Origin of the sequence: Rhodococcus sp. OK519 (assembly GCF_003051005.1) — a bacterium.
GTDB lineage: Bacteria > Actinomycetota > Actinomycetes > Mycobacteriales > Mycobacteriaceae > Prescottella.
Window position 1 is genome coordinate 907102 of sequence record NZ_QAOW01000001.1, and the last position, 461373, is coordinate 1368474.

Annotated in this window: 411 protein-coding genes, 10 tRNA genes, 1 other RNA gene, 2 pseudogenes and 1 riboswitch (2 of these 425 cut by a window edge); of the genes and pseudogenes, 255 read left to right on the forward strand and 169 right to left on the reverse strand. The window is 68.2% G+C overall.

Annotated elements, in window-relative coordinates:
* On the reverse strand, window positions 1-286 hold the 5' portion of the coding sequence (locus C8K36_RS04320) for an IclR family transcriptional regulator (RefSeq protein ID WP_107983145.1). 416 nt of this gene lie to the left of the window's left edge; 286 of the gene's 702 nt are visible here — the first part of the coding sequence; it begins with the start codon at window positions 284-286; its stop codon lies off the left edge, out of view.
* Between the two features lie 118 nt (window positions 287-404).
* On the opposite strand from C8K36_RS04320, the gene leuC reads away from it, so the two are divergent.
* From leuC to C8K36_RS04335, 3 genes are all read left to right on the forward strand, one after another.
* On the forward strand, window positions 405-1838 hold the full coding sequence (gene leuC, locus C8K36_RS04325) for a 3-isopropylmalate dehydratase large subunit (RefSeq protein ID WP_107983146.1): 1434 nt from the start codon (window positions 405-407) through the stop codon (window positions 1836-1838).
* 26 nt (window positions 1839-1864) lie between these two features.
* Entirely contained in the window at window positions 1865-2476 is a 612-nt protein-coding gene (leuD, locus tag C8K36_RS04330) for a 3-isopropylmalate dehydratase small subunit (RefSeq protein ID WP_107983147.1), read from the forward strand.
* Between the two features lie 156 nt (window positions 2477-2632).
* Entirely contained in the window at window positions 2633-3382 is a 750-nt protein-coding gene (locus tag C8K36_RS04335) for an HU family DNA-binding protein (RefSeq protein WP_107983148.1), read from the forward strand.
* Between the two features lie 92 nt (window positions 3383-3474).
* On the opposite strand, the gene C8K36_RS04340 is transcribed toward C8K36_RS04335, so the two are convergent.
* The 3 genes from C8K36_RS04340 to cofC form a co-directional block, all read right to left on the reverse strand.
* A complete protein-coding gene (locus C8K36_RS04340) occupies window positions 3475-4407 on the reverse strand; it encodes an NUDIX hydrolase (RefSeq protein WP_107983149.1) in 933 nt (310 codons plus the stop codon).
* Window positions 4408-4469: 62 nt separating this feature from the next.
* Window positions 4470-6626 carry an RNA degradosome polyphosphate kinase gene (locus C8K36_RS04345; protein WP_420910854.1) on the reverse strand — a complete coding sequence of 719 codons (2157 nt, stop codon included), beginning with the start codon at window positions 6624-6626 and terminating at the stop codon, window positions 4470-4472.
* A 123-nt stretch (window positions 6627-6749) separates the two neighbouring features.
* Window positions 6750-7475, reverse strand: coding sequence for a 2-phospho-L-lactate guanylyltransferase (cofC, locus tag C8K36_RS04350; protein ID WP_107983151.1), 726 nt, complete (start codon window positions 7473-7475; stop codon window positions 6750-6752).
* A gap of 154 nt (window positions 7476-7629) precedes the next feature.
* On the opposite strand from cofC, the gene C8K36_RS04355 reads away from it, so the two are divergent.
* Entirely contained in the window at window positions 7630-8628 is a 999-nt protein-coding gene (locus C8K36_RS04355) for an NAD(P)H-dependent glycerol-3-phosphate dehydrogenase (protein WP_107983152.1), read from the forward strand.
* Between the two features lie 71 nt (window positions 8629-8699).
* Window positions 8700-9806 carry a D-alanine--D-alanine ligase family protein gene (locus C8K36_RS04360; RefSeq protein ID WP_107983153.1) on the forward strand — a complete coding sequence of 369 codons (1107 nt, stop codon included), beginning with the start codon at window positions 8700-8702 and terminating at the stop codon, window positions 9804-9806.
* A 43-nt stretch (window positions 9807-9849) separates the two neighbouring features.
* On the opposite strand, the gene C8K36_RS04365 is transcribed toward C8K36_RS04360, so the two are convergent.
* Window positions 9850-10437: a DUF3515 domain-containing protein gene (locus C8K36_RS04365; protein WP_107983154.1), complete on the reverse strand. Its 588-nt coding sequence runs from the start codon at window positions 10435-10437 to the stop codon at window positions 9850-9852.
* A 1-nt stretch (window position 10438) separates the two neighbouring features.
* Complete coding sequence (locus tag C8K36_RS04370) at window positions 10439-10687, reverse strand: Lrp/AsnC ligand binding domain-containing protein (RefSeq protein ID WP_107983155.1); 249 nt, start codon at window positions 10685-10687, stop codon at window positions 10439-10441.
* 233 nt (window positions 10688-10920) lie between these two features.
* On the opposite strand from C8K36_RS04370, the gene C8K36_RS04375 reads away from it, so the two are divergent.
* Genes C8K36_RS04375 through C8K36_RS04385 form a run of 3 tightly spaced genes read left to right on the forward strand, consistent with a single transcriptional unit; the run spans window position 10921 to window position 13085 of the window.
* Window positions 10921-11877, forward strand: a complete 957-nt coding sequence (locus tag C8K36_RS04375) for a thiamine-phosphate kinase (protein ID WP_420910839.1) — start codon at window positions 10921-10923, stop codon at window positions 11875-11877.
* A 9-nt stretch (window positions 11878-11886) separates the two neighbouring features.
* On the forward strand, window positions 11887-12408 hold the full coding sequence (locus C8K36_RS04380; RefSeq protein WP_107983157.1) for a gamma carbonic anhydrase family protein: 522 nt from the start codon (window positions 11887-11889) through the stop codon (window positions 12406-12408).
* The gene (locus C8K36_RS04385; RefSeq protein ID WP_107983158.1) at window positions 12408-13085 is read left to right on the forward strand and encodes a uracil-DNA glycosylase; all 678 of its coding nucleotides are present in this window, start codon (window positions 12408-12410) and stop codon (window positions 13083-13085) included. Before C8K36_RS04380 ends, C8K36_RS04385 begins: the two co-directional genes overlap by 1 nt.
* Window positions 13086-13145: 60 nt before the next feature.
* Here the strand turns inward: C8K36_RS04385 and C8K36_RS04390 are convergent, their stop codons facing one another.
* Both C8K36_RS04390 and rpmB read right to left on the reverse strand, forming a co-directional pair.
* A complete protein-coding gene (locus C8K36_RS04390; RefSeq protein ID WP_107983765.1) occupies window positions 13146-13940 on the reverse strand; it encodes an enoyl-CoA hydratase-related protein in 795 nt (264 codons plus the stop codon).
* Window positions 13941-14097: 157 nt separating this feature from the next.
* Window positions 14098-14289, reverse strand: a complete 192-nt coding sequence (gene rpmB, locus C8K36_RS04395; protein WP_005519049.1) for a 50S ribosomal protein L28 — start codon at window positions 14287-14289, stop codon at window positions 14098-14100.
* A gap of 316 nt (window positions 14290-14605) precedes the next feature.
* On the opposite strand from rpmB, the gene C8K36_RS04400 reads away from it, so the two are divergent.
* The 10 genes from C8K36_RS04400 to mutM all read left to right on the forward strand — a co-directional run bounded on the left by C8K36_RS04400 (window position 14606) and on the right by mutM (window position 26734).
* Window positions 14606-16261 (forward strand): DAK2 domain-containing protein, encoded by a 1656-nt coding sequence (locus tag C8K36_RS04400; protein WP_107983159.1) that lies wholly within the window; start codon window positions 14606-14608, stop codon window positions 16259-16261.
* A gap of 40 nt (window positions 16262-16301) precedes the next feature.
* On the forward strand, window positions 16302-18557 hold the full coding sequence (recG, locus tag C8K36_RS04405; RefSeq protein ID WP_107983160.1) for an ATP-dependent DNA helicase RecG: 2256 nt from the start codon (window positions 16302-16304) through the stop codon (window positions 18555-18557).
* A 196-nt stretch (window positions 18558-18753) separates the two neighbouring features.
* Window positions 18754-22161: a pyruvate carboxylase gene (locus C8K36_RS04410; protein ID WP_107983161.1), complete on the forward strand. Its 3408-nt coding sequence runs from the start codon at window positions 18754-18756 to the stop codon at window positions 22159-22161.
* Between the two features lie 27 nt (window positions 22162-22188).
* On the forward strand, window positions 22189-22755 hold the full coding sequence (rsmD, locus tag C8K36_RS04415; RefSeq protein WP_107983162.1) for a 16S rRNA (guanine(966)-N(2))-methyltransferase RsmD: 567 nt from the start codon (window positions 22189-22191) through the stop codon (window positions 22753-22755).
* Window positions 22752-23246, forward strand: coding sequence for a pantetheine-phosphate adenylyltransferase (gene coaD, locus C8K36_RS04420; RefSeq protein WP_107983163.1), 495 nt, complete (start codon window positions 22752-22754; stop codon window positions 23244-23246). The genes rsmD and coaD overlap by 4 nt, the downstream gene beginning before the upstream one ends.
* A gap of 126 nt (window positions 23247-23372) precedes the next feature.
* Entirely contained in the window at window positions 23373-24128 is a 756-nt protein-coding gene (locus tag C8K36_RS04425; RefSeq protein ID WP_107983164.1) for a DivIVA domain-containing protein, read from the forward strand.
* Between the two features lie 179 nt (window positions 24129-24307).
* Window positions 24308-24874, forward strand: a complete 567-nt coding sequence (locus C8K36_RS04430) for a YceD family protein (protein WP_107983165.1) — start codon at window positions 24308-24310, stop codon at window positions 24872-24874.
* Window positions 24875-24876: 2 nt separating this feature from the next.
* Entirely contained in the window at window positions 24877-25059 is a 183-nt protein-coding gene (gene rpmF / locus C8K36_RS04435) for a 50S ribosomal protein L32 (protein ID WP_005512081.1), read from the forward strand.
* A gap of 16 nt (window positions 25060-25075) precedes the next feature.
* Complete coding sequence (gene rnc, locus C8K36_RS04440; protein WP_107983166.1) at window positions 25076-25843, forward strand: ribonuclease III; 768 nt, start codon at window positions 25076-25078, stop codon at window positions 25841-25843.
* Window positions 25844-25867: 24 nt separating this feature from the next.
* Window positions 25868-26734, forward strand: coding sequence for a bifunctional DNA-formamidopyrimidine glycosylase/DNA-(apurinic or apyrimidinic site) lyase (gene mutM / locus C8K36_RS04445; protein ID WP_107983167.1), 867 nt, complete (start codon window positions 25868-25870; stop codon window positions 26732-26734).
* On the opposite strand, the gene C8K36_RS04450 is transcribed toward mutM, so the two are convergent.
* Window positions 26670-28142 (reverse strand): PLP-dependent aminotransferase family protein, encoded by a 1473-nt coding sequence (locus C8K36_RS04450; protein ID WP_107983168.1) that lies wholly within the window; start codon window positions 28140-28142, stop codon window positions 26670-26672. The two genes, mutM and C8K36_RS04450, sit on opposite strands and share 65 nt — an antisense overlap.
* Before the next feature lie 78 nt (window positions 28143-28220).
* Here C8K36_RS04450 and C8K36_RS04455 point away from each other — a divergent pair, with 78 nt between their 5' ends.
* The 9 genes from C8K36_RS04455 to C8K36_RS04495 all read left to right on the forward strand — a co-directional run bounded on the left by C8K36_RS04455 (window position 28221) and on the right by C8K36_RS04495 (window position 38987).
* A complete protein-coding gene (locus C8K36_RS04455; protein WP_107983169.1) occupies window positions 28221-28874 on the forward strand; it encodes a pyridoxamine 5'-phosphate oxidase family protein in 654 nt (217 codons plus the stop codon).
* Window positions 28875-29216: 342 nt separating this feature from the next.
* Complete coding sequence (gene kdpF / locus C8K36_RS04460) at window positions 29217-29315, forward strand: K(+)-transporting ATPase subunit F (protein ID WP_107983170.1); 99 nt, start codon at window positions 29217-29219, stop codon at window positions 29313-29315.
* 34 nt (window positions 29316-29349) lie between these two features.
* Complete coding sequence (kdpA, locus tag C8K36_RS04465; RefSeq protein ID WP_107983171.1) at window positions 29350-31050, forward strand: potassium-transporting ATPase subunit KdpA; 1701 nt, start codon at window positions 29350-29352, stop codon at window positions 31048-31050.
* Window positions 31047-33173 (forward strand): potassium-transporting ATPase subunit KdpB, encoded by a 2127-nt coding sequence (gene kdpB, locus C8K36_RS04470; RefSeq protein WP_107983172.1) that lies wholly within the window; start codon window positions 31047-31049, stop codon window positions 33171-33173. The genes kdpA and kdpB overlap by 4 nt, the downstream gene beginning before the upstream one ends.
* 7 nt (window positions 33174-33180) lie before the next feature.
* Entirely contained in the window at window positions 33181-33831 is a 651-nt protein-coding gene (locus tag C8K36_RS04475; protein ID WP_107983766.1) for a potassium-transporting ATPase subunit C, read from the forward strand.
* Window positions 33809-36382 carry a sensor histidine kinase gene (locus C8K36_RS04480; RefSeq protein WP_107983173.1) on the forward strand — a complete coding sequence of 858 codons (2574 nt, stop codon included), beginning with the start codon at window positions 33809-33811 and terminating at the stop codon, window positions 36380-36382. The genes C8K36_RS04475 and C8K36_RS04480 overlap by 23 nt, the downstream gene beginning before the upstream one ends.
* Window positions 36379-37059 (forward strand): response regulator, encoded by a 681-nt coding sequence (locus tag C8K36_RS04485; RefSeq protein ID WP_107983174.1) that lies wholly within the window; start codon window positions 36379-36381, stop codon window positions 37057-37059. The genes C8K36_RS04480 and C8K36_RS04485 overlap by 4 nt, the downstream gene beginning before the upstream one ends.
* A gap of 58 nt (window positions 37060-37117) precedes the next feature.
* Window positions 37118-38560 (forward strand): alanine/glycine:cation symporter family protein, encoded by a 1443-nt coding sequence (locus tag C8K36_RS04490; RefSeq protein ID WP_107983175.1) that lies wholly within the window; start codon window positions 37118-37120, stop codon window positions 38558-38560.
* Window positions 38553-38987 (forward strand): OsmC family protein, encoded by a 435-nt coding sequence (locus tag C8K36_RS04495; RefSeq protein WP_107983176.1) that lies wholly within the window; start codon window positions 38553-38555, stop codon window positions 38985-38987. Before C8K36_RS04490 ends, C8K36_RS04495 begins: the two co-directional genes overlap by 8 nt.
* A 17-nt stretch (window positions 38988-39004) precedes the next feature.
* Here C8K36_RS04495 and C8K36_RS25375 read toward each other — a convergent pair.
* Window positions 39005-39768 (reverse strand): annotated as a pseudogene (locus C8K36_RS25375) (HNH endonuclease).
* A 33-nt stretch (window positions 39769-39801) separates the two neighbouring features.
* Complete coding sequence (gene thrS, locus C8K36_RS04505; RefSeq protein WP_258195026.1) at window positions 39802-41118, reverse strand: threonine--tRNA ligase; 1317 nt, start codon at window positions 41116-41118, stop codon at window positions 39802-39804.
* A gap of 356 nt (window positions 41119-41474) precedes the next feature.
* On the opposite strand from thrS, the gene C8K36_RS04510 reads away from it, so the two are divergent.
* The 11 genes from C8K36_RS04510 to C8K36_RS04560 all read left to right on the forward strand — a co-directional run bounded on the left by C8K36_RS04510 (window position 41475) and on the right by C8K36_RS04560 (window position 56968).
* Window positions 41475-42257: a hypothetical protein gene (locus C8K36_RS04510; protein ID WP_420910840.1), complete on the forward strand. Its 783-nt coding sequence runs from the start codon at window positions 41475-41477 to the stop codon at window positions 42255-42257.
* Between the two features lie 8 nt (window positions 42258-42265).
* Window positions 42266-42547, forward strand: coding sequence for an acylphosphatase (locus C8K36_RS04515; protein ID WP_107983768.1), 282 nt, complete (start codon window positions 42266-42268; stop codon window positions 42545-42547).
* 22 nt (window positions 42548-42569) lie between these two features.
* Entirely contained in the window at window positions 42570-46178 is a 3609-nt protein-coding gene (gene smc / locus C8K36_RS04520; protein WP_107983769.1) for a chromosome segregation protein SMC, read from the forward strand.
* A 74-nt stretch (window positions 46179-46252) separates the two neighbouring features.
* On the forward strand, window positions 46253-46786 hold the full coding sequence (locus C8K36_RS04525; protein WP_107983178.1) for a glutathione peroxidase: 534 nt from the start codon (window positions 46253-46255) through the stop codon (window positions 46784-46786).
* A gap of 69 nt (window positions 46787-46855) precedes the next feature.
* The gene (gene ftsY / locus C8K36_RS04530; protein WP_107983179.1) at window positions 46856-48271 is read left to right on the forward strand and encodes a signal recognition particle-docking protein FtsY; all 1416 of its coding nucleotides are present in this window, start codon (window positions 46856-46858) and stop codon (window positions 48269-48271) included.
* A 314-nt stretch (window positions 48272-48585) separates the two neighbouring features.
* Window positions 48586-49845, forward strand: coding sequence for an ammonium transporter (locus tag C8K36_RS04535; protein WP_107983770.1), 1260 nt, complete (start codon window positions 48586-48588; stop codon window positions 49843-49845).
* A gap of 57 nt (window positions 49846-49902) precedes the next feature.
* Complete coding sequence (locus C8K36_RS04540; RefSeq protein WP_107983180.1) at window positions 49903-50241, forward strand: P-II family nitrogen regulator; 339 nt, start codon at window positions 49903-49905, stop codon at window positions 50239-50241.
* Window positions 50231-52768, forward strand: coding sequence for a [protein-PII] uridylyltransferase (locus C8K36_RS04545; protein ID WP_107983181.1), 2538 nt, complete (start codon window positions 50231-50233; stop codon window positions 52766-52768). Before C8K36_RS04540 ends, C8K36_RS04545 begins: the two co-directional genes overlap by 11 nt.
* A 158-nt stretch (window positions 52769-52926) precedes the next feature.
* Window positions 52927-54501, forward strand: coding sequence for a signal recognition particle protein (ffh, locus tag C8K36_RS04550; RefSeq protein WP_107983182.1), 1575 nt, complete (start codon window positions 52927-52929; stop codon window positions 54499-54501).
* Between the two features lie 6 nt (window positions 54502-54507).
* On the forward strand, window positions 54508-55617 hold the full coding sequence (locus C8K36_RS04555; protein ID WP_107983183.1) for a metal-dependent hydrolase family protein: 1110 nt from the start codon (window positions 54508-54510) through the stop codon (window positions 55615-55617).
* A 124-nt stretch (window positions 55618-55741) separates the two neighbouring features.
* Window positions 55742-56968 carry a winged helix DNA-binding domain-containing protein gene (locus C8K36_RS04560; protein ID WP_107983184.1) on the forward strand — a complete coding sequence of 409 codons (1227 nt, stop codon included), beginning with the start codon at window positions 55742-55744 and terminating at the stop codon, window positions 56966-56968.
* On the opposite strand, the gene C8K36_RS04565 is transcribed toward C8K36_RS04560, so the two are convergent.
* Entirely contained in the window at window positions 56965-57948 is a 984-nt protein-coding gene (locus tag C8K36_RS04565; RefSeq protein WP_107983185.1) for an ester cyclase, read from the reverse strand. The two genes, C8K36_RS04560 and C8K36_RS04565, sit on opposite strands and share 4 nt — an antisense overlap.
* Before the next feature lie 193 nt (window positions 57949-58141).
* On the opposite strand from C8K36_RS04565, the gene C8K36_RS04570 reads away from it, so the two are divergent.
* Window positions 58142-58462 carry a DUF6412 domain-containing protein gene (locus C8K36_RS04570; RefSeq protein WP_107983186.1) on the forward strand — a complete coding sequence of 107 codons (321 nt, stop codon included), beginning with the start codon at window positions 58142-58144 and terminating at the stop codon, window positions 58460-58462.
* Window positions 58463-58589: 127 nt separating this feature from the next.
* On the forward strand, window positions 58590-59549 hold the full coding sequence (gene yidC, locus C8K36_RS04575; RefSeq protein ID WP_107983187.1) for a membrane protein insertase YidC: 960 nt from the start codon (window positions 58590-58592) through the stop codon (window positions 59547-59549).
* A gap of 172 nt (window positions 59550-59721) precedes the next feature.
* Here the strand turns inward: yidC and C8K36_RS04580 are convergent, their stop codons facing one another.
* Window positions 59722-60309, reverse strand: coding sequence for a TetR/AcrR family transcriptional regulator (locus C8K36_RS04580; RefSeq protein ID WP_107983188.1), 588 nt, complete (start codon window positions 60307-60309; stop codon window positions 59722-59724).
* Window positions 60310-60428: 119 nt separating this feature from the next.
* On the opposite strand from C8K36_RS04580, the gene C8K36_RS04585 reads away from it, so the two are divergent.
* Window positions 60429-61388, forward strand: coding sequence for an alpha/beta hydrolase family protein (locus C8K36_RS04585; RefSeq protein ID WP_107983189.1), 960 nt, complete (start codon window positions 60429-60431; stop codon window positions 61386-61388).
* Between the two features lie 222 nt (window positions 61389-61610).
* Here the strand turns inward: C8K36_RS04585 and C8K36_RS04590 are convergent.
* Both C8K36_RS04590 and C8K36_RS04595 read right to left on the reverse strand, forming a co-directional pair.
* A tRNA-Leu gene (locus C8K36_RS04590) sits at window positions 61611-61695 on the reverse strand.
* Between the two features lie 77 nt (window positions 61696-61772).
* Entirely contained in the window at window positions 61773-62441 is a 669-nt protein-coding gene (locus tag C8K36_RS04595; protein WP_107983190.1) for a hypothetical protein, read from the reverse strand.
* 432 nt (window positions 62442-62873) lie between these two features.
* Here C8K36_RS04595 and C8K36_RS04600 point away from each other — a divergent pair, with 432 nt between their 5' ends.
* Complete coding sequence (locus tag C8K36_RS04600) at window positions 62874-72179, forward strand: type I polyketide synthase (protein WP_107983191.1); 9306 nt, start codon at window positions 62874-62876, stop codon at window positions 72177-72179.
* The gene (locus tag C8K36_RS04605) at window positions 72179-72589 is read left to right on the forward strand and encodes a holo-ACP synthase (protein WP_107983771.1); all 411 of its coding nucleotides are present in this window, start codon (window positions 72179-72181) and stop codon (window positions 72587-72589) included. Before C8K36_RS04600 ends, C8K36_RS04605 begins: the two co-directional genes overlap by 1 nt.
* A gap of 105 nt (window positions 72590-72694) precedes the next feature.
* On the opposite strand, the gene C8K36_RS04610 is transcribed toward C8K36_RS04605, so the two are convergent.
* The 3 genes from C8K36_RS04610 to C8K36_RS04620 all read right to left on the reverse strand — a co-directional run bounded on the left by C8K36_RS04610 (window position 72695) and on the right by C8K36_RS04620 (window position 75193).
* Complete coding sequence (locus tag C8K36_RS04610) at window positions 72695-73351, reverse strand: TetR/AcrR family transcriptional regulator (RefSeq protein ID WP_420910855.1); 657 nt, start codon at window positions 73349-73351, stop codon at window positions 72695-72697.
* A 106-nt stretch (window positions 73352-73457) separates the two neighbouring features.
* A complete protein-coding gene (locus C8K36_RS04615; protein ID WP_107983192.1) occupies window positions 73458-74243 on the reverse strand; it encodes an ABC transporter permease in 786 nt (261 codons plus the stop codon).
* Entirely contained in the window at window positions 74240-75193 is a 954-nt protein-coding gene (locus tag C8K36_RS04620) for an ATP-binding cassette domain-containing protein (RefSeq protein ID WP_107983193.1), read from the reverse strand. The genes C8K36_RS04615 and C8K36_RS04620 overlap by 4 nt, the downstream gene beginning before the upstream one ends.
* 110 nt (window positions 75194-75303) lie before the next feature.
* Here C8K36_RS04620 and C8K36_RS04625 point away from each other — a divergent pair, with 110 nt between their 5' ends.
* From C8K36_RS04625 to C8K36_RS04635, 3 genes are all read left to right on the forward strand, one after another.
* Window positions 75304-76065 carry a TetR/AcrR family transcriptional regulator gene (locus tag C8K36_RS04625; protein ID WP_107983194.1) on the forward strand — a complete coding sequence of 254 codons (762 nt, stop codon included), beginning with the start codon at window positions 75304-75306 and terminating at the stop codon, window positions 76063-76065.
* A 1-nt stretch (window position 76066) separates the two neighbouring features.
* On the forward strand, window positions 76067-77773 hold the full coding sequence (locus tag C8K36_RS04630; protein ID WP_107983195.1) for a DEAD/DEAH box helicase family protein: 1707 nt from the start codon (window positions 76067-76069) through the stop codon (window positions 77771-77773).
* Window positions 77774-77856: 83 nt separating this feature from the next.
* Window positions 77857-79224, forward strand: a complete 1368-nt coding sequence (locus C8K36_RS04635) for a dipeptidase (protein ID WP_258195029.1) — start codon at window positions 77857-77859, stop codon at window positions 79222-79224.
* A 12-nt stretch (window positions 79225-79236) separates the two neighbouring features.
* Here the strand turns inward: C8K36_RS04635 and bcp are convergent, their stop codons facing one another.
* Window positions 79237-79707: a thioredoxin-dependent thiol peroxidase gene (gene bcp, locus C8K36_RS04640; protein ID WP_107983196.1), complete on the reverse strand. Its 471-nt coding sequence runs from the start codon at window positions 79705-79707 to the stop codon at window positions 79237-79239.
* A gap of 144 nt (window positions 79708-79851) precedes the next feature.
* Between bcp and C8K36_RS04645 the strand changes: the two genes are divergently transcribed.
* Complete coding sequence (locus tag C8K36_RS04645; protein ID WP_107983197.1) at window positions 79852-80073, forward strand: DUF3618 domain-containing protein; 222 nt, start codon at window positions 79852-79854, stop codon at window positions 80071-80073.
* 144 nt (window positions 80074-80217) lie between these two features.
* Here C8K36_RS04645 and C8K36_RS04650 read toward each other — a convergent pair.
* A tRNA-Lys gene (locus C8K36_RS04650) sits at window positions 80218-80290 on the reverse strand.
* A gap of 40 nt (window positions 80291-80330) precedes the next feature.
* Window positions 80331-80403, reverse strand: a tRNA-Lys gene (locus C8K36_RS04655).
* A 376-nt stretch (window positions 80404-80779) separates the two neighbouring features.
* On the opposite strand from C8K36_RS04655, the gene C8K36_RS04660 reads away from it, so the two are divergent.
* Window positions 80780-81922, forward strand: coding sequence for a L,D-transpeptidase (locus C8K36_RS04660; RefSeq protein WP_420910856.1), 1143 nt, complete (start codon window positions 80780-80782; stop codon window positions 81920-81922).
* Between the two features lie 52 nt (window positions 81923-81974).
* Window positions 81975-82205, forward strand: coding sequence for a hypothetical protein (locus C8K36_RS04665; RefSeq protein ID WP_107983775.1), 231 nt, complete (start codon window positions 81975-81977; stop codon window positions 82203-82205).
* A 646-nt stretch (window positions 82206-82851) separates the two neighbouring features.
* Here C8K36_RS04665 and C8K36_RS04670 read toward each other — a convergent pair.
* Window positions 82852-82924: transfer RNA gene (locus tag C8K36_RS04670), tRNA-His, on the reverse strand.
* A gap of 83 nt (window positions 82925-83007) precedes the next feature.
* Window positions 83008-83607 carry an oligoribonuclease gene (gene orn, locus C8K36_RS04675; RefSeq protein ID WP_107983776.1) on the reverse strand — a complete coding sequence of 200 codons (600 nt, stop codon included), beginning with the start codon at window positions 83605-83607 and terminating at the stop codon, window positions 83008-83010.
* Between the two features lie 83 nt (window positions 83608-83690).
* Here orn and C8K36_RS04680 point away from each other — a divergent pair, with 83 nt between their 5' ends.
* Entirely contained in the window at window positions 83691-85310 is a 1620-nt protein-coding gene (locus tag C8K36_RS04680) for a helicase HerA-like domain-containing protein (protein ID WP_107983198.1), read from the forward strand.
* A 32-nt stretch (window positions 85311-85342) separates the two neighbouring features.
* Here C8K36_RS04680 and C8K36_RS04685 read toward each other — a convergent pair whose 3' ends face one another.
* The 7 genes from C8K36_RS04685 to C8K36_RS04710 all read right to left on the reverse strand — a co-directional run bounded on the left by C8K36_RS04685 (window position 85343) and on the right by C8K36_RS04710 (window position 93406).
* Window positions 85343-86461: an NDMA-dependent alcohol dehydrogenase gene (locus C8K36_RS04685; RefSeq protein ID WP_107983199.1), complete on the reverse strand. Its 1119-nt coding sequence runs from the start codon at window positions 86459-86461 to the stop codon at window positions 85343-85345.
* 97 nt (window positions 86462-86558) lie between these two features.
* Complete coding sequence (gene lysA / locus C8K36_RS04690; protein ID WP_107983777.1) at window positions 86559-87902, reverse strand: diaminopimelate decarboxylase; 1344 nt, start codon at window positions 87900-87902, stop codon at window positions 86559-86561.
* A 139-nt stretch (window positions 87903-88041) separates the two neighbouring features.
* Window positions 88042-88845, reverse strand: a complete 804-nt coding sequence (gene cmrA / locus C8K36_RS04695) for a mycolate reductase (protein WP_107983200.1) — start codon at window positions 88843-88845, stop codon at window positions 88042-88044.
* 45 nt (window positions 88846-88890) lie between these two features.
* Window positions 88891-90921: an NADPH-dependent 2,4-dienoyl-CoA reductase gene (locus C8K36_RS04700; RefSeq protein WP_107983201.1), complete on the reverse strand. Its 2031-nt coding sequence runs from the start codon at window positions 90919-90921 to the stop codon at window positions 88891-88893.
* A gap of 19 nt (window positions 90922-90940) precedes the next feature.
* Window positions 90941-91495, reverse strand: a complete 555-nt coding sequence (locus tag C8K36_RS04705; protein WP_107983202.1) for a PadR family transcriptional regulator — start codon at window positions 91493-91495, stop codon at window positions 90941-90943.
* A 97-nt stretch (window positions 91496-91592) separates the two neighbouring features.
* Window positions 91593-91724, reverse strand: a complete 132-nt coding sequence (locus C8K36_RS24975; protein WP_219909986.1) for a putative transporter small subunit — start codon at window positions 91722-91724, stop codon at window positions 91593-91595.
* A complete protein-coding gene (locus C8K36_RS04710) occupies window positions 91721-93406 on the reverse strand; it encodes a sodium:solute symporter family protein (protein ID WP_107983203.1) in 1686 nt (561 codons plus the stop codon). The genes C8K36_RS24975 and C8K36_RS04710 overlap by 4 nt, the downstream gene beginning before the upstream one ends.
* A 541-nt stretch (window positions 93407-93947) precedes the next feature.
* Between C8K36_RS04710 and C8K36_RS04715 the strand changes: the two genes are divergently transcribed.
* Window positions 93948-95294: an MFS transporter gene (locus C8K36_RS04715; protein WP_107983204.1), complete on the forward strand. Its 1347-nt coding sequence runs from the start codon at window positions 93948-93950 to the stop codon at window positions 95292-95294.
* Between the two features lie 15 nt (window positions 95295-95309).
* On the opposite strand, the gene C8K36_RS04720 is transcribed toward C8K36_RS04715, so the two are convergent.
* Window positions 95310-96137, reverse strand: a complete 828-nt coding sequence (locus C8K36_RS04720) for an acyl-CoA thioesterase (RefSeq protein ID WP_107983205.1) — start codon at window positions 96135-96137, stop codon at window positions 95310-95312.
* A gap of 89 nt (window positions 96138-96226) precedes the next feature.
* Here C8K36_RS04720 and C8K36_RS04725 point away from each other — a divergent pair, with 89 nt between their 5' ends.
* Window positions 96227-96796, forward strand: a complete 570-nt coding sequence (locus C8K36_RS04725) for a TetR/AcrR family transcriptional regulator (RefSeq protein WP_107983206.1) — start codon at window positions 96227-96229, stop codon at window positions 96794-96796.
* Between the two features lie 7 nt (window positions 96797-96803).
* On the opposite strand, the gene C8K36_RS04730 is transcribed toward C8K36_RS04725, so the two are convergent.
* The gene (locus C8K36_RS04730; protein WP_107983207.1) at window positions 96804-97649 is read right to left on the reverse strand and encodes an alpha/beta fold hydrolase; all 846 of its coding nucleotides are present in this window, start codon (window positions 97647-97649) and stop codon (window positions 96804-96806) included.
* A 21-nt stretch (window positions 97650-97670) separates the two neighbouring features.
* The gene (locus tag C8K36_RS04735) at window positions 97671-98300 is read right to left on the reverse strand and encodes a TetR family transcriptional regulator (protein WP_107983208.1); all 630 of its coding nucleotides are present in this window, start codon (window positions 98298-98300) and stop codon (window positions 97671-97673) included.
* Window positions 98301-98451: 151 nt separating this feature from the next.
* Here C8K36_RS04735 and C8K36_RS04740 point away from each other — a divergent pair, with 151 nt between their 5' ends.
* From C8K36_RS04740 to C8K36_RS04750, 3 genes are read left to right on the forward strand one after another with little or no spacing between them, the layout of a single operon-like run.
* Window positions 98452-99531: a ferredoxin reductase gene (locus C8K36_RS04740; protein WP_258195042.1), complete on the forward strand. Its 1080-nt coding sequence runs from the start codon at window positions 98452-98454 to the stop codon at window positions 99529-99531.
* A gap of 33 nt (window positions 99532-99564) precedes the next feature.
* Window positions 99565-100758, forward strand: coding sequence for a fatty acid desaturase family protein (locus C8K36_RS04745; protein WP_107983210.1), 1194 nt, complete (start codon window positions 99565-99567; stop codon window positions 100756-100758).
* A 14-nt stretch (window positions 100759-100772) separates the two neighbouring features.
* Window positions 100773-100985 (forward strand): hypothetical protein, encoded by a 213-nt coding sequence (locus C8K36_RS04750; protein ID WP_107983211.1) that lies wholly within the window; start codon window positions 100773-100775, stop codon window positions 100983-100985.
* Between the two features lie 66 nt (window positions 100986-101051).
* On the opposite strand, the gene gdhA is transcribed toward C8K36_RS04750, so the two are convergent.
* The gene (gdhA, locus tag C8K36_RS04755) at window positions 101052-102395 is read right to left on the reverse strand and encodes an NADP-specific glutamate dehydrogenase (RefSeq protein ID WP_181319448.1); all 1344 of its coding nucleotides are present in this window, start codon (window positions 102393-102395) and stop codon (window positions 101052-101054) included.
* 342 nt (window positions 102396-102737) lie between these two features.
* On the opposite strand from gdhA, the gene C8K36_RS04760 reads away from it, so the two are divergent.
* Window positions 102738-104117, forward strand: coding sequence for a DUF4185 domain-containing protein (locus C8K36_RS04760; RefSeq protein ID WP_181319360.1), 1380 nt, complete (start codon window positions 102738-102740; stop codon window positions 104115-104117).
* 571 nt (window positions 104118-104688) lie between these two features.
* Here C8K36_RS04760 and C8K36_RS04765 read toward each other — a convergent pair.
* Window positions 104689-104762: transfer RNA gene (locus tag C8K36_RS04765), tRNA-Arg, on the reverse strand.
* A 48-nt stretch (window positions 104763-104810) separates the two neighbouring features.
* Entirely contained in the window at window positions 104811-105767 is a 957-nt protein-coding gene (locus C8K36_RS04770) for a LysR family transcriptional regulator (protein ID WP_107983214.1), read from the reverse strand.
* Between the two features lie 88 nt (window positions 105768-105855).
* Between C8K36_RS04770 and C8K36_RS04775 the strand changes: the two genes are divergently transcribed.
* From C8K36_RS04775 to ssb, 11 genes are all read left to right on the forward strand, one after another.
* On the forward strand, window positions 105856-106983 hold the full coding sequence (locus tag C8K36_RS04775; protein WP_107983778.1) for an XdhC family protein: 1128 nt from the start codon (window positions 105856-105858) through the stop codon (window positions 106981-106983).
* Between the two features lie 109 nt (window positions 106984-107092).
* Window positions 107093-107977 (forward strand): FAD binding domain-containing protein, encoded by an 885-nt coding sequence (locus C8K36_RS04780; protein ID WP_107983215.1) that lies wholly within the window; start codon window positions 107093-107095, stop codon window positions 107975-107977.
* Window position 107978: 1 nt separating this feature from the next.
* Window positions 107979-108476: a (2Fe-2S)-binding protein gene (locus C8K36_RS04785; protein ID WP_107983216.1), complete on the forward strand. Its 498-nt coding sequence runs from the start codon at window positions 107979-107981 to the stop codon at window positions 108474-108476.
* Window positions 108473-110890 carry an aerobic carbon-monoxide dehydrogenase large subunit gene (locus C8K36_RS04790; protein ID WP_107983217.1) on the forward strand — a complete coding sequence of 806 codons (2418 nt, stop codon included), beginning with the start codon at window positions 108473-108475 and terminating at the stop codon, window positions 110888-110890. The genes C8K36_RS04785 and C8K36_RS04790 overlap by 4 nt, the downstream gene beginning before the upstream one ends.
* Window positions 110891-110903: 13 nt before the next feature.
* On the forward strand, window positions 110904-111794 hold the full coding sequence (locus tag C8K36_RS04795) for an XdhC family protein (RefSeq protein ID WP_107983218.1): 891 nt from the start codon (window positions 110904-110906) through the stop codon (window positions 111792-111794).
* Window positions 111785-112375, forward strand: coding sequence for a nucleotidyltransferase family protein (locus C8K36_RS04800; RefSeq protein WP_107983219.1), 591 nt, complete (start codon window positions 111785-111787; stop codon window positions 112373-112375). The genes C8K36_RS04795 and C8K36_RS04800 overlap by 10 nt, the downstream gene beginning before the upstream one ends.
* Window positions 112372-113259: an AAA family ATPase gene (locus C8K36_RS04805; protein ID WP_107983220.1), complete on the forward strand. Its 888-nt coding sequence runs from the start codon at window positions 112372-112374 to the stop codon at window positions 113257-113259. Before C8K36_RS04800 ends, C8K36_RS04805 begins: the two co-directional genes overlap by 4 nt.
* Window positions 113260-113279: 20 nt before the next feature.
* Entirely contained in the window at window positions 113280-113921 is a 642-nt protein-coding gene (locus tag C8K36_RS04810; protein ID WP_107983221.1) for an SRPBCC family protein, read from the forward strand.
* Window positions 113918-115189 carry a vWA domain-containing protein gene (locus C8K36_RS04815; protein WP_107983222.1) on the forward strand — a complete coding sequence of 424 codons (1272 nt, stop codon included), beginning with the start codon at window positions 113918-113920 and terminating at the stop codon, window positions 115187-115189. The genes C8K36_RS04810 and C8K36_RS04815 overlap by 4 nt, the downstream gene beginning before the upstream one ends.
* 17 nt (window positions 115190-115206) lie before the next feature.
* Entirely contained in the window at window positions 115207-117237 is a 2031-nt protein-coding gene (locus C8K36_RS04820; protein WP_107983223.1) for a cytochrome c oxidase assembly protein, read from the forward strand.
* 192 nt (window positions 117238-117429) lie between these two features.
* Window positions 117430-117912: a single-stranded DNA-binding protein gene (ssb, locus tag C8K36_RS04825; RefSeq protein WP_107983779.1), complete on the forward strand. Its 483-nt coding sequence runs from the start codon at window positions 117430-117432 to the stop codon at window positions 117910-117912.
* Between the two features lie 102 nt (window positions 117913-118014).
* On the opposite strand, the gene C8K36_RS04830 is transcribed toward ssb, so the two are convergent.
* Window positions 118015-119517 (reverse strand): MFS transporter, encoded by a 1503-nt coding sequence (locus tag C8K36_RS04830; RefSeq protein WP_258195045.1) that lies wholly within the window; start codon window positions 119515-119517, stop codon window positions 118015-118017.
* 86 nt (window positions 119518-119603) lie between these two features.
* Window positions 119604-120320, reverse strand: a complete 717-nt coding sequence (locus tag C8K36_RS25065) for a TetR/AcrR family transcriptional regulator (RefSeq protein ID WP_258195046.1) — start codon at window positions 120318-120320, stop codon at window positions 119604-119606.
* A gap of 237 nt (window positions 120321-120557) precedes the next feature.
* On the opposite strand from C8K36_RS25065, the gene C8K36_RS04840 reads away from it, so the two are divergent.
* On the forward strand, window positions 120558-121700 hold the full coding sequence (locus C8K36_RS04840; RefSeq protein ID WP_107983780.1) for an alpha/beta hydrolase family protein: 1143 nt from the start codon (window positions 120558-120560) through the stop codon (window positions 121698-121700).
* A gap of 10 nt (window positions 121701-121710) precedes the next feature.
* On the opposite strand, the gene C8K36_RS04845 is transcribed toward C8K36_RS04840, so the two are convergent.
* The 3 genes from C8K36_RS04845 to C8K36_RS04855 all read right to left on the reverse strand — a co-directional run bounded on the left by C8K36_RS04845 (window position 121711) and on the right by C8K36_RS04855 (window position 125323).
* Window positions 121711-123012, reverse strand: a complete 1302-nt coding sequence (locus tag C8K36_RS04845; RefSeq protein WP_107983226.1) for an alpha/beta fold hydrolase — start codon at window positions 123010-123012, stop codon at window positions 121711-121713.
* A 45-nt stretch (window positions 123013-123057) separates the two neighbouring features.
* A complete protein-coding gene (locus C8K36_RS04850) occupies window positions 123058-124572 on the reverse strand; it encodes a GMC oxidoreductase (RefSeq protein WP_107983781.1) in 1515 nt (504 codons plus the stop codon).
* Window positions 124573-124744: 172 nt separating this feature from the next.
* Complete coding sequence (locus tag C8K36_RS04855; protein ID WP_107983227.1) at window positions 124745-125323, reverse strand: TetR/AcrR family transcriptional regulator; 579 nt, start codon at window positions 125321-125323, stop codon at window positions 124745-124747.
* Window positions 125324-125451: 128 nt separating this feature from the next.
* Here C8K36_RS04855 and ettA point away from each other — a divergent pair, with 128 nt between their 5' ends.
* The 5 genes from ettA (at window position 125452) to C8K36_RS04880 (ending at window position 133676) form a co-directional block, all read left to right on the forward strand.
* Complete coding sequence (gene ettA, locus C8K36_RS04860) at window positions 125452-127131, forward strand: energy-dependent translational throttle protein EttA (protein WP_107983228.1); 1680 nt, start codon at window positions 125452-125454, stop codon at window positions 127129-127131.
* Window positions 127132-127135: 4 nt separating this feature from the next.
* Complete coding sequence (locus C8K36_RS04865; RefSeq protein ID WP_107983229.1) at window positions 127136-127564, forward strand: acyl-CoA thioesterase; 429 nt, start codon at window positions 127136-127138, stop codon at window positions 127562-127564.
* A 109-nt stretch (window positions 127565-127673) separates the two neighbouring features.
* Window positions 127674-132539, forward strand: a complete 4866-nt coding sequence (locus C8K36_RS04870; protein WP_107983230.1) for an NAD-glutamate dehydrogenase — start codon at window positions 127674-127676, stop codon at window positions 132537-132539.
* On the forward strand, window positions 132536-133003 hold the full coding sequence (locus C8K36_RS04875) for an acyl-CoA thioesterase (protein ID WP_107983231.1): 468 nt from the start codon (window positions 132536-132538) through the stop codon (window positions 133001-133003). Before C8K36_RS04870 ends, C8K36_RS04875 begins: the two co-directional genes overlap by 4 nt.
* Window positions 132996-133676: a hypothetical protein gene (locus C8K36_RS04880; RefSeq protein ID WP_107983232.1), complete on the forward strand. Its 681-nt coding sequence runs from the start codon at window positions 132996-132998 to the stop codon at window positions 133674-133676. Before C8K36_RS04875 ends, C8K36_RS04880 begins: the two co-directional genes overlap by 8 nt.
* A 6-nt stretch (window positions 133677-133682) precedes the next feature.
* Here C8K36_RS04880 and C8K36_RS04885 read toward each other — a convergent pair whose 3' ends face one another.
* The 10 genes from C8K36_RS04885 to C8K36_RS04930 all read right to left on the reverse strand — a co-directional run bounded on the left by C8K36_RS04885 (window position 133683) and on the right by C8K36_RS04930 (window position 143783).
* Entirely contained in the window at window positions 133683-134204 is a 522-nt protein-coding gene (locus C8K36_RS04885; protein WP_258195047.1) for an FAS1-like dehydratase domain-containing protein, read from the reverse strand.
* A gap of 82 nt (window positions 134205-134286) precedes the next feature.
* On the reverse strand, window positions 134287-134865 hold the full coding sequence (locus C8K36_RS04890) for a TetR/AcrR family transcriptional regulator (RefSeq protein WP_107983234.1): 579 nt from the start codon (window positions 134863-134865) through the stop codon (window positions 134287-134289).
* 2 nt (window positions 134866-134867) lie between these two features.
* Complete coding sequence (locus tag C8K36_RS04895) at window positions 134868-136100, reverse strand: cytochrome P450 (RefSeq protein WP_107983235.1); 1233 nt, start codon at window positions 136098-136100, stop codon at window positions 134868-134870.
* Window positions 136101-136171: 71 nt separating this feature from the next.
* Window positions 136172-137113 (reverse strand): 3-carboxyethylcatechol 2,3-dioxygenase, encoded by a 942-nt coding sequence (locus tag C8K36_RS04900; protein ID WP_107983236.1) that lies wholly within the window; start codon window positions 137111-137113, stop codon window positions 136172-136174.
* A gap of 16 nt (window positions 137114-137129) precedes the next feature.
* Window positions 137130-137987: an alpha/beta fold hydrolase gene (locus C8K36_RS04905; RefSeq protein WP_107983237.1), complete on the reverse strand. Its 858-nt coding sequence runs from the start codon at window positions 137985-137987 to the stop codon at window positions 137130-137132.
* An 11-nt stretch (window positions 137988-137998) separates the two neighbouring features.
* Complete coding sequence (locus tag C8K36_RS04910; RefSeq protein WP_107983238.1) at window positions 137999-139720, reverse strand: bifunctional 3-(3-hydroxy-phenyl)propionate/3-hydroxycinnamic acid hydroxylase; 1722 nt, start codon at window positions 139718-139720, stop codon at window positions 137999-138001.
* A 236-nt stretch (window positions 139721-139956) separates the two neighbouring features.
* Window positions 139957-140670: an IclR family transcriptional regulator gene (locus tag C8K36_RS04915; protein WP_107983239.1), complete on the reverse strand. Its 714-nt coding sequence runs from the start codon at window positions 140668-140670 to the stop codon at window positions 139957-139959.
* A gap of 132 nt (window positions 140671-140802) precedes the next feature.
* Window positions 140803-141576: an SDR family oxidoreductase gene (locus C8K36_RS04920; RefSeq protein ID WP_107983782.1), complete on the reverse strand. Its 774-nt coding sequence runs from the start codon at window positions 141574-141576 to the stop codon at window positions 140803-140805.
* Window positions 141577-141708: 132 nt separating this feature from the next.
* On the reverse strand, window positions 141709-143313 hold the full coding sequence (locus C8K36_RS04925; RefSeq protein ID WP_258195048.1) for a glycoside hydrolase family 13 protein: 1605 nt from the start codon (window positions 143311-143313) through the stop codon (window positions 141709-141711).
* Window positions 143314-143375: 62 nt separating this feature from the next.
* Entirely contained in the window at window positions 143376-143783 is a 408-nt protein-coding gene (locus tag C8K36_RS04930; RefSeq protein WP_181319361.1) for a globin, read from the reverse strand.
* A gap of 188 nt (window positions 143784-143971) precedes the next feature.
* Here C8K36_RS04930 and C8K36_RS04935 point away from each other — a divergent pair, with 188 nt between their 5' ends.
* From C8K36_RS04935 to C8K36_RS04945, 3 genes are all read left to right on the forward strand, one after another.
* Window positions 143972-144637, forward strand: coding sequence for an HNH endonuclease (locus tag C8K36_RS04935; RefSeq protein ID WP_107983241.1), 666 nt, complete (start codon window positions 143972-143974; stop codon window positions 144635-144637).
* A 61-nt stretch (window positions 144638-144698) separates the two neighbouring features.
* On the forward strand, window positions 144699-144947 hold the full coding sequence (locus C8K36_RS04940; RefSeq protein WP_107983242.1) for a hypothetical protein: 249 nt from the start codon (window positions 144699-144701) through the stop codon (window positions 144945-144947).
* Window positions 144934-145410 carry a DUF5130 domain-containing protein gene (locus tag C8K36_RS04945; RefSeq protein WP_107983243.1) on the forward strand — a complete coding sequence of 159 codons (477 nt, stop codon included), beginning with the start codon at window positions 144934-144936 and terminating at the stop codon, window positions 145408-145410. Before C8K36_RS04940 ends, C8K36_RS04945 begins: the two co-directional genes overlap by 14 nt.
* A 68-nt stretch (window positions 145411-145478) precedes the next feature.
* Here C8K36_RS04945 and pepN read toward each other — a convergent pair whose 3' ends face one another.
* Both pepN and C8K36_RS04955 read right to left on the reverse strand, forming a co-directional pair.
* Window positions 145479-148064, reverse strand: a complete 2586-nt coding sequence (pepN, locus tag C8K36_RS04950) for an aminopeptidase N (protein ID WP_107983244.1) — start codon at window positions 148062-148064, stop codon at window positions 145479-145481.
* A 130-nt stretch (window positions 148065-148194) separates the two neighbouring features.
* Window positions 148195-149475 (reverse strand): FAD-dependent oxidoreductase, encoded by a 1281-nt coding sequence (locus tag C8K36_RS04955; RefSeq protein WP_258195049.1) that lies wholly within the window; start codon window positions 149473-149475, stop codon window positions 148195-148197.
* 122 nt (window positions 149476-149597) lie between these two features.
* Between C8K36_RS04955 and C8K36_RS04960 the strand changes: the two genes are divergently transcribed.
* The 3 genes from C8K36_RS04960 (at window position 149598) to C8K36_RS04970 (ending at window position 151624) form a co-directional block, all read left to right on the forward strand.
* Window positions 149598-150245 (forward strand): DsbA family protein, encoded by a 648-nt coding sequence (locus C8K36_RS04960; protein ID WP_107983246.1) that lies wholly within the window; start codon window positions 149598-149600, stop codon window positions 150243-150245.
* Between the two features lie 78 nt (window positions 150246-150323).
* Window positions 150324-150806 carry a ribose-5-phosphate isomerase gene (locus tag C8K36_RS04965; RefSeq protein ID WP_107983247.1) on the forward strand — a complete coding sequence of 161 codons (483 nt, stop codon included), beginning with the start codon at window positions 150324-150326 and terminating at the stop codon, window positions 150804-150806.
* Window positions 150807-150826: 20 nt separating this feature from the next.
* A complete protein-coding gene (locus C8K36_RS04970) occupies window positions 150827-151624 on the forward strand; it encodes an Fpg/Nei family DNA glycosylase (protein ID WP_107983248.1) in 798 nt (265 codons plus the stop codon).
* Here the strand turns inward: C8K36_RS04970 and C8K36_RS04975 are convergent.
* The gene (locus tag C8K36_RS04975; protein ID WP_107983249.1) at window positions 151621-152475 is read right to left on the reverse strand and encodes a GA module-containing protein; all 855 of its coding nucleotides are present in this window, start codon (window positions 152473-152475) and stop codon (window positions 151621-151623) included. The two genes, C8K36_RS04970 and C8K36_RS04975, sit on opposite strands and share 4 nt — an antisense overlap.
* A 101-nt stretch (window positions 152476-152576) precedes the next feature.
* Between C8K36_RS04975 and dinB the strand changes: the two genes are divergently transcribed.
* Window positions 152577-153839, forward strand: a complete 1263-nt coding sequence (dinB, locus tag C8K36_RS04980; RefSeq protein WP_107983250.1) for a DNA polymerase IV — start codon at window positions 152577-152579, stop codon at window positions 153837-153839.
* An 18-nt stretch (window positions 153840-153857) separates the two neighbouring features.
* On the opposite strand, the gene C8K36_RS04985 is transcribed toward dinB, so the two are convergent.
* Both C8K36_RS04985 and C8K36_RS04990 read right to left on the reverse strand, forming a co-directional pair.
* A complete protein-coding gene (locus tag C8K36_RS04985; RefSeq protein WP_107983251.1) occupies window positions 153858-154991 on the reverse strand; it encodes a nitronate monooxygenase in 1134 nt (377 codons plus the stop codon).
* Between the two features lie 193 nt (window positions 154992-155184).
* Window positions 155185-155255 (reverse strand) — tRNA-Gly (locus C8K36_RS04990).
* Window positions 155256-155395: 140 nt separating this feature from the next.
* Here C8K36_RS04990 and C8K36_RS04995 point away from each other — a divergent pair.
* The 5 genes from C8K36_RS04995 (at window position 155396) to clpX (ending at window position 159946) form a co-directional block, all read left to right on the forward strand.
* A tRNA-Pro gene (locus C8K36_RS04995) sits at window positions 155396-155472 on the forward strand.
* Between the two features lie 83 nt (window positions 155473-155555).
* Complete coding sequence (gene tig / locus C8K36_RS05000; protein WP_107983252.1) at window positions 155556-156923, forward strand: trigger factor; 1368 nt, start codon at window positions 155556-155558, stop codon at window positions 156921-156923.
* A gap of 130 nt (window positions 156924-157053) precedes the next feature.
* The gene (locus C8K36_RS05005; protein ID WP_107983253.1) at window positions 157054-157662 is read left to right on the forward strand and encodes an ATP-dependent Clp protease proteolytic subunit; all 609 of its coding nucleotides are present in this window, start codon (window positions 157054-157056) and stop codon (window positions 157660-157662) included.
* A gap of 57 nt (window positions 157663-157719) precedes the next feature.
* Window positions 157720-158382 (forward strand): ATP-dependent Clp protease proteolytic subunit, encoded by a 663-nt coding sequence (locus C8K36_RS05010; protein ID WP_181319450.1) that lies wholly within the window; start codon window positions 157720-157722, stop codon window positions 158380-158382.
* Between the two features lie 286 nt (window positions 158383-158668).
* Entirely contained in the window at window positions 158669-159946 is a 1278-nt protein-coding gene (gene clpX / locus C8K36_RS05015) for an ATP-dependent Clp protease ATP-binding subunit ClpX (protein ID WP_107983255.1), read from the forward strand.
* A gap of 60 nt (window positions 159947-160006) precedes the next feature.
* On the opposite strand, the gene C8K36_RS05020 is transcribed toward clpX, so the two are convergent.
* Window positions 160007-160666 (reverse strand): TetR/AcrR family transcriptional regulator, encoded by a 660-nt coding sequence (locus C8K36_RS05020; protein ID WP_107983256.1) that lies wholly within the window; start codon window positions 160664-160666, stop codon window positions 160007-160009.
* Window positions 160667-160761: 95 nt separating this feature from the next.
* On the opposite strand from C8K36_RS05020, the gene C8K36_RS05025 reads away from it, so the two are divergent.
* A complete protein-coding gene (locus tag C8K36_RS05025; RefSeq protein ID WP_258195053.1) occupies window positions 160762-161937 on the forward strand; it encodes a lipase family protein in 1176 nt (391 codons plus the stop codon).
* Here C8K36_RS05025 and C8K36_RS05030 read toward each other — a convergent pair.
* The 3 genes from C8K36_RS05030 to C8K36_RS05040 form a co-directional block, all read right to left on the reverse strand.
* The gene (locus tag C8K36_RS05030; protein WP_107983258.1) at window positions 161934-162389 is read right to left on the reverse strand and encodes a 3-oxoacyl-ACP synthase; all 456 of its coding nucleotides are present in this window, start codon (window positions 162387-162389) and stop codon (window positions 161934-161936) included. The two genes, C8K36_RS05025 and C8K36_RS05030, sit on opposite strands and share 4 nt — an antisense overlap.
* 78 nt (window positions 162390-162467) lie before the next feature.
* Window positions 162468-163292, reverse strand: coding sequence for a formate dehydrogenase accessory sulfurtransferase FdhD (fdhD, locus tag C8K36_RS05035; protein WP_107983259.1), 825 nt, complete (start codon window positions 163290-163292; stop codon window positions 162468-162470).
* Complete coding sequence (locus tag C8K36_RS05040) at window positions 163293-165605, reverse strand: FdhF/YdeP family oxidoreductase (RefSeq protein ID WP_107983260.1); 2313 nt, start codon at window positions 165603-165605, stop codon at window positions 163293-163295. It lies immediately after the preceding gene.
* Between the two features lie 118 nt (window positions 165606-165723).
* Between C8K36_RS05040 and C8K36_RS05045 the strand changes: the two genes are divergently transcribed.
* From C8K36_RS05045 to proB, 12 genes are all read left to right on the forward strand, one after another.
* Window positions 165724-166737: an iron-siderophore ABC transporter substrate-binding protein gene (locus C8K36_RS05045; RefSeq protein WP_107983261.1), complete on the forward strand. Its 1014-nt coding sequence runs from the start codon at window positions 165724-165726 to the stop codon at window positions 166735-166737.
* Between the two features lie 22 nt (window positions 166738-166759).
* Window positions 166760-167368: a GNAT family N-acetyltransferase gene (locus tag C8K36_RS05050; RefSeq protein ID WP_107983262.1), complete on the forward strand. Its 609-nt coding sequence runs from the start codon at window positions 166760-166762 to the stop codon at window positions 167366-167368.
* Window positions 167369-167404: 36 nt separating this feature from the next.
* Window positions 167405-169441: an alpha/beta fold hydrolase gene (locus C8K36_RS05055; RefSeq protein WP_107983263.1), complete on the forward strand. Its 2037-nt coding sequence runs from the start codon at window positions 167405-167407 to the stop codon at window positions 169439-169441.
* A gap of 422 nt (window positions 169442-169863) precedes the next feature.
* Window positions 169864-172554, forward strand: coding sequence for a valine--tRNA ligase (locus tag C8K36_RS05060; RefSeq protein WP_107983264.1), 2691 nt, complete (start codon window positions 169864-169866; stop codon window positions 172552-172554).
* Window positions 172551-173981: a bifunctional tetrahydrofolate synthase/dihydrofolate synthase gene (gene folC, locus C8K36_RS05065; RefSeq protein WP_107983265.1), complete on the forward strand. Its 1431-nt coding sequence runs from the start codon at window positions 172551-172553 to the stop codon at window positions 173979-173981. The genes C8K36_RS05060 and folC overlap by 4 nt, the downstream gene beginning before the upstream one ends.
* Window positions 173982-174058: 77 nt before the next feature.
* Window positions 174059-174391: a DUF4233 domain-containing protein gene (locus C8K36_RS05070; protein ID WP_258195269.1), complete on the forward strand. Its 333-nt coding sequence runs from the start codon at window positions 174059-174061 to the stop codon at window positions 174389-174391.
* A gap of 18 nt (window positions 174392-174409) precedes the next feature.
* The gene (gene ndk, locus C8K36_RS05075) at window positions 174410-174829 is read left to right on the forward strand and encodes a nucleoside-diphosphate kinase (protein WP_107983267.1); all 420 of its coding nucleotides are present in this window, start codon (window positions 174410-174412) and stop codon (window positions 174827-174829) included.
* A 456-nt stretch (window positions 174830-175285) separates the two neighbouring features.
* Window positions 175286-178444, forward strand: a complete 3159-nt coding sequence (locus C8K36_RS05080) for an Rne/Rng family ribonuclease (protein WP_107983268.1) — start codon at window positions 175286-175288, stop codon at window positions 178442-178444.
* A gap of 260 nt (window positions 178445-178704) precedes the next feature.
* A complete protein-coding gene (gene rplU / locus C8K36_RS05085) occupies window positions 178705-179016 on the forward strand; it encodes a 50S ribosomal protein L21 (RefSeq protein ID WP_005512259.1) in 312 nt (103 codons plus the stop codon).
* A gap of 50 nt (window positions 179017-179066) precedes the next feature.
* On the forward strand, window positions 179067-179330 hold the full coding sequence (gene rpmA / locus C8K36_RS05090; protein ID WP_107983269.1) for a 50S ribosomal protein L27: 264 nt from the start codon (window positions 179067-179069) through the stop codon (window positions 179328-179330).
* A gap of 216 nt (window positions 179331-179546) precedes the next feature.
* On the forward strand, window positions 179547-181007 hold the full coding sequence (gene obgE / locus C8K36_RS05095) for a GTPase ObgE (RefSeq protein ID WP_107983270.1): 1461 nt from the start codon (window positions 179547-179549) through the stop codon (window positions 181005-181007).
* Entirely contained in the window at window positions 181004-182104 is a 1101-nt protein-coding gene (gene proB / locus C8K36_RS05100; RefSeq protein ID WP_107983271.1) for a glutamate 5-kinase, read from the forward strand. The genes obgE and proB overlap by 4 nt, the downstream gene beginning before the upstream one ends.
* A gap of 9 nt (window positions 182105-182113) precedes the next feature.
* On the opposite strand, the gene C8K36_RS05105 is transcribed toward proB, so the two are convergent.
* Window positions 182114-182920, reverse strand: a complete 807-nt coding sequence (locus tag C8K36_RS05105; RefSeq protein WP_420910857.1) for an NAD-dependent protein deacetylase — start codon at window positions 182918-182920, stop codon at window positions 182114-182116.
* Between the two features lie 249 nt (window positions 182921-183169).
* Here C8K36_RS05105 and C8K36_RS05110 point away from each other — a divergent pair, with 249 nt between their 5' ends.
* Complete coding sequence (locus C8K36_RS05110; protein ID WP_107983273.1) at window positions 183170-185077, forward strand: YhgE/Pip domain-containing protein; 1908 nt, start codon at window positions 183170-183172, stop codon at window positions 185075-185077.
* A 61-nt stretch (window positions 185078-185138) separates the two neighbouring features.
* On the opposite strand, the gene C8K36_RS05115 is transcribed toward C8K36_RS05110, so the two are convergent.
* The 7 genes from C8K36_RS05115 to C8K36_RS05145 all read right to left on the reverse strand — a co-directional run bounded on the left by C8K36_RS05115 (window position 185139) and on the right by C8K36_RS05145 (window position 192526).
* Complete coding sequence (locus C8K36_RS05115) at window positions 185139-185555, reverse strand: ectoine synthase (RefSeq protein WP_107983274.1); 417 nt, start codon at window positions 185553-185555, stop codon at window positions 185139-185141.
* Window positions 185556-185598: 43 nt separating this feature from the next.
* On the reverse strand, window positions 185599-186858 hold the full coding sequence (gene ectB, locus C8K36_RS05120; protein WP_107983275.1) for a diaminobutyrate--2-oxoglutarate transaminase: 1260 nt from the start codon (window positions 186856-186858) through the stop codon (window positions 185599-185601).
* Window positions 186859-186871: 13 nt separating this feature from the next.
* The gene (gene ectA, locus C8K36_RS05125; RefSeq protein ID WP_107983276.1) at window positions 186872-187399 is read right to left on the reverse strand and encodes a diaminobutyrate acetyltransferase; all 528 of its coding nucleotides are present in this window, start codon (window positions 187397-187399) and stop codon (window positions 186872-186874) included.
* A 132-nt stretch (window positions 187400-187531) separates the two neighbouring features.
* Window positions 187532-189640, reverse strand: a complete 2109-nt coding sequence (locus tag C8K36_RS05130; protein WP_107983277.1) for a RecQ family ATP-dependent DNA helicase — start codon at window positions 189638-189640, stop codon at window positions 187532-187534.
* A 52-nt stretch (window positions 189641-189692) separates the two neighbouring features.
* Complete coding sequence (locus C8K36_RS05135) at window positions 189693-190154, reverse strand: GNAT family N-acetyltransferase (RefSeq protein ID WP_107983278.1); 462 nt, start codon at window positions 190152-190154, stop codon at window positions 189693-189695.
* Between the two features lie 48 nt (window positions 190155-190202).
* Entirely contained in the window at window positions 190203-191075 is an 873-nt protein-coding gene (locus C8K36_RS05140) for a ribokinase (RefSeq protein WP_107983279.1), read from the reverse strand.
* Between the two features lie 38 nt (window positions 191076-191113).
* Complete coding sequence (locus C8K36_RS05145) at window positions 191114-192526, reverse strand: amino acid permease (protein ID WP_107983280.1); 1413 nt, start codon at window positions 192524-192526, stop codon at window positions 191114-191116.
* A gap of 44 nt (window positions 192527-192570) precedes the next feature.
* On the opposite strand from C8K36_RS05145, the gene C8K36_RS05150 reads away from it, so the two are divergent.
* The 11 genes from C8K36_RS05150 to holA all read left to right on the forward strand — a co-directional run bounded on the left by C8K36_RS05150 (window position 192571) and on the right by holA (window position 204096).
* Window positions 192571-193854 (forward strand): glutamate-5-semialdehyde dehydrogenase, encoded by a 1284-nt coding sequence (locus C8K36_RS05150; protein ID WP_107983281.1) that lies wholly within the window; start codon window positions 192571-192573, stop codon window positions 193852-193854.
* 19 nt (window positions 193855-193873) lie between these two features.
* Entirely contained in the window at window positions 193874-194755 is an 882-nt protein-coding gene (locus C8K36_RS05155; protein WP_107983282.1) for an AAA family ATPase, read from the forward strand.
* 13 nt (window positions 194756-194768) lie between these two features.
* On the forward strand, window positions 194769-196223 hold the full coding sequence (locus C8K36_RS05160) for a vWA domain-containing protein (RefSeq protein ID WP_107983283.1): 1455 nt from the start codon (window positions 194769-194771) through the stop codon (window positions 196221-196223).
* Window positions 196224-196997: a nicotinate-nucleotide adenylyltransferase gene (nadD, locus tag C8K36_RS05165; protein WP_420910841.1), complete on the forward strand. Its 774-nt coding sequence runs from the start codon at window positions 196224-196226 to the stop codon at window positions 196995-196997.
* Window positions 196998-197417 (forward strand): ribosome silencing factor, encoded by a 420-nt coding sequence (gene rsfS / locus C8K36_RS05170; RefSeq protein ID WP_107983285.1) that lies wholly within the window; start codon window positions 196998-197000, stop codon window positions 197415-197417.
* 80 nt (window positions 197418-197497) lie between these two features.
* On the forward strand, window positions 197498-198079 hold the full coding sequence (locus tag C8K36_RS05175) for a histidine phosphatase family protein (protein ID WP_420910858.1): 582 nt from the start codon (window positions 197498-197500) through the stop codon (window positions 198077-198079).
* 40 nt (window positions 198080-198119) lie between these two features.
* The gene (gene octT / locus C8K36_RS05180) at window positions 198120-198884 is read left to right on the forward strand and encodes a diglucosylglycerate octanoyltransferase (protein ID WP_107983287.1); all 765 of its coding nucleotides are present in this window, start codon (window positions 198120-198122) and stop codon (window positions 198882-198884) included.
* A 4-nt stretch (window positions 198885-198888) separates the two neighbouring features.
* Window positions 198889-199767, forward strand: coding sequence for a DegV family protein (locus C8K36_RS05185; RefSeq protein ID WP_107983288.1), 879 nt, complete (start codon window positions 198889-198891; stop codon window positions 199765-199767).
* A 69-nt stretch (window positions 199768-199836) separates the two neighbouring features.
* Entirely contained in the window at window positions 199837-200718 is an 882-nt protein-coding gene (locus C8K36_RS05190; RefSeq protein ID WP_107983289.1) for a ComEA family DNA-binding protein, read from the forward strand.
* Between the two features lie 16 nt (window positions 200719-200734).
* The gene (locus C8K36_RS05195) at window positions 200735-203122 is read left to right on the forward strand and encodes a DNA internalization-related competence protein ComEC/Rec2 (protein ID WP_107983290.1); all 2388 of its coding nucleotides are present in this window, start codon (window positions 200735-200737) and stop codon (window positions 203120-203122) included.
* Window positions 203119-204096, forward strand: a complete 978-nt coding sequence (gene holA / locus C8K36_RS05200; RefSeq protein ID WP_107983291.1) for a DNA polymerase III subunit delta — start codon at window positions 203119-203121, stop codon at window positions 204094-204096. The genes C8K36_RS05195 and holA overlap by 4 nt, the downstream gene beginning before the upstream one ends.
* 122 nt (window positions 204097-204218) lie before the next feature.
* On the opposite strand, the gene rpsT is transcribed toward holA, so the two are convergent.
* Window positions 204219-204479: a 30S ribosomal protein S20 gene (gene rpsT, locus C8K36_RS05205; protein ID WP_107983292.1), complete on the reverse strand. Its 261-nt coding sequence runs from the start codon at window positions 204477-204479 to the stop codon at window positions 204219-204221.
* A gap of 332 nt (window positions 204480-204811) precedes the next feature.
* Between rpsT and C8K36_RS05210 the strand changes: the two genes are divergently transcribed.
* Window positions 204812-205582, forward strand: a complete 771-nt coding sequence (locus C8K36_RS05210) for an aquaporin (protein WP_107983293.1) — start codon at window positions 204812-204814, stop codon at window positions 205580-205582.
* Window positions 205583-205654: 72 nt separating this feature from the next.
* Here C8K36_RS05210 and C8K36_RS05215 read toward each other — a convergent pair whose 3' ends face one another.
* Entirely contained in the window at window positions 205655-206209 is a 555-nt protein-coding gene (locus C8K36_RS05215; RefSeq protein WP_107983294.1) for a type II toxin-antitoxin system PemK/MazF family toxin, read from the reverse strand.
* Between the two features lie 146 nt (window positions 206210-206355).
* Here C8K36_RS05215 and C8K36_RS05220 point away from each other — a divergent pair, with 146 nt between their 5' ends.
* From C8K36_RS05220 to C8K36_RS05235, 3 genes are all read left to right on the forward strand, one after another.
* Window positions 206356-206673, forward strand: a complete 318-nt coding sequence (locus C8K36_RS05220) for a hypothetical protein (RefSeq protein WP_107983295.1) — start codon at window positions 206356-206358, stop codon at window positions 206671-206673.
* Between the two features lie 379 nt (window positions 206674-207052).
* Window positions 207053-208999 carry a translation elongation factor 4 gene (gene lepA, locus C8K36_RS05230; protein ID WP_420910842.1) on the forward strand — a complete coding sequence of 649 codons (1947 nt, stop codon included), beginning with the start codon at window positions 207053-207055 and terminating at the stop codon, window positions 208997-208999.
* 11 nt (window positions 209000-209010) lie between these two features.
* On the forward strand, window positions 209011-209943 hold the full coding sequence (locus C8K36_RS05235; protein WP_107983298.1) for an NAD(P)H-dependent flavin oxidoreductase: 933 nt from the start codon (window positions 209011-209013) through the stop codon (window positions 209941-209943).
* A 10-nt stretch (window positions 209944-209953) separates the two neighbouring features.
* Here the strand turns inward: C8K36_RS05235 and C8K36_RS05240 are convergent, their stop codons facing one another.
* Both C8K36_RS05240 and C8K36_RS05245 read right to left on the reverse strand, forming a co-directional pair.
* Window positions 209954-210331, reverse strand: a complete 378-nt coding sequence (locus tag C8K36_RS05240) for a VOC family protein (protein ID WP_107983299.1) — start codon at window positions 210329-210331, stop codon at window positions 209954-209956.
* A gap of 49 nt (window positions 210332-210380) precedes the next feature.
* Window positions 210381-212351, reverse strand: a complete 1971-nt coding sequence (locus tag C8K36_RS05245) for a glycoside hydrolase family 15 protein (protein WP_107983300.1) — start codon at window positions 212349-212351, stop codon at window positions 210381-210383.
* 106 nt (window positions 212352-212457) lie between these two features.
* On the opposite strand from C8K36_RS05245, the gene C8K36_RS25380 reads away from it, so the two are divergent.
* The 8 genes from C8K36_RS25380 (at window position 212458) to C8K36_RS05275 (ending at window position 218220) form a co-directional block, all read left to right on the forward strand.
* Window positions 212458-212547, forward strand: a complete 90-nt coding sequence (locus tag C8K36_RS25380; protein ID WP_420910843.1) for an Ms4533A family Cys-rich leader peptide — start codon at window positions 212458-212460, stop codon at window positions 212545-212547.
* A gap of 224 nt (window positions 212548-212771) precedes the next feature.
* Entirely contained in the window at window positions 212772-213800 is a 1029-nt protein-coding gene (locus tag C8K36_RS05250; RefSeq protein WP_107983784.1) for a sulfate ABC transporter substrate-binding protein, read from the forward strand.
* Between the two features lie 85 nt (window positions 213801-213885).
* Window positions 213886-214110, forward strand: a complete 225-nt coding sequence (locus C8K36_RS05255) for a hypothetical protein (protein WP_107983301.1) — start codon at window positions 213886-213888, stop codon at window positions 214108-214110.
* Between the two features lie 131 nt (window positions 214111-214241).
* Window positions 214242-214364, forward strand: a complete 123-nt coding sequence (locus tag C8K36_RS25385; RefSeq protein WP_420910844.1) for an Ms4533A family Cys-rich leader peptide — start codon at window positions 214242-214244, stop codon at window positions 214362-214364.
* A 196-nt stretch (window positions 214365-214560) separates the two neighbouring features.
* Window positions 214561-215592, forward strand: coding sequence for an extracellular solute-binding protein (locus C8K36_RS05260; RefSeq protein WP_107983302.1), 1032 nt, complete (start codon window positions 214561-214563; stop codon window positions 215590-215592).
* The gene (gene cysT, locus C8K36_RS05265) at window positions 215592-216473 is read left to right on the forward strand and encodes a sulfate ABC transporter permease subunit CysT (protein ID WP_107983303.1); all 882 of its coding nucleotides are present in this window, start codon (window positions 215592-215594) and stop codon (window positions 216471-216473) included. Before C8K36_RS05260 ends, cysT begins: the two co-directional genes overlap by 1 nt.
* Window positions 216470-217276, forward strand: a complete 807-nt coding sequence (gene cysW / locus C8K36_RS05270) for a sulfate ABC transporter permease subunit CysW (protein WP_107983304.1) — start codon at window positions 216470-216472, stop codon at window positions 217274-217276. The genes cysT and cysW overlap by 4 nt, the downstream gene beginning before the upstream one ends.
* The gene (locus tag C8K36_RS05275) at window positions 217273-218220 is read left to right on the forward strand and encodes a sulfate/molybdate ABC transporter ATP-binding protein (RefSeq protein ID WP_107983305.1); all 948 of its coding nucleotides are present in this window, start codon (window positions 217273-217275) and stop codon (window positions 218218-218220) included. Before cysW ends, C8K36_RS05275 begins: the two co-directional genes overlap by 4 nt.
* A gap of 67 nt (window positions 218221-218287) precedes the next feature.
* Here C8K36_RS05275 and C8K36_RS05280 read toward each other — a convergent pair whose 3' ends face one another.
* Complete coding sequence (locus tag C8K36_RS05280; protein ID WP_107983306.1) at window positions 218288-218803, reverse strand: flavin reductase family protein; 516 nt, start codon at window positions 218801-218803, stop codon at window positions 218288-218290.
* 114 nt (window positions 218804-218917) lie between these two features.
* Here C8K36_RS05280 and C8K36_RS05285 point away from each other — a divergent pair, with 114 nt between their 5' ends.
* Both C8K36_RS05285 and C8K36_RS05290 read left to right on the forward strand, forming a co-directional pair.
* Window positions 218918-219148: a hypothetical protein gene (locus tag C8K36_RS05285; protein ID WP_301331703.1), complete on the forward strand. Its 231-nt coding sequence runs from the start codon at window positions 218918-218920 to the stop codon at window positions 219146-219148.
* Window positions 219149-219152: 4 nt separating this feature from the next.
* Window positions 219153-219494, forward strand: coding sequence for a YciI family protein (locus tag C8K36_RS05290; RefSeq protein WP_107983308.1), 342 nt, complete (start codon window positions 219153-219155; stop codon window positions 219492-219494).
* Window positions 219495-219538: 44 nt separating this feature from the next.
* Here the strand turns inward: C8K36_RS05290 and C8K36_RS05295 are convergent, their stop codons facing one another.
* From C8K36_RS05295 to C8K36_RS05315, 5 genes are read right to left on the reverse strand one after another with little or no spacing between them, the layout of a single operon-like run.
* Window positions 219539-220291: a sirohydrochlorin chelatase gene (locus C8K36_RS05295; protein WP_107983309.1), complete on the reverse strand. Its 753-nt coding sequence runs from the start codon at window positions 220289-220291 to the stop codon at window positions 219539-219541.
* Between the two features lie 4 nt (window positions 220292-220295).
* Window positions 220296-221600: a sulfate adenylyltransferase subunit 1 gene (locus tag C8K36_RS05300; RefSeq protein ID WP_107983310.1), complete on the reverse strand. Its 1305-nt coding sequence runs from the start codon at window positions 221598-221600 to the stop codon at window positions 220296-220298.
* A gap of 2 nt (window positions 221601-221602) precedes the next feature.
* The gene (gene cysD, locus C8K36_RS05305) at window positions 221603-222544 is read right to left on the reverse strand and encodes a sulfate adenylyltransferase subunit CysD (RefSeq protein WP_107983785.1); all 942 of its coding nucleotides are present in this window, start codon (window positions 222542-222544) and stop codon (window positions 221603-221605) included.
* On the reverse strand, window positions 222541-223284 hold the full coding sequence (locus tag C8K36_RS05310) for a phosphoadenylyl-sulfate reductase (RefSeq protein ID WP_107983311.1): 744 nt from the start codon (window positions 223282-223284) through the stop codon (window positions 222541-222543). Before C8K36_RS05310 ends, cysD begins: the two co-directional genes overlap by 4 nt.
* A complete protein-coding gene (locus C8K36_RS05315) occupies window positions 223281-224996 on the reverse strand; it encodes a nitrite/sulfite reductase (RefSeq protein ID WP_107983312.1) in 1716 nt (571 codons plus the stop codon). The genes C8K36_RS05310 and C8K36_RS05315 overlap by 4 nt, the downstream gene beginning before the upstream one ends.
* Before the next feature lie 338 nt (window positions 224997-225334).
* Here C8K36_RS05315 and hemW point away from each other — a divergent pair, with 338 nt between their 5' ends.
* A complete protein-coding gene (gene hemW / locus C8K36_RS05320) occupies window positions 225335-226588 on the forward strand; it encodes a radical SAM family heme chaperone HemW (protein WP_107983313.1) in 1254 nt (417 codons plus the stop codon).
* A gap of 8 nt (window positions 226589-226596) precedes the next feature.
* Here the strand turns inward: hemW and C8K36_RS05325 are convergent, their stop codons facing one another.
* Window positions 226597-226899 carry a type II toxin-antitoxin system VapB family antitoxin gene (locus C8K36_RS05325; RefSeq protein ID WP_107983314.1) on the reverse strand — a complete coding sequence of 101 codons (303 nt, stop codon included), beginning with the start codon at window positions 226897-226899 and terminating at the stop codon, window positions 226597-226599.
* Window positions 226900-227098: 199 nt separating this feature from the next.
* Between C8K36_RS05325 and hrcA the strand changes: the two genes are divergently transcribed.
* The 4 genes from hrcA to C8K36_RS05345 all read left to right on the forward strand — a co-directional run bounded on the left by hrcA (window position 227099) and on the right by C8K36_RS05345 (window position 230933).
* Complete coding sequence (gene hrcA / locus C8K36_RS05330) at window positions 227099-228142, forward strand: heat-inducible transcriptional repressor HrcA (protein WP_107983786.1); 1044 nt, start codon at window positions 227099-227101, stop codon at window positions 228140-228142.
* A gap of 96 nt (window positions 228143-228238) precedes the next feature.
* Window positions 228239-229390 (forward strand): molecular chaperone DnaJ, encoded by a 1152-nt coding sequence (gene dnaJ, locus C8K36_RS05335; RefSeq protein ID WP_107983315.1) that lies wholly within the window; start codon window positions 228239-228241, stop codon window positions 229388-229390.
* Window positions 229391-229408: 18 nt separating this feature from the next.
* The gene (locus C8K36_RS05340; RefSeq protein ID WP_107983316.1) at window positions 229409-230170 is read left to right on the forward strand and encodes a 16S rRNA (uracil(1498)-N(3))-methyltransferase; all 762 of its coding nucleotides are present in this window, start codon (window positions 229409-229411) and stop codon (window positions 230168-230170) included.
* 16 nt (window positions 230171-230186) lie between these two features.
* Window positions 230187-230933, forward strand: coding sequence for an alpha/beta hydrolase family protein (locus tag C8K36_RS05345; protein WP_107983317.1), 747 nt, complete (start codon window positions 230187-230189; stop codon window positions 230931-230933).
* Window positions 230934-230936: 3 nt separating this feature from the next.
* Here C8K36_RS05345 and C8K36_RS05350 read toward each other — a convergent pair whose 3' ends face one another.
* Together C8K36_RS05350 and C8K36_RS05355 are read right to left on the reverse strand one after the other, a co-directional pair.
* On the reverse strand, window positions 230937-232217 hold the full coding sequence (locus tag C8K36_RS05350; protein WP_107983318.1) for a putative Ig domain-containing protein: 1281 nt from the start codon (window positions 232215-232217) through the stop codon (window positions 230937-230939).
* 342 nt (window positions 232218-232559) lie between these two features.
* Entirely contained in the window at window positions 232560-234161 is a 1602-nt protein-coding gene (locus C8K36_RS05355; protein ID WP_107983319.1) for an MFS transporter, read from the reverse strand.
* Between the two features lie 187 nt (window positions 234162-234348).
* Here C8K36_RS05355 and C8K36_RS05360 point away from each other — a divergent pair, with 187 nt between their 5' ends.
* From C8K36_RS05360 to era, 5 genes are all read left to right on the forward strand, one after another.
* Entirely contained in the window at window positions 234349-235035 is a 687-nt protein-coding gene (locus tag C8K36_RS05360) for a TetR/AcrR family transcriptional regulator (protein ID WP_258195083.1), read from the forward strand.
* Between the two features lie 108 nt (window positions 235036-235143).
* Window positions 235144-236235, forward strand: a complete 1092-nt coding sequence (locus tag C8K36_RS05365) for a PhoH family protein (protein ID WP_107983321.1) — start codon at window positions 235144-235146, stop codon at window positions 236233-236235.
* A gap of 58 nt (window positions 236236-236293) precedes the next feature.
* On the forward strand, window positions 236294-236836 hold the full coding sequence (gene ybeY, locus C8K36_RS05370; protein WP_107983322.1) for an rRNA maturation RNase YbeY: 543 nt from the start codon (window positions 236294-236296) through the stop codon (window positions 236834-236836).
* A gap of 24 nt (window positions 236837-236860) precedes the next feature.
* Complete coding sequence (locus C8K36_RS05375; protein ID WP_107983323.1) at window positions 236861-238183, forward strand: hemolysin family protein; 1323 nt, start codon at window positions 236861-236863, stop codon at window positions 238181-238183.
* Between the two features lies 1 nt (window position 238184).
* A complete protein-coding gene (gene era / locus C8K36_RS05380) occupies window positions 238185-239102 on the forward strand; it encodes a GTPase Era (RefSeq protein WP_107983324.1) in 918 nt (305 codons plus the stop codon).
* An 83-nt stretch (window positions 239103-239185) separates the two neighbouring features.
* Here era and C8K36_RS05385 read toward each other — a convergent pair whose 3' ends face one another.
* Both C8K36_RS05385 and C8K36_RS05390 read right to left on the reverse strand, forming a co-directional pair.
* Window positions 239186-239755, reverse strand: coding sequence for a TetR/AcrR family transcriptional regulator (locus C8K36_RS05385; protein ID WP_107983787.1), 570 nt, complete (start codon window positions 239753-239755; stop codon window positions 239186-239188).
* Between the two features lie 2 nt (window positions 239756-239757).
* Window positions 239758-241188: an amidase gene (locus C8K36_RS05390; RefSeq protein ID WP_107983325.1), complete on the reverse strand. Its 1431-nt coding sequence runs from the start codon at window positions 241186-241188 to the stop codon at window positions 239758-239760.
* Between the two features lie 121 nt (window positions 241189-241309).
* Between C8K36_RS05390 and recO the strand changes: the two genes are divergently transcribed.
* Genes recO through C8K36_RS05405 form a run of 3 tightly spaced genes read left to right on the forward strand, consistent with a single transcriptional unit; the run spans window position 241310 to window position 243298 of the window.
* Window positions 241310-242125 carry a DNA repair protein RecO gene (gene recO, locus C8K36_RS05395; RefSeq protein ID WP_107983788.1) on the forward strand — a complete coding sequence of 272 codons (816 nt, stop codon included), beginning with the start codon at window positions 241310-241312 and terminating at the stop codon, window positions 242123-242125.
* Window positions 242082-242894 (forward strand): isoprenyl transferase, encoded by an 813-nt coding sequence (locus C8K36_RS05400; RefSeq protein WP_107983326.1) that lies wholly within the window; start codon window positions 242082-242084, stop codon window positions 242892-242894. The genes recO and C8K36_RS05400 overlap by 44 nt, the downstream gene beginning before the upstream one ends.
* Window positions 242891-243298, forward strand: coding sequence for a hypothetical protein (locus C8K36_RS05405; protein ID WP_107983327.1), 408 nt, complete (start codon window positions 242891-242893; stop codon window positions 243296-243298). Before C8K36_RS05400 ends, C8K36_RS05405 begins: the two co-directional genes overlap by 4 nt.
* 31 nt (window positions 243299-243329) lie before the next feature.
* Here C8K36_RS05405 and C8K36_RS05410 read toward each other — a convergent pair whose 3' ends face one another.
* Both C8K36_RS05410 and C8K36_RS05415 read right to left on the reverse strand, forming a co-directional pair.
* Window positions 243330-243764, reverse strand: coding sequence for a Fur family transcriptional regulator (locus C8K36_RS05410; protein WP_107983328.1), 435 nt, complete (start codon window positions 243762-243764; stop codon window positions 243330-243332).
* Window positions 243761-244126 carry an ArsR/SmtB family transcription factor gene (locus C8K36_RS05415; RefSeq protein WP_420910845.1) on the reverse strand — a complete coding sequence of 122 codons (366 nt, stop codon included), beginning with the start codon at window positions 244124-244126 and terminating at the stop codon, window positions 243761-243763. Before C8K36_RS05415 ends, C8K36_RS05410 begins: the two co-directional genes overlap by 4 nt.
* Window positions 244127-244315: 189 nt before the next feature.
* On the opposite strand from C8K36_RS05415, the gene C8K36_RS05420 reads away from it, so the two are divergent.
* Complete coding sequence (locus C8K36_RS05420; RefSeq protein ID WP_107983790.1) at window positions 244316-245707, forward strand: glycine--tRNA ligase; 1392 nt, start codon at window positions 244316-244318, stop codon at window positions 245705-245707.
* Window positions 245708-245774: 67 nt separating this feature from the next.
* On the opposite strand, the gene C8K36_RS05425 is transcribed toward C8K36_RS05420, so the two are convergent.
* On the reverse strand, window positions 245775-247829 hold the full coding sequence (locus C8K36_RS05425; RefSeq protein WP_107983329.1) for a TPM domain-containing protein: 2055 nt from the start codon (window positions 247827-247829) through the stop codon (window positions 245775-245777).
* Window positions 247830-247897: 68 nt separating this feature from the next.
* Here C8K36_RS05425 and C8K36_RS05430 point away from each other — a divergent pair, with 68 nt between their 5' ends.
* The 3 genes from C8K36_RS05430 to dnaG are packed head-to-tail and all read left to right on the forward strand — an operon-like array spanning window position 247898 to window position 251824.
* A complete protein-coding gene (locus C8K36_RS05430; RefSeq protein WP_107983330.1) occupies window positions 247898-248593 on the forward strand; it encodes a YdcF family protein in 696 nt (231 codons plus the stop codon).
* Window positions 248590-249879, forward strand: a complete 1290-nt coding sequence (locus tag C8K36_RS05435) for a deoxyguanosinetriphosphate triphosphohydrolase (protein WP_107983331.1) — start codon at window positions 248590-248592, stop codon at window positions 249877-249879. Before C8K36_RS05430 ends, C8K36_RS05435 begins: the two co-directional genes overlap by 4 nt.
* 16 nt (window positions 249880-249895) lie before the next feature.
* On the forward strand, window positions 249896-251824 hold the full coding sequence (dnaG, locus tag C8K36_RS05440; RefSeq protein WP_107983332.1) for a DNA primase: 1929 nt from the start codon (window positions 249896-249898) through the stop codon (window positions 251822-251824).
* 19 nt (window positions 251825-251843) lie between these two features.
* On the opposite strand, the gene C8K36_RS05445 is transcribed toward dnaG, so the two are convergent.
* Window positions 251844-252092 carry a hypothetical protein gene (locus C8K36_RS05445; protein ID WP_107983333.1) on the reverse strand — a complete coding sequence of 83 codons (249 nt, stop codon included), beginning with the start codon at window positions 252090-252092 and terminating at the stop codon, window positions 251844-251846.
* A gap of 136 nt (window positions 252093-252228) precedes the next feature.
* Between C8K36_RS05445 and C8K36_RS05450 the strand changes: the two genes are divergently transcribed.
* Window positions 252229-252301 (forward strand) — tRNA-Asn (locus C8K36_RS05450).
* Window positions 252302-252368: 67 nt separating this feature from the next.
* Here the strand turns inward: C8K36_RS05450 and C8K36_RS05455 are convergent.
* Complete coding sequence (locus tag C8K36_RS05455) at window positions 252369-253055, reverse strand: 3'-5' exonuclease (protein ID WP_107983334.1); 687 nt, start codon at window positions 253053-253055, stop codon at window positions 252369-252371.
* Between the two features lie 167 nt (window positions 253056-253222).
* Between C8K36_RS05455 and C8K36_RS05460 the strand changes: the two genes are divergently transcribed.
* Window positions 253223-253296 (forward strand) — tRNA-Ile (locus C8K36_RS05460).
* Between the two features lie 570 nt (window positions 253297-253866).
* Here the strand turns inward: C8K36_RS05460 and C8K36_RS05465 are convergent.
* Together C8K36_RS05465 and C8K36_RS05470 are read right to left on the reverse strand one after the other, a co-directional pair.
* On the reverse strand, window positions 253867-254250 hold the full coding sequence (locus C8K36_RS05465) for a hypothetical protein (protein ID WP_107983335.1): 384 nt from the start codon (window positions 254248-254250) through the stop codon (window positions 253867-253869).
* Window positions 254251-254278: 28 nt separating this feature from the next.
* Window positions 254279-254461 (reverse strand): enoyl-CoA hydratase, encoded by a 183-nt coding sequence (locus C8K36_RS05470; RefSeq protein ID WP_107983336.1) that lies wholly within the window; start codon window positions 254459-254461, stop codon window positions 254279-254281.
* A gap of 238 nt (window positions 254462-254699) precedes the next feature.
* Here C8K36_RS05470 and C8K36_RS05475 point away from each other — a divergent pair, with 238 nt between their 5' ends.
* Both C8K36_RS05475 and C8K36_RS05480 read left to right on the forward strand, forming a co-directional pair.
* Window positions 254700-255431 (forward strand): MBL fold metallo-hydrolase, encoded by a 732-nt coding sequence (locus C8K36_RS05475; protein ID WP_107983337.1) that lies wholly within the window; start codon window positions 254700-254702, stop codon window positions 255429-255431.
* A gap of 5 nt (window positions 255432-255436) precedes the next feature.
* Window positions 255437-255730 carry a hypothetical protein gene (locus C8K36_RS05480; RefSeq protein WP_146176458.1) on the forward strand — a complete coding sequence of 98 codons (294 nt, stop codon included), beginning with the start codon at window positions 255437-255439 and terminating at the stop codon, window positions 255728-255730.
* A gap of 180 nt (window positions 255731-255910) precedes the next feature.
* On the opposite strand, the gene C8K36_RS05485 is transcribed toward C8K36_RS05480, so the two are convergent.
* The 4 genes from C8K36_RS05485 to C8K36_RS25075 all read right to left on the reverse strand — a co-directional run bounded on the left by C8K36_RS05485 (window position 255911) and on the right by C8K36_RS25075 (window position 257675).
* Window positions 255911-256153: a hypothetical protein gene (locus C8K36_RS05485; RefSeq protein ID WP_146176459.1), complete on the reverse strand. Its 243-nt coding sequence runs from the start codon at window positions 256151-256153 to the stop codon at window positions 255911-255913.
* Window positions 256154-256312: 159 nt separating this feature from the next.
* Window positions 256313-256510 carry a hypothetical protein gene (locus C8K36_RS24515; RefSeq protein WP_146176460.1) on the reverse strand — a complete coding sequence of 66 codons (198 nt, stop codon included), beginning with the start codon at window positions 256508-256510 and terminating at the stop codon, window positions 256313-256315.
* A 55-nt stretch (window positions 256511-256565) separates the two neighbouring features.
* Window positions 256566-257333: a ParB/Srx family N-terminal domain-containing protein gene (locus C8K36_RS25070; RefSeq protein WP_258195278.1), complete on the reverse strand. Its 768-nt coding sequence runs from the start codon at window positions 257331-257333 to the stop codon at window positions 256566-256568.
* Window positions 257334-257369: 36 nt separating this feature from the next.
* Complete coding sequence (locus tag C8K36_RS25075; protein ID WP_258195085.1) at window positions 257370-257675, reverse strand: hypothetical protein; 306 nt, start codon at window positions 257673-257675, stop codon at window positions 257370-257372.
* A 269-nt stretch (window positions 257676-257944) separates the two neighbouring features.
* On the opposite strand from C8K36_RS25075, the gene C8K36_RS05495 reads away from it, so the two are divergent.
* The 3 genes from C8K36_RS05495 to C8K36_RS05505 all read left to right on the forward strand — a co-directional run bounded on the left by C8K36_RS05495 (window position 257945) and on the right by C8K36_RS05505 (window position 260583).
* Entirely contained in the window at window positions 257945-259072 is a 1128-nt protein-coding gene (locus tag C8K36_RS05495; protein ID WP_107983340.1) for an NDMA-dependent alcohol dehydrogenase, read from the forward strand.
* 34 nt (window positions 259073-259106) lie between these two features.
* Window positions 259107-259925, forward strand: a complete 819-nt coding sequence (locus tag C8K36_RS05500; protein WP_107983341.1) for a serine hydrolase domain-containing protein — start codon at window positions 259107-259109, stop codon at window positions 259923-259925.
* Between the two features lie 145 nt (window positions 259926-260070).
* Window positions 260071-260583, forward strand: a complete 513-nt coding sequence (locus C8K36_RS05505) for a DUF3145 domain-containing protein (protein ID WP_107983342.1) — start codon at window positions 260071-260073, stop codon at window positions 260581-260583.
* A 203-nt stretch (window positions 260584-260786) separates the two neighbouring features.
* On the opposite strand, the gene C8K36_RS05510 is transcribed toward C8K36_RS05505, so the two are convergent.
* From C8K36_RS05510 to aceE, 8 genes are all read right to left on the reverse strand, one after another.
* Window positions 260787-261932: an RNA polymerase sigma factor gene (locus C8K36_RS05510; RefSeq protein ID WP_107983791.1), complete on the reverse strand. Its 1146-nt coding sequence runs from the start codon at window positions 261930-261932 to the stop codon at window positions 260787-260789.
* An 8-nt stretch (window positions 261933-261940) separates the two neighbouring features.
* Window positions 261941-262348 carry a YciI family protein gene (locus tag C8K36_RS05515; RefSeq protein WP_107983343.1) on the reverse strand — a complete coding sequence of 136 codons (408 nt, stop codon included), beginning with the start codon at window positions 262346-262348 and terminating at the stop codon, window positions 261941-261943.
* 166 nt (window positions 262349-262514) lie between these two features.
* Complete coding sequence (locus tag C8K36_RS05520; protein ID WP_107983344.1) at window positions 262515-263948, reverse strand: acyl-CoA carboxylase subunit beta; 1434 nt, start codon at window positions 263946-263948, stop codon at window positions 262515-262517.
* A 94-nt stretch (window positions 263949-264042) separates the two neighbouring features.
* Window positions 264043-265290, reverse strand: coding sequence for a KasA/KasB family beta-ketoacyl-ACP synthase (locus C8K36_RS05525; RefSeq protein WP_107983345.1), 1248 nt, complete (start codon window positions 265288-265290; stop codon window positions 264043-264045).
* Window positions 265291-265297: 7 nt separating this feature from the next.
* Entirely contained in the window at window positions 265298-265609 is a 312-nt protein-coding gene (gene acpM / locus C8K36_RS05530) for a meromycolate extension acyl carrier protein AcpM (protein WP_107983346.1), read from the reverse strand.
* Window positions 265610-265700: 91 nt separating this feature from the next.
* A complete protein-coding gene (locus C8K36_RS05535; protein ID WP_107983347.1) occupies window positions 265701-266618 on the reverse strand; it encodes an ACP S-malonyltransferase in 918 nt (305 codons plus the stop codon).
* A gap of 128 nt (window positions 266619-266746) precedes the next feature.
* On the reverse strand, window positions 266747-268108 hold the full coding sequence (locus C8K36_RS05540) for a PucR family transcriptional regulator (RefSeq protein ID WP_107983348.1): 1362 nt from the start codon (window positions 268106-268108) through the stop codon (window positions 266747-266749).
* 98 nt (window positions 268109-268206) lie between these two features.
* Complete coding sequence (aceE, locus tag C8K36_RS05545) at window positions 268207-271086, reverse strand: pyruvate dehydrogenase (acetyl-transferring), homodimeric type (protein ID WP_107983349.1); 2880 nt, start codon at window positions 271084-271086, stop codon at window positions 268207-268209.
* A gap of 389 nt (window positions 271087-271475) precedes the next feature.
* Here aceE and C8K36_RS05550 point away from each other — a divergent pair, with 389 nt between their 5' ends.
* The 4 genes from C8K36_RS05550 to C8K36_RS05565 all read left to right on the forward strand — a co-directional run bounded on the left by C8K36_RS05550 (window position 271476) and on the right by C8K36_RS05565 (window position 273202).
* A complete protein-coding gene (locus C8K36_RS05550; RefSeq protein WP_107983792.1) occupies window positions 271476-271898 on the forward strand; it encodes a DUF3052 domain-containing protein in 423 nt (140 codons plus the stop codon).
* A gap of 85 nt (window positions 271899-271983) precedes the next feature.
* Window positions 271984-272448, forward strand: coding sequence for a peroxiredoxin (locus tag C8K36_RS05555; protein ID WP_107983350.1), 465 nt, complete (start codon window positions 271984-271986; stop codon window positions 272446-272448).
* A 34-nt stretch (window positions 272449-272482) separates the two neighbouring features.
* Window positions 272483-272554 (forward strand) — tRNA-Val (locus C8K36_RS05560).
* A gap of 111 nt (window positions 272555-272665) precedes the next feature.
* On the forward strand, window positions 272666-273202 hold the full coding sequence (locus tag C8K36_RS05565; RefSeq protein ID WP_107983351.1) for a protein-tyrosine phosphatase family protein: 537 nt from the start codon (window positions 272666-272668) through the stop codon (window positions 273200-273202).
* On the opposite strand, the gene C8K36_RS05570 is transcribed toward C8K36_RS05565, so the two are convergent.
* Window positions 273179-273925, reverse strand: coding sequence for a VIT1/CCC1 transporter family protein (locus C8K36_RS05570; RefSeq protein WP_107983352.1), 747 nt, complete (start codon window positions 273923-273925; stop codon window positions 273179-273181). The genes C8K36_RS05565 and C8K36_RS05570 overlap by 24 nt on opposite strands.
* A 131-nt stretch (window positions 273926-274056) precedes the next feature.
* Between C8K36_RS05570 and C8K36_RS05575 the strand changes: the two genes are divergently transcribed.
* The 7 genes from C8K36_RS05575 to C8K36_RS05605 all read left to right on the forward strand — a co-directional run bounded on the left by C8K36_RS05575 (window position 274057) and on the right by C8K36_RS05605 (window position 279035).
* Window positions 274057-274653, forward strand: coding sequence for a DUF4178 domain-containing protein (locus tag C8K36_RS05575; RefSeq protein ID WP_107983353.1), 597 nt, complete (start codon window positions 274057-274059; stop codon window positions 274651-274653).
* A complete protein-coding gene (locus C8K36_RS05580) occupies window positions 274650-275153 on the forward strand; it encodes a DUF2617 family protein (RefSeq protein ID WP_107983354.1) in 504 nt (167 codons plus the stop codon). Before C8K36_RS05575 ends, C8K36_RS05580 begins: the two co-directional genes overlap by 4 nt.
* On the forward strand, window positions 275141-275557 hold the full coding sequence (locus tag C8K36_RS05585; protein WP_107983355.1) for a DUF4247 domain-containing protein: 417 nt from the start codon (window positions 275141-275143) through the stop codon (window positions 275555-275557). Before C8K36_RS05580 ends, C8K36_RS05585 begins: the two co-directional genes overlap by 13 nt.
* 32 nt (window positions 275558-275589) lie before the next feature.
* Window positions 275590-276060, forward strand: a complete 471-nt coding sequence (locus C8K36_RS05590; RefSeq protein WP_181319452.1) for a DUF350 domain-containing protein — start codon at window positions 275590-275592, stop codon at window positions 276058-276060.
* The gene (locus tag C8K36_RS05595; RefSeq protein WP_420910846.1) at window positions 276000-277622 is read left to right on the forward strand and encodes a polyamine aminopropyltransferase; all 1623 of its coding nucleotides are present in this window, start codon (window positions 276000-276002) and stop codon (window positions 277620-277622) included. Before C8K36_RS05590 ends, C8K36_RS05595 begins: the two co-directional genes overlap by 61 nt.
* 77 nt (window positions 277623-277699) lie before the next feature.
* The gene (locus C8K36_RS05600; RefSeq protein WP_107983358.1) at window positions 277700-278680 is read left to right on the forward strand and encodes a cobalamin biosynthesis protein; all 981 of its coding nucleotides are present in this window, start codon (window positions 277700-277702) and stop codon (window positions 278678-278680) included.
* Window positions 278681-278753: 73 nt separating this feature from the next.
* Window positions 278754-279035 carry a putative quinol monooxygenase gene (locus C8K36_RS05605; protein WP_107983793.1) on the forward strand — a complete coding sequence of 94 codons (282 nt, stop codon included), beginning with the start codon at window positions 278754-278756 and terminating at the stop codon, window positions 279033-279035.
* Here the strand turns inward: C8K36_RS05605 and C8K36_RS05610 are convergent.
* The 3 genes from C8K36_RS05610 to C8K36_RS05620 are packed head-to-tail and all read right to left on the reverse strand — an operon-like array spanning window position 279017 to window position 281197.
* Window positions 279017-280027: an SURF1 family protein gene (locus C8K36_RS05610; RefSeq protein WP_107983359.1), complete on the reverse strand. Its 1011-nt coding sequence runs from the start codon at window positions 280025-280027 to the stop codon at window positions 279017-279019. The two genes, C8K36_RS05605 and C8K36_RS05610, sit on opposite strands and share 19 nt — an antisense overlap.
* 29 nt (window positions 280028-280056) lie before the next feature.
* On the reverse strand, window positions 280057-280512 hold the full coding sequence (locus tag C8K36_RS05615) for a low molecular weight protein-tyrosine-phosphatase (protein WP_107983794.1): 456 nt from the start codon (window positions 280510-280512) through the stop codon (window positions 280057-280059).
* 7 nt (window positions 280513-280519) lie between these two features.
* Window positions 280520-281197 (reverse strand): HAD hydrolase-like protein, encoded by a 678-nt coding sequence (locus C8K36_RS05620; protein WP_107983360.1) that lies wholly within the window; start codon window positions 281195-281197, stop codon window positions 280520-280522.
* Between the two features lie 63 nt (window positions 281198-281260).
* Here C8K36_RS05620 and cobC point away from each other — a divergent pair, with 63 nt between their 5' ends.
* The 4 genes from cobC (at window position 281261) to C8K36_RS05640 (ending at window position 285424) form a co-directional block, all read left to right on the forward strand.
* Complete coding sequence (cobC, locus tag C8K36_RS05625) at window positions 281261-282304, forward strand: Rv2231c family pyridoxal phosphate-dependent protein CobC (protein ID WP_107983361.1); 1044 nt, start codon at window positions 281261-281263, stop codon at window positions 282302-282304.
* Window positions 282301-283446 carry a Nif3-like dinuclear metal center hexameric protein gene (locus C8K36_RS05630; protein WP_107983362.1) on the forward strand — a complete coding sequence of 382 codons (1146 nt, stop codon included), beginning with the start codon at window positions 282301-282303 and terminating at the stop codon, window positions 283444-283446. Before cobC ends, C8K36_RS05630 begins: the two co-directional genes overlap by 4 nt.
* A 122-nt stretch (window positions 283447-283568) precedes the next feature.
* Complete coding sequence (locus tag C8K36_RS05635) at window positions 283569-284306, forward strand: zinc ribbon domain-containing protein (RefSeq protein WP_107983363.1); 738 nt, start codon at window positions 283569-283571, stop codon at window positions 284304-284306.
* On the forward strand, window positions 284303-285424 hold the full coding sequence (locus C8K36_RS05640; RefSeq protein WP_107983364.1) for a bifunctional RNase H/acid phosphatase: 1122 nt from the start codon (window positions 284303-284305) through the stop codon (window positions 285422-285424). Before C8K36_RS05635 ends, C8K36_RS05640 begins: the two co-directional genes overlap by 4 nt.
* On the opposite strand, the gene C8K36_RS05645 is transcribed toward C8K36_RS05640, so the two are convergent.
* The gene (locus tag C8K36_RS05645; RefSeq protein WP_258195107.1) at window positions 285402-285857 is read right to left on the reverse strand and encodes a DUF4383 domain-containing protein; all 456 of its coding nucleotides are present in this window, start codon (window positions 285855-285857) and stop codon (window positions 285402-285404) included. The two genes, C8K36_RS05640 and C8K36_RS05645, sit on opposite strands and share 23 nt — an antisense overlap.
* A gap of 309 nt (window positions 285858-286166) precedes the next feature.
* Here C8K36_RS05645 and C8K36_RS05650 point away from each other — a divergent pair, with 309 nt between their 5' ends.
* Window positions 286167-287549, forward strand: a complete 1383-nt coding sequence (locus tag C8K36_RS05650) for a dicarboxylate/amino acid:cation symporter (protein WP_107983366.1) — start codon at window positions 286167-286169, stop codon at window positions 287547-287549.
* A gap of 6 nt (window positions 287550-287555) precedes the next feature.
* Here C8K36_RS05650 and C8K36_RS05655 read toward each other — a convergent pair whose 3' ends face one another.
* Entirely contained in the window at window positions 287556-288806 is a 1251-nt protein-coding gene (locus C8K36_RS05655) for an SLC13 family permease (RefSeq protein WP_107983367.1), read from the reverse strand.
* A complete protein-coding gene (locus tag C8K36_RS05660; protein WP_107983368.1) occupies window positions 288803-289330 on the reverse strand; it encodes a DUF1697 domain-containing protein in 528 nt (175 codons plus the stop codon). Before C8K36_RS05660 ends, C8K36_RS05655 begins: the two co-directional genes overlap by 4 nt.
* Window positions 289331-289406: 76 nt before the next feature.
* Between C8K36_RS05660 and rnpB the strand changes: the two genes are divergently transcribed.
* The 3 genes from rnpB (at window position 289407) to C8K36_RS05675 (ending at window position 291828) form a co-directional block, all read left to right on the forward strand.
* An RNA gene (gene rnpB, locus C8K36_RS05665) (RNase P RNA component class A) lies at window positions 289407-289834 on the forward strand.
* Window positions 289835-290200: 366 nt separating this feature from the next.
* Window positions 290201-290386 (forward strand): hypothetical protein, encoded by a 186-nt coding sequence (locus C8K36_RS05670; RefSeq protein ID WP_107983795.1) that lies wholly within the window; start codon window positions 290201-290203, stop codon window positions 290384-290386.
* A 41-nt stretch (window positions 290387-290427) separates the two neighbouring features.
* Entirely contained in the window at window positions 290428-291828 is a 1401-nt protein-coding gene (locus C8K36_RS05675; RefSeq protein ID WP_107983796.1) for an RNB domain-containing ribonuclease, read from the forward strand.
* A gap of 2 nt (window positions 291829-291830) precedes the next feature.
* Here the strand turns inward: C8K36_RS05675 and C8K36_RS05680 are convergent, their stop codons facing one another.
* The 4 genes from C8K36_RS05680 to panB form a co-directional block, all read right to left on the reverse strand.
* Window positions 291831-292730, reverse strand: a complete 900-nt coding sequence (locus C8K36_RS05680) for a CHAD domain-containing protein (protein WP_107983369.1) — start codon at window positions 292728-292730, stop codon at window positions 291831-291833.
* 44 nt (window positions 292731-292774) lie between these two features.
* Window positions 292775-293731 (reverse strand): prolyl aminopeptidase, encoded by a 957-nt coding sequence (pip, locus tag C8K36_RS05685; protein WP_107983370.1) that lies wholly within the window; start codon window positions 293729-293731, stop codon window positions 292775-292777.
* Between the two features lie 3 nt (window positions 293732-293734).
* Window positions 293735-294184 carry a hypothetical protein gene (locus C8K36_RS05690; RefSeq protein WP_107983371.1) on the reverse strand — a complete coding sequence of 150 codons (450 nt, stop codon included), beginning with the start codon at window positions 294182-294184 and terminating at the stop codon, window positions 293735-293737.
* Window positions 294185-294309: 125 nt separating this feature from the next.
* Window positions 294310-295149, reverse strand: a complete 840-nt coding sequence (gene panB, locus C8K36_RS05695; RefSeq protein ID WP_107983372.1) for a 3-methyl-2-oxobutanoate hydroxymethyltransferase — start codon at window positions 295147-295149, stop codon at window positions 294310-294312.
* A 230-nt stretch (window positions 295150-295379) separates the two neighbouring features.
* On the opposite strand from panB, the gene C8K36_RS05700 reads away from it, so the two are divergent.
* From C8K36_RS05700 to C8K36_RS05715, 4 genes are all read left to right on the forward strand, one after another.
* Window positions 295380-296954 (forward strand): alpha/beta hydrolase, encoded by a 1575-nt coding sequence (locus C8K36_RS05700; protein ID WP_107983373.1) that lies wholly within the window; start codon window positions 295380-295382, stop codon window positions 296952-296954.
* A 67-nt stretch (window positions 296955-297021) separates the two neighbouring features.
* Window positions 297022-298362, forward strand: a complete 1341-nt coding sequence (glnA, locus tag C8K36_RS05705) for a type I glutamate--ammonia ligase (RefSeq protein ID WP_107983374.1) — start codon at window positions 297022-297024, stop codon at window positions 298360-298362.
* A gap of 98 nt (window positions 298363-298460) precedes the next feature.
* Window positions 298461-301475: a bifunctional [glutamine synthetase] adenylyltransferase/[glutamine synthetase]-adenylyl-L-tyrosine phosphorylase gene (locus tag C8K36_RS05710; RefSeq protein ID WP_107983375.1), complete on the forward strand. Its 3015-nt coding sequence runs from the start codon at window positions 298461-298463 to the stop codon at window positions 301473-301475.
* Window positions 301476-301477: 2 nt separating this feature from the next.
* Window positions 301478-301981 (forward strand): hypothetical protein, encoded by a 504-nt coding sequence (locus C8K36_RS05715; protein ID WP_107983797.1) that lies wholly within the window; start codon window positions 301478-301480, stop codon window positions 301979-301981.
* An 84-nt stretch (window positions 301982-302065) separates the two neighbouring features.
* On the opposite strand, the gene C8K36_RS05720 is transcribed toward C8K36_RS05715, so the two are convergent.
* Window positions 302066-303106 carry an RCC1 domain-containing protein gene (locus C8K36_RS05720; protein WP_107983376.1) on the reverse strand — a complete coding sequence of 347 codons (1041 nt, stop codon included), beginning with the start codon at window positions 303104-303106 and terminating at the stop codon, window positions 302066-302068.
* A 129-nt stretch (window positions 303107-303235) separates the two neighbouring features.
* Here C8K36_RS05720 and C8K36_RS05725 point away from each other — a divergent pair, with 129 nt between their 5' ends.
* Together C8K36_RS05725 and C8K36_RS05730 are read left to right on the forward strand one after the other, a co-directional pair.
* Entirely contained in the window at window positions 303236-306172 is a 2937-nt protein-coding gene (locus C8K36_RS05725; protein WP_107983377.1) for an AAA family ATPase, read from the forward strand.
* Window positions 306173-306452: 280 nt separating this feature from the next.
* Window positions 306453-307478 carry a hypothetical protein gene (locus C8K36_RS05730; RefSeq protein WP_181319369.1) on the forward strand — a complete coding sequence of 342 codons (1026 nt, stop codon included), beginning with the start codon at window positions 306453-306455 and terminating at the stop codon, window positions 307476-307478.
* Window positions 307479-307559: 81 nt separating this feature from the next.
* On the opposite strand, the gene C8K36_RS05735 is transcribed toward C8K36_RS05730, so the two are convergent.
* From C8K36_RS05735 to C8K36_RS05760, 6 genes are all read right to left on the reverse strand, one after another.
* Complete coding sequence (locus C8K36_RS05735) at window positions 307560-308240, reverse strand: hypothetical protein (protein ID WP_107983379.1); 681 nt, start codon at window positions 308238-308240, stop codon at window positions 307560-307562.
* Window positions 308237-308881 carry a hypothetical protein gene (locus tag C8K36_RS05740; protein WP_107983380.1) on the reverse strand — a complete coding sequence of 215 codons (645 nt, stop codon included), beginning with the start codon at window positions 308879-308881 and terminating at the stop codon, window positions 308237-308239. Before C8K36_RS05740 ends, C8K36_RS05735 begins: the two co-directional genes overlap by 4 nt.
* Window positions 308878-309681: an ABC transporter ATP-binding protein gene (locus C8K36_RS05745; RefSeq protein ID WP_107983381.1), complete on the reverse strand. Its 804-nt coding sequence runs from the start codon at window positions 309679-309681 to the stop codon at window positions 308878-308880. The genes C8K36_RS05740 and C8K36_RS05745 overlap by 4 nt, the downstream gene beginning before the upstream one ends.
* Entirely contained in the window at window positions 309674-310732 is a 1059-nt protein-coding gene (locus tag C8K36_RS05750; RefSeq protein WP_107983382.1) for a FecCD family ABC transporter permease, read from the reverse strand. Before C8K36_RS05750 ends, C8K36_RS05745 begins: the two co-directional genes overlap by 8 nt.
* Window positions 310716-311873 (reverse strand): ABC transporter substrate-binding protein, encoded by a 1158-nt coding sequence (locus C8K36_RS05755; RefSeq protein WP_107983383.1) that lies wholly within the window; start codon window positions 311871-311873, stop codon window positions 310716-310718. Before C8K36_RS05755 ends, C8K36_RS05750 begins: the two co-directional genes overlap by 17 nt.
* 191 nt (window positions 311874-312064) lie before the next feature.
* Window positions 312065-312751 carry a GntR family transcriptional regulator gene (locus C8K36_RS05760; protein WP_107983384.1) on the reverse strand — a complete coding sequence of 229 codons (687 nt, stop codon included), beginning with the start codon at window positions 312749-312751 and terminating at the stop codon, window positions 312065-312067.
* A gap of 119 nt (window positions 312752-312870) precedes the next feature.
* Between C8K36_RS05760 and C8K36_RS05765 the strand changes: the two genes are divergently transcribed.
* The 5 genes from C8K36_RS05765 to C8K36_RS05785 all read left to right on the forward strand — a co-directional run bounded on the left by C8K36_RS05765 (window position 312871) and on the right by C8K36_RS05785 (window position 317082).
* Window positions 312871-313773 carry a sulfurtransferase gene (locus tag C8K36_RS05765; protein WP_107983385.1) on the forward strand — a complete coding sequence of 301 codons (903 nt, stop codon included), beginning with the start codon at window positions 312871-312873 and terminating at the stop codon, window positions 313771-313773.
* A 59-nt stretch (window positions 313774-313832) separates the two neighbouring features.
* Entirely contained in the window at window positions 313833-314681 is an 849-nt protein-coding gene (thiM, locus tag C8K36_RS05770) for a hydroxyethylthiazole kinase (protein ID WP_107983386.1), read from the forward strand.
* Complete coding sequence (locus tag C8K36_RS05775; RefSeq protein ID WP_107983387.1) at window positions 314678-315787, forward strand: LLM class flavin-dependent oxidoreductase; 1110 nt, start codon at window positions 314678-314680, stop codon at window positions 315785-315787. Before thiM ends, C8K36_RS05775 begins: the two co-directional genes overlap by 4 nt.
* A gap of 110 nt (window positions 315788-315897) precedes the next feature.
* Entirely contained in the window at window positions 315898-316200 is a 303-nt protein-coding gene (locus tag C8K36_RS05780) for a putative quinol monooxygenase (protein WP_107983388.1), read from the forward strand.
* A 378-nt stretch (window positions 316201-316578) separates the two neighbouring features.
* Window positions 316579-317082 (forward strand): C40 family peptidase, encoded by a 504-nt coding sequence (locus C8K36_RS05785; protein ID WP_107983389.1) that lies wholly within the window; start codon window positions 316579-316581, stop codon window positions 317080-317082.
* Window positions 317083-317189: 107 nt separating this feature from the next.
* Here the strand turns inward: C8K36_RS05785 and glnA (C8K36_RS05790) are convergent, their stop codons facing one another.
* Complete coding sequence (gene glnA / locus C8K36_RS05790; protein WP_107983390.1) at window positions 317190-318626, reverse strand: type I glutamate--ammonia ligase; 1437 nt, start codon at window positions 318624-318626, stop codon at window positions 317190-317192.
* Window positions 318627-318877: 251 nt separating this feature from the next.
* Here glnA (C8K36_RS05790) and C8K36_RS05795 point away from each other — a divergent pair, with 251 nt between their 5' ends.
* The gene (locus tag C8K36_RS05795) at window positions 318878-319351 is read left to right on the forward strand and encodes an RDD family protein (RefSeq protein ID WP_107983391.1); all 474 of its coding nucleotides are present in this window, start codon (window positions 318878-318880) and stop codon (window positions 319349-319351) included.
* 101 nt (window positions 319352-319452) lie between these two features.
* Here C8K36_RS05795 and C8K36_RS05800 read toward each other — a convergent pair whose 3' ends face one another.
* From C8K36_RS05800 to sucB, 5 genes are all read right to left on the reverse strand, one after another.
* Complete coding sequence (locus tag C8K36_RS05800; protein ID WP_107983392.1) at window positions 319453-320208, reverse strand: DUF4191 domain-containing protein; 756 nt, start codon at window positions 320206-320208, stop codon at window positions 319453-319455.
* 61 nt (window positions 320209-320269) lie between these two features.
* Complete coding sequence (gene lipA, locus C8K36_RS05805; RefSeq protein WP_107983393.1) at window positions 320270-321286, reverse strand: lipoyl synthase; 1017 nt, start codon at window positions 321284-321286, stop codon at window positions 320270-320272.
* 49 nt (window positions 321287-321335) lie between these two features.
* Window positions 321336-322109, reverse strand: a complete 774-nt coding sequence (gene lipB / locus C8K36_RS05810) for a lipoyl(octanoyl) transferase LipB (RefSeq protein WP_107983394.1) — start codon at window positions 322107-322109, stop codon at window positions 321336-321338.
* Between the two features lie 59 nt (window positions 322110-322168).
* Window positions 322169-323059 (reverse strand): TIGR01777 family oxidoreductase, encoded by an 891-nt coding sequence (locus C8K36_RS05815; RefSeq protein WP_107983395.1) that lies wholly within the window; start codon window positions 323057-323059, stop codon window positions 322169-322171.
* Window positions 323060-323168: 109 nt separating this feature from the next.
* Complete coding sequence (gene sucB / locus C8K36_RS05820; RefSeq protein ID WP_107983798.1) at window positions 323169-324905, reverse strand: 2-oxoglutarate dehydrogenase, E2 component, dihydrolipoamide succinyltransferase; 1737 nt, start codon at window positions 324903-324905, stop codon at window positions 323169-323171.
* 305 nt (window positions 324906-325210) lie between these two features.
* Here sucB and C8K36_RS05825 point away from each other — a divergent pair, with 305 nt between their 5' ends.
* Window positions 325211-325570, forward strand: a complete 360-nt coding sequence (locus C8K36_RS05825; RefSeq protein WP_107983396.1) for an oxidoreductase — start codon at window positions 325211-325213, stop codon at window positions 325568-325570.
* Between the two features lie 56 nt (window positions 325571-325626).
* Here C8K36_RS05825 and C8K36_RS05830 read toward each other — a convergent pair whose 3' ends face one another.
* Entirely contained in the window at window positions 325627-327153 is a 1527-nt protein-coding gene (locus C8K36_RS05830; protein WP_107983397.1) for a leucyl aminopeptidase, read from the reverse strand.
* Between the two features lie 101 nt (window positions 327154-327254).
* Here C8K36_RS05830 and gcvT point away from each other — a divergent pair, with 101 nt between their 5' ends.
* Window positions 327255-328370, forward strand: coding sequence for a glycine cleavage system aminomethyltransferase GcvT (gcvT, locus tag C8K36_RS05835; RefSeq protein ID WP_107983398.1), 1116 nt, complete (start codon window positions 327255-327257; stop codon window positions 328368-328370).
* A 53-nt stretch (window positions 328371-328423) separates the two neighbouring features.
* Window positions 328424-329527, forward strand: coding sequence for a branched-chain amino acid aminotransferase (locus C8K36_RS05840; RefSeq protein WP_107983399.1), 1104 nt, complete (start codon window positions 328424-328426; stop codon window positions 329525-329527).
* A 62-nt stretch (window positions 329528-329589) separates the two neighbouring features.
* Here C8K36_RS05840 and C8K36_RS05845 read toward each other — a convergent pair whose 3' ends face one another.
* The 4 genes from C8K36_RS05845 to C8K36_RS05860 form a co-directional block, all read right to left on the reverse strand.
* Window positions 329590-330351, reverse strand: a complete 762-nt coding sequence (locus C8K36_RS05845) for an adenosylcobinamide-GDP ribazoletransferase (RefSeq protein WP_107983400.1) — start codon at window positions 330349-330351, stop codon at window positions 329590-329592.
* Window positions 330352-330353: 2 nt separating this feature from the next.
* Window positions 330354-331460, reverse strand: a complete 1107-nt coding sequence (gene cobT, locus C8K36_RS05850) for a nicotinate-nucleotide--dimethylbenzimidazole phosphoribosyltransferase (RefSeq protein WP_107983401.1) — start codon at window positions 331458-331460, stop codon at window positions 330354-330356.
* A 25-nt stretch (window positions 331461-331485) separates the two neighbouring features.
* Window positions 331486-332052 carry a bifunctional adenosylcobinamide kinase/adenosylcobinamide-phosphate guanylyltransferase gene (locus tag C8K36_RS05855; RefSeq protein WP_107983402.1) on the reverse strand — a complete coding sequence of 189 codons (567 nt, stop codon included), beginning with the start codon at window positions 332050-332052 and terminating at the stop codon, window positions 331486-331488.
* A gap of 70 nt (window positions 332053-332122) precedes the next feature.
* Complete coding sequence (locus C8K36_RS05860) at window positions 332123-332794, reverse strand: DUF3043 domain-containing protein (RefSeq protein WP_107983403.1); 672 nt, start codon at window positions 332792-332794, stop codon at window positions 332123-332125.
* A gap of 108 nt (window positions 332795-332902) precedes the next feature.
* Here C8K36_RS05860 and C8K36_RS05865 point away from each other — a divergent pair, with 108 nt between their 5' ends.
* The 3 genes from C8K36_RS05865 to C8K36_RS05875 all read left to right on the forward strand — a co-directional run bounded on the left by C8K36_RS05865 (window position 332903) and on the right by C8K36_RS05875 (window position 335516).
* The gene (locus tag C8K36_RS05865) at window positions 332903-333994 is read left to right on the forward strand and encodes a glycerate kinase (RefSeq protein ID WP_107983404.1); all 1092 of its coding nucleotides are present in this window, start codon (window positions 332903-332905) and stop codon (window positions 333992-333994) included.
* 66 nt (window positions 333995-334060) lie between these two features.
* Window positions 334061-334411, forward strand: coding sequence for a HesB/IscA family protein (locus C8K36_RS05870; protein ID WP_107983405.1), 351 nt, complete (start codon window positions 334061-334063; stop codon window positions 334409-334411).
* Window positions 334412-334541: 130 nt separating this feature from the next.
* On the forward strand, window positions 334542-335516 hold the full coding sequence (locus C8K36_RS05875) for a carbohydrate kinase family protein (RefSeq protein WP_107983406.1): 975 nt from the start codon (window positions 334542-334544) through the stop codon (window positions 335514-335516).
* 69 nt (window positions 335517-335585) lie between these two features.
* On the opposite strand, the gene asnB is transcribed toward C8K36_RS05875, so the two are convergent.
* Window positions 335586-337511 (reverse strand): asparagine synthase (glutamine-hydrolyzing), encoded by a 1926-nt coding sequence (gene asnB, locus C8K36_RS05880; protein ID WP_107983407.1) that lies wholly within the window; start codon window positions 337509-337511, stop codon window positions 335586-335588.
* A 302-nt stretch (window positions 337512-337813) separates the two neighbouring features.
* Here asnB and C8K36_RS05885 point away from each other — a divergent pair, with 302 nt between their 5' ends.
* Entirely contained in the window at window positions 337814-338878 is a 1065-nt protein-coding gene (locus tag C8K36_RS05885) for a cytochrome c oxidase subunit II (RefSeq protein ID WP_107983799.1), read from the forward strand.
* A gap of 35 nt (window positions 338879-338913) precedes the next feature.
* Window positions 338914-339330, forward strand: a complete 417-nt coding sequence (locus C8K36_RS05890; protein ID WP_107983408.1) for a cytochrome c oxidase subunit 4 — start codon at window positions 338914-338916, stop codon at window positions 339328-339330.
* A 193-nt stretch (window positions 339331-339523) separates the two neighbouring features.
* Here the strand turns inward: C8K36_RS05890 and C8K36_RS05895 are convergent, their stop codons facing one another.
* The 5 genes from C8K36_RS05895 to C8K36_RS05915 form a co-directional block, all read right to left on the reverse strand.
* A complete protein-coding gene (locus C8K36_RS05895; protein ID WP_107983409.1) occupies window positions 339524-340975 on the reverse strand; it encodes a carotenoid oxygenase family protein in 1452 nt (483 codons plus the stop codon).
* Between the two features lie 181 nt (window positions 340976-341156).
* Entirely contained in the window at window positions 341157-342803 is a 1647-nt protein-coding gene (locus tag C8K36_RS05900) for a cytochrome b (protein WP_107983410.1), read from the reverse strand.
* Complete coding sequence (locus C8K36_RS05905; RefSeq protein WP_107983800.1) at window positions 342800-343936, reverse strand: ubiquinol-cytochrome c reductase iron-sulfur subunit; 1137 nt, start codon at window positions 343934-343936, stop codon at window positions 342800-342802. The genes C8K36_RS05900 and C8K36_RS05905 overlap by 4 nt, the downstream gene beginning before the upstream one ends.
* Complete coding sequence (locus C8K36_RS05910) at window positions 343933-344805, reverse strand: cytochrome c (RefSeq protein WP_181319375.1); 873 nt, start codon at window positions 344803-344805, stop codon at window positions 343933-343935. Before C8K36_RS05910 ends, C8K36_RS05905 begins: the two co-directional genes overlap by 4 nt.
* Before the next feature lie 62 nt (window positions 344806-344867).
* Entirely contained in the window at window positions 344868-345479 is a 612-nt protein-coding gene (locus C8K36_RS05915) for a cytochrome c oxidase subunit 3 (RefSeq protein ID WP_107983412.1), read from the reverse strand.
* A 126-nt stretch (window positions 345480-345605) separates the two neighbouring features.
* On the opposite strand from C8K36_RS05915, the gene C8K36_RS05920 reads away from it, so the two are divergent.
* Window positions 345606-346049, forward strand: coding sequence for a hypothetical protein (locus C8K36_RS05920; protein WP_107983413.1), 444 nt, complete (start codon window positions 345606-345608; stop codon window positions 346047-346049).
* A gap of 78 nt (window positions 346050-346127) precedes the next feature.
* Window positions 346128-347222: an anthranilate phosphoribosyltransferase gene (gene trpD / locus C8K36_RS05925; protein WP_107983414.1), complete on the forward strand. Its 1095-nt coding sequence runs from the start codon at window positions 346128-346130 to the stop codon at window positions 347220-347222.
* A gap of 13 nt (window positions 347223-347235) precedes the next feature.
* Here the strand turns inward: trpD and C8K36_RS05930 are convergent, their stop codons facing one another.
* Both C8K36_RS05930 and C8K36_RS05935 read right to left on the reverse strand, forming a co-directional pair.
* On the reverse strand, window positions 347236-347511 hold the full coding sequence (locus tag C8K36_RS05930; RefSeq protein WP_107983415.1) for an Lrp/AsnC family transcriptional regulator: 276 nt from the start codon (window positions 347509-347511) through the stop codon (window positions 347236-347238).
* An 8-nt stretch (window positions 347512-347519) separates the two neighbouring features.
* Window positions 347520-349253 carry a DEDD exonuclease domain-containing protein gene (locus tag C8K36_RS05935; RefSeq protein ID WP_107983416.1) on the reverse strand — a complete coding sequence of 578 codons (1734 nt, stop codon included), beginning with the start codon at window positions 349251-349253 and terminating at the stop codon, window positions 347520-347522.
* 492 nt (window positions 349254-349745) lie between these two features.
* A riboswitch (cyclic di-AMP (ydaO/yuaA leader) is annotated at window positions 349746-349911 on the forward strand.
* 15 nt (window positions 349912-349926) lie between these two features.
* On the opposite strand from C8K36_RS05935, the gene C8K36_RS05940 reads away from it, so the two are divergent.
* The 4 genes from C8K36_RS05940 (at window position 349927) to C8K36_RS05955 (ending at window position 354471) form a co-directional block, all read left to right on the forward strand.
* Entirely contained in the window at window positions 349927-350535 is a 609-nt protein-coding gene (locus C8K36_RS05940) for a C40 family peptidase (RefSeq protein ID WP_107983417.1), read from the forward strand.
* A 272-nt stretch (window positions 350536-350807) separates the two neighbouring features.
* Window positions 350808-351833: an NlpC/P60 family protein gene (locus tag C8K36_RS05945; RefSeq protein ID WP_258195112.1), complete on the forward strand. Its 1026-nt coding sequence runs from the start codon at window positions 350808-350810 to the stop codon at window positions 351831-351833.
* Window positions 351834-352013: 180 nt separating this feature from the next.
* Window positions 352014-353300: a hypothetical protein gene (locus C8K36_RS05950; protein WP_107983419.1), complete on the forward strand. Its 1287-nt coding sequence runs from the start codon at window positions 352014-352016 to the stop codon at window positions 353298-353300.
* Window positions 353301-353343: 43 nt separating this feature from the next.
* The gene (locus C8K36_RS05955; RefSeq protein ID WP_107983420.1) at window positions 353344-354471 is read left to right on the forward strand and encodes a glycosyltransferase family 4 protein; all 1128 of its coding nucleotides are present in this window, start codon (window positions 353344-353346) and stop codon (window positions 354469-354471) included.
* 67 nt (window positions 354472-354538) lie between these two features.
* On the opposite strand, the gene C8K36_RS05960 is transcribed toward C8K36_RS05955, so the two are convergent.
* The gene (locus C8K36_RS05960) at window positions 354539-356350 is read right to left on the reverse strand and encodes an AMP-dependent synthetase/ligase (RefSeq protein ID WP_107983801.1); all 1812 of its coding nucleotides are present in this window, start codon (window positions 356348-356350) and stop codon (window positions 354539-354541) included.
* Between the two features lie 169 nt (window positions 356351-356519).
* Between C8K36_RS05960 and C8K36_RS05965 the strand changes: the two genes are divergently transcribed.
* From C8K36_RS05965 to C8K36_RS06000, 8 genes and pseudogenes are all read left to right on the forward strand, one after another.
* Window positions 356520-356906: a polyketide cyclase / dehydrase and lipid transport gene (locus tag C8K36_RS05965; protein WP_107983421.1), complete on the forward strand. Its 387-nt coding sequence runs from the start codon at window positions 356520-356522 to the stop codon at window positions 356904-356906.
* An 85-nt stretch (window positions 356907-356991) separates the two neighbouring features.
* On the forward strand, window positions 356992-357429 hold the full coding sequence (locus tag C8K36_RS05970) for an SRPBCC family protein (protein ID WP_107983422.1): 438 nt from the start codon (window positions 356992-356994) through the stop codon (window positions 357427-357429).
* 38 nt (window positions 357430-357467) lie between these two features.
* Window positions 357468-358655, forward strand: a complete 1188-nt coding sequence (locus C8K36_RS05975; RefSeq protein ID WP_107983423.1) for an ArsA family ATPase — start codon at window positions 357468-357470, stop codon at window positions 358653-358655.
* Window positions 358652-359038 carry a hypothetical protein gene (locus C8K36_RS05980; RefSeq protein ID WP_107983424.1) on the forward strand — a complete coding sequence of 129 codons (387 nt, stop codon included), beginning with the start codon at window positions 358652-358654 and terminating at the stop codon, window positions 359036-359038. Before C8K36_RS05975 ends, C8K36_RS05980 begins: the two co-directional genes overlap by 4 nt.
* A 34-nt stretch (window positions 359039-359072) precedes the next feature.
* The gene (locus C8K36_RS05985; RefSeq protein ID WP_107983425.1) at window positions 359073-360068 is read left to right on the forward strand and encodes an ROK family protein; all 996 of its coding nucleotides are present in this window, start codon (window positions 359073-359075) and stop codon (window positions 360066-360068) included.
* 116 nt (window positions 360069-360184) lie between these two features.
* Window positions 360185-360922 (forward strand): lysophospholipid acyltransferase family protein, encoded by a 738-nt coding sequence (locus tag C8K36_RS05990; RefSeq protein ID WP_107983426.1) that lies wholly within the window; start codon window positions 360185-360187, stop codon window positions 360920-360922.
* Between the two features lie 54 nt (window positions 360923-360976).
* Complete coding sequence (locus tag C8K36_RS05995) at window positions 360977-361597, forward strand: ElyC/SanA/YdcF family protein (protein ID WP_107983427.1); 621 nt, start codon at window positions 360977-360979, stop codon at window positions 361595-361597.
* Window positions 361560-362450: pseudogene (locus C8K36_RS06000) on the forward strand (DUF4436 family protein); the annotation flags it as partial. The gene C8K36_RS05995 and the pseudogene C8K36_RS06000, both read left to right, overlap by 38 nt.
* 33 nt (window positions 362451-362483) lie before the next feature.
* Here C8K36_RS06000 and C8K36_RS06005 read toward each other — a convergent pair.
* Entirely contained in the window at window positions 362484-363794 is a 1311-nt protein-coding gene (locus C8K36_RS06005; protein ID WP_107983428.1) for a glycosyltransferase 87 family protein, read from the reverse strand.
* A 113-nt stretch (window positions 363795-363907) separates the two neighbouring features.
* Here C8K36_RS06005 and C8K36_RS06010 point away from each other — a divergent pair, with 113 nt between their 5' ends.
* On the forward strand, window positions 363908-364399 hold the full coding sequence (locus C8K36_RS06010; RefSeq protein WP_107983429.1) for a polyadenylate-specific 3'-exoribonuclease AS: 492 nt from the start codon (window positions 363908-363910) through the stop codon (window positions 364397-364399).
* A gap of 90 nt (window positions 364400-364489) precedes the next feature.
* Window positions 364490-365875: a class II 3-deoxy-7-phosphoheptulonate synthase gene (locus C8K36_RS06015; RefSeq protein WP_107983802.1), complete on the forward strand. Its 1386-nt coding sequence runs from the start codon at window positions 364490-364492 to the stop codon at window positions 365873-365875.
* A 113-nt stretch (window positions 365876-365988) separates the two neighbouring features.
* On the opposite strand, the gene pknB is transcribed toward C8K36_RS06015, so the two are convergent.
* Window positions 365989-368007, reverse strand: a complete 2019-nt coding sequence (gene pknB / locus C8K36_RS06020; RefSeq protein ID WP_107983430.1) for a Stk1 family PASTA domain-containing Ser/Thr kinase — start codon at window positions 368005-368007, stop codon at window positions 365989-365991.
* Window positions 368008-368130: 123 nt separating this feature from the next.
* Here pknB and C8K36_RS06025 point away from each other — a divergent pair, with 123 nt between their 5' ends.
* Window positions 368131-368499 (forward strand): Rv2175c family DNA-binding protein, encoded by a 369-nt coding sequence (locus tag C8K36_RS06025; protein ID WP_107983431.1) that lies wholly within the window; start codon window positions 368131-368133, stop codon window positions 368497-368499.
* Between the two features lie 80 nt (window positions 368500-368579).
* On the opposite strand, the gene C8K36_RS06030 is transcribed toward C8K36_RS06025, so the two are convergent.
* The 4 genes from C8K36_RS06030 to C8K36_RS06045 form a co-directional block, all read right to left on the reverse strand.
* Window positions 368580-369533: a phytoene/squalene synthase family protein gene (locus tag C8K36_RS06030; protein WP_107983432.1), complete on the reverse strand. Its 954-nt coding sequence runs from the start codon at window positions 369531-369533 to the stop codon at window positions 368580-368582.
* Window positions 369530-371161 (reverse strand): alpha-(1->6)-mannopyranosyltransferase A, encoded by a 1632-nt coding sequence (locus C8K36_RS06035; RefSeq protein WP_107983433.1) that lies wholly within the window; start codon window positions 371159-371161, stop codon window positions 369530-369532. The genes C8K36_RS06030 and C8K36_RS06035 overlap by 4 nt, the downstream gene beginning before the upstream one ends.
* Window positions 371162-371247: 86 nt before the next feature.
* Complete coding sequence (gene crtI, locus C8K36_RS06040) at window positions 371248-372825, reverse strand: phytoene desaturase family protein (protein ID WP_420910847.1); 1578 nt, start codon at window positions 372823-372825, stop codon at window positions 371248-371250.
* An 11-nt stretch (window positions 372826-372836) separates the two neighbouring features.
* The gene (locus tag C8K36_RS06045) at window positions 372837-373958 is read right to left on the reverse strand and encodes a polyprenyl synthetase family protein (RefSeq protein WP_181319378.1); all 1122 of its coding nucleotides are present in this window, start codon (window positions 373956-373958) and stop codon (window positions 372837-372839) included.
* A 138-nt stretch (window positions 373959-374096) separates the two neighbouring features.
* Here C8K36_RS06045 and C8K36_RS06050 point away from each other — a divergent pair, with 138 nt between their 5' ends.
* Complete coding sequence (locus tag C8K36_RS06050) at window positions 374097-375077, forward strand: methylenetetrahydrofolate reductase (protein ID WP_107983435.1); 981 nt, start codon at window positions 374097-374099, stop codon at window positions 375075-375077.
* Between the two features lie 3 nt (window positions 375078-375080).
* Here C8K36_RS06050 and C8K36_RS06055 read toward each other — a convergent pair whose 3' ends face one another.
* The 5 genes from C8K36_RS06055 to C8K36_RS06075 all read right to left on the reverse strand — a co-directional run bounded on the left by C8K36_RS06055 (window position 375081) and on the right by C8K36_RS06075 (window position 380076).
* A complete protein-coding gene (locus tag C8K36_RS06055) occupies window positions 375081-376244 on the reverse strand; it encodes a glycosyltransferase family 2 protein (protein ID WP_107983436.1) in 1164 nt (387 codons plus the stop codon).
* A 10-nt stretch (window positions 376245-376254) separates the two neighbouring features.
* A complete protein-coding gene (locus C8K36_RS06060) occupies window positions 376255-376932 on the reverse strand; it encodes an LppM family (lipo)protein (protein ID WP_107983437.1) in 678 nt (225 codons plus the stop codon).
* 92 nt (window positions 376933-377024) lie between these two features.
* A complete protein-coding gene (locus C8K36_RS06065; RefSeq protein WP_107983438.1) occupies window positions 377025-377834 on the reverse strand; it encodes a carotenoid biosynthesis protein in 810 nt (269 codons plus the stop codon).
* Window positions 377831-379459, reverse strand: coding sequence for a phytoene desaturase family protein (locus C8K36_RS06070; RefSeq protein WP_107983439.1), 1629 nt, complete (start codon window positions 379457-379459; stop codon window positions 377831-377833). The genes C8K36_RS06065 and C8K36_RS06070 overlap by 4 nt, the downstream gene beginning before the upstream one ends.
* Complete coding sequence (locus C8K36_RS06075) at window positions 379456-380076, reverse strand: GNAT family N-acetyltransferase (RefSeq protein ID WP_107983440.1); 621 nt, start codon at window positions 380074-380076, stop codon at window positions 379456-379458. The genes C8K36_RS06070 and C8K36_RS06075 overlap by 4 nt, the downstream gene beginning before the upstream one ends.
* 182 nt (window positions 380077-380258) lie before the next feature.
* On the opposite strand from C8K36_RS06075, the gene C8K36_RS06080 reads away from it, so the two are divergent.
* The 24 genes from C8K36_RS06080 (at window position 380259) to C8K36_RS06195 (ending at window position 407837) form a co-directional block, all read left to right on the forward strand.
* Entirely contained in the window at window positions 380259-380729 is a 471-nt protein-coding gene (locus C8K36_RS06080) for an SAV_6107 family HEPN domain-containing protein (RefSeq protein WP_181319453.1), read from the forward strand.
* A gap of 238 nt (window positions 380730-380967) precedes the next feature.
* Complete coding sequence (locus tag C8K36_RS06085) at window positions 380968-381405, forward strand: DUF3040 domain-containing protein (RefSeq protein WP_107983441.1); 438 nt, start codon at window positions 380968-380970, stop codon at window positions 381403-381405.
* A 524-nt stretch (window positions 381406-381929) separates the two neighbouring features.
* Window positions 381930-382361, forward strand: a complete 432-nt coding sequence (gene mraZ, locus C8K36_RS06090; RefSeq protein WP_107983442.1) for a division/cell wall cluster transcriptional repressor MraZ — start codon at window positions 381930-381932, stop codon at window positions 382359-382361.
* A 206-nt stretch (window positions 382362-382567) separates the two neighbouring features.
* A complete protein-coding gene (gene rsmH, locus C8K36_RS06095; RefSeq protein WP_107983443.1) occupies window positions 382568-383578 on the forward strand; it encodes a 16S rRNA (cytosine(1402)-N(4))-methyltransferase RsmH in 1011 nt (336 codons plus the stop codon).
* Between the two features lie 3 nt (window positions 383579-383581).
* On the forward strand, window positions 383582-384265 hold the full coding sequence (locus C8K36_RS06100) for a hypothetical protein (RefSeq protein WP_107983444.1): 684 nt from the start codon (window positions 383582-383584) through the stop codon (window positions 384263-384265).
* Window positions 384262-386154, forward strand: a complete 1893-nt coding sequence (locus C8K36_RS06105; protein ID WP_258195131.1) for a peptidoglycan D,D-transpeptidase FtsI family protein — start codon at window positions 384262-384264, stop codon at window positions 386152-386154. Before C8K36_RS06100 ends, C8K36_RS06105 begins: the two co-directional genes overlap by 4 nt.
* Before the next feature lie 179 nt (window positions 386155-386333).
* Complete coding sequence (locus C8K36_RS06110) at window positions 386334-387980, forward strand: UDP-N-acetylmuramoyl-L-alanyl-D-glutamate--2,6-diaminopimelate ligase (protein WP_107983805.1); 1647 nt, start codon at window positions 386334-386336, stop codon at window positions 387978-387980.
* Window positions 387977-389512, forward strand: coding sequence for a UDP-N-acetylmuramoyl-tripeptide--D-alanyl-D-alanine ligase (locus tag C8K36_RS06115; RefSeq protein WP_107983446.1), 1536 nt, complete (start codon window positions 387977-387979; stop codon window positions 389510-389512). Before C8K36_RS06110 ends, C8K36_RS06115 begins: the two co-directional genes overlap by 4 nt.
* Window positions 389509-390603, forward strand: coding sequence for a phospho-N-acetylmuramoyl-pentapeptide-transferase (gene mraY / locus C8K36_RS06120; protein WP_107983447.1), 1095 nt, complete (start codon window positions 389509-389511; stop codon window positions 390601-390603). The genes C8K36_RS06115 and mraY overlap by 4 nt, the downstream gene beginning before the upstream one ends.
* Window positions 390604-390606: 3 nt before the next feature.
* On the forward strand, window positions 390607-392103 hold the full coding sequence (gene murD, locus C8K36_RS06125; protein ID WP_107983448.1) for a UDP-N-acetylmuramoyl-L-alanine--D-glutamate ligase: 1497 nt from the start codon (window positions 390607-390609) through the stop codon (window positions 392101-392103).
* On the forward strand, window positions 392100-393596 hold the full coding sequence (ftsW, locus tag C8K36_RS06130; RefSeq protein WP_107983449.1) for a putative lipid II flippase FtsW: 1497 nt from the start codon (window positions 392100-392102) through the stop codon (window positions 393594-393596). The genes murD and ftsW overlap by 4 nt, the downstream gene beginning before the upstream one ends.
* Window positions 393593-394738: an undecaprenyldiphospho-muramoylpentapeptide beta-N-acetylglucosaminyltransferase gene (murG, locus tag C8K36_RS06135; protein WP_107983450.1), complete on the forward strand. Its 1146-nt coding sequence runs from the start codon at window positions 393593-393595 to the stop codon at window positions 394736-394738. Before ftsW ends, murG begins: the two co-directional genes overlap by 4 nt.
* Window positions 394735-396231, forward strand: coding sequence for a UDP-N-acetylmuramate--L-alanine ligase (murC, locus tag C8K36_RS06140; RefSeq protein WP_107983451.1), 1497 nt, complete (start codon window positions 394735-394737; stop codon window positions 396229-396231). Before murG ends, murC begins: the two co-directional genes overlap by 4 nt.
* Window positions 396232-396332: 101 nt before the next feature.
* Window positions 396333-397064, forward strand: coding sequence for a cell division protein FtsQ/DivIB (locus C8K36_RS06145; RefSeq protein WP_420910859.1), 732 nt, complete (start codon window positions 396333-396335; stop codon window positions 397062-397064).
* 225 nt (window positions 397065-397289) lie between these two features.
* Window positions 397290-398513 (forward strand): cell division protein FtsZ, encoded by a 1224-nt coding sequence (gene ftsZ / locus C8K36_RS06150; protein ID WP_107983453.1) that lies wholly within the window; start codon window positions 397290-397292, stop codon window positions 398511-398513.
* An 11-nt stretch (window positions 398514-398524) separates the two neighbouring features.
* The gene (gene pgeF, locus C8K36_RS06155; protein WP_107983454.1) at window positions 398525-399250 is read left to right on the forward strand and encodes a peptidoglycan editing factor PgeF; all 726 of its coding nucleotides are present in this window, start codon (window positions 398525-398527) and stop codon (window positions 399248-399250) included.
* Between the two features lie 22 nt (window positions 399251-399272).
* Window positions 399273-400001 (forward strand): YggS family pyridoxal phosphate-dependent enzyme, encoded by a 729-nt coding sequence (locus C8K36_RS06160; protein ID WP_107983455.1) that lies wholly within the window; start codon window positions 399273-399275, stop codon window positions 399999-400001.
* Between the two features lie 97 nt (window positions 400002-400098).
* Window positions 400099-400686, forward strand: coding sequence for a cell division protein SepF (locus tag C8K36_RS06165; protein WP_107983456.1), 588 nt, complete (start codon window positions 400099-400101; stop codon window positions 400684-400686).
* Window positions 400687-400805: 119 nt separating this feature from the next.
* A complete protein-coding gene (locus C8K36_RS06170) occupies window positions 400806-401108 on the forward strand; it encodes a YggT family protein (protein ID WP_005512551.1) in 303 nt (100 codons plus the stop codon).
* A 111-nt stretch (window positions 401109-401219) separates the two neighbouring features.
* Window positions 401220-402080 carry a DivIVA domain-containing protein gene (locus tag C8K36_RS06175; RefSeq protein ID WP_107983457.1) on the forward strand — a complete coding sequence of 287 codons (861 nt, stop codon included), beginning with the start codon at window positions 401220-401222 and terminating at the stop codon, window positions 402078-402080.
* A 41-nt stretch (window positions 402081-402121) separates the two neighbouring features.
* Window positions 402122-402409, forward strand: a complete 288-nt coding sequence (locus C8K36_RS06180; protein ID WP_107983458.1) for a hypothetical protein — start codon at window positions 402122-402124, stop codon at window positions 402407-402409.
* 258 nt (window positions 402410-402667) lie between these two features.
* Window positions 402668-405823, forward strand: a complete 3156-nt coding sequence (gene ileS / locus C8K36_RS06185) for an isoleucine--tRNA ligase (protein ID WP_107983806.1) — start codon at window positions 402668-402670, stop codon at window positions 405821-405823.
* 67 nt (window positions 405824-405890) lie between these two features.
* The gene (locus C8K36_RS06190; RefSeq protein ID WP_107983459.1) at window positions 405891-407237 is read left to right on the forward strand and encodes a DNA polymerase IV; all 1347 of its coding nucleotides are present in this window, start codon (window positions 405891-405893) and stop codon (window positions 407235-407237) included.
* 129 nt (window positions 407238-407366) lie between these two features.
* A complete protein-coding gene (locus C8K36_RS06195; RefSeq protein WP_258195283.1) occupies window positions 407367-407837 on the forward strand; it encodes a YceI family protein in 471 nt (156 codons plus the stop codon).
* 64 nt (window positions 407838-407901) lie between these two features.
* Here the strand turns inward: C8K36_RS06195 and C8K36_RS06200 are convergent, their stop codons facing one another.
* Both C8K36_RS06200 and C8K36_RS06205 read right to left on the reverse strand, forming a co-directional pair.
* A complete protein-coding gene (locus C8K36_RS06200; RefSeq protein WP_107983461.1) occupies window positions 407902-408654 on the reverse strand; it encodes a hypothetical protein in 753 nt (250 codons plus the stop codon).
* Window positions 408642-409595, reverse strand: a complete 954-nt coding sequence (locus C8K36_RS06205) for a hypothetical protein (RefSeq protein WP_107983462.1) — start codon at window positions 409593-409595, stop codon at window positions 408642-408644. The genes C8K36_RS06200 and C8K36_RS06205 overlap by 13 nt, the downstream gene beginning before the upstream one ends.
* Before the next feature lie 65 nt (window positions 409596-409660).
* On the opposite strand from C8K36_RS06205, the gene lspA reads away from it, so the two are divergent.
* The 5 genes from lspA (at window position 409661) to C8K36_RS25390 (ending at window position 414224) form a co-directional block, all read left to right on the forward strand.
* Complete coding sequence (lspA, locus tag C8K36_RS06210; RefSeq protein WP_107983463.1) at window positions 409661-410290, forward strand: signal peptidase II; 630 nt, start codon at window positions 409661-409663, stop codon at window positions 410288-410290.
* A complete protein-coding gene (locus C8K36_RS06215) occupies window positions 410287-411213 on the forward strand; it encodes an RluA family pseudouridine synthase (RefSeq protein ID WP_107983464.1) in 927 nt (308 codons plus the stop codon). Before lspA ends, C8K36_RS06215 begins: the two co-directional genes overlap by 4 nt.
* A 1-nt stretch (window position 411214) precedes the next feature.
* Window positions 411215-411889 (forward strand): hypothetical protein, encoded by a 675-nt coding sequence (locus tag C8K36_RS06220; protein WP_107983465.1) that lies wholly within the window; start codon window positions 411215-411217, stop codon window positions 411887-411889.
* A 13-nt stretch (window positions 411890-411902) separates the two neighbouring features.
* On the forward strand, window positions 411903-412487 hold the full coding sequence (locus C8K36_RS06225; RefSeq protein WP_181319380.1) for a chorismate mutase: 585 nt from the start codon (window positions 411903-411905) through the stop codon (window positions 412485-412487).
* A gap of 597 nt (window positions 412488-413084) precedes the next feature.
* A complete protein-coding gene (locus C8K36_RS25390; RefSeq protein ID WP_420910848.1) occupies window positions 413085-414224 on the forward strand; it encodes a putative Ig domain-containing protein in 1140 nt (379 codons plus the stop codon).
* A 115-nt stretch (window positions 414225-414339) separates the two neighbouring features.
* On the opposite strand, the gene C8K36_RS06230 is transcribed toward C8K36_RS25390, so the two are convergent.
* Window positions 414340-415410, reverse strand: a complete 1071-nt coding sequence (locus C8K36_RS06230) for an alpha/beta hydrolase (protein ID WP_258195142.1) — start codon at window positions 415408-415410, stop codon at window positions 414340-414342.
* 88 nt (window positions 415411-415498) lie between these two features.
* Here C8K36_RS06230 and rarD point away from each other — a divergent pair, with 88 nt between their 5' ends.
* Window positions 415499-416431 carry an EamA family transporter RarD gene (gene rarD, locus C8K36_RS06235; RefSeq protein ID WP_107983467.1) on the forward strand — a complete coding sequence of 311 codons (933 nt, stop codon included), beginning with the start codon at window positions 415499-415501 and terminating at the stop codon, window positions 416429-416431.
* A 73-nt stretch (window positions 416432-416504) separates the two neighbouring features.
* Entirely contained in the window at window positions 416505-420041 is a 3537-nt protein-coding gene (gene dnaE, locus C8K36_RS06240) for a DNA polymerase III subunit alpha (RefSeq protein WP_107983468.1), read from the forward strand.
* Between the two features lie 54 nt (window positions 420042-420095).
* Here dnaE and C8K36_RS06245 read toward each other — a convergent pair whose 3' ends face one another.
* The 3 genes from C8K36_RS06245 to C8K36_RS06255 are packed head-to-tail and all read right to left on the reverse strand — an operon-like array spanning window position 420096 to window position 422019.
* Window positions 420096-420986 carry a DUF5995 family protein gene (locus tag C8K36_RS06245; RefSeq protein ID WP_107983469.1) on the reverse strand — a complete coding sequence of 297 codons (891 nt, stop codon included), beginning with the start codon at window positions 420984-420986 and terminating at the stop codon, window positions 420096-420098.
* Window positions 420987-421038: 52 nt separating this feature from the next.
* Window positions 421039-421743 carry a hypothetical protein gene (locus C8K36_RS06250; RefSeq protein ID WP_107983470.1) on the reverse strand — a complete coding sequence of 235 codons (705 nt, stop codon included), beginning with the start codon at window positions 421741-421743 and terminating at the stop codon, window positions 421039-421041.
* 30 nt (window positions 421744-421773) lie between these two features.
* Window positions 421774-422019: a hypothetical protein gene (locus C8K36_RS06255; protein ID WP_107983471.1), complete on the reverse strand. Its 246-nt coding sequence runs from the start codon at window positions 422017-422019 to the stop codon at window positions 421774-421776.
* A gap of 166 nt (window positions 422020-422185) precedes the next feature.
* On the opposite strand from C8K36_RS06255, the gene C8K36_RS06260 reads away from it, so the two are divergent.
* From C8K36_RS06260 to ilvA, 3 genes are all read left to right on the forward strand, one after another.
* The gene (locus tag C8K36_RS06260; protein WP_107983472.1) at window positions 422186-422623 is read left to right on the forward strand and encodes a nitroreductase family deazaflavin-dependent oxidoreductase; all 438 of its coding nucleotides are present in this window, start codon (window positions 422186-422188) and stop codon (window positions 422621-422623) included.
* 111 nt (window positions 422624-422734) lie between these two features.
* Window positions 422735-424510, forward strand: coding sequence for a pyruvate dehydrogenase (locus tag C8K36_RS06265; protein ID WP_107983473.1), 1776 nt, complete (start codon window positions 422735-422737; stop codon window positions 424508-424510).
* A 62-nt stretch (window positions 424511-424572) separates the two neighbouring features.
* Window positions 424573-425925, forward strand: a complete 1353-nt coding sequence (gene ilvA / locus C8K36_RS06270) for a threonine ammonia-lyase IlvA (protein WP_107983474.1) — start codon at window positions 424573-424575, stop codon at window positions 425923-425925.
* Here ilvA and C8K36_RS06275 read toward each other — a convergent pair.
* Window positions 425918-426472: a TetR/AcrR family transcriptional regulator gene (locus C8K36_RS06275; protein ID WP_107983475.1), complete on the reverse strand. Its 555-nt coding sequence runs from the start codon at window positions 426470-426472 to the stop codon at window positions 425918-425920. The genes ilvA and C8K36_RS06275 overlap by 8 nt on opposite strands.
* Before the next feature lie 113 nt (window positions 426473-426585).
* On the opposite strand from C8K36_RS06275, the gene C8K36_RS06280 reads away from it, so the two are divergent.
* Window positions 426586-428100: an MFS transporter gene (locus tag C8K36_RS06280; protein ID WP_107983476.1), complete on the forward strand. Its 1515-nt coding sequence runs from the start codon at window positions 426586-426588 to the stop codon at window positions 428098-428100.
* A gap of 457 nt (window positions 428101-428557) precedes the next feature.
* Entirely contained in the window at window positions 428558-433315 is a 4758-nt protein-coding gene (locus C8K36_RS06285) for a DUF7507 domain-containing protein (protein ID WP_107983477.1), read from the forward strand.
* A gap of 438 nt (window positions 433316-433753) precedes the next feature.
* Here C8K36_RS06285 and C8K36_RS25080 read toward each other — a convergent pair whose 3' ends face one another.
* Window positions 433754-434176: a hypothetical protein gene (locus C8K36_RS25080; RefSeq protein ID WP_258195149.1), complete on the reverse strand. Its 423-nt coding sequence runs from the start codon at window positions 434174-434176 to the stop codon at window positions 433754-433756.
* On the opposite strand from C8K36_RS25080, the gene C8K36_RS06290 reads away from it, so the two are divergent.
* The 13 genes from C8K36_RS06290 (at window position 434139) to C8K36_RS06340 (ending at window position 451191) form a co-directional block, all read left to right on the forward strand.
* Window positions 434139-438554: a DUF5979 domain-containing protein gene (locus C8K36_RS06290; RefSeq protein ID WP_258195151.1), complete on the forward strand. Its 4416-nt coding sequence runs from the start codon at window positions 434139-434141 to the stop codon at window positions 438552-438554. The two genes, C8K36_RS25080 and C8K36_RS06290, sit on opposite strands and share 38 nt — an antisense overlap.
* 149 nt (window positions 438555-438703) lie before the next feature.
* A complete protein-coding gene (locus tag C8K36_RS24670) occupies window positions 438704-438844 on the forward strand; it encodes a hypothetical protein (protein WP_181319382.1) in 141 nt (46 codons plus the stop codon).
* A 35-nt stretch (window positions 438845-438879) separates the two neighbouring features.
* On the forward strand, window positions 438880-439683 hold the full coding sequence (locus tag C8K36_RS06295) for a class E sortase (RefSeq protein ID WP_107983479.1): 804 nt from the start codon (window positions 438880-438882) through the stop codon (window positions 439681-439683).
* Window positions 439684-439687: 4 nt separating this feature from the next.
* Window positions 439688-439840: a hypothetical protein gene (locus C8K36_RS24675; protein WP_181319383.1), complete on the forward strand. Its 153-nt coding sequence runs from the start codon at window positions 439688-439690 to the stop codon at window positions 439838-439840.
* A gap of 352 nt (window positions 439841-440192) precedes the next feature.
* A complete protein-coding gene (locus tag C8K36_RS06300; RefSeq protein WP_146176463.1) occupies window positions 440193-442739 on the forward strand; it encodes a hypothetical protein in 2547 nt (848 codons plus the stop codon).
* A 388-nt stretch (window positions 442740-443127) separates the two neighbouring features.
* Window positions 443128-443958, forward strand: a complete 831-nt coding sequence (locus tag C8K36_RS06305; protein WP_107983481.1) for a TrmH family RNA methyltransferase — start codon at window positions 443128-443130, stop codon at window positions 443956-443958.
* A gap of 179 nt (window positions 443959-444137) precedes the next feature.
* Window positions 444138-445322 carry a sensor histidine kinase gene (locus C8K36_RS06310; protein ID WP_107983482.1) on the forward strand — a complete coding sequence of 395 codons (1185 nt, stop codon included), beginning with the start codon at window positions 444138-444140 and terminating at the stop codon, window positions 445320-445322.
* Entirely contained in the window at window positions 445319-445999 is a 681-nt protein-coding gene (locus C8K36_RS06315) for a response regulator transcription factor (protein WP_107983483.1), read from the forward strand. Before C8K36_RS06310 ends, C8K36_RS06315 begins: the two co-directional genes overlap by 4 nt.
* 490 nt (window positions 446000-446489) lie before the next feature.
* Entirely contained in the window at window positions 446490-448028 is a 1539-nt protein-coding gene (locus tag C8K36_RS06320; protein WP_181319385.1) for a putative Ig domain-containing protein, read from the forward strand.
* A 626-nt stretch (window positions 448029-448654) separates the two neighbouring features.
* Window positions 448655-448993 carry an ArsR/SmtB family transcription factor gene (locus tag C8K36_RS06325; RefSeq protein WP_107983485.1) on the forward strand — a complete coding sequence of 113 codons (339 nt, stop codon included), beginning with the start codon at window positions 448655-448657 and terminating at the stop codon, window positions 448991-448993.
* A 1-nt stretch (window position 448994) separates the two neighbouring features.
* Window positions 448995-449639 carry a dihydrofolate reductase family protein gene (locus tag C8K36_RS06330; RefSeq protein WP_107983486.1) on the forward strand — a complete coding sequence of 215 codons (645 nt, stop codon included), beginning with the start codon at window positions 448995-448997 and terminating at the stop codon, window positions 449637-449639.
* A gap of 9 nt (window positions 449640-449648) precedes the next feature.
* Entirely contained in the window at window positions 449649-450110 is a 462-nt protein-coding gene (locus tag C8K36_RS06335; protein ID WP_107983487.1) for an SRPBCC domain-containing protein, read from the forward strand.
* Between the two features lie 403 nt (window positions 450111-450513).
* Window positions 450514-451191: a nucleotidyltransferase domain-containing protein gene (locus C8K36_RS06340; RefSeq protein ID WP_258195158.1), complete on the forward strand. Its 678-nt coding sequence runs from the start codon at window positions 450514-450516 to the stop codon at window positions 451189-451191.
* Window positions 451192-451608: 417 nt separating this feature from the next.
* Here C8K36_RS06340 and C8K36_RS24680 read toward each other — a convergent pair whose 3' ends face one another.
* From C8K36_RS24680 to C8K36_RS24685, 6 genes are all read right to left on the reverse strand, one after another.
* On the reverse strand, window positions 451609-451827 hold the full coding sequence (locus tag C8K36_RS24680; RefSeq protein ID WP_181319387.1) for a hypothetical protein: 219 nt from the start codon (window positions 451825-451827) through the stop codon (window positions 451609-451611).
* Window positions 451803-452012, reverse strand: coding sequence for a hypothetical protein (locus C8K36_RS06345; RefSeq protein ID WP_107983488.1), 210 nt, complete (start codon window positions 452010-452012; stop codon window positions 451803-451805). The genes C8K36_RS24680 and C8K36_RS06345 overlap by 25 nt, the downstream gene beginning before the upstream one ends.
* Window positions 452013-452016: 4 nt before the next feature.
* Window positions 452017-452478 carry a helix-turn-helix domain-containing protein gene (locus C8K36_RS06350; protein ID WP_107983489.1) on the reverse strand — a complete coding sequence of 154 codons (462 nt, stop codon included), beginning with the start codon at window positions 452476-452478 and terminating at the stop codon, window positions 452017-452019.
* Between the two features lie 186 nt (window positions 452479-452664).
* On the reverse strand, window positions 452665-453381 hold the full coding sequence (locus C8K36_RS06355) for an SOS response-associated peptidase (RefSeq protein ID WP_107983490.1): 717 nt from the start codon (window positions 453379-453381) through the stop codon (window positions 452665-452667).
* Window positions 453382-453671: 290 nt separating this feature from the next.
* Window positions 453672-454163: a hypothetical protein gene (locus C8K36_RS06360; protein WP_107983491.1), complete on the reverse strand. Its 492-nt coding sequence runs from the start codon at window positions 454161-454163 to the stop codon at window positions 453672-453674.
* A 1121-nt stretch (window positions 454164-455284) separates the two neighbouring features.
* Window positions 455285-455422, reverse strand: coding sequence for a hypothetical protein (locus tag C8K36_RS24685; RefSeq protein WP_181319389.1), 138 nt, complete (start codon window positions 455420-455422; stop codon window positions 455285-455287).
* Between the two features lie 162 nt (window positions 455423-455584).
* On the opposite strand from C8K36_RS24685, the gene C8K36_RS06370 reads away from it, so the two are divergent.
* Window positions 455585-457708 carry an FAD-dependent oxidoreductase gene (locus tag C8K36_RS06370; protein ID WP_107983493.1) on the forward strand — a complete coding sequence of 708 codons (2124 nt, stop codon included), beginning with the start codon at window positions 455585-455587 and terminating at the stop codon, window positions 457706-457708.
* Between the two features lie 740 nt (window positions 457709-458448).
* Here C8K36_RS06370 and C8K36_RS06375 read toward each other — a convergent pair.
* The 4 genes in view from C8K36_RS06375 to C8K36_RS06390 are tightly spaced (each overlapping or abutting the next) and all read right to left on the reverse strand, a layout consistent with a single transcriptional unit that may run on beyond the window.
* Window positions 458449-458955, reverse strand: coding sequence for a hydrogenase maturation protease (locus C8K36_RS06375; RefSeq protein ID WP_107983494.1), 507 nt, complete (start codon window positions 458953-458955; stop codon window positions 458449-458451).
* On the reverse strand, window positions 458952-460253 hold the full coding sequence (locus tag C8K36_RS06380) for a Ni/Fe hydrogenase subunit alpha (RefSeq protein ID WP_107983495.1): 1302 nt from the start codon (window positions 460251-460253) through the stop codon (window positions 458952-458954). The genes C8K36_RS06375 and C8K36_RS06380 overlap by 4 nt, the downstream gene beginning before the upstream one ends.
* Window positions 460240-461013 carry an oxidoreductase gene (locus C8K36_RS06385; protein ID WP_107983496.1) on the reverse strand — a complete coding sequence of 258 codons (774 nt, stop codon included), beginning with the start codon at window positions 461011-461013 and terminating at the stop codon, window positions 460240-460242. Before C8K36_RS06385 ends, C8K36_RS06380 begins: the two co-directional genes overlap by 14 nt.
* On the reverse strand, window positions 461013-461373 hold the 3' end of the coding sequence (locus C8K36_RS06390) for an FAD/NAD(P)-binding protein (RefSeq protein WP_107983497.1). 473 nt of this gene lie beyond the right edge of the window; only the last 361 of its 834 coding nucleotides appear in the window; the start codon falls outside the window, past its right edge; its stop codon occupies window positions 461013-461015. Before C8K36_RS06390 ends, C8K36_RS06385 begins: the two co-directional genes overlap by 1 nt.

The following is a 461373-nucleotide window of genomic DNA, read 5'->3' on the forward strand; positions in this document are numbered from 1 at the left end:
CGCCGGTGATCTCGCGCAGTCGCGGAAGGACCAGCGCTGCGGCGTCGACGAGGGTGTCGCTCGCGCTCGCGGCCAGCTCGCCGAGCCCGGGCCCGGTGCACCACAGGCCATCGGCGTCGCGGGTGAGGAGTCGGTGCACCTCGAGTCCCACGGCGAGGCGATGTGCGGTGGCGCGGGGGAGTCCGGTCCGGTTGCAGAGTTCGGTGAGGCTGCAGGGCTGTTCGGCGACCGCATGGAGGACGCCCATTGCTTTGTCGAGTACCCCGATGCCGCTATGCTGTCTCATAGATCGAAACTCCCTTCTCGCATATTGGGATCATAGCCGATTGCGTGACTGGTGGTTCGACACGGCACGCGACACGGGGCAGCCCAGGAACCCGTTGGCGCGACATTCCGATACAGAGGTGGAGAAGATGGCTGACAGAGGACGCACTCTGGCCGAGAAGGTGTGGGACGACCACGTTGTCGTGCGCGGTGAAGGAGAGGGATCGGCGCGCCAGCCGGATCTCATCTACATCGACCTGCACCTCGTTCACGAGGTCACCAGCCCGCAGGCCTTCGACGGTCTTCGGCTCGCCGGTCGCAAACTGCGTCGCCCGGACCTGACGATCGCGACCGAGGACCACAACGTCCCCACGGTCGACATCGACAAGCCGATCGCAGACCCGGTCTCGCGCACCCAGGTCGATACCTTGCGGAAGAACTGCGAGGAATTCGGAGTTCGCCTGCATCCCATGGGTGATCTCGATCAGGGCATCGTGCACGTCGTCGGCCCACAACTGGGACTGACCCAGCCGGGCACGACCGTCGTGTGTGGTGACAGCCACACGTCGACGCACGGCGCGTTCGGTGCTCTTGCAATGGGAATCGGCACCAGCGAGGTCGAGCACGTGATGGCGACGCAGACGCTGTCGTTGCGCCCGTTCAAGACCATGGCGATCACCGTCGACGGTGAACTGCCGCCGAGCGTCACGAGCAAGGACCTGATCCTCGCCGTCATTGCGAAGATCGGTACCGGTGGGGGACAGGGTTACGTCCTCGAGTACCGCGGCGAGGCGATCCGCAAACTCTCGATGGACGCCCGGATGACGATCTGCAACATGTCGATCGAGGCGGGTGCTCGCGCCGGCATGATCGCGCCGGACGAGATCACCTACGAGTTCATCAAGGGTCGCCCGCACGCTCCGCAGGGAGCCGATTGGGATGCAGCCGTTGCCGCCTGGGAACAGCTGAAGACCGATGACGACGCGGTTTTCGATGCCGAGGTGCACATCGACGCCGCGTCGTTGACGCCTTTCGTCACCTGGGGCACGAATCCCGGACAGGGTGCCCCGCTCGGTGATTCGGTTCCGAATCCTTCCGATATCGCCGACGAGAGCGAACGGTTCGCAGCGGAGAAGGCGCTGGCCTACATGGGATTGGAAGCCGGCACCCCGCTGCGCGACGTGTCGGTCGACACAGTCTTCGTCGGTTCGTGCACCAACGGCCGCATCGAGGATCTCCGTGCCGTCGCCGAGGTTCTGAAGGGGCGCAAGGTCGCGGAGGGCGTTCGGATGCTGGTCGTTCCGGGCTCGATGCGAGTGCGCGCGCAGGCGGAGGAGGAAGGTCTCGGTGAGATCTTCACCACCGCAGGCGCGGAATGGCGTCAGGCCGGATGCTCGATGTGCCTGGGCATGAACCCGGACCAGTTGGCGCCCGGTGAGCGTTCGGCATCGACCTCGAACCGCAATTTCGAAGGCCGCCAAGGCAAGGGTGGGCGTACGCACCTCGTTTCCCCGGCCGTCGCGGCCGCGACGGCGGTGCGGGGCACGCTCTCGGCACCGGCAGATCTGGCATAGGGCGCAAGGGAACTAGGAGAAAAACGATGGAAGCCTTTACCACTCATAAGGGAATCGGTGTCCCGCTGCGCCGGTCCAACGTCGACACCGATCAGATCATCCCCGCGGTGTACCTGAAGCGGGTGACCCGCAGCGGTTTCGAGGACGGTCTGTTCGCCGCGTGGCGGACTGATCCGGAGTTCATCCTCAACGTCGCACCGTACGACAAGGGCAGCGTCCTGGTGGCAGGTCCTGACTTCGGTACGGGGTCGTCTCGTGAACACGCGGTGTGGGCGTTGTCCGACTTCGGTTTCCGTGTCGTCATTGCGTCACGTTTTGCCGATATCTTCCGCGGCAACTCGGGCAAGGCCGGTCTGCTCGCCGCTCAGGTCGAGCAGAGCGACGTCGAGATGCTGTGGAAGCTGCTCGAGGAGCAGCCCGGTCTGGAACTTGTGGTCGATCTCGAAACCAAGACCGTGACCGCTGGAACGACGGTGGTGCCGTTCGAGATTGACGACTACACCCGCTGGCGACTGCTCGAGGGTCTCGACGACATCGGACTCACGTTGCGCCAGGTAGAGGCGATTTCCGAGTTCGAAAAGTCAAGGCCGTCATGGAAACCTGAGACCCTTCCCGCTCGGGTCGCGAACGACAATTGATGCAATCGGATAGCTGGTTCGGCCCCTCGATCTACCACAGATCGGGGGGCCGCGCTTGATGAGAATTGGCGTGGCACATAGACTCTTGCCGATTTCGGGTTTACCGTAGTTCATAGTCGGTCCGACGGTGGACCATTAGCTTGCGGAGGAATTTCCATGAACAAGGCAGAGCTGATCGATGTTCTGACCGAGAAGCTGGGCACGGACAGGCGCACCGCCAGCGAGGCCGTCGAGCACGTGGTCGACACGATCGTGCGTGCCGTCCACTCCGGCGAGAGCGTCACCATCACCGGCTTCGGTGTCTTCGAGCAGCGTCGTCGCGCAGCGCGCGTCGCACGCAACCCGCGTACCGGTGAGACCGTCAAGGTCAAGCCGACGTCGGTTCCGGCATTCCGTCCGGGCGCTCAGTTCAAGGCGCTCATCGCCGGTGGCCAGAAGCTTCCCAGCGCGGGTCCGGCCGTCAAGCGCGGCGCGGCAGAGCCCGTGAAGAAGGCGGCCAAGAAGACGGCGGCGAAGAAGACCGCCGCCAAGAAGACCGTGGCGAAGAAGACCGCGGCCAAGGCTCCGGCCAAGACCGTGGCCAAGAAGACCGCGGCGAAGGCTCCGGCCAAGACCGTGGCCAAGAAGACCGCGGCGAAGGCTCCGGCCAAGACCGTGGCCAAGAAGACCGCGGCCAAGGCTCCGGCCAAGACCGCAGCCAAGACTGTCGCCAAGAAGACCGCGGCGAAGGCTCCGGCCAAGACCGTGGCCAAGAAGACCGCGGCCAAGGCTCCCGCCAAGACCGCAGCCAAGACTGTCGCGAAGAAGACTGCGGCCAAGGCTCCGGCCAAGACCGCAGCCAAGAAGACCGTCGCGAAGAAGACTGCAGCAAAGAAGACTCCGGCCAAGCGCACCGCGCGCAAGTAAGTCGCCAGTAGGCGGCTTCGCCGGAATACTCCGTAACTGACAAGGCGGCCACGGGATTCAATCCCGTGGCCGCCTTGTCGTGTACCCGAGGTTCAGGCTTCGTTGCGGATGGTCGGCAACGGGCTGTCGATGTGGTCAGCCGCCACCAGTCGCCCACCCGACAGCGAGAGCGCCCATATGCTGGCCTTGCGGTTTCGAGCAGCGGGCAGAGCGATGCCGTCCCGTTCGGCCCACCAGTCCAGGAGATCGGGTATTACGCCGCCCTGGCTGCAGATGACTTGCACGCCACCCCTCGCGGCGATCTTCCGCGCGCGTGCCCGAGCGCCCGCGGGGTCGGCCGCGTACCCCTCCTCGGAGAGCAGCGATTCGATGCCGATCGGTACGCCCAGCGACTCTGCGAGCGGTTCCACGGTCTGCACGCACCGGGTTCGGTCGGCTGACGAGACCTCCGACGCTCCGAAGGCTCGGAGTTGGGCGACAAGGGCTTCGGCTTGAGCGCGGCCCTTCTCGTCGAGGGGCCTCAGGTCGTCGTCTCCCACGTACTTCTTGCGGCTCCCGGCCTTCGCGTGGCGGACCAGCAGGACTGTCGTGGTGTCGGGCGGCAGCTGTACGAACCGGCGCAAGATGGTTCGATCCATGGGATACGACAGCTGATCGGGTACTTCGTCCGGAGGCAGCCAGCGCAACTCGTCCACCTCGTCGTTCGGTGTGAATTGGCCCGATACCGCCTCAGCGGCCCAGTATTCGACGCGTTTGAGTTTGCGATGCCCCGGTATCGGATATGTCACACGTGAGAGGTGTCGCCCTAATTGCGCCGTAATTCCGGTCTCTTCGTGGATCTCACGGACGGCGGCTGAAATCGCGGTTTCCCCGGGGTCGAGTTTCCCCTTGGGAAATGACCAGTCGTCGTACTTGGGCCGGTGAATGAGTGCGATTTCGATCTCGTACGGATTCGTCGGTGACTTGCGCCACAAAACTGCGCCGGCCGCGAAGATGTTTGCTTTGACCGGTTTATCGGGACTCAAGGCTGTGGTTCCTTCCCTCGACCGGGATCGCGATCGAATGGCGGACTGGAGCGGATTCCGCGTCAGGAGCTGGTGGATCTGCGCCGGCGCATCATTTCTTCCTGGTGCTCGCGCACCTTCTCGCCGCGGGCGGGCGCGGCCTGCCAGCTGCCGTCGGACTGGAGGACCCAGCATCGGGTCGTGGGATCCAGTGCGGACTCGAAGATCTCGTCGAGTTGGCGGGTGAGCCGCGGATCCTTGACCTGCGCCATCACCTCGACACGGCGATCGAGGTTGCGGTGCATCATGTCGGCGCTGCCGATCCAGAACTCGTTGGAACCTTGGAAGTGCATGATCCGGGAGTGTTCGAGGAACCGGCCGAGGATCGAGCGCACCTCGATGTGCTCGCTCAGGCCGGGAACCCCGGGCTTGAGTGCACAGATGCCGCGCACCACGATTCGGACCGGCACGCCGGCCTGCGAGGCCCGATACAGCGCATCGATCACCTGCTCGTCGACGAGGGCGTTGGCCTTGAGCCGGATTCCCGACTCTCGGCCCGCCTTCCGGTGCTCGATCTCGGTTTCGATGCGCTCGACGATTCCGGCGCGAACGCCGTACGGGGCCACGAGAAGGTTGCGATACTGGGACTTTCGCGAATACCCGGTGAGCGAGTTGAAGAGATCCGTCAGGTCGGCGCCGATCTCCGGTGCGGCGGTGAGCAGGCCGACATCCTCGTACAGGCGCGCCGTCTTGGGGTTGTAGTTGCCGGTTCCGATGTGGCAGTAGCGGCGGATGGTCGAACCCTCACGACGGACCACCAGGCATGTCTTGCAATGTGTTTTGAGACCGACGAGTCCGTATACGACGTGGACTCCGGCCTGTTCGAGTTTGCGCGCCCACTTGATGTTCGCCTGCTCGTCGAAGCGTGCCTTGATCTCGACGAGTGCCACGACCTGCTTGCCGGCCTCGGCCGCGTCGACGAGTGCGTTGACGATCGGGGAGTCGCCGGACGTGCGGTACAGCGTCTGCTTGATGGCCAGCACTTGTGGGTCGGCGGCGGCCTGTTCGATGAACCGTTGCACGCTCGTGGAGAACGAATCGTACGGGTGCTGAACGAGAACGTCGCCGTCACGCAGGGTCGCGAAGACACTCTTGGGTGTCTCTCGCTCACCGAACGCGGGGTGCGTGGCCGGAACGAACGGGGCGTCCTTCAGGTTGGGGCGATCGACGCCGTAGACCTGCCATAGCGACGAAAGATCAAGAAGCCCAGGAACTTGGATCACATCGCCGGGGTCGACGTCGAGTTCGCGGAGCAGCAGTTCGAGCATGTGGTCCGTCATGTCGTCCGCCACCTCGAGGCGAACCGGGGAACCGAACCGACGGCGCGCCAGCTCACGTTCGAGCGCCTGGAGCAGATCCTCGTCGCGATCCTCCTCGACCTCGAAATCCGCGTTGCGCGTTATACGGAACGCGTGGTGCTCCACCACTTCCATGCCAGGGAACAGCACGTCGAGGTGGGCGGCGATGAGGTCCTCGGTCGGCAGGAACGCCGCGATCGCGCTCGGGTTGTCGGTGCGCGTCACCCGCACGAACCGGTCGACGTTGTCCGGCACCTTGACGCGCGCGAAGTGCTCGCCGCCGGTCGCCCTGTCCTTCACTGTGACCGCGAGGTTGAGACTGAGACCGCTGATGTAGGGGAACGGATGCGCCGGATCGACGGCCAGGGGCGTCAGGACCGGGAAGACCTGCTCGTGGAAGTGAGCAGACAGCCGGCGCCGTTCCTCGGCATCGAGATCTGCCCAGCCGATGATCGAGATGCCCTCCTCGGCAAGGGCGGGGCGAACGGAGTCGAGGAACACCCGCGCGTGCTTGTAGGAGATCTCCTGCGTGCGGGATCCGATCAACGCCAACTGCTCACGGGGCGAGAGGCCGTCCGCCGAACGCACCGAAAGGCCGGTTTCGTCCCGCCTCTTCAGTCCGGCGACTCGCACCATGTAGAACTCGTCGAGGTTGGACGCGAAGATCGCGAGGAACTTGGCGCGTTCGAGCAGGGGCAGCGAGGTGTCCTCGGCGAGGGCGAGGACACGAGAGTTGAAGTCGAGCCAGCTCAGTTCGCGGTTGAGGTAGCGCGCCGCGGGGAGTCCGCCGTCGGGAGCCCCGGTGGGCGTGGCCGCCGGGGGCGCGGTGGGGATGATGGCCGAGCGGCCGCTTCCGATGTCCGGTCGCGTCCGGTCGGGGATGGAGCCGTCCTCCGCGGTGCGGTCGGAGTCGGTGCTTCGCTCGAGTGCTCTCCCGTTGCTCACTCCACGATCATCCCTCGAGTTTCACAGGCAGGACAATCGATCACGCGTAGTTCACATGCATCAGGCCTGCCGGACACCCGGCGTGCATCCGAGGCGATCGAAAACGACCTGTGTCGCCGGCCCGAGGCCCAGTCGCGCCGCCGCCACCAGATCGTCGAGGGTGTCGACGTCCTGGCGCAGACCCGGCCACGGGCCGTCGAGGACGTGGGCGCCGGACGCGATGTGGGCTCGGGCGGAGCCGGTTCCGAATCTCGGGTCGAGTCGGGCGCCGGGGCCGCATGCGAAGAGGGCCGAGGTGCCGGTGCCGGTGTGGTCCACGACGATCGCGCGCCCGGCTGCGCGGGACTGGGCGAGCGCGTCGAGCAGTTCGCCGGTCCGGAGCGCAGGGAGGTCCGCCTGGAGGGCCACGACGTCGGTGAGGTCGGGGGCTGTTTCGAGCGTCCGTTCCGTGGCTGCGAGGGCCGCGTTGAGGCCGGATTCGCCGCCGGTGCGGCGGACCGGGTCCGGTCGATGATGAACCCCGCACTCAGCGGCGATCGCCGCGACGATCGGGTCGGGCGTGACGACGGTGATGTCGGTGATCGGAGCGGTCTCGATCGTGTCACGCGCCCCCACGAGGACCGACAGCGTGTCGCGCAGCATCGCCACCACGAGGTCGGTCCGGTCGGCGGCCGACAACGCTTCGGCGAGGCGGGTCTTCGCTCGACTCAGGTCCTTGACGGCAACGATGACATGGGTGTGGACATGGGTATGTGCCGCACGTTCCTGTCGGTTCACACCCCTCATGCGGCCAATCTTGCCAGCCGCGCCGACGGTGCAGCGCGACCGGCGACCGGTTGGTGTGGGGGATATCGTGTTCGCAGGTAGTGAGCGGGCAGGTCGGCAGCGGAACGGTGTGGGCAGTGAACAACTCGGGTGAGCGCGGAGTGGAGGGGGCGGCGTGAGCAAGGCGGCGGTTCTGGGGGCGGGATCGTGGGGGACGGCGTTCGCGAAAGTGCTTGCCGACGCGGGAACCGACGTGACGTTGTGGGCTCGGCGGACCGAGATCGCCGACGCCGTCGTCTCCCGGCACGAGAACCCGGACTACCTGCCCGGGATTGCGCTACCGCCGACGCTGTCGGCGACCGCCGATCATGAGGAGGCTCTCGCCGGGGCGGACATCGTCGTCCTCGCCGTGCCGTCCCAGTCGCTGCGCGGCAATCTCCAGCAGTGGACGGGGGCGATCGGTCCGGACGCGACACTGCTCAGTCTTGCGAAGGGCATCGAGTCCGTGACCCTGCTCCGGATGAGTGAGGTGATCTCGCAGGTGGCGGCGGTGGACCTCTCGCGTGTCGCGGTCCTGTCCGGGCCCAACCTCGCGCGCGAGATCGCACTCGGTCAGCCGGCTGCGACGGTCGTCGCATGCACCGACGAGGCTCGCGCCCTCGCTGTTCAGAAGGCTTGTGCAACAAGTTATTTCCGCCCGTACACCAATACGGATGTGATCGGCTGCGAGGTCGGCGGCGCCTGCAAGAACGTGATTGCGCTGGCGTGCGGAATGGCGTCCGGGATCGGCCTGGGGGAGAACACGATCGCGAGCCTGATCACGCGGGGCCTCGCGGAGATCATCAGACTCGGCGTCGCTCTGGGCGCCAATGCTGCGACACTCGCCGGGCTGGCCGGCGTCGGCGACCTGGTGGCGACCTGCACCTCGCCGCTCTCGCGGAACCGTTCGTTCGGTGAGCGACTCGGCCTCGGTGGTTCGCTCGAGAGCGCGCAGGCTGCGACCAACGGCCAGATCGCGGAGGGGGTCAAGTCCTGCACGTCGGTGAGGGCGCTTGCCGCTGCGAACGGTGTCGAGGTGCCGCTCGCTGACGCCGTGCACCGGGTGTGTCACGAGGGCATGTCCGTTCACGATGCGGTCGGCATGTTGCTGGGTCGTCGCATCAAGCCGGAGTAGTCGCAGGCCGATCGAATCGAGCTGTTCGGTCGGTTCGTAGGAAGGGTGCGCGCAACGGTACGGTTTGGGGCGTGAACAATCCGCGTACCAGGGTCGCCGTCGTCTTCGGTGGCCGCAGTAACGAACATTCGGTGTCCTGTGTCTCCGCCGGCAGCGTCCTGAGGAACCTCGACCCGGATCGCTACGAGGTGGTACCGATCGGCATCACGACCGATGGTGCGTGGGTGCTCGGTTCGACCGATCCCGCCGATCTCGCGATCCGCGACCGGTCCATGCCGACCGTCGACGCGAACGGCAAGGCGCTCGCCCTGACCGCCGATCCCACACGCGCGGGTGCTCTCGTGTCCCTCGACGACACGCAGGCCGGTCAGGTGCTCGCGTCGGTCGACGTCGTCTTCCCGGTCTTGCACGGCGCGTACGGCGAGGACGGAACCGTCCAGGGTCTGCTCGAGCTCGCGGGGATTCCGTACGTCGGTCCCGGTGTGCTCGCCAGCGCTGCCGGCATGGACAAGGAGTTCACCAAGAAGCTTCTCGCGGCCGAGGGTCTGCCCGTCGGCTTCCAGGTGGTGCTGCGCCCCGGGACGTCCACCGTCACCGAGGAGCAGAAGAAGCAGCTCGGGCTCCCGGTGTTCGTGAAGCCGGCCCGCGGAGGCTCGTCCATCGGGATCACTCGTGTCGCGGACTGGTCGCAGTTCGACTCAGCGGTCGCCGAGGCGCGCAGGCACGACCCCAAGGTCATCGTCGAGTCCGGCATCGTCGGGCGCGAGGTGGAGTGCGGTGTCCTCGAGTTCCCCGACGGCGACGTGCGCGCCAGTGTCGTCGCCGAGATCCGCATGCCCGACACCGGCGGTGACGAGTCCGCGTTCTACGACTTCGACACCAAGTACCTCGACGACATCTGCGAATTCGACGTCCCGGCCAAGCTCGACGACGACGTCAGTGAGCAGATCCGCGCACTCGCGGTGAAGGCCTTCCGTGCGCTCGACTGCCAGGGCCTGGCCCGGGTCGACTTCTTCGTCACCGAGGACGGCCCGGTGATCAACGAGATCAACACGATGCCCGGCTTCACGTCGATCTCGATGTACCCGCGCATGTGGCAGGCGGCCGGCGTCGAGTACGCCACGCTGGTGTCGACTCTCGTCGACACCGCAGTCGCGCGCGGGACGGGGCTGCGCTGAGCTGAGCTGATCCCAGCGTCCGGCACCCGGCCCGCGCGGCGCGCTACGGGTTGGGTACCGGCGCGGGGTCGAGCGGCTTCTGCGGCAGCGACTGCGCGACTGCGGCCGAGCCGTCCTGCAGCGGGGTCGGGCCCGACCCGTTGGGCACGGTCAGCGCGACGTATACCCCGCGGTCGACCGCGTACCACGTACTGGCCTCGATACCCTGCGGGGCGCCCGAGATTTCGAACCATTGGACGCCGTCGACCACGCTGAGCGGCGATGCCTGGTTGAACTCGGGGGGACGAGGCAGGCCGCACCGCATCACGACGGGCTCGCCCTCGGTGGGCTGCCACGCGGCGGTGGCCTCAGGCGCCGGGTCGCGCAGTTCGGCTCGCGTGTAGTCGCCGAGGTCTTCGGGCAGGTTGTCCATCAGCGTGGTGCATTCCGCGGACTGGGCTGCCGGCGCCTCGACGGGGCCGAGCCCGACATCTTCCTTCACGGGGGAACGCCCGGCGATCGCAGCGGCGACGATGACACCGATGACGAGCGCGACGGGAAGTGCGACGGCAGTCGCGATGAGCGCGGGGCTGCGCTTCTCCGCCGGATGCGTTTCGGTCTGCTCTGGTGTGGGGTTTTCGGGTTCGGACATCTCAGTTCTCGGTCGGTGCGGCGGGCGCCGCGATCTGGCAGGTCAGGATGCGGGTGATTCCTCGGACCTTCTTCAGGTCGTCGACGACGTCGGTCAGTCCCGACTCTGCGGGTGCCCCGACGCGGGCAATGACGTCGTACGGTCCGACCACGTCCTCGGCCGAGTCGACGCCGGCGATGCGCGAGAGCGTCGCCGCGATCGCCGCGGCCTTGCCGACCTCGGTCTGGATCAGTACGTAAGCCTGCACCACGGGTCCGTCCTTCCCGTCGTCGTACGCCGTCGCCTCGGTAGAGTCGCGGGGATCCGCGGGACGCCGGTTCCGGCGCCTCGCACCGGGATGCCCGGCCGCACACTAAAAGGTACCGCAGTCGCGGGAGTCGAATCCTCGGACCGGACGACACCGTCGGCGCACACGAGACTGGGAGGCCCACCATCGAAACCTCGCGACCACAGCACGACGACGCCGATCGCACCGTCGCCGGGATGGGCGAGTTCGCGGTGATCGGGCGGGCAGTCGAGGGCCGCACACAGCCGCCGACCACGCTGCTCGGACCGGGCGACGACGCCGCCGTCGTGCGGATGCCCGACGGCCGGGCGGCGGTGTCGGCGGACATGCTCGTCGAGCACCGGCACTTCCGCCTGGACTGGTCGACGCCCGAGGAAGTGGGCCGAAAGGCGGTGGCTCAGAACGGTGCGGACATCGCCGCGATGGGCGGGCGGCCGACGGCGTTCCTGGTCTCCCTCGGCTGCCCGCCCGACACCCCGGCGTCGGTGGCGTCGGGGATCTCGGACGGCCTGGGCAGAGCGGCGGAGGCGCTCGGGGCGGGGGTGGTCGGCGGCGATCTGGTCCAGGCCGACGAGATCGTCGTGTCGGTCACGGTCCTCGGCGACCTGGAGGGCCGGAGTCCGGTGCTGCGCTCGGGTGCGCGCGAGGGCGACGTCGTTGCCGTCGCGGGAACACTCGGACGGTCGGCGGCGGGGCTCGCGCTACTGCTCGCGGGCGGCGATCGGTCGGCGGCGGGGGTGTCCGAGCTGATCGACGCACACCGTGTCCCCACGCCTCCGTACGAGCAGGGTGTCGCGGCGGCGATCGCCGGGGCGAGTGCCATGACCGACATCTCCGACGGCCTCGTGGCCGACCTCGGGCACATCGCGGAGGCGTCGAACGTCCGGATCAGGATCGATCGGAGCCGGATCCTTCAGGATCCCGTCCTGCTCGACGCGGCCCGGTCTCTGGCACGGGATCCGTGGGAGTGGGTCCTGGCAGGCGGCGAGGACCACGCGCTCGCGGCGACGTTCCCGAAGGGGACGGATCTTCCCGAAGGCTGGTCGGTGATCGGAGACGTTGTTTCCGGCGCGGACGGTGGCGGTGGCGGGGTTCTCGTCGACGGCCGGCCGTGGGCGACGTCCGGTGGCTGGCAGAGCTTCGACGCGGGATAGGTTGCACGCATGGCTATCTACGCACTCGGTGAGCGCGAACCCGACATCGCACCGGACGCCTACGTCCACCCGGATGCCGTCGTGATCGGTGCCGTCACCCTCGGTCCGGGCGCCTCGATCTGGCCGCAGGCAGTCCTGCGCGGCGACTACGGCACCATCAGCGTCGGTGCGGGCACCAACATCCAGGACGGCACGGTGATTCACTGCACCTCGATCGATGCCACCGTCATCGGTGCGGGTTGCGTCGTGGGGCACAACGCCCACATCGAAGGCGCGCAGATAGGCGACAACTGCCTCATCGCCTCCGGTTCGATCGTGCTGAACGGCTCGGTCGTCGGAGCCGGGTCGGTGGTCGGCGCCGGCGCGGTGGTGCCCTTCAAGTTCGTGGTGCCGCCCCGCAGCATGGCGCTGGGCGTTCCGGCCAAGGTACGGGAGGGCTACGAGGTTCCCGAGGGCCACCTCGACCTCAACGTGAAGTTGTACGCCGCGAACGCCGCGTTCTACCGCGACGCGCTGCGCAGGCTCGACTGATGGCGTCCCAGGCATTGACCGACCTGATCGATCCGGGCTGGGCGAAGGCTCTCGCGCCGGTCGAGGGCCGGATTGCCGAGATGGGTGATTTCCTGCGCGCCGAGACCGCGGCTGGACGGCAGTACCTTCCGAGTGGCGAGAACGTGCTGCGCGCGTTCACGCATCCGTTCGAGGACGTGCGCGTATTGATCGTCGGGCAGGATCCTTATCCGACGCCGGGACATGCTGTGGGCCTGAGCTTTTCGGTGGCCCCCGATGTCCGTCCCGTGCCGCGGAGCCTGAAGAACATCTTCGCCGAGTACAGCACTGACCTCGAGTATCCAACGCCGTCGAACGGCGATCTGACGCCGTGGACCGAAAACGGTGTGCTGCTGCTCAACAGGGTCCTGACGGTGGCACCCGGCGACGCCGGATCACACCGGCGCAAGGGCTGGGAAGCCGTCACCGAACAGGCGATCCGCGCACTCGTGGAACGGCAGACGCCGATGGTCGCCATCTTGTGGGGCCGCGACGCGGCGACCCTGAAACCGATGCTCGGCGACATTCCGACGGTCGAGTCCGCGCACCCGTCTCCGCTGTCGGCGTCGCGTGGATTCTTCGGGTCGCGGCCGTTCAGTCGCGCCAATGCCCTGCTCGCGGAACTCGGTGCGGACCAGGTGGATTGGCGCCTGCCCTGACGCCGAACCTGCCCTGAAGGCGGGTGTCCCGTACCGCCGTCGGCGGTACGGGACATCGGCTCAGGAGTTGCGGACGGACGAGAAGTCGGGACGGCGCTTCTCGACGAAGGCGTCGACGCCCTCGCGCCCGGTGGCCCCGTCGGCCGCCGCGGAGATCGACGCGGTCTCGGCGTCCAGCTGCTCGGACAGCGTGTTGGTTCGGCTGCTCGTGAAGAGGTTCTTGATGCCGGCGTAGGACGCGCTCGGCCCGGCCGCGAGTGTCCGTGCCACCCGCAGAGCCTCGTCCTGTACCTGGTCGTCCTCCACGATTCGGCTGAGCAGGCCGAGTCGGACCGACTCCTCGCCGTTCAGGACGGCGTCGGTGAGGAGGATCTCGCGCGCTCGGGATGCGCCGACGATACGCGGAAGCGTCCAGGACATGCCGCCGTCCGGAGTGAATCCGATGGACGGGTAGGCGGGGCGCAGCTTGGTCGAGGTGCCGCCGATCGCGATGTCGGCGAGGCACACGATGCTCATGCCGGCACCCGCGGCCCAGCCGTGGACGGCCGCGACGACGGGGACGCTCGTCTCGTCCAGCGCGCGAACGAACTCGTGGAACGCGGTTGCGATCTCGCCGACGAACTCGCCGCGGTTCTCGGCCGAGGCGAAGGCCCGGACGTTGCCGCCGGCGCAGAAGTTCGCGCCGTCACCGACGAGTAGCACCGCGCCCACGTCGTTGCCGACCGCGCGGAGCGCCGCCGTCGCCGCGGTGATTCCGTCGATATCGAGAGAGGTTCCGTTGGCGGAGGTAGCCACGGCCACGCGGAGCACGCCGTCCTCGATCCGGACATTGCTGGGTGTGTCGGTTGCAGTCACGTGGAGCACAGTAGCCGCTGGACCTGTGCCGTCCGGTAGTCCGTCCCATCCACCGCGATGGTCAGGGGGAATCGTGGGCGCGCCGTGAAAACGACTGAACCCCCGACACCGGAGGGTATCGGGGGTTCAGTCGAAGACTTGTACTCTGAGGCTGAAATCAGCCGCGCACGACCTTGCCGGCCTTGAGGCAAGAGGTGCAGACGTTCAGCTTCTTGGTGTTGCCGGGGGCAACCTGAGCACGAACGGGCTGGATGTTCGGGTTCCAGCGACGGTTGGTACGCCGGTGCGAGTGCGAGACCGACTTACCGAAGCCGGGCCCCTTGGCGCATACGTCGCAGACGGCAGCCATAGTCGCGAACTCCTTGTGATAGTCAAACATTGTCTTGTTGCTGGCCTTCGAACATGCGAAGTGGAACTCCCCATGCGAGGCAACCCTGTAAGGGTAACCGCATCCGCATGGATTGGCCAAATCACCGGGACCGAGACGAATGAAGAGCGGATCGGGCCGTGTCGAAGACTGGAATGACGGTACAGGTAGTGCCCGGGCCGTGTGCGGGGGGTCCGTCGTACGGCCCCGCTAGGCTGGCTGCCTGGGACGAATCGGGACTCTCGAGAGCCGCGTCCCGCTGGTGGCGTGTTACCGACGTAGGGAGAGGACGACGCGGGTGCTCGAGGTCCTGGAGGCGGTCGACGGCTCCGCGCTGTACCGATGGGCCCGCACCTGCGTGACCGGCATCGAGAAGCGGTGCGACGAGATCAACAACCTCAACGTCTTCCCCGTCCCGGATGCGGACACCGGGACCAATCTTCTCGCGACGATGCGCGCAGCGGTCCGGGTGGCCGACCCGCTGACGATCGACGAACGAGGCTCCGACGCGTCCGCGGTCGCCAGGGCGCTCGCGCGCGGCGCGGTCACGGGTGCGCGGGGCAATTCGGGGGCGATCCTGTCCCAGGTGCTGCGGGGAATCGCCGAGACGACCCTGTCTCACAGCCTCGATGCCGACACACTGAGGTCGTCGCTGCGGCACGCCTCCGCGCTCGCACTCGAGGCGGTGAGCGTCCCGATGGAAGGGACGATCGTGACCGTGCTCGCGGCTGCCGCCGACGCGGTGGCCGCCGAGGATGTGGACGCTCCGCTGTCCCGTCTCGCGAAGTCGGCGGCGGATGCGGCGGCCGAGGCCCTGCTCCGCACACCGTCCCAGCTGGCCGTTCTCGGGGCGGCCGGTGTGGTGGATGCGGGCGGACGTGGGCTGGTCGTGATCCTCGATGCACTGGTCGAGGTCGTCTGTGGCGCAGCGCCCGAACGAGAGGCGTTCCGCACCCCGGCTGTCGAAGGGCCGGCGACGGACGCGGACCACAGGTGCGGTCCCGCTCATCTCGCGCACGAGGCCGCCGGTCAGGACTACGAGGTGATGTATCTCGTCGCGGAGTCGGACGCGGCGCGCATCGGGGACCTGCGCGGCCGACTGTGCGCGTTGGGCGACTCGGTCGTCATCGTCGGCGACGGCGAGGAAGAAGCACCCACCTGGTCGGTGCACGTGCACTGCACCGACGCCGGCGCCGCGGTGGAAGCGGGGCTGGGGGCCGGGCGCCTGCACGACGTGCGGATCACGTGCTTCGTATTGGACGCCGCGCGCACCGAAGTCCCCGGCACGTCCGAGGTGAGCCCACGAGCCGTTCTGTCGGTGGTCGAGGGGCAGGGCGCCGCGGATCTGTTCGCGCGGGAGGGTGCGCACGTCCTGCGATCCGACGGCGCCGTCACCCCCGGGCAGTTGCTCGAAGCCATTCGCGGCACCGGTCGTCGAGAGGTCGTGGTGCTGCCCAACGGGGCGCTGCCGGCGCAGGATCTGATCGCTGTCGGTGCGCGGGCCCGCGCCGACGCCCGCGACGTCGTCTTCCTTCCCAGTTCGTCGACGGTGCAGGCGCTTGCCGCAATCGCGGTGCACGACGCAGAACGGCTCGCCGTGGACGACGCGTTCGCGATGTCGGAGGCCGCCGCCGCGACCCGGTGGGGTTCGCTGCGGATCGCGGACGAGCGGGCTCTCACCTATGTGGGGACGTGCGAGCCGGGAGACGGGCTCGGGCTCGTCGGTCACGAGGTGGTCGTGATCGAGAAGGATGTCGTCGCCGCCGGATGTCGGCTCGTGGATCTGGTACTCGGTGCCGGCGGTGAGCTCGTGACCGTTCTCCTGGGTGCGCGGGCTGCCGACGGGCTGGGGGAGCGAGTGGCCGCATACATCACCTCACGCCATCCCGGCGTCGAGGTGATGGTCTACCAGGGCGGTCAGGGGCGCGATGTGTTGCAGTTCGGGGTCGAGTAGAAGGCGATGCGATGGTGAGTACGGCGACGGGAAACTCGACATGGCGACGCTGAGCGACCGGCTCGACCACCTCCTGGGTGCGAAGACCGCCGACGCTCTCGTCGACGCGTTCGACATCCGGACCGTGGAGGATCTGCTGCGGCACTACCCGCAGCGGTACGCGGCGCAGGGCCGAGAGTTGACGGAGAAGGAGCCGGAAGAGGGCTCGCACGTCACGATCATCGCGCGGGTCGTCAAGGCCGAGGTGGTGAACATGAAGAGCCGGCGCGGACAGATGCTCAAGGTGGTGCTCGCCGCCGAGTCCCAGAGCGTCGACGTCACGTTCTTCAACCCGCACAAGGTCAAGCACGCCGTGCGCGCGGGTGTCCGGGCCATGTTCTCGGGCACCGTGAAGTACTTCCGCGGCAAGTGGAGCCTGACACATCCGAGCTACCTGATCCTCCCCGAGCCCGCCGAGTCGGAGGATCCGGTCGTCTCGATGGCGCACGTCCAGGGCGCGGGCGCGCTTGCCGGCATGGCGCGAGCCACGCAGGATTCCGAGTCCGGCGTGGACATGTCGATCTTCGACCGCGAATTGATCCCGTTGTATCCGGCGACGCGGGAGGTGGAGAGCTGGACGATTCTCCGTTGTGTGCGCCAGGTTCTCGATCAACTCGACGTCGTCGAGGATCCGCTCCCGGGTGAGGTCCGCGACGAGCACGGCCTGATCGGACTCGACGAGGCACTGCGCACGGTGCATCTGCCCGACACCCGCGACGACATCGGCCGCGCCCAGGAGCGCCTCCGATTCGACGAGGCTACGGCGCTGCAACTGGTGCTCGCGCAGCGCCGGCGAGACGTCGCGGTGCGCGTCGCCCCGCAGTGCCCGCCGGCGCCGGACGGGATGGCCGCCGAGTTCGACGGGATGTTGCCGTTCGAACTCACGGACGGACAGAAGGAGGTGGCCGAGGAGATTTCCCACGATCTCTCCCGGCCCCATCCGATGAACCGTCTGCTTCAGGGCGAGGTGGGTTCGGGCAAGACGATCGTGGCGTTGCGGGCGATGCTCCAGGCCGTCGACGCCGGGTATCAGTGTGCCCTTCTCGCGCCCACCGAAGTGCTTGCGTCGCAGCATGCCCGGTCACTGCGGGAGATGCTGGGACCACTCGGGGCGGCGGGAGAGCTGGGTGCCGCCGACGTGGCGACCAAGGTGACGTTGTTGACGGGTTCGATGTCGACAGCTGCCCGGCGGACGGCGCTGCTCGACATCGTGACCGGAGACTCCGGCATCGTCATCGGCACCCACGCGCTCATCCAGGATCGGGTCGAGTTCTTCAACCTCGGATTCGTTGTGGTCGACGAGCAGCATCGGTTCGGCGTCGAGCAGCGTGACCAGTTGCGTTCCCGGGCCCGCGACGGGCTCAGCCCGCACCTGCTCGTCATGACCGCCACGCCGATTCCGCGCACCATCGCCATGACGGTGCTCGGCGACCTCGAGACATCGACGCTGCGCGAGTTGCCGCAGGGCCGCGCGCCGATCGTGAGCAAGGTGGTCGCCGCCCGGAAGACCCCGCAGTGGGTCGCACGTGCGTGGGAGCGGATCCGTGAAGAGGTAGCTGCGGGACGGCAGGCGTACATCGTGTGTTCGCGGATCGGGGACGGCGACAGCGATGCCGACCTGATCAAGGCAGGCAAGGAGCCGCCGGAGACCAAGTCTGCAGTCGACCTGTTCGACGAGATGCGGTCGGGTCCGATGCACGATCTGCGGCTCGGGCTGCTGCACGGCCGGTTGCCGTCGGACGAGAAGGACGCGGTGATGCGCGACTTCACAGCCGGCGACATCGACGTGGTCGTGTGTACCACTGTGGTCGAGGTCGGCGTGAACGTTCCGAACGCCACCGTCATGGTGCTGGTGGACGCGGATCGATTCGGCGTGAGCCAGCTCCATCAGCTACGCGGCCGGGTGGGTCGTGGCAGCCACCAGGGGCTGTGCATCCTCATCACCGACATGATGCCGGGGTCGACGGCGTTCGAGCGGCTCACAGCGGTCGCGGGGACCAACGACGGCTTCGAACTCGCGCAGCTCGATCTGCGGCAGAGACGCGAGGGCGACGTCCTCGGCTCGGCGCAGTCCGGAAGTACGACGACCCTTCGATTGCTGTCGCTGCTCGAGCACGAGGACGTGATTGCGGCGGCGCAGTCGTTCGCGCGCGGGGTGATCGAGGACGATCCGGACCTGTCCGGGCACCCGGGTCTCGCGGCGATGGTCGCGTCCGCTCTGGATTCCGAGCGCATCGAGTTTCTCGAGAAGTCCTGAGGGCTCGATCGGCGTCCGCACATGCCCAGCGGAACCGGGCCAGGGTCGGCCCCGGGGCTGTACTGGGGCTTCTTCCCTTGTTTGCAAACTTGCCAATTTCGCACGTCAGCGCCCTGATTTGTGAAGTTTGCGAAGTGTCCGCATCGTGGGAGGGGTACTACCGCAAAGTGGCGCGCGGCACGGTACTTTTCTTCCCATGTTCACCAAAGTCCTCGTCGCCAACCGCGGCGAAATTGCGATCCGCGCATTCCGCGCCGCCTACGAACTGGGCGCCGGAACGGTTGCGGTGTTCCCCTACGAAGACCGCAACTCGGTACACCGGTTGAAGGCCGACGAGTCGTACCAGATCGGCGAGGTCGGCCATCCGGTCCGCGCGTACCTGTCGGTCGAGGAGATCCTCGCCGCGGCCGAGCGTGCCGGTGCGGACGCGATCTACCCCGGCTACGGCTTCCTGTCGGAGAACCCGGACTTGGCGGCGGCCTGCGAGGCGCAGGGCATCACCTTCGTGGGCCCGTCGGCGGAGATCCTCGAGCTGACCGGCAACAAGGCGCGCGCGATCGCGGCAGCGAAGGCTGCGGGACTGCCGGTGCTGGCGTCGTCGGATCCGTCCGCGGACGTCGACGCACTGCTCGTGGCCGCCGAGGACATGGAGTTCCCGATCTTCGTCAAGGCTGTGGCCGGCGGCGGCGGTCGCGGTATGCGGCGGGTTGCCGAGCGCAGCCAGTTGCGCGAATCGATCGAGGCGGCCTCGCGGGAGGCCGAGTCGGCTTTCGGTGACCCGACGGTGTTCCTCGAGCAGGCCGTGATCGATCCGCGGCACATCGAGGTCCAGATCCTCGCGGACGGCGAGGGCAACGTCATCCACCTGTTCGAGCGGGACTGCTCGGTCCAGCGCCGTCACCAGAAGGTGATCGAGTTGGCTCCGGCGCCGAATCTCGATCCGGCACTGCGGGATCGGATCTGCGCCGACGCGGTCGCGTTCGCGAAGCAGATCGGCTACCGGTGCGCCGGCACCGTCGAGTTCCTCCTCGACACCCGTGGCAACCACGTGTTCATCGAGATGAATCCGCGCATCCAGGTGGAGCACACGGTCACCGAGGAGATCACCGACGTCGACCTGGTGCAGGCGCAGTTGCGCATCGCATCCGGCGAGACGCTGGAAGATCTGGGACTGAGCCAGGATTCGATCACGATCCGCGGCGCCGCGCTGCAGTGCCGCATCACCACCGAGGACCCGGCGAACGGCTTCCGCCCCGACACCGGCCGCATCACCGCGTACCGCACGCCGGGCGGCGCGGGTGTCCGTCTCGACGGCGGCGCCAACCTCGGCGCCGAGGTCGGTGCGCACTTCGATTCGATGCTCGTCAAGCTGACCTGCCGCGGACGCGATTTCGAGGCTGCCGTCGCCCGTGCCCGCCGCGCGGTCACCGAGTTCCGTATCCGCGGCGTATCGACGAACATCCCCTTCCTGCAGGCGGTTCTGGACGACCGGGACTTCCGCGCGGGGCGCGTGACGACGTCATTCATCGAGCAGCGTCCGGAACTGCTGACGCTGCGCAGCTCGGCCGACCGCGGCACCAAGATCCTCAACTACCTCGCGGACGTGACGGTCAACAAGCCGCACGGCGAGCGGCCGACCGCGGTCTACCCACACGACAAGCTGCCGAAGATCGATCTGTCCGTGGCACCGCCCGAGGGCTCGCGGCAGAAGCTGCTCGCGTTGGGCCCGGAGGGCTTCGCGAAGGCGCTGCGTGAACAGAAGGCGCTCGCGGTCACCGATACGACGTTCCGGGACGCGCACCAGTCGCTGCTGGCCACCCGGGTCCGGACGTCGGGTCTGCTCGACGTCGCCGGACATGTTGCGCGCATGACACCCGAACTGCTGTCGATCGAGGCATGGGGCGGCGCGACTTACGATGTGGCACTGCGGTTCCTGCACGAGGATCCCTGGTACCGCCTGGCGGCGCTGCGCGAGGCGGTGCCGAACATCAATCTGCAGATGCTGCTCCGCGGCCGCAACACCGTCGGCTACACCCCCTACCCGGAGAAGGTCACCCGCGCCTTCGTGCAGGAAGCGGCCGACACCGGAATCGATATCTTCCGCATCTTCGACGCCCTCAACAACGTCGATCAGATGCGCCCGGCGATCGAGGCGGTTCGCGAGACCGGCACCACGATCGCCGAGGTCGCGATGTCGTACACCGGTGATCTGGCGAACCCGAACGAGACGCTCTACACCCTCGACTACTACCTGCGTCTCGCCGAGGAAATGGTCGACGCCGGCGCCCACGTCCTCGCGATCAAGGACATGGCAGGACTGCTCCGTGCCCCCGCCGCCACGAAACTGGTCACCGCCCTGCGCGCCAACTTCGACCTGCCCGTGCACGTGCACACCCACGACACCCCCGGCGGCCAGCTCGCCACCTACCTCGCCGCCTGGCAGGCCGGTGCAGACGCCGTCGACGGCGCCGCTGCCCCGCTCGCCGGCACCACCAGTCAGCCCGCGCTGTCCGCGATCGTCGCCGCCGCCGCACACAGCGAACACGACACCGGCATAGACCTGCAGGCCGTGTGCGACCTCGAGCCCTACTGGGAGGCACTGCGAAAGGTATACGCGCCGTTCGAGTCCGGCCTGCCCGCCCCGACCGGACGCGTCTACACCCACGAGATCCCCGGCGGCCAGCTCTCGAACCTGCGCCAGCAGGCCATCGCGCTGGGTCTCGGCGACCGCTTCGAGGAGGTCGAGGCCAAGTACGCGGCCGCCGACCGCATGCTCGGCCGTCTGGTCAAGGTCACGCCGTCGTCGAAGGTCGTCGGCGATCTCGCACTGCACCTCGTCGGCGCCGACGTCGCGGCCGACGACTTCGCCTCCGACCCCGCCAAGTTCGACATCCCCGACTCCGTCGTCGGGTTCCTGCGCGGCGAGCTCGGTACGCCGCCCGGCGGTTGGCCGGAGCCGTTCCGCAGCAAGGCGCTCGAGGGTCGCGGCGCCGCGAAGCCTGAGGCACAGCTCACGCCCGAGGAGGAAGAGGGGCTGTCCGGATCGTCCAAGGAGCGGCAGGCCACCCTCAACCGGCTGATGTTCCCCGGTCCGGCAAAGGAATTCGAGGAGCACCGCGACAAGTACGGCGACACCTCGCAGCTGTCGGCGAACCAGTTCTTCTACGGCCTGCGCCGCAGCGAGGAGCACCGCGTCAAGCTCGGCAAGGGCGTCGAACTGCTCATCGGCCTCGAGGCGATTTCCGAGCCCGACGAGCGTGGCTACCGCACCGTCATGTGCATCCTCAACGGGCAGCTGCGCCCCGTCTCGGTCCGCGACCGATCCATCGCCAGCGAGGTCCCGGCGACGGAGAAGGCCGACAAGAACAACCCGGGCCACATCGCTGCACCGTTTGCGGGTGCCGTCACGCTCGTCGTGACCGAAGGACAAAGGGTGTCGGCCGGCGATACCGTCGCGACGATCGAGGCCATGAAGATGGAGGCCGCGATCACAGCACCGCGCAGCGGTATCGTCTCGCGGGTTGCCATCGCCGGTGCCTCGCAGGTCGAGGGTGGCGATCTCCTTGCGGTCGTGTCGACGAGGGAGACCACCGGCAACGAATGACAGTGGGCGAGTGAACAGGACTGCAGCGTGACAAGAATCGTCGCCGGCCGTGCCGGAGGCAGACGTTTGAAGGTACCCGCGAGCGGGACCCGGCCGACGTCCGAAAGAGTCCGCGAGGCGCTGTTCAGCTCGCTCGACAGCCGCATCGATCTCGAGGGCGCCGCCGTGCTCGACCTGTACGCAGGCTCCGGCGCCCTCGGGCTCGAGGCGCTCTCGCGGGGTGCCGCCCACGTGGTGCTCGTGGAGTCGGACGCGAAGGCCGCGGCCGTCATCAAGCAGAACGTGACGACCGTCGGCCTGCCCGGTGCCGCCGTGCGCACGGCCCCCGTCGCGGCGGTCGTGGGCGGCACCGCCGAGCGCGAGTTCGACGTCGTGTTCGCCGATCCGCCGTACGCGGTGACCGAGGGCGCGGTGACCGAGGCGCTTTCCGCGCTCGTCGCGCACGGCTGGGTGGGGGAGGGGTCGGTCGTCGTCGTCGAACGCTCGTCTCGTTCGCCCGAGACCACTTGGCCGGACGGCATGCGACCGGAGCGGGTCAAGCGCTACGGCGAGACCAGAATCGAGGTCGCCACCTGCTACGGTCTGGATTCATGACTGGCGCCGTCTGCCCTGGATCCTTCGACCCCGTGACGAACGGTCACCTCGACGTGATCGGACGTGCCGCGGCGCTGTTCGACGAAGTCGTCGTGACAGTGATGATCAACAAGAGCAAGCGCGGTCTGTTCAGCGTCGAGGAACGTATCGAGATGCTCGAGGAATCCACCAGCCACCTGTCCAACGTGCGGGTCGCGTCGTGGCACGGTCTGCTGGTGGATTACGCCAAGTCCCAAGGAATCTCGGCGATCGTCAAGGGCCTGCGCGGTGCCAACGACTTCGATTACGAGCTGCAGATGGCGCAGATGAACCAGAAGCTCTCGGGCGTCGACACCCTCTTCATCCCCACCAACCCCACCTACAGCTTCCTGTCCAGCTCGCTGGTCAAGGAGGTCGCGACGTTCGGTGGTGACGTGGCGGACATGGTCCCAGAGAAGGTGCACGCCCGCTTGACAGCCCGAATCGCCGAACGCGCCGCCGAGGGCGCCTGAGCGGTTCGATCCGTCCATACTTTCGACGCTGTGCCGACACACCGAACGGCTCGGCGTCCCCGCGGCGTCGACTGGGGCAGACTGGTCACCGGCACCAGCGATGACATCTGACGATTGGGGTTGTGCGTGTACCGGGTATTCGAGGCACTCGACGAGCTTGTCGCGATCGTCGAGGAGGCGCGTGGAGTTCCGATGACGGCGGGGTGCGTCGTGCCGCGTGGCGACGTCCTCGAACTGCTCGACGATGTGCGGGACGCAATTCCGGGTGAGCTGGACGATGCCCAGGACGTGCTCGACCACCGTGACAAGTTGGTCGGGGACGCGCGCCAGAATGCAGAGCAGATGGTGACCACCGCGAACGCGCAAGCGCACGAGGCGGTCACCGACGCTCGCGAGGATGCGGACCGGATCCTCTCCGACGCCAAGGCGCAGGCGGATCGCATGGTCGCCGAGGCGCGCTCGCATGCCGAGCAGTTGGTCCACGATGCGCGGGCGGAAGCCGACGCGACGGTGGCCGACGGGCAGCGTGAATACGACTCGCTGACCGGTCGTGCGCGGTCGGAGTCGGATCGCATGATCGAGACGGGCAAGGCGTCCTACGAGCGGTCCGTCGCGGACGGTATCGCCGAACAGGAGCGTCTCGTGTCGCAGGCCGAGGTGGTCCAGGCCGCGAACGCGGAGTCCGCGCGCGTGATCGATTCCGCCCACGCCGAGTCCGATCGCCTGCGTTCGGAGTGCGACCTGTACGTCGACACCAAGCTCGCCGAGTTCGAGGACTTCTTGAACGGCACCATCCGGTCCGTCGGGCGTGGTCGCCAGCAGTTGCGGACCGGTACCGGTGTGCCGGACTACGACGCCGGCTACGGCGATCGCCGGCGCTGACATCGTCGGGGTGGTCCCGGTCATACACGGATTCCGCTGCTGATTTTCTTCTGATTTCCTTCCGGGGTACGTGATCGCGTACCGTGGAGTGGTTGCCCGTTCCAAATGTTTTCCGAAAGAGACTTCCGTTGTCATCCCGTCATCACCGTTCATCTCGCCCCACTCGGGACGAGGGCTTCGTGCTGGACACACTCTCGCTGGGTCGTCGTCCGGGTTCGATGCGTACGGTGTCGCGGGTGGTGCCGGCTCCCTCGCGGATCGGTCTCGACCTCGTCGCGATCGAAAAGGGCACGGACGTGGAACTCGATCTGCGGCTCGAATCGGTATCCGAGGGGGTGCTCGTCACCGGGACCGCCGACGCGGACACGGTGGGCGAGTGCTCGCGGTGCCTCGAGCCGTTTACCGACTCTGTCGCTCTCCATCTGACGGAGCTGTTCGCATACCCGGACAGCACCACTGAGGAGACCACAGAGGAGGATGAGGTTTACCGGGTCGTGGACGACGAGATCGACCTCGAGCCGGTGATCGTCGATGCCGTCGGACTGGAGCTTCCGCTCCAGCCGTTGTGCAGCGACGATTGTGAGGGCCTGTGCCCCGATTGTGGCGTTCGCCTGGCGATTGCGGAATCCGGGCACAGTCATGAAATAATGGATCCTCGCTGGGCTGGGCTCGCAGCCAAATTCGGTGCAGGATCCGACGCCAGCAATGCAACTGCTGATGCCAGCAAGATCAACGAGGAGAAGTAGACGTGGCTGTTCCCAAGCGCAGAATGTCGCGGTCCAACACTAGGTCGCGACGGAGCCAGTGGAAGACCACTGCGCCCACCCTCATCACCTGCCCCAACCGTGCGTGCGGCGAGAAGACGCTGCCCCACGTGGCTTGCCCGTCGTGCGGCACCTACAAGGGCCGTCAGGTTACCGCCGCGGTCTAGTCTGCTCAGTCGCGCTGTGACCAGCAAGAAAAGCAATACAGCACACGCCGGCGGCGAGGAAGATCACGGATCGCTCCTCGCCGCCCTCGGCGTTCCTCTCGAAGACGATCTCCTGACTCTGGCGTTGACCCATCGCTCGTACGCGTACGAGCACGGCGGGTTGCCGACCAACGAGCGACTCGAGTTCCTCGGTGACTCGGTCCTGGGACTGACCATCACCGAGCGCCTCTACCTGTCCCACCCTGAGAAGTCCGAGGGTGAGCTTGCCAAGATCCGCGCCAGCATCGTCAACATGCATGCGCTGGCCGAGGTAGCGCGAGGACTGGGGCCCGATGGACTCGGGGCGTACCTATACCTCGGCAAGGGCGAGGAGATGACGGGTGGACGCAACAAGCCGAGCATCCTTGCCGATGGCATGGAGTCACTGCTCGGTGCGATCCATCTCGAACACGGCATCGACACCGCCCGGCGGGTGGTGCTCGACCTGTTCGCCGATCTGCTCGCTCGGGCCCCCAAGCTCGGCGCCGGCCTGGACTGGAAGACCAGTCTCCAGGAACTGACGGCCGAACGAGGTGTCGGAGTTCCCTCGTACGAGATCACCGCGACCGGTCCCGACCACGACAAAGAGTTCACCGCGACCGTCGTCGTCGGAGGCGATGCTCTCGGTGTCGGTGTCGGGCGCTCCAAGAAGGAAGCGGAGCAGAAGGCCGCGAGCACTGCGTGGAGCGCGCTGTCCGAGTCGGCGCAGTCGGCCGAGGCCGACGAAGCCGTCCTCGAGCCGTAACGCCACTCGGGTCGAGGACGTAGCGTGCCGGAACTTCCCGAAGTCGAGGTCGTCCGACGTGGTCTCGAGGACCACGTCGTCGGACACACCATCGGTGACGTCGAGGTCCTGCATCCACGTGCGACCCGTCGACACCTGCCGGGTTCGATCGACCTCGCGGCACGACTCGACGGTCAGACCGTCGTGTCGGCCGAGAGGCGCGGCAAGTACCTGTGGCTCGTCCTCGAACCGAGTTCTGCCGCGATCGTCGTGCACCTGGGGATGAGCGGCCAGATGTTGGTCCAGGATCCGTCGGTGCCCGACGAGAAGCACCTGCGGATCCGGGCCCGCCTCGAGTCCGGGATCGATCTGCGCTTCGTCGATCAGCGGACCTTCGGTGGGTGGGCGCTGGCCGATCTGGTGACCGTCGACGGCACTGTCGTGCCGGGCTCGGTGGCGCACATCGCCCGTGACCCCCTCGATCCGCTCTTCGATCCGGACGTTGTGGTGAGGACGTTGCGGGGCAAGCAGACCGAGATCAAGCGGGCCCTGCTCGACCAGACGATCGTGTCCGGGGTGGGCAACATCTACGCCGACGAGGCATTGTGGCGAGCCGAGATCCACGGCAACCGTCCCACCGACAAGCTGAGCGGGCCGAGGCTGCGGCGACTGCTCGGTGCGGCCCGGGACGTCATGACCGAGGCACTCGACCAGGGCGGCACCTCCTTCGACGCGTTGTACGTCAACGTCAACGGCCAGTCCGGCTACTTCGATCGGTCCCTCAACGCCTACGGGCAGGAGGATCTGCCGTGCCGGCGATGCGGCGCACCCATCCGTCGCGAGAAGTTCATGAACCGCTCGTCGTACAGCTGTCCCCGATGCCAACCGCGCCCGCGACTCGCGCACGGATGACACCGGCGATCACCTTCGCCGCCTCGTCCGCCCGGGATTCGGGCAACCGCGCGTAGCCGCACAGGAGCCCACGTGGTCCGTCCGCGGCCACCCGATACCCGGCCAGGCCGCAGACCGTGACACCGCGCTGTTGGACCTCGTCGGCCACTGCGTCGTCGTCGGTTCCGTCGGGAAGTCGCAGTGCCACATGCAGTCCCGCCTCGACCCCCAGCGGTTCGACGTCGGGCAGGTACGTCCGCAGCGCGTCGACGAAGGCCTGCCTGCGCGCGGCGTATGTCCGTGAGGTCCGGGCGAGATGTCTTGTGAGCGAACCGGATTCGGTGAACTCCGCGAACGCGTCCGCAGTGACGGCGCAGGCGGTCTCGCCGGTGATCGCCAGGGCGTCGTGAACCCGCGGCAGCAGATCCACGGGCGGAACCAGCCACGCGAGTCGTAGCGACGGCGAGACGATCTTCGACGCCGTTCCCACGTAGGCGACGTGGTTGCGCCCGCCCTCGATCGCCCGCAGAGCCGGCAACGATGCGACGCCGTAGCGGAATTCGCCGTCGTAGTCGTCCTCGACGATCAGCCGGCCGGTGGCCGCGGCATCGGCCACGAGGGCGGCCCGCCGAGCCGCCGACATCCGTGAACCCATCGGGTACTGGTGTGCCGGAGTGCAGTACACCGCGGCGTCGTCCGCCTGCAGATTCGCGGGATCGAGTCCGTCGAGGTCGACTGCGACGGGCCGTGCACGGACACCCGCGAATTCGAATGCCCTGCGCGCCTTCGTGTAGCCCGGATCCTCGAAGGCGATCCGACGTCCGGGCAGGTCCGCCGCGATCGCGAGAGTCCGCAGCGCCGCGAGTGCGCCGGGCACGACGACGATCTCGTCGGCGTCCGCCACGATTCCGCGGGTGCGGCGCAGATGCACCGACAGCGCCTCCCGCAGCCGGAAGTGCCCACCGGGGCCGGGCGCCGTGTTCGGGACGGGGCCGGTGGTTGCCGAGCGCCACGCGGATCGCCAGTCCCGCGGCGAGATCAGCGCGGTGTCCGGGAACCCGGGGGTGAGGTCGAGTACGTCGGGAGGGGGCGTGGCGTGGACAGATGTCGACGTCTCGGCCACCGGGGCGACATGTGGTGTCACGCCGGCCTGCGCGGCGGCATCGGCACCGGTCGCGACTCGGGTGCCCGATCCTGCTCGCGAGTCGACAAAACCGGCGGCGGTCAGTTCGTCGTACGCGTCGACGACGGCGGCACGCGACACCCCGAGTTCGAGTGCGAGGATCCGACTGGCGGGCAGGAGATCTCCGGGCCGGAGGGCGCCCGCGCGCAATGCGACGATCACGGCCCCCGCGATTCGCTGCCGGAGCGGCTCTGCCGTGGCCGGGAGCGTGAGGTGCAGGTTCGACGCGCGTGAGGTCCGGGCCATGCCGTCAGAATACTGGTCTGGGAAAGTTGACGAATTTGGACCTGGTGAGTCAACCGGTATCGGTCGAGGCTGGGAACCATGACCGAAACGAGCGGCCTGCTCCGCATCCGACGCCTGCCCGAACGCTCCAGCGATTCCCGATCCGAACTCGACTCGATTCTCGACGCCTGCCCCTTCGGAACGCTCGCCACCGTCGTCGACGGGCAGCCCTGGGCGGTGCCCATGCTCTATGCCCGTCTCGGAGACCGGATCCTGCTGCACGGCTCGACCGGGGCCGGTGCGCTGCGGCAGGTCGCGGCGGGCGCACCCGCGTCCCTGTGCGTGACGCTCCTCGACGGAATCGTCGTGGCCGACAACCTCTTCAACTCCTCGGCGAACTACCGCTCCGCGGTCGTCCGCGGCAACCTCGCGACACTCGAACGCGACGAGGCCGAGTGCGCGCTCGTCGAACTGTCGGATGCGCTCATCCCGGGCCGCAGCGCCGAGGTGCGCCCGTCGACGCGCAAGGAACTCGCGGCGACGCTGACGATCGCGCTGCCGATCGAGGCCGGGAACTGGACGGTGAAGACCCGCTGCGCGCCTCCGAGCGCGGGTGACTCCGATCCCGGGGTGTGGGCCGGAGTGGTCCCGATACGAATTGTTGCGGGCGAACCTGTCCCGGCGCCGTGGGTGGGCGCGGACGTGCCGGTGCCGGCGTCGGTGAAGGCGCTCCGTCGCGAAGCCTTCCGGTGACGCGCCGAGAGTGACGTCGCGCCGAGAGTGACGGTGCACCCGGATTGACCCCACGCGGACCCGATCGCGTCCGCGTGGGGTCAATTCGTGTGCGGCGGGCCCTGACCGACCCGTAAAGATCGCGTAAACGCGCTCAGATTCGGGCGTCAGCAGAGTGTCAGGACGACGTCAGTGAGCTTGAAACGGGTGCAGGCTCCGCAGTGAGCGTCGAGATACGGCGCTGCCGTTCTCGAGGAAGTCGAAGAGGAACACCATGGCTGATATGGCCTACGTCGGGTTGATCATCGGTGTGTTCACCGCCTGCGCGCTGGTGCTGCGCGGCCTGCAGGCGAGGGGCGCGCGGTGACGCTCGCCGGGACCGTCAGTGTCGCCGTCGTCGTCATCGCCGCGGCACTCGTGGTCTACCTACTCGTCGCGCTCCTGAACCCCGAGCGGTTCTAGGTTCTCCGGCAGGTCTTCGAAAGGTCATAGCCCAATGAATCCCGCTCTCGCAGCGGGACTGCAGATAGCACTGGTCGTTGCCGTGCTAGCGATTCTGTATGTCCCCGTCGGTGACTACATGGCGAAGGTCTACACCACCGACACAGATCTCCGGTCCGGAGATCTGCGCATCGAATCTCTCCTCTACCGGCTCTGCCGGATCAATCCTCGCACCGAGCAGACTTGGTACGGCTACGCCGGCAGCCTGCTCGGCTTCTCGGCAGCGAGTGTGCTGCTGCTGTACTTCCTGCAGCGCGTCCAGGGCGTGCTGCCCCTCGGCCACGGACTCGACGGCGTCAGCCCTGCCGTCGCTTTCAACACTGCGGCCTCGTTCGTCGCCAATACCAACTGGCAGTCGTACGTCCCCGAGACGACGATGAGTCACCTCACCCAGACCTTGGGCCTCGCGGTGCAGAACTTCGTGTCCGCCGCGGTCGGCATGGCGGTCGCCGCCGCGCTGATCCGCGGATTCGTGCGGGTCTCGCGGGGCGGTGAGATCGGCAACTTCTGGGTCGACCTCACCCGCGGAAGCCTGCGCATCCTGCTGCCGCTCTCCTTCGTGCTCGCACTGATCCTGCTGAGCCAGGGCGTGATCCAGTCGTTCCGGACCGGATTCTCGTCCACCGGTCTGGACGGGACAACCGTCACCAACGCGCTCGCTCCGGTCGCCTCGCAGGAGGCGATCAAGGAACTGGGCACCAACGGCGGCGGCATCCTCGCAGCCAACTCGGCGCACCCGTTCGAGAACCCCACTCCGCTCAGCAACATCGTCGAGATTCTCGCGATCCTGCTGATCCCGGTGAGCCTGACCCGGACGTTCGGCACCATGGTCGGCGATCGCCGGCAGGGCCTGACGCTCCTCGCGGTCATGTCGACGCTGTTCTTCGGACTGCTCGCGGTGACGCTCGCCGCCGAGTCCGGCGCGCGCGGCGTCGCTGCCAACGCGGCCGGATCCATGATGGAAGGCAAGGAAGTTCGTTTCGGAATCCCCGGATCGGCTCTCTTCGCGGTCGCGACGACCGGCACCAGCACCGGCGCCGTGAACTCGGCGCACGACAGCATGTCGCCGCTCGGTGGCGGCGCGGTGCTGCTCAACATGCTGCTCGGCGAGATCGCGCCCGGCGGTGTCGGGACCGGCCTGTACGGCATCCTGGTCCTCGCCCTGATCGCCGTCTTCGTGGGCGGTCTGCTCGTCGGGCGCACCCCCGAGTACCTCGGCAAGAAGCTGGGGCAGCGGGAGATCACGCTCGCCGCACTCTCGGTCCTCGTGATGCCCGCCCTCGTGCTGATCGGCACCGGAATCACTGTCATCCTCGGCTCTACCGTCGGCTACCTCGGTAACAGCGGCGACTCAGGGACCCCCGGCTCTATCCACGGCTTCACCGAGGTGCTGTACGCGTACGCGTCGGCGTCGAACAACAACGGCAGTGCGTTCGGCGGGCTGACGGTCACGAGCGACTGGTTCCAGTCGTCGCTCGGCGTGTGCATGCTCCTCGGCCGCTTCCTGCCCATTCTGTTCGTCCTCGCGCTCGCCGGATCGCTGTCCGCGCAGCGCAGAACGCCCGCCGGCGCCGGAACCCTGCCCACGTCCGGACCCATGTTCACCGGACTGCTCACCGGCACGGTCGTGCTGGTCGCTGCCCTCACCTTCTTCCCGGCCCTCGCTCTCGGGCCCATCTCGGAGGCGCTGCAATGAGTCTTCAGACCGACACGACGGTCCCCGCGACCGACGTCCGAACCGATCCGCTCGGCGAAGAGGCCGCGCACGGCCACTCGCCGGTACAGGCGGGCATCTTCAGCCCCCGACAACTGATCACCGCGCTACCCGGCGCTGTGCGCAAACTCGATCCGCGCCATCAGGCCCGGAACCCGGTCATGTTCGTCGTCCTCGTCGGATCCGTCGTGACCACGGTGATGGCAATCGCGCAGCCGACGCTGTTCTCGTGGGCCATCGCCGCGTGGCTGTGGTTCACCGTGATCTTCGCGAACCTCGCGGAGTCGGTGGCCGAGGGTCGTGGCAAGGCGCAGGCGGCGAGCCTGCGAAAGGTGAAGCAGGACACGATTGCCCGACGGATCACGACGTCCGGGGCGATCGAGGACGTCTCGGCCAGCGCCCTCGTGATCGGCGACACGGTGGTCGTCGAGGCCGGCGAGGTGATCCCCGGCGACGGCGACGTCGTCGAGGGGATCGCGACCGTCGACGAGTCGGCCATCACCGGCGAATCCGCGCCGGTCGTGCGGGAATCCGGCGGAGACCGGTGTGCGGTGACCGGAGGCACCACGGTGCTCTCCGACCGGATCGTCGTGCGGATCACGTGTGCTCCGGGTCACTCGTTCGTGGACCGGATGATCGCGCTCGTCGAGGGAGCGTCGCGCAAGAAGACGCCCAACGAGATCGCGCTGAACATCCTGCTCGCGGCGCTCACCGTCATCTTCCTGCTCGCGGTTCTCGCAGTCGGTCCGATGGGCGAGTACGCGGGCGAGGCGCAGGACCCGATCAAGCTGATCGCCTTGCTGGTGTGCCTCATCCCGACGACGATCGGCGCGCTGCTCTCCGCGATCGGCATCGCCGGCATGGACCGCCTGGTGCAGCGCAACGTGCTCGCGATGTCGGGCCGCGCCGTCGAGGCCGCGGGCGACATCGACACGCTCCTCATGGACAAGACCGGAACCATCACGTTCGGTAACCGCCGGGCCACCGCGCTCTACCCGGCGCCGGGTTGTACGATCCTCGAACTCGCTTCGGCCGCAAGGCTGTCGAGTCTGGCCGACGGCACGCCCGAGGGGCGCAGCATCGTCGAGCTGTGTGCCGAGCAGTTCGGCCTGGACGCCGAGGCGTCCGAGAGCGAGCGGGGTGCCGAGTTCGTCGAGTTCACGGCGCAGACTCGGATGAGCGGACTGGACGTCGCCACCGACACCGGTCGGCAGCAGATCCGCAAGGGCGCGGGAGATGCCGTGCTGGCGTGGGTGTCCGGGTACGGGACGACGATCGACCCCGAGGTCACGGCCTCGGTCGAGAAGGTCGCCCTGGCCGGCGGTACGCCGCTGGTGGTGGCCGTCGCCGAGCGCGGTACGGCGACGGTGCTCGGGGTCATCGCGCTCACCGACGTCGTCAAGCCGGGGATCGCCGAGCGATTCGCGGAACTGCGCGCCATGGGGATCCGCACCGTCATGGTGACGGGTGACAACCCGCTCACCGCGCGGGCGATCGCGGAGGAGGCCGGCGTCGACGACTTCATGTCCGAGGCCACCCCGGAGGACAAGCTCGAGCGCATCCGTCAGGAGCAGGAAGGCGGTCGGCTGGTCGCGATGACCGGCGACGGCACCAATGATGCCCCCGCCCTCGCGCAGGCCGACGTCGGCGTCGCGATGAACACCGGGACGTCGGCGGCCAAGGAGGCCGGCAACATGGTGGATCTGGACTCGGATCCCACCAAGCTGATCGAGGTCGTCGAGATCGGTAAGCAGTTGCTGATCACCCGCGGCGCTCTCACGACGTTCTCGCTGGCCAACGACCTGGCAAAGTACTTCGCGATCCTGCCGGCACTGTTCAGCAGCATCTACCCGCAGTTGGCGGTGCTCAACATCATGCATCTCGCGAGCCCGCAGTCGGCGATCCTGTCGGCAGTGATCTTCAACGCCCTCGTCATCGTCGGGCTGATCCCTTTGGCGCTCAGGGGTGTTCGATACCGTCCGGCGTCGGCGTCGAAGCTGCTGGGCCGCAACCTGCTGATCTACGGCGTCGGAGGTGTGGTCACACCGTTCATCGGGATCTGGCTCATCGACCTCGTCGTCCGCCTCGTTCCTGGAATCGGGTGAAAGTCCAATGAGATTCGCTATCGGTTTTCTCAAGCAGGTGTGGGCCGGGCTCCTGGTGCTGCTCGCGCTCACCGCAGTCCTCGGTGTCCTGTACCCGGCCGCGGTGTGGGGTGTGGGGCGGATCAGTTCGGGTGCGGCGGAGGGATCTCCGGTCACCGACGCCGCGGGGTGCGTCGTGGGCAGCCGCTGGGTCGGCGTGGATCCGCAGGTTGCGGCGGGCGAGCCGGATCCGTTCTTCCACAACCGGGTTGTCGGTTCCGTCGCCGACGAGGATCCGTTCGCGACCGGCGACCCGGCGGCGGCCCTGCCGAGCAATCAGGGGCCCAGCAGCGAAGTCCTGGCCGGCTTCATCGAGGCACGTCGGGTCGCAATTGCCGAACGGGAGGGTGTGGCCCCGGACGCCGTGCCGGTCGACGCGGTCACCGGATCGGGCTCCGGTATCGATCCCCACATTTCGCCCGTTTATGCGGAACTGCAGGTTCCGCGCGTCGCGAAGGTGAACGGGTTGAGCGAGGAACGTGTGCGGGACCTTGTCGCGCAGAACACCGAAGGGCGTCAGCTCGGCATCCTCGGTGCGGAGCGGGTCAATGTGCTCGAGCTCAACCTCGCGCTCGGTCTCACCGCGCCTGGATGCAATGCAGCGTCGTCGGGTGAATGATGGCGGTGTGAGTAGTCCCGAGCAGCACCGCGCGCGCCGCCGCGGCGAGTTGCGGATCTATCTCGGTGCTGCGCCGGGCGTCGGCAAAACGTACGCGATGCTCGGCGAGGCGCACCGGCGTCTGGAACGTGGTGGTGATGTGGTCGCGGCCGTGGTGGAAACCCACGGCCGCGCCCGCACCGCGGAGCAGTTGTCCGGGCTCGAGATCATCGAGCCGAAGATGATCGAGTATCGCGGTACCTCGATGCCCGAACTCGACGTCGAAGCGGTGCTGGCCCGGCGTCCTGCGGTGGTGCTGGTGGACGAGCTTGCACACACCAACACCCCGGGCAGCCGCAACGAGAAGCGCTGGCAGGACATCTACGAACTGCTCGACGCGGGAATCGATGTGCTCTCGACCCTCAACGTGCAGCATCTCGAGAGCCTCAACGACGTCGTCCAGCAGATCACCGGCGTCGTGCAGCAGGAGACCGTGCCGGATGCGGTCGTCCGCGCCGCCACCCAGGTGGAACTCGTCGACATCACGCCGGAGGCCCTGCGCCGCAGGCTCTCTCACGGCAACGTGTACTCCGCCGACAAGGTCGATGCGGCGCTCCGCAACTACTTCCGTCGGGGCAACCTCACGGCCCTGCGGGAACTGGCGCTGCTGTGGGTGGCAGACCAGGTGGATGCCGCACTCGCGAAGTACCGCGCGGAGAACAAGATCACCGACACGTGGGAAGCCCGTGAACGGGTGGTCGTCGCCGTCACCGGTGGGCCGGAATCCGACACCCTGGTGCGCCGTGCGAGCCGCATCGCCGGCAAGGCCAGCGCGGAACTGATGGTGGTACACGTGGTTCGGGGCGACGGGATCGAGGGAGTGTCGGCGGGCGAGATGGGCAAGGTGCGCAAGCTGGCGACCAGTTTCGGCGCGAGCCTGCACAGTGTCGTCGGTGACGACGTCCCGATGACACTGCTCGAGTTCGCCCGCGAGGTCAACGCCACCCAGTTGGTGATCGGCACGTCCCGGCGTTCACGGTGGGCCCGCATCGTCGACGAGGGGATCGGGGCGGCGATCGTCCAGCAGTCCGGGAAGATCGACGTGCACATGGTCACGCACGACGAGGCCGCGACCCGGCACCGGATCTCGTTCCTCGGTCGCGGCGAACGGCGTGCGGTGTCGTGGCTGGCCGCCGTCATCGTGCCGTCGCTGGCCGCCGTCCTGATGGGGCTGATCGATCGATTCGCGGGGGTCGGCGGCCAGAACGCGCTGTTCTTCGTCGTCGTGCTGCTCGTGGCTCTGTTGGGCGGCGTCGGCCCCGCGATCGTCTCGGCCCTCATCTCGGGCCTGCTGCTCAACTACTTCTTCACCGCCCCGCTCTACAGCTTCACCATCGCTCAGCCCGACAACTTCATCACCACCATCGTCCTGCTGGTGGTGGCGGTCGCCGTGGCGATCCTGGTCGACGCGGCAGCCAAACGAAGCAGGGAGGCACGGCGGGCGTCGCAGGAGGCCGAACTGCTCGCGCTGTTCGCCGGATCCGTGCTGCGCGGCGCCGACCTGCCGGCATTGCTCGAGAAGGTGCGTGAGACGTACTCGCAGACCGGGGTCAGTGTCGTCCGGCGAGGTGAGGGTGTCGTCAGTTCGGCGGGAACATCTGCGCCGAGCACGATCGACGAGGCCGGCACAGTATGCGAGGTCAGCGACGGCGAGTACGCACTGCTCCTCGCCGGCGAAGAACTCGGCGCCCGCGACCGCAAGGTGCTGTACGCGGTCGCGAACCAAGCGGTAGGCCTGATCCGGCAGCGGCAACTTGCGGAAGAGGCCAGCAAGGCACAAGCGCTCGAGGAGGCCGACCTGCTGCGCCGGTCGTTGCTCTCGGCCGTCAGCCACGACCTGCGCACCCCGCTCGCGGCCGTGAAGGCCGCGGTGTCGAGCCTGCGCAGCGACGACGTCGAGTTCTCGCCCGAGGACACCGCGGAACTGCTCGCCACCGTGGAGGAATCGACGGATCAGCTCACGGCACTCGTCGGAAATCTGCTCGACTCGTCGCGGCTCGCCGCGGGCGTCGTGAAGCCGACACTGCGTCGGATCTATCTCGAGGAAGTGGTGCACCGGGCCCTGGTCGGCGCGGGGTACGGCGGCCCCGGCTCGGCCCGGCGGGTGCGCGACCAGGTCAAGGTGGAGGTGGGCGACGCCGTGGTGATGGCGGACGCCGGTCTACTCGAGCGCGTGATCGCCAATCTTGTCGACAACGCGCTGCGCTACGCGCCCGACGAACCCGTCCGCATCGGCGCGGCCCGGTCGGGGGACCAGATGACGATCACCGTTGCCGACACCGGTCCCGGATTGGCCCGCGGCAGCCACGAGCAGGTCTTCGACGCCTTCCAGCGCCTCGGCGATCGGGACAACACCGTCGGCGTGGGCCTCGGGCTGTCCGTGGTCAAGGGGTTCGTCGAGGCGATGGGCGGCACGGTGGGGGTCGCGGACACTCCCGGCGGTGGGCTGACGATGATCGTCGAACTCGAGGCGGCACATTCGGGTGCCGAAGACGCGAAGGGAGCCCGATGACGCGGGTGCTGGTGGTGGACGACGAACCGCAGATCCTGCGGGCACTGCGGATCAATCTGAGCGTCCGCGGTTACGAGGTGACGACGGCGTCGACCGGCGCTGCGGCGCTGCGGGCGGCGGCCGAGAAGCACCCCGAGGTGGTGGTGCTCGACCTGGGCCTGCCCGACATGGACGGCATCGAGGTACTGGCCGGATTACGTGGATGGTGCACGGCGCCGGTGATCGTGCTGTCGGCGCGCACGGATTCATCGGACAAGGTCGAGGCACTCGACGCGGGTGCGGACGACTACGTCACCAAGCCGTTCGGGATGGACGAGTTCCTCGCCCGCCTGCGAGCCGCGGTCCGGCGTGGTGCGGCGGCCGCGGACACCGGTGAACCGGTCGTCGTGACCGACTCGTTCACTGTTGATCTCGCGGCCAAGAAAGTCACCCGAGACGGGAGCGAAATACACTTGACGCCCACCGAGTGGGGGATGCTCGAGATGCTCGTTCGCAACAAGGGCAAACTCGTCGGGCAGAAGGAACTGCTCCGCGAAGTGTGGGGTCCGGCGTACGCCACCGAGACGCACTACCTGCGTGTTTACCTCGCACAGTTGCGGCGCAAGCTCGAGGTGGATCCGTCGAAGCCGCGGCACCTGCTGACCGAGACCGGGATGGGATATCGATTCCAGGTGTAGCAACTAACGGTCGGTTCGGGACTGGCGGACTGGACGATCGTCCCGCATAGTCGCTGGTGTGGACGCCATCGTGGATCTGGTCACCGACATCAACGACGCGTACTGGTACGCAGTGATCGCCCTCTTGGTCGGACTGGGCCTGTACTTCACGGTGCGGTCCCGGTTCGTCCAGATCCGCCTGCTGCCGGACATGCTCCGGTCGGTCACCGAACCGGCCGAGACGCTGCCCGACGGGCAGAAGGGGATCTCGGCGTTCCGTGCCTTCTCCATCTCGGCGGCGTCGCGGGTGGGCACCGGCAACATCGCCGGAGTCGCCATCGCGATCAGCGTCGGCGGCCCCGGCACGGTGTTCTGGATGTGGGTGATGGCGCTCATCGGCGCAGCCACCGCGTTCGTCGAGTCGACGCTCGCTCAGGTGTACAAGATCCGCGACAAGGACGGCGGGTTCCGCGGCGGTCCCGCCTACTACATGCTGCACGGACTCCGGCGCCGCTGGATGGGTGTGATTTTCGCCGTCATCATCACGGTCACCTACGGCTTCGTCTTCAATGCGGTGCAGACGAACTCGATCGTCGACGCCGTGTCGACCTCGGTCGGCGAGGAGTCCCGCGGACTGAGTGTCGTCGTCGGACTGGTCGTCGCGAGCCTCACCGCTGCCGTGATCTTCGGTGGCGTGCGCCGCATCTCGGCCGTGTCGCAGGTGATCGTCCCGGTGGTCGCCGGCGCCTACCTGGTCCTCGCGCTCGTTGTGGTGGCCTTGAACATCACACAGGTCCCCGACATGTTCCGCCTCATCGTGGAGAACGCATTCGGTATCCGTGAGATGGTCAGCGGTGGCTTCGCGGCAGCCTTCATGCAGGGCATTCGGCGCGGATTGTTCTCGAATGAGGCCGGTATGGGCTCGGCGCCGAACGCCGGCGCGACCGCTGCCGTGTCGCATCCGGTCAAGCAGGGCCTGGTGCAGAGCCTGGGCGTCTACTTCGACACCCTGCTGGTCTGCACCGCAACGGCATTCATCATTCTTTTGTCGAACCCCGATTACGGGACGAAGGCGGGTGCGTCGCTCACCCAGACCGCTCTCAGTGCGCAACTCGGTGGTTGGACTGTCCACTTCCTGACGTTCGCTATCTTCTTCCTCGCGTTCACCTCGGTGATCGGCAACTACTACTACGGCGAATCGAACATCGAGTTCATGACGAGCAGTCGTCGTGTGCTGCACGGATTCAGGGCGCTGGTGGTGGTGTGTGTGTTCGCCGGTGCCGTCGGATCGCTGCCCCTGATCTGGGCGTTGGCGGATCTTGTGATGGGTGTGATGGCCACCGTGAACCTGGCTGCCCTGCTCCCGCTGTCGGGTGTCGCCTTCCTGCTGTTCAACCACTACCGCCGCCAGCGGGCCGAAGGCAAGGACCCGACCTTCCACCGCGACGAGATCCCCGAGATCTCGGGGATCCAGGTGTGGGACGAGGCGCGGGAGGATGGCAGGATCTCCACTCATGGCTGAACAGACTCCCGCCCCCGCGTCCACCGAACTCTGGGTGGAGCGCACCGGCACCCGCCTGTACACCGGCCGCAGCTCGCGCGGCGCCGAAGTCCTGATCGGATCGGAGTCGGTGGAGGGCGCTTTCACCCCTGGGGAGCTGCTCAAGATCGCGCTGGCCGCGTGCTCGGGCATGAGCTCGGACTTTCCGCTGTCGCGTCGTCTCGGTGACGACTACGACGCCACGATCCGGGTCTCGGGTGCGGCCGACCGCGAGAACGAGGTGTACCCGCAGCTCGACGAGGTCCTCGAACTCGACCTCAGTGAGCTCGACGCCGAGGCGCGCCAACGCCTGGTCGCCCTCGTCGAGCGCTCGATCGACAAGGTGTGCACCGTCGGCCGCACGCTCAAGGCCGGCGCGAAGGTGACGCTGACGATTACGGGGGAGTAGACCACCACCCCGCGCCTCTACGCCGCGCGGGGCCCTGCCCGATTGTGCGCGGGGATGGGTTTCCGCGCACGGGTCCAAACGAGCCTGGCGGTGTGAACCACGGTGGTGATCTTCGCCGATGGCTACTTGCCAGTGGGAGTGGTGGAGTAGTCGGTGGTGGTAGCGGCAGAGCAGTACCAGGTCGTCGAGGTCGGTGGGTCCGCCGTCGGCCCAATGTGTCACGTGGTGGCCTTCGCAGTGGGCGGGTGGTCTTCCGCAGCTGGGGAGGGCGCAGCCGTGGTCGCAGGCGAGTCGGCGTGCGGTGGCGATGCTCAGTGGCCCCATCCACGGCACGTGAGCGATGTCTTTGTCGCCGAACAGATCCGGTGGCGCAGTCGAGCAACACCTTCCGGCAGGGCCCTACGGCTTCGGGAGGCATCCCGTTCGGCGGCTTCTCGCAGAACCTCGCGATCAGCGCCGCATGGTCGCCAGAGACACGACCACGCTCGTACTCGGCGGCAATCTCGGGTTGCCGACCGAGTGCGCGTCCGAGGGCGAGAATCCGTGCGGCGGCAGGCACTTCCAGCAGAGTGTTCGATGCGAGCCACAGTTTCACGCTGCGGAACCCGAGGGTGTCGAACGAGACGGGCGGTTGGTCGATTTCGGCGACGGCGGCCACCCGCAGCGTTTCGAGGCGCTCGATTTCGCGGGAGAGGTCGAGGGTCGTCTGCAGCAGTTCCCGCTCGGGCAGGCGCCGCAGATCGCGGGCGTGCACCGATAGTGTTGCGCTTGGTTCGATGATTCCCCCGGATTCATGACTCCCCTCTGATTGGAACTAGTGTTCGAGTCGATGGAGAACGTCGGCGGCCCCTGCAAGCCGTGGCCAATCGAGTGTTGCCCTCCGGTCGCGATACGCGTCTCCCATTAATTCGAGAAGGTGCTCTCGGGCGACTTGGGTCCGAACACCGCAGGCGACGTCGGTGATCTGAACACTGTCCAACGCAACCTCGGACTGTCCGATAACTGCGATCAGGTGATCTCTGGTTCTGCGGGCGTTCCGAATGCGTGCTCCCAGTGACCCGCCGTGGTCGACTCTGCTGCGAAGTCCCTGCCGGCGTGCTTCATTGGCGAACGTGCGCGCCGCGGCATCCTGGTCTGCGGTGACCGGCAGGACAGTGACCTGGACCGGGGCCAACCAGAACGGCAAACGCCCCGTGTGGTGTTCGAGGAGCGCTGCAGTCACGCGCTCCATGGACCCGACAGCGCCTCGATGAATCATGACTGGTCGACATTCAGCGCCGTCGGAGTCGACGTAGGTGAGGTCGAATCGCTCGGGTTGATTGAAGTCGAGCTGTACGGTGGCGATGGTTTCCTCGTGACCGTGTCCGTCCCGAACTTGCAAATCGAACTTGGGGCCGTAGAACGCGGCCTCGCCCGGGGCCTCGAGCAGTTTCAGTCCATGCTCGTCGAGAACGGACCGCCCTGCCACACGAAGTTGCTCCTGGGCATGCTCCCACTGTGCCTCGGTTCCGAGCCACGCAGCGGAACTGTCTCGTATCGACAGCCGAACGTAGTCGACGGGCAGTCCCAGAATCTCCTGAGCACGCAGCGCAGCCCGCAACCCCAGCTCGGCTTCGTGCAGGACCTGGTCCGGGCGGCAGAAGACGTGAGTGTCGTCGAGGTTGATCTGCCGGACGCGACTCAATCCGGACAGAACCCCGGAACGTTCGGCCCGGAACATGGAGGCGAGCTCGTTGAATCGAAGTGGCAGCTCGCGATACGAGCGTTTGGTGGAGGCGTAGATCAAGGCGTGATGAGGGCAGTTCGCCGGCCGAAGCATGATGTCGTCATCGCCAATTCGCATGGCGGGGAACATGTCTTGGCTGAACTTGCTCAGATGTCCGGACCGCTCGTACAGCGCTCGTTTTCCGAGAACCGGCGAGAACACGCCTTGGCATCCATCGTCCGATGCCAGTTCCTTCGCCAGCTTTTGCAGCTCCTCCCGGACGATGGCACCGGCTGGTAGCCACATCGGAAGGCCGGATCCGGCAAGGGGATCGGTGGCGAAAATTGCCATGTCGTGGTTGAGATCTCGGTGGTCGGTGACCATGGTGTCTGCTCCTGTTGTTTCGTGTGGGAGCAGTCGGGACAAGAAGAAAGCCCCGGAATCTGCTCCGGGGCTCGAGATGTCTGAGGGCTGTCAGTTCATCGTGAGGGCGCCGGCGGTGTCCGGCGTCGTCGTGGAATGTAGGAATCCCTGCATGGTGTCGGAGTGTACAAGCCATGCGCGCACAGCGCCCCGAACTTCTGCAACAATCGCGTACCCGGAGGGCAAGGACACAGGGGGAGATTGTGCGTAGTCGGCGAACTGGGCGAATCGGAATTCTCGCGTTGGCATCGGCGGCGGTTGCCGCGATTGTCACGGCGGCGCCGGCGACAGCTGAGATGTCGAGCGCCCCGAACCGGTGCCCGCAGTGGGGTGTTCAGACGATCGCGTCGGGTTACGGAATGCTCGAGAACCTCGCGTTCGACGGCCGCGGAGCCATGCTGCTGTCGGATTCGTCGTTCGTGACGCCTGGTGCTGTCCGAACGCTGGACGCGGCGGGCGGGCGCGGCACCCTGGTCGACGGGGTGAACGGCCCGGGCGGGCTGGTAGTCGACGGTGACAACGTCTACGTCACGACCGGCAATACCGCGGTATCGGGTCTGTTCGGGATCGCGGACGGCACGGTCGACGTCGTGGACCTGCAGACCCGCCAGCGCCGCACCATTTCCGGAGGGCTCGTGATGCCGAACGGACTGGCGCGTCTCGGGAACGGAGACCTGCTCACCACCCGAAATCTCGGGGCGCCCGGTCTCACCCGAATCCCGGCGGACCGGCCCGGGCAGCCCGAGACGGTCCGCACCGACCTGGGTACCGTCGACGGTGTCGCGGTCGCGGGTGACCGCGTCTACCTGACCACGTCGTTCGATCCGGTCAGTGAGTTGAAGGTCCTCGACGCGCGCGATCTCCGTGGGCCGGTCCGCACCATCTCGCTGCCGGGCGTAGGGCCACTGAACGTCGCCGACGACCTCACCGTCGGACCCGACGGCGCCGTCTATCTGGCGTACAACGTCGCGGGCAGGGTGCTGCGGGTCAACCCCGAGTCGGGGGAGAGTTGCGAAGTCGCGTCGGGGCTGGCGCTCGCGTCGGCGGTGAAGTTCGGCGCGGGCCCGGGCTGGGATCCCCGCGCGTTGTATGCGACGGGCTTCGACGGCACCGTTCGGAGGCTGACACCACCCGTCGGATAATGGCAGCCATGCACCCCGACATCGAACGCCTCACCGCCTGGGTCCACGGATACGTCCAGGGCGTCGGCTTCCGGTGGTGGACGCGTGCGCGGGCCCTCGAACTGGGGCTGGTCGGGCATGCCACCAACCACGCCGACGGTCGGGTTCTCGTGATCGCGGAGGGGGCGCGGACGGAACTCGAGCGGTTGCTGGAGTTGCTGCGGTCGGGGGGAACGCCCGGAAACGTGACGCTCGTCGTCGAGCACTTCGATGCGGCGCGCGGAGGCCTTTCCGGGTTCGTCGAGCGCTGATCCGCAGGTAGAGTCCACCGTCATGCACCTGAAGAGTCTGACGTTGAAGGGCTTCAAGTCCTTTGCGTCCGCCACGACTCTGCGGTTCGAGCCCGGCATCACGTGCGTCGTGGGGCCCAACGGCTCGGGCAAGTCCAACGTCGTCGATGCCCTCACCTGGGTGATGGGCGAGCAGGGGGCCAAGGCCCTGCGCGGCGGCAAGATGCAGGACGTCATCTTCGCCGGCACCGCCGGACGTGCTCCGCTCGGCCGTGCCGAGGTGACACTCACGATCGACAACTCCGACGGCGCCCTGCCGATCGAGTACTCCGAGGTGTCGATCACCCGGCGCATGTTCCGTGACGGCGCCGGCGAGTACGAGATCAACGGCAACTCGTGTCGCCTGATGGACGTGCAGGAGCTGCTCAGCGACTCGGGCATCGGCCGCGAGATGCACGTCATCGTCGGTCAGGGACGCCTGTCTGCGATCCTCGAGTCTCGCCCGGAGGACCGTCGCGCGTTCATCGAAGAGGCCGCGGGCGTCCTCAAGCATCGCAAGCGCAAGGAAAAAGCCGTCCGCAAGCTCGATGCGATGCAGGCCAACCTCGCGCGGCTGAACGACCTCACCGCCGAACTGCGCCGACAGCTCAAGCCGCTCGGTCGACAGGCCGAGGTCGCCCGACGTGCTCAGACCGTTCAGGCCGACCTGCGGGACGCGCGCCTTCGGTTGGCTGCGGACGATCTCGTCACCCGCCGCGCCGAACTCGCGAACCAGACGCACGATGAAAAGATCGTCCGCGAGCAGCAGGAGGCGGTGCACGCCGCGCTCGACGAGGCGACCGCCGAACTCGGCGGGCACGAGCAGGCGCTCGCACGCCTGACGCCGCAGGCCGAGGCCGCGGGACAGACGTGGTTCCAGCTGTCCGCGCTGGCCGAACGCGTGAGTGCGACGATCCGGATCGCGCAGGAACGCGCACGTCACCTCGACAGCGAGCCCGAGGTGGGGCGGGGGCAGGATCCGGACGAGATGGAGGCCCGCGCCGAGCGGATCGCGGTGGAGGAGGCCGAACTGGTCGCTGCCGTCGAACTCGCGCGCGCGACGCTCGACGCGGCACGCGAACAACTCGCGGAGCGCGAGGAGGCCGCGGCGGACGCCGAGCGCGCCCATGTCGCGGCGGTGCAGGCGATCGCGGATCGCCGTGAAGGCCTGGCGCGGCTGTCCGGTCAGGTGGACACGCTGCGCACGCGCGCCGAGTCGGTGGACGCCGAGGTGTCCCGGCTCGATGTCGCGATCGCCGAGGCACGCGAGCGGGGGGACGCCGCACAGGGCGAGTTCGACACGGTCGAGTCCACGGTCGACGACCTCGACGCCGGGGAACTCGGCCTCGACGGCCACTACGAGCGCGCGGTCGCGGCGCTCGACCTGATCGCCGGACGGGTCACCGAACTGCGGGCCGCGGAACGCGACGCCGGCCAGGAAGTGGCGTCGCTGAAGGCCCGCATCGACGCGCTGTCGATGGGACTCGAACGCCGAGACGGTGGAGCGTGGCTGCTCGAACACCACTCCGACCGCGGGCTCACCGGCCCCGTCGCCGAACTGATCCGTGTGGATCCCGGATACGAGACCGCAGTTGCCGCGGTGATGGGTCCGGCGGCCGACGCGATCGCCGCGGAATCTGCTGAGGCCGCATCCGCCGCGGTGCACGCGCTGCGCGCAGCGGACGGTGGCCGAGCTGCGGTCCTCTTCGCGGCAGAACGCGCGGATGTCGCGCCGCGCGCGGACCTACCGGTCCGGGCGACGTGGATCGCCGACGCCGTGCATTGCCCCGATTCCGTGCGCGTGGCCGTCGACGCCCTGCTCGATGGTGTTGCCGTCGTCGAATCGCTCGATGCTGCAACGGAACTCGTGAGAATCCTGCCCTCGGTGCGTGCAGTGACACGGGACGGCGATCTGGTCGGGGCGGGCTGGATCACCGGCGGATCCGACCGCCTCCCGAGCACGCTCGAGGTGCAGGCCGCGATCGACGCATCGACGGCAGGTTTGGAGTCGGCCGAGCGCCGCTCCCAGGAACTGGCCGCTGCCCTCGCCGGTGCTGTTGCCGAGCAGTCGGACCGCGCGGAGGTCGCCGAGCAGGCGCTGGCCGCGCTGCACGAGTCCGACGCCACCATGTCCGCGGTCTACGAGCAGTTGGGACGACTGGGCCAGGTGGTTCGGGCCGCGCATGCCGAGTCCGAGCGACTCCTTGCGCAGCGCGTCAAGGCGGAGAACGGCCGGGAGGAGACCCTCACGTCGCTCGCCGAACTCGAGGAGCGGTTGCGTCGCGCCGAGGACGAACAGTCCGGTGCCGCAGGGGCATCCGACATGGACGGTGGCGCACCAACCGAGTTCGAGCGGGAGGTTGCCGCCGCCGCCCTGACGGAGGTCCGCGCGGTGGAGGTCGAGGCCCGCCTCGCGGTACGCACCGCCGAGGAACGCGCCGAATCGGTTCGCGGAAAGGCGGACTCGCTACGTCGTGCGGCTCAGGCGGAGCGCGACGCCAGGGCCCGGGCCGAACGCGCGCGCCACGCCCGCCGAACGGCCGCCGAGGTCGCGGCCGCCGTGGCCGAGTCCGGACAGCGGGTGGCCGGTCACCTCGGCCGGATCGTGGAAGCGGCCGCGGCCCACCGCGACGAGCTGACGAGTCTGCGCGCCGCGCACACCGAAGAGGTCGAGGGCGTCAAGGAGCGTGTCCGGCAACTCACCGCGCAGAAGGCGGCATTGACGGACGCCGTCCACCGAGACGAGGTAGCGCGAGCACAGGCGGCGCTGCGGATCGAACAGCTCGAGGCGACCATCCTCGAGCAGTACGCCGTCAACCTCGATGATCTGATTGCCGAGTACGGCCCCGACGTCCAACTGCCCCCGTCCGAGTTGGAGATCACGGAGTACGAGCAGGCGCGTGAGCGTGGCGAGCAGGTCACCCGCCCCGCGCCGGTGCCGTACGACCGCGGCACCCAGGAGCGCCGGGCGAAGCGGGCCGAGAAGGACCTCGCGACGCTCGGCAAGGTCAATCCGCTCGCGCTCGAGGAGTTCGCGGCGCTGGAGGAGCGGTACAACTTCCTGTCCACCCAGCTCGAGGACGTCAGGAACGCGCGCAAGGACCTGCTCGGGGTGGTCGCCGACGTCGACGCGCGCATCCTGCAGATGTTCACCGAGGCCTACGCCGACGTCGAGCGCGAGTTCGTCGACGTGTTCGCGAAGCTCTTCCCAGGCGGCGAGGGCCGCCTGGTGCTGACCGACCCGTCGGACATGCTCACCACCGGGATCGAAGTGGAGGCCCGCCCGCCCGGAAAGAAGGTCAAGCGGCTGTCGCTGCTGTCCGGCGGCGAGAAGTCGCTCACCGCGGTCGCGATGCTCGTCGCGATCTTCCGGGCCCGGCCGTCACCGTTCTACGTGATGGACGAGGTGGAGGCCGCGCTCGACGACACCAACCTGCGACGACTGATCGGTCTGTTCGAGCAACTGCGGGAGAAGTCGCAGCTGATCGTGATCACCCATCAGAAGCCGACGATGGAAGTCGCCGACGCGCTCTACGGCGTCAGCATGCGCGGCGACGGCATCACCACCGTCATCTCGCAGCGACTGCGCGGTCAGGACCTGGTCGCCGGGTGAGCCCGTCACCGTCACCGTCACCCACGTGCGTGCACCCCGCACGACTCCACCCGAACTACATGGGAGAACCATCGATGAATGCCCACAACTTCCCCGTCCAGACGGCAGACGGCGCCACCGAGGACCTGAGCGCTCACAAAGGCAAGCTCCTCCTGATCGTCAATGTGGCGAGTAAGTGCGGACTCACGCCGCAGTACGAAGGACTGGAAGCGCTGCATCAGGCAAACAAGGACCGCGGCCTGCAGATCGTCGGCTTCCCGTGCAACCAGTTCGGTGACCAGGAACCCGGCGACAACGCCGAGATCCAGCAGTTCTGCAGCGTCAACTACAACGTCACCTTCCCGGTGTACGCCAAGCTCGAGGTCAACGGCGAAGGCGCTCACCCGCTGTTCCAGTACCTGCGCGCGGAGGCCCCGGGCGACTTCGGCCCCGATCACGGCTTCCTCTTCGAGCACGTCAGCAAGACCAGCCCGGAGGCGATCGGCACCGACGCGGTGAAGTGGAACTTCACCAAGTTCCTCGTGAACCGTGACGGAGAGGTCATCCGCCGCTTCGAGCCGACCGTCACCCCCGAGCAGATCGCCGAGGAGATCGCAGAACTGCTCTAGGAGCGCGGCGATGCGGGGCTGTGTCGCCCGGAGACCTCACAGCCCCGCACAGCCTGACAGGATGTCGGTGTGACTACCGGAGCCTGGATAGCAATAGCGGCCGTACTGGCCGTCCTCATCGTGGCGCTCGTCGTCGGCCTCATCATTGCGCGTCGTCGTCGTGTCAGCCTCACCGCGCCCGAGACGCCCGAGCTGACCGAGCAGCCGAAGGACCGGTCGGGCGGTTATCAGGCCGGTGGCGGATTCAACTTCAGCCAGGGCTCGACGGCGACCGCGCCGCCCAAGGTGCCGCCGGCCGCGCCCAAGACGCCGACGCCTCCGCCCGTCCCCCCGGTCGCACCGCCGGTGCCCCCGGTCGCACCGCCGGTGCCCCCGGTCGCTCCCGCGCCCAAGCCGGAACCGAAGCCCGAGCCGACCGTCACGCCAGCACCCGAGCCGGTCGTCGAGCCCGAGCCGGTCGTCGAGCCCGAGCCGGTCGTCGAGCCCGAGCCCGTCGTCGAGCCCGAGCCGGTTGTCGAGCCCGAACCCGTCGTCGAAACGCCGGCGCCGGCGATCGAGGAGATCGCACCCACCGACGGTCGTCTGGACCGCCTGCGCGGTCGCCTGTCCCGCTCACAGAACGCGGTCGGCAAGAGCCTGCTCGGCCTGCTCGGCGGCGGCGATCTCGACGAGGATTCGTGGGAGGAGGTCGAGGACACGCTGCTGATCGCCGACCTCGGCACCGCCACCACGATGAAGATCGTCGAGCGGTTGCGCGAGCAGATGGCCGCCCGAGGAGTGCGCAGCGAGGCAGACGCCCGGGCGCTGCTGCGCGAGGTGCTCATCGACGAGCTGCGTCCCGAGATGGACCGCTCCATCCGCGCGCTGCCGCACGGTGACCATCCGGCGGTCCTGCTCGTCGTCGGCGTCAACGGCACCGGCAAGACCACGACCACCGGCAAACTCGCACGCGTCCTCGTCGCCGACGGCCGTCGCGTCCTGCTCGGTGCGGCCGACACGTTCCGTGCCGCCGCGGCAGACCAGTTGCAGACGTGGGCCGAGCGCGTCGGCGCCGAGGTGGTCCGCGGACCCGAGGGCGGCGATCCGGCTGCGATCGCGTTCGATTCGGTCGCCAAGGGCATCGAGGACGGCGTCGACGTGGTCGTCATCGACACCGCCGGCCGCCTGCACACCAAGACCGGTCTCATGGACGAGCTCGGCAAGGTCAAGCGGGTCGTCGAGAAGAAGGCCGCCGTCGACGACGTCCTGCTGGTTCTCGACGCGACCGTCGGGCAGAACGGACTCACGCAGGCCCGTGTGTTCGCGGAGGTCGTCGACATCACCGGCGTCGTGCTCACCAAGCTCGACGGCACGGCCAAGGGCGGCATCGTCTTCCAGGTCCAGCACGAACTCGGCGTTCCCGTGAAGCTCGTCGGCCTCGGCGAGGGCGCCGACGATCTCGCGCCGTTCGAGCCGGAAGCATTCGTCGACGCGCTCCTCGGATAGCGGATTTCACCGACTCCTCGGGAGTCGCAGCGGGCCCCGGTAGCTGTGTCCACCGGGGCCCGTTTCGCGTCTCCGGACTGCCGACAATCGGGATGGTTCGGGCGTCCGGGAGTGCGAAAAGCAATGAAAAGTCCCTGATGAAACCTCTTTGCAACATAGTCTGGCCATGCGTTCACCTTGGCGAAACAGGGGAGAGCCCTGGAGGAAACACCGCGTGACCACTCTTCTCCATGACGACGTGCTGTCCGGCGCGTGAGAAGGAGGTTCTAGTGAGTCCCGAGGAAGTGTTGGCGAGCTCCGGCAACGCCGCATGGATGCTCATGGCCGCGTCGCTGGTGTTGCTGATGACACCCGGCGTCGCGTTCTTCTACGGCGGCATGTCGAGGTCCAAGTCGGTCCTGAACATGATGATGATGTCGTTCGGCGCGATGGCCGTGATCGGTGTCGTCTACGTGCTGTGGGGCTGGTCGATGTCCTACGGCACCCAGGACATCGGAGGCGTGTTCGCCAACCCCTTCGAGTTCTTCGGCCTGAAGGACAGCATCACCGACGCGGACGGCAACTTCATCGCCGGTGCGTGGGGTTACCCGAACGTCATCGACATCGCGTTCCAGGTGACGTTCGCGATCATCACCACCGCGCTGATCAGCGGTGCGCTGGCAGAGCGCGTCAAGTTCAGCACGTGGATGGCCTTCTCGGCGATCTGGGTGACCGTCGTGTACTTCCCGCTGGCGCACATGGTGTGGGGTGGCGGCCTGCTGTCGGGTTCGGAGAACGGCATCGCGGCCAAGATCTTCGGCACCACCGATGACGGTGAGGGCGGGCTGGTGGCCGCGGTCGCTCCGATCGACTTCGCCGGCGGCACGGTCGTTCACATCAATGCCGGTATCGCCGCGTTCGTCCTCGCTGTGATCGTCGGCAAGCGAGCAGGCTTCGGCAAGACCGCGTACCGCCCGCACAATCTGCCGCTGGTGATGCTCGGCGCCGCGCTGCTGTGGTTCGGCTGGTTCGGCTTCAACGCGGGTTCGGCGTTCGCTGCCGACGGCGCAGCCGGTCTCGCCTGGGTGAACACCACGTCGGCCACGGCGGCCGCGATCCTCGGCTGGCTCGCCACCGAGCGCATCCGCGATGGCAAGGCCACCAGCCTCGGCGCCGCGTCGGGTGCCGTCGCCGGCCTGGTCGCGATCACTCCCGCTGCCGGCGCGCTCAGCCCCGTCGGATCGCTCGTGCTCGGTGCGATCGCCGGCGTCCTGTCGGCCCTCGCTGTGGGTCTGAAGTACAAGTTCGGCTACGACGACTCCCTCGACGTCGTCGGCGTCCACCTGGTGTCGGGCCTGTGGGGCACGGTCGCGATCGGTTTCTTCGCCACCGAGACCGGACTGTTCTACGGCGGTGACTACAAGCAGCTGGTCGTCCAGATCGTGATCGCGGTAGCGGCTCTCGTGTTCACCGCGGTCCTCACCGCGATCATCGCCTTCGCACTCAAGCCCCTCGGATGGCGTGTCTCGAAGGAGACGGAAGCGCGCGGCATCGACGAGGGTGAACACGCCGAGACTGCGTACGACCTCGCCTGACGCGATACTTGATGAAGTGGACAACGGGCACTTGAGACCTTTCGAAGGGATGCAGATATGAAGCTGATCACGGCGATCGTCAAACCGTTCACGCTCGAGGACGTCAAGACCGGGCTCGAACAGGCCGGTGTGCTCGGCATGACGGTCAGCGAAGTCCAGGGTTACGGCCGGCAGAAGGGCCACACCGAGGTGTACCGCGGTGCCGAGTACTCCGTCGACTTCGTGCCCAAGGTCCGCGTCGAGGTGGTCGTCGACGACGCCGCCGTCGACAAGGTCGTCGAAGTCATCGTCGAAGCCTCCCGCACCGGCAAGATCGGTGACGGAAAGGTCTGGGTCACACCGGTCGAATCGATCATCCGTGTTCGAACCGGGGAGCGGGGTGGGGATGCGCTCTGACCCTCACGGGTCCGCATTCGACGGCCCTGATCCAGTCGCCACGACGGCGGCCGGATCGGGGCCGTCCGCGTCTGCCGGCCCGACGTCCGATCGTCCCGGCGAGGCGCACGACCTGGCGCGGGCACGCCGACAGTTGCTCGCGGGCGGCTCCCGGAACCATCGCCTCGACGCACCGTCGTTGCGTCACGCCCTCGTCGACCTGCACGAGTTCTGGCTCACGACAAAGGGAAACGAACTGGGCATCCGGCCCGATTCGGGATTTGCGATCGTCGCTGTCGGAGGGCTCGGACGCCGGGAGATGCTTCCGTACTCCGACCTCGACCTCATCCTGTTGCACGACGACGTCGATCCCGCGCTCGTCTCCGAGGTCGCCGATCAGCTGTGGTACCCGTTGTGGGACGCGCACATCAAGCTCGATCACAGTGTCCGTACCGTGCCGCAGGCCCTGCAGGTCGCGTCCACCGACCTCACCGCGACGCTGGGTATGCTCGAGGCGCGCCACATCGCCGGGGATGTCGAGCTGAGCCACCTCCTCATCGGTGGTGTGCGCAGGCAGTGGCGGACCGGGATCCGTTCGCGTTTCGACGAACTCGTCGATCAGGCGCGAACTCGGTGGGCACGCAGCGGCCAGATCGCGCACCGCGCCGAACCGGATCTGAAGAACGGACGAGGCGGTCTGCGCGACGTCCAACTGCTCAATGCGCTGTCGATCGCGCAACTCACCGACGGGATGCCGGGACTCGGCCCCGACGCCCCGGGCGGCGGTCTCGCGCTGGCCCATCGCCGACTGCTCGACGTCCGCACCGAACTGCATCGCGTGGCCGGGCGCTCCCGGGATCAACTCCGGGCGCAGGACGCCGACGAGATAGGCGCGGCACTGCGGATCGGGGACCGGTTCGATCTCGCGCGCACGCTCAGCGACTGTGCGCGCACCATCGGCTACTCGGTGGACGTCGGGCTGCGGACGGCGGGCAATTCGCTTCCCCGGCGTGGTCTTTCGAAGCTGCGCGGAATTCCGGTGCGGCGGCCGATCGACGAGGGTGTCGTGGAGCATGCCGGTGAGGTGGTGCTGGCCCGGGACGCGCGGCCCAAGCGTGACCCCGGACTGGTGGTCCGAGTCGCGGCGGCGTCGGCGACAACGGGCATGCCGATCTCGGCGTCGACGCTGGGGCGGCTGTCCGACAGCGCACCGGAGTTGCGGGAGCCGTGGCCCAAGGGAGCGCTCAGCGACCTGCTGGTGCTGCTCGGCGCCGGCTCGCGCGCCATCCCGACGATCGAGGCCCTCGACCGGACCGGGCTGTGGGGCCGTCTGCTGCCGGAATGGGGTGCGGTGCGCGACCTGCCGCCGCGCGACGCCGTGCACACGTGGACAGTGGACCGGCACCTCGTCGAGACCGTCGCGCAGGCGGGCGGCATGGCGACCCGGGTGGCCCGGCCCGACCTGCTGCTCCTCGGGGCGCTGCTGCACGACATCGGCAAGGGGCGCGGCGGCGATCACAGCGAGGTCGGGGCCGAACTGGCCGCGCAGATCGGCGGGCGTCTGGGGCTGTGGCCGTCGGACATCACGCTGCTGACGGAAATGGTGCGGCACCACCTCCTGCTGGCGCAGACGGCCACGCGCCGCGACCTGGACGATCCCGCGACGGTGCAGATGGTGGTCGACAAGCTCGGCGGTGACGCCCTGCTTCTCGAACTGCTCCATGCGCTCGCGGAGGCGGACTCACTCGCGACCGGTCCCGGGGTGTGGGGTGACTGGAAGTCGTCGCTCATCGGGGAACTGGTGCGGCGGTGCCGGCTCACGATGGCGGGGGAGACCCTGCCCGTTCCGGACCCGATCGATCCGATGCTCGTCGACCTCGCGGCCGACGGCGGCGTCCACGTCGCGCTCGATCCGGGCACGTCCCCCCACACCTACACGGTGACGGTGGTCGCGCCGGACACGCCGGGCCTGCTGTCGCACGAGGCGGGCGTGCTCGCGCTCAACTCGCTGCGGGTGCTGTCGGCGTCGCTCGGCAGCCACGGCGGGGCGGCGATCAACTCGTTCGTCGTCGCGCCCAGGTTCGGGTCCCCGCCGCAGGCAGGGCTGGTCCGGCAGGAACTCATCCGGGCGATCGGCGGCGAGATCGACGTCCTCGACCTCCTCGACGTGAAAGAGGAGGAGGCGCTCGCGCGTCAGGTCCTCGAGGATCGGACCGGCGCCGCCGTTCCGGTCCAGTACTCGCAGGCACCGCCCCGGGTGATCTGGTTCGACGTGACCGGTGGCGACGCCTCGCAGGGCGAGGCGATCGTCGAACTGCGCGCGGAGGACCGGCTCGGCATGCTCAGCCGTTTGGCGAGGGTCTTCGAACGAAATGGCGCGGACGTGCGCTGGGCGCGGGTCAGTACGCTCGGATCCTCGGTGGTCGACGCCTTCTGCATCAGCATGGCCGACGGGGGAACACGGGCCCGCCGAGAGCAGCTCGAGAGCGCGATCCTGGCGGTCGTTCCGGCGCCCGAGCCGAGGAAGGACGAGCCCGCAGCGGAGTGAGCGGTCGACGGCCGGCGGTTGCTGCGGCGTCCACTCGGGCGTCGCCGCAGCAACCGCCCGGGGTTGCCGCACGGATGTAGCCGCTCGAGCGGTTACCCTGGTTTCGAGAATATTCACGGCCCGCGGCCAGACCAGCACAGAGCTCAGGAGCGCATTCGGTGTTCGAATCCCTTTCCGACCGGTTGACCGGAGCCCTCAAGGATCTGCGTGGCAAGGGTCGACTCTCCGGAGCCGACATCGACGCCACGTGCCGCGAGATCCGTCTCGCGCTCCTCGAGGCGGACGTCGCGCTGCCCGTCGTCCGGTCCTTCATTGCGAGGATCAAGGAGCGCGCGAAGGGCGTCGAGGTCTCGGGCGCGCTCAACCCGGCGCAGCAGGTCGTCAAGATCGTCAACGAGGAGCTCGTCGGCATCCTCGGTGGTGAGACGCGTCGTCTGCAGTTCGCGAAGACGCCGCCGACCGTGATCATGCTGGCCGGTTTGCAGGGTTCCGGTAAGACCACCCTCGCCGGCAAGCTCGCCAAGTGGCTCAAGGATCAGGGCCATACCCCGCTGCTCGTGGCGTGTGACCTCCAGCGTCCGGGCGCCGTGAGCCAGCTCAAGATTGTCGGCGAGCGTGCCGGTGCCGCCGTGTTCGCGCCGCACCCCGGCACGTCCATCGGTGGCGGCGACAACCCGCTCGGTATCTCGGCGGCCGACCCGGTCGAGGTCGCGCGCGCCGGCGTCGAGGAAGCCCGCGCCAAGCAGTACGACGTCGTGATCGTGGACACCGCCGGCCGCCTCGGCATCGACGAGGAGCTCATGGAGCAGGCCGCGGGCATCCGCGACGCCGTGCAGCCCGACGAGACGCTCTTCGTGCTCGACGCCATGATCGGTCAGGACGCGGTGCACACCGCGGAGGCGTTCAAGACGGGTGTCGGCTTCACCGGTGTCGTGCTCACCAAGCTCGACGGCGACGCCCGCGGTGGTGCCGCGCTGAGCGTCCGTGAGATCACCGGCGAGCCGATCCTCTTCGCGTCGACCGGTGAGAAGCTCGAGGACTTCGACGTCTTCCACCCCGACCGCATGTCCAGCCGCATCCTCGGCATGGGTGACGTGCTCACGCTCATCGAGCAGGCCGAGCAGGTGTTCGACGCCCAGCAGGCCGAGGCCACTGCGGCGAAGATCGGCTCGGGCGAGCTGACCCTCGAGGACTTCCTCGAGCAGATGATGGCTGTGCGCAAGATGGGTCCGATCGGCAACCTGCTCGGCATGCTGCCGGGTGCCGGTCAGATGAAGGACGCGCTCGCCAACGTCGACGAGAAGCAGCTCGACCGCATTCAGGCGATCATCCGCGGCATGACGCCGGCCGAGCGTGACAACCCGAAGATCATCAACGGCTCCCGTCGTCTGCGCATCGCGAACGGCTCGGGTGTGAAGGTCTCCGACGTCAACCAGCTCGTCGAGCGCTTCTTCGAGGCCCGCAAGATGATGGCCGCGATGGCCGGCCGCATGGGCATGCCGGGTGCGCGCAAGCAGATCAAGGGCAAGAAGGGGAAGAAGGGCAAGAAGGGCGGCAAGGGTCCGACGCAGCCGAAGATCCGCGGTGGTTTCCCGGGCGGCTTCCCCGCGGGTATGCCGGGTGGCATGCCGGCCGGCTTCCCGGACATCTCGAGCATGCCGAAGGGTCTCGACCAGCTTCCCCCGGGACTCGAGGGCATCGACCTGTCGCAGCTCAAGCTCCCCAAGAAGTAGGCGGCCGTGGCAGCGTCCAATCCTGCCGGGTTCCACGTTCGTGGCACCGGTCTGCCCGACGAGCAGCCGTTCGAGCTGTGGATCCGGGACGGGAAGCTCTCCGTCGAGCCGGTCCCGGGTGCGCAGACGTTGTGCACCGAGGGCTGGATCCTGCCCGGGCTCGTCGATGCCCACTGCCACATCGGGATTCGTTACGGCGGCGGCGCCGAAGACTTGGGCGGGGTGCTGGCACAGGCACGGACCGAACGTGATGCCGGCGTCCTGCTGGTGCGGGACGCCGGGTCGCCCGTCGACACCCGTTCGCTCGACGAGGTCGCTGGCCTGCCGCGGATCATTCGCGCCGGACGGCACATCGCTGCGCCCAAGCGCTACATCCGTGGGCTGCCGGTCGACCTCGAGGACGAGTCGCAGCTGCCCGACGAGGTGGTGCGGCAGGCGCGTGCCGGTGACGGCTGGGTGAAGCTGGTGGGGGACTGGATCGACCGCGAGGTCGGGGACCTGGCGCCGCTGTGGAGCGACGGCATCCTCGTCGACGCGATCGAGGCCGCGCACCGCGAGGGCGCCCGCGTCACCGCACACGTCTTCGGCGAGGACGCGCTACCCGGACTCATCGAGGCGGGCATCGACTGCATCGAGCACGGCACCGGCCTCACCGACACAACGATCGCGATGATGGCCGAACGCGGCACCGCGCTGGTGCCGACGCTGATCAATATCGACAACTTCCCCGAAATTGCCGATGGCGCCACCAAATTCCCGGTGTACGCCGCACACATGCGCGACCTGTATTCGCGCGTGAACGACACCATCGGTGCCGCCCGCGACGCCGGTATCCCGATCTACGCGGGCACCGACGCCGGCGGACACGTCCGGCACGGCCGGATCGCCGACGAGGTCGCCTCGCTCGGCAAGGTCGGCATGACCCCCACCGAGGCCCTCGGCGCCGCGTGCTGGAACGCCCAGACCTGGCTCGGCGGTGGCGGACTCGAGCCCGGCGCTCCAGCGGATCTCATTGTCTACGAGCAGGATCCGCGAACGGGTCCCGAGGTGCTGTCGCAGCCGTCGCTCGTCGTGGTCGGCGGCGAGGTCGTGACGGCGCGGGGTTCGTTCGCCTGAGTCTGCGGTGCCCTCAGCGCCGCTGTCGCACACCTTTTGTCGGCGTCGCACACCTTTTCCCTACTGAAAAGGTGTGCGACGCCGACAGAAACTGTGTGATGATCCGGACGACGGGAGGTGATCCGTGACATCTCGTCAGAACAATGGTGAAGGCGTCAGCGTGCAGGTCGGCGACGTCGTCGCTTTTCGGCTGCGCGCGCACAATCTGACGGACAGGCGACCTGTCGACGAGCTCCTCGACGTGGTGGGTGCCTGTGGTGTGCAGAACAGCCCGCCGGGGTCGGCGCTGCTCGCGTTGCACGCCCGCGTCGAGGGCGTGACGCGGGAACTCGTCGACCACCTGGTCGCGGTGGACCGCAGCCTGCTGCAGTCGTGGTCCGTGCGCGGTGCACCGTTGTACTTCCCGACCGTTGATGCGCCGGTGTTCACGACAGGCGTCCTGCCGGCGACCGAGAAGGCGCGGATGCATCTGATCGTCGGCGTGGAGCAGGCACTGGCGAAACTCGGGTTGGGGTTGGACGAAACGGTCGACCTCATCGCAGAGGAGATCGGGGCCGTACTCCCCGGGCGGCAACTGGCGATCGACGAACTCGGCAGAGAACTGGCCGAGCGCATCGGGCTCACCATGCCGATCGCCCGACGCGAGATCTGGTCGGCGCCGGGTCCCTACGGCGCACGCGTGCCACTGGGGGAGGCCGTCGTCCATTTCTGTCTCCGGATACTGACGCTGCGCGGAATGGTCTGTCTCGCACCGCGCAGCGGGAACAGGGCGCCGTTCGTCCTGCTCGACGAATGGCTGGGCGGGCCGTTGCCGCACCTCGAGCCCGCCACCGCCCGCGCCGAACTGCTGCGCCGCTACCTGCACTGCTACGGCCCGTCCACGCGCAAGGACTTCGCAGCCTGGGTGGGTGTCCGCACCGGTGACGTCGGACCGTGGTGGGCCACGATCGAGGACGAACTCGTGGCTGTCGATGTCGAGGGCAGCCCGGCGTGGATCCTGGCCGGCGATCTGGCAGACCTGCAGTCGCCGCCCCCAACCTGCGGGGTGCGGCTACTGCCACCGTATGACCCGTACCTGCAGATGCGTGACCGGGAAACGATCGTCGACAGGAAGCGTCATCGTGCGGTGTGGAAGACGGTCGGCGATCCCGGCGCGGTGCTGGCCGACGGCGAGATCGTCGGGACTTGGCGCCCTCGCAAGAGCGGTCGTCGACTGACGTTGACGGTCGAGACGTTCGGGACGCTGAGCGCCGCGGTCCGCACACAGTTACATGGGGAGGCCGAAGGCGTGGCCGCGTTGCGCGGGGCGTCGGCGGTGCAGGTCGAGTTCGAGGGCTTGTCGAACCGCTAGCCGAGTTGCTGCATCAGCGAGAGCAGGTTCGCCACACCCCAGTGCTCGACGATCCTGCCGTCACGCACCCGCATCACATCGACGGTGTCGAACGACACCGCACGCCCGGTGGGGGCGACGCCCATGAACGCTCCGCGGTGCGTGCCGAGGTAGGTCTTGTACGTGGTCACCAGGTCGCGGTCGGACGACTGCCAGTGGATGTCGGCCCGGAAGTCCGGGAAGGCCGAGCGCAGGGACTGGTAAAGGAGTCTGGTGCCGTCCTTGTCGGGGGTCAGTCCGGGCTGCGGTGTGTGGTCCACGTAGTCGTCGGCGAACAGTTCGTCGAACACCGCGAAGTTGCCGCCGCCCTGGACCTCGTCGGTGTTCCGGCGAACGACGGCCTTGACGGCGCCGCCGTCGGGGGTGGGTGACGAATTGCTCAGGGAGCCAACCGAATCGATAGCATGGCGTCCGCTCGACGCCGATGCCAGACGGGCGATGCTCTCGGCGACCAGTGGGGTCTCGCGGCGAACGTGATCGCTGCACGCCGCATGGCACGACGCGGCCGCATCCTCGAAGGTGATCGCGTGCTCGTCGAGGAACGCGAAGTAGTCCCCGGTGGGAACCACGGAGATCCGGTCGGAGATGGTGCAGCGGCCGTCGTCGGTGGGTTGGGCCCGCAACTCCCAGATCACCTCGACGGTCGTCCTGCCCTCGTCAGCCAGAGCCTCCGACGTCGACACCATCCGGCAGTGATGTGGCTCGACGACCTCACCGACGAAGTGATGGATCATGAGGGCGTCACCGAACATCTCGACTGCGATGGGCCGTGGCGACCCGTCCTCGCCGGTCCCGACACCGATCGTGACGTGGTCGGAAGGGCAGCATCGACGGAACTCCGCTTCGGGGAGCGAGAACAACCACTCACCGATGTCCACCCTGTCGGCGGGCACGTCGACGACGTGGATGCGGGTCGAGTCCGAGAGCACGCGTGTGGACATCGTCGTCCCCCAGTTGCTGCAGATGGTCGTGCGCCGGGATCAGCCGCGACAACGAAACGCTAGCGCCGCGAACGGGGACGTCGTCCGTGGTCCGGCGAATGGTTGCAGCTTCGACACCCGGCAGGCGCGCGGCGCTGTGCCCGACACCGGCCCGCCGTGTTGGAAATGTTCCGTTGCTCGGTACCCTCGACCCATGGCACGGATCTGGTCGAGACTTGCGAGGAAGCTGAACACGGTTCAGCTCACGTGGGTTGCCGTGCTGGCATTGGTGATCGCGACGACGGCCGCCACCGACGGCGCTGCCGCAGTGGCCAGTGCGGCCGTCACGGTTGCTCTTGTTCTCGTTGTCTCGGGGCGTTCGCTCTCGGAGCTTCATTCACTGACGGCACCGGCGATCGGGCCACCGCGCGAGGAGCAACACCTGCGTGGGGCATTCCGTCGGCAGAGTGCGCCGAACACGCCGGGGCGTCCCCGTCGACCCCGAGCACCCGGACAGGTTCTCGCCGCCGCATAGCGACCCCTCGCTGTGCCGCGCAGGTGAACCCTGTCCGTCTTGCGCCGCAGCTGTCCGAAGGACGCCGGCGCGTCAACCATCCGCGTGATTCGACCCCTCGTGTCGTCGCGCGGCGAAGAGGTGCCCGATGCTCGATTTCATCTACTATCCCGTCTCTGCGATCTTGTGGTTCTGGCACAAAGTGTTCGGCTCGATGCTCGGTCCGGACAACGGATTCGCTTGGGCCCTCGCCGTGGTTCTCCTCGTCTTCACCCTGCGTCTTCTCCTGCTCAAACCCGCGATTCGGCAGATTCGCACGAGCCGCCAGATGCGGGACCTGCAACCCCAGATCAAGGCATTGCAGAAGGCGCACGCCGGCGATCGTCAACGCATGGCGGTGGAGATGCAGAAGCTGCAGAAGGAGCATGGATTCAACCCGTTGATGGGCTGCTTGCCGGTGCTTGTGCAGGCGCCGGTGTTCATCGGGCTCTACCACGTTCTGCGATCGTTCAACCGCACCGGAACCGGTCACGGCGGGCTCGGAATGACGGCGCAGGACAACGCGAACACCGCGAACTACATCTTCAGTGCTGCCGATGTGCAGTCGTTCCTCAACGCCCGACTGTTCGGTGCTCCGATCTCGACGGCGATCACCTCACCGCAGAGCACTCTCGAATCGTTCGCGTCGCATGGCGGAGTTCCGAGCATCGCGGCGATCGCGGCCGTGGCGATTCCCCTGATGGTGATCGCTTCCCTTGCCACGCACTTCAACGCGCGGGCGTCGTTGGCCAGGCAGAGTCCGGACGCCGCTGCCAACCCGCAGACCGCGATCATGAACAAGCTCATGCTGTGGGTGTTCCCGGTGGGCGTCCTCGTCGGAGGGCCGTTCCTGATCATCGCGATCCTGTTGTACTGGGTGGGTAACAACATCTGGACCTACGCGCAGCAGCACTTCGTGTTCGCCCGGCTCGACAGGGAAGACGCCGCCAAGGAACGGGAACTCGCGCAACGCCAGCGCGGAGTCGCACCGGCACCGGGCGCCCGGCCCACCAGCGCTCCGGCGAAGCCCCGGCGGAAACCGAACAGAACGAAGGCGAATCGTCGCTGAACCCACCGACGAAACGAGGTCACGAACCCCGTCGGAGTTCGTGACCTCGTTGGTGCAGTTCGTGGAACTGCGGCTGGTGTGCGGTTCGCGTTGCCTGGCCTCAGGCGATTTCTCGACCGTCGAGCGTGGGCGCACTTCGCCGAAAGGGGTTGTGACTCAGTCCTGTTCTCGTCTATCGATTGGATCCGCCGAGTACGCCGGTGACAAGCAGTTGCACCAGGCGGTCGGCGTCGTAGGCGGGATCCGCGGCCGCCCCGATGCACAGGTTTCCGATGCCCTTCATCAGGTTGTATGCGTCGACCGGCGGGACGTGTCCAGCGCCGGTATGCCCGAACGCCGCCTGGAGGAGCGACCCGCAGACCGGTACGAGGCGATCGACGAAGTAAGCGTGCAGCGCATCGGACCCAGCGCTGTCGCCCTGCAGTGCGCCGGCCAGACCGTGCTTGGTGACCAGGAACTCCACGAACAGTGCGACCCACGCCCGCAATGCCGCCTCCGGCGTCGGGCTTTCGTCGAGCAGCCTCGAGCCGGCGTCCGCGCACGCCTCGACCTGGTGGCGGTACACCGCCACCACAAGTTCCGGACGCGTCGGGAAATGCCGGTAGATCGTCCCCATCCCGACCCCGGCCCTCGCCGCGATCTCCCGGACCGGCGCGTCGACGCCGGATGTGACGAACACCGCTGCCGCCGCGTCGAGAAGGGCCTGCTCGTTCCGGCGCGCGTCGGCGCGCTTGGTCCGGCGATCGCTCTCATCGGTCACAGAACACACTCCTCCATGTCGTCACGGGTTGCTATCCGGAACATTGCTCCGTATTGTTTCGGAACAGCGCTCCGATTTCCATTATTGCAGGGCCTAGCACCTCGAAAGGACCCCCAGCCTTGAACTCTTCCATCCAGACTTCTGCACTCGTGGCCACCCTCGACGAGGTCGTCGGCGTCGGCACTCCCGTCGTCTCCGTCGCCCCCGTCGAACTGCCCTCCCCGGGCCGCACGCTGCCGCTCGAGGTGCGGGTCTCCGCGCCGACCACCGGTTCGGACCTGCCGATCGTGCTCTTCTCGCACGGCAACGGGTGGCACCACGACGGCTACGCGCCTCTGGCCGCGTTCTGGGCCTCCCGGGGCTTCGTCGTGGTCCAGCCCACCCACCTGGATTCCCGGCGCTACGGGATCGGATTCGACGACCCCCGCTTCCCGGACATTTGGATCGAGCGGATCGCGGACCTGGGTCGCATCCTCGACCAGCTCGCCGCCATCGAGGCCTCCATCCCCGGCCTGACCGGACGGGTCGACCACACCCGCATCGCCGTCGCCGGGCACTCCTGGGGCGCGCAAACCGCGCAGGCACTCCTCGGCGCCCGAATCCTGGACAAGGACGGGCAGGTCGGGGAGGGCATGTCCGACAGCCGCGTCGCGGCCGGAATCCTCCTGGCCGCAACCGGCGTCGGCGGTGAGGACCTACACCCGTTCGCGCAGGCCAACTTCCCGTTCATGTACCCGTCGTTCCGTGAGCTCACCACGCCGACACTCGTCGTCGCAGGCGACCACGACCAGTCCCACATGTCCAGCCGCGGCCCCGACTGGTTCACGGACGCATACACTTTCAGCCCCGGCGCCACCGACCTCCTCACCCTGCACGACGCCGAGCACGCCCTCGGCGGGATCCCCGGATACGAGGTCGCCGAGACCACCGACGAGAACCCCGAGCGTGTGGCCGTACTACAGCGGATGAGCACCGCATACCTCCGCACCGCGCTCCAGCTCGATGCCGACGGCTGGGCCGCTGCCCGGGCGGCTCTGGCGGACAGCACCAGCCCGATCGGTCACGTCGACAGCAAGTAGCTCGGACTCACTGGACCGCTCGGCGCCGGGTTCTTCGGGTGACCTGGATTGCGATGGTTGAGGAGGGCTGGAAAGGATTCCCAATCCAGGACCATTTACGAGCTGCGGGCCGAACCCACCACTACGTCCGGTGGACAGTTCAACCAACCCTGCCAACGAAAACGAGGTCACGAACCCGGTCGGAGTTCGTGACCTCGTTGGTGCAGTTCGTGGAACTGCGGCTGGTGCGCGAGGGGGGACTTGAACCCCCACGTCCTGAGACACTGGAACCTAAATCCAGCGCGTCTGCCAATTCCGCCACTCGCGCGAGCGATAGACAGCTTACGCCACCGCCGGCCGATCCGATTCGCCAGGATCTGCCGGCGGTGACGTGTGATTGGTTGTCTACGCGGACAACGACTTCGGCGCCCGCGTGGGCCGCTGTGTGCGTTGGTAGCGCCACGCCGCATTGAGGAGAGCGCCCGGTTGGGTCCCCGATTCGGTGGCGGCTGCTGCCAGCAGTTCGAGTGCCCGGGTCTCGGTGAGTGTCTCGGCCGATCCCAGTGCGTCGCTGACGAATCGGCAGAGTTGGGTGAGCGCGTCGGGCCCGATCACGGACAACTGAAGGACGAACGACTCCCACGTGGTGTCACCGAGGCCGGGCACCGTGAGGATGGCGTCACGGGCGGTTCGTCCGTCGCGGATGCGGCCGCTGTCCCGGATGCCGGTTTCGACGAGGGCTGCCGCCGCGAGCGCCGCCGCCTCGGCCTTGGTGGTGTAGTTCCCCGGCACCCTCTGGCGATTGTCGAGGATCTCCGACAGGTGGTCGGGCGCGTCGACGAAAGCGGCCAGGGCCGTCAGATCGTCGAGCGGTGTGTCTCGGTGTGTACGCCAGTTGCCGATCACGCGGCGCACCCCGGTTGTCGGTGTGCCGTACGTGGCGCGCGCCGAGAAAATCGCGTCCAGTAGCGCCGCCTCCGCCTCCTGTGGCCACCCGGACGGCCAGTGCGATCGGTCGTGGGGCAGGACGGCGGCGATGTGGTCGACGAGCGTGCGGATCTCCTGTGCGGTCATGAATTCCCCCCTGGATTTCGGTTGACGGTGCGCACGGTAATGCAGGCGTAGGACAGCGCCGCATCCTCACCGCACGCCGAAGGCCCGCCGTCAAGCAGATCACGAATTGATAACAATCAACGTGAGGGTTCCCTCAGGTTTGTGGACGTCCTCGCATGGGGTGTGACCCGCGGATACGTCATCTACTGGCGAGTTACCTTTCGGCATTCCTGTGCGCAATGTCACTTGATACTCGCTGGTAGAAAGCGCGCGCCGTGCAAACGTGAGGCTTTCCTCATGATTCTGTGTCAACCTTTACACGCCCGGATTCGCTGATTTTCGCAGTGCGTTCGAGGGGTGCCGGGGTGTCTCGCGATACCCGTGACAGCTCTGCCGAGGGCGGCCGACCAAGACCTACCTCCCGTCAGGGAACCAGGAGAGGACACAACTTCAGTGACGATTGACGACACTGCAGGAAACGGACGAACCTCGAAGGAGCAAAGCCGGTTCGGTGCTGAGCGGACGCCCGCTCGCTCCGCCGCGCAGGGGCCGCTCGTGGACCGGCTCCGCGCCGGCGAACCGTATGCGCTCGCGTTCGGTGGCCAGGGTGCCCCGTGGCTGAGTGCGCTCGCCGAGCTCACCCGTGACAGCGGCCTGGAGCCGACTCTCACCGAACTGGTGAACGAGGCTGCCGCGCTTCTCGAGCCCGTCGCGCAGGACCTCCTCGTCGTCCGCCCGGTCGGATTCGACCCGATCGCGTGGATCCTCGAGCAGGAGCTCGCGGACGATGAGAGCGCTGTCGGCACGTCCGTTCCGTCGGCTGCCGCCCTCACCTCCGCCGCGGTGTCGCTGCCCGGTGTCTTCCTCACTCAGCTCGCCGCGCTGCGGGCACTGCAGCAGCAGGGCCTCGATCCCGCCGTGAACGCTCCGGTCGCGACGATCGGCCATTCGCAGGGCCTCATCGCCGCGGCCGCGGTCGCCGGTGGCGGCGCTGCCGACGGCGCACTGCTCGCAACCGCTCAACTCATCGGTGCCGCTGCGGGTCTGGTCGGCCGTCGCCGCGGCATCATCGCTGCCGCCGATCGTTCGCCGATGCTCGCCGTCTCCAACGTCGACCCCGAGCGTCTGGGCGCGATCGTCGCCGAGTTGTCTGCCGGTCAGGAGCCCGAGCGCGCCGCCGTCCTCGCGATCCGCAACGGTCGCCGTCGCGTCGTGCTGTCCGGACCGCCCGCGCAGCTGGCGCGCGTGCAGCAGCGCTGCGAGCAGATCGCCGCCGACGAGTCCCGCGAGCGTGACGCCAAGACCCGCGGTGGCGCGGTGTTCTCGCCGGTGTTCGAGTCGCTGGCCGTCGAGATCGGTTTCCATCACCCCGCCCTCGCCGAGGCCGTCGAGGTCATCGGTGGCTGGGCCGCCCGCTGTGGTCTCGACGCCGACCAGGTGCGGACGCTCGCACAGGCCGTCCTCGTCGATCCGGTCGATTGGGTCGACGCCGTCGAGGGCACCGTCGAATCCGGTGCCGCCTGGATCCTGGACCTGGGCCCCGGTGACCAACTCACCCGCATGACGTCGACCGGCCTGCGTGGCCACGGCGTCGGCATCGTCGCGGCCTCCACCCGTGGCGGCCACCGCAACCTGCTCACGCCGGGTGCGACCCCCGAGGTCGCTCGGGCCTGGGCCGAGTTCGCGCCCAAGGTCGTCGAGCTGCCGGGTGGCCGCGTCGCCGTCGAGACCTCCTTCACCAAGCTCACCGGACGCTCGCCGATCCTGCTCGCGGGCATGACGCCCACGACCGTCGATCCCGCAATCGTCGCCGCGGCCGCCAACGCCGGACACTGGGCCGAGCTGGCCGGTGGCGGTCAGGTCACCGAGCAGATCTTCGCCGACAACGTCGAGGGACTGAAGGGCCTGCTCGAGCCGGGTCGCGCCGTGCAGTTCAACTCGATGTTCCTGGACCCGTACCTGTGGAAGCTGCACGTGGGCGGCAAGCGCCTGGTGCCGCGCGCCCGCGCTGCGGGTGCCCCGTTCGACGGCGTCGTCGTCACCGCCGGCATCCCGGAGCTCGAGGAAGCCGTCACGATCATCGATGAGCTGACCGAGGCCGGTTTCAGCTACGTCGCGTTCAAGCCGGGCACCGTCGCCCAGATCCGCTCCGTGATCCGTATCGCCAACGAGGTGCCGGACTTCCCGGTCATCGTCCACATCGAGGGTGGCCGCGCCGGCGGTCACCACTCGTGGGAGGACCTCGACGACCTGCTGCTCGCGACGTACGCCGAGCTGCGTACTCGCGACAACCTGGTCCTCTGCGTCGGCGGTGGCATCGGCACGCCCGAGCGGGCCGCCGACTACCTGACCGGCCGCTGGGCCACCGAGTACGGTTTCCCCGCGATGCCGCTCGACGGCATCCTCGTCGGCACCGCCGCGATGGCCACGCTCGAGGCCACCACCTCGGCCGGCGTCAAGCAGATGCTCGTCGACACCCCCGGCACCCCCGACTGGGTCGGTGCGGGAACCGCGCAGGGCGGCATGGCTTCCGGCCGCAGCCAGCTCGGCGCCGACATCCACGAGATCGACAATGCGGCATCGCGCACCGGTCGCCTGCTCGACGAGGTCGCCGGTGACGCCGACGCCGTCGCCGCGCGCCGCGACGAGGTCATCGCCGCGCTCGACGCGACCGCGAAGCCGTACTTCGGCGACGTCGCCACCATGACCTACCAGCAGTGGCTGCGCCGCTACCTGGAGCTGGCCGTGGGTGTCGACTCCCCGCAGGCGTTCGACTGCGGCGGCGACCTGCAGGACGCAATCGTCGATGCCACCCAGTCGGTGTGGCTGGACGTGTCGTGGCGGGAACGCTTCGGAGAGATGCTGCAGCGCGCCGAGGCCCGGCTGCACCGCAACGACCGCGGCCCGATCAAGACGCTGTTCGCGGACACTGCGACGCTCGACCAGCCCTTCGCGGCGCTGTGCGCGCTCGAGGCCGCGTACCCCGACTACGCCACCACCGTCCTGCACCCGGCCGACATCCCGTTCTTCGTCGCGCTGTGCAAGACCCCCGGCAAGCCGGTCAACTTCGTGCCCGTCGTCGACGGTGACGTCCGCCGCTGGTGGCGTTCGGATTCCCTGTGGCAGGCGCACGATGCGCGCTACACCGCCGACCAGGTGTGCATCATCCCCGGCACCGTCGCGGTCGCCGGCATCACCCGCGCCGACGAGCCCGTCGGCGAGCTGCTCGACCGCTTCGAGAAGGCCACGGCCGACGAGCTGGTTGCCGGCGGCGCCACCCCGGCTCCGGTCGCCGGTCGTCGTCACGGCGGCTTCGGCACCGGACTGCTCGACGCCGTCCTCGCTGCCCCCGACGTCCTGTGGGCCGCGCGCCTGACCCAGAACCCGGTCCGTCGCCTCGGCGACGTTTCCGAGTGGACCATCGAGTCCGACACCGTCGCGAGCCACGACAAGACCGGCGCCCGCCTGGTCGTCACCGATGCCGATCACGTCGACCTGACGGTGCCGCTCGCACTCGGCAAGGCAGTCGAGATCCGCATCACCGTGCCGGCGACCGTCCGTGACGGCGGTGCGCCCGTCATCACCCAGGCCGACGCCGAGGCGTCGATGTCGGCGCTGCTCGGTGTCGCTGCCGGCCAGGAACTTCCGGCCGTCAAGGGCGGTGTCGCGCACATCAACCTGGCATGGACTCCGGATCTGATCGCCGACCACGCCGGTGTCACCGGTGTCGGCCTGCCGGCATCCGTGAGCACCAGCGGCAAGGCCGTGCCCGACGTCGTCGTCGGCGCCTGCTGGCCTGCCGTCTTCGCCGCGCTCGGGGCTGCCACCACAGAATCCGGCGTGCACGTCATCGAGGGCATGCTCGACCTGGTCCATCTCGACCACGCGGTGAACCTCGTCGGCGAACTGCCCTCGGAGACCAGCATTCTCGTGGTCCGTGCCGAGGCAGGCAATGTCGTCGACACCGACATGGGCCGCGTCGTCGAGGTGCGCGTCGAGGTCGGTGCGATGCTCGGCGAGGGCCTCGAGGCTCCCGCGGTCGCGACGCTCACCGAGCGCTTCGCTATCCGTGGCCGCACCGGCAAGGGAGAGCTGGCCGATCCGGCCCGCGCCGGCGGTTCGCTCAGCGCGGACGTCGCGGAGACCCCGCGTCGCCGTCGTCGCGACCTGAAGATGGTCGCCCCGCGTCACATGGCCGCGTTCGCCCGTGTGTCCGGTGACCACAACCCGATCCACACCTCCGACGCTGCGGCATTGCTTGCCGGACTCGGCAGCCCGATCGTCCACGGCATGTGGCTGTCGGCTGCGGCTCAGCAGGCCGTGATCGCGCTCGACCCGGCATCGAAGGTGCCGACGCGTCGCCTGACCGCGTGGACCGCGCGCTTCCTCGGCATGGTCCGCCCCGGCGCCGAGATCGACGTCCGCGTCGACCGTGTCGCCACCGATCGTGGTGACGAGATCATCGAGGTCGGCTGCCGCGTCGACGGCGACCTGGTGATGGTCGCGACGGGTCGCACCGCCGCCCCGAAGACCGTGTACGCGTTCCCCGGTCAGGGCATCCAGCGTCCGGGCATGGGCCTCGACGCCCGCTCGCGCAGCAAGGCTGCCCGTGAGGTCTGGGAGCGTGCCGACAAGCACACCCGTGAGGCCCTCGGCTTCTCGATCCTCGCTGTCGTCCGCGACAACCCGACCCTGGTCAAGGCTCGGGGCGTCGAGCACCGGCACCCGGACGGCGTTCTGCACCTGACGCAGTTCACCCAGGTCGCGATGGCGACGCTCGGTGTCGCACAGGTCGCCGAGCTGCGTGAGTCCGGCGCCTTCGTCGAGGGCTCCTACCTGGCCGGTCACTCGGTCGGCGAGTACAACGCACTGACCGCCGTCGCCGGCGTGCTGCCGCTCGAGGCGCTGCTCGAGGTGGTCTTCCAGCGTGGTTCGGCAATGCACGAGCTGGTGCCGCGTGACGCCGCCGGGCGCAGCGACTACCGCATGGCCGCGATCCGTCCGTCTCAGATCGGGGTCGCCGACGACGAGCTGCAGGCATTCGTGGGCGGCGTCGCCGACGCGACCGGAGAATTCCTGCAGATCGTCAACCTCAACCTCAAGGGTTCGCAGTACGCGATCGCCGGCACGGTCAAGGGCCTCGCGGCGCTCGAGCGTGAGATCGACATCCGCCGTGAGGCTTTCGGTGGCAAGCGCGCGTTCATCGTGGTGCCGGGCATCGACGTGCCGTTCCACTCGACCGTCCTGCGTGGCGGCGTCGACGACTTCCGCGCCAAGCTCGACGAGCTGCTGCCGCAGGACATCGATCCGTCGCTGCTGATCGGCCGCTACATCCCGAACCTGGTGCCCAGGCTGTTCAACCTCGGTCGCGACTTCGTCCAGGAGATCGCGGACCTGGTGCCGTCGGAGCAGCTGCTGCCCGTGCTCGCGGACTTCGACAGCTGGGCCGCGCGTCCGGTCGCCCTGACCCGCGTGATCCTCGTCGAGCTGCTCGCATGGCAGTTCGCGAGCCCGGTTCGCTGGATCGAGACGCAGGACCTGTTCTTCACGGACGAGGCCGAGGGTGGTCTCGGTGTCGAGCGGTTCGTCGAGATCGGCCTGGGGGCAACCCCGACCGTCGCGAACCTCGCGTCGCAGACGCTCAAGCTCGACGAGCATGCGAACACCAAGGTCGAGGTGCTCAACATCGAGCGCGAGGCGTCGATCGTCTACAGCACCGACGTCGATCCGGCGCCGGTGGAGGACGACGAGCCGGAAGCGCCCGCGGCTTCCGCAGCACCGGCTGCCGCTGCCGCCGCACCGGTCGCCGCTCCGAGCGCACCGCCCGGTGGCCCGCGTCCGGACGACATCGCGTTCAAGGCCGCCGACGCCACCAAGGTGCTCATCGCACTGTGGACCAAGCTGCGCCCCGACCAGATCGGCCCCGCCGACACGATCGAGGCACTGTGCGACGGCGTGTCCTCGCGTCGTAACCAGCTGCTCGTCGACCTCGGTTCCGAGCTGTCGCTCGGTGCCATCGACGGTGCCGCCGACGCCGACATGGGTTCGCTCGCTGTCACGGTCGACCGTCTGGCCCGCACCTACAAGCCGTTCGGCCCGGTGCTGAGCGACTCGATCAACGATCACCTGCGCAAGGTTTTCGGCCCGTCGGGCCGCCGGCCCGGCGCGATCGCGGACCGCGTCAAGAAGGTCTGGGAACTCGGCGACGGCTGGGCCAACCACGTGACCGCCGAGGTCGCGCTCGGCACCCGTGACGGCTCCAGCGTCCGTGGTGGCGCGATGGGCGGCCTGCACGAGGGCGCCATCGCCGACGGCGGCGCCGTCGACGCGCTCGTCGACGCCGCCGTCCAGTCCGTCGCGTCCCGCCGCGGCGTTGCGGTTTCGATGCCGGCCACCGGTGGGGGAGCAGGCGGAACCGTCGACGCTGCCGCGCTCGGCGAGTTCACCGAGGCCATCACCGGACGCAACGGCGTGCTGGCCTCGGCTGCGCGCCTGGTGCTCGAGCAGCTCGGGTTCAGCGAGTCGGCTGCTGCCGCGGCCTCCGCGGACGACACCGCCCTGGTCGATCTCGTCTCGGCCGAGCTCGGCTCCGACTGGCCGCGTCTGGTCGCCCCCGCGTTCGACGCCAAGAAGGCCGTCCTGATCGACGACCGCTGGGCCACCGCCCGCGAGGACCTGGCACGCGCCTGGACCGGCGAGATCGACCTGACCGTCGAGCGTTTCGACGGTGCAGGTGCTGCCGTGGCGGGCCACGCCCAGTGGTGGCAGCAGCGCGCCTCCGAGTCCGGCCGCGCAACGCTGGCCGAGCTCTACGGCCGCATTGCCCAGGTCGCCGTCGCGGCCGAGGCGACCGGCCAGTACACGGGCGAGATCGCGGTCGTCACGGGCGCCAGCAAGGGCTCGATCGCCGCGTCGGTCGCCGGCAAGCTGCTCGGCGGCGGTGCGACGGTCGTCGTGACCACCTCGCGTCTCGACAGTGCGCGCCTCGGCTTCTACCGCAAGCTCTACAGTGCGAATGCTCGCGCCGGCGCCTCCCTGTGGGTGGTGCCCGCGAACATGGCGTCGTACACCGACGTCGACGCGCTGGTCGAGTGGGTGGGTAACGTCCAGACCGAGACTGCCGGTGGCGCAAAGAAGCTGGTCAAGGAGGCGATGACGCCGACGATGCTGTTCCCGTTCGCCGCACCGCGCGTGGCTGGCGAGCTGTCCGACGCGGGTGCCCGCGCCGAGATGGAGATGCGGGTTCTGCTGTGGTCGGTGGAGCGCCTGATCGGCGGCCTGTCGCAGATCGGCTACGACCGTGACGTCGACACCCACCTGCACGTCGTGCTGCCCGGCTCCCCGAACCGCGGCCTGTTCGGCGGCGACGGTGCCTACGGCGAGGCGAAGGCCGCGCTCGACGCGGTCGTCGGACGCTGGTCGGCCGAGCGCACGTGGGCCGAGCGGGTCACGCTCGTGCACGCGCTGATCGGCTGGGTGCGCGGCACCGGCCTCATGGGCGGCAACGACCCGATGGTCGAGGCCGTCGAGGCCAAGGGCGTTCGGACGTGGTCCACCGAGGAGATGGCCACCGAGCTGCTCCTCTCCTGCACGGCCGACGCCAAGCGCGCCGCAGCGCAGGCCCCGCGCCTGATGGACCTCACCGGTGGGCTCGCCGAGGTCGATCTGGATCTGCCGGCGCTCGCGAAGGAAGCGGCCGAGGCCGCCGAGAACGCCGGAAAAGCCGAGGACGAAGCCGCGAAGGATGCGAACTCCATTGCGGCCCTGCCTGCCCCGCCGCGGATCGTCGACGCTCTGGCTGCGCCGTCCTGGCCCGAGCTGGACGTCGATCCCGCCGACCTGGTCGTCATCGTCGGTGCCGGCGAGCTCGGCCCCTACGGCTCCTCGCGGACCCGCTTCGAGATGGAGGTCGACGAGCAGCTCTCAGCGGCCGGCGTGCTCGAGCTCGCGTGGAACACCGGGCTGGTGGTGTGGGAGAACGATCCCAAGCCGGGCTGGTACGACGCCGAGACCGGCGACCTGGTCCCGGAGGCGGAGATCGCCGAGCGCTACCACGACACCGTCGTCGAGCGCTGCGGCATCCGTACCTACGGTGACGAGGGCGCGATGGTCGACAACACCGCGCCGCTGCTGACGTCGGTGTTCATCGACAAGGACCTGTCCTTCGTCGTCGGCTCCGAGGCGGAGGCCCGCGCGTTCGTCGACTCCGACCCGGAGAACACGACCGCCGCGGTCGACCCGGAGAGCGGCGACTGGACGGTCACCCGCAAGGCAGGCACCGAGATCCGCGTGCCGCGCAAGGCGAAGCTGACCCGCACGGTCGGCGGTCAGATCCCGACCGGATTCGACGTCACCAAGTGGGGAATCCCCGCCGACATGGCCGGCTCCGTGGACCGCGTGGGCCTGTGGAACATCGTCTCCACCGTCGACGCGTTCCTCACCGGCGGCTTCACCCCGTCCGAGCTGCTGCGCTGGGTGCACCCGGCGTTCGTCGCCAACACCCAGGGCACCGGCATGGGCGGCATGACGTCGATGCGCTCGCTGTACATCGACACGCTGCTCGGCGAGTCTCGCGCGAACGACATCCTGCAGGAAGCTCTGCCGAATGTGATTGCGGCGCACGTCGTCCAGTCATACGTCGGTGGCTACGGTGCGATGGTGCACCCGGTTGCGGCGTGCGCCACGGCCGCGGTGTCCGTGGAGGAGGGCGTCGACAAGATCAAGCTCGGTAAGGCCAAGCTGGTCGTGGCCGGCGGCTTCGACGACCTGGGTATCGAGGGCATCATCGGGTTCGGCGACATGTCGGCCACCGCGAAGTCGGACGAGATGGCCGCCAAGGGCATCGACGACCGGCGCTTCTCGCGGGCCAACGATCGTCGACGTGGCGGCTTCGTCGAGTCGGCCGGTGGCGGCACCATCCTGCTGGCGCGTGGTGATCTCGCGCTGGAGATGGGCCTTCCGGTCCTCGGCGTGGTTGCGTGGGCGGGCTCGTTCGCCGACGGCGTCCACACATCGATCCCGGCCCCCGGCATCGGCGCCCTCGGCGCCGGTCGTGGGGGACAGGACTCGCAGCTCGCACTGTCGCTCAACGCGCTGGGAATCACCGCCGACGACATCTCGGTGGTCTCCAAGCACGACACCTCGACGGCGGCGAACGACCCGAACGAGGCCGAACTGCACGAGCGTCTGGCCGCGGCCCTGGGCCGCAGCGACGGCGCCCCGCTGTTCGTCGTCTCGCAGAAGACGCTCACCGGTCACGCCAAGGGCGGCGCGGCGGCATTCCAGCTGATCGGCCTGTGCCAGGTCCTCGGCCAGGGTGTGATCCCGCCGAACCGCAGCCTGGACTGCGTCGACGACAAGATGGCGGAGTTCCCGCACCTCGTGTGGCCGCGGACCCCGCTGCGCTTCGGCGACCAATTCGCGCTCAAGGCGGGCCTGCTGACCAGCCTCGGCTTCGGTCACGTGTCGGGCCTGATCGCGGTGGTCCACCCGCAGGCGTTCGTCGAGTCGATCCCGGCGGAGCAGCGTGCGGCGTACCGGGCGCAGGCGGAGCAGCGCACGATCGACGGTCAGCGTCGTCTGGCGTCGGCGATGTGCGGCGGCGACAGCCTGTACGAGCGTCCCGCCGATCGCCGCTTCGGCGGAGACTCGGTGTCCGCGAAGGCTGCTCGTCAGCTCGAGGCGGACATGCTCCTCGCCGAGGATGCGCGTCTGGGCTCCGACGATGTGTACCGCGCCGGAAAGCAGGGGTGCGAGTGATGGCAGTTCTCGGAATCGGCTTCGACGTCGTCACGATCTCGGAGTTCGAAGAGCAGATGAAGCGTCCGGGCACCGCGATGCTGTCGAGCTTCCGCCCGGCCGAGCGTCGGTACTGCGAGTCCCGTAGTACCGACCCGGCCCGGCACTACGCGGTCCGCTGGGCCGCGAAGGAAGCCGTCATCAAGGCGTGGGCGGCGTCGCGGTTCGCCCGCCCGCCGGCCGTGGGCGACAACGCCTACGCGCTGGTGGAGGTCGTCAACGACGCCTGGGGACGCCCCACCATCAAGCTGCACGGCGAGGCCGCGGAGTTCCTGCCGAGCGCGAAGATCCACCTGTCGCTGACCCATGACGGGGACGTCGCGGGCGCGATGGTCGTGATCGAGGAACCGGACCCGGTCCGGACGGTCTGATCCGACACCAATCGGACACCGACGAAAGACGCCGGCCGACGGAGCAATCCGTCGGCCGGCGTCTTCGTTGTCTCCCGGGCACTCGTCACCGAGACCTGATCTGCGTCACTCGGTGGTACGCGCCTCCTTCTCGGCGACAAGCAGATACGCGACCATCAGCCGCTTGAGTTCGGAGACCGCGTCGGCGTGGCTCTGCCCGTCCTGCACGGAGAAGTTCAGCATCGAATACACGACGTGGACGAGCACCTCGGCCATCATCGTGCGGCGCTCTCGCGGTGTGTGCGGGGTGAGCGGGGCGAGCATGAGCGAGATCTGCTCGGCGAGCGCCTTCTCGTGGATGACACCGGTGGCTCGGGTGGACGGCGTCGACTGCATCGCCAGCCACACCTCCCGCCGCGACGGATCCGACGTCCACAACCCGGCCATGTGGTCGACGAAACTGTTGAGGAACCGCAGCCAGTCCAGGGACGGCACCTCGCCGTTGAACGTCTCGAGTTCCTGCTGCACGCCGACCAGGTCCTGCCGGTTGAGCTCGCACACGATCACGTACTTGTTGGCGAAGAACTGGTACAGCGTGCCGATCGGGACGTCGGCGCGTGCCGCGACCTCCTCGCACGTGAACGACTCGAATCCGACGTCGACGAGCAATTCGCGGGACGCGTTGAGCAAGGCGTCGAACTTGCGACGGCTCCGTTCCTGAGTGGGACGTTTCCGCGGCATCAGTTCCTGGGGGTCGCTCTGGACCTCCAGCGCGGGGTCCACCCGGCGAGGGGGACGGCGGCTGGTAGTGGACTCCACGACCACAGGTTATCGGTCTTTGGGCTCGGATTCGACGATGTTCCCATTCTGGTGTTTCCTCCGGTATCGCTTACCTCGCGGTGCGCCGGCGGTACAGCACCGTGGCGGCGGCGTACCCGACCACGGCGATGACGACGCACCAGGCGACGGCCAGCCACGCGCTGTTCCCGATCGGCGTGTCCATGAGCAGGCCGCGAACCGTCTCGATGATCGGTGTCACGGGTTGGTTCTCCGCGAACCACCGCAACGATGTCGGCATCGTCTCGGCCGGCACGAAGGCGCTGCTCACGTACGGGAGGAACAGGATCACGAAGGTGAATCCGTTGGCGGCCTCCGGGTTCTCGGCGAGGAGCCCGAGAGCCGTCGACAGGTAGGACAGCGCGAAGACGAACAGTGCGACGACGCCGATCACCCCGAGCCAGCGCATCGGGTCGGCCGTCGGCCGGAACCGCATCAGCAGCGCGACGCCCACGACGATGGCGCCGGTGATCAGATTGCGGACGACGCTCGCGAGCACGTGGCCGTTGAGGACCGCCGAACGCGCGATCGGGAGCGTCCGAAAGCGGTCGACGATGCCGTCCGTCATGTCCGCGGACACGCTCACGGCAGTCGTGGCGGACCCGAATGCGGCGCACAGCAGGACGATGCCGGGCACGACGTAGTCGATGTAGGAGCTGCCGGTGTCGATCGCCCCGCCGAAGACGTACACGAACAGCAGCATCAGCATCACCGGCAGTGCCACGGCGGTGATCATCGTGTCCGGGCTGCGAGTGATGTGGGTGAGATTGCGCCGCAACATCGCCCAAGAATCCGCGATCACGGTCGTGGTGTCGCGTGCGGTGGTGAGAGTCGTCATCGGACCGCTTCCTTCCGTCCGGCTCCGGTGAGCGCGAAGAACACGTCGTCGAGATCGGGGGTGTGCAGCGCAAAGCTCTCGACGGACAGCGTCGGGTCGTCGAGGCGATCGAGCAGTGCTTTGAGAGAGCGAATGCTGCCGTCGGTCGGGATCGTCAGCATCATCGTGCCGCGGTCGATCCCGGCGTCGGGCAGGGCGGCGCTCGCCCGGGCCAGTTGGGCGGCGTCGTGGAGTCTGAGTTCGACGTGTCCACCGGGGACGAGGCGCTTCAGCTCCGCCGAAGACCCCTCGGCCACGATCCGTCCGCCGTCGAGCACGGCGATGCGATCGGCGAGCTCGTCGGCCTCGTCGAGGTACTGGGTGGTGAGCAGGATCGTCGTTCCTTCGCGGACCAACTCGCGCACCATCTCCCACATGTCCCGGCGACTGCGCGGATCGAGTCCTGTGGTCGGCTCGTCGAGGAAGAGCACCGTGGGCCGGGCGACCAGGCTCATTGCGAGGTCGAGTCGCCGGCGCATCCCGCCCGAGTAGGTGTCGGCCCGACGATCCGCGGCGTCGACGAGGTCGAATCGGCGCAGTAGCTCGTCGGCGCGGACCCGCGCGGTGCGGCGACCGAGGTGGTGCAGCACCCCCATCAACACGAGGTTCTCGCGGCCCGTCAGCAGCTTGTCGACGGACGCGTACTGGCCGGTGACGCTGATGTCCGCGCGGACGGCACGGGCGTCGGACGGCAGGCGGTGGCCGGCGACCTCGATCTCCCCGGCGTCGAAGGGGAGCAGTGTGGACAGCACGCGCACCGTGGTCGTCTTGCCGGCGCCGTTGGCCCCGAGCAGTGCGAACACCGATCCGGCGGGCACGTGCAGATCGACGCCGTCGAGCACGGTTCGCTCGCCGAACGTCTTGCGCAGGCCCGTCACCGCGATGGCGTGTTCGGGTGTTCGTGGATTCATTCGCGTTCCCTCCCCAAAACTGTGTATGACGTACACAACTGTTTAAACCATACGCAGTTTTAGGATGAGCGCAAGAGTTACGGGAGTGGCAGGCAGGAGCGACGACGCGGATGGAAACCACAGGGGAGACGGCGCTGCCTCGATTCGTGGAGTTGGCATGGGGATTGGAGGAGGCCGGACGGCGCGGGCCCAAGCGCGGCCTGAGCATCGACGAGATCCTCGACGCTGCCATCGAACTCGCCGACGAGGAGGGTGTCGTCGCGTTGTCGATGGCGCGGGTCGCGAAGCGGCTGGGCTTCACCACGATGTCGCTGTACCGCTACGTCGAGAGCAAGGACGAACTGCTCGAGTTGATCGCCGACCGAGTCATCGGTGCCCCGCCGGAGATCCCCGCGACCGTGTCCTGGCGGGATGGATTGGAGATGTGGGCCCGCGCCGAGTACGACGCCCTCATGCGGCACCGCTGGTGGCTGCGTCTGCCGATCAACGGTGCGCCCCTAGGGCCCAACAACGTCGCGTGGCTCGAGGCCGCCCTCGGGTGCCTCGCCTCGACGGGGCTGCCCGAGGCGCTCAAGGTGCAGGTGGCGCTGAACGTCTCGGTTCACGTCATCGGCCGGGCGCGATTCACCGTCGATCTCGTCGTGGACGCCGAATCGGACAACTACGCGAGCATTCTCCCGCGGGTGATCGAGCCGACCCGGTTCCCTGCGCTCACCGCGGCGCTCGACGGCGGTGCGTTCGCAGGGGACGACGTGGATTGGGAGGACGCAGACTTCTGGTTCGCGCTGGGCCTTCTGCTGGACGGTGTGGAACGTATCGTCGCCGGCTACGCCGCCGGGGTCGCCGCCGAGGACGCGGGCTCGGAATCCTGACGTGACCGACCGCACCGCTCGCCGGCGTCCGGCGAAGAAGACCGCACGCAAGACTGCTCCCGCCCCGGCGCTCCCCGTGCCCGAACCGGGGGAGCGGGTGTGGATGCTCGACGTTCCCCACCGCGTCAGCGCTCCCGGCGCGGCATGGAACAAGAAGCTGCGCTGCCACGTCTACGTCGGCCACGAGCTTCCGGCAGTGCTGGTGCCGTTCGCCGCCAAGCCCTACAGCTATCAGCAGTGGATCGAGGACGACTTCAACGGGACGCGGGGCCCCTCGGCGACCTCGGCCCCCAAGACGCCTCGGCCGGAGCAGCTCGTGGCGGCCAGCGCCATCGCGACGGCCGCACGTCACGGGTTGCGCGCCATGGCGTTGTTCGACGACGTGGGAATGGGCAAGACGATCTCCGCGGTCCTGGGCGCCAGGGAAGTGCTCGACCAACGCGCCGGTACGAGTGTGCTGGTGATCGTCGACCGGCCGACGGCGATCACCGTCCCGTCGTGGCGTTCGACGATCGCCGCGGTCGGCGACGGTGGATACCGCTGGCTGATCCTCTCGCCCGATCAGCTGAAGAAGCTGATCGCCGCCAACGGCAGACCCAAGTTCTCCTTCGATGTCGTGATCGCGGACGAGGCGCAGAATTTCCGGCACGATTCGCAACGCACCGACTACATGCGCCGCATCACGAGGATGCTCGCACCACCGGCCAAGGCGCCGTTCCTCATCGCGGTGACCGCGACGCCGGGTCATCATCCCGGCGAATGGCGATACATGTCATCGTTGTTCGCTCAGATTCATGGTGAAGACCCGTCCGAGTGGGACGATCTCGGAGCGAGACTCGCGCGTGCCGGAATTCCACTGGCCCGCAAGTTCGGCACCTGGCAGTGGTCGGCGGAGGCCGTGGAACGGGTCTCGTTGCAGGCCGAGGCCGTGAGTACCGTGCGAAATTGGCTCACCGAGCACGAACCACCATTGATGCTCCACCGGAACTCTCCCTGGGGGCCGCCTCCGATCGATGGGCTCGGCGTCGAGCTGACGCTCGCCGAGCAGGAGCAGTACGACCTGCAATGGGGCGAGTTCCGGCGCGAAATGGGTCTGGCCCGTACCGGATCCGACACCGCGCGCGGCCTGGCGGCATTGCTCCGGTTCCGTCAGAAGGCCGGGATGATCCGTGTCCCGCACACCGTCGACCTCGCTGCGGCATATGCCGTGCGGGGCTATCAAGTGCTCGTGGCCGCCGAGATGGTCTCCACCGCGGCGGAGCCGATCGCGGACGCGCTCGAGGCCCGCGGCATCGCCGTCGCGCGGATCTTCGGCGGCCGGCCCGACGCCGAGGAGGAACGACTGCGGTTCCAGCGCGGGCAGGCAGCGGTCTGCGTGTTCACGACGACCACGGCGATCAGTCTGCACGCGAACGAACAACTGTCGGACGGGACGCGTGCGACGGCGACGCCGAGGGTCGGGCTTTTCCACCAGCCGCGGTACTCCGGCATCGCCGCACGCCAGACCGTCGGTCGCGCGCACCGGGACTACCAGGTGTGCCCGTGGTTCCTCCTGTACAGCGAGGGCACCATCGAGGAGCAGGCCGCCGCGACGATGGTGCAGCGCCTACTGGTGACCGCCGCGTCCGTCGACGGCGACATGAGCACGCTCGGGGCGATCGCCGAACTCTTCGGCGCCGAGTGGCTGCCCTCCGACGCTCTCGGGTAGTGGAACGCGGGGATCCTCACGAACACCCGCCCGGGGCTCGTAGGCTCGGGTGGGATCGGTCGTCTCGAGAGGTGGAGGTTGCTGTGGTGGAACAGTCGGACCGGATTCGCGCGCGGGTCCGCCAGCTCATGCCGACGGCACGGGACGAACTCGCGACGCTCGTGACCTTCCGTTCCATCGCCGACCCCCGCCAGGCGCCGCCGGAGCAGTGCGCGGGCGCGGCGAGATGGGTCGCCGACGCCTTTCGCGCGGTCGGCATCGGAACCGTTGAACTGGTCGAGACGTCCGACGGGTCGAAGGCGGTCGTCGGTCACCAGCCGGGGCCGGAGGGCGCGCCGACGGTTCTGCTCTACAGCCACTACGACATTCAGCCCGCCGGCGACGAGGCACTGTGGCACTCGCCGCCGTTCGAGCTCACCGAGCGGGACGGCCGCTGGTACGGCCGGGGCGCCGCCGACTGCAAGGGCAACGTCGTGATGCATCTGCTGGCGCTGCGGGCGCTGGCGTCGGTGGGGGACTCGTTCCCGGTCGGGATCCGGATCGTCTCCGAGGGCTCGGAGGAGATGGGCACAGGTGGCCTCGAGGACCTCGTGCAGGACCGCCCGGAGCTGTTCTCCGCCGACGTCGTGGTGATCGCCGACACCGGCAACGTCGCGGTCGGTCAGCCGACAGTGACCACCAGTCTGCGAGGGATCGCGAACGTCGTGGTGCACGTCGAGACCCTCGAGGGTGAACTGCACTCGGGCATGTACGGGGGATCGGCGCCGGACGCTCTGGCGGCCCTCGTCCAGATGCTCTCCACGTTGCGCGACCACGGCGGCAACACGGTGGTCGACGGCCTCGACACCGCGCAGGACTGGGACGGCGCGCAGTATCCGGAGCAGCAGTTCAGGCAGGACGCCGGTGTGCTCGACGGGGTTCGCCTCACCGGGTCCGGGACGGTGGCCGACGCGGTGTGGGCACGGCCCGCGCTCACCATCCTCGGCATCGACGCGCCCCCGGTGGTCGGGTCGGCGGCGGCGATCCAGCCACGGGCGTCGGCGCGGCTCAATCTGCGCGTGCCGCCTGGCATGGACCCGCAGCGCGCCCAGGACGCGCTCGTCGCTCACCTCGAGGGTGCGGCCCCGTGGGGAGCGCACGTACGGGTCGAGCGGGAGGCCGTCGGAGCGCCGTTCCAGGCGAAGATGTCGGGCCCGGGCTTCGCGGCTCTACAAGCGGCACTCGAGACCACGTACGGTCACCCGCTCGCGGTCGCCGGGCAGGGCGGGACCATCCCCCTGTGCAATGTGCTCGGTGAGCAGTTCCCCGACGCCGAGATCGTGCTCATGGGCGTCGAGGAACCGCAGGCGCACATCCATGCGCCGAACGAGAGTGTCGATCCGTCCGAGATCGAGAACCTCGCCGTCGCCGAGGCACTGTTCCTGCAGCGCCTCGGCGATCAGGGGAAGTAGCGGTCGCGACAATCAGACGGACAGGTCGCGCCGCAGCTTTGCCACGTGGCCGGTCGCGCGCACGTTGTACTGGGCGACCTCGACCTTGCCGTCCTCGTCGACGAGGAACGTCGAGCGGATGACACCCTGGACGACCTTGCCGTACATCTTCTTCTCGCCGAAGGCGCCCCACGCGGTGAGCGTCGTCTTCTCCGGATCCGACAGCAGCGGGAAGGTCAGGCCCTCGTTGTCCCGGAATTTCGCGAGCTTGGCCGGCTTGTCGGGGGAGATCCCGACCACGTCGAGTCTGGCCTCGTTCAGCTCGGTGAGGCTGTCGCGGAAGTCGCATGCCTGCTTGGTGCAGCCCGGCGTGCTCGCGGCGGGGTAGAAGTACACGATCACCTTGCGGCCGCGGTAGTCGGACAGCGACACCTCGTTGCCGTCGGCGTCGGGGAGCGTGAAGTCGGGGGCGATGTCTCCGGGGGCAAGCCTGTTGTCGGTCACAGCGAGTGAGGCTACCGAAGGGGCACGTCGGGTGCGCTCTGCGCCGCAGGCGGCCTTCTGCTCTACGGTTGTGTCGAGCTGTGCCGGTAGCGTGACCCGCACGGCAGCATGACAGTCGGATCATTCGAACCAGTTGGAGGACACGTGCCCAGGGACACCGAGGCCATCGAGCGGGACATCGAGAACGCCCGCAATCAGCTCGCGCAGACACTCGACGTACTGGCTGTCCGCACCAATCCCAAGCGGCTCGTGGAGACCACCAAGCACAGTGTGCGCGCGAAGCTGAACGAGCCCGCCGTCAAGGCGGCACTCATCGGAGTCGGCGCCGTCGTCGGGCTCCTGGTGTTGCGCAAGATCTTCCGCTGATCGATCGGCACCCGAATCCGAACGGGACATCGGGGCACACTTCCGCTTCGCGGTGTGCACCTGGTGTCCCGTTCGACATTCGTGCCCGCACCAGTCTCGGGACACGAAGAAAGACCCCCGCACAATGTGCGGGGGTCTTCTCGGTGCGCCCACAGGGACTCGAACCCCGGACCCAGTGATTAAGAGTCACTTGCTCTACCAACTGAGCTATAGGCGCATGCCCATTTGCCGGAGAACCGGCTGCTAGTGAACTAGCGTGCGCCCACAGGGACTCGAACCCCGGACCCAGTGATTAAGAGTCACTTGCTCTACCAACTGAGCTATAGGCGCATTGCTCTTCGCGAGGTGTCCCTCGCTCGGTGCGATGAGAACATTAGCGGACCGCTTCCGGCGAAAGCAAATCCGTCCCACTGTAACCACTGCGGCCCAGGTGACGATTGGTATTCGACCGTTACTCGACCCTCCGGCACGTCGCCGAGGAGTGCCTCGCGCGGCTGGCATCATGCAGTGGCGCGGGACGTCGGATCGGTTGAGGTTCGGCGCGTGAGCGGGGATGCGCCAGGCGGGCGTGTCGTGGCAGTTGTGGTTGTGAAGTGGGGTTTTCATGAAGATCGGTCGCGGGGTCGTTCCCAGGCGCGGCGGTGCAGTCGGACGCTCGAGGGTTCCGGTGGTCGTCGCGGCCCTGACCGCAGCACTGGGGATGGTGATGCTCGTCACCGGGTGCACCATCGCGACCGGGCCGGCGGGGGCATCGACGTCGTCCGACGCCCCCATCGACTCGAATCCGCTCCTCTCGCTGATCAAGCCGACGGTCACCACGACGGTCACCGACGGTTCCCTGGGCTTCTCTCCCGGCGACCCGGTAGCGGTGCGGGTCGCCGACGGACGCCTCGTGGAGGTCGAACTGCGCAACCCGGACGGGCAGATCGTCGAGGGGGCGATCGCCCCGGACGGACTGTCCTGGACCAACGGCGATCCGCTCGGCTACAACCGCAAGTACACGCTCCGGGCCGACGCGTACGGACTCGGCGGCTCGACCTCCACCACGCTCACGTTCACCACGAGCGCGCCGGGCAACCTCACGAAGCCGTATGTGATGCCGGGTGACGGCAGTGTCGTCGGGATCGGTCAGCCCATCGCGGTCCAGTTCGACGAGAACATCCCGGACCGCAAGGCGGCCGAGGACGCCATCCGGGTCGTCACGGTTCCGCCGGTCGAGGGAGCCTTCTACTGGCTCAACAACCGCGAGGTCCGCTGGCGCCCGCAGAACTACTGGGCACCGGGCACGCAGGTAACCGTCGACGTCAAGGTCTACGGACGCGATCTCGGCAAGGGCATGTTCGGTCAGGAAGACGTTCATTCGTCCTTCCGGATCGGGGACGCGGTCGTCATCACCGCGGACGACGACACCAAGCAGGTGACCGTGAACGTCGCCGGCAAGGACGTCAAGACCATGCCGACGTCGATGGGTAAGAACAGCACCCCCACCGACAACGGCGTCTACATCATCGGGGACCGCTTCGATCACCTCGTGATGGATTCGTCCACCTACGGCGTGCCGGTGACCTCGCCGGACGGCTATCGCACGCCCGTCGACTGGGCCACACGCATGTCGTACAGCGGCATCTTCTTCCATTCGGCGCCGTGGTCCGTGAACGAACAGGGCAGCACCAACACGAGTCATGGGTGCCTGAACCTGAGCCCGTCGAACGCGAAGTGGATCTACGACAACACCAAGCGCGGCGACATCGTGATCGTGGAGAACACCGTCGGCGGAACGCTGTCGGGCACCGACGGCCTGGGCGACTGGAACATCCCGTGGGAGACCTGGCGCGCAGGTAACGCGTGACCGCCAATTATTCTGGGTGTGACGGAATCGTCCGAAGGAACGGGAGTTGAACGTGGAATCGGTGGGAGTCGGGGATCTCGTTCAGGCTGCGGGGCATGCAGGCCCGTGGACCGTGCTCGAGGTTCGGCACGGTATGGCACTCCTCGAACACGCGGACAGCCACCGACTGTCGAGGCGGACGACGTCGCTGACCGTGGTGCGCAAGGCGGAGCCGGGTTCTGCTGCGGCGGCCGCATCCGAGTCGGCCGGTGATGACGGAGACTCACCGACGCTGTTCGACTGATCGTTCGGTCGTGGACGGAGGGCCTTCCGCATCTGTCCCGCACAGCACAAAAGAGGAGCGGCCGACACCCATCGGGGTGTCGGCCGCTCCTCTCGTTCGTCCCGGCTTGTGGCCGGACCGAATCAGAGCAGGCCGAGGAGGGCGCCCAGACCGAGCACCGCGCCGATGCCGCTGAAGAGGCCGGTGGCGATGCCGATGTAGCCGCGGATTTCGGGCATGGAGGAACCGAGCTGAGGCATGTGAAACTCCTTCGTAAAAAGAGGGGCTGCGGACAGTGACGTATGTCATGCCCTGCATCAAAGATGCTGCGCGTCACAGTAGGGGGAGGATGAACATTCGGTTAATACGAGGTCTCACTGAGTGGGACTTGTGAGTTTTTCCTGGTCAGCGCGCTTTGCGGCTACTGCCCGGTAGCTACAAAGTGAAATGAGTCACTTTTCTTGTTCTACCTCGCGTTTTGCGCACTTATCGCGCTTCTCGGGCCTCCCGAAGCGCGACAAGTGCGCAAAACGCGAGGGGTGTCGAGCGCGGGTGGGCGGCCTCGGACAGCTGCCGCCGGGCGACTGGACGGGCGAAGTGTATGGGCTGGGCCCGGAAACGAGACGGAAACGAGAAAAGCCCCGGCGAATGCCGGGGCTTTTCTGCGGGTGACTGACGGGACTCGAACCCGCGACAGCCAGGATCACAACCTGGTGCTCTACCAACTGAACTACAGTCACCATCACTGTCGCTTCCGGCGGGGCCGGTTGCTTCAGCGAGATGAATATTAGCCTGTTGATCGAGCAAAGGGCCAATCGCCTGGTCAGGCGGGTCCAAGTTCCTTCACGACGGCCGCGATCTCGGTGGTCGACGGACCCGGATCGGCCACGAAGGCGGTCCGGCGGTAGAACTGCAGTTCGCGGATCGATTCCTTGATGTCCGCGAGCGCGCGGTGCGACAGGCCCTTCTCCGGCTGGCCGAAGTAGATCCGGGGGTACCAGCGCCGGCACAGTTCCTTGATCGAGCTGACGTCGATCATGCGGTAGTGCAGGTGGGCGTCGAGTTCGGGCATGTCGCGGGCGATGAATCCTCGATCGGTCGCGATCGAGTTGCCGGCGAGGGGCACCGTGCCCGCGACGGGGACGTGCTCCCGGATGTAGGCGAGCACCAGCTGCTCTGCCTCGGCGAGCGTCACCGTCGAGGCGCGCACCTCCTCGGTGAGGCCCGACTTCTCGTGCATCTGGGTCACGATGTCCGGCATGTCCGCCAGCGCCGCGTCGTCGGCGTGGATCACGATGTCCACGCCTTCGCCCAGGATGTTGAGGTCGCTGTCGGTCACGAGGGCCGCGATCTCGATGAGCTTGTCCGAACCGAGCCGCAGCCCCGTCATTTCACAATCGATCCATACCAATTTGTCTTGCACGAGAAACACAGTAGTCAGGCGCGGTCGCGATATTGTCCACGGTGGAGAACTTCCCTCACGCAGTGCGCTCGAGGAGGACGGCCATGACGCTTGATCCGAGTGCCGCCGGTGATGTGCAGTCGCCCGCGGACAAGTCGAGAATCGCGAAGGCTGCCGCAGAGATCGCCTCCGGTTATGCGTCGGATGGCGCGGCGTTGGAACTGGGGACGGTCGTCGTCGACGGCGTCGTGGATCCCTCGGCGCGCGTGCGCATTCCTCTCGCCACCGTCAATCGTCACGGGCTCATCGCCGGGGCTACCGGCACGGGCAAGACGAAGACGCTGCAGGGCATCGCCGAACAGCTATCGACCGCGGGTGTCCCCGTCGTCATGGCCGATGTGAAGGGTGATCTGTCCGGACTGTCCGCGCCGGGAGAGTCGAACGACAAGATCGCGGCGCGCGCGGTGGAGACCGGAGATCCGGATTGGTCACCGGTGGGTTTCCCCGTCCAGTTCGTCTCACTCGGCACCGACGGCATCGGCGTCCCGGTACGCGCGACGATAACGAGTTTCGGTCCGATCCTGCTCAGCAAGGTGCTCGGGCTCAACGGGACGCAGGAGTCGACGCTCGGGCTGATCTTCCATTGGGCCGACACGCGTGGGCTGGCCCTGCTGGATCTGAAGGACCTGCGGGCGGTGATCACGCACCTGACGTCGGACGAGGGCAAGGCCGACCTGAAGGGCATCGGGGGAGTGTCGGCGGCCACCGCGGGCGTGATCCTGCGCGCGCTGGTGAATCTCGAAGCGGACGGCGGCGACACGTTCTTCGGTGAGCCCGAGTTCGAGACGGAGGACCTGCTCCGCGTCGCCGACGATGGCCGCGGCGTCGTGACGCTGTTCGAACTCGGCGCTCAGGCGGCGCGTCCGGTGATGTTCTCGACGTTCCTTATGTGGGTGCTCGCCGATCTGTTCCAGACGCTGCCCGAGGCAGGTGATCTCGACAAGCCCAAACTCGTGTTCGTCTTCGACGAAGCCCACCTGTTGTTCGCGGATGCGTCGAAGGCCTTCCTGGCGCAGGTGGAGCAGACGGTGAAGCTGATCCGCTCCAAGGGCGTCGGCGTGTTCTTCTGCACGCAGTTGCCGACGGACGTGCCCAATGCCGTGCTCTCGCAGCTGGGCGCGCGGGTGCAGCACGCGCTGCGCGCGTTCACTCCCGACGATCAGAAGGCGCTCACCAAGACGGTCCGCACGTATCCGACGACCGAGCACTACGACCTCGAGAAGGCATTGACGTCGCTGGGGACGGGCGAGGCGGTCGTCACGGTCCTGTCGGAGAAGGGTGCTCCGACACCGGTCGCGTGGACCCGGATGCGGCCGCCGCGGTCCCGCATGGACACGATCGGTGACGCCGGGATCCGCCGCGCCGCCGCGTCGAGCACGCTGCAGGCGAAGTACGGCCAGACGATCGACCGGGAGTCGGCCTACGAACTGTTGACCGCCAAGGTGTCGGGCGCGCCCGACACCGACCCGACGCTGGACGTGCCGCCGCTGCCGGATCTTCCCGACCTGCCGCCGCCTCCGGCCCCCGCTCCGGAAGGGCCGAGCATGGCGGAGCAGGTACTCGGAAATCCTGCGGTCAAGAGTTTCCTGCGCTCGGCGGCGTCCGCCGCAGGGCGGGAGATCTCACGGAGCATCTTCGGTACCGGGCGCAGGCGAAAGCGCTGACGCGCCGACCGCGCGCCCGGTACCCGCGGGCGTCAGTCGAACAGCACGACGCCGCGGATGTTCTTGCCCTCGTGCATGTCGATGAAGCCCTGTGCGATGTTGTCGAGCGTGTACGTGGTGGTGACGAGCTTGTCGAGTTCGAGCTTGCCCGCGCGGTACATCTCGACCATCCACGGGATGTCGGCGCTCGGGGCGGAGGCGCCGAACAGGGATCCCTGGATGCGCTTCTGGTACAGCGTCAGCTCGAGGAGGCTGATGGGCAGCCCGACGTCCTCCATCTTGCCGAGGCCTGTGACGACGCACGTGCCGGCCTTGCGGATCGACGAGAACGCCTGCGCGACATGCTCGCCCGTCGTGACACCGACCGTGACGATCGCGGCGTCGGCGCCCTGCCCATTGGTGAAGGACCGCGCGATCTCGGTCGCCTCCTCCATCGTCGCGACCGCGTGGGTGGCCCCGAACTCGAGGGCGGCGTTGCGCTTGAACTCGATGGGATCGACGGCGATGATGTGCGATGCTCCCGCATGCGCCGCGCCTTGGACGGCGTTGATGCCGATGCCGCCGATGCCCATGACGATGACGGTGTGGCCGGGGTACACCTCGGCGGAGTTGACCGCAGCACCCCATCCGGTGCCGACGCCGCAGCCCAGCAGGCACAGCGATTCGAGCGGAAGATCCTTGTCGACCTTCACTGCGGAATCGATACTGACCGTGGTGTATTCGCTGAAGGTGCCGAGTCCGCAGGTCTGCGCGACCGGCGCCCCGTCGAGCGTCAGGCGGTAGCTGTTCGGATCGTCGGGGCGCCCGCCGGTCATGATGGCGGCGCCGCGGTCGCAGAGGTTCTGCAGGCCCTTGGCGCACCAGCGGCAACGGCCGCAGCCGGCGAGGAACGAGAAGATGACGTGGTCGCCGACCTCCCAGCCGACGGTGTGCGGCCCGACCTCGACGACGATGCCCGCGCCCTCGTGGCCGCCGCAGATCGGATAGCGGCCCACGCCGTGGTCACCCTTGGCGATGTGGTCGTCCGAATGGCACAGACCCGACGCGACCATCTTGACGGTGAGCTCGTTCTGGCGGGGACCTTCGAGTTCGAGGTCGACCACCTTGTAGGTGCCGGGCGCTTCGGTGATTACGGCGGCGCGGGTCTTCACAGGGGTCCTCCAGGCTGGATGGTGATGTTGTGGTGCGCATCACTATCTGTCCAGGCGGTCTGTTTCTGTGTGTCCGGTCTCACTCACTGGAACCGGGTTATAGTCCTGCCTCGCGTGCCATCAGATCGGCTACGGTCTCCCTCCTGATCAGCTGGCGCGTGCGCCCGTCTCGCGCCGCCACCACCGGCGGTCTTCCCACTGCGTTGTAGGACGACGAGAGGCTGTGGTGATACGCGCCCGTGCACGGCACCGCGAGGACGTCGCCGGGATGCAGGTCGGTGGGGAGCAGTACGTCGCGGGCAATGACGTCGCCGGCCTCGCAGTGCCGTCCCACGACGGTCATCGCGGTGTGGGCGCCGGTGGGGTGCCGGTTCGCGACCGCAATGTCGTAGCGCGCGCCGTACAGCGCGACCCGCGGATTGTCGCTCATGCCGCCGTCGACGGCGACGAACGTCCGGCCGTCGCGCACGGTCTTGATCGAGAGGACTCGATAGAGCGTGACGCCGGCCCGTGCGACGATCGCGCGACCGGGCTCGAGGGTGAGGGCCGGGCGCGGAAACCGGTTGCGGGCGCAGGCATCGTCGAGGGCGTCGTCGACGACGCGGGCGAGTCCGGTGAGGTCGAGTTCCGGATCGCCGGGAAGGTACGGGACGGCATGGCCGCCGCCCAGGTTCAGGTGGGTGAGGATCACCCCGTGCTCTCGCCGGATCCGGCCCATCTGGGCGACGATCCGCTCGACTGCCGTCGCGAAGAGGCTGCTGTCGCTGATCTGGGAGCCGAGGTGGCAGTGCAGGCCGACCAGTTCGAGGTTCGGCTGCTCGAGCACGAGGCGAACGGCGGCGTCCAGATGTCCGTCGGTGAGCGGGAACCCGAACTTCTGGTCGTCGATTCCGGTCGTGACGGCCGAGTGTCCGTGGATGTCGATGCCCGGGGTCGCGCGCACCAGCACCTTCTGCCGGCGCTGCGCGAGGGAGGAGAGCAGACGGATCTCCGTGTGCGAGTCGACGACGATCCGCCCGACTCCTGCGCTCACGGCTGCGCGGAGTTCCGCCGCGGGCTTCGCGTTGCCGTGCAGAATGATTCGGCCCGGATCGACACCGGCCGACAGTGCGACCGCAAGCTCTCCGTCGGAACAGACGTCGAGTGAGAGTCCCTCGCGTGTCACCCAGTCGGCGACGGCGCGGATCAGCAGAGCCTTGGCCGCATAGGCGATCTCGGCCTCGGGGAACGCCGTCCGGTACGCGTGGCACCGGTGGCGCACGTCGTCCTCGTCCAACACGTACGTGGGCGTTCCGTACTGGTCGGCGATGTCGTCGAGGGCCACACCGCCCACACGGATACGACCGCGATCGTCGTGGCCCGTGGTGATCGGCCAGACCGCGGGGTCGAGACGCGGGGCCATCGCGGCGCGCAGGGAGGGGAAGATCTCGAGCAGGGTCACCGGCGTCTCCTGAAGGTGCCCGCGATCCGGTCGGAGCGGGTTCACCTTCAGGACTACGCCGGAACGGCACCGTCGAGCGTCGTCCTTACGTCTGCTTGACGGCGCGAGCCGAAGCCCTGACGCACGGTTGACGGAGCGGTCAGCCGCCCAGCTTCCGGTAGAACGTGCCGACGATGGGAGCGATGACGGCACGCGGGCTGTACTGCCCCGCCACCGACATGCCCTTGCTGAGAATGCCGGGGACGATCCGCATCTTGTTCTCCGCGAGCGCGTCCAGTGAGACCTTGGCGACGTACTCGCTCGAGATCCACAGGAAGTCCGGGACGAGCTTGTCGACGATCGACGCCTCGGCCGGATCGGGCGTCTCGGTGCGCACCGGGCCGGGAGCGAGGAGCGTGACGTTGACGCCGCTGCCCTTCAGTTCGCCGCGCAGTGACTCGGAGAACGTGTTCACGAACGCCTTGGTTGCGGCGTAGGTCGCATTGTTGGGGATCGGCATGTTGCCGGCGGCCGAGCCGACCATGAGGATGGCACCCGACTTGCGGGCGACCATGCCGGGCAGGACGGCCAGCGTCAGGTCGTGCACGGCGACGGAGTTGAGCTCGACCTGGTCGCGCTCGTACGACGGGTCCAGCTCGGCGACCGGTCCGAACGTCGCGATGCCCGCGTTGTTGCACAGGATCGAGATCTCCCGCTCGGCCAGCTCGGCGACCAGCGGCCCGCGGCCGTCGCGGTCGGACAGGTCCACGGCGCGGACCTCGACCTCCACGCCGTACTTCTCCCGCAGCTGGGCGGCGAGCTTTTCCATCACGTCGCCGCGACGGGCGACGAGGATCAGCGAGTGTCCGCGCGCGGCCAGTTCGGCGGCAAGCGCCTCACCGATACCGGAGGAAGCGCCGGTCACGACCGCGCGGGCGTCAGGGTTGGGATTCGGCAGGCTCACGAGAATGCAGCGTAGTCGGTGTCCGGATTCGTCGTGGTCATGCGCTCAGATGCTCGCTGCCAGCCGGGTGCCCTGCTCTATCGCGCGTTTGGCGTCGAGTTCGGCGGCGACGTCGGCGCCTCCGATCACGTGGGTGGTGACGCCGGCGACCGTGAGGTCGTCCACGAGGTCGCGCACCGACTCCTGGCCGGCGCAGATCACGACGGTGTCCACATTCAGCATTCGCGGCCGCTCCCGCTTCTCGCCGAAGCTGATGTGCAGGCCGGCATCGTCGATCCGTTCGTAGTTGACGCCGGACAGTTCCTCGACGCCCTTGGCCTTCAGCGCGGCTCGATGCACCCAGCCGGTGGTCTTGGCCAGCCCGGAGCCGATCCGGCCCGCCTTGCGCTGCAGCAGGAACACCTCGCGCGGAGACGGGGACGGCTGCGGCGTGGTGAGCGCGCCCGGTGCCGATTCGGGGTCGGTGACGCCCCACTCCTGCTTCCACTCCTCCAGGTCGAGGGTGGGGGAGTGCTCGTGGGTCAGGAACTCGCTCACGTCGACGCCGATGCCGCCCGCGCCGATCACCGCGACGGACGTGCCGACCGGTCGGCCGTCACGGACCACCTCGGCGTACGACAACACCTTCGGGTGGTCGATGCCGGGGATGTCGGGCACCCGCGGGGTGACGCCGGTCGCGATGACGACCTCGTCGTAGCCGCCGTCGACCAGGTCCGCGGCGGCGATGCGGGTGCCGAGACGCACGTCGACGCCCGCCAGCGCGAGTTGATGCCGGTAGTAGCGGACGGTCTCGGCGAACTCCTCCTTGCCGGGGATCTTCTGTGCAATCCCGAACTGGCCGCCGATCTCGTCTCGGCCTTCGAACAGCGTGACGGAGTGCCCGCGCTGCGCGAGGTTCAATGCGGCGGACAGGCCCGCGGGGCCGGCGCCGACGACGGCGAGGGACTTCTTGCGGCGCGTGGGCAGCAGCGTCAACTCCGTCTCGCGACCCGCGCGCGGGTTGAGCAGGCACGAGACGTGCTTGTTCACGAACGCGTGATCGAGGCAGGCCTGGTTGCAGGCGATGCAGGTGTTGATCTCGTCGGGCGCTCCGGCGGCGGCCTTGCGGACCCACATCGGGTCGGCGAGCATCGGCCGAGCCATCGAGATCAGTTGCGCGTCACCGCGGGTGAGGATCTCCTCGGCCGTCTCGGGCATGTTGATGCGGTTCGACGCCACGACCGGAATCGACACGTGCTTGGCGAGTTTCTCGGTGATGTCGACGAACGCGGCGCGCGGCACCGACGTCACGATGGTCGGCACCCGGGACTCGTGCCAGCCGATGTCGGTGTTGATGATGGTGGCCCCGGCGAATTCGACTTCCTGTGCGAGGGAGACGATCTCGTCCCAGCTCTGTCCGCCCTCCACCAGGTCGGCCATCGACAGCCGGAACAGGATGACGAAGTCCGGCCCCACCGCGGCGCGGGTCCGTCGCACGATCTCGACGGCGATGCGGCGGCGCTTCTGGGGGGCGCCACCCCACTCGTCGGTGCGCTTGTTCGTCCGCTCGGCCAGGAACTGGTTGATGAAGTAGCCCTCGCCGCCCATGATCTCGACGCCGTCGTAGCCGGCGGAGCGGGCCAGGCGCGCACAGCGCACGAAGTTGCGGATCTGCCGGCGGACCCCACGACCGGTCAGTCGCCGTGGGCGAAACGGATTGATGGGGGCCTTGATCGACGACGCACTCACGCTGAACGGTTGATAGCTGTATCGGCCCGCGTGCAGGATCTGCAGCGCGATCTTGCCGCCTGCGTCGTGCACCGCCTTGGTGATGGTGCGGTGGCGGCGGGACTCGAATCGGTTGGTGAGCTTGGCACCGAACGGCAGCAGCCACCCGGTGCGGTTGGGGGCGTAGCCGCCGGTGACGATCAGTCCCACTCCGCCACGCGCACGTTCGGCATAGAACTCGGCCAGGCGCGCGGTGTTCTTGGCGCGGTCCTCGAGACCCGTGTGCATCGAACCCATGATCACGCGGTTCTTCAGCGTCGTGAAGCCGAGATCGAGCGGTGACAGTAGGAGGGGGAAAGAGGAAGTCATGACGGGCCTTTCGGTCGGGTCAGGAGGTCTCCGGGGACGCGTCGTCGGTCAGAGCGTCCAGCACCTCGTTGCACCAGTCGGTGAAACCCTGCTCCACGCGGATGCCGCCGCGTAGGACGAGGTACTGGTGCAGGACGCGTCCGGTGCGGCGACGGGACTCGGGGAAGTCGTTCTGTGCGATGCGGCGGTACAGGTCCAGGCGTGCGGCGTGCTCGTCGCGGTGCCGTCGTACCTCGGCGAGCAGCGACGCCATGTCTCCGTACGAGGCGCCGCGGATCTTCACGGCGAGTTCGTTGCGCAGGTGCCCCGGCTCGGTGGGCTCGTCGATCCAGCGGGCCAGTTCGGCTCGTCCGGAGCTCGACACTCGGTACACCTTCTTGTCCGGGCGGCCGTCCTGTGCGATCGATTCGCCCGTGACCCAACCGGCGTCGTCCATCCGCTTGAGGACGCGGTAGATCTGCTGATGGGTGGCGCTCCAGAAGAAGCCGATCGACTTGTCGAACCGGCGCGCGAGTTCGTACCCCGAGCCGGACTGCTCGCTGAGGGACACGAGGATCGCATGTTCGAGTGCCATCCCTCCATTCTGTATGCAACGAGGTGTATATGCAATTGTGTGAATAGAGAGAGGCCCGGACCGCGCGGTCCGGGCCTCTCGTGCGCATCGAAGCGCGTCAGACCAGGTTCTCGCCGTTCCTGCGGGCAGTGATCCACTCGCGGGCGGCGCCACGGGTGATGACGAACAGCGTCGCGGCGACGAGGATCGGCCAGATCAGGACGTAGGCGGTCAGCAAGACGGTGTTCAACGGGTACTCCTGATGTCGTCGGGTCGGGTCGTGGGTGAAGCAGGCTCCACGCGGTCGAAGTCGCCGACCTGCTGCTCGATGGTCGTGAAGTCGAACGAGTCGGGGTTGCGTACCGACATCGCGTAACAGACCACGGTGCTCACGGCGTACGCGACGAGCGAGCCGCTCAGCGTCGCGTAGTCGTGGAGGAAGCCGATCCCGAACGGTGCGACGATCACGATCGCGGCCAACCCGACGATCTTCGCGACGCGAAGCCCGAAGAAGCCGAACGCCATCAGGCCGAGTACCACGCCGACGCCGACCACCGACGCGACGTCGATGAGGAATCCGCTCGCGCCGTCGGCGGGGACCCACCCGAAGCGCACCGGCAGGAACGCCGCCACTGCGGCGATCGTCGACACCGTGAACGCCTTGTTGGAGACCTTGTTCCAGTAGAAGCTCGCGATCACCGGGAAAACCAGTGCGCCCCACAGGGCTCCGACGAAGACCAAGAGGTCGAGAATGTTCAGCCGCATACTCGCGAATGTCACGGCCAACGCGGTCGCGACGATCATCGTCGCCCGGCCGACGAGCAGCATCCGGCGCGGATCGGCCTTCGCCCGCCCGGCCACGGTGTGCCCGTAGCCGTCGGTCATCACGATGGAGGACAGCGCGGCCAGATCGGAATCGGCGGTGGAGGACAGCGCTCCGAGGATCAGGAGGAAGAACAGTGCGACCAGCGCGGCCGGAAGGTAGGAGCCGGCCATCTGCGGGATGAGGTTGTTGATGTCGCCGTCGAGCGGTTCGAGGCCGAGATACAGCGCGAGCACGCCGAACATGCCGATGCCGATCACCGTCGAGCCGTATCCGACGGCCGCGGTGACGAAGGTGGGCTTGATGAGGTCCTCGCGGACGGCGAACAATCGTTGGGCGATCGTCTGGTTGCCGATCGCGTAGGCGAGAACGGCGGCGATGTACGGGGCGCCCTGGTTGAAGAACGCCTCACTCGAGAAGAAGTTTCCCTGCGCGGGCGTCAGATTGGCGGCACCGGTCTCGAAAGCCGCCGGGAATCCCGCGGCGAAGAAGACGATCGGGATCAGGATCGCGACGGCACCCAGCATGCCGAGCAGCTGGATCACGTCCGTCAGGACGGAGGCCCGGAAGCCGGACCACAGCGTGTACAGCAGCACGCCGCCCGCGATGATCAGGACTCCTTGGATGAAGTTGAGCGGCGACAGCAGGGAGATCAGCACGCCGCCCGCGATGAAGTTCGACATCAGGCTGATGAGGCTGCCGACGACGTTCGAGCCCGCCAGCATCAGCTGGCTGGACCGCCCGTGCCGGGCGTACATGATCTCGGCGAGTGTGTGCGCTCGCGGTGCCAACTTTCGGATCCGTCGGCCGAAGGGATAGATGAACAGGATCATCAGAGCGCCCCACAAGCCGTAGTGGATGGGCCCGGAGATTCCGTACGTGTACCCCGACGTGGCCGACGCGTACATCGACGACGCCCAGATCCAGGTGGCGGTCATGCTGGCAGCGGAGATGCCGAAACCCACCTGGTTGCCGGCCGTCATGAAGTTGTCGGCATTCTCCTTTCGCCTACCGATGCGAAGCGAGATGAGAAATGTCCCGCCGTAGAAGAATGCTAGTAGCAGAATAATCGCCACGGCGCTGAATTGGACGAGTTCGGGAGCGTCCATTCTTACCTCCTTGACATTTATTCGCGAGATTTCGGTTCGCGAATTCGTGATGCGAGCAGGGGAGGTCGAGGGGCGTCCGCGCAGCTCGACGGCGGTAGGCGTGTCGACGCAGCGGCGCCGTGGTGGCCACTCCCGTGAACACGAAAGCTGTTCGGCGCGAGTGGGTCATGTCCCTCGACACGGCTCGTGGACCGACGGGGCCTTGGCGGCACGCAGCGTCGTCGGCGCGCGAGTTGCCCGCGTCGACGGTGCTGCGGATGTGCACCGGACGCGCGAATTCTGCGTCGGTTCACGAGGGTCGACGTGTTCCGGATCGGGCATCTGCGCACGTGTGCGCAGGTTCGTCGACGCATTCCCATCAGTCGCCAGGGAGTGTAACACGCAACAAATTGTCGACTGAATTTCGTATCGCGAAATTGAAATGGATCGATAAATTTGATAGAAGTGTGGATTTGAATGACGTCTCACGGCCGCTGCGAATTCGAGCGACGCGCGAGTGTGGCACCCGTCCGCGCTCGCTCGACTCCGTAGGCTCGCCGCCATGAGCACCGAAGTGGTTGGGCACGCCGGCATCGGGCAGGCGGCGACGCGTCGCCAGGTCGCCGCGTGGGGCCTGTGGGACTGGGGTTCGGCGGCGTTCAATGCCGTCATCGTCACGTTCGTCTTCTCGGTCTATCTCACCGATGCGGTGGGCGACGATCTTCCGGGATCGATCTCGGCGAGCACTTGGCTCGGGTGGTCGCTCGGCATCGCAGGCTTCTTCATCGCCGTTCTCGCGCCGGTCAGCGGTCAGCGATTCGATGCCGCCGGTCGTCGCAAACGATCCCTCGCGATCCTCACGTTCCTGACCGTCGCGACCATGGCCGCGATGTTCCTCGTCGTCGACGATTACCACTATCTGTGGCTCGGGTTGGTGCTGCTCGGCATCGGTTCGGTGATCTTCGAACTCGCCGGCGTGCCGTACAACGCGATGATGCGGCAGGTGTCCACGCCCGAGAACATCGGCCGGGTGTCCGGGTTTGGCTGGGCCATGGGCTATTTCGGTGGCATCGTCCTGCTGCTGGTGTGCTATTTCGGGTTCATCGCGGGCGACGGTGACAGCCGAGGACTGCTGGGCCTGAGCACCGACGGCGGCCTCAACATCAGGTTGGTCGCGCTCCTGGCGGCGGTGTGGTTCGCGGTGTTCGCCCTGCCGGTGCTCTTCTCGGTGCCCGAACTGCCGCGCACGGCAGCCGATCCCGGCGCCGCGAAAGCGGGATTCGTCGAGTCGTACCGCGTCCTGTGGCGGGACCTGAAGGATCTGTGGGCGGCCGACCGCCGGACCGTCTCGTTCCTGATCGCGAGCGCACTGTTCCGCGACGGCCTCGCCGGGGTGTTCACCTTCGGCGCCGTGCTCGCCGTCAACGTGTACGGGATGGCGTCGGACAGTGTCCTGCTGTTCGGTGTCGCCGCCAACGTCGTGGCCGCGCTCGGTGCGATCGTGGCCGGCCGCGTCGACGACCGCATCGGGCCCAAGATCGTCATCGCCGGATCGCTGGCAGCGATGATCCTCGTCGGCATCGCGCTCATCGCGGTCTCGGGCACGCTCATGTTCTGGATCTTCGGACTCCTGCTGTGCCTGTTCGTGGGGCCGGCGCAGTCCTCGTCGCGCACCTTCCTCGCGCGCATCACCCCACCCGGCCGGGAAGGCCAGTTGTTCGGCCTCTATGCCACCACCGGTCGGGCGGTGTCTTTTCTCGCCCCCACCCTGTTCGGCTTCTTCGCATGGTGGTTCGGCGCCGACCGGGCCGGCATCGTCGGATTGCTCGTCGTTCTCGCCGTCGGCCTCGCCGCGCTGCTCGCGGTGCGTGCGCCCGAGCGGGACTCTGCCGAATCCGTCGCCGGCTGACCGGATACGTCGGGTTCAGTCCTTGAAGTAGACCAACTGGTGCGTCGTGGCGAGCAGGGCTCCGTCGCGGCCCCAGATCTCGGCGGACTGGTCGAAGTAGCCCTTCCCGAATCGCTGCGCGCGGGCCGTGCCCAGGACTGCGTCGTCGGCCTGCGCCGCGAGGAGCGTGGCATCGGCGTGGAAGTAGACGGTGAACGACACCGTGCCGGCGGCCAGGTAGCGGCCCAGGCGCAGGAACGCGCGCGGATAGAAGACGTCGCACAGCGCCGTCAGTGCCGGGAAGTCGAGCGGGCGCGGCGGGTTGTCGCGCACCCACAGTGTGCTGGTCGAACCCGGCTGCGCGCCCGCCTCGGGTTCGGGAACCGCGCCCTCGACGAAGCGCAGGTCGTAGTTGCGGGCCCACGCGATGAAGTCGGGGAACGATTGGGCGGCAACGTCGTCGGCGGGCGGCGCCGCCGGTGCAGTGATCTCGGTGGACGCCCACGTCTCGCGTCGGATGCCGAATACCGCGGTGGCCGTCGTGGTGACGGCGCCGTCCTGTGCGAGTTCGATGCTCCAGTGCTGGGTCGACCGATTGGTGCGGGTGGGGCGCGCCGAGATCTCGAACTCGCCGTCGGCGATCGGGCCCGCGAAGTTGACGGTCAGCGAGAGTGGATCGCCGAGGCGTTCGGGATGCCGGAGGACCGCCCGCAGGAGGGTCGCGGCAGTGATGCCGCCGAACGGGCCCACCATGTTCGCGTATGCGGGTGAGGTGTGGCCCAGAAAGACGCCGGGCGCGCCCAATTCGGGGGACAGTTCGACGGCTGCGTCGAACGGGTGCGTAGGTGCGACGATCTGGGTCACGACAACTCCTGACGGGTGACGATCCGATTCTAAGTATGACAACATACATAGAACCACTGGGCAACCGACGACGGCGGAAGGGCGACGACATGGCGAGGCGGCAGGATCCCGCGGGCGGGCCCCGCGCGGCGATGATCGACAGCGCCGTCGCCTTGATCCGCGAGCAGGGCGTGGCGGCGACCTCGTTCGCCGACGTCCTCGCGCGCAGCGGCGCCCCTCGCGGCTCGATCTACCACCACTTCCCCGGTGGCAAGTCGCAACTCGTCGAGGAGGCCACCCGGTCCGCGGCGGCCTACCTGGGGCGAGGCGTGGCGCGGGTGCTCGATTCCGGCGACACCGTCTCGGCGCTGCGGGCGCTCGTCGACCTGTGGCGCCGGGGCCTCGAGGCCACCGACTACGAGGCCGGATGCCCCATCGTGGCAGCAGCACTGGGCACCGAGCGGGGCGCGCGTGAGGTCGCCGGAGTGACGTTCACCGAGTGGTGTGCCCTGATCTCCGCGAGCCTCGTCGACGACGGGGTTCCGAAGGAACGGTCGGTGTCGCTGTCCGTGCTGGTCGTCAGTGCGCTCGAGGGCGCGCTCGTGATGGCCCAGGCGCAGGGCACGTCGGCGCCGCTCGACGCCGTCGTCGACGAACTCGAGGTGTTGCTCCGCGCGTGACAGCGAGTCAACTCTGCGCCACGCGCGCGAGGACCGCGTCGGCCAGCGCGTCCGGGTTCTCCTCGGGAATCCAGTGGCTCGCGCCGTCGAGCACGACGAAACGGTAAGGCGCGTCCACGAACTCGGCGCACCGCTTGGCGCCAGCGGGTCCGAGTGCCGGGTCTGCGGTGCTCCACACGTAGGTCGTCGGCACCCGGACGGACGGCAGGTTGTTGAACTCGCGGGTCATCGCCCGGTACCAGTTCATCGCGGCGGTCAGGGCGCCCGGCTGCGACAGCAGACGGACGTGCTCGTCGATCAGTTCGGGATCGTTGCCGTCGCCGAACATGGCGCGCAGCCGCCGCGAGTCATTATCGAGCAGAACGGTTTCGGCCTTCCCCTCCTGTCGGAGCAGCCCGATATAGCCGGATCGTCGCTGCTGATCGGCGTCCTCGCGCAGCGCCCATCCGAACGCCGCCGGGTGCGGCACGGAGACGGCGGTGAGACTGCGGACACGGTCCGGGTGAGTGCCCGCGACCTGCCAAGCGACGGCGGCGCCCCAGTCGTGGCCCACCAGGTGCGCCGAGTCGAGACCGTACGCGTCGAGCAGGCCGACGACGTCGCCGACGAGGCGGTCGAAGCGGTATTCCTCGACAATTTCGGGCCGGGCGTCGGGGGAGTAGCCGCGCTGGTTGGGCGCGATCACGCGCAGGCCCGCGCCGATCAGACGCGGTGTCACCGGTCGCCACGCGGCCGCGCTTTCGGGGAACCCGTGGAGCAGGACGATCGGGGTGCCGTCGTCCGGTCCGGAGACGGTGACGTCGAAGGTCAATTCGCCCAGGCGGACTCGGTCGATCCGTGAAACGGCAGTCATGGCGCCACGGTAGCGGAACCGCTACGTGTGCGCGGGTTTCCAGCCGCCGATGCCGAGCATGACCAGGCGTAGTTGCTTCTCTGCGCGCAAGATCACCGCGCGTTCGTCGGCGGATCCGGGGCGGGTGACATCCAGCAGGTCGGCGACCGCCGCGAGCATTGCCTGCACGATGAGATCGGCGGCCATCTCGAGATCCTCGACGTCCCAGTCGGCCAGCGCCGGCAGGCGTCCGAGGTCGATCGTGAGTTCGCTGACGAACAGGCGCAGCTCGGTGGCGATCGCGCGCCGGACCTCCGGCACCCCGCCGTAGCGTTCGTGGACGACGAATCGGAACTCGGCCTCGTGGGCGCGCACCTGTCGGACGAGGATCTCGAGCGACGCCTGCGCATTCTTGGTGCTCGGCGTGCGTCGGGCGTCGCGCAGCATCCGCCGGAGCACCCGCATGCTGTCCTCGGCCAGCGCGACGCCGAGTTCGTCCATCGACGCGAAATGGCGGTAGAAGGCCGTGGGCACGATGCCGGCGGCACGCGCGACCTCGCGCAGGCTCACACTCGCGAAGCTGCGGTCGGCGTGTAGTTCGAGCGCCCGGTCCAGTAGCGCCTGCCGCGTGCGCTCCTTGCGCTGCGCGCGCGTCTCCACCGGTTCGGTCACGGCGTCGAGTGTAGGCACCGGTATCGACCGCCCGACGCAACCGGCAAGTGACCGGTGTCACGTTTCTCCGGGATTGACAGGTATGGGGTAACGGCGTTCACACTAATGAGTGTACGAGTGTGCACTGAAAATCTCTCGTAAGGAGATGATCATGACGACGAGTTCCCCCACGCGACCGAGGCGTCGACGGCTGCTGTCGCTGTTCGAGGCGCTCGCTACACCCCACGCCGTCGACCGCTATCTCGAACTGCTGGACCCGATGGCGACAGCGCGCGAGATGCGCGCCCGCGTCGTGCGGGTAGCGCGCCCGACGCCGGATTCGGTCGTGCTCGGATTGCGTCCCACGCGCCACTGGCGGGGGTACGTCGCCGGGCAGTTCGTGCAGGTCGGTGTCGTGATCGACGGGGTTCGTCACACCCGCTGCTACTCGCCGACCGGTTCGGAGCGCAGCGATGCGATCGAGTTGATCGTGCGTGCGCATCCGGGTGGCCTGGTGTCGCAATATCTCGTCCGCCACGCAAACGAGGGGATGGTGGTCGACCTATCTACCGCTGCAGGAGAATTCGCGCTCCCGCAGCCGCGGCCACGGGAGATCGTCCTCGTCAGCGGCGGCAGCGGCATCACGCCGGTACTGGCGATGCTGCGCACCCTCGTCGACGAGGGTTTCGTCGGCCGGATCGCCTTCCTGCACTACGCGCGCACGCTCGACGACGTCCCGGTGCTCGGTGAACTGCGGTCGCTCGGTCAGGCACACGGCGGCCTCGACGTCCGCATCGTCGAGACGTCGGCCGAGGGGAGGTTCGATCGCGAGCACCTCGACGACGTCGCACCGTGGTTCGGGCCGGAATCGGAGGTGTTCGTGTGCGGACCGGACACGCTCTCCGCGGCGTTGCGGGAGCATCTGGACCTCCGCGGATTCGGTGAACGCATGCACACTGAACAGTTTCGAATCGCGTCTCCGGAACCGGTCGGCCCGACAGGTGGTGCTGTGTCGTTTACCCGCAGCGGCGTGACGACGGAGAACACCGGGACCAGCCTGCTCGAGCAGGCGGAGGCGGCGGGCCTGCAGCCCGAGTACGGCTGCCGGATGGGAATTTGCTTCTCCTGCACCGCGGTCAAACGGTCAGGGCGCACCCGCAACGTTCGCACCGGCGAAACACACGACGACCCGGATCAGTCGATCCAGCTGTGCATCTCCGCGCCGGTCGGCGACGTCGAGATCGACGTCTGACCACGCCGGCCGCCACGACCAGGAGGAGAAACCATGTTCGGAATCAGCGTTCCCAGCTTCCTGCCGATACCCGGGTTCCTGCGGTTCGGCACGCGTGACATCGATCGGCCCGGTGCCGAACTGTCGGTCATCGGCTACGACGACGTCGAGGAACTCGGCCGAGAACTCGACGCGCTCCGCGCCGAGGTGGTCGCCGATCTCGGCGCCGCCGATCGCGAGTACATCTATCGGATCATCAAGGCGCAGCGCGGCTTCGAGGTGGCGGGCCGCGGTCTCATGTACCTCGGGTTCCTGCCACCGTTCTGGCTCGCGGGCGTCGGGGCACTGTCGATCTCGAAGATCCTCGACAACATGGAGATCGGGCACAATGTCATGCACGGTCAGTACGACTGGATGCGTGAACCAGGACTGAACTCGCGGGTGTTCGAGTGGGACACCGTGTGTCCGGCGGATCAGTGGAAGCACTCGCACAACTACCTGCACCACACGTTCACCAATATCGTCGGCCGCGATCGAGACATCGGCTACGGCATCCTGCGGATGGACGAGACCCAGCGCTGGAACCCCTATTACCTGGGCAATCCGGTCTATGCGACGGCGCTGATGTTCCTGTTCGAGTGGGGCGTGATGCTGCACGACCTCGAGGCCGAGAACGTGGTCCAGGGAAAGCGGAACTGGGTCGACGTCAAACCGCTGGTGCAGGGGTGGTGGCGCAAGGCCGGACGACAGGTGCTCAAGGATTACGTGCTGTTCCCGGCACTGTCGGGCCCGCTGTTCGTCTCGACGTTACTCGGGAACGCGACCGCGAACGTGGTTCGAAACGTGTGGGCGTACTCGATCATCTTCTGCGGCCATTTCCCCTCCGGGGTACAGAGTTTCACCGAGGACGAGACCGCCGACGAGACGCGCGGTCAATGGTATCTGCGTCAGATGCTCGGTAGTGCGAACATCTCCGGAAGCCCGTTGTTCCACATCATGTCCGGCAACCTGTCACATCAGATCGAGCACCACCTGTTCCCGGACATCCCGGCCCATCGGTACCCGGAGATGGCACCGCGAGTTCGGGAGCTGTGCGAGCGCTACGGCCTGCCCTACAACACCGGTGGCTTCTTCCGGCAGATCGGCAGCGTGTGGGCCAAGATCTTCCGGTTGGCGCTGCCGCCCTCGCTCGTCGGCCGGGTGCCGGTGAGCGGTGTTATCGTCGAGCGTCGGAAAACCGCTGCATGAGAGGCACGTCGAACATGGTGGGGAAGTTCGAGCGAAGCAAGGACACGGTGCAGGAACTCACCGAGTCCGCGGCCACACACGTCGGCAAGATCGCGGTGATCATCGCGGGCGCCGTCCGGGACGTCACGCGGGAGGTGGGGGACTGGATCACCGACGGCATCGAGATGCGTGAGGCGGCGCAGAAGGCTCGCGAGGATCGGGAGCGGACAGCGACCGACGAGAGCTGAAGCGGTACAAAGAAATCGGGCCCGGCACCTGTGAAGGTGCCGGGCCCGATTCCGTGTACGGAGAGATCAGATGACGCCCATGGCGAACATGGCGTCGGCGACCTTCACGAAGCCGGCGATGTTGGCGCCCAGGACGTAGTCGCCCGGCTTGCCGTACTCGGCGGCGGTGTTGATGCAACGCTCGTGGATGCCGCGCATGATCTTCTCGAGACGCGCGTCGGTGTAGTCGAAGTCCCAGGAGTCACGCGAAGCGTTCTGCTGCATCTCCAGCGCGGAGGTGGCGACACCACCGGCGTTGGCGGCCTTGCCCGGAGCGAACCCGACACCGGCCTCGCGGAACACCGCGATGCCGCCCGGCGTGGTGGGCATGTTGGCGCCCTCGGCGACAGCCTTGACGCCGTTGTTGACCAGGGACTTCGCCGAGACGTCGTCCAGCTCGTTCTGCGTGGCACACGGCAGTGCGATGTCACACGGCACATTCCAGATGTTGCCACCCGGGAAGTACTGGGCGTCGGGACGCTCGTCGACGTACTCGGAGATGCGGCCGCGACGGACCTCTTTGATCTCCTTGAGGAGGTCGAGGTCGATGCCGTTGTTGTCGACGATGTAGCCCGAGGAGTCGGAGCAGGCGATGGCCGTGCCGCCGAGCTGGTGGAGCTTCTTGATGGCGTAGATCGCGACGTTGCCCGAACCGGACACGACGGCCTTCTTGCCCTCGACGGAATCGCCCTTGGCGGCCATCATCTCGGCGACGAAGTACGCGGCACCGTAGCCGGTGGCCTCCTTGCGGACCATCGAGCCGCCCCAGGTGAGGCCCTTGCCCGTGAGGACACCCGACTCGTAGGAGTTGTTGAGGCGCTTGTACTGGCCGAACAGGTAGCCGATTTCGCGGCCGCCGACACCGATGTCACCGGCGGGAACGTCGGTGTACTCGCCGATGTGGCGCTGCAGTTCGGTCATGAACGACTGGCAGAAGCGCATGATCTCGGACTCGGACTTGCCCTTGGGGTCGAAGTCGGAGCCGCCCTTGCCGCCGCCGATGGGCAGGCCGGTCAGGGAGTTCTTGAAGATCTGCTCGAAGCCGAGGAACTTGACGATGCCGAGATTGACGCTCGGGTGGAAGCGCAGGCCGCCCTTGTAGGGGCCGAGCACGCTGTTGTACTGCACCCGGAAGCCACGGTTGACGTGAATGTTGCCGTTGTCGTCCTGCCACGGGACGCGGAAGATGATCTGCCGCTCGGGCTCGCACAGGCGCTCGATCAGAGCGCTGTCGGCGTAGTTGGGGTGACGATCGAGCACCACGGTGAGGGACTCGAAGACCTCGGCGACCGCCTGATGGAACTCGGGCTCGCCGGCATTGCGGAGCAGGACCTGCTTGTAGATCTCCTCAACGCGGTCGCGTACAGACAACATTCACCTACCTGTTTCCCGTGAGAACTTATTAATCTTTCCGTTACACGATAGTCCGCACAGGGCCTACACTTCGACGGTTACCTGCGGAAAGTGAGATTAGCCACGTGTGAACATCGTGTTACACGTTTGCGAAGATCGGGGGGCCGGGGTGGGTCGCCGACGTTGTCGGCCGCCAGGCGGGGTCTCGGTTGGAGCTCAATTTTCACAGCAGTCCCACCAGAAACACGCGTCCTGTGGGTTTTCATGGTTTGGTCATTGGTAAACGCACGTCCTCGGGGGATACAGCGGTCGGGCCGCTTTCGGGTTGGCTCCCTCGTCCTGCTGAAAGGGGAACAGTCTGTGAGAGGGACAAATCGGAGATGGGCCGCAGCGCTGTCTGCCGCCGCGGTCACCGCGGGTCTGTCGGTTGCGATGGCGACGCCGGCAACCGCCGCAGGGGGGCCGTGCGGTCAGGGCGGGGGGAGTTCGGGCAGCTTGGGGAGCCTCGGCGCCGGGAGTTTGGGTAGCGCGACAGGCTCGTTGGCCAATTCGCTGCCCTGGATCACGGGTGCGCCGAACGGCGCACTGCCGGTGCTGACCGGTAAGACCAAGGCGCTCGAAATGGTCACGGGGCCGGGCAGCCCCAACAACACGATCAACCGCTTCAGTGTCGCCGGCACCGACCTCGGGATCATGTGGGACAACGGAGCCGGGGAAGTTCTGATGGCCTTCGGCGACACCGTCGGCGACTGCGGCATCGAGGGCGATCAGTGGCGCAGCAACGTCCTGTTCCGCAGTGATGACGCATCGCTGGCCGACGGCATGCGGATCGACAACTCGCCGATGGCTCTGCCTCCGGTGGAGAACTTCTCGAGGCAGGTCATCAAGGGCCTGATTTCGAATGGGCCCGGAGAGCTGGCCAACCCTGAGTTCACCGTCATTCCGACCGGTGGCGTCGCCGTCGACGGAACGCAGTACGTCCGTTGGATGTCCGTCCGCTCGTGGGACAAACCGGGCGAGTGGACCACCAACTACTCCGGGCTCGCCTACTCGGGCGACAACGGCGAGAGCTGGATCACGGACCCCGCCACCGTTCGACTCAACCTCCCCGTCACCCTCCCCGTCGAGGTACCCGCGCTCTCGGAGCGCAACTTCGACTGGCAGATGAGCGCCTTCGTTCCCGGACGGGGTGCCGACAGCAACTACATCTACGAGTTCGGCACTCCCTCAGGTCGATCCGGGGAGGCGCGTCTCGCACGTGTACCCAAGTCGGACATCCGAAATCTGGGTGCCTACGAGTACCGGACCAACACGGGGTGGAGTCAGAACATCGCCGACGCCGTTCCGGTGATCCGGGGCAACGTCAGTGAACTGTCGGTGCAGTGGAATCCGTACTTGAACAAGTACGTCGCCATGTACACCGATCTGGGTGGTTTGAAGATCCGTCAGTCGTCGGATCTGATCAACTGGAGTGGCACGCAGACGTTGATCGGTTCGGCCGCACTGCCGTCGCTGTACGGCGGGTTCATGCATCCGTGGTCCAACAAGAACGGCGACAAGAACCTCTACTTCGTGTTGACCACGTGGGACCGCTACAACGTGATCTACATGAAGGCCGACCTGAGTGGCATGCAGATTGCGTCCACCGACACGGTCGATCGCCCCGACCCGGCGGTCACCGGTGAGCAGCGGCTCGACGGCTTCCAGACTCCCGAGGGATTCGTCGAGAGTCCGGAGTGAGCACACTGAGTTCGTGACGACGCGGCCCGTCCCTGGTATCCGGGGGCGGGCCGTTCGCGATTCACGTCGAAATCGCGCTGTGGGTGCCAGGTTTCGGCGATCCAGGGTCTCTGATCGGACAGCCGAGGGGATGTGCATGCGTCGTTCGTTCGTGGCGCTCATGGGGCCCCGCGTCCGGGCTCTTCGCGATCAGGCCGCGCGTCCGGAGACGCATCAGCCCGACGCCGACGTCACGGCAGAAACGAAATGGTCCAGCGCCTGCAGTCAGCTAGCAGAGGTCAGTGCACCGGCGAGGCCGAGGAGAACGAGACTTCCGAAAGCCCAGCTCACAAAACCCGCAATGTTCTCGACCAGCGTGAACTCGGATAACGAACCCATAGCTAACTCCTTCACGGGAAAGTGGCTGCACGGCGATATCTACCGGACGCCGAAAAGCTAGCCGCTAATGCCGGAGATGTCACGCTGCGGACAGATGCATGACGCGAGGCGGACTCGAGCGGTGGTCGCCGGAGCTTTCGGCCACGCGGTAAACGAATCCGGTCGGGCTTTCCTGTGAACGCACCCTCTGAAGTGCCCCCGGCAGGAATCGAACCTGCGACCTAGAGATTAGAAGGCTCTTGCTCTATCCAACTGAGCTACGGAGGCGCGGGCAAGAGCATACCCGCTGAATCGGTGTGATTCGTGCATCCGGGGTCAGCTCCACAGTGTGACGTGCACCTTGGGTTTGAAGTGTGTGGCCTCGACACCGGTGCCGCGGATCATCGCCTGGATGCAGCGGGGTGTGCTGACGAAGTGCAGGAGTTCCGAGGCGGCGGGCTGGAGTTGCTGGTGTTGCAGTGTGGTGGCGCACCATTCGCCGGTGCCGCGCAAGTCGTGGCCGTCGACGAGGGCGAGCGTGCCGGAGGCGAGTTCGTCGTTGACGGAGAACCCGAGTGCGATCCCGAGGGAGGGTGACCGTCGCACCGCGTCGAGGGCCGCCGCGTCGCTCTGGAAGATCCGCTGGCGTTCGCGGGGAATGTCGAGGGCCCGCAGCAGGTGGCGGGTAGCGCCCTCTCCGCCCGCCGCCGCCGGACCGAGAAACCAGTTCTGCTTGCGCAGGGTGTTGCGGGCGGGCCGGGTGTGGACCAGGGGGTTGTCCGGCGCGCACACGGTGAGCACCTCGTACTGCAGGAACGGATGGACGCACAGCGGTTCGGAGATGCCGGCGATCCGCGGTCCGAGCGCGACGTCGACGGCCCGGGATGCGATCAGGCTCGCGAACTGGCGGACCGGATGGACACTCAGTTCCACCGACAGATCCTTCGCCCGCCCCGCGAACAGATTGATCAGTCCCGGCGCGGCGTGCTCGGCAAACAGGGGAGAGGCGGCCAGACGCAACAGGCGCCGTCCGCGGCCGGCCTGGCTGACCTCGAGCGCCGTCTGCTGTTGCAGACCGAGGATCTCGACGGCCCGGCTCGCGAGGCGCAGTCCGCCCGGCGTGAAGGCCAGGCCCGACGGCCGTCGGCAGTAGAGGGGATCGTCGAGCTCTTTGCGGAGCTGGGCGATATGCATGGAGACGCCCGAATCGGTCATGCCCAATTCACGCGCTGCCGCTCGAACCGATCCGAGCCGCACCACCGCGGAATAGGCTCGCAGTTGAGCGGGTGTCACCCCCACGAGGGTACGGGCGGAGAAAGATCGACATCTGCGAATGGACCGGTCTCACCTGCGGCGACGGCCGGGGCTGGAGGCTGATGCGATGCGCGACGTCCTGTCCGATCTGCTCGCAATCTGGCGTGCGGACGAGTCGGCCGGGCTCGCCACCGTGGTAGCCACCTTCCACTCCGCGCCGCGGGCCCCGGGCGCGGCGATGGTGGTCGCGCCGGACGGCCGCGTGTCCGGGTCCGTCTCCGGTGGGTGCGTCGAGGGCGCGGTGTACGAACTGGCGGCGGAGGTGGTCGAGACCGGCACGCCGGTGCTCGAGCGTTACGGCGTGACCGACGACGATGCCTTCGCGGTGGGTCTCACGTGCGGCGGAATCCTGGACGTCTTCGTCGAATCCGTCTCCCGCATCACGTTCCCGGAGCTCGGCGACGTCGCCGCGGACATCGAGGCGCGACGACCGGTGGCAGTGGCCACGGTCGTCGAACATGCCGACCCCGCGCGCGTCGGTCGGCATCTGGTGGTCCGTCCCGACGGGACGACGGGGACACTGGGTTCCGAGCGTGCGGACCATGCGGTCACCGACGACGGGCGGGGCCTGCTCGCGGCGGGCCGGACGGCGGTGCTGGGGTACGGGCCGGACGGGCAGCGCCGCGGCGAGGGGTTGCGGGTGTTCGTCTCCAGCTATGCACCGCCGCCGCGGATGCTGGTGTTCGGGGCGATCGACTTCGCGGCCGCGGTCGCCCGGCAGGGCGCGTTCCTCGGCTACCGGGTGACTGTGTGTGACGCGCGGGAGGTGTTCGCCACCGCGACACGGTTCCCGACCGCCGACGAGGTGGTGGTCGACTGGCCGCACCGCTACCTGGCGGCGCAGTCGGAGGCGGGCACGATCGACGGCCGCACCGTGATCTGTGTGCTCACCCACGACCCCAAGTTCGACGTCCCGCTGCTCGAGGTCGCGCTTCGGCTCCCGGAGGTCGGGTTCGTGGGGGCGATGGGCTCGCAGCGCACGCACCTCGACCGCGTGGACCGTCTGCGTCAGGCCGGTCTCACGGAGGCCGAACTGTCCCGGCTGTCGAGTCCGATCGGATTGGACCTGGGCGCCCGGACCCCCGAGGAGACCGCGGTGTCGATCGCCGCCGAGATCATCGCGCGGCGCTGGGGCGGAGGCGGGTTGCCCCTGCGTGACCTGCGCGGACGCATTCATCACGAGAAAACCGGATGATCGGGACGACCGATTCGGCGCCGGAATCAAGGATTCGCTGAATCGCGCTTGACGCTCGACCGGACCGGGCACACGCTGGAAGGTATCCGGTGCTGTGAGGAGTGCCACTATGCAGGTTCCGGGACTGTTCGAATATGAGCGTGCCACCGACGTCGAGAACGCGATCGCGCTGCTGGATCGCCTGGGCGACGAGGCGAGGATAGTAGCGGGCGGCCACAGTCTGCTGCCGATGATGAAGCTGCGGCTCGCGAATCCCGAGTACCTCATCGACATCAACGACCTCGTCGGCGAACTCGGTCATATCACCGTCGAATCGGGTGAGGTTCGGATCGGGGCGATGGCCCGCCATCGGCAGATCCTCGAATCCGACGACCTGGCCGCGCTGTTCCCGATCTTCCGGGACGCCGAGCGGGTGATCGCCGACCCGGTGGTCCGCAACCGCGGCACCATCGGCGGTTCGCTGTGCCAGGCGGATCCGGCCGAGGACCTGACGACGGTGTGCTCGGTGGTCGGCGCCGTGTGCGTGATCCGGGGGCCGACCGGGGTGCGGGAGGTGCCGATGGACGAGTTCCTCGTCGGCCCGTACGAGACCGCGGTCCGCAGCAACGAGATCCTGACGGAAATTCGGATTCCGCGAGTGCCGTCGGGATCGAGTGCCTACACGAAAGTGGAACGGCGGGTCGGTGATTGGGCGATCGCCGCCGCGGGCGCCGCGATCCGACTGGACGGCGACCGGGTCGGGGAGGCGCGACTCGGGCTCACCGCGGTGGTGCCGGACGCGGATCGGCTGGCCGACATCGGGGACGTGCTGCGAGGACAACCGGCCGACGAGGACAACTTCCGGCGCGCCGGCGAACTGGCCGGGCAGGCATGCGATCCCGTCACCGACTCGCGTGGGACCGCCGCCTACAAGCGGCATCTTGCAGGGGAACTGACCGTTCGGTCGTTGCGGACGGCCGCCGAACGAGCACGCAACGGACGGACGGAGTCGTGACATGCAGGTGACGATGACGGTCAACGGCACGGAGGTCACCGACGATGTGGAACCGCGTCTGTTGCTGGTGCACTTCCTGCGGGACCGGCTGGGCCTGACCGGGACGCACTGGGGCTGCGACACCAGTAACTGCGGCACGTGCGTGGTCTCGGTGGACGGTGAGCCGGTGAAGTCGTGCACCATGCTCGCCGTGATGGCCGGCGGGCGTGAGGTCCGCACCGTGGAGGGGCTGGCCACCGACGGCGTCCTCGACCCGGTGCAGGAGGGCTTCATGCAGTGTCACGGCCTGCAGTGCGGGTTCTGCACACCCGGCATGATGATCACCGCGCGAGCGCTGCTCGACCGTGATCCGGACCCCGACGAGCAGACCATCCGTGAGGCCATCTCGGGTCAGATCTGCCGCTGCACCGGCTACACCACGATCGTCCGGTCGGTCCGCTGGGCGGCCGAGCATGGCGGCGCGACCACCGACACGGTGACGACGGGAGGCGCGTCGTGACCGCGCTCGAGGAGGTTCCGGACAGCGACGCCGATGAGCGTGTCTCCAACGACGGCAAGCCGTGCGGACACGGCCGCATGCTCCGCAAGGAGGACCCGCGGTTCATCCGGGGCCGGGGCCGTTATGTCGACGACGTCCAGCTACCGGGCATGCTGCACCTGGCGATTCTCCGTTCGCCGGTCGCGCACGCACGGGTCGTGCGGGTGGACGTCACTGCGGCGCAGGCGCACCCGAAGGTCGCCGCGGTCGTCACGGGAGCCGACCTGGCCGAGAAGGGCCTGGCGTGGATGCCGACGCTGTCGAACGACGTGCAGGCGGTGCTCGCGACGGACAAGGTGCGCTTCCAGGGGCAGGAGGTCGCGTTCGTGGTCGCCGAGGACCGGTATTCGGCGCGCGACGCCCTCGAACTCATCGACGTCGAGTACGAGATCCTCGACCCGGTGATCGACGCCCGGACAGCGCTCTCGCCCGACGCCCCCGTCATCCGCACCGACCTCGACGGCAAGGCCGACAATCACTGCTTCGACTGGGAGACCGGCGATTCCGCTGCCACCGACGCCGTGTTCGCGCAGGCCGATGTCGTGCTGCGCCAGGAGATCGTCTATCCGCGTGTGCATCCCGCGCCGATGGAGACGTGCGGCGCGGTCGCGGATTACGACGCGGTGGACGGCAAGCTCACTCTGTGGTCGACGAGCCAGGCGCCACACGCTCATCGGACGCTGTACGCCCTGGTGGCGGGGCTACCCGAACACAAGATCCGGGTGGTCTCACCGGACATCGGTGGCGGCTTCGGCAACAAGGTACCGATCTATCCGGGTTATGTGTGCGCGATCGTCGGGTCGCTGCTCACCGGCAAGCCCGTGAAGTGGATGGAGGACCGCAGCGAGAACCTCACCAGCACCGGCTTCGCGCGGGACTACATCATGATCGGCGAGATCGCCGCGACGTCGGAGGGCAAGATCCTCGCGATCCGCACCGACGTCCTCGCCGACCACGGCGCTTTCAACGGCACGGCGTCGCCGGTGAAGTATCCGGCCGGCTTCTTCGGGGTGTTCACCGGAAGCTACGACCTCGAGGCCGCGTACTGCCACATGACCGCGGTCTACACGAACAAGGCACCCGGCGGCGTCGCGTACGCGTGCTCGTTCCGTATCACCGAGGCCGTGTATCTCGTCGAGCGACTGGTCGACTGTCTCGCGTTCGACCTCGAGATGGACCCGGCGGAGCTGAGACTGCGAAATCTGCTGCGGCCGGAACAGTTTCCGTACACGTCGAAGACCGGATGGCAGTACGACTCCGGCGACTACGCGACCACGATGCGCAAGGCCATGGACATGGTCGGCTACGACACCCTGCGCCGCGAGCAGGCCGAACGGCGCGAGCGCGGCGAGCTGATGGGCATCGGGATGTCGTTCTTCACCGAGGCCGTCGGCGCCGGCCCGCGCAAGGACATGGACATTCTCGGGCTCGGCATGGCCGACGGCTGCGAGCTCACCGTCCACCCCACCGGCAAGGCCGTCGTCCGGATCTCGGTGCAGTCCCAGGGGCAGGGGCATGAAACTACGTTCGCGCAGATCGTCGCCGAGGAACTCGGGATCCCGCCCGACGACATCGACGTGGTCCACGGCGACACCGACAACACCCCCTTCGGGCTCGGCACGTACGGCAGTCGGTCGACGCCGGTGTCCGGCGCGGCGGCGGCACTGGTGGCGCGCAAGGTTCGGGACAAGGCGCGGATCATCGCGTCGGGCATGCTCGAGGTGTCGGTGGCGGACCTGGAATGGGTGAAGGACGACGACCACGGCGGTGCCTTCCAGGTGAAGGGCGACCCGTCCGCCGCCGTCACGATCCAGGACATCGCGATGCGTTCGTACGGGGCCGGAGATCTCCCGGACGGTCTCGAGGGCGGCCTGGAGGCCCAGATCTGTTACAACCCCGAGAATCTCACCTACCCGTACGGCGCCTACTTCTGTGTCGTCGACATCGATCCAGGCACCGGGCACGTGACCGTGCGCCGCTTCCTCGCCGTCGACGACTGCGGTACCCGCATCAACCCGATGATCATCGAGGGGCAGGTGCACGGCGGCATCACCGACGGAATCGGCATGGCGCTCATGGAGATCGTCGCATTCGACGAGGACGGCAACTGTCTCGGTGGCTCGTTCATGGACTACCTGATCCCGACCGCACTCGAGGTGCCGCGCCTCGAAACCGGCTTCACGGTGACTCCGTCGCCGCACCATCCGATCGGTGCCAAGGGGATCGGGGAGAGCGCCACCGTGGGTTCACCACCGGCCGTGGTGAATGCCGTCCTCGACGCGTTGAAACCGTTCGGGGTGCGGCACGCCGACATGCCGTTGACGCCGTCGAGGGTGTGGGAGGCGATGCAGGGTCGCGCAACCCCGCCGATCTGAGCAAGGAGTTCGCATGGACCTGACAGCGCGCGCCGCGGAACTGGCGGACGAGCGTAGGCCGTTCGTCCGCGCAACGGTGGTGCGTGCGCAGCAGCCGACATCGACGAGGTCGGGTGACCGCGCGATCGTGTTGCCGGACGGCACGATCGAGGGTTTCGTCGGCGGTCACTGTGCGCAGAACTCGGTACGTCAGGCTGCGATCGACGCGCTCGAGACGGGGGAGAGCGTCCTGCTGCGGATTCTGCCCGACGACGGGCCCGGGTACCCCGACGTGCCCGGCGCCCAGGTGGTCGTGAACCCGTGCCTGTCCGGCGGGGCGATGGAGATCTTCCTCGAGCCGCGTCTGCCCGCCCCGATCGTGCGGGTAGTCGGTGCGACGCCCGTCGCCGACGCCGTCGCCCGAGTGCTCGGCCTGCTCGACGTCGACGTCTGCCGCGGGACGGCCGCCGACGGCGGGGAGGCCGCCGTGATCGTCGCCAGTCTCGGCGGCGACGAACCCACGGTGATCCGTGAAGCACTCGCCGGTGGTGCCGGATACGTCGGGCTGGTCGCGAGCAGTAAGCGCGGCGCCGCGATCCTCGACGAACTCGAACTCGACGCTGTGGAACGTGCGGTGGTGCACACCCCGGCAGGGCTGGCGATCGGCGCCCGCACGCCCGGGGAGATCGCGGTGGCGATCGCCGCGGAACTGGTCCGTGCGATCCGCGTCGAGCAGTTGGGTTCGGCTCCGACGACGGTTGCGGCGGAACGGGACGCGGCTCTGACGGTGATCGACCCTGTCTGCGGGATGACCGTCACCGTCGACACCGAGACGCCGCACCTGCAGGTCGACGGCGAGGACTACTGGTTCTGCGCACCCGGGTGCCGCCGCGCCTACGAGAAGGAGCGTGCGCGATGTTCGTGACGGGACTCGTCCTCGCCGCCGGAGCCTCGCGCAGGCTGGGCCGGCCGAAACAGCTTCTGCCGTATCGGGGAGCCACCCTGCTCGACGCGACCCTCACCGTCGCCCGCGCGTGCCGATTCCACCAGTTGCTGGTGGCGGTGCCCGGCTCCGCGGAGGCCATCGAGGATCTCGTGAACCTGTGCGGTTGCACCGTCACGCACTGCCCGGACGCCGGCAGCGGCTGCTCGGCATCGGTGAAAGCCGCGCTGCCGGAAATCGACCCGCTCGCATCGGGGATCGTGCTGATGCTCGGCGACCAACCCGGGGTGCACCCCTCGACGGTGCGGGCACTCGTCGCGCGAGGGCGGCTCGAGAACATCGGTCTGTGCCGGTACGACGACGGTCCGGGCCATCCGCTGTGGTTGGGGCGCGGCGTGTTCGGTGACCTGGCCCGGCTGTACGGCGACAAGGCCGTATGGAAGCTGTTCGACCGCGAGGACGTCGAGAGGTTCGAGGTGCCGGCCGAGGGACGGATCCCCCTCGACGTCGACACATGGGATGAGTACCGGGCGCTGCTCGATCAGGACCGGGACGCCTCGTGACCGACGCCGGCACCGCGATCGTTCCCGACGTCGACGACCTGATCCGCAGGTTCGACGCTCAGGACTATCTCCTCGACGAGGGCACCGCCACCGCGCTGTTCCTGGCGCTGCGACTGGGCAGGCCGCTGCTGCTCGAAGGGGAACCCGGGGTGGGGAAGACGACTGCGGCCAAGGCACTCGCCGCCGCGTTGGGTACCCCGCTGGTGCGCCTGCAGTGTTACGAGGGCCTCGCCGCCGACGAAGCCCTGTACGACTGGAACTACCAGCGCCAACTGCTGGCCGTCCGCCTGTCCGAGGCACGCGGTGAGCGACTCGAGGAAGCGGATCTGTTCACCGAGCGGTTCCTGCTCGAACGTCCGATCCTGCGGTGTGTGCGCCATCGCGGGGCACTGCCGCCGGTGCTCCTGATCGACGAAATCGACCGCGCCGACGATGAATTCGAGGCATTGCTGCTCGAGTTCCTCGGCGAAGCGTCGGTGACGGTGCCCGAGATCGGTACGTTCGCCGCGGACCGCCCGCCGATCGTCGTGCTGACGTCCAATCGCAGCCGTGATCTGCACGACGCGCTGCGGCGGCGCTGTCTCTACCACTGGATCGACTATCCGGAGCCGGCACGGGCCGCGGCGATCCTGCGGCGCACCGTCCCCGGCGCCGCAGAACCGCTGATCACGAGCGTCACCGACTTCGTGCGCGCGGCGCGGACTCTCGACCTCGACAAGGCTCCGGGGGTGGCGGAGACCATCGACTGGGTCTCGGCCCTCGCCGCGCTCGGGGCATCCGAACTCGTACCCGCCACTGCGCTCGCGAGCATCGGCGCGATCGCGAAGACCCCCGACGACCGGACCGTGCTCACCGACGCGGTGAGCGCATACGCAGAGCGGTGAGACCGTAGGAGAGGACGACGATGAAGATTGCGGACGAATTCACGGTCGACGCGCCCATCGATCGCGCGTGGGACGTGCTGACCGACCTCGAAGGCATCGCGCCGCTGTTGCCGGGCGCGCGGATGACGGGCCGCGAGGGCGACGACTACCTCGGCACCGTCAAGATCAAGGTCGGTCCCGTCACGACCGAGTTCGCCGGCCGCGCCGCTTTCACCGAGAAGGACGCGGCGTCGCACACAGCGGTGATCGACGCGCGCGGCAAGGAGAAGCGCGGCAGCGGGAACGCGTCCGCCGTGATCACGGCCCGCCTGCACGAGGACGGCGGTGCGACGCGGGTGACGGTCGACACCGACATGAAGGTGGTCGGCAAGCTCGCGCAGTTCGGCAGCGGAATGATCGCTCAGGTGTCCGCGAAGCTGATGGGTCAGTTCGCGTCGTCGCTCCAAGACAGGCTGTCGGCGGAGACAGCGGCACCGGAGGCCGGAGGCAGCGAGGCGACCGGCGTCACGTCGCTCACCGCGGTGGTCGACGAGTCGGACGTCGCGCCCATCGATCTCGTCGACCTGGCCGGAGCCGGGGCCGCACGCCGGGCACTGCCGTGGATCGCGGCGGCGCTCGCGGCGGCCGTCGTGTTCTCCGTCCTGCGGTCGTTGCGCCGGTGACACCACAGCCTCACCGGGCGCCCCTGCTGCGCGGGGTGGATCTGGCGGCGTTCGCCGTCGCGCTGGTCGCGCGGGCCCGAGCGTTCGGGATCGCGGTGTCGGCGAGTGGGGCGGGCCGTTTCACCGAGGCGCTGCAGGTGCTACCGCCGACGGACCGGCGGCGACTCTACTGGGCTGCCCGCGTCACCCTCGTCGGCAGGCAGAGCGATCTGGACCCGTTCAACACGGTGTTCACGTCGGTGTTCGAGGATGCGGTCCTCGCGCTCGATCCCGCGGCCCGCTCCGCCGGACGGGACACGCAGACCGGACGAACCCGCGCGGAGTCCGGTGCGCCGCTGCACGAGGGGACCGGACGGTCCGTGGCCGCGCTGCCGTGGGCGACGCGTGGGGGCGTGCCCGCCGACGACGTCACCGCGACGGGTCAGGACGGGTTCGGCGTCACGATGCGGCTGCCGAGCCCGCTCGAGGATCTCGCCGCCGAGGCCTTCGAGAGGTTTCGCGACGCGGATCTGCGGGCGCTCGGGCGTCGGCTCGAGGACACGCGCCGGCGGTGGCCCGTGCGGCCGAGTCGTCGCCGCGAACGCCGCCGCCACGGCAGGGTCGATCTGCGAGCGACGATGCGCCGCGCCCGGGAAACGGGGTTCGAACCGATCCGGGTGGTGCGGTCCGGGCCCCGCGTGCGCCCGCGCCGGATCGTGCTGGTGTGCGACGTGAGCCGGTCGATGCGTGGGTACGCCGACGTGTACCTGCATCTGATGCGGGCCGCAGTGATCCGGTCCCGGGCCGGGGACGCCGAGGTCTTCGCGTTCTCGACTCGGCTCACTCGCTTGACGCCGATGCTCGCGCATCGCAGCGCAGAGGTTGCGGCAGAGCGTGCGACGGAGCGCGTCGTCGACCGATTCGGCGGCACGCACATCGCCGGGAGTCTCGCCACACTGTTGTCCTCGCCACATGGTGCGGCACTGCGGGGCGCGGTCGTGATCATCGCCTCCGACGGCTGGGACAGCGACGACCCGGCCGACCTGGCGCGGGCGGTGGCGCGGGTCGGGCGGCGGGCGCACCGACTCGTCTGGCTCAATCCCCGCGCCGCCGCACCGGGTTTCGAGCCGGTCGCGAGATCGATGGCCGCGGCACTGCCGTACTGCGACGACTTTCTCCCCGCGCACACGGTGGAGGCGCTGGGGGAGATGCTGGCGATCGTCGGTGGTGCGCGATCACTCCGGGCCGCCGAGGATCGGGTGAGGCACGAGTCCGACAGATTGTCGTAGGTCCTACCCTGGTAGCCATGGCAACACCCGTGCGTGAGCAGACCGAGCACGCTCCCGTTCCCTCGTCCCGTCCCGGTTCCGGCCTGTTCTTCGCGGTCAGCGGCGTCTTCGCCGGCCTGGTCGCCGCGCTGGTGGTCGCCATGTCGGCGTCGCAGGCGCTGGTGCTCATGGGTATCCCCGACCCGGGCCCGCTCACCACCTACGGACTGCCGGCGCTGCGTGCCGTCAGTGAGGTCGCCGCGGTCATCGCGATCGGTTCCTTGCTGTTCGCGGCCTTCATGGTGCCGCCGCAGAAGACGGGTGTGCTCGACGTCGACGGCTACCGCGCGATCCGGACGGCGTCGCACGCGGCGTTCGTGTGGGCGCTGAGTGCGGTGGTCATGATTCCGCTGACGCTGTCGGACACGTCGGGTCAGCCGTTCTCCGAGGCCGTGAAGCCGTCGAACCTGTTCTCGGCGATCGGCCAGGTCGAGACGGCCGTCGCGTGGCAGTGGACCGCGATCATGGCCGTCGTCCTCGCGGTGCTGTGCCGGATCGCGCTGCGCTGGGCGTGGACGCCGTTCCTGCTGCTGCTCGGAGTAGCGACGATGATGCCGCTGGCGCTGACCGGACACTCGTCCTCGGGTGGTTCGCACGACGTCGCCACCAACAGCCTCATCTGGCATCTCGTCGGCGCCGCCTTCTGGGCGGGCGGACTGTTCGCACTGCTCGCGCACTCCCGCCGTCGCGGTGCGTACACCGACGTCGCGGCGCGACGATTCTCGTTCGTCGCGACCATCTGCTTCGTCGCGATGGCGATCAGCGGTGTCGTCAACGCGCTGGTCCGGGTGCCGCTGGACGACCTGTTCTCCACCACCTACGGGCGCCTGATCGTCGCGAAGATCGTCGCCCTGGGGCTGCTCGGCGTGTTCGGTTGGTTCCAGCGTCGACGCGCGTTGCCCGCACTCGCCGCCGACCCGGAGTCGCGGGGCGCGCTCATCCGCTTCGCGGGTGCCGAGGCCCTCGTGTTCGCGGCGACCATCGGCATCGCCGTCGGCCTCGGTCGCACGCCGCCCCCGCCGCCGTCGTCGGTGCCGACGCTCAGCGAGGTGGAACTCGGCTACAACCTCGACGGCCCGCCCACCTTCGCGAAACTGATGCTGGACTGGCGTTTCGACCTCATCTTCGGCACCGCCGCGATCGTCCTCGCGATCCTCTACATCGTTGGTCTCCGGACGCTCCGCAAGCGCGGCGACAGCTGGCCGGTGGGGCGGACCATCGCGTGGTTCGCCGGCTGCCTGGTACTGCTGATCGGCACGTCGTCGGGTGTCGGCCGGTACGCCCCGGCGATGTTCAGCGTCCACATGGGCGCCCACATGGCGCTGTCGATGCTCGCCCCCGTTCTACTGGTACTCGGCGGACCGTTCACGCTCGCACTGCGGGCAATGCGCCCGGCCGGCAAGGACGGCGTACCGGGCCCGCGGGAATGGCTCCTCGCCTTCCTGCACAGCCCGATCTCCCGGTTCCTCACCCATCCGCTGGTGGCGTCGGTGCTGTTCGTCGGCGGCTTCTACGCGCTGTACCTCGGTGGCATCTTCGGGTCGAACGTCGACAGCCACACCGCGCACCTGCTGATGAACCTGCACTTCATCCTCAGCGGTTATCTCTTCTACTGGGTCGTGATCGGCGTCGACCCCGCGCCGCGGCAGCTGCAGCCCATCACGAAGCTGGCGATGGTGTTCGGATCGTTGCCGTTCCACGCCTTCTTCGGCATCGCGCTCATGAGCATGGGCGAGGTCATGGGCGCCACCTTCTACCGTTCGCTGGGCCTCGAGTGGAATACCGATCTGCTGAACGATCAGCAGTTGGGCGGCTCCATCGCGTGGGCCACCGGCGAGGTCCCGCTCGTCCTCGTCATGCTGGCGCTGCTGGTGCAGTGGTCACGCAGCGACCAGAAGGTCGCCAAGCGCGTCGACCGCGCGGCCGAGCGTGATGACGGTGCCGACCTGGCCGCGCACAATGCGATGTTCGCCGAACTCGCTCGGCGTGACCGGGAGTCCGGCCAGTAGCATCCTCCGCCGACACACCCGGCCCGTGCGCGCCCGATTCGGGCGCCTCTGTGGATACGACTTCGGTTCATCCACAATCTCGCTCGGGCCCCACCATCGGCCTCGCCTTCACGGCACAGTCGAACGCACCGCCTCCTCGGGGCGGTGCGTTCGCCGTTTCGGGGGACGCCGGTCGTTGCGAAGGGGGAGTCGATGTACGAGACACACGGCACTGTTGTGGGCACTGTGATCACCGATCCGATCAAGCGGGAGACCGGATCCGGCGAGGAGGTGATGAGCTTCCGGATGGCGAGCAACGTCCGCCGGCGCGATCGCGAGTCGGGCGAATGGGTCGACGGCGGGACGCTGTACCTGACGGTGAGTTGCTGGCGCCGACTGGTGCAGGGCGTGGGGGCGTCGCTGATGAAGGGCGATCCGATCATCGCGCACGGGGAGTTGCGCACCAACGAGTACAAGACCCGGGACGGTGATCCGCGTTCCGACCTCGAGATGCGAGCGATGGCGGTCGGTCCCGATCTCGCGCGCTGCAGCGCCCGGCTCGATCGGTCGGGACGGGCTCGGACGGCGCTCTCAGCGGACGGTTCGGAATCGGACGACGACGCACCTGCACCTGCACCTGCAGAAGACGGTGAATCCGCGGTGGTCGACGAGCGACTCGGTGTCCTCGTCGGCTAGGCACCAACTGTCGGCGAGTCCACGAGACCCCGGCCGTGTGCCGCCCCGATCGGCGTGATCGATGCCGGGTGAGGCGGCCACGGCCGGGCTGAGCGCGGGCTTTCAGTGCGCGAAGTTCGGTACGGCCGTGTCCGGGTCGCCGTCTCGGTGCCCGGCAGCAGGGCGTCCGAAGTTGATGAGGACGAACGAGATTGCGGCCGCGAGCACGAGCATGCCGGCGCCGAGCCAGATTCCCACCGAGAACCCATGGACCATGCCCTCGAGTCCGAGGAGCGTGCCGGACTCGGGTGTGGTGGCCTCCTGCGCGTGTGCAGTCATGTAGGCGGCGGTGGCGCTGGTGGCGATGGTGTTGAGCAGCGCCGTGCCGATCGCGCCACCGACCTGCTGCGAGGTGTTGACCATCGCGGAGGCGACACCGGCGTCCCGTGGCTCGACACCGTTGGTGGCCAGGTTCATCGCCGGCATGAAGGCTGTGCCGAGTCCCAGTCCGATGAGAAACAGCCCGGGCAGCACGACAGCGGCATAGGGACTGTCGACCTTCATCTGAGCGAGGATCGCGAGACCGATCGCGGCGACGAGGAAACCTGGTGTCATCAGCCGGCGCGGCGGCACCTTGATCACCAGTCGTGCCCCGATCTGCGTCGCGCCGATCATCATGCCCACGACCATCGGCAGGAAAGCCACCCCGGCGACCACGGGGCTGTAGCCGTGCACCACCTGCAGGTAGAACGTGAGGAACAAGAACATGCCGAACATGCCGATGGTGGCCAGGCCCAGCGAGGCGTAGGCGCCGCCGCGGTTGCGGTCGAGGACGACGCGCAGCGGTAGCAGGGGGGAAGCCACCCGGCGTTGCACCATCACGAACACCACCAACAGCACCACCGCTGCGACCAGGGTGGCGATGGTCCAGGGATCCGACCACCCGTCGGAGGCGGCCCGGCCGAATCCGTAGACGACCGCGGCGAGACCCGTGCTCGCGAGCAGGACGCCGGGGATGTCGAGTCGGGCGCCGTGGCGGTCGGTGGCCGGTTCGCGGATCTCGAAGATGGCCCCGGCGAGGGCGATCGCGGCGATGAAGACGTTGATGTACAGCGTCCACCGCCAGTTGAGGTACTCGGTGAGAATGCCGCCGAGGATGAGGCCGATCGCGGCCCCGCCGCCGGCGATCGCGCCGTAGATGCCGAAGGCTTTCGCGCGTTCCCGGGCCTCCGTGAACATCACCGTCAGCAGCGACAGTGCTGCCGGGGCGAGCAGTGCGGCGAACGCGCCCTGCAGGGCGCGTGCTCCCAGCAGCATTGCGGTATTGGCTGCGGCGCCGCCGAGGGCGGAAGCGGCCGCGAAGCCGACGAGTCCGATCATGAACGCGCGCCGACGCCCCCACAGGTCGGAGATGCGGCCGCCGAACAGCAGCAGGCCACCGAAGGCCAGTGCGTAGGCGGTGATCACCCATTGCCGGTTGGCGTCGGAGAAGCCGAGGTCGGTTTGGGCATGGGGCAGCGCGATGTTCACGACCGTACCGTCGAGGACGACCATCAACTGGGCGAGGCAGATGAAGACCAACGCTTTCCAGCGTCGAGGATCGAGTCGAGCGTCGGAATGTGTCACGGGCGGAACGCCTTTACGATCGGCGCGGACATGGTCCGCGGTGTACGAGGTGAGATGGGACGGGGCGGCAACGAGATCTGGAGCGGCTACCGGCCGCGCTGCCCTCGCCGGAACGCGTCGCAGTCGCGTGGAGCCGATTCCTCGGCGAGAGTCGAAATGTCGTTGTGGGAGAGGGGTTCGCCCTCCAGTGCACGGGGAGCGGGGGCCCGTAGGCCGTCGAGGACGATGCCGAGGTGCCGCGCGGTGGTGCGGTGAGCGAGTTCGGACCCTCCCCATCCGGCCCGGGCGAGAGTGGTGATGATGATCAGGAGATCGGTGGCTGCCACGTCCTGCCGGAGTTTTCCGGACCGTTTGGCGGCATCGGTCAGGCAGGACAGGACCTCGAAGACTGTTCGCCGTTGCTGCCGCAACGCCGGGGATCCGTTGATACGCCCGCCCATGAACTGGGCGAGGTAGCGATTCGCCGAGAGCTCGCCGATGGAAAGGATCAATCGCTCGAGTCCGGTCCATGGATCGGGTTCGGTCGCCGCGGCTCGCGCGAGACTCTCGGCGTGCTCGAGATGATCGAGCAGCAGCGCGTCGACCAGCGCCTCCTTCGTCGGAAAGTGCCTGTAGAGAGTTCCCACACCCAGCCCGGCGAGACGGGCCACATCGCTCATCTGTGCGTCGACACCGCGTTGACCGAATGCTTGATCCGCTGCCCGCAGGATGGCGTCCCGATTGCGGCGCGCATCCGCGCGCACTGCCCGATCGCCGACTACGGGCGCGTCGGCCGGCACGGTGGACGCGGCGGATTGAAACACCGCCCCACCGTAGCGCCGATCACCGTCAGTCGGAACCATTGTTCACATTCATTTGACAAGGGCGAGTGGGCATTTCGGTCGAGTCGGACAAACGGCGCATGTCGGCCCGGCGCACTTCCTCCGCGATCTGCCCGCGCGCGACTCGCGTCCTCGGGATCTCCGAACTGGCACGACCGGGCCGACCCGACGCTATGGTGGGCCGACTCCACCTGAAGATCACGATGTTCGGGAGTGAAGATGCGTCGAGCGAGTACGGGGTTCCGAGGTCGTGCGACGGCGATCGCAACAGTGATCGCCCTCGCCACATTGGTGCCGGCGACGGCGTCGGCGGGCGGAGTGACCGCCGAACCCGTGGCCGGGAGCGTGCAGACGGTCGAGCCCCTGCCTCCCGGACTCGGACTGCCGGGTACCGCGCGGGAGTACCGGATCACCTACTCGACGCGGGATGCGGCCGGCCGTCCCGCGTCGAGCAGCGGTGTGGTCTTCGTCCCGCAGGGCATCCCTCCCGAAGGCGGCTGGCCGGTGGTGTCGTGGGCGCACGGCACCGTGGGGCTCGGCGACGCCTGTGCTCCCTCTCGAAATCCGCGCAGCCAGCGCGACGCGAACTACCTGGGGCACTGGCTGTCCCAGGGATACGCGATCGTCGCGAGCGACTACATCGGTCTCGGCACGCCCGGCGTGCACCCATACCTGGAGGGCGCGTCCGAGGCGACCGCCGTGATCGACATGGTGCGCGCCGGGCGCGCTGTGGTGCCGGAACTGTCGCCGCGGTGGATGGCGATCGGCCAGTCGCAAGGCGGGCACGCCGCGTTGTTCACGGCACACGAGGCCACCCGATACGCACCCGAACTCGATTTCCGCGGCGCGGTCACCACAGGGGCGCCGTCGAACCTGGAGTCCGCGTTCTCGATCGGTGGTCCGTGGATTCCGCCCCTGGGGCTCGACGGGCTCAGCGTCTTCGCGACGTACATCCTCGCGGGGATGCGCGCCACGATGCCGCAGGTCGACGTGAACAGCTATTTGACACCGCGAGGTCGGGAACTCGTGGACGCGGCCGAAATTCTCTGCTACGACGCGCAAGCCGAGGCGGTGAAGGGCGTGTCCGTCGGTGACCTACTGACCCGGTCCCTCGGCGATGCGCCGATGCATGCAGCCCTCACCCAGTATCTCGGCGTGCCCACCAGCGGCTACGACCGGTCACTGTTCATCGCGCAGGGGTTGCTCGACACGGTGGTCCCCGCGCCGCTGTCGTTCAAGCTCATCGCCGATTTGCGACTGTCCGGCGTCGATGCCACCTACCTGACCTATCCGACGAACCACGACGGGACCATGGCCGCGTCGCTGCCGGACTCGACGCCGTTCGTCCGGCAGCGACTGTGATCGCGATCGATCAGGTGATGCTGCAGCCCGGTGCGGTCGGGACGTCGTCGAGGCGGTCGAGCAGGTAGCGGACGGGTTCGCCGTCGACGTACGCGTCCTCGATCTGCGGTCCGAAGTGGTTGCCGAAGGTGGTGCCCGGCAGGATCGGCGGCAGTTCGTTGGTGCGGAAGGTGACGTTCGCACCGCGTTCGCACCAGTCGACGGCCAGCTGCCGGGCCTGGTCGTAGGGGACGGTGTCGTCGTTGCGGCCGCTGGTGATCAGGACCGGGACGCGGGGTGCGACAGCGCCGATGCGCTGGTCGCGGAGAACCTGCAGGGTATCGGGGACGTCGCGCAGGTTGTCGAGCAGCGGCCGCCCGTCTCGGGTGTAGGCGCCCGTCTTCAGGAACGGGCGTCTGACGATGATGTCGGCGATGCATTCGGTGCCGATGGCGTCGAGCGTCGCCTGGCCTTCGGGGGTGAGTCGTTCCCGCACCACCGACTGCAGGTCCGGGTAGCGCGCGACAAAGCCGTTGACGGCGAATCCGATGGCACCGCCGATGAGGTTGCCGTCGATCCGGGCCAGCACCTGCTCGAGATCCGCGGTCGGACCGCCGGCCCAGGTGCCCTTGATGTTCAACTCGGGGGCGTACGACGCCGCGAGTTCGGCGGCCGCCGCGGTGGCGCCGCCGCCCTGCGAATAGCCCCACAGCGCAATCGGTGTCGCGTCACCACTACCGCCGAGTTCGTTCGCGGCGCGGGCAGCGTCGAGCACGGCGTGGGCCTGCTCGACCCGGTTGACGTACGTGTGGACACCGGGCGTGCCGAGGCCGATGTAGTCGGTCACGAACACCCGCGCGCCCAGGGACGACCACAGCGCGGCCGACGGCGCCTCCTGATTCGCCGAGAGGAACAGCGGGTCGATGCCCGCGCTCAGGCCCGTGGAGAACGCACGCGACATCGCACACTGGTCGCCCTGCCCGGAGGTTCCGGGCGCGATGACTACCGTCGGCCGGGGTCCGGTACCACGCCACGGATGCGTGCTGTCGATGAAGGTGCCCGTCACGGCGGTCGGGGTGCCGTCCTGTAGGCGCGACGTGTACATCACGAGTTGCGCTGCCGCAGGCCAGGTCCCGTTGGATTCGGGGAGTGTGGCGAAGATCGGCATCGGCTGTGTGTGGACGATGTCGCCCGCTGTGGCCGGCATCTGCGCCGGCGGAGAGTAGAAGTCGGGCGCGGCAGCAGCGGGGCCGGCCGCGGTGAGGACGAGTGTGGCGGCAACACAGCACGTCAGTGCGGCGACGGTGGCGCGCAACGTTCGAGAGTTGTTCATGGCGAGGCCTTTCGGTCCGGAGGGCGAGCGGCGAGGGGTGTGCCGTCAGATGACGTCGCCCACGTCGCGTGCGACGACGCGATCGAGGGCCCGCTCGGCGATCGCAGCGATCGTCATGGACGGGTTGCACGCGGCGGTGTTCCCGGGCATCAGGGCGCCGTCGAGGACATACAGGCCGCGCTGGCCGTGCACGCGTCCCTCGAGGTCGCAGACGGCGCCCATGTTCGCGCCGCCGAGCGGGTGCCATGTGGACGGGGCGATCGCGGTGGTGTCGGTGAGGATGCCGGTGGGACCGGCGATCGCGCGGACCGTCGGGCCGATGTGGCCGTTCTGGATGACCCAGTCGCCTTCCCGGGGCCAGCGCAGGACGGCGTCGCTGCTGGCCGGGTCGTACACGAAGCTGCCGCGTCCCTCGCTCACGCCGTAGCCGACGAGCATCGTGCTGCGCACGTCCACCGACAGCGACGGTATCGAGGCCTGGATGACGGTGTGCGCAGAGCGCGGGTCGTCCCAGTTGAGGCTGCCGTAGACCACCGGACCGCCCTGCGTGACCCCGAACTCGCGGGTCGGGTCGGTCCACACGTAGATCCGATCGGCGTTGGTGCCCCAGCCGCCGCCCAGCGCGTCGGGCATGTCGGGGATCCGGTCCTGCGCGGCGGCGCGCACCAGCATCTTCGTGGTGTTCACGCTGCCGGCGGCCATCACGAGAGCGTTCGTGGTGAGAATCTTGTTCTCGAGGACCCGGCCCGAGGTGTCGATCCGGTTCACGTACACCGTCCAGCGGCCGTCCGGCGCCCGCTCGACATCGGTGACCTCGTGCAGCGTCCGCACGGTCACGTTCCCGGTCGCTTCGGCGGCGGCGATGTAGGTGACGTCGACGGAGTGTTTGCCGCCGTTGTTGACGCCGAGTGCGCCGTCGCCGTTGGTGTACGACGGCTTCATGAGCCCGCGCAGTTCGTCGAGCGCGTAGTTCCAGTCGATCGGCATCGGGATTTTCGACAGGGGCAGCCCGGCACGTTCGATGTTCTGCGCGAAGATCCGCGGCGCGAGGTAGCTGGGGGTGTCGACGAGTTCGTCGGGCGCGACGGCAAGTCCCAGCATCCGGGCGACCCGGCGGTAGTGGACCCGGTCCATCTCCGCCCAGTCGATCCCGCCGGGGAAGTGCGTGGTGAAGACGGCCTCCGACGGCTGCAGCGACATTCCCTGGTAGATCAGGGAGCCGCCGCCGACTCCTGCCGCGCACAGGGCTGTGATGTTGTCGCCCGGAACGGCCTCGACAAGTCCGGTGTAGGGCTCGACGACCACAGGCCCTGTGGGCCAGCGCATTCCGCGCTCGAGCACCAGGACCGGAACACCGGCCTCGGCAAGCCGGAGCGCGGTCACTCCGCCGCCGAACCCGGAGCCGATCACGATCACGCGGTGATCCTCACGAGTGAGCGGAATGCGGTCGACGCGGGCGGCGATCCCCGCGGCGCGTGCCGCGCCCGGCGCAGCCAGCGCGATCCCCACGGCGCTGGCGGCAGCGGCGGTCAGGAACGACCTTCTCTTGATCTCGGACACGGCAAATCCCCCCAGTTGGAACGCAGTGGTCGGCAGCACTCGAAGGTCCCCTCGTGCGCTGTAAGCGCATGAACGGTCCCTTCAGCCCAGGGCGGACGGGTGGTCAGCCGCGCGGAGTGATCCGACTCACTCCGGAGAGCGAGCTAAAACTAGACACTTGTCGGCGGGAGTGTCAAGAACTGGAGCCGTCGGCGCGGCCCACCGGTTCGACGGTCATCGCCGGTGCCAGCCAGCGCGTGAGGAATCGGCGCAGGTCGTCGTCGGCGTGGACGGCGTCGTCGTCGAAGATCACGACGGACATACCCAGGCGCAGGGCGATCTCGACGATGTCGTCGAGTCGGTCTCCGAGTGCGGGCTCGTACTCGAGGATCGGTGAGAGCAATTCGCGGGCAATCGGTTTGGCGCGTGCGATCATCCCCGGGTCGAACAGAGGATTGCCGTCTCCCGCGTGGAGCAGTGCGCCGAGCACGGGCACGTCGCGGATCGCGGCGCGCCCCGCGACGACGAGTTCGACGACGTACGCGACGGGCGAGTGCGCCGTCGAGAGGCGGGCACGGATGTCACCGAGAACGTCGACGAGGAGTCCCGCGACGGCCTGCGAGACGAGGTCCTCGCGCGTGCCGAAGATGGAGTACACGGTCTGGCGTGTCACGCCCGCGGCGGCAGCCACCGCAGCGATGTTGACGCCCTCGAATCCGGCGCGCCCGATCAATCCGACCGTGGCGTCCAAGATCTTCTTCCGTGACCGCACCGGGTCATTATCGGGTACCGGTCGCGCGTGCGGGAGGGCTGTGGGTCGGGCGCGGTAGGCTGGCTGGCGAGTCGTACGTTCTCGCAGCCGGTGAGCTGCACTTTTCCGGTCCAGATTGGAGCCTTTGGGTGGCTGAGTTTATCTACACGATGAAGAAGGTGCGCAAGGCGCATGGCGACAAGGTCATCCTCGATGACGTCACCATGAGCTTCTACCCGGGCGCCAAGATCGGTGTGGTGGGCCCGAACGGCGCCGGTAAGTCCAGCATCCTGAAGATCATGGCCGGGCTGGACCAGCCGGGCAACGGTGAGGCGTTCCTCGCTCCCGGCGCGACGGTCGGCATCCTGATGCAGGAGCCGCACCTGGACGAGACCAAGACGGTTCGCGAGAACGTCGAGGAGGGTCTCGGCGAAACCATGGTGCAGCTCAAGCGCTACAACGAGATCGCCGAGCTGATGGCCACCGACTACTCCGACGAACTGATGGAGGAGATGGGCACCCTTCAGGAGAAGCTCGACCACGCCAACGCGTGGGAGATCGACTCGCAGCTCGAGCAGGCGATGGACGCCCTGCGCTGCCCGCCGCCGGAGGAGATGGTCACGCACCTCTCCGGTGGTGAGAAGCGCCGCGTCGCGCTGTGCAAGCTGCTGCTGAGCAAGCCCGACCTGCTGCTGCTCGACGAGCCCACCAACCACCTCGACGCCGAGTCCGTGCTGTGGCTCGAGCAGCACCTGGCCGCCTACTCCGGCGCCATCCTGGCCGTCACCCACGACCGGTACTTCCTCGATCACGTCGCGCAGTGGATCTGCGAGGTCGACCGTGGCCGCCTGTTCCCGTACGAGGGCAACTACTCCACGTACCTGGAGCAGAAGGCCGCCCGCCTCGAGGTGCAGGGCAAGAAGGACCAGAAGCTCCAGAAGCGCCTCAAGGAGGAGCTGGCCTGGGTGCGGTCCGGTGCCAAGGCTCGCCAGGCCAAGAACAAGGCCCGTCTCGATCGCTACGAGGAGATGGCGAACGAGGCCGAGAAGACCCGCAAGCTCGACTTCGATGAGATCCAGATCCCGGCCCCGCCGCGACTGGGCGACGTCGTCGTCGAGGTCAACCACCTCGACAAGGGCTTCGACGGCCGCCTGTTGATCAAGGATCTGTCGTTCACGCTGCCGCGCAACGGCATCGTCGGCGTCATCGGCCCCAACGGCGTCGGCAAGACCACGCTGTTCAAGACTATCGTCGGTCTCGAGGAGCCGGACAGCGGCGAGGTCAAGATCGGTCAGACGGTCAAGCTGAGCTACGTGGACCAGAACCGATCGGGCATCGATCCGAACAAGACGGTGTGGGAGGTCGTCTCCGACGGACTCGATCACATCGTCGTCGGTCAGACCGAAATGCCGTCGCGTGCCTACATCAGCTCGTTCGGTTTCAAGGGTCACGATCAGCAGAAGCCGTCCGGAGTCCTCTCCGGTGGTGAGCGCAACCGCCTCAACCTGGCGATGACGCTCAAGCAGGGCGGCAACCTGATCCTGCTCGACGAGCCCACCAACGACCTCGACGTCGAGACCCTGGGCTCGCTCGAGAACGCGCTCGAGCAGTTCCCGGGCTGCGCCGTCGTGATTTCGCACGACCGCTGGTTCCTCGATCGCACGTGTACCCACATCCTGGCGTGGGAAGGCGGCTTCGGCGACAACGAGGCTGCTTGGTACTGGTACGAGGGCAACTTCGAGGGCTACGAGCAGAACAAGGTCGAGCGTCTCGGCCCCGACGCCGCCCGTCCGCACCGCGTCACGCACCGCAAGCTGACCCGGGACTGACCCGATGCCCGCCGCGTCGGAGGTCTACGGCTGCGACATCCAGGTCCGGTGGGGTGACTCCGACCGTCTCGGTCACGTCAACAACACCCGCGTCGTGGAGTACATGCAGGAGGCGCGTTCGCTCTTCCTGGTAGACGGGGCGGCGTCGGTGGGCGCCGCGTCCCGGGCTGTGGTGGTGCGCAGGATGGACGTCGAGTTCCTGCGCCCCATCACCGACACGTCCGGCCATGTCCGGGTCGACGTGTCGGTGGTGCGCGTGGGCACGTCGTCGTTCACGCTCCGGCACGTGGTCACGGACGCGGCCGGCAACGTCTGCGCAACGGGGGACGCCGTCATGGTGGGCTTCGATTCGCGGGCACAGTCCTCACGCGTTCTCTCCGACTCGGAGCGTGAGGTCCTCGGGCGCTACCTTCCTGCTATCGCGCCTGCATAGGTTCCGGACCGACCCGGACGCGGCGGAGTTCCACGCGACTCGGGGTCGCCGCGGTTAGGCTCGCCAGTGAGCCAACCGCGGTGACCTCGAACAGGGACGGAGCGTCGCGATGACGGATTCTGTGGATTCCGACTGGTCTCTCACACTGCCCGCCGACCTGCGGGCCTGCCTACCGGACGTGGCGGCGGTCTACTTCCGTCATACCTCAGCCGGCGAGGCCGACAGTGTCCTGGACCGCAATGCGTACGCGATCATCCGGGAGCACATGTTGCTCGCCTACCGTCGCGCGCCGGGCGTCGCGGTGACACGCGTTCACCGCCCGTCCGACGGCACCGGCGTCGGCGCCGCCCTGCAGATCGTCGCCGACGACATGCCGCTACTCGTCGAGTCGGTGACCGCGCTGCTGGGCCGACTCGGCGCGTCGATCAGCGAGGTTGCCCACCCGATCCTCGGCGTACGCAGGAGCCTCGACGGCACACTGGAGCAAGTCCTGTCCGGCATCCCGATCCGGGACCTGCCGAACGGCGCGCTCGCGGAGTCGTGGATGCACGTGCAATTGCATCGCGCCACCGAGGACGAGGTGCTCGATTCGCTCGAGTCGTCCATCGGCGATGTGCTGTCCGACGTCCGACAGGTCGTCGCGGACACCGCTGCCATGCGCGCACTGCAACTCGCAGTCGCTGCCGAACTCGATGTACGAGCGGAGAATCCGCCACCCGGTCGGTCGGAAGACGAGTTGCGGGACTGTGCGAATCTGTTGCGCTGGCTCGCCGACGGCCACTACACGGTGCTCGGCTACCGCCGCTATGAACGCGGAGGCGATCAGCGCACACGGCGGATCCAGGAGAGCGGACTGGGTGTGTTGCGATCGGAGGCTCACGCCGACGAGCACATCAAAATTCCACTGACAGTGGATATGCCGGATCATCCGCTGTTGGTGTTGACGCAGGGTTCGGCGCCCGCCACGGTGCATCGGTCCGTGTACCCCTACTTCGTGGGTGTCAGCATTCTCGACGACGACGGCTCGATCGTCGGTGAGCACCGGTTCCTCGGGGTGTTCACGGTGACGGCACTGCACGAGAACGTCCTGGAGATCCCTGTGATCGCTCGGCGCGTGCGTACCGCGATCGAGCGCGCCGGTTTCGGCATCGACTCCTTCTCGGGCCAGGCGATGCTCGAGGTGATGCAGTCGTTTCCGCGCACCGAGCTGTTCTCGATCGATGCCGACGCACTGCTCGAAACGATGACCGCGGTTCTCAACATCGGGTTGCGCCGGCAGGTGCGGTTGTTCATGCGTGAGGACAGCTTCGAACGATTCGTGTCGTGTCTGGTGTACCTGCCCCGGGACCGGTACACGACCAGGGTGCGACTGGCGATGCAGCAGATCCTGCTCGACGAGTTGGGCGGTGGATCGCTCGACTACACGGCCCGAGTGTCCGAGGGAGACCTCGCGATGCTGCACGTGACGATTCGGAAGCCACCGGGCGCTCGTGACGGGCGCGTGGACACTTCGGAAGCGAATCGGCTCCGTATCCAGGGATTGCTTGCCGAAGCGAGTCGCAGCTGGGACGACCACTTCGCAGACGCCGTGGCGGCGGACCCCGACGTGGACCCGGCCGTCGCCGCGAGGTACGCGGCGGAGCTTCCCGAGGCCTACAAGGAGGACTTCGACGCCGCCGAGGCGCTCGTCGACATCAGTCGGTTCGCCGGCCTCGATGCGGATTCGATCGACATGCGGATCCACCACGACCCGCCCGCCCCGTCGTGGAGGTGGCAGTTCGCGCTCTACTTCCCGGGCGAGGGAATCTCGTTGTCCCACGTCCTTCCGGCGCTGCACAGTCTCGGTGTCGAGGTGCTCGACGAGCGGCCTTATTCCGTCCGGCGCCCGGACGGGCTCCAGTGCTGGCTGTACGAATTCGGGCTCGCCGTTCCTCCGGAGCTGTTGCGGGATGCAGCCGCCGGTATGAGCGATGGCGGGCCCGACGAACAGTTGCGCGACCGTCTGACCGAGGCGTTCGCCGCGGTCTGGTACGGCCGTTGCGAGGCGGATCGGTTCAACGAACTGGTGCTGCGTTCGGGCCTGGGTTGGCGGCAGGTGTCGGTGCTGCGCGCGTACGTGAAGTACCTGCGGCAGGCCGGTTTCGCCTACAGCCAGGGGCACATCGAGTCGGTGGTGCTCGCGCATCCGGAGGTCGCCCGGCTGCTCGTCGAACTGTTCGAGGCGTTGTTCGACCCCGACTTCGCGTCGGCGCAACGATCGAAGGCCCTCGAGCACGAGCTGCGTGGCGCGATCGACGAGGTCGTCAGCCTCGACGTCGACCGCATCCTGCGCGCACTGCTCGGGCTCGTTCGAGCGACCCTGCGCACCAACCACTTCGTGCACGCCGCGGACGGCGGCGCGCGCGAATACCTCTCGCTCAAGTTCGCGCCCGGACACATCGCCGAACTCCCGAAGCCGCGCCCGGAGTTCGAGGTGTTCGTGTACTCGCCGACCGTCGAGGGCGTCCACCTGCGCTTCGGTCCCGTCGCGCGCGGCGGGTTGCGCTGGTCGGACCGCCGCGAGGACTTCCGCACCGAGATCCTCGGGCTGGCGAAGGCTCAGGCGGTCAAGAACGCGGTGATCGTCCCCGTCGGAGCCAAGGGCGGATTCGTCGTCAAGCAACCGGTGGCGCCGACGGGCGATCCCGCAGTCGACCGGCAGGCGGTCCGGGATCAGGGGGTGAACTGCTACCGAATGTTCATCTCCGGACTGCTCGACGTCACCGACAACGTCGACCGGGTCACCGGCACGGTCGTGCCGCCCGAGCGGGTGGTCCGACGGGACGACGACGACACCTACCTCGTCGTCGCGGCAGACAAGGGCACCGCCACCTTCTCCGACATCGCCAACGGGGTGGCCGCCGAGTACGGATTCTGGCTGGGTGACGCGTTCGCCTCCGGTGGCTCCGCCGGCTACGACCACAAGGAGATGGGCATCACCGCCCGGGGTGCGTGGGAGAGCGTCAAGCGACACTTCCGGGAACTCGGAATCGACGTTGCGGCAGATGATTTCACGGTCGCCGGGATCGGTGACATGAGCGGCGACGTGTTCGGTAACGGGATGCTGCTCAGCGAGCACATCCGACTGGTGGCCGCGTTCGACCACCGGCACATCTTCCTCGACCCGAACCCGGACGCGGCGCGCTCGTTCGCCGAGCGCCGGCGCATGTACGCGCTGCCGCGGTCGTCGTGGGACGACTACGACCGGACACTCATCAGCGAGGGCGGCGGCGTGTATGCGCGGACCGCGAAGTCGGTGCCCGTCAGCCCGCAGGTGCGGGCGGCGCTGGGTCTGCGCGACGACGTGACCGAGATGTCACCGCCCGATCTCGTCAAAGCCGTTCTGCAGGCGCCGGTCGGTCTGCTGTGGAACGGCGGCATCGGAACGTACATCAAGGCGTCGTCCGAGTCGGATGCGTCGGTGGGGGACAAGAGCAACGACGCGGTGCGTGTGCACGGTGCGGACGTGCGCGCCCGCGTGATCGGGGAGGGTGGCAACCTCGGTGTGACACAACTCGGACGCATCGAGTACGCGCTGCACGGCGGCAAGATCAACACCGACGCGATCGACAACTCGGCGGGAGTCGACTGCTCCGACCACGAGGTCAACATCAAGATCCTGCTCGACTCGGTGGTCAGCAGTGGCGACCTGCCCCTCGTGGAGCGGGACCCGCTGCTGGCGTCGATGACGGACGAGGTTGCGCGACTGGTGCTGGCAGACAACATCGCCCAGAACGATCAGCTGGGCATGTCCCGCGCGAGCGCGCCGCAGATGCTGGGGGTCCATCGCCGTCTGATCGCCACCCTCATCGCCCACCACGGGCTCGACCGCAAGCTCGAGGCGCTGCCCACCGAGGCCGAGTTCAATCGTCGGGCTCAGGCGGGCGGCGGACTGACCTCCCCGGAGCTGGCGACCGTGATGGCCCACGTCAAGCTGGCGCTCGAACAGGATCTGCTGGCCACGGAGCTACCGGACAGCGACTTCTTCGCGGCCCGACTGCCCGGTTACTTCCCGGCGCCGTTGCAGGAACGGTTCGGCACGGCCATCCGGGCGCACTCGCTGCGGCGCGAGATCGTGGCGACGATGCTCGCGAACGAGTCCATCGACAACGGCGGGATCACATACGCGTTCCGGCTCGCGGAGGATGCCGGGGCGTCGAGCACGGACTCGATCCGTGCATACGCGGCCGTCACCGCGATCTTCGAACTCCACCACGTGTGGTCGCGGGTCGGTACGACCGACATCCCGTCGGAGGTGTCGGACGTGCTGATGCTGCAGTCGCGGCGGGTGCTGGACCGGGCGTCGCGCTGGTTCCTGTCGAATCGGCCGCAGCCGATCGCGGTGGGCGCCGAGATCAGTCGTTACTCCAGCGAGTTCCGACGATTGGCCCCGATGGTGCCGGGCTGGCTGCGCGGGCATCACGTCACCGATCTCGAGCGTCGATCGCGGTCGGCGATCGCGGACGGCGCGCCGCGCGAACTCGCGCTCGAGGTGTATCGGCTGCTCGATCTGTTCTGCCTCCTCGACATCATCGACATCGCCGACATCTGCGAGCGGGACGGCGTCGAGGTGGCCGAACTGTACTTCGCGCTCGACGCGCATCTCGGCATCGACTGGTTGCTCACCGCCGTCTCCGATCTGGCCCGCGGCGACCGCTGGCATTCGCTGGCCCGCTTGGCGCTGCGCGACGACCTGTACGGGTCGCTGCGCTCGCTCACCCTCGAGGTCCTCGTCGGTGGCGAGCCCAACGAGACGCCTGCGGAGAAGATCGACTACTGGGAGTCGACCAACGCCTCACGACTGTCCAGGGCGAGGTCCGCGCTGGCCGAGATCTTCGAGTCTGGAACGCTGGACCTCGCGACGCTGTCGGTGGCGGCGCGTCAGGTACGCAGCATGGTGCGGGGTGTGGGCACCAGATCGGAGGTCGGAAGGTGAGCGGTTCGCAGGATGCCGTGCGGAACGGGAACGTCGTCGGCGCGCAGCCGGTGGGGTTCCACACGAAGGTCGTGGTCCGCTGGTCGGACATGGATGCGTTCCAGCACGTCAACCACGCGCGGATGGTGACACTGCTCGAGGAGGCCCGGATCCCGTGGCTGTTCGAGGACCACGCGCCGACCGTGACCCTGCGCGACGGCGCGGTCATCGCGGATCTGCACGTCCGGTATCGCGGACAGTTGCGGCACGGGGACAGCCCGCTCGACGTGCTCATGTGGGTGGAGCAGATCCGCGCCGTCGACTTCACGATCGCGTACGAGGTGCGTCCCGGAGGCGCCGACCCGACGACACCGCCGGCGATCGTCGCGTCGACGCAGATCGCCGCGTTCGACATCGGCACCCAGCGTCTGCGCCGCCTGACACCCGCTGAGCGGGGATACCTGGAGCGCTGGCGGCGTGCGTGAGAGGGTTCTGACGATTCCCGATCCGGCGGACCGTGCGAACCTCGCCGTGTTCGTCGGGCACGCAGTGCGACTCGACGAGTCGGCCGTGATCCGGATGAAGAGGCGTGGGGACGGACGTGTGTCGGTCTGGGCGCCGACGGGATTCGACGCATTGGCGACCCGTGTGGTGGCCGGCGACATCCGTCCGTCGGACACCACCGCGGCCGGCGACGTTCTGCTGCAGGCGCTCAGCGGGAACTCCACGGACATCGATCCTGGTTTCGCGATGGACTCGGCATGGCGCGGTGCCCTCCCGCCGGAGTCCGGGTTCGTACACGTGGACGACATTCCCGCCCGGATCCTGCTCGGACTCGCGCAGCGCGGCGCCGCGCTGGCGAAGGAACACGGTAGCGCTCAGGGCCCGCCGACGTCGCTGCTCGAGCAGAAGGTGCTCGAGGTGGAGGGCGGCGGGAGCGAGGTGGCAGTCTCGATGCGGACCGTGTTCGCGCTCACCGGAATGGGTTTCGTGCCCCTGGCGGACGGCCGCCCCGCGACGGCGGAGACGGACGTCGACGCCATCGCCGAGAGCGAGATCGTGCGCGTGCGGGCCACACCGTCGTGGCTGCGGCTCGACGCGCGGTTCGGCTCGGTCTACGCCCGGCGGACCGGGGCGATCCCGCTGTTCACGGCGTAAACCGGATCAGTGGGCTCCGACCAGTTCCGGTTCGGAGTGCGCCGGCTCGCGGTGGGGGGTGAGCAGGATCGACGTCAGCACCGTCGACCGCAGCTCGCCCGCCGCGGTGCGCAGGCTGGTCTCGGTGTCGAGGAAGACGGCGCCGCCACGCTCGCTCACGGCGGTGACCGTCAGCGATGCGGTGAGGACGTCGCCGGCCAGGATGGGGGCCGCGAGGGTGATCTTCTCGTTCACGTGGATCGGTGTCTGCCGGCTCACGTCGATCCCGGAGTCCGGATCGGTCAGCATGTCCCGGATCAGGGTGGCCGTCACCACCGCGGTGAAGGTGGGCGGGGCGACGAGGTCCGCGTAGCCCGCCCGTCGGGCGGCATCGACGTCGTGATGCGCCGGATCCATGGCGAGAATCCCGCGGGCGAACTCACGCACCTTCTCCCGTCCGACGACGTAGTCGTCCTCGGACCGCAGTACCAGACCCGGCTGGAGCACCCCCGAGATCGATTCCCGACAGGCGGCGTTCCGTGTACCCATGGCCATGCTCCCTCGCGTCCCCGACTGATCCGTCCGTCCGTGTATCCGGCGGGACGCCCCGAAGCGTTACAGAGGACCCCACTCAGGTCGGCAGGAGCACCGGCACCAGGAACTGCTCGACCATGGCACGCTCGTCGGTGTCGTCGTCTCCGGGCACCGTGAGCAGCGAGACGATCGCGCGCACCGACCATCGCGCGCGACGGGCGATCTCGGTGTCGTCGGCGTTCCAGATGCCGGCGAGGAACGCGGTGCCGAGCACTTCGATCACCTCGGACGTGCTCGCGAGCTCCGAGGCCAGGCCCGCGTCGCCCAGTCCGAACCATGCGGCCAGTGTGGGCGTGGACCGGACCTCGCGGACCGACATGAGCACGGCCTCGGTCACCCGATCACGGGGATCGGCGATCGGGGCGACGGCTCGAGATATTCGCTCGCCGAGGCGCCGGGCCTCGCGATGCACGAAAGCGCGGTGCAGGGCCCGGCGATTCTCGAAGTAGCGGTACAGCGTCGCCCGGGAGCAGCCCGCCGCCGTCGCGACATCGGCCATGCCCGTCGTCGAGACTCCGCGCTCGACGAACAGCTCAGCTGCCGCGTCGAGGATCTTCCCGGCGGCGGCCTCGGCGCGCTCGTCGTGAAGCCATGCGCCGGATGTCTTGGTGGACATCGTCATCCGGCTCGGAACGGAACGTGGGTGGGGCGCCGGACGTAGTTGCCGGCGGCGTACTCGACGCCGTCGATGTCGACCTCGAAGTCGGGGCAGCGGGCGAGCAGTTCCTCTAGCGCGACCCGGGCCTGCATCCGCGCGGCCGCGGCACCGAGGCAGTGGTGGTTGCCGTGGCTGAACGTCATGATCTGCTTCGGATTCCGTCGGACGTCGAGTTCCTCGGAGTCTTCGCCGAACATGCGGGGGTCGCGGTTCGCGGAACCGTACGCGAGGAGGACCTTGCGGCCCGCCGGGATCGTGACGTCGTCGATCGTGACATCGCACGTGGTGGTCCTCGCCAGACCCTGGACCGGCGAGGTGAGACGCAGCAGTTCTTCGATGGCGCCGGAGATCAGCCCCGGATCGCCGAGCAGCAGGTCCCGCTGATCGCGGCGCTGGGTGAGGAGTTGCACTGCGCCGCCGAGCATTCCGGTGGTGGTGTCGTTTCCTCCGGTGACCATCGTGAATGCGAAACCGAGAATCGACAGCAGTCCCGAGACGTCGCCGTCCGCACCCACACCCGCCGCCACCAGGTGCGAGATCGTGTCGTCGCCGGAGTTGCCGGCGGCGGCGTCGGCCGTGCGCCGTTCGATCAGACCGCCGAAGTAGGTCATGAGTTCGACCACCGCGGTCTGGGCCGCGAGTGGGTCGCCGGTCGCGTTGGCGGCGACGATGGCGTCGGTCCAGCCGTCGAACTGGCCGCGGTCCTCCGCCGGCACGCCCAGGTAGTGGGCCACCACCATGCTGGGTAGCGGCTTGAACAGCGCCGTCACGATGTCGCCCTCGCCGGCGTCGCGCAACTCCTCGATCCGCTCTACGACGAACCGGCGCACCTCGGGTTCGACCGCCTCGACCTGGCGGGGCGTGAAGCCGCGGGCGACGAGGCGGCGGAACTGCGTGTGCACCGGCGGGTCGAGCATCACCAGCGGCGGGTTGTCCCGCAGGCCGATCTTGTCGAGTTCGCCGTAGGTCGTGGTCAGGCCCTCGGCGGACGAGAACGTCTCGGCGTCACGGGCCGCGGTGTAGACGTCCTCGTGCCGGGTGAGCACCCAGTAGTCGTCCTGCGGAGATTCCTCCGGCACGACGTTGTGGACGGGGTCGTGGTCGCGCAGCGCCGCGTACATGCCCCACGGATCCCGCCACGACTCGCCGGAGCGGGGAACGTAGGACGCTTTGCCGGACACAGTCGTGGTCATGTCTCGACTGTGAGACACATCACGGATATTGTCAACCCCGGTGTGGGCGGGGGAGGCGAGGGTGGGCCGGGTCAGCGCAGGCTCGCGGTAGTGACCGCGAAGCCCGCGATGTACTCCGGGATGGGCCGGTAGAACTCGTAGGTGACGTCGTACTCGCCGCACGCGTGCAGCGCCGAGTAGGCGGCCACCCAGGTGCGCACCTCGTGTGAGGAGTGCCCGGCGACGGCGTCCATGTCGTCGGCGGTGTAGCGATCGAAGTCCTCGACGCGCCCGGATCGGCACACCTCGAGGAATCCGCGGTCCCATTCGGGGTTGAGGTCCATGATGTCGGCCTCGCCCGCCGCGAACCGGCGTGCCGTCGCGATCGTGTTGACCTGTCGCGCTGCCCGCGCCTCTGGAGTGGGATGCCTTCCCACGGTGAGGAACTCGCGCTGCGCGTCAGTGGCCGTCGCGTACTGGGGGACCGGTGGATCGTGGGAGAGTCCGCCGGAACCGAGGAACAGCACCCGCCGATCGACACTGCGGAAGTACTCGCCGACAACGCGACCGAACGCCCGGACGCGGGACATCGGGACGAACGGCCGGGCCACCGAGTTCACGAAGATCGGCAGCACGGGCCGGGCGGACGCATCACCGTCGTGCAGGATCTCCATCGGCTGCACGGCACCGTGATCGACCTCCATGCGCCGCGAGATCGCAAGGTCGATGCCGCGGTCGATCACGAACTGGGCGAGGTCCTCGGCAATCTCCTCGGGGACGTCGAGTTCGCCGGCGAACGAGTCGTAGTCGCCGGTGCCGTGGGCCCGGTAGCCGACGCAGAACGGCGGCATCAGGTCGTAGAAGAACCCGTTGAAGTGGTCCGGTCCGAAGTTCACGACCAGTTCCGGGTCGAAGTCGCGGACGAACCCGCGTGCGTTCTCGAACGCGGACTGGACTGACGCGACGACATCGGCGGGCGGGTCGGCGTGGTCGAGCAGCGGACTGTGCGACATGCACAGCAGTGCCTGCGGCATGACGGTTCTCCTTCGGTCAGCGCCCGGCGTGGCGGACGAGGTAGCTGCCGACGACCTCGTTGAATTCGGTGGCCCGTTCGACCTGCGACCAGTGGCCGCACTGGCTGAAGATGTGGGCATCGGCGTGGGGGACCGTATTGAGCAGCTCCCACGTCCGCGACACCGGGATGACGACGTCCTGGACGCCGTGGATCAGCAGCACCGGGACGTCGAGGCGGGCGAGGACGTCGAAGTCCAGCGGCAGCGCGTGGCGGTCCCGGTCGCGGGCCGCGACGACGTCCGCGAGCCGATCGGACGCGGTGTCGTTGAGGGCCGACTGGTAGCGCAGCGACACCAGTTCGTCGGTGACCAGCGATCTGTCGACGACGAACATCTCGAGGGTCTTGCGGATGCCGTCCTCGGTGAGGGTCGGATTCGAATGCGCGGCAAGTGCTCCTGTCAGTTTGGCGCCGCCGGTGCCCATCGACACGATGCCCAGCAGGCGCTCGGGGAAGTCGATGGCGAACTGGAACGCCAGCCATCCGCCGAGGGAGTTGCCGACGATCCATGTCTTCTCGATACCGAGCGCGTCGAGAACGCGGACCGCATGGCGCACCCATTCCTTGATGCCGTACGCGGTGCCGTCGGCGACGACGGTCTGCCCGTAGCCGATCGAGTCGATCGCGATGCAGCGGCCGTGGCGGCTCAGCTCGGGCAGGTTCAGCCACCAGTTCGCGGCCGCGGTCACGCCGGTCCCGGAGCCGTGCAGGAACAGGATCGGGGTGCCCTCGCCGAGCTCGTGGTAGTGGGTCAGCTCGCCGTCGGCGGTCTCGAGCCACTTGTCGTCGAGTCCGAAGAAGGCGTCGGTCGTGTAGTCGGGGGTCGGGACGGACACGGTGGTCTCCTTCAGTTGGCGAGCGACGGCTGAGACGCGACCGACGCGGGACGGCCGGTGAAGGCCATCGCCGCGAGGATGGCGTCGAGGGTGGCGGGGGCGTGCTGGGCCAGGCAGGCGCCGGCCACGAAACGGTCGGGGCGGAGGAAGACGATCGGGGTCGGGCGGTCGTCGAACCACTTCTTCAATCGACCGGTGTGATCACCGAGGACGACGACGTCGTCGCCCATGTAGCGCTCGGCCCACTCGCGCTGCGTTTCGGGCACCATCGCGACCAGCCGGGCACCCAGCGCTTCGAGCTTGTCGAGCGACTCCTGAGGGAGCAGATCCCGGGGGTTGTTGCCCCACACCAGCACCGACCACCAGTTGCCGATCGCGTCGTCGAGCAGGACGTCGGCGGCGTCGCGGGTGTTCACCCGGGGCTGCGGGAACTGCACACCCACGGGGGACACCGTGCTGTTGGCGGTCCGGACGGGGACCAGCCGACTGGTCAGTTGCGCCGCGGCTCGGCCCGACGCCTGCGTCGTCGGATCGGCAAGCACGCCGCGGGTGTAACGCGGCATGGGTTTGAACCGCATGTCGGCGAAGTAGCTCTTGACCTGTGGGAAGAGGTTCAGTGCGGACGAGGCGGCGTCGCGCAGCGCAGCGGCCGCGGGGTTGGTGATCTTGATGAACTTGCCGAACGTGAGCGACAGGTCCACCATCGCCTGCGCGTGGTCCTTACGCTCGTCGGTGTAGGTGTCGAGAAGGTCGTCGCCGGCCTGCCCGGACAGGACGGCCGTCAACTTCCAGCCGAGGTTCGTCGCGTCGCGCATGCCGGAGTTCCAGCCCTGTCCCATCCATACCGGCATCAGATGTGCGGCGTCGCCGGCGATGATCTGGCGGCCCTTGCGGAAGTTCGACGCCACCCGGCCGTGGTGCGTGAACACCCGGCGGCGGATGAACTCGAGCTTCGACGGATCCGGAACATGCTCGGCGAGAAGCGCGTTCACGAACGCGGGATCGGTGACCTGCTCCTCGGTCTCGCCGTCGTGGAGCATGAACTCCCAGCGGCGCACCGCGTGCGGCAGCCCGATGGAGACGTACGGGCGCTTGGGGTCGGCGCCGAGGAACACGTTCGGGGTGCCGAGCGGGTCGTTGTTCACGTCGACGACGAGCCAGCGTGTCGAGGGCGATTCGCCCTCGAAGGTGACACCCAGGCGCTTGCGGGTCGGCGACTTGCCGCCCTCGCAGCCCACCAGGTAGTGGGCGCGGAACCGGCGCTCTTCGATCTCGCCGCCGGGACCCGTGGTGCGGGCGATCGCGGTCACGGAGTCGCCGTCCTCCTCGACGTGCTCGACCTGGTGGCCGAACAGGACGCGCACATCATCGAACCGAGAAAGGCCTTCGTACAGTGCACGATCCACCTCGGGCTGAATGAAGCCGTGCTTGCGCTCCCACCCGAACTCGACGGTCTGCGGGTTGTTCACCAGGATGACCTTCCCGGCGCCGTTGACCAGTCGCATGATGTGCTGCGGATTAGTGTGCGGGCGCACGGTGTCGACCAGGCCGACGGTCTGGATGGTCCGGAAGGACTCGTCGTCGAGCCCGACGCCGCGGGGATAGTCGACGAGGTCGTCGAGGGCCTCGAGCACGGTGACCGAGCGGCCGTACATGCCGAGGATGTTCGCGAGCATCAGACCGACGGGTCCGGCGCCGACGATGATCACGTCGCTGTCGTGGGTGGTGTTCATGGCTTCCTCACTGCGGTGCGCCGGCCCCTGAGCCCCCGAATGTGCGCATACCGCGCGCTCGTGAGCGTTAGTTGCACGTTGATATGCACTATGTGAACACGCACACGCCCCCCTGTGTCAAGCCCGGTCTCCTCGGTCGCGGACCCACCTGCGGCGGAACGCACGAAACCCGCACCGAATGCATTCGGTGCGGGTTTCGTGCGTGCGGGAATCGAGTGTGACGCCCGACGGTCACATCATGCGGTGTACCGGCGTAGCTGGGCCACGGCCTCGAGGGTTGCGTCGACGGAACCCTCGATGAGTTCCTTCGATGCGCTGATGATCGTCAGGCAGGCCGCCGGTTCGTTCTCCGCGTGTGACAAGGGGGTACCCAGACCCCAATAGCCGGGTTCGACCTCGCCGAAGCTGATCACGTAGCCCGTGCGTCGCCCCTCGGTGACGCGGGGATCCTCGCCGGGGCGCGGGGGGAGCGCTGTGAGCAGTGCATACCCGGCCGCGCCGCGGTCGAGGGGATGCCGGCCGCCCTGCCGGAACGAGACTCGGACAGTCGAGTTCGCGGGCTCGGTGACGACCACCGCGACGGCGTCGTCGGCCTCGGCCACGAACAGTGCGACACTCGCGCCGAGTCGGTCCGCGAGAGTCTGCATCAGCGGGGTCGCGACCTGGCGCAGGCCGGAATAGACCTCGCGGCCGAGGGCAGCCAGCCCGCCGGCCGCGCGGTAGCGGCCGTCCGGTCCGCGGCTGATGAGTCGGCGGTCGGCGATAGTGGCCAACAGGCGGGTCGCGATGCTGCGGTGGACACCCAGCCGATCCGCGACGTCCTGGATAGTCAGCCCGCCGGCGGAGTTCGCCACCAACTCGAGTGCATGCAGGCCACGTGCAAGCGTCTGGGTGCCGGCGGCACGGGTGGGTGACGGGGTGGTCTGCGGGTTCGGGTCGGTTGTGGCCACAACTCACCTTATGTCGCTCGGTGTGCGGGTGCCTCGCATGCTGTCCTCGACTCAGCCGGAGCTCGCCCCGGTCCGGTCAGTCCTACAAGCGCCACCGCGTCGGCATGAGGGGTGTGTAGCAGTAGCCGGCTTCTACTGTCCCATAACGTATTTCACGGTCGGACCGGCGGTCCATCCCCCGTCGACGGCGATCTCGGCGCCCGTGACGTACGACGCCGCGTCCGACAACAGGTAGCCCACAGCACCGGCGATCTCGTCGGCCTCGCCGACCCGGCCCATCGGGGTGTTGGGGTAATTGCCCTCGCCCTGCTGGATTCCGACACCCGCGGTCATCGGCGTGTACGTCATGCCGGGATGCACCGAATTGACCCGAATTCGGTCGGTGCCGAGTTCGACGGCTGCGATCTTCGTCAGCCCGCGCACGCCCCACTTCGAGGCGCCGTAGCCCGCGGTGAGCGCGAGGCCCATCAGGCCGGCTGCGGACGAGATGTTCACGATCGACCCGCCGCCGGCAGCCCTCATCGGGGCGATGACGGCCTGCATGCCGTTGAAGACGCCGACGAGGTTGATCTCGAGCACCTGCCGGAAGTGCTCGACCGGTTCGTGCTCGATGTACTGGCCTGTCGACACACCTGCGTTGTTCACAAGTCCGGTCAGCGAGCCGAACTCGGCGACCGTGACCTCGACCGCGGATCGCCACGCGTCGGGGTCGGTGACGTCGAGGTGGACGTAGCGGGCGGCGTCGCCCAGGTCTGCGGCTGTGGCGCGCCCGTCGTCGTCCAGGACGTCGGCGATCACCACCTTGCCGCCTCCGTCGACGATCCGGCGCGCGAACGCGGCCCCCAGGCCGCGGGCGCCGCCCGTGACGAGAACAACCTTGTCGGACAGCATTGCGGATTCACTCATGTGGATCACCTTCCAGCGATTCGTGTCGTCACTTGCCGTGGGCGGCGCTCCGGTCACGTCGCGTCCACGACCCTAGAAAGGGCGCGAAGGACGGCGATATCGGTCCTCCCGCTGGGCGGGAGGGCCGATCGATCAGACCAGCCAGGCGGCGGAATCCGCCGGGAGCAGTCCGTCGGCGAGTGGCACGCTCGACAGCACGACACTGCCCGGGGGCAGCTCGATCGCGGCGTTCGTGGCGTTGAGGACGCAGATCAGGCCCCCGCGGCGGCGGAACGCAAAGCACCCGGGAGGGCTTCCATACCAATCGATTTCGTCGCCCGAGCTCTCCGGGAGCATCGTACGCAGCTCGAGGGCGGCGCGATAGAGCGACAGCGTCGATCCGACGTCCTCGAGTTGACTCTCGACCGTCAGCGACGCCCACTCGGGCGGCATCGGCAGCCACGTGTCCGGCTCGGTCGAGAAGCCGAACGGCGGCCGCGTCCCCTCCCACGGCACCGGCACGCGGCAGCCGTCCCGGCCGCGTTCGGTGTGCCCGGACCGCTGCCACACCGGGTCCTGCAACGCCGCGTCCGGAAGGTCGACGTTCGGCAGTCCCAGTTCGGCGCCGTTGTAGATGAACGACGCCCCGGGCAGCGCGAGTTCGACGAGTGCCATCGCGCGGGCGCGCGCGGTCCCGCGAGCGCCGTCCCCGTACCGGCTGACCTCCCGCTCGACGTCATGGTTCGACAGCGTCCACGTGGGGGTGCCGCCGACCCGGGCGACGGCGTCGAGCGAGTTCTCGATCGCGGCGCGCACCGCATCGGCGTCGAACGGCGTCTCGGCGAGTCGGAAGTTGAAGCCCAGGTGCAACTCGTCGGGGCGGATGTACTCGCCGAACCGTTCGTTGTCGCGGACCCAGATCTCGCCCACCGACATCGCGTGCGGGTACTCGTTCATGATCCGCCGGATGCCGCGGTGGATCTCGTGGACGGCCGGATTGTTGAATCGCGGATCGTCATCGCTGTTGCGGAGCAGCGCGTTGGTGTCCCAATCGTGGTCGGGAAGGCCCTCCGGTTTCGCCATGCCGTGCGCGACATCGATTCGGAAGCCGTCGATGCCGCGGTGCATCCAGAACCGCAGGGTCTGCTCGAGGTCGTCGAACACCTCGGGGTTGTCCCAGTTCAGGTCGGGCTGCTCGGCGGCGAAGATGTGCAGGTACCACTGGCCGGCGGTGCCGTCGGATTCGATCACGCGCGTCCAGGCCGGGCCGCCGAAGATGCTCGGCCAATTGTTCGGAGGCTGAGCACCGTCCGACCCTCGGCCGTCGCGAAAGATGTAGCGCTCGCGGGCAGCACTGCCAGGGCCGGCGGCGAGTGCTTCCCGGAACCACGGGTGCCGGTCGCTGGTGTGGTTGGGAACCAGATCCATCGTGACCCTGATGCCGCGGGCGTGGGCCTCGGCGATGAGTTCGTCCATCGTGGCGAGGTCGCCGAACAGAGGGTCGATGTCCCGTGGATCGGAGACGTCGTAGCCGTGGTCGGCCATCGGCGAGCGCATGACCGGGCTGAGCCAGATGGCGTCCACGCCCAGCAGTTCCAGATAGCCCAGACGGTCGATGACGCCGCCGAGATCGCCGACCCCGTCGCCGTTCGAGTCCGAGAAGGACCTCGGATAGACCTGGTAGAAGACGGCGTCGGTCCACCACGCACGCGAGTCGGCCGGTTCGTGTGCGGCGGACAGATCCTCACCGGTGGTCACAGTGATTCATAGTGCCGCATCGGCGGCGCCGGGAGCGCCGGTATGAGGTTGTGTCGCGGACGCTAGATCGGCGAGTTCACCATCGACGCCGCTGCCATGTCCATGTAGTCGACGAGGGCGCGGCGGTGTGGTTCGTCGAGGGTCTGGTCGTCGATCGACGCGATCGCGACGTGCATGCAGCGCAGCCAGGCGTCCCGTTCGATCGGGCCGATCTTGAACGGATTGTGACGCATCCGCAGACGCGGGTGCCCGCGCTCCTCGGAGTAGGTGCGCGGTCCGCCCCAGTACTGCTCGAGGAACATGCGCATGCGGCGCTCGGCCGGTCCGAGGTCCTCCTCGGGGTAGAGCGGTCGGACGATCTCGTCCTTCGCCACCTCCTCGTAGAACCGCGCGGTGAGCTTGCGGAACGTCTCGGCTCCGCCCACTGCCTCGTAGAAGGTCTGCTGCGTCGTGGGGTTCGTGTCAGTCATGTCGCGTCCCATTGTGCCCGGTTTCGTGGGGAAGGCGCCGGAGCGCGTCCCGGTGTGGTGCGCGCCATCTCGCCGGTGGGGTCATCGGCGCCGCGTGTTCACCGCCCGTGCTGCAACTTTTTCGCAGAAATGGCTGTGCGTGGCCACATCATCCGTGGTCAACTTGGGTCAGTCTTCGCGGAGGTCGCATGGCACACCGACACAGCGCGCGAGCGCATCGACAACTCGTGCCCACTGATGTGCGGGGTAATCGCACGTCGGGGGCTTTTCCGCTGCATGTCATTCCCGAGTCCGGCACCACCGGGCTCGTTCTGCCGGGCCAGAGTCCGCAGCCGGTGTGGAACAAGCGCCGGGTGCTGCTGCTCAACGCGACGTTCGAACCGCTCACCGCCCTACCCGCCCGCCGCGCCGTCGTGTTGATGGTCTGCGACAAGGCCGACGCCGTCCACGAAGATCCGCTCGGGCCGGTGATCCACTCCGAGGGTTGTTCTCTGCAGGTGCCGTGGGTCATCCGCCTGCGTAACTACGTCCGGGTTCCGTATCGGACCCGGGTCCCGATGACGCGGGCTGCGCTGATGCACCGCGATCGCTTTCGCTGCGGCTACTGCGGCGACAAGGCAGAGACGATCGACCACGTCGTGCCGCGCAGTCGTGGCGGCGGTCATTCGTGGGAGAACTGCGTTGCCTGCTGCGCTCCCTGCAACCACCGCAAAGCGGACAAACTGCTGACGGAGCTGGGATGGACCCTGCAGGCCGCCCTCGTGCCCCCGTCGGGTCCGCACTGGAGGCTGCTGTCCACCACCACCGAGGTGCATCCGACGTGGATTCCGTATCTGGGTGAGGGCGCGGCCTGAGTCGAGGCACGATTCGGCCCCGACGCTTCCATTTCAGCAGGACTCGGCTACGGTTTGCGTCGTGAGCATTCTCGAGACAGTGCTGATATTCGTAGGGATACCCGTCCTGGTGATCGCGATCGTCGCGGGACTGTCCTTCATGACCAAGAAGTCGCCCGGCTTCGTGCCGACCGAGTACCGACTCGGCGAGCGCTGGACCCATCAGCCGGTCCTGTGGAGCGCTGTCGACGAGGTGACCTCGCACGGTCACCACGCCGCACACGCCGCGGGTGCAGACGTGATCGGAGGTTCGGCAAGTGGCAAGTGGTGACGTTATCCAGACCTCGGTAGCACCGGCGGATCTGCCGGTGGGCACTGTGGTGACCACCAGCGGACGCCTGTCCGGTGTGCACCGCATCGGCGAGTCGTTCGACGACCTGCTGCCCTTCACGACCGATCAGTTGGTGCGCCTCGACGACGCCCTCACGGAGGCGACCCGCTCCACCAAGGTGCGGTTCAACATCTACGTGGGCGATCTCGGTGAGAACCCGGCGGTCGGCACGGACGCCATCTTCCCGGGCACTCCCGAGGCCGAGCGGTCGGTCCTCATCGCGGTCTCGCCCAACCAGCACGCGATCGAGATCCGTGGCGGCCGTGCGGTTCAGCACCGCGTCACGGACCGTGTCGCCCAGTTGGGTGTCACCGCCGCACTGTCGTCGTTCGGTGAGGGTGACCTCGTAGACGGCCTCGTCTCGGCCCTGCGTGTGATGAGCGCGGCCATCGCCGCGAAGTAGTCCCGCACTCCGACGCTCTACCCCGGTGACCCGGTGCCCTGCGGCACCGGGTCACTGTCGTCTCAGTGTCAGGTCGCGTCGAACGCGCGCGCCTTCAGGGAGCGGACGATGCCGGCCCTGCCCTCGACGACCAGGCGGCGCAGCGCCGGCGGATGCTCACCGGCGAGGAATGCGTCGGCCGCGGCCACCGACGCCTCGCTGATCGACCACGACGGGTACAGGCCGACCACGACGGTCTGCGCGACCTCACTCGAGCGACGTTCCCACACGCCCTCGATCCCCGCGAAGTAGCGCGCGACGTACGGCTCGAGCAGCTGCGACTGGCCGGGCGCGACGATGCCGCCGATGATCGCGCGGGCGGTGATGTTGGGGACGGTGTCGTCGTCGAACACCGTCGTCCATGCCGATTCCTTGACCGCCGCCTGCGGCCGGGACGCTGCCGCGGCCGCCGCCTGACGGGCTCCCGCCGCGGTGGGATCGCGCTGGGCCTCCGCGTCGATGACGGGCGTTTCGGGACCGTCCGCGTCGATCTCGCCGGCCGCGGCGAGCGCGTGCACGAGGCGCCAGCGCAGATCGGTGTCCACGACCAGCCCGGGCAGGCCGACGGTGGCCGGGTCGGTGGTGTCCAGCAGTTCCTGCAGGATCTCGGTGTGCCACGCCGACAGCTGTGATCCGGCCAGGGCGTTCACGAACGCCAACTGGTGATCGGAGCCGGCCGCAGCCTCGCGCGCCAGTTCCAGCAGGCGGTCCGCGAAGGCGGCCCAGCCGAACGCGTCGGCCCAGCCGGGCTCCGCGTACGCCGCGAGCGCGGTGTGCGCCTGCATCAGCAGCCGCTGCACCACACCGACCTCCGTCTCGGCGCCGATACCGCGCTGCACCAGGCCGACGAAGTCGCGCGCACGCATCTCCGCCTGCCGGGTCATCTCCCATGCCGCCGACCACGCGAGGGTGCGGGGGAGCGGCTCGGCGATGTCGCCGATCCGGCCGACGAGGGTTTCGAGCGAATCCCGGTCCAGGCGCACCGAGCAGTACGTCAGATCGTCGTCGTTGACCAGGATCAGCTTGCCGCGCGGCACCCCGACCAGCTCGGGCACGTCGGTGCTCGCACCCTCGACGTCGAGTTCGACGCGGTGCGTGCGGACCAGCTTGCCGGTGGCCGGGTCATCGTCGTAGATGCCGACCGCGAGCCGATGGACGCGGGTCTCGCCGGCGCCCGGCTCGGCACCCTCCTGGAGCACCGCGAAGTTGCGGAAGGTGCCGTCGGGCTCGATCTGGAAGTCCGGGCGCAGGATGTTGAGGCCCGTGGTCTTGAGCCACTGCGCGCCCCAGCTCGACAGGTCGCGGCCGGACGCCTTCTCGAGCGCGCGCAGCAGGTCGTCGAACGTCGCGTTCGAGAACGCGTGCTCGGCGAAGTAGTCGCGCAGGCCGGACATGAACGGCTCCTGGCCCACGTACGCGACGAGTTGCTTGAGCACGCTCGCGCCCTTGGCATACGTGATGCCGTCGAAGTTGACCTCGACCGCGGCGAGGTCCGGGATGTCGGCGGCGATGGGGTGCGTCGACGGCAACTGGTCCTGCCGGTACGCCCACGACTTCTCGACGTTCGCGAACGTGGTCCAGGCGTTGGTGTACTCGGTGGCCTCGCTCTGGCACAGCACCGATGCGAACGTCGCGAAGGACTCGTTGAGCCACAGGTCGTCCCACCACCGCATCGTGACGAGGTCGCCGAACCACATGTGCGCCATCTCGTGCAGCACGGTCTCGGCGCGACGCTCGTACGAGTAGCGGGTCACCTTGGACCGGAACACGTAGTCCTCGAGGAACGTGACCGCGCCCGCGTTCTCCATCGCGCCCGCGTTGAACTCCGGCACGAACAGTTGGTCGTACTTGCCGAAGGCGTAGGGGATCCCGAAGTTGCGGTGGTAGAAGCCGAAGCCCTGCTTGGTCTCCGTGAACAGTCGTTCGGCATCCATGTGTTCGGCGAGCGAGGAACGGCAGTAGATGCCGAGCGGGATGGTGCCGTGCTCGTCGGTGTAGAAGTCGTTCCACACCGCGTACGGACCGGCGATCAGCGCCACCAGATACGTGCTCATCTTCGGCGTCGTCCGGAAGACGTGCCGGCCCGGCGTGGCGACCAGCGTCTGGACGGTCTCGGCGTTCGAGATCACCTTCCAGTCGTCGGGGGCGGTGACCGCGATGTCGAAGGTGGCCTTGAGATCCGGCTGATCGAAGCAGGCGAACATCCGCTTGGCATCGGCCGTCTCGAACTGCGAGTACAGGTACACCGCGTCGTCCGTGGGATCGACGAACCGGTGCAGGCCCTCGCCGGTGTTCGTGTACATGCAGTCGGCGTCGACGACCAACTCGTTGGACTCGGCCAGGCCGTCGAGCGCGATGCCGGTGGCCTCGTCGTACGACGAGACATCCACCGGTGTGCCGTTGAGTACCGCGGAATGCACTGTTGCGGCGATGATGTCGATGAACGTCGACGCCCCGGCGATAGCGGTGAACGAGACGGTGGTCCGCGATCGGAACGCCTTCTCGCCCGGCCGTCCCGATCCGTCGGTGAGGTCGAGGTCGATGCTGTAGTTGTCGACCGAGACCAACGCCGACCGCTCGGCGGCCTGGGTGCGGGTCAGATTCGGTGGGGCCACGAAGATCTCCTCATCACGGGTGGACAAACGACTGCCTGCTATCCCATCACGCGCCACGCTCCTCCCGCGATTTGCGCACTTGTCGCGGGAATTCGGGTGTCCGAGGCGCGGTAAGTGCGCAAAACGCGGGTCAGGGGAGGAGGTCGCGGAGGGGGACGGCGGGGTCGGCGAGTCGTGCGGGATCGACCGGGCCCGAGAACGCCACGAGCGCTTTGATCTCGTCGGTGACATCCCAGATGTTGACGTTCATTCCGGCGAGCACGCGATTCTCCTCGTCGAGCCAGAAGGCGACGAACTCCCGCTTGCCGACGTCGCCACGCGTGACGACCTTCGTGTACTGCGGCGCCCAGCCCACGTACTCCATGCCGAGGTCGTACTGGTCGGTGAAGAAGTACGGCAGATTCGTGAACTCGACGGGATGCCCGAGCATCGTCGCGGCCGCGATCGGCGGTTGGTTGAGGGCGTTCGCCCAGTGTTCGACGCGGACCCGCGCGCCCAGCAGCGGATGCTGCTGTGCGGCGATGTCGCCGACCGCGACGATGTCCGGGTCGCTCGTGGTCAGCGTGCCGTCCACCAGGACGCCGCCGTCGACGGAAAGCCCGGCGGCCTCGGCGATCTCGATGTTGGGCTGCGCGCCCACTGCCACCAGCACCGCGTCGGCAGGCAGCACGGTGCCGTCGCCGAGCCGGACACCATCGGCCCGGCCGTCCGAGACCGTGATTTCCTCGACCTTCGCGCCGAACCGGAAGTCAACGCCGTGTTCGCGGTGCAGACCTTCGAAGACCGTGCCCATCTCCTTGCCGAGCGCGGCGCGCAGCGGACCGTCCGCGGCCTCGACGACCGCGACTTCGACGTCGCGGCCGCGGGCACCGGCCGCGATCTCGAGGCCGATCCAGCCGGCGCCGACGATCACCAGGCGGGCGCCCGGCGACAGTGCCGCGATCAGTGCGTCGGATTCGTCGATAGTGCGCAGATAGTGAACGCCGGGGGCGTCCGCGCCGGGAATCGGCGGTCGGCGGGACCGGGACCCGGTCGCGAGCGCGAGTTTGTCGTAGCCGATCGTCGATCCGTCCGGCAGCGTCACGCGCCGTTTGTCGCGATCGATCGTTTCCGCCGTGGTGCCCAGGCGCAAGTCCACGTGGTGGTCGCGGTACCAGTCGCCGTTCTGGACGGTGAAGTCCGGCAGGGCCTTCTTGCCCGCCACGTGTTCCTTGGAGAGTGGCGGCCGTTCGTAGGGCAGATGGTCCTCGGCGCTCAGGAGTACGACGGCCCCGTCGAAGTCTCTGGCCCTCAACGACTCTGCAATCTTTGCGCCGGCGAGTCCACCGCCGACGATGACGAAGGTGCGTTGCGACGGCTCGTGGGAAGTCACGTGAATGCTCCGTTCCAGTGTCGGTACTGGATCTGTCATTTCGCTGTCCTCGTTCGACCCTAACGGGGTCTCGGGGTGTGCGGGAAGCATTCCTGCGCCGCCGTGGTTCTCTTGAATCGAGAGGCGCGGCGTCGACGTCGTCGCGCCGCAGGACGAGGGAGATGCGAGTGAGCGCCGAAGCACAGACCACCACCGGGACCGCGGCAAAGAAGGACACCGTCGACTTCTGGTTCGACCCGCTGTGCCCGTGGTGCTGGATCACCTCGCGCTGGATCCTCGAGGTCACCAAGGTTCGCGACATCGACGCCAACTTCCACGTCATGAGCCTCGCCGTCCTGAACGAGGGCCGCGACCTGCCCGAGGAATACCGCGAGATGATGGGCAAGGCGTGGGGCCCGGTGCGGGTGCTCATCGCGGCCGCCCAGCAGCGTGGCGACGAGATCCTGCTGCCGCTGTACACCGCGATGGGAACCCGGATCCACAACGGTGGCGACCAGGACCTGACGAATGTCGTGGTCGAGTCGCTCGCCGAAGTGGGTCTGCCCGCGGAACTGGCGGCCGCCGCGGACGCCGGTGAATACGACGCCGAGCTTCGCCGCAGCCACCACGCCGGCATGGACAAGGTCGGCGACGACGTCGGCACCCCGACCATCCACGTCAACGGCACTGCATTCTTCGGCCCGGTGCTGTCGCGCATCCCGCGCGGCGAGGACGCCGGCCGAGTGTGGGACGGCACCGTCGCTCTGGCGTCGTACCCGCACTTCTTCGAGCTCAAGCGCACGCGCACCGAGGACCCCCAGTTCGACTGAGCCGCCAGTCCGGAGCGTCACATCGTCGCGGCGTCCCCGAGGGGCGCCGCGACGACGTGGCCTGTCAGAATTGAGGCCATGCGCGTATACCTGGGTGCCGACCACGCCGGCTTCGAACGCAAGAACGAGATCATCGAACACCTCACCGCCAACGGTCACGAGGCCATCGACTGCGGTGCGCACGTCTACGACGCCGTCGACGACTACCCGGCGTTCTGCATCGAGGCAGCCCGCCGCGTCGTCGCCGATCCGGGCAGCCTCGGCCTCGTCCTCGGTGGCAGCGGCAACGGCGAGCAGATCGCCGCGAACAAGGTTCCCGGCGCGCGCTGCGCGCTCGCGTGGAGCGTCGAGACCGCGCAGCTGGCGCGTCAGCACAACAACGCGCAGCTCATCGGTATCGGTGGCCGCATGCACTCGCTCGAGGAGACCCTCGCGATCGTCGACGCCTTCCTCGCCACCGAGTGGTCCGACGAGGAGCGTCACCAGCGCCGCATCGACATCCTCGCGGAGTACGAGAAGACGGGTGTGGCTCCGGCCGTGCCCGCGGCTCCCGAAGCCTGACGAGAACCAGGTAGACCACCTTGCCCGAGGGCCACACCCTGCACCGACTCGCGCGCCTGCACCAGCAGCGCTTCGCGGGATCGACGGTCCGGGTGTCGAGCCCGCAAGGCAGATTCGCCGAGGACGCGGCCCTGATCGACGGCCGCGTCCTCGTGCGTTCGGACGCGTGGGGCAAGCACCTGTGGCACCACTACGAGAACGGTCTCGTGCTGCACGTCCACCTCGGCCTCTACGGTAAGTTCACCGACTCCGCGGTGCCGCTCGAGGCGCCCGTCGGGCAGGTCCGCATGCGAATGATCGGGGCAGAGTACGGCGCGGACCTGCGTGGTCCCACCGCGTGTGAGGTGCTGCATCCGCCGCAGGTCGAGGCCATCGAGGCCAGGCTCGGTCCGGATCCGCTGCGCGAGGACGCCGACCCGGATCGCGCGTGGGCGCGGATCTCCAAGTCTCAGACGCCGATCGGGGCGCTGCTCATGGACCAGGCCGTTCTGGCCGGAGTCGGCAACGTCTACCGGGCCGAGATCCTGTTCCGGCACGGCATCAATCCCGAGCGCCCCGGCAAGCGCGTCGGGCGCGCCGAGTTCGACGCGATCTGGGCTGATCTGGTCGACCTCATGAACATCGGGGTGCGCCGCGGCAAGATGCACGTCGTGCGACCCGAGGACGATCACGGCGACCCGGCGTACGCGAAGGACCGTCCGCGCACCTACACCTACCGCAGAGCAGGATCGGCGTGCCGCATCTGCGGCACGCCGATCGCTCACTCGGTCATGAAGGGGCGCAACCTGTTCTGGTGCCCCGGCTGTCAGGCGAACTAGAAGTCGAAGCCTCCACCGAAGTCGCCGCCACCGAAGTCGCCGCCACCGAAGTCGCCGCCACCGAAGTCGCCTCCGCCGTAGTCGCCTCCGCCGTCGCCCATCGCGCCGTACTCGGTGTCACCGCCCCCGAAGTCGCCGCCACCGTCGCCTTCGGCTGCTGCATCGCCGCCGCCGTTGTCACCCGCGTCGACGCCACCCTCGGAGCCGTCACCCTGGCCGTCCTCGAACCCCTGCGCGTCGTATCCGACGCCGGCCATGCCGGAGAACATGGCCGAGAACAGGAACATCGAACCGATGCCCCACGCGCCGGCGACGAGCGCGGGCTTCCACCACGGCTCGGAGTACCAGCCGGCGGGAACCGGACGCCCGGCCACGCGGCCGCCGGGGTAGTAGTTCGGAGTGCGGGACGACGGGTGGGGTGAAGCCGCGACCTGACGGCCCTCGAACTCGACCTCGCGGTCCTCGGTGACCGAACCGGCCGACTTCTGGCCGTCGATGCTCGGAACCTCGGGACCCGGATCCATGCCCATAGCCGTGCGGGCGGCGCGGATGTAATAGAGGCCCTCGAGCGCGGTCTGCTTCGCCAGACGCGCCTGAACCGGCGTGGTGGCCTGTTCGATCTGTGAACCGGCGGCCGTGTATCGCTCGGACGCGTCGGCGAGAGCCTGCTTGGAGGCCTCGTCGTTGCCGACGAGGTTGTAGACCTGACCGCCCAGGCGCTCGATCGCCTGGCGGGCGTCCGCCTTGGCGTCTTCGAGTTGGTTCGTCGAGTGGCCCTTGTTCTTGTTCTGGCTCTTCATCACCAGGAAGACGACGGCGCCGAGGACGGCGACGATGAGGAGGAGTTCCACGGGGGACCTTCCGGAGGTGTCAAATCGGACAATGTCAAGACTACCGGCGTCCGGCGCGGCCTGACCGGGTCTCGACTCCTGTCGGTGGTCGATGCGAACATATGTTCGTGTCCGACGTTCGCGAGGTTCCCGGTCCCGAGTCTCCGGGTGCTGCCGAGGCGACGATCCTGCACGCCGACCTGGACGCGTTCTACGCGTCCGTCGAGCAGCGAGACGACCCGCGCCTGCGGGGCCGGCCGGTGATCGTCGGCGGGGGAGTCGTGCTCGCGGCCAGTTACGAGGCCAAGGCGTACGGCGTCCGGAGCCCGAGCAGCGAGTCGGACGCACGGCGCCGGTGTCCGCACGCGATCGTCGTGCCGCCCCGGATGTCGGCGTACGCGCAGGCCAGCCGCGAGGTCTTCGACGTCTTTCGTCGCACGACGCCGTTGGTCGAGGGAATCTCGATCGACGAGGCGTTCCTCGAGGTCGGTGGTCTGCGGCGGATCTCGGGCGCTCCGATCGAGATCGCGCGGAAGCTGCGGGCCGACGTGCGCGCGGAGGTGGGGCTGCCCATCACCGTCGGTATCGCACGGACGAAGTTCCTCGCCAAGGTCGCCAGCGCCGTGGGGAAGCCGGACGGGTTGCTGGCGGTACCGCCGGATCGGGAGCTCGAGTTCCTGCATCCCCTCCCGGTGGAGCGCCTGTGGGGTGTGGGGGCGGTGACGGCGGGCAAGCTGCACGCCTACGGAGTCCGCACCGTCGGGGAGCTGGCGGCGCTGGCCGAACGCGAGCTGTCGACCGTGGTCGGGCCGGGATCGGCCCGGCACCTGCACGCGCTGGCGTGGGCCCGAGACCCCAGGCAGGTGCAGACCGGACACCGGCGTCGGTCGATCGGTGCGCAGCACGCGCTCGGGCGTCGGACGCGGAGCTTCGAGGAGATCGAGTCGACGGCCGCCGCACTGGTCGATCGGGTGGCGCGACGCCTCCGGGCGGCCGGATGGGTGTGCCGGACGGTGGTGGTCCGGATGCGGTTCGCCGACTTCGAGCAGGCGACGCGGTCGGTCACGCTCGCGGAGGCGTCGGCGCGTACCGAGTCCATCCTCGCGGCGGTGCACTCGCTGCTGGTGCAGTCGCAGTCCCTGGTCGCGGAGCGGGGACTGACCCTGGTGGGGGTCACGTTGTCGAACATCGACCGTGAAGGTGCCGAGCAGCTCGCCTTACCGTTCGAGCCGGACGCCGGGCCTCCTGTCACGGAGACCGACGGTGTCCGGCTCGACGGTGCGCTCGATGCTGTCCGGGCGAAGTTCGGATCGGTCGCGGTCACCCGCGCCGCGCTGCTCGGACGCGACCGCGGCGCGAGTGTGCCGATCCTGCCGGACGAATAGTCGCGGATCAGGCGCCTGTCAGGCTCCAGCGGCAGCGTTCAGCTGCTCGAGGGTGCCGGTGGCCTCCAGGTACTCCTGCACCCAGCGCTCGATGACGGCCGAGGTCTTCTCCACCTTGGTGAACTGGCCCACGACCTGGCCCACCGGGTTGAAGGCGACGTCGACGGTCTCGTCGGGGTACTTGTGCGTGGCGGCCACGGCCATGCCGGACACCATGTACTGCAGCGGCATGCCGAGCGGCTCCGGATTGCCTTCCTGCTCCCAGGCCTCCGTCCAGTCGTTGCGCAGCATGCGGCACGGCTTGCCGGTGAACGAGCGGCTCCGCACGGTGTCGCGGCTGCTTGCGTTCATGTAGGCGGCCTGCTGGACGGCGGTGTTCTCGGCCTCCTCGACCATGAGCCACTGCGAGCCCGACCACGCGCCCTGTGCACCCAGTGCCAGTGCCGCGGCGATCTGCTGACCGCTGCCGATGCCGCCCGCGGCGAGCACGGGAACCGGTGCGACCTCCTTGACGACCTGCGGCCACAGCACGATCGAACCGACCTCGCCGCAGTGCCCGCCACCCTCGCCGCCCTGGGCGATGATGATGTCGACGCCGGCATCGGCGTGCTTGCGAGCCTGGTAGGGCGAGCCGCACAGCGCGGCGACCTTACGACCGGCGTCATGGATGTGCTTGATCATGTCCGCCGGCGGGGTGCCGAGGGCGTTGGCGATGAGCGTGACCTTGGGGTGCTGCAGCGCGACCTCGACCTGCGGTGTGGCCGTGGCCTCGGTCCAGCCGAGCAGCTGCAACGCGTTGTCGCCGCCGTCATCGGGCAGGGGCACGCCGTGGTCGGTGAGAATCTTGCGTCCGAAGTCGAGGGTTGACTGCGGCACCATCGACTGCAGCATCTTCGTGAGTTCGTCGGCGGACAGGTTCGAGTCCATGCCCTCGTACTTGTTCGGAATCACGATGTCGACGCCGTAGGGGTGGTCGCCGATGTGCTCGTCGATCCAGTTCAGTTCGATCTCGAGTTCCTCGGGCGTGAAGCCCACGGCGCCGAGGACGCCGAAACCGCCGGCCTTGCTGACGGCGACCACGACGTCGCGGCAGTGGGTGAACGCGAAGATCGGAAACTCGATGCCGAGGTCGTCGCAGAGGGGGGTGTGCATCCGGGGCTCCTTCGCTGGGCCTGAATTCTGTAACAGGTTCCAACTTAGGGTGACCGTCGTCGCATCGAGGGGTGAATCGCCCGAAATCGGGACCCGGGCGCGACTGTGACAAGCGTCACTCGGGGGGACTTTCGGGGAACGACAAAACCCCCGTCCCGGGCGCATTTGCCGGGCGGGGGTTTCCTCCTCGCGGAGGGGATGACGGGAATCGAACCCGCGTAATCAGTTTGGAAGACTGAGGCTCTACCATTGAGCTACATCCCCGTGCATACGACATTTGTGGGATCGCCAGCGATGCCGTGTGCGAGATGGAACTGTACCCACCTCGCTTTGGAATTCCTAATCGGGGGGCCGTAGGATTCTGCCTCGGGTCCTCACGAGGTTGGTGGGGTCCTGTTTCGGAACGGGATGTGGCGCAGCTTGGTAGCGCATCCGCTTTGGGAGCGGAGGGTCGCAGGTTCGAATCCTGTCATCCCGACCACGTGTGCGTCGGTGTCGCGATTGCGGCACCGACGCACGACATAGAGCAACGAAGAGCATCACCACTACGAAGGAGCCAGATCCGTGAAGAGCACCGTCGAGCAGATCAGCCCGACGCGAGTCCGTATCAACGTTGAGGTGCCCTTCGAGGAGCTCAAGCCTGATTTCGACAAGGCGTACAAGGCGCTCGCGCAGCAGATCCGACTCCCCGGCTTCCGTCCGGGCAAGGCACCGGCCAAGCTGCTGGAGGCCCGCGTCGGCCGCGGTGCCGTGCTGGAGCAGGTCGTCAACGACGCCCTCCCGGCCCGCTACTCGGAGGCCGTTTCGGCGTCTGATGTGAAGGTCATCGGCCAGCCGGAGATCGAGATCACCAAGCTCGAGGACGGGCAGGAGCTCACGTTCACCGCCGAGGTCGACGTTCGCCCCGAGATCACCCTCCCCGATTTCTCCACCGTGGCCGTCACCGTCGACCCGATCGAGGTCACCGACGAGGCAGTCGACGAGCAGCTGCTGTCGCTGCGCCAGCGCTTCGGCACCCTCAAGGGTGTCGAGCGTGAGGTCCAGGACGGCGACTTCGTGTCGATCGACCTGTCGGCCACCGTCGATGGCGTGGCCGTTCCGGAGGCGACCGCGTCGGGTCTGTCCCACGAGGTCGGCTCGGGCCAGCTGATCGAGGGCCTCGACGAGGCCATCGTCGGCGTCAAGGCCGGTGAGTCGAAGGACTTCACCTCCAAGCTGGTCGCGGGCGAGTTCGCGGGCCAGGACGCTGTCATCACGGTCACCGTCAGCACGGTCAAGGAGCGCGAGCTGCCCGAGGCCGACGACGAGTTCGCCCAGATGGCAAGCGAGTTCGATACCCTCGCCGAGCTGGAGGCCGACCTGCGCGAGCGCGTCGAGCGTGTCCGCAAGGTCGAGCAGGCCGGTCAGATCCGCGACAAGGTTCTCGAGGCGCTGCTCGAGACCGTCGAGGTTCCGCTGCCCGAGGCTGTCGTCAAGGCTGAGGTCGACGCTGCGCTGCACGACGCGATCCACGGCCTCGACCACAACGAGGAGAAGCTGAACGAGCTCCTCGAGGAGCAGGGCACCACGCGTGAGCAGTTCGACGCCGACGCCACCGAGGCTGCCGAGCGTTCGGTCAAGACCCAGCTGCTGCTCGACGCGATCGCCGACGCCGCCGGCACCACGGTGGGCCAGGACGAGCTCACCGAGCGCATCCTGTTCCAGGCGCAGCGCTACGGCATGGCGCCGGAGCAGTTCATCCAGCAGATCCAGCAGGCCAACCAGCTCGGCGCGGTCTTCGCGGACGTGCGCCGCGGCAAGGCCCTGGCGGGCGTCGTCGATGCGGCGACGGTCACCGACACCTCGGGTGCGTCCATCGACACCGCCGAGATGTTCGGTACGGCCGAGGCCGAGGCCGAGGATGCTGCTGTGGAGGGTGACGAGCAGAAGTAGTTCTTCTGCCCGCCGAACGGCGAGCTAGTTTTCCGCTTTCAGCGAAGTAGGGCGGCACCGGGACTCCGGTGCCGCCCTACTTCGTTAGTGTCTGTGTCAGGAACCATCGACTTATCAGAAGGCAGGTACCGTGACTTACCAGAATCCCGCCATGACTTCAGCCACCTCCGGTCTGAATCTCAGCGACTCGGTGTTCGAACGCCTGCTTCGCGAGCGCATCATCTTCCTCGGCACGCAGGTGGACGACGACATCGCGAACAAGCTGTGCGCCCAGATCCTGTTGCTGTCGGCCGAGGACCCGACGCGGGACATCAACCTGTACATCAACTCGCCGGGTGGGTCGGTCACGGCCGGCATGGCGATCTTCGACACCATGCAGTTCGCGGAGTGCGACGTCGCGACGTTCGGTATGGGCCTGGCCGCCTCGATGGGGCAGTTCCTCCTGTCGGCCGGCACCAAGGGCAAGCGCTACGCGCTGCCGCACGCGCGGATCATGATGCACCAGCCTTCTGCCGGTATCGGCGGCACCGCGTCCGACATCGCGATCATGGCGGAGCAGTTCGCGCACACCAAGCGTGAGATGGCCGAACTCATCGCCGAGCACACCGGTCAGACCGTCGAGCAGATCACCGCCGACTCGGATCGTGACCGTTGGTTCACGGCGAAGGAAGCACTCGAGTACGGCTTCGTCGACCACGTCGTCACCCGGGCGCGGCAGGCGGGCGGCGCGGGCAACTAGGCCGCGATCCATCCGTCCCTTCCGCTCCCCATCATCCTTGGAGAACTGATGACCAACATGTTCGATCCCCGTGCCGCCCACGCACTCGGTGGCCAGGCTCCGGCCGGTGCACAGTCGCGCTACATCCTTCCGTCGTTCATCGAGCACTCCAGCTACGGCGTCAAGGAGTCGAACCCGTACAACAAGCTGTTCGAGGAGCGCATCATCTTCCTCGGCGTGCAGGTGGACGACGCGTCGGCCAACGACGTCATGGCGCAGCTGCTGGTGCTCGAGTCGCTCGACCCGGATCGTGACATCACGATGTACATCAACTCGCCCGGCGGCTCGTTCACGTCGCTGATGGCGATCTACGACACGATGCAGTACGTCCGTGCCGACATCACCACCGTGTGCCTCGGCCAGGCGGCATCCGCAGCAGCGGTGCTGCTCGCCGCCGGTACTCCGGGCAAGCGCCTCGCGCTCCCGAATGCGCGTGTGCTGATCCACCAGCCCGCCACCGGTGGTATCCAGGGCCAGGTCTCGGACCTCGAGATCCAGGCCGCGGAGATCGAGCGCATGCGTCGCCTCATGGAGACCACGCTCGGAAAGCACACCGGCAAGGATCCCGACGTGATCCGCAAGGACACCGATCGCGACAAGATCCTCACCGCCGAGGAGGCGAAGGAGTACGGCATCATCGACGACGTGCTCCAGTACCGGAAGCTCTCCGCGCAGAAGTGATGCGGGGCATCCCGGTTCGCCCGACACGCCGAGCGGGTTGGAGCGAACCGGGGTGACAACCCGTCAAGCTGGGCAGTCCGCGCACACCGTGGACCCGATTCCCGCGTCCGAGCCAGCGGGCCGCGCGGGAATCACCGGCTTATTGGTCGACCTCATTCCCGATCTGCGGGTACGGTCACACCAGGGGCCTTCGATCCGGATTCGGGGTACTCATCCGCTGCACCGCGGTGGTGGGGAACCGGGTGAGGATGCTCGCACGTAGACAAGGAAGTAGGGACCTTACGAGATGGCACGCATCGGTGACGGCGGCGATCTGCTCAAGTGCTCTTTCTGCGGTAAGAGCCAGAAGCAGGTCAAGAAGCTCATTGCGGGACCTGGGGTCTACATCTGCGACGAATGCATCGATCTCTGCAACGAGATCATCGAGGAGGAGCTGGCCGAGTCCAGCGAGGTCAAGCTCGACGAGCTGCCCAAGCCCGCGGAGATCCGTGACTTCCTCGAGAACTACGTGATCGGCCAGGATTCGGCGAAGCGGACGCTGGCGGTTGCGGTCTACAACCACTACAAGCGCATTCAGGCCGGCGACAGGAGCCGGGATGCGCGCGGCGAGACTGTCGAACTCGCGAAGTCGAACATTCTGATGCTCGGCCCCACGGGATGTGGCAAGACGTACCTGGCGCAGACGCTCGCCAAGATGCTCAACGTTCCGTTCGCCATCGCGGACGCCACCGCGCTCACCGAAGCGGGTTACGTCGGTGAGGACGTCGAGAACATCCTGCTCAAGCTGATCCAGGCGGCCGACTACGACGTCAAGCGCGCCGAGACCGGCATCATCTACATCGACGAGGTCGACAAGATCGCCCGCAAGAGCGAGAACCCGTCGATCACCCGCGACGTCTCGGGCGAGGGCGTGCAGCAGGCTCTGCTGAAGATCCTCGAGGGGACGCAGGCGAGCGTTCCGCCGCAGGGCGGGCGCAAGCATCCCCACCAGGAGTTCATCCAGATCGATACGACGAACGTGTTGTTCATCGTTGCGGGCGCTTTCGCGGGCCTCGAGAAGATCGTCTCCGATCGGGTGGGCAAGCGCGGCATCGGTTTCGGTGCCGAGGTTCGCTCCAAGGCCGAGATCGACACGCAGGACCACTTCGCCGAGGTCATGCCCGAGGATCTGATCAAGTTCGGTCTGATCCCCGAGTTCATCGGCCGACTTCCGGTCGTGGCCTCGGTGACCAACCTCGACAAGGAATCGCTCGTCACGATCCTGTCCGAGCCGAAGAACGCACTCGTCAAGCAGTACACGCGTCTGTTCGACATGGACGGTGTGGAACTGGAGTTCTCGGTCGACGCTCTCGAGGCGATCGCGGATCAGGCCATTCACCGCGGCACCGGAGCCCGTGGGCTGCGCGCGATCATGGAGGAAGTTCTCCTGCCGGTGATGTACGACATCCCGAGCCGCGACGATGTCGCGAAGGTGGTCGTGACCGCGGAAACGGTGAACGACAACGTGCTTCCGACGATCGTGCCCCGCAAGCCGGAGCGTGAACGTCGGGACAAGTCCGCGTAGGAGCGGAATCTCCTCATGGAGGGGCTCGGGTGCCGATGGCGCCCGAGCCCCTCTGTTTTGTCAGGGGGCGCGCAGCAGCGCCACGGCGAGCGCGGTGAGCTCGGTTTCGAATTCTTGGATGTCGACCGCGCTACCGGTGGACGCCTCCCGCTCCCACGTGGCAAGGCCGGACACGACGAACCGGGCCGTCAATGCGACGCGCCGAGTGCGGATTTCGGGATCGAGGTGCTCGAGTTCGGCGCTGATTTCGGCGAACAGCTTCTTGAGCATGTCCATCCCGTCGATGCGGGGGTATCGCGTGTCGTCGGGGACGAGTGTCGTCGGCCGTTCGACGAAGTCCATGTGCACGCCGGTGAGCCACTGCTCGTTGAAACGAGCCCAGTAGGACGTTTCGTGAACGGCAATCTCTTCCACGAATGGATGCACGTAGGAAGCCACGAGTCGGTCGAGTCGGTCGGGCGCGTCGTCGGCGATCTCGTCGATCATTCGGGCACGGATCGCGTTGATGTTGCCGATGTGGCGCAGCCACACCGCCTCGAGCAGTCCGTCCCACGATCCGAAGTGATACGCGATGGCCGAGTTGTTGCGCTGGCCCGCGGTTCTCACGATCTCGCGGGCGGAGACCCCGTGCAGTCCGCGTTCGGCGATGAGGCGTTCGGCGACGTGGAGGAGCGCGTCGCGGCCGTTCGGCGAGTTCCCAGCGGTAAGGGTCGAGTTCATAGCGGTAAGGGTACTGAATAGGCTATGTTTTCAGCGCTGAGACAGATTTCTTAATTTTGGAGGTGCTCGTGAATCCGTTGTCGAGGAACGGGGGCGTGCGCGCCCGTCGTGCCGGCCTCTTCACGGTTGCTGCGGTGACGATCGCGCTGGTCGCGGCCGGTTGCAGCAGTGATAAGTCCGAGGAGACGAGCGGTGCGCTCGAACCGGGGCAATTGCTCTCGGTCCAACAACTGCGCGGCGCGCCGGTGCTGCCCAGTGCGGCCCGGAGTGAGCTGATCACCTATGCGTCGCAGAATGCGCAGGGCGACCCGGTGGTGGTGTCCGGGACGGTGTCTATCCCGCGCACGCCCGCGCCGGAGGGCGGCTGGCCTGTGATCAGTTGGGCACACGGCACCACCGGTGTGTCCGACATCTGCGCGCCGTCGAACGACACCACCGACGGACCGGCGCACGACTACCTCGGCGGGGTCGACGAGACGCTCGACAAGTACGTCGCCGACGGCTACGTCGTGGTGCAGACCGACTACGTCGGCATGGGCACGCCGGGCGGTCACCCGTACATGGACGGCGGGACGGAGGCGAACGCCGTTGTCGACATCGTCCGTGCGAGCCGCGCGATCGACGATTCGATCAGCGACCAGTGGTATGCCATGGGGCACAGCCAGGGCGGGCATGCGACGCTGTTCGCTGCCGCGCAGGGCGCCGAGCGTGCGCCCGAACTCGATCTGCGCGGTGCCGTCGCGATCGCGCCGGGTAACGACACGAGCGCCACACCGCAGTACCTCGCGGCCGGCACTCCGGAGGTTGCTCCGGCGCTGGCGTTCCTGCCGCTGATCCTGCTGGGAGCCGAGGCGGCGGATCCGTCCATCGACGCCGATTCGTACGTCACCCCGGAGTCGAAGCCGCTGCTCACCGCGGCCCGCAATGGCTGCGTCGGCCAGATCCGTGACGTGATCGGTTCGGTGCCGGTCGACAAGGCGTTCGCGCCGGGCGCCGACATCGACAAGCTGGTGACGTACTTGAAGAAGCAGTCGCCCGGGCAGTTGACGCTGACGGTGCCGACGCTGGTACTGCAGGGCACGGCGGACGTGCTCATCGCCGAGCCGGGCAGCAAGGCGCTGGTGCAGTCGTTGTGCAACAACGGCTCCGAGGTCGGATACAAGACGTACGCGGGTGCTGATCACCGGACTGCGGTGCCGCAGTCGTACGACGACGTCGAGCAGTTCTTCGGTGCATTGCAGGCTGGGGAGGCTCCGGCGGGTCTCTGCTAGAACGCTCCGAACAGTTCGGAATAGCGGGATGGGTTCCCGACGAGATCCCCCTCGGGGAGCGTGACGACGGTGTCGGCCATCCGGGCGACACCGTCGTCGTCGCGGCACTCGACGGTGACCCGGTAGTCGGCGCTATCGGTGTACTCACCCGCCAGGTGGAGGGTCTCGTGCGGCATCGTCGTCCACCAGATGCCGATACCGCCGTCGTAGATCTCCATGAGATTGGTGATGACGGGTTGATCGTCCGTGTCGAATGCGACGGAGGCGCACTGCGCCGGGGTATCCGTGGTCGAGTCGATGTTCTGGAGCGTCACCAGGATCGAATTGCCGAATGTCCGGACGTCCGCCTGTCCGGTCACGGTCGCGGACGCGGGGGCCGCGCCGAGCGTCCCGGCCAGGGCGATCGCACCCGCGGCACTCCCAACGACGTGCCGCACCCGCCATACGCTCATTCGTGACGTCCTCCCGCTCGCCCGACCTGCGCGGTTTCCACTGTGGCATGCGAGGCGGGGTGATTGCGGGCGAATGGGTCAGATCTTGATGCGCTGCTCTCCCGAGTAGACGTTCATGCTCTCCCCGCGCAGGAACCCGACGAGCGTCATGCCGCGGTCGCGCGCGAGGTCCACGGCCAGCGACGACGGCGCCGACACGGCGCCGAGTATCGGTACGCCGGCCACCGCGGCCTTCTGCGCCAGTTCGAACGACGCGCGGCCGCTGACGATGAGGACCGCGTCGGACAACGGGACCCGGTTCGTGGTGAGTGCCCAGCCGAGGACCTTGTCGACCGCGTTGTGCCGACCGACGTCCTCTCGGACCGCGAGCAGCGCGCCGTCGGCGGTGAACAATCCGGCCGCGTGTAGTCCGCCCGTGGCGTCGAACACCCGCTGGGCGCTGCGCAACGTCGGCGGCATCGACGACAACATTGCTGCGGTGACCTCGAAGGCGTTGCCGGACAGGGAGTATCGGCTGCGGACGGCGACCTCGTCGAGGGACGCCTTGCCGCACACGCCGCACGCGGACGTCGTCAGGAACTCGCGGCGGCCCTTGCTGCCGGGATCCGGGACACCGGGGGCCAGCGCGACGTCGAGCACGTTGTAGGTATTCGCGCCGTGATCGTCGACGCCGTTGCAGTAGCGCACGACGGCGATGTCTTCGGAGGTCTCGACGATCCCCTCCGTCAACAGGAACCCGTGGACCAGGTCGACGTCGTTGCCCGGGGTGCGCATCGTGACGGTGAGCGAGCGTCCGCCCAGGCGGATCTCGAGCGGTTCCTCGACGGCCAGGGCGTCCGGCCGACGACGGATCCCGTCCGGGGTGATCCGCAGGACGGGCCGGCGCGCGGTGACCCGGCCCATCTAGTTGCCTCCGGTCGGTTCGAGCCGCACGACGACCGCTTTCGACACCGGGGTGTTCGACTTGGCGGCGACGTGATCGAGCGGCACGAGGGGATTGGTCTCGGGGTAGTAGGCGGCGGCATTGCCGGGCGGCGTGCTGTACTCGACCACCCGGAAGTCGTGGACCCGACGTTCCTCGACAGCACCGTGGCCAGTGGTCCATTCGGACACGAGGTCCACGAGTTGACCGTCATGCAAACCCATCTCGGCGATGTCGCCGGCGTTGACGAAGACCACCTTGCGTCCGCCCTTCACGCCGCGGTAGCGGTCGTCGAGGCCGTAGATCGTGGTGTTGTACTGATCGTGGCTGCGCAGGGTCTGCAGGATCAGTCGCCCGGCCGGGGTGGGCACCCATTCGAGCTGGTTGACGGTGAAGTTTGCCTTGCCGGTGTGCGTCCGGAACTCGCGCGAGTCGCGCGGCGGATGGGGGAGTTGGAACCCGTCGGGGCGGCGGACTCGGGTGTTGTAGTCGGTGCAGCCGGGGACGACGCGCGAGATCGAGTCCCGGATCCGGTCGTAGTCGTCCTCGAACGCGGACCACGGGACGGGATGGTCGGCGCCGAGCAGTTCGCGCGAGAGCTGACAGACGATCGCGACCTCGCTGCGCAGGTGCGCGCTGAGGGGCTTCAGTCGCCCCCGCGACAGGTGCACCATCGACATCGAGTCCTCCACCGACACCAACTGCTTGCCGGTCGCCTGGACGTCGAGGTCGGTGCGCCCGAGCGTCGGCAGGATCAACGCGGTGCGCCCGTGCACGACGTGGCTGCGGTTGAGCTTCGTCGAAACCTGAACGGTGAGTGCGCAGTTACGCAGAGCCTGTTCGGTGGCGGCGGTGTCGGGAGTGGCCGAGACGAAGTTGCCCCCCATCGCCATGAACACCCGCGCCCGGCCGTCGCGCATCGCCCTGATCGCGTCGACAGTGTCCCAGCCGTGCCGGCGGGGGCTCTCGATGGAGAACTCGGCCTCGAGGGCGGCGAGGAACTCCTCGGGCATCTTCTCCCAGATGCCCATCGTGCGGTCGCCCTGCACGTTGGAGTGACCGCGGACCGGGCACACCCCGGCGCCGGGCTTGCCGATCATGCCCCGCATCAGCAGCAGGTTCACGGCTTCCTGGATGGTCGCGACGGCGTGCGTGTGCTGCGTGAGTCCCATCGCCCAGCACAGCACTGTGCGCTCCGACTGCGCGAGTGCGCGTGCGGTGTCCTCGATCTGGCTTCGGGTCAGGCCGGTCGCCTCGATGACGGTGTCCAGGTCGACGCCCCGCACGTGCTCGGCGTAGTCGTCGAAGCCGGCACAGTGTGCGTCGACGAACGCGCGATCGATCACGGTGCCGGGGCTGCGGGCCTCGGCCTCGAGCAGCAGACGGCCCAGGCCCTGGAACAGCGCCAGGTCGCCGCCGAGGCGGATCTGCAGGAACTCGTCGGCGATGTGGACACCGCTGCCGACGACGCCGTTGATCTTCTGCGGGTCTTTGAAGCGCCGAAGTCCGGCCTCGGGTAGCGGGTTGATCGCAATGACCTTGGCGCCGTTCGCCTTGGCCTTCTCGAGCGTCGACAGCATCCGGGGGTGGTTGGTGCCGGGGTTCTGTCCGGCGATGAGGATGAGGTCGGCCTGTTCGAGGTCGGGTACCGACACCGAACCCTTGCCGATGCCGATCGTCTCGGTGAGCGCACTGCCCGACGACTCGTGGCACATGTTGGAGCAGTCCGGCATGTTGTTGGTGCCGAAGCTGCGAATCATCAACTGGTACAGGAAGGCCGCCTCGTTGCTCGTGCGGCCCGACGTGTAGAAGACGGCCTCGTCGGGCGTCCCGAGTTCGCGGAGGTGTTCGGCGATCAGGCGGTGCGCCTCGTCCCACTCGATCGGCTCGTAGTGGTCGCTGCCGGGCCGCACCACCATCGGGTGGGTCAGGCGGCCCTGCTGGCCCAGCCAGTAGTCGGTGCGTCCGGACAGTTCCGAGATGGGGTGCGCCGCGAAGAACTCCGGCGTGACGGCCCGCAGCGTCGCCTCCTCTGCGACGGCCTTGGCGCCGTTCTCGCAGAACTCGGCGGGCTTGCGGTGACCGGGCGCCTCGGGCCATGCGCACCCCGGGCAGTCGAAGCCGTGTCGCTGGTTGAGGCGGGTGAGGGTGCGGGCGGTCCGGGCGACGCCCATCTGTTCGACGGCGCGCTCTAGTGACACCAGCACGGCGGGAACCCCGGCCGCGTAGTCCTTGGCGTGATCGACGACGAGATCGTTCTCGTCGATGTCGTCCCGGGGCCCCGTGCGCGTCATGACCCCATACTGGCCCGGCCGGTCCGGGTATGCACGATCCGACGCACCGAACGACCAGGTAAGGTCGGCTAGCCTTACCTTCTCCTTCCGTCCCACCACGAATCGAAGGGTCCCGACGATGGGTGAACTCCAGTCGCGTGCCGGCGCGATCTCGCGCCGCGGCTTTCTGATCGGCAGCACCGGTGCACTGCTCGCCTTCGCCGCCGCGTGCAGCAGCGGATCCGGTGACGGAGGCTCCGACGGTGCCACCGGCGCGACGATTCCCGGCAAGTACGGCCAGACGACGGTGCCCGCGAACCCGCAGCGCGTCGTCAGTGTCGGCTACAACGATCAGGATGCGCTGCTCGCGCTCGGTGCGGTTCCGGTGGGTGTCTTCGACTGGTACGGCAACTACCCGAACGCCGTGTGGCCGTGGTCGCAGGGACTGCTCGGCGACGCTCAGCCGACCATCATCGGCACCGCGAGCACCGGCATCGACATCGAGAAGGTTGCGGGTGTGGCTCCCGACCTGATCGTCGGCACCTACTCCGGTCTCGCCCAGGGGCAGTACGACAAGCTCTCCGCTCTCGCGCCGACCGTCGCGCAACCGGCAGGCGTCGCGGACTACGGGGTGCGCTGGCAGGACCAGACCACGATCATCGGCGAGGCGCTCGGCAAGCAGGACCGCGCCGCCGAGCTGGTGAACGGTGTGCAGAAGCAGTTCTCCGACGTAGCCGCAGCCAACCCCGCGTTCGCGGGCAAGACGGTCCTCGTCGGCGCGCTCAAAGGGCCCGGGCAGTTCGGCGTCTACGGTCCCGAGGATCCCAAGGTCCGCTTCTTCACCGAACTCGGCTTCGTGAATCCGCCTGTAGCCGAGCAGGTCCGCAAGACCAACTTCGCGGAGATCAGCACCGAACAGCTCTCGCTCGCGGACGTCGACCTGCTCGTCTGGTACGCGGGCGGCGGCTTCGGCGACGACCTGCGGGCCGAGCTTGCGAAGACACCGGTGTACCAGACGCTCGACGTCGTCAAGGACGGTCGCACGATCGTCCTCGAGGACGAGGCCGCCGAGGCGATGGCGTGGTCGACTGTGGTGAGTCTGCCGTTCGCGCTCGACCAGGTCCCGCAGCGCATCGCGCCCCTGCTCGCCTGAGTCGACCGGTACGCTCGCGGGCATGGGCGTCGTCGTGAGACCAGTGACCCGAGCCGACATCTCCGCGCTTTCCCGCGCGCTTGCCGACGCGTTCGACGACGACCCCGTGATGTGCTGGATGTTCCCGGACGACGCGAAGCGACCCGCCGGGATGGCGCGACTGTTCGCGGCGGAGACCCGCTACCACCACCTTGCCGGTGGCGGAGCGGAACTGGCGGAGGCACCCGACGGCACGATCGTCGGGGGCGCACTGTGGGACCCGCCGGGCCGGTGGAAACAGTCGAGCTTCGATTCGCTACGCAGCCTGCCCGCCGTGATCCGCGCGCTCGGCGGCAAACTCCGGGTGGGTGCCGAGGTCTCGAACGCCCTCGAATCCGCCCACCCCGTCGAACCGCACTGGTACCTGGCGACGATCGGCACGTCGTCGGCGGGACGAGGCGGGGGCTATGGGAAGGCCCTGCTGAACTCGCGCCTGGCGCGTTGCGACGCCGAGGGGGCACCGGCGTATCTCGAGTCCAGCAAGGAAGCCAACATTCCGTACTACGAACGATTCGGCTTCCAGGTCAGCGGACGGATCGTGATCCCGAACGGCGGCCCGACGCTGTGGAAGATGTGGCGCGATCCACGCTGACTTCGGCGACGTGCCGATCAGTGGTACCAATCAGGGGTGACCTCCACACCGAAACTCCCTCTCGGCACGCCGTTCGACGACCTCGATGCGTACTTGGCCCTGCCTCGCATGTCGGGGCTCGCGCTGTCCCCGGACGGCACGCGTCTGGTCGTCTCGCAGTCCGTCCTCGACGACCAGGCGACCAAGTACATCTCGGCGCTGTGGGAGATCGATCCGGCCGGTGAGCGTCCGGCCCGCAGACTGACGTGGGGATCGAAGGGCGAATCGGGTGCGGCGTTCACGAGCGCCGGCGACCTGTTGTTCACGGCGTCCCGGCCCGCACCCGACGGCTCCGACGATGCCCCGAACGCACTGTGGCGGCTTCCGGCAGGTGGCGGTGAGGCGCGCCGCATCGCTACGCGCGGCGGCGGAATCTCGGGGGTCCGCGCCGCCAGGTCGGCGCCGCGGGTGGTCGTGTCGACGGGCGTGCTGGGCTCGGCGGGCACCGTCGAGGACGACGAGCGGATTCGCGGCGAGCGCAAGGACAAGAAGGTCAGCGCCATCCTGCACACCGGCTACCCGGTGCGCCACTGGGACCACGACCTCGGCCCCGACGTCCCGCATCTGCTTTCAGGGATGCTCGATGTCGACGACGAGATCGCGCTCGACGACCTGACCCCGGTTCCCGGGATCGCCCTGCGCGAGGCGGACTACGACCTCGCCGCCGACGGGTCGTTCGTCGTGAGTACGTGGGCGCTGCCGGGAGTGCTCGGCACGATGCGAACCATCCTGGTGCGGATCGATAGTGAGACGGGGGAGCGGGTGACGCTCGTCGACGACGATGCAGCGGACCTGTCCCGCCCCGCGATCTCGCCCGACGGCACCAGCGTCGTGTATCTCCGCGAGGCGTACGGCGATCCGGACCAGGCGCCGCGGATCACGCTGCACCGCTTCGACTTCGCGGACAGTCGCGTCTCGGACCTCGCGTCCGGCTGGGATCGCTGGCCGACGGCCGTCGCGTGGCTCCCCGACGGCGACGGTGTGGTGCTCACCGCCGACGACCGAGGGCGGGCCCCGATCTTCGTGCTCCGCGGCGACGGCATTCCTTCGGCATTGACCTCCGACGCCGCCGCCTACACCGATCTCCTTGTCGCGCCCGACGGTTCGGCGGTGTACGCGATGCGGGCGTCGTATGCGCAGCCCGCACATCCGGTCCGGGTCACCCTCACCGGCACCGTCACGGAACTGCGGGCACCGTCCGAGGCGCCGCGACTGCCGGGCCGCCTCACCGAGGTCGTCGGGCAGGCCGACGACGGCACACCCCTGCGTGCGTGGCTCGCGCTGCCGGAGACGGCATCGGCCGACGCGCCGGCCCCGTTGGTGCTGTGGGTTCACGGTGGTCCACTCAACTCGTGGAACACGTGGTCCTGGCGGTGGAATCCGTGGCTGTTGGTCGCCAGGGGCTACGCCGTGCTGCTGCCCGATCCCGCCCTGTCGACCGGGTACGGCCAGGACTTCGTCCAGCGCGGGTGGGGGCAATGGGGCAAGGCGCCGTACACGGACCTGATGGCGATCACCGACGCGGCCGTCGCGCTACCCGAGATCGACGCGAACCGCACCGCCGCGATGGGCGGATCGTTCGGCGGCTACATGGCGAACTGGATTGCCGGGCACACCGACCGGTTCCAGGCGATCGTCACGCACGCCAGCCTGTGGGCGCTGGACCAGTTCGCGCCGACCACCGACGCAGCCTGGTTCTGGGCACGCGAGATGACCCCGGAGATGGCGTTCGAGAACTCCCCTCACTTGGCCGTCGCCGACATCGTCACCCCGATGCTGGTGATTCACGGCGACAAGGACTACCGAGTGCCCATCGGCGAGGGCCTGCGCCTCTGGTACGAGTTGCTGTCGGAATCGGGCCTGCCGGCCGACGCCGAGGGCAGGACCGATCATCGCTTCCTGTACTTCCCGGACGAGAACCACTGGGTGCTCAGCCCCCAGCACGCCAAGATCTGGTATCAGGTGGTCGAGTCGTTCCTGGCCGAGCACGTACTCGAGGAAGAGGTACCGCTCCCGGACGTGCTCGGCTCCTGAAGGCGTTTTGCGCACTTGTCGTGTACCAAATCGAGTTGGGGCAGCGATAAGTGCGCAAATCGCGAGGGGGGAGTCGAGGGTGGACACGAACCGTGAGGGCGCTGGCAGCTCGGCGCTGCGGGGGCGGGTGCGTGCGCTGTTCGCGCGCCCACCGGGGTGGATCTGACGGTGGGCGAAGGTCCGAGCTTCTCTCACCTGCGTGGCGACTGGTACATGTTCGTCACGGGGTGGTGACGAACAGCCGTCGCACGTTTTCGGGGCTGCAAGCAACGCGCTAAGTGCGCGAAACGCGGGAATCGGGGCGCGTGGGGCGCGACAAGTGCGCAAAACGCGAGGGGGAGGGGCCGGGGAGGTGGAGGGGGTCGTGAAGGGGGTGCCGAGCCGGGTCCGGGCGATTCGCCGCCACTGATTACGATTGGGGGGTGACCAGTGCGCCAGAGACTCCCCAGAACCCCGCAGACGCCCTCCCCAAGAGCTGGGACCCCAGCGCGGTCGAGGCCGACTTGTATCAGGGTTGGGTGGATGCCGGTTACTTCACGGCCGACCCGTCGAGCGACAAGCCCGGCTACTCGATCGTGCTGCCGCCGCCCAACGTCACCGGCTCGCTCCACATGGGTCACGCGCTCGACCACACGCTGATGGACGCGTTGTGCCGCCGCAAGCGTATGCAGGGGTTCGAGGTCTTGTGGCTGCCCGGCATGGACCACGCGGGCATCGCGACGCAGACGATCGTCGAGAAGCAGCTGGCCGCGGACGGCAAGAAGAAGGAAGACTTCGGCCGCGAGCTGTTCATCGACAAGGTGTGGGACTGGAAGCGGGAGTCCGGCGGCACGATCCAGGGCCAGATGCGGCGCATCGGCGACGGCGTCGACTGGTCCCGTGACCGCTTCACGATGGACGAGGGCCTCTCGCGCGCCGTCCAGACGATCTTCAAGCGCCTGTACGACGACGGCCTCATCTACCGCGCCGAGCGCCTGGTCAACTGGTCGCCGGTGCTGCAGACCGCGATCTCGGACATCGAGGTGAAGTTCGAGGAGGTCGAGGGCGAGCTCGTCTCGCTGCGCTACGGCTCCCTCAGCGACGACGAGCCGCACGTGATCGTCGCGACCACGCGTGTCGAGACGATGCTCGGTGACACGGCCGTCGCCGTCCACCCCGAAGACGAGCGGTACAAGGCCATCGTCGGCACCACGCTCGAGCACCCGTTCACGGGCCGACAGATCCCGATCATCGCCGACGACTACGTCGATCCCACGTTCGGCACCGGCGCCGTGAAGATCACCCCCGCGCACGATCCCAACGACTTCGAGATGGGCCTGCGGCACAACCTGCCGATGCCCACGATCATGGACAAGACCGGCCGGATCGCCGACACCGGAACACAGTTCGACGGCATGGACCGCTTCGAGGCCCGCGTCAAGGTGCGCGAGGCCCTCGCCGAGCAGGGCCGCGTCGTCGCCGAGAAGCGCCCGTACCTGCACAGCGTCGGCCACTCGGAGCGCTCGGGCGAGACCATCGAGCCGCGGCTGTCGATGCAGTGGTGGGTCAAGGTCGACGCGCTCGCCAAGGCTGCCGGTGATGCGGTTCGCAACGGCGACACCGTGATTCATCCGGCAAGCCAGGAGCCGCGCTGGTTCGCATGGGTCGACAACATGCACGACTGGTGCATCTCGCGTCAGCTGTGGTGGGGCCATCGCATCCCGATCTGGTACGGCCCCGACGGCGAGGTCAAGTGCTTCGGCCCGGACGAGACCGCACCCGAGGGCTGGGAGCAGGATCCCGACGTCCTCGACACCTGGTTCTCGTCGGGCCTGTGGCCGTTCTCCACGATGGGCTGGCCCGACAAGACCCCCGAGATCGAGAAGTTCTACCCCACCAGTGTTCTCGTCACCGGCTACGACATCCTGTTCTTCTGGGTGGCCCGCATGATGATGTTCGGCACGTACGTGGCCGGCGACGACGCGGCGGGCCGGGGCGAGCGAAGCGACGGGGAAATGTCGCTCGGGAAGGTCCCGTTCAAGGATCTGTTCCTGCACGGCCTGGTCCGTGACCAGTTCGGCAAGAAGATGTCGAAGTCCCGCGGCAACGGCATCGACCCGCTCGACTGGGTCGACCGCTTCGGTGCCGATGCGCTGCGCTTCACGCTCGCCCGCGGCGCCAACCCGGGCAGCGACCTCGCGGTCGGCGAGGACCACGCGCAGTCGTCCCGCAACTTCGCGAACAAGCTGTTCAACGCCACCAAGTTCGCGCTCATGAACGGCGCGGTCGTGGCGGAGCTGCCGCCCCGCGATCAGCTCACCGACACCGACCGCTGGATTCTCGACCGGCTCGAGCAGGTCCGCGGCGAGGTCGACGAGGCGTTCGAGAAGTTCGAGTTCTCCAAGGCCTGCGAGGCGCTCTACCACTTCGCGTGGGACGAGGTCTGTGACTGGTACCTCGAGCTCGCCAAGGTGCAGTTGGCCGAGGGGTCCGTCCACGCCGAGGGCACCAAGGCCGTGCTGGGCAACGTGCTCGACACGCTGCTGCGGATGCTGCACCCGGTGATCCCGTTCGTCACCGAGACGCTGTGGAAGGTCCTCACCGGCGGCGAGTCCGTCGTGATCGCCGACTGGCCGGCCGCGACGGGTATCGCGACGGATCCCGTTGCGGCCCAGCGCGTCGAGGACATGCAGCGCCTGGTGACCGAGGTCCGGCGCTTCCGCAGCGACCAGGGGCTCAAGCCGTCGCAGAAGGTGGCCGCACGCCTGACCGGTGCCGCCGAGGCGGACATCGAGACGCAGCTGGCGTCGGTGGCGTCTCTCGCGAAGCTGACGGAACCGTCCGAGACGTTCGCGGCGACCGCATCGGTCGAGGTGCGCCTGAGCAAGGCCACCGTGACCGTCGAGCTCGACACGTCGGGCACCGTCGATCTGGGCGCCGAGAAGAAGCGCCTCGAGAAGGACCTCGCGGTCTCCGAGAAGGAACTCGCAGGTACCACAGCCAAGCTGTCGAACGAGGCATTCCTGGCCAAGGCGCCCGACGCGGTCGTCGACAAGATCCGTGCGCGCCAGCAGGTGGCGCAGGAGGAGATCACCCGCATGTCGGCACGTCTGAAGGAGCTGGGCGGAGCGTGAGTACCGAACGTCCGGGCGCACCCGACCCGGTCGATCTCGCCGAACTCGCACTCGTCGAGGCGGAGCTGGACCAGCGATGGCCCGAAACCAAGATCGAGCCGTCGCTGACCCGGATCTCCGCGCTGATGGATCTGCTCGGCTCGCCGCAACAGAACTATCCGTCCATCCATGTCGCCGGCACCAACGGCAAGACGTCGGTGACGCGAATGATCGACGCGCTGATGACCCACCTGCACCGCCGTACCGGCCGGACCACGAGTCCGCACCTGCAGGTGGCGACCGAGCGGATCAGCATCGACGGGTTCCCGATCTCCGTGCGGACATACGTCGACACCTACCGTGAGCTCGAGCCGTACATCGCGATGATCGACCGGCAGTCCGAGGCTGCCGGCGGCCCCGCGATGAGCAAGTTCGAGGTCACTACCGCGATGGCCTACGCCGCATTCGCCGAGGCGCCGGTGGACGTCGCCGTCGTCGAGACGGGCCTCGGCGGCAAGTGGGACGCCACCAACGTCATCGACGCCCAGGTCGCGGTCATCACCCCGATCGGACTCGACCACGTCGACTACCTCGGCCCCGACCTCGCGTCGATCGCGGGGGAGAAGGCCGGAATCATCAAGAAGGGCCGCGACAGCGGCGTCGAGGGTGTCGACCCGGTCGACACCGTCGCGATCATCGCCGAGCAGACGCCCGAGGTCATGGACGTGCTGCTGCGACGGGCCGTGGAGGTCGACGCGGCCGTGGCCCGCGAGGGGTCCGAGTTCAAGGTGCTGGCGAGGCAGATCGCGATCGGCGGTCAGCAGCTCGAGCTCCAGGGACTCGGCGGCGTGTACGAGGACATCTTCCTGCCACTGCACGGCGAGCATCAGGCGCGCAACGCGTCACTGGCACTCGCGGCGGTCGAGGCGTTCTTCGGTGCGGGACCCGGCCGTCAGCTCGACGCGGACGCGATCCGGGCCGGCTTCGCGTCCGTCGTCAACCCGGGACGGCTCGAGCGGGTCCGCAACGCGCCGACGGTGTTCCTCGACGCCGCGCACAACCCGCACGGGGCGCAGGCCCTCGCGGCCGCGCTGTCCGCGGAATTCGACTTCCGCAAGCTCGTCGGCGTCGTCAGCGTCATGGGAGACAAGGACGTCGACGGCATCCTGGCCGCACTCGAGCCCGTCTTCGACGAGATCGTCGTGACCCACAACGGGTCCCCGCGCGCCATGGATGTCGAGGACCTCGCGAACCGTGCGGTGGCGCGGTTCGGTGACGAACGAGTGGTGGTGGCGTCCACCCTGCCGGACGCCCTCGAGACCGCGATCGGGTTGGCCGAAGAGGTGGCCGAACCCGGTGAGGCAGTATCGGGAGCGGGAGTCGTCGTCACCGGGTCCGTCGTGACCGCGGGCGTCGCCCGGTCCCTGTTCGGAAAGGATCCCGCGTGAGCGACACCCCAGAATCCACCCCGGAACCGCGGTTCCATCCGCCGGTGAACGACCCGTGGAAGGGGTTCCGCGGCGTGATGGCCGGCACCCTGATCCTCGAGGCCATCGTCGTGTTGTTGGCCCTGCCGGTCGTGGCGGTCGTCAACTCGACGGGGCTGACGTGGGCGTCGGGCCTCTACATCTGCATCCTGGCGCTGTTGATGATCCTCGGCGCCGGCGTACAGGGTAAGCCGTGGGCCATGAAGTTCAACCTCGCGCTGCAGGTCGCGACGATCCTCGGGTTCTTCATCGACATCTCGCTCGGCGTGATCGGCGTGCTCTTCGGCGCGGTCTGGCTGTACCTCCTGTACCTGCGCAAGGACATCTCCGAGCGCATCGCGCGGGGTCTGCTGCCCGGACAACGAGACTGACCGTCTAGGCTGTTCGCCGTGACTGAGCGCACCCTGGTACTGATCAAGCCCGACGGCGTGGCCCGCGGCTACGTCGGCGAGATCCTCTCCCGCATCGAACGCAAGGGCCTGGCCATTGCGGCGATGGAGATGCGGACCGCGCCGAACGGCGTGGCCGCCACCCATTACGCCGAGCACGAGGGCAAGCCCTTCTACCCGGGGCTGCTCGAGTTCATCACGTCGGGGCCGCTCGTGGCGGCGGTCCTGGAGGGCCCGCGGGCGATCGCGGCTTTCCGTCAGATCGCCGGTGGCACCGACCCCGTCGAGAAGGCGGTTCCCGGCACGATCCGCGCCGATCTGGCTCTGGACGGCGGGCAGAATCTCGTTCACGGATCCGACTCCGTCGAGTCCGCCGAGCGTGAAATCGCGCTCTGGTTTCCCCAGCTCGCAGGGGCCTGATACCCCCACTCTCCGGACGCTCCCGGGCCTCGTGCCCGTGGAGCGTCCCTTCGTTTCGGCACCTATCGGTGCGCCGCTGGGCGGACAATGCGCTGCCGTGTGGGATACTGAGGAAGGCCGGACCGCAATTTGGCTTCACGCGGATTCGGCCGGATGACACCCATGGCGCAAAGCCCGTCATCGCTGCCACATCAGCGCAGGTCACCCCTGCAACGTGCGGCACGCTGGATGATCAGGCGCTCGCTCCGTGAACGGTCAGGCGCCCGCGCCGTGGATCGCCGCCATCCAGCCAGGCACCGCGCGCCTCTGCAGTGATTAACGGACACTGTGGAGCACGTGGAGCGAGACCAGACAATCTCGTACCTGAGGTGCGAGTACACAACCATCGCCCCCGCGCGGCCGCGTCACATCCGATCGAAAGACGGATGGACGCGCCCGGGGGCTCGAGGAGAATACGTGGCCGATCAAGTGCCGCCCGAGAACGTCCAGGAACCGATCGCGGAAGCGTCGGCCGAAGCCAGTGCAGGCTTGGTGCTGCCCGAGAAGATTCGCGCCCACGCGTTGGCCAAGCTGCTCGGTGTGACGAGCAAGCAGGTGCTCGCGGAGGCGGCTGCCCTCGGCACCGAACTGCGCAGCGCGCAGTCGAGTCTCCCGCGTGAGATCGCCGAACGCATCCACGCGACTGTCTCGGGTACCCCCGCGGTTTCCGCCCCGGAGGTTCCGGACACCGTTCCCGCGGCGCCCGAGCCCGCCGTCGAGCAACCCCCGACCGAAACGGCCGCGGAGCAGGCGCCGGAGGTACCCGCTCCGGCGGAGAAGCCGGCGCCCCGCAAGCGAGCCCGTAAGAAGGCCGCGCCCAAGGCCGCCAAGACCACCGAGGTCGTCGAGGCGGCTGCCGAGTCGTCCGACGCCAAGGATGCGCTGTTCGCCAACGTCGATCCGGGCGCCGGCAGCGACGAGTCGTCGGCTCCTGCGGCAATGCAGGTGCCCCTCTTCCTGCAGCCCGACGCCGCGTCGGCGGAGCCCGCCCCGCGTCGTCGACGCAGCAGGAGGGCGGCAGCTGCCCCCGAGGTGGCCGAGGAGTCGCGGGACGAGAACGCTCCGGCCGTCGCCGATGCGACCACCCGGAAGCCTGCAGACGAAGAGCCCACGGCTGACGCGACTGAAGAGGCTGCCGAGAGCACCGAAGCCGGCGACTCGGGTGAGGGCGACGGCAGCGATCAGCAGCGTCGTCGTCGTCGTGGCCGCCGCGGACGCGGACGCGGACGTGGTGAGCAGGCGGCGGACGGCGAGGCCGAGGACACCGAGAAGGGCGAGGACGCTCCCGCCGACACCGTGGGCAAGGATGCCGACGAGACGCCGGAGGCCGAAGAAGGCACCGAGGACGAGAGCGCGGAGAGCGAACCGTCGGAGTCCGATGACGACGGTGACGGCTCGAGCCGCCGTCGTCGCCGCCGTCGCCGTCGCCGTGGTGGCGCCGATGGCGAGGCCGCGTCCGAGGACGATCCGCCGAATACCGTCGTGCACGAGCGGGAGCCGCGCAGTGCCAAGCCGCGCACCAAGGACGAGGTGCAGGGGATCAGCGGATCGACCCGCCTCGAGGCGAAGCGTCAGCGCCGCCGCGACGGCCGTGACGCCGGACGTCGCCGTCCGCCGATCCTGAGTGAGTCGGAATTCCTGGCCCGCCGTGAGGCGGTCGACCGTGTGATGGTCGTCCGCGAGAAGGTCGGCGGCACCGATCCGGCTGCGTCCACGCAGGTCGCGGTCCTCGAGGACGGCGTGCTCGTGGAGCACTTCGTCACCGGATCTTCCTCGACATCGATGGTCGGCAACGTGTACCTGGGCCGCGTGCAGAACGTGCTGCCCAGCATGGAGGCGGCCTTCATCGACATCGGTCGTGGACGCAACGGCGTGCTGTACGCGGGTGAGGTCAACTGGGAGGCTGCCGGTCTCGGCGGTCGTGAGCGAAAGATCGAGCAGGCCCTGCGGCCCGGCGATCAGGTTCTGGTCCAGGTCAGCAAGGATCCGGTGGGACACAAGGGCGCCCGCCTGACCACGCAGATCAGCCTGGCCGGACGTTTCCTCGTGTACGTGCCCGGTGGTACGTCCACCGGCATCAGTCGCAAGCTGCCCGACACCGAGCGCAAGCGTCTCAAGGAGATCCTCCGTGAGATCGTGCCGGCGGATGCCGGTGTGATCATTCGGACGGCGTCGGAGGGCGTGAGCGAGGAAGAACTCTCGCGCGACGTCAGCCGTCTGCAGTCGCAGTGGGCGACGATCGAGGAGCAGGCCGCGAAGGCGAAGGACGGCAAGTCCGGTTCGCCGCAGGCGCTGTACGAGGAGCCCGACCTTCTGGTCAAGGTCGTCCGCGACCTGTTCAACGAGGACTTCTCGAAGCTCGTCATCGAGGGCGACAAGGCGTGGAACACCGTCGAGACCTACATCAAGACGGTGGCACCCGATCTGCTGCCGCGGGTCGAGCGGTATGCATCCGCGCCGGGGACCCCGGACGTGTTCGAGACGCATCGCATCGACGAACAGATCGCGAAGGCGCTCGATCGCAAGGTGTGGCTGCCGTCCGGTGGGACCCTGGTGATCGACCGCACCGAGGCGATGACCGTGGTCGACGTCAACACCGGCAAGTTCACCGGTGCCGGCGGCAATCTCGAGGAGACCGTCACACGGAACAACCTCGAGGCTGCCGAGGAGATCGTGCGGCAGATGCGTCTGCGCGACATCGGCGGCATGATCGTCATCGACTTCATCGACATGGTGCTGGAATCGAACCGCGACCTGGTGCTGCGCAGGCTCACCGAGTCGCTCGGGCGGGACCGCACGCGTCATCAGGTGTCCGAGGTGACGTCGCTGGGGCTCGTCCAGGTCACGCGGAAGAAGCTCGGCACCGGGCTGGTCGAGGCGTTCTCGACCACCTGTGAGCACTGCCATGGTCGGGGCATCATCGTCCAGGCCGAGCCGGTCGAGCCGAAGTCTGCCGACGACAGCGGGCGCGGACAGGGCAAGGAATCCGGCGGCGGCGGTCGCAAGAAGCGCGGTCGCGACCGTGCGGCCGCAGCGGCTCCGGAGCCGGAGCCCGAGCCCGCGCCCGAGCCGACATCTCCGTCGACGTCGAACGGGCAGCATGCGCACCCGTCGCCCGAGGAGGTGGCTGCGGACGCGACCGTCAAGCGCGCACATCCGGTGGCGCTCGCGATGGCGTCGCACCACCCGGACGACGAGGGCGGCGAGATCGCGGCCACCGACGAGTCGGCCGAGGGGACTCCCCGGACGGAGCCGGAGGCAACTCCGGAACCGCCGGCCGTGGAACCCGCGCCCGACGCCGAGCCGGCGCCGCGCCGACGCCGGAGTCGGAGGGTCTCGCGTGCGGCGGCCGCGCCGACACCTGATGCCCCGGATTCGGGGGCCGTGGTCGTGATCTCCGACACGGAGCCCGCTCCGCAAGCAGAGTCGTCGGCGGCGTCGGAGGCTCCCACGGAGGCTCCTGTGACGACTGCGGCACCGGACGGTGAGGAGGCTGCCGAGACTGCGGCAGCTCCGCGCAAGCCGCGCCGGCGCCGTGCAGCCGCCCGTCCCGCCGGTCCGCCGGTGGATGCCTGACCCAGTTCGTGGTGCTTCGTCGCTCGCCAGAGCGAGTGGCGAAGCACCGCCGCGGGAACGGTGTTGCGTCAGTTTGACCCTGACGGCCCCTGTCCCGTAATCTTGACCGGTCGCTACCCGGCGATACCGCTCTGCTGCGCCCGCTTTGGGCATACCACGGGCGCGCAAGGGGTAGCCGCCACACCAGACCAGTCGCGCAGCAACAAAAGCCTGACGGCAGCCGCGCGAGCACGTTCGAAGTAGCAAGGGGTAGCCGTCCGATGGCAACGTACGCGATCGTCAAGACCGGCGGAAAGCAGTACAAGGTCGCTGTTGGTGACCTCGTCAAGGTCGAGAAGATCGAGGGTGAGCCCGGCACCGCTGTCTCGCTTGCCCCGGTCCTCGTGGTCGATGGGTCCGAGCTGACCACCGACGCCGACAAGCTGGCGAAGATCTCCGTGACCGGCGAGGTTGTCGAGCACACCAAGGGCCCGAAGATCCGGATCCACAAGTTCAAGAACAAGACCGGGTACCACAAGCGCCAGGGTCACCGTCAGAAGCTGACGGTCCTCAAGGTCACCGGTATCAAGTAGCTCGACCTTTCACCGATTCAGCTTTCACCGATTCCTGGGAGGGATTCGACATGGCACATAAAAAGGGTGCATCCAGCTCCCGTAACGGTCGCGATTCAAACGCACAGCGACTCGGCGTGAAGCGCTTCGGCGGCCAGTCCGTCAGCGCCGGCGAGATCCTGGTGCGTCAGCGCGGCACCCACTTCCACCCCGGCGTCAACGTCGGTCGTGGCGGTGACGACACCCTGTTCGCTCTGGCTGCGGGCGCCGTTGAGTTCGGCACCAAGCGTGGGCGCAAGACCGTGAACATCGTTCCGGTCGCGGTAGAGGCCTAGGTCTCCTGCCGACTGTGATCCGGACTCCCGACGTGTCGATACGCTGACGGGTCCGATATCACTTCCGATCTCCCAGTAGGGGCGGGCCAGGGTCTCACAACCCTGCCCGCCCCTATTGTTGTTTCCAGAGATGTTGTTTTCATCAGCGGTGCGCTCGTCTCGTTCGCGCCGCGCACTCTCCGCCAGAAGAATTGACTGAGGAAGGATCCGGCAGTCATGTCCCGATTCATTGACCGCGTGGTGCTGCACGTCAGCGCCGGAAAAGGCGGCAATGGTTGCGCCTCCGTCCACCGCGAGAAGTTCAAGCCGCTCGGCGGCCCCGACGGTGGCAACGGTGGTCGCGGCGGGGATGTCGTGCTCGAGGTGGACGGTAACGTCCACACCCTCCTCGACTTCCACTTCCACGCGCGTGCCAAGGCGACCAGTGGCACGCAGGGTATGGGCGGCAACCGTGAAGGTGCCAACGGCTCGGACCTGATCCTCAAGGTTCCGGACGGCACCGTCGTCGTCGACAAGGACGGGGAGGTCCTCGCCGACCTCGTCGGAATCGGGACCCGGTTCGTCGCTGCCCGCGGCGGCCGCGGCGGCCTGGGTAACGCCTCGCTGGCGTCCAAGGCGCGCAAGGCCCCGGGCTTCGCACTCCTCGGTGAGGAGGGCGAGGCGGGCGACCTGATCCTCGAACTCAAGTCGGTCGCCGACGTGGGCCTCGTCGGGTTCCCCTCCGCCGGCAAGTCGTCGCTGGTGTCGGTCCTGTCGGCTGCGAAGCCGAAGATCGGCGACTACCCGTTCACGACGCTCCAGCCGAACCTCGGTGTCGTCGCGAGTGGCGACACTACGTTCACGGTCGCCGATGTGCCGGGTCTGATCCCGGGCGCGAGCCAGGGCCGCGGACTCGGTCTGGACTTCCTGCGGCACCTCGAGCGCTGCGCGGTGCTCGCGCACGTCGTGGACTGCGCGACGCTCGAGCCGGGCCGGGACCCGATCTCCGACGTCGACGCCCTCGAGGCCGAGCTGGCGGCCTACCAGCCGGCGCTGAAGGGCGACGCGAGCCTCGGTGATCTCGCCGACCGTCCCCGCATCGTGATCCTCAACAAGGCCGACGTCCCCGAGGCAGCCGAGCTGGCCGAAATGGTGACGCCGGACTTCGAGGCGCGCGGATGGCCGGTGTACACGATTTCGGCGGTGAGCCGGGAGGGCTTGCGGCCCTTGATCTTCGCATTGGGCAAGATGGTCGCCGACTACCGTGAGGCGCACCCCAAGGCCGAGCCCAAGCGTCAGATCATCCGTCCGATCGCCGCGAAGGAGACCGGGTTCGACGTCATCGCCGATCCGAATCAGCCGGGTGGCTTCATCGTGCGCGGCGTTCAGCCCGAGCGTTGGGTGCGGCAGACCGCCTTCGACAACGACGAGGCCGTCGGCTACCTCGCGGACCGTCTGGCGCGCCTCGGCGTCGAGGCCGCGCTCGTCAAGCACGGCGCCAAGCCGGGCGCCTTCGTGACCATCGGCGACGTCGGATTCGAGTGGGAGCCGCAGACCGCCGCAGGCGTCGACATCGTCCGCACCGGTCGTGGCACCGATGCCCGCCTCGACCAGGACGAGCGCATCGGCGCGTCCGAGCGCAAGCATGCCCGCAAGGTTCGCCGCGGACTCGACAGCGAGGATCCCGAAGGCCGGTGAGCGAGACCAGAGCGGCCATCGCGTCCGCGCGCAGCATCGTCGTCAAGATCGGGTCCTCGGCTCTGACGAGCCTGATCGGTGGACTCGACGTCGGACGGCTCAACCTGCTCGCGGACGCGCTCGAGGCGCGGATGCGGGCCGGATCGGACGTCGTGGTCGTGTCCTCGGGCGCGGTCGGCGCCGGTCTCGCGCCGCTCGGATTGACTCACCGCCCAAGGGATCTCGCCACCAAGCAGGCTGCGGCCAGTGTCGGTCAGTTGGCGCTTGCACATGCGTGGGGGACGTCGTTCGCGCGGTACGGGCGCACCGTGGGGCAGGTACTGCTCACCGCGGACGACATCGCCCGGCGCACGCAGCATCGCAACGCGCAGCGCACCCTCGATCGGCTGCGCGCTCTGCACGCGGTGGCCATCGTCAACGAGAACGACACCGTCGCAACGACGGAACTGCGGTTCGGTGACAACGACCGGCTCGCAGCGCTGGTCGCGCATCTCGTCGGCGCGGACGCGTTGGTACTGCTGTCCGACGTCGACGGTCTGTACGACGGCGATCCCCGAAAGGGTGGCGCCACACTGATTCCTGAGGTGAACAGCCCCGAGGATCTCGACGGTGTGGTGGCAGGTTCCGGGGGAGCGCTGGGCACGGGCGGCATGGCGTCCAAGCTGTCGGCCGCGCGTCTGGCGGCCGACTCGGGCGTCCCGGTTCTCCTGACCGCGGCCTCGGATGCGGCGTCGGCGCTCACCACGGCCGACGTCGGCACCGTGTTCGCGGCTCGTCCGCACCGGATGTCGGCGCGCAAGTTCTGGGTTCGGCACGCCGCCGACACCCAGGGCGCGCTACATCTCGACGCGGGCGCCGTCCGGGCGGTGGTGGAGCGCCGGCGCTCACTCCTGCCCGCCGGCATCACCGCCGTCGGGGGTCGGTTCTACGGCGGCGACGTCGTGTCGCTCATCGGGCCCGAGGACCGTCCCGTCGCACGTGGCGTGGTGGCGTACGACTCGACGGAGATCGAGGAGATGCTCGGTCGGTCGACCACCGATCTGCCGGCGGACATGCACCGTCCCGTCGTCCACGCCGACGACCTGGTGGCGCTGTAGCGGTTCCGGTCAGGCGGGGAGCGCGGAAACGAGCGACTGCAGTACGTCCGAGCAGCCCTGCTCGATCTTGAGCGTCGCGAACTCGTCGCCCCGCGTCGTCCCGCGGTTGACGATGACGATCGGTAGTCCGTCGCGGGCGGCGCGCCGCACGAAGCGCAGACCCGACATCACCGTGAGGGACGAGCCGACGACCAGCAGGGCGTCGGCGTCGGAGACCATCTCGAACGCGGCGGCCACACGGGGTTTGGGGACGCTTTCGCCGAAGTAGACGATGTCGGGCTTGAGCATTCCGCCGCACTCGGCGCAGTCGACCATCAGGAAGTGGTCGGTGGTCTCGATGACGGCATCGGCGTCGGGCGCGATCTCCACCCCGGTCGCGCCGGCGACGGTGTCCGCAAAGGCAGGGTTGGCGGCGTCGAGGCGCTCGGCGAGCGTCATCCGGGACAGGCGGGCGCCGCAATCGAGGCACCGCACCTGCGCATAGCTGCCGTGGAGGTCGATCACCCGCCGGGTGCCGGCCTTGGTGTGCAGCAGGTCGACGTTCTGGGTGATGACGCCGTGTACGACGCCGGCCCGTTCGAGATCGGCGACCGCGCGGTGCCCGGTGTTGGGCTGGGCTGCGTCCATGTGCCGCCAGCCGAGATGGTTGCGGGCCCAGTAGTGGCGGCGGAAAGAGGGATCGCCCACGAACTGCTGGTAGGTCATCGGGTTCCGCGGTGGGGAATCGGGGCCGCGATAGTCGGGGATTCCGGAGTCGGTGGAGATTCCCGCCCCGGTCAGCACACACACTCGGCGGCCGTGGAGCAGTTCGAGCATTCGGTCGATCACCCGATCCAGGGTAGGCGCGTGTCCGATCCGTTCGATCCACGGTGGTGGTCGGGGACCGAGAACGGACGTCTCGATCACCCGTTCTCGCGGGCGGTGCTCGCGGGTTGCCGCCCAATTCGGCGGAAATGCCACCGTGAACGATTTCACTCTCTATCGTGACCAAATTGGACATATGTCCACGTCGGCGGCGTTCGTGAACGACGGCCGCCCCTCGGTCCCCCAACGAGAGAGCTCTTCATGGTGCCCACATCCCGTTCCGATGAGCCCGGCGCTTCCACGCGTCGCGCGCACGTCATCCGCACGATTCTGGCGGTGCTCGTCATCGCGCCGCTCGCGATCGCCGGCTTCTACATGTGGGCGTTGTGGAATCCGGGTGACACCGTGAACCGGTTGCCGGTCGCGATCGTCAATGCCGACGCAGGTGCCGATGTCGACGGGACCCGGATCGTTGCCGGCGACGAGGTGGTGGCCGCGCTCGTCGACGGCGGCGACGTCGACTGGAAGGTGGTCTCCGCCCAGCAGGCCCAGGACGGAGTCGACGACGGCAGCTACTACTTCTCGGTCGTCATTCCGGAGACGTTCAGCGCGGACGTCGCGAGCGCCGCGAGCGGGGACGGGCGCAAGGCGCAGCTCGACGTGGTCTACAACGACTACAACAGCCTGGTGGCGACACCGGTCGGGGAGAGCGTCGTCGCGCAGGTGCGGTCGGCGGTGTCCGAGTCGATCGGCGAGCAGTCCGTCGACCAGGTTCTCATCGGACTCGGCGATCTGGGCAAGGGCTTCGGCGACGCCGCTGCCGGCGCCCAGCAGCTCTCGGCCGGTACGAAGGACGCGCTGGCAGGTACCAACGAGCTGTACGCGGGCAGCAAGGAACTGTCGGCCGGGCTCGGCGAGGCAAACCAGGGCGGAACCGAGCTCGCGGCCGGTGCCGGTGAGCTCGCAACGGGCGCGGGCCAGGCCGCGGCCGGTTCAGGTGAGTTGAACGCGGGTCTGAACCAGCTCGTGGGCGGCACCGACGAATTGGGTGCCGGGGCGAAGCAGATCAGTGAACTCGTCGACACGGTCACCGGGCCGCTGCTCAGCGTGCTCGGCGAGCAGGGCGACATCCAGTCCCAGCTCGTGGAGTTGAGGGACGGTGCGCGCCAGCTCGCTCGTCAGCTCACCGATCCGGCCGCCGAATACCGTGGCGGCCTGATGTCGGCGGCCGCGGGCGCCGGAGAACTGAACACCGGGCTGGGGCAGCTGACGTCGGGTGCGCAGCAATTGAGCACCGGCGCGAACGAGCTGTCGTCGGGCCTCGGTCAGCTCAACACCGGCGGTATCGCGCTCCGCGACGGTCTGGGGCAGCTTTCATCGGGCATGGGTCAGCTGAACACCGGCAGCAATGAACTCGCGACCGGGCTGACCGACGGCGCCGCGCAGGTTCCGCAGTTCAGCGACGAGCAACGGGCGACCACCGCGGGCCTGCTGTCGGCGCCGGTCGCCGTCGAGGAGACATACGCCTATCCGGCGGCCGGGTTCGGTCCGGGCGCGGTGCCGGCCGTGATGTCGGTGCTGCTGTTCCTGTGCGGCATCCTGATCTGGTTCGTCGTCCGCCCGCGTCGGGGCCGGACTCAACGTGTGCACGAGAGTGTGATCCGGGAGGGTCTGCGGCGGTACCGGGTTCCCGCGGCCGTCACGCTGGTCGCGGCCCTCGTTGCGTCGGTGGTCTCGCTCGTCGTTGCCGACGTCGATCCGCCGAGTGTCCTCGCGATGATCGCGGTCATGATCCTCGTCGGTGCTGCCGCCGTCGCCTCCGGTCGCCTGTTCACAGTCGTGTTCGGCGCCGTCAACGGCACCTTCGTGGCACTGGGCGCCTTGATGATCCAGATCTTCGCCTTCGGAGCGGTGTACCCGATCGAGCAGATGCCGGCGCCGGTGCGCTGGCTGCACGACCTGATGCCGCTGACGTGGGCGCGTAACGCGATGCGGATGGTGCTCGTCGGCTACTACGGTCCGAGGTTCTGGATCGCGGTCGCCGCACTGGCGGGTCTCGTCGTCGTGGCGGTGGCCTTCACCATCTGGTGGCGCCGACGGCTCGAACCGTTCGTCGACGACAGTGCCCCGCAGGAGGATCCGACCGTCGTGATGGAACGCATCGGCTGAGCAGGCGGGCGCACGGAGGGCCGGGTCGACGAGTCGACCCGGCCCTCCGTCCCCGACGCTGTTACGAGACCTGGCGTTCCGCCTCGTCGACTGTGATCAACGGGTAGACGCCGTTCTCGTCGTGCACCTCGCGACCGGTGACCGGGGGATTGAACACGCACAGCATGCGCATCTCGGTGACCGGTTCCACGCGGTGACGTTCGTGCCCGTTCAGCAGATACATGGTGCCCGGGCGCAGCTGGTAGACCTCGCCGCTCTCGAGGTCGGTGAGGATGCCGTCACCCTCGACCAACCACACCGCCTCGATGTGATTGGCGTAGTGGAACTCGTTGACGGACCCGGCTCGAATCACGGTCTCGTGGAACGAGAATCCCACGCCGTCCCCCCCGAGCACGATGCGCTTGCTGCGCCAGTTCCCGTCCTCGCTGGTGATGTCGCGGTCGGTGTCGGTGATCTCGTCGGTGGTACGAACGATCATGAAAGCTCCTCTCGTCACTGCAGTTTCGGAAGGACCCGTGCCGTCAGGCGAAGACCTTGGCGGTGGCCTCGGCGAGAATGCTCAGGCCGTGGTCGAGCTCGTCTTCGGCGATGGTCAGCGGTGGCAACAGTTTCACCACTTCGTCGGACGGTCCGGACGTCTCGGCGAGTAGGCCCTCGTCGAAGGCGAGTCCGCACACCTTCACGGCCATCCCGGGGTCTGCGAACACGAGGCCCTGAACCATGCCGCGGCCGCGGGTGCTGACCCCGTCGAACGTCTCGGCGAGGTTCGAGAAGATCCGGTTGATCCGCTCGCCCTTCGCGAGGGTGGACCGGTGCAGGGCATCGTCGGACCAGTAGTGGTCGAGTGCCGCGGTCGCGGTCACGAAGGCGGGATTGTTACCTCGGAACGTGCCGTTGTGCTCACCGGGAGCCCACAGGTCGAGTTCCGGTTTGAACAGTGTGAGCGCCATCGGCAGGCCGTAGCCGCCGATCGACTTCGACAGCGTCACGATGTCGGGGGTGATCCCGGCGATCTCGAACGAGAAGAACGGACCGGTACGGCCACAGCCCATCTGCACGTCGTCGACGATGAGCAGGATGTCGCGGCGCTGGCAGAGGTCGGCGAGCGCGCGCAGCCATTCGGGCCTGGCGACGTTCACGCCGCCCTCGCCCTGCACGGTCTCGACGATCACCGCGGCCGGACGGTTGAGTCCGCTGCCGGAGTCGTCGAGCACCCGCTCGAACCACTGGAAGTCCTCGGTGACGCCGCCGAAGTAGTTGTCGAACGGCATGGGCGTGGCGTGCACCAACGGCACTCCAGCGCCGGCGCGCTTCATCGAATTGCCGGTCACCGACAACGCGCCGAGCGTCATGCCGTGAAAGGCGTTGGTGAAGTTGATGATCGACTCGCGGCCGGTCGCCTTGCGGGCCAGCTTGAGAGCCGCCTCGACCGAGTTGGTGCCGGTGGGCCCGGGGAACTGCACCTTGTAGTCGAGTCCCCGCGGTTCCAGGATGTTGCGCTGGAAGCTTTTCAGGAACTCGCGTTTGGCGACGGTCGACATGTCGAGTCCGTGTGTGATGCCGTCGCTCGCGATGTAGTCGATCAGTGCTTGTTTCATGACGGGGTTGTTGTGCCCGTAGTTGAGCGCACCGGCGCCCGCGAAGAAGTCCAGGTATTCACGCCCGGTCTCGTCGCGGATCCACGCTCCGGATGCGGTATCGAAGACGGCGGGCCAGTTGCGGCTGTAGCTCCGCACCTCGGATTCGAGCGATTCGAAGATGCTGGTCTCGACAGTGGTCATGAGTGCTCCTTCCTCAGGAGGCGTTCTGCGGCGAGATCGTGTAGAGATCCTCGGCCTCGTGCCCGTCGGGAAAATCGTTGGGGGAGAACAGTTCATTTTTGGTGATCACGCATCCGCGCCGGTGGGCCACGGAGGTGAAGAGTGCTATCGATGCGGCGTTATCGGGGCTGATGGTGGTCTCGAGTTTCCAGACACCTTGCAATGCAACGTGATCGAGAAGATTCGAGAGCATGCGACCGGCCAGCCCGCGGCCTCGCTGATTATCGTCGACGGCAACCTGCCAGACGAAGAGTGTGGCCGGCACCTCGGGGCGCACGTAGCCGGTGACGAATCCGACGACCCTGTCGTCGGCGGTGGCGACTATCGAGGTGTCCTGAAAATCTCTGCACCACAGTAGATATGAGTAGCTCGAATTGAGATCGAGCACCTGCGAATCCTTGGCGATCTCCCAGAGCCGGACTCCGTCTGAGATCTGGGGCTTACGAAACTCCACCGCGTCCGGCGCGGTGGTTGAGGTATTTCTCAGCTGTAATGGCGTCATTGTGGTTGGCGTCCTTGTCAATCGAACCTAACAATCGCGCGTCCCGATTTCACGGATCCGAGTAAATCGGACAGAGGAGACCCGATGCCCTTGCAGGTGAGGCACCCTATGTGAGGCTGATCACACCACGCGCTACTTGGGGGTTGCGAGCGCGAATGGCAGGACTGCGGGGGCGCCAGCCTTCCGAAGTGTCCGGGCTGCCATCGTGAGGGTCCATCCGGTGTCGCTGACGGTGTCGAGCAGGAGGACGGGACGGTCGAGGCCGGACAGGTCCGGGGCGTCCCACATGCCGTCCAGTCCCGCGACGCGGTACGCCGAGTTGGCGGCCGAGACGGGTGGATGCTCGGGCCGCACGTGCAGGATGCCCAGGTCGTCGAGCCGTCCCACCTCAGCCAGTCGTGCGGTGAGGGAGCGCACCAGAACGGGGTGCGTCGACGACTCCAGGCCCATGACCGATCCCGGGCGGTCGCTCCAGTCCCACGCGGCGAGGACCTTGATGCAGGCGTCCACGATGGCATCGGGCACCGGCGCGTCGGGGCCGTCGAGCAGTCCGCGAAGGCGCTGCCCCCAGCCGAGATCCGACAGGCGTCCCAGCACGCGACCGGGCTCGGGACCGTCGGAGATCTTGCCGGACAAGCTGATTCCCAGCTTTGCCATGCCGGTGGGCCACTGCTTGCGGGGCGCGAGGTCGATTCCAGGGCGCTGCAGGCGCTGCCGGGTGTCGGCGAGCGTGGTGTCGCTCACCGCGCCGCTGTACTTGGGCCCGGCACAGTTGTCGCAGCGGCCGCACCGGGCGTCGTCGGAGAGTCCGGGATCGTCGAGTTGGCGGCGCAGGAACGTCATGCGGCACTCGTCGGTGCGCTCGTACTCGAGCATGGCCTGCTGCTCGGCCTGCCGGGCCACTTCGAGCCGGCCGTAGCGGTCGGCGTCGTAGGTCCACGGCTGTCCGGTCGCGAGCCAGCCGCCGCGGACGCGCCGGACCGCGCCGTCGACGTCGAGGACCTTGAGGACCAGTTCGAGTCGGGTGCGGTTCAGTTCGACGAGCGGCTCGAGCGCCATCGTGGACTGCGGGCGTTCGGTGTCGAGGACGTCGATGACCTTGCGGACGATGTGCTCCCGGGGGAAGGACACCGACGCGAAGTAGCTCCAGATCTGCTGATCCTCGTGGCCCGGAAGCAGCACCACCTCGGCGCTGTCGGTCGACCGGCCGGCGCGGCCCACCTGCTGGTAGTACGAGATGGGCGACGACGGTGCACCGAGGTGTACGACGAACCCGAGGTCGGGCTTGTCGAAGCCCATGCCCAGTGCCGACGTCGCGACCAGTGCCTTGACGCGGTTGTTCAGCAGATCCTGTTCGAGAACCTCGCGCTCGGCGGCGTCCGTCTGGCCGGTGTACGCGGCCACCTGGTGGCCCCGGTCGGACAGCAGGCTCGCCAGGTCGCGCGCGGCCGAGACCGTCAGGGTGTAGATGATGCCCGAACCGGGCAGATCGTCGAGGTGCTCGGCGAGCCACGCCGCACGCTGGGTCGCCTCCGGGATGCGCACCACCGACATGCTCAGCGAATCGCGCTCGAGGGTGCCGCGCAGCACGAGGGTCTCGGCCCCGCCGACCCCCAGCTGAGTGGAGACGTCGGCGACGACGCGGTCGTTCGCGGTCGCTGTGGTGGCGAGCACGGGGATGCCCTCGCCCAGTTCCTCGACGAGGGTGCGGATGCGGCGGTAGTCCGGACGGAAGTCGTGGCCCCAGTCCGACACACAGTGCGCCTCGTCGACCACGACGAGCCCCGCGTCCGCGGCGAGGGACGGCAACACCTGGTCGCGGAAGTCCGGGTTGTTGAGCCGCTCGGGGCTCACCAGCAGCACATCCAGTTCACGGTCCGCGACGCGCTGGTGGATCTCGTCCCACTCGGTGACGTTGCCGGAGTTGATCGTCGCGGCCTGCACCCCCGCGCGCTCCGCGGACGCCACCTGGTTACGCATGAGCGCCAGCAGGGGCGAGACGATGACGGTGGGGCCGTGACCGCGCGCACGCAGCAGTTTCGCGGCGATGAAGTAGACGGCCGACTTGCCCCAGCCGGTGCGCTGCACGACGAGCGCTCTCCGGCGCCCGACGACGAGCGCCTCGATCGCCGTCCACTGGTCTTCGCGCAGAACGGCCTGCGGCCCCGCGAGTTCGCGGAGCAACCGCTCGGCCTCGTCGCGGAGTTCGGCGGCAGACTCGGTGGTGGTCGCGGTCGTCATGTCTCCATCGTGCCCGAGGGGGCCGACAGGTCGGGTGACGCGGTGGGCGCGCTCAGTCGGCTGTCGACCGCGCCATGTGCAGGATCGGGAAGGGGCGCCCGTCGGCGTCGGTCGCCGAACGGCTCCGCGTGACGAACCCGTGGCGCTCGTAGAACCCGACGGCCTGCGGATTCTGCTCGTTGACGTCGAGGATCAGGTCCGGGTGGTCGGCGAGCGCACGCCGCAGCAGCGCCGAACCGACACCACGACCGCGATACGTGTCGTCGACGAACAGCATTTCGAGGGAGTTGCCGGCCAGCCCGGAGAAGCCTGCCGGGGTGCCCTCGACGTCGGCGACCGTGAGCTCGACCGCCGGCAGGTAGTCGCTCAACATCCGTGACGCGTAGAAGTCGACGTCCTCCGGCGAGAGGAAGGTGTGCGTCGCCTCGACAGCGCTGCGCCAGATGCGGACGAGAAAAGGCCACTCGGCGGGGCCGTGGCACGGGCGTAGGACCGGGTCGTGTGTGGAACGCATTCCGTGGAGCGTACGGCCGTCGGGTCGAGGCTCCAACCCGTTTTCGTGTCAGCTTTGGCGGGCCAGCAGCGCGTCGATCTCCTTCCGTGTCGGCGAGGCCGCCGCCGCGCCGGGCCGGGTCGTCGCCAGCGCGCCCGCGGCACCAGCGAAGGTGAGTGCCTCCTGCGGCCCGCGGTTCCAGGCGACGGCGAGCGCGCCGGTGAAGGCGTCGCCGGCGCCCGTCGTGTCGACCGCGTCGACGGTGAGGGCGTCGGCCCGAACTCGCTCGCCCGTCGGACCCCGGTAGCGCGCGCCGTCGGCACCGAGGGTCGTGACGACGTGGTGCACGCGGGAGAGGGTGTCCTCGCCGAGTTGGCGTTCCTCGGTCTCGTTGACGACGAGGACGTCTACGGCGTCGACGAGGTCGTCCGGAAGTGTTTGCGCCGGCGACGGATTGAGCATCACGAGGGTGTCGTGCGTGGAGGCGTGGCGGGCGGCTGCGGTCACCGTGTGGATCGGAATCTCCAACTGGCACAGCAGGACGTCGGCGTTCGCGATCGCCGCCAGTTCGCTCTCGGTGAGGTCGTGGACGTGTGAGTTGGCCCCCGCCACCACGATGATCGAGTTCTGGCCGTCGTCGTCGACGGTGATCGCGGCGACCCCGCTGGGGCCCGGCACCTCCCGCAGGTGTTCGGCGTCGACCTCGGCGTCCACGAGCGTCTGGCGCAGCTCGAGCGCGAACGTGTCGTCACCCACCGCTCCGACGAAGGCGACGTCGCCACCGGCCTTCGCGGCCGCGATCGCCTGGTTCGAACCCTTGCCGCCCGGTGTGGTCGCGAAGGACGTTCCGAGGATGGTCTCGCCGGGGGCGGGCATCCGGGAAGTCCGGGTCACCAGATCCATGTTGATGCTGCCGACGACTACCACGCTGTTCTCCGCCATGTATCGAGGCTAGTTGCCGTGGCCGGCAGCGGGAGGTGTCAGTAGCGGGAGGAGGCCCGGCCGAGAAGCATGTAGTACCCGCCGCAGACCAGGGCACCGAACACCGCACCGACCACCAGCGCGATGCGGCCGGCCTCGCTGAAGAAGAGCAGCACCACGACGAAGGCGAGGAAGGTCAACGCGATCCAGTTCGTGTAGGGCGCGCCGGGCAGTCGGTAGTCCGATGCCGGCAGCGCTCCCCGGTTCACGAAGCGCCGGTAGCGCAGGTGGCAGGCGAGGATCACACCCCAGACGAAGATGATGCCGACCGTCGAGACCGACGTGATGTAGACGAAGGCGCGGTCGGGGGAGAGGATGTTGACGATGACGCCGATGATCATCGCGGCGGCCGACATCGTGATGCCCACGTACGGGACGTGCCGGCCGTTGAGCTTGCCCAGCGCGGCCGGCGCCTCGTGGCGCAGCGACAGGCTGCGCAGCATCCGGCCCGTCGAGTAGATACCCGAGTTGCACGACGACAGTGCCGCGGTGAGCAGGACGAAGTTCATGATCCCCGCCGCCGCGGGGATGCCGATCTGTTCGAGTACCTCGACGAACGGGCTCTTCCCGGCCTGGAAGTCACGCCAGCTCGCGACGGACAGGATCACGATCAGAGAGCCGACGTAGAACAGGCCGATGCGGAACGGCAGGGTGTTGATCGCCTTGCGCAGCGTCTGTTTGGGGTTCTTCGCCTCCCCGGCCGTGACACCCACCAGCTCGACGCCCACGTACGCGAACATCACGACCTGCAGGGTCATCAGTGCGCTGCCGAACCCGTTCGGGAAGACGCCGCCGTCGGCCCACAGATTGGTGACGGTGGGGTTGGTGGCGTGGCCGAAGCCGAGCGTGAGGACGCCGATGCCGATCAGGATCATCCCCAGGATGGCGGTGATCTTGATGGCGGAGAACCAGAACTCGGCCTCGCCGAAGAGTTTCACCGAGATGAGGTTGGCGCTGAACAGCACCAGCAGGACGACGAGGGCGGTCAGCCACGTCGGCACACTCGGCCACCAGTATTCGACGTACTTGCCGGCCACGGTGATCTCGGCCATGCACGTGGCAGCCCAGACGGCCCAATACGCCCACCCGGTCGCGAAACCGAAGAAGCGTCCCAGGAACTCCTCCGCGTACTCGGCGAAGCTGCCGGAGATCGGCCGGTAGGTGAGCAGTTCACCCAGAGCACGCATGATGACGAAGATTGCGAGGCCGGCCGCCAGATAGGCCAGGATGAGCGACGGCCCGGCCTCCTCGATCGCGCCGCCGGCGCCGTAGAATAGGCCGGTGCCGATCGCTCCGCCGAGCGCGATCATCTGCACGGTGCGGGCATTGAGTCCGCGGCTGTATCCCTCGGACGGTGCTTCGTGGATCGTCTCGTGTCGTGACACTGACTTTTCCTTACGCTGGCGGCGCATGGGCAGAACGATTATGCGCTTGGTGCGCTCGCTAATCTGTAGATATGACTGCCGCGACGCATACTTCACCGGCCGCCAACGACTCGGGGGCCATCCGTGACGAGGTGCACGACGCTGCCCGTCGCGCGCGCATCGCGTCCCGGGTGCTGGCGCTGTTGACCACTGCGCAGAAGGACGCTGCCCTGCACGCGGCCGCGGATGCGGTGCTCGCCGCCACCGACGCCGTCCTGGCTGCCAACGCCGCGGACATCGAGGCGGCCCGCGCGACCGGTACCGAGGAATCTCTGCTCGATCGACTTCGCCTGACGGCCGCGCGTGTCGAGGGCATCGCGGCCGGACTGCGTCAGGTGGCCGGTCTGTCCGATCCGATCGGTGAGATCGTCCGCGGTTCGACGCTGCCGAACGGCCTCGAGATCCGTCAGCTCCGCGTGCCCCTCGGCGTGGTCGGCATGGTGTACGAGGCGCGCCCGAACGTCACGGTCGACGCATTCGGTCTGGCGCTCAAGTCCGGCAACGCGGCACTGCTGCGGGGATCGTCGTCGGCCGCCCACTCCAACGCCGCGCTCGTGAAGGTGCTCCGGGCAGCGCTCACCGAGCAGGGTCTGCCCGCCGATGCCGTCCAGTTGCTCCCCAGCGCCGACCGCTCGAGTGTCACGCACCTCATCCAGGCCCGCGGCCTCGTCGACGTCGTCATCCCGCGCGGCGGTGCCGGCCTCATCAACGCGGTCGTCCGCGACGCGACCGTCCCGACGATCGAGACGGGCGTCGGCAACTGCCACGTCTACGTCCATTCCGCGGCCGACCTGGAGATGGCCGAGAAGATCGTTCTCAACGCCAAGACTCGTCGCCCCAGCGTGTGCAATACCGCCGAGACGCTGCTCGTCGATGCCGCGATCGCCGAGACCGCGGTTCCGAAGCTGCTGCAGGCACTCCAGATGCACAGCGTCACCGTGCACGGCGACCTGCCCGGACTCGTGCCGGCCACCGAGGAGGACTGGTCGGAGGAGTACCTGACCCTCGACATCGCCCTCAAGGTCGTCGACGGGATGGACGCTGCCGTCGCGCACATCGACTGCTACGGGACGGGCCACACGGAGGCCATCGTGACGTCCGATTTGTCCGCGGCGCGCGAGTTCACCGCCCGTGTCGACGCTGCCGCGGTTATGGTCAACGCCTCGACCGCGTTCACCGACGGTGAGCAGTTCGGGTTCGGCGCGGAGATCGGGATCTCCACGCAGAAGCTGCACGCCCGCGGCCCGATGGGGCTGGGCGAGCTCACCTCGACCAAGTGGACTGTCTGGGGAGACGGCCATACCCGACCGGCCTGACGGCCCGAAAGGAGCGAGTGTGGACCGGGCCCTGCCGACTGCACCGCCGCTGTTCGCGAGCGTCGACGACGTCGTCGCGCGTCTCGCCGAGACCGGCTACCTCGCCGACAAGGGGACCGCGACCGCGGTGTTCCTCGCCGACCGGCTGGGAAAGCCGCTGCTCATCGAGGGTCCGGCGGGTGTCGGCAAGACCGAGCTGGCCCGGGCCGTCGCGCAGACGTCCGGCGCGGAGCTGGTGCGCCTGCAGTGCTACGAGGGCGTCGACGAGTCCCGCGCGCTCTACGAGTGGAATCACGCGAAGCAGATCCTGCGCATTCAAGCAGGCAGTGATCACAGCTGGGACGCGACGAAGCAGGACGTCTTCTCCGAGGAGTTCCTGCTGACGCGCCCGCTGCTGACCGCGATCCGCCGTGAGGACCCGACGGTGCTGCTGATCGATGAGGTCGACAAGGCCGACGTCGAGATCGAGGGCCTGCTACTGGAGGTGCTCAGCGACTTCGCCGTCACGATCCCCGAACTCGGCACCATCACCGCGACCCGAAAGCCCTTCGCGGTGCTCACCTCGAACGCGACCCGCGAGCTGTCGGAGGCGCTCAAGCGCCGCTGCCTGTTCCTGCACCTGGAGTTCCCGGATGCCGACCTCGAGCGCCGGATCCTGGCGAGCCGGGTTCCGGAGCTGCCCGAGGCGATCGCCGAGCAACTCGTCCGCACGGTGAACGTGCTGCGCGGTATGCAGCTCAAGAAGGTGCCGTCGGTGTCGGAGACCATCGACTGGGGACGGACCTTGCTCGCGCTGGGACTCGACACCCTCGACGACGACGCCGTCCGCGCCACGATGGGTGTCGTACTCAAGCATCGCGCCGATCACCAGCGCGCCGCCGCCGAGCTCCGTCTGAACTGAGAGGGCCGAGCCGATGGTCACCCCGTCCGCACGCCGCCGCGGCGGCCCGCCGGCTCCGCACGGCATCCCGGGCCATCTCGTCGACTTCGTCGAGGCCCTCCGGCGACGCGGCATCGCCGTCGGACCCTCCGAGACTGTCGACGCCGGCCGCGTGATGTCGGTGCTCGACCTGTTGGACCGCGAAGCGCTGCGGGAAGGCCTCGCGTGCTCGCTGCTGCGGCGTCCGACCCACCGCGCCACGTTCGACGCGCTGTTCGACCTGTGGTTCCCCTCGGGTGTCGGTGTGCGCGGCGCGGATTCGGACGGCGGTGCGGATCCCTCGCTGCCCCGGACCACCGACGGCGAGATCGACTTCGCCGCCCTGCAGGAACTACTCGCCGACCTCCTCTCGGACGATTCGCCCGAGGCGCTCGAACAGCTCGAGGCGATCGTCGCGCAGATGGTCGAAGAAATCGGCAAGTACGAGTCGTCGAACGGGCCGTCGTTCTCGGCGTACCAGGCCCTGCGCAACGTCGCGCCCGACAGGCTCCTCGAGAAGATCCTCTCCGGGCTGCTGGGCAACCAGCCACACGAGGACAAGGCGGGCGGCAACTACGCGTCCGAGGTCGCCAAGCGTGCCGCGGTGCAGCGGATCGCGGACTTCCGCAAGATGGTCGAGTCCGAGACGCGCCGCCGGTCGGCGGAGCAGGTCGGCAAGGAACGGGTCGCGAGCTACGGGGTGCCCAAGCTTGCCGAGGAGGTCGACTTCCTGCGGGCGTCCGACTCCGAACTGGTTGCTCTGCGACGGAGCGTGACACCGCTCGCCCGGCTCCTGGCCAGCCGGCTGGCCGCGCGGCGCAGCCGGTCCCGCGCGGGCTCGATCGATCTGCGCCGCACCCTGCGCAAGTCGATGTCGACCGGCGGCGTGCCGATCGATCTGGTCCAGCGCAAGCCGCGCCCAGCCCGCCCGGAGCTGGTGCTGCTGTGCGACGTCTCGGGATCGGTGGCCGGTTTCTCGCATTTCACGCTGCTCCTGGTGCACGCGCTGCGCGAGCAATTCTCCCGGGTACGTATCTTCGCGTTCATCGACACCACCGACGAGGTGACCGGCTTCTTCGACACGGGAGCCGATCTCGGAACGGCGATGTCGCGGATGATCCGTGAGGCCGAACTGATCACGTACGACGGGCACTCCGACTACGGTCACGCGCTCGGGGTGTTCGCCGAGCGGTACGCGCACACCCTCACCGGCCGCAGTTCGCTCCTCGTGCTGGGTGACGCCCGCAACAACTACCGTGATCCTGGGCTGCCCGCCCTCGAGAATCTGGTCTCGGTTGCCAAGCACGCCCACTGGCTCAACCCCGAACCGCGAGGTCAGTGGGGGACGGGCGACTCGGCGGCCCTCGTCTACAACGAGGTGATCGACATGCACGAGTGCCGCTCCTCGCAGCAACTCGCGGCGGTGGTCGCCGGTTTGCTGCCTGTGTGAATGGGCGCGCCACGGCAGCCCGTAAGCTGGATCCTCGTGCAGCAGTCCTCAGCGATCACCCCTCGGCGCCGTCTGGGCGTGATGGGTGGCACCTTCGATCCGATCCACCACGGTCACCTCGTGGCCGCCAGTGAGGTCGCGGATCGATTCGCGCTCGACGAGGTGATCTTCGTGCCCACGGGACAGCCGTGGCAGAAGGACGATCGCGATGTCAGCCCGGCCGAGGACCGCTACCTGATGACGGTCATCGCGACCGCGTCGAACCCGAGGTTCTCGGTGAGCCGCGTCGACATCGACCGGGGCAAGGTCACCTACACGGTGGACACGCTGCGGGACCTGCGGGCGCAGCATCCGGACGCCGAGCTGTACTTCATCACGGGCGCGGACGCGATCGAGAACATCCTGTCGTGGCAGGACTGGGAGGAACTTTTTGCGCTGGCCAAGTTCGTCGGCGTCTCGCGGCCGGGCTACGAGTTGCACACCGAGCACCTCGCGTCCCACCTCGAGCGGCTGCCGCGCGATGCGGTGACACTGATCGAGATCCCCGCGCTGGCGATCTCGTCCACCGAGTGTCGACTGCGGGCCAGCGAACATCGACCCGTCTGGTACCTGGTGCCGGACGGGGTGGTGCAGTACATCAGCAAACGGAACCTGTACCGGCCGCGTGGGGCGGAGCGGCTGGACGGTGCGGTCACGATGTCGGAGCCCGTCCCGGCGCGACAGTCGTCCGCCGACCCTTCACAATCTTCAGTACAAGAATCGGGAGAACACTGAGTGAGCGCATCGAACGACGCCATCGAGATGGCACGAATCGCGGCACTGGCGGCCGACGAGAAGTTGGCCACGGACGTGGTGGTGCTCGACGTTTCGGAGCACCTCGTCATCACGGACTGCTTCGTCATCGCGTCGGCTGCCAACGAACGTCAGGTCAACGCGATCGTCGACAACGTCGAGGACAAGCTGCGTGAGGCCGGGCACAAGCCTGTCCGTCGCGAGGGCGCCCGCGAGGGACGCTGGGCCCTGATCGACTTCGTCGACATCGTGGTGCACATCCAGCACACCGACGAGCGCAACTTCTACGCGCTCGACCGGCTGTGGAAGGACTGCCCCGAGATCCCCGTCGAGGGTGTCGAGCAGCGCCAGCTTCCGATCGGCGACGAGCCGGCGGACGAGGATGGGGAGCCCCAGCAGTGACGGCCGCCGCAGCCGGACCAGCGGTCAGGCGGCTGATCCTGCTGCGGCACGGCCAGACCGAATACAACGCATCCAACCGGATGCAGGGACAGCTCGACACCGATCTGTCCGACCTGGGGCGTTCGCAGGCGAAGTCGGCGGCGCAAGCCCTCGCCGACAAGCGCCCGTTCGCGATCGTCTCGTCCGACCTGCGGCGCGCGCACGACACCGCGCTCGCGTTGGGTGACCACGTCGGTCTGCCGGTCGAAACCGACACCCGGCTGCGGGAGACGCACCTCGGCGACTGGCAGGGGCTCACCCACACCGACGTCGACGAGATCTCGCCCGGCGCTCGCGCGCTGTGGCGCACCGACGCCGAGTGGGGCCCGCCGCAGGGGGAGAGCCGCACCGACGTCGCCGCCCGCAGCCTGCCGGTCGTGCAGGAACTGCTGGCGCGCCACGAGAACTGGGGATCGGATCCGCTGGTGCTCGTCGCGCACGGCGGCCTGATCGCGGCGCTGACCGCTCGACTGCTCGACCTGCCGGTGGATCGCTGGCCGGTGCTCGGAGGACTCGGGAACACCAGCTGGGTGCAGCTCAGCGGACACGGGGAGGGTACGGAACCGGTATGGCGGTTGGATGTGTGGAACGCGTCGGCGAACGTGGCAGGCGACATTCTCTGACGGGGGTCCCGTCGATTCCGGTTCTGACGGGGGTGTCGTCGTGACGTCTCCCGAGGCGGGTCAGCCCGTCCTGTTGGTGGTCGCGGATTCGCTGGCCTACTACGGGCCCAAGGGCGGGCTTCCTGCCGACCATCCGCGGATCTGGCCCAGTCTCGTCGCGAAGGAACTGGGGTGGCGGGTCGAGCTCGTCGCCCGAATCGGCTGGACCAGCCGCGACGCGTGGTGGGCGATCACGCAGGATCCGCGGGTGTGGGCGGCGGTGCCTCAGGCGGGTGCCGTCGTATTCGCTGTCGGCGGGATGGATTCGCTGCCGTCGCCGCTGCCGACCGCGCTACGTGAGCAACTGCGCTACATTCGTCCGCCCGCGCTGAGACGAGTAGTCCGCTCCGGCTACCAGTGGCTCCAGCCGCGGCTCTCGAAGCTCGGCCGGCCGGTGGCGTTGCCGCCGAAGTTGTCGGTCGAGTATCTCGAGAGCTGCCGCGACGCGCTCGCCGCGATCCGGCCGGACCTGCCGGTGATCGGCACGTATCCGGCGGTGCATCGCTGTGACGCGTACGGTCGGGTTCACACCGGACGGGAGCCCGCGGTGCGGGCGCTCGCCGAGTGGTCGTCGAGCAAGGGCGTGCCGATGGTCGACCTTGCGGACGCGGTGCGCGACAACGTCTTCTCCGATCGCGCCAACCCGGACGGAATTCACTGGGGCTGGGACGCCCACGAGGAGGTGGCCGCGGTGATGATCGATGCGATCAAGAACGTCCGACGCGCCGACGCGCCGACCGCCGCCACCGAGTCCGGAACGGAGTAGCGCCGTGCCCGTCGTCGTCGTGACCGATTCGTCGGCCTGCTTGTCGCCCGAACTGATCGATCGCTTCGGTATTCGGGTGGTGCCGCTGCATCTACTCAGCGACGGTCGGGATCTGCGGGACGGCATCGATCCGGTTCCGGACGATCTGTCCGGCGTGACGACGTCCGGTGCGTCGCCGGGTGAGCTCGCCGACGCGTACGCCGAAGCGCTCGAACAGAGCGGCGGTGACGGGGTAGTGGCCGTGCACATTTCGCGCGGGCTGTCCGGGACGTGGGAGGCGGGCAGGCAAGCGGCGCAGAAGCTCGGCGAGAAGGTGCGCATCGTCGATTCGGAGTCGACGGCGATGGGCCTGGGTTTCCCTGCACTCGCTGCGGCGCGTGTGGCACGCGCCGGAGGGGGGCTCAAGTCGGTGTATCAACGAGCCGTCGAGGTGGCGGCCCGCGGGCGCACGCTCATCGTGGTCGATCGACTCGACCATCTGCGGCGCGGTGGCCGCATCGGCACGGCGGCCGCTCTGCTCGGCACGGCGCTCGCCATGAAGCCCGTGCTGCATCTGGTCGACGGAAAACTCGTGTTGCGGGAGAAGACCCGGACGTCGACGAAGGCTCTTGCGAAGCTCGTGGACGCCGCGGTGGCGCAGGCCGGGCCCGGCCCGGCCGCGGTCGCGGTGCACCACTCGCACGCCGCCGACCGCGCCGAGGAGGTGGCGGCGCAGCTGAAGGATCGAATCCCCGATCTGAGCGAGGTGATCGTGACCGAGATCGGTGCTGTCCTCGGCGCCCACGTCGGGCCCGGCGCGATCGGGGTCGTGGTGTGCCCCGGCGGTGCGGGTCTGCCCGCGTCGGAGGACGATTCGTCCCCGTCATCCACAGCTGATCACTGATCCACAGGTTTCTTTCCCGGGCCTGATTCCGCCGGGTCACCGTCCGACCAGGGTTCTAGCGTCGGTCCCATGGGTACCGATCAGGATCGTGAGACGGTTCGACGCAGGCTGGTGGCGGCATCGACTGCGCCGGCACCGACCGTCGCCGCTCCCGGCGACGAACCGGATGTCGTCGGTGATGTCCGCGAGCGGGCACCGGGATGGCTGTTCGAGCGCGACGGACACTCGGAGCCGGACGAGCCGGAGGACCTTCCCCCACATCGGGCCGGCCGCGCGCGGCTGACACCCGGACGCCGCGGTGCCGCTGCGCTGGTGCTCGTGGGGCTGGTCGCCGCCGGCGTCGCGGCGGCCACGGTCTGGCGCGATCGGCCGACGGAACAGGCGGTGCCACCGCTACCGGTCGTCGAAGTCCACCAGGCCGACATCGGCGGCGCCCGGAGCATGGATGCTCCGCCGGCAACGACGACCGTGGCTCCTGACGCGAACGCGCAGCTGATCGTGAGTGTCGTCGGACTGGTGAATCAGGCTGGGCTGGTGCATCTTCCCCCGGGCTCGCGTATCGCGGACGCGTTGGCCGCGGCGGGCGGAGCGCGGCCGGGTGCGGACGTCCTGGGACTGAACATGGCCGAACGCGTCGACGACGGCGATCAGATCCTCGTCGGCGCAGCGCCCATCGACGGTGGGGCGACGACGGTCGGCAGCGCACGGGTGGGGACATCAGCCGGAAGCGGTGTGCCGGGGACGGCCACGGGTGGTGCGGGCAAGGTCAACTTGAACACCGCCGGCGAAGCCGAACTGGATGCGTTGCCGGGAGTCGGGCCGGTCACCGCCGCGGCGATCGTCTCGTGGCGGCAGACCAACGGAAAGTTCAGCGCCGTCGAGCAGTTGGGGGAGGTGGACGGGATCGGCCCGGCCCGCCTGGCCAAGCTGCGCGATCTGGTGACGCTCTGATGGTGCGGGCGCGGCGGTGAGCAGCCGGGAGTCGGCTCTCGACCTGAGGCTGGTCCCGGCAGCCGCTGCCTGCTGGGGAGCGACGCTGCTCGGCCTACACGGCGGTTGGCGTACGGCCGCCGTCGCCGCGGGTGTGCTCGGGGCGGTCGGCATCGCTTCGGCAGCGTTGGTCGCACGTGGCCGCCGCGGTGCGGGCGGGTCGGGGCGCCCGCTGCCGATCCTCGCCGTGGGTATCGTCGCGGCCGCGCTGATCGGCGCCGGGTTCGCGGCGGCGATCGCGGTCCGTGTCCATGCGGTCACGGTGCACCCACTCGCGGCGACCGCGCGGGAGGGTAGATCTGCGACGCTGTCGGTCGTCCTCGACGACGATCCGAAGCTATTGCGCGGTAAAGGTTTCGGCGGTACCCAGCAGGTCCTGATCCGCGCGTCGTTGCGGTCGGTCGTGGGTGGCGACGGCGGCACCCGGGTCGGCGGAAAGGTACTGATGTTCGCCGACGCACCGGACTGGGAGGGGATCCTGCCGGGACAGCAGGCGACGGTGCGCGGGAAACTGGACACGCCGGAGCGCAGCGATCTGACGGTCGCGGTGGTCCGCGTGACCGGTCCGCCCACCGACGTGGGTGCACCGCCGGCGGTGCAGCGATGGGCCGGGGCGATCCGTCAGGGGTTGTCGACGGCGTCGGCCGCCGGACTGGGGTCGGACGCGGCGGGACTGCTCCCCGGTCTCGTCGTGGGCGACACCTCGGCACTGCCCTCGGAGGTGAAGGACGAGTTCACCGCCGCCGGACTCTCACATCTCACGGCCGTCTCGGGCGCGAACATCACGATCGTGTTGGGCGCCGTTCTGCTGCTCGTGCGCGGCGCCGGGATCGGTCCACGCACCGGGGCGCTGCTCGCCGGATTGGCGTTGGCGGCGTTCGTCGTCGTCGCGCGGCCGTCGCCGAGTGTGCTGCGCGCCGCCGCGATGGGGTGCGTCGCGCTGCTGGCGCTCGTCACCGGCCGGCGGAAGCAGGCCGTCCCGGCCCTCGCCGCATCGGTGATCATCCTGCTCGCCGTGTCTCCTTCCTTGGCAGTCGATTTCGGCTTCGCGCTCTCGGTTGCGGCGACGGCCGGGCTGGTTCTGGTCGCGCCGGTGATGGTCGAACGCCTGACAGGTCGGGGGTGGCCGCGGTGGCTCGCGGAGATGTGCGCCGTCGCCGTCGCGGCCTTCGTGTTGACCGCGCCGCTGGTCGCCGCGATGGCGGGTACCGTCAGCGTCGTCTCGATCGTCGCCAACGTGCTGGTCGCCCCAGTCGTCGCGCCGATCACCGTCGTCGGCGCCGTGACCGCAGTGCTTGCGTCGGTGTGGGCGCCCGCGGCTGCGGTGGTGGTCCGGCTCGCGGCACCACCATTGTGGTGGCTACTCGAGGTCGCGGATCGGTCGGCGGCGGTACCGGGAGCGGTCCTCGCCGTCCGCGACGGAGCCGTCGGTGCCGTGATCGTGACGATCGGCGTGGCGGTCGCGGCACTCGCGGTTCGTCACCGCTGGTCCCGCCGAATGCTGTTGGCGCTCACGATCGGTGTGGCCGCGGTGTGGGTGCCGACCCGGTTCCATCAGCCCGGCTGGCCCGCGCCGGGCTGGGCGCTTGCGGCGTGCGATGTCGGGCAGGGTGACGGGCTGGTTCTGTCCGCCGGTGGACGCCGGGGCGTGGTGGTGGACGTGGGGCCGGAACCCGGGCCCGTCGACCGGTGCCTGCGAAGTCTCGGGATCGACGAGGTGGCACTGGTGATCGTCACGCACCTGCATGCGGACCACTACGGCGGCCTGGACGCGGTGCTCCGGGGGAGAGCGGTCGGCGCGGTCGCGATCGGCCCGGGGAGCCTGCCGGACGGCGGATTCCGGTTCGTCTCGTCGGCGGCCGCCCGCGCCGACGTTCCGTTGGTGCGGATCGTGCCGGGACAGGAGTTGACGGTGGGCCCGGTGCGGTTGACCGTGCTCGGGCCGCTGCTCCCCGAACCCCGGACATCGGACGCCGCGGAGGACGGCGCCAACGACGCATCCCTCGTACTGATGGCGCACACCGCGGCGGGCAGCATCCTCCTCACGGGCGACGTGGAAGAACCCGGGCAACGCGCGCTGCTGCGGTCAGGCTTATCGCTGCGCGCGGACGTGCTCAAGGTCCCGCACCACGGATCCCGCACGACGAGCCCCGACTTCCTCGCCGCGGTCCGGCCGCGGGTCGCGATCGTCAGTGTCGGTGCAGACAACACGTTCGGGCACCCGAATCCCGGGATCGTGCAACGGCTCGAGGCCCTCGGTACTGTCGTCGTGCGCACCGACCGGAGCGGGGACGTCGCGATCACCCGCTCCGGGTCCGGGGCACTTGCCGTGGTCGGCCATTCTCGTGGGACCATCGTGCAGTGAGCACCTCAACGCGGCCCGATCCGCTCCACCTCGTCCTGGGCGACGAGGAACTGTTGGTCGAGCGTGCGGTGGCCTCCGTGGTCGCGGCCGTGCGGGCCGCGGCAGGAGCGGCGGGCGGCGACATTCCGATCTCGCGGCTGCGCGCCGGTGACACGAGTGCCCCCGAGCTGGCGGAGCTGTTGAGCCCGTCATTGTTCGCCGAGGATCGTGTGGTGGTCCTCGAGGCCGCCGCGGAGGCCGGTAAGGATGCTGTCACGCTCGTGCAGGACGCCGCCGCGGACCTCCCCGAGGGCGTCGTGCTGATGGTGCTGCACTCGGGTGGCGGTCGCGCGAAGGCGATGGCGGGAGTGCTGCAGAAGTCCGGTGCCGCCGTGCACCAGTGCGCCAAGCTCAAGGCCGGCGAGCGGATCGAGTTCGTCCGTGGCGAGTTCCGGACCGCCGGTGTGCGGGTGTCGCCCGAGGTGCTGGAACTGGTCGTCGAGGCCGTCGGTTCGGATCTGCGTGAGCTCGCGGCCGCGAGCTCGCAACTCGTCGCCGACACCGGCGGAAAGATCGATGCCGGCGCCGTGCAGCGCTACTACTCCGGCAAGGCGGAGGTGTCAGGCTTCGACGTCGCGGACAAGGCGGTGGCGGGGGACAGGCGCGGTGCGATGGAGGCGCTGCGCTGGGCCATGCACCGCCGTGTCCCGCACGTGCTGCTCGCCGACGCGCTCGCGGACGCCGTCCACACCATCGCGCGGGTCGGATCGGCCGGGCGCGGAGACCCGTTCCGGATGGCGTCCGACCTGGGCATGCCGCCGTGGAAGATCAAGAAGGCGCAGGGCCAGGCGCGCGGCTGGGATCCGGCGTCGATCGGTGAGGCACTGCAGGTGGTCGCGAAGCTCAACGCCGACGTCAAGGGGCAGGCCGCGGACGCCGACTATGCGGTCGAGTGGGCCGTCCAGCGGATCGTCGACCTCCACGGGGGAAACTGACGCGCGCGGGGCCTGACGACTGCCGCCGCGATCGACTCGATAGCGAAACGAGAAAGAACCCCCGATCACCGATCGGGGGTTCTTTCTACAGAGCTTGCGACGGCGGAACCGTCAGAAACTTGTCAGAGAGTGTTGGCGACCTTCGCGAGCGCCGACTTCTTGTTGGCGGCCTGGTTGGCGTGGATGACGCCGCTGCTGGCTGCCTTGTCGAGCTTGCGGCTGGTGGAGACGAGGAGCTCGCCGGCCTTGTCCTTGTCACCGGCTGCCGCGGCCTCGCGGAAGGAGCGGATCGCGGTGCGAAGCGCCGACTTGACCGACTGGTTGCTGAGTCGGTTGCGCTCGTTGGTGCGGATTCGCTTCACCTGGGACTTGATGTTGGCCACGCGTAAAATCCTGTCGTCTTTGCTGGTTACTGTCGGAAAGCTCTGGGCGCACGAATGCGCCGACTGACGACGTTACCAGTAGCCGTGCTGCAATCTCAAACCGGCGGCCGTCCAGGGCTTGTCGAACGGTACCTCGTGTGGCAGCGATCGGGCGATCGGGGTGGTTCGATTCCGGTTCCTCCCGCGCGCGCGTATCGGCTCGTCCGCGGAAAGGGAACGCGCGCATATCGATTCGGACTCGCGCCCGGCGGAAACTGCCGAAAAGAGACCAGCTTGTACGTAAAGTCCCGATCGAACGGCACAGATTCTCTGCGGGTTCGGAAGGTGGGTGTATGTCAACAGCACAGGAGATTGCGGAGAAGGAAGAGATCTCCGATCTCAAGAAGTATCTTGCCGAAGGTGCCGGAACCTTCGTGCTGGTGTTCGCCGCGATCGGTACCGCGGTCTTCTCCGGGACCGCGGTCGGCCAGTTGGGGATCGCGCTGGCGTTCGGCCTGACGCTGATGTTCCTGGTCTACGCGATCGGCCCGATCTCGGGTTGTCACGTCAACCCTGCGGTGACGCTGGGGCACTTCATTCTCGGCCGTGTGTCTGCTGCCAAGGCGGGCTATTACGTGCTGTCTCAGGTCATCGGAGGGCTCGTCGCGGGTTTGGCGGTGTACGCGATCGCGCAGAGCATGCCCGGCTACGACCGTCGGGAGGACGGGCTCGCCGCGAACGGGTGGGGCGTCCACAGCCCGTCGGCCCAGTCGGGCCCGCTCGGCAAGGTCATCGAGTCCGGCTACGGCATAGGCGCGGCGATGACGGTCGAGGTCATCCTCACCGCGCTGCTGGTGTTCGTCGTACTCGCTTCGACCGACCAGCTCTCCGACCTTCCTCTCGCAGGCGTGTCGATCGGTTTCACTCTGGCGGTAATCCACCTGATCTCGATCCCGATCGACAACACGTCCGTCAACCCGGCCCGCAGCCTCGCTGTCGCGCTGTACCAGCCCGGCGCGCTGGGGCAGGTGTGGCTGTTCATCATCTTCCCGCTGATCGGAGGCGCGCTGGGTGCCCTGATCTACCGGGCGCTGTTCGGCCGGTACAACAGGCTGAACGACTGATCTGTACAGACAACCGCGGGCCCGGCATGCGATTCGTGCCGGGCCTGCGGTCGTCTGTTCTGTCAGTGCGAGCTAGTGCCAGCTGTACTCGGCACGCAGTCGCGCGGCCACCTTCTCGAACCGCGGCTGGTCCAGGACCGCGCCCTCGCGGCGGATGCCAGCCTCGGGCACGTCGAGCACCCGGTCCAGCCGGACCCAGCTCGGCCTGTTCTCCGCATCCCACGTGCCGGCGCCGAGGGCCATCCAGTTCGGCTCGTCGTCGCGATCGCCGTTGGAGGAGAGCATGAGGCCGAGCAGGGTGTTGCCGTCGCGGCCCACCACCAACACGGGTCGGTCTTTGCCCTGACCCGGATCCTCCTCGTAGGTGACCCACGTCCAGACGATCTCGCCCGGATCGGCGCGCCCGTCCAGGTCCGGGGAGTACTCGACTTTGCGGGCACGATGCGCCGACGGCGACGTCCTGCGCGACACAGGGCGTCCCGGCTCGAAGCCCGCCGGCGTGCCGGCGATTGCCTCGGTCGCTCGTTTGACTGCGGTGGTGTTCTGGAGCTGTCGCAGCAACTTCGGGCCCTGCGCGACGGCGAGATCCCCGAGTTTTCTGCCGATGCTGCCCCACGTGCTCGCCATGGGATCCGAGCTTAGCGGCGGAGGCCGCCATCGCCTGGAAGTGAGAGAAGAATCGGACACGGAGGCCATGTGGTTCGCTGACCAACGGAAAGTCAGCCCCTTCGCTTCTGGCCGGAGCGGAGGATCTCATCGGTACGCTCGCGGGCATGGGTGGGGCCGTGTTGGTGCTGATCGCCATGATCGGTCCGTTGGTGCTGTTCGGGTGGGCGGCTGTTCGGGCGAAGCACCGCGGGCTCGGGGGGTCGTTCGTCGGGCCGTTTCAGGAGATGTTCGATCCCGGCGCGGCGAGAGCACTGATCGTCGTCGAGGAGATGGTGGGACTGCCGGATCCCGCGGACTCCGGCGACTCGGACAATGACGACGATGTGCCGTACACGGCGGTGTACGAGGGCGTTCGGCTCTCCATCGACGCTGACAATGCTCCGCGGCGCAGAGGCGACGGGACCACCGAGCGAGTGGGGTGAGCGCCCGCTCGGTCAAGCTCTGGTGACGCCGGTCCTGACGCACCCGCGTTCCTCGAACGGACGTCCCAGATGTCGCGGTCATCGAGATCGCGGCGACCACATTCGCGTCCTGGCGATGGCACGGCGCTGGAAGCGGTTGCGGCGTCACTTCGGTATCCCCACGGCGTAAGCGCTTCAGCGAAGCAATTGCTCTTGACCGGAACGTCGCTTCCCGAGCCGTCGAAGTCGGCCACATACGGCTCCCCAGGCCCGAAGCTTGTGAAGGACGCGCCGGTCCCGGCGGCGGCTCACTACCTCGGTCACAAGTCACCGGCCGTGACCCTGGATGTGTACGCCCACCGGTGTCCAAGGGATGATGGGAGGGCACGGGACGCAGTCGATGCGATCCTGGTGCGGGACCAGTGCGGGACGGGCGACCGGACCGGGTCGATGTCAGTGCGCGAGTGAGACGAGGGAATTGGGCTTGAGCAGCAACTTTGCGGAGAAGACGTTCACGGATCCGTCGAAGATCCGGAACTTCTGCATCATCGCGCACATCGACCACGGCAAGTCGACGCTGGCCGACCGGATGCTGCAGCTCACCGGAGTCGTCGAGGAGCGGGCGATGCGCGCGCAGTACCTCGACCGTATGGACATCGAGCGCGAGCGCGGCATCACCATCAAGGCGCAGAACGTGCGTCTGCCGTGGACGGTCGAGAACGAGGACGGCACGACCGAAGAGATCGTCCTGCACCTGATCGACACGCCCGGTCACGTCGACTTCACCTACGAGGTCTCGCGCGCGCTCGAAGCCTGCGAGGGTGCTGTGCTGCTCGTCGACGCCGCGCAGGGCATCGAGGCCCAGACCCTGGCCAACCTGTACCTGGCGATGGAGAAGGACCTCACCATCATCCCGGTGCTCAACAAGATCGACCTGCCGGCCGCCGACCCCGAGCGGTACGCCGCCGAGATCGCGCACATCGTGGGCTGTGAGCCCGGGGACGTGCTGCGGGTCTCCGGTAAGACCGGCGTCGGTGTGAAGGAACTGCTCGACGAGGTCGTCCGGGTCGTTCCCGCCCCGGTGGGCGACGCGGACGGTCCGGCACGAGCGATGATCTTCGACTCCGTGTACGACTCGTACCGCGGCGTCGTCACGTACGTGCGCGTGGTGGACGGCAAGATCCGTCCCCGCGAGAAGGTCACCATGATGTCGACCGGCACCACGCACGAACTGCTCGAGGTGGGAATCATCTCCCCCGAGCCCAAGGTCACCACCGGCCTGGGTGTCGGGGAGGTCGGCTACCTGATCACCGGCGTCAAGGACGTGCGGCAGTCGCGGGTCGGCGACACGGTCACCACCTTCCGCAACGGCGCGTCCGAGCCGCTGACCGGTTACCGCGACCCCAAGCCGATGGTCTACTCCGGCCTGTACCCGATGGACGGTTCCGACTACCCGGTGCTGCGTGACGCCCTGGACAAGCTGCGGCTCAACGACGCGGCGCTGGCCTACGAGCCGGAGACCTCGGTGGCACTCGGTTTCGGCTTCCGCTGTGGCTTCCTCGGCCTCCTGCACATGGAAATCACCCGGGACCGACTCGAGCGCGAGTTCGGCCTCGACCTGATCTCGACCGCGCCCAACGTGGTGTACCGAGTGGTGATGGAGGACGGCGTCGAGCACGAGGTGACCAACCCGTCGTACTGGCCGGAGGGCAAGGTCCGCGAGGTGTACGAGCCGATGGCCAAGTGCACCGTCATCGCACCGAGCGAGTACACCGGCGCGATCATGGAGCTGTGCCAGTCCCGACGTGGTGAGCTCGGTGGGATGGACTATCTCTCGGAGACCCGCGTCGAGCTGCGCTACACGCTGCCGATGGGCGAGATCATGTTCGACTTCTTCGACGCCCTCAAGTCGCGGACCAAGGGATACGCGAGCCTCGACTACGAGGAGTCCGGTGAGGCGCAGGCCGCGCTGGTGAAGGTGGACATCCTGCTGCAGGGCGAGGCCGTCGACGCGTTCAGTGCGATCGTGCACAAGGACGCCGCGTTCGCCTATGGCAACAAGATGACGACCAAGCTGCGCGAGCTCATCCCGCGTCAGCAGTTCGAGGTGCCAATCCAGGCCGCGATCGGAGCGAAGATCATTGCGCGCGAGAACATTCGCGCAATCCGCAAGGACGTGCTCGCGAAGTGCTACGGCGGCGACATCAGCCGTAAGCGCAAGCTGCTCGAGAAGCAGAAGGAGGGCAAGAAGCGGATGAAGACGATCGGTCGCGTCGAGGTCCCGCAGGAAGCCTTCGTTGCGGCGTTGTCGAACGAGGCTGTGGCGGACAAGCCGAAGGGCAAGTAGGGGGACAGTCGATGATCAGCACCTGGTTGACCCGTGAACTCGGGTTGGAGATGCCGATCATCGGCGCCCCGATGGGCGGGCGCGCCGGCGGCCGCCTCGCGGGCGAGGTCACGCGGGTCGGCGGCCTGGGCCTGCTGGGCGCCGCGCGCTACGCCACGCCCGAGTGGATCGCCGAGGAGTCGGCGATCGCCCGGGAACTCGGCGGCGGACTGCTCGGCATCGGCCTGATGACGTGGTCGCTGGACGTCGACGACACCCTGCTCGCGGCCGCTCTCGCGGAGAAACCACGAGTCGTGTCGCTGTCGTTCGGTGACCCTGCCCCTTACGTCGAGCGCGTCCATGCCGCGGGTGCCCTCGCCGTCTCGCAGGTGAACACGCTCGACGACCTGCGGGTCGTCGAGCGGGCCGGAGTCGATTTCGTCATCGCCCAGGGCGGCGAGGCGGGCGGCCACACCGGACGCATCGGCACCCTGCCCCTGCTGCAGGAAGTGCTGGACGCCACGAGTCTTCCCGTGCTCGCTGCCGGTGGCATCGGGACCGGACGCGGCCTGGCCGCCGTCGTCGCGGCCGGTGCGGAGGGCGCCATGATCGGCACCGCGCTGCTGGCGAGTCCCGAGACGATCGGTCCGGAGTACGCACGTCGGAAACTCATCGAGGCAGGCAGCGCCGACACCGTCTACACGTCGGTCTTCGACCAGGCCCGCGATCAGCCGTGGCCGCAGCGTTGGGGCGGCCGGGCCCTCGCCAACGACTACACGGCCCAGTGGCACGGGCAGGGTGCGGACAACGAAACCCTCTCCGCGGCCTACGATCCCGCTGATTCGCAGCAGGGCGTGGTCTACGCGGGCGAGGTGGCGGGCCTCGTGACGTCGGAGCGACCGGCGGGCGAGGTGGTGCGCACCATCGCGGCCGACGCCGAGCGCCTGCTCCGCCGTACCTACTGACGCCGCCGGACTACTCGGGGCGGTGACAGACCGCCTCGACGTTGTTGCCGTCGGGATCGCGCACGAACGCGCCGTAATAGCCGGGGTGGTACTCGGGCCATTCGCGCGGGTGGTGCAGTACTTCGGCGCCCATCGAGACTGCGGCTGCGAAGAAGGCGTCGACGGCGGCGCGGGTGTCCGCGGCGAAGGCGACGTGGTTCTCGCGGAAGCCCGCGTCGGTGGGAGCCAGTGGGCTGATCCAGAAGTCCGGGTGCGGCGGTACGCCGTAGCCGATGACCCCGGGGGCGGGTTCGAGGATCCGCTTTCCACCGAGCGTGGCGAGGACGGTGTCGTAGAACGCGGCGCCGGCCTCGATGTCGGCGCATTGAATTCCCAGGTGATCCATCATGCGCCGATCGTGACACAGGACACCGACATGCGTGGTCGATCGATCCAGGTCAGGAGGGCCCGTGGGCGGGTTGGAAGGTTCCCGTCGCGCCGGACTCCTCGGCGCGGATGACGTGGACGACGGCGTTGATGAGCGCCAGGTGGGTGAACGCCTGGGGGAAGTTTCCCAGGTGCCGGCCTGTCTTGGGGTCGATCTCCTCGGCGTACAGCTTGAGCGGGCTCGCGAACGCGAGTAATCGTTCGCACAACTGCTTGGCCCGCTCGACTTCTCCGATCTCGACGAGCGCCGAGACCAGCCAGAACGAGCAGATCGTGAACGTGCCCTCCTTTCCGGACAGTCCGTCGTCGGTCTCCTCGACCCGATACCGCAGCACCAAGCCGTCCTCGGTGAGTTCGTCGGCGATCGCCAGGACCGTGGCGCGGATGCGGGCATCGTCGGCGGGCAGGAACCGCAGCAGCGGGGCGAGTAGGAGCGACGCGTCCAGGGCGCGGTGCCCGTACCGCTGGACCAGCACCCCGCGCTCGTCGACCCCGTTTTCGAGAACGTCCGCCTTGACCTCCTCCGCGATCTCGGCCCACTGCGCCGCGTAGGCCTTCTCTCCGTGCAGTGTGGCGAGTTTGGCGCCGCGGTCGAGTGCCACCCAGCACATGATCTTCGACGACGTGAAGTGCTGGGGTTCGCCCCGTACTTCCCAGATTCCGCGGTCCGCCTGGCGCCAGTTCTCGACCACCTCCTCGACCTGCCGTTTGAGGAGCGGCCACAGGGTCTCGGGAACCTGGTCGCGGGAGCGGACGTGCAGGTACACCGAGTCGAGCATCGTGCCCCAGATGTCGTGCTGGTTCTGGTTGTAGGCGCCGTTGCCGATTCGGACGGGGCGGGCTCCGTCGTAGCCCTTGAGGTGACTCAACTCCTCTTCGACGAGCGTGTGCTCGCCTCCGACGCCATACATCACCTGCAGTGGTGCGGGGTCGCCGTCGTCGGACTTGGACGCGTCGAAGATGAAGGAGAAGAAGTCGTTGGCCTCCCGATCCAGCCCGAGGGTGTACAGGCCCCACAGGGCGAAGGTGGAATCCCGCACCCACGCGTATCGGTAGTCCCAGTTGCGTTCGCCGCCCGGCGTTTCGGGTAGCGACGTGGTGGGTGCGGCCAGCAGTGCGCCGGTCGGTGCGTAGGTGAGGCCCTTGAGGGTGAGCGCGCTGCGCTGCAGGTGTCCGCGCCACGGGTGATCCGGGAAGCGTCCGATCGTGACCCACTGGCGCCAGCATTCGGTGGTCTGCCACATCTTGTCGGCGGCCTCCGCGAAGGTCTGCGGCGCGGGCAGATCGGACCACGACAGGGCGACGAAGGCGTTGTCGCCCTCCACCATCCGGGTGCGGGCGCGGGCCTCGCGGCCCTCGAGCCCGAGCCTCAGGTTCGACGTCAATCGCAACGTCGGGTGCTCGCCGGGCGAGGAGGTGTGGCACGTCGCGGTGGCCTCCTCGTACACCTTGCCCGTGTACTCCCACCGTGCCGGCGCGCGGTGGTAGTCGAAGGCGGGTTCGCAGCTCATCTCGAGTTCGACGGTTCCGCTCACGCACTTCACCGTCCGCAGCAAGATGTGCTCGGCGTCCCAGTCCGAGGGTGTGCGCCGACGCGTCGACGAGCGCTGTTCGTTGGCGTGCCACCGGCCCATCACGAGGGCGTCCCGCACGATCAGCCACCCGGTTTGTGTCTGCCAGGTGGTTTCCAGGATCAGCCCACCCGGGAGGTAGCGCCGCGCGGCCGGCACGTTCTGGCCGTAGGGGCCGATCCGGAAGTGCCCGGCACTGCGATCGAGGATCGACCCGAAGACGCTGGGGGAGTCGGGGCGGGGCACGCACATCCACTCCACGGCCCCGTTGCGGGCGATCAGGCAGTTGGTCTCGCAGTCCGAGAGGAACGCATAGTCGTCGATCGGGGGGTAGATGCTGCGGTGCTCCGGCGCGACCTCGTCGGAGTCCCCCATCGGGGTGGTGACGGACTGCTCGGCCTGAGACGTCATCCCCTCATCATCGACCCGGGTGTCCGTCGCCGTCCACACTTCGCCGGAGCCGCCAGTGGAGCGGTGGTGTTCGCCGCAGAACCAGGCGTCTGTTACTGTCTGCGGCGTGTCTGCTGCCACCTCCCACCGCGTCCGCCATGAATTGGCGTTGATTGCCGTCGGCGATCTGGCAGTTGCCGACATTCATTGTCGCTGATGCCATTCTCGGCGTTCATCTTTCGTCGAATCCAGCCCGGAGCCTGACCTTTCGCCATACCTCGACCTGTGGCGCACTGGTGGCGTGCCGTGTGCGTGGTTCGTCCCGAACGTCGCTTCGACTCAGGACATTCGTCCGATCTCCGTATGTTCGGTCCGGCAAGTGCCGGGCCCATCCCGTGTGGCATCACCTTCATCCGTGAGCCTGCCAGGAAGGCAATTCCCATGAGGCACCGTTCTCGTTCGTTCCTGACCGCCCTCGTCGCCGTCGGCGCCGTCACACTGTCCGCGTGCGGCGGCGGTTCGAGTGACGTGGTCGGCGGCACCGAGGCCGCCGACGGTAGCGGCGGCACGATCAACCTGTTCGCCTACGCGGTGCCGAAGCCCGGGTTCGACAAGGTCACCGCGGCGTTTGCCGAGACCGAGGAGGGCAAGGGGGTGCGCTTCAACCCGTCGTACGGCGCCTCGGGTGATCAGTCGCGCAAGGTCAAGGACGGCGCCCAGGCCGACTTCGTGAACTTCTCCGTCGAACCCGACATCACCCGCCTCGTCGATGCCGGACTGGTCGACGAAGGCTGGAACCAGGACGCCTACAACGGGATTCCGTTCGGTTCGGTCGTCACGATCGTTGTCCGCGAGGGAAATCCGAAGAATATCCAGGACTGGGACGACCTGCTGCGGCCGGGCATCGAGGTGGTCACCCCGAACCCGTTCAGTTCCGGGTCCGCAAAGTGGAACCTGTTGGCGCCGTACGCCGCCAAGAGTGACGGTGGTAAGGATCCGCAGGCCGGCCTGGACTACCTCGACAAGCTTGTGGGCGAGCACGTGAAGGTGCAGCCGAAGTCGGGACGTGAGGCGACCGAAACGTTCCTGCAGGGCACCGGTGACGTTCTGCTGAGCTACGAGAACGAGGCGCTGTTCACCGAGCGCAACGGTGATCCGGTGGAGCACGTCACGCCGCCGACGACCTTCAAGATCGAGAACCCGGCCGCGGTGATCGCGAACAGCCCGAACGCTGCCCAGGCCACGGCGTTCCGTGACTACCTGTACACGGCCGACGCACAGCGTCTGTGGGCCGAGGCGGGATTCCGTCCCGTCGATCCGGCCGTTGCAGCGGAGTTCGCGGCCGACTTCCCCCAGCCGCAGAAGCTGTGGACCATCGCCGACCTGGGCGGCTGGTCGACCGTGGACGCCCAGTTGTTCAAGCAGGGCACCGGCAGCATCGCCGCCATCTACGAGAACGCCACCAAGTAGGGGCCGCCGACCTGAACCGGTGACCGGATGCGGCGAGCACTGCGCCGTGTTCGGTCACCGCTTCACCAGCGGCTAGGGTGGTCGGGTGGATCAAGTCGCGAATTGGTGGGACGGCGCCGAACTGTGGATCGCCGGCCTGCCGTTCATCCCCCAGGTGCTCCTGGTGCTCGCGGTGATGATCCCGGCCTGTTTCGGTATCGCCTGGATGCTCGACCGTGTGTTGTCTGCGGTCTTCGCAGCGGTCGGTCGTGCCGAACCTGTCGAGTCGGTTGTCTGCGCGGACGCGCGTACGAAGGTGGAGGGTTCCTGAATGCCGCGCTCACGCGTGACCCTGGCGCTGATCGCGCTGATCGTCTTGGTCGTCGTCGCCTGGTACTTCACGCGCTGACCTGGGCCCTCGCCCGCTGCTCGACCGTTCCACTCTGTGGTCCGGCAATTCGGATGACGCTCCGGTGCTCTGCTAAAGTCTGCCGCGTGTCTGTAGTCGTCGCCCACCAGGTCCGCCATGAACTGGCGTTGATCGCTGTCGGCCGACTCGCAGTGGCCGACATCGACTGTTGTTGATTCCCGCATCGGTGTTCGCCCCGTCGTGATCCTCGCGTTCTTTTCGTAACGCGTAACTCCCGCTCCGCCTGTTCGGTGCCGACGTGTGCCGCGAACTCCTCTGCGCCCTCGGGGCCTCCGCTGTCCGACCGTCCGGTCGGTTCGATCCTGCGTGAGTCCTTCTGCATCTGCCGGCTCTGTAGGAAGGTAAACCCGTATGAAGTATCGGTCCCGCTCGCTCCTGACCGCGCTCGTCGCGGTCGGGACGTTTGCACTTGCCGGGTGCAGCGGCGGCTCGAGTGACGTCATGGGTGGCGGTGAGGTCGGTGCCGACGGCAGCGGCGGCACCATCAACCTGTTCGCGTACGGCGTGCCCAAGCCCGGCTACGACAAGGTCACCGCGGCGTTCGCCGAAACCGACGTGGGCGGCGGTGTGCGCTTCAACCCGTCGTACGGCGCCTCGGGTGACCAGTCGCGCAAGGTCAGGGACGGCGCGCAAGCCGACCTGGTGAGCTTCTCGGTCGAGCCGGAGATCACCCGCCTCGTGGAGGCGGGACTGGTGGACGGCACCTGGAACGAGAACGAGTACGGCGGTGTCCCTTTCGGCTCCGTGGTGACGCTCGTTGTGCGTGAGGGAAACCCGAAGAACATCCAGGACTGGGACGACCTGCTGCGGCCGGGCGTCGAGGTGGTCACTCCCAATCCGTTCAGTTCCGGGTCGGCGAAGTGGAACCTGTTGGCGCCGTATGCCGCCAAGAGCGACGGCGGCAAGCATCCGCAGGCCGGTCTCGACTACCTCGACGAGCTTGTGGGCGAGCACGTGAAGGTGCAGCCGAAGTCGGGACGTGAGGCGACGGAGATGTTCCTGCAGGGCACCGGTGACGTGCTGCTCAGCTACGAGAACGAGGCGCTGTTCACCGAACGCAAGGGTGATCCGGTGGATCACGTGACCCCGCCGGTGACGTTCAAGGTGGAGAACCCGGTCGCGGTGGTCTCGACAGGCCGGAACGCATCGACCGCGGTCACCTTCCGTGACTTCCTCTATACGCCTGCGGCCCAACGGCAGTGGGCAGCAGCCGGGTTTCGGCCCGTCGATCAGGCCGTCATGGCCGAGTTCGCCGCCGACTTCCCGCCGCCGCAGACGCTGTGGACCATCGCCGACCTCGGCGGGTGGGACGCCGTCGACCAGGATCTGTTCGAGCAGGACTCGGGCCGGATCGCCGCCATCTACGAGAACGCGACGAAGTGATGACGACAGTGACGACTCAGCCGACGCAGCAGTCGGCGCAGACACCACCCGCGAGGCCCAAGCCACGCTTCCGGCGCAAGTTCGCGGTCACCGGTGCCGTCGGTCCGCTGGGGATCGGCGTTGCGGCGCTGTGGCTCAGCGTCATCGTGCTGCTGCCGCTGGCGGCACTGACGGTGACGTCGTTCGAGGACGGGTGGTCCGGGTTCTGGGATGCGGTGACCGCGCCCGCTGCCTTGGCGTCGCTCCGTGTGACGATCCTGGTGTCGGTGATCGTCGCGCTGATCAACGTGGTGATGGGCACCCTGATCGCGTGGGTGCTGGTGCGCGACGAGTTCCCGGGCAAACGAATCGTGAACGCGCTCATCGACCTCCCGTTCGCGTTGCCGACCATCGTCGCCAGCATCGTGCTGCTGTCGTTGTACGGCCCGCAGAGCCCGATCGACGTGCACCTCAACGCGACCCGGCCCGGCCTGATCGTCGCGCTCGCGTTCGTGACGCTGCCGTTCGTGGTCCGGTCGGTGCAGCCCGTTCTGATCGAGGCCGACCGTGAGGTCGAGGAAGCCGCGGCGTCGCTCGGCGCGAACAACTGGACGATCTTCCGTCGCGTGGTGCTGCCGACCCTGGCGCCGGCGGTCATCGGCGGTGCGGGTCTGGCATTCGCCCGCGCGATCGGTGAGTACGGATCGGTGGTGCTGATCGGCGGCAACATCCCGCGCGAGACCCAGGTGGCGCCGCAGTTCATCCAGCAGCAGATCGAGATCGACCGTCAGGTCAGTGCAGCCTCGGTGTCGGTGGCCCTGCTGGCGATCGCATTCGCAACGTTGTTCGTGCTGCGCCTCTTCGCCTCGCGCAACCAGCGTCGAGAGGAGAAGGCGCTGTGAAGATCTCACCGTGGGCGCGGATCAGCCTGCGTACCATCGTCCTTGCGTACCTGTTCGTACTTCTGATCGTCCCGATCGGCGTGATCCTGTTCCGCACGTTCGAGAACGGCTTCGTCGCGTTCTATCACGCGATCAGTACCCCGGCCGCGATCTCGGCGCTCAACATGTCGCTGCTCATCGTCGCGATCGTCGTACCGCTCAACGTCGTGTTCGGCATCGTCACGGCACTGGCGCTCGTGCGCGGGCGCTTCCCAGGACGCGGTGTGCTGCAGTCGGTGGTCGACCTGCCGTTCGCGGTGTCGCCCATCGTCGTCGGCGTCTCTCTGATCCTGCTGTGGGGTGCCAACGGGTGGTTCGGCGGCGTGGAATCCCTCGGCTTCAAGGTGATCTTCGGGTTGCCGGGCATGGTGATCGCCACGATCTTCGTGACACTGCCGTTCGTGGTGCGGGAGGTGGAGCCGGTGCTGCACGAGATCGGGGACGAGCAGGAACAGGCCGCGGCCACGCTCGGTGCGTCGAAGTGGCAGACCTTCTCCCGGATCACGCTGCCGGCGATCCGCTGGGGCCTGACGTACGGCGTGGTACTCACGGTGGCCCGCGCGCTCGGTGAGTTCGGTGCGGTCATCATGGTCTCGTCCGGCATCCCAGGCCAGTCGCAGACGCTGACACTGCTCGTGCACTCCCGATACATCGACGACCACAACACTTTCGGGGCCTACGCCGCGGCGACACTGCTGATGTCGATCGCAGTGCTGGTCCTCCTCCTGATGACTCTGCTCGACCGTAAGAGGAGCGCGACATGATCACCGTGACCGGGGCCCGCAAGAACTACGGCGATTTCGCCGCGCTCGACGACGTCACCCTCGACATCCCGTCGGGCTCGCTCACGGCTCTGCTCGGGCCCAGTGGTTCGGGTAAGTCGACGCTGCTGCGATCCATCGCGGGGCTCGAACAGCCCGACTCCGGGACCATCATGATCGCGGGCAAGGACGTCACCGGGGTGCCGCCGCAGAAGCGCGACATCGGGTTCGTGTTTCAGCACTATGCGGCGTTCAAGCACATGACCGTCCGCGACAACGTCGCGTTCGGTCTCAAGATCCGCAAGCGGCCCAAGGCCGAGATCGCGAAGAAGGTCGACGACCTGCTCGAGATCGTCGGGCTCGGTGGCTTCCAGCACCGCTATCCGGCGCAGTTGTCCGGCGGTCAGCGTCAGCGCATGGCGCTCGCCCGGGCGCTCGCGGTCGATCCGCAGGTGCTGCTTCTCGACGAGCCGTTCGGCGCGCTCGATGCGAAGGTGCGTGACGACCTCCGCACTTGGCTGCGCCGCCTGCACGACGAGGTCCACGTGACCACTGTGCTCGTCACGCACGACCAAGAGGAGGCGCTCGACGTCGCCGACCGGATCGCGGTGCTCAACCGGGGGCGGATCGAGCAGGTCGGTACCCCTCAGGAGCTGTACGACACCCCGGCCAACGACTTCGTGATGTCGTTCCTCGGCCCGGTCGCCCGGCTCAACGGCCAGTTGGTGCGCCCGCACGATCTGCGTCTGGACCGCAACCAGCTACCGCAGTCGTTCGCGGCCACCGTCTCCCGCGTCGTGCACCTCGGCTTCGAGGTCCGCGTCGAGCTGCAGCCCAAGACGGGTGCCCAGGAGCTGTCCGCGCAGATCACCCGCAGCGACGCCGAGGCTCTCGGCCTGCGTGAGGGTGAGACCGTGTACGTCCGTCCGAGCGACATCACGGCCTGACACCGCACTCGACAGAGGCCCGGTCCCTTTCGGGGACCGGGCCTTCGTCGTCACACCGCGCGAACGTTCAGGGGAGCACCGTCCATGCACTCACGCAGTGGTACGCGCGGTCCTGGTACACCAGCGGAGCGGCGAGTGAGGCGGCATCGCGCACTTCGTCGACTGCGGCGGTGACGACCAATGCCGACCCGACCTCGGTGCGGGTCAATGGGGAGCAGCGCAACACCGTCCCTGTGCCCTCCAGGAGCGGCTCACCGGAGTCGAGCGGGGACCACGCGGTGCCGACACCGAATCGGTCGGTGTCGGATGTCGCGAACCGACGGGCGAGTGCGAGGTTGTCGGCGGTGAGCAGGTGCACGAGAAGACTCCGTGCGGAGCCGATCTCCGCGGCGGAACCCCGCAGCGACTGCAGCGAGAAGCCGAGCACCGCAGGGTCCGCGGAGACCGACGCGACGGACGACGAGGTGATTCCGACCGGACCGGTGCGGCCCAGGGCGGTGATGATCGCGACGCCGGCGGGATGTCCCCGGAACGCGTGGCGGAACCGGTCGCCGAGCCGTGTCGTCGGTGCTGCGGTCGTCAAGGAGGGGCCCTTCGCCGGGAGATTTCGTACAACCCCGACGCTAGAACCTCGAGTTGACTCGAGGTAAAGCGAATGTGGTCGACGCCACGGGTCCGGCTCCCTACGATGGCTCGCATGACCTCACCCCGCGACAGTGCCCGTTCGGGCGACCTCCCTGCCGGGATCGGACGTCCGGCCACCCGCGCGCTCGAGCAGGCCGGCATCACCACGCTCGACGCCGCCGCCGGTCACTCGGCGAAGGAACTGCTCGCCCTCCACGGCGTGGGACCCAAGGCGATCCGTGTGCTCACCGCATCGCTCGGTGAACGAGGCCTGCACATCCGTTCCGAGAACTCCGAGGGGTGACGCGATGACCAAATACCTGATCTCGTTCCCGAGCAGCGCCATGGTCGTTTCCGAGGAGGACCTGCCGGCGGTATCGGATGCGTCGCACGCCGTGGTGGAGGAGGCGAAGGCCGCCGGCGTCTGGGTGTTCGGCGGCGGAATCGACGAGAGCGTTCCGCCGGTCCTTGTCGACGGGGACGGCACGGTGACCGAGGGCACGTACCCGCAGACGAAGCAGCTCGAGGGCGGCTACGCGGTGCTGGAGGTACCTTCCCGTGCAGCGGCATTGGAGTGGGCCGCGAAGCTCGCCGTCGCGTGCCGATGCGCGCAGGAGGTACGCGCGTTCGGGTACGACCCCGCCAGCTGAAGCAGCGTGACCTCGCAGGGACTCGTAGTCGGCTTCGATGCTCCCTAGGCCGAGAGCCGTGTCCGGGTCTCCGCGATCACGGCGGCGTCGTACCGGTCGAGGGCCACGTCGGCGACGTGGTGGTGTGCGCCGATGGTGTCGGCGAAAATGGTGTCGGGAGCGGCCTGTAGCGCCGCAGCCCCGAGCCGGTCGGTCAGACGTCCGGGTGCCAGGAACCACGGTGCGATCACGATGCGCTCGACGCCTCTCGAGCGCAGCAGTGAGATTGCCTGTCCGACGGTCGGTTCGGCGGACGTAGCGAAGCAGACGGTCGTCTCCGACCATCGGGTGCCCTCGGCGAGGACCGAGGTGAGGGCACGGGTGCGATCGTTCGCCCGGGCGTCGGAGGAGCCGACGGCGGCGAGGACGACACCGGTGCGGGTGTCGTCGGTGGTGACCCCGGTCGCGACGATCCGGTCCCGCACGGCGGCGACGAGACGGCGGTCGTGACCCAGGACCTCGGACTGGACGATCGCCAGCTGCGGATGGCGCCGGCGGGCGGCCGCGAGGATGCCCGGCAGATCTACACGGGCATGGAACGCGCTGCCGAGCAGCAGGGGCACCACCACCGCAGCGGAATGCCCCTCCGCGGCGACGGCGTCGACCACCTGGTCGACGGACGGTGCATTCAGATCGAGGAAGCACAGCCGGACGTCGAGGTCCGGCCGCCGTGCGCGGATCGCCGCCACGGCCGCCGTGACCACCCGAGCGGATCGGGGATCACGGCTGCCGTGTGCGACAGCGATCATCGGCGTCACAGTGTCAGACCCGCTCGCCGAGTTCGACGGCCGCGATGGCATCGCCGACGAGTCCGGCCGCGAGCGTGTTGCCGCCGGCCGGGTCGATCAGCAGGAAGCAGCCGGTGTGCCGGTTGACGGTGTAGTCGTCCGCGACGATCGGCTCCGCGACGCGCACCGAGATCTTGCCGATCTCGTTGAGCTCGAGCGTCTCCGGGCTCTGCTCGGACGTCAGTTCCTGCTCGTCGAGGCGCTCGACGAGCGATCCGACGATCGCCTGCGTGGTGCGGGTGCCGTGCTTGAGTAGCAGGCGGGCGCCCGGACGCAGCGGCTTCTCGGCCAGCCAGCACACGGTGGCGTCGAACTGGTCGATCGGTTCGGGGGCCCCGGACGGTGCGGCGATGGTGTCACCGCGGGAGACGTCGACATCGTCGGCGAGCACCAGCGTCACGCTGCGGCCCGCGTGGGCGACATCGAGTTCACCGTCGGCGGTGTCGATGCGGGAGACCGTGGTCCGGGTGCCGGACGGCAGGATCACGACCTCGTCGCCGGGCACGACCGAACCGGCCGCTACCTGACCCGCATAGCCGCGGTAGTCGGGGAAGTCGGCGGTGCGGGGGCGGATCACGTACTGGACCGGGAAGCGTAGTCCGATCGGTTGCCCGTCGCGCTTTTCCTGGCTGTCGCTGTCCACGGGCACAGACTCGAGGTGCTCGATCAACGTCGGGCCGTCGTAGAACGGAGTGTTCTCCGACCGCACCGCCACGTTGTCGCCGTGGAGCGCCGAGACCGGGATCTCGCGAACGTCTTCGGCGGCCCAGCCGAGCGAGCCGGTCAGCGAACGGAACTCGGCGGAAATGTCGGCGAACACCTGCGCCGGATCATCGACGAGGTCGATCTTGTTGACCGCCAGCACCAGTCGCGGCACACCGAGCAGCGCCAGCACCGCGGCGTGCTTGCGGGTCTGCGAGATGACGCCCTTGCGTGCGTCGACCAGCAGGATCACCAGCTGCGCCGTGGACGCGCCGGATACGGTGTTGCGGGTGTATTGCACGTGCCCCGGCGTGTCCGCAAGGACGAACGTACGACGGGGGGTCGCGAAGTAGCGGTACGCGACGTCGATCGTGATGCCCTGCTCGCGCTCGGCGCGCAGGCCGTCGACCAGCAGCGACAGGTCGGGGGTGGACAGGCCCTTGTCGACCGACGCGCGGGTGACGGCGTCGATTTGGTCGGCCAGAACGGATTTGGTGTCGTACAGCAGTCGGCCCACGAGAGTGGACTTGCCGTCGTCGACGCTGCCCGCGGTAGCGAGTCTCAGCAAGTCGCTCATGATCAGAAGTAGCCCTCTCGCTTGCGGTCTTCCATGGCCGCTTCGGAAACTCGGTCGTCGCCGCGGGTGGCGCCGCGCTCGGTCAGTCGGGACGCCGCGACCTCGGCCAGGATGGCCTCGTTGTCGGCGGCCTCGGACAGCACCGCGCCCGTGGTCGAGCCATCACCGACGGTGCGGTAGCGCACCGAGAGCGTCTGCAGCTCTTCGCCTTCGGCCGGACCTCCCCATACGCCCGGGGTCATCCACATGCCGTCACGCTGGTACACCGGACGCTGGTGGGCGTAGTAGATGCTCGCCAGTTCGACGTTGTCGCGCGCGATGTAGCGCCAGATGTCGAGTTCGGTGAAGTTGCTGAGCGGGAACACCCGGACCTGCTCGCCGGGGGAGTGCCGCCCGTTGTACAGGTTCCACAGTTCGGGACGCTGACGCTTGGGATCCCACTGGCCGAATGCGTTGCGCAGCGAGAAGATCCGCTCCTTGGCGCGGGCCCGCTCCTCGTCGCGGCGCGCACCGCCGAACACGGCGTCGAACCGGTTCTCGGCGATCGCGTCGAGCAGTGGCACGGTCTGCAACGGGTTGCGGATGCCGTCGGGGCGCTCGGTGAGGCGGCCGTCGGCGAGGTAGTCCTCGACCTTGGCCACGTGCAGGCGCAGGTTGTACTTCGCGACGACGTGATCGCGGAAGTCCAGCACCTCCTGCAGGTTGTGCCCGGTATCGACGTGCAGCAGCGCGAACGGCAGCGGTGCGGGCCAGAACGCCTTGATCGCCAGGTGCAGCAGCACCGTCGAGTCCTTGCCGCCCGAGAACAGGATCACGGGCCGCTCGAACTCGCCGGCCACCTCGCGGAAAATGTGGATGGCCTCGGACTCGAGAGCGTCGAGAGTGTCGAACTTGCTGCCGTCGAGCTGAAGTCGCGGCTCGGCGAGTGAGATGTCGATTGTCATGAGGCGTGCAACCCGCATTCTGTCTTGGCGGAACCGGCCCACCGACCGCTACGCGGATCGGCGCCGGGGAGTGGTTTGACGGTGCAGGGTGCGCACCCGATGGACGGATATCCCTCGTCGACGAGCGGATTCACCAGAATCGAGTGCTCGTCGATGTAGGCCTGCATGTCGTCGTCCGACCATGCGGCGATGGGATTGATCTTCACCAGACCGAACGCCTCGTCGAAGGAGATCAACGGTGCGTTCGCCCGGGTGGGGGCCTCGACCCGGCGGATGCCGGTGACCCACGCCCGGTAGTTCTTCAGCGTCGCGGTCAGCGGCGCCACCTTGCGCAGCGCGCAGCACCGGTTGGGCTCGCGGGCCCACAGGTCCTTGCCCTCGGCCGCGTCCTGCTCGGCGACACTGATCTCGGTCTGCGCGTTGATGACCTTGACGCCGTACACCTGCTCCACCGCGTCGCGGGTGCCGATGGTCTCGGGGAAGTGGTAGCCGGTCTCCAAAAAGAGCACGTCCACGCCCGGATGAACCTGTGCGGCAAGGTGAACGAGCACCCCGTCCTGCATGTTCGAGGCCACGATGTAGCCGTTGCGATGCCCTGTCGCTTCGCTCGTCCCGCCACCGAAGGTGTCCTCGGTCCATTGCAGCAGTTCCTGTGCCGACGCGCCGTCCAGCTCGGCTGCGCCCTGCGCGGCAAGTGCCCGGAGCTCGTCCTGGGTTGCCGTCGTGATGTCGACCGTCAACGCAAATCCCCCTCGTCTGCTCGAATTGCCCACTGTGCGAAGCGTTCTCCCTCGGCGCGGTGCTTCACGAAATTACGCACCACGCGGTCGATGTAGTCACCGAGCTCGTCGCTGGTCACCTTGTGCTGGCGCAGTTTCCGGCCGAACGCGCTGTCGAGCCCGAGGCTGCCGCCCAGGTGCACCTGGAAGCCCTCGACCTGCTTGCCGTCGCCGTCGTCGACCAGCTGGCCCTTGAATCCGATGTCGGCGATCTGGGACCGTCCGCACGAGTTGGGGCAGCCGTTGATGTTGATCGTGATCGGGACGTCGAGCTGCGCATTGATGTCCGCGAGCCGCTCCTCGAGTTCCGGCGCGAGCACCTGCGACCGCTTGCGGGTCTCCACGAACGACAGCTTGCAGAACTCGATGCCGCTGCAGGCGAGCAGGTTCCGGCGCCAGTGCGACGGCCGGGCGTGCAGGCCGAGCGGTTCGAGGTCGGCGATCAGCTTCTCGACCTGGTCGTCGGGCACGTCGAGCACGATCAGCTTCTGGTACGGCGTGAAGCGGATCCGGTCGGAGCCGACGGCCTCGACCGCGGCGGCCACCTTGGTCAGGATGGTGCCCGACACGCGGCCGGCGATGGGGGAGAACCCGATCGCGTTGAGGCCGTTGCGCAGCTTCTGAACCCCGATGTGGTCGATCGGGCGCTCAGGCTTCTCCGGCGCGGGGCCGTCGATCAGCTTGCGCTTGAGGTACTCCGTCTCGAGAACCTCACGGAACTTGTCGATACCCCAGTCCTTGATCAGGAACTTCAGCCGCGCCTTGGCGCGCAGGCGGCGGTAGCCGTAGTCGCGGAAGATCGCGAGCACGCCTTCCCACACGTCCGGCACCTCGTCGAGCGGCACCCACACACCGACGCGCTGCGCCAGCATCGGATTGGTCGACAGGCCGCCGCCCACCCACAGATCCAGGCCCGGGCCGTGCTCGGGGTGGTTCACGCCGACGAACGCGACGTCGTTGATCTCGTGCACCACGTCCTGCTGGCCGGAGATCGCGGTCTTGAACTTGCGCGGCAGGTTCGAGTACTGCGGGTCGCCGATGTAGCGGCGGACGATCTCGTCGATCGCCGGGGTGGGGTCGAGGACCTCGTCGAACGACTCGCCGGCCAGCGGTGAGCCCAGCACGACGCGGGGGCAGTCGCCGCAGGCCTCGGTGGTCTTGAGGCCGACGGCCTCGAGTCGCTGCCAGATCTCCGGGACGTTCTCGATCTCGATCCAGTGGTACTGGACGTTCTCGCGGTCGGACAGGTCGGCGGTGTCACGCCCGAACTCGGTCGAGAGTTCGCCGACCGTGCGCAACTGCGCGACGCTCAGGGCGCCGGCGTCGCAGCGCACCCGCATCATGAAGTACTTGGCCTCGAGCAGGTCGATGTTCTCGTCGCCGGTGAAGGTGCCGTCGTAACCCTCTTCGCGCTGGGTGTACAGGCCCCACCAGCGCATCCGGCCACGCAGGTCGGCCTTGTCGATGCTGTCGAATCCCTGCTTCGAGTAGATGTCCTCGATCCGAGCCCGGACGTTGAGGGGGTTGTCGTCCTTCTTGATCTGCTCGTTCGCGTTGAGCGGCTCACGGTAGCCGAGGGCCCACTGGCCCTCGGACACCCGCTTCTTCGGGCGGGCAGCGCGGGCTCCGGCGGGCGGGCTCGTCGTGGAATCGGCGTCGGTGGTCGACGTCATGGGTGCTCCTGAAATTCGTGAATCCCACGGTGCACCGGTCGAAGACATGGGGAGGAGGGCTGTTTCCTCGCGGGGTCGTCCTCGGCCGGCCGGGATCAGCGGGGGCTATCGGGGGAGACGAACGCAGGCGGGCGTTGCTGCTTCGAGGCAGGGAACGCGGACTGCTACACGCCGCAGGGCTGACAACAACAGCTACAGACACGCTTGAGGTCGACGTGGCGTCTGGCCACCAATCGCACCCCGCTGTCTGTCATGCGGGCCATTCTGCCATGGGATTTCGTCCGTGCCGACCACTGGGCGCATATTTCCCCGAAAATCGCGGGAAATCTCCTGATCGGATGGGGGAGCGTGGCGCGAAACGGGGTGACTGGGACACTGGAGGCGTGAGTGGATCCGCCGTTTCGACCCCTGCCGACCTGTCGACGCCCTTCGAGCTTCCGGACACGGCGTTGCGCGGTGTCGGGAAGCGCCCCTTCGGCATCTACGTCCATGTCCCGTTCTGTGCCACGCGCTGCGGCTACTGCGACTTCAACACCTACACCGCGGGCGAACTGGGGACCTCGGCTTCGCCGCAGTCGTGGCTCGACGCACTGAAGCGAGAACTGGCGCAGGCCGCCGAGATCACGGGCGCGCCCTCGGTGGACACCGTGTTCGTCGGCGGCGGTACGCCGTCGCTGCTCGGCGGCGACGGACTCGGGGAGGTCCTCGGTGCCGTGAAGACCAGCTTCGGGCTTGCCGACGGCGCCGAGGTGACCACGGAATCGAACCCCGAGTCGACGTCGCCGGAGTTCTTCGCGACGCTGCGCGCGGCGGGATTCACGCGGATCTCCCTGGGCATGCAGTCCGCAGCCGAGCATGTGTTGAGGGTGCTCGACCGAACCCACACCCCGGGCCGACCGGTCGCGGCGGCCCGTGAGGCGCGCGCCGCCGGGTTCGACCACGTCAACCTCGACCTCATCTACGGCACGCCGGGCGAGACCGACCGCGACCTCGACGCGTCCCTGGATGCGGTGCTGGACGCGGGCGTCGACCACGTGTCGGCGTACGCGCTGATCGTCGAGGACGGGACCGCGCTGGCCCGCAAGGTGCGCCGGGGCGAACTGCCGTCGCCCGACGACGACGTCCTCGCGTCCCGGTACGAGCGGATCGATTCGCGGCTCGCCGACGCCGGTCTCGCCTGGTACGAGGTGTCGAACTGGGCGTCGGGGGAAGACTCACGCTGCCGGCACAACCTCGGCTACTGGGACGGCGGCGACTGGTGGGGCGCCGGGCCGGGCGCGCACAGCCACATCGGCGGGGTGCGGTGGTGGAACGTCAAACATCCGGCGCGGTACGCGGACCGGTTGTCGGCGGGCGAGCTGCCCGTGGGCGGTAGTGAATCCCTGACTGCGGAGGACATCCACGTCGAGCGGGTCATGCTGGCGATCCGGCTGCGGACCGGGCTTCCGCTGGCCGATCTGCGTGAGAGCGAACGCGCTGCCGCGGAGCGGGTCGTGGCGGACGGGCTGGCGGTGGTCGTGTCCGGCCACCTGGTGTTGACGGACCGTGGTCGGCTGCTGGCCGATGCTGTGGTCCGGGACATTCTCGACTGACTCGTGCGTCAGCCGACGGCGTCGTAGTCGTAGACCCGGGCGTGCAGGACGACCCGGTTGCGCAGTGCCGATCGCACCGCGTGGTGGACGCCGTCCTCGAGGTAGATCGTGCCCTCCCACAGGACCGCGTGGGGGAACAGGTCGCCGTAGAACGTCGAGTCCTCGGACAGGAGGCGGTCGAGTTCGAGGACCCGGGTGGTGGTGACGATCTCGTCGAGGCGGACCTGCCGCGGCGGGATCTGTGACCAGTCGCGGAGTGTCAATCCGTGATCCGGATACGGCTTGCCGTCCCTGACACCTTTGAAGATCATGTTGTTCCGCCCGTGTCGCTCGACCGTGGGCCGGACCCCGCGGGCCGACCGACGAATACAGTACGGGCTGCGGCGCAATTGTTCGTTGTGCCTCGAATGTCCGGCGCGGCCTGAGGAGTTCGGGGCGGACCAGGCCATTAGACTGGGTATCGACAGTCGGGTGGACCCCGGGCTGAGCGTCGAAATGGAGGTGGTGGCGGTGGCGAGTACGGACGAACGACGATTCGAGGTGCTCCGGGCGATCGTCGCCGACTACGTCTCCACGCAGGAGCCGATCGGATCGAAAGCCCTGGTGGAGCGCCACAATCTGGGTGTCTCCAGTGCGACGATCCGCAACGACATGGCCGCGCTCGAGGCCGAGGGCTACATCGCGCAACCGCACACCAGTTCGGGACGCGTGCCGACCGACAAGGGCTACCGCCAGTTCGTCGACCGGATCTCCGACGTCAAGCCGCTGTCGGCCGCCGAGCGTCGCGCAATCCTCGAGTTCCTCGAGTCGGGAGTCGATCTGGACGACGTCCTGCGCCGCGGCGTCCGGCTCCTCGCGCAGCTCACCCGCCAGGTCGCGGTGGTGCAGTACCCCTCGCTGTCGGCGTCCTCGGTCCGCCATCTCGAGGTGGTCGCGCTCACCCCCGCCCGCCTGCTGCTGGTACTGATCACCGATTCCGGGCGCGTCGACCAGCGGATCGTCGAACTAGGTGACGTGATCGACGACGAGGACCTGTCGCGGCTACGAGCACTGCTCGGCGGCGCTCTCGAGGGCAAGCGGCTCGCCGCGGCATCGATCGCGGTCTCGGAACTTGCCGAGGACGCGCCCGAGAATCTGCGGGACGCGGTCATCCGGTCGGCCACCGTGCTGGTCGAGACGCTCGTCGAACACCCCGAGGACCGTCTGGTGCTGGGCGGAACCGCGAATCTGACGCGCAACGCGGCCGACTTCTCGCTGCAAGCCGGACTCCCCGGCTCGCTGCGTTCGGTCCTCGAAGCGCTCGAGGAGCAGGTGGTGGTCCTCAAACTGCTCGCCGCGACCCAGGATGCAGGCCGGGTGACCGTGCGGATCGGTGAGGAGACGCAGGTCGAGGAGATGCGCGGGACGTCGGTGATCTCGACCGGGTACGGCGCTGCCGGTACCGTGTTCGGCGGTGTGGGGGTCCTCGGCCCCACTCGGATGGACTATCCGGGAACAATTGCCTCGGTGGCTGCCGTTGCCAGGTACATCGGCGAGGTACTCGCCGAGCGATAGGGCGCGGACGGGCAACGGCGTCGGGCCGGAGGGTTCCGGTGTCGGCGGTGCTCACCGTGTGATGCGAACGATGTAGAGAAGGACGAGATACCCAAAGTGGCACGGGATTACTACGGCACGCTCGGCGTCGAGCCCAAGGCGACCGATCAGGAGATCAAGCGGGCATACCGGAAGCTCGCCCGTGAGCTGCATCCGGACGTCAACCCCGACGAGTCGGCACAGGCGCGGTTCCGCGAGGTCTCCACCGCGTACGAGGTGCTCTCGGACCCCGAGAAGCGGCGAATCGTCGATCTCGGTGGCGATCCGATGGAGTCCGGCGGTGGTGCCGGTGCCGGCGGCTTCGGTGGCGCAGGCTTCGGCGGCGGTCTCGGAGATGTCTTCGAGGCATTCTTCGGCGGTGGCGGTACCGCCCGCGGGCCCAAGGGACGTGTGCAGCCCGGCGCGGATTCGCTGCTGCGGACCAAGCTGACGCTCGCAGAGTGCGCCACCGGCGTGACCAAGACGATCACCGTCGACACCGCGATCCTGTGCGACGGCTGCACCGGCTCGGGCACCCACGGCGACTCGAAGCCGATCCGCTGTGAGACGTGTGGCGGCGCCGGTGAGGTCCAGTCCGTGCAGCGCTCGTTCCTCGGTCAGGTCATGACGTCGCGTCCCTGTCCGACGTGCCGCGGCGCCGGCGAGACCATCCCGGATCCCTGCCACAAGTGTGGCGGCGACGGCCGCGTGCGTGCCCGTCGTGACATCACCGTGAAGGTGCCGGCCGGTGTGTCGAGCGGAATGCGCATCCGGCTCGCGGCGCAGGGCGAGGTCGGTCCCGGCGGCGGCCCGGCCGGCGATCTGTACGTCGAGATCATCGAGCAGCCGCACGAGACGTTCGTCCGTGACGGCGACGACCTGCACTGCACCATCCGGGTCCCGATGGTCGACGCGGCCCTCGGCACCACGGTGACGCTCGAGACGATCATCGACGGTCCGACCGAGATCACCGTCGACCCGGGCACACAGCCCGGCTCCGTATCGGTCCTGCGCGGTCACGGCATGCCGAAGCTGCGCTCCGGCGTACGCGGCGACGTCCACGCGCACCTCGAGGTGATCATCCCGTCGCGCCTGGACGGTAAGCAGAGCAAGCTGCTGCAGGAGTTCAAGAACCTTCGCGACCGCGATCATGCCGAGGTGGTCTCGACCGGGTCGCCGAACACCGGTGGGCTGTTCTCGCGGCTGCGCGACGCCTTCAGCGGACGCTGACCGGCGCCGGACCGACCGATGGCTGCGACAGTCTTCTATCTGGATCCACTGCCCGACGTCGGCGGTCCCGCGGTGCTCGACGGCCCGGAGGGTCGTCATGCCGCGACGGTACGGCGGATCAAGCCGGGTGAGCGACTGCTCCTGGCGGACGGGCACGGCGGCATCGCGGACGCCGTCGTGACCGCCGCCGGGAAGGATCGCCTCGACCTGGAGGTGACCGCGCGTCTGGACCAGCAGCCGCCCACCCCCCGGGTGACGCTGGTGCAGGCGCTGCCCAAGGCGGAGCGTTCCGAATTGGCCGTCGAACTGGCCACCGAGGCGGGGATCGACGCCGTCGTGCCGTGGCAGTCGTCGCGGTGTGTTGCCCGCTGGGAAGGCGCCAAGACACAGAAGGGCGTGGTGCGCTGGCGCAACGCGGCGATCGCGGCCGCGAAGCAGGCGCGACGCTCCTTCGTGCCGGACGTCGCGGAGCTGCACCACACCCCGCAGATCCTGGAGCGGGTTCGTGACGTCGTCGGCCGCGGCGGTGTCGTGGCAGTGCTCCACGAGTCGGCGCGGTCGCCGTTCGCGTTGCTGCCGCTGCGGGACGCTCCCGAGGTGATGCTGGTGGTGGGGCCGGAAGGCGGACTGTCGGACGACGAGATCACCGCACTGACCGACGCCGGAGCGACCGCGGTCCTGTTGGGGCCGACGGTGCTACGGACCTCGACGGCCGCGGCGGTGGCGCTGGGGGCGATCGGTGTGCTCACCGATCGCTGGTCCTCGGCGCCCCTCGACTGACTCGGGAGCGACGAGCATGCCCAGGACGCGCATCGCGTACGGCGCCGAGCCGCAGCAGTTCGGCCACTTCTATGCGCCGGAAGGCGTTGCCGGGGAACCGGTTCCGGTCGTCATGGTGATCCACGGTGGCTACTGGAGCGGGAAGTACCAGCTCAATCTCGGGACTGCCCTGTCGGTCGAGTTGGCCCGCAGCGGTGTCGCCGTGTGGAACATCGAGTACCGCCGCATCGGCGCGGGTGGACGGTGGCCGGAGATGTCGGCTGATGTCGTTGCCGCGCTCGAGGCTATCGCCGGGCCCGTCGCCGCCGCGTCCCCGGTGCAGCTCGATCTGGACCGGGTCCGGGTCGTCGGGCATTCGGCGGGCGGACAGCTCGCAGTCTGGCTTGCCGGGCAACGGGATACGACGATCCACCCCGAACTGTTCGTGTCGCAGGCCGGGGCGCTCGACCTCGCGTCGGCCGCCGAGCGCGGCCGACGCGTCAGCTACATCGAGGACCTGTTCGGCGTCCCCTTCGAGGACGACCCCGAGCTGTACCGTTCCGCGTCGCCGCAGCATCGGGTCCCGATCGGGGTTCCCGTGGTGGTCCTCCACGGCACTGAGGACGCGCAGGTCCCGGCGAAGATCGCGTCCCGGTACCACGCCGCGGCTCTGGCGGCGGGCGATCCGGTGGAGTTGCATCTGATCGAGGGCGAGGATCATTTCGCCTTCCTCGACCCGAACACCCGCAGCTGGAAGCTCTCTCGGGAACTGCTGCTGACCTGATGGTCAGTTGAGGCTGCCCAGCGAACCGGTGCCTCCTGGTTGGTCGGCGTTGTCGATGATGACGGTGACGTCGAGCGAGGCGTCAGGTGCTGTGCCGTTCAGGGCAGTGACGGTGAAGTGGTACGTGCCTTCGGCGGTGGGGACTCCCGAGAGGACTCCTTCCGCGGAAAGTGTGAGCCCGGGCGGCAGTTCGATGCTCGGGTCGACCGACGGTGTCGGGCTGCCCGTGAGGGTGAAGGTATGGGTGTAGGGCTGCCCGACGATGCCGGACGGCGGCGCACCGGAGACCGTGGGCGCGACGGTGTCAGTGGGCGCAGCCTCGGCGAGCGCGAGTACGTGGTTGCCGCCGAATGCGGCGACAGCGGTGTACGTGTGCTCGGCGGGAACGGATGTCTGCCCGTAGTAGTTGTCGCCCCACACCACGATTCGGCCGGTCGAAGTGAGACCTACCGAGTGGAACTGGCCGCCGCCGACGGCGACGTACGTCTCGCCGTTCACGAGAGCCGGCACATCTGTCTGCCCGGCGTTGTTGTATCCCCACGCTTTGATCTCGCCGTCGGATGTGAGGGCGAGCACGTGATCCCAGCCGGAGGCGACGGCGGTGTACGTCTGCCCCGGTTCGAGATCGGGAACATTCATCTGCCCGGCGGAGTCGTAACCCCAGGTCTTGATCGTGCCGGCGGACGTCAGGCCGATCGAGTGCGTCGTGCCGGCGGCGATGTCGGTGTACGTCTGACCCTGTTCCAGGACCGGGACGTCACGCAGACCGTACGAGCCGAAGCCCCACGTCTCGACCCGTCCGTCGGAGGTGAGTGCGAGTGAATGATTGTGCGCGGTGGCGATCGCGGTGTACTTTTCGCCCTCCTCCAGCGTCGGAACGTCGGTCTGCCCGTGCTGGTTGTCGCCCCATGCGTCGATCTGTCCGTCCGACGTGAGGGCGAGCGAGTGCCCGAAGCCGCCGGCGACGGCGGTGTAGGTCTTTCCTTCGGCGGCCGGCACCGTCGTCTGGCCGAATTCGTTGCGGCCCCAGGCCTTGACCTGGCCGTCCGAGGTGACGGCGAGGGAGTGGCCGAAACCGCCCCCGATCGCGGTGTACGACGCGTCATCGCCCAGTGTGGGGACCCCGGTGGCGCCCTCGTACGCGTACCCCCAAGCAACGGCATCCTGGTGCGGGGTTATCGGCGTTGCGGTCGCCGCAGCAGGGAGAACCAGCGCGGTGGCGAGTGCGAGGGTGGCAAGCATGCTTTGTCGTGTTCTGGTGCGCGAGGCTCGGGTTGCGGTCATCCGGCAATCCTTCGTGGGAGGTGGGAATCTGTGTCTACGTGCGCGGGTGTCGCGGCCTTCACCGTCGGGAAACGCTTCCCACTTGTAGTCCGGTAGACGTCCACTTCGGTCGGCGGCTCAGCGGAATCTAGCAATGGCCGAGGGGGCAATTGTGGCCATTGGCCACAATTGGCCATGACGGAGTGGCATTTCAGTTGCGCCTGAACATGTTTCCGGCACGGCAGAGGCGACTCGAGGCGGCGTGAGGATTCGCATGCACCCCTGCCCTCAGAGCCCCTTCTCGATCATCGACATCGAGATCGACACTGCCGGCGTTCCCGAGGATCGAGGACCGGCTGCGTCTCAGGCCTTTGCGCGTGCGGGCAGGACCGCGGCGACGACGACGGCGCCGAGGGCCAGGGCGAGCCCACCGACGAGGCTGGCACGGGAGATGGCGTCGGCGAAGGCGACGGTCGCCGCATCCATGAGCGGCTGGGCCTGTGCTGCGCCGAGGGGATTTCTCGCCAGTTCTCCGGCGACGATCGCGGCGCCGCCGACCGATTCTCCCGATGCCTGCAGGCCCTGCGTCACCAGATCTGCTTGCGGCCCCGTCAGATTGGGGACGGGAAGCGCTGCCAGGAATCCTGCGATCCCGTCCTTGTACGCGGAGGCGAGGACCGATCCGAGTATCGCGATCCCGAGCGAGCCGCCGAGTTCGATCGCGGTGTCGTTGAGTCCGCCGGCCGCGCCGAGATCCTTCTCTGGGAAGTTCCCCATGATGGCGTCGGTTGCGGGCGAGACGGCAAGTCCCACACCGATCCCGAGGAGGGCGAGGGTGGGCACGAAGTCGAGGTACGTCGACGCCCCATCGACGCGGACGAGCAGCAGTACGCCGGCCGCCGCGACCAGCATGCCGCCGGCGACGATGGTGCGGGTACCCGCCCGTGGGGTCAGGCGGGCACTCGCCGCGGCACCGACCGAGACAGCCACGGCCAGCGGGAGAAGTCGGACGCCGGTGGCGAGCGGGCCGAACCCCAGAACGAACTGGAACTGCTGGGCGACGAAGAACATCGCGCCGAACGCCGCCAGGAACACGAGCATGACCGCGAGGGAGGCGCCACCGACGGCGCGCTCGCCGAGCTTGCGCACGTTCAGTAGTGGCTGCGGGTGGTGCAGTTCCCAGGCGACGAAGAGGGCGAGCCCCACGGCGGAGACCGCGGCGGTGGACAGCGCGCTCGGGCCCCAGCCGAAGTGGAATCCGTCGATGATGGCGAACACGAGAGCGCCGATGGTGACGACCGACAGCAGCCCGCCTATCCAGTCGATGCGGCCCAGTCCCCGGGCTTTCGACGGCGGCACGAGAACCAGCGCCGCGACGATCGCGAAGGCCGCGATCGGCACGTTGATGAGGAACGTCGAGTGCCAACTGTGGTCTTCGAGCAGCCACCCGGCGAGAAGTGGACCGAGGGCGATCGCGAGGCCGGAGGTGGCGGCCCACGCCGCGATGGCGCGGGCGCGCTCGGCAGAGGGGAAGGTGGCGACCAGCAGTGACAGCGTGGCGGGCATGATTATCGCCGCGCCGACACCCATGACCATACGAGCGGCGATCACCGAGGTGGTGCTGTCGGCGAGGCTGCCGAACACGGCGCCGACGCCGAAGACGAGTAGACCTGCGAACAGTGCCCCGCGGCGGCTGTACTTGTCGCCGATGACACCGAACAGCAGCATCAAGGCCGCGTACGGGACGGTGTAGCCGTCGATGACCCACTGCAGGTCCGAGCTGGTCAGCGCGAGATCACGCGTCATGTCGGGGGCTGCGACGATGAGCGCGGTGTTCGCCATCACGACGATCAGCAGGCTCAGGCACAGCACGCCCAGCGCGGCCCAGCGCCGTGGGTAGGGCCGGTCCATCTGGTCCACCGGGGTGGTGGCAACGCCCGGCAACTGCGCCAGTGTGATCGTCATGTTCGAAGGCCCTCCCGCATGCTGTTCGTCACGTCGTCCGCGATCTTGCACACTGATGTGCAAGTTAGTTCCTTGCATACCGGTGTGCAAGGAAGGGGTGGCGGACGTCACACCGGTCGCGAGTTTCGGGGGAGCGTTCGAGATCGGACTTCGGTGTCCGTCCGCCGCCGTAAGGGAAGATGGGTCGGTGAGTTCCGAGTCCTCGACTTCCCAGGCGGTGCCCGCCGCGGGTCCGCAACCGCCCCGCGCGCAGGCGCGCGCGAACCGGGCGCGCATTCTCGATGCCGCGATCTCGGCCTTCGCGGCGGATCCCGACGCGAGCATGGGCGACGTGGCGAAGGCAGCCGGCGTCGTTCGGCGCACGGTGTACTCGCACTTCCCGAACCGGGAGACGTTGATCGAGGGGTTGGTCGCGGAGGCGTCCGGGGCGATCGGGGCCAGCCTGGCGTCGGGACCGCCCGCTCCGGAGCGGCCCGACCTGGCGGTCGCGGCGCTGGCGCTGCGCACCTGGCCGGTCGGCGACCGATTCCGGGTACTGCTCTCCTTCGCCCGGCGCGAACTGGGGGAGGAGCGGATCCACGATCTCCTCGAGCCGCTGCGAACGATCACGGTGGGCAACGTCGAGCGGGGTCAGCGTGAGGGAGTGTTCTCGTCGTATCTGCGGCCCGAACTGCTGGTCGCGATGTCCGAGGGCATGACATTGACACTCCTCGAGCATGCGAACCGGGGCGCGATCTCCGATCGTGGTGAGACGTTCGCCACTGCCGGCCTGGTGTTGCTGGGGCTGCCGCCGGAGCGTGCCGCCGACGTCGTCGGGCAGGCTGCGGCCTGGCTCGCGGACACGGACGTACCCGACGAGGCGTCCGGCGAGTAACTCGGTGGGCGCTGTCGGCCGCTGGCGCTAGACTTTGGACACACACGCCGACTCGGTCGTGTGGCCCCGATGGACCGATCGGACCTGGAAGAAGGCTATAGCGCGCACGTGAGTGAACAAGTCGAGAACGGTAGGTCGCACCTGCGCGACGCCCCGCAGGATTCTGCACAGCCGGCTCAGCGCACCGTGCGCTCGAGCATGGAGTTCCCGCCCGAGGTGGTTCCGCCTCTGCTCGGGTCCACCGACGAGAATCTGACCGCTCTCGAGCAGGTCCTCGACGCCGACATCCACGTTCGCGGCAACGCCGTCACCCTGACCGGCACACCGGCGGACGTCGCGCTTGCCGAACGACTTCTCGAGCAGCTCGCAGCGTTGGTTCGCCGAAACCAGCCCATTTCTCCGGACGTGGTTCGCCGCACCCTCGGCATGCTCACTCAGGGTCTCTCGGAGTCGCCGGCAGACGTGCTTAGCCTGGACATCCTGTCGCGCCGCGGCAAGACGATCCGTCCGAAGACCTTGAACCAGAAGCACTATGTCGACGCGATCGACGAGAACACCATCGTGTTCGGCGTCGGCCCGGCCGGAACGGGCAAGACTTACCTGGCGATGGCCAAGGCTGTGCAGGCGCTGCAGAGCAAGCAGGTGACGCGGATCATCCTGACCCGGCCCGCGGTCGAGGCCGGCGAGCGTCTCGGCTTCCTGCCGGGAACGTTGCACGAGAAGATCGACCCGTATCTGCGTCCTCTGCACGACGCCCTGCACGACATGATGGATCCCGAGGCCATCCCGAAGCTGATGCAGGCCGGTGTCATCGAGGTTGCGCCGCTCGCCTACATGCGCGGACGCACTCTCAACGATGCGTTCATCATCCTCGACGAGGCGCAGAACACCACCGCCGAGCAGATGAAGATGTTCCTCACCCGACTCGGGTTCGGTTCCAAGATCGTCGTCACCGGCGATATCACCCAGGTCGACCTGCCCGGCGGGGCGCGGTCGGGACTGCGGGCGGCCACCGAGATCCTCGACGGCATCGGTGGCATCCACTTCTCCGTTCTCGACAGCAGCGACGTCGTGCGACACCGATTGGTCTCGGACATCGTCGACGCGTACGAGCGGTTCGAGGCGTCCCGTGACGGGGACACCCCGCTCGGGAACCGTGCGCAGCGACGAGCGGTCCAGCCGCGTCCCCACCGGCGGTAGGGTTGTTTCCGCCCAGAACGGCTCCCGCGTGTTCGCGGCTTACGAAGGAACGACGTAGATGAGTATCGAGATCTCCAACGAATCGGGGATGGAAGTCTCCGACGAGGATTTGATCAGCGTCGCCCGGTTCGTGATCGCGAGGATGGACGTGCATCCGGCCGCGGAACTGTCGATGGTGCTCGTGGATTCGGCGACGATGGCCGACCTCCACATGCGCTGGATGGATCTGCCGGGCCCCACTGACGTGATGTCGTTCCCGATGGACGAGCTCGAGCCGGGCGGACGCCCGGATGCCCCGGAGCCCGGTCCGTCGATGCTCGGCGACATCGTCTTGTGCCCGTCGTTCGCGGCGGATCAGGCGCAGACGGCGGGGCACTCGCTCGACCAGGAACTGGCGCTGCTCACCGTGCACGGCGTCCTGCACCTCCTCGGCTACGACCATGCCGAGCCCGAGGAGGAGAAAGAGATGTTCGGCCTGCAGAACCAGCTCCTCGCCGAGTGGTACGAGGACCTGCGCCGCGCCGAGCAGGAGGCCGAGCTCGCGGCACGCGACCAGCGTCTCCTCGGCAAGGCCGGCTTCTTCGACGGCACTGAGCAGTGACGCTCGGCGGACGGTGATCGAGACGTGAACGACGCAGTCGTCCTGGTGCTCGTCGCTGTCATCCTGGTGCCGCTGGGCGGGCTGTTCGCCGCGCTCGACGCCGCGCTCAACACACTCTCGCCCGCACGGGTGGAGGAGTTGGCGAAGGACGAGCGTCCCGGTGCTGCGCGCCTGGTGCGAATCGTCTCGGACCGTCCCCGCTACGTCAATCTCATGGTCCTGCTGCGGATCCTGTGCGAGATCGCGGCGGCAGTCCTGCTCGCGGGTGCGTTGATCGATCTCATGGGCGCCGCCTGGGGCATGGTCGTGACGATCGTCGCCATGGTGCTCGTCGACTACGTCGCGATCGGCGTCGGCCCCCGCACCCTGGGGCGGCAACACGCCTACCCGCTGACGCTGGCGGCGGCCGTTCCACTGGTGGCGCTCGGTGCCCTGTTCAGTCCGGTGAGCCGGTTGCTGATTCTGGTCGGCAACGCGCTCACCCCGGGCCGCGGATTCCGCGCCGGACCGTTTGCGTCCGAGATCGAACTGCGCGAGCTGGTCGATCTGGCGCAGGAGCGCGGTGTGGTGGCCGACGAGGAACGCCGGATGATCCAGTCGGTGTTCGAACTGGGTGACACGTCCGCGCGCGAGGTGATGGTCCCGCGCACCGAGATGGTGTGGATCGAGGCCGACAAGACGGCCGGTCAGGCGACCTCGCTCGCGGTTCGCAGCGGCCACTCCCGGATCCCGGTGATCGGCGAGAACGTCGACGACGTCCTCGGGGTCGTGTACCTCAAGGACCTGGTGCAGCAGACCTACTATTCGTCCGACGGCGGCCACAGCGTGACGGTGGCTCAGGTGATGCGCCCCGCGGTGTTCGTGCCCGACTCGAAGCCTCTCGACAGCCTGCTCGCCGAGATGCAGCGCGACCGCAACCACATGGCCGTGCTGGTCGACGAGTACGGCGGCATCGCCGGTCTGGTGACGATCGAGGACGTGATCGAGGAGATCGTCGGGGAGATCGCCGACGAGTACGACACCGACGAGACCCCGCCGATCGAGGATCTCGGCGACGGCACCTACCGAGTGTCGGCGCGGTTGCCCGTCGAGGACCTCGGCGAACTGTTCGACGTCGAGATCCCCGGCGACGAGGTCGAGACGGTCGGCGGGCTGCTCGGCTACGAGTTGGGCAGGGTTCCCCTGCCCGGCTCGCAGATCGAGACCGCCGGGCTGCGCTTGCGCGGCGAGGGTGGCGCGGACGTGCGTGGGCGGGTGCGGATCAGCACGGTGTACGTCGAGCGCGTCCCGACCGAACACAGTGACACCGGCCCGGTGGACGAAGACGGAAACGTGAACCAGGAGTGATATGACCGACAACGAATTCCGTTCCGGCTTCGTTTGTTTCGTGGGACGGCCCAATACGGGCAAGTCGACGCTGACGAACGCGCTGGTCGGCGAGAAGATCGCGATCACCTCGTCGCGACCGCAGACCACGCGCCACACGATCCGCGGCATCGTGCATCGTGACTTCGCGCAGCTGATCCTGGTCGACACCCCCGGCCTGCACCGGCCGCGGACGCTGCTCGGCCAGCGCCTCAACGACCTCGTGCGCGACACGTACTCCGAGGTCGACATCATCTGCCTGTGCATCCCGGCCGACGAGAAGATCGGCCCCGGCGACCGGTGGATCGTCGAGCAGGTGCGCCAGATGGCACCCAAGACCAAGCTGGTCGGCATCGTCACCAAGATCGACAAGATGACCAAGGACGGCGTCGCCAAGCAGCTCATGGCGGTGTCCGCGCTTCTCGGCCCGGAGGCCGAGGTGATCCCCGTGTCCGCCGTCTCCGGCGAGCAGGTGGAACTGCTGGTGAAGGTCCTCGCCGGGATGATGGAGCCCGGTCCCGCGTTCTACCCCGACGGCGAACTGACCGACGAGCCCGAGGAAACCCTCATGGCCGAGCTGATCCGCGAGGCAGCGCTCGAGGGGCTCGGCGACGAACTGCCGCACTCGCTGGCCGTCGTCATCGAGGAGATCATCGAACGCGAAGGTCGCACCGAGAAGCAGGGCAAGATGCTCGACGTGCACGCGCTGCTGTACGTCGAACGGCCCAGCCAGAAGGGCATCGTGATCGGCAAGGGCGGTGCCCGGCTGCGCGAGGTCGGAACCGCGGCTCGCAAGCAGATCGAGAAGCTGCTCGGCGTCAAGATCTACCTGGAGTTGCACGTCAAGGTGGCCAAGGATTGGCAGCGCGACCCGAAGCAGCTGGGCCGCCTCGGTTTCTAGTCCTCTGCCGCGCCAGTTCTTGTCGTGCCGCTCCTCCGATCGGGGGAGCGGCACGACTGTTTTCGGCGCGGCACGGTGGATTCTCACGGCCTCGGAACGAACGCGCCGCGGATCAACTGGAGCACCGCGACCGCGATTTCCTGTCCGCCGTCGCCGGTAGCGAGACGACGCAACTGCAGGCCGGCGATGGTCGCCACCAGGGTGGGTGCCAGTGACTCCGGGTGCGGGATCCCGAGAGCGGTCAGGATCGTGACCGTCAGGTCGTCATAGGCCGCGAAGCACTGGGCCGCGGCGTCACGCAGTTCGGGGTCACGTCCGGCCTGGATGTAGAGCTCGAACGGTGCGATCCGCTCGGCGGAGAACGTGAGATCACGGGCGATCCGCTCGGTGATCGCCGCGGCATCCTCGACACTGATGCCGGTTTCCCGGTAGCTCTCCGCGATCTCGCGGAGGCGGGCGGTCTCCTCGGCGACGAAGTCGGTCAACGCTGCTCGGAGTAGCTCCGGTTGCGTCGCGAAGTGGTACGTCACCGATCCGAGGGACACCGCGGCCTCGGCGGCGATGCGCCGATTCGTCACCGCCGGAACACCTTCGGTGCCGACGATGTGCAGTGCGGCGGCGAGAATGCGGTCACGGACCGACGTCGTGGCCATGGTCACCACCACTGCCCGGGACGGTGGTCGTGCCAGTTCAGTACCGACTCGAGCTGTGCGGCAAGGGAAACCAGAAGCGGCTCGGTGTTGTCGTGCCCCATCAGCTGGACGCCGATCGGTAGTCCGTCGGCGGTGAAGCCTGCCGGGACATTCACGCTGGGCCATCCCAGGATGTTCCACGGCCACGTGTACGGGCACGCGGCGGTGATCACCTTGTCGGTCTCGACCCCGCCGATCGCGTCCATCGCGTCGACGCGCGGCGGGGGAGTTGCGGTGGTGGGGGCGAGGATCACGTCGTAGTCGTCGAAGATCGCCCCGATTCGACGCCGCATCCGCGGCTCGGCAGCCCGGGCGGCACGCAGTGGCCAGCCGGACAGCATTCGCCCGGTGCGGGCGTTGGCGCGGGTACGCGGATCGACCAGCGTCGCGTCGGGTAGCCGATCGAGCCACACGTCCACCCCGGCAAGCGAGCGGGGAAGGAAGTTGAGCCCCAGCAGGATTCCGTACTCGGGGTCGTCGACGACGACGTCGTGACCGAGGCGGCGCAGGGTGTGGGCAGTGCGTCCCACTGCCGCCCGGATCTCCGGGTGCAGTGCCGTCGGCGTGGCGGTGAACGGGATGCGCAGCGACAGCGCGATCCGCAGGCGTCCCGGATCGCGTCCGACCGCGTCGCGCACCGTGACCGGTGGCGGCTTGTGCAGGTCGCCGTCGTGGTTGCCGGCGATCACGTCGAATAGCAGGGCCGCGTCGGCAACCGTGCGGGCCAGCGGGCCGTTGACGGTGATGCCGTGGAACGACTCGGCCTCGGGCCACGTCGAGATGCGGCCGCGCTGAGGCTTGATCCCGACCAGGTGGGTCCAGGCCGCGGGGATGCGTACCGATCCGGCGCCGTCGGAACCGACGGCGGCGGGCACCAGACCGGCGGCGACGGCCGCCGCGCTGCCACCGGACGAGCCACCCGGGGTGCGATCGCGGCCCCACGGGTTACGGGTGTGGCCGAACGCGCTGCCACCGGTGAACGGCCACTGACCCAGCTCGGGGCTGTTGGTCTTGCCGACGATCACGGCGCCCGCGTCGCGGAGGCGGCGGACCATCTCGGAGTCGGCGGTCTTCACCGGGAACTCGCCGGGGCACCCGAACGCGGTGGTCTCGCCGGTCACGTCGACGTCGTCCTTCACCGCGATCGGGACTCCGAGGAGGGGTAGGCGTTCCCCCGCTGCCAGGCGGCGGTCGGCGTCGGCGGCCTCGGCCAGAGCCCCGGCGCGGCGCACGATGCGGAAGGCGTTGAGCGTGGGCTGGCTGGCCTCGATCCGGTCCAGGGAATCGATGATCGCAGCGACGGACGATGTCCGGCCCGCCGCGAGCGCCGCCGCCTGCTCCTCGAGCCCGGGTGCGTTCCCCGCGACGCCGTGTTCCTGCAGTTCAGTGCTCATTGCCGCCCCGTTCGCGCTTCCGTTCGTTCGAACGAACAGTAACGCGTTCCAGTTTTGGGTGGGGCGGCTTTCGTGGACGCGCCTGTCCTCCGGTGTCGGTGCGCCGTGGGAGACTGGCGAGGTGAGGTTGTACCGGGACTATGCGGTTGTGCTGCGCCAGCACAAGCTGGGCGAAGCCGACCGCATCGTGACCCTGCTCACCCGCCAGCACGGCCTGGTCCGGGCGGTCGCGAAGGGGGTGCGCCGCACCAAGTCGAAGTTCGGGGGCCGGCTCGAGCCGTTCGCGCACATCGACGTGCAGTTGCATCCCGGTCGTAGTCTCGACATCGTCACCCAGGTGCACACCGTCGACGCGTTCGGTGTCGATATCGTCGACGATTACGGCCGCTACACCACCGCGTGCGCGATTCTCGAGACGGCCGAGCGGTTGGCCGGTGAGGAGCGGGCCCCGGCGCCGCGGTTGCACAGTCTCACCGTCGGGGCCCTGCGGGCGGTGGGCGAGCAGGCGCGGCCCGTCGAACTGGTCCTCGACGCCTACCTGTTGCGGGCGATGGGCTACGCGGGCTGGGCTCCGGCGCTCACCGATTGTGCGCGCTGCGCGGCGCCCGGTCCGCATCGCGCATTCCACGTCGCCGCCGGTGGCGCGGTATGCGTGCACTGTCGGCCGCCGGGGGCGGCGACGCCGTCCGTCGGTGTGCTCGATCTCATGGACGCGCTCGCGCACGGGCAGTGGAAGGACACGGAGACCGCGACGCCGGCGATGCGCAGCCAGGCCAGTGGGCTGATCGCCGCGCACCTCCAGTGGCACCTCGAGCGGCAGCTGCGCACGCTGCCCCTGATCGAACGTCACCGACCCCATCCGGCAGTCGGGCACGACGAGGCGGTCAGGCAGGATGGGGAGCGTGATTCGACGACGCGAACCGCAAGCTCAGCCTGACCGGGAGATCCGCCCGCCCGCCCCGCACCCCTCGGGTGCGCGTCCGCCCATCCTCCAGCCCGAGTTGATCCCCAATCACGTAGCGCTCGTGATGGACGGCAACGGCCGCTGGGCGCAGGATCGGGGACTGCCGCGGACCGCCGGACACGAGCGCGGCGAGGCCGTTCTCATGGACACCCTCGAGGGATGCATCGAGATCGGCGTGAAGTGGTTGTCCGCGTACGCCTTCTCCACCGAGAACTGGAAGCGCAGCCCCGACGAGGTCAAGTTCCTCATGGGATTCAACCGGGACGTCATCCGCCGCCGCCGCGACGAGATGCACGAGATGGGCGTGCGCGTGCGCTGGGCCGGGCGTCGACCGCGCCTGTGGCGCAGTGTCATCAAGGAACTCGAGATCGCCGAGGAGCTCACCAAGGACAACACCGTCATGACGCTGACGATGTGCGTCAACTACGGTGGGCGCGCCGAGATCGCCGACGCGGCAAAGGAAATCGCTCGGCGCGCGGCGGCGGGTGAGCTCGATCCCGAGAAGATCACCGAGGCCACGTTCGCGAAGTACCTCGACGAGCCCGACATGCCGGACGTCGACCTGTTTCTGCGCCCGTCCGGCGAGCAGCGCACGTCGAACTTCCTCATCTGGCAGGCGGCGTATGCCGAACTGGTGTTCCAGGAGAAGCTGTTTCCCGACTTCGACCGCCGGGACCTGTGGGCTGCGTGCATCGAGTATGCGTCGCGGGATCGCCGCTTCGGGGGAGTGAGATACCAGTGAGCGATGGGACGGCGGCGGCCGAGGAGTTGCAGGAGCGGGCGCGGGCAGCACTCGCAGGATTCGTCGACGTCGAGGCCGACGACGACGATTCACTGCGCTTCGAGTACGGCGGAGCGCTCTGTTCACTGCGCGCGGTCACCCTCGCCGACGGCCTCGACGTCCTGTCCTTGACGGGCGTCCTCGCGTGGGATCGGACTGTGTCGCCGACGCTCCACAAGCGGGTCGCCGAACGGAACGCCCGTCTGCAATTCGGCTCGATCGTCGTCGTCACCCGCGGTCGGCAGGCCGACGTCGTGCTGCGCTACACGTTCCCGGCCACCGGCCTGGCGGACGCGCCGCTCACCACCATGCTGCTGCTGGTGCTGTCGGGCGCAGAGGAGGCGCGCAAGGGGCTGCTGGCGTAGGCCTTGTCGAGTAGGCCTTACCGAGCGACCCTTACCGAGCCTGGGCGCAGTCCCGGCACGTGCCGAAGATCTCGACGGTGTGGCTGACGTCGGTGAAACCGTTGCTGTCGGCGATGGTCTGCGACCACTGCTCGACCGCGGGTCCGTCGACCTCGACGGTGAAACCGCAAGCGCGGCACACCAGATGGTGGTGGTGGCCGGACGAGCAGCGTCGGTACACGGACTCGCCGGTGTCGGTGCGCAGGACGTCGACGGTGCCGGCGTCGGCGAGCGTCTGGAGCGTTCGGTAGACGGTGGTGAGGCCGATGCCCTGGCCGCGTCGGCGCAACTCGTCGTGCAGTTCCTGTGCCGACCGGAATTCGGTGATCTCGTCGAGAAGTGCGGAGATGGCGCTGCGCTGCTTCGTGGAACGCACGCCGACGACGGCGCGGCGGCTGTCGGTCTCGTCGGTCAGGTTGTCGGTCATTGTTCCTCCGCGTGGGCCACAGCGTCGACGACGATGTGGGCGAGATGGTCGTCGACGAGGCGGTACATCACCTCGCGGCCGTTGCGTTCCCCGTGTACGACACCGGCGGCCTTGAGGACCCGCAGGTGTTGGCTGATCAGTGGCTGTGTGACGCCGAGTGCGCCGACGAGTTCGTGCACGCAGCGTTGGGACTCGCGCAGCTGCAGGACGATCGCAATCCGTACCGGTGCCGCGAGTGCGCGGAGGATCTCGCCGGCAGCGGTGAGCGTTTCCTTCGACGGCAGCGGCGCGGCAGGGGCGTCGGAGCACGGGCCCTCGGCCGAGGTGTCGGCGCGCGGGTTCCCCGCGTCGGCGATGCTCACGGCGTCAGCTCCTCACATGCGTACGGTCGGGCTCTGACCAGCCACCTTATTGCAAATCAATTCCATTTTGATATGCACGAATATGCATGTCAACCGGGTGCGTGGGACGACGGCGCGGATACCGATACTCTGGACAGGCGAAAACCGCACGTGAACCACGCATCTATTACCCAGATGGAGAGCAGCCCAGTGGCACCCAAGTCCAAGATCGATACCGTCGCCAACCTCGCCAAGCGCCGGGGGCTCGTCTACCCCTGCGGCGAGATCTACGGCGGTACCAAGTCGGCCTGGGACTACGGTCCGCTCGGCGTGGAACTCAAGGAGAACATCAAGAAGCAGTGGTGGCGCAACATGGTCACCAGCCGCGAGGACGTCGTCGGACTCGACTCGTCGGTGATCCTGCCCCGCCAGGTGTGGGAGGCGTCGGGGCACGTCGAGGTGTTCAGCGACCCGCTGGTCGAGTGCCTCAACTGCCACAAGCGTCACCGGCAGGACCACCTGCAGGAGTCGTACGCCGAGAAGCACAAGCTCGACAACCCGGACGCCGTGCCGATGACCGACATCGTGTGCCCGGACTGCGGCACCAAGGGGCAGTGGACCGAGCCCAAGGCGTTCTCCGGCCTGCTCAAGACGTTCCTCGGCCCGGTCGACAGCGAGTCCGGCCTGCACTACCTGCGCCCCGAGACCGCGCAGGGCATCTTCGTGAACTTCGCGAACGTGCTCACCACGTCGCGCAAGAAGCCGCCGTTCGGCATCGGCCAGATCGGCAAGAGCTTCCGCAACGAGATCACTCCCGGCAACTTCATCTTCCGCACCCGCGAGTTCGAGCAGATGGAGATGGAGTTCTTCGTCAAGCCGGGTGAGGACGAAGAGTGGCACCAGTACTGGATCGACTACCGCATGGACTGGTACACCGGCCTGGGCATCAACAAGGACAACCTGCGCCTGTACGAGCACGCGCAGGAGAAGCTGTCGCACTACTCCAAGCGCACCGTCGATATCGAGTACCGCTTCCAGTTCCAGGGCAGCGAGTGGGGCGAGCTCGAGGGCATCGCCAACCGCACCGACTACGACCTCGCGACGCACGCCAAGGCGTCGGGCACGGACCTGAGCTACTTCGATCAGACGTCCGGTGAGCGCTACACGCCGTTCGTCATCGAGCCCGCGGCCGGCCTCACCCGCTCGCTGATGGCCTTCCTGGTCGACGCGTACACCGAGGACGAGGCGCCCAACGCCAAGGGCGGCGTCGACAAGCGCACCGTGCTGCGACTGGACCGTCGTCTCGCTCCGGTCAAGGCCGCGGTGTTGCCGCTCAGCCGCAACGCCGATCTCTCGCCCAAGGCGAAGGATCTCGCGACGACGCTGCGTCAGCACTGGAACATCGAGTTCGACGACGCCGGCGCCATCGGCCGCCGCTACCGTCGCCAGGACGAGATCGGCACGCCGTTCTGCATCACGGTGGACTTCGACACCCTCGAGGACCACGCGGTCACGATTCGTGAGCGCGACACCATGGCGCAGGAGCGCGTCGCGCTCGATCAGGTCGAGGGCTACCTCGCCCAGCGTCTGATCGGTTCCTAGTCTCCTCAGCCGAATGTCACCTGCGTTCAGTTCGACTGAACGCAGGTGACATTCGGCGTTCCAGGGCCTAGAAGCGGCCGCCACCTCCGCGGCCGATGCGGTCCGAACTGCTCGGGCCGCCGAACGATCCGGGTCCGGGTCCGCCCCAGCCGCCGCCCCCGCGTCCACCCCAGTTGCCGCCGCGGCCGCCGAAGCCGCCGCGCAGCATGCTGTCGATGAGAATGCCGCCGAGGATCGCGCCGGCCGCGTTGCCGCCGCCGCCCGCCACGCCACCGCTCGGCGGGCGCTGATTGTCCTGGTAGCGGTTGACGTCCGCCTGCGCGGCCCACAGGGCGCGCGACGCCAGTTCGGTCGCGGACTGCGCGTGCCGCAGTGCCTTCGACGGATCCGAGTCCGCGAGCTCTTGTGCGGCCTGCAGGTGCCGCTGCGCCTCCGACAACCTGGTGCGGGCCTCCGCGCCGACGGCGCCGCGCCTCGTCGCGATGTAGTCCGCGGCCGCCGTCACCTGAGCCTGTGCGGCTGTCAGGTCCTGGGCGAGTCGCGCTCGGGCCCGCTCGGCCTGCCGGTTCGCCTCCTGGGCCTCTGCCAGGACCGCGTCGAGTCGGGCGTCCGCCTCGACGACCTTGGTGAAACTGCCCAGCGGGTCGGTGTCCTTGGCGGACTGCGCATTCCGTAGCGCGGCCTCCGCGGCGGCCTTCGCCTCCGCGAGTTTCGGACCGCCCTTCGCGGCGAGTCCTCCCGCCGCGGTGATGCCCTCCTGCACGTCGGCCATCGCCGCCGGCAGGGTCGCGATGGCGTGCCGGATGTCGACGTCGGCGTGATCGACCGCGTCGAGGAGTTTGCGCGCCTGGTCCAATGCTCCCTCGGCCGCCCGGATCGCGATGACCGCCGGACCCTGCTTGCCCGCGGGCAGCGTCGTTGCCTGGCGTCCAGCCGCGATGTTCTGCTCGGCGAACGTGATCCGATCACGCGCCATCGCGGGGTTGTCGTGCACGGACGCCAGCACCGACGCCGGGAACTGGCTGCCGAGCGCGGCGAGTGCGGACTCGGCGGCGGGGACGCGGACGGTGAGCGCGACCACGGCCTGGGTGAGGGCGTCGAGTCGGGCGGGGGCGTCGAGGAGCAGATCGCGCATCGAATCGAATTCGCCGACACGCGCATTGAGTTCCCGGTCGGCGCGCTCGCAGGTCGTGATCAGTTCCACCAGCATCTGCCGCTGCTGCTCGGGCGTTTCCGGGATCTCGTCGTCGAGGCGCTGCCGGATCGCGAACGCGGCCGCGAGCGTCGCGCGGGCCTGCTCGTACGCCGCGGTGAACGGCGCGGTGGCATCGGCACCGAACTCGCCGACGGCGAGGTTCAACTCCTCCTCGCTGGTCCGGATCGCGTTGTCCATCTCCACCAACTCGTCCTTCGCGAGGGCGTCGAGGGCGGGAATCGGCAGTGCCGACAGCGCCTCGGCGTCGGTCGGATCCACCTGCCGCGCCTGGGCGATGGACGCCTCGAGGCGGTCGCCGCGCTTCTTGCGCGAGTACAGGAAGACACCCGCTCCGGCCACGGCGACCACGCCGAGGCCGACACCCAGGATCTTCAGCGACGCGCGGGAGGCGGTCATCGCGTCGCTCAGGCCGCCGGCGGCGGCGATTGCGGCTCCTGCCCAGTCATCCTCGCGCAGAGCGGGTTGCACCGAGTCCTCGTAAATCGATTGGAGTTCGGAATCGGTGACCTCGGACAGCGCGACGGGGACGTCGAACCAGTAGGCGCTGTCCGTCGTCGCGACCGCAAGGAGAGCGTCCTTGTTGCCGAGTCCGCTCAGCTTCGCGGTCTGGGTGGTCCACGCCTCGGGGGACAGGCCGTCGAAGTCGGCGACGTAGACCACCCACAGGCTGACCTTGTGTTCGTCGTACAGCGTGTCGAGGGCGTCCTGGACGTCGGCGCGCTGACCGTCGTCGAGGACGCCGACGGGATCGGTGATGTGATCGGGCAGTCGCAGTGGCGCCTCGGCCGACGCCGTCGCCGGAATCCACGCGAGTGCCACGAGCGTGAACAGCGCGCCCAGCACGGCGGCGGCGGACCGGCGGGCGGCGTGATGAGGGGCGAGAGAACGCGACAGTGCCTGGGCCATGTCACGAATCTATCCGCTGTGGCGCGCCGAGCACGGCGGCCCCGGTGAGCGACTGGCAGAATCGGGGAGTGAATTCCGCGCCCAGTTACGACCCGCCGGACCTGTCGTCACGCCCCGTGCCGCGTCGGTCCTTCGGCGCCGGGGTCGCTCGTTGGATCACCCGACTCGTGGCAGGCGCCGTACTGATCGGTCTGGTGCTGGTCGGTGGCACGGCACTCCGGGTGTGGCAGGTGGCGCGGGTCACCGACACCACGACCGCCGACGCCATCGTGGTGCTGGGCGCCGCGCAGTACGACGGCACCCCGTCGTCGGTGTTCGAAGCCCGGCTGGATCAGGCCCGCAAGCTGTACGAGCAGGGCGTGGCCCCCGCGATCGTGACGGTGGGCGGCAAGCAGGAGGGCGACGAGTACACCGAGGCGGCCTCCGGCAAGACCTACCTCATGGACCAGGGCGTGCCGGGCGGCGCGATCGTCGCGGTGGAGGAGGGGTCGGACACCCTGCTCAGCGTGGAGGCGGTCAGCCGCGAAATGGGCGCGCGCGGCATGCACTCCGCGGTGTTGGTGAGCGATCCGTGGCACTCGTTGCGGACCCGGACCATGGCTCGCGACGCGGGTCTGGACGCCTGGACGGCGCCGACACGTCAGGGGCCTGCTGTCATGACCCGGGAGTCGCAGGTCCACGGAATCGTGAGGGAGACAGGCGCTCTGCTGTGGTACCAGCTGACGCACTTCTCGTCCGACTTCGGATACACGGCGGGTCAATGACCGATTTTCCGACGCGCGCGACGTACAGCGCGCACGACGTGGAGCGCCGTGTGTCGGAGGCGCCCAAGACCGCCAACCTGTCCTCCGGCGCCGAGGGGGCGCAGCATCGCAGTGTCTTTTCCCGCGACCGCGCCCGCGTGCAGCACTCCGCCGCGCTGCGCCGGTTGGCCGACAAGACACAGGTGGTCGGTCCGCGTGACGGCGACACCCCACGCACCCGGCTCACCCACTCGATCGAGGTGGCGCAGATCGGTCGCGGTATCGCCGACGGACTCGGGCTGGACCCGGACCTCGTCGATCTGGCGGGCCTCGCGCACGACATCGGCCACCCGCCGTACGGGCACAACGGCGAGAAGGCACTGGACGAGGTCGCGGCAGTGTGCGGCGGCTTCGAGGGCAACGCGCAGAACCTTCGCATCCTCACGAGCCTCGAGCCCAAGGTGCTCGACGCCGAGGGACGCAGCGTCGGCCTCAACCTCACCCGGGCGTCGCTGGACGCCGCGATCAAGTACCCGTGGACGCGGCCGCGGCCCGGCGCCAAGTTCGGCGCCTACGACGACGACGCCGCGATCCTCGCCTGGGTGCGCGACGGTGCGCCCGAGGGCCGCAAGAGTCTCGAGGCACAGGTGATGGACTGGGCCGACGACGTCGCCTACTCGGTGCACGACGTCGAGGACGGCGTCATCGCCGGACGTATCGACCTGCGCGCGCTCGGCGACCCCACCGAGGTCCGGGCGCTCGCCGAGCTGGGTGCCGGACGGTTCGTGGGGCCCGCCGTCGACGAGTTGGTGGAGGCCGCCGCTCGGCTGTCGCGGCTTCCGGTGGTGGCGACCGTCGGCAGCTACGACGGCACCCTCACCAGTTCTGTCGCACTGAAGAACCTCACCAGCGAACTGGTGGGGCGCTTCGCCTCCGCGGCGGTCGGGGGCACCCGCGCGGTGACCGGACCCGGCCCGCTCGCGCGGTATGAGGCCGACCTGGAGGTACCGCCGATCGTGGCCGCGGAGGTGGCGCTGCTGAAGACCGTCGCGCTCTATTACGTGATGTCCGACGTCGGACACCTCAAGCATCAGGGGCGCCAGCGGGACCGGATTCACCGCGTCGCCGAATGGCTCCTGCGCACCGCGCCGGCAGGGCTCGATCCACTGTTCCTGCCCGCATGGCACGCGGCTGACGACGACGCCGCCCGGGTTCGGGTGGTGGTGGACCAGATCGCCTCGTGCACCGAGAGCAGGCTCGAGCGGATCGACAAGCAGAGCCTGGGTGCCCAGGCCAGCTGGGGCTAGCGCCTAGACTGTCGAGGTGGCCGGCCGAATCCCAGACAGAGACATCGCGGCCGTTCGCGAGCGCACCCGGATCGAGGACGTCGTCGGCGAGTACGTCTCGCTCAAGCGGGCGGGTGGCGACTCGATGAAGGGGTTGTGCCCCTTCCATGACGAGAAGTCGCCGTCGTTCCACGTCAGGCCCAATCACGGCCACTACCACTGCTTCGGCTGCGGCGAGGGCGGCGACGTCTACTCGTTCCTGCAGAAGATCGAGCACGTCAGCTTCGTCGAGGCCGTCGAGCAGCTTGCCGACCGCATGGGCTACCAGATCTCGTACGAAGGCGGCGGCCCGTCGGTTCAGCGTGATCGAGGTACCCGCGCGCGGCTCGTGGCAGCCAACGCTGCCGCGCAGGAGTTCTATGCGGCGCGGCTGAAGGAGCCCGACGCGCAGGCCGCCCGGGACTATCTCACCGAGCGGAACTTCGACGCCGCGGCAGCGGCGCAGTTCGGCTGCGGCTACGCGCCGGACGGGTGGGACACGCTCACCAAACATTTGATGGCGAAGGGGTTCGAGGCGAAGGAACTCGAGGCCGCCGGTCTGGCCAAGGAAGGCCGCCGCGGACCGATCGACCGGTTCCATCGCCGCCTGCTCTGGCCCATCCGCAGTCTCGCCGGAGACGTGATCGGCTTCGGCGCACGCAAGCTGTTCGACGACGACACCATGCCCGGCAAGTACGTCAACACCCCCGAGACCATCCTCTACAAGAAGTCCAACGTGCTCTTCGGTCTCGACCTGGCCAAGCGCGACATCGCCAAGGGGCACCAGGCGGTGGTCGTCGAGGGCTACACCGACGTGATGGCGATGCACCTGGCCGGGGTGAAGACCGCGGTCGCGTCGTGCGGCACCGCGTTCGGTGACGAACATCTCGCGATGCTGCGGCGACTGTTGATGGACGACAGCTACTTCCGTGGTGAGATCATCTACACCTTCGACGGCGACGCAGCGGGCCAGGCGGCCGCGATGAAGGCCTTCGAGGGCGATCAGAAGATGGCGGGGCAGACGTTCGTCGCGATCGCGCCCGACGGGATGGACCCGTGCGAGTTGCGGCAGCAGTCGGGTGACGCGGCGGTCCGCGACCTCGTCGCGCGCCGCACCCCGATGTTCGAGTTCGTCGTCAAATCGCTTCTGGCCGAACATGATCTGGACACCGCGGAGGGGCGGGTCGAGGCTCTGCGCCGCACCGTTCCCGTGGTGGCGCGGATCAAGGAATCGACCCTGCGCGACGGGTATGCGGTCCAGTTGTCCGGCTGGGTCGGCTGGGACGACATTCCGTCCGTTCGGCGCCGGGTGCGGGACGAGGCGCGCAAGTTCGCTCGCGGTGGGGGAGCGCCCACCACCAAACGTCGGCCTGTCGACACTGCCCAGATCGAGGCGTTCCCGACGCCGGCGCCGGGGGTGGCGCGTCCGAGGCCCAATGACCCGGCGCTCTGGCCGCAACGCGACGCTCTCAAGTCGGCGCTGCAGTATCCCGGGATCGCGGGCACCATCTTCGACTCGCTGCCGCCCGAGTCGTTCACCCATCCCGCCTACGCCGCCGTCCGCGAGGCCGTGGCCGCGGCGGGCGGCGCCAGCGCCGGGCTCGGCGGCGCCGAGTGGGTGGACGCGGTCGGTCGGGCAGCAGGCGACGACACGGTGCACTCGATCGTGATGGAACTCGCGGTGGATCCACTGCCGACCGACGAAAACACCGCGCCGCGCTACATCCGCGGCGTGCTCGCGCGCCTGCAGGAGGTGTGGGTGGGCGAACAGGTCGCCGAGTTGAAGTCGAAGTTGCAGCGCATCTCGCCGACCACCGACTCCACCGAGTTCCATTCGCTCCTGGGCGATCTCGTCGCACTGGAGCAGTACCGCCGGAGCCTGCTCGACCAGGCGATCGGCGACACCAGCGGCGAGGGTATTGCCTGACCCTCGCCGCCGATGCGACCTACTTGCGGCGTAGTTGATCCTGTGGAACCAAGATCGTCGTCTGCTCGTCGATCGGTTTCATCGGCTCGAGCTTCGGCTGCGTGCTGAGCGAGTCCGAAAGCTTCTGCCGTCCCACCTCGATGGCCTTCTTGGTGGCAGGGCTGGTCGCCACGGCCTTGGCTGCCTTACTGATCTGTTCGTACCGGGCCCGGCCCGCCCGCGTGCCCAGCACGTAGCCCGCAGCCACGCCTACCAACAACCGCAACATTTCCGGATTCCTCCCGTCGAAGTGCCTTCATACATCCTGCCTGATCGGCCTCTGTTCAGGCGATTTGGTACTCGGGTAGGGGTATGGGCTACAGTTTTCCAGGCGCCGCCGGAAAGGGCAGCGCCGAGCAGGTCAATCCCCTGTAGCTCAATTGGCAGAGCATTCGACTGTTAATCGAACGGTTGCTGGTTCGAGTCCAGCCGGGGGAGCCGAACCGAAGGCCCCTCACCTTAACGGGTGAGGGGCCCTCGGTTTTTCGTGCCCCAAGCGCAGTGGTCAGGCGGCGATGCGGATCGGCCACTGCCCGTCGACGTCGGACACATCGCGGCCTTCGCGCTGGAGATACTCGACGAGGTCGCGTTGACGCTCGGCATGCCAGAGTGTCTGACTGGTCATCACGTCGTCGAGGCTGGCCAGATCCGGGAACCGCTGCGGGAGGATCCGTGCCAGTTCCGCGGCGGCCAGGGCGTCGGACTCCGCCTCGTGCGCCGACGTCAGCACGATCCCGTAGTGCTCACACAGCGCGCCCAGAGTGCGCTTGCCTCGGCGCTTGCGATCCATCTCGCGGTCGATGACGTACGGATCCACGACGAGGCCGTAGTCCGTCAGCGGCGGCCAGCCCAGCCGACGCCCCTCGGCGTCCATCACGGTGAGGTCGTAGGAGGCGTTGAAGGCGACGACGACGTGACCGGCCCGCCATGCCTCGACGAGGGTTTCCCGGACCTCTCGGTAGCCGCCGGCATAGTCCTGGCCCTCCTGACGCGCGCGGGCCGTCGAGATGCCGTGCACGGCGACGGCCCCGGCCGGAATCTCCACCCCCGGATCGACCAACCAGTTCCGGACCCTCGGTCCGTCGTCGCCGACGGTGACGACGGACGCGGTCACGATGCGGGCCGAGAGTGGATCTCGGCCAGTCGTTTCCAGATCGAATGCGCAGATCGGGCGGGTGGTCCAGTGGGTCATCGTGGTCCTTCGGCGTTCGTCCGAGCCTGTTGCTCGAGCGTTCGCCGGTCAGTCTCCTCGCGGGTACCGACATCGAGGGCTCACGCTGCGACACACGCCACCCCGCACACGCGGGCAGCCCCGGTCGGGCGGTAGCATTCGGCGGTCGGCGATACTCGCCGCGGTACGGGGCGGTAGCTCAGTCGGTTAGAGCCGTGGACTCATAATCCATTGGTCGCGGGTTCGAGCCCCGCCCGCCCCACCGCACTTCCCCTTTCTCGGGACCGAGGAAGGGGAATCAATCCTTTTATTCATCGGTTTCGGCGACGGCCCGGTCACTCGAACTTCCCGCATCGTTTCGGCCGTCACGTCGTCGGCTTCGGGCTACGCTCCTCCGGACGCGCAGCCTGGGCGCGAGCGCGAGACTACTTCGGGAAGGTTCCAACATGCTCGATCGAGCAGTCACGTGCGGGCGCAGGCCGACGAGATGGGTTGTGGGTGTGGTCGTCACGATGGCCGCTGTCGGGATGGCTGCGGGCGGGGCCGGGGTGGCATCAGCCGCTGATGCTGCTTCTGCTGGATCTCTGGCCATGAGTCAGACGAGGATCTTGGCGGACGGGCTCTATCGCGTCGGCGCCGACGTTCAGCCGGGGACGTACACGACCGCCGGTCCCTGGCCGGGAAGCCTGCTTCCCTGTACCTGGAGCCGAATTGAAGAGCTGCCGAACGGCGGCGTCGGCATTCTCGACAGCGGGGCCTCGTTCGGGCCGGTCACGGTGACGATCGAGCCGGGCGACGACGGGTTCACGACCGCCGGCTGCCGAGCGTGGAGTCAGGCCGGCGGGCCGGGTTCCGTCGATGCCGGCTCCTTGAACGGTTCGCTCGACTTCGGGTCACTGAGGGCGGGCTCGTTCGGCTCGTGATCGGGTGACACGCGAAGGGTTCCGAACGTCGGGTACTTCTCGCCGGGCTTGTGGCCGAGCAACCTGGCCCGGGCGCCCCGAGCGCCGCCGCCGACGATCCAGGCGTAGCACCAGGCGCCGCTGTCGAGGGCGATGATTGCGATCGTGCGCGGCGCGTAATCCCAGGTCTGAAGTCCACGGATCACCGAACGAACGGCCACCAGCGATCCTGCCAGTGCCGGATCGGCCAGTGACCGGGCCGATCGGACCAGTCGGCTGTCCTCGGTGACGACCCGAAGGTCGAAGCACATCATCTTCCGCGCTTCCTGGTGCGAGTGCCCGCTAGAGGGCGAACCCGACCCCGCTGTTCGGGGCCGCGACGGTGAAGATCGGCTTGCCCTTCGCGGGGTGCCGAGAGGGTTGGACGCGGACGCCGGACGCTCGGTACCCGGGCCCCACGAGCCGCGCGAAGCACCACGTACCGCTGTCCAAAGAGACCAGTGTCTTACGGCTGCGACGAATCATGAGTCACTCTCCGTGAGGTTCGGTTGATCGAGACTGGTCCAGCCTGGCCGTCGGGGCACGGTGTGGACTACCGCACTAATACCTGTTCGAGTACCTGTTTCGACGCGCGAAGGAGTTTTGGACAGGATCGCGCGCATGACTATGGCGTGGGAACGTTCGCCGACATCGTCGTGCGAAATATGTTCGCCGAGAAAGAAATCGGCTGACGAGATCCGTGCGGTCCGCATACCGTGGCGGCATGCCCAGTCCCAGCCCCGACCTCCAGCAGTTGGCGCCGTCTCTGTACCGCCTCCGGATCCCGACGGGGTCGGCGCACTTGCTGAACTGCTACTTCTGGCTCGACGAGGACGGCGTGACGCTGGTGGACACCGGCTGGCCGGACAGTGCCGAACTGATCGCCGAGGCTCTGACGGCACTCGGCCGCGCACGATCCGATGTCCGGAGAATTGTGCTCACGAACTTCCACGAGGATCACGCCGGGTCGGCGGCGGAAATCGCTACGTGGTCGTCCGTCGAGGTGATCGCGGGCGCGGGCGACGCTGCATTCGTGTCGGGCACAGAGCGGGGTCCGCTTCCCGTGCTGACCGATCTCGAGAAGACCATCCACGGCGAGTTCGACGAGCCGTCCCACGGTCCGCCGTGCCGTGTCGACCGAGTGGTGCACGACGGCGACGTGCTGGACTTCGCCGGTGGTGCGCGGATCGTCGGGGTTCCCGGTCACACGCCAGGGAGCATCGCCCTGTACCTACCGGATGCCGACGCCGTCCTGACGGGTGACGCGGTGGCCGAGTTCAACGGCGACGTCATTCTCGGCGTCTTCGACACCGACAGGGAAGCGGCGAGTCGATCGCTCGCTGCGGTCGCAGCGACGGGGGCTGAGATCGCCGGCTTCGGTCACGGCGAGGCCGTTGTCGCGAACGCGTCCGACCGAGTATCTGCGGCCACAGACCCCTTCGCTCCCGCCGGGTGACGGGCGTGGCGCGAGCGGCAGCGTGGTGCGTCGGTCTCATCGGGTTGGTGGTCGTGCCCGTGTGGCTGGTGTACGCCATCCTCATCTCGGAGGCGTCGTTCTTCGGTGAGCCTCCCTCCAGCACGAGTCTCGACCGCGCCGACGAAGCGCGGATGTGGGGACGCGCCATCGCAACCGCCGCCCTGAGCCTCGTCGTCGGTGTCGTCGCGTGGTCCTTCAGCCGCGGTGTCCGGGCCTGGGGGCTCGCAGCACTGGCGTGTATCGGCGCGCTGACCACGGCATTCATCTGGGTGGCGTGAGCCCGGATCTACAGGTCGGGCGGAAGGTACTGTCCGTACAGCCCGGTCGGATTACCGGCGAGATACTGCTGATGTCGACGATCACTCACCAGAACTTGATGATCAGACCGAGGATCAGCAGCACGCAGACGATCGCCCAGAACGATCCTGGGAACAAGATGACGATCGCCGTGCCATTGGTCAGCAGTCGCCGTCTGCGGCAGCCCGAATTGCTTCGCGAACCTGGGCCATGTCGGATCTGCTCAGCTGGTCCCATTCGTTGTTGGCGGCGCTGGTGCCGGACTCGGCGGCCAGTTCCTGCAGCTCGGTGAATTTCTCGGGATGCGCGATGAGCTCGAGGAACTCGTCGGCGGCCTTGCGCACGTCCCAGGCCTCGCCCATCATTTCGGCCAACTCTTGGGGGCCGGCGAAGTAGTCCGTCATTCCCGCGCAGGTTTCCTCGTAGAGTCGGCGACCCGTGGGCGGTTTCGACGTGGTCGCGTCGACGGGCTCCACCAGGGCCGATGGGGAGTCCGTGGCTGCCGTCGCTGACGCGGAAATGGACCGGGCCGACAGGTCGGGTCGTCGCCATTCGGCGCTCGGTCAGCGAGAGCCCTTCCCTGCCCCTCCGACAAGGAGGATGCCGACCACGCCGATCACCACGAACAGCGGCGGGAGCATGGATGCGAAGGCGCCGAGGAGAGGGCCGACGAGCGGATAGAAGAGGATCGAGCCGAGAGTCCCCAGCGTGCCGAGCGCGAACAGCGCGAACCCCACAGCAGTGCCAGGACCCCGGTTCATCGTCCCCATCGTCCCCCCGTGTCGACCTCGGACGCAGCCTAGTCTGGGGCGCCGATCAACCCAGTCCGTGCTTGAACTCCAACGCGTAGGCGATCTTGCCCGGCTTGTCATCGGAGTAGGGCTTGGCGAACTCGCCCTTCGATTGCGATTTGCCATCGTTCCACGCGCTGAGGACGCCGAGAGCGCTTGCGGTGAATCCACTTTCGACCACCGAATCTGCGGGGAGCGCCGTCTGCGCCCGCGTCACACTTTCGACGGTCGCGAGGTAGCTCGCCAGATCATTCTGGTCCCACGTGCTCAGGTCGACACCAGACGCGGCGCGCACCCACGCGGCCCAGTAGAACTCCTGGAACGGAATCGTGCCGGCGGAGAACCCGATGTCGCGGGCGAAGTACAGGAGGCTGCGGTAGCGGTCGTCGTCGAACTTCGCGAGCCCGACGCCGTCCGGAAGGTTGTCGACGGGAATTGTGTCACCGTCGACGTTCCGATCCCACACCCACTTGTTCTTTTTCAACTCGGCCCAGAACGCCCGCTCGGACAGCTCGCTGAGATTGTCCAGAACACGCAGTCGGACATGGAGATCCGGACCGCCGTCGGCGAGTTCGTAGAACGAGGCGAGCGTGTGATGACCGTCGGTGAGATACGGCCGTCCGCCCGGTCCGATCACCACGGTCTTCATCGGGGCGATCGTGTCCGCGGTCTCCGCGCCGACCGGCACCTCGCACGTGAACAAGGACGGATCGGTGAGCGTGGCGCTGGGCGTGGCGGACACAGCCTTCGCCTGGCCGTTCGCCTCGCACCAGTCGTCGAACTTCTTGTTGATCGCGTCCTTGCCGCGGGTGTACCGGCCGAGCTTGTACTAGACCTCGTCGTGGCCCAGCGACGGCTGCGTCGCATGGACGTCGCCGATGCGCACGTCGAGTAGGTCGCCGGCCCGAGCGCACAGATAGTCCGAGTAGTCGGCGCCCGACAGCGACTCGATGGACAGTGAGCCGATGGACAGTGAGCCGATGGACAGCGAGCCGAGCGGGGGAGCAGTGGCGTCGCACGCTCCGGGGCCGACGACGGCGGACGCGGTGCCGGCGCAATAGGTTCCGGTGAGCGCGGCTGCGGCGAGGGCGGCGAGGGCGGCGAGGGCGCTGCGTCGCACGAGATTGATCGGCACGAGCTCTCCTGTTCGAGTGACGGATCGACTGCAGGATTGCCGTCGCGGATGACCGGTAGGACGAGGCTGCCTGTCGGTCCGATGACGACGGGATGAACGTCGGCGCGATCGCCGACAGACGATTTCACGCCACCTCCTCGCCGTTGACCAGGCGATACTTCCCACTGAACGGGTCGTTTGGTTACTCATCACCTAGAACGTGTTCCAATTTGATCGATTTGTGGCTATCGTCACAGCAATCGGTAGTTGGGTACTGAAGGGCGGTTGACATGAAGACCAAGGGCGCATTGCTTTGGGGCGTGAACGAGAAGTGGTCGATCGAGGAGATCGAGCTCGGTGACCCGGTCGCCGGTGAGGTGCAGATCCGCATGGAAGCTGCGGGCATGTGCCACTCCGACCATCACATCGTCACCGGCGCGACCCCGATGCCGTCCTACCCCGCGATGGGTGGTCACGAGGGCTCCGGTGTCATCACCAAGGTCGGCGAGGGCGTCACGGGCGTCGAGGTGGGCGACCATGTCGTGCTCTCGTTCATACCGGCGTGTGGGCGTTGTCCGTCGTGTTCGGAGGGGCATTCGAACCTGTGCGACCTCGGCATGGGTCTGCTGAGCGGTCAAGCCATCTCCGACGGCACCTACCGCATCCAGGCGCGCGGCCAGAACGTGATTCCCATGTGCCTGCTCGGCACGTTCGCGCCCTACATGACGGTGCACGAGTCCTCCGTCGTCAAGATCGAGAAGGACATCCCGTTCGAACTCGCGGCTCTCGTCGGCTGCGGTGTTCCGACAGGCTGGGGCTCCGCGACGCACATCGCCGAGGTCAAGCCGGGCGAGTCGGTCGCCATCATCGGCGTCGGCGGCGTCGGCATGAGCGCGCTGCAGGGTGCGGTCGCCTCGGGTGCGCGCCACGTGTTCGCGATCGATCCGTCGTCCTTCAAGCGGGAGCAGGCACTCAAGTTCGGTGCCACGCACGCCTTCCCGTCGATGGAGGAAGCGATCGTCCCGATCATGGAGATCACGTGGGGTCGCATGTGTCAGAAGACGATCATCACGGTCGGTGAGATGAAGGGCGAGTACATCGATCCCGCCATGACGCTCACGTCGAAGAACGGCCGCTGCGTCGTCACCGCGATGGGTCACATGGCTGACATGGACGTCAGGCTCAACACGTTCCTGATGTCGATGCTGCAGAAGGACCTCAAGGGCAACATCTTCGGTGGCTGCAACGCTCGCGTGGACATCCCGAACCTGCTCAACCTGTACCGGGCGGGTCTGCTCAACCTCGAGGACATGGTGACCAACACCTACTCGCTCGAGCAGCTCAATGACGGCTACCAGGACATGCTCGACAACAAGAACATCCGCGGCGTCATTCGCTACACCGAAGCGGACTGGTGACGCTCTGATCCATCCGCCCTCGTAGTCTGATCGGGTGCAGACTCTCGATCGGATCGGGCAATGGCCGGTGGACAATGCCTCGGCTGCCGTCATGGACGGCAGCCGAGGCATTGCGCATTTCGGGGATCGGCAGCGGGTGTATCAGCTCGCGTCGGTGACGAAGCTGTTGTGCGCGTACGCCACCCTCGTGGCCGTCGAGGAGGGCGCGGTGGAGTTGGACCAGCCTGCCGGCCCCCCCGGGTCCACGGTGCGGCATCTGCTCGCGCACGCATCCGGGCTCTCATTCGGTGATCGCACGGTGCAGGCGGAACCGGGCGGCAAACGCATCTATTCGAGCGCCGGCTTCGAGGTGCTGGCGGATTTCGTCGAGGCCGAGACCGGTATTGCCTTCGCCGACTACGTCGCAGAGGCGGTGTTCGCGCCGTTGGGGATGCGGACGGCCGCCCTCGTCGGTCCGGCCGGCCACGGCGCACAGGCCAGTGTCGACGATCTGAGCCGCTTCGCCGCCGAACTGCTGCGGCCCACGCTGGTCTCCCCGCAGACGCTCGCAGAGGCCACCACCGTGCAGTTCCCGGGACTTGCGGGACTGCTCCCCGGATACGGCCCCAAGCGCCCCAACGACTGGGGCCTGGGATTCGAGATCCGGGACGGCAAGTCGCCACACTGGACCGGCGCCGGCAACTCGCCCGCGACCTACGGTCACTTCGGTCAGTCCGGGACGTTCCTGTGGGTCGACCCGGCCCTGGATGCGGCGTGCGTCGTGCTCACCGACCGGGCGTTCGGAGACTGGGCGAAACCGCTGTGGACCGAGCTCGGCGACGCAGTCGTCGCGGATCTCCGCGGACGCGGGTAGATCAATTTACAGCTACCACTGGCGTAACAGTGGTATCACAGGGCACACTGGTCGACGGTGTGTCCCGTTGCGGCACATCCAGCTCCGGGTTTATCGGCCGAGGTCGTTGGGGAAGACGTCCCTCGTCGAAGCTGGAGGTGTTGCAGTGCGCTCGTTGAACCAGTTCGCGGATGCGACGGCTGGAGTTGTCTACGTCCACGCGTCGCCCGCCGCGGTGTGCCCGCATGTCGAATGGGCGCTCACCTCGATTCTCGCTGCCCGGCCCAACCTGCGGTGGACGGCTCAACCCGCCGCGCCCGGCACACTGCGGGCAACCTGCGACTGGTTCGGTCCTGTCGGTACCGCGTCCCGGGTTGCCGCTGCGCTGCGCGCCTGGCCGCTGCTGTACTTCGAGGTGACGGAGAATCCGAGCGACGGCGTCGACGGCGAACGGTACAGCCACGTCCCCGGTCTGGGGCTGTGGCACGGTGCGACGAGCGCGTGCGGCGATGTGACGGTGGGGGAGATGCGTCTGCGGTCAATGATGGCGGACGGAGGGGACGATCTCGCGGCGGCACTGGCACACGCGCTCGGCACCGAATGGGATGATGTGCTCGAACCGTATCGTAGTGGTGGTGAAGGCGCCGAGGTGACCTGGTTGCGCCGCGACGTGGGTTAGCCATTCCTGCTCCCACTCTGCGAAGTGGCAGACGAATCCCTTTCGGGCGCAACGTTTTTCTCCCACACGAAAGAGCGTGGAATCGAGCGAGCGTGAAACGTAGCGCGACGGGCAGTCGTCAGCTGACGCCCCAGGAACACGCGCACAGGGGTTTCCGGCCGCCGTGCGGGAGTGCGGGAATCGCGCTGTGTGCGGTCTCTCCCTCAGCGGGATCGACGCGAGTGGAGGCGAGCCGCCTGGCGCCTGAGATGATCTCGCTCGGCCAGGTTGGTCGCCTTGTCCGCCGCCTCGATGTACAGCCGCGTCGCCGCGTCCGGGTCGCCGTCACGTTCGTGCAGATACGCGGAAACCGCGGCATAGCGGGGCAGAGACTCCGGCAACGACGAGAGCGCCGACAGGCCGGCCCGGGGCCCGTCCGCCTCACCGACGGCCACCGCCCGATTGAGTAGGACGACCGGGCTGTCGGACAGTTGCGCCAGTTCGTCGTACCACTCGACCACCTGCACCCAGTCCGTTTCCTCTGCGGTGAGCGCGTCGGCGTGCAGTGCCGCGATGGCGGCCTGGGCCTGGTACTCGCCCAGTCGGTCTCGGGAGAGGGCGGACTGCAGGATCGAGATGCCCTCGGCTATCGCCGACGTGTCCCACCGGCCCCTGTCCTGTTCGGCAAGGGGCACGAGGCTGCCGTCCGCCGCGGTCCGGGCGTCGCGTCGGGCGTGATGGAGCAGCATGAGCGCGAGGAGCCCCGCCACTTCGGGGTGGTCGATCGTGGACGCGAGTTGTCGCGTGAGCCGGATGGCCTCGGCCGCGAGATCGATGTCGCCGGAGTATCCCTCGTTGAAGACGAGATACAGGACGCGCAGGACGGTGGCGACGTCGCCGGGCCGGTCGAACCGCACGCCGGAGACCGTGCGCTTGGCGCGGCTGATGCGCTGCGCCATGGTGGCCTCGGGCACCAGGTAGGCCCGCGCGATCTGGCGGGTGGTCAGCCCTCCGACCGCCCGCAGCGTGAGAGCGACCGCGGACGACGGCGAAAGCGACGGATGCGCGCACAGGAAGTAGAGCTGCAACGAATCGTCCACCGCCGACCCCGGTCCGGGCGCCGGCTCGTCGTCGACGACGTCCTCCCGCCGACGGCGTGCAGCGTCCGCCCGGGTCGCGTCGAGGAACCGTCGCCACGCCACGGCGATCAGCCACCCCTTCGGATCGCGCGGCGGGTCGGCCGGCCAGCTGCGAAACGCCTCGACCAAGGCGTCCTGCACGGCGTCCTCGGCCGCCGCGAAGTCGGCTCCGCGGCGGACGAGGACCCCGAGCACGCTCGGCGTGAGGCTCCGGAGCAGTGCTTCATCCACGGAGAAGGTCAGTCCGTGATGGTCGGCGGTGCCGTCAGGAACGGGCGCACCTCGAGCCATTCGTGGATCGGCTTGCCGCCCGCGCCGGGCGCGGCCGACAGCTCCCCGGCCAGTTCGAGGGCGCGCTCGTGGCTGTCGACGTCGATCATCATCCAGCCGGCGATGAGGTCCTTCGTCTCGGCGAACGGTCCATCGGTCACCGGCGGCCGGCCGTCGCCGTCGTACCGGACCCACATCCCCTCGGGGGCGAGCGCCTGAGCGTCGACGAACTCGCCGGTGCCCTCCAACCGGTCCGCGAAATCCTGCATGTACTTGATGTGGGCCGAGACTTCCTCGGGTGTCCACCGGTCCATCGGAACGTCGTTGACCGCCGCCGGGGCGCCGCGGTAATGCTTGAGCAGCAGATACTTGGCCATCGTGTTTTCTCCTCGGTGCTGGTGCGACCCATTGTGGTCGCATTCACTACCGGGACGGAGCCGGACACGGATTCTCGACATGGCCTTCCGCGAAGACTCCGGAACGGCCGAGACCCCCTGCGCGGGCAGGGGGTCTCGGTGTCGCTGAACTCGGAATCGAGTCGGGTTACAGCGGGATGTTCTTGTGCTGTCCGCGGTTGGCCGGCGCTGCGGCCAGAGCCGCAGTGATGACGCTGCGGGTCTTTGCCGGATCGATCGTCTCGTCGACGACGCCGATCGAGATTGCGCGTCCGACACCGCCGGCGATTTCCTCGTGCTCGGCTGCGAGACGGTCGTGCAGGGCCTCGCGCTCCTCTTCGGGAGCGGCGGCGAGGGCGCGCTTGTGCAGGATGCCGACCGCCGCCTTGGCGCCCATGACGGCGACCTCGGACTCGGGCCACGCGTACACCGCCGTCGCGCCCAGGGCCCGCGAGTTCATCGCGATGTACGCGCCGCCGTAGATCTTGCGGGTGACGAGGGTGACGCGGGGGACCGTGGCCTCGGCGAAGGCGTGCAGGAGCTTGGCGCCGCGGCGAACGACACCGTCCCACTCCTGGCTGACGCCCGGCAGGTAGCCGGGAACGTCGACGATGACGACCAGCGGGATACCGAAGGCATCGCACAGGCGCACGAACCGGGCCGACTTCTCGGCACTCTCCGAGTTGAGGCAGCCGCCCAGACGCAGCGGGTTGTTCGCGATCACGCCGACGGTACGGCCGCCCAGGCGACCGACACCGGTGACGATGCTGCGGGCCCAGTTTCCCTGGAGTTCCTCGAAGCTCGACTCGCCCTCGACGTTGTCCAGGAACTCGTGGACGATCGGGCGCACGTCGTACGCACGCTTGGCGGATTCCGGCATGAGCGCGCGCAGATCGGTGTCACCGTGCTCGGCGGCCGCGAGATCGAACTCGCCCTGCTCGCAGAACATCGACACCAGGCGGCGGGCGCGGTGGTAGGCGTCGTCCTCGTCGTGCGCGGCAATGTGCGCGACGCCGGACTTCTTGGTGTGGGTGTCGGGGCCACCGAGCGTGGCCATGTCGACCTGCTCGCCCGTGACGCTCTTGACGACGTCCGGTCCGGTGACGAACACCCGGCCCTCGGGGGCCATGATCACGACATCGGTGAGGGCGGGGCCGTAGGCGGCGCCGCCGGCCGCGAAGCCGAGCACGACGGAAATCTGCGGGACGAGACCGGACGCGCGGACCATGGCTTCGAAGACCAGGCCGACTGCGTGCAGGGCCTCGACACCCTCGGCGAGACGCGCGCCGCCTGAGTGCCACAGGCCGACGACGGGGGCACGATCGTCGATCGCGGTGTCGATCGCGGTGACGATGTGCTTGCAGCCTTCGACGCCCATCGCGCCGCCCATGACGGTGGCGTCGGAGCAGTAGGCGATGGTGCGAACACCGTCGATCTCGCCCGATGCGGCGAGCACACCGGACTTGTCGCGGTCGTGCAGCGGTACGACGGTGCCGGCATCGAACAACTTGGCGAGACGCGCGAGCGGGTCACGCGGATCGGTCGATGCTTCTGACTGCGTCGCGGGAGCCAAGACGGTCATGATGTCCTCCTGAGCATGCCCACCTGGGGCGAAAGTTCGGGGGTGGGGACCCGGGTGCGGGTCCCCACCTGCGATCCAGCAAGGTTCGGCTGGGTTATGCCCGGCCGAAGGCGAGCGCGACGTTGTGCCCACCGAAACCGAACGAATTGTTGATCGCGAAATCGATGTCGCCGTAGCGGGGTTCACCCTTCACGACGTCGAGATCGATCTCCGGATCTTGGTTGTCCAAGTTCAGTGTGGGAGGAATGACTCCCTCTCGCACGCTGAGGACAGTGAGCACAGCCTCGAGGGCGCCGACGGCGCCGATCGAGTGGCCCAGTGCCGACTTGGGCGCGTACACCGCAGAATGCGTGCCGACCGCCGCCTTGATGGCGATGCTCTCGGCGATGTCGCCGATCGGTGTGGCCGTCGCATGTGCGTTGACGTGCTTGATGTCGGTCTTGCTGAGACCTGCGGTCTCGATGGCCCGGGTCATGGCGCGCGCCGCGCCCGTGCCTTCCGGATCGGGCGCCACGATGTGGAAGCCGTCCGAGGTGATGCCGGCGCCCAGCAGGCGCGCGTGGATCGTCGCCCCGCGTGCCTTGGCGTGTTCCTCGGTCTCGAGGACCATCAAGGCTCCGGCCTCGCCGAAGACGAACCCGTCCCGGTTCTTGTCGAAGGGGCGCGAGGCCGCCTTCGGGTCGTCGTTCCGGGTGCTGAGCGCGCGCATCATTGCGAAGCTCGCGATCGGCACAGAGCCGATGCTGCCCTCGACGCCACCTGCGACGACGATGTCCGCATCCCCCAGAGCGATCATGCGGAACGCATGAGCGATGGCCTCCGACCCGGACGAGCACGCCGAAACAGGCGTGATCACGCCCGCACGCGCGCCGAGTTCGAGTCCGACGGTGGCCGACGGGCCGTTCGGCATCACCATCTGAACCGCGAACGGCGACACCTTGCGGTATCCGCCCTCGCGCAACCTGTCGACGGCGTCGACGAGAGCTTCGCCGCCGCCGAGCCCGGTGCCGATGACAACCCCTAGTCGATCCTTGTCGACCTCGGGGCTGCCGGCGTTCTGCCAGACCTGCCGACCGAGCACGAGAGCGAGTCGCTCCACGAAACTCATCCGTCGGATCTCGACCCGGCTCAGTGCGTCGTCGAACGGGACCTTCAGTTGGCCACCGAAACGCACAGGCAGATCGAATTCCTCGACGAACGAACCGTGGAGAACATCGATCCCGCTCTCACCGGCCAGCAGGCCCTTCCACGTGCCATCCACATCTCCGGCTACCGACGTCGTAGCCGCGAGGCTGGTGACGACGATGTTCGGTAATCGCCCTCGGGCAGAAGCGGAAGTCACGGTTGTCTCACTCGTCGTCGTTCTTGGCGGCCTCGAGCTTGGCCTTCACGGTCTCCGCTGCGTCGCCGCCCTGGGCCTCGACCTTCTGGATGTAGGAGACGACGTCGCCGACGGTGCGCAGGCTCGCGAGATCCTCGTCCGGGATCTTCACGCCGTACTTGTCCTCGGTCTGGACAGCGATCTCGACCATCGACAGCGAGTCGATGTCCAGGTCGTCGACGAAGGACTTCTCGATGGTGACCTCGGACGGCTCGATGCCGGTGACCTCTTCGATGATCTCGGCGAGGTTGGCGATGATGTCTTCCTGGTTGGCGGCCACTAGGTGGCTCCCTTCTCGTTTCGATGTTCGTGTGGTGATGATCGGTGCGGGCGGGCCGCACCGATGCGCGCGTGGATGTGCGCGCACATGGTCAACCGACTTCGGTGAGTTCGGTCAGGGCGGTTATGTCTCCGGGGGATTTCAGCGCCACGGTCGGTGTGCCGCGCATCTCGCGCTTGGCGATCCCGATCAGGGTGCCAGCCGGAGGAAGTTCCGCGATTGCCGTGACCTGGGCGGTCCGCAGCGTTGCGGTGCACAGATCCCAGCGCACAGGTCGGGTCACCTGCGCGGCCAGCTTAGTCAGGGCATCGGCACCGGAGGTGACCGGCGCGCCGTCCGAATTGGACAGCAGCGTCCGCGTCGGATCCCCGGGGGTGATTCGGGCGGCCGCCGCGGCCACGGCGTCCTGAGCCGGTGCCATGAACCGGGTGTGGAACGCCCCGGCGACGGGCAGAGCCCGCACGCGGGCCTTCTCCGGTGGAGCCGCGGCGAGCTGCTCGAGCGCGTCGAGTCGCCCGGCCGCGACGATCTGTCCGGCCGCGTTGCGGTTGGCCGGAGTCAGGTCGAGTTCTTCGAGACGGGACAGGACGGCGTCCTCGTCCCCACCGAGCACCGCCGACATTCCGGTGGGCTCGAGCGCACAGGCCTTCGCCATCTCCGCGCCGCGGATCGCGGCGAGGGTCACGGCGTCGTCGGGGGAGAGCACTCCGGCGACTGCCGCCGCCGCGAGTTCCCCGATCGAATGTCCGGCGACGATGGTGTCGGCCGGGATCAGGTCGCGTCGTTCGAGTTCCTCGTAGGCGAGGAGCGCGGCGACGACGACGAGGGGCTGAGTCACCGCGGTGTCGGTGATCTCCTCGGCCGTGGCGGTAGTGCCCAGCCGAACGAGATCGAGACCCGCGGCCTTCGACCACAGCGTGACGCGATCGTGTGCGCCCGGCAGGTCCAGCCAAGGGCTGAGCATGCCGGGTGTCTGTGAGCCCTGACCCGGGGCTAGCAACGAAATCACGCTATCCAGGGAACACCTCGGGTGGACGTCTGCGAGATGTTGTCGGCCATGAAACCTGGACACGTGTTTTGTAGGGTTCCTACAAAAATCCACGTCAGCGGCGGCTATCGAAATCGGGCGCTCTCGCGTTACGTTCCGACGTTCCGGATTGCGAATTTTGTGACTGATGTGTCGGAAGTCGACGTTTGAACGTGCGTTTGGGCAAGTCGGCCGACTGTGGCTGCGACGCGGAGCACATACGCATCGCGTGGGTTCGTGGGATCTCGGCGCGTGATTTCTGAAATTCGCTTCAATCGATAGCGGACCGTATTTGGATGAACAAACAGCTGACGGGCACATGCCTCGACGGCGCCGCCGGAGTCCAGATAGGCGTCGAGCGTGTCCGACAGCGACGATCCGGCGGCGGCGAGCGGCTGTATCAAATGCTCATTCAGGGCGGCGACCGCTGCGGTGTCTCCGAGCAGGGCTCGTTCGGGCAGAAGCTCGGCAGCGAACACCGGCCGGGGAGCCCCGCGCCAGCCCACGACGGCTTCCATTCCCGCCAGCGCCTCGACTGCGCTGAAGTGTGCGGCACCCAGGCTCGGGGTCGTCGGACCGATCACGACGGGGCCGCCGGAGAACTTGTCCATCAGATCGGTCATGAACTCCCGAGCCGCCTTGCTGCCGTGCAACTCGCCACTGACGACGAGGACGAGCCGCTCGCCCTGGATCACCGCGAGCGCCCCGCGGTCGTGGCGCTGCGCGGTGGTGTGCACGGTGCCGATCACCGACACGCCCTCTTCGGGTGGGGGTGTGCCGACGATGACCGTCGCCGGTGCGGTGGCGTCCCAGTTCAGCGTTGCCGCGCGCGACTGCAGGTCGGACCCGGTATCGCCCCGCACGACCGCATCGACGACCAGCGCCTCCAGCCGGGTGTCCCATGCGCCGCGGGACTCGGCGGCGCTGGCGTACACCGAGGCGGCGGCGAATCCGAGCTCGCGTCCATACCGCAGAATCGCCTCCGTGAGGGCCACGAGCTGACGGTCGTTGCGGGCAAGCGCCGGCAGCCGCTGCTCGAAGAACTCCATCGCCACGCGCACCATGTCGACCGTCTGCAGCAGCGTCAGGCGGCGGGCGAGATCCTGCGGAATCACCTGGTAGGCGTCGATGGTGAAGCGGATGTCGCTGTCGGAGTCGGTGAGCCACTCGAGGAAGTTGACCACCGACTTCTGGACGATCATCTGGACGCTCGCGCGCTGCTCCGCATCGAGGTCCGCGAAGAACGTCAGCTGGTCCTGCATCGAAGCGATCGCCTCGGTCGACAGCCGTCCGGAGAACTGCTTGACCCGGCGCAGCAGAGCGTCGGGCAGTGAATCGCGGGTGGGCCGGCCACCCGTCCCGGCGACGGGGGGCTGATAGCGGACACGTCGCGCCGGAGTGGGCGCCGGCGCCTCGTGCAGCGTGGGCGGCTCCGGTGAGCTGTTCGACGTCTCGGGCTGATCCTCGGCCATGAAAGGAACTTACGCCCGCCGCCTGCGTGAGGTCCGGGGGACACTCGTGCAGGCGACGGGCGCGTTCAGTGGCCGATCGGCCGGGTGATCGTCTCCGTTCAGGCGACGCCGGGATCCGACGTCGAGACCGGCGCGGCCAGCACGTCGTCGATTCGGTACCGAGCGGCGGCCTCGACGGCCTTCGACCGGTCGACCTCACCGGACTTCGCCAGCGCCGACAGGACGGCGACGACGATCGACTCGGCGTCGACGTTGAAGAACCGCCGCGCGGCCGTGCGGGTGTCCGAGAAGCCGAACCCGTCGGTGCCGAGCGTCGTGTACGAGCCGGGCACCCACTGACGGATCTGGTCCGGCACCGCGCGCATCCAGTCGGAGGCCGCGACGAACGGGCCCTGCGCCTGCGAGAGCGCCTTGGTCACGTACGGCGTCGGCGCATCCTCGCCGGGATTGTGCAGTGCCGAGCGCTCGCACTCGACGCCGTCGCGGCGCAGCTCGCCCCACGACGTCACCGACCACACGTCCGCGGCCACGCCCCACTCGTCCGCGAGCAGCTGCTGCGCCCGCACACCGTCGGGCATCGTGACGCCCGAGACCAGGATCTGTGCCCGCGGTGCGGAGCGCCCCTCCTGGTCGCCGGAAATCTCTGCCGGCTTGAACAGGTAGATGCCCTTGAGCAGGCCCTCGACGTCGAGGTTCTCGGGCTCTGCCGGCTGCTGGTACGGCTCGTTGTAGACGGTCAGGTAGTAGAAGATGTTCTCGCCACCGAACCCGTCCGTGCCGGGCGTGCCGCCGTACATGCGACGCAGGCCGTCCTTGACGATGTGCGCGATCTCGTACGAGAACGCCGGGTCGTAGGACACCGCTGCCGGGTTGGTGGACGCGAGCAGCAGCGAGTGGCCGTCGGCGTGCTGCAGGCCCTCACCGGTGAGGGTGGTGCGGCCGGCGGTGGCGCCGAGCACGAAGCCGCGGGCCATCTGGTCCGCCGCGGCCCACAGGCCGTCGCCGGTCCGCTGGAACCCGAACATCGAGTAGAAGATGTAGACCGGGATCATCGGCTCGCCGTGCGTGGCGTACGACGTGCCGACCGCGGTGAACGAGGACGTCGAGCCGGCCTCGTTGATGCCCTCGTGCAGGATCTGGCCGACCGAGCTCTCCTTGTAGGCGAGCATCAGTTCGGCGTCGACCGACGTGTACAGCTGCCCGTTGCGGTTGTAGATCTTCAGCGACGGGAACCACGAGTCCATGCCGAACGTGCGAGCCTCGTCGGGGATGATCGGCACGATTCGCTTGCCGATCTCCTTGTCGCGCAACAGCTCCTTGAGGATGCGCACGACCGCCATCGTCGTCGCGATCTCCTGCTTGCCCGAGCCCTTGCGCACGACGTCGTAGGTCTTGTCCGCAGGCAGCGCGAGCGGTGCGGCGTCGGTGCGGCGCGACGGCAGGAACCCGCCGAGCGCCTTGCGGCGCTGCAGCATGTACTGGATCTCCGGCGAATCCGTGCCCGGGTGGTAGTACGGGGGCAGGTACGGATCCTTCTCGAGTTCCGCGTCGGAGATCGGGATGCGCTGGATGTCGCGGAAACGCTTGAGGTCGTCGAGCGTCAGCTTCTTCATCTGGTGCGTCGCGTTGCGGCCCTCGAAGTGCTTGCCGAGGGTGTAGCCCTTGATGGTGTGCGCCAGGATGACCGTCGGCTGGCCCTTGTGCGCCATCGCCGCCGCGTACGCTGCGTGGATCTTGCGGTAATCGTGACCGCCGCGCTTGAGGTTCCAGATCTCCTGGTCGGTCATGTCCGCGACGAGGGACTTGGTGCGCGGGTCGCGTCCGAAGAAGTGCTCGCGGACGAACGCGCCGTCGTTCGCCTTGTACGTCTGGAAGTCACCGTCCGGCGTCTCGTTCATGAGGTTGACGAGCGCGCCGTCCTTGTCGGCGTGCAGCAGCGAGTCCCACTCGCGACCCCATACGACCTTGATGACGTTCCAGCCGGCGCCGCGGAAGAACGACTCCAGCTCCTGGATGATCTTGCCGTTGCCGCGGACCGGGCCGTCGAGACGCTGCAGGTTGCAGTTGATCACGAACGTCAGGTTGTCGAGGCCCTCGGTGGCCGCGACGTGCGCGAGACCGCGCGACTCCGGCTCGTCCATCTCGCCGTCGCCGAGGAACGCCCACACGTGCTGATCCGCGGTGTCCTTGACGCCGCGATCGTGCAGGTAGTGGTTGAAGCGCGCCTGGTAGATGGCGTTCATCGGGCCTAGGCCCATCGACACCGTCGGGAACTCCCAGAAGTCCGGGAGCAGGCGCGGATGCGGGTAAGACGGCAGGCCGCCGCCGGACTGTGCGTGGCTGGCCTCCTGGCGGAAGCCGTCCATCTGCTCGGCCGGGATCCGGCCCTCGAGGAACGCGCGCGCGTAGATGCCCGGGGACGCGTGACCCTGGACGAAGATGTGGTCGCCGCCGCCCGGATGGTCCTTGCCGCGGAAGAAGTGGTTGAAGCCGACCTCGTAGAGCGCGGCCGACGACGCGTACGTCGAGATGTGGCCACCGACGCCGACCCCGGGCCGCTGCGCGCGGTGCACCATGATGGCGGCGTTCCAGCGGATCCAGGCGCGATACCGACGCTCGACGTCTTCGTCACCGGGGAACCACGGCTCGTTCTCGGTCGGGATCGTGTTGACGTAATCGGTCGACGTCAGTGCGGGGATTGCCACGTGCTTCTCCCCGGCGCGCTCGAGCAGGCGCAGCATCAGGTAGCGGGCACGGGCCGATCCCGAACGGTCGAGCAGACCGTCGAACGATTCGAGCCACTCCGTGGTCTCGTCCGGATCGATGTCCGGCAGGTAGGACGCCACGCCCTCGCGGATGACGCGAACCCGGCCGTCGGCGCCGGGCTGCGCGTTCGCAGCAGGTGGCTGGACCGCTCCGGAAACGCCCGGTGTGTCGGCGTTCGGTTGAGACGCGGGCCCCTGGATCAGGTCTGACAAGGTGTGCTCCTCATTGTGGTGGGACGCGCGGTGTCACGTCCGCTCCATCCGGACGGTCCTTGTTAGGGCCGGCCGACTTTCCATATGAATATGGCGCAGCCCTCATCTTTCACCATCCACAGCCGCGTGGCACCCCCGCTCCTGTTGTCCGGTACCCGGCGCGTCGTGGCGGCTCGACCTGCCCCGCGAACGTCCAGTTCGCGGCGATTCTCGGGCATCCGGCGAGACTTTCTCGAGGTTTTCGGGGTCGTCGGCTTGCGCGAAAGCCTCCGACCATGTTCGCTTTCACCTATTGATCGACGGATGCTCGATCGCCACCAGAGGTTTGCAGGCTCGCGCGAGGCATGAAGCGGGAGGCTGCGACCGACCGAACAGAGGAGGACACCACCGTGGTCGCCGCGGCGGACGCCCAGAACTACGCTCAGAAGCTTGGCATTACCCCCGATATGGCGGTTCAGGAACTGGGCTGGGACGAGGACACCGACGATGAGTTGCGCGCGGAGGTGGAAGCGGCCATCGGTGGGGAGATGGTCGACGAGGACTCCGACGAGGTCATGGACGTCGTGCTGCTGTGGTGGCGCGAGGGGGACGGTGATCTGGTCGACGCACTGATGGACGCCATCGGTCCGCTGTCCGATGACGGTTTTGTGTGGGTTCTCACCCCCAAGACCGGCCAGCCCGGACACGTCGAACCCAGCGAGATCGCCGAGTCCGCACCCACAGCAGGTCTGACCCAGACCTCGGCTGCGAACCTCGGGATGTGGAGCGGCAGCCGGCTGGTACAGCCGAAGGCCCGCGCGCCCAAGCGCTGACCTCCAGATCTCTCTTCCACTCACTTCCGCACGGCGTACGTTGGTCGTGACGGATGTGCTGCCGTACCCGACGTTAGGAACAGGCATGCCTCTCGAGGTGGGCGCAGTCGCGCCCGATTTCACGCTCAAGGATCAGAACAACCAGGAAGTGACGCTGTCGGACTTCCGCGGTGAGAAGAACGTCCTTCTCGTGTTCTATCCGCTGGCGTTCACGGGTGTCTGCCAGGGCGAGTTGTGCCGCGTGCGCGACGAGCTTCCGAAGTTCCAGAACGACGATGCCGAGATTCTCGCGATCTCGGTGGGCCCCTCGCCGACCCACAAGATCTGGGCCGCCGAGCAGGGCTACACGTTCCCGCTGCTGTCGGATTTCTGGCCGCACGGAGCCGTCGCCGAGGCGTACGGGGTCTTCAACGACAAACTCGGATTCGCCAATCGCGGCACCTTCGCGATCGACAAGGAAGGCGTCATCCGGTTCGCCGAGATGAACGGCCCCGGCGAACCCCGTGACCAGGCAGCTTGGGAGAAAGCGCTCACCGCGCTAAAGTCCTGAATGCGAATCCGGCGACATTGCGTCGCCGGATTTCGGGCGTGTAGCTCAGTGGTAGAGCTCTGGTTTTACACACCAGCGGTCGGGGGTTCGAAACCCTCCGCGCCCACATCGGAACCCCGCACTCGCGCATTGCGATGCGGGGTTTTTCACGTTCGTTCACACCGAATCCTGTCCCGGCCGAGCCGATACTGGAGGGACCACGACGGAACGGACGAAGATGGCGACGGACCCCACCGTCGATCCGACAGCGATCGACATCACACTGAACCCGATGCGGCAGCATCTTGTCGGGATCACCGCGCACAAACACCTGCCCTTCGACGTCCCGGTGATCAGCGAGATCGCCGACAACCTGTGGCAGGGCGGTTGCCGGGAGGGGCTGGTGCTGCCGGATTTCGTCACGCACCTCGTCTCCCTCTATCCGTGGGAGCAGTACGACATCCGGCACACCGTCGACTCCGAGATGTACGTGCGCATGTACGACAGCGCCGAGCAGGGGTTCGAACAGGTGGACGCGCTCGCGGCGTGGGTGAACGTGTGCCGGCAGACCGGGCCGGTGCTGGTTCACTGCCAGGTGGGACTCAACCGCTCGAGCCTCGTGGCCGGGCGGGCGATGGTGCTGTCCGACGAGGCGGACCCGGCGGGGGCGATCGCGGTACTGCGGGAGCGGCGGTCGCCGGCGTGCCTGTGCAACGAGACGTTCGAGGAATGGCTGCTCGGGGCGCCCGCGTCAGACGCCCGCGACGCCGAGTAGCTGCCCGATCCCATAGGTGACGGCCATCGCGAGCGCGCCGCCCGCCACCACCCGCAGCACGGCGCGGGACCGGCGTGCGCCGCCCAGCCGGGCGCTGAGGCTGCCCGTGATCGCCAGCGCGATGAGCACCGCCACGAACGTAACCGGGATCCGGGCAGTGGCCGGGGGTAGCAGGATCGCAAGCATCGGGAGGATCGCACCCACGGTGAACGAGATTGCCGACGCGCCGGCGGCCTGCCACGGATTGGTGAGCTCGTCCGGGTCGATGCCCAACTCGGCCTCGGCGTGCGCGGCGAACGCGTCGTGCTCGGTCAGTTCCTCCGCGACCATCCGTGCCGTTTCGGGGGACAGCCCCTTCGCCTCGTAGAGCGACGCGAGTTCCTCGAGTTCGGCGTCGGGAATGGTCGACAGCTCGAGCTTCTCCTTGGCGAGCAGCGCCCGCTCGGTGTCGCGCTGGGTGCTCACCGAGACGTACTCGCCCAGCGCCATCGACACCGCGCCGGCCGCGAGACCGGCCAGGCCCGCGGTGAGGATCGGCCCCCGATCGGTGGTCGCGGCCGCCACACCGACCACCAGGCCGGCGACCGAGACGATGCCATCGTTGGCGCCCAGCACGCCCGCCCGTAACCAGTTCAGGCGCGACGACAGGGAACCCAGGTGCGGTTCCGCGTCGTGGACGCCGACAGGACCGGTTTGATCGGGCGACTCCTTGCGCGAGGTCACATCTCGAAGACTATTGCGCTCGCGCGCGCTCGACCAGCAATGGAAGGCTGTCCGAAGTCGGGGCTGGAATGCGCCCGCGACGCGCAGGTAGGGTCGGCCCGGAACACTTCGAGTATGGGGGAAATGTCCGCATGGGTGTGTTGATTCTGCTTGTCGTCCTGTTGATTCTGGTGCTGGTTGCCGGGATCTTCGTGTTCGTGCTGCGTACGAGGAAGCCGGCGACCCCTCGCCGCGTCGATCCGCTTGCCGACTACCCGGAGGTCTACGACCCGCACAAGATCGGGGTCGGCGACATCGTCACCTACGCCGGCATCGACCATGTCGTGCGCGGCACCATCGTCCTCGACGAGGAGGGCTACCAGTGGCGCGAACACCTGCTGGACGGCTCCACCGGGCGCCGCTGGCTCACCGTCGAGGACGACGAGGGCGAACTCGAGATGACGCTGTGGATGCGCCGCGAGGGGACCGGCCTGGAGCCGGGCGGCGACGTCGTCCTCGACGACCGCGTCTATCGGAAGATCGAGTCGGGCTCGGCCCGGTTCACCGCCGAGGGCACCACCGGCACGGCGCCGACCGGGTCTATGGACTACGCCGACTACGAGACCGCAGACAAGACAGGCCTGCTCGCGTTCGAGCGGTGGGCCAAGACTTCCTCGTGGGAGGTCTCCACCGGCCGCGCTGTCACCCGCAGCGAACTGACGGTGATTCATTCCGGTCCCGCAGAATGAGCGTGCATCTCCTCGACGTCGCACCGACGGATGTGGATGCCGGCGCGTTGGGCCTCGTGCTGGGCGCACCCGCGCCCGCGGCGCTGGCCGCGCTGTCCCTGCACGACGACATCGCGGGATCCGTGATGCTCGGTGTGCTGGGGGCGTCGCACGTGGTGGTCGCCGAATCGGGCGGACGGGTGCTGACCGAGCAGGTGTCGTGCGACGCCGTGCGGTCCGGCGGCACACGACTGCCGGAAGTGGAAGAGCAGCAGGGCTATCGGTTCGTCTCCCGCACCGAGCTGGTGGCGGAGGACGAGTTCCGGCGGCGCGCCGCGACCCTCCGCGACGAGGCTTCGGGGGAGCAGTGGGTGTGCGGCGCGTTCCCGGGAGATCGGGACGCGCTGACCGCCCTGACCGCCAGCGCGGATGCCGGCGAATGGCACTGGCGCACCTGGCATCTGTATCCCGGCCCCGGCGGCGGAACCGTCGTCTCGACCGAGAGTCGGTGGCGGCCGTGAGGCGGGCCGCGGCCGGCGCGGTCCTCACTGCCGTCGTGCTGCTCACCGCCGGATGCGGCGGGAGCAGCAGCGTACGGGACCACCTGGCTGACAACTTCGAGAACCGTGGCTCGCAGGGCGACATCACCAACTACTGGTCGCCGGACCCTGTCGGCACGGTGGCGACGCGCATCGTCGACGAGGACCAACCGTCGGCGCGAAAGGCCGACGGCGGCAACGAGTACCTGCGTTACAACGACGACATCGTCACCGTCGGCCCTGCCGCGGGCGGCGGCAGCAACATCTCCGTCGAGGACCTCGACGGCCGTTACCGCGGCGGGCATTTCGTCTATCTCGGGCCCGGATTCACGCCCGGATCGCCGGCCGCAGGCAACACCTCCGGGGGATCCGGGGACGCGAAATGACCATCCTCACTCAGCAACCCGGGAGCGCGAACATGACCGTGACGAACCTGGCCGCCGCCACCGAGATCGGAACCGTCGAGTTCCTGCCGATGGTCGGGGGCGTGCTCGCCACCCTCGCGTTCTTCGCGGTCGGGGTGGCCGTGTTGGCGGCGGGCTTCGCGATGCTCGACGCACTCACCCCGGGCAACCTGCGTCACCAGGTGTACGTCGAGAAGAACCCCAACGCGGCCCTGCTGCTCGGTGCGAACCATCTGTCGCTGGCGATCATCGTGGTCACCGCGATCATGACGAGCTCCGACGGGTTCGCGCAGGGGTTGGCCGATTCGCTGGTCTACGGCGTCGTGGGTGTGGTCCTGCAGGCCGCTGCGCTGGCGATCATGAACGTGCTGCTGCCCGGACGACTCGTCGCGCTGGTGGCCGAACCCCGCATGTGCGGCGCGGCATGGGCCGTCGCGGTGACCCTGTTCTCGGTGGGCCTGGTCAACGCCGCCGCCCTGTCGTGACCGTGGCCGCTCCGCCGCAGGCCCCGGCGGCCGCCCCCGCGCTGGGGCGGAGGTCGCGGGTGCTGTTGCTCGCCGCCGTCGCCGCGTGCGCTGCGTGCGGGCTGGTGTACGAACTGGCGCTGCTGACGCTGTCGGCGAGCCTGACCGGCGGGGGGATCACCGAAACCTCGCTCATCGTCGCGGGATTCGTCGCGGCGTTGGGGCTGGGCGCGCTGGCGGCCAAGCCGCTGCTCTCGCGTGCCGCGCCGTCGTTCGTCGCGGTCGAGGTGGCGCTGGGCCTGGTCGGCGGAGTGAGCGCCGCGGCGCTGTACGTCGCGTTCACGTTCCTGGGATCGTCGACGTGGGTCCTGGTGCTCGCGACTGCGGCCATCGGCATGCTGGTCGGCGCCGAGGTGCCGCTGCTCATGACGCTGTTGCAGACCGGCCGCGACACCGACGCGGCCGACACCGGCAAGGTGCTCGCCAATCTCAACGCCGCCGACTACGCGGGTGCCCTGATCGGCGGCCTCGCGTGGCCGTTCCTTCTACTGCCGGCGGCGGGACTGATCCGGGGGACCGCGCTCACCGGCATGGTGAACCTGGTGGCCGCGGCCGTCGCCGCGCTGTTCCTGCTGCGCGGACACCTGAAGCCGGTCGCACGGGCCGCGGCGATGCTGGCGCTGTTGCTCGCCGCGGCGCTGCTCGGCACCCTGCTGGTGCGCGCGTCGGACATCGAGACGACGTCGCGCCAGCGCCTCTACCCGGACCCGGTGGTGTACGCGCAGCGCTCGCAATATCAAGAGATCATCGTCACCGAGCGTTCCGGCGACGTCCGCCTCTACCTGGACGGCGATCTGCAGTTCTCGAGCCGCGACGAGCACCGCTACACCGAGACACTCGTGTACCCGGCACTCGCGCGCGATCCGCAGCGCGTGCTGATCCTCGGCGGCGGCGACGGCCTCGCGGCGCGAGAGGTGCTGCGTCAGGACGGGATCCGCGAGATCGTCCAGGTGGAGCTGGATCCCGCGGTGCTGGACCTGGCGAACACCCGACTTCGTGATCTCAACGGCGGCGCGCTCGAGGACGACCGGGTGCAGGTGGTGACGGACGACGCGTTCCGGTGGCTGCGTGAGCGGCCCGGGGACGGGTTCGACGCCGTGATCGTCGACCTGCCCGACCCCGACACCCCGACGCTGGGCCGCATGTACTCCACCGAGTTCTACGGGTTGGTCGGGGCCGCACTGAATCCCGGTGGGCTGATGGTGGTGCAGTCGGGCAGCCCGTACTCGACCCCCGACGCCTACTGGCGCACGGTCAGCACCGTCGAATCGGTGGGTCTCGGCGTGACGCCGTACCACGCCTACGTGCCCAGCTTCGGCGACTGGGGTTACGTCCTCGCGCAGTCCGGACCGCCACCGGCCCTGGAACTCTCGCCGTCGGCGGCACCGCGCCGCTTCCTCGACGAGGCGACCCTCGCGGCGTCCGCCGTGTTCTCCCTCGATCGCCAGCGGCGCGACCTCGAGCCGTCGACCCTCGACCGGCCGCGCATCGTCGACGACATGCGGCGGGGATACGAGCGGTAGCGCGACCGCGGAGAACACCTGTCGAATATCGGGGTGTGACGCGGTCGCCCGATGGCGCGGTTGATACAACTACCGACGTGTCTCGCTCTCCACGCTCGCCGGTCCGTCGCCCCCGCCCCACGGCCCGTGCGGCGGGACTGCTGCTGGGGTACGCCGCCGATCGAGTATTCGGTGATCCGCGGCGCGGACATCCGGTCGCCGGCTTCGGCCGGACCGCGATGGCCGTCGAGAAGCGCACCTACGCCGACAGCAAGCTCTCGGGCGCCGCGCACACCGCGATCCTGGTCGGGGCGACAACCGCGGTAGGGGTGTGCGCCGAGCGTCTCGGACGTCGTGCAGGTTGGGCGGGGGAGGCTGCGGTGACCGCCGCTGCGACGTGGACCGTGCTGGGTGGCACCTCCCTCGCCGGCGCCGGTCGCACGATGGCGCGCCTCCTCGATGCCGGCGATCTGACGGCGGCGCGGGACCTGCTGCCGTCGCTGTGCGGCCGTGACCCCGGCGTGCTCGACGCCGACGGACTGGCCCGCGCCACCCTCGAATCGGTCGCGGAGAACACCTCCGACGCGACCGTCGGCGCGCTGTTCTGGGGCGCAGTCGGCGGTGTACCCGGACTGCTCGCGTACCGGGCGTCGAACACGCTCGACGCGATGATCGGCTACCGCAACGACAAGTACCTGCGGTTCGGGTGGGCCGCGGCTCGCTGGGACGACGTGGTCAACCTGGCGCCCGCGCGGCTCACCGGCGCCTTGACCGTCGCGGTCGCACCCCTGGTCGGGGGATCGGCTCGCGGCGCGTGGGACGCGTGGCGGCGGGACGCGGCGAAGCACCCGAGCCCCAACGCCGGCGTCGCCGAGGCATCGACGGCCGGCGCGCTGGGTGTGATGCTCGGCGGCCGGACCGACTACCCACACGGCGTGGAGATGCGTCCCGAACTGGGGTCGGGGCCGGCGCCCGTGACGGCCGATCTCGAACGCGCCGTCCGATTGTCGTCGGTGGTGCAGGCGGGTGCGGCGGTTACCGCCGCGGTCCTGGCGCTGGCCGTCGTCCGCCGTCGCTGAGGAGGCCCGCGACGAGTTCGTGCCGCCGGCGGAGTCAGTACAGACAGACATCCTGACGAACGGAGCGCACACCATGATCATCGTGGCGGGACACCTGACGGTGGCGGCGGAGGATCGCGCGGCCTACCTGGACTCGTGCCGGGACGTCGTCGAGCAGGCACGGTCGACGCCCGGCTGCGTCGACTTCGCGCTGGGGCCGGATCTGTTGCTCGCCGACCGCATCACCGTGCTCGAGGTGTGGAAGGACCGATCGTCACTCGACCGGTTCCGCGGCGCCGGACCCGACGACGCACTCGCGGACCGGATCATCGGGTTCGATGTGAAGGAATTCGAGTGTCAGCGGTTCTTGCCGTAGCGGTCCGCGAGCTTGGCCTGTGACTCCGTCAGCGGTGCTTCCTCGGTCTTGTTCTTCTTGCGCAGCCCGCGCCGGGACGGAAGCTGGAAGTCGTCGACGGGGGCGCTCGCAGCCTCGGCGGGCGCGGGTGCCGGGCTCTCCGGAACCGACGGCTCCGGGATGGAAGGCTCGGGGATGGAAGGCTCGGGAACGGAAGGACGCGGTGCGGGTGCATCGGGAACCGGACCCGGAACCGCCGCCGCTGCCCGCTGTTGCTTCGACTTGCGGCGCTCGCGCAGTTCGGCGCGCACGAAGTACGCGAGACCGAGCGGGGCCATGATGCCGAACGCCAGCCACTGCAGGCCGTACGACAGGTACGGGCCCGCGTCCATCTGCGGCAGGGGGATGGTGCCGAGGCCGCCCGGTTGGGCGTCGTCCAACTGCAGGTAGCCGTTCAACAGATCGGTGCCGACGAACTGCCCGATCTGACCGGAGTCGATGTAGTACACCTGCCGGGTACCGGACTCGGTGATCGGCTCCTTGCCGGGAACGGTGCCCTCCGACATTCGGATTCGGCCCTCGACGGTCACCTCGCCGGTGGGAGGTGCCGGAATGGGCGGCGCCTCGGTGCCCTGCTCGGGCCGGACGTAACCGCGGTTGACGAGCAGGGTGTCGCCGCCGTCGAGGCGCATCGGCGTGAGCACCTCGAAAGCGGGCTTGTCCTCGACCGAGCGCAGCCGCACGAGCAGGTCGCTGTCCGGGACGTAGGTGCCGGTCGCGAGGACCTTGCGCCACTCGTCGTTCGCGACGGGACCGTTCGCGTCGAGCAGCGTGTCGATCGACACGGCTTCCGCATTCAGCGACTGCTCGAGCAGGCTGTTGCGCTCCTCGTTCCTGGTGTTCTTACCCAGCTGCCACGGGGCCAGCACGGTGAAACACATGAAGGCGAAACCGGCCACCACGGCTGCCAATGCCAGCCAGCCGGGTCGCAGCAGAAATGTCAGCCTTCGCACGGGTACCACGGTACTGGCTCGTGCGCAGGTCAGTTCTCCCGCACCCAGTCCAGCAGGCCCGGCACGGCGGCCTCGATCTGATCGCGCACGAGTTCGAAATCGGTCAGATCGCCGTAGTACGGGTCGGGGACCGAATCGCCGTCCGCATCGGGGTCGAAGCTGCGCAGCAGTCGACGCCGCTCGGTGGGCACACCGAGTCGGGCGAGGATCCGGTCGTGCCCGCGGTCGAGCGGAACCACCAGGTCGGCGGACAGATGATCGTCGTCGACCTGGGCGGCACGATGCCCGGTCGGGTACCCGGCGGCCTCGAGGATCTTGTCGGTGCGTGGGTCCGCGCCGTCGCCGACGTGATAGCCGTGGGTGCCGGCGCTCGTGACGCGGACCCGGTCGTCGAGGCCCGCACGGACTACGTGTTCGGCGAAGATCCGCTCCGCCATCGGCGACCGGCAGATGTTGCCGGTGCATACGAAGGTGACGTGAATCATGCTCATGTCATGCCGCCCGGGTCAGGATGCGCGTGAGGTCGGCCACCGTCGGGGCCGACCACCGAGCGGCCCGCGCCTCCTCGGCGGTGCCGTAGCCCCACTCGACGAACACCGTCGGAATGCCCCAGTGTCCGGCGCCGTGGACGTCGTGCTCACGGTCGCCGATCATCACGACGTCATGAGTGCTGCCGGGCGTCGCGGGCAGTCCCAGCCCGCCGAGGACGTGCTCGATGACGTCGGACTTGGCGCGTCGCGCGCCGTCGCTGCTGGCACCGCCGATCACCTCGAAGTAGCGGTCGAGCCCGAAGTGCTCGAGGATCCGGATGGCGAACTTCTCGGTCTTCGACGTCGCGACCGCCATCCGCGCCCCGGTGTCGCGGGCGGCCGCGAGCATCGGTTCGATCCCGTCGTAGACCTCGTTCTCGGACCAGCCGACCGCGTCGTAGCGCTCGAAGTACGCCGCCAGCGCACCGGCGGTGGCGGCGTCGTCCAGACCCATGCCGCGCATCGAGTCCATGAGCGGCGGGCCGATCACCGTCGCGAGCATGTCCGCCGTCGGCTCGGGACGGCCGACCGCCGTGAGGGCGTGCCGGAAGCCGTTGTGGATGCCGAGCGCGGAGTCGGTGAGGGTGCCGTCGAGGTCGAACAACAGGACGGGGGCGAGGGGTGAAGCGGAGGTTGTCACTCGTTCATTGTGCTCAGACGCCCGCGGCGGCGCGCACCGGCTCGCGCCGTAGGCTCGACGGCTATGGAATTCGGTTCGTCAGCGGTGGACACACTCGCGCGTCTGCGCCACCACGGCGACGCCGAGGCGAGCCCCGGTCTGCTCGACTTCGCGGTCAACGTGCAGGGTGACGGCCCGCCGGAGTGGCTGCGGCGCAGGCTCGCCGACGCACTGTCCGGGCTCGGCCGCTACCCGGCCGCGGAAGCCGACCTCCGGGCCCGCGAGCAGGTGGCGGCCCGGCACGGTCGCGAACCGCAGGAGGTGTTGCCGCTGGCCGGCGGCGCCGAGGGTTTCGCGATGCTGCCGCGGCTCGCGCCGCGTGAGGCCGCGCTGATCCACCCGTCGTTCACCGAACCCGAACTCGCGCTGCGTGAGGCCGGGGTCCCCGTCACGCACGTGACACTCGACGCCCCGTACGTGCTCGATCCGTCGGCGGTTCCCGAGTCCGCGGATCTCGTGGTGCTCGGCAACCCCACCAACCCGACGTCGGTGCTGCACCGCGCCGACGAGGTCCTCGCGCTGCGCCGCCCCGGTCGCATCCTCGTCGTCGACGAGGCGTTCATGGACGCGGTGCCGGGGGAGAGCGAGTCGGTGGCGGGCCTGTCGCTGCCCGACGTCGTGGTGCTGCGGAGCCTGACGAAGACGTGGGCGCTGGCCGGCCTGCGCTGTGGGTACGCGCTGGGCCACCCCGACGTGCTGGACCGGCTGACGGTGGGCCGCCCGCACTGGCCGGTCGGCAGCCTGCAACTCGAGGCGATCACCGCGTGCAGCGAACCGGCGGCCGTCGCGCAGGCCGGCGAGATGGCGGCGAAGATCGAGCACCACCGCGACACGATGGTGGACCTGCTGCGGGCGGCGGGCGTGCACGCGCACACTCCGGCGATGGCACCGTTCCTGCTGCTGCGGTTGCCCGACGGCGAACGCATGCGCACCCACCTGCGCGCCCGGGGCGTCGCGGTGCGGCGCTGTGACACCTTCCCGGGACTGGGACCCGACTTCCTGCGGGTGGCGGTGCGACCGCGCCCGCTGGCCCAACAGCTGATCGCGACGATGAGGGAGATCCTGTGACTCGACCGACCACCACCCCGACGTTGGCCTCCGTGATCGCGGCGCTCGAGCAGGCCTATCCGCCCGCGCTCGCCGAGTCGTGGGATTCCGTCGGGCTGGTCGCCGGAGACCCCGCCGACGAGGTCCGGAAGGTGGTCGTCGCGGTCGACGCGACCGCCGCCGTCGTCGACGAGGCCCTCGCGACCGGCGCCCAGCTGCTGCTGGTGCACCACCCGCTGCTGCTGCGCGGCGTCGATACCGTCGGCGCGCACACCCCCAAGGGCGCGCTGCTGCACCGCCTGATCCGCGGCGGGTGTGCGCTCTACAGCGCCCACACCAACGCCGACCGCGCCGACCCGGGCGTGTCCGATGCGCTCGCCGGCGCACTGGGCCTGGTCGACACCCGTCCGCTGATCCCGATCCCCGACACGGTCACCGACAAGTGGGTGGTGATGGTCCCCACCACCGACACCGCTCGGGTGCGCGAAGCGCTGTTCGCGGCCGGTGCCGGCGAACTCGGCGACTATCGCGAATGCAGTTGGACGGTGACCGGCGACGGCCAGTTCCGGCCGCTGCCGGGAGCGAACCCGGCGCTCGGCGCGGTCGGGGAGGTCGAGGCGGTGCGCGAGGACCGCCTCGAGGTGATCGCACCGCGCAAGGCCCGTGCCCGGATCCTGTCGGCGCTGCGGGCCGCGCACCCGTACGAGGAGCCGGCATTCGACGTGTTCGAGACGGCGGACTTCCCCGGCAGCCGGGGTCTGGGCCGCATCGGCGCGCTGCCGCAGCCGCAGACCCTGCGCGAGTTCACGGCGCGGGTCGCCGCGGCGCTGCCGCGGACCGAGTGGGGTGTGCGTGCGGCGGGCGACCCCGACCGCGCCGTCCGCACCGTCGCGGTGTGCGGCGGCTCGGGTGATTCCCTACTCGACACGGTCACCGCACTGGGCGCCGACGTGTACGTCACGGCGGACCTGCGGCACCACCCCGCCGACGAGCACCTCCGCCGGGGCGGCCCGGCCCTGGTCGACGTGGCGCACTGGGCCAGCGAACAACCGTGGTGTGCGCAGGCCAAGGGTGTCCTCGACGACCGCTTCTCCGGCGTCGACGGATGGGACGTGCGCGTGACCGAACTGCGCACCGACCCGTGGACCGTCGCCTGCCACTGACGTGTGTCACAGCGGGTGCCCGATGTGGTCGGTGCGCCGCCCCGTCGGGGGTACGGTTGACACCTGATCTCGGCCCGTTCGAGAACTCGTGACCAACAAGAACACAGCAGGAGCCTCCACGCGTGAACGTCGATCCCTCAGTGCAGTCCAAGCTTCTGCAGCTCGCCGGTGTGGACACCGAGCTGGCGCAGCTCGCGCATCGTCGCTCCACGCTGCCTGAGCAGCAGGAAGTGGAGCGGCTCGAGGCGGAGCGGCTCTCCCGTAAGGACGCGGCTGTGTCCGTGGAGATCGTGCTCGACGATCTGGATCGGGACATCAAGAAGCTCGAGGGCGAGGTGGACGCCGTCCGCCAGCGCGAGACGCGCGACCGAAAGCTGCTCGAGGGCGGCACCGTCGGCGCCAAGCAGCTGTCCGAGCTGCAGCACGAACTCGCCAGCCTGGAGCGCAGGCAGAGCGTGCTCGAGGACGAACTGCTCGAGGTGATGGAGCGTCGTGAGGCATCGGAGGCCGACCACGATCACGCGGGCGCACGCCTGACGCAGATCGAAGACGAACTGATCGACGCCGAGCGTCGCCGCGACGACGCCGTCGCCGATCTGGACAAGGCGCAGCAGCGGTGCGACACCGATCGCGCCGGGCTGGTCGGACTGTTCCCGGACGACCTACTCGCGATCTACGAGAAGCAGCGTGGCGAGCGCGGTGTCGGTGCGGCTCTGCTGCAGGCCCGTCGCTGCGGTGCGTGCCGCATCGAGATCGACCGCGGCGAGCTCGCCCGCATCGCCGCCACCCCTGCTGACGTCGTCGTCCGGTGCCCCGAGTGCAGCGCAATCATGGTGCGCACCAAGGAGTCCGGTCTGTGAGCTCGGACCGGGTCGTCGTCGAGGCCGACGGCGGATCTCGGGGCAATCCGGGCCCGGCCGGATATGGCGCGGTGGTCTTCGACGCCGGCCGCAGCCGGGTGCTGGCCGAGCGTCGTGAGTTCCTCGGCGTCGCCACCAACAATGTCGCCGAGTATCGCGGACTCATCGCGGGACTGACCGCCGCCCGCGAACTCGGGGCGCACGAGGTGGACGTCCGCATGGACTCCAAGCTCGTCGTCGAGCAGATGTCCGGACGGTGGAAGATCAAGCACCCGGACATGATTCCGCTCGCGCAGCGGGCACAGGAACTGGCCGGCGGGTTCGCGCGGGTGACGTACACCTGGATCCCGCGCGCCGAGAACTCGGACGCCGATCGTCTCGCCAACCAAGCGATGGACGGCGAGGATGCCATCACGTCCGGCGTCGCGCCAGGTGCGGACAGAACCGAGCCGCAGCCCGAACCGCAGCAGGCTGCGACCGCATCGCCCGGCTGGACCGGCGCGATGGGGGCGCCCACCCGCATGCTGCTGCTGCGACACGGCCAGACCGAACTGTCCGTCGAGCGGCGCTACTCGGGACACGGCAACCCGCCACTCACCGCCCTCGGTCGCGCGCAGGCACGATCGTCGGCACAGCGCCTCGCCGACAAGGGCGCGATCGCCGCAGTGGTGTCGTCGCCGCTCGGCCGGGCCCGCGAAACCGCCGCGGCGGCTGCTGAGGCCCTCGGTCTGCCGGTCACCTTCCACGACGGACTGATCGAGACCGACTTCGGCAAGTGGGAGGGGCTGACGTTCGGCGAGGCCCAGCTGCGGGACCCCGACCTACACAGCCGCTGGCTGTCGGACACCTCGGTGCGCCCGCCGGAGGGCGAGAGCTTCGACGAGGTCCGCACCCGGATCCAGGCGGTCCGGGACGACCTGACCGCGTCGTATGCGGGCACGAACATCCTCGTCGTCACGCACGTGACGCCGATCAAGACGCTGCTGCAGTTGGCGCTCGACGTCGGGCCGTCACTGCTGTTCCGATTGCACCTGGACCTCGCGTCGCTCAGTGTCGCCGAGTTCTATCCGGACGGCGGCTCGTCGGTGCGGCTGGTCAACGATACGTCGCACTTGTAGGACCGTCGTCGCGGCGCGGTAGCGCGACTCCGAGGAACACCAGCGTGACCCCGGCGAGCAGATGGAGCCAGCTCGACTCGTAATCGATGGGCATGAAGTTCGACCCCGTCTCGGCGTCGATCACCAGCCCGTAGACGGCCAGCAGCACCGCCAGCAGGCCGCTGCCGATGAGGAACATCTCGGCGGCGGCCAGCGTGCGCGACATCGCGAGCCCGACGGCGCCGGCTGCGATGTGGGCGACATTGTGCAGTACCGACACGTCGATCCAGCCGAGCATTCGGGCGTCGGTTCCGGGTCCGGCCCACGTGATGTCGCCGACACCGGTCGTGACGCCGGGGACGAAACCGAGAAGTCCGATCAAGAGCAGGGTGGCCGCGACGACGGTCGCGGCCAGTTGGGTCGTCGTCCGGGCGAGGCCCTCGGGCTCGTCCATCGATTCCACCTCCGGTGGCTGCACACGCGCTCGAATCCCGCCTACCCATTCTCCGCTGTTCCCACACGGTGGGTGCCCGATTGGATTACGGGTGGAGTTCGGGCGTAACCTGGCCCGCTGTGAACGCCCTGCTGACCTGTCGCCGCTACGTCGACAACTGTCTGCAGGCGAGCGCGGTCTGTCGCTGACACCCGGTCGATCTCCCCGAGTCCCGGTACGGCTCCTTCTTCCGAGCCTCCGCGCGCCCTCTTCGGTCGCGCACGTGTCGTCGTGCGCCGCCGTCTCCACATCTCCACTCGAAAGGCCCTGATGTCGGCCCCCACCCTCGACGCGCCCCGGCGCGCACTGCCCAAGTGGGCAACCTCGTTCGGCCCGCAGATCGTCGCCGGTCTGATCCTCGGCGTCGTGATCGGCCTCATCGCCCGCGCCATGCCCGACGCCGCCGACGGCAACGAGAACTGGCTCGTCGGCACTGTCAAGACGCTCGGCTCGAGTTATGTCGCGCTGCTGACCGTCGCCGTGATCCCGCTGATCTTCACGGCGATCGTGAGTTCCATCGCGAATCTGCGCAACGTCGCGAACGCCGCCCGACTCGCGGTCCAGACGTTGCTGTGGTTCGCGATCACCGCGTTCATTGCGGTGCTGGTCGGCATCGTCGTCGGCCTGATCACCCAGCCCGGATCCAACACGACCGTCGACGCCGACGCGGCGTCCGCGCCCAAGAGCGGCGGCTCGTGGTGGGCGTTCCTCACCGGACTGGTGCCGCAGAACTTCCTCGGACTGGGCGCGAAGACGAGCGTCACCGGTGACGCCGCCTCCGGCTTCTCGGCTACGACGTCGCTGAGCTTCAACGTCCTGCAGTTGCTCGTCGTCGCGATCGCGATCGGCATCGCCGCCCTCAAGGTGGGCGAGAAGGCCGAACCGTTCCTGAACTTCAACGCCGCGCTGCTCGCGATCGTGCAGAAGGTGCTGTGGTGGATCATCCGCCTCGCCCCGATCGGCACCGCGGCCCTGATCGCCAAGGCCGTCGCGACGTACGGCTGGGATGCGATCGGCCAGCTGGGCGTGTTCACCATCGCCGTCTACATCGGTCTGGCGATCGTGTTCTTCGTCGTGTACCCGATCATCATTCGCGTGCACGGGCTGTCGGTGAAGAACTTCTACTCCGGCGTGTGGCCCGCCACCCAGCTGGGCTTCGTCTCGCGTTCCTCGATCGGCACGCTGCCGCTCACCGAGCGCGTCACCGAACGCAACCTGGGTGTGCCGCGCGAGTACGCGTCGTTCGCGGTGCCGCTGGGCGCCACCACCAAGATGGACGGCTGCGCGGCGGTCTACCCGGCGATCGCGGCCATCTTCGTGGCCCAGTTCTACGGCATCGACCTGAGCGTCACCGACTACCTGCTCATCGTCGTGGTGTCGGTGATCGGTTCGGCCGCCACCGCCGGAACCACCGGCGCCACGGTGATGCTCACGCTCACGCTGTCGACGCTGGGGCTGCCGCTGGCCGGTGTCGGTCTGCTGCTCGCAGTCGAGCCGATCGTCGACATGGGCCGCACCGCGCTCAACGTCACGGGCCAGGCGCTGGTCCCGACGATCGTCGCAAAGCGGGAGGGCATCCTCGACGAGAAGCTGTACAACGCTCCGCGTCAGGGTGACCCGTTCGCCGACGAATCCCTCGAACCGACTCGCTGAGCCGGCTCACAGGACCAGCCACAGCACGGTCGTCGCCGCGACGACCGTCAGGGGAGTGGTTGCCAGCCCGAGCTTGGTGAACGTGCCGAGCTCGGGCCGGCACCCGCCGGCGGTCGCGACGCGGCGCCACAGCATGGTCGCGAGCGATCCGACATAGGTGAGGTTGGGGCCGAGGTTGACCCCGATCAGTAGCGCCAGGACCAGCCCGGTCGGCGCACCCGCCCCGAGGACGGCGAGCAACAGCAGTGTCGCGGGGAGGTTGTTGAGGAGATTGGCTGCGACGGCCGCGATCACCGCGACCGTGAGCATGCCCGCGAGGCTCGCCTGCTCGGGCAGCAGACCGCCGAGCCAGTCGCCGATCGGTCCCGCCGCGACCCCGGCGACCACGACACCGAGCGCGAGCACGAACGCGCAGAACCAGAGGTCGGCCGCGAACAGCATCCGGCGGGGCGTCGTGTGGCCGCCCCGTAGCGCGGGGACCGCGAGCGCCAGTGCGCCCGCCGCGGCCACCCATCCGGGCGCGACGCCGACGAGGCCGCCGATCGTGAATCCGACCAGCGTCGCCGCCAGCACCGACAGCGCTGCGATCGGGACGGGCGGCGGAACGTCGGACGACACCCGGGGCACCTCGATTGCCTCCGAGACGTCCGGCGGAGCCAGGTCGCGGCGGAAGATGATTCGGAACACCATCCACTCGAGCGCGATCGTCACCACCCACGGCAGCGCCATCACCGCGGTGAAGTGAACGAACGTCAGACCGGTCGCGGAGAACGCGATCAGATTCGTCAGGTTCGACACCGGTAGCAGCGTCGACGCCGAATTCGACAGGTGCGCGGTGGCATACGCGTGCGGCCGGACCGGCATCCGCAGCGTGCGGGCGGCCCGGATCACGACGGGCGTCAGCAACACGACGGTGGCGTCGAGGCTCAGCACGGCGGTCGTCACGGACGCGATCGCGAACACCAGCGTGAGCAGGCGAACAGGCCCGCGGGTGCCGTCCCGCGTCAGGATGCCGGCCACCCACGTGAACACGCCCGACGCGTCCGCCAGGTGCGCGAGGACCAGGATCGCCGCGAGGAACCCGACTGTGGGAGCGAGCGCGGTGACCTCCGACCACGCTTGCTGCGGGGTCACGACGCCGATCGCCACGGCCACGAGCGCGGCCGGTCCGGCGACCACGATCTCCGGAAGCCCGCGCGGGCGGGCGATCGCGAAGACCAGCACCGCGGCCACCAGCAGGATCGCCGCGACGCTCACTTCAGGAGCTTGACCAGGGTGCGCAGGTTGCGGGTGGTGGTAACGGCCTTGAGCTTCGGCTTACCGGTGTTCCTTCCGAAGCTGCTCTTCAACGTCATCCCTCGCTCCACCTCCCAGTAGAGGACGCCATCGCCACCCGCGATCCGCTCGACCGCCGGGTCCAGTGCCTCCTGGACCGTGAGCAACCCGTCGAGCACCGACGGTTCCGCGGTGAACATGACATACGGGTGCCAGCCCTCGCGCTCCGGATCGAACGGGTACGACTCGACGATCCCGGCCAGAGTCGCCGTCTCGAGGACGAACACCCACGCCTCGTAGCCGAAGACGCTCCGGAGCGAGGCCTCGACAGTCGCCTTCAGGCTCGCCGTGTCCGTCGAGTCCGAGGAGAACAGGACGTTGCCAGACGCGAGGACCGTCTTCACCTCGTCGAACCCGAGGTCGACGAATACCTGGCGTAGGTCGGCCATCTTGATGTTGATACCGCCGACGTTGATTCCTCGCAGAAGGGCCACGTAACGCGTCATGGCGCGACGATAGTGCGGAGCACCGACACCGCGGGTTCGGACACGGCGTCGGCACCCAGTAGTCTTGTCGTGCGGACGAGTTGGCTGGGCGGCCGCGGCTGCGGGAACCGACACCCTCGAGGTGCCAGGCCCGGGGCCGAGGAAAGTCCGGACTCCACAGAGCAGGGCGGTTGCTAACGGCAACCCGAGGTGACTCGCGGGACAGTGCCACAGAAAACAGACCGCCGGCGCTCAGGCGTCGGTGAGGGTGAAAAGGTGCGGTAAGAGCGCACCAGCGCCCCGGGTGACCGGGGCGGCTAGGTAAACCCCGCCCGGAGCAAGGTCGAAGGCCGCACCGGTGTCCTCCGGGACAGCGTGTGCGGCTGCGCAGGTGTTCGAGGGCTGCTCGCCCGAGCCTGCGGGTGGACTGCTCGAGGTACCCGGCAACGGTGTGCCCAGATGGATGGTCGCCACCCGGTGCGTGAGCGCCGGGGACAGGATCCGGCTTACACGCCAACTCGTCCGCCCATACGAAAGAGGCCCCCGGTTCACACCGGGGGCCTTCGTCGTCGTCCAGTCCTACTGGAAGAAACCGCCGATCGGATTGATCATCAGGAGCTTGGCCCAGTACTCGGCGCCTGCCTGGCCGAGGTGGGGGAAGAGAGCATCGAAGATGATGTAGGACATGGGGGCTCCGATCTATGACGCCAGCGCGTCGAAACTGAGGTGACGCGAGGCGTCGGCGTGAATGCGCAGTACGCGCCGAGATTAGCAGTCCGGATCGGATTGTCACAGACTTACCTACACGACTTCACAGTGATGACACGCACCCGTCACGCGCCGATCGCGGATGCCGTGGTGGCGGCGCCCATTGCGGGGCACACTGATGGAATGAGTGACGACGACAACCAGTGGTACTTCAGCCTCAGCGACGGATCGGTCAGCCAGGGCAAGGCGGCCAACGTCTTCGATCGGATGGGGCCCTACCCGGACCGTGAGAGCGCCGAGCGTGCGCTGCAGACCGCGGCGGACCGGAACAAGGCCGCGGACGACGCGGACGACGAGTGGAACGCCTGACCGACACTCCTCGGACACCCGGGGCCTCTCGGACCGTCGGCCTGGCCCGGGTGACGGCCACGGATGTCGATTTCTGCTCGGTCCGAGCCGAATTCGCGCTCGAAGAGCAGTTCTCCGCAGCCGTGCTCGCCGAGGTGGCGGCGGCGGAGGACGTCTGTCGTGGCGAGCGGGTGGACCGGACCGCGTTGCCGTTGGTCACGATCGACCCGCCCGGCTCGATGGACCTGGACCAGGCGGTGCACCTAGAGCGGACCGCGACCGGGTTCGTTCTGCACTATGCGATCGCCGACGTCGGCGCGGTGGTTCGGCCGGGCGGCGCGCTGGACCTGGCCGCCCGGGGCCGCGGCCAGACGGTCTACCTTCCCGACGGCTCGGTGCCGCTGCATCCCCGGCCGCTGTCCGAGGGGTCGGCGAGTCTGCTGCCGGAGCTGATCCGGCCCGCCGCGCTGTGGCGGATCCGCCTCGACAGCGATGCCCACCCGATCGAGGCGACCGTGGTCCGGGCGCTGGTCCGCTCGGTTGCCCGGTTCGATTACGCCACCGTGCAGGCGGACTCGGAATCCGGGGCACTGCATCCGTCGATCGCGGCGCTGCCGGAGTTCGGCCGGCTGCGGGCGGCCGCGGCAGTGGCCCGGGGTGCCATCGAACTGCGCCTACCCGAGCAGCGCGTCGTCCCCGACGGTGACGGGTGGCGCGTGGAGATCGAACCGCGCACCGAGGCCGACGACTGGAACGCCGAGGTGTCGCTACTCACCGGCATGTGTGCGGCGCGGATGATGCTGGACGCCGGCATCGGCGTACTCCGGACGATGCCGCCCGCGGCGGCGAGCGCCGTCGCATCGTTGCGCCGCACCGCGAGCGCACTGGGTGTCGTGTGGCCCGACGGCGCCGCGGTCGGCGACGTCCTCGCCGGACTCGATCCGAACACTGCCGCATCCCTCGTGCTGATGACCGAGGCGACGACCCTGCTGCGCGGGGCGGACTACGTCGCGTTCGACGGCGACCTGCCCGACGTGGTGAGCCACTCGGGCATCGGTGGTCCGTACGCGCACGTGACGGCTCCGCTACGGCGACTGTCGGACCGGTTCGCCGCCGAGGTGTGCCTGGCAGTCTCCGCGGGCAGGCAAGTCCCCGGCTGGGCCCGCGAGGCGCTGCCCGGCCTGCCGGCGCTGATGCGGGCCTCCGACACGCGGGCCAACCGCGTCGACCGGGCGTGCGTGGACCTCACCGAGGCCTCTCTGCTCGCGGGTCGCATCGGCGAGGTGTTCGACGCGACGGTCCTGCGAGCCGCGAACGGCAAGCGCGGAGCTGAGGTGTTCGTGCCCGCCGTGTCGGTGATCGCCAAGTGCGCGGGCGACCCGGCCGAGGGCGACGAGGTGAAGGTGCGCCTGACACAGGCGGACGTCATGGGCCGGTCCGTGCAGTTCGCATTCCCCGTCTGACGTCAGCGCCGTTCGTCGAGATGTCGGTGAGCTCGGCGGACCGTCTTGACGTGCCGCGGTAGCGCGTCCACGGCGCGGTGGGCCCGCTGCTCCTCGGCGGCGTACAGCAGGCCGTACGTGAAGGTGTCCTCGTCGTCGTCCCGGGCCTGCGCGGTCGTGTCGAGGATCCACCCGCGGGCGAGGACGCCGTCCTGGTGGTCACCGAGCAGTGTCTGCAGCGACTTCGCGGCCTTCGCCAGTTTGCCCGCCGACGGTTCCGTCGTCGCGACGGCCTCCGCCGCGTACCGCAGCTTCTTGGCGCGCTTGCGGACTCGGTGCAGCGCGGGACCGAGGTCGGCGCCGTCCTGCTCCTGAAGTCCGCTGACCTTGCGGGCGGCCTTGCGTAACTGCTTGTAGGCCTTGTCGAGCCCGCTGCGCAGCGTCAGGCCCGGCGGCGGATCACTCCGGCCGGCGGTGACCTCGTCGAGCAACGCGCACAGTGCCGCATACCGAGGCCCGTCGAGGACCTCGACCGCGTGCGTGTGTGCGGCGCGGTACAGATCCTCCTGCGTCCCGACCAGTCGCTGGTGCACAGATCCGACGACGAGATCGCCGGGCTGGGCGTCGATGAGGTCGCAGAAGCGGGCCGCGAGAACCTCGGCGTCGCGGGCCTTCCCGAGGACCGATCCCAGCCAGCGAAGTTCGGCCCGCGCGTCGTCGGTCGCGCCCGGGGGAAAGGCGTGGCGGTACGAGCCGAGCAGGCTGCGGAGCCGACGCGTCGATACCCGCATCTGGTGCACGGCGTCGTCGGCGTCCGCTCGCACGTCGGGGGCGAGCGAGACCAGTCGCTCGTAATGTCCTCGCGCCGCGGGGACGATCGTCACGGAGACCGAGTCCCCGGCACGGTGCTTGTGTGCGGCCACGATTCAGGTCTACCAGTGCGGATCGCGCACGTCGACCGAAACCGTCACGCGCGGAAGCGGTCCGTGGCCTCCACCAGGTGATGGGTGATGCCCGGCTCCGCGGCCGCGTGTCCGGCGTCGTCGACGATGTGCAGTTCCGACGTGGGCCACGCGCGGTGCAACTGCCACGCGCTGGTGGCGGGACAGACGACGTCGTAGCGTCCCTGCGCGATCACGCCCGGGATCGATGCCAGCGCGGACGCGTCCCGCAGCAGCTGACCCTCGTCGATGAATCCGCGGTTGTGGAAGTAGTGGTTCTCGATCCGGGCGAACGCCAACGCGAATCGCGGGTCGGCCGTCTCCTCGACGCGCTCGGGCTTGGGGAGCAGCGCGCTCGTCGCACCCTCCCACGTGGACCACGCGATGGCAGCGCGCAGCGCGACGTCGGGATCGTCGGCGTGCAGCAGGCGGTGGTACGCCTCGACCAGATCGCCCGAACGCTGTGCCATCGGCACCGGCGCGAGGAACTGCTCCCACCGCTCGGGGAACAGGTTTCCGGCCCCGCCGTTGTAGTACCAGTCGATCTCGCTGCGGCGCAGCAGGAAGATTCCGCGCAGCACCAGTTCGGTGACGCGCTGCGGAAAGCGCTGGGCGTACGTCAGTGCCAGCGTCGAACCCCACGATCCGCCGAACACCTGCCAGCGGTCGACGGCGAGATGCTCACGGAGCGCTTCGATGTCGGCGACGAGGTGGTCGGTGGTGTTGACCGACAGGTCGGCGCCGTCCGCGACGTGCGGCGTGGAGCGTCCGCAGCCGCGCTGGTCGAACAGCACGATGCGGTACGCGTCGGGATCGAAGAACTGCCGATGGGCGGGAGCGGTGCCGCCGCCCGGACCACCGTGCAGGAACACCACCGGCTTACCGTGCGGGTTTCCGCTGACCTCCCAGTAGAGGTGCTGGTCGTCGCCGACGGAGAGAAATCCCGTCTGGTGCGGTGAGATCGGCGGATACAGCGTCCGCACGGCTCAGAACCCGATCAGTGCGGACGCGAGGTTCGGGATCTCGAGCGCGTACAGCGCGCCGTCCCGCACCTGCGGGCACTGGGCCGACGTGATCGTGTCGATCTGCCCGCGGTCGCCCGCGAGCTTCAGCAGGTCGACCCCGTTCGCGGTTGCCCACGAGATCACGACGGTGTTGAGCCCGCCCTTGCCGATGGTGGGGGTGTATGTGCGCCAGTTCTGCAACTGCTCGTCGATGTCGGAGCACAGCTGCGCGGCCTGCGCGTCGGTCACCCCGGCGAGGGCCGACCCGGAGCCGGCGGATGTCGTCGGCGCCTTCGTGGACGTGGTCTGGTCCGCTGTGTGGGCGCTGTTGCCGGGCGTCGGGGACTCAGTGCTGCTGCAGCCGGTGATCACGGCGGCGGTCGCAGCGGTCGCGGCGAGTGTTGCCGCGAGGCGTCCTCGGCGTGCGGTCATGGTGCACCTCGGGTTCCTGTGGAGACCGGCTCCGGGTGAGCCGGACCTGTCGAGTGTGCCAAAGAACGGGTAGGTCGTCCGATTTTGTCGGCCGACCTACCCGTCGATCTGTGGAACCAGGTGCGTCAGAAGCTGTGCTCGGGGGCGGGGAACGCCCCGGTCTGCACCTCGGACGCGTAGGCGGCAGCGGCGTCGCGCAGTGCGGTGCCCACCTCGCCGAAACGCTTGACGAACTTGGCGGTCTTGCCGCTGGTGAAACCGGCCATGTCCTGCCACACCAGTACCTGGGCGTCGCACTCGTTGCCTGCGCCGATGCCGACGGTCGGAATCGTGAGCTTGCGGGTCACCTGGCCGGCGATGTCGGCGGGCACCATCTCCATGACGACGGAGAAAGCGCCGGCCTCCTGGACCGCGATGGCATCGGCGACGAGTTGCTCGGCGCCGTCGCCGCGGCCCTGGACGCGGAAGCCGCCGAGGCTGTTCACGGACTGCGGGGTGAAACCGATGTGAGCCTGTACCGGGATGCCGGCCGCGGTGAGCGCGGCGATCTGCGGGGCCACCCGCTCGCCGCCCTCGAGCTTGACGGCCTGCGCCTGGCCTTCCTTCATGAAGCGGAAGGCGGTCTCGAGAGCCTGCTGCGGGGAGGCCTCGTATGTGCCGAACGGCAGGTCGGCGATCACCAGAGCGTGCGGTGCGCCGCGCACGACGCCACGCACCAGCGGAAGCATCTCGTCGATCGTGACGGGCACGGTGGTGTCGTAGCCGTAGACGACGTTCGCGGCCGAGTCACCGACGAGGAGCACGGGGATCCCGGCCTCCTCGAACAGTCGGGCGCTCGAGTAGTCGTATGCCGTGAGTTCGGCCCAGCGGGTGCCCTCGGTCTTCATCGCCTGCAGGTGATGGATCCGGGTCTTGCGCTTGGGCGTCGAAGGAGCGGAGGAACCGTAGACAGCGTGTTCGGACATCGTTGTCCCTTTCTGGCCTCGAGGCCCGCGTGTGCGGGTCCCCGGGTGGGATGCTGACGGTCTCAGTCTGCCACCGCGCCGGGGGACCGCGAAGGTGAGGACCAGTGCGGTTCATCACACCGATTCCGCGTTTTGCGCACTTGTCGCGCCCGGGATGTCCGCGTCGTCGCGACAAGTGCGCAAAACGCGGGTCAACTGCGGGTTCAGGGTCGCGTGGCACGATCGTAGGTATGCAGTCCAGACCCCGCTTGCTCTCGGCCGCTGCGATCGGGACGGTCATTGTTCTGGCAGGTGGGTGCAGTTCCACGGACAGATCCGAGACGGTGGCCGGCACCCCCGTCGCGGCCGAGGCGGTCGCGGGAGCCGGGGAGGTGCCGCCCGGACTCGAGTCGTTCTACACGCAGCAGATCTCGTGGGGTTCGTGCGACGGGTTCGCAACCGACGGCGACGAACTGGATTCGTCGCTCGAATGCGCCAAGGTCACCGTGCCCCTCGACTACGCGGCGCCGGGCGGTGACACCGCGCAGATCGCGATCTCCCGCGCTCCCGCGACCGGCGCGCGGCTGGGTTCGATCCTCGTCAACCCGGGAGGTCCGGGCGCGTCCGGATTGAGCTCGGCCTCGATCGCCGACGGCACGGAACTGGCAGAGCGCTTCGACATGATCGGTTTCGATCCGCGCGGGATCGGGGCGTCGACGCCGCAGGTGCGATGTCAGACACCGCAGGAGAGCGATGCCGAGCGGCGCGATCCGGACATCGACATGAGCCCGGCCGGTATCGCGTACGCGGAGGGCAAGAACCGGACGTACGCGGCCAGGTGCGCGGACCGGTCGGGGCTGCCGCTGCTCACCCACGTCGGTACGCGAGAAGTGGTGCGGGACATGGACGTCATTCGGTCGGTGCTGGGTGAGGCGGAGCTGAACTACCTCGGGTTCTCGTACGGCACCCGGATCGGAACCCTCTACGCCGAGACGTTCCCGCGGAATGTGCGGGCGATGGTCCTCGACGGTGCACTCGATCCCGAGCAGGACCCGGTCGAGGAGATGGTGTTGCAGGGCGCCGGCTTCCAGCAGGCGTTCGACGCGTTCGCCGCAGAGTGTGCCCAGACGTCTAACTGTCCACTCGGTACCGATCCGAGTCGGGCGAACGCCCGCTTCCGGGCCCTGGTCGATCCGCTCGTCGCGCGGCCCGCCGCCACGACGGATCCGCGGGGGCTCAGTTATTCGGACGCGATCACCGGGGTGACGCAGGCGCTGTACTCGCCGAGCCTGTGGAGTTCGCTCCGCGGCGGCCTGACCCAGCTGGCCGAGGGGCGGGGGGACACGCTGCTGCTGCTCGCGGATCTCTACGAGGGTCGCGCCGACGACGGTAGCTACTCGAACATCAACGACGCGTTCAACGCGGTCCGGTGCGTCGACGATCCGCCGATCACCGATCGCGCTGTGGTGGGGGAGGCCGACACCCGGTATCGGCAGGCAGCGCCGTTCCTCGACGACGGACGCGGCACCGGCGATGCGCCGCTCGACGTGTGCGCGTTCTGGCCCGTACCGAACACCGGGGCGCCGCACACCATCGACGGAGCGGCCCTCGACGGGTTGCCGACGCTGGTGGTGGTGTCGACGACGGAGGACCCCGCGACGCCGTACCAGGCGGGCGTGGACCTGGCGAAGCAGTTGAACGCCGCGCTCGTGACGTACCGCGGCGCACAGCACACCGCGTCGTTCGACGGGGTTGCGTGCATCGACGATCCGTTGACGGCCTACTTCGTGGACCTCACCATTCCGGACCCGGACCTGACGTGCTGAGCTGGACAGACGAGACCGATTTCACGATGTAACACAGATTTAACGCGATGTGCTTAGTCTCGCGAGCATGGATCGCCAAAAGGAGTTCGTGCTTCGTACCCTCGAAGAGCGCGATATTCGGTTCGTGCGACTGTGGTTCACCGACGTGCTCGGGTACCTCAAATCGGTGGCGATCGCGCCCGCCGAACTGGAGGGTGCCTTCGAGGAAGGCATCGGATTCGACGGCTCCGCGATCGAAGGTTTCTCGCGGGTGTCGGAGGCTGACACCGTCGCCAAGCCGGACGCCTCGACATTCCAGATCCTGCCGTGGGCTCACAAGGACGGCGCGCAGCATTCGGCGCGTATGTTCTGCGACATCGCGATGCCCGACGGCACGCCGTCGTGGGCCGATCCCCGGCACGTGCTGCGCCGCCAGTTGAGCAAGGCCAGCGATCTCGGCTTCTCGTGCTACGTGCACCCCGAGATCGAGTTCTTCCTGCTGGAGAACGGCCCGATCGACGGCAGCCCGCCGATCCCCGCGGACAGCGGCGGCTACTTCGACCAGGCCGTGCACGACCGCGCCCCGAACTTCCGTCGCCACGCGATCGACGCTCTCGAGTCGATGGGCATCTCGGTGGAGTTCAGCCACCACGAGGCCGCGCCCGGGCAGCAGGAGATCGACCTGCGCTACGCCGACGCGCTGTCGATGGCCGACAACGTGATGACCTTCCGATACGTCGTCAAGGAGGTCGCGATCGACGAGGGTGTGCGGGCCTCGTTCATGCCCAAGCCGTTCGGTGATCAGGCCGGCTCCGCGATGCACACCCACATGAGCCTGTTCGAGGGCGACACCAACGCCTTCCACAACCCGGACGATCCCAACCAGTTGTCGGCGACCGGCAAGGCGTTCATCGCCGGAATCCTCGAACACGCCAACGAGATCAGCGCCGTCACCAACCAGTGGGTGAACTCCTACAAGCGTCTCGTGCACGGCGGCGAGGCGCCCACCGCCGCGACGTGGGGGCCGTCCAACCGGTCCGCGCTGATCCGCGTCCCGATGTACACGCCCAACAAGGCGTCGTCGCGACGTGTCGAGGTCCGCAGCCCCGACTCGGCCTGCAACCCGTACCTGACGTTCGCGGTCCTTCTCGCCGCGGGCCTGCGCGGCATCGAGAAGGGCTACGAACTGCCCGCCGAGGCCGAGGACGACGTGTGGGCACTCACCGGCGCCGAGCGTCGCGCGATGGGCTACAAGCCGCTGCCCGGCAGTCTGGCGGAGGCCCTGGCCGAGATGGAGAAGTCCGAGCTGGTCGCCGAGGCACTCGGCGAGCATGTGTTCGACTTCTTCCTGCGCAACAAGCGGCGCGAGTGGGAGGAGTACCGCAGTCAGGTCACTCCCTTCGAGCTGAAGGCCTACCTCGGCCTGTAGGGCCGATCCGACCAGGTAAATCCCGAAGAGGTGACGCGCGTGCCCCGTCCGGCCAGTCCACGTTCCGCTGGTGACGACGTCCGGATCGGGGTGATCCGGTGAAGCCTCCGTACGCGCGTTCGGCCGTGCCCGGCGTCGGTCGGCTCGGCCTCGTCGAGCCCACCGCGCCGGACGAGTTGAAGGCGCTCGGGTGGTCCAACCTCGACGGCGTCGAGTTGCTGTGGTCGCTGTCGCGTGCCGCGAACGCGGATCTCGCGCTGCGGACGCTGGTGCGGATGCAGGAGGGACTGGGCGACGGGTGGGCCGAGTTCGACGCGGCACTGCACACCGACAAGGCACTGCGCGGCAGGCTCTTCGGCCTGATCGGCGCCTCCAGCGCTTTCGGTGACCATCTGGTCGCCGATCCGTCGTCATGGAAGCTGCTGGCAGGCGAGGTGCCGTTGCCGTCGAGGGCGGAGTTGACGAGGCGACTGCTGGCGTCCGTCGGCGCGGTGCCCGAGACCGGTCCCAACGCGTCGGACATGCTCTATCGGGCCACCCTCACCGGTCCCGACGCAGTTGCGGCACTGCGGAAGTGCTACCGCGACCAGATGATGGTGCTGGCCGCCGCCGACCTTGCGGCGACCGTCGAGAACGAGCCGGTCGTCCCGTATCAGACGGTGGGACACCAGCTTTCCGACATGGCCGACGCCGCTCTCACGGCGGCGCTCGCGGTCGCGCTCGCGGTGGTGTGCCCCGACGAGCCGTGCCCGGCCCGGATCGCGGTCATCGCGATGGGCAAGTGCGGTGCGCGCGAACTCAACTACGTGAGCGACGTCGACGTCGTGTTCGTCGCCGAGCCGTCCAACTCGATTTCCAGCCGCATCGCCGGAGAGATGATGCGGGTCGGCTCGGCCGCGTTCTTCGAGGTCGACGCCGCCCTGCGCCCCGAGGGCAAGCGCGGAGAACTCGTCCGCACCCTCGACTCGCACATCGCGTACTACAAGCGGTGGGCCAAGACGTGGGAGTTCCAGGCGCTGCTCAAGGCCCGTCCGATGACCGGCGACCTCGACCTGGGCCGGCAGTACACGGAGGCGCTGGGCCCGATGGTGTGGACGGCGTCCGAGCGCGAGGACTTCGTGCCCGAGGTGCAGGCCATGCGCCGTCGCGTCGAGAACTCGGTTCCGCCCGAACTGCGTGAACGCGAGCTCAAGCTCGGTCGGGGCAGCCTGCGTGACGTCGAATTCGCGGTCCAGCTTCTGCAGTTGGTGCACGGCCGTGCGGACACGTCGCTGCGCGTCAAGAGCACCGTCGACGCGCTCACGGCCCTGGCGGCCGGTGGGTATGTGGGACGCGACGACGCCGCGAATCTGACGGCGTCGTACGAGTTCCTGCGCCTGCTCGAACATCGACTGCAGTTGCAGAAGCTCAGGCGTACCCACACGCTGCCGCCGCCGGACGACGAGGAGGCGCTGCGCTGGCTGGCTCGCGCCGCGCACATGCGCCCGGACGGTCGCAACGACGCGCTCGGCGTATTGAACTCCGAGATCAAGCGCAATTCGCATCGCGTGCGGCGCTTGCACGCCAAGCTGTTCTATCGGCCGCTGCTCGAGTCGGTGGCCCGGCTCGACAAGGAGGCGATGCGGCTGAGCCCGGACGCCGCAGTTCGGCAGTTGGCGGCTCTCGGCTATTCGGCACCGGAGAACGCCCTGGGCCACCTCACTGCACTCACCAGCGGCGCGTCCCGGAAGGGGCGCATCCAGGCGCTGCTGCTGCCGACGCTGCTCGAATGGCTCGGGGATACACCGGATCCCGACGCGGGCCTGCTGGCGTACCGGCGGTTGTCGGATGCGCTGGTCGACGCCACGTGGTTCCTGCGCCTGCTGCGGGACGAGGCCTCGGTGGCGCAGCGGCTCATGACGGTGCTCGGCTCGTCGGCGTACATCCCGGACCTGCTGATCAAGGCGCCCGACGTCATCCGCCTGTTCGCGGACGGCCCGTCCGGCCCGCGGTTGCTCGATCCGCAGCCCGAGGACGTGGCGCGCGGAATCCTGTCGTCGTCGGCGCGGTACGTCGACTCGGTGCGCGCCGTCAATGCCGCCCGCTCGTTGCGCCGCCACGAACTGGCCCGCGTCGCGAGCGCCGACATCCTCGGCATGCTCGACGTCCCGCAAGTCTGCACGGCGCTGTCGTCGGTGTGGGCCGCAGTGCTCAACGCCTCGCTGGCGGCGGTGATCCGTGCCGACGAGGCGGAGGCGGGGGAGCCCGCCCCCGCACGGTTCGCGGTGATCGGCATGGGTCGCCTCGGTGGCGGGGAACTCGGCTACGGCTCCGACGCGGACGTGCTGTTCGTGTGCGAGCCACGCGAGGGTGCCGACGAGACACGAGCGATCAAGTGGGCCAACCTCGTCGGCGATCGGGTGCGCAAGCTCCTCGGAGCCCCGAGTACCGATCCGCCACTCGAGGTCGACATCGGGCTGCGGCCCGAAGGCCGCAGCGGTCCGCTGGTGCGGACGCTGACGGCGTACGAGGCGTACTACGCGCAGTGGGCGCAGGCGTGGGAGGTGCAGGCGCTGCTGCGGGCGCACGCCGTCGCGGGCGACGCGGACCTGGGGTTGCGGTTCCTCCACATGATCGACAAGACCCGCTACCCCGAGGGTGGGGTGTCGGAGCAGGCGGTCCGCGAGATCCGGCGGATCAAGGCCCGCGTCGACTCCGAGCGTCTGCCGCGGGGTGCCGACCCGGCCACTCACACCAAGCTGGGCCGCGGCGGCCTCGCCGACATCGAGTGGACCGTCCAGCTCATCCAGTTGCGGCACGCGCACGAGATCCCGTCGCTGCACAATACGTCGACCCTCGAGACACTCGACGCGATCGGTGCGGCGGAGTTGTTGAGCGAGACGGACATCGAACTGCTGCGTGACGCGTGGCTGCTGGCGACCAAGGCGCGCAACGCGCTGGTCCTGGTCCGCGGCAAGCCCACCGATCAGCTGCCCGGTCCGGGCAAGGTGCTCTCGGCCGTTGCGCAGGTGGCCGGGTGGCCGGGCGGCGACGCCAACGAGTTCCTGGACAACTATCTGCGCGTGACGCGCCGGGCGAAGGCCGTGGTGCAGCGCGTGTTCGGAGGAGAGTGACCGTGCATTCCGAGGTATCGGTCGTCGAGGGCGGTACGCCGCTGGTCTACACGTTCGACGACGTGATGAAGTACCACGGCCCCAACGCACCGGGCGGCGTCGCTCACGCACTCAAGGTGCTCGAACGGGTACTGCCGCTGCTCGATGGTGGTCGACCGGTCGAACGCCGCGAAATCGAGATCGCCACGGCGCACGGGGGGCCGGGTGTGCGAGACACTTTCGAGATGGTGACTCGCGCCGTCACCGAGGGCCGGTATGTCGTGGATGCGGCACTGGCGCGGCCCGAGCGCGGAACGACGTTGGCCAACTACGTCTTCCGGCTCACCTATCGCGGTAGGACGGTGACCGTCCAGGTGCGCGACGGCTTCGTGGCCGACGAGTTCATCGCACTGGTGAACAAGAGCGACCGTACCGGCACGGACGAGGCGCGCCTGGTCGTGCTCAAGCGGGAGATGACCGACCGATTGCTGGCGGTGCCGGCCACCGAGGTCTACGACGCCGACTGACGTTCCGCGGCCCCCCGATCAGTGGAAGGGACCCTTCAGTGCCTGCGAACGCACGAAGGGTCCCTTCAACTGGAGCGGTCGACGTCAGCTGCCGAAAAGGCTTCCCAGCGAACCGGTTCCGGGATCGGTAGGATCTCCACCTCCGGGGCCGAGCGTGCGGACCGCGAGGGAGAAGTCCTCACCGGCGGCGATCGCCGAGTATCGCGTGCCCACGGGCGCCGGAGGCACGAGCAGCTGGCCCTCCGCGGCTCTGCCGAAGGCGACGATCTCACCGTCGGATCGCAACGCGACCGAGTGGTTCATCCCCGCGGCAATTGCGGTGTAGGAAACACCCTCCGGCAGAACGGGAACCGTCGTCTGGTTGAGGTCGTTGCGGCCGAAGGCGATGATCGTCCCGTCGGACCGCAGTGCCAGGGAGTGTCCGCCGCCCGCGGCGATGTCGGTGTACGTCATGCCCACCGGGAGCGGTGGAACGGTGACTTTCCCGAAGCCGTTGTATCCGAACCCCACGGCCTCGCCGTCCGAGCGGAGTGCGAGAGAGGCGCCGGGTCCTGCCGAGATCGCCGTGTAGGCGACGCCCGTAGGCAACGCCGGCGGGCTGGTCTCACCTTGATTGTCGGTACCGAAGCCCACGATCGTGCCATCCGACCGCAGCGCCAGCGAGTGCGTCATCGCGGCGGAGACCGCGGTGTAGGTCAGTCCGGACGGCAGCGGGGGAACCACGGTCTCGCCGCCGCTGTCGTACCCGAACGCAGCGATATTCCCGTCGGATCGCAGGGCAAGCGAATGGTGCTGTCCCGCAGCGATTGCCGTGTAGGTCACGCCCGAGGGGAGGGTGGGGACGTCCGTCTGGCCGGACAATCCGTTGCCGAATCCGACGACGGTGCCGTCCGACCGCAGCGCCAGTGCGTGCTGGGATCCGGCCGCGACAGCGGTGTAGGTCAGCCCGCGCGGTAGCGCGGGCGCCGTGGTCTGGCCGCCGCTGTCGCCGCGACCGACCCCGACGACCTCGCCGCCTGGGGGCACAGGTACTCCGACGGGTGCGGCGGCGCCGACTGTGGCCACCGCCGTCACGAGGGCGACCGCCAGCGCGGACGTGGTGAGTACTCGTCTGATCAAGGGCATGACCGAGATCAAACCGCAATCGTGAGGCCCTGTCCCCGGTGAAAGCTACCGGGATGCGCTGCCGGGGTACCAGGGTGGATTCTGCCGATTCGTCGTGATTCGGCGAGCGTCTGCAATAGCGTTCGGCCCATGGGCAGTGCCTTCGGGGCCTCCCGGATCTCGTCCGAGATCCGGCGCGACGCACGAGTCGTCGGCAGGGAACAACACCTCGCCGACCTGGCTGCGTGTGCCGAGCGTGCGCGGGGCGGGGACGGTCAGGTCGTGGTCGTCGAGGGCGATTCGGGGTTCGGGAAAACCGCCCTCGTCCACGCCTTTCTCGGCCGGGAATCGGGCTGGTTCGTCGCGTCGGCGTTAGCCGACGACAGTGCATTCGCCGCGCCGTACGGTGTGGTCGATCAGATCCTGGGTGAGCTCGAACATGGCTCGGATGCGGTGTCTTCGGCTGGCGCTGTCATCCTGTGGGGCAAAGGGATACGAGGAATCGCTGACGCCGTCATCGCGGCGGTCGATGCCGTTGATCGCCCGGTGTGCATCGTGGTCGATGACGCGCAGTGGGTCGACGACGATTCGGCCGGCGTTCTCATGCTCGTGGCGCAGGCCGTTCGCCACCGTGCCGTGCTGGTGGTTCTCTCGGCGCGGCGGGACCGCACCGCGCTGCTCAACCGTGCACGACGCATTGCGGAGGATCCTGCGCGGGGCGCGGTCGTGGAGGTCGATGCGCTGCGGCCGACGGATGTGCGTGCCCTGGTGGAGACGGCGCTCGACATCGATTATCCGCTGCGGGCGGCTACGGTCCTCGCTGACTACGCGCAGGGATGTCCACTCGATCTCATCACGGCGATCGAAGCCGTCGCCGTTCATCCGACCGCCGCGGCCGATCAGTTGATGCGCCATGTCCCCGACCTCGTGGGGTCCGTGCGTGCGGTGTTGCTGCAGGTCACCGCGTCATGTCGGCGGTGCATCGAGTTGATGGCCGTGCTCGATGCGCCGACGCCGGTCACGGAGCTCGACTCCGTCGCTACGCGGCTGGGCAGTCCGGTCGACGTTCCGGCCGCGTTGAGTGTCGATCTGATCGAACTCGAGAACGCGAGGGGTGTCCTGACGGTGCGGCCCCTCCACGTGCGGGTGCGCGATGCGGTGCTGGCGACGATGGACGGCGACGTGGTCCGGCTGGTTCATGCGGCGATCGCCGATGTCGCGACGGGGCATCGGGCTCTCCTGCACCGGGCGGCCTCGTGTGCAGACAGAGACGAGGAATTTGCCGCCTATCTGGAGGATCAGGCGGCCGACGCGCGTGCGTACGGCGATCTCGATCGGGCCGTCGGATACGGGGTCTGGTCGACGCGGTTGAGTGCAGATCGGCTTGCTCGCCGGCGCCGCCTGGTTGCATCTGCCGCCACTGCAGTCGCGGGTCGGCACATGAGGGTGTTCGACGAGCTCGTCGAGGGGCTCGAGGCACTCGACTCCGACCCCGAACGGGATCTCTTGCTGGCATATTCGCAGCTCAGGAGGGGCGATGCAGTAGCTGCCCACGGATATGCGTCGGTCGCCCTGTCGGCCGACCTGGACGGCGAACGCCCGGCCGTCGCGCTGCGGATCGTCGTGACGTGCGAGCTTGCTTCAGCGCTGGCCGCAGGCGGAAACATGGGTGCCGTGGCGACCCTGTGCAACGTTCTCGACCGCGACTTGGCAGCGCTGGGAGCAGCGCACCCGTCTCGTCGGGCGGGCGACGGAATTCCCATCGATCTCGTCGGACGGGAAATCGAACTGTCCGCCCTGCGCAGCGCCGTCGCGCACTACACCGAGGGCATCGCGGTGCGCCTCTCGCCCGTCGCCGTGCTGCTAGGTCACGTCGCGCCGGATCGTTGGGACAACCGGCACGCCATTGCGCTGATCACACGGGGAACTCTGCTGCACAAGGACGGCCAGTTGCATTCGGCGGTCGATGATCTGGTTTCGGGACTGAGCCTGGTCGACGACGAATCGTCGTGGATCGCGCAGCAGGGGCGTATCGAGCTGGCGATGGTGCAGTTCAGGCTGGGTGCGTGGGACGACGCGGAGAGGACGGCTGCCGAAGCCCTCGATATCGCGCTCGATCTCGGCGATCCATGGTCGACCGCGCCCTCCTACGCGGTTGCGTCGCTCGTGCCGGTCGGCCGGGGACAACTCGCGGTCGCGGAGCGGAGGCTCGGACTTGCAAAGACCGCGTTGTCGCAGGCAGGAACGCTGCTGGCATACCGGACGATTGCGCTCGTCGATACGCTGATCGCGGTGGCGCAACATCGTCCGGATCGTGCGCTGAGCGCGATGCGAACCCACCGTGTCCACGCGGATGTGGGCGACCGGGTGGGTAACTGGGATGCCGCAGAAGCGGTCGCGTTGCTCGAATTGGGTCGTGCGGACGAGGCGCTGGTGGCGCTCGATCGACGGGAGCGAACGGAAACCGAATATTTGTTGGTTCGTGGCGCGGTGTTGTTTGTCGTCGGCGAAAGGCGCGAAGCCGCAGGTCTGTTGCGTGCAGCTCTCGCGGCTCTCACCGACGACACTTCGGTGATCGTGAAGGGTGTGACCTGGCATCGCGTCGGGATGTTCTTGACCGTCGACGGCGAACCCGAGGCCGGTGAGGTGATGATCCGTCAGGCGCGTGACCTGTACGTCAGGCTCGGGGCGGCGCAGTGGCTCGAGGCCTGTGAGGCCGATCTGGCGGCCGTCCTCCGGCGGGCGGCATCTGCCTCCGCGGTGCGTGGTGGGGGAGAACACGACAAGCGGTTGACGGCGCGCGAGCATGAGATTGCGCTGCTGGTCGGGGACGGTTTCACGAACCGTGAAGTAGCCGAGCGGCTGACCCTGTCGATCAGGACCGTCGACTTCCATCTGCGCAACGTCCTGCACAAGCTCGGGTTCGTGTCGCGGAGGCAACTGCGGGGGTGGTTGGGCCTGCAGCGGACGCCTCGTGGTCCCGCGGATGCAGGCGTCGAGACACGCTCGCCGAACCCGAAACGGTGGCAGTTTCGCGCGCATGTCCTGCGCGCAGACGGTGTCGACGAACCGCGTGCCGAGAAGTGATTCGGTAAGGGTGTCGAAAGAGCTTTTACGGCAACGAATTTCGTAGCGCTTTTCTGCTGGTCACAAGGGGAATCCGGAAACCTCGGCGGCAGTGGACTTTTCGATTCCGCTGACAGGGCCGGGTAGGCCGGTGTCATCATGTCTGCATTCCCGCCCCCCGACATCGCCGGCGGCTTCTCGCGGGAATTCGAGTCCGACTGGATAGGAGACTTCTGTGAAGATCGATCCGAATCGAAGACGTGGACATGCAGGTACCCGCCCCGGATGGATGCGCCGAGCCGTGGTGACACCGCTCTTCGTGATGACCGCGATGCTCGGGCTGGTTGCGACGGCGGGGGCCGCCCCCGTCGGTGTACCGGTGCTGCCCGGAGGGGACATCGTCGGTGCCGGTGACGATCGCCACGGTGCCGCGATTCCGCCTGTCGCCCCCGACGGGCAGACGTTCACCGCGGTGGCGGCCGGGCCTATGCATTCCCTGGCGTTGACCTCGGGCGGGCAGGTTCTCGGATTCGGCCTCGGCCAACTGGGGAGGCTCGATATCCCGCCGTTGCCCGCTGGGCAGAAGTACACGGCCGTCGCCGCGGGTGGTTCGGCGTCCCTGATGCTGACATCGGCGGGGCAGATCGTGGGGGTCGGCGACGGCGGCTCCGGGGAGACCGTCGCGCCGCCGCTGCCCGTCGGACAGACATATACCGCTGTGGCGGCCGGCTCCTCGCACTCTCTGGCGCTGACCTCGGCGGGCCAGGTGGTCGGGTTCGGAGACAACGGCAGTGGGCAGACCGACGTCCCGCTCCCTCCGAGCGGTGAAACGTACACCGCGGTTGCCGCTGGTACGTGGCATTCCCTCGCGCTCACGTCGGGCGGGCAAGTTGTCTCCTGGGGCTCTGACCCCGGCGGCCAGGCCGTTCCGGCACCGCCCACCGGCGAGACCTACACGGCGATCGCCGCGGGCGCGTTCAACTCGCTCGCGCTGACGTCCGCGGGCAAGGTCGTCTCCTGGGGGTCGAGCGGCGGCCAGTACGATTTCGGGATCGTGGCGGGGGGCCGGACCTTCACCGCTGTCGCGATGGGCGCGTTCTTTGCGGCCGCGCTGACGTCGACGGGTGAGGTCGTGACCGTCGGTAGCAACGAGTTCGGACAGCGCGACGTCCCGGCGGCGCCGGAGGGTCGCCGGTACACCGCACTGGCGGCCGGTGGCCAGCACACTCTCGCCATCCACAGCCCGATTCCGGACCCGGATCCGGGCACCGGTTCTCTCGGTTCTCTCGGTCCCCTGTTCGGCCTGGTGAGTGGTTCGCTGGGCTGACTACCGGGATTCCTGATCAGCTGAAGGGACCCTTCAGCGCCTGCGAGCGCACGAAGGGTCCCTTCAGCCGGAGCGGTGACGTCAGCTGCCGGTGTTGTCCAGCCAGCGCAGCAGCGCGTAGAGGAAGCGCGTCGAGCCGGGCATGAAGTTGTTGCCGTGGTGGTAGGTCGGGTCCAGCGTGGTCGCGATGATCCGGCCGGGCGTCGAGGCGGTGTCCTCGAACAGCATCATCCCGGCATCGCGCGGGTCGCCGTTCTCGTCCGGCTCCTCGGACACCAGCAGCGGGACGACGTCGGCGTCGGTGTGCAGCAGGCCGTGGTGGTGCCAGATCACCGACTTCGTCGAAAGGTATTCCCACGCCTCGTGTTCGGGGCTTCGGGTGCGGATCAACGGATCCTCGCCCTCGAGCCACCACCAGAAGTTGGTGGGCCGCGCCGTCCACGAGACGCCGGGCAGCCACGTGTGCGCGGCGTTCTCACCGAGGACGACGAGAGTCCCGCCGCGATGGGCCACCGCGAGGAGCTGGGCGGTGTGCCGGCGCAGCAACTCCGGGTGCAGGCGGTCCGCGAGGATCACGGTGTCGAACTCTTCGAGGTCGCCGTCGGACAGGTCGGCCAGGTAGCGGAACTCGGGCTGGTGCGCGATGACTGCCGGGTCCTTCAGCGTCTGCAGGTGGAAGTGGGATCCGCCGTGCACCAACGCGAGTTGGCGGCGCGACCGCGGTGCGCGGTCGGTGCGGGCGAAGGGTTCGATAGTGGTCATGCCTGTGCCTCCGGGTCGAGCTGGGCCAGCCATGCCAGCAGCTGTGGGAAGATGCGCGCGGAGGTGTTCGGATCCTCCTGGTACACAGCCAGATCGATGCCTCCGTGTACCAGCACCTCACCGGCGCCGAGCGGATAGACGTAGTCGACGGGCAGTGCGTGGCGGCCGATGCGGTTGGTGACGACTGCGCCGTCGGGCAGCTTCTGGCTGTAACCGCGGCCGTAGAAGCCGGAGACGCCACGTCGGAAGCTGACGTCGGCGGCATCGACGCCCTCCCACACGGGGTGCGGCTCGCCGGCGGTGATGGCGAGATCCTTGGGGCCCGAATACTGCAGCTTGCGCCACTGACCCAGTCCCGGCAGAAAGTCCGTGAGCGGGTGGCCCATGATCGCGATCCGGCCACCGTCGGTGACGAACTCGGCGAGCAGATCGCGGCGACGCTCGAGGAAGATCTGGTCGCAGTTGCCGTTGATCAGCAGGCCGCGGATCTCGGCGAGATCCAGTGTGTCGAGGTCGTAGAGGTCGACGGGCCGCACCCGCTTGCCGGCGGTGGTGCCGCCGGACATGCCGGTGTTCGTGCCCATAACCAGGTGCAGGACCGGTGAAAGTGACTGCGGTGCAGCCGTATCGGCGGATGTCATTGTGAAGCCTTTTCGAGAGTGGCCGCGGGCTGCGCGACCGTGAATTTGTCGTAGCGGGTGTAGAGGACGGTGCGCGGGACGCCTCGGTCGTCGACCGTGGCGCTCACGACCTCGATGCCGTACAGGTCGGTGAGCATGTCGTCGGTGACGAGTTCGCTGACGGGACCGAAGCGGATGTCCTCGGCCGAGCGCATCACGATCGCGTGCCCGCCCAGATGCAGCGCGTGGTCGGGGTGATGCGTCGTGAGCAGGATGCCCATGCCGTCCGCGGCGAGGTCACGCAGCAACTCCAGGACCCGTGCCTGGTTGCGCAGATCCAGTGCCGAGACGGGTTCGTCGAGGATCATGAATGTGGCGTCCGACGCCAGTGCCCGCGCGATCAGCACGAGTTGTCTTTGGCCGCCGGATAGTTCGGCAAAGCTGCGCGCGGCCAGGTCGGCGATGCCGACGCGGTCGAGGACGTCCCGGGTGCGGGCGATGTCGGCCCGGCCCGGAGTTGCGAATGCGGAGACCTTCTTCGCCCGGCCCATGAGGACCATGTCGAACACCGAGTACGCGAAGCTGGACAGACTGGCCTGTGGGACGTAACCGATCGCGGTGTCCCGCTCGACCCGTCCCTCGCGCAGCGGCGTGAGCCCCGCGATGCACCGCAGCAACGTCGTCTTGCCCTGACCGTTGGGGCCCAGGATCGAGGTGATGCCGCCGTCGATCCGCAGATTCGCGTGCCGGAACACCCAGTCGCGCCGCGGGTAGTGGAATCCGGCGTCCCGCAGTTCGAGTCGGGCATTGCTCTCAAGCATCGATGAAGGCCTGTCTGCGCGAATTCCGAAGAAGCAGAACGAACACCGGGGCGCCGATGATCGCGGTAAGGATCCCGAGCGGGATCTCCCCGGAGCTGACGGTGCGCGAAAGGGTGTCGATGATCGTCAGGTACGCGGCACCGAGGACGAACGTCGTCGGCATGGAGATCCGATGATCAGGGCCCACCCACAGACGGGCTATGTGCGGGACCACCAGGCCCACCCAGCCGATGACACCCGACACCGCGACGGCGCCGGCGGTCATGAGCGCCACCATCGTCAGCAGCACCGCCCGCAGCCGTCCCGGGTTCACCCCGAGCGAGGCGGCGTCGTCGTCTCCCAGGGAGAGGATGTTGATTCGCCAGCGCAGACCGATGATGACGGCGGAGCCGAGGAGGATCGGGACCGCTGCGATCAGTACCTTCGCCATGTCCGCGGTGGCCAGGGAGCCCATGAGCCAGAACACGATCGACGGCAGCGTCGAGTACGGATCGGCGACGTAGGTGATGAACGACACCAGCGCCGAGAAGAAGGCACTCGTGACCACGCCGCCCAGCACGATCATCAGGATCGCGCCGCCCGAGCGGGTCCGACCGATGAGCAGCACCATGCCGAGCGCGGCGAGTCCGAACAGGAACGCGCCGCCGACGAGGAACGTCGAACCCAGCCCGAACATCAGCGCCAGCACGCCGCCGAACGACGCGCCGGACGAGACACCCAGGATCTGCGGGCTCACCAGAGGATTGCGGAACGCGGCCTGCAGTGCCGCGCCACCCAGCGCGAGTCCGCCTCCGACGAGCATTCCGAGCAGCACTCGCGGAAGGCGCACGCCCAGTACGACGTTGGACTCGGCATCGGTCCAGGTGCGGGGGAGCGAGACGACCTGGTCGACGAGGATGCGGGCGACCTCGTTGACCGGGACCGTGTAGCGGCCCACGGACAGCGAGATCAGGCCCACCGCGATGATTCCGACGGTCAGGACCACCGGCACCAGGATCCGCGACGACCGCCGCGTCTGCTGCTCGGTGGCCGTCTCAAGCGCGGAAGGCACCGTAGCCCGCGCTACCCGAGTTGGCCGGCATCTGCAGGATCCGGTCGACGTCCGCGTCGGTGACGTCGTACGCGTACAGCGTGCGGTAGGTCTCGCGGATACGCTCGCGCAGTTCGTGGTTCACGTCGGGGAAGAAGACGGAGTTCACCCACAGCCACATCAGATTCGACTCGTTGCACGGCGGATCCCACGAGAAGCCACCGATCGGGGCCTTGTAGACCCGTTTGTTCTTCACCGCCGACAGCGACGCCCACTTGGGGTCGGCGTAGACGTCCGCGGGGGTGGTCGGCTCGAAGTTGCCGAGGATCAGGACCTCGGGGTCCCAGCCGAGAACCTGCTCGCGGGTGACACCGAGGCTCGATCCGCTGCCGGCGCCCGACGCTACGTTGTTGCCGCCGGCGAGGTCGATCCAGAAGTCCATGTAGCTGTTGTCGGCGCCGACCTTGATCTCCGGCGCGTTGTACAGGTACATCACCCGCGGTGCGGTCGACGCGTGCGCGGCGGCCGTCTTCTCGACCAGCGCGCGGTCGGCGGCCATCTTCGCGAGAACGGCGTCCGCCTCGGTCTTCTTGCCGAGCAGGTCGCCGAAGATCTTGATCCAGGCCTCGAGGTCGTCCTGCGTGCCGTACTTGAGCAGGATCACCTTCAGGCCGGCGTTGCGCAGCGGCGCGACGATGTCGTCACCCTTGTCGCCCCACTGGATCACGACGTCCGGGTCGAGGCTCAGGATGTGCTCGACGTTCGGCACGAAGTCGTTGCCTGCCACCACCGGGGTGTCGAGGAACTGCGGGAACATCGTGCCCAGCATGCCCTTCGACGCCATCGAGATCGCGACCTGGTTGACGCCGACGTTGCGTGCGGTGGACTGGTCCGAACCGATGATCATCGACGGCACCGGGATGATGGCCGACGCGATCCGGCCCACCGGGGTGTCGAAGGTGACGGTGTTCCGGTACTGGTCGACGATCGTGATCGGGCCGCCGGCGGCGGTGTCTGCGGCCGTCTCGGTGACGGTCTCGCGGCTCGAGCACGCGGTGATGCCGAGGGCGCCGAGAGCGAGCGCCGCGACCCCCATCGAGCGCATGAGGTCTCGGCGCGTCAGCGCGGCGGTGGGATTCGGGGTGCAGGGAGGGGTCGGCATGGGGCTCCGGAAGCAAAGTCGTTGGCACGGTCGCCGTTCGGGAACGGCAGCAACCACCCGAGGTCGAATGGTTAGGTGAGCATACAGTAACTAATGCAAGGCTTACCTGCGTACCCTTTGTCCGGTTCGAATCGACGAGGTCCGCGGGCGAAACTCGCCCGCGGACCTCGTCGCGTGAAGCAGTGGCTGCGTCAGCCGTTGGCAAAGAGCCGGATGCGCTGCTCGCGGCTGTGTTCGAGGTGGGTGCGCATGTGCTCGCGCGCGGCCCTCTCGTCGCGGGCGCGCAGAGCTTCCAGGATCTGCTCGTGCTCGTTGTTGAGCAGGTCGGGTTCGCCGTAGTTCGACGGCGGGCCGCTGTCGTAGATCCGCAACTGGGTCGTGAGCCGCACCAGCAGCGTCATGATCGTCGTGTTGTGTGCGGCCTGCCACAGCGCCTCGTGGAAGCGGAAGTTGTCGGTGCGTGCCACGGTGTCGTCGTCGGCCCCGCAGCACGAGTTGTGCAGGCGTTCGAGCCGGGCCATGTCGAGGTCGGTGTGACGGATCGCCGCCGCACCCGCCGCCTCCGACTCGAGCGCGACGCGCGCGGCGTAGATCTCGATGACGTCCTCGGGGGTGCCGGAGCGGACCCGGAATCCGCGCGCGGCGCGTTCGAGCAGGCCGTCGTGCGCCAGCCAGTTCAGCGCCTCGCGGATCGGTGTGCGGGACGCGCCGTACTTCTCGCTCAGCTGGGTCTCGTGCAGTGCCGCACCCTGTGGGAACTTGCCCGCGAGAATGTCGGCGCGCAGGTGCAGGTACTGCCTGGACGTCTGGTCGGAGCGGCCGACGGCGTCGGTGGGTATGAGCGCGCCGAGTTCCGTCAGGTCGTCCCCGTGTGTCATCGGTGCCCCATCTGTCGTTTCTGCCTCGGACCCGCTGATTATGCCACCGACGCCATTCGAATACTTGCGTATACGCACGTAGTCATTTACGTTCGTGTCCGTTGGTAGTCGGAGTGAGGATGTGGAAGTTGCGTAGCGCTGTGTGGCCCCTGATCCAGGCGGAGGAACTCGCTCCCCGTATCGGAGCGGAGGGGGCGCCGCTTGTGTTCGATGTCACCGTTCAGCTCGCGCCGGCCAGGTTCGACGGCGACTACCGGCCCGAGTCGGGTGCCGCGGCCTGGCGGGAAGCGCACGTCCCGGGATCCCGGCACATCGACCTGCTCTCCGCGCTCTCGGATACCGACAAGCGCCTGCACTTCTCGCGCCCGCCCGTCAGCAGGCTCGTCGACGACCTGGCTGAACTGGGCATCTCGCGCGACACAGACGTCGTGCTCTACGACCATGGATCGATGACGTGGGCGTCGCGCGTCTGGTGGCTGCTCCGCAGCATCGGATTCCACGCCCGCGTCCTCGACGGCGGGCTCGCGCGGTGGTGCACGCTGGACCTGCCGGTCGAGAGCGGGGCGTCGGATCCGGCACGTCCGGTCGCCGCGGCCGACGCGGTGTCGGGGTACCGGCCGCTGTGGGCGGACCGCGACGACATCGTGGCGATCGTCGACGGACGGGCACCCGGAACCCTCGTCTGCGCCCTGGCGCCCGCGCAGTTCTCCGGCGCCGAGAAGACCCGCTACTCGCGTCGCGGCCACATTCCCGGAAGCCGCAATCTGTCGGCGAAGAGTCTGCTCGACGACACCGGCCGGGTCCGCGACCTCGACGAAGTCCGGGCCCTCGCGTCGACGGCGCTGCCCGGCAGCGGCGTTCCGGTGGTCGTCTACTGCGGAGGCGGCATCTCCGCATGCCTGTCTGCGCTCGGCCTGGTGCTCGCCGGCTACGACGACATCAAGATCTACGACGGATCCCTCGAGGAGTGGACCGCCGACCCGGCGCTGCCGCTCGTGACCCTGCCCGGCGGTGAACCGTGACCCGATGTCGTAGGTCCTGACTCCGTCTCCCCGAACTCGCTCTTCTCCCAAGGATTTCCATGACCCGCACCGTCACCGGCGACGACCTCGCCGGCGCCTTGGACGCGCTGCGCACCCAGGTGCCGCTCGTCCACTCGCTCACCAACATCGTCTCCGCGAACTTCCTCACCAATGTGGTGCTCGCGGCCGGTGCCAGCAACGCGCACATCGACAACGTCCACGAGGCGGCCGGATTCGCCCGCATCGCCGGCGGCGTGCTCGTCAACCTCGGCACCCCCGACGACGGCACCGCGGCGGCGTTCATGCTCGCGGCCGAGGCGGCACACGACGCCGGCACCCCGTGGGTGCTCGACCCCGTCGGTGTCGGCGGATTGCCGTGGCGCAGCGGCCTGGCGCTCGATCTGCTGAAACATCGGCCCACCGCGATCCGCGGCAACGCATCCGAGATCATCGCGCTGGCCGGACTCGGTGGCGACACCCGCGGTGTCGACAGCGCCGACGATTCGGCGGCGGCCGTGCCCGCCGCGCTGGCCCTGCTGGACCACGCCGACGCGGTGTCCGCGTCCGGTCCCGTCGACCATCTGGTCGGGCGCGACTCCGACGGCACCGTGATCGGTGTGCGGATCGCCGGCGGCAGCGACATGCTGCCGCGCGTCACCTCCACCGGGTGCTCGCTCGGTGGCCTCGTCGCCGCCTATCTCGCCGTGTCGCCGACGCCGCTGATCGGGCTCGCCGCCGCGCACGCCCACGTCGCGGTCGCGTCGGAGATCGCGGAGGCCACCTCCTCGGGTCCCGGATCGTTTGCCGTCGCGTACCTCGACGCGCTGCACTCGGTCGACCCCTCGACCCTCGCGGACCGCGCCCGCCTCGAGACCCTCGAGCTGTCCGGAGTGGGTGGAACCCGATGAGCGTCAAGACCTTCTGGTATCTCACTCAGGCCGACGGCGACTATCCCTGGAGCCCCGGCGGGCTGTTCCCCGTGGACGGGCAGCGGCAGATCGAACTCGCGAAGACCATCGACGACGGCGGCTTCGAGGGCGCGCTGGTCGCCACGTGGCCCAACGACCCGTTCATCTCCGCGACGTGGGCAGCCGCCCACACGACTCGCATGAAGTTCCTGGTGGCGGTGTACGCCAACATGACTCCGGCCCGACTGCTCGCCGAGAAGGCGCTCACGTTCGACGCTTTCAGCGGCGGACGTCTGATGATCAACTCGGTCAACGGCCGCGACAACATCCTCACCAAGTACGACATGAACGTCCCGCACGACCGGCGTTACGAACTGGGGGAGCAGTACTGGGCGGACTTCCGGCGCTACTACCGCGAGGGCACCGAGTCGAACTTTCCGAACACGCCGCTGCGCATCGACCCCATCTCGGATCAGGAAGTTCCGCTGTGGGGCACCGGTGATTCGCCTGCGGGACTGGAGAACTCGGGCAAGGTGCTCGACGCCTACCTCGCGATGCTGCGGGAGACCTCGTTCATCGAGGACAAGTTCGACGGTGCCCGCAAGGCCGCCGCGGCGGCGGGCCGCGAGTTCACGGACTTCGGCGCGCTGACCGGCGTCATCGTCCGGTCGAATCGCGACGAGGCCATGGACCGCTTCCGATCGCTGTTCGAGAAGACCGGCATCGACCGGATTGCCGACATCCTCGACAAGGCCGTGCGCCGCCGCACCGGCGGGGAGCAGGACCTGAAGACGTTCACCGCCCGCGACGCGCAGCGGCAGGGCTGGGTCGACACCATCGTCGCCGGCAAGATCCCCGAACCCGACGACCTCTACCTCGGCGACGGCCTGTACGCCGGGATCACCGCGTGGTCACCGCTCGACATCTTCGCGACGGGGTCGTCGGCCGTCTACTACGTGGGTGCGCCGGATGAGATCACCGGGCACGTCCGCACACTGCGCGAGCGCACGGGCCTCACCAGCCTCATTCTCGCGGGCTGGCCGCTGATCGACGAGGCGAAGCACGTCGCCGAACACCTGATTCCGCGATTCGCCGCGCTCGACTGACCTGGGTCGAGAGCAGGGGCCACGACGATCGCCGTCGCGGCCCCTGCTCGTTGACGCCGCCGGTGTCCACGAGAACAGTGAGACATACCGGTTCTACTCGGAGGTGTCCGATGGTCAGCGCAGCACTATTGGTTCGCGTCGAGGCGAAACGAGGCAAGGAGGCCGAGGTGGCGCAGTTCCTCGAGGGTGCGCTGGCGCTCGTGCAGGAGGAACCCGACACCACCGCCTGGTTCGCGCTGCGCTTCGGCCCGGCCACGTTCGGGATCTTCGACGCCTTCCCCGACGACGTCGGACGTCAGGCGCATCTCGCCGGCAAGGTCGCCGAGGCCCTGATGGCGCGCGCGGACGAACTGTTCGTCGGCCATCCCACCATCACCAGGGTGGACGTGCTGGCGAGTAAGTTGCCGGGCTGATTGCCGTCGCGAATTCGTGACCGAGGACCCGATTTCGTAGACATGACCGTGACTTTCGGCGGCTGATCCTGCAGTCGAGGCCTGCTCGCGTGCCACGTCACACCGCCCCAATTGTCGCGCGGATCACGAACCGTGCGGTCGTGACCGTCCGCGCCCCCTCCTCGGGATTCCAGCCGTATCCGCTGTTCAGAGCCAATATTCGTCGCTGACGAGTGTCGTCACCTCCGGACGGCCACGTATACCCGCACCTCCGAACAGGTACCCCTACGCGTAGATCTACGGATGTTTCGATCCGATAACAACGGAACTCTGGGTTGTGCCCGAACACCGATGCCAGACCAAGTGTCGGACCACAGCAAGACACCCGGAGGACCTCTAATGGCTCTGAAGAACACCCGCCTGAACCGCACCACCCGTGGCCTGCTCCTCGGCGCCGTCGCCGCCGGCGCCATCATGATTCCCGCAGCCCCCGCTATGGCGCAGCCGTTCTCGGCGCCCAGCGTCGGCAGCAGCTCCGTCCAGGCCACCCCGGTCGCCAGCTCCACCGGCCAGGCAGCCGCGAACGCCGCCCAGTCCAAGGTCGGCTCGCCGTACGTGTGGGGCGCAACCGGCCCCAGCTCCTTCGACTGCTCCGGCCTGATCCAGTGGTCCTACAAGCAGGCCGGCAAGTCCGTCCCGCGCACCAGCTACGACCAGGTCTCCGGCGGTACCTCCGTCTCCAAGAGCAACCTGCAGCCCGGTGACGTCGTCGCCTTCTACGGCGCCGAGCACGTCGGCATCTACATCGGTGGCGGCAGCGTCGTCCACGCTCCTACCGAGGGTGATGTCGTGAAGGTCTCGCCGCTCGACTCGATGACCTTCTCCGGCGCGAGCCGCTACTGAGCCACCGGCTCGACACCGACACGAACGAGCCCGTCACTCCGAATGGAGTGACGGGCTCGTTGCTGTTCAAGCCTGGTCGGCCGGGACTTCAGTCCGGCCGAGACGACTCAGCAGTCGTAGTACAGCGAGAACTCGTACGGGTGCGGGCGCAGGTTGACCGGAGCAATCTCCTGCTCGCGCTTGATCGCGATCCAGGTCTCGATCAGGTCGCTCGTGAACACGCCGCCCTCGGTGAGGTAGTCGTGATCCTGCTCGAGGCGGTCGATGACGGCGGACAGGCTGGTGGGGGCCTGCGGGATGTTGCGGGCCTCCTCCGGCGGGAGCTCGTAGAGGTCCTTGTCGACCGGAGCCATCGGCTCGATCTTGTTCTTGATGCCGTCGAGGCCGGCCATCATCTGAGCCGCGAAGTTCAGGTACGGGTTGCCCGAGGAGTCCGGCGCGCGGAACTCGATGCGCTTGGCCTTGGGGTTGTTGCCCGTGATCGGGATGCGGACCGCAGCGGAGCGGTTGCGCTGGCTGTACACCAGGTTGATGGGGGCCTCGTAGCCCGGCACCAGACGGTGGTACGAGTTGACCGTCGGGTTCGTGAACGCCAGCAGCGACGGCGCGTGGTGCAGGATGCCGCCGATGTACCAGCGAGCGAGGTCCGACAGACCCGCGTAACCGGCCTCGTCGTGGAACAGCGGCTTGCCGTCCTTCCACAGCGACTGGTGCACGTGCATGCCTGAGCCGTTGTCGCCGAACAGCGGCTTCGGCATGAAGGTGGCCGACTTGCCGTACTGCCAGCAGGTGTTCTTCACGATGTACTTGAACAGCTGCAGGTCGTCGGCAGCGGCAAGCAGGGTGTTGAACTTGTAGTTGATCTCCTGCTGACCGCCGGTGCCCACCTCGTGGTGGCCGCGCTCGAGCTCGAAGCCGGCGTTGGCCAGGTTCGTGGAGATCGCGTCACGCAGGTCGACGTAGTGGTCGTACGGTGCGACGGGGAAGTAGCCACCCTTGGCGCGGACCTTGTAGCCCAGGTTGGGGGAGCCGTCGGCGTTGACCTCGTTGCCGGTGTTCCAGGAGCCGGAGATCGAGTCCAGCTCGTAGAACGCACCGTTCATCGCCGAGTCGTAGCGGACGGAGTCGAAGATGTAGAACTCGGCCTCGGCACCGAAGAACGCGGTGTCGGCGATGCCGGTCGACTTCAAGTACTCCTCGGCCTTGCGCGCGACGTTGCGGGGATCGCGGCTGTAGGACTCACGGGTGAACGGATCGTGGACGAAGAAGTCCATGTTCAGCGTGCGGGCCTTGCGGAAGGGATCGATCCGCGCGGTCGAGACGTCGGGGAGCAGCATCATGTCGGACTCGTGGATCGACTGGAAGCCGCGGACCGAGGAACCATCGAACGCGAGGCCGTCCTCGAACACGTCCTGGTTGAACGCGGAGGCCGGGATCGAGAAGTGCTGCTGGACGCCCGGCAGGTCGCTGAACCGGATGTCGACGTACTCGATGTCCTGCTCGGCGATGTATTTGATGACCTCATCGGCCGTGGTGAACGCCACGTTGGTGCTCCTTAAGTCGGTTACCTGCCGGTCGGGTTGCGGCGGCTTCGTCGAGGCAAGACGGTAGAGAGCTGGTGTTGCCCGCTAATCAAGCCTATGTTTCGCCAGTGTTACACGTCGGCGTTCGGGGCGCGTACGCGCGGTGAGTGTGACCATTCCCACCGGTCTTCGCGGTTTCGGGAGTGTGACGAACGGCACGGTGGCCGCTCCGGCCGGTCGGTTGCCGCACGTCGACGCCTATCCTGGACGGCATGGCACGAATGATGGGTTCCTGGCTTTCCGGACCGTCCGCGGCGCTGCCGAAGGACCAGACCGAAGCGCAGGCGTACCGAGGCGAACTGCTCGGGCTTCCGGCCGACGGCCCCGGATCGCTGGCGACCACCGGTCGTCGCATCGGGGCCATCGTGATCGACTGGTTCATGTCCGCGGGCGTCGTCATGCTGTTCCTGCAGCAGGCACCGTGGGACTCGTACGTCTCGACCTACACGCTCGCGGCGTGGTTCGTCGTCGGCGTCGCCTGCGTCACGCTGTTCTCGTTCACTCCGGGGCAGTACGCGGTGGGACTCCAGGTGGCCCGCATCGACGGACCGGTCCCCGTCGGGTTCCTGCGCGCCCTGGCCCGTCAGGCGCTGATCGTATTCATCGCGCCGGCCGTCATCACCGACGTCGACGGTCGCGGCATGCACGATCGCGCCACCGGCACAGCGCTGGTACGCACCCGCTGACCGGTCACCGAAGCCCGTGGAACGAACCCGTGAACGCCGAATGTCACATCGATTCAGTCCAGCTGAACCGATGTGACATTCGGCTTTGGGCAGGGGGAGGGTCAGCGGCGGCGGATGGTGCGCTGCATGCCCTTCATCTTCGCGCCGGGAGGCAGCGGGCCCTTCGGCATCGCTGTTCCGGTCCGGCCGCCGATCGCCGCGAGACGGGACTCGATGGAGTCCATCCGCTTGGTGTCGATGTTGCGGGGCAGCTTGTTGAGGTACTTGACCAGCTGCGAGAGCGGGACCTGTCCCTCGTCGTTGCCGACGACGATGTCGTAGATCGGCGTGTCGCCCACCAGGCGGGCGGTCTTCTTCTTCTCCTGCGCGAGCAGTCCCTTGACGCGCTGCGGTGAGCCCTCGGCAACCAGGATGATGCCGGGGCGGCCGATCACGCGGTGGACGGCGTCGAGTTGGGTGGTGCCGGTGACGGCGTTCTTCACACGCCACGCGCCCTGCATGTTCTCGAGCGCCCACGCGGCGGCTCCGGCCTGACCCTCGGCCTTGCCGTACACCGTCTTCTGGACGCGCTTGCCGAAGATGATGAAGGCCAGCAGCACGCCGATGAGGATGCCGATCGGCAGCAGGAACCACTGGATGCCGAAGATGAGGCCTACCAGGAAGAACACGACCGCGCTTGCGACCAGCACGCCGATCATCAGCGGCAGCAGCAGGTTGTCTTCCTTGCGCTGCATCTGGAACGCCTGCCAGAGCTGAGTCCGGCGCTCCTTGGACGCCTGCTTGCGTGCCGCCTTCGCCGCAGCCTTCGCTTCCTTGCTGGGTTTGCCCGCTTTACCGGACTTACTGCCGTTCGCCATACCTCACAGGATACGACCCTCACCGCGCACTATCGCGCGCGCGGTGAGGCGGTCGATCACGTCAGGCGCGGGCGGCGAGGCGCTCGAGTACCGAGCTGGCCTCCTGGGAGGCGCTGCCACCCTCGGCGAGATGGGCCTGACCCTCCGGGAGGGCGCGGCCGTGACGTGCCATCGCCTGCGCGTAGAGACGTCCGGCGCGGTACGACGAGCGCACCAGCGGACCGGCCATGACGCCGGCGAAACCGATCTCCTCGGCGGCCTTCGAGTGTTCGACGAATTCCTCCGGCTTGACCCAGCGCTCTACCGGATGGTGTCGCGGCGACGGGCGGAGGTACTGCGTGATGGTGATGATGTCGCAGCCTGCCTCGTGGAGGTCGACCATCGCCTGCTGCACCTCCTCGGGGGTCTCGCCCATGCCGAGGATGAGGTTGGACTTTGTCACCAGGCCGAACTCGCGGGCGGCGGTGATGACGCTCAGCGACCGCTCGTACCGGAACGCCGGACGGATCCTCTTGAAGATGCGCGGCACGGTCTCGAGGTTGTGCGCGAGCACCTCGGGGCGGGACTCGAACACCTCGGCCAGCAGGTCCGGCTTGCCGTTGAAGTCGGGGACCAGGTTCTCGACGCCGGTGCCCGGGTTCATCGCGTGGATCTGCCGGACCGTCTCCGCGTACAGCCAGGCGCCGCCGTCGGGCAGGTCGTCGCGGGCGACACCGGTGATGGTCGAGTAGCGCAGCCCCATCGACTTGACGCTCTCGGCGACTCGGCGCGGCTCGTCACGATCGAGCGCGGACGGCTTGCCGGTGTCGATCTGGCAGAAATCGCAACGGCGCGTGCACTGTTCACCACCGATGAGGAACGTGGCCTCGCGGTCTTCCCAGCATTCGTAGATGTTGGGGCAGCCCGCTTCCTCGCAGACCGTGTGCAGGCCTTCGTTTTTCACCAAACCCTTGAGTTCGGTGTACTCGGGCCCCATCTTCGCGCGGGTCCGAATCCAATTGGGCTTGCGTTCGATCGGCGTTTCCGCGTTTCGGGTCTCGATGCGGAGAAGCTTCCGTCCTTCTGGGGCGACAGTCACGCACCCGATGGTACGCCTGACCGAACCGTCGCTCCGGCCTGGGCGGGCCTCAGCCGAACCGCACGGTCGTGAACTCGGGGGCCGCCACGGCGGTGTCGAACGTCACGCGTTCGATGTCGTGGGCCGCCACCGGCAGCGCACCCGCGAGCGCGGCCTGCACCGCGGCGACCACCGCGGGGACGACGTCGTCGATGCTCACGTCGCGCCCGAGTTCGCGTGACAGCGTCGTCACCCCGGCGTCCTTGATTCCGCACGGCACGATGTTGTCGAATCCGTCCAGTGCGGCATTGCAGTTGAGCGAGAACCCGTGCATCGTCACGCCGCGCTGCACCCGCACACCGATAGCGGCAACCTTGCGTTCGGGCAACCAGTTGCCGTCGACCAGCGCGGCCGGCAGCCACACCCCCGACCGGCCCTCGACCCGCCCACACACCAGGCCCAGCTCCGTGCACACCGTGATGAGTGCCTGCTCGATGCGTCGGACGTAGCCGACGACATCGACCGGCTCGGCGAGCTTGACGATCGGGTAGCCGACCAGCTGACCGGGGCCGTGCCAGGTGATCTTTCCGCCGCGGTCGACGTCGATCACAGGAGTGCCGTCGACGGGGCGGTCCTCGGGGGCGGTGCGTCGGCCCGCGGTGTAGACGGCGGGATGCTCGAGCAGCAGCAGCGTGTCCGCGCCCTCGTCGTCGGCACGCGCGGTGGCGAGGACACGCTGGCGATCCCACGCCTCCATGTAGTCGATGCGGCCGAGATGTTCGACGACCATCGGCTCGGTGCCGAACCGGGCCGATCCGGTGGCCGCCGGGAAAACGCTGCTCATGATCGGAGACGTTACGCCTGGCTCGGCAGTGCTCCTCGCGCTGTCGGTCCGGCGATCGGTCAGCGCGTGATCGCGTAGGAGAGGGCGTCCTCGACAGTGCGGTGCCGGAACTGGAAACCGGCGTCGGTCAGCACCTTCGGGACGGCGCGCTGGCCAGTGAGGACGGCCTCCTCGGCGAACTCGCCGATCAGCGCCTTCACCGCGAACCCCGGGACGATCCACGGCGTCGGCCGGTGCAGGGCGCGGCCCATCGCGGAGGTGAAGTGGGCGTTGGTGACCGGTTCGGGCGCACAGAGGTCGACCGGCCCGCTCACGTCGTCGTGGGTGAGTGCGAACTCGATCGCGGCCACCTCGTCGGGTAGGGAGATCCACGACAGATACTGACGTCCGCTGCCCAGACGCCCACCGAGACCGAGCGAGAACAGCGGACGCAACTTGCCCAGCATGCCGCCGGTCGGCGACAGCACGGTCGCGGTGCGCAGCGACACGACGCGCGCCCCCGCCTTGCTCGCCGGCGTGGTCGCAGCTTCCCAGTCCCGGCACAGCGCGGAAAGAAATCCCGCACCGGAGGGCGATTGCTCGTCGACGATCCGATCACCGGTGTCGCCGTAGAAGCCGACCGCGCTGCCGTTGACGAGCACCGGGACGCCCGCCTCGGCGACCGCGTGGGCGAGGACGTCGGTCGTGGTGAGGCGACTGTCGCGCAGCGCCTGCTTGTACGCGCCCGACCAGCGCTTGTCGCCGATCCCGGCGCCACACAGATTGATGACCGCGCCCACGCCGCGCAGCACCGCGTCGTCGATCTGTCCGCGGCCGGGATCCCATTGGGACTCGTCGGCCTTCGTGGGCTGTCTGCGCACCAGTCGGGTCACCTCGTGGCCATCGCCTCGCAACGATGTGACGAGCTCGTTCCCGATCAGGCCGGACGATCCGGCGACGACGATCCGCATGTGCTGTCCTCCTTCGACGACTTCTCCGGATACGCCGACGGGCACCACTTCTCGTGGAAGTGGTGCCCGTCGGCGGTCATTCGTGTCGCGTTCGCGATCCGCGGGACCCCTAGAGGCCCAGATCGGCCTCGAACGACGCATCCTCGAGGCGCTGCTTGATGGTGGTCAGGAAGCGACCCGCATCCGCACCGTCGACCAGGCGGTGATCGTAGGTGAGCGGCAGGTAGCACATCGAGCGGACGCCGATGGACTCGTTGCCGTTCTCGTCCTGGACCACGACCGGGCGCTTGACGATAGCGCCGGTACCCAGCATCGCCGCCTGCGGCGGAACCAGGATCGGGGTGTCGAACAACGCACCCTGGCTGCCGATGTTGGTGATGGTGAAGGTGCCACCGGACAGCTCGTCCGGCTTGAGGCCACCGGTGCGGGCGCGCTTGGCGATGTCGGCGATCGCGCGGGCGAGGCCGGCCAGCGACAGGTCGCCTGCGTTGTGGATCACCGGCGAGAGCAGACCCTGCTCGGTGTCGACCGCGATGCCCAGGTGCTCGGCAGCGTGGTAGGTGATCTCCTTGGCGCCCTCGTTGTAGCTCGCGTTCACGTTGGGGTGAACCTTGAGCGCCTCGACGACGGCCTTCGCGAAGAACGGCAGGAACGTCAGGTTGACGCCCTCACGCTCGGCGAAGTCGGCCTTCGCCTGTGCGCGCAGTGCCGCGATCCTGGTGACGTCGACCTCGAAGGTCTGGGTCAGCTGCGCGGTGCTCTGCAGCGACTCACGGGTCTTGACGGCCGTGATCTGGCGGATCCGGTTGACCTTCTGCGTGGTGCCACGCAGGTGGGCCAGCTCGGGGCGCACGCCGGCGGTGGCGGCGGGAGCCGGTGCGGCAGCCGCGGGTGCAGCGGCGGCCGGTGCGGCTGCCGGGGCCTTCGCAGCGTCTGCGGCGGCGAGGACGTCCTGCTTGCGGATGCGTCCACCGACACCGGTGCCGGCGACCTTCGACAGGTCGACGTTGTTGTCCGCGGCGAGCTTGCGCACCAGCGGAGTCACGTACGGTGCGGCGTCACCCGACGGTGCGGCGGCAGGCGCAGCCGGTGCAGCAGCCGGAGCCGGAGCCGGAGCGGCGGCGGGGGCCGGAGCGGCGGCGGGAGCCGGTGCAGCGGGTGCGGGTGCGGGAGCCGGAGCCGCGGGTGCGGGAGCCGGTGCAGCGGGTGCGGGAGCCGGTGCAGCAGGCGCCGCGGCAGCAGGAGCGCCGGAGCCGATGACGGCGAGCTGGCCGCCGACGTCGACGGTGTCGTCTTCTTGCGCGCTGATCTCGAGGAGAGTGCCGGCGACGGGCGACGGGATCTCGGTGTCGACCTTGTCGGTGGAGACCTCGAGCAGCGGCTCGTCCACGGCGACCTCGTCACCGACGGCCTTGAGCCAGCGGGTGACGGTGCCCTCGGTGACGGATTCGCCGAGCTCGGGCATCGTGACCGGGGTGCCGGACGCGGAACCGGTGGCGGGCGCAGCGGCGGCGGGAGCCGGCGCAGCGGCAGGCTCGGGAGCCGACTCGGCAGCGGGCTCGGCAGCGGGCTCGGCGGCGGGAGCATCTGCGGGAGCGGGAGCCTCTCCGGCGTCACCGATGACGGCGAGCTCTCCACCGATCTCGACGGTGTCGTCCTCCTGAGCCACGATCTTGGTCAGGACGCCGGCCACGGGGGAAGGGATCTCGGTATCGACTTTGTCGGTGGAGACTTCGAGCAAAGGCTCGTCAACCTCGACCGTGTCCCCTTCCTGCTTGAGCCACCGCGTGACAGTTCCCTCGGTGACGGACTCACCCAGGGCTGGCATCTGGACGGAGAAGGCCATTTCGTTTGACTCCTCGAAGGTTGTGTTCGGGTTGTTGAGTTTTGTCGACTTGTGGTCGAAAACCATTGTGCTCGAGATGCACGGGTCGCGCGGCTGGGTACGACGATTCCGAGGCGCCTCACTCCGGTGGTGTGGGGCGCTTCGGAACCGTCGTGCGACGCGCTCCGCCCATCCTTTCATTGATGCCCAGAGCGTGTCGTGCGAGGGGCGCGTCATGCGAATTTCCTCGTCGTCAGCGCTGTCTGCTGGCAAAATCGGACAGATCGTTGCGGAGCGGTCCGCGATGTACAGGGAGGAGAGTTCACGTGGGGTTGTTCGATCGATTCACGCGCCGGGGGTCGTCGGGTTCGACGGCGGCCGAATCCGACGCGCGCCACCTGGCGGACTGGGCGCGTTCGCACCGGGGCGTCGAGGGCTACATCGAACCCCAGACCACCGTGACCGAACTGACCGTGGTGCTCGTTGCGTACGACGGCGAGTGGACGCGGCGCAAAGTCGGCGGCGAGCGCGGTGCCCGCAGGCTCGGCCAGGACCTGAAGATCCCCGTCTACGACGTCCACAAGACCGGGTATCCGCAGCGCATGCGCGACTACGACAACAAGCGCCGGATCGAGCGCAAGCGTGAACTGCAGCGGGAGTTGTTGCAGCGCGACCGCGACCTGTGACCGGTGCACGTCCGAGGGGCCGTAATCCCTCGGACGTGCACCGCGTTCGCGGTGGGTCAGCCGTTGGCGGCGATGTCCTCGAGCACGGAGATCATGGTGCGGACCGGGATACCCGTGCCGCCCTTGCCGGTGTAGCCGAACGGGCCGCCGGTGTTGAACGCCGGGCCCGCGACGTCGATGTGCGCCCACTGCACGCCGTCGGCGACGAACTCCTTCAGGAAGATCGCGGCCGCGAGCATGCCGCCCCAGCGGTGGGGGGTGACGTTCGCGAGGTCCGCGACTCGCGAGTTGAGGTCGCCGCGCAGTTCGGCGGGCAGTGGCATGGGCCACGCGTTCTCGCCGATGTCCTGCGAGCGTGCCGCGACGCGGTCGCGGAACTCGTCGGTTCCCATGACGCCGGGCGTCCGGTTGCCGAGCGCCACCATCTGCGCACCCGTCAGCGTCGCCGTGTCGATCAGGTAGTCGGGCTTGTCCTCGCAGGCCCGCGCGATCGCGTCGGCCAGGATCAGACGGCCCTCGGCGTCGGTGTTGATGACCTCGACGGTGGTGCCGCCGTACTGGGTGAGCACATCGCCCGGGCGCTGCGCCGTGGAGGAGGGCATGTTCTCGGCCATAGGAACCCACGCGGTGACATCGACGGGCAGGCCGAGCTTGGCGGCGAGCACGACCGTCGCGACGACCGCGGCGGCACCGCCCATGTCGGAGGTCATATTCTCCATGCCGGCGGCCGGCTTGATCGAGATGCCGCCGGTGTCGAAAGTGACGCCCTTGCCGACCAGCGCGACCTTCTTGACGCCGCGACGCTTGCCGGACGAGTACGTCATCTGCACCAGGCGCGGCGGCCGCGATGAGCCCTGGCCGACGCCGACGATGCCGCCGAAACCGGCCTTCGCGAGTGCCTTTTCGTCGAGCACCTTCACGGTGAGACCGGCCGCGGTGCCGAGTGCCTTGGCGCGGGCCGCGAACTCGGCCGGGAACAGGTGGCTCGGCGGTGTGTTGACCAGCTCACGGGCGGTGGCGACGGACTCGGCGATCGCCGACGAGCGGGCCAACGCGTCCTTCGACGCCTTCGTGCGCGGCGACTCGACGAGCAGTTCGACGCGGGCCAGCGGGCGGGCGCCGGCGCCGGGCGCGGACTTGGCCTTGAACTCGCTGAACGTGTAGGCGCCCAGGTAGAAGCCCTCAGCAGCGGCGCCGAGGTCCACGCCGGACAGCGTGGTGGCCGCGGTCGCGACACCGGACAGCGCGCGTGCGGCGACGCCTGCAGACCTGCGGACCTGCTCGGCGTCGATCTTGTCGGCGGCGCCGAGGCCGACCGCGAGGACGCTCGACACGGGCAGCGCGGCGGGCGCGGGGACCCGGGTGAGTTCCTCCGCCTTGCCGGTCGCGCCGACGGCCTGCAGGTCGTCGAGCAGACCCGCCAGCACCGCCTCGCCCACCCCGGCGCCGACGAGCGCCTCGGGGCCGTCGGATCCGGTCGTGAGACCGATCACGAGCACGTCGACCCGCTTGCCGAGAGAACCGGCGAGCGCCAGTTCGGGTCCCAGGGGGCGGATGGGGGAAGAGGTAACGGGCACGGGCATCTCCTGCGGTGGGAAAGGGGGAAAAGGGATTGCCGAACTCCGATGTTAGTGCCCGGAATGCTGTGCGGGGGCCCGGCCGACGTCCGCTAGCGTTGTCGCCCATGAGCGATGCGCAGCTGCTGCAGGGCCCCATCCATTCCGTTCACGTCGACCTCGGCGCCACTTTCGCCCCGTTCGGTGGGTGGGAGATGCCGGTCTCGTACGCCGGCACCGTCGCCGAGCACACCGCCGTGCGTGAGTCGGCCGGCCTGTTCGATGTGAGCCACCTGGGCAAGGCTCTGGTGAAGGGTGCCGGTGCTGCGGACTTCGTCAACGCGACCCTCACGGCCGACCTCGGCAAGATCGGTCCGGGCCAGGCCCAGTACACGCTCTGCTGCACCGAGAGTGGCGGGGTGGTCGACGACCTCATCGCCTACTACGTCGCCGACGACGAGGTCTTCCTCGTGCCGAATGCGGCCAACACCGCCGACGTCGTCGCCCGCCTGCAGGCCGCGGCACCGGCCGGGGTGGAGATCACCGACCTGCACCGCGAGTACGCCGTGTTCGCGGTGCAGGGACCGAAGTCCGCCGACGTTCTCGCGGCGCTGGGCCTTCGCGGTGACATCGAGATCGCGGACATCGACTACATGGGCTTCGCGGACATGGACTGGAACGGCGTCCCGGTCCGGGTCTGCCGCAGCGGCTACACCGGCGAGCGCGGCTTCGAGTTGCTGCCCCGATGGGCGGATTCCGAGGCGCTGTTCCTGGCCCTGCTCGACGCCGTCCGCGCACAGGGCGGCCAGGCTGCGGGACTGGGTGCCCGCGACACCCTCCGGACCGAGGCCGGCTACCCGCTGCACGGTCACGAACTCGGGCTCGACATCTCGCCGTTGCAGGCACGTTGCGGCTGGGCGATCGGCTGGGCCAAGCCGCGCTTCTGGGGCCGCGACGCGCTCACCGCGGAGAAGGCCACCGGCCCGGCACGGCGGATGTGGGGCATCAAGGCACTAGACCGTGGCGTCCTGCGCCAGGGACAGGTCGTGTCGAAGGAGGGCGCCGCGATCGGCGAGACCACGTCGGGCACGTTCTCGCCGACCCTCAAGGTCGGCATCGCTCTGGCGCTGCTGGACACGGCGTCCGGTGTCGCGGCGGGCGACGAGATCACCGTCGACGTGCGCGGGCGTAGCCTCCGATGCGAGGTCGTCACGCCGCCGTTCGTGCCGGTCCACACCAAGTAATGCTCGATACCAGGGAAAAAGCGGCGACACTCCGTTAGATAGGATCACGGCTTATGACAGACGGCCTCGAATTCGCGCGTACCCAGCATCCTTCTCCCGCGACCGAAGAGGCGCGGCGTGAGATTCTGGAGGCGCCCGGGTTCGGTCGGTTCTTCACCGATCACATGGTCTCGATCATGTACACCGAGGGTCGCGGCTGGCACGACGCCGAGGTGCTGCCCTACGGTCCGATCGAACTCGACCCGGCCGGGATGGTGTTGCACTACGGCCAGGCCATCTTCGAGGGTCTCAAGGCCTACCGCCAGCCGGGCGGTGGCATCGCATCGTTCCGCCTCACCGCGAACGCAGAGCGTCTGCGGCAGTCCGCCCGCCGTCTCGCGATGCCGGAACTGCCCGACGACCTGTTCGTCCGCTCGATCGACGCGCTCCTCGACGTCGACGAGGCGTGGGTTCCCGCCGCCGGCGGCGAGGACTCGCTCTACCTGCGGCCGTTCCTGTTCTCCACCGAGGCCGGGCTGGGCGTCCGCCCGGCCAAGGAATATCGCTACCTGCTGATCGCGTCCCCGGCCGGCGCGTACTTCCCGCGTGGTGTCAAGCCCGTGAGCGTGTGGCTCTCACGCGAGTACGTGCGCGCCGCACCGGGCGGCACCGGCGCCGCGAAGTTCGCCGGCAACTACGCCGCGTCGCTGCTCGCGCAGGCGCAAGCGTCGGACGAGGGCTGCGACCAGGTGGTGTGGCTCGACGCGATCGAGCGTAAGTACGTCGAGGAGATGGGCGGGATGAACCTGTTCTTCGTCTTCGGCTCGGGTCCCGACGCCCGCCTGGTGACGCCGTCGCTGTCCGGTTCGTTGCTGCCGGGCATTACCCGCGACTCGCTGCTGGCCCTCGCGACCGACGCCGGCTTCGCCGTCGAGGAGCGCAAGATCAGCACCGACGAGTGGCGTGAGAAGGCCGCATCCGGTGAGATCACCGAGGTGTTCGCGTGCGGTACCGCCGCTGTCATCACGCCGGTCGGCCGCGTCAAGTCTGCCGAGGGCGAGTTCACCGTCGCCGACGGCGAGCCGGGCAAGATCACGATGGCGCTGCGCGACACCCTCACCGGAATCCAGCGCGGCACCTTCGCCGACACGCACGGCTGGATGACCAAGCTGCGCTGAGCGCGCCGACGAATCCACATCGGGCCTTCCGCTTCGGCGGGGGGCCCGATGTGGTTCACAGGTCAGTTGCCGAGCAGGAACCCCACCGCGGTCGCCGCGACGGTGAACTCGATCGCGGCGCCGAGCACGTCACCGTTGATGCCGTCGAATCGGCGGACACAGTGCCGGACCACGAGGGCCGCACCGAGGAGGGCGACGACGATCACCACCGGCCCCTGCCACCACCTGCCGGGAACCACCCACAGGGAAGCGGCGACGGCAGCCAGCGCCCACAGAGCGGCCAGCCACGGCGGCTGCGAATCGGCGACGAGAGCGCCGAAACCGCGAGGACTCGACGCGGGAATGCCTCGGCGGCACGCGAAGACCGCCGCGATACGGCCCGACGCCACGGCGACGGCCACCGCGATCCACGCGCCGCTCGCGCCCAGCGACCCGAACGCGAGGGCCTGCACGCCGATCGTGACGACGAGGGCGGCAACGCCGAACGGCCCGGCACCGCCGCTGCGCATCACCTCCCGGGCCCGCTCCGGATCGCCGTAACATCCCAGGCCGTCCGCGGTGTCGGCCAGACCGTCGATGTGCATCCCACGGGTCGACAGCGCCAGGGCGCCGACGGTCAGCAGACCGGCCAGCGCCGGATCGAGACCGGCCCACAGCAGCACCCAGAGCGCTCCGGGCGCGGCGGCCCCGAGCAGCGCGCCGACCACGGGCGCCGCGCCGATGGCCCGGCGGCCCTCGGTGCGGCCGATGTCCTGCGGGCCGCGGACCGGTAGGACCGTCAGCCAGGACAATGCCAGCGACAGGCCGGTGACCGCGGCGCGCACGATCAGTCCGTTTCCGGTGCGGGTTCGGCGTCCGACTCGGGCTCGGTGTTGTTGCTCACGCCCGCAGAATCGAAGGTCGCCATGTGCGCGAGTGTCGCGACCGCGCCCTGCAGGATCGGCAGAGCCGCAACGGCTCCCGAACCCTCGCCCAGGCGCATGTCGAGCCCGAGGATCGGGTCGAGGCCCAGGTGTCGCAGCGCGATGGAATGCGCCGGTTCGGTGGAGCGATGACCGGCCACCCACCACTCGCGCGCGCCCGGCGCGAGTTCCTCGGCGACGAGTGCGGATGCGGTGACGACGAGACCGTCGACGATCACCGGTGTCTTCCGCGCGGACGCCTGGGCCAGGAAGCCTGCCATGGCCGCCAGGTCGGCGCCCGACACGGTACGGAGCAGTCCCACCGCGTCGCGGATATGGGGGCGGGCCCGGCGCAGGGCGTCGCGGATCGCGGCGGTCTTGCGCATCCATCCGGCATCGTCGATGCCGGTGCCGCGGCCCACCGCGGCGACGGGCTCGGTGTCGGTCAGGGCGGCAATGAGAACGGTTGCGGGAGTGGTATTCCCGATGCCCATCTCGCCCGCGATGAGCAGGTCCGCGCCGGAGTCGATCTCCTCGTCGGCGATCGCCCGTCCGGCCGCGACGGCACGTAGCGTCTCCTCATGGGTGAGCGCGTCTTCCCGATCGATCGACCCCGACGAGCGACGGATCTTGAAGGCCGACACCACCGGATCGGTCTCGACGTCGACCGCCATGTCGACGACGCGGACGCTCGCACCCATCACGTCCGCGAGCACGTTCACCGCCGCGCCGCCGCCCTGGATGTTGGCGACCATCTGCGCGGTCACCTCGGGCGGGTACGCCGAGACGCCGTTGCGCGCGATGCCGTGGTCGCCTGCGAACACGACGACGCGGGGGCGGGCAAAGATCCGCGGCGGGCAGATACCCTGGCAGGCCGCGGCCCACACCGACAGTTCCTCGAGTCGGCCGAGCGCGCCGGTCGGCTTGGTCAGCATCGACTGGCGAGTCATGGCCTGCTCCCGCGCATCCGCGTCCGGCGGAGTGAGTGGCTCGAAGAAGGGAGCGGACGGACTCACGGGTTCGCTTGTCACGCTAGGCCTTTCGTGTCTGCACGGATCATTTGAGGGTCAGGGGGATGCCCGCGACCACGAGGATTACGTCGTCGCACACGTCGGCCAGGCGGGAGTTGAGGGCGCCGATCTCGTCGCGGAACAACCGGCCCGAGCGATGCTCCGGGATCACGCCCATGCCCACCTCGGGACTCACCAGCAGCAACCGGCCCGGATACGACGCCACCGCGCCGACGAGTCCGTCCGTGCGTGCCGCGATCGTGCCGCGTGGCGCGTCCCAGGCGTCGGCGTCGTCGAGTTCACCGGTGATCCAGGTGCCCAGGTCGTCGACGAGGGTCGGGGGATGCGGGCCGGGCGCCGACAACAGATCGACGAGGCTGCCGTCGTGCCCGGTCTCGACCGTCGACCACGATGTGGGTCGGCGCCGGCGGTGCTGGTCGATCCGGGCGTCCCAGTCGCGGTCGTCCGGATAGCGGCGCGCGGTGGCCACGTATCGGACCGGGGCCTCGGGGGTGAGACCGTCGAGCAGGCCCTCGGCGTGCGCCGACTTGCCGGACCGGGCGCCACCGAGCACGAGCGTGCGGCGGGCACGGGGTGAGTCGGGGGAGAGCACGGGGATAGACGCTACCAACCGCGTCGGGCCGGTCCTCGAGGTGCGAGGACCGGCCCGATTCGGGAGTGGGTCAGACGGCGTCGCCCGGCTTGACGCGGGGCGCGGGCGCGCGCATCTTGCGGATCTGCGAGGCGCGGACGAAGGCGTACCAGCCCAGCTTGAATCCACCGTCGACGCTGTCGGGGAAGCGTGCGCGAATCTTGTTGTTGATCATCCGGCCGAGGAAGTAGCCCTCGCCGGCCATGAACAGCATCATCACGAGCATCGCCAGCGTGACGTAGTTCTGGATGATCGGGCTCAGGAACATCGCCATGATGAGGACCAGCGCCAGCGGCATGAACAGGCCGACCAGGTTGCGGCGGCTGTCGACCAGGTCGCGGGCGTAGGCGCGGACCGGGCCCTTGTCGCGCGGCAGCAGGTACTTGTCCTCGCCGGCGAGCATCCGGGCGCGGCGGTCCGCCGACTCGGCGCGACGCTCGGCGGCGGCGACCTTGCGTTCCGCCTTGTTGCCGCGATTGGCCTTGCGGCGGGCGCGGGCTTCCTTGGAGGTGAGGGGAGCGGGCGCCACCGGGCCACGCTTCTTGGCCTCGGCCTCGCGACGCTTGGGGGTAGGACGGCCCTTGCCCGGCGTCGACGATCCGTAGGTCTCGGTCGTCTCCTCGGAGGTATCCGCGGTCGACTCGATGACCTCGACGTCGCGCTTGTCGGAATTGTCGGAGTCGCCTCGGCGTAGCAGCTTCACATCCCCAGGCTATGGGATGAATGGCGTGCAGTCGAAACCGACCACCGATGGAACCCGCAGGACCCGGCTCGAAATGCCGAGGTCGGGACTGGGTCATACACTCCGCAGATGCGTGTGCTCATCGCCCCCGACTCGTTCGGTGAAACCCTCACTGCTGTAGAGGCGGCCGAGGCGATGGCGGCGGGTTGGTCGGCCGCGCGACCCGGTGACGTCGTGGTTCGCGCGCCGCAGTCCGACGGCGGCCCAGGGTTCGCCGATGTGATTTCCACCACGACCGGTGGGATGAGGTCGACGCACGTCGCGGGCCCACTCGGGCGGGACGCCGACGCGCAGTGGGTTCTCGCCGACGGCACCGCGTACATCGAATCGGCGCAGGCCGTCGGGCTGGGGCTGCTCGGCGGCCCGCCGAGCCGGATCAGTTCTCTCGACGCACACAGCCGCGGCGTCGGCGAACTGATCGGTGCGGCGATCGATGCCGGTGCCCGGCGGCTCGTAGTCGGGCTCGGCGGCTCGTGCTGCACCGACGGCGGTCGAGGGATGATCGAGGCCCTGGGCGGGTTCGAACGGGCGCGGGAGCGGCTCGACGGTGTGACACTCGTCGCCGCCACCGACGTCGAGAACCCGCTGCTCGGCGAGCATGGCGCGGCGCACGTGTTCGGCCGGCAGAAGGGCGCCGACGCGTCGGCCATCGACATCCTCGAGCGGCGCAACGTCGCGTGGGCGGACGAACTGGAGCGCCAGTGCGGGGGTCCCGTCTCGGACAGGCCCGGCGCCGGCGCGGCGGGCGGACTCGGTGCGGCCCTGCTCGCGCTCGGCGCGATCCGGGAGTCGGGTGCGGAGGTCGTCGCCGAGTGCACGGGCCAGGCCACTCAACTGGCGGAGTCGGACATCGTCGTCACCGGTGAGGGCCGGTTCGACCGCCAGTCGTTGCGCGGCAAGCTCGTGACCACGCTCGCCGCGGCGGCCGGCCGCCTCGGGGTTCCGACCGTCGTCGTGGCCGGGCAGGTGGTGGTGGACCGCGACACCGCGCGCGCGGCGGGCATCGTCGCGGCCTTCTCCGTTGCGGAGTTCGCGGGGTCGGTCGAGCGCGCCATGTCGGATGCGGCCGGTCGCCTCGAGGCGCTGACGTCGTGCGTCGCCGACGGCTGGCGCGGCGCGGCGGGCTTCGCGGCGTCCGGTTCCGTGCATCCCGATACATGAGGAATAGCGGAGCGCGGAGTACCGTTGAAGCGATCACGGGTTTGGTACGAGCGACAGGGAGAGCCCATGACTGTGCAGAACGAGACGGCCACACACGGCGTCACGATGACCGAGGCCGCGTCCTCCAAGGCGAAGGCGCTGCTCGATCAGGAGGGACGCGAGGATCTCGCGCTGCGCATCGCAGTGCAGCCGGGCGGTTGCGCTGGACTGCGCTACCAGCTCTTCTTCGACGACCGGAACCTCGACGGTGACCTGATCGTCGATTTCGCCGGCGTCAGTCTCGCCGTGGACCGGATGAGTGCTCCATACGTGGAGGGCGCTTCCATCGACTTCGTCGACACCATCGAGAAGCAGGGCTTCACGATCGACAACCCGAACGCGACGGGGTCCTGCGCCTGCGGCGACTCGTTCAACTGAGTCCCCGAACAACCTTCTCGACGCACTCTGACGCGGAGTCTGCCTCACCGGCGGGCTCCGCGTCAGAGTGCGTTGCGCCCCCGATCGGCGTCGAACCGACGACGCCGCCAGAGCTGAAAGGCATCCGCGCGTGAGCATTGCGGTAACCGGATCCATCGCCACCGACCACCTGATGCGGTTTCCGGGCCGCTTCGCCGAGCAGTTGCTCGCCGATCAGCTCGCGCACATTTCGCTGAGCTTCCTCGTCGATGACCTCGTGATCCGCCGCGGCGGTGTCGGCGGCAACATCGCTTACGCGATGGGTGTCCTCGGCGGCTCGCCGTTGCTGGTCGGTGCCGCGGGTGCCGACTTCGCGGAGTACCGCACGTGGCTCGAGTCCAACGGCGTCGACTGCAGCGAGGTGCGCGTGTCCGACACCGCATACACGGCGCGCTTCGTCTGCACCACCGACGAGGACATGGCGCAGATCGCGTCGTTCTACCCCGGTGCAATGAGCGAGGCGCGCGAGATCGAACTCGCCGCCGTCGCGAAGTCTGCGGGCAGTATCGATCTGGTGCTCGTCGGCGCCAACGACCCCGACGCGATGCTCCGCCACACCGACGAGTGCCGCCTGCTCGGCATTCCGTTCGCCGCGGATCCCTCGCAGCAGCTCGCGCGGCTGTCCGGCGACGACGCCAAGAAGCTGATCCAGGGCGCGAAGTACCTGTTCACCAACGAGTACGAGTGGGGTCTGCTGCAGCAGAAGACCGGGCTGACGGAGGAAGAGGTTCGTGCCCAGGTCGGGCTGCGCGTCACCACACTCGGTGCGAAGGGCGTCGAGATCGTCGACGCCGACGGCAACTGGATCCGCGTCGGGGTCGTGCCCGAGCGCAGCAAGGTCGATCCCACCGGTGTCGGCGACGCGTTCCGCGCCGGCTTCCTGCTGGCGCACTCGGCGGGCCTGAGCCTCGAGCGATCGGCCCAGCTCGGATCGCTTGTCGCCGTTTATGTCCTCGAGACGGTCGGCACCCAGGAATGGACGTTCCAGCGCGACGACGCCATCAAGCGGCTCACCGACGCGTACGGCAAGGACGCAGCGGACGAGATCGCGGCCCTACTGCCGTAACGCTCCGCAGAACGACTCCGCCCGGGTTCCCTCGACGAGAGGGACCCGGGCGGAGTCGTATCCGAGCACCTACAGGCTGACTGGGTACACCGGTTCCTGGATCTGCGGCACGATGCGCTTCTCGACGAAGATGCCGTGCCACACCATGAAGCACAAGACCGTCCACAGTCGACGGCTGTGGTCGGATGTGCCCGCGCGATGCTCGTTCAGCATCCGGGTGACCGCGGCCTTGTCGAAGATGTGGTCGGTGCCCGACTCGGCGATCTGCTGATGCGCCCAGTCGAACAGCTCGGTGCCGGCCAGCCAGTGCCGCAGCGGCACCGGGAAGCCCAGCTTCGCGCGGTGCAGCACGTGCGGCGGGACGATGCCCTCGAGTGCCTGACGCAGCGCGTACTTGGTCGTGGTCTTCGTGATCTTCTGATCCAGCGGCACGCGCGACGCGACGTCGAACACCTCGGGATCGAGGAACGGCACGCGCAGTTCGAGCGAGTTGGCCATCGTCATCTTGTCGGCCTTGACGAGGATGTCGCCACGCAGCCAGGTGAACAGGTCCAGGTGCTGCATGCGCGCCACCGGATCCCAGTCCCGCGACTGCGCGTAGATCGGCGCGGTGACGTCCTGGTGCGTCCACTCGGGCCGGAAGTCGCGCAGCACCGCCCGCAGTTGGGCGTCGTTGAAGCTGCGAGCGTTGCCGTAGTACCGCTCCTCGAGGGTCATCGAGCCGCGGTTGAGCAGGCTCTTGCCGCGGGTGCCCTCGGGAATGCGCTCCGACAGCTTGCCTGCGGCGCGCCGCAGCGGCGCCGGCAGGTACTCGAACGGCTTGAGCGAGAGCGGCTCCCGGTAGATGGTGTAGCCGCCGAACAGTTCGTCGGCGCCCTCGCCGGAGAGCACCACCTTGACGTGCTTTCGGGCTTCTTTCGCCACGAACCACAGCGGGACCAGCGCGGGGTCGGCGACCGGGTCGTCGAGGTACCAGATGATCTCGGGAATCGCCGCCGCGAACTCGGCGGGGGAGACCACCTTGACCACGTGTCGCGCGCCGATCGCCGCGGCGGACTCGGCCGCGACGTCGACCTCGGAGTAGCCCTCGCGCTCGAACCCGGTCGTGAAGGTGATCAGGTTCGGGTTGTGCCGCATCGCGAGCGCCGCGATGGCGGTGGAGTCGATGCCGCCGGACAGGAACGAGCCGACGGTGACGTCGGCGCGCATGTGCTTGGCGACGGAGTCCTCGAGAGCCTCCGCAATCTCGCGGTAGCGCGAGGCCTCGCTGCCGGGTGCGAACGGCACGGCCGGGAACTTCGGCGTGAAGTAGCGGGTCACCTCGGGAGCCGTGCCCGGTGTCAGCCGCGCGTAGCAACCCGATTCGAGGCGACGGATCTGCGCGTGCAGCGTCTCGGGTTCGGGCACGTACTGCAGCACCGTGTAGTGCTCGGTCGCTCGCGGATCGAGTTCGGTGTCGATGCCGATGACGTCTGCCAGCTCGAGCAGGCTCTTCTTCTCGCTGCCGAACGCGGTGCCGTGGGTGCCGGTCGCGATGAACAGCGGCTTGATGCCGAACGGGTCGCGCGCCACGAACAGTTCACGGGTCTCGGTGTCCCACACTGCGAACGCGAACATGCCGCGCAGCCGGCGCACGGCGTCGGCGCCCCAGTAGTGGAACGCCGCGACGATCGCCTCGCTGTCGCCCTCGGTGCGGAACTGCGCGTCGTGATCCTTGGCGAGCTCCGCGCGAATCTCGAGGTAGTTGTAGATCTCCCCGTTGAACGTGAGGGCGTAGCGCTCCGGGCTCTCCGGCGGGCCCCAGCGCAGCGGCTGGTGGGAGTGCTCGATGTCGATGATCGACAGACGGTTGAAGCCGAAGATCAGGTCCTCGTCGTGCCACGTTCCGTGCTCGTCCGGGCCGCGATGGCGCAGGCAGTGCATGGCCGCATCGACGCGTGCGACAGCGTCGTCGCTGGTGCCGTCGGTGGTGAGTAGTCCGAGCAGTCCGCACACAGCGTCCGGTACCTCGATTCAGAGTCGTTTGTGGGGCCGAGATCGGTGGCCGGGTCCGGCGCGCCGATTTCCCAACGAAGTATGCCGCAGATTCGAGTGGGGGACCGTCGGCGGACTGACGGCGTGCACCGTGATCTCAGCTGAATCCCAGGTGGGGCGCGTACCGTGGAGGGCCATTGGTCCTTACTGCAACACGGGCGCCGACCCGACAGTGGAGGATCGGCGCCTCTGGTCTACGCTGCGTAGTAATTGGGCCTTCCCTTCGGGTGTGCCCTGTGTGGAATTGCGGCGATCAGGAAGGCGTGAACGTGGCGCAAGGTCGGATCCTTCGGCGAGCCGGGCTGGCAGCATCTTTGGGCATAGCTGCCATGCTGTTGTCGGGATGTTCAATCGACAACTCGGTGCTTCGCTTCGGGTGGCCCTCGGGAGTTACCCCGCAGGCAGAACGTATGCGCGAGCTGTGGACGTGGTCGGTCATCGCCGCCCTCGTCATGGGTGTCATCGTGTGGGGCCTCACCTTCTGGGTGGTCGTTTTCCACCGTAAGAAGAAGGACTCGCCCGAGTTCCCCCGTCAGACGGCATACAACGTGCCGTTGGAGCTGTTCTACACGGCAGTTCCTTTCGTGATCATCGCTGTGCTCTTCTACTTCACCGTCGTGGTGCAGAACTACGTCACGGAGAAGAAGGACAACCCGAACGTCGTGGTCGACGTGACGGCGTACCAGTGGAACTGGAAGTTCGGATACCGGACGATCGACCTCGGCAACGGCACCGCCAAGTACGAGGGCACCGACGAAGCCGCCACCGAGGCTGCGCTCGCTGCATCGAAGCCCGAGGGTGTCGACGAGCACGGCAACGAGAAGCTGGGCCCGATCCACGGCAAGAACACGCAGGATCTGTCCTACCTGGCGTACGACAAGATCGAGACCGTCGGTACCAGCAACGAGGTTCCGATCCTCGTCCTGCCGACCGGCAAGCGCGTCGAGTTCGTCCTGGCATCGTCGGACGTCATCCACTCCTTCTGGGTTCCCGAGTTCCTGTTCAAGCGTGACGTGAACCCGAACCCGAAGGAAAACCACTCGGACAACGTCTTCCAGATCAGCGAGATCGAGAAGGAAGGCGCGTTCGTGGGCCGCTGCGCCGAGATGTGCGGCACCTTCCACGCGATGATGAACTTCGAGGTCCGTGCGGTGTCGCCGGAGAAGTTCGAGCAGTACATCCAGGCCCGTAAGTCGGTCGAAGAGGGTGGCAAGGGTCTGAACACCGGCGAGGCGCTGGCGTCGATCGGCGAGTCGCCCACCGCGACCTCGACCTCCCCGTTCAACTCCGATCGCACCGTGCGCGAGGCATCGGCCAACGGGAACTGACGCCCGAGAACCACTGACCAAGGACAAGAACTGATATGAAGATCGAAGCCAAGCTCTTCGAGATCCTGACGGTGTTCTTCATTCTCGTCGCGATCGTCTACGGTGTCTTCACCGCGATGTCGCGCACCGGAATCGAGTGGGCCGGCCTCACCGCGATCGTCCTGTCGGCAGGCCTGAGCCTGATCGTCGGCACGTACTTCCGGTTCGTGGCGCGTCGCCTCGACACCCGCCCCGAGGACTACGAGGAGGCGGAAATCTCCGACGGCTCGGGCGACCTGGGCTTCTTCAGCCCCGGTAGCTTCTGGCCTATCCTGCTGGCCGGCGCGGCTGCTTTCGCCGCCATCTCGCTGGCGTTCTTCCAGCCGTGGATGATCGTCGTCGCCGTGGTGCTGGTCCTCACGGCCTCCGCAGGCCTGGTGTTCGAGTACCACCTCGGCCCCGAGAAGCACTAGCTCTCACCTCAGAACGACGCGAAGGCGCCGAACCCGACTCGGGTTCGGCGCCTTCGTCGTTGACCGAACCCGAAAACCCGAAGGCCCTCCATCGCAGACCGGCTCGAGGCAGTTCGCACGGGACCAGGTGGACGTTTTGCGCGCGGATCCCGCCTGGAACGTGACGTTCTCGCCGCCAGGGGTCACACGGCCGTCACCTGGTGGCCGCGGGGTCCGGTATCCAGTTGCCGTGGAAGCCGGCGGGAACCCGTTGGGGCAGTGCGATGCACGCCTGATCTTCGAGGGTCTGGGCGTCCAGAATTCGCAGCTCCGTGGAGTTCGACCCGAGATCCGACACCAGTCCCATCACCACACCGTGACCCTCCGGGCTGTCCGGGGACTCCGGGTGGAACACGAACTCGCCCACGGCGGACCGCGGGCCGAAATCCCGCATCGCTCGGACCCCGCGGGCTCGGTCCGACCGGATCAGCCGGTGCTCGCCGGACAGGTCGCCGGACCCGACCACCAGCCAGCAGTCGTGATGGAGCGATGTGATGTATCGCTCGTCGAATCGCGGAAATTCGACGTGCTCGTCGCCGAGTCGTGTGCGTCGGACGCGGTTGCTCACCTGTGGATCCAGATGCCAGCGCTCCAGTCGCGGATGTCCCTCGGATGGTCCGGTGACGTCTGCGTCGAACACCCGCTCGTGGACGACGAGGTCCACGACCACCGTGCCGTCCGTGCTGGTCGCGTTGACGGGGTGAAACACATAGCAGGGCTCGACCTCCAGCCACAGCGGCGTGGGATCGCCGGTGCGGGGGATCAGGCCGACCCGGGGTGGATAGCCGTCGTCCCAGCGGTACGGAAAGCTCCCCGCCCGGGTGGCAGGCAGCCGGTCCAGGACGGGGCGGGGAACGCGGACGCGTCCGATCGTGGCGCTGAGCGCCAGCGCCGCGAGAGGCCGGAGCGGCCGCCTGACGTTCGCGGTGACGGCGCTGCGGACATCGAACGTGACCGGTAGGTCGTAGATCACCACGAAGTCGCGGGTCAGCGAGAACGCGTGCATCATGGGGCTGCCGCCCACCCGGATCGGGACCTTCCTGCGGAGGCGCCCGTCCGGCCCGATCACGGTGTACAGCACAGTGTCACCGCGGCCGAGGTGGTACGAGACCGCATGGAGCTCGCCGGTTTCCGGATCCTCGATGGGGTGCGCGGTGTAGCCGCCGCGAACGGTGCCGTCGAAATCGCAGACGTCGACCGTATCGAGTTCGTAGGAAAGCTCTGCGCAGGCCACGCCGGCTTCGACCAGCGCCAGCGTCCGACCCGCGAATCCGATGACGTTCGTGTTCGCCGACGGGCCGTGCAGTGGTGATCGTCCGCGCTCCGGGGGAGCGGGCCGGTGCAGCGCCTTCGACGTGACCGCAGAGTCGACCCAGCGATTGCGGTACCACAGTGCGTGTCCACCACTCATCCGCACGCCGTGGACCATGCCGTCACCGGTGAACCAGTTGTACTCGTCCGGTCGCACGTCCGCGATCGGGTTGGGGCCGTTGCGGAGATAGCGACCGTCGAGCCATTCCGGGATCGTGCCACGGACCGGCAGGTCGAACTCGGTGAGTTCGGCACAGACCGGTGCGTAGCGTTCGTCGACGTAACTCGCGGCCATCGGATCCCCCTCGACGTTCCGGTGTTCTCCAGGACAGTAGAGGCGCAGCAGGGCGTTCGGACGGTTTCCGGCTACGGTCAGCGGCGCAGCTCGGCTGCTGAACCCGACTGCGTTTCCGAACGGAAACGAGGAAGGCCCCGAACCGATGTGGTTCGGGGCCCTCCTCGTCAGTTTCGGCGAACTAGTGCGCTTCGCCGTTGCCGGAGCCGTTTCCGCGGGCGCGGTCCTGGTACTCCGTGAGCATCTTCAGCTGCTCGTGCTCAGCCTTGTGATCGGCCGCCTCGAGCGCCTGGCTCTGCTCGACCGGGTCCGGGGTGACCCAGCTACCCGAGCCGGGCTTACCGGCGGAGCCGAGCTTGTTCATCTTCTTCGGGATCGCGGCACCCTGGTACTCCAGCGGGAGCGGGTGGCCGTGATCGTCGACCGGGCCGAGCGGCTGGTGGATCTCGACGTACTCACCGTGCGGCAGGCGCTTGATGATGCCCGTCTCGATGCCGTGCTCGAGCACTCCGCGGTCGCTGCGCTGCAGACCAAGGCAGAACCGGTAGGTGACGTAGTAGGCGATCGGAGGCAGAATCACCATGCCGATACGGCCGATCCAGGTCATCGCGTTGAGCGAGATGTCCAGGTGGTAGGCGATGATGTCGTTGACACACGAGATCGTCAGCACCAGGTAGAACGCGATGGCCATCGCGCCGATGCCGGTGCGGACCGGGACGTCACGCGGACGCTGCAGCAGGTTGTGGTGCGCGTCGTCCTTCGTGAACTTCTTCTCGATCCACGGGTAGGCGATCAGCAGTGCGAACACCAGGCCCATGATCAGCGCGACAGCGAACACCGCGGGGATCGTGTACCGGTCGAACAGGTAGATCTCCCATGCCGGCCACAGACGTGCCAGGCCGTCCGTCCACATCATGTAGAAGTCGGGCTGCGAACCAGCGGAGACCTGCGACGGGTTGTACGGGCCGATGTTCCAGATCGGGTTGATCTGCAGCAGACCGCCCATCAGGGCCAGGACGCCGAACGTGAACGCGAAGAACGCACCACCCTTGAGGGCGAACACCGGGAGGATGCGAACGCCGACGACGTTCTTCTCGGTGCGGCCGGGGCCGGGGAACTGCGTGTGCTTCTGGTACCAGACCAGCGCCAGGTGAGCGGCGATCAGGGCCAGGATGATGCCGGGCAGCAGCAGGACGTGCGCGACGTACAGGCGCGGGATGATCAGGGTGCCGGGGAAATCGCCACCGAAGATCAGCCAGTGCAGCCACGTGCCGGCGACCGGAACGCTCAGGGTGATGCCGGACAGTGCGGCGCGCAGGCCCGTACCGGAGAGCAGGTCGTCGGGCAGCGAGTAACCGAAGAAGCCCTCGAACATCGCCAGGATCAGCAGCAGCGAGCCGATGACCCAGTTCGCCTCACGCGGGCGACGGAACGCGCCGGTGAAGAAGATGCGCAGCAGGTGCACGATGATCGACGCGGCGAACATCAGCGCGGCCCAGTGGTGGATCTGGCGGACGAACAGACCGCCGCGAACCTCGAACGAGATGTCGAGGGTGGTCGCGTAAGCGCGGGACATCTCGACGCCGCGCAGCGGCTCGTAGGCGCCGTTGTACGTGACCTCGGCCAGCGACGGGTCGAAGAACAGCGTCAGGTACACGCCCGAGATCAGCAGGATGATGAAGCTGTAGAGCGCGATCTCGCCGAGCATGAACGACCAGTGCGTCGGGAAGACCTTGTTGATCTGACGCTTCACACCAGCCGCGAGGTGGTAGCGAGAGTCGACTCCCTCTGCCTGGGCGGCAACTCTGGATTGAGTGGTAGTGGTCACGGTCGACGCTCCCAAAATGCCGGGCCGAGGGCTTCGATGAAGTCACCGTTGGCGACGAGGTAGCCCTCTTCGTTCACTGTAATAGGCAGCTGCGGAAGAGCACGAGCGGCGGGACCGAACAGGGGCTTGCCGTACTGCAGCGCGTCGAACTGCGACTGGTGGCAGGGGCACAGGATTCGGTTGGTCTGCTGCTCGTAGAGCGAGGTGGGGCAGCCGAGGTGGGTACAGATCTTCGAGTACGCGAAGTAGTCGCCGTAGTTGAAGCTCTCCTGGCCCTTGCGCTTGATGACCTTCTCGGTGTCCGAGGTGCGCAGACGGATCAGCATGACCGAGTTGCGGATGCCACGCAGAGCCTTGAACAGCTCCTCGTCGTTTCCACGCTCGGACTCACGGAACGGGAAGACCGTCTCCATGGAGCCGGCGTCGAGGTCCTCGGGACGGACCAGCACGATGTCGTGCGGACGTCCCGTGTCGCGACGCAGGTAGATGGTCTCGCCCGTGTAGCGCGGGGTCCAGCCGGACACCCACAGCGGGGAGTCGTCGCCCTTGGCCCACGGGTTCTTGATCATGCCGCCGAGGGGCATGACCGACATGACGCCGATTGCGCCACCACCGAAGATCAGGCTGCGCTTGATCATCTTGCGGCGACCGATCGTCGAGGTCTCCAGCGTGTCGTCGAGCTGTGCGACGAGGGTGCGCTTGTCGACCTCGGACGAACCGCCGTCGTGGCGATCCTGGATCGAGACCTCTTCGGGGACGAACTTCTTGGTGAACTTGACCGCGCCGACGCCGACACCGAGGATCGCGAGACCCATGGTGAGGCCGATCAGCGGCGTGTACAGGTTGTACTTGTCGTAGCTTTCCTCACCCGGACCGGCGTACTCCCAGGGCCAGAACAGGAAGATCGCGATGAATGCGATCGCGGAGACGCCCGCGAGGATGAACCAGAAGGCCACCGAACGCTCTGCGCGCTTCTCGGCCTTGGTGCCCTTGACTGCCCAGCGGTCCTTGCGGAACGCCACATCGACGCCGTCGAGATTTGTACCGAGCGTGACGAGTTCGTCCTTGCTCATACGGTCGAGTTCGTCGTCCGTGTACTTCTTCGGCGTATCGCCGCTGCCGGCGTCGCTCATGACCTTGCTCCGATCCACAGTGCTGCACCGACGACAGCGACGATGCCGACGACCCACATCGCGAGACCCTCGGAACCCGGTCCGATTCCGCCGAGGCCGTAGCCGCCCGGATTCTTGTTCTCGCTGGACTGCTTGACGTAGGCGATGATGTCCTTCTTCTCCTCGATCGTCAGCTGACGATCGGAGAACTTGGGCATGTTCTGCGGACCCGTGACCATGGCGGCGTAGATCTGCTGCTCGCTGGCCGGGTCCAGGACGGGTGCGTACTTACCGGACGACAGTGCGCCGCCGCGACCCGTGAAGTTGTGGCACGACGCGCAGTTGAGACGGAACAGCTCGCTACCGCGGGCGACGTCGCCGCCGCGCAGCGAGGACTGAGCGATCTCGCCGTTCTCGTCGCGGATGACGGTCGGGCCGCCACCCTGGGACTGAACGTAGGCGCCGATGGCGTCGGTCTGACGGGCGTCGAACTTGGTGGGCTTACGGGAAGCCTGTGCCTCGTTGCGAGCGGCCGGCATACGACCGGACGACACCTGGAAGTACACGGCGGCCTCGCCGACACCGATCAGGCTGGGGCCGCGGTCCTGGACACCCTGCAGGTTCGCGCCGTGGCACGTGATGCAGGACGTGTCGTAGAGCTGCTTGCCCTCGCGGATCAGCGCAGCGGAATCGTCGCTCGCGGTGGCGACCTGCGGTGCAGGCGTCAATGCGGAGGCGAGGAAACCGGCGCTCACGAGACCCATCATGAGGATCAACGCGCCGGTGACGCGCCTGCGCAGCTTGCGCTGGCGGCGCGCCTTGGCGGCGGATCCTGCTGTAGCGGGGTCGGGCATGTCACCCTCGATTGCGGGAGGGGGGGATGAACTCATCTGTATCCCTTTGGTATGTCGGGACGACTGAAGCGTCAGGGGCTGCCTGGTGGTTCAGCTGGCTAACGGATGAAATAAATCGTGGCAAACAGGCCGATCCACACAATGTCGACGAAGTGCCAGTAGTACGAAACGACGATCGCCGCAGTGGCCTGCGCAGGCGTGAACTTGCTGACCTTGGTGCGGACGATCAAGAAGACGAACGCGACCAGACCGCCGATGACGTGCAGTCCGTGGAAGCCGGTCGTCATGTAGAAGACCGATCCGTACACGCTGCTCGAGATCGTCGTGCCCTCGTGAACCAGGTGGTAGTACTCGTAACCCTGGCCGGCCACGAAGAACGTGCCCATGGCAAGAGTCACCAGGTACCACCGCCGGAGACCGAAAACGTCGCCCTTTTCTGCCGCGAAGACACCCATCTGGCAGGTGAAGGAAGACGCAACCAGCACCAGCGTCACCGGTACGGCCAACGTGAGGTTCAGCTCCGTCGGCTCCGGTGGCCAGTTCCCATTCGCCTGTGCTCGTGCAACGAAATACATGGCGAAGAGCCCTGCGAAGAACATGAGCTCGCTTGACAACCACACGATGGTGCCGACGCTGACCATGTTTGGCCGGTTCAGCGAGTGCACGCGCTGGGTGATTGCCGATCCTGAAGTCCCTACTGCGCTCGTCACGCTGAGAAGTATGACGCTTCGTCGTAAAGGAAAGCCACCCGGGTCCAGTGTCGGCGCGTCGTCGCATGTCAGAGGCCATTCCTTGGCTGTCGGGGTGGCCTCCGGCAGGCGTGACAAAGTAGGCACATGGAACTCAGGAGCGGTGTCGCTCGTTGGATCAGTGGAATTCTGTCCAGGCGCTCGCCCGCACCCCTCGATCGGACGCGTTCGGACCTCGCCGTGGTGGTGTCCGGATTCGACGACGTGGAAGCCTGCTCGACCACCCTGGAACGGGGCGCCTCAACCGAACCGGTGTGGAAATCCGACGCCGAGGCGGTGCTGCGGCATCACCTGCGACTGCCGTCGGACCGCGTGCAGGAGGCGGTCGATCTGACGGGCCAGGACGACTACGTCCTGTCGGGACCTCCCGTCGTGGACGACGACGGCGTCGCCACCGTGCTCCTCGAACGAGTCCAGGTCCTCGACGCCCTGCACTGCTCGCAGGAACGCTCACGCATGGCCGGTCTGGCCCAGCGGCTCGGGGGCACCGCGCTGGGGTGGGAGGGGCTACAGCCGCCGTCGGCGGTGTGAACGTGCGCGGGCCCACTAGGCTGCGGAACGTCAATTCTCCGCCCGCCGATTGGTGGGCGTACAGCAGAAGGGGTCGTCATGGTGCGGCAGTCGTCGGCAGCGCAGGCAGTGGATCGAGTGGCAGGCGCGGCTGACCGGACCTGGCCGGCGATCCTCGGTGCCCTCACGGACGGCCGTGACCTGACAGCGGACGACGCCGCCTGGGCGATGGACGAAATCATGTCGGACAACGCCACGGCCGCTCAGATCGCGGCGTTCGGTGTCGCGTTGAAGATGAAGGGCGCGACGCCGCCGGAGTTGCGCGGGCTCGCGGACGCGATGCTCGCCCACGCCCGGATCGTGCCGGTGTCGCCGGACGTCGTCGATGTCGTCGGCACGGGCGGCGACCGCTCCAACACCGTGAACATCTCCACGATGGCGTCGGTCGTCGTGGCTGCCGCGGGCGTCCGGGTCGTCAAGCACGGCAACCGTGCGGCGTCGTCGAAGAGCGGCGGCGCCGACGTCCTCGAGGCGCTGGGCGTCCACATCAACCTCGGTGCAGACGAGGTCGCGCGCTGTGTCGAGGAGGTGGGGATCGGGTTCTGCTTCGCGCCGGTGTTCCATCCGGCCCTGCGGTTCGCGGGAGCGCCGCGCAAGGAGATCGGCATCCCGACCGTGTTCAACGTCCTCGGGCCGCTGACCAACCCGGCCCGCCCGCGGGCCGGCCTGATCGGCTGTGCGTTCGAGGACCTCATCGAGGTGGTCGCCGGGGTTCTCGCCGAACGCGGTAACTCCGCACTCGTCGTTCGCGGCGACGACGGACTCGACGAGATCACGACGTCGACGACGTCGGTGGTGCACGTGGTGTCGGGCGGCACCGTGCGCACGCACAAGCTCGACCCGATGGACCTCGGGATCGCGCGCGTGCCACTGGATGCGCTGCGTGGCGGCGACGCCGCGGAGAACGCGGCGGTCGCGCGGGGTGTCTTCGCGGGCGACGAGGGGCCCGTCCGGGACGCGGTGCTGCTCAACGCGGCAGGCGCGCTGGCGGCGTTCGAAGGGGTCGGCGGCAGCCTCGAGGAGTCGCTGTCGGCAGGCATCGAGAAGGCGGCTCGGGCGATCGATTCCGGGACCGCATCGACGGTGCTGCAGCGGTGGGCGACCCTCACGACGGAGTTGGCCGCCCACCGTTAGGCGGGTCGGGTCGTCACTCGCCGAGCGAGAAGGCGGCCTCGATGTCGGCGCTCGAGTACGACTGGAACGCGATGTGCGTCGCCGTCTTGGTGACGCCGCGCACCTTGTTGATGCGCTCGGTCACGACCTCGGCGATCTGTGCGTGGTCACGGACCTTCACGATCGCGATCAAATCGATGTCGCCGGCGCACGAGTACACCTCGGTGACTCCGCCCAGGTCCGCCACCGCCTGCGCCGTCTCCGGGATCCGGTCGGCTTCGGCGTGAATCATGACGATCGCGTTGATCATGGCGCTCCTTAGCTGTGCTGTCGTTCGACAGACACAGTAGGCGCTCCGGCGGTCCTGGCGAGCGTGCACCAGTCCTCCCACGGGCCTGCGCCGCGCGCCGGTTCGCTGTACCCGTGGCTGGTGCGCACGATCCGCACGCCGTCGCCGCCGAGCCAGCGCACGAGGAGCCCGGCCTCCTCGGGTGACGCTCCCCGCAGCGGCGTGTCGTCGGGCAGCACCGTCTCGGCCGATGCGACCAGCGCCTCGACGACCGGCATCGGCGGGACACCCGGGCGTGCCACGCCCGCCGCAGCGAGGCGACCCGCTCGGATCACCGCGAACTCCCATCCCCCGTCGGGTGAGCGTTCCGCGGCGATCAGTTCGTCGACGGCCGTGAGGGAGCCGAGTCGCTGCATGCGCCGCAGCGCCAGGCCGAGGGCGGCGACGCGATCACGCAGCCGCGCGGCGGTCTCGAACAGTTCGGCGGCGGCCAACTCCTCGATGTGGGCGCGCATGCGGACCAGCGGTGCATCCTCCTCGCCGCGCAGCAGTGCCCGTGTCAGGTCGGGGGCGACGCGGTACCCGTCCTCGTCGTCGGCGACCGCGGGACATCCGCCGATCTCCCGCGGTGGGCACTTCGGCCCGTGCTGCTGCCCCCGTCCGATCCGCGTCGTGCAGGTCCGCAGCCCGCAGAACTCGGCGACCGTCAGCGCGGCGTCGGCGGCGTCGGTCCGGGACCGGAAGGGTCCCAGCGCGTCTGCGGTGGGCGTACGGACCACGGAGAGGCGCGGAAAGGCCTCGGTGGTGAGCGTGACCCACCAGCCCCGCATCGGGTACTTGGAGCGTCGGTTGTAAGGCGGTACGTGGGCGCGCAGGAGGCGAAGTTCGCGTACCCCGGCCTCGAGCGGATGCGCGCACTCGACATGGTCGATCCGCGTGGCGAGAGCGATCATCTCCTTCATCCGCCCCCGGGTCTCGGACCCGGTGAAGTACGTGCGAACCCGTCGCCGCAGATCCGATGCGGTTCCGACATAGAGGACCTCGTCGGACGGCCCGCGGAACAGGTACACGCCGGGGGATCGGGGCAGGTGGCTCGCGAGGGTGCGTTTGGCGCGCTGCTCGGCGGACACCTTCGGGATGTAGTCGAGCAGTTCGGGCAGGCTGTGCACGCCCTGGTTGCCGACCCGCCCGATGAGCGCGTGCAGCACGTCGACGGTGGCCTTGGCGTCGTCGAGTGCGCGGTGGGTGGGGGTGGTCTCGGCGCCGAACAGGGTCGCCAGTGCCGACAGCTTGACCGAGGGTGCCTCGTCCCGGCCGAGTACCCGCCGCGCGAGCTTCACCGTGCACAGCACCTGGAACTTGGGCCACAGGATGCCCTGCCGGGCGGCGGCCGCCTTGAGGAACCCGACGTCGAAGCCTGCGTTGTGGGCGACGAGCACTGCGCCGCGCGCGAATTCGAGGAATGCCGGAAGTATGGCGTCGATGCGGGGCGCGTCGCGCACCATCGCGGTCGTGATTCCCGTGATCTCGACGATGTAGGGCGGGATCGCGCGGCCTGGATCGATGAGTGTGCCGAGTTCGCCGATCACCTCGCCGCCCCGAACCTTGACGGCCCCGATCTCGGTGATCGCGTCGTTCTCCGAGCTGCCGCCCGTGGTTTCCAGGTCGACCACCACGAACGTGATGTCGCGCAGCGGAGTATCGAGTTCGTCGAAGCTCAACTGGGCGCCGTCGGCGGTTCGGGCGTTCGGCGCTCTGCTCACGACTGCAGACCCTAGAGAGAGCCTCCGACATCCACCGCGACACGCCGGGCTCCGAGGCACACGGGACCCTCCGTATACCCCCGAGAGACGAGGATCACACCGCGGGATTTCGCCGACGGACTCGAGTTGCACTCGATCGTCGTTGGGAGAGTTCGGTTTCGGGACGTCGGCACGATTACTCGACACCTCGTCTCGGAGCGGTCCGCGAGTGCGGCAGTGCGGCCGATCACGCCTTGACCAGTGGCGACCCGGGTCGGTTTCGATGTGGGGAGCCCGGCTGGGCGGTGTCCGTCCGGCGCGGGGCGATCGGTCCGTTCTTCGACGACCGTACCGGTTGTTATCCGTCCGTGATGTTCGTGCCCGAAGGGGTCGGACGACTACGGCAAATCGGGCTAAGTGGGCCGAATCGGCGCGTCCGAGTCGACACGGTGGATGCGCTTTCGTAATCTTCTCGAGACCTAGCGGAGTCTTGCCGTCCCACCCGGAACGGCATCGCTGGGCCCGCCTAATCGAAACCTCCTCGGAGGGGACGTGCCGGGAACCCAAGTTTCCTTTGGGGTGAATCCCGTCGAAATCGCTACGCGGTGTCGACAGGTAGGGCTGATCTTCCCAGCCCGAACCCGTCAGCTAACTCGGTCGGCGGACGAACGGAAGAAACGGAGTTACCTTTCTCGTGGCGTCATCCAATCTCAAGCGTTCCGCGCAACGTGCAGCCGTCGCCGGCGCACTTGCTATCGGAGCCGTCGCGGTCTCCGCGGCACCGGCCGTAGCCGATCCGATCAACGTCCCCGGCATCGGTACGGTCGACGTCCCCGGTCTGAATCAGGCGCAGGTCGACGCTGCTATCGCACAGATCGCTCCGGCGGTCGCGCCCGTGCTGCCTACCGGCAGCCTCGATCTCGCGCCCGCTGCTCCCGCATCGGTCGCGCCGATTCTCAGCGCAGGCCAGAAGGCGGTCCAGGCCGCCGAGAGCAAGCTCGGAACCCCTTACGTCTACGGTGCGGCCGGTCCGGACGCATTCGACTGCTCCGGTCTCGTCCAGTGGGCGTACAAGCAGGCCGGTCTCAACCTCCCGCGCACCAGCTACGACCAGGCCGCCGCCGGTTTCGCTGTCGCGCGTGACTCCCTGCAGTTGGGCGACGTCATCTCGTTCTACGGCGGAAGCCACTCGGGCATCTACGCCGGCAACGGCAACGTCATCCACGCGTCGACCTCGGGTCAGCCGGTCAAGGTCGCGCCGATGTCGTCGATGCCGTTCGACGGCGCTCGTCGCTACGCCTGATCGCAGGCGACTGGTTTCAGGTTCTCGGGGCGGGTCCGATTTCGATCGGGTCCGCCCCGACCCATATCCGGAGATGTCCGCGTCGGCAGTTCTGTGGCATTTGTGACTGCGAGCCGAATTGTCCTACTTGCGGGTAGACACGGACATATACCTTTCCGTAACCTATTCGAGACATTACGGAGCCATCGCAGCGCGGTGGACGCTGAATCCCAGAAACGGAGTGTCGCGTAGCCGTGCCCGGTGACAAGCCATCGCTGAACATGAAGCGCTCTATGTGCGCTGCCCTCGCAACGGGGGTGCTCTCCCTGGCCCTCGTCGGGCTGCCCGCCGGGCCCGCGGGCGCCGACCCCGTGCTGAGTAATCCGACCGAGGCGCTCGACCGCCTCGCGTCGCTCTCGCGCGAGTCCGAGCAGACCACGGAGGCGCTCCACAACGCCCAGATCGATCTCGAGGGCAAGCAGTCCGTTCAGCGGGACGCCGACGCGCGTCTCGCCGGTGACCGTGACGCACTCGCGGCCGCGGAGTCGCGGATCGATCAGTTCCGGCCGACGGTGAGCAAGCTGGCCGCTGCGAGTTACCAGGGCGCGCGGACCAATCGGCTCTACGCCCTGATGGTGAGCGACTCGCCGCAGCAGTTGCTCGACCAGATGGCCGCCCTGGACGCGATCTCGAACGAGACGACCAAGGCCCTCGCGGGATTCAAGCAGGCGTCGACCGACGCGGCCGCCGCAGCCGAGGCGTCCCGCGTGTCGGCCGATGAGGCGCGAACCGCCACCGACCAGGCCAAGCTGGTCAGCGACGACTTGCAGAACAAGCAGAGCGAACTGCAGAAGCAGATCGAGTCGGTGACCCAGGCCTTCGATCGTCTCACCGGTGCCGAGCGAGCCCAGCTCGCCGGCACGTCCTTCCCGCCCGGTTTCGACGCGGGGCGGATCCTCGCGAATCTGGCGCCGGGGTCCGGATCGTCGGCCCTGCAGGCGGGAATGACGCAGCTCGGCAAGCCCTACAGTTGGGGCGCGACCGGGCCCGATTCCTACGACTGCTCCGGGCTGGTGGTGTGGGCCTACAAGCAGATCGGCAAGGTGCTGCCGCGCTCGAGCCAGGCGCAGGCGAGCGGCGGAACCCCGGTGGACAAGAGCCAGTTGCAGCCGGGCGACGTGGTGCTCTTCTACGACGACGCGTCCCACGTCGGGCTGTACGCCGGCGACGGAAACGTGCTGCACGCCTCGACGTTCGGCACGCCCGTGAAGGTGGACTCGATGGCAGGGATGCCGTTCTACGGCGCTCGCCGATACTGAATCACAGAACGAGCGGTCCGATACACCGACTGTCGGCGGGCCCGGTACCCAGGGGTATCGGGCCCGCCGTCGTTCGAGGCTCATACACTCTCGGACGTGTCCGCTGAAGATCACACGCCCCCCGTCGCGCCGAAGAGGCGTGTACGTCGGTGGGAGTGGGCGGGCCTGGCGGGCCTGGGGGTGGCGGTCGCGCTGGTGTTGACGTTGACCGCGTTCGATCATGCCGACAACGAGCCCGATGCCCCGGTCGGGGCCGCGCCGGTCGCCAATCCGTACGAGGATGCGCGGCGCGCCGGTGCGCAGGCCCTGCTCGATTCGTGGGCGACCGCGGTACGTACCGGCGACACCGACGCGCTGCCGGCGTTGTTCGATGCTCAGGCGGAGCGCGGCTTCCTCGATGCCGAGATCCGTCGGGCGAACAACGCGGCGGGTGTCCCGTTCGGTGAGTTCGCCTACGACATCGGGTCCGAACCGGAGACTCCGGTGCCGACATCGACGGCGGACGAACTCGGTGCCTCCGACCTGTGGGCGCCGACGGTGTATCTGCGCTACTCGATCGCCGGGGCCGACGCCCAGTCGACTCGGAAGCCGGTTGCACTGCTCCTCGCGCGCCGCGGTGACGAGTGGAAGCTTGTCGGCGACTCCGGTGTTACGGGATCCGATCGTGAGACATGGCGCGGTCCTTGGGATTTCGGCCCGGTGATGACTCGGCGGGTGGACGGCGAGGAGGGTCGGCCGTCGTTCGTGCTCGGACCCGCGTCGCAGGCGCAGATGATCGATCTGCTCGCCGGCGAACTCGCGGACGCCGTCTCGCACGTCACCGACGTCTGGGGGCAGGACTGGTCTCGCCGGGCTGTCGTGATGGTCGCGGGTTCTCAGGAAGAGTTCTCCTCCCTCGTCGGCTCGGACCACAGCGGAGTCGACATCGCCGCTGTCGCGGTATCCGACGCGGTCGACCGCCGTTCGCGGACTGCGTCGGGTCAGCGGATCGTGTTCAGCCCGGAGTCTGTGGGACGTCTGACGGACCTGACCCGGGTCTCGGTGCTGCGGCACGAACTCACGCACGTCGCGGCGCGCCCGGCGACCGAGGATGGGTCGCCGATGTGGATGCTCGAGGGCTACGCCGACTACGCCGGATACCGGGGGATCGAGGCCGAGTTCGGTCAACTCGCGCCGACTCTGGCGGCCGAGGTGGCCAGAGTCGGCGCGCCCACGGCCCTCCCGGTCGACCGAGACTTCCGCGCGGGCGGCGACACGGCCCGTCGCGCCTACGAATCCGCCTGGTCGATAGCCACTTTCGTGGCGGCGGAGTACGGAGAAGACCGGCTCGGCGCGCTGTACCGGGACCTTGCCCGGGGGCCGGTTCCCGAGGCGGAACTCGATCGCCGGATACAGGGCGTGCTGGGGGTCGGCACCGCCGACCTGGTGCACGACTGGGGTGTGTGGGTGAAGGAGCAGTTGTCCTGACCCTGGTGGCCGGCGTCCTTGCTGCGGGACCTACGGTGGAGGCATGCGTCGAACCCTGTTGGTGACGAATGACTTTCCACCCCGACCGGGGGGAATCCAGTCGTACCTGCACGCCTTTGCCGCCCAGTTGCCCGCCGACGAACTCGTGGTCTACGCGCCCCGCTGGCGCGGGGACAGTCACGTGCGTTTCGACGCCGAGCAGCCCTATCGGGTGGTGCGTCATCCGACGACGCTGATGGTGCCGACCCCCTTCGTCGCGCGCCGCGCAGCGAAGTTGGTGAAGAAGTACGAGTGCTCGAATGTGTGGTTCGGTGCGGCCGCGCCGTTGGCGCTGCTGGCGCCGATCGTGCGCCGGGCGGGTGCGGATCGGGTGATCGCGTCCACACACGGACACGAGGTGGGCTGGTCGATGCTGCCCGGCGCCCGTCAGGCGCTGCGGCGGATCGGTGACGCCACCGACACCGTGACCTTCGTCAGCAAGTACACACGCGGGCGATTCGCGTCGGCGTTCGGACCGCACGCGGCCCTCGAGCACCTGCCGCCCGGCGTGGACACCGAGGTGTTCCGGCCGGACCCGGCGGCACGCGCGGAACTGCGCGCCCGGTACGGGCTGGGGGAGCGGCCCACGATCCTGTGCCTGTCCCGTCTCGTGCCGCGCAAGGGGCAGGATCAACTGATCCGGGCGCTGCCGGCCGTACGGCGCCGCATCGACGGAGCTGTGCTGGTGATCGTGGGGGGTGGCCCCTACGCCGAGCGGTTGCGTGCGCTCGCCCACGAGTGCGGTGTCGCCGAGCACGTCGTGTTCACCGGCGGTGTGCCCGCGTCGGAACTGGCGGCACACCACACGATCGCCGACGTGTTCGCGATGCCGTGCCGCACCCGCGGCGCCGGGTTGGATGTCGAGGGTCTCGGCATCGTCTACCTGGAGGCATCCGCGAGCGGTGTGCCGGTGATCGCCGGACGGTCCGGGGGCGCACCGGAGACGGTGTCCGAGAACGAGACCGGCCACGTCGTCGACGGCACGTCGGTCGACGACATCGCTGCCGCGTTGATCTCGGTCCTCGAGGACCGCGACCGTGCCGCAGCGATGGGTGCGGCCGGGCGCGAGTTCGTCCAGACGCACTGGCGCTGGGACGTGCTCGGCGGCAAGCTGCGCCACCTGTTGTCCTGAGTTCTTCCCGAATGCACGGCGCCCGCGGTCCGGAAGGATCCGCGGGCGCCGTGCATTCGGGCGTGGACTACTTGCTGTAGATCTGCTCGATGTCCGAGGCGAAGCTCTCGTGGACGACGTTGCGCTTGAGCTTCATCGTCGGAGTGAGCTCGCCGGTCTCCTCGGAGAAATCGACGGGCAGGATCCGGTACTTCTTGATCGCCTCGGCGTGCGAGACGAGCTTGTTGGCGTCGGCAATGGCCGCGTCGATCTCGGCGGCGAGATCGGCGTCCGCGAGCAGTTCCGAAACGGTTGTGCCGGAGGCCTTGCCGTTGCGTTCGTTCCAGGCAGGCAGGGCCTCGGCATCGATCGTGATGAGCGCGCCGATGAAAGGCTTCTGTTCACCCACGACGATCGCCTGACTGATCAGCGGATGCGCGCGCAGGTGGTCTTCGAGCTGCGCCGGGGCGACGTTCTTGCCGCCCGCCGTGACGATGATCTCCTTCTTGCGGCCCGTGATCGTGATGTAGCCGTCCGAGTCGACCGTGCCGAGGTCACCGGTGTGGAACCAGCCGTCCTCGAGGGCTTCCTTCGTGGCGGTCTCATTGCGCCAGTAGCCGTCGAACACGACTGGGCCCGACAGTAGGATCTCGCCGTCCTCGGCGATGCGAACAGAGTTGCCCGACAACGGCTTTCCGACGGTTCCGACCTTCTGGTTGCCGATCGTGTTGACGGCGAACGCGGCCGTGGTCTCGGTGAGACCGTAGCCCTCGTAGATGGTGACGCCGATGCCGCGGAAGAAGTGTCCCAGGCGGGCGCCCAGGGGGGCGCCGCCGGAGATCGCGAGCTTGCAGTTGCCGCCGAGCGCGGCCCGCAGCTTGGAGTAGACGAGCTTGTCGAACACCGCGTGCTTGATGTTCAGGATCAGGCCCGGTCCGCCGTTGTCCTTGGCCTCGCTCCACTCGATCGCCGTCGCTGCGGCGGCGTCGAAGATCTTGCCCTTGCCGTCGGAATGGGCCTTCTGACGGGCCGTGTTGTAGACCTTCTCGAACACGCGCGGCACCGACAGGATGAAGTCCGGCTTGAACACCGCGAACGTCGGAACGAGGTTCGGGATGTCGCTGGTGTGGCCGACCGAGGCGCCCGCGTCGAAGGCTGCGATGCTCACGGCCCGCGCGAGCACGTGTGCGAGCGGCAGGAACATCAGAGTGCTCACTCCGGGCGTGGTCAGCAGGTTCCCGAGGCTCGAGTCGATGATGCCCTTCGACTCGGCGATGAGGTTCGAGTGGGTCAACTGACAGCCCTTGGGGCGGCCGGTCGTGCCTGACGTGTAGATGAGGGTGGCCGGATCGCTCGACTTCAGCGCCTCGGTGCGTCCCCGGATCTCGTCGTCGGACACGGTCGAACCCTCGGCGGTGAGCATCTCGACCGCGCCCGGATTCTCTCCGGACGGATCGATCTGGAGAACCGCGCGCAGATCGGGTGCCGCCTCGGCGACGTCGGCGACGGCCTTCGAGTGCTGATCCGTCTCGACGATGAGGCCGATCGCGGCGGAATCCTCGAGGATCCATTTCACCTGGTCGGCGGAGGAGGTCTCGTAGATCGGCACCGTGACGCCGCCGGCCGACCAGATGGCGTAGTCGATCAGCTGCCACTCGTACCGGGTCGCCGACATCAGGGCGACGCGGTCACCGGGCCGGACGCCGCGCGCGACGAGACCCTTCGCGACGGCGGTGACCTGTTCCGCGAATTCCCGGGCGGTGACGTCGACCCACGATCCGTTCACCTGTCGTCGGAAGACGATGTGTCCGGGCTTCGTCGCTGCGTACTCGTAGACCGAGTCGACCGCGGACGCGTCCTCCGGAATCGTGAACGTGGCAGGAACGCTGAACTCGGGCACGACGACCTCCGACACTGCAGATACTGGCGAGTAGGGCTTGCTGATCCTCACGATAGACGGCGCCCGGGTGACGTGCGGCACTGCCACCTACCTGCGGCTGTCCTCATGGGCGTCCGTCCAGGTGTAGTCCAGATCACCGCTCCGGCGGGCCGTGTGTGAAGCTGTGGGGGTGAGCAGCATTCAGGTCGCCGACCAGACATTCGTCGCCGCAGCCCCGGAGACGGTGGCTGCCCGCATTTCCGTGCCCGCGCGATGGCGTGCGTGGTGGCCGGACCTCGTTCTCGACGTGCGCGAGGACCGCGCCGAGAAGGGGGTTCGCTGGACCGTGGCCGGGCCCCTCACGGGAACGATGGAGGTGTGGCTCGAGCCCGCGATGGACGGGACCGTCATGCACTACTTCCTTCACGCGGAGCCGACCGGCGTGTCTCCACGGGCCGTCGCGTCGCTCGACCTGGCCGGAATGAACCACGCACGCCGACTTGCCGGCAAGGCGATGACCTTCGAGATCAAGCAGCAACTCGAGGCTGGGCGCGCGGCCGGGGAGCCTCCCGCCTAGCGAATTGTGTGTGCAGTCGGGGATCGTGTGAGATGAACAGGCGGTACGCGCGCACCGCGTCGTTCTGAAAGGAAGCGTCCGAGGCATGGCCGAGAAGACCAAGAGGTCGATCAGCGTCGACGCACCCGCCGCCGAGGTGATGGGTGCGATCGCGGACTTCGACGCGTACCCGTCCTGGGTGGAGGCCGCGAAATCGGTCGAGGTGCTCGCGTCGGGACCCGACGGTCGCGCCGAAGAGGTGCGCTTCGTCCTCGACGCCGGCATGGTCAAGGACACGTACGTGCTGCGCTACCAGTGGGCCCCGGACGGCATGTCGGTGAGCTGGGACCTGGTCTCCGGCGAGATCCAGAAGTCGCAGCACGGCTCGTACACGCTCGAGCCCGACGCCGACGGCGGCACTCGCGTGACGTACGAGCTGACGGTCGATCTCACGATCCCGATGATCGGCCTGTTCAAGCGCAAGGCCGAGAAGGTCATCACCGACACGGCCCTCAAGGAACTCAAGAAGCGGGTGGAGGGCTGAGCGCCGCCGACTCCGGCCCGACCGCCGTCCGTCTCTTCGTGGGCAAGGGTGGCGCGGGCAAGACGACGGTGGCCGCGGCCACCGCGGTGGCCGCGGCGGCCACGGGAGGGCGCGTTCTGCTGGTCTCGCTCGATCAGGGTCGAGGGTTGGCGGATGTCCTCGATCACCCCCTCGCGCCGGGTGAACTGACGCGGGTGGGCGCTGGACTCGACGCGCTCGAGATCGACACCCTGGCACTGCTCGAGGAGCGCTATCGCGGGTTGGTCGCACTGCTCGCCCTCGGCGGAACCCACGACCACGGTGCCGATCTCACCGATCTCGCGCCGGAGGAGTTGACCGGTCTCCCGGGCGTCGAGGATCTCCTCGGGCTCGGCGAGGTGGTGCGTCTGGCCGACGAATCGAGTTGGGACACTGTCGTCGTGGACTTTCCGGCGACCTCGGACGCCCGGCGACTGCTTGCGCTCGCGGAGTCGGTGTCCGGATCCGTCGAGCGGGTGTGGCCGCAGCACCGGCGGGTGGCGGCCATCGCCTCGGGCGACACCCGACTCGCGATCGTCGTGGCACTGCTCGATCGGGTGCTGGAGGCGACCACCGCGGTGACCGCGCTGCTGACGGACCGCACGCGCACCGCGATCCGGGTGGTGACGACCGCCGACCGCGTGGCACTCGCGGAGACTCGGCGCGTGCTCTCCGGCCTTGCGCTCGGTGCGCTGCGCGTCGATGCGATGATCGTCAACAATATTCTTCCGCAACGGGATTCGGGTACGGGCGGCGACTGGTTCGAGACTCGCCGTGCCGCACAGGACGAGGTCCTCGCCGAGTTGAAGGAGGCGGCCGGGGACGCCGCGCTCCTGCTCTCGCACCAGTCGGCGCTGGAGCCGATAGGGTGGGAGGCTCTCGACGGCGTGGCGCGCAAGCTCTACGCGGAGGTCGCCGACCCGTCGGCGATGCTCACCGCCGACGCGGCGCCGATCCGGGTGGGGCTCGAATCCGGCGCTGGGGGCCTCGAATCGGTGTACGCGATGCGGATGCACCTGCCGCTCGTGAACCCGCGGACGTTGACGCTGGGACGAGTGGAGGACGACTTGGTGGTGGGGGCCGACGGGCAACGTCGTCGCATCAGGCTGGCATCGGTGCTGCGCCGCTGCACCGTGCGCGATGCGGACTTCGACGGCGCCGACCTGGTCGTGCGGTTCGTACCCGATCCGGCGGTGTGGCCGCAATGACCGGTGAACACGCCGAACTGGTCGCGGAGTTGCGGGCGCTGGCCGAGACGGTGCTCGAACGGATCGAGCCGATCCTGCAGAAGGCGTCGGCCCGCGGCGCAGACGAGGCCGAGGACCAGGCGGGCTGCACGGCCTGTTCGTGGTGCCCGCTGTGCGCGCTCGCGGCGCTGATCCGCGGCGAGCAGCACGACCTCGTCACGGCGGTCGCAGGTCACGGATCGGCGCTGCTGTCGGTGCTGCGCGAGGTGCTCGACGGGCATCACGCGTCGGCAGCCACCGGCACGGCCACCGGCGAGGCCGCCGCGTCGGGTCCGTCGGGTCCGTCGGGTCCGTCTATGCCGGCAACCGCCTTCGTCCCCATCGACATCACGATCAGGGACTGACCCGGACTCCCTGCGTGCCGACCGCCGCGCCCGTGTGGGCACAATCGTCGATGTGGACAGCGCCGAAGAGTTGACGGTCGGAGTGGACGTCGGGGGAACGAGTATCCGGGCATCCGTGGTCGACGTGCGCGGCGAGGTCATCGACACCGCGCAGGCGCCGACGCCGCACTCGGTCGACGCCCTCGAACAGGGCATTGCCCGGACCGTCCGGGAGCTCACTGCACGGCATCCGATCGCCGCCGTCGGGCTCGCCGTGGCGGGGTTCGTCGACTACGACCGCACCAGTGTCCGATTCGCTCCGCACCTGCCATGGATGGACACCCCGGTCGCACGACTGCTCGGCGACCGGCTGGCGCTGCAGGTGGTGCTCGAACACGACGCGAACGCGGCTGCCTGGGCGGAATGGCGGTTCGGTGCGGCGGGCGGAGGCAGAAACGTCGTCGTGGTGGCGATCGGGACAGGCATCGGCGCCGCGCTGCTGATCGACGGCCGGCTCTACCGGGGCAGCTTCGGCGTGGCACCCGAATTGGGGCACCTCCAGGTGGTTCCCGACGGCAGGGCGTGCCCGTGCGGCAAGCGCGGCTGCTGGGAGCGGTACTGCAGCGGCACCGCGCTGGTGGACACCGCGCTCGAACTACTCGCGGCTGAGCCGTCCGGTTCGACGGTCCTGGCCCGCGACGTCGCCGTCGACCCGGGCGGGTTGACCGGCCGCAGGATCGCTGCGGCCGCACGGGAAGGTGACCCCGTTGCGCTGGCGACCTTCGCGGACTTCGCGCGGTGGCTCGGGGTGGGCCTGGCGACCGTGTCGGACGTGTTCGACCCGGACCTCGTCGTGATCTGCGGTGGGGTGGGCAGTTCCGCGTCGCTGTTCCTCGACGAAGCGCGTGAGCACTACGCCCGATTGGTGACGGGTGCGGGGCACCGTCCGCTGGCGCGAATTCGGCACACTCAACTGGGTGAGGCAGCTGGAATGATCGGCGCCGCCGATCTCGCGCGACAGGCGCTGCCGGGGCGTTCCTGGCCGCGATAATCGCCTGCGGGCCCGGTGGCCGCTGTGTGGCAGGCGTCGAAACTGCTGAGTACAGTCATTGCGTAGGTGGCCGCCCTGGCAGGCCTTGGGGGAATGAGCTCGGACGGAAGGACGCCATGTGGTACTGGCTATTCAAGTACGTGTTGTTGGGTCCCGTGCTGTGGCTCCTCGGGCGTCCGAAACTGGAAGGCGCCGAGCACATTCCGACCGACGGCCCGGCAATTCTGGCCAGTAACCACCAGGCAGTGCTCGACTCGTTCTTCCTTCCGCTGCGCGTCACCCGCCGCATCACGTTCCTCGCGAAGAGCGAGTACTTCACCGGGACCGGGCTCAAGGGTTCGTTCCAGCGGTGGTTCTTCTCGGCCGTCGGCCAGGTGCCGATCGACCGCACCGGTGCGGACGCGGCCCAGGACGCGCTCAACGCCGGCCTTCGCGTCCTCGGTGGCGGCAAGTTGCTCGGCATCTACCCCGAGGGCACCCGCTCGCCGGACGGTCGCCTGTACAAGGGCAAGACCGGGTTGGCGCGCCTCGCGCTCGAATCCGGCGTCAAGGTCATTCCTGTCGCGATGATCGACACCGCGAAGGTCAACCCCATCGGCTCGCGCATGTGGAAGCCGGCCAAGGTGACCGTGCGGATCGGTGAGCCCATCGACTTCTCCCGCTACGCCGGGATGGGCGGCAACCGGTTCGTCGAACGCGCCGTCACCGACGAGGTCATGTACAAGCTGATGCGCCTGTCCGGGCAGGAGTATGTCGACATCTACGCCGCGAGCCTCAAGGATCCGGCACCCGGCGCCGATGCCGGGCAGCCTGCCGCGGACGTCGCGCGCGTGCCGGACACCCGCGCCGGATAGCGGGAACAGGTGCCGTTCGGTCGGATCGGACGGTGGACGGTCGCCGCCGGTGTTATGGGCGTCGTAGGGCCGACCCTGTGGATCAGGGTGGCCGCGGCGGGGCGGATGCACGGGCCCACCCGATCACCGGCCGCCCCCGTCGTCGTGGTCCTCGGCGCGCGCGTTCGTGACGGGCGCCCCATGAAGTTCCTGCAGGGTCGCCTCGACACGACGGTTCGGCTGGTTCGGGACGGCAAGGCGTCGGTTGTGCTGGTGTCGGGCGATGCCCACGGGCGGTCGGGCGACGAGATCGCCGCGATGGTCGGGTATCTCGTCGCGGCCGGTGTGCCGCGCGATCGGATCGTTGCCGATCCCTACGGTCTCGACACCTACGACACGTGCATCCGCGCCGCGCGCACGTTCGGGGTCCGTCGCGCGCTGTTGGTGACCCAGCCGTTCCATCTTCCCCGCACCGTCGCGCTCGCCCGGGCTGCGGGGATCGACGCCCACGGGGTTCGGGCGGGCCGTGCCGGTGGCCGACGTTCGACGCTCGTGAAGAACTCGGTGCGGGAGATTCTCGCCTACCCGAAGGCCGCACGTGATGTGCTGAGCAGACGCGACCCCGGAGTGTCTTCGGTGCCGGATGATTCGGTGAGCGATGCAGCGGCCCGGGAACCCGGTGCGTGGCGGCGCTGACGGTAAGTTCCGAGACGTGTCCGTCGTCTCGTTCGCCCATACTCGGCCGCGGTTGTTCTGGTCGTCCGTCGCGGCGCTCGTCGCCGCCCTCTACGTAACCTCGCTCGCGATCTTCGCCGTGAGCGACGCCAGCGACAGTGGGTGGACCGAGGTGACGCCCGGTGACGACGAGGTTCTCGTGATCGTTTCCCTGACCGAGATGCGCACGAGCACGTCTCGGGCCGACGCCGAGGTCACGGTGGCGCCGGGGGCGCGGTTCCTCGATCCGGTCGGCAAGGATCTCGCGCGGGACATGACCGTGGTCGTATCGCCGAGCATCGCGCGGACGAAACTCGTCCTTCCCCAGGGGACGTCGGTCACCACATTCGATACCCAGATCCTGCTCGACGGCCAGGCAGGACGGTGGCCGTTCGACCGTTTCCGCGTCGACCCGCTCGAGGTGTCGGCCTTCACGGGTTCCGGCGCCGACGTGGAGTACCACCCCACACGAGTGCTCGTGGACGGCGAAGCCGAGGGGTGGAGCGTCGGGGACGAGGCCGTCGCGACGGATCGCGAGGACGGTGGCGTTCGCGTGGATGTGAGCCGGTCGGGCGGCATCCTCGTGTACTCGGCGCTGCTGTTGGCGATGATGGTCGTCCTCGCGGTGCTCGCGGCATTCGTCGCGATCCAGACCGCGCGGCGACGCCGCGTCGTGCACACCGACATGCTCGGATGGATGGCCGCCATGGTCTTCGCCGTGGTGCCGATGCGCGGAATCCTGCCCGGTGCTCCGCCGATCGGGGCCTGGGTCGACATCAGTGTCACCGTGTGGGTGATCGTGACCCTTGTCGTCTCGCTGGCCCTCTACGTCTACTGCTGGTGGCGCGACACCGCCGGCGAGGTCGCGTCAGCTCACCCGGGACAACTGGGACGGGGCATCGGTGAGCCGGCTGCCGGACCGGCGCCCGCCGCCCAGGGACAGCACGACCGCGACGAGTACGGCGAGCGCCCACCACACGTACGACGACGCCAGGAACTGGTCCCACAGGGGCCAGCCCGTTCCGTCCCAACGACCGACGCCGAGTTCCCAGTGCGGCGCGATCACGAAGAGTGCCCAACTGACCGCGACGGCAGCGCCCAACACGACGCTGCGGCGCCGGTAGGCGGCGACCGCGAGGACCACGAGCAGCGGCGCGACCCAGACCCAGTGATGTGACCAGGACACCGGCGACACCAGCAGGCCGAACAGGGCATTGACGAACAGCGCGACAACCGGAATGTCCGCCGCGAACGCGCGGTGCATCGCGACGGCGGCCAGCGCCAGCACGACCACGCTCAACGCGAGCCACGACACGGTGCGGATCGACGGGTCGACGCCGAGTCGGGCCAGGACACCGGTGATGCTCTGGTTCGCGGGATAGGCGGGTCCGCCGATGCGGCTGGAGTCGAACAGAGTGTCGGTCCAGTACTCCCACGAGTCGGCGCGGGCGACGAGGAAGCCGATCGCGCCGAACACCACGAAACTCACCCCCGTGGTGACCGCCGACCGGAAGTCCTTCCGGAGCAGGAAGTACAGGATGAACACCGCCGGCGTGAGTTTCACGGCGGCGACGAGGCCGATCAGGATTCCGCGCGGCCACGGCGTCTTCTTCAGGAGGCAGTCGGCCGCGACGAACACCATCAGCAGGATGTTGACCTGGCCGTAGTCGAACGTCGAGCTGACAGGCTCCAAGGTGAGCGCAGCGGCGGCGCCGGCCAGGGCGGTCCATATCAGAGTCGTGCGGGGGCGCACCCCGACCGAGGCGAGCGCGAGCACCAGCGTCGCGACCAGCGCGAGCAACGACAGCACCGTGAGTACGGCGCCCGCGGCCTGGAGCGAGATCCACGACATCGGGGCGAAGACGACGGCGGCGAGCGGCGGGTACGTGAACGGCAGATGCTGGCCGAAGAACGTCGCAGGCATCTCGCCGTAGAGGGGATCACCGGCCGCGAACACCGCGCCGCCGAGCCGGTACACATCGAGATCGATGCGGTACTGGAAGCCCACGTCCCGTATCCCGGGGAACCCGACCAGGTAAAAGAGCGCTCCGGCCGTGAACGCGGCGGCGATGGCGACCCGGGTTGCGAGGACGGCCGCGGGATGCCACGTCGACCTCGGCGGTGCGGCGTCGTCCGCGGGGGAGGGGCCGGCGGGGTCGCTCGTGGGGTTGTGCACCACTGCATCTTTCTACGAACCGGGGCCGCAGTGTCGAGTGCCCCGGGCGTAGGGCGGTGTCGAGGACTCAGGGCGGTGTCCAGGACTCCGACGCGGGGGGCATAGGCTCCCCACCCGTGCGTTACTTCTACGACTGCGAGTTCATCGAGGACGGTCGCACGATCGAGCTCGTCTCGATCGGTGTGGTGTGCGAGGACGGCCGTGAGTTCTACGCCGTGTCCACCGAGTTCGACCCCGAACGCGCCGGCAAGTGGGTGCGCCGCAACGTGCTGCCGAAGCTGCCGTCGCCGTCGTCCCCGCTCTGGAAGAGTCGCACCAAGATCCGTGACGACCTCATGAAGTTCCTGGTGCCGAGGCCGGGCATCGAACCCGAACTGTGGGCGTGGGTGGCGGCGTACGACCATGTCGTGCTGTGCCAGCTGTGGGGCGCGATGACCGAACTGCCGTCGAACATGCCCCGGTACACGCGCGAACTGCGTCAGCACTGGGAGGAGCACGGCAGCCCGCCGCTGCCGCCGGTCCCCGACGACGCGCACGACGCGCTCACCGATGCGCGGCACAACCTGGCGAAGTTCGAGGCGATCGAGGCGTTCCGCTCGGTGCGGTGAGCAGAATCACGCGCCACGGATGCGGCAACGATTCCGTGTGAATGGGGGCCTTCCCTCACTCGGTTCGGGTGAGGCGAATATCCTGTAGTGGTGAACTGGACTGTCGACGTGCCGATCGACCGCTTGCCCGAACTTCCGCCGCTGCCCGCGGGCATGCGTGAGCAGCTCGATGCCGCGCTGGCCAAGCCGGCCGCGCAGCAGCCGCAGTGGCCCGCCGACCAGGCCGCCGCCATGCGCACCGTCCTCGAGAGTGTGCCACCGATCACGGTGGCCAGCGAGGTCGAGGCGCTGTCGGCGAAGCTGGCCGAGGTGGCCCGCGGTGAGGCCTTCCTGCTGCAGGGCGGTGACTGCGCGGAGACCTTCGCGGACAACACCGAGCCGCATATCAAGGGCAACATCCGCACACTGCTGCAGATGGCCGTCGTGCTCACCTACGGCGCGAGCATGCCGGTGGTCAAGGTCGCGCGCATCGCCGGTCAGTACGCGAAGCCGCGCTCGTCCGACATCGATGCCCTCGGCCTGCAGTCTTACCGCGGCGACATGGTCAACTCGCTCGTCGCCGACGCCGCGGTCCGCGCACACGATCCGTCCCGCCTGGTCCGTGCGTATGCAAACGCCAGCGCAGCGATGAACCTCGTGCGCGCTCTGACCGGCGCCGGCATGGCGGACCTGCACAAGGTCCACGACTGGAACCGAGAGTTCGTTTCGTCATCGCCCGCCGGTGCCCGCTACGAGGCACTCGCCGCGGAGATCGACCGCGGTCTGCGATTCATGAACGCGTGCCGGGTCAACGACCCCAACCTGCAGTCCGCGCAGATCTTCGCCAGCCACGAGGCCCTCGTCCTCGACTACGAGCGCGCGATGCTGCGCCTCGACAACACCGACGACCACCCCAAGCTGTACGACCTGTCCGCGCACTTCCTGTGGATCGGCGATCGCACCCGTCAGCTCGACGGCGCGCACGTCGCGTTCGCCGAGCTCGTGGCGAACCCGATCGGCCTCAAGATCGGCCCGTCGACGACGCCGGAACAGGCCGTCGAGTACGTCGAGCGCCTCGACCCGACCAACAAGCCGGGCCGCCTCACGCTCATCTCGCGCATGGGCAACGGCAAGGTGCGCGACCTGCTGCCCCCGATCATCGAGAAGGTCCAGGCCACCGGCCACCAGGTGATCTGGCAGTGCGACCCCATGCACGGCAACACTCACGAGGCCACCACCGGCTACAAGACCCGCCACTTCGACCGCATCGTCGACGAGGTCCAGGGCTTCTTCGAGGTCCACAACGGGCTCGGCACCCATCCGGGCGGCATCCACGTCGAGCTGACCGGTGAGAACGTCACCGAATGCCTCGGCGGTGCGCAGGACATCTCGGATCTCGACCTGTCCGGTCGCTACGAGACGGCGTGCGATCCACGCCTGAACACGCAACAGTCGCTCGAGCTGGCCTTCCTGGTCGCGGAGATGCTGCGCGACTAGCCCGACCAGTCGACCCCACGAGCCGAAGGGTTCGTTCGTGTGCCGCGACCGCATGAACGGGCCCTTCGGCCGTATCCGGCCGGTTCAGCACAGGGACTTCAGAGCAGTGACGTTCAGAGCAGTGACGTGAGGGTGACGGTTCCGCCGGGGACGACGCGGTCGCCGGCGCCGGGGTTCTGCGAGATGATCAGCGACCGGTCCGAGCTGACGATCTGACGCACCTCGTACTGCAGGCCGAGCTTGTCCAGCTCGGACTTCGCGGACGAGACCGACCGGCCGAGCAGGGACGGCACCTTCACGGCGTTCGACACCTTCAGCACGACACTCGTGCCGGCCTTGACGGACGTGCCGACCTCGGGATCCGTACCGACAGCGTCGCCGGAGTCGACCTTGTCGTCGAACACCTGCTGGACCTCGCGCACGGTGATGCCCGCCGAGTCGAGGGCCTTGCGCGCCTCCTTCTCCGACATGCCCGAGACCCCCGGGACATCCACGGGTGCGGCACCCTTGCTCCGGATCATTCGGACCTCGGAGCCGACCGTCAGCATCGTGCCGGGCGCGGGCTCGAGGGCGGCGATCCCGCCGACCGGTATCCGCGCGCTGAAGGCCTCGCCGCCGTCGACGGGAACGAACGTGCGCTCACGCAGGCTCGCCTCGACGGAGGAGACGTCGCCGCGGCCGCCGACTTCGGGAACCGACGGACGGCCCAGGGAGACGAGCAGCACCACCGCGGACCCGCGCGTGAGCTTGGAGCCCGTGGTGGGGTCCGTTCCCACCGGGGCATCCACCGCGACGGTGTCCGAGTAGGCCCCGCGGGTCTCCACACTCAGGCCCGCAGCCTCGATCTGCGAGGTGGCACCGGAGGTGTCGAGACCGTCGACGGCCGGCACCGCCGCGTAGCGGCCCGAACCGAGCCACCAGCCGCCGAACCCGAGCGCGCCCGCGACCAGCAGGATCACCAGTAGCCACACCAGCACCGTTCGGCGGGAGCCGGGCCGGGGCTTGCCCGGCACACCGAACGGTCGCCGGGCGTCCGGTACGTCGGGCGGCGGGAAGTCGTCGTCGGACGGCCGTGGCGTCACCGTCGTCACGACCTTGGTGTGCTGGACGCCGTCGTGGGGGCGGTCGACCGGCGTCACCATGGTCGGTGCGTCAGCGTCGAGCGGGGCGACCGGTGCCGGCCGGTTCCCGGGTTCGGGGTGCTGTCCGGGGGCGCGCGTGGTGACGGCGGTGGGGACGGCGGGCTGCTGTGCGGTGCGGCGCGGTGCGGGAACGCGGTAGTCCGGCAACTGCAGTTCGGCGCTCACGGTGCGCAGTCGCGCCGCCATCGCGCCGGCGTCCGCGAAGCGCTCCTCCGGATCGCGCTCGGTCGCGCGGAGCACGATCTCGTCGAATTCCGGCGGTACACCCGGGATGGCCCGGCTCGGCTCGGGGACGTCGTTGTCGATCCGCTGATATGCGATGGACAGCGATGTGTCGCCGGTGAACGGGGTGACGCCGGTCAGCATCTCGTACAGCAGCACGCCTGCCGCGTACACGTCGCTGCGGGCATCCGCGGTTCCGGTCGTGACCTGCTCGGGCGACAGATATGCGGCGGTGCCGAGGATCACACTGCGCGACGTCGTGCCCGCCGCCGCGATGGCCCGCACGAGGCCGAAGTCGGCGATCTTCACATCGCCGGAGTGTGAGATGAGCACGTTCTCGGGCTTGACGTCGCGGTGGACCAGGCCGGCGCGGTGCGCGACCGCGAGAGCCTCCAGTACGGGGCGGGCCACGGCCGCCGCGGCGTGCGGGGGCATGGGGCCGCGCTCACGCAGCAGTTCGCGTAGCGTGCCGCCCTCGACGAGTTCCATCACCAGGAAGGCGTGCTCGCCGTCGCTGCCCTGGTCGTGGACCCCGACCAGCCCCGGATGGTTGAGCCGGGCCACGGCGCGGGCCTCGAACTCGAACCGGGCCAGGAACTGGGGATCGGCAGCGAACTGCGGATCCATGACCTTGATCGCCACGGGGCGGTCCAGGCGCAGGTCCATCCCGCGGTAGACGGTGGACATGCCGCCCCGCGCAATCGGCGAATCGATGCGGTAGCGCCTGTCCAGCACCACACCGATCATCCGTTGACCTCCGGGATTCAAAGCTCGCGCCCCTCGCTTCCGTGCTCAGATTCATCTCGATCGTAGTCAGCTCACGTCGCCGACCCGATTCCTCCATAGGGACCCTGGTCGTACCGTCGGCGCCGACCCGATAACGTTACGGGAGTGAGTGCTATCCCTTACTGCGATGACGTGTTGGACCGATCGATCCCGCTACTGCAGATGGCGGACGTGTCGAAGCAGATGCGTCTCGTCGTCACACACGTGCACCAGCTGCTTCGCGAACACAAGCTGATCGCGGTCCGCCGCGACACCGTCATCGGTGTTCCCGAGGCGTTCTTCGGCGACGACGGGCAGCCCCTGCGACTGCTGCCCGGGCTGATCCACGTGCTGCGGGACGGCGGATTCCAGGACGAGGAGATCCTTCGCTGGCTGTTCACCGAGGACGAGTCGCTGTCCGGTACGCCGATCGAAACGATGCACACCGATCACGCACGCGAGGTGGTTCGGCGCGCCCAGTCGATGGCGTTCTGAAGTCGGTGGCGTTCTGAAGTCGGTGGCGTTCTGAAGTCGGTGGCGTTCTGAACCAGCCGTCCGCGCCGTGTTCTCAGCTTTCAGTCCCGCCGTCCGGACATTTGCACGCGCGCCGTCACCGCGCGCGTGAGCAGCGGTAGCGCCACCGCGAGGCGTCGTCGCCTCGAAACAGTGGCGCGGCGATCGAAGACCCGGAAGCCGCTGCGTTCCACCTCGTCGAGGATCTCCGAGTACAGCGTGAAGGCCGCGCGCATGCCGGGGCGGGCACGCGGATCGAGCATGTCCAACCCGGGCTCCGCGTCGCGGTACAGCGCGCGAGTGAGGGACGTGATGTGCCCGAGCGCCCGCCGCACCCGCGGATCGACGGAGCCGGTCTCGCGGCAGCGGTGCAGCAGGGTCGCGTCCACACCGAATGCGGACAGTTCGTCCGCGGGCAAATAGACGCGTCCACGCGCGAGATCCTCGCCGACGTCGCGCACGAAGTTCGTCAACTGGAACGCCTCGCCGAGCGCGGCGGCGTGCGGCACCGCATCCTCGAGGGGTGTCGTGGTGCCGAGGACGGGCAGCATCTGCAGTCCGATCACCACCGCGGATCCGTACGTGTAGCGCCGCAAGGCGGCCATGTCCGGGTACGTGGCGTGGAAGCTGGGAGTGTCGGGGACGTCCATGCGCATCGAGTCGAGGAACGCGTGAAAGTACTCGACCGGAATCGAATACCGCTCGATGGTGTCCGTCACCGCCAGCACCACCGGTCCGATGCGAGGATCGTTCACCTCCTGGCCCGCGAGCGCGGAGTCGAGTGCGGCCTCGATCCGGTCGATCGCGGCCGCCCGCTCGGCGGCAGGGCGCGTCGCGTAGTCGACGTCGACGACATCGTCGGCGGTGCGGGCGAATCCGTACAACGCGTGGACGGCGGGGCGATGCTCCGCGGGCAGTAGCCGAGTGGCCAGGTAGTACGTCCTGCCGTGCTCGGCCGCCAGGTGTCGGCACAAGCGGTAGGCGGCCGACAGATCGGCGTCCCGCTGCGGCGTCACAGTGGCGACGAGCGCCGTTCGGTACCGGTCGTCAGCGCCTCCGACACCGACGCCGACCCCGATGACTCGGGAAGGCAGACCTGTGGCGCCGGCGCCGGCTCCGCCACCGATCGCAGCCGCAACGGATCGACGGTCTTGAGGGACACCGCGGCGACGACCGCGACGAACGTCGCCAGCGCGACGTGGAGGAACGTGTAGAGGCCGATCGAACCGTCGGGCTGGAAGACCAGCATCAGCCACGTGGACAGGCCCACCAGGATCTGCAGCGTGCGGGTCGACAGCGAGAAGCCGGCCGCGATCGAGAGCGGCCACGAGTAGTACCAGGGCAGGGCCGCCGGCGACAGGATCACGATCGCGACCAGGGCGATGAGGATGCCCAGCACCGCATCACGCTCGGTGCGCCGGAAGCGCCACCAGACCCACACGAGCGTGGCGACGAGAACGACCGCGCAGATGGTGCGGGCGATCTCGAGGACCGGTGCCTGCGTCAGGCCTGTGAACCATCCCGTTCCGACCGTCACGATGTGCGTCATGATCGTCGGCAGCGACAGCCAGTTGATGATCTTCGCCGACCCCTGCAGCGCGGTGAGCCACCCGAGGCCGACGCCGGCGATCGCCGACGCCGCGGTGAACACGGCGACGAACACCGCGGCACCGATCCCGGCGGTCTTGACGAACGACGCCAGCGGAGGCGCCGGTTCGCGGCCCTCGGCGAGCGCGCGCTCACGCTCGTGGATCATCCAGATCCACACGACGAACGGCAGCGCGATCCCGGCCATCGCCTTGACGGCCACACCGATGGCGATGACCACGACGGCGGGGACGTGCTTGCGGTCGAGGGCGAGGGTGATGCCGGCGACCATGAGGCCGACCATGAGGAGTTCGTTGTGTACGCCGCCGACGAGGTGGATGAGCACCAGCGGATTGAGGACGGCCAGCCACAGCGCGATCGTCGGGTTGCCACCGAGTTGCCGAGCGAGGCGGGGGAGCGCCCACATCATCAGCGCAAGCCCGGGGAGCATCGTCAGACGCAGCATCATGGTGCCCGCGACGACGTTGTCACCGGTGAGACTGGTGATGCCCTGTCCCATGAGCAGCGAGATCGGCCCGTAGGGAGCGGTCGTCGTGGTCCACACGTTGCTGACGTTGTCGAGCAGGACGCCGGGGTTGGCGACCGGGCCCACCGCGTATGGATCGAACCCGTCGCGCAGCAGGGCGCCCTGCGCGAGGTAGGAGTAGGCGTCGCGGCTGAACATCGGCACCGCGAGCAGCATCGGGGCGGTCCATGCCGGGATCGTCCACATCAGCGCGCGCAGCCCGACCCGGCCCTTGATCGCGGACCGGCCGAGGCGCACCCACGCGACGACCATCGCGAGGACGCCGGCCCAGATGACGATCGTGGACAGCGCGTAGCCGTGCCCGAACCGCAGCCAGGACAGGTTGGCATCCTCGAGCAACGGGTCGTGCCGACGCACGCTGCCGGCGCCGAATCCGCCGAACGTGATCATCATCGCGCCGAAGAAGCCGAGCACGGTCGAGTGGCCTTCGGGCGTGCGCAGGTAGTCGCCGGCGGCACGCAGCCACGAACGATCCGTCGTCGTGTCGAGGGGACCGGAAGAGGCCGTCATCGGTGCAGATTCCTCCCCCGGAAGAGTTTCGCGATCACTGCCGGCCGACGCTGGACGGCCGCGCGGTAGTGGGACGGCTAGTCAGTTTAGTGCGTCGCACGGGAATGTCCGGCACTCAGTCCGGAACGCGGCTTCCGTCGGCGTCCGTGGATGCGCTCGGCAGCGAGTTTCCCCGACACGATCACTGTGGGGACGCCCACACCCGGAGTCGTGCCGGAGCCGGCCAGAACGACATTGACGGGGTGTCTGCCCAGGTTGCGGCGGCGGAACGGGCCCGTCTGCCGGAAAACGTGTGCGGGAGCGAACGGGCTGCCCGCCGCCAGCCCCCGGGCCGCCCACGTCGCGGGCGAATCGATGTGATCAAGGACATAGGCATCGGTGATGCCGTGGTAGCCCCGCTGTTCGAGGGTTCGGAGCACCTCGCGCGCGTACGGGCCGGTGAGGGCGTTCCATTCGAACGGTGCGCTGTCGAGATTGGGACAGGGAGCCAGCACCGACAGCGGTTCGTGCGGGACGCCGTCGCGCACGATGCGCAAGCTGGGGTCGGTGACGGCAGGCCGCGTGAGCAACAGCGACGGATCGCTCATCAACCGGCCGCGGCCCGGTCGCGCCGCGATCTCCGCGAACGTGCGCTCCCACTCGGCGCCGAAGTCGATCGTGTGGTGATGTGGCGCGCCCCAGCCCGCCGCGGTGGCACACGGCACGGTGCCGTGCAGCACCACTGCGGACGGCGAGATCCGGAACCGTCGAGGTCGGCGGCTGCCCAGCAGGTCGTCGACGATCGGCAGATCCGGCGTGAGGACCACCGCGTCGCAGTCGAAGCTCCCACCCCGGGCCGTGCGCACCGCACGCACCCGGTCGTCCGATCGGTCGAGTCCGACCACCTCGGTGCCGAAGTGGATCCGCCCGCCCGCCGCGGTGAGCGCGCCGACCATCGCCTCGGCGATGCTGCGCATCCCGCCCTCGGGGAACGAGACGCCCATCGAGGTGTCCATGTGCGCGATCGCGCCGTACACCGCGAGGGCCTTCGCCGGGGCGACACCCGCGTAGAGGGCCTGGAACGTGAAGATGCGACGCAGCCGCGGATCGGCGATTCGCTTCGCCACCTGGCCGCCGAGGCGTCCGAACCCTCCGGCCGCGATCAGCCGGACCAGATCGGTGGCGGAGGCGCGCGAGGAGAACAGGTCCAGCGGCGAATCGAAGTTGGCGTCGATGAAGGTGTCGAACTCGGCGTCGAACACGCGGGCCAGCCACCGGCGCAGATCCAGATAGCGCCGAGCCTCCGCGGGCCCGCAGGCGCGGGTCACCTCGGCCACCATCCGGTCCGGATCCGAGTACACGTCGATCGAGGAGCCGTCCGAGAAACGGGCGTGATATGCGGGAGAGAGTTGGTGGAGGCGCAGCGGCGGTGTCGTCGTGTCGAAGTCGGCGCCGACCGCCGCGAGCGCGTCGCGCACCAGTTCCGGCATCGTCAGCACGGTCGCGCCGTTGTCGATGACGTGGTCGTCGAACCGATAGGTCCCCACCCGGCCACCCGGGTGATCGCTGCGCTCGAGCACGGTCACGTCGTGTCCGCTGCCACGCAGATGCAGGGCCGCCGAGAGCCCCGCCAGGCCCGCTCCGACGATCACGACCCGGCCCGTCGGACCGGGCACGACGCGCACGCCCACGGCGATCAGGCGTCTCGGCGGGTGACGGCGATCGCCATCTCTCGGAGGCGCTGCTTGCCCTCGCCGCTGGCGGTGCTGCTGTCCAGTGCGGTGAGGGCGCTGTCGGTGAGTCGAGCGATGCGTCGTTCGGCGTCATCGACGGCGCCGAGGCCGGTGATGACCGAACGCAGCTTCTCCACCTCGTCGTCGGAGAGATCGGTCCCGATCGACGCGCGGAGCAGCGCGGCGGCGGCCGGGTCGGCCGCATCGGCGCGCTGCAGGGCCTCCGCGAACAGTACGGTGCGCTTGCCGGCGCGCAGGTCGTCCCCGGACGGCTTGCCGGTCACCTCGGGATCCCCGAACACCCCGAGCAGATCGTCCCGCAACTGGAACGCGATTCCGATGTCGGTACCGAACCGGCGGTACGCCGCCACGAGGTCGTCGTCCGCGCCGGCGAGGGCGGCGCCCAGGTGCAGCGGCCGCTCGATCGTGTACGCGGCGGTCTTGTATCGATTGACCCGCAACGCTGCCTCGACGGTCTCGTCGGCACTCACCTCGCTGCTGATGTCGAGGAACTGGCCACCGAGCACCTCGGTCCGCATCGCCGACCAGACGGGCGAGATCCGTGACTGGGCTTCCGGCGAGAGGCCCGCCTCCCGGATCATGTCGTCCGCCCACGCGAGCGCGAGATCGCCCAGCAGGATCGCCACGGCGCGGCCGAACTCGGCGGACCCGCCGCTCCACTGCTGCGCGGCGTGCTGATCGGCGAACTCGACATGCACGGTGGGGAAGCCGCGACGCGTGGTCGAGGCGTCGATGATGTCGTCGTGGACCAGGGCGCACGCCTGCACGAGCTCCAGCGCGGAGGCGGCCCGCAATGCGGCGGGAGCATGCGGCCCGGCGACGTCGCCGCCGGCCCCGAGCCAGCCCGTCCACGCGAAGACCGGGCGGACCCGCTTGCCGCCGCGCAGCACGAAGCTCTCGAGCGCCGCGACGGCCTCGGTGTACCCGCCGCCGACGGACCGGACCGTGTCGGCCCGCGATGCGAAGAATTCCCGCAGCGCACCTTCGACGGCATCGGTGAGCGGGGGGACGGATGGCGAAGGGCGAGTGGACTCACCGGCTCCAGCGGACAGGACAGCCTCCAAATTGAGTTCGCGAAAAGCCTCCCGACCAACCTTAGTGGGCGCGTCGCCGGGCGCGTCGAGCGCTGCCCGGGTCCCGGTTCGTGGGACGGGTATCGACGCGATGGGGGCCGACCGGGGTGCTGAACCTATGCTTGACGGGTGACATTCGATGCCGTCCGGGGGCGCAGCAGCGCGGGTTTCGTTACCCAGACCCCTTCGATCGTGGACCGGATCCGCTCTTCCGAATCGTCGAAGACCGGTCGGATCCCCTTCTCCGTCGAGTTCTCGCCGCCCCGCGACGAGGCTGCCGAAGCGCGTCTGTGGCGCGCCGTCCGGGAGTTCGAGCGGTTGGGCCCGGCGTTCGTATCGATGACCTACGGCGCCGGTGGTTCGACGCGTGACCGCACCGTCCGCGTGACCGGCCAGTTGGCGGAGGACACCACGCTGCTGCCCGTCGCCCACCTGACGGCGGTCGGGCACAGCATCGACGAACTGCGCTCGATGTGTGGCGCGTACGCCGACCGCGGCATCAGCAACATCCTCGTCCTGCGCGGCGACCCGCCGGGCGACCCGCTGGGCGAGTGGGTCAAGCATCCCGACGGCGTCGAGTACGCGGAAGAACTGGTTCGGCTCGTCCGCGACATGGGTGACTTCCATGTCGGCGTCGCGTCGTTCCCGGAGGGCCACTACCGCGCGCCGGACCTCGACCACGACACCAAGTACCTGGTCTCCAAGCTGCGTGCCGGCGCCGAATACTCGATCACCCAGATGTTCTTCGATGTCGAGGACTACCTGCGACTGCGCGATCGCGTGTCGCTGTTGGACCCTGAACAGGGCGCGAAGCCGATCATCCCCGAGATCATGCCGATCACGTCGCTGCGGTCGGCTCGGCGCAGTCTCGAACTGTCCGGCTCCAGCCTTCCCCCAGTGCTCGAAGAGCGCCTCACCCGCGCCGCCGGCGACGGACCTGAGGAGAACCGGGCCGCCGTGCGCGAGATCGGCATCGAGGTCGCCACCGAGATGAGTGAGCGGCTCATCGCGGAGGGCGCCCCGTGCCTGCACTTCATCACGCTCAACTTCGCCCGGGCCACCGGCGAGGTTCTCGCGAACCTGGGAATGTCGGCGTCGGCTGCAGTCTGACGGTCAGGTCAGTTCCCGGTCCTTCCAGCGGAGCCGCCCGCGGCGTCGGTCGCGGTGCGACGCCGCGACCAGGCGGACGAACGCGGCGATCGACAGTGGGTGCGCGGCCGCGTCGGCGAGATCCCGCACGCCCGGCATCGAACCGGACTCGACCGCGCGGGCCGTGAGGCGGGAGACCGTAGCCGCCCCGAAACCCACCGCGCCCCACCCGCGGGTGCGGCCGCGTCCGAACACCATGGCGAGCGGGGGCACCGCGTAGGTGAGAGCGATCACCGACGTCGCGGCGGCCGCGCCGGCGGGAGAACCGAACGCCGTCCAGAGCCACCGCGTGTACCCGTCGTGCAGCGTCGTCGCGTCCGTGTACATGCGGCAACGCGCCCGATCCTGGGCTGCTGCCACGACGGTGCGGCCTCCGCGGCGGCGCAGTGCGCGCGCGATGTCGAGATCCTCGGTGTGGCTGCCGGCGACGGGTGCGTGACCACCGAGTCGAAAGTAGGCCGCCGCGTCGAACGCCAGGAACTGCCCGCACGCGACGACGGTGGACGGGCGGGTGCTGCGGTTGGCGACGGCCACCGGCAGCGTCGAGAACCACGACCAGCACAGCAGCGGCTGGATCAGACGCTCGACGGGCGTCTCGGCGTCCTGCCGCGGCCAGGGTGAGACGAGGTCGGCGCCGGTGTCACGCAGTTCGGTCACCGCTGCGGCCAGCGCGTCGGGCGCGAGGCGGACGTCGGCGTCGAGAAAGACGAGCACACCCGGACGGGCGGGGTCCATCACGCGGACCGCCTGGTTGGCGCCCGCGTGGCATGCTGCGTTCTTCCCGACCCATCCGGCCGGGGGCGGGCCGGCGCTGCGGACCAACGAGAAACGTCTGTCGCCTGCGAACGTCGCCGACGCGACCTCGGCGGTGCGATCGGTGGAGTCGTCGTCGAGGACGATCACCCGCAGGGTGTCGAGCAGGGTCTGATTCCGGAGGTCCGCGACGAGATCCCCGATCCGGCCCTCCTCGTTCCGGGCAGGCACGACGACGGTGACGGGCTCACCGACCGGGCGTGCACGGAGTCGGGGAATCGTGCAGGCGTTGACGGCCGCGATCGCGGCTCCCGCGAGGGACACGAGGGCGGCCGCCCGGGTGGCCCACAGAGGCAGGCGTAGTGGAACGTACATCGGGTACGCGCTATCGGTTCGAGGTCTCCAGCGGCTGGTCTCGACGCGGGCGCGGTGGCGTGGTGCGATTGCGGTGCAGCCACGCCATTCCGCCCACGATCAGCGCGACACCGATCGCGACGCCCGCCGACATGCCGGCCCAGCCGGCGAAGCTGCGGGTGCTGGGATCGGCGTAGCGGACCTCGGCGCGCAGGGTGCTGACCTCGCCTGCCGGCAGCTTCCACGTGACCGTCGAATCGCCGTCACGCGTGCCGTTGGTGGTGGCGACCCGGGCCGGGAACGCGATCGTGAACTGGACATCGGTGCCCTGCGCCGGAACGTCCTCCAGATCGATGCGACCGTTGAGACTCACCAGGTCGCCGGCGCGCTGCAGTGACAGATCGAGAACCCCGGCGGTGTCGCCGGACATCGATGCGAGATTCTGCACCTCGCCGAACGACAGTCCGCTGAAGAACACCTGGGTGCCGACGTAGCCGTCCTTGTCGTATTCCTGCACCCGCATCCGATCGGCAAGCGAATCGGGTGGCGTCAGCTGCGGGCCCTTGTCGTTGTCGTCCTTCGGCACGGTGGCCGCGACGATCTGCCCCGACACCTTGTCATCCGCCGAGACGCCCATCGACACCTGCACTCGCAGGCAACCGGCCAGCAACGGCATGAGCAGCAGTGCCAGGGCCGCGGCGCCGAGCATGCGAACGCGGCTACGCGGACGTCGGGAGGGCCGGGAGGTCACGGGGGAGGGCGGCTGCACACCGATCATCGTGCCAGGCACAGAGATACGTGTCAGGTGGTAGGGGTGTTGTCCAGTTCGGCGCGGCGTGTGCGGACGAGATCCGCAAGCAGGGGTACCCCCAGCACGCCCATCGCGATGCCTCCGTAGATCGCCGAGTAGCGCAGCTCCGGCGCGTCGAGGAACACCGCGTGCGCCAACGCGGACCCGAGCCACGTCCACAGGAACAGCGCGATGGGAACGACGTCGGAGGAGTGGGGGGACGGACGCGTGCGGATCCGGCGGTCGAGCCGATCCACCAGGACGGCCATCACGGCGGCGGCCAGCAGCCAGCCCGCGTAGTTGGTGAGCGGAATGTGCGCGACACCGGGCAGCCCCGCATCGGTGACGCACCACTGCCATTGCCCGTCCGCAACCATCTGCGGGTCGAGGTACAGATCCCAGCCGACGACGCCGACCGTCGCGAGAACGATGCGCAGCACGCGACGGCTCGTCAGGCGTGACGCGACGCACCACACCGGGTAGAAGCCTGCGGTCCACGCGAACGGTACGACCAGCGGGACGTCGGCGATCGACCAGCCCAGGCGCCCGGTCGCGTACTCGTAGCAGCCGTACGGGATTCCGGTCGCGGTTCCGACCACCTCCGAGAGCAGCCCGACGCCCGCGGTCACCGCGACCATGCCGGCCGCCCAGAGCCTTCCGCGCACCGCGACCGCATGCAGGATCGACGCGGCTGCGAGCAGTGCCACGACCGCGACCGTGACGGCGTCCCGGGGACAGCCGTCTACCAGCGGGTAGACGATCTGGGCGCCGACCGCGGCGACGGCGACCACCGCGGACGCGCGCCGCACCGCAATGTTCACCGGAACGTCTTGCGCAGCGCCCGTCGTAGGCGCCCGCCACTGGCGTCCGACAGCGCGATCCGGGCCGCGCTGCGGCCACTCGCTCCGGACACGCCGCCGCCCGGATGCGTCGAGGCACCCGTCAGGTAGAGGTTCGCGGCATCCGGCACGCGCTGTCCCGCGAGTTCGGGGATCGGACGCCACAGCATCATCTGGTCGAGGGACATCTCCACGTGCATGACATTGCCGCCGAGCAGACCCATCTCGCGTTCGATGTCTGCCGGTGTCTGCACGTGGCGGTGCCGGACACTGTCCGCGAACCCGGGGGCGAGCGCGTCGACACCCGCGATGATCCGGTCGGCCTCGCTGTCGCCGAGCGTCGCCCAGTCCCGGCCGCCCGACAGCCGGTACGGGTGCCACTGCGACCACAGGGTCACCTGGTGCTCGCCGGCGGGGGAGATGGTGGGGTCGATGCTGCTGAAGCTCATCGCGAGCACCGCGGGCTCGGGCGGCAGTTCGCCCGCGAGCGTGGCCCCGTGTGCCGCGCGCAGTTGTGCGCGGTCGGAGACGAGCAGTTGCAGCCCCGACGTCGTGGTCGTCGCCGTCGCGTCGGTAGGGGCGCTCGGGTACGACGGCAGCGCGTCGGTTCCCAGACGCAGCACCATCCCGATGCCAGGGCCGACCCGGATCCGGCGCCGCCAGCCGTCGAGCGTGGCGCGGTCGTAGCCGCCGCGTTCGAGCAGGTCGAGGGTGGTGAGGATGTGACAGCCGGCGACGACGTTGCGTGCGCGGATGTGCCGGCCGGATTCCGTGACGACGGTCCAGTCGTCAGTGCCCCGGCGCAGCTCGGCGACGCCGTCTCCGAGGCTGACGGTCCCGCCGTCGGCGGTCAGCCGCGCGGACAGTGCTGCGGTCAGGGCGCCGCTGCCGCCGACCGCGCGACCGGGCGGCAGCGTGTGCATGAGGGCCGCGAAGCCGACCATCGGCGCGGTGCCGGGCTCCGACATCGGGGGACCGGACTGGGCGCCGAACCAGGCCAGCGCGGCCTTGAGTGGTTCGCTGTCGAAGTACTCGTCGAGCAGCGCGTCGCCGGACGTGAGGAACTCGCGGGACAGGGCCGCGCCGCCGTCGCCGGTGTCGAGTCCCCAGAACGAACGCAGCAGGTGACCACCCGTGGGCGGCGCCGAGAACGCGCGCATCACCCGCTCGGCCCGGGGCGCCCACGTCCCGACGAAGCGCCGGTACGCGTCCGCCTCGGCGGGACCGCAGGACTCCTCGATCGACCGGCACGTGCGATCGAGGCTGCGGTGGAAGACGATTCCGGGTCGGTCCGAGCCGGGTGGTGCCGGCGCGAACGCCCACGGATCGCAGTCGATGTAGCGCAGCCCGTGGGCGGCGAGATCGAGTTCCTCGATGATCCCGGTGTGCCGGATCATGATGTGTGCCGACGACCCCCGGTCCACCTTGTGGCCGGGGAAGCGTTCGACGGTCGAGACCGCGCCGCCGAGGACGGTGTCGCGTTCGAGTACCTCGACGGACCATCCGTCGCGTGCGAGGTAGCAGGCGGAGACGAGGGCGTTGTGTCCCGAGCCGACCACAACGGCATCGAGGGGTGCGGCGGCGGACCGGCCGGGTTCCTGCGTCACAGCGGCAACCCCCGCCCCAGCACCGCGAACGGACGACGGTCGCCCGCGAACGTGAAGTGCCGCACGACGTCCTGGAATCCGGTGCGCCGGTACAGGCGCCACGCGCGGTTGTCCTCCTCGGACACTTCGGGCGTGGACAGCAGGACGCCCCGCTCCGGGCGGTCGGCGAGGAGTCGGTGCAGTAGTTGCTCGCCGAGGCGGTGTCCCTGCGCGCTCGGATGGACGTGCAGTTCCGTCAGTTCGAAGTAGTTGCCGAGGACGTACTCGATCTGGTCGCGGCCCCATCCCGTCGCCGACATGCCGTGGCGGACCTGTTGCTGCCACCACTGGTCGGGTGCACCGCGGTACCCGTACGCGATCGCGACGAGGGGAGCAGGCCGATCGGGATGCTCGGGGTCCGGGCGGACGGCGCCGACCGCTCGCCATCCGGCGCGCTGGGTGTGTTCGGTCCACAGCGGTGCTCGGTGGAACTCGGTGCCGCGCGGATATCCCATTGCCGCCACATAGATCGACAGTGCCTCGGGCAGACGAGCGCGCATGTCGGATACCGACAGGTCGACGACGACCGGCATCGGGCCCGGGTTGGTACCGGGGCTCTCGCCGGGGTTCGCATCCATGAGTTGGCTCACCCTCTTCTCTCTTGACGACGTGTCGGTGGGGCCAGCTATATTGAATAGGTCGAACGCATGTTCGATATTGGTGATCCGGCGATGCCGGTGATGTTCGAGGGAAGCGAACATCATCGGCATCGCCGGTCCCGAGGTTCGTACGGCTGGGAGGTGGGCGAATCGTGGCGAAGATGCAGACGCGGGGCTCGGGAGTCGGGGCGGCGGCAGGCTTCAGGGGTGGGGCCTCGGTGCGGGGGCCGCTGTCGGCGCCGGCCAAGGCGGTGAACTTGCTGCGGCGGGCCGACGCACTGCTGTCGGAGGCCGCCGGGGCACCGAAACCTGCCGATCGATTCTGCTCTGCATATGTCGGGGCACTGCGGGGAGCGGCGGCGGTGCTGGCTGCAACCGAAGGGTCGGCGGCGTCGGCAGGATCGGCCGGCGGGCGCCGACCGAAGTCGCGTAGCGCGTGGGTGTTGATGGCCCGCGCCGAACCGATCTTCGCGGGATGGTCGGACTACTTCGCCGGGTGTTCGTCGCTGCGGGCCGATCTCGAGGCCGGGATCTCGCGGATCGTGCACGCCGACGAAGCGGATCGCTTCTACGTCGAGGTCGGGCGGTTCCTGTTCGAGGTGGAGGACTATCTCGGGGCAGGCAGGGGATAGATTGCGAGGGGTCTCCTCGTTCGGATCTGGTCGCGTGTGATCTGGTGATTCCGGACACCTCGGGGCAGTGATCGATCGCGGTGCCCCAGTTGGTCACCTATTCGATGAGAACTCGTCGATGGAGTAGGTGGTGGGTGGCTGGTTCTACTCGTATTATTGAATCCAGGTAACCGCCAGTCCGTTACCCGCCTCTCCGCACCGCGGTGAGGTGCCAACTCTTAGTGCCGGGGGAGGTACCGTGCCACTCTCCGAGCACGAGCAGCGCATGCTCGATCAAATCGAGAGCGCTCTCTACGCCGAGGATCCCAAGTTCGCGTCCACAGTGAGGGGCGGGCGCATCCGCGTCGCGTCCAGCAAGCGTCGCTTGCAGGCGGTGGCCCTGTTCGTTCTGGGTCTTGTCCTTCTCATCGTGGGTGTGGCTGTCGATGTGTTGAGGTTGGGCGATTTCCCGATCGTCAGTGTGGTCGGATTCGTCGTGATGTTCGGTGCCGGTGTTCTCTTCCTCCTCGGTGGAGGAAAGGGACATCTGGCGGCGGTTCCCGATGGGGACGCTTCGGCTTCCGGTGCGGCGGAATCGCGTGGATCGCATCCGCGCAAGTCGCACGGAGGCAAGAAGTCCGGAGGATTCTCGTCGCGAATGGAAGATCGATTCCGGAAGAGATTCGAACAGGAGTAGGTGCCGAAGGCTCGCTACTCGAACGGCGGCGGCGCGACCTCTCGGTCGCGCCGCCGCCGTTTCTGTTGCAGTGCGGCCGATCGTGGCGTCACCGGCAGGGCCACTCCGGCGTTTCCATCGAATGCCCCACGCTCTCCCACCCGCATCTCCCACGCTCTCCCACCCGCATCCCCCACGGCTCCCCACTCGGCGTCGGCGTGGTGGGGGCGACCCTTGCAGGGGGCGCCGTTCGGGCCCTGAACTGCAGTTTTCGGTAGATCGACGTGCGGGCGCGGGGGAGGCTTCGGTGGCCCCTTCGGGTGTTTGCGATCACCCTCGAAAGTTCCCCCACTTTCACCCATGCGTGTGAACTGCAGTTATCTGTCGAAACTTGTCAAATCGGGGCTCGGTTCGGATTCGTTGTGGGGGAAAGTGGGGTACTGTGGTGAACAGCGGATCGTGGGAACGACCCGCGAGAAGGCCGGGTCGCACCAACCGGTGTCGACCCATACGTTCGCCACAGGGCCCCGGCGGGAGGTGTCGAGATGTTTCTCGGTACCTACACGCCGAAGCTCGACGACAAGGGGCGGCTCACGTTGCCCGCGAAGTTCCGGGACGCGCTGGCTGGAGGGTTGATGGTCACGAAGAGTCAGGACCACAGCCTCGCGGTGTACCCCCGTGAGGAGTTCACCGCTATTGCACGCCGCGCGGCCGCGGCTTCCCGCACCAGTCCGGAGGCTCGCGCATTCGTGCGTGGACTCGCGTCGGGAACCGAGGAGCAGTACCCCGATGGTCAGGGCCGGATCACGCTGTCCGGTGACCACCGTCGCTACGCGGGGTTGTCGAAGGACTGTGTGGTGATCGGTCAGATCGATTTCCTCGAGATCTGGGACGCCCGAGCGTGGGAGTCCTACCTCGCGGAGCACGAAGAGAGTTACTCGCAAGCCAGAGACGAGGCGCTCGAGGGGATCTTCTAGCCCCAGACGCCATCGGCGAGTGCCGCGAGGCCTCTGTCCGAGGGTGACCCTGACGCACTTCCCCAGCGCCAGGTTCGCCACCGGGACCCTGACGCACTTCCCCAGCGCCAGGTTCCCCGATCGGGCAGGGACCTCGAGGCATTCGCCCTCCCGAAGAAGACCGTTCGCGAGTTGTGTAGCACCACCCAAGAAGAGTCGGAGGAGACATGGTCGACGGCGAGGACGGCAAGCGGTCGGTCCCCGGCGAGTTCGGTCATGTTCCGGTGCTGCTGAATCGCGCCGACGAACTGCTGGGGCCCGCGATCACCGCGACGAACCCGCGCGGCGAGGGCGCGGTCATGATCGACGCGACACTCGGCCTCGGCGGGCATTCCGAGTATTTCCTGCGCACTTACCCCGGCCTGCACCTCATCGGTCTGGATCGTGACCCCGAGGCCCAGCGCATCGCGTCCGAACGGCTCGCGCCCTACGCGGACCGAACCACGTTCGTGCACACCCGGTACGACGGGATCGTCGACGCGCTCGAGCAGGCCGGACTCGATTCCGCCGGGTCGGTGCACGCGATCCTGTTCGACCTCGGCGTCTCGTCCATGCAGCTCGACGAGGCGGACCGCGGGTTCGCCTACTCGGTCGATGCGCCGCTGGACATGCGGATGGATCCCACGACCGGAATCACGGCCGCCGAGGTCCTCAACACCTACAACCACGGTGATCTGGCCCGGATCCTCAGCACCTACGGTGAGGAGCGATTCGCGGGCCGTATCGCGTCAGAGGTGGTGCGGCGTCGCCAGAAGCAGCCGTTCACCACCAGCGCTGCACTGGTCGAGCTCATCTACGACGCCATCCCCGCGGCCACGCGCCGTACAGGTGGGCATCCGGCCAAGCGGACCTTCCAGGCTCTGCGGGTGGAGGTCAACGGCGAGCTCGACTCGCTGCGCGATGCGATCCCCGCTGCGCTCGATGCGCTCGCCGTCGGCGGCCGAGTCGTCTTCATGTCGTACCAGTCGCTCGAGGACCGCGTCGTCAAACAGGAACTCACCCCGCTCACGAAATCGAAGACACCCGAAGGGCTTCCGGTGGAACTGCCGGGCATGGGCCCGGAGTTCAAGACCCTCACCCGCGGCGCGGAACGTGCGTCGGAGGCCGAGATCGAGGACAACCCGAGGGCGGCACCTGTCCGCCTGCGGGCAGCGGAACGAATCGCGAGGAAGGCGTAGCGCATGACTGTGCAGATGACTCCTGTCGGTGTCGGCTCCGTGCGTCTGCGCCGCTCCGGCGCTGCGCAGCGCGCCTACGAGCGTCGCCAGCAGCGCGCCACCGTGGCGGGGCACCCGTCGGCGGCGGATTCCCGGTTCGTCTCGGTGTCGACGGTGCCGAAGGACGTCGTGGCTCGGATCCCGTTCGTCGCCGCCATCATCGGACTGCTGTGCCTCGGGCTCGCGGCCACACTGCTGCTCACCACTCGTTCCGCGGAGGACTCGTACGAGCTGGCGAGTGCCCGCGCGCACAACCAGAGTCTGCTCGAGCAGACCGCAGCACTCAAGCGTGATGTGGAGGCCGGCAACTCGGCGCCGATCCTCGCGCAGAAGGCTGCCGAGCAGGGACTGATCCCGGCGCGAGACCCGGCCCGTCTGCTGCAGTCGTCCGACGGCTCGGTCCAGGTGGTCGGCACGCCGAAGCCCGCAGAGGGCAAGCCCGTCGCACCGCTGGATCGCGAGCCGGCGCCGACGGCTGCTCCCGAGCGCACCCAGCAGCAGGCGCGCACCACCTCTCCGACCGCGACTGCCGCGACCCCGCCCGCCGCCACGCCGCAGCCCGTCAATGACGGTCGCATCCAGGCGCAGGGTGAACAATTGACGCCTGTGACGGTCATCACGCAACCCTCGGTGGGCGCGCGCCAGTGAGCGGCTCCGCTCCTGCTCCGCGGCGTCGCCGGCCGGCACCCCCGCCTCGACGTCCGAAGCGGGGGCGCAAGTCGGCCGTCAGGCGCGGTGATTCCTTCGAGTTCCGTCTCCGTGGCGGACGCCTCGTCATGCTCGGCGCTCTCGCCATCGTCGCGATCCAGCTTCTCTGGGTCCAGGGCATCGCCGCCCCCCGACTGTCCGCCGAGGCTGCCAATCAGCGCACCACCACCGTGACGTTGCCCGCTGTGCGTGGCACCGTCGTCGATCGCAGCGGCAACAAGCTGGCTTACACGCTCGACGCGAAGGCACTCACGTTCCAGCCGGTCGCCGAGCGCAAGAGGCTGGCGGAGGCGCATGCGAAGGACCCGGACAAGCCCGAACCCGACGCGCGCCTCGAGAAGATCGCGAAGGGGATCCACGAGCGGCTGGGAGACACCGTCTCCGAGAGCGACCTGCTCGACAAGTTGCGCAGCGACGACTCGTTCGTCTACCTCGCGCGCAGCGTCGATCCGGCGATCGCCGCCGACATCGGCGACGAGTTCCAGGAAGTGGGACTCGAGCGTCAGGACATCCGTGAGTACCCGGGCGGGTCACTGGCCGCGAACGTTGTCGGGGCGACCGGGTGGGACGGGCACGGACTTCTCGGTCTGGAAGCCTCCCTCGATTCGACGCTGGCAGGACAGGACGGGTCGGAGACCCACGATCGAGGCTCCGACGGGGCCGTGATCCCGGGCAGCCGCCGCGATCTCACGGAAGCCGTCGACGGCGCCACGGTCGAGCTCACCCTGGACTCCGACCTGCAGTACTACGTGCAGCAGCAGACGCAGCAGGCCAAGGATCTGTCGGGCGCGAAGAACGCGTCGGTCGTGGTCCTCGACGCGAAGACCGGCGAGGTCCTCGCGATGACCAACGACGGCACTTTCAACCCCGCGATCGGGGTGGGTAACAACCCGCGCACGGCCCAGATGGGCAACCTGCCGGTGAGTTCGCCGTTCGAGCCGGGGTCGGTGAACAAGATCGTCACGGCCGCTGCGGCGATCGAGTACGGGCTGACCACGCCGGACGAGGTGCTACAGGTGCCGGGCACGATCCAGATGGCCGGAGTGTCGGTCAAGGACGCCTGGGCGCACGGTGTCGTGCCCTTCACCAGTACCGGAGTGTTCGGCAAGTCGTCGAACGTCGGCACGCTGATGCTCGCGGAACGTATCGGTGAGGAGCGGTTCGCGGACATGCTCCATCGATTCGGCCTCGGGCAGGTCACCGACGTCGGGTTGCCCGGCGAGAGTGCCGGCAACGTTCCGGCCCTGGAGGACTGGTCCGGCGGTACATTCGCGAACCTGCCGATCGGTCAGGGTCTTTCGATGACGCTGTTGCAGATGACGGGCGTGTACCAGGCGATCGCGAACGACGGAGAGCGGATTTCGCCGCGGATCGTGAAGTCCGTCGTGGAGGCGGACGGCACGCGCACCGACACGGAACGTCCCGAACCGGTGCGCGTCATCAGCGAAGAGACGTCGCGCACGGTGCGGGACATGTTCCGCTCGGTCACCCAGAAGGATCCGATGGGATACCAGCAGGGCACCGGTCCGCAGGCTGCGGTGGAGGGGTACCAGATCACCGGCAAGACGGGCACGGCCCAGCAGGTGGATCCGGCGTGCCGCTGCTACTCCAACTCGAACTACTGGATCACGTTCGCCGGGATCGCGCCGGCGGATGATCCGCGCTACGTGGTCGGCATCATGCTCGACGCGCCGTCGCGGGGAATCGACGGCGGCGGAGGACAATCGGCCGCCCCGCTCTTCCACAACATCGCATCGTGGCTGCTGCAGCGGGACAGCGTTCCGATGTCGCCGGATCCGGGTCGGCGGTTGGTGTTGCAGGCAGACTGACGAGGCTGACTGCGTGACGATTCCCACGGACCCGCGGGTGCCGGGCACGGTGACTCGTGCGGAAGGGGCCGCCGCCGGTAATCTGACATGTCGATCATCGCGCGAATCTTCGCGTGACGATCCGCGAGCGAAATCCGCCGGACAACCGATCCGACCCGATCCGAGAGGACCTACTGCCTGTGCATGCGAGTCCGCAGCCGTCAACGCCGGACCCGGCGGCAGTAGATGGTCTGCGACCGGAGAACCCGCCGTCGACCGTGCTGTCCGATCTGGCTGTTCTGATCGGCGCCCGAGTCGAGTGGATCGGACGAGGGCTCGCCGACGCCGGACGGGTGTCGGGCGTCGAGTTGCGGGCGCAGGCCGTTCGTCGTGGTGACTTGTTCGCCGCTCTGCCGGGTGCGCACACTCATGGCGCCGAATTCGTCGTGTCGGCCGTCGACGCGGGTGCGGCCGGTGTGCTGACCGACGATGCCGGGCTCGAGGTGCTCGCCGAACGCCTCGACGGAGGGGACGTGTCGCTGCCGGTGCTGGTGCATCCGGACCCTCGGCGGGTACTCGGCGAGGTTTCCGCGACCATCTACGGCCGTCCCTCGGAACACCTTCAGGTCATCGGTATCACCGGCACGTCGGGCAAGACCACGACGTCGTACCTCGTCGAATCGGGTCTCACCGCGGCCGGACGGACTGTCGGGCTGGTCGGCACGATCGAGACGCGCCTCGCGGGGGATCGGGTGCCGAGTGCCTTGACCACGCCGGAGGCGCCTCAGTTGCACGCGCTGTTCGCGGCGATGCGTGAACGCGGAATCGACACCGTCGTGATGGAGGTGTCGAGTCATGCGCTGGCGCTCGGGCGGGTCGACGGCGTCCGCTTCGCGCTCGGCGCGTTCACCAATCTGTCGCAGGACCACCTGGATTTCCACAAGGACTTCGACGACTACTTCAATGCCAAGAGTCGGCTGTTCGCGGCCGATTCGGCGGTGTGTGCGCAGCGTGCGGTGGTCTGCGTCGACGACCGGTGGGGTGCCCGGATGGCGGACATCGCCCGACAGGCGCACCCCGAGAATGCGGCCGCGGTCGAGACCGTGACCACGCACCCGACCACCGCCGACTGGACTGCCACGGCGACGTCGGCGTCCGACAGCGGGACCCAGGCCTTCACTCTCACCGGACCCGACGGTGCGGCCCGCGCCGCGACGCTCCGACTGCCGGGCCACTACAACGTCGCCAATGCAGCCCTCGCGGCTGCCATCTGCTCGGCGGCGGGTGCCGACATCGACGCGGCACTGACCGGTATCGCAGCGGTCGACGTTCCGGGCCGGGTGCAGCGGGTCGATCGTGGTCAGGACTTCCTTGCAGTCGTCGACTACGCCCACAAGCCCGCGGCGCTCGAGGCCGTCATCGAGACCCTGCGCGGTCAGACCAAGGGACGGATCGCCGTCGTGGTCGGCGCGGGCGGTGACCGTGACCGCGGGAAGCGTCCGCTGATGGGGGAGGCCGGCGCCCGCGGCGCGGACCTGCTGGTCGTCACCGACGACAACCCGCGCAGCGAGGACCCCGCAGCCATTCGCGAACAGGTTCTCGCGGGTGTGGCGGCAGTTCCGGAGGCAGACCGCGGCGAGGTCCGAGAGATCGGTGACCGGGGGGAGGCAATTGCCGCGGCGGTCCGTTGGGCCCGCTCCGGCGATGTCGTTCTGGTGGCGGGGAAGGGCCACGAGGCGGGCCAGGAGGTCCACGGGGTGAAGTACCCATTCGACGACCGCGAGGTCCTGGCAGAGGCGATCGCACTGATCGCCCCGGAGAACCCCGCACACGGAGGAAATGCATGATCCCGATGACGCTCGCCCAGATCGCTCAGGCGGTCGGCGGGACGCTCCACGACGTCGACGATCCGTCGGCAACCGTCTCGGGAACGGTGGAGTTCGATTCCCGCAAGGTGACCCCACAGGGGTTGTTCCTGGCGTTGCCCGGTGCGAACACCGACGGACACGACCACGCGGCCCGGGCGGTCGAGGCCGGTGCGGCGGCGGTGCTGGCTGCGCGCCCGGTGGGTGTGCCGGCGATCGTCGTCGAACCGCTCGGCGCGTCCGGCAGCGGTGCGCTGGCGCTCGAGCACGACACGGACGGCTCGGGTGCCGCGGTGCTCGAGGCTCTCGCGAAGCTGGCCCGCGCGAGCGTGGATCGGCTCACTGCGGAGTCGGGCTTGTCGGTGATCGGAGTGACCGGGTCGTCCGGTAAGACGTCGACGAAGGATCTGCTGGCGGCAGTGCTGTCGCCGCTCGGGTCCGTCGTCGCCCCGCCCGGTTCGTTCAACAACGAACTGGGACACCCGTGGACGGCGTTGCGCGCCGACACCGACACCCGTTTCCTCGTCCTGGAGATGTCCGCGCGCGGTCGCGGACACATCGCGGCGCTGGCCAGGACGGCACCGCCGCGCATCGGCGTCGTGCTCAACGTCGGCACCGCGCATCTGGGCGAGTTCGGGTCACGCGAGGCGATCGCGGAGACGAAGGGCGAACTGCCGGCATCGCTGCCGTCAGCGGCCGACGGCGGTGTCGCGGTGCTCAACGCCGACGATCCGCTGGTCGCCGCGATGGCGCAGCGCACCAAGGCGCGGGTCGTGCTCGTCGGCTTGTCCGGCAACGCCGACGTGCGCGCCACCGAGGTCCACCTCGACGATCAGGCCCGCGCCAGCTTCACGCTCGAGTGCTCGGCGGGCTCCGTCCCGGTGACGCTCGCTGTGCACGGCGAGCACCATGTCGGGAACGCGCTCGCTGCCGCGGCTGTCGCGCTCGAATGCGGCGCCACCCTCGACCAGATCGCGGCGGCGCTCGGCGCGGCGGCACCCGTGTCGGCGCGCCGGATGGATGTCCGGGACCGTGCCGACGGCGTCACCGTCGTCAATGACTCGTACAACGCCAACCCGGATTCGATGCGCGCCGCGATCAAGGCGCTGGTGTCGATGGCCCGGTCGGGTCGCGGCCCGGCGCGCCGAAGTTGGGCAGTCCTCGGTGAAATGGCGGAGCTGGGCCCAGAATCAGTGGTCGAGCACGACGCGATCGGACGGTTCGCCGTGCGCCTCGATGTGACCAAGCTGATCCTCGTCGGACCGGGCCGCCCCGTCCGCGCGATGTACCAGGGAGCGGTGATGGAAGGTTCGTGGGGTGACGAGGCGATCCACGTGCCGGACGGTGCGAGCGCGATCGCGCTGTTGGAGCAGGAACTGAAGGCCGGTGATCTGGTGCTGGTGAAGGCCTCGCAGTCCGTCGGGCTCTGGGAGGTCGCGGACGCCGTGCTTGCCGCACCGGTGACGGACTCGGCGCCCAGCGACCGGTCCAATGACGAGGGAGCGCCGCTGTGAGGCAGATTCTGTTCGCGGCGGGCATCGCGCTCGCTGTCTCCATCCTGCTGACGCCGGTTCTGATCAAGGTCTTCTCGCGGCAGGGCTTCGGTCAGGAGATCCGGGTCGAGGGTCCGGCGAGCCATCAGTCCAAGCGCGGTACTCCCACGATGGGCGGCGTCGCGATCCTCGCCGGAATCTGGGCGGGCTACTGGGGTTCGCACCTGATCGGGATCGGTTACGACGCGGAGGGTCCGACGGCGTCGGGCCTGCTGGTGCTCGGTCTGACGACCGCGCTCGGCGCGGTCGGCTTCCTCGACGACTTCATCAAGATTCGCAAGCAGCGCAATCTTGGCCTGAACAAGACGGCCAAGCTGGTCGGCCAGCTCGTGGCCGCGGTCGTGTTCGGCATCCTGGCGCTGCAGTTCCGTGGCGGCAACGGTCTGACGCCCGGCAGCGTGCATCTGTCGTACGTGCGTGACATCGCGACCGTGAGCATGGGTTCGATCGTGTTCATCCTGTTCGTCTATCTGCTGGTCAGTGCGTGGTCGAACGCGGTGAACCTCACCGATGGTCTCGACGGTCTCGCCGCGGGATCGATGAGCCTGGTCCTGGGCGCCTACGTGATCATCACGTTCTGGCAGTACCGCAACGCGTGCACCGGCGGCGCGGGCAGCCTCGGGCCGTCCAAGGGCTGCTACGACGTCCGCGATCCGCTCGACCTGGCACTGCTGTGTGCTGCGGGTGCCGCGGCGTGCATCGGCTTCCTGTGGTGGAACGCGGCTCCCGCGAAGATCTTCATGGGCGATACCGGTTCACTGGCTCTCGGCGGCATGCTCGCGGGCCTGTCGATCACCACCCGCACCGAGCTGCTGATGGTCGTCATCGGCGCGCTGTTCGTGGCCGAGGCCGCGTCGGTGGTGATCCAGGTGGCGGTGTTCCGGTCGAGTCGTCGCCGCGTGTTCCGCATGGCGCCGTTCCATCATCACTTCGAACTCGGCGGCTGGGCCGAAACCCAAGTGATCATCAGATTCTGGCTACTGGCGGCGATCGCGTCGGCGATCGGACTGGCGCTGTTCTACAGCGAGTACCTAGCAGCGATCGGGGACTGACCCATGCCGTTCGATCCTGCGAACCTGGAGGCGTTGCGCGGCACGCGGGTCCTGGTGACCGGAGCGGGTATCTCCGGCCGAGCCGTGATCGCCCCGCTGCACGATCTCGGCGCCCATGTCACCGTCACCGACAGCTCCGCCGATGCGCTGGCGCGCTGCGCCGAGGCGGGCGCCGCGACGATCCTCGTCGACGATCTGGTGGCGGATCCTCGGCAGTTGTCCGAGTTCGCGCTCGTCGTCACGAGTCCCGGCTTCCGCCCCGACTCGCCCCTGCTGTCGGCGGCTGCGGCGGCCGGGGCGCCGGTGTGGGGTGACATCGAGTTCACCTGGCAGGTCGATCAGGCGGGTGTTTACGGTCCGCCGCGACAGTGGCTCGTCGTGACCGGAACCAATGGCAAGACGACCACGACGTCGATGCTGCACTCGATCCTGCAGGCCGCGGGACTCGAGTCGTCGGCGTGCGGCAACATCGGGCTTCCGGTGCTCGATGCGCTGCGGCAGGAGCCTCGGGCGGACGTGCTCGCTGTCGAACTGTCGTCGTTCCAGTTGCACTGGGCGCCGTCGGTGCGGCCCGCGGCCGGCGTCGTGCTGAACATCGCCGAGGATCATCTCGACTGGCACGGCGGCATGCCGGGGTACGTGGACGCGAAAGCGCAGGCGCTCACCGGTGCGGTCGCGGTCGTCGGCCTCGACGACGCGGTCGCGGCTTCGCTCGCGCAGCGTCCCCGGGCCGGGCGCACGGTCGGGTTCAGGCTGGGTGCACCGGCCGGCGGCGAACTCGGTGTGGTCGACGGTGTTCTGATCGACAGTGCTTTCGCGGACGGCGTCACTCTTGTCCCGGCGGACGAGATCAGTCCTTCCGGCCCGGCCGGCGTGTCCGACGCGCTCGCCGCCGCCGCGCTGGCACGCGCGATCGGTGTCTCCGCCGACGCGGTCGGCGCCGGGTTGCGGGCGCACCGGGTGGGTCCGCACCGCGCGGAACGGGTCCGCACGCTCGCCGAGGTGACCTTCGTCGACGACTCGAAGGCAACCAACCCGCACGCGGCACGGTCGTCGATCGTCGCGCACGACTCGGTCGTGTGGATCGCCGGCGGCCTGCTCAAGGGTGCCCGGGTGGACGACCTCGTTGCAGAGGTCGGGCCCCGTCTCGCGGGTGCCGTCCTGATAGGACGGGACGCCGGCCTGATCGCGGATGCGCTGGCGCGACACGCGCCCGACGTGCCGGTCGTTCGGATCCGCTCGGGCGACGATGGTGGTGTGGGCGAAGACGCTGTCGCAGACACCCTGCATCTCGATCTCCCCGCCGCGGACGCGGACACCGTGATGGCCGAGGCGGTGCGGGCAGCTGCGGCGATGGCCGCGCCCGGTGACGTGGTGTTGCTCGCGCCCGCAGCGGCCTCCCTCGACATGTTCGATTCCTACGGTCACCGTGGTCGCAGCTTCGCCGCTGCCGCCGCCGCACTGACCGATGCCGACACCGGCCGGGGGATCCAGGGATGACGAAGACCGGCGATCGTGCGCCGCGCACCAGGATCGGTGCGTGGCTTGCACGTCCGCTGACGTCGTTCCACCTGGTCGTCACGATCGCGATCCTGCTGACCGTGCTCGGTCTGGTGATGGTGCTGTCGTCGTCGAGTGTCGAGTCGGTGGCCCGGGACGGGTCGGCGTACGGCAAGTTCGTGTCGCAGTTGATCTTTGCGGCTGTCGGTCTGGTGATCTTCTACTTCGCGCTGATCGTTCCCGTGCGACTGCTGCGAAAGTGGGCGTTGCCCGCGTTCGGTGCCACGCTCGTGCTGCTCGTCCTGGTCTTGATTCCCGGCATCGGTACGGAGTCCCAGGGCACGCGCGGGTGGTTCGTGATCGGGCCGATCTCGCTGCAGCCGTCGGAACTCGCGAAGATCGCTTTCGCGGTGTGGGGCGCGCACATCCTGGCGACGCGGCGACGGGAGAACGCGTCGCTCAAGGAGATGCTGATCCCGCTGGTGCCCGCGGCACTGGTGGTGTTCGTCCTGATCGTGTTGCAGCCGGACCTGGGCACCACGATCTCGCTCGCGATCATCCTGCTGGCCCTGCTCTGGTTCGCGGGCCTGCCCCTGAAGATTTTTCTGACCCTGCTCGTGGCCGGCGCTGCGGCAGCGACCACGCTCGCACTGACCGCCGGCTACCGGTCGGCGCGCGTCCAGTCCTTCCTCAATCCGGGTGACGACGCCCAGGGCGCGGGGTATCAGGCGCGGCAGGCGAAGTACGCGCTCGCGGACGGCAGCCTCCTCGGGGAGGGATTGGGGCAGAGCCGCGCCAAGTGGAGTTACCTGCCCAACGCCCACAACGACTTCATCTTCGCGATCATCGGCGAGGAACTCGGATTCATCGGCGCGGGCGCCGTGATCGGGCTGTTCGCGCTGTTCGTCTACACAGGCCTGCGGATCGCCCGACGTTCGGCGGACCCGTTCCTGCAGTTGCTCGTGGCGACCGCCACGGCGTGGATCACCGGGCAGGCGTTCATCAACATCGGCTATGTGGTCGGCGTCCTGCCGGTCACGGGCCTGCAGCTGCCGCTCGTGTCGGCGGGTGGCACATCGACCGCGACGACCCTGCTGATGTTCGGTCTCGTCGCGAATGCGGCCCGGCACGAGCCGGAGGCGGTCTCGGCGTTGCACAGTGGTCAGGACGGACGCGTGGCGCGCCTGCTCAGGCTGCCCAGGCCGGCGGCATACATCCCGCCGCGGCAGCGCGGCGCGGCAGTCGTTCGCGGGACCGAGAACCGGAAGATGCAGCCGGCGCGCGGTGAACGCGCCCCCGCGCGCACCGAGCGCGTCGGAGCGGGCAGCCCGCACAGCCAGGGATACCGACAGAGCCAGGACATGTCGCGGCGCAAGCCTCCAGCCGGGGGCCGCCGCACGGACGACAACGAGGGGCGAAGCCCCACGACGGAGCGGGGACGTGCGCCGCGTGCGCGCGAACCGCGCCCAGGAGAGCGAGGGACACGTAGGTGAGCGGCGAGAACGGTAGGAAAACTGCCCTTTCGGTGGTGGTCGCCGGTGGCGGAACCGCCGGACACATCGAGCCGGCGATGGCCGTTGCGGACGCGATCCGCGCGCTCGACCCCTCAGCCGTGGTGACCGCGCTCGGCACCGCGCGTGGACTCGAGACCACCCTCGTGCCCGAGCGCGGGTACCCACTCGAACTGATCCCACCGGTTCCGTTGCCGCGCAAGCCCACGATGGACCTGCTGCGTCTGCCGGGTCGTCTTCGCCGGTCCGTCGCTGCGACGCGCGAGATCCTGGACCGCACCGACGCGGACGTGATCGTCGGCTTCGGTGGTTATGTGGCGCTGCCCGCCTATCTTGCGGCCGGCGCGGGATTCCTGCGGCGCCGCCGGAGGATTCCGATCGTCATCCACGAAGCCAACGCGAGTGCCGGTATTGCTAACAAGATCGGCGCGCGGCGAGCACGCCGCGTCCTTGCGGCCGTCCCCGGATCCGGGGTCTCGGTGCGCGGGGAATCCGACGCGGAGATCGTGGGCATCCCGGTGCGCTCGTCGATCACCGGCCTGGATCGGGCGGCGTTGCGGGCGAAGGCTCGCGAGCATTTCGGTCTGCCCGCGACCGGACCGGTGCTGCTGGTGTTCGGCGGATCGCAGGGTGCGCGCTCGCTCAACGAGGCCGTCGTGGGGGCCGCGCCGCAGTTGGCCGCCGCCGGCATCTCGGTGCTGCATGCGTACGGCCCCAAGAACTCGGTGGACGTCGAGTCCGGGCCGGAGGCGCCGTATGTGGCCGTGCCGTATCTCAAGCAGATGGATCTCGCGTACTCGGCGGCGGACGCGGTGATCTGCCGGTCCGGTGCGATGACGGTCGCGGAGGTCTCGGCGGTGGGTCTGCCCGCCGTCTACGTGCCGTTGCCACATGGAAACGGTGAGCAGGAACTCAATGCGCGCCCGGTCGTCGCAGCCGGCGGTGGGATGATCGTGGCAGACGCGGAATTGTCGCCACAGTTCGTGGCGGACACCGTCGTGCCGCTGCTCGGGGACCGGGCACGACTCGACGAGATGGGCCGCTGCGCGGCCGGCGCCGGTCACCGCAGCGCGGCCGCTGCGGTCGCGCAGATCGTTGTCGATGTAGCAAGGGGAGACCGATGAGTGAGCAGCTACCCGCGGGTCTCGAGCGGGTGCACATGGTCGGGATCGGCGGTGCCGGCATGTCGGGCATCGCGCGGATCCTCCTCGCTCGCGGCGGCCAGGTGTCCGGATCGGACGCGAAGGAGAGCCGTGGCGTTCTCTCGCTGCGGGCGCGGGGGGCGGTGGTGCGCATCGGGCACGACGCGAGCGCACTCGACTTGTTGCCGGGCGGGCCGACTGCCGTCGTGACCACCCATGCCGCGATCCCGAAGGACAACCCCGAACTGGTGGAAGCCGCCGCCCGGGGAATCCCCGTGATCCTCCGACCGGCGGTGCTCGCCTCGCTGATGCAGGGGCATCGCACGCTGCTCGTGTCGGGAACGCACGGGAAGACATCGACGACGTCGATGCTCGTGGTGGCATTGCAGCACTGCGGATTCGATCCGTCCTTCGCGGTGGGCGGCGAACTGAACGAGGCCGGCACCAATGCGCACCACGGCACCGGCGACGTCTTCGTCGCCGAGGCTGACGAGAGCGACGGTTCGCTCCTGCAGTACGACCCCGACGTGGTCATCGTCACCAACGTCGAGGCCGACCATCTCGACTTCTTCGGTAGCAGTGAGGCCTACGTCCAGGTCTTCGACGACTTCGTCGACCGGATCGCACCGGGCGGATTGCTGGTGGTGTGCCTCGACGATCCGGGGTCGGCGGCGCTGGCGCGTCGGACGGTCGAGTCGGGCCGAAACGACGTGCGGGTCATCGGCTACGGGTCGGCGGACGGCGTAGCTGCCGCGGGTCCCGTGCCCGTCGGGGTGGAACTGGTGTCGTGGCAGGCCCGCGACGTCGGGGGAGTGGCCCAGATTCGTTTTGCAGGTGAGGATTCCGAGCGCACTCTGCGCTTGGGTGTGCCCGGAAAACATATGGCGCTCAATGCGCTTGCCGCCCTGCTCGCCGGGCGCGGCGCCGGTGCATCGGTGGACGAGTTGCTCGAGGGGCTCGCCGGGTTCGGCGGTGTGCACCGCCGGTTCCAGTTCACCGGTCGCGAGCGGGGCGTGCGGTTGTTCGACGATTACGCCCACCATCCGACGGAGGTCCGTGCCGTGCTCGGCGCGGCCGGTGACCTCGTCCAGGACGACCGGCAACCGGGCCGTGTCATCGTGGTCTTCCAGCCGCATCTCTACTCTCGGACGGTGACCTTCGCGCAGGAGTTCGGCGAGGCGCTCGACCTTGCGGACGAGGTGGTGGTGCTGGACGTCTACGGTGCCCGCGAAGAACCGCTGCCCGGCGTGAGTGGCGCCCTCGTCGCGCAGTCGGTGACGAAACCTGTTCACTATCAGCCGGATAGGTCGCAGGTTCCGCGTCAGGTCGCGAGCCTGTCGGAGCCGGGTGACGTCGTCATCACGATGGGTGCGGGTGATGTGACGATGCTGGGCGGTCCGATCCTCGATGCGCTACGCGCGCGGCCCAACGGCAATCGTTCGGCGGCAGCGGAATCCGGTACGGAGCAGCCGTGAGCCCTGATGGTCGGCGGCGGTCCCGGGGCGGGCGGCCCGACGCCAGGCGAGACCGCCGTGCCCGGCCCCGCGCGAGCGAGCAGGTGTCTGCGGATTCGTCGGTGCTGGTCGATTCGGCGGCGCCGTCGGATCACGTCGGCCGCGGATCTGCGGACCGTGCGCGTGCCAGATCGTTGCGCCGCAGGGTTTTCCTGATCGGTGGTGTGTCGGCGGTGTTGATCGTCGCGCTGGTGGGGACGCTGTGGTTCAGCCCACTGATGTCGGTCAAGCGTGTCGAGTACGTCGGCGACGGCATGCTGTCGTCCGAGGAAGTGCTGGCACAGGCGGGAATTCAGGAGGGCACGCCGCTGCTCAGGGTCGACACTGCGGCGGCCGCCCAGCGGGTGGCCGGTATTCCGCGCGTGGCCGAGGCCCGCGTTCGGCGGGAGTATCCGTCGACCGTCCAGGTGTCCGTCACGGAGCGGATTCCGGTGGTGTTCTTCGATTCCCCGGAGGGCACCCACCTGATGGACGCCACCGGTGTCGACTATGCGATCGAGCCGCCGCCGTTCGGAGTCGTTCGCCTGGTGACGCCCACTCCGGGCCGGGACGACCACGCGACGCAGGCGGCACTCGGCGTGCTCGAGGCGCTGCCGGAGTCGGTGCGGTTCCAGGTCTCCGAGGTTGCCGCGCCGACGATTTCGAGTGTCTCGGCTACTCTTGTGGACGGACGTGTCGTGGTGTGGGGCAGCGTCGACGATTCCGAGAGGAAGTCGGCGGTGCTCTCCGTGTTGCTGACGCAGCCCGGCCAGATCTTCGATGTGTCGAGTCCCCAGTTGCCCACAGTAAAGTGATGGGCGATCCCGAGGGTGCACGCCGCGATCGGGATCAGGGGAAGTGACGCCCCGCAAAAACTTGGCGCGTGTCGGCGCGCCTGCTGGCGGATCGCTGTGGCACTGCATAGCGTTTCGCCCCGAGGGACTACTTGACATAACCTTGACCCTGTGGTTGAGGTTGAGGGTTTTCCGGCAATCCCCCTTAGTACGAGCGCGAAATCCACTCACGGAAGGCGAGAGCCCATGACGCCCCCGCACAACTACCTCGCCGTAATCAAGGTCGTCGGTATCGGCGGCGGCGGCGTGAACGCGGTCAACCGCATGATCGAGCAGGGACTCAAGGGAGTCGAGTTCATCGCGGTCAACACCGACGCGCAGGCGCTGCTCATGAGTGACGCCGACGTCAAGCTCGACGTCGGACGCGAACTCACCCGTGGACTCGGCGCCGGCGCCGATCCCGAGGTCGGACGTAAGGCCGCAGAAGACCACAAGGACGAGATCGAGGAAGTCCTCAAGGGCGCCGACATGGTCTTCGTCACCGCCGGTGAGGGTGGTGGCACCGGTACCGGTGGCGCACCCGTCGTCGCGAGCATCGCTCGCAAGCTCGGCGCACTCACGATCGGTGTCGTGACGCGACCCTTCTCCTTCGAGGGCAAGCGCCGCGGCGGTCAGGCCGAGTCCGGCATCTCCGCGCTGCGCGAGTCGTGCGACACCCTGATCGTCATCCCGAACGATCGGCTGCTCCAGCTCGGCGATGCCGCTGTCAGCCTGATGGATGCCTTCCGTAGCGCCGACGAGGTTCTCCTCAACGGTGTCCAGGGCATCACCGACCTGATCACGACGCCCGGCCTCATCAACGTCGACTTCGCGGACGTCAAGAGCGTGATGTCGGGCGCCGGTAGCGCCCTCATGGGCATCGGTTCCTCGCGGGGCGAGGGGCGGTCGATCAAGGCCGCGGAAACCGCGATCAACTCGCCGCTGCTCGAGGCGTCCATGGAAGGCGCGCGCGGCGTGCTGTTGTCGATCGCCGGCGGTTCCGATCTGGGACTGTTCGAGATCAACGAGGCCGCGTCGCTGGTCCAGGAGGCCGCACACATCGACGCCAACATCATCTTCGGAACCGTCATCGACGATTCGCTCGGCGACGAGGTGCGGGTCACCGTCATCGCCGCAGGCTTCGACGGTGGTGCGCCCGTGAAGCGTCCGGTCGAGGTCCAGTCCGCCATCGGCCGCGGCAGCATCGGTGCCGGTCGCGCCGGCGAGGTCGGACAGTCCGAGCGGGCGGCCACGCCGCCGCCGGCCGCCGAGCCTGCGCATGCCGCGCCGGCTGCGCCGCGGGAACCGGTCGGCACGCCCACCGGGTCGAGCCTGCCGCCGCTCGGAGCCACCGGGTCGCGTTCGGTGCCGGTCGGTAACGAGGACGGCGAGGACGACGACGTCGACGTGCCCTCCTTCATGCGCCGTTGAGCGGGGTAGCTGTGACGGGTGTTCGGGTCCGTCGGGTCGTCACCAGTCGATCCGGCGGGGTCTCGGCGCCGCCCTATGATTCGTTCAATCTCGGCGACCATGTCGGCGACGATCCGGCGGCCGTCGAGGCCAACCGCCGTCGACTGGCCGACGGTATCGGTCTGCCGTTCGAGCGTCTGGTCTGGATGGAACAGATCCACAGCCGCAACGTGACGGTGGTGGACGGTCCACAGGACGGGCCGGTGCCCACGACGGATGCGCTCGTGACGCGGGAACCCGGTCTGGCCTTGGTCACCCTCAGTGCCGACTGTGTCCCCATCCTGCTGTCCGACGACGAGGCGGGGGTGATCGCGGCGGTGCACGCAGGCCGCATCGGCGCCCGCATCGGAATCGTGCCGAAGGTGATCGGCGCGATGATCGAGCAGGGTGCCCGCCCCGAGCGGATCGGCGCCTTCCTCGGGCCGGCCGCCAGCGGCCGCCAGTACGAGGTGCCCGCCGCGATGCAGGCCGACGTTGAGAAGTTTCTGCCGGGTAGTGCGACGCGGACGGTCAAGGGCACACCCGGCCTGGATCTGCGTGCAGGACTGCGCCGGCAACTCCTGGCTGCGGGCATCTCGGGCGTCGCGGAGGATCCGCGCTGCACGATCGAGGACCGCGCGCTGTTCAGCCACCGCCGGGAAGCGCCGACCGGCAGGCTTGCCGCTGTCATCTGGATGGATCCGTCCGAGCGCGAGTGACGGAGGAGAGTTGACAGTCGGGATGGGAAGGCGCGAGGAAATCGCCTCGGCGCTGACACGGGTGCGGGCGAGACTCGACGCCGCATGCCGCGACGCCGGCCGCGAACCGGGTGCTGTCGCGCTGTTGCCGGTGACCAAGTTCTTCCCGGCGTCGGATGTCCGCGTCCTCTACGACCTCGGGTGCCGGGAGTTCGGCGAGTCCCGGGAGCCCGAGGCGAGTCAGAAGGTGGCGGATTTCACCGCAGACCCGGGCGTGACGGAGTCCGTGCACTGGCACATGATCGGGCGATTGCAGCGGAACAAGGTGAAGTCCGTGGTGCGCTGGGCGGACACGATCCATTCGCTCGACAGCGAGCGCCTCGCAGATGCCGTCTCTGCTGCCGTCGACGCGGCGACGGACGCGGGGGAGCGTTCGGGCCCCGTCGAGATGCTGATCCAGGTGAGCCTGGACGGGGACCCGTCACGGGGCGGTGTGCCGGTCGAGGATCTGGAAGCTCTCGCGGATCGAGTTGCCTGCGCGCCCGGTCTGGAACTGGGTGGATTGATGGCCGTCCCGCCACTCGGGGCCGATCCCGACGCGGCGTTCGCGCAGTTGCATGCCGTGCACGCCGACCTGGTCCGGGTGCATCCGGGCGCGACCACTCTCTCCGCCGGGATGACCGGGGATCTGGAGTCTGCGGTTCGGCACGGATCCACCTGCGTGCGTGTCGGAACGGCACTGCTCGGCTCTCGACCGATAGTCTCGAAATGATCACCAGTCACACATGGAACACCAGTCACACCCGGATCTCTGCGGTCGACCGCAGGATTAGCCAGTACCAGTCCTCCGCGCCCAGGAAGGTCGATCAATGAGCAGCCTGCACAAGTTCAAGGCTTACTTCGGCATGGTTCCCCTCGAGGACTTCGAGGACGACTACATCGACGAGCCCGGACAGGGTCGTCGCGACTACGCGGAACCGGGATACGCGTCGGCGCGCCGGGACGAGGTCGACACCGACTTCGACCGCTACGAACCCGCTCCCCGGGCGGCCCACCAGCGTGTCGAGTCGATCGCCCCGCGCGGTGGCGCCCCGCGTCCGACCCGTGGTTCGCTCGCGGTCGATCCGCGCATGGAGCGCGTCGAAAGCCGTCGTTCGACCCTGGACGAGGGTGGCCCGCTGTCCAAGATCACGACGCTGCGCCCGCGGGACTACGGCGAGGCGCGCACGATCGGTGAGCGGTTCCGGGACGGCACGCCGGTCATCATGGACCTCGTGGAAATGAGCAACGCCGACGCGAAGCGTCTGGTCGACTTCGCGGCAGGTCTCGCGTTCGCCCTGCGTGGTTCCTTCGACAAGGTCGCTACCAAGGTGTTCCTGCTCTCGCCCGCCGACATCGATGTGTCGGCCGAGGAGCGTCGTCGGATTGCGGAGACCGGCTACTACAACCAGAAGTGATCCGAGCGGTATCGGCCGGATTCTGTGACCCGCCCGGCAGCGCCGTGTAATTGTGACGCGTGACTCCGGGATTCCCGGATGGTTTTGATCGACTGGTTCTCGTCAGGCAGAGTGAAGGTGTGGCCGTGTTCTCGGTGATCTACGTGATCCTGTTCATCTTCTGGTTGTTGCTCATCGGGCGGATCATCGTCGAGTTCATCAGAGTGTTCGCTCGGGACTGGCGGCCGACGGGTTTCGTCGTCGTGGTCCTCGAGGCGATCTTCACCGTCACGGACCCGCCGGTGAAGCTCCTCCGTCGGCTCATCCCGCCGATTTCGCTCGGTGGAGTCCGACTCGATCTCTCGATCATGGTGCTGCTGTTCCTGCTTTTCATCCTGATGCAGGTGGTCGCAGGACTGGCCTCACCCGCAGGTTTCGTGTGACAGAATGTCCCGCAGTTACAGTGTGACTGGTAACGAAATGGTTAACGAGTACCGCAACGCTAGAACCGAATGCGTGCTAGACCGCCAAATGATGCGTGAAGGGATCCTTCCATGCCGCTGACTCCAGCTGATGTGCACAACGTCGCGTTCAGCAAGCCTCCGATCGGGAAGCGTGGTTACAACGAGGACGAGGTAGACGCCTTCCTCGACCTCGTCGAGCAGGAGCTGTCGCGACTCATCGAGGAGAACGCAGATCTCCGTCAGCGTGTCGGTGAGCTCGATCAGGAGCTGGCCGAGGCGAAGAAGGCCCCGCGTCCCGTGGCCGCCGCCCCCGCCCCGGCGCCCGAGCCGGTTCGTGTCGTCGAGCCGCCGAAGCCCGCTCCGGCACCTGTTCCCGCGCCGGCCCCCGCTGCTGCGCCGCGTGAAGACGCGAACATGCAGGCCGCCAAGGTCCTGGGCTTGGCCCAGGAGATGGCCGACCGCCTCACGGGCGACGCCAAGACCGAGGCCGAGCAGCTGCTGAGCGATGCTCGCACCAACTCCGAGCGTCTGGTGACGGATGCGCGCTCCAAGTCGGAGACGATGGTGTCCGACGCCAAGCAGAAGTCGGAGACCATGGTCTCCGATGCGAAGCAGAAGTCGGAGTCGCTGCTGTCCGACGCGCAGACGCGCTCGGAGACCCAGCTGCGTCAGGCCAAGGAGAAGGCCGACGCGCTGCAGGCGGACGCCGAGAAGAAGCACACCGAGATCATGGCGACGATCAACCAGCAGCGGTCCGTCCTCGAGGGTCGGATCGAGCAGCTGAAGACGTTCGAGCGCGAGTACCGGGTGCGCCTCAAGTCCTACCTGGAGTCTCAGCTGGAGGAACTCGAGCAGCGTGGTTCGGCCGTTCCGGTCGACGGCGGCCAGGACACGTTCGGTCCGGGCGCGCAGGCCGGCTTCACCCAGTCGTACGCCAAGGGAAGCAACTGACCGAGCCGACGCCCGGCCGGCTCCCGAGCAGGGGGTGAATCGTGCTGGTCATGACGTTGGTCCTCGCAGCAGTAGGGTTCGCCTTACTGGTGGTCGCCCTGATGACGGGTTCCGTCCTCTGGGCGTGGGGTTGCATCCTGGTTTGTGTCGCAGGCGCCGTCCTCCTGCTCGTCAGTGCGTTGGCGAGCAGGAAGGCGGGGCCGCCGAGCGCGGCAGCCGCCGCGAAACCCGAGGCCGGCGAGCCGACGCGAGACGACGCTCCGCAGGATTCGCCGTCGGACCTTCCGTCCGACCCCGGCGATTCCGGGAGCGATTCGACGCAGGGTTAGACTGAACGCATGTTTTCGGCGTAGATCCGGCCATCACCGGGGAGCCTTCGGAAGAACCGCCGATTTTCGGTAGTGCAGACGCGCTCGCCGGGGATCTGCTCAGTAGAACCGAACGGGTGGGCCCGTCACAGCCCGGATCGAGAGGCTCGTCGCGCAACGCGTGGCGGGCAAGCGGGGTGGTACCGCGGTAGCGGCGCACAGGGCGTCGTCGTCGTCCCCGTGCCGGTAGTAGGGCACGAGGAGCAGTGAGAACCTGTGGTGACCAGTAACGAATCCACCCCTCCCCAGACGAACGCCGGGTATCCCCGTGTCGATCTCGTCGGCGGCCGCGCCACGGGTTCCGTTTCCTTCCCCGATCTCGAGCGCAAGGTGCTCGCGGCCTGGGATGCGGACGACACGTTCCGGGCGAGCATCGAGAACCGTGAGGGTGCCGAGGACTTCGTCTTCTACGACGGACCTCCGTTCGCCAACGGTCTGCCGCACTACGGCCATCTCCTCACCGGCTACGTCAAGGACTTGGTCCCGCGCTTCCAGACGATGCGGGGCAAGAAGGTCGACCGGCGTTTCGGCTGGGACTGCCACGGCCTGCCCGCCGAACTCGAGGCGGAGAAGCAGCTCGGCATCAAGGACAAGTCGCAGATCGACGCGATGGGTCTCGCGGAGTTCAACGCGTACTGCAAGCAATCGGTGCTGCGGTACGCCGACGAGTGGCGCGACTATGTCACCCGCCAGGCGCGCTGGGTGGACTTCGAAAACGACTACAAGACCCTGGATCTGGACTTCATGGAGTCCGTGATGTGGGCGTTCAAGGAACTCCACGACAAGGGCCTGATCTACCAGGGCTTCCGAGTGCTGCCGTACAGCTGGTACGAGCAGACTCCGCTGTCGAACCAGGAGACCCGTCTCGACGACGCGTACAAGATGCGTCAGGATCCGGCGGTCACGGTCGACATGGTCCTTACTGCTCCCGGCTCGCCGCTGGACGGCGCGAACGCACTGATCTGGACCACCACGCCCTGGACGCTGCCGTCCAACCTGGCGATCGCGGTGCATCCCGACGTCGACTACGTGCATGTCGCCGGTGCCGACGGCAAGACCTACCTGCTGGCGGCTGCTCGTGTCGGGCACTATGCGCGTGAGCTCGGCGACGAGCCCGAGGTTCTCGGCGAATACAAGGGCACGGACCTGGTCGGCTTGTCCTACACCCCGCCGTTCGACTTCTTCCACGGTCCGGGCAAGGGGCACGAGAACGCGCACCGCGTCCTCTCGGCCGACTATGTCACCACCGACTCGGGTACCGGAATCGTCCACCTTGCACCGGCTTTCGGTGAGGAGGACATGGATGTTGCGACGGCGAACGGCATCGAGATCGTGCAGCCGCTCGATCCGGGCGGAAAGTTCACGTCGATGGTCCCGCCGTACGAGGGCATGCAAGTCTTCGATGCGAACCCTGTCATCATCAAGGACCTGAAGGCTGCCGGAAAGCTTCTGCGGCACGAGACGATCGAGCACTCGTACCCGCACAGTTGGCGGTCGGGTCAGCCGCTCATCTACATGGCGGTGCCGTCGTGGTTCGTCGCCGTGACCAAGTTCCGCGATCGCATGGTCGAGCTCAACCAGGAGATCACCTGGGTGCCGGAGCACATCAAGGACGGCCAGTTCGGTAAGTGGCTCGAGGGTGCACGCGACTGGAACATCAGCCGAAACCGATACTGGGGCAGCCCCATCCCGGTGTGGGTGTCGGACGACCCGGCGTACCCGCGTGTCGATGTCTACGGCTCGCTCGATGAGCTCGAGGCGGACTTCGGCGTGCGACCGACGGATCTGCACCGGCCGATGATCGACGAGTTGGTTCGTCCCAACCCGGACGATCCGACCGGCACGTCGATGATGCGCCGCGTCCCCGAGGTGCTGGACTGCTGGTTCGAGTCGGGTTCGATGCCGTACGCGCAGGTGCACTACCCGTTCGAGAATCGGGACTGGTTCGACTCGCACTACCCGGGCGACTTCATCGTCGAGTACAACGGTCAGACCCGCGGCTGGTTCTACACGCTGCACGTGCTGGCAACCGCACTCTTCGACCGTCCGGCGTTCAAGACTGTTGCGGCACACGGCATCGTGCTCGGTGACGACGGTCTGAAGATGAGTAAGTCCAAGGGCAACTACCCGGACGTCAAGGAGGTGTTCGACCGCGACGGCTCGGACGCGATGCGGTGGTTCCTGATGTCGTCGCCGATCCTGCGTGGTGGCAACCTGGTGGTCACCGAGCAGGGCATCCGTGAGGGTGTGCGGCAGGCGCTGCTGCCGCTGTGGAACGCGTGGAGCTTCCTTCAGCTGTACGCCTCCAAGCCCGGTCAGTGGCGGACGGATTCGCCGAACGTGCTCGACAAGTACATCCTTGCGAAGCTCGCGGCGACGCGGGACGCGATCACCGACGCTCTCGAGGTCACCGATATCGCCGGTGCGTGCGACGAGTTGCGCACGTTCTGCGATGCGCTCACCAACTGGTATGTACGCCGTTCGCGCAGCCGCTTCTGGGACGAGGACCGGGACGCGATCGACACGCTGCACACCGTGCTCGAGGTCGTCAGCCGCCTCGCCGCGCCGCTGCTGCCGATGGCGTCCGAGGTGATCTGGCGGGGCTTGACGGGCGGTCGTTCGGTGCACCTCACCGATTGGCCGACCGAGAAGGAGCTGCCGGGCGACCCGGAACTGGTCGCCGCGATGGACGACGTCCGCAGCGTGTGCTCGACCGTGCTGGGCCTGCGCAAGGCTCAGAACCTGCGAGTGCGGCTGCCGCTGCCCGAGGTTACCGTCGCGTCGCCCGACGCGGAGAAGCTGCGCCCGTACCTGGGCCTGATCGCGGACGAGGTCAACGTCAAGAAGGTCGACCTGACCGAGGACGTCGATGTCCACGGCCGGTTCGAGCTGGTGGTCAACGCTCGCGCCGCGGGTCCGCGTCTGGGCAAGAACGTGCAGACCGTCATCAAGGCGGTCAAGGCCGGAGACTGGACCGAGACGGACGGTGTCGTGTCGGCCGCTGGCATCGACCTGCTGCCGTCCGAGTACACCCAGCGCCTGGTGGCGGCCGAACCGGAGTCGACGGCGGCACTGCCGGACGGTGCCGGGCTCGTCGTGCTCGACTCCCAGGTCACCGAGGAGTTGGAGGCCGAGGGTTGGGCCAAGGACCGTGTTCGTGAGCTGCAGGACGCTCGCCGTGCTGCGGGTCTCGATGTCTCCGACCGCATCTCGGTGACACTGCAGGTTCCCGCCGAGCGGCTCGAGTGGGCGCAGCGGCACCGGGACCTGATCGCGGGCGAGATCCTGGCGACCACGCTGGACCTGGCCGACGTGAGCGGTGACGCGGTCGTCGAACTCGGCGAAGGCGCTCGCGTCGTGATCGTCAAGGCCTGATCGGACAGGGCCGCCTCGGGCGGACGGCCTAGACAACTCTGTCGTCCGCCCGGCGTATTTTTCTCCCATGGACACCGCCGATCCCACCCGCAGCCGCCGGTGGGTCCTGCATCTGGACATGGACGCGTTCTTTGCGTCGGTCGAGCAGCTGACCCGACCGACGCTCCGCGGCCGCCCCGTGCTGGTCGGTGGCCTGGGCGGTCGGGGAGTGGTGGCCGGCGCCAGCTACGAGGCGCGGGTGTTCGGGGCACGGTCGGCGATGCCGATGCATCAGGCCCGCCGATTGGTGGGCCCCGCGGCCGTGGTGCTGCCGCCGCGGGGAGCCCTCTACGGTCACATGAGCCGACAAGTCTTCGACGCGCTGCGGGTGAAGATGCCGGTGCTGGAACAGCTTTCGCTCGACGAAGCGTTCGGTGAGCCGGCGGAGCTGTCGGGGGTCGGCAAGGCCGAGGTGGAGAGCTACTGCGATGAACTGCGGGCGCTGGTATTGGCCGAGACCGGACTGGTTGCATCCATCGGCGCCGGTGCGGGCAAGCAGGTGGCGAAGATCGCCTCGGGGCTCGCGAAGCCGGACGGGATCACCGTCGTCTCGCCCGACATCCAGCAGGAGTTGATGAGCGCGTTGCCGGTGCGGAAGCTGTGGGGCGTGGGGCCGGTGGCGGAGGAGAGGCTCAAACGGCTCGGCATCGACACGATCGGGGCGCTCGCCGAACTGCCGGTCGCCGAGGTGGTGTCGGTGCTGGGCGCGACGATCGGGCCGAGCCTGCAACGACTCGCGCAAGGCATCGACGACCGACCGGTGGCGGAGCGAGCCGACGCCAAGCAGGTGAGCGCGGAGACGACCTACGCAGAGGACATCGTGACGTTGGCGGGGCTGCGCCGTGCGGTGGATGCGAGTGCCGTTGCCGCGCATCGCCGTCTGGGCAGGGACGGTCGCGCAGCGCGCACGGTGGTGCTGAAGCTCCGAAAGTCGGACATGAGCATCGTCACCCGGTCGATCACGCTGCCGTATGCGACGACGGATCTTCAGGTCCTCACGGCAGCCGCGCAGCGGCAGGTCATCGATCCGCTCGAGCTCGGTCCGATCCGGCTGGTCGGGGTGGGTTTCGGCGGCCTGTCCGCGGTGAGCCAGGGGTCGCTCTTCCCCGAACTCGATCAGGCGGTTCCGGATGCGGAAGACGAAGCTTCCGAGCACGATTCGAACCCTGGTCGTAGTGTGGACGCGGCGCCGCGCTGGCGCCCGGGTCTGGATGTCTCGCATCCGGAGTTCGGGCACGGCTGGGTGCAGGGTGCGGGGCACGGCGTGGTGACGGTGCGATTCGAGACTCGCACCACGGGTCCCGGCCCGTCACGTACATTCGATGACGCCGACTGTGACCTGGTCGTCGCGGACGTGATCGACAGCCTGAGGTGAGGACGGCCTCACCGCCGGTATTCTTGCTGTGAACGTGCGTCATAGCTGGGGGGCCGGACCGCATCCCGGCTGCGGCCCGAATGATGTTCGACCGAGAATGAAAAGGACAAGCACTTGAAGCTTCGGAAGATGACCATCGCCGGTGTGGCGATTGCAGCTGCCCTCACGATGTCCGCGTGCTCTGACGACGGTGGCAGCACCGACCGCACCACGGCCCAGCAGACCACGACGTCGGCTGCCGCCCCGTCGATCGCGCCGCCGACCGCCGCCGAGCTCAACGCCGCGCTGGCCACGGCTTTCGACGCGAACGTCCCGGTCGAGCAGAAGGCGCAGCTCGTCCAGGGCGCCGAGGCCGATCCCGAGCTGATCAACCAGGTCGCGAAGGCGGCCAAGGATGCCGGCGCCACCATCGAGGTCGTCGATGTCACCCCGACCGGTGACGACACCGTCACTGCCGGCGTGAATCTGGTCATCAACGGCCAGACCAACCCGGCCACGGTTGACTTCGTCGCCGAGAACGGCGTCTGGAAGATGTCGAAGTCGTACGCGTGCCAGCTGGTGACGATGGCTCAGCTGACCTCGCCGGCCTGCCCCGCGTAGTAGCTACGCCAGAAACGCCGATGCCGACGTCACTACGGTGACGTCGGCATCGGCGTTTTCGGTCTCAGCGGGACGGTGCAGCGGCGTGGATCCGCTCGGTGGCGCTGCGCGCGAGACCTTCCAGGACAGCACTGTCGATCGGGTCGGGGCCGGTCGCGACGACCTGTACCACCGTCGAATCCACGACTGCGATGGCGGCGTCGGAGACCAGGGTGAAGCCGTCACTGGTGGTCACGAGGCGGACAGCGGTGGAGGCGTCGCCGACCGTGGGTAGCGCGAGCGGCTCGACGCGATAGTCGACCGCGACGCCTTCCCCGTCGGTTCCGGTGTACACGGTGCACTGTCGCAGCGTCGTCTGCACGGTCCCGAACGCGTCCGCCGCGCCAGCGCCCGGGTAGCTCGCGGCGTCGACGTCGATGCTCGTGAATCCGGGACCGGTGAAGTTCGCCTCGGCATCGGCGGCGGAGCCCGCTGCCTGCCGCGTGATCGTGTCGAGCACGTTCGCACAGCGGGTGGGGTTAGTCGCCGACTGCGTGGCGTCGGCACCGGCGGCCGGGTCGTTCGCGTCGGTCGCGGCGGGGAGAGCGACGAAACCGGCGGGGAGATCGGACGCGGTCAGCAGCGCGGCGCGAAGCGCGGCCGAGTCGGTGATCGGTCCGTCGGCCGGGTCCGAGGGCGCGGTCACCACCGGGCCGAGAGCGGCGGGTTCGGAACTTTCCGACGGAGCCGCCTGCTCGGACGACGATCCGCAGGCGACGAGCCCACCGGCCACCGCGATCGCGGCGCCGGCGATCGCGGCGCGCGTCAGGATGCCCACTCGACCCGCTCGCTCGTGCTCTGGCGCAGGTGCATGCCGTCGGCCGGATCGCTGAACGACTGGCTGCCCTCGACGGTGATGCTCCCGGCGACCGGGAGCGGAACCCCCAGATCGACGACGACGCTGCCGGTGCCGCGCAGCGCGTACGAGTCGACGTTCAACGTGCCGGCGCCGTTGGGGAGTTCGAAGACCGGCGACGTGGGCTTCTGCTCCACCTGCACGTCGATGGTGAGCCGGTTGCCGTCGCGTGCCTTCAGCGTGGCAGTCGTCACCTGATCGAGCGCGACCGCGCTCATCACCTGCTGGCGGATCTTCCACACCGCGCCCACCCCGATGGGTTGCTCGGGGAAGGCCACTGTGCGGTAGACGGCCTGGTAGAACGACTGCTCGATCATCGAACGCGCCTTGTTCTGGGCGTCCGGGTCCGGACGCAGGCGCAGTGCGGTGATGGCGCCGGACAGGTTCATCGTGAAGCCCGCGTGCGAATCGGTTGCGGGAGCGAGGAGTTCGTTCGTGGCGTCGTCGGGGGTGCTGAGGGTGCCGAGCGTCATGTCGATCGTCGTGGCCGGGGTGCCGCTCGACGCGCCCTGGGTGACGAGTGCGGACAGCGGCATCGTCAACTCCGGGGTCGAGAAATCCTGTGCGGCCTGCTGGTCGATCTGCTGCTGCACGGTGGCGGTCGTCACCAGTCGTGCCTCCTGCCGGGTGCCCTGTGCGGGCCGGAGTTGCACCACCTCGCGGGGTTCGGCTCCGGCGTCGACGATCTCGGTCGTGGCGGCCGTCACGGGGACGGTGACCTCGTCGGAGGCCGCGCCCACCGCGTCGGGGCTGGCAGGGGCGGCCTCACCTCCGTTCCCGCAGGCGGTCAGGAGGAGGGCGAGGGAGACGGTTGCCGCGACGAGCGCGGTTCCGGAACGCAAGGCTTTCGGCGACACTGGCACGCCAACAGGTTAGTCGGCGCGGGTGGCATGACCGGTCTGTCTCCCGCGTAAGGGATGATGGCGGGGTGAGCGACGACCGCACCGAGAGCGACGACAGCGCCGTGAAAGGTGAACCGATTTCCGAACCACCTGTGCCTGACCCCGGCGACGCATCCGGCCCGCCGGCCGATTCGGGCCGCGGCACCGCAGCGTCACGCCCACGGCGGATGCGGATGCTCGTCGTCATCGCGGTTGTCGTGCTGGCGCTGGATCTGCTGACGAAGGTGCTGGCAGTCGCGCTGATCGATCCCAAGGATCCAGTCCGGATCATCGGCGACACGGTGACGCTGACGCTCATCCGCAACCCGGGCGCGGCGTTCTCCATGGCAACGGGAATGACCTGGCTGCTGACGCTCGTGGCGGTCGGCGTCGTGATCGGTGTCATCAGGATCGGACGGACGTTGCGTTCGCCGTGGTGGGCCCTGGGCCTCGGTCTGGTGCTCGGTGGCGCGCTCGGTAACCTGATCGATCGGATCTTCCGCTCGCCGGGGCCGCTGCAGGGTCACGTCGTCGACTTCGTCTCGGTCGGCTGGTGGCCGGTCTTCAACGTCGCGGACTCGTCGATCGTCTGCGGTGCCATCCTGTTGGTTGCGCTCACGCTGTTCGGCATCGAACCCAGTGGCGACACGGTCTCGCGGAAGGGCGATGCGGAATGAGAGAGACACGTTCGATGCCGGTGCCCGACGGGCTCGACGGCATGCGGGTGGATGCGGGCCTCGCCCGTCTGCTCGGTCTGTCGCGGACGGCGGTGGCCACGCTCACCGAGGAGGGTGGCGTCCTCGTCGACGGTGCCGCCGCCGGCAAGTCCGACCGGCTCTCCGCCGGTATGTGGCTCGAGGTCGAGCTTCCCGAACCGCCCCGCCCCCTGACGATCGAGGCCGAACCGGTGGAGGGCATGGAGATCCTCTACGCCGACGACGACATCGTCGCGGTCGACAAGCCGGTCGGCGTGGCAGCGCACGCGAGTGTCGGCTGGACCGGACCGACGGTGATCGGTGGTCTCGCGGCCGCCGGGTTCCGCATCTCGACGTCGGGCGCCCACGAGCGCCAGGGCATCGTGCACCGACTCGACGTCGGCACGTCCGGTGTCATGGTCGTCGCGACGTCCGAGCGCGCGTACACCGTGCTCAAGCGCGCGTTCAAGGAGCGCACCATCGACAAGCGCTACCACGCGCTGGTGCAGGGCCACCCCGACCCGAGCAGCGGCACCATCGACGCGCCCATCGGGCGTCACCGCAGCAACGACTGGAAGTTCGCGGTCACGGCGGACGGCAAGCCCAGTGTCACGCACTACGACACCGTCGAGGCGTTCCAGGCGGCCAGCCTGCTCGACGTCCATCTCGAGACTGGCCGCACCCACCAGATTCGCGTGCACTTCTCGGCGCTGCGGCACCCGTGCTGCGGTGACCTCACGTACGGCGCAGATCCGCGTCTGGCGGAGCGCCTCGGTCTCGAGCGGCAGTGGTTGCATGCCCGGTCGCTGGGGTTCGCGCATCCGGCGGACGGGCACTGGGTCGAGATCACCAGCGACTACCCGAAGGATCTGCAGCACGCGCTCGGAGTCCTGCGGGGCACGTGACATGACCGCGCAGAGGTGGCCGGCTGTTGCCGCTGCGGTCGCGTTGGCGGCCACCGTCCTGGTCCTGGGTGTGATGAACCCGGTAGCGCCGGCGCGTGTCTCGACCGACCGGCTGGGTCCGGACTCGGGCGAGCAGGTCTCCGAGTACCTGGACCGGGCGGGGATCTCGCTGCAGGTCGGCAGGGGCGACGACCCGGCCGCCGGTGTCGAGCACTGGGCGCTCTTGGCGCTCGACGCACCGACGACGGCGTCCGGACTGGTCGCGGTGGCGGGCGATCTACGGATCGCGCAGGTGCTGTTCAAGGTTCCGATCGAGCGCGTGCAGACACCGATCGTCGCCGTCGGTGTCGGCGCCGATCCGGCTGCCACCGAACGGGCGTCTGCGGTGGCGTCGGCCCGGCTGTCGGCGGCCGTCGGTGGCGGTGACCGGCAGTCGCAGATCATGGGCTATTCGGCCGCCCAGTTGTCAGGCGGTTGTGCGTGCGTCGTCGGCGCAGTCGTCCGCGGGTCACTCGATCAGCTCCGCGGGCTCGTCGAGGCACCGGGAGTCCGCGCCGTCGAGGCGCTTCCCTCCGACGCCGTGGCAGGTGCGTTCGCCGTGAGCCCGCTGTTGCCGGAACAGTCGACGGTGGTCGGCCCCGGGCCCGATGACGGCCCGGTTCCGCCGTTGCAGTGACACAATCGCCGTCATGTCGATGAAGCTTGCGGTTGCGGTGACGGTGGTGGCGCTGGCCTCGGCGATGCCGGGGACCGCACACGCCGAACCGGCGCGCGTCGCGGGAGGACTCGAGCCACTCGTCCTGGCGATATCGCAGCGGCTGTCCACCGCCGATCGGGTGGCGGCCGCCAAATGGGGGACCGGGAAGGCGATCGACGATCCGGAGCGTGAGGGGCAGGTCTACCGGGCAGCGACGGCAGCAGCCGACGACGAACAGCTCGACCCCGCCCGCATCGAGCAGATCTTCCGAACGCAGATCGATGCGAACAAGGCCGTCCAGCGCGGCCTGTTCCTCTTCTGGCAAACCGTCCCTTCGGCGGCCCCGGCGCAGCGCCCTGATCTGGCGGCGGTCCGGCCGGTGCTCGACTCGCTCAACGTCGAGATCGTGTCCCGGATAGGGGAGCAGCGATCGACGCTGGCCGCGCCCGACTGCGTGCCGATGCTGGCGTCGGCTGCTGTCAGCGTCGCTGTTGCGCAACAACTCGACGGGTTGCACCAGGCCGCGCTGGGTTACGCGGTGACCGCGCTGTGTGGCCCGGTGTCCGCTCACAGATGATCCTTCGGCTGTTTCGTTGACCCACAACAGGTTCGGTGCGTGGAGAGTTCAGCTTCGTGTGATCGGGCCAACGTGAACCGACGCCACAGATCAGAGGTTCACGTAGGCATGTAGTGGCCAGGGGCGTTTGTGGCCACAATGGGGCAATGTCCTGTAATGGCCACGCCAAACCCTTACTTGCAGAGCGGATATCCGATACGTTCCCGGGTGGTGGTTGCCGACTCGTGGCCGCTACGCACCCTTCGCAGGTGCGGACCGCGTCCCGAAGGAAGCCCACCTATGACAGTCACCGCACGGCGACAAGCGCTCTTGAGTGGGGCCCGCGCCGTCGTATCGGTCGGTGCTACGGCGCTCGCTGTCGCCCTGGTCCTGGGTGCCACGACTGGTACCGCAGCTACCAGACCCGCTGCTGCCACAGTCGGCACGCAGCCGAGTTTCGAGGCGGCTGGCGACTACTGCAACCGTGCCATTGTTCCCGGCGGGATGGAGCAGCAAGAGGGTGCGACCAGCCCCGACGGCTTGCGTGGCTTCGCGACCGCCCCAGTGGCCAACTCCGACTGTGGTGGCGGCGGAGGTGGCGGTGGGTACTACCCTCCCATGTTCAACGACGCCACGCCCGTCACATTGACGGGGACTGTCGGCACCAGCCTCAGTCGCACGTTCCCGACCTCCGGGTTCCCGGCGCCTGCTGTGACGTCGGGTCCGTTGCCTGGCGGGCTTGTGCTTTCTGCGGCGGGTGTCCTGTCCGGGGTGCCGACTGTTGCGGGGACGTTTCCTGTCACGCTTACCGCTACCAGCAGCAGTGGGACCGCGACTTTGCAGGTGAATATCTCGATCGTGCCGGCACCGGCGGCACCGGCGGCACCGGCGTTCACCGATGTGTCGGCCGTCCTGTTGACGGGAACTGTCGGCACTGGCCTGAGTCGCTCGTTCCCGACTTCCGGGTTCCCGGCGCCCGCCGTTACCGTCACCAGTGGTGTATTGCCGGATGGGCTTGCGGTGAGTGCTGCTGGTGTGTTGTCCGGAACGCCGACTGCTGCGGGTGCTCACACCGTCACGCTGAGCGCAGCGAATGGTGTCGGTAGTCCGGCCAGCCTGCAGGTGAGTATCTCGATCGTGCCGGCGCCGGTGGCGCCCGCGTTCGCCGATGTGTCGCCCGTTCTGTTGACGGGGACTGTCGGCACCAGCCTCAGTCGCTCGTTCACGACTACCGGGTTCCCGGCGCCCGCCGTTACCGTCACCAGTGGTGTATTGCCGGATGGGCTTGCGGTGAGTGCTGCTGGCGTGTTGTCCGGGACACCTACTGCTGCGGGTGCTCACACCGTCACGCTGAGCGCAGCGAATGGTGTCGGTAGTCCGGCCAGCCTGCAGGTGAGTATCTCGATCGTGCCGGCGCCGGTGGCGCCCGCGTTCGCCGATACTGCTCCGGTGTCGTTGGTGGGGACTGTCGGGACTGCAGTGGACCGTACGTTTTTCACCACCGGTAACCCGGTGCCCGACGTCTCCGTCGTCGCTGGTGAGTTGCCGGATGGGCTCGCTGTGAGTGCTGCTGGCGTGTTGTCCGGGACACCTACTGCGGCAGGTGATTACGCCTTCACGTTGACTGCATCGAATGGTGTCGGCAACCCTGCCACGTTGCACGTGAGCATCACGATCACCCCGGGCATGGTCACACCCGAACTGCCGGAAACGGGCTCCGTCGGGATCCTCAACCAGATCTTCGGGTTCGCAAGCTGATCTGACGTGAGATGGACCGCTGCGAAGGTCTCCGGAAGTGCCGCGTCCCACTCGGTGGGGTGACGTGATCATGACCGAAGCGCAAGCGCACGCGCGTTCCGTCGGATCAGCTAGGTCACCGAATATCCGCCGTCTGCTTGCGTAGGAACTCGATCGTCTGCGCGAGTGCGTTCATACCGTCGGCGTGGTCGAGGTCGAATTGGTACTCGTGCGCCAGTGGCGGCTCGTGGTCGTCGGGGTAGAAGAGTGTGGTCACCTCCACACCGAGTCCGGTCAGCTTGGACGCGAGAATTTTCGACTGCTTCTCCGTGAGCGGGTCCGCGTTGCCGCCGGAGATGTAGGTGGGTGGGAACTGTTCGGTGACGTGGTGCAGTGTCGACATCTGCGCCACCGCCTCCGAGTTGGCGATGTCCTTGGTGCCGGTGTACGCCCAGATCGACTCGGTCGTGCCCCAGCCGATGATGCCGGGTCCGCCGACCATGTTGGGAACGTCGTAGATGCCGCAGTTGAGCACCACACCACGGAGCTGCTCCGGACGCAGGGCGGTCTCGATCCCGACCGCGCGGGCGTAATCGGGGTTGGTGGCGATGGTCGCGAGTTGGCTCGACAACTGCGCTCCGGCGGAGTCGCCGGCCAGAACGATGCGGCTCGGATCGATGTGCAGACGTTCGGCGTTCGCGAGGACGTAGGTGTGGGCGTCGCGGAGTTGTCCGATAGCGGTCGGGTACGTGTGCTCGGGGCCGACGGAGTAGTCGAGCGCGACGACGGTGAATCCCGCGTCGGCGATCAACTGGTAGTACGGCGCGTAGTTGGTGCGGTGCCCCGAGATCCATGCGCCGCCGTGCGTCCAGATCACGGTGGGCAGGGTGCCGGTGGTCCCGGTCAGGCCCTCCGGGAAGTACACGTCGAGGTAGGCGTCGTCGTCGCCTGCCCGATATTGCTGATCGGAGATCGAGGTGACGCCGTCGGGGGCATGCTTACCGAGCGCCTCCGTCGTCTTCTGCGCGCTCTTGTCGAAGACGAAGCGCACGATCATCGAGCCCGGCCAGGGGCTGGTCACGAACCCGACGATTGCGCCGACGACGACGGCAAGGATGACACCTGCAGTCCAGGCGGAGCGTCTCCGCCAGGGGTGGCCGCCGGGTTGCTTCCGGCGGGTGTCGTCGGGATTCGTAGTGGTCGTCACTCGGGCACTCTCCTGCGTGTCCGTGGGCCCGGAATCCGCGCCGGTGCCGTGCCGAGTCACAGTAGCCCGGGGGCTATCGTCGGAGAACGTGACACAACGGGTTCGAACCGAGGATTCCACCGGACTGCTGGCCGGGTTCGGTGCGTACCTGATCTGGGGCATGTTCCCGATCTTCTTCGGCCTCCTCGACCCCGCAGGATCACTCGAGGTGCTGGCCCACCGCATGGTGTGGACCGTCCTGCTGATGCTCGGGGTTCTCCTGGTGCTCGGAAAGCTGGGCTCTCTGCGCGGGCTGTCGGCGAGGACGTGGGGGTTGGTGACGGTCGCGACCGTCGCGATCGCGATCAACTGGGGTACATACATCTACGCGGTGGTTTCCGGCAACGTCGTCGAGGCCGCGCTCGGGTACTTCATCAATCCACTCGTCAGTGTCCTGATGGGCGTAGTGATCTTCCGTGAGCGGATCAGGCCCGCGCAGATCGTGGCGTTGGGCCTGGCAGCGATCGCCGTCGTGATCATCACCGTCGACTACGGCCGTCCCCCGGTGGTCGCCCTCACACTCGCGTTGTCGTTCGCGCTGTACGGCCTCGTCAAGAAGGTGGTGCCGCTCGATCCACGCACCAGCCTCACTGCCGAGGGCATCGTGGCGGCACCGTTCGCCGTCGTCTACCTGGTAACGGTGGCGGTCGCCGGGACCGGGTCCTTCTTCGGGAACGGCGCCGGCCACAGTCTGCTGCTGATGTTGGCCGGGCCCGTCACCGCCGCGCCGCTGCTGCTGTTCGGGCTGGCCGCGCAGCGCATCCCGCTGACGACGCTCGGCCTGCTCCAATACCTCACGCCGGCACTGCAGATGGTGTGGGGAGTGGTCGTCATGCACGAGGTCATGCCCCCGTCCCGGTGGATCGGATTCGCCCTCATCTGGGTCGCGCTCGTGGTGTTCACCACCGACGCCCTGGTTCGTGCACGTCGCGCGCGACGGGAGCGGTCGCGGCTCGGCGGGACCGTCGGTGCGAGGGCCTAGACTCGTGGGGCTCACTCAGGGCCGATGAACCCGCCGGTGCTCGCGCATCGGGCCGAAATACAGAGAGGCGCGCGTGGCTGACTCGTTCGTTCACCTGCACAATCACACCGAGTACTCGATGCTCGACGGTGCGGCAAAGGTCGGCCCGTTGTTCAAGGAGGCCGAGCGCCTGGGCATGACCGCGGTCGGCATGACCGACCACGGCAACATGTATGGCGCCAGCGAGTTCTACAACGTCGCCAAGAAGCACGGCATCAAGCCGATCATCGGCATCGAGGCGTACGTCGCGCCCGAGTCCCGCTTCAACACCAAGCGCGTGCTGTGGGGCGATCGCAGCCAGAAGTCCGACGACGTCTCCGGTAGCGGTGCCTACACCCACATGACGATGGTCGCCGAGAACGCCACGGGCCTTCGGAATCTGTTCAAGCTGTCGTCGCTCGCCTCCATCGAGGGGCAGCTCGGCAAGTGGCCGCGCATGGACGAGGAGCTCATCGCCACGCACCACGAGGGCATCATCGCCACCACCGGATGCCCGTCCGGCGAGATCCAGACCCGGCTCCGGCTCGGCCATGATCGGGAGGCCCTCGAGGCCGCCGCGAAGTGGCAGGAGATCTGGGGCAAGGACAACTTCTTTCTCGAGCTGATGGATCACGGCCTCTCGATCGAGCGCCGGGTCCGCGAGGGGCTGCTCGACATCGGTAAGCAGCTCGACATCCCGCCGCTCGCCACCAACGACTGCCACTACGTCACCAAGGACGCCGCCGAGAACCACGAGGCGCTGTTGTGTATCCAGACCGGCAAGACGCTCTCGGACCCCACCCGATTCAAGTTCGACGGTGACGGCTACTACCTCAAGTCGGCCGACGAGATGCGCGCCATCTGGGACGCGGAGGTCCCCGGGGCGTGTGACAGCTCGATCCTCATCGGTGAGCGCGTGCAGTCGTACGACGACGTGTGGGCGCACCACGACCGGATGCCGATCTTCCCGGTGCCCGACGGTCACACGCAGCAGACGTTCCTGCGGCACGAGGTGCTGCGCGGTCTCGATCGGCGCTTCCCCGACGGCCCGCCGCAGGAATACCTCGCGCGCGCCGACTACGAGATCGGCGTCATCAACGAGATGGGCTTCCCGGCCTACTTCCTCGTCGTCGGTGACCTCATCAACCACGCCCGGGACGTCGGTATCCGCGTCGGACCGGGTCGAGGCTCGGCGGCCGGTTCCCTCGTCGCGTACGCGATGGGCATCACCAACATCGACCCCATCCCGCACGGCCTGCTGTTCGAGCGGTTCCTCAACCCCGAGCGCGTGTCGATGCCCGATATCGATATCGACTTCGACGATCGCCGCCGCGGCGAGATGGTGCGCTACGCCACCGACAAGTGGGGCAGCGACAAGGTCGCCCAGGTCATCACGTTCGGCACCATCAAGACCAAGGCCGCCATCAAGGACTCCGCGCGAGTCCAGTTCGGGCAGCCCGGTTTCGCGATCGCCGACCAGATCACCAAGGCCCTGCCGCCGCCGATCATGGCGAAGGACATCTCGGTGTCGGGTATTACCGACCCCGAGCACGAGCGGTACAAGGAGGCCGCCGAGGTCCGGGCGCTCATCGACTCCAACCCGGACGTCGCGAAGATCTACCAGACCGCAAAGGGCCTCGAGGGCCTGATCCGCAACGCCGGCGTCCACGCCTGCGCGGTCATCATGTCGTCCGAGCCGCTCACCGACGCGATCCCGGTGTGGAAGCGCGCGCAGGACGGCGCGATCATCACCGGCTGGGACTACCCGTCGTGCGAGGCCATCGGCCTGCTCAAGATGGACTTCCTCGGTCTGCGCAACCTCACCGTCATCGGTGACGCGATCGAGAACATCAAGGCCAACCGCGGGATCGACATCGACCTCGACACGTTGCCGATCGAGGACCCGGCCACGTACGAGTTGCTCGCGCGCGGTGACACTCTCGGTGTCTTCCAGCTCGACGGCAGCGCAATGCGGGACCTGCTGCGGCGCATGCAGCCCACCGGCTTCGAGGACATCGTCGCCGTGCTGGCGCTGTACCGCCCCGGTCCGATGGGCATGAATGCGCACAACGACTACGCGGACCGCAAGAACGGCCGGCAGGACGTCAAGCCGATCCACCCGGAGCTCGAGGAGCCGCTCAAGGAGATCCTCAAGGACACCTTCGGCCTGATCGTCTACCAGGAGCAGATCATGCAGATCGCTCAGAAGGTGGCCGGCTACTCGCTGGGACAGGCCGACATCCTCCGTCGAGCCATGGGTAAGAAGAAGCTCTCGGTGCTCGAGGAGGCCTACGCCGGTTTCCGCGACGGCATGCTGAAGAACGAGTTCTCCGAGCCCGCCATCAAGGCGCTGTGGGACACCATCCTCCCGTTCGCCGGCTACGCGTTCAACAAGTCGCACGCCGCCGGCTACGGCCTCGTCTCGTTCTGGACCGCGTATCTCAAGGCCAACTACCCGGCCGAGTACATGGCCGGCCTGCTCACCTCCGTCGGCGACGACAAGGACAAGGCCGCGGTGTACCTGTCGGACTGCCGGAAGATGGGCATCACGGTGCTCCCGCCGGACGTCAACGAGTCCGAGTTGAACTTCGCCTCGGTGGGCGAGGACATCCGGTTCGGGCTCGGCGCGGTGCGCAACGTCGGCGCCAACGTGGTGGCGTCGATCATCAAGGCGCGGGCGGAGAAGTCGAAGTTCACGGACTTCTCCGACTACCTCGGCAAGATCGATGCGCTGGCGTGCTCGAAGAAGGTCACCGAATCCCTCATCAAGGCAGGCGGATTCGATTCGCTCGAACACCCGCGCAAGGGCCTGATGCTGGTGCACGCCGACGCGATCGACGCGGTGATGGGCACCAAGAAGGCCGAGGCAATGGGTCAGTTCGACCTGTTCGGCGGCGATGACGCGGACGAGTCCGTGGCGTCCGTGTTCAACGTGAAGATTCCCGACGAGGAGTGGGACACCAAGCACCGGTTGGCGCTCGAGCGCGAGATGCTCGGCCTCTACGTCTCGGGCCATCCGCTCAACGGCATCGAGCACGTGCTCGCGGCGCAGTCCGACACGTCCATTCCCACGATCCTCGAGGGCGACATCAAGGACGGCACCCAGGTCACGATCGGTGGCATCCTTGCCTCGGTGAACCGCCGCATCAACAAGAACGGCCTGACCTGGGCCTCGGCGCAGCTCGAGGACCTCTCGGGTGGCATCGAGGTGCTGTTCTTCCCGCAGGCGTACTCGGTGTACGGCATGGACGTGGTCGAAGACTCGGTGGTGCTGGTCAAGGCGCGGGTCTCGGTTCGCGACGACCGAGTGTCCCTCATCGCCAACGATCTTGCGGTGCCGGATCTTTCGGCGATCGGTGTGGCCAAGCCGGTCGCGGTGAGTCTCCCGGTCAGGCAGTGCACCAAGGAGAAGCTCGGCGCGCTCAAGCAGGTCCTCTCCCGTCATCCCGGAACGGCCGACGTGCACGTCAAGCTCATCGGCGCGCGCGGAACGTCGCTGTGGAAGGTCGACGAGATGCTCCGGGTGGAGCCGTCGTCGTCACTCATGGGTGATCTCAAGGCGCTGCTCGGGCCCAGCTGTCTCGCGGGCTGACACACGCCGCTGCCGCAGCGGTGCGGTGCCCGCCGACCTTTGCCATTGCAGGGGTCAGAGCCCGCCGAGGTCGGACAGTGTCTGCAGCGCGCCGTCCGTCGCCCGCCAGAGGCCGTCCATCTCTTGTTCGGCGGTCGGTCGGATCTGTGGATTCTGGAGGGCGAATCCGTTTGCCAGCGTGATGGTGTTGTAGGCGCTGTCGGCGGCGCGGAGCATGCTCTGTGACGGCTGGTCGTTGCCGGCCAACCGGTCGAGTCCTTCGCCCAAGAAGTAGAACCGCCACAGTGGACCGAGATCGGCGTCGTACACGTCCCTGGTCAGGGTCACGATCGATTCACCCTTGACGGCAATCGAGTCGACGATCCGGTAGAAGTCGGGGACGTTCTCGGTCCGGGTGCCGCTGGTGTCGACCGCGTGTGCCAGATCGACGGTGAGGTGCGCGTTGTAGCCGGCCATTGCGACGCGGGCGGGACTCGCCGTGCACTGCCGTGCCAGTGCGAAGTAGTGGGCCCACCCGGGATCGGCCGGTGCGCCTGTGAACTCGGCGTGGAGATTGCGCAAATAGCGCGCCAGGAGGTCGTAGCTGATCGTGGGGGACCAGGTTCGATCCGGAAGCGCCGCGGGATCGCGCTGCAGGGGCAGGACGGCCTCGTGCTCGACGGCATTCAGTCCGACCGAGAACAGACCCCGCCAGTCCCGGTGCGCGACGAGGACGTCCGTGATCCGGCGATGTCGCTCGATCGCGGCCTCGAGCCGGGCGAGCCCGGACCCCGGCAACGTGGATGTATCGCTCAGCCCGGCGATACTCTCGATCTCGTTCGCGCTCAATGCCGTTCCGCAAGCGGCGGCGGCCACCGGGCCGTCGGCTGCGGCGTGAGCGGGGGGCAGGAGCGCGAACGAAGCTCCGATGGCGACCAGGGGTGCGAACAACCGGAGCGAGCGCATCGCCTGAGCGTAGGTGCTCGGATCGGTTCGCGCCGATCGAACCGATCCGAGGTCACGCCACGCGCATGCCGGAGGGAAGTTTCCCGATCGGGGTGCGGAGTCGCCGGCGGCCGGCCGCCAGCGCGGCGGCGGCCACTACGGCCTGGATGCCTACGCCGAGTGGCCAGATCGGCCCCGGTCGTGTTGTCGGCGCGCTCTCGCCGGTCAGGCAGGGCACATTCTCGAGGCCGCCGCGTTGTGCGTCGCGCACGCTCGAACTGATCGAGCCCATCACGCCGAAGTCGCCGAACGTATCGGATGACTTGGGAACGGCATCGGACACGATGACGAAGGGATTCGCCGCGAGCATCCAGGCGGTTCGTTCGGTGTGCAGGACGGTGCGGGACGTGGTCTCGGTCTCGCTGCACATATAGCGTCCGTCGTCTCCGTCGGGCGTCCAGCCCACGACACTGGGCACGCGAATATCCTCGCGTGTCATCGCCGAACCGAGACCGAAGGCGATCGGCGTCCCGACCGTGAACGCCGCCACCAGGAGGTACGTCGCGGTGACCGCGAACAGGGGGCGGTGCGAGCGGGCAGAGATGCCGATGCCGATCGCGCACATCAGGGCGAGTTCGAGCGCCACCATGAGAACGAACACCGGCAGGCTCGCGACCTGGACGCCGCCACTGAGCACCGCCCACACCAGTGCCGGTACGGCCGCGGCGAGGAACGCCAGCGACGCGACCCATGCGGCCAGCCACTTCCCCCACAACAACTGGCCGGGGCGCAGCGGAGCCCGGTTGCGTCAGTGCGTGGGCGGCGCTGCCCGGTGCGCGAGTACGAGACGACGCGCCCACCACACGACGACCGCGACGCCGGCGGCGATCAACACCGCGGGCTGCAGCGCCTGCGTCACGAGGAGCACCAAAAGGAACGCGACGGCTCCGGCGGCGAGCGCTTCGATCTTGTAGAGCGGCCAGGCTGTGCCGGCCAGGTCGACGGTGGTGCGAGCGTGGGCGACACGGGTGTGCCGGGGGAGTGCGGCGGTCATACGGTGCACCTCGTCTCGCGCCTTGTTCGGCCTGTCCTCTCGATGTGTTCAGACTACCGTGATCGACAAGTTCGGTCCAACTAACAATTTCCGTCGAACCTCGGAAAATTCCGCCGTCCGGGCGATCGGGTGGTCAAGATCATGTGCAGGGTGTTGACTTGAGGGCATGCCTCTCACCGGTGAATACGAACCCAGCCCCGCATCCTGGGCCGCGGACCAGGTCGACCTCTACGAGCGCTCCGGCGGTACCGAGGGAACGATGATGGAGGGCAAGGCCGTCATCATCCTGACGACGAAGGGTGCCAAGTCCGGCAAGCTTCGCAAGACGCCGCTCATGCGCGTCGAGCACGACGGCGAGTACGCGGTGGTCGCGTCACTCGGCGGCGCTCCGAAGAATCCGGTCTGGTACTACAACATCGTTGCGGACCCGCACGTCGAACTGCAGGACGGGCCGGTCAAGAAGGACATGACGGCGCGCGAGGTCACCGGCGAGGAAAAGGCCGTCTGGTGGGAACGCGCAGTGGAGGCGTGGCCCGACTACGCCAAGTACCAGACCAAGACCGATCGCGAGATCCCGCTGTTCGTCCTCACCGCCCAGGAGTAGTGGCCGGTCGTAGTTCTCGGGGGTAATCGTCGTCCCCCAGCCGAGAGGCCCGGATCCCGGTAGCCTGCGAAAGCAGGGGATGGGATCCGGACTACTCGGACGGAGGCCGTCATGGCGGCGAGAACTGTTGCAGATCAACTTGTTTCCCAACTGGTGGATGCGGGCGTGCAGCGCATCTACGGCATCGTGGGAGACAGCCTCAATCCCGTGGTCGATGCCGTCCGGCGGACCGGCGGGTCGGCGGACGGCGGCATCGACTGGATCCACGTCCGGCACGAGGAGGCAGCCGCGTTCGCGGCCGCGGCCGAGGCGCAGATCACCGGCAAACTGGCGGTGTGCGCCGGATCATGTGGGCCGGGCAATCTGCATCTGATCAACGGCCTGTACGACGCGAATCGCTCCGGCGCGCCGGTGCTCGCGATCGCCTCCCACATTCCCAGCGCCCAGATCGGCATGGGGTATTTCCAGGAGACCCACCCGGATCGACTGTTCGTCGAATGTTCGCGCTACACCGAGATGATCAGTTCGCCGGCGCAGTCGGCGAGGGTTGTCCAGAGTGCGATGCAGCACGCGATCGCGAAGTCGGGAGTCGCCGTCATCACCCTGCCCGGTGATGTCGCCGAGGAACCGTCGCAGGGCACTCCGCCGCCACTGGCGCGCACGGGTGCGCCGGCCCTCGTTGCGGCGGAGGAGGACGTGCGCGCGCTCGCCGACGCGATCAACGAGGCCTCGGCCGTCGCGATCTTCGCAGGCGCCGGTGTCCGCGATGCCCGTGAGGAGTTGCTCGCGCTCGCCGACACCATCGGTGCGCCCATCGGTCACACATTGCGCGGCAAGGAGTGGATCCAGTACGACAATCCGTTCGACGTCGGCATGACGGGCCTGCTCGGCTACGGCGCCGCGCACGACGGCATCCACGACGCCGACCTACTAGTTCTCGTCGGCACCGACTTCCCGTACGACCAGTTCCTGCCCGACGACGTCCGCACCGCGCAGATCGACGCGGCGGCCGAGACGCTCGGCCGGCGGACCGGCGTCGACCTTCCCGTGCACGGTGACGCACGATCCGTCCTGCGAGCCCTGACGCCCCTCGTCGAACGCAAGACGAACCGCAAGTTCCTCGAGAAGACCCTGGACCGGCACGAGAAGCTGATGACGCAGGTGGTCGGGGCCTACGCCGAGTCGGTGAAGCAGCGGACGCCCATTCACCCCGAGTACGCGGCATCGCTCCTCGACGGACTCGCCGCCGACGACGCCATCTTCACGGCCGACACCGGCATGTGCAATGTCTGGACCGCGCGCTATCTCGAACCCAACGGCCGCCGCAGGTTCCTGTCGTCCGCCCTGCACGGGTCGATGGCGAACGCCCTGCCCCACGCGATCGGCGCGCAGATCGCCGAACCCGGGCGGCAGGTGGTCGCGATGGCGGGTGACGGCGGGTTGTCGATGCTGTTGGGTGAGCTGATCACCGTCGCGATGTACAAGTTGCCGGTGAAGATCGTGGTGTTCGACAATTCGACACTCGGCATGGTCAAGCTCGAAATGCTGGTCGACGGTCTGCCCGATTTCGGAGTGGATGTCCCGTCTGTCGACTATGCCGCTCTCGCAGCGACTTTGGGGATCTTTTCTCGACGGATCGAGGATCCTGCCGACGTCGAGTCGGGTCTCCGAGCGGCCTTCGAGCACGACGGGCCGGCCCTCGTCGACATCGTCACCGACCCCAACGCGCTGTCGCTACCGCCTGCGATCACGGGCGAGCAGGTTCGTGGTTTCGCGCTGGCGATGTCGAAGATGGTGATGAACGGCGGTGCAGCAGAGGCGGTTCAGATGGCCCGGTCGAATCTGCGGAACGTACCGCGGCCGTCGCAGTTCTCGCCGCGCGGCTGACCGAGTCCGCGCAATGGCGGGGCGGTTGCGCGGACGCCCGCCTGTAGTGGGAAAATGCATGGGTGTCTAATTCGCCGGAACTCGCAGAACCGAAGGTAACCTCGCCCGCGCTCACCGCGGACGAGATCGACGCCGCTGCGGAGCGAATTGCGCACATTATCGATGCGACGCCGCTGCAGTTCAGCGAGCGACTCTCCGCCCTCACCGGTGCCCGGGTCTACCTCAAGCGCGAGGACCTGCAGGTGGTCCGCTCCTACAAGCTGCGCGGCGCCTACAACCTGATCATGCAACTCAGCGATGCCGAGCGTGCGGCCGGCGTCGTGGCGGCCAGCGCCGGCAACCACGCGCAGGGCGTCGCGTTCGCGTGCCGGGCGATGGAGATCACCGGGCGCATCTACGTTCCGGCGAACACACCGAAGCAGAAGCGCGACCGGATCATGGTGCACGGCGGCGGCTTCGTCGAACTGATCCCGACCGGCGAGACGTACGACGCCGCGGCGGCGGCCGCGGCCGCGGACGTCGAGCGCACCGGCGCCACGATGGTGCCGCCGTTCGACGACGCGCGCACCGCCGCGGGCCAGGGCACCATCGCCGCCGAGATCCTCGAACAGTTGGGGGAGACGCCGGACAGCGTCGTCGTCCCGGTCGGTGGCGGCGGCTGCATCGCCGGCATCGCCACCTACCTGCACGAACGTGCACCCGAGACGACGATCGTCGGCGTGGAACCGGCCGGCGCGGCGTCGATGACCGCGGCCCTGGTGGCAGGCGGGCCGGTCACACTGCCCGACGTCGATCCTTTCGTCGACGGCGCGGCCGTCAAGCGGGTCGGCGACCTGCCGTACGCCGTGGTGTCGGCGCTCGGCGCGAGTGTCGTCTCGCACGCATCGTTGCCGTTGGTGACCGGTACACGGACGGGGCAAGGTCCGGAGCGGTTCGCGATGACGCAGGTCGACGAGGGCGCGATCTGCACCGCGATGCTGCAGCTGTACCAGAACGAGGGCATCATCGCCGAGCCCGCCGGTGCGCTGTCGGTGACGGCGCTCGGCCAGCTCGACATCGCGCCGGGGAGCACTGTCGTGTGCCTGATCTCGGGGGGCAACAACGACGTCTCTCGCTACGGGGAGATCCTCGAGCGGTCGTTGGTCCATCTGGGACTCAAGCACTATTTCCTCGTCGACTTCCCGCAGGAGCCGGGCGCGCTACGCCGCTTCCTCGACGAGGTGCTCGGCCCGGACGACGACATCACGCTGTTCGAGTACGTCAAGCGAAACAACCGCGAGACCGGTGCCGCGCTGGTGGGCATCGAGCTCGGTACGGCCGAGGGGCTGTCGGATCTGCTCGATCGGATGCGCACCTCGCGGATCGTCGTCGAGCAGCTCGAGCCGGGCTCCCCGGCGTACCGCTACCTCACGTAGCGGGGGTTTGGCCGTCCGCCGGGTCGGTGCCGAGCAATCGGTTCACGACCCGGCGGTGCAGGTCCGGATCGGTTTGCGGGAGTCCGAGCAGGGCGGCGAGGTAGATGCCGTCGCCGACGAGCCGGACGATCTCGGCCTGAACCGGATCGTCGATCTCGGCGAGCAGGCCGTCGTCCCACGACCGCATGACGTCGGCGACCGACTGTTGCACTTCGTCGTGCTGGCCGTCGGCGCTGCGCATCGCGGCAAGCATCGAGCGGTAGAGCGTCATCTCGTCGGCCGACTCTACGGGCGGGTACTGCAGATAGATTTCGGACACGGTTCGGCCGCTGGCGACGGCGTCGGCCAGTTGCTGGTCGGAGCGCTCGCCGAGTCGTCGCACCATCCCCGCGAGTAGTACCTCTTTGCTGGGGAAGTGGTAGAGCAGGCCGCCCTTGGAGACTCCGGCGTCCGCGGCCACCGCTTCGAGCGTCACATGCGCGAGTCCCTGCTCGAGCAGGAGGCGCTCGAGGGAGTCGAGGATGCGATCGCGGGTGTCGGATGCCATGAAAATCACTGTACCGGCTGGACGGTGGGCTGCTAGGCTGACGTTACTGTACCGGCTGGACGGTTAACCCTCCGGTCGGTCTCGTTCATCCAATCGTTCGTGGGAGTGGAAGCATGTCTGTGAGCACGGTGCGGGATCCGCACGACGTGACCGCCGGTCGGAAGGACTGGCTCGGGCTGGTCGTGCTCGCCTTCGCGGTCCTGCTCATCTCTGTGGACGCGACGGTCCTCGACCTTGCGCTGCCGTTCATCAGCGAGGATCTGGAACCGAGCGGCACGCAGTTGCTGTGGATCATCGACGTCTATTCGTTCGTGCTGGCAGGCCTGCTGGTCACGATGGGTACCCTCGGTGACCGCATCGGGCGTCGACGCCTGTTGCTGATCGGCGCGGCCGGGTTCGGCGTGGCGTCGTTGGTCGCGGCGTGGTCCGGGAGTCCGGAGATGCTGATCGCGGCCCGTGTGCTGCAGGGTGTGTCGGGCGCGACGCTGATGCCGGCGACCCTCGGCCTGATTCGCACGATGTTCGTGAACCCGCGTCAGCGCACCACTGCCATCGGCGTGTGGGGTGCGATGGCCGGTGGTGGTGCGGCCGCCGGGCCGCTGGTCGGTGGTTGGCTGCTCGAGCACTTCTGGTGGGGCTCTGTGTTCCTCATCAACATTCCGGTGATGATCGGTCTCATCGCGCTCGGTCCGCTCGTGATCCCCGAGTCGAAGGACCCGAGGCCGGGCCGGTTCGACCTGGTCAGCGCCGGATTGTCGATGCTGGCAATGGTGCCGATGGTGTACGCGGTCAAGGAGACGGCGGTCCACGGACCGAGTTGGGTGCTCACCGGGATCGGCGTCGTCGGCTTCGCCGCGGGCTGGGCATTCGTGCGCCGGCAGCGCAAGCTCGACGACCCGATGATCGATCTGGCGCTGTTCGCGCGACCCGCCTTCTCGACGGCCGTCCTCACGAACCTGCTGTCGATCTTCGCGCTCGCCGGGGTGCTGTTCTTCGGGTCGCAGTACCTGCAGTTGGTGCTCGGCTACCGGCCGCTCGAGGCTGGGTTGCTGATGCTGCCGGGCACGCTGGTCAGTGCGTTCGCGTCGTTGGCCGCGGCCTGGCTGGTGCGCCGCTGGGCGCCGAATCGTGTGCTGAGCGTCGGGCTGGTGATCGCGGCCTTCGGCGCCGCGGCGATGATCGCGCTGCAGCAGGACAGCGGGCCGCAGGCCTTCGTGATCGGGTTCGTCCTCGCCGGTGCGGGCATCGGCGTCGCGCTGACGCTGACGTCGGACCTGGTGGTCAGTTCGGTGGAACCGGAACGCGCGGGCGCCGCGTCGGCCGTGTCGGAGACCGCCTACGAGCTCGGCGTGGCGCTGGGTGTCGCGATTCTCGGCAGTGTCGTGCTCGCGATCTTCCGCCGCGGACTCGACGTCACCGCTCTCGATGCTGACCAGGCGCACATTGCGCAGGGCACGCTCGGTGGTGCCGTCGAGGTGTCGAAGGGCCTGCCGGCTGCCCAGGCCGAAGCATTCGTCGACGGGGCGCAGGCCGCGTTCGTCGATGGCATGCACATCGCCGCCGGCGTGACCTCGGTCGTGCTCCTGATCGCCGCAATTCTCGTGGCGCGCATGCTCGGTCGCCGCTGAACCCTGGAAACACCCCCACAGGCCGGCTCGATCCCCATCGAGCCGGCCTTTCGTGTTTGTTCCCACAGGCCACATCGGTATCGGGAATGATCATGTGTCACAGGGCCGTACGAGCTTCCTGCGGGCGAATCGAGGGGTGTGGGCCGCGTTCAAATGAATCAGTTTGGTGCGCAGCGGGTTTGGACCGTCGTCCAAAGGGATGAATCTGTGGGTGAAATCGTTGAACATTTCACTATCACCCTGCCCTTTCACCCTGAGGGTTAATGGAGATCCAATACCGTTGGTGCGCAGAGTGTTCAACCGAGGTGAATGATGGGGTGAAGTCTCGGAGCCGGCCGTGCAGGGCGCAGGACTTGCATTTCCGATTGTGCTTGTATGTTCCGCGTCGGGGTGATTGTCCACATCATCCAACGCTCGTAGCCGTATCCGGCCGGGCGTCCCATAAGAAGGGCCTCAAATGGTGAGGTTAGGCGGCGCCCTGCGCAAGGGCGTCATCCGAACTGTGGTCATGGCAATGTTGGCCGCCACGGCTACGGTATCTACCGCTACGGTCGGAGCGGGGGTCGCGGCTGCCGCGGGCAACCTGAGTTGCGATGCGCTCTACGCAGTCAACAATGGTGACTCCAATGCATACCTGATCGATCCGGCGACCGGTACGGCTACGAAGGACTTCAATCTCTCGACCCAGAATCCCAATCAGTTGGGTATCGGCGCTGGTGGGGCCTATGCGGTGTACACGGACTCGAACAAGATCTACAAGTACGACGCGAGCACCGGTGCGACCTCGGCGACAAACCGTCCGAGCGGATACGAGACGTATCACGGTGCCGTGAACCCGAAGAACGGCTTGTATTACTTCGGCGGATACGTCGACAACGGTGGATTCAAGTACGGCGTCTACAACCCGAGCACCAATGCGGTCGTGGCCGGCGACGTGAAGGTGAATGTCACTACGTCGCGGCCTGGCACCAACGGAGACATCGCGTTCGACGCGGCCGGCAACATGTACATCGTGTCCTCTGGTAATGGTGAGGGCCTGGTGTATTCGGTGCCCGGTCCGATCAACGCGGGTTCCACGGTCACTGCTGGTGCGATCACTGGCAAGTCGTCGGCGTTCGCCAGCGCGACCTCGATCGCTTTCGGTTCCGACGGCTACCTGTACGTCGGTCGCACGTCCGGTAAAAACGGTTTCATCAAGGTCGATCCGACGACCGGTAAGGCCGTCAAGACCATGGACAGCATCGGAATGTACGACCTGGGCTCGTGCAGTGATCCGTACACGATCGAATTGCGCAAGGACCTTCCCGCGGGCCGTGTCGCGGACGGTGACCAGTTCCTGCTCGAGATCACCGGCGGCGGAGTCGACACCGGAAATACGGCAACGACCACGGGCAACGCCACCGGCGTCCAGTCGGTCAAGGTGGGGCCGCTCCTGGGTCTCCCCGGGACCGAATACACCATCAAGGAGACGGCGAAGAACGGTGCTGATCTCGCGAACTACACCGTCAGCTGGCAGTGTGTGGATGCCAAGACAAACGCAAAGCTGGTCGGCGGCGTAGGCGCGTCCGGCAAGGTGAAACTCCCGAGTACGAAGGGTGGCGCGAGCGTTGCCTGTACCTTCACCAACGGCTCGCTGAAGTCCGGTCTGGCGCTGGAGAAGTCGGCCGCGCCGAACACGGCCGCGGATTTCGAGGTCGGTAAGACGATCACCTACAGCTTCAAGATGACCAACACGGGCGATGTGACGCTCAAGGACGTCAAGCCGGTCGAGAAGTCGTTCTCCGGCAAGGCGGATATGAGCGACTTCACCTGCCCTGATGGTGCGAAGTCGTTGGCGGCCAAGGCATCCGTGACGTGTACTGCGACATACGTCCTCCAGCAGGAGGACATCGACCTCGGCAAGCTCGACAACACCGCGACCGCGACCGGAAACGATCCGGGCGGCAAGCCGGTGAACTCGAACGAGTCTCCCGCAAACCTCGTCGGAGGCCCGGCTACGCCCGGCATCACGATCGAGAAGACCGCGTCTCCCAAGGCTGCCGAGAGTTACAAGCTCGGTCAGACGATCAAGTACAGCTTCAAGGTCACCAACACCGGTGACGTGACGCTGAGGAACGTTGGGGTGAACGAGGGAACGTTCACGGGCGTCGGCCCGCTGTCCGCGGTCGAGTGCCCCGATACGTCCAAGTCCCTCGCGCCGAAGTCCTCGGTCACGTGCACCGCGGAGTACACGCTGACGCAGAAGGACATCGACAACGGGAAGATCGAGAACACCGCGACCGCGACGGGCACGCCGCCGGGCACCGATACGCCGATCGTCTCCCCGCCGGGCAAGGAGATCGTCGAGGGCAGTCCCGCCAAGTCGCTCTCCCTGGTGAAGGACGCATCGCCGTCGACCACCGCGGATTACAATGTGGGCCAGCAGATCTCGTACTCGTTCCTGATCAAGAACACCGGCGACGTCACACTCACCGGCGTGCATCCGAACGAGACCAACTTCTCGGGTTCGGGCGACATGTCGGCGTTCGACTGCCCGGCAGGCGCGGCGTCGCTGGCGCCGGCAGCCTCGGTGACCTGCACGGCGAAGTACACGCTGACGCAGGCCGATATCGATGCCGGCAAGCTCGAGAACACCGCTACCGCGACGGGCAACCCGCCGTCGGGTGGGCCGGTCACGTCGAAGCCGTCGGACAAGACGCTCTCGGGCGAGCCGAAGCCCGCGATTGCCCTGGAGAAGTCGGTGTCGCCGACGGATCCGGACAAGTTTGCGGTGGACGAGACCGTTACCTACAGCTTCACGATCACCAACACGGGCAACGTGACGCTGAAGGACGTGCGTCCGAACGAAACCGCATTCACCGGCGAGAGCAGCAGGATCTCGGCATTCAACTGCCCTGATGCTGCGAAGTCGTTGGCGCCCAACGCCTCCGTGACATGCACCGCCACCTACAAGCTCGACCAGGCGGACGTGGACCGGGGCAAGCTCGACAACGCCGCGACGGCGACGGGCACGCCGCCGTCGGGTGAGCCTGTCACGTCCGACGAGGACGACGCGAAGCTGACGGGCAACCAGAAGCCGAACCTCGAGATCGTCAAGACCGCCTCACCCAAGGGTGTCTCGGACTTCAAGGTCGGACAGAAGGTCACCTACACCTTCGACATCACCAACACGGGCAACCAGACCCTGACGAACGTCAAGGTCGTCGAGGGTGCGTTCTCGGGAAGTGGTGAGCTCTCCGACGTGTCCTGCCCGGATGCTGCGAAGTCCATGGCGCCGGGCGCCAAGGTGTCGTGCACCGCGACGTACGAGCTGACGCAGACGGACATCAACGCCGGCAAGCTCGACAACGTTGCGACCGCGACGGGCACGCCGCCGGGGACCGAGGATCCGATCGAGTCCCCGCAGGACGAGGAGAACCTGGCCGGTGACCCGAAGTCGGGTCTGACACTGGAGAAGACCGCGGAACCGCGGGAGAACGTGCAGGTGGACGACACGGTCACCTACAAGTTCACGATCACGAACACCGGTGATCAGACCCTGAAGGACGTCGGCGTCAAGGAGAACGAGTTCTCCGGCAAGGGAACGCTGTCCGCGATCACGTGCCCCGGCGACGCAGAGTCGCTCGATCCCGGCAAGTCGGTGACCTGCGAGGCCACCTACAAGTTCACGGTCGACGACATGAACATCGGCACGGTGGAGAACACCGCAACGGCGACGGGTACTCCGCCGTCGGGAACGCCGATCGAATCCGATCCGTCGGACGTCGATGTCACCGGTAAGCAGGTGCCTCAGCTGGAGGTCGTCAAGTCGGCGTCGCTGACGAGCCTGGACGGCTTCAAGGCCGGCGCGAAGGTGAAGTACTCCTTCGCGGTCACCAACACGGGCAATGTCACGATGGCGAACGTGTGGATCAAGGAGAGCGACTTCTCCGGCACCGGCAAGATCACCGACCTCACGTGCCCGGATGCTGCGAAGTCGCTGGCGCCGGGTGCGCAGGTGACCTGCACCGCGCTGTACGAGTTGACGCAGGCGGATGTCGACGCCGGCAAGGTGGACAACACCGCGACCGCGACCGGCACGCCCCCGGGAACCGAGACGCCGATCGAGTCCCCGCCGTCGGACGGCGGTATCGAGGGCACCCCGAATCCGGACCTGTCGATCGTGAAGACCGCATCGATCTCCGACTCGTCGGAGTTCACGCTGGGCAAGGAGATCACCTATTCGTTCGTCATCACGAACACCGGTGACGTCACGCTCACCGATGTCCGTCCGAACGAGAAGTCGTTCAACGGATCCGGGCCGATGTCCGATCCGATCTGTGAGGACGGGGCCGGCTCGCTGGCGCCCAACGACGCGGTGAACTGCACGGCGACGTACACGCTGACGCAGGCCGACATCGATGCCGGCAAGCTCGACAACGTCGCGACCGCGATCGGCACACCGCCGGGCAAGGAACCGATCGAGTCGCCGGAGTCCCAGGTGTCGCTGCCGGGCCATCCGCACCCGGGCATCAGCATCGTGAAGAAGGCGAACCCGCGCGAGAAGGTGAAGCTGGGTCAGGAGGTCACCTACCGCTTCGTCATCACCAACGTCGGTGACGTGACCCTGAAGGACGTCACGGTGAACGAGGGCGACTTCACGGGCACCGGCACGATGTCCGCGATCGCGTGCCCCGACGGTGCGAAGTCGCTGGCGCCGAAGGACTCGGTGGCCTGCACCGCGACGTATGTCGTGACGCGTGCCGACGTCAAGGCGGGTCGGATCGACAACGTCGCGACCGCGACCGGAACGAACCCGAAGGGTGACGACGTGGTGTCGGAGCCGTCGAACGAGACGGTGACGCCGGACAAGTCGACCTTCCCGGGTCTGATCATCATCCCGATCATCCCGGGTCTGCTGGCGGGCTCGCTCGGTTCGACGGGCTCGACCGGTTCGGGCGGCGATCCGGCCGCTGTGCCGGGCACCCCGCCGGCAGCCGAAAGCCCGGTCGGTGAGGGTAGCCCGTCGGGGGAGAGCCCCGGTACCGATGCCGACAACCAGGCGTCGAATCCGAAGGGCGGTCTCATCGATTCCGGTCTGGGGGCCGACGGCGACGGTGGATTGAACGCCGGCCTCGTCGCCGGCGGACTGGTACTGCTGGCCGCCGCGGGTGGTGTGCTGCTGGTGGCACTGCGCCGGCGCAAGGCTGGGGAAGGTGATGTCACAGATCTGTGATGATCGCTGATGATTGACCGGGTGGCCCGAGACGAGAATCGTCTCGGGCCACCCGGCTTCTGGCGGAGTAGCCCGGGAGAACTCGCATCGCGTCGTATCGCGTCGGATCCCCTGCAGCGCAGTGGCCGACGACACACTGGGCGGGCGCCCGCTGCGTGAGGGCGACGGGTGCGGAGCGCCGGGGTCCGAGTGTTGTGGGTCACGTGCCGACGAACGAATGGATGAATCCGAGGGTGAACTTCCGGTCCGCCCGCCGGGCGCCACTCGCTGCCTCTCGCGCAGCGACGCAGCTCTGAACTATTCAGTGGTGCAGTGTCTTCCGTCAGCGCCGACGATGGCTCCACGTCCGGAGCGAGACTTTTTGTAGCACTTTTCGCGCCACCACCTCGTGTATATGAGTTGTTTGTCTCTTTTTCGTTGTCCGTCGCAGACCTCCGTTCAGGCGTGCGACAGATCGCGTGTGGTTGAACGAAAGGTGTCCTTCATGCGTAAACGTGTCTTCCTGCGTCGTGGCGGAGGGGAGGTGGTGTCTCGGTGGGCCGCACTGGGGATGATTCTTGCGGTCCTGGCGCTGGTCGTATCGTCCTTCTCGATCGCCCCAGTTGCCTCGGCGAACCCAAGCGCGACTTCGACCACCCCTGCTCCGACGCGCACCGCCGAGTCACCCTCGACGACGGAGCAGAGCTCCACGCCGGCAGCAACTACGTCGGAGTCGCCCGCGACCACGACGAAGGCGCCGGCCGCGACCACGTCGGACTCGCCGGTGACCACGACGAAGGCACCGGCCGCGACCACGTCGGAGGCGCCCGCGACCACGGCGAGCGTGGCCCCGACGACGGCGCAGCGCAGCGCCGCGGTCACCTCGCGTGGGCTCAATCCCGGTATCGAGGTGAAGATCACCGACATCCAGGTCGAGAACAAGAACGGCCAGCAGATCAAAGTCGGGGACTCCGTCACCGTGAAGGGGACGTGGGACGCGAGGGAGGCCGACCCGAAGCCGGGCGACCAGTTCACGGTCCAATTCCCCGATGAGCTGAAGCTCGATGCCAACCCCAGGATCGATCTTGTGGGCGGCGGGGCGGTGTGGGGCACGTGCGAGCTGGTGGCCACCACGAATCTCATGACGTGTGTGCTCTCCGACGCGGTCGCGGACAAGCCCGAGGATGTCTACGGCGACTTCGAGGTCTTCACGAAGGCGGTGGAATACACCACGGCCGAGGAAGTTGATTTCGAGATCAACGGTGCGTTCGGCCAGTCGTACCCGCTGCCCGGCGGCGGTGGCATCAGCGACGGGAAGGATGTCGGTGCGGCCAAGAAGTCCGGCAAGCTCCAGTCGGACAAGCAGGCAGTGCGTTGGACGATCGACATCCCCGGCGCCGATCTGGCCGCTCTGGACGCGACAGGTGACGGTTCGGTGACCCTGAGTGACACGCTCTCGAGCAACATGAAGCTGTGCGACGACGGTCGACTCAACGCGAAGCTGCTGTCCGGTCGCCCGGGTGATCTGAAGGCTGTCGCCGACGGCGTCACCGTCACCCAGCCCGGCGGTGCGGGTGCCCCCGTCACCATCGCGATCGCAAACGGCGGGGCCTTCAAGAGCGACATGCTCTACCGCGTCGAGTACACCTCGTGCACCACCAGCGGAGAGGTGGATGCTCTCGGGACCGTCTACGACAACGCCGTGGCGATCGGCGACAAGAACGTAGGCTCGGTCGGCGTCGGGCAGGACTGGACGCCGGCGACCGAGCCGTCGAAGTCCGGCAGTCTCGACAAGGGCAAGCGCTACAAGGAGGCCGCCTGGACCATCATGGTCCCGGGCACCTTCATCGCCGGCAGCGCCGGCCACGAAGTCACCGTTTCGGAGACTCTCACCGGCGCCCACGTCGTCTGCGAGGGCGGCCTTCAGCTGAAGGTCGAGAAGGCCAACTACCTGCCCGGACCGAACGGCTCAGCTCCCGGACGAACGAACGTCACCGGCGAGTTCACGATCGTTTCCACCGCGACCCCCGGCGCAAAGAACTTCAGCGTGACGATCACGCCGAAGGACATCGACACGTTCAACCCCGAGCAGTACTACTACGTGAGCTACCGGACCTGCCTCACCGAGGACGAGGTACCGGACAACACTGATGTGTTCACCAACTCGGCGAGCCTCAACGGCCGCACGCCGGTTACCGCTACGGCGAAGGGGCCGGAATTCAAGGGCGGCAAGAGCGGCCAGCTCAATACCGCCGACCGTGACGTCGCCGGCGAGAAGCAGCCGGCCGGCACGACCCTCGACTGGAAGGTCGAAATTCCCGGACAACATCTCGAGGGCCTCGAGGCGCCGGCGGTCATCAGTGACACGTTCTCCGGCACCATGACGGTGTGTGAGGTCGGCGCCGATCTGAAGGCGAATCTCAATCTCCGGGTGATCGCGCGAGACTTCCTCGGCGACAAGGCTGTTGCCGAGCGCGACCTCACCGCCACCACCGGCGTCGTGCGTACCGCCGGGGGGATCGACATCACCCTCCCGATGGAGGCGTACGACCGTGAGACGCGCTACTTCATCGACTACACCCTCTGCACCACCAGCGGCGGGCTCGACGGTCGCGGCACGGTGTACGGAAACTCGCTCACCTACCAGGGGCGGGATGCCATCACGAGCAGTGTCAAGCAGGAGTGGGGCGGCGGCGGCACCGGCACCGGCGTGTCGCGCGGCTCGTTCACGCTCCTGAAGGAGGCCGCTCCGTCTTCCAAGGAGTTCCCGGAGGACACCGAGTTCACCGTGAAGGTCGAGGAGTTCGCACCCGGTAAGAACCCGGCGACCGACAAGCCGGACAGTTCCTACAACGTCAAGGTGAAGGCCGACGGAACGCCGGTCAGCGGAGTCAACCCGCGCGGCACCGGTTGGCAGATCCGCCTGTCCGAGATCGACCTGCCCAGGGTCGACGGCGTGTACTTCGAGCAGGGCAAGTTCCGCCCGGCAGCGGGCGTGACGCTCAACGAGGACAAGACCCAGGCGGTCGTGACCATCGCACCGAAGACCAACATCGGTGTCACCCTGGTCAACAACGCCGTCCTCGGGAAGGCGACGATCACCAAGACCGTCGTGGGTGACGGGCTCGGTGACCTCACCGGAAACGAATCCTTCGTCATCAAGGCCCAGATCGACGACGACGACGCCGCCACCGGCGCCGAGGTTCGCGAGATCACCCTGAAGAAGGATCAGCACTTCGAGCTGACGGGCCTGCCCATCGGAGCGAAGGTTACCTTCACCGAGGTCCTGCCGCTGAACACCGACCGTGTGACGTGGTCGGAGCCGGTGATCAACCCGAAGACGCTCACCATCGGCACCAACGCCGCGGCGAACGCGGTCTCCGTCACCAACGAGGCCAAGATCACCTACGGCTCGTTCGACCTGAAGAAGTCGCTCACCGGACCGGAGGCGTTCAACAAGAACGTGCCGGCCACCTTCGACGTGCTCGCCACCTGGACCGACGCGGCCGGACCGCAGTCCAAGACGCTCGCGCTTCCGAAGGACGGCAGCCCGGTTTCGTTCGGCGAGAACCTGCCCGGCGGCACCAAGGTCACGCTGACCGAGACGGTCCCGGCGAACGGTAGCGGTCTCGCCTGGGGCGTGCCCGCGTACACCGGGGACGTCACGACCGGGGCGCCCGGCTCTGCCGTGGTGACCATCGGCAAGGACCGGGGCCAGGTCGAGGTGAAGAACTTCGTCGACACCAACGACGGCACCCTGCGCATCGTCAAGCAGATCGGCGGCGAGGCGGCCGAGGCTGTCGGCGACGACGAGGAGTTCACGGTCCAGGCCCGCTGGAAGGACGGCACGGAGTACGTCACCCAGGACCTGACCGTCAAGCAGGGCGTTGCCACGCCGCTCGGCGTCGCACTCGCGGTCGGCACCGAGGTGACCTTCACCGAGAAGGCGCGTCCCGGGGTCGACGCCGTCGAGTGGGGCACGATCGCCTGGGGTACCGACCCGAGCGGGGACTCCTGGCTCGTCTCGAACGCCGACGGCACCGCGACGGGCATCGTCTCCGACGCTCCGAACGACGGTCGCCTCGTCACCCTGACGAACGAGGCGCTGTGGAAGTACGGCTCGGTCGAGTTCGCGAAGTTCATCCTCAACGGCGATGACCTCATCTCCGCGACCGATGCCGACCTGCCCGAGGGTGCGGAGTTCGAGGTTCGGGTCGAGAACATCGATCCGGCACTTCCCGAGGGAACTGATTTCCCGGCAGTGGGCGAGACCATCACCCTCGATGCAGGAAACGGTTTCAGCTGGAAGTCCGGCGACGTTCTGCCGCGGAACACCGTGGTCACCTTCTCCGAGGTCGATCCTGCTGCCCTGCCCGGAATCTCCTGGGCGCGGCCGTACTACTACGTCGCGGCGGACGCCGGTGATCCCGACTACCGCGACACCGTGACGATCGAGCCGGGCGCCGAGGCTGTGGTGGAGATCCACAACCGTCCGATCCCGACCACGGACGTGGACATCGACAAGATCGTGACCGGGCCCAAGGGCAACCAGGTGGCCGGGCACGAGTCCACGACCTTCCAGGTCACGGCCACGTGGATGGACGTCGACGACGAGGCGCGTTCCTGCGTCCTCGATGTGAAGCCGGGCGCTTCGGTCACCCCGACCGCCGAGTGTGACGCCGCGGTCGTCGACGGCCGGGTCCAGTTCCCGGTCGACACGGAGATCACCTTCGCAGAGACCGGTGCCTTCACTGACGTGACCAACGTCAAGTGGGGCGAGGTCGTGTGGAGCGTCAAGGACGGCAGCGCGGACGTCGTCAAGGTCGACGGCGCTTCGACCGCGGTCTCCGTCACCCTCACCGGTGACGCGAACGAGTCGGTGGTGCTGGGTCTCGAGAACAAGACCAGCAGCAACGGGCTGATCATCATCCCGCTCCCGATCCCGCTGCCCCCGTGGGGCGGATCGCTGATTCCGCCGGGATCGGGCTCGGGGTTGCCGACCCCGCCGGTGACCAACCAGCCGGGTGAGCCCGTCGGACCGGGTTCGCCGGTCGGATCGGGTTCGCCGGAGAAGCCGAGTGACACCGGGCACAACGGTGCTCCGGGCAAGCCGGCACCGAGCAAGCCGGCTCCGGACCAGTCGTCCCTGCCCGTGACGGGTGCGAACGTCGTCTGGATCGCCGGTGCAGCGCTCGTGCTGATCGCCGGTGGCGCCTGGCTGACGCTGCGTAACCGTAGGCGGATGTCCGGCGAGGGATAGCCCCTCGGCCGGCACACGGTAGTGGGGCGGGTGCGACTGACCTGGTCGCACCCGCCCTGCACCGCTGCCGCACCGATCGAATACCGCTCACCAGCGGACCAGAGACCTCGCGGCCGATCGCTCGGCCGCCCTCGAAAGGAGAATTCTCCGTGCTCGTCCTTCCGCTCTCTCTCACCTTCGACGTCCAGACCACCGGTTCCGCCGTGATCGACGGTCTCGGTCGGCTGTCCGTTCTTCTCTATGATCTGCTCGGTGGCGCCGGAAGCGCCGCGATCAACCTGGGCAGCTAGCCGGTTCGACACACCTGTGGAGGGGGCTCCGGCCCATGCGCGATACGAAAGTTCCGGGGCCGGAGCGGACCCGGCCGAATGCAGGCCGGGTCGTCGGTGAACTGCTCCTCACGGTGGGGGCCGTCCTCCTCCTCTACGTGTTCTACGAGGCGTACTGGACCAACTTCGTCTCGGGGCGTCTGCAGGACGAGGTCGACAGAAGCCTGGACGAGTCCTGGGGCACAGGGGCGACCGGTGACGAGCCGGTCGCCCTTCCGGCCCCGGCGCTCGGCGAAGGGTTTGCGCGCGTGCATATTCCGGCTCTCGACGTCGCCTACGCGGTTGTCGAGGGCACTCGCAACGAGGACCTGCGCGCCGGCCCTGGCCACTACCCCGACACGCAGATGCCCGGCGAAGCCGGCAACTTCGCTCTTGCCGGGCATCGCATCGGTACCGGTGCTGTGTTCCAGCATCTGGATCGGCTCGATGCGTGCGACGCCGTCGTCGTGGAGACCGAATTCCAATGGGTGACTTACCGTGTGCTCCCACTCGAGACCGTCTCGCCCGCGCGGCGTGCGACGGCAGAAGCCTGCCTGAGCCCCGAGCGGGCCGATAGCGTCTCAGACGGCGACTACGCGCACCTCCAGGGTCGACACATCACCACGCCCGACGACATCGCGGTCGTCAACCCGCTGCCCGGCGCCGCGTGGGTCGAGCCTGGCCCCGAGCTCGAAAGCATTTTGACGCTCACCACGTGCCATCCGCTGTTCTCGAACGCCGAACGCATGATCGTGCATGCTGTTCGCGTCGAATCCATCCCTAAGTCCTCGGGCGCAATGCCCGCGGCATTGCAGGAGTAGATAGATGTACGGCTACCTCTGGCGTGCACTTCCCGGACCCCGACCGGTGAAGGCCCTGCTGGCGATCGTTCTCGCGGTGGCGCTCGTGCTGCTGCTCATGGAGGTCGTATTCCCCTGGGTGTCCGAGCAGATGCCCTACTCTGACGTCACCGTCTAGGGCATTGGGTGTGGCGGGCGGCCGATGGATGCGCGCCGCTGACGTCGGCCGTGCCGGGTCCGCCGTACATCGCGAGATCCGCAGTCCCGCAAGGCTCATAGCTTCGTCACGGGCCTGGCGCAGGCGGCTCGACAATGTCTCCCCACGTTCGTCGGGGAATGCCTACCGTCAACGCAGTTGCCAATTTGCCGTCAGCGCCTTCCGCACGGTCACTGCCCTGGGCACCTGAAGACAAATCTATCGTGAACATTATGGTCAAAGGCCGTTTACGTGCTGTTTGCGCAGCGTAGATTTCTCGTGATTCGAGGGGATTGTCGATCCTGCCTCGTCCACGCGATCACACGAGGTGAACATGCCCGGTTGGACCATGCCGCGTTCCGGACGGTTCACCGCTGAACGGCTAGCGGTACGTGGATTCGTTGTCGGGTCGGTGGCGCTGGGACTCGTGGCGGCGTCGCTGGGGGTCCCCACGGTCGCCGCGGCGCAACAGGCCCTCACCCCGGTCGGCACCGGCTCGGTCGGCACCGGCTCGGCCGGGGACAGCTCCGTTGGGGACAGTTCGGGTGGGCTGTCGGCCCCGTTCAACAGCTTTGCGCCGGTCGCGGGACGGCCCGCCGATCCGCCGATCGGAGTGACGTTCGAGGCTCTCTCCAGGGCGCCCGGCAGTGTGATCAAAATCAACGGGGAGGACGTGCGCGACACCACCGACCGCAACCACTACTCCATCGCGGTGATCGACCGCGGCACGCGTGAAGTCAAGGAGTCCGGGACCGTCAACATCGGGTGGACGACCAACCTGTCCGATATCGCGCGCCGCTACCCCCGCACCAACGGCTACCTGATGGTCATCAGCGGCTTCCGCGGAGTCGCCGACCAGCGCAACCTCGACGCGCTGGCAGGTGCGGTCAGCTACCTCGGCGGGCGGCCCTTCACCAACGACGAGCGCTCTCTGCTGCTGTCCGGCCACGCCTTCTCCGTCGTCGGTATCCCCGGAGGAGCCGCGGGCGGTGCGTTCATCACAGTCGACAAGGGCGTCGGCAACGGTCCTCGGGGCAACGTGTCCGGGTACCTGCAGGTCAACACCGCCACCGACCAGTACGGGGTGGTCAACCCCGAGAACCCGACGTTCGACACCACCAACACCGCTGGCACGCCGGGCGCGAGCGAGGTCCTGTTCGACCACAAACGCTATGCGACCGCCAGCTCCCAGGTGCTCGGCGCGGGTCAGTCCGGGTTCCAGGTACTCGCGTTCGACCATGGGCTGGTGAACACCAAGAACGTCACTGTCGCCACGAACGGGACCTCGAACGACGCCGCCGCGCAGACGAGGTTGGCGACCGAGATTCAGGACGCCGCGCAGTCCAGCGGATCAATCGTCGTGGTCCAGAGCATCGGCCACCCCACCGCCCGGTTCCAGGGGTGGAGCGACGCCGCGGTCTGGATCGAGCGGCTCGGCGGGAACCGGCTGGCCTTCAACAACCTCACTGCCGACTCCGACTACAGCCTGGTGGGCAGCCTCACGGCGGGTCCCGCCGCGATCGAGGCGAGCTCGATCCTGGGCAGGCCCGGGCCGATCGCCGGCGGCCTGGCCCGCAACCGCGACATGGTCCTCACTCCCACTTCCGGGGGCCCGGCCGGTGGAACCAACACCGAGCTGGTCGATATCTCATATCAGGCGCCGCAATCGTTCCCGGCCTTCAGCACTGGCCACTCCGGCACCACCGCGGCCGGAACCGCCGCCGCGGAGCTCTACATCGGCCGCACTCTGGGGCTTTGCGCGCAGGACACGCCGTCCTGCTCGGTGCGCACCGAGTACTACCACTCCTTCAAGGCCGATTGGCACACGGTGGCGACCGACCTCGACTCGCACCGGCTGGACTATCCCGGAGACGGCCGGAACTTCACTGCAGCCGACTACGCCGCGGTCCGAACCCAACTCGCAATCGAGATCTCCATGGTCAACCGAGTTCGCACCTACTTCGCCGCCCTGCAGCAACCCTTCGGCGAGGCGGCACAGCAGGGCACCATCGACCTGGACAAGATCACCAAGACGGTCATCGACTCCATCGGCGCGCCCGACTCCGGAACCACCTCGTACGTTCTGGGGCTCATCGGCAAGATCGTCGCGCTCGGCGGCTTCGCCGGCCCGCCGGTGAGCGCGGTGGCCGCCGGACTCTCCGCAGCGTTCGGGCTCGGTGCCTACCTCAGCCAGCCATCCGGGCCGCCCCAACTCGTCAACGATGTGCAGGTCCGCGCCTCCGAGCTGGGGCGAACGGCCCGCGCGCAGATGCTGGCGACCTCCCGCAGCATCACCGGCCTCACGCTGCTCGTCCTCAGCGACTACGGAAAACTCACCGCCACCACGGCCAAGCTGCCCACCACCAAGTGGACACTGCCCAACGACACCGGTCCGACGATCGCAAACCTCACCCTTGCCGCCCAGCGATCCGCCGCCGAGAAGTTGGTCCCGCTCGTGATTCCCTGGCTGTTCCGCGGCACCCCCTTTCGGTCCGCGCAGTCGATGTCGTGTCGAGAAGAAGTGCTCCCGGTGGTCTGGTACAAGCAGGTGAACGTGTGGAAGAACCAGCCGGCGAACGCTGCGCTCAACGTCCGCGACTACTCCACCGCTGACGGACAGGACATCCTGGCGCCGTACTGGTTCGCTAAGGTCAGCCTCGACGAAGATCAGGCATCGCCCCCTGCCAAGTTGACGAACATGCTCTTCGACCCGGCCAACCCGGTGACGGGGACGTTGGGGATCAACCAGCTGGATTTCATCAACCCGCGGGTCTTCGGCGCTGCACACCAGGCGAATGACGCAGCCCCGGGGTGTGACCTACACGGCATGCCCCACGGCCCTTCACCGACAAGCCTGGGTTCGTCGACCGGGGGCTCGTGATCAGGTCAGTGATGGACTGGCCGGACGGGTCGTGGCCCGGCAAGTGTTCTCGGTGAGGGTCCGCCGCAACGGAACCGTGCCCGGCAGCGCCGCCTTCGCTCGTGCCGGCACCCTTCCGGTGCGTGTTCGTGCCGGTGGTCTCTAGCCGGTTGCCGACCATTCGTGGGGTGGTCGCCGGCCAGGAGACGCTTCGTGACGAAAGCGTCGGAGACTCTGATGTGCTGGCGCCCTATTTCGCTCGGCCGATGAGCACGGAGGATTCCTTTTCAGCTGTTGGCCGAGGCAGGCGGGACCGGTGGCGTTGGGTGGACGCTGGTTGTGCGGCGTCGGTTTCACGGTAGAGAAGTACTGAGGTGCAATGCGGCGCGGCTACTCATAAGGTGTCGGCATGCCGCCGGTCCTCAAGATCACCACGCGTAACGCCCGTTTCCAGCAATGGCATTCGCTTCTGACGAACCGCAACAAGCGGCAGCGCCTGCGCGCGTTCGTCGTACAGGGGGTGCGGCCCATCACGATCGCACTCGACCAAGGTTGGGTTGTCGAGGCCGTTCTTTTCGACGCCGATCGCCGACTGTCCGAGTGGGCGCGGAACGTGCTGAAGAGGGCTGGAGGTGAGCATTTCGCCGTCTCGCGCGAGCTGATCGCGGAACTCGGCGAGAAGGCGGACGATGCCCCGGAACTCCTCGCGATAGTCGCCCTCCCCGGGGACGACCTTGGACGCATCGCTGTCGCGCACGACTTTCTCGGCGTCGTCTTCGACCGGCCCACGAGTCCCGGAAATCTCGGTTCGGTTATCCGCTCCGCGGACTCGTTCGGTGCTGCGGGTGTCATCGTGACCGGTCACGCGGCCGACCCGTACGACAGTGGCGCTGTGCGGGCGAGCACGGGATCGCTGTTCGCCGTGCCGACGGTTCGTGTGCCGTCCCCGCGAGATGTCCGGGATTGGGTTGCGTCCCATCACGCCGCCGGCGTCCCGATCCAGATCCTCGGAACGGACGAGAACGGCGACGCCGATGTGTACGACGTCGACTTGACCGTGCCGACGCTGCTCGTCGTCGGAAACGAGACGACCGGGCTGAGCGCGGCATGGCGCGACGGCGTCGACCGACTGATCCGCATCCCCATGACAGGCTCGGCCAGTTCTCTCAACGCCGCCAACGCGGCGTCCGTCGTGCTCTACGAAGCCATGCGGCAGCGCCTCCGTCAGCCAGTGGGATAGTTTCCCGTGCTGACCGGGCAGGCCCTCACGAGATACGTGAGGGCACTCACCGGGGCGAGCTGCCTCACGCAGGCGCGGTGTTCGAGCCTGGCGCTCCGCGAATTCTCTTGCCTTCCGGCGTAATGCGTCCGCAGTAGAATACTGCCGCGAATACCCACTGGACTCCTATTCTTCTTCTCATGGATGTGGTGGAGCGGTGGGTGCAGTTGTCGTATCGGCGGCCTGTGCTGACGGCGAGTGTGGTCGCGGTGCTCGTCGCGGTGTGCGCGGTGATCGCGGTGCGATTCGAACAGCGCGGCGGCCGTCCGGGTGACACGTCGACAATCGCCGCACTGATCGTCGCATCGTCTGCCGCCGGACTCACGGTCAAACGCACCCACCCGTGGTGGGCGTTCGCGATCACCACCGCAGGCACCGTCGGTTACATTGCGTATTCGGGCCAGTTCAACGCGGCCGCCACCTTGCCGCTCAGCGTCTGTTTGTGCACGCTCGCTTCACGATTCGAAGCGCGGACGACGATGGCGGCGACAGCCGCGGTATGTGTCGCGTTGACCTGTGCCGGCGTGGTACTCGGCCCGCAGTGGCTGCTCGTCGAACGGATAGGACTGATCGGCTGGCCGCTACTGGGTGCGTGCATCGGCGGTGTGACACGAGCCCGCAACCGCTACGTGACGGCGGTGGAGACACGCGCGCAAGTGTCGGCAGCTCTCTACGACTCCGAAGCGGAGCGTCGGGTCACCGAGGAGCGGCTGCGCATCAGCCGCGACATCCACGACGTCGTCGCGCATCACCTGACCGCCCTCAACTTGCAGATCGGGACCGCGCGCCATGTGCTCGACCGCCCCGAACTCGCAGCGCAGGCACTGGCCGGCATGCACGAGAACTCCGAGGCAGCGCTGCGCGAGATCAAGGGACTCGTCGGAATGCTTCGTGCCGACAATGACGAGCCGCGAGGGCCGGTGCCAGGACTGGGCGATGTGGCCGCGCTCGTCGACGCGGCCCTCGCGTCCGGCCTCGACGTGGGGACACACGTGTGGGGCAGTGTCCGCCCGGCCACCCCGGACGTGGAGCTCGCCGCCTACCGGGTCATCCAGGAAGCGCTCACCAACGCCGCCAAACACGCCCCCGGTCAGCCGGTGACGCTGACCATGACGTACCGACTGTCGACGCTGACCATCGAGCTCGAAAACCGAATCGCCGCAGCGAGAAGGCGTGAGGGCGGCGGCGGTTTCGGGCTCGCCGGAATGCGCGAGCGAGTGCGTGCCGCGGGCGGGCGCCTGGACGCCGACGATATCGACGGAGACCTGTTCGTGGTTTCCGTCGAACTCCCGCTCCCGTCACTGCACGAGGTGCGGAGCCGATGACGATACGGGTGGTCATCGCCGACGACCAGGCACTCTTTCGCAGTACATTGCGTCTGCTCGTCGACTCCGAACGAGGCCTGGAGGTAGTAGCCGAAGCGCGCGACGGCGCCGAAGCCATCCGCGCGACGCGTCGGACGGTGCCCGATGTGGCGATCCTCGACATTCGCATGCCGAACCTCGACGGCATCGAGGCGACCAGAGCGATCGTGACCGATCCGCTGCTGGCGCGAACACGCGTGCTGATCCTGACGACATTCGAGTTCGACGAGAACGTTGCCAAGGCGCTGCGTGCGGGTGCAACTGGGTTCTTGGGTAAAGATGCGCGGCCGTCGGAGTTACTCGACGCTGTTCGCTCGGTGGCGCGCGGGACCATACCGCTCTCGCCCACTGCCACAAGGTTGTTGGTGGATGAGTTCCTGGCGCGGCCCGTCGGGTCGGCGATTCGCGGCGAGAGCCTGCTGCACGATCTGACCCCCCGCGAGCGTCAGGTGGTGGTTCAGGTGGCGGGCGGCGCCGCGAACGACGAGATCGCGCGCACGCTGGGGATCACGGTGCTCACCGCCAAAACCCACGTGAACCGGGCGATGGCCAAACTCTGTGCCCGCGATCGGGCGCAGCTCGTCGTGCGCGCCTACGAGTTGGGCATCGTCTCGCCCGGGCGTACCCCGGGCCGCTGACTTCACCGACAGCTCGTACTGCATCCGCAGTAGAGAATCACAGTCCGAATCTCGTGACCGCAGTACTACGTCTCATCGAGCGGCGGCGCCGAACCCGGTCCGGTTGCCGACCTCTCCGCCACTGATTTCGCGGGCGAAGCACCTACTGCCGCGAGCTTCGCGGACCTCGCAGAGATTCGTCAGCGTTCTGTGGCGCATGACGAATCCACTACTGTTGCAGTCGATTTAGCTGATCAAAACAATTTCTCCAGCCGGGTGACCGTCGACCAGTGATCTGAACGTGCTTCTCCGGTCGCATGGTCGCGTCTGAGTCTTCGATGTTCCTTCGATGCCTCGGCAACGGCCGATGACGGAACAGAGCCCCAACCTGGACCAATCGCCACCGACACTCGTTTATCAAGGGGATTGCTCGTTATGTTCTGTATTCGTGGTTACTTTCCGTAGCCGCACCGCACCCCGTGCGGACTCTGCCGGAAAGGCACACACCACCATGGCACTGCTCGATCACCGCCACCGACCACCCCGACGCCGGCACCTTCGAGGACTGGCTGCCCTGCTGACCTCCGGAGCGCTGGCCCTCGCGGGCGCGGGCGCTGCCACGGCCGTACCAGTCGGGGTGCCGGTCGCAGCCCCCGGCGCCATTGCTGCCTGGGGAAGCAACAACCTCGGGCAGATCAACGCCCCGGCCGGCAGCAACTACACCGCCATCGCCGGCGGCGAGGGCTTTTCGTTGGCGCTGAAAGCCGACGGCTCCATCACAGGCTGGGGACACAACGGCTACGGGCAGATAAGCGTCCCGGCCGGTTCCGGCTACACCGCCATCGCCGCCGGCGGCACCCATTCGTTGGCGCTGAAAGCCGACGGCACCATTACGGCCTGGGGCCGCGACAACTACGGGCAGGCCACCGCCCCGGCCGGTTCCGGCTACACCGCCATCGCCGCCGGCACCAACCATTCGTTGGCGCTGAAGGCCGACGGCACCATTACGGCCTGGGGCCGCAACAACTACGGGCAGGCCACCGACCCGGCCGGTTCCGGCTACACCGCCATCGCCGCCGGCGGTGTCCATTCGGTGGCGCTGAAGGCTGACGGCACCATCACGGCCTGGGGAAACAACGCCTTCGGGCAGACCAACACTCCGGGCGGTTCCGGCTACACCGCCATCGCCGCCGGCTTCAACCATTCGTTGGCGCTGAAAGCCAACGGCACCATTACAACCTGGGGATACAACGGCGAGGGGCAGGGCAACGTCCCGGGGGGTTCCGGCTACACCGCGATTGCCGCCGGCACCCATTCGTTGGCGCTGAAGGCCGACGGCACCATCGCAGCCTGGGGATACAACGGCGACGGACAGACCAACGCCCCGACAGGCTCCGGCTACACCGCCATCGCCGCGGGCGGCACCCATTCGTTGGCGCTGAAGCCGCCACCTACTTCAGCTCCGGCGTTCGTCGATGTCGGTCCGGTCACCGTGAACGGCATCGCCGGAACCGCCCTCACTCACACCTTCACAGTCACCGGAAACCCCACCCCGACCCTCACCGCCACCGGACTTCCCACCGGACTCGCCCTCAGTCCGGCCGGTGTCCTGACCGGAACACCTACCGCCACAGGATCGTTCCCCGTCACCATCACTGCCGACAACGGTGTCGGAAACCCGGCCACCCTGGCCGTCGCTCTCGACGTTGCCGCGGCGCCGGCCCCTCCGATGTTCACCGACGCCGTACCTGTCGTCTTGGATGCTGTTGTCGGGACTGAATTGACGCGTGTATTCGCTGTCACCGGTAATCCGTCACCGACCGTCACGGTGGTCGATCCGGCGTTGCTGCCCGCCGGTATGACGTTCACCAACGGCACTCTCAGCGGAACCCCCACCGCAGCAGGGCAATACACGTTCACCCTGCACGCGACCAACGGTGTCAATCCTGATCTGACGCTCACCGTGACCGTCAACGTCGCCGCTGCACCAGTGATAAACCCGCCCGCGACCGGATCCCTCGGATCCCTCGGCCCGATCTTCGGCAGCTAACCCTTTCTGCCCGTGCCGACACGCTGATCACGTTGCCCTCCAACCCTCCTCGCGGGTGGAGGGCAACGCTCGTTCGGGGACCTGCCTCACCATGCCCGTACCGTCGACCGCGTCAGTGACAAGAACCTTCCCCTCACCACGAACACGAACTCGGCGCCTCATCCGGCGGCGACACTGAACCCGGCCCGGTCACTGAACTCTCGGCCACTGAATTTCACGGGCGAGCACCTACCGCGGCGGCTTCCTGGACGTGCACTGAATTCCGTCCCGGTAGCCGGGCACCTCCCGCACTGATCGACCCGAATCTCCGACAGGGGGATGGCGGTACGAGCGAGGGGCGGCGGATGCACGGGGGACGGTGACCGATGACTTCCGGATTCGTCGAGCTGTGGGGTTGGACCCGCGACCCGGAGCCCGGGCGTGCCCAGCGTGCCGGGATCCTCGGCTGGTGAGGCAGTCGCCGAGCCGCCAGGGAAGCCGCAACGGCGACGTCGGTCGGGGACGGTTTGTTGAAGAGCCGGTTTGGTGAATCTCCACATCGCCATCTGCCCATCAATTATCGGCAGAATTTCCGGCTTGCATCGGATGTGCTTGCCAAATCCCAGACTCCGATTAACGTTAGGTATATGCCTAAGTATCTCGATGAGCTCGACGCAGTGCTCCGCGCTCTCGCGGATCCCACGCGCCGGGCCGTCGTGGAGCGGCTGGCGAAGTCTCCTGCGATCGTCTCCGATCTCGCGGCACCATTCTCGATGGCGTTGCCGTCACTCATGCAGCACCTCCGCGTCCTCGAGAACGCGGGAGTGGTTACGTCGGAGAAGCACGGGCGCGTCCGCACCGTGCGGCTGCGACCAGGTGCCCTCGACGTGCTTCACCTGTGGCTCGGCGAGCAGCGAACCCCCGCAGAACATCAAGCCGACCGGCTCGGCATCCACCTGGCGCTCACGACCCCGAAGGAAATATGACATGACCCGCGTTCGTATGGACCTATTCGCTTCTCTGGACGGTTACACGCCGTCCGACCCGACACCTGACAACCCGATGGGTGAAGACTGGGAGCGCCTCACAGCTGCGTACGCAGCTACCCGCGCATTCCGGGAGACCGTCTTCGGCGACACCAGCGGCGCAGGCACGACCGGCATCGACAACCGATACGCCATGGCGTCCGTCGAGGGAGTCGGCTCCGAGATTATGGGCGCGGGGATGTTCGGCCTCCACAGCTTTCCCGACGATGCAGAGTGGAAAGGCTGGTGGGGCGACGCACCGCCGTTCGGCACCGCGGTCTATGTGCTCACCCACACCGCACCGCGTCCGTCTCTCCCGATGAAGGGCGGCACCACGTTCCACTTCCGCGACACCGCGATCGAGGAAGTGCTCGCCGAGGCGACGGAGGCCGCGGGCGACCTGGATGTGCGCATCGGCGGTGGGTACCGCACGGCGCGTGACTTCCTGCGTGCCGGGCTGGTCGACGACCTGCACCTCCTGGTGGCTCCGATTTTCCTCGGCCGTGGTCATCGACTGTGGGACGACCTGCGCGGCTTCGAACTCACCCACAAAGTTTCGACAGAAGTAGCGGAGAGCGGCGTAATCCACGTCTCTCTGACGCGATAGGACGCAGTGATGACGATGGAACACAGACTCGCTCGCTCCGGATTCACCCTGACCCGCGACTACCCCGCCCCTCTCGAGCGCGTCTGGGATGCGTTCGCCGACGAGAATCAGAAGCTGGGCTGGTGGGGTGACAGCGACCGTGTGGAGACTCGCGAGTGGGCGTTCGACTTCCGAGTCGGCGGACGCGACGTCGACGAGGGCAAATTCCACAACGGTCCAGTCTCACGATACGAGGCCACATATACCGACATCGTCGAACACATCCGCATCGTCACGACGTACGACATGTGGCTCGACGGGGCCCACATGTCGACGTCCGTAGCCTCGTTGGAATTCGAGCCGACCGATGCGGGTACCCGATTCACGCACGTCGAGCACGGCGTCTTCTTCGACCAGTTCTGGGCTGACGGCCAGGGGCGCGAGGAAGGCACCCGAGGCCTGCTCGACGCACTGGGCACCTACCTCGCGTGACGGCGAATCACCGCCGGCACGGGTTACCACCGCGCCGAGCCTGCCGGAGGGTTATCGGATCGCGGCCATCCACGAGATCGACTCACCGCCGACCAACACCGGCCCGTGGGTCAGGGTCCGTATCCGGGCCGAACAACTCGACTGGACTCCCGCAGTCCTTGCCGGCCTGAATCGCCGGTGCGTTGTCGAACACCCCGATACCCCCAGAGACGTCATACGCGACCTGGCCCACCGGCTCACCGCAGGCGCCGACCGTCGATACGAATCCCCGAGGTAGCCCCAACCCACCACACGGTCCGAATTGGCGCTTTCCTGAACGGTTTCGTCACCCACAAGCGAGCTGGAACCGAGGAAGGCCACTGCATTTTGAGATCCCTCAGACGTCGGCGCCGGGGATGATGAGATGGTGCCGGACATCTATGTGGAGCCGTACCTCGATGCCGTCGTCAAGGCTGCCCGGGGGGTGCTCGACACAGATTTCGTCGGGGCGTACGCCGCCGGTTCATTGGCCCTGAACGCCTTCCAACCTGGCCGCAGCGACATCGACATCGTCCTGCTCTGCCGCGGCCAACTGAGCGAGGCTGCCAAGCGGGAGTTGATCGCTCGATTGCGACACAGATCCCTTCCGTGTCCGGCGCGAGGATTGGAACTGGTGGTCTACACCGTGGCTACGGCGCAGTCGGGCACCGCGAACCCAGGCTTCGAGCTCGAGTTGAACGACGGCCCAGCCATGGCCTTCCGGCAGAGCCTTCAACCTGCGGACCGCCCGGCGGGCGACGGGAAGTTTTGGTACGGACTGGACCGCAGCATCCTGTATCAAAGCGGCCGGGTATTGGTTGGGCCACCGGCACCCGAGGCCTTTGCCGAGCTACCGCCGGATGCTCTGCGGCGACTGCTGATCGACTCACTGCATTGGTGGATGGCACTGCCCAGTCAGGCTGACGACCGACCTGCAGCCGGAGCCGATGACGCGGTCCTCGGGGCCTGCCGGGCGCTGGCCCGGCATCGCTACGGGCGGTGGCTGTCCAAAGTCGACGCGGGCGCCAGCTACTCGTGGCCGGTTACCGGCCGGTCGAGGTGATCGAGCAGTCCGTTGCCGCACGGTCCGGTGAGCCCCCGCCCTCAGGTCGGCAAGCACGGACGTTCCAGGAAGGGGTTCTGAAGGAGATTTTGACTGCGACTTAACCGCCCGCATGACCATTGGGACAGGGTTGCGGCGGACGCAGCGGGAGACCAGCAGCCCTACAACTCGTATCCCTCGGACCATGCGGGTTTCGGCGCAGGCGGAGTGCTCGCGGGAGACTGCGGTTGTCCTGAAGGCCGTAGGGGATCGCCTTGCACGGCTAGCGCTTCGAGGATCGCTGGCCTCCCACGTCGCAGTTCCTGCGCTGCCCGCGAGCGCGTTGACCTCGGTCACGGACTTCCTGCTTGCTCCCCGGCCACCGAGCTGCGCGGCGGGATCGGCGGGCTCGTTGAGCGCCTGGAGGAGGCCCCGGCGCTACCTGGCCGCGATGCGCTCGGCGGCGACGCCCTGCGATGCGTCGACGTCGACGACCTGGATCGTGTAGCCGGCCCGGCTCAGGTCGGACACCGGCCGCTCGGCGTGCCGATCGCAGCGAAACAGCCGCTCGCGCGTGGGCGACTTACCTGGTCCGAATGGGCCGGCCATGAGGAATGCGCAACGCTCCTCGGCTACATCGGCTTCGACATTCGCCACTGCTCGAGGATCTGCTCGTGCAGCCTCAGCCGGGCGATCCTCGGCGTCCGGACCCCGTCGATGGTCCGGAACCAGCGACGTTTGTTCACCGAGGCGAAGTGTGCGTCAGGCTGAAGGGGGCCGTCTCCGGTGGACAGGGATGCGAGATAGGCGCGGCGGGATTCGATCTCGTCAGGTGTCAGCACGGGTTCAGTCGTCCGCCAGCGCGTTCAGCAGGTCGTCGTAGTCCTCGTCGGCGAGGAAGCCGTCGCGCAGGGCGCGTCCAATCTGGATGTTGAAGCTGCCCTCGATGACTGGGGTGCCGTCGTTCACCCAGGAGAACGGGTTCGTCTCGGCGGGGCGGTCGTACTGCCAGGCGGTCAGCTCGCGCAGTGCGAGGACCCGGTCGATCTCGCCGGCGGCGTAGCGGGCCGCGATCTCGTACGGGGTGCCGCCGTGTGTACCGGGCCGTACGTCGGGGGCCGCGATTCGGGCCCGGCGCAGCATGTCGCTGATCGTCGGCTGGCTCACTCCGACGAGCTTGGCCAGCTTGACCTGGGTGTATCCGAGTTCGTGGAGTTGGCGCAGGTCGCGCAGCTTGGCGATGTGGGCGGCCGTCTCGCGGGCCTTGTTGCGGCTGTAGTCGACGACGAGCTGCTCGGGCTTCATCATGATCGTCCTGTCACTCTCTCTATAAGCAATCTTATATTGCCTGGTAATAAAGGAAAGGGGACTCGTGATGTCGCGACGGCGAAGCGTGCGCGCAGCTCCTGCGGGCGACGGAATCGGAAGTTTTCCGAATTTGGAGAGTGTCACGCCCCCTGTACTCGCCGAAAAGCGGCATTGACCGGGAGTGCGTTAGGCGTTGATGGGGTCAAGCAGGCTCGGATTGTTGTTCCGCACACTGTTCACCGCAGTACTCACCTCGTACGGGATCAGGTGCGGTTCGGGGATGGAGTTCACCATCGCCTGCACCTCGCCCTTGTCGGTGATCGTGGGGTCGAGCCAGTGCTCCCAGAACGACGGGGGCAGGATCACGGGGGAGCGGTCGTGGATGTGCCCGGTGGCATCGGTCGCTTGGGTGGTGACCACGGTCGTGGTCCATAGCCAACGGTCCGGGTCGTCCTCGCTCTTGGATGGATCCGGCCACAGTTCGTAGAGGCCGGCCATCGCGAGGACCGGCTCGTTGCCGTGCAGGAAGTATGGGATCTTTTTGCCCTCAGGGTCTTTCATCCACTCGAAGTAGCCGTCCGCGGGGATGATGCAGCGCCGCTTCACGGCGGCCGACCGGAAGCTGGGCTTCTCGGTGATCGTCTCCGAGCGGGCGTTGACCAGCCTGGATCCGATCTTGGGGTCCTTTGACCAGGCCGGCACCAATCCCCATTTGACCGTCCTGAGCTGCCTCTCTGCGCCCGCTGTCGGCTCGTGACGGGGCGCACGTTCGAGCACGACGCGTACCTCTTGGGTGGGGGCGACGTTGTAGGACGGCGGCAGCTCAGCGCCGACGGAGTCGACGACGTCGAACAGTGAGCGCAGTTCCTTGTCGGTCGTGGTCGATGCGTAGCGTCCACACAATTTCGGGTCTCCCGTCGTTGCAGGTATGCGCGCACGATAGCTGCGGCCGCTGACACCAGTGCGGCGGTCATAGGCTGGCGTGCATCGTCGGCCTGCGCCGGGGTCGGGAGGGGGGCGTCCTTCGAGTAGTTCGACGATGCCCAGACTCGCCCGGTCCAGATCAGCTGTCGATGTGGTGAGCCGTCAAACCCGCTGTCTACCAGGACATAAAATAAGTCATCGGTAAACCGGCCGGCTTGCGCGGATGCGTGAAATCGCCGCTGTGAATGGTCACGGTAGTCGGCGGATCGTCACCCTGCTGACGAGTTCCAGGCAACACTGAAAGGCTGCGGCGCGGGCACAGGTGTGGGTGGGTTCGCGCCCACGACCGGCGGCTGGTACGGCACGACCCACACCGCGGCCGACAGCGTGGGGTGGCGGCAGGTCGCGGTAAAGCGCAGCTGGCTGAAAGGCGCGGGGGGAAATTGCTGCAGCCAGTCGGTGACCGCAGGGAGCACTGCCGTGGATGAGTTGTAGCCTTCGGCGTCGATCGCGAGGTTGGGCGCGAACAGCACCGGCACCGAGATCGGGTCGAACCCGGCTGCAACTGGGACTTCGAGAGAGACCTCCAGCTGTGCTGCGCTGTTTGGGAGGCAACCCGAGATCACGACGGGGCCGAAGGCATCCTCCGATCGCGTGAGCGAGGTGACCGTCAGTTCGGGAGGCAAGGAGATGGCAGTGGCGGTCTCCGCAGCGAACGCCGGGGCGTCGGGCGCGAAAGCGCCGCACGTGATCGCGACCATTCCCCCGGCGTGTCTTGCGTCAAGAACTTAGCGGGGATTGACCGCGTTGCAGGTCGGAGTTGTGAGTGGTCCAATTCGCGTGAGGCGCGCGCAAACCTGTTTCCGCACCGGATGCGGTCTCGCCGACCTCGATCGCTAGTCCTCGTCCGTACTCCGGTTCGGGCTCATCCATCCATGCCTGATACTTCGGACTCTTCAGACGTAGGCGGATCGCACTGACACCCCGGTTCAGTGTGATGACCGCTTTCGGCCGATCGATTCGTGGCAAACGGTGTGACAACCGCCGCTGGACATGGGCACGGTTCAACCTGACCCAGTCGCCCACACGCAGCCGCCACATTCATCGACGAACTCCTCACCCGCAGCCCCGAATCGCGACTCGGCCTCCCCATCAAGACCATTCGCGCAGCGGTGGTCGGCGACGGACAAGACGGGGAGAATGCCTGAAACCGCGCGCACAGCATGTATTCGACGCGCTCGATGTGGCTTTCAGCGATCGGTGGCGCTGTTCTGACGGCCGAAGGCTGGATAGCTATTGCAGCGACGCTCGTCCACGCCAGATGGACTCGACCAGGTGATTCATCGTCGGGTCACCCGGTGCGGACGTAGCCGTAGACCTGGCCTACACCTGGGACAGACAGGCCCGGGGTCTCCCAGATCATGATGCATCCGTTGAGCTTGGTGCAGTCCCACCAACGACAGGTGAGGTGGTCCGGTTGCTGTCGAGCCCGTTGTCCCAGGTGGGGGAGAGGTGTTCGACGAGGGTGGTCGCAGCGGACTCGGGTCCGGCCACGCCGACTTCGACATAGCGGTGCGTCGGGCTGTGGAACGCAACCGACGTTGCAGAGCGAACATCACCGCGAAGAACAGCGGGAACGCCATCGATCCGACGACGGAGCGCCACTGCGTGCGGCTGCCGCCTGCCTGCGGCCTAGTGCCTGGTCGCAGTCGGGATGGCGGTGATGGTGAGTGTCGGGCATGCGCGCCAACCCCTTCTGCGGACTGCTCGTCAACATTGATGACGATCGGCAAGTCAACACTGTTGACGGATATTTGTCAACAACGTTGACTGAAGTGCAGGGCGCCACGCACAAGGGGCGGAACGCTGTATCGCGCGCCGTCTACGCCGCGCTCGTGCGTGCCTCGGATCGCCAGCCGTCCGCGAGCGCCTTTAAGAGGCGATCGAGCAGATGATCATCGCTCCTCCGGCGCCGCGCCTCGATGGCGACGATGCCGAATTGTGTGCCGATCGACGACATCATCCAACGCTGCGGAGGCCCTACAAACCTTGATCCGAACGCGCCGGTTCCCGCGCGCGACGCGACGGCAATACGCGCGCATCGCGTATACACCTGCCGCACAAGAATGTTCGACACCACCCCGAGGACGACCCGGCGATCGTACAAACTAATTTCGTGCCCATGAGTGACACTCAGTCTTTCTCCCATCTCCTTTCCCCCGGTGCCATCGGCCCGATCACCCTCGACAACCGGGTGGTGCTCGCGGCTATGGACATGAATCTGTGCGAGGACGGTGAGATCCACCAACCCGACATCGATCACTTCGCCACCCGCGCCGCCGGCGGCACCGGCATGATCATCACCGGCTGCTGCGCGGTCGCATATCCACTCGGTTGCGCCAGCGAGAAAGAACCGGGCCTGTCGGAGGACCGGTTCATCCCGGGCCTCGAGGCGCTCGCCGACGCCGCCCACGACGCCGGCAGCAAGCTGTGCGTCCAGATGACCCACCACGGCCGGGTCGCGCGCATCGACACCCTCGAGAACCGCCCGATGCTCGTGCCCTCGCAGCCCGCACCGCCGAGCGACATGAGCGCGATGATCGACTGCACCCCAGCGGAATTGAAGAAGATGGCCGCCATCCAGGGCGGCAACACGTCCACCTATCACGAGGCCACCAAGGAAGATCTGGACTGGCTCGTGCGAATGTTCGCCGAAGCTGCCGGACGCGTCAAGGCCGCCGGCGGCGACGCCGTCGAGATCCACTGCGCACACAACTACGTGCTCGGCGGTTTCCTCAGCAGCTACTCGAACCAGCGCACCGACGAGTACGGCGGATCGCTCGAGAACCGGGCACGACTCGCGTGCGAGGTGGTCCGCGCCGTCAAGGACGAGGTCGGCGACAGTCTCGCGGTGATCGTGCGGCTGGCCGGCCAGGAATACGGCGAATCCAACGGTATGGCACCCGCCGAAGCGGCCGCCGCGGCGGTACTGCTCGAGCAGGCTGGTGCCGACGCGATCCATGTCACGGGCACCGCGCTGAACGCGTTCGCGAACTTCACCGACGGCCCGCTGCCGAACAAGGTCGGTTTCTACACCGACAACGCAGCCGTCATCAAACGCGCCGTGTCGGTCCCGGTCATCACCGTCGGCCGCATGCTGCCCGAGGTCGGCGAGAAGATGATCGCCGAAGGACGCACCGACTTCGTTGCAATGGGCCGCCAGCTCCTCGCCGACCCCGATGTGGTGAACAAGCTCAAATCTGGTACGCCCGAGCGGGTTCGCCCCTGTATCAACTGCTACGTATGCGTGCAGGAGAACTTCTGGGACGATACCCCGCTGTGCGCGGTCAACCCGGCCCTCGGCAACGAAACGCTGCTGCCGTTCCCCGCCGTCAAGGCGCGCAAGCACGTGGTCGTCGTCGGCTCCGGCCCCGGCGGTCTCGAATCCGCACGCATTGCCGCCGAGCGCGGCCACCGCGTCACCGTCCTCGAGAAGACCGATCGCCTGGGCGGAACATTGTGGTTCTCCACACTGACCACCCCCGACAACGAACGACTCCTGAACTGGTTGAAGAACGAAGTGGGCCGCTCCGACGTCGACGTCCGGCTCAACACCGTGGCCACCCCCGAGAACGTCCGGGCGCTCTCCCCCGATGTGGTCGTCGTCGCAACCGGCGCCGTCCGTGACCGTCCGGACGTGCCGGGCGGAAACTTGCCGCACGTGCACACCGGCGACACCATGCGCGCACTGATGACCGGATCCGGCGACGTATCCGGCCAGTCCCCGCTGTTGCGCGTCATGGGACGCCTGGGCGGCATGATCGGAATCACCAAGAGCCCCGAGAAGATTCGCTTCCTGAGCACCAAGTTCCTCAAGTTCCTGCCGATGACCCGCAACGTCGTCGTGGTCGGTGGCTCCCTCGTCGGCCTCGAGCTGGCCGAGTTCCTCGCCGAACGTGGCTCCCGTGTCACCCTCGTCGCAGAGGGTGGACAGCTGGGTGTGCCGATGGCGATGCCGCGCCGTTGGACCGCGGTCAAGCATGCCCGCGAATTCGGAGTCAACATCCACCGTAACGCCACGTTGAAGCGCATCACCCGCAAGACCGTCGAGTTCACCGCAGGCGGGGAAACGCTTGCGGTGCGGGCTTCGATGGTGATCGTCGCCACGGGCGTGTCGGCGGCCGCTCCACTGGCGGAAGAACTTTCCGCATCAGGTCTCGACGTCCGCGTCGTAGGCGACGCCGGATCCGTCGACTACATCGAAGGGGCGATGCACTCTGCATGGAAGGTTGCCGGCACGCTGTAGAACGCAAGCCCCGGGGATACACGGACACGCTCAGCGAGTGCGCTCGCACACCTGATGGCGGCCGGGATCGCCCTTTTGTGCGGCCCGGACAGTTGGCGGGTGCTGCTGTCATCTGGCGGCGTTCGGTTGCTGCGGTGGGCTTCGCTGAGTTGGTCTTCGAGTTCCTCTCTGCACGGGGCAACGCCCCCGGCGCCTGTATCGGCGCCGGGGGCGTGAGGGGATTGGCTTGATCAGATCAGCCGGCAGGCGTGATCTCGCGCGTACGTCATCAAGAGCGCGAGCCACTCGATGTCGGTGATCAACACTGCCGCCACCTCGGCCACCCGCCCGCTGCCGGCTCGTTGGGGAGTCTCGGCTCTCTGACGTCCTGATCGCTCGAGCACAACTGGCTGTCCCGTTCAACGGCCCCATGAAACCAAAACCATTCGCCCCCAATTGTTGTCGCGGATCTATCTGCAAGCAGTGCTTGTGAACATCGTCTGCCTCACATCGAATCGGCTCGCTCTGGCAAACAACGCACTGGTATCCGGCATGAACCTGAACCTCCTGGGATCCGCGCGCCTCTGAACCGAAGGAGGGAGGGGTCGTTCTCTCATTGACGGGGGGAGAACCCCTTTCTCATTCGGCCGCTTCTCGTTCTGCCGCGAAAGTCCACGCGCACGTCGGCCGCAGTCGATCCGACGTCGAGAACGGCTAACGCCGGGGTCCCGACTGACCTGCCCGTCAACAGTCACCGGCAGTCACTGCGCGCGATCGTTGGGCAGGGTGCCCTCGAGACCGTTCCTGCATTGCCATGTGTCTGGAACCGCGGCTCCACCGACTATCTCGAACTCGATGGCACGGGCCGTCACCGGGACGGCACTCCGGACGGCAGGGGACAGGCCGACGCCGGGCCTGAGGTCGGTACCTTCGACCGCGTACATGATCACCCGACCGGGCGCGGTGCCGAGCACTCGTGAGAGGGCAAGCGCGGCGGCCACGTCGACAGCGTGACTGTCCAGCGGGCCGGGTTTGTCGTCGATGGTCCACCGGTGCACCAGGCCCGGCCGGCACAAGGCGGGGACGACGAGATCGACGACGATCGCCAGTCGCTTTCCCGCCCATGACGCGAGCAGATCGATCGCATCGGTGACCGTCGTGGCCGGAATCTGTCCGGCCAGGGCCCGCACCACCGCAGGGCCCAAGCCGTCGTCCCGACGGAACTCATTGCCGAGTCCGATCACCACGGTGCTCGACTGCGCTCTCACCGGCGTGTCACTCTCAGATCGAGGAAGTGGGTGGCACACGAGATGCAGGGATCGTGGTTACGGATGATCCGCTCGCACATCGAGGTCAGATCCGCGTCGGTGAGATCGAGGTGTTCACCGATGCGGTCGGTGAGATCGGTCTCGATCACATCCTGGTTCTGCGCGGTCGGCGGCACGATGTCGGCGGACCGGATCACCCCGTCGCCGGCGAGTTCGTATCGGTGGTACAGCAGTCCCCGAGGTGCTTCACTCACCCCATGACCCGTGGCGGCGCGCGCCGCGACCGGTACGCACGGTGGCTCAGGCCGCTCGTACGTGTCGATGATCCGCAGAGCTTCCTCGACCGCGAACGTTACTTCTACTGCTCGGACAACGATGCTGCGGAACGGATTTCGGCACTCTTCGCCCAGGTTTGCGGCGATGGCAGCGTCCCGCGCCGCCCCGGTGATCTGCCCGCCGTTGAGCGAGTACCGGGCGAGCGGCCCTGTCAGGTACGGCGCGCCGTCCAGGCGGGCGTGCAGGGCCGTCGACTCCGGAACCTGGCGCTCCCGCACGTGGTCGCCGAACGCTGCGGCGGGGAACCGATCGCCGGCACTCGTGCGGATCACACCGTCCTCGATCGCGTACCCGGCGTCGTCGTGCAGCGCCACCAGGACCGGATCGAGGCGCACGTCGGGGAAGTCGAACCCGGCCACCCAGTGAACGGTGTCGAGCGCCTCGTCCAATGCGCGCCGCAGTGTTTCGGCGAGCGGGGCGAGTTCGGCGCGGGTGGGCGCCCGATAGAACCCGCCGACGCGGACGTTGACCGGATGGATGGGACGCCCCCCGATCGTCTCGAGGATCGCGTTACCTGCCTTCTTCAGTGCCAGGCCTCTTTCGACGGCGCCGCGGTCGCGTCGGGCGAGTTCGATCGAGTCCGCTACCCCGAGGAAGTCCGGCGCATGCAGGAAGTAGATGTGCAGCGTGTGGCTGGCGATCCACTCGCCGCAGTACAACAGCCGTCGCAGTGCCCGCACCGGCGGTTCGACAGCCACCCCGCAGGCCTTCTCCAGGGCGTTGCACGCGCTCACCTGGTAGGCGACCGGACAGATCCCGCAAATTCGGGAAGTGATGTCGGGTGGTTCGCGGAAGTCCCGGCCGCGCAGGAACGCCTCGAAGAACCGCGGGGGCTCGTAGATGTCCAGTCGGGCGTGCTCGACAACGCCGGACCGCACGGCGACGTCGAGTCGGCCTTCGCCCTCGACCCGGGCCAGCGCCCGGACCGTGAGCCGGCGCCGCTCCGTCTCATCGGCCGCCATGGCGGCGCCCCTCCTCGAAACCGGGGGCCGCGACGTTGAACGTCGAGAACACCCGCCCGATGCCGTCGTCGTCCATACCGCATCGGCGCAGCCAACCGGCAAGCGACGTGATGTTGGGATCCGTTGTGGGTCCGAAGCACCCGTAGCACCCTCGAGAATGTGCAGGACACAGCGCGCCGCATCCGGCGTGTGTGACCGGGCCCAGGCACGGGGTGCCGTCGGCGACCATGACGCACGTCAGGCCGCGCCGCTTGCACTCGTTGCACACGCTGGTGTCCGGGACGTTCGGGGAACGGCCGGCGAGGAATGCGGTGATGACCTCGATCAGCTGGCCCCGATCTATGGGGCAGCCGCGCAGCTCGAAGTCCACTGGCACGTGTGCCGAGATCGGTGTCGACGTGGCCAGCGTGTCGATGTACTCGGGGCTCGCGTACACCGCCGCCGCGAACTCGGCGACATCGCCGAAGTTGCGCAGAGCCTGCACCCCCCCGGCGGTCGCACACGCACCGATGGTGACGAGGTGTTCGGAGGCGTCGCGGATCCGATGGATACGTTCGATGTCCTCGGCGGTCGTGATCGACCCCTCGACGAGCGAGAGATCGTACGTCGCCGTGACGGTCGCGCTGGACATCTCGAGGAAGTGCGCGATCGTCAGTTCGGTTGCCACCGTGAGTAGTTCGTCCTCGCAGTCGAGCAGTGAGAGCTGGCAGCCGTCGCATGACGCGAATTTCCACACGGCCAGGGTCGGTGGCGAGGACATCACAGCTCCCGGGTATGCAGCAGGGGCCCGGCGACTGCGTAATCCACCACCGGGCCGTCGCGGCAGAGCAGCAGCTCGCCGAGCTGACAATGCCCACATACGCCGACGCCGCATTGCATGTTCCGCTCGAGCGACACCTGCACGCGGCGGCGGTCGACCCCGAGGGTGTCGAGGGCCCTCACCGAGAACCGCATCATCGCCTCGGGTCCGCAGGCGAGGGCGTACGTACGGTGTGGGTCCACCGTCAGCCGGGCGAGCACCTCGGTGACGAATCCGACTGGGCCGTCCCAGTCCCGGGCGGGTTGGTCGATCGTCACCACGACATCGATGCCTGCGGCGCGCCAGCCGTCGAGTTCGCCG

Coding starts and splice junctions, on each gene's coding strand:
- mraZ (WP_107983442.1), top strand. CDS start 381,930: ATGTTTCTCGGTACCTACACGCCGAAGCTCGACGACAAGGGGCGGCTC.
- C8K36_RS05435 (WP_107983331.1), top strand. CDS start 248,590: ATGACCGATTTTCCGACGCGCGCGACGTACAGCGCGCACGACGTGGAG.
- C8K36_RS06175 (WP_107983457.1), top strand. CDS start 401,220: ATGCCGCTGACTCCAGCTGATGTGCACAACGTCGCGTTCAGCAAGCCT.
- C8K36_RS05010 (WP_181319450.1), top strand. CDS start 157,720: ATGTTCGATCCCCGTGCCGCCCACGCACTCGGTGGCCAGGCTCCGGCC.
- C8K36_RS06075 (WP_107983440.1), bottom strand. CDS start 380,076: ATGGATGCGAACCCCGGCGAGAGCCCCGGTACCAACCCGGGCCCGATG.
- ftsZ (WP_107983453.1), top strand. CDS start 397,290: ATGACGCCCCCGCACAACTACCTCGCCGTAATCAAGGTCGTCGGTATC.
- C8K36_RS06335 (WP_107983487.1), top strand. CDS start 449,649: ATGACGATGGAACACAGACTCGCTCGCTCCGGATTCACCCTGACCCGC.
- nadD (WP_420910841.1), top strand. CDS start 196,224: ATGGGCGCGCCACGGCAGCCCGTAAGCTGGATCCTCGTGCAGCAGTCC.
- C8K36_RS04795 (WP_107983218.1), top strand. CDS start 110,904: ATGGACCTGACAGCGCGCGCCGCGGAACTGGCGGACGAGCGTAGGCCG.
- C8K36_RS04515 (WP_107983768.1), top strand. CDS start 42,266: ATGCACCCCGACATCGAACGCCTCACCGCCTGGGTCCACGGATACGTC.
- C8K36_RS05390 (WP_107983325.1), bottom strand. CDS start 241,188: ATGAGCACTGAACTGCAGGAACACGGCGTCGCGGGGAACGCACCCGGG.
- C8K36_RS04480 (WP_107983173.1), top strand. CDS start 33,809: ATGCAGCGTCGTCGGGTGAATGATGGCGGTGTGAGTAGTCCCGAGCAG.
- C8K36_RS06195 (WP_258195283.1), top strand. CDS start 407,367: ATGACCATCGCCGGTGTGGCGATTGCAGCTGCCCTCACGATGTCCGCG.
- C8K36_RS25385 (WP_420910844.1), top strand. CDS start 214,242: ATGACGCTCCGGTGCTCTGCTAAAGTCTGCCGCGTGTCTGTAGTCGTC.
- thiM (WP_107983386.1), top strand. CDS start 313,833: ATGACCCGCACCGTCACCGGCGACGACCTCGCCGGCGCCTTGGACGCG.
- glnA (WP_107983374.1), top strand. CDS start 297,022: ATGGATCGCCAAAAGGAGTTCGTGCTTCGTACCCTCGAAGAGCGCGAT.
- C8K36_RS06055 (WP_107983436.1), bottom strand. CDS start 376,244: ATGTACGTTCCACTACGCCTGCCTCTGTGGGCCACCCGGGCGGCCGCC.
- C8K36_RS05520 (WP_107983344.1), bottom strand. CDS start 263,948: ATGACCGTCTTGGCTCCCGCGACGCAGTCAGAAGCATCGACCGATCCG.
- leuD (WP_107983147.1), top strand. CDS start 1,865: ATGGAAGCCTTTACCACTCATAAGGGAATCGGTGTCCCGCTGCGCCGG.
- C8K36_RS05930 (WP_107983415.1), bottom strand. CDS start 347,511: ATGATCAACGCGATCGTCATGATTCACGCCGAAGCCGACCGGATCCCG.
- C8K36_RS05795 (WP_107983391.1), top strand. CDS start 318,878: ATGGCACGAATGATGGGTTCCTGGCTTTCCGGACCGTCCGCGGCGCTG.
- C8K36_RS05495 (WP_107983340.1), top strand. CDS start 257,945: ATGAAGACCAAGGGCGCATTGCTTTGGGGCGTGAACGAGAAGTGGTCG.
- C8K36_RS05110 (WP_107983273.1), top strand. CDS start 183,170: ATGGTGCCCACATCCCGTTCCGATGAGCCCGGCGCTTCCACGCGTCGC.
- C8K36_RS05300 (WP_107983310.1), bottom strand. CDS start 221,600: ATGAGCGACTTGCTGAGACTCGCTACCGCGGGCAGCGTCGACGACGGC.
- C8K36_RS05040 (WP_107983260.1), bottom strand. CDS start 165,605: ATGACGCGCACGGGGCCCCGGGACGACATCGACGAGAACGATCTCGTC.
- rplU (WP_005512259.1), top strand. CDS start 178,705: ATGGCAACGTACGCGATCGTCAAGACCGGCGGAAAGCAGTACAAGGTC.
- C8K36_RS04740 (WP_258195042.1), top strand. CDS start 98,452: ATGACGACGAGTTCCCCCACGCGACCGAGGCGTCGACGGCTGCTGTCG.
- C8K36_RS05670 (WP_107983795.1), top strand. CDS start 290,201: ATGAGTGACGACGACAACCAGTGGTACTTCAGCCTCAGCGACGGATCG.
- trpD (WP_107983414.1), top strand. CDS start 346,128: ATGGTGCGGCAGTCGTCGGCAGCGCAGGCAGTGGATCGAGTGGCAGGC.
- C8K36_RS04620 (WP_107983193.1), bottom strand. CDS start 75,193: ATGAATCCACGAACACCCGAACACGCCATCGCGGTGACGGGCCTGCGC.
- C8K36_RS05840 (WP_107983399.1), top strand. CDS start 328,424: ATGACAGACGGCCTCGAATTCGCGCGTACCCAGCATCCTTCTCCCGCG.
- C8K36_RS05150 (WP_107983281.1), top strand. CDS start 192,571: ATGACTGCCGCGACGCATACTTCACCGGCCGCCAACGACTCGGGGGCC.
- C8K36_RS06160 (WP_107983455.1), top strand. CDS start 399,273: ATGGGAAGGCGCGAGGAAATCGCCTCGGCGCTGACACGGGTGCGGGCG.
- cysT (WP_107983303.1), top strand. CDS start 215,592: ATGACGACAGTGACGACTCAGCCGACGCAGCAGTCGGCGCAGACACCA.
- C8K36_RS04810 (WP_107983221.1), top strand. CDS start 113,280: ATGAAGATTGCGGACGAATTCACGGTCGACGCGCCCATCGATCGCGCG.
- C8K36_RS04680 (WP_107983198.1), top strand. CDS start 83,691: ATGACGCTTGATCCGAGTGCCGCCGGTGATGTGCAGTCGCCCGCGGAC.
- C8K36_RS05290 (WP_107983308.1), top strand. CDS start 219,153: ATGACCAAATACCTGATCTCGTTCCCGAGCAGCGCCATGGTCGTTTCC.
- C8K36_RS04485 (WP_107983174.1), top strand. CDS start 36,379: ATGACGCGGGTGCTGGTGGTGGACGACGAACCGCAGATCCTGCGGGCA.
- panB (WP_107983372.1), bottom strand. CDS start 295,149: ATGTCCGAACACGCTGTCTACGGTTCCTCCGCTCCTTCGACGCCCAAG.
- C8K36_RS05275 (WP_107983305.1), top strand. CDS start 217,273: ATGATCACCGTGACCGGGGCCCGCAAGAACTACGGCGATTTCGCCGCG.
- rsmH (WP_107983443.1), top strand. CDS start 382,568: ATGGTCGACGGCGAGGACGGCAAGCGGTCGGTCCCCGGCGAGTTCGGT.
- C8K36_RS05765 (WP_107983385.1), top strand. CDS start 312,871: ATGTGGAAGTTGCGTAGCGCTGTGTGGCCCCTGATCCAGGCGGAGGAA.
- C8K36_RS05285 (WP_301331703.1), top strand. CDS start 218,918: ATGACCTCACCCCGCGACAGTGCCCGTTCGGGCGACCTCCCTGCCGGG.
- C8K36_RS06225 (WP_181319380.1), top strand. CDS start 411,903: ATGTCGATGAAGCTTGCGGTTGCGGTGACGGTGGTGGCGCTGGCCTCG.
- C8K36_RS04930 (WP_181319361.1), bottom strand. CDS start 143,783: ATGACTGACACGAACCCCACGACGCAGCAGACCTTCTACGAGGCAGTG.
- C8K36_RS05905 (WP_107983800.1), bottom strand. CDS start 343,936: ATGAGCGACGCCGGCAGCGGCGATACGCCGAAGAAGTACACGGACGAC.
- C8K36_RS06340 (WP_258195158.1), top strand. CDS start 450,514: ATGGTGCCGGACATCTATGTGGAGCCGTACCTCGATGCCGTCGTCAAG.
- C8K36_RS05755 (WP_107983383.1), bottom strand. CDS start 311,873: ATGCCGACCCCTCCCTGCACCCCGAATCCCACCGCCGCGCTGACGCGC.
- C8K36_RS04965 (WP_107983247.1), top strand. CDS start 150,324: ATGCGCGTATACCTGGGTGCCGACCACGCCGGCTTCGAACGCAAGAAC.
- C8K36_RS04715 (WP_107983204.1), top strand. CDS start 93,948: ATGAGCACCGAAGTGGTTGGGCACGCCGGCATCGGGCAGGCGGCGACG.
- C8K36_RS06305 (WP_107983481.1), top strand. CDS start 443,128: ATGCCGCCGGTCCTCAAGATCACCACGCGTAACGCCCGTTTCCAGCAA.
- C8K36_RS05210 (WP_107983293.1), top strand. CDS start 204,812: ATGTCAACAGCACAGGAGATTGCGGAGAAGGAAGAGATCTCCGATCTC.
- C8K36_RS05515 (WP_107983343.1), bottom strand. CDS start 262,348: ATGGCCAAGTATCTGCTGCTCAAGCATTACCGCGGCGCCCCGGCGGCG.
- kdpA (WP_107983171.1), top strand. CDS start 29,350: ATGAATCCCGCTCTCGCAGCGGGACTGCAGATAGCACTGGTCGTTGCC.
- C8K36_RS04535 (WP_107983770.1), top strand. CDS start 48,586: ATGCTCATGGCCGCGTCGCTGGTGTTGCTGATGACACCCGGCGTCGCG.
- C8K36_RS05895 (WP_107983409.1), bottom strand. CDS start 340,975: ATGGCCGCGAGTTACGTCGACGAACGCTACGCACCGGTCTGTGCCGAA.
- C8K36_RS04700 (WP_107983201.1), bottom strand. CDS start 90,921: ATGACTTCCTCTTTCCCCCTCCTACTGTCACCGCTCGATCTCGGCTTC.
- C8K36_RS06255 (WP_107983471.1), bottom strand. CDS start 422,019: ATGACCGCCGCACTCCCCCGGCACACCCGTGTCGCCCACGCTCGCACC.
- C8K36_RS05355 (WP_107983319.1), bottom strand. CDS start 234,161: ATGACGATCACACTGGCGCAGTTGCCGGGCGTTGCCACCACCCCGGTG.
- C8K36_RS05890 (WP_107983408.1), top strand. CDS start 338,914: ATGAAGATCGAAGCCAAGCTCTTCGAGATCCTGACGGTGTTCTTCATT.
- C8K36_RS05980 (WP_107983424.1), top strand. CDS start 358,652: ATGACCGGTGAACACGCCGAACTGGTCGCGGAGTTGCGGGCGCTGGCC.
- C8K36_RS04595 (WP_107983190.1), bottom strand. CDS start 62,441: ATGACCGCACAGGAGATCCGCACGCTCGTCGACCACATCGCCGCCGTC.
- cobC (WP_107983361.1), top strand. CDS start 281,261: ATGGAATTCGGTTCGTCAGCGGTGGACACACTCGCGCGTCTGCGCCAC.
- C8K36_RS04820 (WP_107983223.1), top strand. CDS start 115,207: ATGGCAACACCCGTGCGTGAGCAGACCGAGCACGCTCCCGTTCCCTCG.
- C8K36_RS06060 (WP_107983437.1), bottom strand. CDS start 376,932: ATGCTCGGCGCCGCGGCCCTGGCACTGCTGCTCATGCCGTTGCTGGCC.
- C8K36_RS05540 (WP_107983348.1), bottom strand. CDS start 268,108: ATGGCCGAGGATCAGCCCGAGACGTCGAACAGCTCACCGGAGCCGCCC.
- C8K36_RS05955 (WP_107983420.1), top strand. CDS start 353,344: ATGCGTCGAACCCTGTTGGTGACGAATGACTTTCCACCCCGACCGGGG.
- cofC (WP_107983151.1), bottom strand. CDS start 7,475: ATGAGGGGTGTGAACCGACAGGAACGTGCGGCACATACCCATGTCCAC.
- C8K36_RS05740 (WP_107983380.1), bottom strand. CDS start 308,881: ATGACATCCGCCGATACGGCTGCACCGCAGTCACTTTCACCGGTCCTG.
- C8K36_RS04775 (WP_107983778.1), top strand. CDS start 105,856: ATGCGCGACGTCCTGTCCGATCTGCTCGCAATCTGGCGTGCGGACGAG.
- C8K36_RS05400 (WP_107983326.1), top strand. CDS start 242,082: ATGGGGAGCGTGATTCGACGACGCGAACCGCAAGCTCAGCCTGACCGG.
- rpmB (WP_005519049.1), bottom strand. CDS start 14,289: ATGGCTGCCGTCTGCGACGTATGCGCCAAGGGGCCCGGCTTCGGTAAG.
- murC (WP_107983451.1), top strand. CDS start 394,735: ATGAGTGAGCAGCTACCCGCGGGTCTCGAGCGGGTGCACATGGTCGGG.
- C8K36_RS05020 (WP_107983256.1), bottom strand. CDS start 160,666: ATGAACTCGACCCTTACCGCTGGGAACTCGCCGAACGGCCGCGACGCG.
- C8K36_RS05995 (WP_107983427.1), top strand. CDS start 360,977: ATGGGCGTCGTAGGGCCGACCCTGTGGATCAGGGTGGCCGCGGCGGGG.
- C8K36_RS04895 (WP_107983235.1), bottom strand. CDS start 136,100: ATGACCACGACTGTGTCCGGCAAAGCGTCCTACGTTCCCCGCTCCGGC.
- C8K36_RS05140 (WP_107983279.1), bottom strand. CDS start 191,075: ATGGCGGAGAACAGCGTGGTAGTCGTCGGCAGCATCAACATGGATCTG.
- C8K36_RS04615 (WP_107983192.1), bottom strand. CDS start 74,243: ATGACGACTCTCACCACCGCACGCGACACCACGACCGTGATCGCGGAT.
- C8K36_RS04495 (WP_107983176.1), top strand. CDS start 38,553: ATGGCTGAACAGACTCCCGCCCCCGCGTCCACCGAACTCTGGGTGGAG.
- C8K36_RS05800 (WP_107983392.1), bottom strand. CDS start 320,208: ATGGCGAACGGCAGTAAGTCCGGTAAAGCGGGCAAACCCAGCAAGGAA.
- C8K36_RS06370 (WP_107983493.1), top strand. CDS start 455,585: ATGAGTGACACTCAGTCTTTCTCCCATCTCCTTTCCCCCGGTGCCATC.
- C8K36_RS04785 (WP_107983216.1), top strand. CDS start 107,979: ATGCAGGTGACGATGACGGTCAACGGCACGGAGGTCACCGACGATGTG.
- C8K36_RS05700 (WP_107983373.1), top strand. CDS start 295,380: ATGCAGTCCAGACCCCGCTTGCTCTCGGCCGCTGCGATCGGGACGGTC.
- rpmA (WP_107983269.1), top strand. CDS start 179,067: ATGGCACATAAAAAGGGTGCATCCAGCTCCCGTAACGGTCGCGATTCA.
- ectA (WP_107983276.1), bottom strand. CDS start 187,399: ATGACGCCATTACAGCTGAGAAATACCTCAACCACCGCGCCGGACGCG.
- C8K36_RS05575 (WP_107983353.1), top strand. CDS start 274,057: ATGGGTGTGTTGATTCTGCTTGTCGTCCTGTTGATTCTGGTGCTGGTT.
- lepA (WP_420910842.1), top strand. CDS start 207,053: ATGCGATCCTGGTGCGGGACCAGTGCGGGACGGGCGACCGGACCGGGT.
- C8K36_RS05780 (WP_107983388.1), top strand. CDS start 315,898: ATGGTCAGCGCAGCACTATTGGTTCGCGTCGAGGCGAAACGAGGCAAG.
- C8K36_RS04780 (WP_107983215.1), top strand. CDS start 107,093: ATGCAGGTTCCGGGACTGTTCGAATATGAGCGTGCCACCGACGTCGAG.
- C8K36_RS05135 (WP_107983278.1), bottom strand. CDS start 190,154: ATGCGTTCCACACACGACCCGGTCCTACGCCCGTGCCACGGCCCCGCC.
- sucB (WP_107983798.1), bottom strand. CDS start 324,905: ATGGCCTTCTCCGTCCAGATGCCAGCCCTGGGTGAGTCCGTCACCGAG.
- C8K36_RS05785 (WP_107983389.1), top strand. CDS start 316,579: ATGGCTCTGAAGAACACCCGCCTGAACCGCACCACCCGTGGCCTGCTC.
- C8K36_RS05425 (WP_107983329.1), bottom strand. CDS start 247,829: ATGGCCCAGGCACTGTCGCGTTCTCTCGCCCCTCATCACGCCGCCCGC.
- C8K36_RS05115 (WP_107983274.1), bottom strand. CDS start 185,555: ATGATCGTTCGTACCACCGACGAGATCACCGACACCGACCGCGACATC.
- C8K36_RS05070 (WP_258195269.1), top strand. CDS start 174,059: ATGGCCGGCACCCTGATCCTCGAGGCCATCGTCGTGTTGTTGGCCCTG.
- C8K36_RS05485 (WP_146176459.1), bottom strand. CDS start 256,153: ATGACGGACTACTTCGCCGGCCCCCAAGAGTTGGCCGAAATGATGGGC.
- C8K36_RS04845 (WP_107983226.1), bottom strand. CDS start 123,012: ATGAACAACTCTCGAACGTTGCGCGCCACCGTCGCCGCACTGACGTGC.
- C8K36_RS04410 (WP_107983161.1), top strand. CDS start 18,754: ATGTTCACCAAAGTCCTCGTCGCCAACCGCGGCGAAATTGCGATCCGC.
- ssb (WP_107983779.1), top strand. CDS start 117,430: ATGTACGAGACACACGGCACTGTTGTGGGCACTGTGATCACCGATCCG.
- C8K36_RS05760 (WP_107983384.1), bottom strand. CDS start 312,751: ATGACACACGGGGACGACCTGACGGAACTCGGCGCGCTCATACCCACC.
- gcvT (WP_107983398.1), top strand. CDS start 327,255: ATGAGCGATGCGCAGCTGCTGCAGGGCCCCATCCATTCCGTTCACGTC.
- C8K36_RS05350 (WP_107983318.1), bottom strand. CDS start 232,217: ATGACCGCAACCCGAGCCTCGCGCACCAGAACACGACAAAGCATGCTT.
- lipB (WP_107983394.1), bottom strand. CDS start 322,109: ATGAGCAGCGTTTTCCCGGCGGCCACCGGATCGGCCCGGTTCGGCACC.
- smc (WP_107983769.1), top strand. CDS start 42,570: ATGCACCTGAAGAGTCTGACGTTGAAGGGCTTCAAGTCCTTTGCGTCC.
- C8K36_RS05475 (WP_107983337.1), top strand. CDS start 254,700: ATGCCCAGTCCCAGCCCCGACCTCCAGCAGTTGGCGCCGTCTCTGTAC.
- recG (WP_107983160.1), top strand. CDS start 16,302: ATGGCGACGCTGAGCGACCGGCTCGACCACCTCCTGGGTGCGAAGACC.
- fdhD (WP_107983259.1), bottom strand. CDS start 163,292: ATGGGCCGGGTCACCGCGCGCCGGCCCGTCCTGCGGATCACCCCGGAC.
- C8K36_RS04750 (WP_107983211.1), top strand. CDS start 100,773: ATGGTGGGGAAGTTCGAGCGAAGCAAGGACACGGTGCAGGAACTCACC.
- C8K36_RS04545 (WP_107983181.1), top strand. CDS start 50,231: ATGCGCTCTGACCCTCACGGGTCCGCATTCGACGGCCCTGATCCAGTC.
- C8K36_RS05045 (WP_107983261.1), top strand. CDS start 165,724: ATGGGTGAACTCCAGTCGCGTGCCGGCGCGATCTCGCGCCGCGGCTTT.
- C8K36_RS05815 (WP_107983395.1), bottom strand. CDS start 323,059: ATGCGGATCGTCGTCGCCGGATCGTCCGGCCTGATCGGGAACGAGCTC.
- C8K36_RS05260 (WP_107983302.1), top strand. CDS start 214,561: ATGAAGTATCGGTCCCGCTCGCTCCTGACCGCGCTCGTCGCGGTCGGG.
- C8K36_RS05245 (WP_107983300.1), bottom strand. CDS start 212,351: ATGACGTCTCAGGCCGAGCAGTCCGTCACCACCCCGATGGGGGACTCC.
- C8K36_RS04570 (WP_107983186.1), top strand. CDS start 58,142: ATGGCACGGATCTGGTCGAGACTTGCGAGGAAGCTGAACACGGTTCAG.
- C8K36_RS04710 (WP_107983203.1), bottom strand. CDS start 93,406: ATGGACGCTCCCGAACTCGTCCAATTCAGCGCCGTGGCGATTATTCTG.
- C8K36_RS06245 (WP_107983469.1), bottom strand. CDS start 420,986: ATGCGCTCGCTCCGGTTGTTCGCACCCCTGGTCGCCATCGGAGCTTCG.
- C8K36_RS05445 (WP_107983333.1), bottom strand. CDS start 252,092: ATGTTGCGGTTGTTGGTAGGCGTGGCTGCGGGCTACGTGCTGGGCACG.
- cysD (WP_107983785.1), bottom strand. CDS start 222,544: ATGACAATCGACATCTCACTCGCCGAGCCGCGACTTCAGCTCGACGGC.
- C8K36_RS05830 (WP_107983397.1), bottom strand. CDS start 327,153: ATGCCCGTGCCCGTTACCTCTTCCCCCATCCGCCCCCTGGGACCCGAA.
- C8K36_RS05650 (WP_107983366.1), top strand. CDS start 286,167: ATGTCGGCCCCCACCCTCGACGCGCCCCGGCGCGCACTGCCCAAGTGG.
- C8K36_RS05385 (WP_107983787.1), bottom strand. CDS start 239,755: ATGGCCACGACGTCGGTCCGTGACCGCATTCTCGCCGCCGCACTGCAC.
- C8K36_RS05945 (WP_258195112.1), top strand. CDS start 350,808: ATGTGCGCTGCCCTCGCAACGGGGGTGCTCTCCCTGGCCCTCGTCGGG.
- C8K36_RS04705 (WP_107983202.1), bottom strand. CDS start 91,495: ATGGCACTCGAACATGCGATCCTCGTGTCCCTCAGCGAGCAGTCCGGC.
- C8K36_RS06215 (WP_107983464.1), top strand. CDS start 410,287: ATGAGAGAGACACGTTCGATGCCGGTGCCCGACGGGCTCGACGGCATG.
- C8K36_RS06350 (WP_107983489.1), bottom strand. CDS start 452,478: ATGATGAAGCCCGAGCAGCTCGTCGTCGACTACAGCCGCAACAAGGCC.
- C8K36_RS05580 (WP_107983354.1), top strand. CDS start 274,650: ATGAGCGTGCATCTCCTCGACGTCGCACCGACGGATGTGGATGCCGGC.
- C8K36_RS06260 (WP_107983472.1), top strand. CDS start 422,186: ATGCCTCTCACCGGTGAATACGAACCCAGCCCCGCATCCTGGGCCGCG.
- C8K36_RS04455 (WP_107983169.1), top strand. CDS start 28,221: ATGACCGAAACGAGCGGCCTGCTCCGCATCCGACGCCTGCCCGAACGC.
- C8K36_RS04380 (WP_107983157.1), top strand. CDS start 11,887: ATGGCTATCTACGCACTCGGTGAGCGCGAACCCGACATCGCACCGGAC.
- C8K36_RS04870 (WP_107983230.1), top strand. CDS start 127,674: ATGACGGATTCTGTGGATTCCGACTGGTCTCTCACACTGCCCGCCGAC.
- yidC (WP_107983187.1), top strand. CDS start 58,590: ATGCTCGATTTCATCTACTATCCCGTCTCTGCGATCTTGTGGTTCTGG.
- C8K36_RS06385 (WP_107983496.1), bottom strand. CDS start 461,013: ATGTCCTCGCCACCGACCCTGGCCGTGTGGAAATTCGCGTCATGCGAC.
- C8K36_RS04660 (WP_420910856.1), top strand. CDS start 80,780: ATGCTCGTCACCGGGTGCACCATCGCGACCGGGCCGGCGGGGGCATCG.
- C8K36_RS05160 (WP_107983283.1), top strand. CDS start 194,769: ATGGTCACCCCGTCCGCACGCCGCCGCGGCGGCCCGCCGGCTCCGCAC.
- C8K36_RS04955 (WP_258195049.1), bottom strand. CDS start 149,475: ATGACAGATCCAGTACCGACACTGGAACGGAGCATTCACGTGACTTCC.
- C8K36_RS04800 (WP_107983219.1), top strand. CDS start 111,785: ATGTTCGTGACGGGACTCGTCCTCGCCGCCGGAGCCTCGCGCAGGCTG.
- C8K36_RS05870 (WP_107983405.1), top strand. CDS start 334,061: ATGACTGTGCAGAACGAGACGGCCACACACGGCGTCACGATGACCGAG.
- C8K36_RS04725 (WP_107983206.1), top strand. CDS start 96,227: ATGGCGAGGCGGCAGGATCCCGCGGGCGGGCCCCGCGCGGCGATGATC.
- C8K36_RS05340 (WP_107983316.1), top strand. CDS start 229,409: ATGGCTGCGACAGTCTTCTATCTGGATCCACTGCCCGACGTCGGCGGT.
- dinB (WP_107983250.1), top strand. CDS start 152,577: ATGTTCGTGTCCGACGTTCGCGAGGTTCCCGGTCCCGAGTCTCCGGGT.
- ybeY (WP_107983322.1), top strand. CDS start 236,294: ATGAGTATCGAGATCTCCAACGAATCGGGGATGGAAGTCTCCGACGAG.
- C8K36_RS04375 (WP_420910839.1), top strand. CDS start 10,921: ATGGGCGAGTTCGCGGTGATCGGGCGGGCAGTCGAGGGCCGCACACAG.
- coaD (WP_107983163.1), top strand. CDS start 22,752: ATGACTGGCGCCGTCTGCCCTGGATCCTTCGACCCCGTGACGAACGGT.
- era (WP_107983324.1), top strand. CDS start 238,185: ATGACCGACAACGAATTCCGTTCCGGCTTCGTTTGTTTCGTGGGACGG.
- C8K36_RS05615 (WP_107983794.1), bottom strand. CDS start 280,512: ATGATTCACGTCACCTTCGTATGCACCGGCAACATCTGCCGGTCGCCG.
- C8K36_RS06330 (WP_107983486.1), top strand. CDS start 448,995: ATGACCCGCGTTCGTATGGACCTATTCGCTTCTCTGGACGGTTACACG.
- C8K36_RS05605 (WP_107983793.1), top strand. CDS start 278,754: ATGATCATCGTGGCGGGACACCTGACGGTGGCGGCGGAGGATCGCGCG.
- C8K36_RS05235 (WP_107983298.1), top strand. CDS start 209,011: ATGATCAGCACCTGGTTGACCCGTGAACTCGGGTTGGAGATGCCGATC.
- C8K36_RS05325 (WP_107983314.1), bottom strand. CDS start 226,899: ATGATCTTCAAAGGTGTCAGGGACGGCAAGCCGTATCCGGATCACGGA.
- C8K36_RS06100 (WP_107983444.1), top strand. CDS start 383,582: ATGACTGTGCAGATGACTCCTGTCGGTGTCGGCTCCGTGCGTCTGCGC.
- C8K36_RS05220 (WP_107983295.1), top strand. CDS start 206,356: ATGGGTGGGGCCGTGTTGGTGCTGATCGCCATGATCGGTCCGTTGGTG.
- C8K36_RS06300 (WP_146176463.1), top strand. CDS start 440,193: ATGCCCGGTTGGACCATGCCGCGTTCCGGACGGTTCACCGCTGAACGG.
- ftsW (WP_107983449.1), top strand. CDS start 392,100: ATGACGAAGACCGGCGATCGTGCGCCGCGCACCAGGATCGGTGCGTGG.
- C8K36_RS04910 (WP_107983238.1), bottom strand. CDS start 139,720: ATGAACACCACCCACGACAGCGACGTGATCATCGTCGGCGCCGGACCC.
- C8K36_RS04335 (WP_107983148.1), top strand. CDS start 2,633: ATGAACAAGGCAGAGCTGATCGATGTTCTGACCGAGAAGCTGGGCACG.
- C8K36_RS05345 (WP_107983317.1), top strand. CDS start 230,187: ATGCCCAGGACGCGCATCGCGTACGGCGCCGAGCCGCAGCAGTTCGGC.
- C8K36_RS06310 (WP_107983482.1), top strand. CDS start 444,138: ATGGATGTGGTGGAGCGGTGGGTGCAGTTGTCGTATCGGCGGCCTGTG.
- C8K36_RS05050 (WP_107983262.1), top strand. CDS start 166,760: ATGGGCGTCGTCGTGAGACCAGTGACCCGAGCCGACATCTCCGCGCTT.
- C8K36_RS05175 (WP_420910858.1), top strand. CDS start 197,498: ATGCAGGGACAGCTCGACACCGATCTGTCCGACCTGGGGCGTTCGCAG.
- C8K36_RS06165 (WP_107983456.1), top strand. CDS start 400,099: ATGAGCAGCCTGCACAAGTTCAAGGCTTACTTCGGCATGGTTCCCCTC.
- C8K36_RS05215 (WP_107983294.1), bottom strand. CDS start 206,209: ATGGCGAGCACGTGGGGCAGCATCGGCAGAAAACTCGGGGATCTCGCC.
- obgE (WP_107983270.1), top strand. CDS start 179,547: ATGTCCCGATTCATTGACCGCGTGGTGCTGCACGTCAGCGCCGGAAAA.
- C8K36_RS04510 (WP_420910840.1), top strand. CDS start 41,475: ATGCTCGAGAACCTCGCGTTCGACGGCCGCGGAGCCATGCTGCTGTCG.
- C8K36_RS06325 (WP_107983485.1), top strand. CDS start 448,655: ATGCCTAAGTATCTCGATGAGCTCGACGCAGTGCTCCGCGCTCTCGCG.
- C8K36_RS04540 (WP_107983180.1), top strand. CDS start 49,903: ATGAAGCTGATCACGGCGATCGTCAAACCGTTCACGCTCGAGGACGTC.
- C8K36_RS06380 (WP_107983495.1), bottom strand. CDS start 460,253: ATGGCGGCCGATGAGACGGAGCGGCGCCGGCTCACGGTCCGGGCGCTG.
- C8K36_RS04450 (WP_107983168.1), bottom strand. CDS start 28,142: ATGGCCCGGACCTCACGCGCGTCGAACCTGCACCTCACGCTCCCGGCC.
- C8K36_RS05725 (WP_107983377.1), top strand. CDS start 303,236: ATGGGCAGTGCCTTCGGGGCCTCCCGGATCTCGTCCGAGATCCGGCGC.
- C8K36_RS05465 (WP_107983335.1), bottom strand. CDS start 254,250: ATGATGTGCTTCGACCTTCGGGTCGTCACCGAGGACAGCCGACTGGTC.
- C8K36_RS04625 (WP_107983194.1), top strand. CDS start 75,304: ATGGAAACCACAGGGGAGACGGCGCTGCCTCGATTCGTGGAGTTGGCA.
- C8K36_RS06265 (WP_107983473.1), top strand. CDS start 422,735: ATGGCGGCGAGAACTGTTGCAGATCAACTTGTTTCCCAACTGGTGGAT.
- clpX (WP_107983255.1), top strand. CDS start 158,669: ATGGCACGCATCGGTGACGGCGGCGATCTGCTCAAGTGCTCTTTCTGC.
- C8K36_RS05720 (WP_107983376.1), bottom strand. CDS start 303,106: ATGCCCTTGATCAGACGAGTACTCACCACGTCCGCGCTGGCGGTCGCC.
- C8K36_RS05775 (WP_107983387.1), top strand. CDS start 314,678: ATGAGCGTCAAGACCTTCTGGTATCTCACTCAGGCCGACGGCGACTAT.
- C8K36_RS24685 (WP_181319389.1), bottom strand. CDS start 455,422: ATGTCGTCGATCGGCACACAATTCGGCATCGTCGCCATCGAGGCGCGG.
- C8K36_RS05920 (WP_107983413.1), top strand. CDS start 345,606: ATGGAACTCAGGAGCGGTGTCGCTCGTTGGATCAGTGGAATTCTGTCC.
- C8K36_RS05745 (WP_107983381.1), bottom strand. CDS start 309,681: ATGCTTGAGAGCAATGCCCGACTCGAACTGCGGGACGCCGGATTCCAC.
- C8K36_RS05590 (WP_181319452.1), top strand. CDS start 275,590: ATGACCGTGACGAACCTGGCCGCCGCCACCGAGATCGGAACCGTCGAG.
- C8K36_RS05130 (WP_107983277.1), bottom strand. CDS start 189,640: ATGACGACCGCGACCACCACCGAGTCTGCCGCCGAACTCCGCGACGAG.
- C8K36_RS05555 (WP_107983350.1), top strand. CDS start 271,984: ATGCCTCTCGAGGTGGGCGCAGTCGCGCCCGATTTCACGCTCAAGGAT.
- C8K36_RS05990 (WP_107983426.1), top strand. CDS start 360,185: ATGTGGTACTGGCTATTCAAGTACGTGTTGTTGGGTCCCGTGCTGTGG.
- C8K36_RS05145 (WP_107983280.1), bottom strand. CDS start 192,526: ATGCGCCGCCAGCGTAAGGAAAAGTCAGTGTCACGACACGAGACGATC.
- C8K36_RS25390 (WP_420910848.1), top strand. CDS start 413,085: ATGTTCAACGACGCCACGCCCGTCACATTGACGGGGACTGTCGGCACC.
- C8K36_RS06280 (WP_107983476.1), top strand. CDS start 426,586: ATGTCTGTGAGCACGGTGCGGGATCCGCACGACGTGACCGCCGGTCGG.
- C8K36_RS04960 (WP_107983246.1), top strand. CDS start 149,598: ATGCGAGTGAGCGCCGAAGCACAGACCACCACCGGGACCGCGGCAAAG.
- C8K36_RS05410 (WP_107983328.1), bottom strand. CDS start 243,764: ATGACCGACAACCTGACCGACGAGACCGACAGCCGCCGCGCCGTCGTC.
- C8K36_RS04865 (WP_107983229.1), top strand. CDS start 127,136: ATGCCCGCCGCGTCGGAGGTCTACGGCTGCGACATCCAGGTCCGGTGG.
- C8K36_RS04730 (WP_107983207.1), bottom strand. CDS start 97,649: ATGACTGCCGTTTCACGGATCGACCGAGTCCGCCTGGGCGAATTGACC.
- C8K36_RS04935 (WP_107983241.1), top strand. CDS start 143,972: ATGGCACACCGACACAGCGCGCGAGCGCATCGACAACTCGTGCCCACT.
- C8K36_RS06035 (WP_107983433.1), bottom strand. CDS start 371,161: ATGACGGCCTCTTCCGGTCCCCTCGACACGACGACGGATCGTTCGTGG.
- C8K36_RS04840 (WP_107983780.1), top strand. CDS start 120,558: ATGCGTCGAGCGAGTACGGGGTTCCGAGGTCGTGCGACGGCGATCGCA.
- C8K36_RS04890 (WP_107983234.1), bottom strand. CDS start 134,865: ATGTCCACCAAGACATCCGGCGCATGGCTTCACGACGAGCGCGCCGAG.
- C8K36_RS24515 (WP_146176460.1), bottom strand. CDS start 256,510: ATGAACCGGGGTCCTGGCACTGCTGTGGGGTTCGCGCTGTTCGCGCTC.
- C8K36_RS04900 (WP_107983236.1), bottom strand. CDS start 137,113: ATGCCGCAGGCACTGCTGTGCATGTCGCACAGTCCGCTGCTCGACCAC.
- kdpB (WP_107983172.1), top strand. CDS start 31,047: ATGAGTCTTCAGACCGACACGACGGTCCCCGCGACCGACGTCCGAACC.
- C8K36_RS05190 (WP_107983289.1), top strand. CDS start 199,837: ATGGGTACCGATCAGGATCGTGAGACGGTTCGACGCAGGCTGGTGGCG.
- C8K36_RS05735 (WP_107983379.1), bottom strand. CDS start 308,240: ATGACCACTATCGAACCCTTCGCCCGCACCGACCGCGCACCGCGGTCG.
- C8K36_RS05030 (WP_107983258.1), bottom strand. CDS start 162,389: ATGAGCGTATGGCGGGTGCGGCACGTCGTTGGGAGTGCCGCGGGTGCG.
- C8K36_RS24675 (WP_181319383.1), top strand. CDS start 439,688: ATGTACGGCTACCTCTGGCGTGCACTTCCCGGACCCCGACCGGTGAAG.
- C8K36_RS06285 (WP_107983477.1), top strand. CDS start 428,558: ATGGTGAGGTTAGGCGGCGCCCTGCGCAAGGGCGTCATCCGAACTGTG.
- C8K36_RS05865 (WP_107983404.1), top strand. CDS start 332,903: ATGCGTGTGCTCATCGCCCCCGACTCGTTCGGTGAAACCCTCACTGCT.
- C8K36_RS04475 (WP_107983766.1), top strand. CDS start 33,181: ATGAGATTCGCTATCGGTTTTCTCAAGCAGGTGTGGGCCGGGCTCCTG.
- C8K36_RS04525 (WP_107983178.1), top strand. CDS start 46,253: ATGAATGCCCACAACTTCCCCGTCCAGACGGCAGACGGCGCCACCGAG.
- C8K36_RS04365 (WP_107983154.1), bottom strand. CDS start 10,437: ATGTCCGAACCCGAAAACCCCACACCAGAGCAGACCGAAACGCATCCG.
- C8K36_RS06295 (WP_107983479.1), top strand. CDS start 438,880: ATGCGCGATACGAAAGTTCCGGGGCCGGAGCGGACCCGGCCGAATGCA.
- C8K36_RS05240 (WP_107983299.1), bottom strand. CDS start 210,331: ATGATGGATCACCTGGGAATTCAATGCGCCGACATCGAGGCCGGCGCC.
- C8K36_RS06275 (WP_107983475.1), bottom strand. CDS start 426,472: ATGGCATCCGACACCCGCGATCGCATCCTCGACTCCCTCGAGCGCCTC.
- C8K36_RS04605 (WP_107983771.1), top strand. CDS start 72,179: ATGGCAGTTCTCGGAATCGGCTTCGACGTCGTCACGATCTCGGAGTTC.
- C8K36_RS06080 (WP_181319453.1), top strand. CDS start 380,259: ATGCAGACGCGGGGCTCGGGAGTCGGGGCGGCGGCAGGCTTCAGGGGT.
- C8K36_RS05645 (WP_258195107.1), bottom strand. CDS start 285,857: ATGGACGAGCCCGAGGGCCTCGCCCGGACGACGACCCAACTGGCCGCG.
- C8K36_RS04565 (WP_107983185.1), bottom strand. CDS start 57,948: ATGTCCACACGCGTGCTCTCGGACTCGACCCGCATCCACGTCGTCGAC.
- C8K36_RS06190 (WP_107983459.1), top strand. CDS start 405,891: ATGGACACCGCCGATCCCACCCGCAGCCGCCGGTGGGTCCTGCATCTG.
- C8K36_RS06360 (WP_107983491.1), bottom strand. CDS start 454,163: ATGGTCGCGATCACGTGCGGCGCTTTCGCGCCCGACGCCCCGGCGTTC.
- C8K36_RS06315 (WP_107983483.1), top strand. CDS start 445,319: ATGACGATACGGGTGGTCATCGCCGACGACCAGGCACTCTTTCGCAGT.
- C8K36_RS05565 (WP_107983351.1), top strand. CDS start 272,666: ATGGCGACGGACCCCACCGTCGATCCGACAGCGATCGACATCACACTG.
- ectB (WP_107983275.1), bottom strand. CDS start 186,858: ATGACCACTGTCGAGACCAGCATCTTCGAATCGCTCGAATCCGAGGTG.
- C8K36_RS04885 (WP_258195047.1), bottom strand. CDS start 134,204: ATGGGTACACGGAACGCCGCCTGTCGGGAATCGATCTCGGGGGTGCTC.
- C8K36_RS04385 (WP_107983158.1), top strand. CDS start 12,408: ATGGCGTCCCAGGCATTGACCGACCTGATCGATCCGGGCTGGGCGAAG.
- C8K36_RS05910 (WP_181319375.1), bottom strand. CDS start 344,805: ATGAGTTCATCCCCCCCTCCCGCAATCGAGGGTGACATGCCCGACCCC.
- C8K36_RS05455 (WP_107983334.1), bottom strand. CDS start 253,055: ATGACCCACTGGACCACCCGCCCGATCTGCGCATTCGATCTGGAAACG.
- C8K36_RS05970 (WP_107983422.1), top strand. CDS start 356,992: ATGGCCGAGAAGACCAAGAGGTCGATCAGCGTCGACGCACCCGCCGCC.
- C8K36_RS05660 (WP_107983368.1), bottom strand. CDS start 289,330: ATGACGCGTTACGTGGCCCTTCTGCGAGGAATCAACGTCGGCGGTATC.
- C8K36_RS05690 (WP_107983371.1), bottom strand. CDS start 294,184: ATGACCGCACGCCGAGGACGCCTCGCGGCAACACTCGCCGCGACCGCT.
- C8K36_RS04745 (WP_107983210.1), top strand. CDS start 99,565: ATGTTCGGAATCAGCGTTCCCAGCTTCCTGCCGATACCCGGGTTCCTG.
- C8K36_RS06115 (WP_107983446.1), top strand. CDS start 387,977: ATGATCCCGATGACGCTCGCCCAGATCGCTCAGGCGGTCGGCGGGACG.
- C8K36_RS05595 (WP_420910846.1), top strand. CDS start 276,000: ATGGGCCGTCGCGGTGACCCTGTTCTCGGTGGGCCTGGTCAACGCCGC.
- murD (WP_107983448.1), top strand. CDS start 390,607: ATGCCGTTCGATCCTGCGAACCTGGAGGCGTTGCGCGGCACGCGGGTC.
- C8K36_RS05315 (WP_107983312.1), bottom strand. CDS start 224,996: ATGACGTCGACCACCGACGCCGATTCCACGACGAGCCCGCCCGCCGGA.
- C8K36_RS06320 (WP_181319385.1), top strand. CDS start 446,490: ATGGCACTGCTCGATCACCGCCACCGACCACCCCGACGCCGGCACCTT.
- C8K36_RS05470 (WP_107983336.1), bottom strand. CDS start 254,461: ATGATTCGTCGCAGCCGTAAGACACTGGTCTCTTTGGACAGCGGTACG.
- C8K36_RS05105 (WP_420910857.1), bottom strand. CDS start 182,920: ATGCTCGAACTGCTCCACGGCCGCCGAGTGTGTGTGCTGACCGGGGCG.
- C8K36_RS05250 (WP_107983784.1), top strand. CDS start 212,772: ATGAGGCACCGTTCTCGTTCGTTCCTGACCGCCCTCGTCGCCGTCGGC.
- C8K36_RS06220 (WP_107983465.1), top strand. CDS start 411,215: ATGACCGCGCAGAGGTGGCCGGCTGTTGCCGCTGCGGTCGCGTTGGCG.
- C8K36_RS04920 (WP_107983782.1), bottom strand. CDS start 141,576: ATGAGTGAATCCGCAATGCTGTCCGACAAGGTTGTTCTCGTCACGGGC.
- hemW (WP_107983313.1), top strand. CDS start 225,335: ATGGGGGAGCGTGGCGCGAAACGGGGTGACTGGGACACTGGAGGCGTG.
- C8K36_RS04985 (WP_107983251.1), bottom strand. CDS start 154,991: ATGCACACCCCCCTCTGCGACGACCTCGGCATCGAGTTTCCGATCTTC.